406 protein-coding genes, 7 tRNA genes, 1 other RNA gene, 13 pseudogenes and 1 riboswitch (1 of these 428 running past the window's edge) are annotated in these 461,373 nt (G+C 40.7%); of the genes and pseudogenes, 218 read left to right on the forward strand and 209 right to left on the reverse strand.

The window, feature by feature from the left end; all coding sequences use genetic code 11:
• Nucleotides 1–11 precede the first annotated feature (11 nt).
• The 7 genes from nusA (at nt 12) to ACFG4S_RS17195 (ending at nt 8,601) form a co-directional block, all read left to right on the forward strand.
• Complete coding sequence (gene nusA / locus ACFG4S_RS17165) at nt 12–1,286, forward strand: transcription termination factor NusA (protein ID WP_392530278.1); 1,275 nt, start codon at nt 12–14, stop codon at nt 1,284–1,286.
• Between the two features lie 261 nt (nt 1,287–1,547).
• The gene (locus ACFG4S_RS17170) at nt 1,548–1,817 is read left to right on the forward strand and encodes a YlxR family protein (RefSeq protein WP_392530279.1); all 270 of its coding nucleotides are present in this window, start codon (nt 1,548–1,550) and stop codon (nt 1,815–1,817) included.
• Nucleotides 1,818–1,907: 90 nt separating this feature from the next.
• The gene (locus ACFG4S_RS17175; protein ID WP_392530280.1) at nt 1,908–2,147 is read left to right on the forward strand and encodes a hypothetical protein; all 240 of its coding nucleotides are present in this window, start codon (nt 1,908–1,910) and stop codon (nt 2,145–2,147) included.
• 135 nt (nt 2,148–2,282) lie between these two features.
• Nucleotides 2,283–5,426: a translation initiation factor IF-2 gene (gene infB / locus ACFG4S_RS17180; RefSeq protein WP_392530281.1), complete on the forward strand. Its 3,144-nt coding sequence runs from the start codon at nt 2,283–2,285 to the stop codon at nt 5,424–5,426.
• A 129-nt stretch (nt 5,427–5,555) separates the two neighbouring features.
• Nucleotides 5,556–6,191 (forward strand): low-complexity tail membrane protein, encoded by a 636-nt coding sequence (locus tag ACFG4S_RS17185; RefSeq protein ID WP_392530282.1) that lies wholly within the window; start codon nt 5,556–5,558, stop codon nt 6,189–6,191.
• A gap of 104 nt (nt 6,192–6,295) precedes the next feature.
• The gene (locus ACFG4S_RS17190) at nt 6,296–6,493 is read left to right on the forward strand and encodes a hypothetical protein (RefSeq protein ID WP_392530283.1); all 198 of its coding nucleotides are present in this window, start codon (nt 6,296–6,298) and stop codon (nt 6,491–6,493) included.
• Between the two features lie 413 nt (nt 6,494–6,906).
• Nucleotides 6,907–8,601, forward strand: a complete 1,695-nt coding sequence (locus ACFG4S_RS17195; RefSeq protein ID WP_392530284.1) for a DUF1565 domain-containing protein — start codon at nt 6,907–6,909, stop codon at nt 8,599–8,601.
• A 330-nt stretch (nt 8,602–8,931) separates the two neighbouring features.
• Here ACFG4S_RS17195 and ACFG4S_RS17200 read toward each other — a convergent pair whose 3' ends face one another.
• Nucleotides 8,932–9,213 (reverse strand): DUF3493 domain-containing protein, encoded by a 282-nt coding sequence (locus ACFG4S_RS17200; protein ID WP_392530285.1) that lies wholly within the window; start codon nt 9,211–9,213, stop codon nt 8,932–8,934.
• 33 nt (nt 9,214–9,246) lie between these two features.
• On the opposite strand from ACFG4S_RS17200, the gene ACFG4S_RS17205 reads away from it, so the two are divergent.
• Nucleotides 9,247–9,318: transfer RNA gene (locus ACFG4S_RS17205), tRNA-Thr, on the forward strand.
• A 524-nt stretch (nt 9,319–9,842) separates the two neighbouring features.
• Entirely contained in the window at nt 9,843–10,247 is a 405-nt protein-coding gene (locus ACFG4S_RS17210; RefSeq protein WP_392536012.1) for a hypothetical protein, read from the forward strand.
• A gap of 153 nt (nt 10,248–10,400) precedes the next feature.
• Here ACFG4S_RS17210 and ACFG4S_RS17215 read toward each other — a convergent pair whose 3' ends face one another.
• The gene (locus ACFG4S_RS17215; protein WP_392530286.1) at nt 10,401–11,447 is read right to left on the reverse strand and encodes a cyanophycinase; all 1,047 of its coding nucleotides are present in this window, start codon (nt 11,445–11,447) and stop codon (nt 10,401–10,403) included.
• 650 nt (nt 11,448–12,097) lie between these two features.
• Between ACFG4S_RS17215 and ACFG4S_RS17220 the strand changes: the two genes are divergently transcribed.
• Both ACFG4S_RS17220 and ACFG4S_RS17225 read left to right on the forward strand, forming a co-directional pair.
• Nucleotides 12,098–12,238 carry a hypothetical protein gene (locus tag ACFG4S_RS17220; RefSeq protein WP_392530287.1) on the forward strand — a complete coding sequence of 47 codons (141 nt, stop codon included), beginning with the start codon at nt 12,098–12,100 and terminating at the stop codon, nt 12,236–12,238.
• Between the two features lie 60 nt (nt 12,239–12,298).
• Entirely contained in the window at nt 12,299–13,897 is a 1,599-nt protein-coding gene (locus ACFG4S_RS17225; protein ID WP_392530288.1) for an Hsp70 family protein, read from the forward strand.
• Between the two features lie 100 nt (nt 13,898–13,997).
• On the opposite strand, the gene ACFG4S_RS17230 is transcribed toward ACFG4S_RS17225, so the two are convergent.
• The 5 genes from ACFG4S_RS17230 to ACFG4S_RS17250 form a co-directional block, all read right to left on the reverse strand.
• A complete protein-coding gene (locus ACFG4S_RS17230) occupies nt 13,998–14,417 on the reverse strand; it encodes a type II toxin-antitoxin system VapC family toxin (RefSeq protein WP_392530289.1) in 420 nt (139 codons plus the stop codon).
• Nucleotides 14,418–14,642 (reverse strand): hypothetical protein, encoded by a 225-nt coding sequence (locus ACFG4S_RS17235; RefSeq protein WP_392530290.1) that lies wholly within the window; start codon nt 14,640–14,642, stop codon nt 14,418–14,420.
• Between the two features lie 3 nt (nt 14,643–14,645).
• Nucleotides 14,646–14,777, reverse strand: coding sequence for a hypothetical protein (locus ACFG4S_RS17240; protein WP_392530291.1), 132 nt, complete (start codon nt 14,775–14,777; stop codon nt 14,646–14,648).
• Nucleotides 14,778–14,875: 98 nt separating this feature from the next.
• Complete coding sequence (locus tag ACFG4S_RS17245) at nt 14,876–15,145, reverse strand: hypothetical protein (RefSeq protein WP_392530292.1); 270 nt, start codon at nt 15,143–15,145, stop codon at nt 14,876–14,878.
• Nucleotides 15,142–15,360, reverse strand: coding sequence for a hypothetical protein (locus ACFG4S_RS17250; protein ID WP_392530293.1), 219 nt, complete (start codon nt 15,358–15,360; stop codon nt 15,142–15,144). The genes ACFG4S_RS17245 and ACFG4S_RS17250 overlap by 4 nt, the downstream gene beginning before the upstream one ends.
• A 223-nt stretch (nt 15,361–15,583) precedes the next feature.
• Here ACFG4S_RS17250 and ACFG4S_RS17255 point away from each other — a divergent pair, with 223 nt between their 5' ends.
• Nucleotides 15,584–16,912: an IS701 family transposase gene (locus ACFG4S_RS17255; RefSeq protein ID WP_392530294.1), complete on the forward strand. Its 1,329-nt coding sequence runs from the start codon at nt 15,584–15,586 to the stop codon at nt 16,910–16,912.
• 81 nt (nt 16,913–16,993) lie between these two features.
• Here the strand turns inward: ACFG4S_RS17255 and ACFG4S_RS17260 are convergent, their stop codons facing one another.
• Nucleotides 16,994–17,635 carry a hypothetical protein gene (locus ACFG4S_RS17260; RefSeq protein ID WP_392530295.1) on the reverse strand — a complete coding sequence of 214 codons (642 nt, stop codon included), beginning with the start codon at nt 17,633–17,635 and terminating at the stop codon, nt 16,994–16,996.
• Between the two features lie 29 nt (nt 17,636–17,664).
• On the opposite strand from ACFG4S_RS17260, the gene ACFG4S_RS17265 reads away from it, so the two are divergent.
• A complete protein-coding gene (locus ACFG4S_RS17265; RefSeq protein ID WP_392530296.1) occupies nt 17,665–17,793 on the forward strand; it encodes a hypothetical protein in 129 nt (42 codons plus the stop codon).
• Here ACFG4S_RS17265 and ACFG4S_RS17270 read toward each other — a convergent pair.
• The 6 genes and pseudogenes from ACFG4S_RS17270 to mfd form a co-directional block, all read right to left on the reverse strand.
• Nucleotides 17,790–18,170: a PIN domain-containing protein gene (locus ACFG4S_RS17270; protein ID WP_392530297.1), complete on the reverse strand. Its 381-nt coding sequence runs from the start codon at nt 18,168–18,170 to the stop codon at nt 17,790–17,792. The genes ACFG4S_RS17265 and ACFG4S_RS17270 overlap by 4 nt on opposite strands.
• 9 nt (nt 18,171–18,179) lie before the next feature.
• Complete coding sequence (locus ACFG4S_RS17275; RefSeq protein ID WP_392530298.1) at nt 18,180–18,440, reverse strand: hypothetical protein; 261 nt, start codon at nt 18,438–18,440, stop codon at nt 18,180–18,182.
• Nucleotides 18,441–18,485: 45 nt separating this feature from the next.
• A pseudogene (locus ACFG4S_RS17280) lies at nt 18,486–18,803 on the reverse strand (TRCF domain-containing protein); the annotation flags it as partial.
• A 35-nt stretch (nt 18,804–18,838) separates the two neighbouring features.
• Nucleotides 18,839–19,177: a type II toxin-antitoxin system RelE/ParE family toxin gene (locus ACFG4S_RS17285; protein ID WP_392530299.1), complete on the reverse strand. Its 339-nt coding sequence runs from the start codon at nt 19,175–19,177 to the stop codon at nt 18,839–18,841.
• Nucleotides 19,161–19,424 carry a hypothetical protein gene (locus ACFG4S_RS17290; RefSeq protein WP_392530300.1) on the reverse strand — a complete coding sequence of 88 codons (264 nt, stop codon included), beginning with the start codon at nt 19,422–19,424 and terminating at the stop codon, nt 19,161–19,163. Before ACFG4S_RS17290 ends, ACFG4S_RS17285 begins: the two co-directional genes overlap by 17 nt.
• A gap of 123 nt (nt 19,425–19,547) precedes the next feature.
• Nucleotides 19,548–23,213 (reverse strand): transcription-repair coupling factor, encoded by a 3,666-nt coding sequence (gene mfd, locus ACFG4S_RS17295; RefSeq protein ID WP_392530301.1) that lies wholly within the window; start codon nt 23,211–23,213, stop codon nt 19,548–19,550.
• A gap of 120 nt (nt 23,214–23,333) precedes the next feature.
• On the opposite strand from mfd, the gene ACFG4S_RS17300 reads away from it, so the two are divergent.
• Both ACFG4S_RS17300 and ACFG4S_RS17305 read left to right on the forward strand, forming a co-directional pair.
• Nucleotides 23,334–23,459 carry a hypothetical protein gene (locus ACFG4S_RS17300; RefSeq protein ID WP_392530302.1) on the forward strand — a complete coding sequence of 42 codons (126 nt, stop codon included), beginning with the start codon at nt 23,334–23,336 and terminating at the stop codon, nt 23,457–23,459.
• Between the two features lie 34 nt (nt 23,460–23,493).
• Nucleotides 23,494–24,816, forward strand: coding sequence for a hemolysin family protein (locus ACFG4S_RS17305; RefSeq protein ID WP_392530303.1), 1,323 nt, complete (start codon nt 23,494–23,496; stop codon nt 24,814–24,816).
• A gap of 381 nt (nt 24,817–25,197) precedes the next feature.
• On the opposite strand, the gene ACFG4S_RS17310 is transcribed toward ACFG4S_RS17305, so the two are convergent.
• A complete protein-coding gene (locus tag ACFG4S_RS17310) occupies nt 25,198–25,866 on the reverse strand; it encodes a DUF1345 domain-containing protein (protein WP_392530304.1) in 669 nt (222 codons plus the stop codon).
• Nucleotides 25,867–25,910: 44 nt separating this feature from the next.
• Nucleotides 25,911–26,300, reverse strand: coding sequence for a DUF1499 domain-containing protein (locus ACFG4S_RS17315; RefSeq protein WP_392530305.1), 390 nt, complete (start codon nt 26,298–26,300; stop codon nt 25,911–25,913).
• Nucleotides 26,301–26,506: 206 nt separating this feature from the next.
• Between ACFG4S_RS17315 and ACFG4S_RS17320 the strand changes: the two genes are divergently transcribed.
• Nucleotides 26,507–27,655, forward strand: a complete 1,149-nt coding sequence (locus tag ACFG4S_RS17320) for an alanine--glyoxylate aminotransferase family protein (protein ID WP_392530306.1) — start codon at nt 26,507–26,509, stop codon at nt 27,653–27,655.
• 230 nt (nt 27,656–27,885) lie between these two features.
• On the opposite strand, the gene ACFG4S_RS17325 is transcribed toward ACFG4S_RS17320, so the two are convergent.
• The 3 genes from ACFG4S_RS17325 to ACFG4S_RS17335 form a co-directional block, all read right to left on the reverse strand.
• A complete protein-coding gene (locus ACFG4S_RS17325; protein ID WP_392530307.1) occupies nt 27,886–28,053 on the reverse strand; it encodes a hypothetical protein in 168 nt (55 codons plus the stop codon).
• 1,158 nt (nt 28,054–29,211) lie between these two features.
• Nucleotides 29,212–30,639, reverse strand: a complete 1,428-nt coding sequence (locus tag ACFG4S_RS17330) for a hypothetical protein (protein ID WP_392530308.1) — start codon at nt 30,637–30,639, stop codon at nt 29,212–29,214.
• 78 nt (nt 30,640–30,717) lie between these two features.
• Nucleotides 30,718–32,007, reverse strand: coding sequence for a hypothetical protein (locus ACFG4S_RS17335; protein ID WP_392530309.1), 1,290 nt, complete (start codon nt 32,005–32,007; stop codon nt 30,718–30,720).
• Between the two features lie 161 nt (nt 32,008–32,168).
• Between ACFG4S_RS17335 and ACFG4S_RS17340 the strand changes: the two genes are divergently transcribed.
• Nucleotides 32,169–32,648 carry a hypothetical protein gene (locus ACFG4S_RS17340; RefSeq protein ID WP_392530310.1) on the forward strand — a complete coding sequence of 160 codons (480 nt, stop codon included), beginning with the start codon at nt 32,169–32,171 and terminating at the stop codon, nt 32,646–32,648.
• A gap of 74 nt (nt 32,649–32,722) precedes the next feature.
• On the opposite strand, the gene ACFG4S_RS17345 is transcribed toward ACFG4S_RS17340, so the two are convergent.
• The 8 genes from ACFG4S_RS17345 to ACFG4S_RS17380 form a co-directional block, all read right to left on the reverse strand.
• Nucleotides 32,723–32,794: transfer RNA gene (locus ACFG4S_RS17345), tRNA-Gln, on the reverse strand.
• Nucleotides 32,795–33,869: 1,075 nt separating this feature from the next.
• Nucleotides 33,870–33,953: transfer RNA gene (locus ACFG4S_RS17350), tRNA-Leu, on the reverse strand.
• Between the two features lie 208 nt (nt 33,954–34,161).
• Nucleotides 34,162–35,289, reverse strand: coding sequence for an alpha-hydroxy acid oxidase (locus ACFG4S_RS17355; protein WP_392530311.1), 1,128 nt, complete (start codon nt 35,287–35,289; stop codon nt 34,162–34,164).
• 421 nt (nt 35,290–35,710) lie between these two features.
• A complete protein-coding gene (locus ACFG4S_RS17360; protein WP_392530312.1) occupies nt 35,711–36,589 on the reverse strand; it encodes a M48 family metallopeptidase in 879 nt (292 codons plus the stop codon).
• A 189-nt stretch (nt 36,590–36,778) separates the two neighbouring features.
• Nucleotides 36,779–38,146: a UDP-N-acetylglucosamine 1-carboxyvinyltransferase gene (murA, locus tag ACFG4S_RS17365; protein WP_392536013.1), complete on the reverse strand. Its 1,368-nt coding sequence runs from the start codon at nt 38,144–38,146 to the stop codon at nt 36,779–36,781.
• 671 nt (nt 38,147–38,817) lie between these two features.
• Nucleotides 38,818–38,889: transfer RNA gene (locus tag ACFG4S_RS17370), tRNA-Gly, on the reverse strand.
• A gap of 194 nt (nt 38,890–39,083) precedes the next feature.
• Nucleotides 39,084–39,725, reverse strand: coding sequence for a sporulation/spore germination protein (locus ACFG4S_RS17375; protein ID WP_392530313.1), 642 nt, complete (start codon nt 39,723–39,725; stop codon nt 39,084–39,086).
• A gap of 489 nt (nt 39,726–40,214) precedes the next feature.
• On the reverse strand, nt 40,215–40,829 hold the full coding sequence (locus ACFG4S_RS17380; protein WP_392530314.1) for a tetratricopeptide repeat protein: 615 nt from the start codon (nt 40,827–40,829) through the stop codon (nt 40,215–40,217).
• Nucleotides 40,830–40,977: 148 nt separating this feature from the next.
• On the opposite strand from ACFG4S_RS17380, the gene ACFG4S_RS17385 reads away from it, so the two are divergent.
• The 3 genes from ACFG4S_RS17385 (at nt 40,978) to ACFG4S_RS17395 (ending at nt 43,359) form a co-directional block, all read left to right on the forward strand.
• Entirely contained in the window at nt 40,978–41,766 is a 789-nt protein-coding gene (locus ACFG4S_RS17385; RefSeq protein WP_392530315.1) for an SDR family oxidoreductase, read from the forward strand.
• Nucleotides 41,767–41,861: 95 nt separating this feature from the next.
• Nucleotides 41,862–42,581, forward strand: a complete 720-nt coding sequence (locus tag ACFG4S_RS17390; protein ID WP_392530316.1) for a rhomboid family intramembrane serine protease — start codon at nt 41,862–41,864, stop codon at nt 42,579–42,581.
• Between the two features lie 106 nt (nt 42,582–42,687).
• On the forward strand, nt 42,688–43,359 hold the full coding sequence (locus ACFG4S_RS17395) for a rhomboid family intramembrane serine protease (protein ID WP_392530317.1): 672 nt from the start codon (nt 42,688–42,690) through the stop codon (nt 43,357–43,359).
• A 65-nt stretch (nt 43,360–43,424) separates the two neighbouring features.
• Here ACFG4S_RS17395 and ACFG4S_RS17400 read toward each other — a convergent pair whose 3' ends face one another.
• The 5 genes from ACFG4S_RS17400 to ACFG4S_RS17420 all read right to left on the reverse strand — a co-directional run bounded on the left by ACFG4S_RS17400 (nt 43,425) and on the right by ACFG4S_RS17420 (nt 50,428).
• Nucleotides 43,425–45,605 (reverse strand): GumC family protein, encoded by a 2,181-nt coding sequence (locus tag ACFG4S_RS17400; RefSeq protein ID WP_392530318.1) that lies wholly within the window; start codon nt 45,603–45,605, stop codon nt 43,425–43,427.
• Nucleotides 45,606–45,826: 221 nt separating this feature from the next.
• Nucleotides 45,827–47,179: a polysaccharide biosynthesis/export family protein gene (locus tag ACFG4S_RS17405; RefSeq protein ID WP_392536014.1), complete on the reverse strand. Its 1,353-nt coding sequence runs from the start codon at nt 47,177–47,179 to the stop codon at nt 45,827–45,829.
• A 187-nt stretch (nt 47,180–47,366) separates the two neighbouring features.
• A complete protein-coding gene (locus tag ACFG4S_RS17410) occupies nt 47,367–48,089 on the reverse strand; it encodes a cyanoexosortase B system-associated protein (protein WP_392530319.1) in 723 nt (240 codons plus the stop codon).
• Between the two features lie 207 nt (nt 48,090–48,296).
• Entirely contained in the window at nt 48,297–49,202 is a 906-nt protein-coding gene (gene crtB, locus ACFG4S_RS17415; RefSeq protein WP_392530320.1) for a cyanoexosortase B, read from the reverse strand.
• Nucleotides 49,203–49,243: 41 nt separating this feature from the next.
• Nucleotides 49,244–50,428, reverse strand: a complete 1,185-nt coding sequence (locus ACFG4S_RS17420; RefSeq protein ID WP_392530321.1) for a DegT/DnrJ/EryC1/StrS family aminotransferase — start codon at nt 50,426–50,428, stop codon at nt 49,244–49,246.
• 555 nt (nt 50,429–50,983) lie between these two features.
• Here ACFG4S_RS17420 and ACFG4S_RS17425 point away from each other — a divergent pair.
• Nucleotides 50,984–52,537 carry a GAF domain-containing protein gene (locus tag ACFG4S_RS17425; protein ID WP_392530322.1) on the forward strand — a complete coding sequence of 518 codons (1,554 nt, stop codon included), beginning with the start codon at nt 50,984–50,986 and terminating at the stop codon, nt 52,535–52,537.
• Between the two features lie 261 nt (nt 52,538–52,798).
• Nucleotides 52,799–54,205, forward strand: coding sequence for an IctB family putative bicarbonate transporter (locus tag ACFG4S_RS17430; protein ID WP_392530323.1), 1,407 nt, complete (start codon nt 52,799–52,801; stop codon nt 54,203–54,205).
• An 85-nt stretch (nt 54,206–54,290) separates the two neighbouring features.
• Here ACFG4S_RS17430 and smpB read toward each other — a convergent pair whose 3' ends face one another.
• Complete coding sequence (gene smpB, locus ACFG4S_RS17435; RefSeq protein WP_392530324.1) at nt 54,291–54,758, reverse strand: SsrA-binding protein SmpB; 468 nt, start codon at nt 54,756–54,758, stop codon at nt 54,291–54,293.
• A gap of 678 nt (nt 54,759–55,436) precedes the next feature.
• Between smpB and ACFG4S_RS17440 the strand changes: the two genes are divergently transcribed.
• On the forward strand, nt 55,437–56,120 hold the full coding sequence (locus ACFG4S_RS17440; RefSeq protein ID WP_392530325.1) for a response regulator transcription factor: 684 nt from the start codon (nt 55,437–55,439) through the stop codon (nt 56,118–56,120).
• 265 nt (nt 56,121–56,385) lie between these two features.
• On the opposite strand, the gene ACFG4S_RS17445 is transcribed toward ACFG4S_RS17440, so the two are convergent.
• The 4 genes from ACFG4S_RS17445 to murC form a co-directional block, all read right to left on the reverse strand.
• Nucleotides 56,386–56,871, reverse strand: coding sequence for a low molecular weight protein-tyrosine-phosphatase (locus ACFG4S_RS17445; protein ID WP_392530326.1), 486 nt, complete (start codon nt 56,869–56,871; stop codon nt 56,386–56,388).
• A gap of 186 nt (nt 56,872–57,057) precedes the next feature.
• Complete coding sequence (locus ACFG4S_RS17450) at nt 57,058–57,405, reverse strand: YbaB/EbfC family nucleoid-associated protein (RefSeq protein WP_392530327.1); 348 nt, start codon at nt 57,403–57,405, stop codon at nt 57,058–57,060.
• Between the two features lie 197 nt (nt 57,406–57,602).
• Nucleotides 57,603–58,604, reverse strand: coding sequence for a UDP-N-acetylmuramate dehydrogenase (gene murB / locus ACFG4S_RS17455; RefSeq protein ID WP_392530328.1), 1,002 nt, complete (start codon nt 58,602–58,604; stop codon nt 57,603–57,605).
• Nucleotides 58,605–58,727: 123 nt separating this feature from the next.
• Nucleotides 58,728–60,188 carry a UDP-N-acetylmuramate--L-alanine ligase gene (murC, locus tag ACFG4S_RS17460; RefSeq protein WP_392530329.1) on the reverse strand — a complete coding sequence of 487 codons (1,461 nt, stop codon included), beginning with the start codon at nt 60,186–60,188 and terminating at the stop codon, nt 58,728–58,730.
• A 404-nt stretch (nt 60,189–60,592) separates the two neighbouring features.
• Here murC and nadD point away from each other — a divergent pair, with 404 nt between their 5' ends.
• Both nadD and ACFG4S_RS17470 read left to right on the forward strand, forming a co-directional pair.
• Complete coding sequence (nadD, locus tag ACFG4S_RS17465; protein ID WP_392530330.1) at nt 60,593–61,219, forward strand: nicotinate (nicotinamide) nucleotide adenylyltransferase; 627 nt, start codon at nt 60,593–60,595, stop codon at nt 61,217–61,219.
• Between the two features lie 116 nt (nt 61,220–61,335).
• Nucleotides 61,336–62,349, forward strand: coding sequence for a type I glyceraldehyde-3-phosphate dehydrogenase (locus ACFG4S_RS17470; RefSeq protein ID WP_392530331.1), 1,014 nt, complete (start codon nt 61,336–61,338; stop codon nt 62,347–62,349).
• Nucleotides 62,350–62,394: 45 nt separating this feature from the next.
• On the opposite strand, the gene thiL is transcribed toward ACFG4S_RS17470, so the two are convergent.
• Nucleotides 62,395–63,399 carry a thiamine-phosphate kinase gene (gene thiL, locus ACFG4S_RS17475; protein WP_392530332.1) on the reverse strand — a complete coding sequence of 335 codons (1,005 nt, stop codon included), beginning with the start codon at nt 63,397–63,399 and terminating at the stop codon, nt 62,395–62,397.
• A gap of 133 nt (nt 63,400–63,532) precedes the next feature.
• Between thiL and ACFG4S_RS17480 the strand changes: the two genes are divergently transcribed.
• The gene (locus ACFG4S_RS17480) at nt 63,533–64,105 is read left to right on the forward strand and encodes a Uma2 family endonuclease (RefSeq protein ID WP_392530333.1); all 573 of its coding nucleotides are present in this window, start codon (nt 63,533–63,535) and stop codon (nt 64,103–64,105) included.
• A gap of 132 nt (nt 64,106–64,237) precedes the next feature.
• Here ACFG4S_RS17480 and ACFG4S_RS17485 read toward each other — a convergent pair whose 3' ends face one another.
• Nucleotides 64,238–65,344, reverse strand: a complete 1,107-nt coding sequence (locus tag ACFG4S_RS17485) for a peptidylprolyl isomerase (RefSeq protein WP_392530334.1) — start codon at nt 65,342–65,344, stop codon at nt 64,238–64,240.
• A 332-nt stretch (nt 65,345–65,676) separates the two neighbouring features.
• Here ACFG4S_RS17485 and efp point away from each other — a divergent pair, with 332 nt between their 5' ends.
• The 3 genes from efp to ACFG4S_RS17500 all read left to right on the forward strand — a co-directional run bounded on the left by efp (nt 65,677) and on the right by ACFG4S_RS17500 (nt 67,312).
• Nucleotides 65,677–66,234 carry an elongation factor P gene (efp, locus tag ACFG4S_RS17490; protein WP_392530335.1) on the forward strand — a complete coding sequence of 186 codons (558 nt, stop codon included), beginning with the start codon at nt 65,677–65,679 and terminating at the stop codon, nt 66,232–66,234.
• 110 nt (nt 66,235–66,344) lie between these two features.
• Nucleotides 66,345–66,902: an acetyl-CoA carboxylase biotin carboxyl carrier protein gene (gene accB / locus ACFG4S_RS17495; protein WP_392530336.1), complete on the forward strand. Its 558-nt coding sequence runs from the start codon at nt 66,345–66,347 to the stop codon at nt 66,900–66,902.
• Nucleotides 66,903–66,964: 62 nt separating this feature from the next.
• On the forward strand, nt 66,965–67,312 hold the full coding sequence (locus ACFG4S_RS17500) for an ArsR/SmtB family transcription factor (RefSeq protein WP_392530337.1): 348 nt from the start codon (nt 66,965–66,967) through the stop codon (nt 67,310–67,312).
• 64 nt (nt 67,313–67,376) lie between these two features.
• Here ACFG4S_RS17500 and ACFG4S_RS17505 read toward each other — a convergent pair whose 3' ends face one another.
• Together ACFG4S_RS17505 and ACFG4S_RS17510 are read right to left on the reverse strand one after the other, a co-directional pair.
• Nucleotides 67,377–67,991: a GerMN domain-containing protein gene (locus ACFG4S_RS17505; protein WP_392530338.1), complete on the reverse strand. Its 615-nt coding sequence runs from the start codon at nt 67,989–67,991 to the stop codon at nt 67,377–67,379.
• 380 nt (nt 67,992–68,371) lie between these two features.
• Nucleotides 68,372–70,405 carry a proline--tRNA ligase gene (locus ACFG4S_RS17510; protein WP_392530339.1) on the reverse strand — a complete coding sequence of 678 codons (2,034 nt, stop codon included), beginning with the start codon at nt 70,403–70,405 and terminating at the stop codon, nt 68,372–68,374.
• Nucleotides 70,406–70,645: 240 nt separating this feature from the next.
• Here ACFG4S_RS17510 and ACFG4S_RS17515 point away from each other — a divergent pair, with 240 nt between their 5' ends.
• Both ACFG4S_RS17515 and ACFG4S_RS17520 read left to right on the forward strand, forming a co-directional pair.
• A complete protein-coding gene (locus ACFG4S_RS17515; RefSeq protein WP_392530340.1) occupies nt 70,646–72,028 on the forward strand; it encodes a 1-acyl-sn-glycerol-3-phosphate acyltransferase in 1,383 nt (460 codons plus the stop codon).
• A gap of 524 nt (nt 72,029–72,552) precedes the next feature.
• Nucleotides 72,553–73,482: an XDD3 family exosortase-dependent surface protein gene (locus ACFG4S_RS17520; protein ID WP_392530341.1), complete on the forward strand. Its 930-nt coding sequence runs from the start codon at nt 72,553–72,555 to the stop codon at nt 73,480–73,482.
• Nucleotides 73,483–73,739: 257 nt separating this feature from the next.
• Here ACFG4S_RS17520 and ACFG4S_RS17525 read toward each other — a convergent pair whose 3' ends face one another.
• The 9 genes from ACFG4S_RS17525 to cysE form a co-directional block, all read right to left on the reverse strand.
• Nucleotides 73,740–74,315 carry a Uma2 family endonuclease gene (locus ACFG4S_RS17525; protein WP_392530342.1) on the reverse strand — a complete coding sequence of 192 codons (576 nt, stop codon included), beginning with the start codon at nt 74,313–74,315 and terminating at the stop codon, nt 73,740–73,742.
• 57 nt (nt 74,316–74,372) lie between these two features.
• On the reverse strand, nt 74,373–75,530 hold the full coding sequence (locus tag ACFG4S_RS17530; protein WP_392530343.1) for a PD-(D/E)XK nuclease family protein: 1,158 nt from the start codon (nt 75,528–75,530) through the stop codon (nt 74,373–74,375).
• A gap of 265 nt (nt 75,531–75,795) precedes the next feature.
• Nucleotides 75,796–76,335 carry an NAD(P)H-dependent oxidoreductase subunit E gene (locus tag ACFG4S_RS17535; protein WP_392530344.1) on the reverse strand — a complete coding sequence of 180 codons (540 nt, stop codon included), beginning with the start codon at nt 76,333–76,335 and terminating at the stop codon, nt 75,796–75,798.
• 284 nt (nt 76,336–76,619) lie between these two features.
• Nucleotides 76,620–76,823, reverse strand: coding sequence for a putative nitrogen fixation protein NifT (nifT, locus tag ACFG4S_RS17540; protein WP_114083693.1), 204 nt, complete (start codon nt 76,821–76,823; stop codon nt 76,620–76,622).
• Nucleotides 76,798–77,085, reverse strand: a complete 288-nt coding sequence (locus ACFG4S_RS17545) for a nitrogen fixation protein NifZ (protein WP_012407236.1) — start codon at nt 77,083–77,085, stop codon at nt 76,798–76,800. The genes nifT and ACFG4S_RS17545 overlap by 26 nt, the downstream gene beginning before the upstream one ends.
• Nucleotides 77,072–78,205, reverse strand: a complete 1,134-nt coding sequence (nifV, locus tag ACFG4S_RS17550; RefSeq protein WP_392530345.1) for a homocitrate synthase — start codon at nt 78,203–78,205, stop codon at nt 77,072–77,074. Before nifV ends, ACFG4S_RS17545 begins: the two co-directional genes overlap by 14 nt.
• A 348-nt stretch (nt 78,206–78,553) precedes the next feature.
• Complete coding sequence (locus tag ACFG4S_RS17555) at nt 78,554–78,751, reverse strand: DUF2949 domain-containing protein (RefSeq protein ID WP_392530346.1); 198 nt, start codon at nt 78,749–78,751, stop codon at nt 78,554–78,556.
• 381 nt (nt 78,752–79,132) lie between these two features.
• Nucleotides 79,133–79,375, reverse strand: a complete 243-nt coding sequence (locus tag ACFG4S_RS17560; RefSeq protein ID WP_392530347.1) for an Asr1405/Asl0597 family protein — start codon at nt 79,373–79,375, stop codon at nt 79,133–79,135.
• Between the two features lie 110 nt (nt 79,376–79,485).
• A complete protein-coding gene (cysE, locus tag ACFG4S_RS17565) occupies nt 79,486–80,229 on the reverse strand; it encodes a serine O-acetyltransferase (RefSeq protein ID WP_392530348.1) in 744 nt (247 codons plus the stop codon).
• Nucleotides 80,230–81,040: 811 nt separating this feature from the next.
• Here cysE and ACFG4S_RS17570 point away from each other — a divergent pair.
• Nucleotides 81,041–82,387 carry an NAD(P)/FAD-dependent oxidoreductase gene (locus ACFG4S_RS17570; protein WP_392530349.1) on the forward strand — a complete coding sequence of 449 codons (1,347 nt, stop codon included), beginning with the start codon at nt 81,041–81,043 and terminating at the stop codon, nt 82,385–82,387.
• 774 nt (nt 82,388–83,161) lie between these two features.
• On the opposite strand, the gene ACFG4S_RS17575 is transcribed toward ACFG4S_RS17570, so the two are convergent.
• The 6 genes and pseudogenes from ACFG4S_RS17575 to ACFG4S_RS17600 form a co-directional block, all read right to left on the reverse strand.
• Entirely contained in the window at nt 83,162–83,638 is a 477-nt protein-coding gene (locus tag ACFG4S_RS17575) for a hypothetical protein (protein WP_392530350.1), read from the reverse strand.
• 274 nt (nt 83,639–83,912) lie between these two features.
• On the reverse strand, nt 83,913–84,056 hold the full coding sequence (locus ACFG4S_RS17580; protein WP_392530351.1) for an HNH endonuclease: 144 nt from the start codon (nt 84,054–84,056) through the stop codon (nt 83,913–83,915).
• Between the two features lie 24 nt (nt 84,057–84,080).
• Nucleotides 84,081–86,854 (reverse strand): annotated as a pseudogene (locus tag ACFG4S_RS17585) (HEAT repeat domain-containing protein).
• Nucleotides 86,855–87,280: 426 nt separating this feature from the next.
• Nucleotides 87,281–87,514, reverse strand: a complete 234-nt coding sequence (locus ACFG4S_RS17590; RefSeq protein WP_392530352.1) for a DUF6887 family protein — start codon at nt 87,512–87,514, stop codon at nt 87,281–87,283.
• Entirely contained in the window at nt 87,504–87,662 is a 159-nt protein-coding gene (locus tag ACFG4S_RS17595; protein ID WP_335151150.1) for a DUF6888 family protein, read from the reverse strand. The genes ACFG4S_RS17590 and ACFG4S_RS17595 overlap by 11 nt, the downstream gene beginning before the upstream one ends.
• A gap of 91 nt (nt 87,663–87,753) precedes the next feature.
• A complete protein-coding gene (locus ACFG4S_RS17600) occupies nt 87,754–88,713 on the reverse strand; it encodes an NAD(P)-dependent alcohol dehydrogenase (protein ID WP_392530353.1) in 960 nt (319 codons plus the stop codon).
• A 114-nt stretch (nt 88,714–88,827) separates the two neighbouring features.
• On the opposite strand from ACFG4S_RS17600, the gene ACFG4S_RS17605 reads away from it, so the two are divergent.
• Nucleotides 88,828–89,250, forward strand: coding sequence for a XisH family protein (locus ACFG4S_RS17605; RefSeq protein ID WP_392530354.1), 423 nt, complete (start codon nt 88,828–88,830; stop codon nt 89,248–89,250).
• A complete protein-coding gene (locus ACFG4S_RS17610; protein WP_392530355.1) occupies nt 89,232–89,573 on the forward strand; it encodes a XisI protein in 342 nt (113 codons plus the stop codon). The genes ACFG4S_RS17605 and ACFG4S_RS17610 overlap by 19 nt, the downstream gene beginning before the upstream one ends.
• A gap of 22 nt (nt 89,574–89,595) precedes the next feature.
• Here the strand turns inward: ACFG4S_RS17610 and ACFG4S_RS17615 are convergent, their stop codons facing one another.
• Complete coding sequence (locus ACFG4S_RS17615) at nt 89,596–90,174, reverse strand: Uma2 family endonuclease (RefSeq protein WP_392530356.1); 579 nt, start codon at nt 90,172–90,174, stop codon at nt 89,596–89,598.
• A gap of 1,134 nt (nt 90,175–91,308) precedes the next feature.
• Here ACFG4S_RS17615 and nifB point away from each other — a divergent pair.
• The 8 genes and pseudogenes from nifB (at nt 91,309) to ACFG4S_RS17655 (ending at nt 99,912) form a co-directional block, all read left to right on the forward strand.
• Entirely contained in the window at nt 91,309–92,754 is a 1,446-nt protein-coding gene (gene nifB / locus ACFG4S_RS17620; RefSeq protein WP_334768197.1) for a nitrogenase cofactor biosynthesis protein NifB, read from the forward strand.
• A 128-nt stretch (nt 92,755–92,882) separates the two neighbouring features.
• Nucleotides 92,883–93,239: a 4Fe-4S binding protein gene (locus tag ACFG4S_RS17625; protein ID WP_334768191.1), complete on the forward strand. Its 357-nt coding sequence runs from the start codon at nt 92,883–92,885 to the stop codon at nt 93,237–93,239.
• Between the two features lie 34 nt (nt 93,240–93,273).
• Complete coding sequence (gene nifS / locus ACFG4S_RS17630; RefSeq protein WP_392530357.1) at nt 93,274–94,482, forward strand: cysteine desulfurase NifS; 1,209 nt, start codon at nt 93,274–93,276, stop codon at nt 94,480–94,482.
• A gap of 127 nt (nt 94,483–94,609) precedes the next feature.
• Nucleotides 94,610–95,509, forward strand: coding sequence for a Fe-S cluster assembly protein NifU (gene nifU, locus ACFG4S_RS17635; protein ID WP_392530358.1), 900 nt, complete (start codon nt 94,610–94,612; stop codon nt 95,507–95,509).
• 234 nt (nt 95,510–95,743) lie between these two features.
• Nucleotides 95,744–96,100: a group 1 truncated hemoglobin gene (locus ACFG4S_RS17640; RefSeq protein WP_392530359.1), complete on the forward strand. Its 357-nt coding sequence runs from the start codon at nt 95,744–95,746 to the stop codon at nt 96,098–96,100.
• Nucleotides 96,101–96,448: 348 nt separating this feature from the next.
• Nucleotides 96,449–97,342 carry a nitrogenase iron protein gene (nifH, locus tag ACFG4S_RS17645; RefSeq protein WP_322639553.1) on the forward strand — a complete coding sequence of 298 codons (894 nt, stop codon included), beginning with the start codon at nt 96,449–96,451 and terminating at the stop codon, nt 97,340–97,342.
• A 150-nt stretch (nt 97,343–97,492) separates the two neighbouring features.
• A pseudogene (locus ACFG4S_RS17650) lies at nt 97,493–98,407 on the forward strand (nitrogenase component 1); the annotation flags it as partial.
• Nucleotides 98,408–98,505: 98 nt separating this feature from the next.
• On the forward strand, nt 98,506–99,912 hold the full coding sequence (locus ACFG4S_RS17655; protein WP_392530360.1) for a site-specific integrase: 1,407 nt from the start codon (nt 98,506–98,508) through the stop codon (nt 99,910–99,912).
• Nucleotides 99,913–100,312: 400 nt separating this feature from the next.
• Here ACFG4S_RS17655 and ACFG4S_RS17660 read toward each other — a convergent pair whose 3' ends face one another.
• The 3 genes from ACFG4S_RS17660 to ACFG4S_RS17670 all read right to left on the reverse strand — a co-directional run bounded on the left by ACFG4S_RS17660 (nt 100,313) and on the right by ACFG4S_RS17670 (nt 101,911).
• Nucleotides 100,313–100,564, reverse strand: coding sequence for a hypothetical protein (locus tag ACFG4S_RS17660; RefSeq protein WP_392530361.1), 252 nt, complete (start codon nt 100,562–100,564; stop codon nt 100,313–100,315).
• 152 nt (nt 100,565–100,716) lie between these two features.
• On the reverse strand, nt 100,717–100,998 hold the full coding sequence (locus ACFG4S_RS17665; protein WP_392530362.1) for a hypothetical protein: 282 nt from the start codon (nt 100,996–100,998) through the stop codon (nt 100,717–100,719).
• 577 nt (nt 100,999–101,575) lie between these two features.
• Nucleotides 101,576–101,911, reverse strand: a complete 336-nt coding sequence (locus ACFG4S_RS17670; protein ID WP_392530363.1) for a hypothetical protein — start codon at nt 101,909–101,911, stop codon at nt 101,576–101,578.
• Between ACFG4S_RS17670 and ACFG4S_RS17675 the strand changes: the two genes are divergently transcribed.
• The 3 genes from ACFG4S_RS17675 to ACFG4S_RS17685 all read left to right on the forward strand — a co-directional run bounded on the left by ACFG4S_RS17675 (nt 101,905) and on the right by ACFG4S_RS17685 (nt 104,038).
• Nucleotides 101,905–102,306 carry a KilA-N domain-containing protein gene (locus ACFG4S_RS17675; RefSeq protein WP_392530364.1) on the forward strand — a complete coding sequence of 134 codons (402 nt, stop codon included), beginning with the start codon at nt 101,905–101,907 and terminating at the stop codon, nt 102,304–102,306. The two genes, ACFG4S_RS17670 and ACFG4S_RS17675, sit on opposite strands and share 7 nt — an antisense overlap.
• An 88-nt stretch (nt 102,307–102,394) precedes the next feature.
• Complete coding sequence (locus ACFG4S_RS17680; RefSeq protein WP_392530365.1) at nt 102,395–103,120, forward strand: KilA-N domain-containing protein; 726 nt, start codon at nt 102,395–102,397, stop codon at nt 103,118–103,120.
• 642 nt (nt 103,121–103,762) lie between these two features.
• Nucleotides 103,763–104,038, forward strand: a complete 276-nt coding sequence (locus ACFG4S_RS17685; RefSeq protein ID WP_392530366.1) for a hypothetical protein — start codon at nt 103,763–103,765, stop codon at nt 104,036–104,038.
• A 596-nt stretch (nt 104,039–104,634) separates the two neighbouring features.
• On the opposite strand, the gene ACFG4S_RS17690 is transcribed toward ACFG4S_RS17685, so the two are convergent.
• Complete coding sequence (locus ACFG4S_RS17690; protein ID WP_392530367.1) at nt 104,635–104,838, reverse strand: hypothetical protein; 204 nt, start codon at nt 104,836–104,838, stop codon at nt 104,635–104,637.
• Between the two features lie 397 nt (nt 104,839–105,235).
• On the opposite strand from ACFG4S_RS17690, the pseudogene ACFG4S_RS17695 reads away from it, so the two are divergent.
• From ACFG4S_RS17695 to ACFG4S_RS17710, 4 genes and pseudogenes are all read left to right on the forward strand, one after another.
• Nucleotides 105,236–105,791 (forward strand): annotated as a pseudogene (locus ACFG4S_RS17695) (nitrogenase component 1); the annotation flags it as partial.
• 410 nt (nt 105,792–106,201) lie between these two features.
• Complete coding sequence (gene c2c8, locus ACFG4S_RS17700) at nt 106,202–108,100, forward strand: type V CRISPR-associated protein C2c8 (RefSeq protein ID WP_392530368.1); 1,899 nt, start codon at nt 106,202–106,204, stop codon at nt 108,098–108,100.
• A gap of 177 nt (nt 108,101–108,277) precedes the next feature.
• Nucleotides 108,278–108,529, forward strand: coding sequence for a DUF433 domain-containing protein (locus tag ACFG4S_RS17705; RefSeq protein ID WP_094349937.1), 252 nt, complete (start codon nt 108,278–108,280; stop codon nt 108,527–108,529).
• Nucleotides 108,526–108,858, forward strand: a complete 333-nt coding sequence (locus tag ACFG4S_RS17710; RefSeq protein WP_335008597.1) for a DUF5615 family PIN-like protein — start codon at nt 108,526–108,528, stop codon at nt 108,856–108,858. Before ACFG4S_RS17705 ends, ACFG4S_RS17710 begins: the two co-directional genes overlap by 4 nt.
• 203 nt (nt 108,859–109,061) lie before the next feature.
• Here ACFG4S_RS17710 and ppk2 read toward each other — a convergent pair whose 3' ends face one another.
• Nucleotides 109,062–110,015 carry a polyphosphate kinase 2 gene (ppk2, locus tag ACFG4S_RS17715; protein ID WP_392530369.1) on the reverse strand — a complete coding sequence of 318 codons (954 nt, stop codon included), beginning with the start codon at nt 110,013–110,015 and terminating at the stop codon, nt 109,062–109,064.
• A 144-nt stretch (nt 110,016–110,159) separates the two neighbouring features.
• Here ppk2 and ACFG4S_RS17720 point away from each other — a divergent pair, with 144 nt between their 5' ends.
• Nucleotides 110,160–110,762, forward strand: a complete 603-nt coding sequence (locus ACFG4S_RS17720; protein ID WP_392530370.1) for a hypothetical protein — start codon at nt 110,160–110,162, stop codon at nt 110,760–110,762.
• A 71-nt stretch (nt 110,763–110,833) separates the two neighbouring features.
• Here the strand turns inward: ACFG4S_RS17720 and ACFG4S_RS17725 are convergent, their stop codons facing one another.
• The 8 genes and pseudogenes from ACFG4S_RS17725 to ACFG4S_RS17760 form a co-directional block, all read right to left on the reverse strand.
• Entirely contained in the window at nt 110,834–115,759 is a 4,926-nt protein-coding gene (locus ACFG4S_RS17725) for a DUF4011 domain-containing protein (protein ID WP_392530371.1), read from the reverse strand.
• A gap of 72 nt (nt 115,760–115,831) precedes the next feature.
• A pseudogene (locus ACFG4S_RS17730) lies at nt 115,832–116,494 on the reverse strand (slipin family protein); the annotation flags it as partial.
• 47 nt (nt 116,495–116,541) lie between these two features.
• Complete coding sequence (locus ACFG4S_RS17735) at nt 116,542–117,870, reverse strand: IS701 family transposase (RefSeq protein WP_392530294.1); 1,329 nt, start codon at nt 117,868–117,870, stop codon at nt 116,542–116,544.
• 74 nt (nt 117,871–117,944) lie between these two features.
• A pseudogene (locus tag ACFG4S_RS17740) lies at nt 117,945–118,808 on the reverse strand (slipin family protein); the annotation flags it as partial.
• A 310-nt stretch (nt 118,809–119,118) separates the two neighbouring features.
• Nucleotides 119,119–119,538, reverse strand: coding sequence for a hypothetical protein (locus ACFG4S_RS17745; RefSeq protein WP_392530372.1), 420 nt, complete (start codon nt 119,536–119,538; stop codon nt 119,119–119,121).
• A 397-nt stretch (nt 119,539–119,935) separates the two neighbouring features.
• Nucleotides 119,936–120,011: transfer RNA gene (locus ACFG4S_RS17750), tRNA-Met, on the reverse strand.
• A 1-nt stretch (nt 120,012) separates the two neighbouring features.
• Nucleotides 120,013–120,088 (reverse strand) — tRNA-Met (locus tag ACFG4S_RS17755).
• A 158-nt stretch (nt 120,089–120,246) separates the two neighbouring features.
• The gene (locus ACFG4S_RS17760) at nt 120,247–120,825 is read right to left on the reverse strand and encodes a hypothetical protein (RefSeq protein ID WP_392530373.1); all 579 of its coding nucleotides are present in this window, start codon (nt 120,823–120,825) and stop codon (nt 120,247–120,249) included.
• A gap of 313 nt (nt 120,826–121,138) precedes the next feature.
• Here ACFG4S_RS17760 and ACFG4S_RS17765 point away from each other — a divergent pair, with 313 nt between their 5' ends.
• Nucleotides 121,139–121,378 carry a hypothetical protein gene (locus ACFG4S_RS17765; protein ID WP_392530374.1) on the forward strand — a complete coding sequence of 80 codons (240 nt, stop codon included), beginning with the start codon at nt 121,139–121,141 and terminating at the stop codon, nt 121,376–121,378.
• 152 nt (nt 121,379–121,530) lie between these two features.
• Here the strand turns inward: ACFG4S_RS17765 and ACFG4S_RS17770 are convergent, their stop codons facing one another.
• Nucleotides 121,531–122,718, reverse strand: a complete 1,188-nt coding sequence (locus ACFG4S_RS17770) for a calcium-binding protein (protein ID WP_392530375.1) — start codon at nt 122,716–122,718, stop codon at nt 121,531–121,533.
• Between the two features lie 604 nt (nt 122,719–123,322).
• On the opposite strand from ACFG4S_RS17770, the gene ACFG4S_RS17775 reads away from it, so the two are divergent.
• Both ACFG4S_RS17775 and ACFG4S_RS17780 read left to right on the forward strand, forming a co-directional pair.
• Nucleotides 123,323–125,518: an ATP-binding protein gene (locus tag ACFG4S_RS17775; protein ID WP_392530376.1), complete on the forward strand. Its 2,196-nt coding sequence runs from the start codon at nt 123,323–123,325 to the stop codon at nt 125,516–125,518.
• A 104-nt stretch (nt 125,519–125,622) separates the two neighbouring features.
• Nucleotides 125,623–125,826, forward strand: a complete 204-nt coding sequence (locus ACFG4S_RS17780) for a hypothetical protein (protein WP_392530377.1) — start codon at nt 125,623–125,625, stop codon at nt 125,824–125,826.
• A gap of 77 nt (nt 125,827–125,903) precedes the next feature.
• Here the strand turns inward: ACFG4S_RS17780 and ACFG4S_RS17785 are convergent, their stop codons facing one another.
• Complete coding sequence (locus ACFG4S_RS17785) at nt 125,904–126,701, reverse strand: dienelactone hydrolase family protein (protein WP_392530378.1); 798 nt, start codon at nt 126,699–126,701, stop codon at nt 125,904–125,906.
• 132 nt (nt 126,702–126,833) lie between these two features.
• Here ACFG4S_RS17785 and ACFG4S_RS17790 point away from each other — a divergent pair, with 132 nt between their 5' ends.
• From ACFG4S_RS17790 to ACFG4S_RS17800, 3 genes are all read left to right on the forward strand, one after another.
• The gene (locus ACFG4S_RS17790; RefSeq protein WP_392530379.1) at nt 126,834–127,403 is read left to right on the forward strand and encodes a Uma2 family endonuclease; all 570 of its coding nucleotides are present in this window, start codon (nt 126,834–126,836) and stop codon (nt 127,401–127,403) included.
• A 153-nt stretch (nt 127,404–127,556) separates the two neighbouring features.
• Nucleotides 127,557–128,648, forward strand: a complete 1,092-nt coding sequence (locus ACFG4S_RS17795; RefSeq protein WP_392530380.1) for a DUF262 domain-containing protein — start codon at nt 127,557–127,559, stop codon at nt 128,646–128,648.
• 2 nt (nt 128,649–128,650) lie between these two features.
• Entirely contained in the window at nt 128,651–129,346 is a 696-nt protein-coding gene (locus ACFG4S_RS17800; protein ID WP_392530381.1) for an MAE_28990/MAE_18760 family HEPN-like nuclease, read from the forward strand.
• On the opposite strand, the gene ACFG4S_RS17805 is transcribed toward ACFG4S_RS17800, so the two are convergent.
• Together ACFG4S_RS17805 and ACFG4S_RS17810 are read right to left on the reverse strand one after the other, a co-directional pair.
• Nucleotides 129,343–130,383 carry a DNA cytosine methyltransferase gene (locus ACFG4S_RS17805; protein WP_392530382.1) on the reverse strand — a complete coding sequence of 347 codons (1,041 nt, stop codon included), beginning with the start codon at nt 130,381–130,383 and terminating at the stop codon, nt 129,343–129,345. The two genes, ACFG4S_RS17800 and ACFG4S_RS17805, sit on opposite strands and share 4 nt — an antisense overlap.
• Before the next feature lie 138 nt (nt 130,384–130,521).
• Nucleotides 130,522–131,865: pseudogene (locus ACFG4S_RS17810) on the reverse strand (site-specific integrase); the annotation flags it as partial.
• 178 nt (nt 131,866–132,043) lie between these two features.
• Between ACFG4S_RS17810 and ACFG4S_RS17815 the strand changes: the two are divergent.
• From ACFG4S_RS17815 to ACFG4S_RS17870, 12 genes and pseudogenes are all read left to right on the forward strand, one after another.
• A pseudogene (locus tag ACFG4S_RS17815) lies at nt 132,044–132,211 on the forward strand (nitrogenase molybdenum-iron protein alpha chain); the annotation flags it as partial.
• A gap of 217 nt (nt 132,212–132,428) precedes the next feature.
• Nucleotides 132,429–133,964 carry a nitrogenase molybdenum-iron protein subunit beta gene (nifK, locus tag ACFG4S_RS17820; protein ID WP_392530383.1) on the forward strand — a complete coding sequence of 512 codons (1,536 nt, stop codon included), beginning with the start codon at nt 132,429–132,431 and terminating at the stop codon, nt 133,962–133,964.
• Nucleotides 133,965–134,122: 158 nt separating this feature from the next.
• A complete protein-coding gene (locus ACFG4S_RS17825; protein ID WP_012407197.1) occupies nt 134,123–134,470 on the forward strand; it encodes a Mo-dependent nitrogenase C-terminal domain-containing protein in 348 nt (115 codons plus the stop codon).
• 141 nt (nt 134,471–134,611) lie between these two features.
• Complete coding sequence (nifE, locus tag ACFG4S_RS17830; RefSeq protein WP_114083659.1) at nt 134,612–135,994, forward strand: nitrogenase iron-molybdenum cofactor biosynthesis protein NifE; 1,383 nt, start codon at nt 134,612–134,614, stop codon at nt 135,992–135,994.
• Nucleotides 135,994–137,331, forward strand: a complete 1,338-nt coding sequence (gene nifN, locus ACFG4S_RS17835; RefSeq protein ID WP_392530384.1) for a nitrogenase iron-molybdenum cofactor biosynthesis protein NifN — start codon at nt 135,994–135,996, stop codon at nt 137,329–137,331. Before nifE ends, nifN begins: the two co-directional genes overlap by 1 nt.
• A gap of 306 nt (nt 137,332–137,637) precedes the next feature.
• Nucleotides 137,638–138,027 (forward strand): nitrogen fixation protein NifX, encoded by a 390-nt coding sequence (gene nifX, locus ACFG4S_RS17840; protein ID WP_392530385.1) that lies wholly within the window; start codon nt 137,638–137,640, stop codon nt 138,025–138,027.
• Nucleotides 138,028–138,047: 20 nt separating this feature from the next.
• A complete protein-coding gene (locus ACFG4S_RS17845) occupies nt 138,048–138,524 on the forward strand; it encodes a NifX-associated nitrogen fixation protein (protein WP_100900532.1) in 477 nt (158 codons plus the stop codon).
• A gap of 151 nt (nt 138,525–138,675) precedes the next feature.
• A complete protein-coding gene (locus tag ACFG4S_RS17850; RefSeq protein WP_322681496.1) occupies nt 138,676–138,891 on the forward strand; it encodes a CCE_0567 family metalloprotein in 216 nt (71 codons plus the stop codon).
• On the forward strand, nt 138,888–139,205 hold the full coding sequence (nifW, locus tag ACFG4S_RS17855) for a nitrogenase-stabilizing/protective protein NifW (protein ID WP_392530386.1): 318 nt from the start codon (nt 138,888–138,890) through the stop codon (nt 139,203–139,205). The genes ACFG4S_RS17850 and nifW overlap by 4 nt, the downstream gene beginning before the upstream one ends.
• A gap of 10 nt (nt 139,206–139,215) precedes the next feature.
• Nucleotides 139,216–140,022, forward strand: coding sequence for a HesA/MoeB/ThiF family protein (locus ACFG4S_RS17860; RefSeq protein WP_392530387.1), 807 nt, complete (start codon nt 139,216–139,218; stop codon nt 140,020–140,022).
• Between the two features lie 99 nt (nt 140,023–140,121).
• Nucleotides 140,122–140,499: an iron-sulfur cluster assembly accessory protein gene (locus tag ACFG4S_RS17865; protein WP_109012240.1), complete on the forward strand. Its 378-nt coding sequence runs from the start codon at nt 140,122–140,124 to the stop codon at nt 140,497–140,499.
• Nucleotides 140,500–140,721: 222 nt separating this feature from the next.
• On the forward strand, nt 140,722–141,021 hold the full coding sequence (locus ACFG4S_RS17870; protein WP_335016608.1) for a 2Fe-2S iron-sulfur cluster-binding protein: 300 nt from the start codon (nt 140,722–140,724) through the stop codon (nt 141,019–141,021).
• A gap of 617 nt (nt 141,022–141,638) precedes the next feature.
• On the opposite strand, the gene ACFG4S_RS17875 is transcribed toward ACFG4S_RS17870, so the two are convergent.
• Nucleotides 141,639–141,848, reverse strand: coding sequence for a molybdopterin-binding protein (locus ACFG4S_RS17875; RefSeq protein ID WP_392530388.1), 210 nt, complete (start codon nt 141,846–141,848; stop codon nt 141,639–141,641).
• A gap of 644 nt (nt 141,849–142,492) precedes the next feature.
• Between ACFG4S_RS17875 and ACFG4S_RS17880 the strand changes: the two genes are divergently transcribed.
• From ACFG4S_RS17880 to ACFG4S_RS17890, 3 genes are read left to right on the forward strand one after another with little or no spacing between them, the layout of a single operon-like run.
• Entirely contained in the window at nt 142,493–142,981 is a 489-nt protein-coding gene (locus ACFG4S_RS17880; RefSeq protein ID WP_392530389.1) for an ankyrin repeat domain-containing protein, read from the forward strand.
• The gene (locus tag ACFG4S_RS17885; protein WP_392530390.1) at nt 142,944–144,230 is read left to right on the forward strand and encodes a nitroreductase family protein; all 1,287 of its coding nucleotides are present in this window, start codon (nt 142,944–142,946) and stop codon (nt 144,228–144,230) included. Before ACFG4S_RS17880 ends, ACFG4S_RS17885 begins: the two co-directional genes overlap by 38 nt.
• An 18-nt stretch (nt 144,231–144,248) precedes the next feature.
• A complete protein-coding gene (locus tag ACFG4S_RS17890) occupies nt 144,249–144,623 on the forward strand; it encodes a hypothetical protein (protein ID WP_392530391.1) in 375 nt (124 codons plus the stop codon).
• Nucleotides 144,624–144,657: 34 nt separating this feature from the next.
• On the opposite strand, the gene ACFG4S_RS17895 is transcribed toward ACFG4S_RS17890, so the two are convergent.
• From ACFG4S_RS17895 to ACFG4S_RS17915, 5 genes are all read right to left on the reverse strand, one after another.
• Nucleotides 144,658–145,128 carry a hydrogenase maturation protease gene (locus ACFG4S_RS17895; protein ID WP_392530392.1) on the reverse strand — a complete coding sequence of 157 codons (471 nt, stop codon included), beginning with the start codon at nt 145,126–145,128 and terminating at the stop codon, nt 144,658–144,660.
• A gap of 724 nt (nt 145,129–145,852) precedes the next feature.
• The gene (locus ACFG4S_RS17900) at nt 145,853–146,212 is read right to left on the reverse strand and encodes a DUF5615 family PIN-like protein (RefSeq protein WP_094339987.1); all 360 of its coding nucleotides are present in this window, start codon (nt 146,210–146,212) and stop codon (nt 145,853–145,855) included.
• Between the two features lie 2 nt (nt 146,213–146,214).
• Nucleotides 146,215–146,439, reverse strand: a complete 225-nt coding sequence (locus ACFG4S_RS17905; protein ID WP_196524998.1) for a DUF433 domain-containing protein — start codon at nt 146,437–146,439, stop codon at nt 146,215–146,217.
• A 380-nt stretch (nt 146,440–146,819) separates the two neighbouring features.
• The gene (locus tag ACFG4S_RS17910) at nt 146,820–147,242 is read right to left on the reverse strand and encodes a hypothetical protein (protein WP_392530393.1); all 423 of its coding nucleotides are present in this window, start codon (nt 147,240–147,242) and stop codon (nt 146,820–146,822) included.
• A 154-nt stretch (nt 147,243–147,396) separates the two neighbouring features.
• Nucleotides 147,397–147,774 carry a 2TM domain-containing protein gene (locus tag ACFG4S_RS17915; protein WP_392530394.1) on the reverse strand — a complete coding sequence of 126 codons (378 nt, stop codon included), beginning with the start codon at nt 147,772–147,774 and terminating at the stop codon, nt 147,397–147,399.
• 334 nt (nt 147,775–148,108) lie between these two features.
• Between ACFG4S_RS17915 and ACFG4S_RS17920 the strand changes: the two genes are divergently transcribed.
• The 4 genes from ACFG4S_RS17920 to ACFG4S_RS17935 all read left to right on the forward strand — a co-directional run bounded on the left by ACFG4S_RS17920 (nt 148,109) and on the right by ACFG4S_RS17935 (nt 149,932).
• The gene (locus ACFG4S_RS17920) at nt 148,109–148,318 is read left to right on the forward strand and encodes a type II toxin-antitoxin system HicB family antitoxin (RefSeq protein ID WP_392530395.1); all 210 of its coding nucleotides are present in this window, start codon (nt 148,109–148,111) and stop codon (nt 148,316–148,318) included.
• 3 nt (nt 148,319–148,321) lie between these two features.
• Nucleotides 148,322–148,420, forward strand: a complete 99-nt coding sequence (locus ACFG4S_RS17925) for a type II toxin-antitoxin system HicA family toxin (protein WP_392530396.1) — start codon at nt 148,322–148,324, stop codon at nt 148,418–148,420.
• 151 nt (nt 148,421–148,571) lie between these two features.
• A complete protein-coding gene (locus ACFG4S_RS17930) occupies nt 148,572–149,435 on the forward strand; it encodes a hypothetical protein (RefSeq protein WP_392530397.1) in 864 nt (287 codons plus the stop codon).
• A gap of 68 nt (nt 149,436–149,503) precedes the next feature.
• Nucleotides 149,504–149,932 carry a hypothetical protein gene (locus ACFG4S_RS17935; protein WP_334941614.1) on the forward strand — a complete coding sequence of 143 codons (429 nt, stop codon included), beginning with the start codon at nt 149,504–149,506 and terminating at the stop codon, nt 149,930–149,932.
• Nucleotides 149,933–149,982: 50 nt separating this feature from the next.
• Here ACFG4S_RS17935 and ACFG4S_RS17940 read toward each other — a convergent pair.
• Nucleotides 149,983–151,083 (reverse strand): annotated as a pseudogene (locus tag ACFG4S_RS17940) (nickel-dependent hydrogenase large subunit); the annotation flags it as partial.
• A gap of 116 nt (nt 151,084–151,199) precedes the next feature.
• Here ACFG4S_RS17940 and ACFG4S_RS17945 point away from each other — a divergent pair.
• Nucleotides 151,200–152,684 (forward strand): site-specific integrase, encoded by a 1,485-nt coding sequence (locus ACFG4S_RS17945; protein WP_392530398.1) that lies wholly within the window; start codon nt 151,200–151,202, stop codon nt 152,682–152,684.
• 89 nt (nt 152,685–152,773) lie between these two features.
• Here the strand turns inward: ACFG4S_RS17945 and ACFG4S_RS17950 are convergent, their stop codons facing one another.
• Nucleotides 152,774–152,881: a tyrosine-type recombinase/integrase gene (locus tag ACFG4S_RS17950; protein WP_392530399.1), complete on the reverse strand. Its 108-nt coding sequence runs from the start codon at nt 152,879–152,881 to the stop codon at nt 152,774–152,776.
• Between the two features lie 48 nt (nt 152,882–152,929).
• On the opposite strand from ACFG4S_RS17950, the gene ACFG4S_RS17955 reads away from it, so the two are divergent.
• Complete coding sequence (locus ACFG4S_RS17955; RefSeq protein WP_392530400.1) at nt 152,930–154,273, forward strand: hypothetical protein; 1,344 nt, start codon at nt 152,930–152,932, stop codon at nt 154,271–154,273.
• Nucleotides 154,274–154,469: 196 nt separating this feature from the next.
• Here the strand turns inward: ACFG4S_RS17955 and ACFG4S_RS17960 are convergent, their stop codons facing one another.
• Nucleotides 154,470–154,631 (reverse strand): hypothetical protein, encoded by a 162-nt coding sequence (locus ACFG4S_RS17960; RefSeq protein ID WP_392530401.1) that lies wholly within the window; start codon nt 154,629–154,631, stop codon nt 154,470–154,472.
• 67 nt (nt 154,632–154,698) lie between these two features.
• Nucleotides 154,699–155,034 (reverse strand): transposase, encoded by a 336-nt coding sequence (locus ACFG4S_RS17965; protein ID WP_392530402.1) that lies wholly within the window; start codon nt 155,032–155,034, stop codon nt 154,699–154,701.
• 104 nt (nt 155,035–155,138) lie between these two features.
• Here ACFG4S_RS17965 and ACFG4S_RS17970 point away from each other — a divergent pair, with 104 nt between their 5' ends.
• Both ACFG4S_RS17970 and ACFG4S_RS17975 read left to right on the forward strand, forming a co-directional pair.
• A complete protein-coding gene (locus ACFG4S_RS17970) occupies nt 155,139–155,369 on the forward strand; it encodes a hypothetical protein (protein ID WP_392530403.1) in 231 nt (76 codons plus the stop codon).
• On the forward strand, nt 155,366–155,791 hold the full coding sequence (locus tag ACFG4S_RS17975; protein WP_392530404.1) for a type II toxin-antitoxin system VapC family toxin: 426 nt from the start codon (nt 155,366–155,368) through the stop codon (nt 155,789–155,791). Before ACFG4S_RS17970 ends, ACFG4S_RS17975 begins: the two co-directional genes overlap by 4 nt.
• Before the next feature lie 78 nt (nt 155,792–155,869).
• Here the strand turns inward: ACFG4S_RS17975 and ACFG4S_RS17980 are convergent, their stop codons facing one another.
• The 3 genes and pseudogenes from ACFG4S_RS17980 to ACFG4S_RS17990 form a co-directional block, all read right to left on the reverse strand.
• Nucleotides 155,870–156,100, reverse strand: a complete 231-nt coding sequence (locus tag ACFG4S_RS17980) for a DUF433 domain-containing protein (protein WP_392536015.1) — start codon at nt 156,098–156,100, stop codon at nt 155,870–155,872.
• Nucleotides 156,101–156,578: 478 nt separating this feature from the next.
• Nucleotides 156,579–157,088: pseudogene (locus ACFG4S_RS17985) on the reverse strand (nickel-dependent hydrogenase large subunit); the annotation flags it as partial.
• A 212-nt stretch (nt 157,089–157,300) separates the two neighbouring features.
• Nucleotides 157,301–158,263, reverse strand: coding sequence for a hydrogenase (locus ACFG4S_RS17990; RefSeq protein ID WP_392530405.1), 963 nt, complete (start codon nt 158,261–158,263; stop codon nt 157,301–157,303).
• Nucleotides 158,264–158,705: 442 nt separating this feature from the next.
• Between ACFG4S_RS17990 and ACFG4S_RS17995 the strand changes: the two genes are divergently transcribed.
• Together ACFG4S_RS17995 and ACFG4S_RS18000 are read left to right on the forward strand one after the other, a co-directional pair.
• The gene (locus tag ACFG4S_RS17995) at nt 158,706–158,843 is read left to right on the forward strand and encodes a hypothetical protein (protein ID WP_392530406.1); all 138 of its coding nucleotides are present in this window, start codon (nt 158,706–158,708) and stop codon (nt 158,841–158,843) included.
• Complete coding sequence (locus ACFG4S_RS18000; protein ID WP_392530407.1) at nt 158,824–159,105, forward strand: sensor histidine kinase; 282 nt, start codon at nt 158,824–158,826, stop codon at nt 159,103–159,105. The genes ACFG4S_RS17995 and ACFG4S_RS18000 overlap by 20 nt, the downstream gene beginning before the upstream one ends.
• Before the next feature lie 157 nt (nt 159,106–159,262).
• Here ACFG4S_RS18000 and cysK read toward each other — a convergent pair whose 3' ends face one another.
• On the reverse strand, nt 159,263–160,222 hold the full coding sequence (gene cysK / locus ACFG4S_RS18005) for a cysteine synthase A (RefSeq protein WP_392530408.1): 960 nt from the start codon (nt 160,220–160,222) through the stop codon (nt 159,263–159,265).
• Nucleotides 160,223–161,233: 1,011 nt separating this feature from the next.
• Here cysK and ACFG4S_RS18010 point away from each other — a divergent pair.
• The 7 genes and pseudogenes from ACFG4S_RS18010 to ACFG4S_RS18040 all read left to right on the forward strand — a co-directional run.
• The gene (locus ACFG4S_RS18010) at nt 161,234–161,653 is read left to right on the forward strand and encodes a hypothetical protein (RefSeq protein WP_392530409.1); all 420 of its coding nucleotides are present in this window, start codon (nt 161,234–161,236) and stop codon (nt 161,651–161,653) included.
• A gap of 85 nt (nt 161,654–161,738) precedes the next feature.
• Entirely contained in the window at nt 161,739–162,005 is a 267-nt protein-coding gene (locus ACFG4S_RS18015; RefSeq protein ID WP_392530410.1) for a hypothetical protein, read from the forward strand.
• A gap of 2 nt (nt 162,006–162,007) precedes the next feature.
• Nucleotides 162,008–162,319 (forward strand): hypothetical protein, encoded by a 312-nt coding sequence (locus ACFG4S_RS18020; protein ID WP_392530411.1) that lies wholly within the window; start codon nt 162,008–162,010, stop codon nt 162,317–162,319.
• A gap of 646 nt (nt 162,320–162,965) precedes the next feature.
• Nucleotides 162,966–163,328 carry a hypothetical protein gene (locus ACFG4S_RS18025; protein ID WP_392530412.1) on the forward strand — a complete coding sequence of 121 codons (363 nt, stop codon included), beginning with the start codon at nt 162,966–162,968 and terminating at the stop codon, nt 163,326–163,328.
• Nucleotides 163,329–163,555: 227 nt separating this feature from the next.
• Nucleotides 163,556–164,563 carry an LLM class flavin-dependent oxidoreductase gene (locus tag ACFG4S_RS18030; protein WP_392530413.1) on the forward strand — a complete coding sequence of 336 codons (1,008 nt, stop codon included), beginning with the start codon at nt 163,556–163,558 and terminating at the stop codon, nt 164,561–164,563.
• Nucleotides 164,553–164,927 (forward strand): hypothetical protein, encoded by a 375-nt coding sequence (locus ACFG4S_RS18035; RefSeq protein ID WP_292739813.1) that lies wholly within the window; start codon nt 164,553–164,555, stop codon nt 164,925–164,927. Before ACFG4S_RS18030 ends, ACFG4S_RS18035 begins: the two co-directional genes overlap by 11 nt.
• 257 nt (nt 164,928–165,184) lie before the next feature.
• Nucleotides 165,185–165,715 (forward strand): annotated as a pseudogene (locus ACFG4S_RS18040) (Rpn family recombination-promoting nuclease/putative transposase); the annotation flags it as partial.
• Nucleotides 165,716–165,760: 45 nt separating this feature from the next.
• Here ACFG4S_RS18040 and ACFG4S_RS18045 read toward each other — a convergent pair.
• Nucleotides 165,761–167,089, reverse strand: a complete 1,329-nt coding sequence (locus tag ACFG4S_RS18045) for an IS701 family transposase (protein WP_392530294.1) — start codon at nt 167,087–167,089, stop codon at nt 165,761–165,763.
• 73 nt (nt 167,090–167,162) lie between these two features.
• Here ACFG4S_RS18045 and ACFG4S_RS18050 point away from each other — a divergent pair.
• Nucleotides 167,163–167,522, forward strand: a pseudogene (locus ACFG4S_RS18050) (transposase); the annotation flags it as partial.
• 168 nt (nt 167,523–167,690) lie between these two features.
• On the opposite strand, the gene hypB reads toward ACFG4S_RS18050, so the two are convergent.
• The 20 genes from hypB to fdxB all read right to left on the reverse strand — a co-directional run bounded on the left by hypB (nt 167,691) and on the right by fdxB (nt 186,706).
• Nucleotides 167,691–168,506, reverse strand: a complete 816-nt coding sequence (hypB, locus tag ACFG4S_RS18055) for a hydrogenase nickel incorporation protein HypB (protein WP_392530414.1) — start codon at nt 168,504–168,506, stop codon at nt 167,691–167,693.
• A complete protein-coding gene (hypA, locus tag ACFG4S_RS18060; RefSeq protein ID WP_179071776.1) occupies nt 168,497–168,838 on the reverse strand; it encodes a hydrogenase maturation nickel metallochaperone HypA in 342 nt (113 codons plus the stop codon). The genes hypB and hypA overlap by 10 nt, the downstream gene beginning before the upstream one ends.
• A 19-nt stretch (nt 168,839–168,857) precedes the next feature.
• Nucleotides 168,858–169,961 carry a hydrogenase expression/formation protein HypE gene (gene hypE / locus ACFG4S_RS18065; protein ID WP_392530415.1) on the reverse strand — a complete coding sequence of 368 codons (1,104 nt, stop codon included), beginning with the start codon at nt 169,959–169,961 and terminating at the stop codon, nt 168,858–168,860.
• An 84-nt stretch (nt 169,962–170,045) separates the two neighbouring features.
• Nucleotides 170,046–171,224 (reverse strand): hydrogenase formation protein HypD, encoded by a 1,179-nt coding sequence (gene hypD, locus ACFG4S_RS18070; RefSeq protein WP_392530416.1) that lies wholly within the window; start codon nt 171,222–171,224, stop codon nt 170,046–170,048.
• A gap of 94 nt (nt 171,225–171,318) precedes the next feature.
• Nucleotides 171,319–171,579 (reverse strand): HypC/HybG/HupF family hydrogenase formation chaperone, encoded by a 261-nt coding sequence (locus tag ACFG4S_RS18075; RefSeq protein WP_392530417.1) that lies wholly within the window; start codon nt 171,577–171,579, stop codon nt 171,319–171,321.
• 79 nt (nt 171,580–171,658) lie between these two features.
• Entirely contained in the window at nt 171,659–174,007 is a 2,349-nt protein-coding gene (gene hypF / locus ACFG4S_RS18080) for a carbamoyltransferase HypF (RefSeq protein ID WP_392530418.1), read from the reverse strand.
• A 55-nt stretch (nt 174,008–174,062) separates the two neighbouring features.
• Nucleotides 174,063–175,277, reverse strand: coding sequence for a hypothetical protein (locus ACFG4S_RS18085; protein ID WP_392530419.1), 1,215 nt, complete (start codon nt 175,275–175,277; stop codon nt 174,063–174,065).
• 419 nt (nt 175,278–175,696) lie between these two features.
• Nucleotides 175,697–176,542, reverse strand: coding sequence for a NifU family protein (locus tag ACFG4S_RS18090; RefSeq protein ID WP_392530420.1), 846 nt, complete (start codon nt 176,540–176,542; stop codon nt 175,697–175,699).
• A gap of 56 nt (nt 176,543–176,598) precedes the next feature.
• A complete protein-coding gene (locus ACFG4S_RS18095) occupies nt 176,599–176,823 on the reverse strand; it encodes a hypothetical protein (protein ID WP_392530421.1) in 225 nt (74 codons plus the stop codon).
• Nucleotides 176,824–176,831: 8 nt separating this feature from the next.
• Nucleotides 176,832–177,098, reverse strand: a complete 267-nt coding sequence (locus tag ACFG4S_RS18100) for a hypothetical protein (RefSeq protein ID WP_392530422.1) — start codon at nt 177,096–177,098, stop codon at nt 176,832–176,834.
• A 98-nt stretch (nt 177,099–177,196) separates the two neighbouring features.
• Entirely contained in the window at nt 177,197–178,171 is a 975-nt protein-coding gene (locus ACFG4S_RS18105) for a hypothetical protein (RefSeq protein ID WP_392536016.1), read from the reverse strand.
• 647 nt (nt 178,172–178,818) lie between these two features.
• Entirely contained in the window at nt 178,819–178,983 is a 165-nt protein-coding gene (locus tag ACFG4S_RS18110) for a hypothetical protein (protein ID WP_392530423.1), read from the reverse strand.
• Between the two features lie 309 nt (nt 178,984–179,292).
• On the reverse strand, nt 179,293–179,778 hold the full coding sequence (locus ACFG4S_RS18115; RefSeq protein ID WP_392530424.1) for an ArsC/Spx/MgsR family protein: 486 nt from the start codon (nt 179,776–179,778) through the stop codon (nt 179,293–179,295).
• A gap of 122 nt (nt 179,779–179,900) precedes the next feature.
• Nucleotides 179,901–180,512 carry a cupin gene (locus tag ACFG4S_RS18120; RefSeq protein WP_392530425.1) on the reverse strand — a complete coding sequence of 204 codons (612 nt, stop codon included), beginning with the start codon at nt 180,510–180,512 and terminating at the stop codon, nt 179,901–179,903.
• A 443-nt stretch (nt 180,513–180,955) separates the two neighbouring features.
• The gene (locus ACFG4S_RS18125) at nt 180,956–181,438 is read right to left on the reverse strand and encodes a hypothetical protein (protein ID WP_392530426.1); all 483 of its coding nucleotides are present in this window, start codon (nt 181,436–181,438) and stop codon (nt 180,956–180,958) included.
• A gap of 123 nt (nt 181,439–181,561) precedes the next feature.
• On the reverse strand, nt 181,562–182,161 hold the full coding sequence (locus ACFG4S_RS18130; protein WP_392530427.1) for a heme-copper oxidase subunit III: 600 nt from the start codon (nt 182,159–182,161) through the stop codon (nt 181,562–181,564).
• 447 nt (nt 182,162–182,608) lie between these two features.
• Nucleotides 182,609–182,830, reverse strand: a complete 222-nt coding sequence (locus ACFG4S_RS18135) for a hypothetical protein (protein WP_392530428.1) — start codon at nt 182,828–182,830, stop codon at nt 182,609–182,611.
• A 102-nt stretch (nt 182,831–182,932) separates the two neighbouring features.
• Nucleotides 182,933–184,624, reverse strand: coding sequence for a cytochrome c oxidase subunit I (ctaD, locus tag ACFG4S_RS18140; protein WP_392530429.1), 1,692 nt, complete (start codon nt 184,622–184,624; stop codon nt 182,933–182,935).
• Between the two features lie 133 nt (nt 184,625–184,757).
• Nucleotides 184,758–185,735 carry a cytochrome c oxidase subunit II gene (locus ACFG4S_RS18145; protein ID WP_392530430.1) on the reverse strand — a complete coding sequence of 326 codons (978 nt, stop codon included), beginning with the start codon at nt 185,733–185,735 and terminating at the stop codon, nt 184,758–184,760.
• A gap of 677 nt (nt 185,736–186,412) precedes the next feature.
• Nucleotides 186,413–186,706, reverse strand: a complete 294-nt coding sequence (fdxB, locus tag ACFG4S_RS18150) for a ferredoxin III, nif-specific (protein WP_392530431.1) — start codon at nt 186,704–186,706, stop codon at nt 186,413–186,415.
• A gap of 1,085 nt (nt 186,707–187,791) precedes the next feature.
• Between fdxB and ACFG4S_RS18155 the strand changes: the two genes are divergently transcribed.
• Complete coding sequence (locus ACFG4S_RS18155; protein ID WP_392530432.1) at nt 187,792–189,384, forward strand: helix-turn-helix domain-containing protein; 1,593 nt, start codon at nt 187,792–187,794, stop codon at nt 189,382–189,384.
• 335 nt (nt 189,385–189,719) lie between these two features.
• Here the strand turns inward: ACFG4S_RS18155 and ACFG4S_RS18160 are convergent, their stop codons facing one another.
• Nucleotides 189,720–190,697 (reverse strand): sucrase ferredoxin, encoded by a 978-nt coding sequence (locus tag ACFG4S_RS18160; RefSeq protein WP_392530433.1) that lies wholly within the window; start codon nt 190,695–190,697, stop codon nt 189,720–189,722.
• A 671-nt stretch (nt 190,698–191,368) separates the two neighbouring features.
• On the opposite strand from ACFG4S_RS18160, the gene ACFG4S_RS18165 reads away from it, so the two are divergent.
• Complete coding sequence (locus ACFG4S_RS18165) at nt 191,369–192,121, forward strand: Mut7-C RNAse domain-containing protein (RefSeq protein ID WP_392530434.1); 753 nt, start codon at nt 191,369–191,371, stop codon at nt 192,119–192,121.
• Nucleotides 192,122–192,139: 18 nt separating this feature from the next.
• Here ACFG4S_RS18165 and ACFG4S_RS18170 read toward each other — a convergent pair whose 3' ends face one another.
• Entirely contained in the window at nt 192,140–192,361 is a 222-nt protein-coding gene (locus ACFG4S_RS18170) for a hypothetical protein (protein ID WP_392530435.1), read from the reverse strand.
• Between the two features lie 110 nt (nt 192,362–192,471).
• Between ACFG4S_RS18170 and ACFG4S_RS18175 the strand changes: the two genes are divergently transcribed.
• Entirely contained in the window at nt 192,472–193,431 is a 960-nt protein-coding gene (locus ACFG4S_RS18175) for an ROK family protein (protein ID WP_392530436.1), read from the forward strand.
• 325 nt (nt 193,432–193,756) lie between these two features.
• Here the strand turns inward: ACFG4S_RS18175 and ACFG4S_RS18180 are convergent, their stop codons facing one another.
• Complete coding sequence (locus tag ACFG4S_RS18180; RefSeq protein ID WP_392530437.1) at nt 193,757–194,080, reverse strand: hypothetical protein; 324 nt, start codon at nt 194,078–194,080, stop codon at nt 193,757–193,759.
• A gap of 713 nt (nt 194,081–194,793) precedes the next feature.
• Here ACFG4S_RS18180 and ACFG4S_RS18185 point away from each other — a divergent pair.
• The 8 genes from ACFG4S_RS18185 (at nt 194,794) to ACFG4S_RS18220 (ending at nt 207,022) form a co-directional block, all read left to right on the forward strand.
• Nucleotides 194,794–195,315 (forward strand): pentapeptide repeat-containing protein, encoded by a 522-nt coding sequence (locus ACFG4S_RS18185; protein ID WP_392530438.1) that lies wholly within the window; start codon nt 194,794–194,796, stop codon nt 195,313–195,315.
• On the forward strand, nt 195,315–196,469 hold the full coding sequence (locus ACFG4S_RS18190) for a 5-(carboxyamino)imidazole ribonucleotide synthase (protein ID WP_392530439.1): 1,155 nt from the start codon (nt 195,315–195,317) through the stop codon (nt 196,467–196,469). The genes ACFG4S_RS18185 and ACFG4S_RS18190 overlap by 1 nt, the downstream gene beginning before the upstream one ends.
• A 62-nt stretch (nt 196,470–196,531) precedes the next feature.
• Nucleotides 196,532–196,715: non-coding RNA, 6S RNA (gene ssrS, locus ACFG4S_RS18195), on the forward strand.
• A 137-nt stretch (nt 196,716–196,852) separates the two neighbouring features.
• Entirely contained in the window at nt 196,853–202,273 is a 5,421-nt protein-coding gene (locus ACFG4S_RS18200; RefSeq protein WP_392530440.1) for an AAA family ATPase, read from the forward strand.
• Between the two features lie 164 nt (nt 202,274–202,437).
• On the forward strand, nt 202,438–203,703 hold the full coding sequence (locus tag ACFG4S_RS18205) for a M16 family metallopeptidase (protein WP_392530441.1): 1,266 nt from the start codon (nt 202,438–202,440) through the stop codon (nt 203,701–203,703).
• Between the two features lie 130 nt (nt 203,704–203,833).
• Nucleotides 203,834–205,105, forward strand: coding sequence for a M16 family metallopeptidase (locus ACFG4S_RS18210; protein ID WP_392536017.1), 1,272 nt, complete (start codon nt 203,834–203,836; stop codon nt 205,103–205,105).
• 224 nt (nt 205,106–205,329) lie between these two features.
• Entirely contained in the window at nt 205,330–206,376 is a 1,047-nt protein-coding gene (locus tag ACFG4S_RS18215) for a peptidoglycan-binding protein (protein WP_392530442.1), read from the forward strand.
• Between the two features lie 292 nt (nt 206,377–206,668).
• Nucleotides 206,669–207,022 (forward strand): phage holin family protein, encoded by a 354-nt coding sequence (locus ACFG4S_RS18220; protein ID WP_392530443.1) that lies wholly within the window; start codon nt 206,669–206,671, stop codon nt 207,020–207,022.
• Nucleotides 207,023–207,054: 32 nt separating this feature from the next.
• On the opposite strand, the gene ACFG4S_RS18225 is transcribed toward ACFG4S_RS18220, so the two are convergent.
• The 4 genes from ACFG4S_RS18225 to ACFG4S_RS18240 form a co-directional block, all read right to left on the reverse strand.
• Nucleotides 207,055–207,525: a cobalamin biosynthesis protein gene (locus ACFG4S_RS18225; protein ID WP_392530444.1), complete on the reverse strand. Its 471-nt coding sequence runs from the start codon at nt 207,523–207,525 to the stop codon at nt 207,055–207,057.
• A gap of 8 nt (nt 207,526–207,533) precedes the next feature.
• Complete coding sequence (locus tag ACFG4S_RS18230; RefSeq protein ID WP_392530445.1) at nt 207,534–208,097, reverse strand: Uma2 family endonuclease; 564 nt, start codon at nt 208,095–208,097, stop codon at nt 207,534–207,536.
• Nucleotides 208,098–208,208: 111 nt separating this feature from the next.
• Nucleotides 208,209–209,972, reverse strand: coding sequence for an arginine--tRNA ligase (gene argS / locus ACFG4S_RS18235; RefSeq protein ID WP_392530446.1), 1,764 nt, complete (start codon nt 209,970–209,972; stop codon nt 208,209–208,211).
• Between the two features lie 847 nt (nt 209,973–210,819).
• Nucleotides 210,820–211,395, reverse strand: a complete 576-nt coding sequence (locus tag ACFG4S_RS18240; RefSeq protein ID WP_392530447.1) for a TMEM175 family protein — start codon at nt 211,393–211,395, stop codon at nt 210,820–210,822.
• Between the two features lie 513 nt (nt 211,396–211,908).
• Here ACFG4S_RS18240 and ACFG4S_RS18245 point away from each other — a divergent pair.
• Nucleotides 211,909–212,637, forward strand: a complete 729-nt coding sequence (locus ACFG4S_RS18245) for a DUF1877 family protein (protein WP_392530448.1) — start codon at nt 211,909–211,911, stop codon at nt 212,635–212,637.
• Nucleotides 212,638–212,871: 234 nt separating this feature from the next.
• Here the strand turns inward: ACFG4S_RS18245 and ACFG4S_RS18250 are convergent, their stop codons facing one another.
• Nucleotides 212,872–213,507: a transaldolase family protein gene (locus ACFG4S_RS18250; protein ID WP_392530449.1), complete on the reverse strand. Its 636-nt coding sequence runs from the start codon at nt 213,505–213,507 to the stop codon at nt 212,872–212,874.
• 180 nt (nt 213,508–213,687) lie between these two features.
• On the opposite strand from ACFG4S_RS18250, the gene ACFG4S_RS18255 reads away from it, so the two are divergent.
• Nucleotides 213,688–216,300: a sigma 54-interacting transcriptional regulator gene (locus ACFG4S_RS18255; protein ID WP_392530450.1), complete on the forward strand. Its 2,613-nt coding sequence runs from the start codon at nt 213,688–213,690 to the stop codon at nt 216,298–216,300.
• On the opposite strand, the gene ACFG4S_RS18260 is transcribed toward ACFG4S_RS18255, so the two are convergent.
• Nucleotides 216,287–217,147, reverse strand: coding sequence for an Rpn family recombination-promoting nuclease/putative transposase (locus tag ACFG4S_RS18260; protein ID WP_392530451.1), 861 nt, complete (start codon nt 217,145–217,147; stop codon nt 216,287–216,289). The genes ACFG4S_RS18255 and ACFG4S_RS18260 overlap by 14 nt on opposite strands.
• A 183-nt stretch (nt 217,148–217,330) precedes the next feature.
• Between ACFG4S_RS18260 and ACFG4S_RS18265 the strand changes: the two genes are divergently transcribed.
• Nucleotides 217,331–217,669 (forward strand): hypothetical protein, encoded by a 339-nt coding sequence (locus tag ACFG4S_RS18265; protein WP_392530452.1) that lies wholly within the window; start codon nt 217,331–217,333, stop codon nt 217,667–217,669.
• On the opposite strand, the gene ACFG4S_RS18270 is transcribed toward ACFG4S_RS18265, so the two are convergent.
• Nucleotides 217,655–218,404: an Rpn family recombination-promoting nuclease/putative transposase gene (locus ACFG4S_RS18270; protein ID WP_392530453.1), complete on the reverse strand. Its 750-nt coding sequence runs from the start codon at nt 218,402–218,404 to the stop codon at nt 217,655–217,657. The two genes, ACFG4S_RS18265 and ACFG4S_RS18270, sit on opposite strands and share 15 nt — an antisense overlap.
• On the opposite strand from ACFG4S_RS18270, the gene ACFG4S_RS18275 reads away from it, so the two are divergent.
• A complete protein-coding gene (locus tag ACFG4S_RS18275) occupies nt 218,397–218,525 on the forward strand; it encodes a hypothetical protein (protein WP_392530454.1) in 129 nt (42 codons plus the stop codon). The two genes, ACFG4S_RS18270 and ACFG4S_RS18275, sit on opposite strands and share 8 nt — an antisense overlap.
• A gap of 740 nt (nt 218,526–219,265) precedes the next feature.
• Here ACFG4S_RS18275 and ACFG4S_RS18280 read toward each other — a convergent pair.
• The 8 genes from ACFG4S_RS18280 to ACFG4S_RS18315 form a co-directional block, all read right to left on the reverse strand.
• The gene (locus tag ACFG4S_RS18280; protein WP_392530455.1) at nt 219,266–219,709 is read right to left on the reverse strand and encodes a hypothetical protein; all 444 of its coding nucleotides are present in this window, start codon (nt 219,707–219,709) and stop codon (nt 219,266–219,268) included.
• A 440-nt stretch (nt 219,710–220,149) separates the two neighbouring features.
• A complete protein-coding gene (locus ACFG4S_RS18285; RefSeq protein WP_392530456.1) occupies nt 220,150–221,043 on the reverse strand; it encodes a peptidoglycan-binding protein in 894 nt (297 codons plus the stop codon).
• Nucleotides 221,044–221,550: 507 nt separating this feature from the next.
• Nucleotides 221,551–223,299 (reverse strand): NAD+ synthase, encoded by a 1,749-nt coding sequence (locus tag ACFG4S_RS18290; RefSeq protein ID WP_392530457.1) that lies wholly within the window; start codon nt 223,297–223,299, stop codon nt 221,551–221,553.
• 121 nt (nt 223,300–223,420) lie between these two features.
• Nucleotides 223,421–224,167: an NUDIX domain-containing protein gene (locus tag ACFG4S_RS18295; RefSeq protein WP_392530458.1), complete on the reverse strand. Its 747-nt coding sequence runs from the start codon at nt 224,165–224,167 to the stop codon at nt 223,421–223,423.
• Nucleotides 224,128–224,727, reverse strand: a complete 600-nt coding sequence (locus tag ACFG4S_RS18300; RefSeq protein WP_392530459.1) for a nicotinate-nucleotide adenylyltransferase — start codon at nt 224,725–224,727, stop codon at nt 224,128–224,130. The genes ACFG4S_RS18295 and ACFG4S_RS18300 overlap by 40 nt, the downstream gene beginning before the upstream one ends.
• Before the next feature lie 84 nt (nt 224,728–224,811).
• Nucleotides 224,812–226,221, reverse strand: a complete 1,410-nt coding sequence (locus ACFG4S_RS18305; protein WP_392530460.1) for a nicotinate phosphoribosyltransferase — start codon at nt 226,219–226,221, stop codon at nt 224,812–224,814.
• A gap of 653 nt (nt 226,222–226,874) precedes the next feature.
• Entirely contained in the window at nt 226,875–227,933 is a 1,059-nt protein-coding gene (locus ACFG4S_RS18310; protein WP_392530461.1) for a serine/threonine protein kinase, read from the reverse strand.
• A gap of 302 nt (nt 227,934–228,235) precedes the next feature.
• Nucleotides 228,236–229,129: an alpha/beta fold hydrolase gene (locus ACFG4S_RS18315; RefSeq protein ID WP_392530462.1), complete on the reverse strand. Its 894-nt coding sequence runs from the start codon at nt 229,127–229,129 to the stop codon at nt 228,236–228,238.
• Between the two features lie 256 nt (nt 229,130–229,385).
• On the opposite strand from ACFG4S_RS18315, the gene ACFG4S_RS18320 reads away from it, so the two are divergent.
• From ACFG4S_RS18320 to ACFG4S_RS18340, 5 genes are all read left to right on the forward strand, one after another.
• On the forward strand, nt 229,386–231,083 hold the full coding sequence (locus tag ACFG4S_RS18320) for an S-layer homology domain-containing protein (protein ID WP_392530463.1): 1,698 nt from the start codon (nt 229,386–229,388) through the stop codon (nt 231,081–231,083).
• Between the two features lie 63 nt (nt 231,084–231,146).
• Nucleotides 231,147–231,926 carry an MBL fold metallo-hydrolase gene (locus ACFG4S_RS18325; RefSeq protein WP_392530464.1) on the forward strand — a complete coding sequence of 260 codons (780 nt, stop codon included), beginning with the start codon at nt 231,147–231,149 and terminating at the stop codon, nt 231,924–231,926.
• 165 nt (nt 231,927–232,091) lie between these two features.
• Nucleotides 232,092–233,147 carry a metal ABC transporter substrate-binding protein gene (locus ACFG4S_RS18330; protein ID WP_392530465.1) on the forward strand — a complete coding sequence of 352 codons (1,056 nt, stop codon included), beginning with the start codon at nt 232,092–232,094 and terminating at the stop codon, nt 233,145–233,147.
• A 273-nt stretch (nt 233,148–233,420) separates the two neighbouring features.
• Nucleotides 233,421–234,257, forward strand: a complete 837-nt coding sequence (locus ACFG4S_RS18335) for a metal ABC transporter ATP-binding protein (protein WP_392530466.1) — start codon at nt 233,421–233,423, stop codon at nt 234,255–234,257.
• 11 nt (nt 234,258–234,268) lie between these two features.
• Nucleotides 234,269–235,123: a metal ABC transporter permease gene (locus ACFG4S_RS18340; RefSeq protein ID WP_392530467.1), complete on the forward strand. Its 855-nt coding sequence runs from the start codon at nt 234,269–234,271 to the stop codon at nt 235,121–235,123.
• 447 nt (nt 235,124–235,570) lie between these two features.
• On the opposite strand, the gene galT is transcribed toward ACFG4S_RS18340, so the two are convergent.
• The 4 genes from galT to ACFG4S_RS18360 all read right to left on the reverse strand — a co-directional run bounded on the left by galT (nt 235,571) and on the right by ACFG4S_RS18360 (nt 240,640).
• Nucleotides 235,571–236,671, reverse strand: a complete 1,101-nt coding sequence (galT, locus tag ACFG4S_RS18345) for a galactose-1-phosphate uridylyltransferase (RefSeq protein ID WP_392530468.1) — start codon at nt 236,669–236,671, stop codon at nt 235,571–235,573.
• Nucleotides 236,650–238,506, reverse strand: coding sequence for a glycoside hydrolase family 2 protein (locus ACFG4S_RS18350; protein WP_392530469.1), 1,857 nt, complete (start codon nt 238,504–238,506; stop codon nt 236,650–236,652). Before ACFG4S_RS18350 ends, galT begins: the two co-directional genes overlap by 22 nt.
• Nucleotides 238,507–239,301: 795 nt before the next feature.
• Nucleotides 239,302–240,324, reverse strand: coding sequence for a zinc-binding dehydrogenase (locus ACFG4S_RS18355; RefSeq protein WP_392536018.1), 1,023 nt, complete (start codon nt 240,322–240,324; stop codon nt 239,302–239,304).
• Nucleotides 240,325–240,448: 124 nt separating this feature from the next.
• On the reverse strand, nt 240,449–240,640 hold the full coding sequence (locus tag ACFG4S_RS18360) for a hypothetical protein (RefSeq protein ID WP_392530470.1): 192 nt from the start codon (nt 240,638–240,640) through the stop codon (nt 240,449–240,451).
• Between the two features lie 695 nt (nt 240,641–241,335).
• Between ACFG4S_RS18360 and xth the strand changes: the two genes are divergently transcribed.
• Complete coding sequence (gene xth, locus ACFG4S_RS18365) at nt 241,336–242,118, forward strand: exodeoxyribonuclease III (protein ID WP_392530471.1); 783 nt, start codon at nt 241,336–241,338, stop codon at nt 242,116–242,118.
• A 337-nt stretch (nt 242,119–242,455) separates the two neighbouring features.
• Here the strand turns inward: xth and ACFG4S_RS18370 are convergent, their stop codons facing one another.
• Nucleotides 242,456–243,535 carry a T3SS effector HopA1 family protein gene (locus ACFG4S_RS18370; RefSeq protein ID WP_392530472.1) on the reverse strand — a complete coding sequence of 360 codons (1,080 nt, stop codon included), beginning with the start codon at nt 243,533–243,535 and terminating at the stop codon, nt 242,456–242,458.
• Between the two features lie 166 nt (nt 243,536–243,701).
• Nucleotides 243,702–244,958, reverse strand: coding sequence for a phosphotransferase family protein (locus ACFG4S_RS18375; RefSeq protein ID WP_392530473.1), 1,257 nt, complete (start codon nt 244,956–244,958; stop codon nt 243,702–243,704).
• A 997-nt stretch (nt 244,959–245,955) separates the two neighbouring features.
• Between ACFG4S_RS18375 and ACFG4S_RS18380 the strand changes: the two genes are divergently transcribed.
• Entirely contained in the window at nt 245,956–247,281 is a 1,326-nt protein-coding gene (locus tag ACFG4S_RS18380) for an Nramp family divalent metal transporter (RefSeq protein ID WP_392530474.1), read from the forward strand.
• A gap of 226 nt (nt 247,282–247,507) precedes the next feature.
• Here the strand turns inward: ACFG4S_RS18380 and ACFG4S_RS18385 are convergent, their stop codons facing one another.
• From ACFG4S_RS18385 to ACFG4S_RS18395, 3 genes are read right to left on the reverse strand one after another with little or no spacing between them, the layout of a single operon-like run.
• Nucleotides 247,508–247,894 (reverse strand): type II toxin-antitoxin system VapC family toxin, encoded by a 387-nt coding sequence (locus tag ACFG4S_RS18385; protein ID WP_392530475.1) that lies wholly within the window; start codon nt 247,892–247,894, stop codon nt 247,508–247,510.
• Nucleotides 247,891–248,130 carry a type II toxin-antitoxin system Phd/YefM family antitoxin gene (locus ACFG4S_RS18390; protein WP_392530476.1) on the reverse strand — a complete coding sequence of 80 codons (240 nt, stop codon included), beginning with the start codon at nt 248,128–248,130 and terminating at the stop codon, nt 247,891–247,893. Before ACFG4S_RS18390 ends, ACFG4S_RS18385 begins: the two co-directional genes overlap by 4 nt.
• Before the next feature lie 31 nt (nt 248,131–248,161).
• Entirely contained in the window at nt 248,162–248,386 is a 225-nt protein-coding gene (locus ACFG4S_RS18395; protein ID WP_392530477.1) for an element excision factor XisH family protein, read from the reverse strand.
• Here ACFG4S_RS18395 and ACFG4S_RS18400 point away from each other — a divergent pair.
• Nucleotides 248,375–248,692, forward strand: coding sequence for a hypothetical protein (locus ACFG4S_RS18400; RefSeq protein WP_392530478.1), 318 nt, complete (start codon nt 248,375–248,377; stop codon nt 248,690–248,692). The two genes, ACFG4S_RS18395 and ACFG4S_RS18400, sit on opposite strands and share 12 nt — an antisense overlap.
• A 5-nt stretch (nt 248,693–248,697) precedes the next feature.
• On the forward strand, nt 248,698–249,120 hold the full coding sequence (locus ACFG4S_RS18405; RefSeq protein WP_392530479.1) for an HNH endonuclease: 423 nt from the start codon (nt 248,698–248,700) through the stop codon (nt 249,118–249,120).
• Nucleotides 249,121–249,169: 49 nt separating this feature from the next.
• On the opposite strand, the gene ACFG4S_RS18410 is transcribed toward ACFG4S_RS18405, so the two are convergent.
• From ACFG4S_RS18410 to ahcY, 3 genes are all read right to left on the reverse strand, one after another.
• Entirely contained in the window at nt 249,170–249,499 is a 330-nt protein-coding gene (locus tag ACFG4S_RS18410; protein ID WP_392530480.1) for a XisI protein, read from the reverse strand.
• Between the two features lie 142 nt (nt 249,500–249,641).
• Nucleotides 249,642–249,902 (reverse strand): hypothetical protein, encoded by a 261-nt coding sequence (locus tag ACFG4S_RS18415; RefSeq protein WP_392530481.1) that lies wholly within the window; start codon nt 249,900–249,902, stop codon nt 249,642–249,644.
• Between the two features lie 328 nt (nt 249,903–250,230).
• Nucleotides 250,231–251,508: an adenosylhomocysteinase gene (gene ahcY, locus ACFG4S_RS18420; RefSeq protein WP_392530482.1), complete on the reverse strand. Its 1,278-nt coding sequence runs from the start codon at nt 251,506–251,508 to the stop codon at nt 250,231–250,233.
• A gap of 560 nt (nt 251,509–252,068) precedes the next feature.
• On the opposite strand from ahcY, the gene ACFG4S_RS18425 reads away from it, so the two are divergent.
• Nucleotides 252,069–253,739 carry a mechanosensitive ion channel family protein gene (locus ACFG4S_RS18425; protein ID WP_392536019.1) on the forward strand — a complete coding sequence of 557 codons (1,671 nt, stop codon included), beginning with the start codon at nt 252,069–252,071 and terminating at the stop codon, nt 253,737–253,739.
• A 218-nt stretch (nt 253,740–253,957) separates the two neighbouring features.
• Nucleotides 253,958–254,221, forward strand: coding sequence for a hypothetical protein (locus ACFG4S_RS18430; RefSeq protein WP_392530483.1), 264 nt, complete (start codon nt 253,958–253,960; stop codon nt 254,219–254,221).
• A gap of 148 nt (nt 254,222–254,369) precedes the next feature.
• Here the strand turns inward: ACFG4S_RS18430 and ACFG4S_RS18435 are convergent, their stop codons facing one another.
• The 3 genes from ACFG4S_RS18435 to ACFG4S_RS18445 all read right to left on the reverse strand — a co-directional run bounded on the left by ACFG4S_RS18435 (nt 254,370) and on the right by ACFG4S_RS18445 (nt 259,484).
• The gene (locus ACFG4S_RS18435; RefSeq protein WP_392530484.1) at nt 254,370–256,358 is read right to left on the reverse strand and encodes a bluetail domain-containing putative surface protein; all 1,989 of its coding nucleotides are present in this window, start codon (nt 256,356–256,358) and stop codon (nt 254,370–254,372) included.
• A 750-nt stretch (nt 256,359–257,108) separates the two neighbouring features.
• Nucleotides 257,109–258,254, reverse strand: a complete 1,146-nt coding sequence (locus tag ACFG4S_RS18440) for a glycosyltransferase (RefSeq protein ID WP_392530485.1) — start codon at nt 258,252–258,254, stop codon at nt 257,109–257,111.
• 60 nt (nt 258,255–258,314) lie between these two features.
• On the reverse strand, nt 258,315–259,484 hold the full coding sequence (locus tag ACFG4S_RS18445; protein WP_392530486.1) for a glycosyltransferase family 4 protein: 1,170 nt from the start codon (nt 259,482–259,484) through the stop codon (nt 258,315–258,317).
• A gap of 776 nt (nt 259,485–260,260) precedes the next feature.
• On the opposite strand from ACFG4S_RS18445, the gene ACFG4S_RS18450 reads away from it, so the two are divergent.
• The gene (locus tag ACFG4S_RS18450; RefSeq protein WP_392530487.1) at nt 260,261–262,483 is read left to right on the forward strand and encodes a hypothetical protein; all 2,223 of its coding nucleotides are present in this window, start codon (nt 260,261–260,263) and stop codon (nt 262,481–262,483) included.
• A 334-nt stretch (nt 262,484–262,817) separates the two neighbouring features.
• On the forward strand, nt 262,818–264,533 hold the full coding sequence (locus ACFG4S_RS18455) for a DUF4157 domain-containing protein (RefSeq protein ID WP_392530488.1): 1,716 nt from the start codon (nt 262,818–262,820) through the stop codon (nt 264,531–264,533).
• 150 nt (nt 264,534–264,683) lie between these two features.
• On the opposite strand, the gene ACFG4S_RS18460 is transcribed toward ACFG4S_RS18455, so the two are convergent.
• Nucleotides 264,684–265,580: an aspartoacylase gene (locus tag ACFG4S_RS18460; protein ID WP_392530489.1), complete on the reverse strand. Its 897-nt coding sequence runs from the start codon at nt 265,578–265,580 to the stop codon at nt 264,684–264,686.
• 166 nt (nt 265,581–265,746) lie between these two features.
• On the opposite strand from ACFG4S_RS18460, the gene ACFG4S_RS18465 reads away from it, so the two are divergent.
• The 3 genes from ACFG4S_RS18465 to ACFG4S_RS18475 all read left to right on the forward strand — a co-directional run bounded on the left by ACFG4S_RS18465 (nt 265,747) and on the right by ACFG4S_RS18475 (nt 268,604).
• Complete coding sequence (locus ACFG4S_RS18465; RefSeq protein ID WP_392530490.1) at nt 265,747–266,646, forward strand: LysR substrate-binding domain-containing protein; 900 nt, start codon at nt 265,747–265,749, stop codon at nt 266,644–266,646.
• A gap of 111 nt (nt 266,647–266,757) precedes the next feature.
• A complete protein-coding gene (locus ACFG4S_RS18470; protein ID WP_392530491.1) occupies nt 266,758–267,948 on the forward strand; it encodes an AGE family epimerase/isomerase in 1,191 nt (396 codons plus the stop codon).
• Nucleotides 267,949–268,016: 68 nt separating this feature from the next.
• A complete protein-coding gene (locus ACFG4S_RS18475; RefSeq protein ID WP_392530492.1) occupies nt 268,017–268,604 on the forward strand; it encodes a Uma2 family endonuclease in 588 nt (195 codons plus the stop codon).
• Between the two features lie 468 nt (nt 268,605–269,072).
• Here ACFG4S_RS18475 and purE read toward each other — a convergent pair whose 3' ends face one another.
• The gene (gene purE, locus ACFG4S_RS18480) at nt 269,073–269,591 is read right to left on the reverse strand and encodes a 5-(carboxyamino)imidazole ribonucleotide mutase (RefSeq protein WP_392530493.1); all 519 of its coding nucleotides are present in this window, start codon (nt 269,589–269,591) and stop codon (nt 269,073–269,075) included.
• Between the two features lie 142 nt (nt 269,592–269,733).
• On the opposite strand from purE, the gene nagA reads away from it, so the two are divergent.
• Nucleotides 269,734–270,924, forward strand: a complete 1,191-nt coding sequence (gene nagA, locus ACFG4S_RS18485; RefSeq protein WP_392530494.1) for an N-acetylglucosamine-6-phosphate deacetylase — start codon at nt 269,734–269,736, stop codon at nt 270,922–270,924.
• Nucleotides 270,925–270,972: 48 nt separating this feature from the next.
• On the opposite strand, the gene ACFG4S_RS18490 is transcribed toward nagA, so the two are convergent.
• From ACFG4S_RS18490 to ACFG4S_RS18515, 6 genes are all read right to left on the reverse strand, one after another.
• Nucleotides 270,973–271,182, reverse strand: coding sequence for a CopG family transcriptional regulator (locus ACFG4S_RS18490; RefSeq protein WP_392530495.1), 210 nt, complete (start codon nt 271,180–271,182; stop codon nt 270,973–270,975).
• 490 nt (nt 271,183–271,672) lie between these two features.
• The gene (locus ACFG4S_RS18495) at nt 271,673–272,878 is read right to left on the reverse strand and encodes a hypothetical protein (protein WP_392530496.1); all 1,206 of its coding nucleotides are present in this window, start codon (nt 272,876–272,878) and stop codon (nt 271,673–271,675) included.
• 310 nt (nt 272,879–273,188) lie between these two features.
• Nucleotides 273,189–275,819 carry a bifunctional aconitate hydratase 2/2-methylisocitrate dehydratase gene (gene acnB, locus ACFG4S_RS18500; protein WP_392536020.1) on the reverse strand — a complete coding sequence of 877 codons (2,631 nt, stop codon included), beginning with the start codon at nt 275,817–275,819 and terminating at the stop codon, nt 273,189–273,191.
• A 307-nt stretch (nt 275,820–276,126) separates the two neighbouring features.
• Nucleotides 276,127–276,378, reverse strand: a complete 252-nt coding sequence (locus tag ACFG4S_RS18505; protein WP_392530497.1) for a DUF4351 domain-containing protein — start codon at nt 276,376–276,378, stop codon at nt 276,127–276,129.
• A gap of 27 nt (nt 276,379–276,405) precedes the next feature.
• Nucleotides 276,406–277,350 (reverse strand): DUF4351 domain-containing protein, encoded by a 945-nt coding sequence (locus ACFG4S_RS18510; protein WP_392530498.1) that lies wholly within the window; start codon nt 277,348–277,350, stop codon nt 276,406–276,408.
• 206 nt (nt 277,351–277,556) lie between these two features.
• On the reverse strand, nt 277,557–277,958 hold the full coding sequence (locus ACFG4S_RS18515) for a hypothetical protein (RefSeq protein ID WP_392530499.1): 402 nt from the start codon (nt 277,956–277,958) through the stop codon (nt 277,557–277,559).
• A 752-nt stretch (nt 277,959–278,710) separates the two neighbouring features.
• On the opposite strand from ACFG4S_RS18515, the gene ACFG4S_RS18520 reads away from it, so the two are divergent.
• From ACFG4S_RS18520 to ACFG4S_RS18545, 6 genes are all read left to right on the forward strand, one after another.
• Nucleotides 278,711–279,085 (forward strand): transposase, encoded by a 375-nt coding sequence (locus ACFG4S_RS18520; RefSeq protein ID WP_392536021.1) that lies wholly within the window; start codon nt 278,711–278,713, stop codon nt 279,083–279,085.
• A gap of 336 nt (nt 279,086–279,421) precedes the next feature.
• Nucleotides 279,422–280,153, forward strand: a complete 732-nt coding sequence (locus ACFG4S_RS18525) for a Uma2 family endonuclease (protein WP_392530500.1) — start codon at nt 279,422–279,424, stop codon at nt 280,151–280,153.
• Nucleotides 280,154–280,261: 108 nt separating this feature from the next.
• On the forward strand, nt 280,262–280,579 hold the full coding sequence (locus ACFG4S_RS18530) for a 2Fe-2S iron-sulfur cluster-binding protein (RefSeq protein ID WP_392530501.1): 318 nt from the start codon (nt 280,262–280,264) through the stop codon (nt 280,577–280,579).
• Nucleotides 280,580–280,722: 143 nt separating this feature from the next.
• On the forward strand, nt 280,723–280,905 hold the full coding sequence (locus tag ACFG4S_RS18535; protein ID WP_392530502.1) for a hypothetical protein: 183 nt from the start codon (nt 280,723–280,725) through the stop codon (nt 280,903–280,905).
• Between the two features lie 96 nt (nt 280,906–281,001).
• The gene (locus ACFG4S_RS18540) at nt 281,002–282,057 is read left to right on the forward strand and encodes a DUF3326 domain-containing protein (RefSeq protein WP_392530503.1); all 1,056 of its coding nucleotides are present in this window, start codon (nt 281,002–281,004) and stop codon (nt 282,055–282,057) included.
• Nucleotides 282,058–282,220: 163 nt separating this feature from the next.
• A complete protein-coding gene (locus ACFG4S_RS18545) occupies nt 282,221–282,817 on the forward strand; it encodes a CPBP family intramembrane glutamic endopeptidase (RefSeq protein ID WP_392530504.1) in 597 nt (198 codons plus the stop codon).
• 180 nt (nt 282,818–282,997) lie between these two features.
• Here the strand turns inward: ACFG4S_RS18545 and hpsU are convergent, their stop codons facing one another.
• The 4 genes from hpsU to ACFG4S_RS18565 form a co-directional block, all read right to left on the reverse strand.
• Nucleotides 282,998–283,579 carry a hormogonium polysaccharide biosynthesis acetyltransferase HpsU gene (gene hpsU, locus ACFG4S_RS18550; RefSeq protein WP_392530505.1) on the reverse strand — a complete coding sequence of 194 codons (582 nt, stop codon included), beginning with the start codon at nt 283,577–283,579 and terminating at the stop codon, nt 282,998–283,000.
• Nucleotides 283,580–283,612: 33 nt separating this feature from the next.
• The gene (locus ACFG4S_RS18555) at nt 283,613–284,557 is read right to left on the reverse strand and encodes a glycosyltransferase family 2 protein (RefSeq protein ID WP_392530506.1); all 945 of its coding nucleotides are present in this window, start codon (nt 284,555–284,557) and stop codon (nt 283,613–283,615) included.
• A gap of 199 nt (nt 284,558–284,756) precedes the next feature.
• Nucleotides 284,757–285,686: a glycosyltransferase family 2 protein gene (locus ACFG4S_RS18560; RefSeq protein WP_392530507.1), complete on the reverse strand. Its 930-nt coding sequence runs from the start codon at nt 285,684–285,686 to the stop codon at nt 284,757–284,759.
• A gap of 134 nt (nt 285,687–285,820) precedes the next feature.
• Nucleotides 285,821–286,627, reverse strand: coding sequence for a hypothetical protein (locus ACFG4S_RS18565; RefSeq protein WP_392530508.1), 807 nt, complete (start codon nt 286,625–286,627; stop codon nt 285,821–285,823).
• 397 nt (nt 286,628–287,024) lie between these two features.
• Between ACFG4S_RS18565 and cobU the strand changes: the two genes are divergently transcribed.
• From cobU to ACFG4S_RS18585, 4 genes are all read left to right on the forward strand, one after another.
• Nucleotides 287,025–287,573 (forward strand): bifunctional adenosylcobinamide kinase/adenosylcobinamide-phosphate guanylyltransferase, encoded by a 549-nt coding sequence (gene cobU, locus ACFG4S_RS18570; RefSeq protein WP_392530509.1) that lies wholly within the window; start codon nt 287,025–287,027, stop codon nt 287,571–287,573.
• Nucleotides 287,574–287,629: 56 nt separating this feature from the next.
• A complete protein-coding gene (locus ACFG4S_RS18575) occupies nt 287,630–288,049 on the forward strand; it encodes a hypothetical protein (RefSeq protein WP_392530510.1) in 420 nt (139 codons plus the stop codon).
• 907 nt (nt 288,050–288,956) lie between these two features.
• A complete protein-coding gene (locus ACFG4S_RS18580; protein WP_392530511.1) occupies nt 288,957–289,916 on the forward strand; it encodes a ribonuclease Z in 960 nt (319 codons plus the stop codon).
• 487 nt (nt 289,917–290,403) lie between these two features.
• Nucleotides 290,404–292,593 carry a GumC family protein gene (locus ACFG4S_RS18585; RefSeq protein WP_392530512.1) on the forward strand — a complete coding sequence of 730 codons (2,190 nt, stop codon included), beginning with the start codon at nt 290,404–290,406 and terminating at the stop codon, nt 292,591–292,593.
• Nucleotides 292,594–292,834: 241 nt separating this feature from the next.
• Here the strand turns inward: ACFG4S_RS18585 and ACFG4S_RS18590 are convergent, their stop codons facing one another.
• Nucleotides 292,835–294,283 carry a protein kinase gene (locus ACFG4S_RS18590; RefSeq protein WP_392530513.1) on the reverse strand — a complete coding sequence of 483 codons (1,449 nt, stop codon included), beginning with the start codon at nt 294,281–294,283 and terminating at the stop codon, nt 292,835–292,837.
• Between the two features lie 737 nt (nt 294,284–295,020).
• Here ACFG4S_RS18590 and ACFG4S_RS18595 point away from each other — a divergent pair.
• Nucleotides 295,021–297,699 carry an MHYT domain-containing protein gene (locus tag ACFG4S_RS18595; RefSeq protein ID WP_392530514.1) on the forward strand — a complete coding sequence of 893 codons (2,679 nt, stop codon included), beginning with the start codon at nt 295,021–295,023 and terminating at the stop codon, nt 297,697–297,699.
• Between the two features lie 269 nt (nt 297,700–297,968).
• Entirely contained in the window at nt 297,969–298,715 is a 747-nt protein-coding gene (fabG, locus tag ACFG4S_RS18600) for a 3-oxoacyl-[acyl-carrier-protein] reductase (RefSeq protein ID WP_392530515.1), read from the forward strand.
• A gap of 97 nt (nt 298,716–298,812) precedes the next feature.
• Here fabG and ACFG4S_RS18605 read toward each other — a convergent pair whose 3' ends face one another.
• The 3 genes from ACFG4S_RS18605 to ACFG4S_RS18615 form a co-directional block, all read right to left on the reverse strand.
• Nucleotides 298,813–299,232 carry a thermonuclease family protein gene (locus ACFG4S_RS18605; RefSeq protein ID WP_392530516.1) on the reverse strand — a complete coding sequence of 140 codons (420 nt, stop codon included), beginning with the start codon at nt 299,230–299,232 and terminating at the stop codon, nt 298,813–298,815.
• 92 nt (nt 299,233–299,324) lie between these two features.
• Entirely contained in the window at nt 299,325–299,870 is a 546-nt protein-coding gene (locus ACFG4S_RS18610) for an HD domain-containing protein (protein WP_392530517.1), read from the reverse strand.
• 19 nt (nt 299,871–299,889) lie between these two features.
• Nucleotides 299,890–300,093: a hypothetical protein gene (locus ACFG4S_RS18615; protein WP_392530518.1), complete on the reverse strand. Its 204-nt coding sequence runs from the start codon at nt 300,091–300,093 to the stop codon at nt 299,890–299,892.
• Nucleotides 300,094–300,564: 471 nt separating this feature from the next.
• On the opposite strand from ACFG4S_RS18615, the gene ACFG4S_RS18620 reads away from it, so the two are divergent.
• The 5 genes from ACFG4S_RS18620 to ACFG4S_RS18640 all read left to right on the forward strand — a co-directional run bounded on the left by ACFG4S_RS18620 (nt 300,565) and on the right by ACFG4S_RS18640 (nt 306,316).
• Nucleotides 300,565–301,857, forward strand: coding sequence for an ATP-binding protein (locus tag ACFG4S_RS18620; RefSeq protein ID WP_392530519.1), 1,293 nt, complete (start codon nt 300,565–300,567; stop codon nt 301,855–301,857).
• Complete coding sequence (locus ACFG4S_RS18625) at nt 301,847–303,610, forward strand: tetratricopeptide repeat protein (RefSeq protein WP_392530520.1); 1,764 nt, start codon at nt 301,847–301,849, stop codon at nt 303,608–303,610. Before ACFG4S_RS18620 ends, ACFG4S_RS18625 begins: the two co-directional genes overlap by 11 nt.
• A 6-nt stretch (nt 303,611–303,616) precedes the next feature.
• Nucleotides 303,617–303,790, forward strand: a complete 174-nt coding sequence (locus ACFG4S_RS18630) for a hypothetical protein (protein WP_392530521.1) — start codon at nt 303,617–303,619, stop codon at nt 303,788–303,790.
• A 22-nt stretch (nt 303,791–303,812) separates the two neighbouring features.
• The gene (locus ACFG4S_RS18635) at nt 303,813–305,393 is read left to right on the forward strand and encodes a DUF1565 domain-containing protein (protein WP_392536022.1); all 1,581 of its coding nucleotides are present in this window, start codon (nt 303,813–303,815) and stop codon (nt 305,391–305,393) included.
• 179 nt (nt 305,394–305,572) lie between these two features.
• Entirely contained in the window at nt 305,573–306,316 is a 744-nt protein-coding gene (locus tag ACFG4S_RS18640; protein ID WP_392530522.1) for a hypothetical protein, read from the forward strand.
• A 226-nt stretch (nt 306,317–306,542) separates the two neighbouring features.
• Here the strand turns inward: ACFG4S_RS18640 and ACFG4S_RS18645 are convergent, their stop codons facing one another.
• Nucleotides 306,543–308,612: a tetratricopeptide repeat protein gene (locus ACFG4S_RS18645; RefSeq protein WP_392530523.1), complete on the reverse strand. Its 2,070-nt coding sequence runs from the start codon at nt 308,610–308,612 to the stop codon at nt 306,543–306,545.
• Between the two features lie 333 nt (nt 308,613–308,945).
• On the opposite strand from ACFG4S_RS18645, the gene ACFG4S_RS18650 reads away from it, so the two are divergent.
• Together ACFG4S_RS18650 and ACFG4S_RS18655 are read left to right on the forward strand one after the other, a co-directional pair.
• Nucleotides 308,946–309,206: a hypothetical protein gene (locus tag ACFG4S_RS18650; RefSeq protein ID WP_392530524.1), complete on the forward strand. Its 261-nt coding sequence runs from the start codon at nt 308,946–308,948 to the stop codon at nt 309,204–309,206.
• Nucleotides 309,207–309,773: 567 nt separating this feature from the next.
• A complete protein-coding gene (locus tag ACFG4S_RS18655) occupies nt 309,774–310,433 on the forward strand; it encodes a class I SAM-dependent methyltransferase (protein ID WP_392530525.1) in 660 nt (219 codons plus the stop codon).
• A gap of 108 nt (nt 310,434–310,541) precedes the next feature.
• On the opposite strand, the gene ACFG4S_RS18660 is transcribed toward ACFG4S_RS18655, so the two are convergent.
• The 9 genes and pseudogenes from ACFG4S_RS18660 to ACFG4S_RS18700 form a co-directional block, all read right to left on the reverse strand.
• Nucleotides 310,542–311,465: a 1-aminocyclopropane-1-carboxylate deaminase/D-cysteine desulfhydrase gene (locus ACFG4S_RS18660; protein WP_392530526.1), complete on the reverse strand. Its 924-nt coding sequence runs from the start codon at nt 311,463–311,465 to the stop codon at nt 310,542–310,544.
• A gap of 149 nt (nt 311,466–311,614) precedes the next feature.
• Nucleotides 311,615–312,529: an FTR1 family protein gene (locus ACFG4S_RS18665; protein ID WP_392530527.1), complete on the reverse strand. Its 915-nt coding sequence runs from the start codon at nt 312,527–312,529 to the stop codon at nt 311,615–311,617.
• A 204-nt stretch (nt 312,530–312,733) separates the two neighbouring features.
• A pseudogene (locus tag ACFG4S_RS18670) lies at nt 312,734–313,594 on the reverse strand (Rpn family recombination-promoting nuclease/putative transposase).
• A 182-nt stretch (nt 313,595–313,776) separates the two neighbouring features.
• On the reverse strand, nt 313,777–314,379 hold the full coding sequence (locus tag ACFG4S_RS18675; protein ID WP_392530528.1) for a heme-copper oxidase subunit III: 603 nt from the start codon (nt 314,377–314,379) through the stop codon (nt 313,777–313,779).
• A gap of 64 nt (nt 314,380–314,443) precedes the next feature.
• A complete protein-coding gene (locus ACFG4S_RS18680) occupies nt 314,444–314,623 on the reverse strand; it encodes a hypothetical protein (protein WP_392530529.1) in 180 nt (59 codons plus the stop codon).
• A 68-nt stretch (nt 314,624–314,691) separates the two neighbouring features.
• On the reverse strand, nt 314,692–316,347 hold the full coding sequence (gene ctaD, locus ACFG4S_RS18685) for a cytochrome c oxidase subunit I (protein ID WP_392530530.1): 1,656 nt from the start codon (nt 316,345–316,347) through the stop codon (nt 314,692–314,694).
• A gap of 132 nt (nt 316,348–316,479) precedes the next feature.
• Complete coding sequence (locus ACFG4S_RS18690; RefSeq protein ID WP_392530531.1) at nt 316,480–317,394, reverse strand: cytochrome c oxidase subunit II; 915 nt, start codon at nt 317,392–317,394, stop codon at nt 316,480–316,482.
• A 98-nt stretch (nt 317,395–317,492) separates the two neighbouring features.
• On the reverse strand, nt 317,493–318,110 hold the full coding sequence (locus tag ACFG4S_RS18695; protein ID WP_392530532.1) for a DUF2231 domain-containing protein: 618 nt from the start codon (nt 318,108–318,110) through the stop codon (nt 317,493–317,495).
• Nucleotides 318,107–318,607 carry a DUF2231 domain-containing protein gene (locus tag ACFG4S_RS18700; protein WP_392530533.1) on the reverse strand — a complete coding sequence of 167 codons (501 nt, stop codon included), beginning with the start codon at nt 318,605–318,607 and terminating at the stop codon, nt 318,107–318,109. Before ACFG4S_RS18700 ends, ACFG4S_RS18695 begins: the two co-directional genes overlap by 4 nt.
• A gap of 751 nt (nt 318,608–319,358) precedes the next feature.
• Here ACFG4S_RS18700 and ACFG4S_RS18705 point away from each other — a divergent pair.
• Both ACFG4S_RS18705 and ACFG4S_RS18710 read left to right on the forward strand, forming a co-directional pair.
• Complete coding sequence (locus ACFG4S_RS18705) at nt 319,359–319,919, forward strand: chemotaxis protein CheB (protein ID WP_392530534.1); 561 nt, start codon at nt 319,359–319,361, stop codon at nt 319,917–319,919.
• 16 nt (nt 319,920–319,935) lie between these two features.
• On the forward strand, nt 319,936–321,978 hold the full coding sequence (locus ACFG4S_RS18710) for a response regulator (RefSeq protein ID WP_392530535.1): 2,043 nt from the start codon (nt 319,936–319,938) through the stop codon (nt 321,976–321,978).
• Between the two features lie 56 nt (nt 321,979–322,034).
• Here the strand turns inward: ACFG4S_RS18710 and ACFG4S_RS18715 are convergent, their stop codons facing one another.
• Together ACFG4S_RS18715 and ACFG4S_RS18720 are read right to left on the reverse strand one after the other, a co-directional pair.
• Entirely contained in the window at nt 322,035–322,403 is a 369-nt protein-coding gene (locus ACFG4S_RS18715; RefSeq protein ID WP_392530536.1) for a DUF2237 family protein, read from the reverse strand.
• 114 nt (nt 322,404–322,517) lie between these two features.
• Nucleotides 322,518–323,165: a GNAT family N-acetyltransferase gene (locus tag ACFG4S_RS18720; RefSeq protein WP_392530537.1), complete on the reverse strand. Its 648-nt coding sequence runs from the start codon at nt 323,163–323,165 to the stop codon at nt 322,518–322,520.
• A gap of 157 nt (nt 323,166–323,322) precedes the next feature.
• Between ACFG4S_RS18720 and ACFG4S_RS18725 the strand changes: the two genes are divergently transcribed.
• The 3 genes from ACFG4S_RS18725 (at nt 323,323) to purB (ending at nt 326,735) form a co-directional block, all read left to right on the forward strand.
• Nucleotides 323,323–324,357 carry a YihY/virulence factor BrkB family protein gene (locus tag ACFG4S_RS18725; RefSeq protein ID WP_392530538.1) on the forward strand — a complete coding sequence of 345 codons (1,035 nt, stop codon included), beginning with the start codon at nt 323,323–323,325 and terminating at the stop codon, nt 324,355–324,357.
• A 341-nt stretch (nt 324,358–324,698) separates the two neighbouring features.
• Nucleotides 324,699–325,250, forward strand: coding sequence for a DUF421 domain-containing protein (locus ACFG4S_RS18730; protein ID WP_392530539.1), 552 nt, complete (start codon nt 324,699–324,701; stop codon nt 325,248–325,250).
• A gap of 189 nt (nt 325,251–325,439) precedes the next feature.
• Nucleotides 325,440–326,735: an adenylosuccinate lyase gene (gene purB, locus ACFG4S_RS18735; protein WP_392530540.1), complete on the forward strand. Its 1,296-nt coding sequence runs from the start codon at nt 325,440–325,442 to the stop codon at nt 326,733–326,735.
• Nucleotides 326,736–326,779: 44 nt separating this feature from the next.
• On the opposite strand, the gene ACFG4S_RS18740 is transcribed toward purB, so the two are convergent.
• A complete protein-coding gene (locus ACFG4S_RS18740) occupies nt 326,780–327,574 on the reverse strand; it encodes a hypothetical protein (RefSeq protein ID WP_392530541.1) in 795 nt (264 codons plus the stop codon).
• Between the two features lie 209 nt (nt 327,575–327,783).
• Between ACFG4S_RS18740 and ACFG4S_RS18745 the strand changes: the two genes are divergently transcribed.
• Nucleotides 327,784–328,335: a DUF4126 domain-containing protein gene (locus ACFG4S_RS18745; protein WP_392530542.1), complete on the forward strand. Its 552-nt coding sequence runs from the start codon at nt 327,784–327,786 to the stop codon at nt 328,333–328,335.
• 45 nt (nt 328,336–328,380) lie between these two features.
• Here ACFG4S_RS18745 and hemH read toward each other — a convergent pair whose 3' ends face one another.
• Nucleotides 328,381–329,547, reverse strand: a complete 1,167-nt coding sequence (hemH, locus tag ACFG4S_RS18750) for a ferrochelatase (protein ID WP_392530543.1) — start codon at nt 329,545–329,547, stop codon at nt 328,381–328,383.
• Between the two features lie 93 nt (nt 329,548–329,640).
• Here hemH and ACFG4S_RS18755 point away from each other — a divergent pair, with 93 nt between their 5' ends.
• The 4 genes from ACFG4S_RS18755 (at nt 329,641) to ACFG4S_RS18770 (ending at nt 332,452) form a co-directional block, all read left to right on the forward strand.
• A complete protein-coding gene (locus tag ACFG4S_RS18755; RefSeq protein WP_392530544.1) occupies nt 329,641–330,264 on the forward strand; it encodes a class I SAM-dependent methyltransferase in 624 nt (207 codons plus the stop codon).
• 545 nt (nt 330,265–330,809) lie between these two features.
• Nucleotides 330,810–331,628, forward strand: a complete 819-nt coding sequence (locus ACFG4S_RS18760) for a polysaccharide deacetylase family protein (protein WP_392530545.1) — start codon at nt 330,810–330,812, stop codon at nt 331,626–331,628.
• A gap of 129 nt (nt 331,629–331,757) precedes the next feature.
• On the forward strand, nt 331,758–331,919 hold the full coding sequence (locus ACFG4S_RS18765; protein ID WP_392530546.1) for a hypothetical protein: 162 nt from the start codon (nt 331,758–331,760) through the stop codon (nt 331,917–331,919).
• A gap of 179 nt (nt 331,920–332,098) precedes the next feature.
• Complete coding sequence (locus tag ACFG4S_RS18770; RefSeq protein ID WP_392530547.1) at nt 332,099–332,452, forward strand: hypothetical protein; 354 nt, start codon at nt 332,099–332,101, stop codon at nt 332,450–332,452.
• Between the two features lie 95 nt (nt 332,453–332,547).
• Here the strand turns inward: ACFG4S_RS18770 and ACFG4S_RS18775 are convergent, their stop codons facing one another.
• Together ACFG4S_RS18775 and thrC are read right to left on the reverse strand one after the other, a co-directional pair.
• The gene (locus ACFG4S_RS18775; RefSeq protein ID WP_392530548.1) at nt 332,548–332,823 is read right to left on the reverse strand and encodes a MoaD/ThiS family protein; all 276 of its coding nucleotides are present in this window, start codon (nt 332,821–332,823) and stop codon (nt 332,548–332,550) included.
• Between the two features lie 84 nt (nt 332,824–332,907).
• Nucleotides 332,908–334,212, reverse strand: coding sequence for a threonine synthase (thrC, locus tag ACFG4S_RS18780; protein WP_392530549.1), 1,305 nt, complete (start codon nt 334,210–334,212; stop codon nt 332,908–332,910).
• Between the two features lie 575 nt (nt 334,213–334,787).
• Here thrC and ACFG4S_RS18785 point away from each other — a divergent pair.
• From ACFG4S_RS18785 to ACFG4S_RS18810, 6 genes are all read left to right on the forward strand, one after another.
• Nucleotides 334,788–334,988 (forward strand): hypothetical protein, encoded by a 201-nt coding sequence (locus tag ACFG4S_RS18785; RefSeq protein ID WP_392530550.1) that lies wholly within the window; start codon nt 334,788–334,790, stop codon nt 334,986–334,988.
• Nucleotides 334,989–335,027: 39 nt separating this feature from the next.
• Nucleotides 335,028–337,556 (forward strand): beta strand repeat-containing protein, encoded by a 2,529-nt coding sequence (locus tag ACFG4S_RS18790; RefSeq protein WP_392530551.1) that lies wholly within the window; start codon nt 335,028–335,030, stop codon nt 337,554–337,556.
• 230 nt (nt 337,557–337,786) lie between these two features.
• Nucleotides 337,787–338,350: a hypothetical protein gene (locus tag ACFG4S_RS18795; RefSeq protein WP_392530552.1), complete on the forward strand. Its 564-nt coding sequence runs from the start codon at nt 337,787–337,789 to the stop codon at nt 338,348–338,350.
• A gap of 186 nt (nt 338,351–338,536) precedes the next feature.
• Nucleotides 338,537–340,087, forward strand: a complete 1,551-nt coding sequence (locus ACFG4S_RS18800; protein WP_392530553.1) for a hypothetical protein — start codon at nt 338,537–338,539, stop codon at nt 340,085–340,087.
• Nucleotides 340,084–344,109, forward strand: coding sequence for a TonB-dependent receptor (locus tag ACFG4S_RS18805; RefSeq protein WP_392530554.1), 4,026 nt, complete (start codon nt 340,084–340,086; stop codon nt 344,107–344,109). The genes ACFG4S_RS18800 and ACFG4S_RS18805 overlap by 4 nt, the downstream gene beginning before the upstream one ends.
• 170 nt (nt 344,110–344,279) lie before the next feature.
• Complete coding sequence (locus ACFG4S_RS18810; RefSeq protein ID WP_392530555.1) at nt 344,280–346,205, forward strand: GTPase family protein; 1,926 nt, start codon at nt 344,280–344,282, stop codon at nt 346,203–346,205.
• A 123-nt stretch (nt 346,206–346,328) separates the two neighbouring features.
• On the opposite strand, the gene ACFG4S_RS18815 is transcribed toward ACFG4S_RS18810, so the two are convergent.
• The 3 genes from ACFG4S_RS18815 to ACFG4S_RS18825 all read right to left on the reverse strand — a co-directional run bounded on the left by ACFG4S_RS18815 (nt 346,329) and on the right by ACFG4S_RS18825 (nt 350,545).
• Nucleotides 346,329–347,657, reverse strand: a complete 1,329-nt coding sequence (locus ACFG4S_RS18815; RefSeq protein WP_392530556.1) for an ATP-binding protein — start codon at nt 347,655–347,657, stop codon at nt 346,329–346,331.
• 98 nt (nt 347,658–347,755) lie between these two features.
• The gene (locus tag ACFG4S_RS18820) at nt 347,756–349,045 is read right to left on the reverse strand and encodes a tellurite resistance TerB C-terminal domain-containing protein (RefSeq protein ID WP_392530557.1); all 1,290 of its coding nucleotides are present in this window, start codon (nt 349,043–349,045) and stop codon (nt 347,756–347,758) included.
• 138 nt (nt 349,046–349,183) lie between these two features.
• Complete coding sequence (locus ACFG4S_RS18825; protein WP_392530558.1) at nt 349,184–350,545, reverse strand: ATP-binding protein; 1,362 nt, start codon at nt 350,543–350,545, stop codon at nt 349,184–349,186.
• A gap of 87 nt (nt 350,546–350,632) precedes the next feature.
• On the opposite strand from ACFG4S_RS18825, the gene ACFG4S_RS18830 reads away from it, so the two are divergent.
• A complete protein-coding gene (locus tag ACFG4S_RS18830; protein WP_392530559.1) occupies nt 350,633–350,953 on the forward strand; it encodes a TMEM14 family protein in 321 nt (106 codons plus the stop codon).
• A gap of 463 nt (nt 350,954–351,416) precedes the next feature.
• On the opposite strand, the gene ACFG4S_RS18835 is transcribed toward ACFG4S_RS18830, so the two are convergent.
• Entirely contained in the window at nt 351,417–352,667 is a 1,251-nt protein-coding gene (locus ACFG4S_RS18835; RefSeq protein WP_392530560.1) for a bifunctional sterol desaturase/short chain dehydrogenase, read from the reverse strand.
• A gap of 527 nt (nt 352,668–353,194) precedes the next feature.
• A complete protein-coding gene (locus ACFG4S_RS18840) occupies nt 353,195–354,856 on the reverse strand; it encodes a mechanosensitive ion channel (RefSeq protein ID WP_392530561.1) in 1,662 nt (553 codons plus the stop codon).
• A gap of 260 nt (nt 354,857–355,116) precedes the next feature.
• On the opposite strand from ACFG4S_RS18840, the gene ACFG4S_RS18845 reads away from it, so the two are divergent.
• From ACFG4S_RS18845 to ACFG4S_RS18900, 12 genes are all read left to right on the forward strand, one after another.
• Complete coding sequence (locus tag ACFG4S_RS18845) at nt 355,117–355,560, forward strand: SRPBCC family protein (RefSeq protein WP_392530562.1); 444 nt, start codon at nt 355,117–355,119, stop codon at nt 355,558–355,560.
• An 82-nt stretch (nt 355,561–355,642) separates the two neighbouring features.
• Nucleotides 355,643–355,783 carry a hypothetical protein gene (locus ACFG4S_RS18850; protein WP_392530563.1) on the forward strand — a complete coding sequence of 47 codons (141 nt, stop codon included), beginning with the start codon at nt 355,643–355,645 and terminating at the stop codon, nt 355,781–355,783.
• Between the two features lie 43 nt (nt 355,784–355,826).
• Nucleotides 355,827–356,048, forward strand: a complete 222-nt coding sequence (locus ACFG4S_RS18855) for a hypothetical protein (RefSeq protein ID WP_392530564.1) — start codon at nt 355,827–355,829, stop codon at nt 356,046–356,048.
• 149 nt (nt 356,049–356,197) lie between these two features.
• Nucleotides 356,198–358,087 carry an ISL3 family transposase gene (locus ACFG4S_RS18860; RefSeq protein ID WP_392529995.1) on the forward strand — a complete coding sequence of 630 codons (1,890 nt, stop codon included), beginning with the start codon at nt 356,198–356,200 and terminating at the stop codon, nt 358,085–358,087.
• A gap of 32 nt (nt 358,088–358,119) precedes the next feature.
• Nucleotides 358,120–358,470, forward strand: coding sequence for a four helix bundle protein (locus tag ACFG4S_RS18865; RefSeq protein WP_094343524.1), 351 nt, complete (start codon nt 358,120–358,122; stop codon nt 358,468–358,470).
• A gap of 726 nt (nt 358,471–359,196) precedes the next feature.
• Nucleotides 359,197–359,823 (forward strand): type I-MYXAN CRISPR-associated protein Cas6/Cmx6, encoded by a 627-nt coding sequence (cas6, locus tag ACFG4S_RS18870; protein WP_392530565.1) that lies wholly within the window; start codon nt 359,197–359,199, stop codon nt 359,821–359,823.
• A gap of 141 nt (nt 359,824–359,964) precedes the next feature.
• Nucleotides 359,965–361,224 (forward strand): restriction endonuclease subunit S, encoded by a 1,260-nt coding sequence (locus tag ACFG4S_RS18875; RefSeq protein ID WP_392530566.1) that lies wholly within the window; start codon nt 359,965–359,967, stop codon nt 361,222–361,224.
• A 74-nt stretch (nt 361,225–361,298) separates the two neighbouring features.
• Nucleotides 361,299–361,559 carry a hypothetical protein gene (locus ACFG4S_RS18880; RefSeq protein ID WP_392530567.1) on the forward strand — a complete coding sequence of 87 codons (261 nt, stop codon included), beginning with the start codon at nt 361,299–361,301 and terminating at the stop codon, nt 361,557–361,559.
• Complete coding sequence (locus ACFG4S_RS18885) at nt 361,537–361,905, forward strand: type II toxin-antitoxin system VapC family toxin (protein ID WP_392530568.1); 369 nt, start codon at nt 361,537–361,539, stop codon at nt 361,903–361,905. Before ACFG4S_RS18880 ends, ACFG4S_RS18885 begins: the two co-directional genes overlap by 23 nt.
• Nucleotides 361,906–361,954: 49 nt before the next feature.
• A complete protein-coding gene (locus ACFG4S_RS18890) occupies nt 361,955–362,554 on the forward strand; it encodes a Uma2 family endonuclease (RefSeq protein WP_392530569.1) in 600 nt (199 codons plus the stop codon).
• Nucleotides 362,544–362,831, forward strand: a complete 288-nt coding sequence (locus ACFG4S_RS18895; RefSeq protein ID WP_392530570.1) for a DUF2281 domain-containing protein — start codon at nt 362,544–362,546, stop codon at nt 362,829–362,831. Before ACFG4S_RS18890 ends, ACFG4S_RS18895 begins: the two co-directional genes overlap by 11 nt.
• Nucleotides 362,832–363,009: 178 nt before the next feature.
• Entirely contained in the window at nt 363,010–364,194 is a 1,185-nt protein-coding gene (locus ACFG4S_RS18900; protein ID WP_392530571.1) for an AAA family ATPase, read from the forward strand.
• A 240-nt stretch (nt 364,195–364,434) separates the two neighbouring features.
• Here the strand turns inward: ACFG4S_RS18900 and ACFG4S_RS18905 are convergent.
• A tRNA-Val gene (locus ACFG4S_RS18905) sits at nt 364,435–364,508 on the reverse strand.
• A 67-nt stretch (nt 364,509–364,575) separates the two neighbouring features.
• Nucleotides 364,576–364,760, forward strand: a riboswitch (cobalamin riboswitch).
• A 21-nt stretch (nt 364,761–364,781) separates the two neighbouring features.
• Here ACFG4S_RS18905 and ACFG4S_RS18910 point away from each other — a divergent pair.
• Together ACFG4S_RS18910 and ACFG4S_RS18915 are read left to right on the forward strand one after the other, a co-directional pair.
• Nucleotides 364,782–365,195, forward strand: a complete 414-nt coding sequence (locus tag ACFG4S_RS18910; protein WP_392530572.1) for a DUF1636 domain-containing protein — start codon at nt 364,782–364,784, stop codon at nt 365,193–365,195.
• A complete protein-coding gene (locus ACFG4S_RS18915) occupies nt 365,192–365,938 on the forward strand; it encodes a cobalt-precorrin-6A reductase (protein WP_392530573.1) in 747 nt (248 codons plus the stop codon). The genes ACFG4S_RS18910 and ACFG4S_RS18915 overlap by 4 nt, the downstream gene beginning before the upstream one ends.
• Before the next feature lie 159 nt (nt 365,939–366,097).
• On the opposite strand, the gene ACFG4S_RS18920 is transcribed toward ACFG4S_RS18915, so the two are convergent.
• Both ACFG4S_RS18920 and ACFG4S_RS18925 read right to left on the reverse strand, forming a co-directional pair.
• The gene (locus ACFG4S_RS18920; RefSeq protein WP_392530574.1) at nt 366,098–366,526 is read right to left on the reverse strand and encodes a hypothetical protein; all 429 of its coding nucleotides are present in this window, start codon (nt 366,524–366,526) and stop codon (nt 366,098–366,100) included.
• Nucleotides 366,527–366,608: 82 nt separating this feature from the next.
• Nucleotides 366,609–368,417 (reverse strand): ABC transporter ATP-binding protein, encoded by a 1,809-nt coding sequence (locus ACFG4S_RS18925; protein ID WP_392530575.1) that lies wholly within the window; start codon nt 368,415–368,417, stop codon nt 366,609–366,611.
• 290 nt (nt 368,418–368,707) lie between these two features.
• Here ACFG4S_RS18925 and ACFG4S_RS18930 point away from each other — a divergent pair, with 290 nt between their 5' ends.
• From ACFG4S_RS18930 to ACFG4S_RS18950, 5 genes are all read left to right on the forward strand, one after another.
• Nucleotides 368,708–369,556 (forward strand): prohibitin family protein, encoded by an 849-nt coding sequence (locus tag ACFG4S_RS18930; RefSeq protein ID WP_392536023.1) that lies wholly within the window; start codon nt 368,708–368,710, stop codon nt 369,554–369,556.
• A gap of 275 nt (nt 369,557–369,831) precedes the next feature.
• Nucleotides 369,832–370,248, forward strand: coding sequence for a DUF1824 family protein (locus ACFG4S_RS18935; RefSeq protein WP_392530576.1), 417 nt, complete (start codon nt 369,832–369,834; stop codon nt 370,246–370,248).
• Nucleotides 370,249–370,322: 74 nt separating this feature from the next.
• Nucleotides 370,323–372,251, forward strand: a complete 1,929-nt coding sequence (locus ACFG4S_RS18940) for an ABC-F family ATP-binding cassette domain-containing protein (RefSeq protein WP_392530577.1) — start codon at nt 370,323–370,325, stop codon at nt 372,249–372,251.
• Between the two features lie 491 nt (nt 372,252–372,742).
• Nucleotides 372,743–373,420 carry a response regulator transcription factor gene (locus ACFG4S_RS18945; RefSeq protein WP_392530578.1) on the forward strand — a complete coding sequence of 226 codons (678 nt, stop codon included), beginning with the start codon at nt 372,743–372,745 and terminating at the stop codon, nt 373,418–373,420.
• 52 nt (nt 373,421–373,472) lie between these two features.
• Complete coding sequence (locus tag ACFG4S_RS18950) at nt 373,473–374,717, forward strand: sensor histidine kinase (protein ID WP_392530579.1); 1,245 nt, start codon at nt 373,473–373,475, stop codon at nt 374,715–374,717.
• 1 nt (nt 374,718) lies between these two features.
• On the opposite strand, the gene ACFG4S_RS18955 is transcribed toward ACFG4S_RS18950, so the two are convergent.
• Nucleotides 374,719–375,003 (reverse strand): peptidase, encoded by a 285-nt coding sequence (locus ACFG4S_RS18955; RefSeq protein ID WP_392530580.1) that lies wholly within the window; start codon nt 375,001–375,003, stop codon nt 374,719–374,721.
• Nucleotides 375,004–375,434: 431 nt separating this feature from the next.
• Between ACFG4S_RS18955 and ACFG4S_RS18960 the strand changes: the two genes are divergently transcribed.
• From ACFG4S_RS18960 to bluB, 6 genes are all read left to right on the forward strand, one after another.
• Complete coding sequence (locus tag ACFG4S_RS18960) at nt 375,435–375,953, forward strand: DUF4363 domain-containing protein (RefSeq protein WP_392530581.1); 519 nt, start codon at nt 375,435–375,437, stop codon at nt 375,951–375,953.
• A 545-nt stretch (nt 375,954–376,498) separates the two neighbouring features.
• The gene (locus tag ACFG4S_RS18965) at nt 376,499–378,196 is read left to right on the forward strand and encodes an iron uptake porin (protein ID WP_392530582.1); all 1,698 of its coding nucleotides are present in this window, start codon (nt 376,499–376,501) and stop codon (nt 378,194–378,196) included.
• Nucleotides 378,197–378,519: 323 nt separating this feature from the next.
• Nucleotides 378,520–379,251, forward strand: coding sequence for an ABC transporter ATP-binding protein (locus tag ACFG4S_RS18970; protein ID WP_392530583.1), 732 nt, complete (start codon nt 378,520–378,522; stop codon nt 379,249–379,251).
• Nucleotides 379,252–379,892: 641 nt separating this feature from the next.
• Complete coding sequence (locus tag ACFG4S_RS18975) at nt 379,893–380,540, forward strand: DUF3455 domain-containing protein (RefSeq protein WP_392530584.1); 648 nt, start codon at nt 379,893–379,895, stop codon at nt 380,538–380,540.
• Between the two features lie 13 nt (nt 380,541–380,553).
• Complete coding sequence (locus tag ACFG4S_RS18980; RefSeq protein WP_392530585.1) at nt 380,554–381,993, forward strand: NAD(P)-binding protein; 1,440 nt, start codon at nt 380,554–380,556, stop codon at nt 381,991–381,993.
• 666 nt (nt 381,994–382,659) lie between these two features.
• Complete coding sequence (bluB, locus tag ACFG4S_RS18985) at nt 382,660–383,307, forward strand: 5,6-dimethylbenzimidazole synthase (RefSeq protein ID WP_392530586.1); 648 nt, start codon at nt 382,660–382,662, stop codon at nt 383,305–383,307.
• A gap of 224 nt (nt 383,308–383,531) precedes the next feature.
• Here bluB and ACFG4S_RS18990 read toward each other — a convergent pair whose 3' ends face one another.
• Nucleotides 383,532–384,236 (reverse strand): CAP domain-containing protein, encoded by a 705-nt coding sequence (locus ACFG4S_RS18990; RefSeq protein ID WP_392530587.1) that lies wholly within the window; start codon nt 384,234–384,236, stop codon nt 383,532–383,534.
• Between the two features lie 528 nt (nt 384,237–384,764).
• Here ACFG4S_RS18990 and ACFG4S_RS18995 point away from each other — a divergent pair.
• The 4 genes from ACFG4S_RS18995 to ACFG4S_RS19010 all read left to right on the forward strand — a co-directional run bounded on the left by ACFG4S_RS18995 (nt 384,765) and on the right by ACFG4S_RS19010 (nt 389,483).
• Complete coding sequence (locus ACFG4S_RS18995) at nt 384,765–385,649, forward strand: lipid kinase (protein ID WP_392530588.1); 885 nt, start codon at nt 384,765–384,767, stop codon at nt 385,647–385,649.
• 148 nt (nt 385,650–385,797) lie between these two features.
• Nucleotides 385,798–386,403, forward strand: a complete 606-nt coding sequence (locus ACFG4S_RS19000; protein WP_392530589.1) for an exopolysaccharide biosynthesis protein — start codon at nt 385,798–385,800, stop codon at nt 386,401–386,403.
• 739 nt (nt 386,404–387,142) lie between these two features.
• On the forward strand, nt 387,143–387,721 hold the full coding sequence (locus ACFG4S_RS19005; RefSeq protein ID WP_392530590.1) for a hypothetical protein: 579 nt from the start codon (nt 387,143–387,145) through the stop codon (nt 387,719–387,721).
• Nucleotides 387,722–388,694: 973 nt separating this feature from the next.
• The gene (locus ACFG4S_RS19010; RefSeq protein ID WP_392530591.1) at nt 388,695–389,483 is read left to right on the forward strand and encodes an SDR family NAD(P)-dependent oxidoreductase; all 789 of its coding nucleotides are present in this window, start codon (nt 388,695–388,697) and stop codon (nt 389,481–389,483) included.
• A 351-nt stretch (nt 389,484–389,834) separates the two neighbouring features.
• On the opposite strand, the gene ACFG4S_RS19015 is transcribed toward ACFG4S_RS19010, so the two are convergent.
• Complete coding sequence (locus ACFG4S_RS19015) at nt 389,835–391,310, reverse strand: pentapeptide repeat-containing protein (RefSeq protein ID WP_392530592.1); 1,476 nt, start codon at nt 391,308–391,310, stop codon at nt 389,835–389,837.
• Nucleotides 391,311–391,592: 282 nt separating this feature from the next.
• Nucleotides 391,593–392,339 carry a pentapeptide repeat-containing protein gene (locus ACFG4S_RS19020; RefSeq protein ID WP_392530593.1) on the reverse strand — a complete coding sequence of 249 codons (747 nt, stop codon included), beginning with the start codon at nt 392,337–392,339 and terminating at the stop codon, nt 391,593–391,595.
• 648 nt (nt 392,340–392,987) lie between these two features.
• Between ACFG4S_RS19020 and ACFG4S_RS19025 the strand changes: the two genes are divergently transcribed.
• From ACFG4S_RS19025 to ACFG4S_RS19035, 3 genes are all read left to right on the forward strand, one after another.
• Nucleotides 392,988–393,860 (forward strand): helix-turn-helix domain-containing protein, encoded by an 873-nt coding sequence (locus ACFG4S_RS19025; RefSeq protein WP_392530594.1) that lies wholly within the window; start codon nt 392,988–392,990, stop codon nt 393,858–393,860.
• 121 nt (nt 393,861–393,981) lie between these two features.
• Nucleotides 393,982–394,971 carry an NADPH:quinone reductase gene (locus tag ACFG4S_RS19030; protein ID WP_392530595.1) on the forward strand — a complete coding sequence of 330 codons (990 nt, stop codon included), beginning with the start codon at nt 393,982–393,984 and terminating at the stop codon, nt 394,969–394,971.
• A 53-nt stretch (nt 394,972–395,024) separates the two neighbouring features.
• Nucleotides 395,025–395,324: a hypothetical protein gene (locus tag ACFG4S_RS19035; RefSeq protein WP_392530596.1), complete on the forward strand. Its 300-nt coding sequence runs from the start codon at nt 395,025–395,027 to the stop codon at nt 395,322–395,324.
• Between the two features lie 132 nt (nt 395,325–395,456).
• Here the strand turns inward: ACFG4S_RS19035 and ACFG4S_RS19040 are convergent, their stop codons facing one another.
• The gene (locus ACFG4S_RS19040) at nt 395,457–397,277 is read right to left on the reverse strand and encodes a tetratricopeptide repeat protein (protein WP_392530597.1); all 1,821 of its coding nucleotides are present in this window, start codon (nt 397,275–397,277) and stop codon (nt 395,457–395,459) included.
• A gap of 363 nt (nt 397,278–397,640) precedes the next feature.
• Complete coding sequence (locus ACFG4S_RS19045; protein ID WP_392530598.1) at nt 397,641–397,892, reverse strand: transposase; 252 nt, start codon at nt 397,890–397,892, stop codon at nt 397,641–397,643.
• A 288-nt stretch (nt 397,893–398,180) separates the two neighbouring features.
• On the opposite strand from ACFG4S_RS19045, the gene ACFG4S_RS19050 reads away from it, so the two are divergent.
• Nucleotides 398,181–398,921 carry a hypothetical protein gene (locus ACFG4S_RS19050; protein WP_392530599.1) on the forward strand — a complete coding sequence of 247 codons (741 nt, stop codon included), beginning with the start codon at nt 398,181–398,183 and terminating at the stop codon, nt 398,919–398,921.
• Nucleotides 398,922–399,256: 335 nt separating this feature from the next.
• Here ACFG4S_RS19050 and ACFG4S_RS19055 read toward each other — a convergent pair whose 3' ends face one another.
• From ACFG4S_RS19055 to ACFG4S_RS19080, 6 genes are all read right to left on the reverse strand, one after another.
• Complete coding sequence (locus ACFG4S_RS19055) at nt 399,257–400,060, reverse strand: FkbM family methyltransferase (RefSeq protein WP_392530600.1); 804 nt, start codon at nt 400,058–400,060, stop codon at nt 399,257–399,259.
• Nucleotides 400,061–400,135: 75 nt separating this feature from the next.
• Nucleotides 400,136–401,038, reverse strand: a complete 903-nt coding sequence (locus ACFG4S_RS19060; protein WP_392530601.1) for an LD-carboxypeptidase — start codon at nt 401,036–401,038, stop codon at nt 400,136–400,138.
• The gene (locus ACFG4S_RS19065) at nt 401,035–402,363 is read right to left on the reverse strand and encodes an ABC transporter substrate-binding protein (RefSeq protein ID WP_392530602.1); all 1,329 of its coding nucleotides are present in this window, start codon (nt 402,361–402,363) and stop codon (nt 401,035–401,037) included. The genes ACFG4S_RS19060 and ACFG4S_RS19065 overlap by 4 nt, the downstream gene beginning before the upstream one ends.
• A gap of 195 nt (nt 402,364–402,558) precedes the next feature.
• The gene (locus ACFG4S_RS19070; RefSeq protein WP_392530603.1) at nt 402,559–403,701 is read right to left on the reverse strand and encodes a glycosyltransferase; all 1,143 of its coding nucleotides are present in this window, start codon (nt 403,699–403,701) and stop codon (nt 402,559–402,561) included.
• A 133-nt stretch (nt 403,702–403,834) separates the two neighbouring features.
• On the reverse strand, nt 403,835–404,485 hold the full coding sequence (locus ACFG4S_RS19075) for a glycosyltransferase family 2 protein (RefSeq protein ID WP_392530604.1): 651 nt from the start codon (nt 404,483–404,485) through the stop codon (nt 403,835–403,837).
• Between the two features lie 163 nt (nt 404,486–404,648).
• Entirely contained in the window at nt 404,649–407,279 is a 2,631-nt protein-coding gene (locus tag ACFG4S_RS19080) for a DNA polymerase III subunit alpha (RefSeq protein WP_392530605.1), read from the reverse strand.
• A gap of 180 nt (nt 407,280–407,459) precedes the next feature.
• Here ACFG4S_RS19080 and ACFG4S_RS19085 point away from each other — a divergent pair, with 180 nt between their 5' ends.
• Nucleotides 407,460–408,752, forward strand: coding sequence for a dicarboxylate/amino acid:cation symporter (locus ACFG4S_RS19085; RefSeq protein ID WP_392530606.1), 1,293 nt, complete (start codon nt 407,460–407,462; stop codon nt 408,750–408,752).
• Between the two features lie 125 nt (nt 408,753–408,877).
• Here the strand turns inward: ACFG4S_RS19085 and ACFG4S_RS19090 are convergent, their stop codons facing one another.
• The 3 genes from ACFG4S_RS19090 to ACFG4S_RS19100 all read right to left on the reverse strand — a co-directional run bounded on the left by ACFG4S_RS19090 (nt 408,878) and on the right by ACFG4S_RS19100 (nt 411,959).
• Nucleotides 408,878–409,057 carry a hypothetical protein gene (locus ACFG4S_RS19090; protein WP_392530607.1) on the reverse strand — a complete coding sequence of 60 codons (180 nt, stop codon included), beginning with the start codon at nt 409,055–409,057 and terminating at the stop codon, nt 408,878–408,880.
• An 889-nt stretch (nt 409,058–409,946) separates the two neighbouring features.
• Nucleotides 409,947–410,717, reverse strand: a complete 771-nt coding sequence (gene panB / locus ACFG4S_RS19095; protein WP_392530608.1) for a 3-methyl-2-oxobutanoate hydroxymethyltransferase — start codon at nt 410,715–410,717, stop codon at nt 409,947–409,949.
• A gap of 132 nt (nt 410,718–410,849) precedes the next feature.
• On the reverse strand, nt 410,850–411,959 hold the full coding sequence (locus ACFG4S_RS19100; protein ID WP_392530609.1) for a two-component regulator propeller domain-containing protein: 1,110 nt from the start codon (nt 411,957–411,959) through the stop codon (nt 410,850–410,852).
• An 811-nt stretch (nt 411,960–412,770) separates the two neighbouring features.
• Between ACFG4S_RS19100 and ACFG4S_RS19105 the strand changes: the two genes are divergently transcribed.
• From ACFG4S_RS19105 to ACFG4S_RS19115, 3 genes are all read left to right on the forward strand, one after another.
• Nucleotides 412,771–414,201 carry a form I ribulose bisphosphate carboxylase large subunit gene (locus tag ACFG4S_RS19105; protein ID WP_392530610.1) on the forward strand — a complete coding sequence of 477 codons (1,431 nt, stop codon included), beginning with the start codon at nt 412,771–412,773 and terminating at the stop codon, nt 414,199–414,201.
• A gap of 159 nt (nt 414,202–414,360) precedes the next feature.
• Nucleotides 414,361–414,768, forward strand: coding sequence for a RuBisCO chaperone RbcX (gene rcbX, locus ACFG4S_RS19110; RefSeq protein ID WP_392530611.1), 408 nt, complete (start codon nt 414,361–414,363; stop codon nt 414,766–414,768).
• 45 nt (nt 414,769–414,813) lie between these two features.
• Nucleotides 414,814–415,143 carry a ribulose bisphosphate carboxylase small subunit gene (locus ACFG4S_RS19115; RefSeq protein WP_069072884.1) on the forward strand — a complete coding sequence of 110 codons (330 nt, stop codon included), beginning with the start codon at nt 414,814–414,816 and terminating at the stop codon, nt 415,141–415,143.
• 242 nt (nt 415,144–415,385) lie between these two features.
• Here ACFG4S_RS19115 and ACFG4S_RS19120 read toward each other — a convergent pair whose 3' ends face one another.
• From ACFG4S_RS19120 to ACFG4S_RS19140, 5 genes are all read right to left on the reverse strand, one after another.
• Nucleotides 415,386–415,967, reverse strand: a complete 582-nt coding sequence (locus ACFG4S_RS19120) for a Uma2 family endonuclease (protein ID WP_392530612.1) — start codon at nt 415,965–415,967, stop codon at nt 415,386–415,388.
• A 48-nt stretch (nt 415,968–416,015) separates the two neighbouring features.
• Nucleotides 416,016–417,611, reverse strand: a complete 1,596-nt coding sequence (locus ACFG4S_RS19125) for a DHA2 family efflux MFS transporter permease subunit (protein ID WP_392530613.1) — start codon at nt 417,609–417,611, stop codon at nt 416,016–416,018.
• Nucleotides 417,612–417,832: 221 nt separating this feature from the next.
• On the reverse strand, nt 417,833–419,287 hold the full coding sequence (locus tag ACFG4S_RS19130) for an HlyD family secretion protein (protein ID WP_392530614.1): 1,455 nt from the start codon (nt 419,285–419,287) through the stop codon (nt 417,833–417,835).
• A 199-nt stretch (nt 419,288–419,486) separates the two neighbouring features.
• Complete coding sequence (locus ACFG4S_RS19135; protein WP_392530615.1) at nt 419,487–419,954, reverse strand: MarR family winged helix-turn-helix transcriptional regulator; 468 nt, start codon at nt 419,952–419,954, stop codon at nt 419,487–419,489.
• A gap of 163 nt (nt 419,955–420,117) precedes the next feature.
• Nucleotides 420,118–421,773 (reverse strand): ArnT family glycosyltransferase, encoded by a 1,656-nt coding sequence (locus ACFG4S_RS19140; protein ID WP_392530616.1) that lies wholly within the window; start codon nt 421,771–421,773, stop codon nt 420,118–420,120.
• Nucleotides 421,774–422,038: 265 nt separating this feature from the next.
• Here ACFG4S_RS19140 and ACFG4S_RS19145 point away from each other — a divergent pair, with 265 nt between their 5' ends.
• From ACFG4S_RS19145 to ACFG4S_RS19160, 4 genes are all read left to right on the forward strand, one after another.
• On the forward strand, nt 422,039–422,683 hold the full coding sequence (locus ACFG4S_RS19145) for a class I SAM-dependent methyltransferase (protein ID WP_392530617.1): 645 nt from the start codon (nt 422,039–422,041) through the stop codon (nt 422,681–422,683).
• Nucleotides 422,684–422,739: 56 nt separating this feature from the next.
• Nucleotides 422,740–423,342, forward strand: a complete 603-nt coding sequence (locus ACFG4S_RS19150; protein WP_392530618.1) for a DUF3318 domain-containing protein — start codon at nt 422,740–422,742, stop codon at nt 423,340–423,342.
• 129 nt (nt 423,343–423,471) lie between these two features.
• Nucleotides 423,472–425,016: a hypothetical protein gene (locus ACFG4S_RS19155; protein WP_392530619.1), complete on the forward strand. Its 1,545-nt coding sequence runs from the start codon at nt 423,472–423,474 to the stop codon at nt 425,014–425,016.
• A gap of 356 nt (nt 425,017–425,372) precedes the next feature.
• Complete coding sequence (locus tag ACFG4S_RS19160; RefSeq protein ID WP_392530620.1) at nt 425,373–425,564, forward strand: hypothetical protein; 192 nt, start codon at nt 425,373–425,375, stop codon at nt 425,562–425,564.
• Between the two features lie 193 nt (nt 425,565–425,757).
• On the opposite strand, the gene ACFG4S_RS19165 is transcribed toward ACFG4S_RS19160, so the two are convergent.
• A complete protein-coding gene (locus ACFG4S_RS19165) occupies nt 425,758–426,156 on the reverse strand; it encodes a hypothetical protein (protein ID WP_392530621.1) in 399 nt (132 codons plus the stop codon).
• Nucleotides 426,157–426,970: 814 nt separating this feature from the next.
• On the opposite strand from ACFG4S_RS19165, the gene ACFG4S_RS19170 reads away from it, so the two are divergent.
• Nucleotides 426,971–429,643 (forward strand): alkaline phosphatase family protein, encoded by a 2,673-nt coding sequence (locus ACFG4S_RS19170; protein WP_392530622.1) that lies wholly within the window; start codon nt 426,971–426,973, stop codon nt 429,641–429,643.
• A gap of 133 nt (nt 429,644–429,776) precedes the next feature.
• Entirely contained in the window at nt 429,777–430,394 is a 618-nt protein-coding gene (locus tag ACFG4S_RS19175; protein WP_392530623.1) for a TIGR02466 family protein, read from the forward strand.
• A 249-nt stretch (nt 430,395–430,643) separates the two neighbouring features.
• Here the strand turns inward: ACFG4S_RS19175 and ACFG4S_RS19180 are convergent, their stop codons facing one another.
• Nucleotides 430,644–430,961, reverse strand: a complete 318-nt coding sequence (locus ACFG4S_RS19180; RefSeq protein ID WP_392530624.1) for a hypothetical protein — start codon at nt 430,959–430,961, stop codon at nt 430,644–430,646.
• 414 nt (nt 430,962–431,375) lie between these two features.
• Between ACFG4S_RS19180 and ACFG4S_RS19185 the strand changes: the two genes are divergently transcribed.
• The 5 genes from ACFG4S_RS19185 to ACFG4S_RS19205 all read left to right on the forward strand — a co-directional run bounded on the left by ACFG4S_RS19185 (nt 431,376) and on the right by ACFG4S_RS19205 (nt 443,298).
• Nucleotides 431,376–433,835 carry a DUF4114 domain-containing protein gene (locus ACFG4S_RS19185; protein WP_392530625.1) on the forward strand — a complete coding sequence of 820 codons (2,460 nt, stop codon included), beginning with the start codon at nt 431,376–431,378 and terminating at the stop codon, nt 433,833–433,835.
• A 454-nt stretch (nt 433,836–434,289) separates the two neighbouring features.
• Nucleotides 434,290–436,728 (forward strand): beta-propeller fold lactonase family protein, encoded by a 2,439-nt coding sequence (locus tag ACFG4S_RS19190; RefSeq protein WP_392530626.1) that lies wholly within the window; start codon nt 434,290–434,292, stop codon nt 436,726–436,728.
• Nucleotides 436,729–437,936: 1,208 nt separating this feature from the next.
• A complete protein-coding gene (locus ACFG4S_RS19195; protein WP_392530627.1) occupies nt 437,937–440,948 on the forward strand; it encodes a peptidase domain-containing ABC transporter in 3,012 nt (1,003 codons plus the stop codon).
• Between the two features lie 152 nt (nt 440,949–441,100).
• Entirely contained in the window at nt 441,101–442,669 is a 1,569-nt protein-coding gene (locus tag ACFG4S_RS19200; RefSeq protein WP_392530628.1) for an HlyD family efflux transporter periplasmic adaptor subunit, read from the forward strand.
• A 131-nt stretch (nt 442,670–442,800) separates the two neighbouring features.
• Nucleotides 442,801–443,298, forward strand: a complete 498-nt coding sequence (locus ACFG4S_RS19205; RefSeq protein WP_392530629.1) for a DUF427 domain-containing protein — start codon at nt 442,801–442,803, stop codon at nt 443,296–443,298.
• An 87-nt stretch (nt 443,299–443,385) separates the two neighbouring features.
• Here the strand turns inward: ACFG4S_RS19205 and ACFG4S_RS19210 are convergent, their stop codons facing one another.
• Nucleotides 443,386–444,378, reverse strand: coding sequence for a metal ABC transporter solute-binding protein, Zn/Mn family (locus tag ACFG4S_RS19210; RefSeq protein ID WP_392530630.1), 993 nt, complete (start codon nt 444,376–444,378; stop codon nt 443,386–443,388).
• Between the two features lie 1,015 nt (nt 444,379–445,393).
• Here ACFG4S_RS19210 and ACFG4S_RS19215 point away from each other — a divergent pair.
• From ACFG4S_RS19215 to ACFG4S_RS19240, 6 genes are all read left to right on the forward strand, one after another.
• Complete coding sequence (locus ACFG4S_RS19215) at nt 445,394–445,729, forward strand: hypothetical protein (RefSeq protein WP_392530631.1); 336 nt, start codon at nt 445,394–445,396, stop codon at nt 445,727–445,729.
• A gap of 251 nt (nt 445,730–445,980) precedes the next feature.
• Complete coding sequence (locus tag ACFG4S_RS19220) at nt 445,981–446,331, forward strand: YtxH domain-containing protein (protein WP_392530632.1); 351 nt, start codon at nt 445,981–445,983, stop codon at nt 446,329–446,331.
• A gap of 11 nt (nt 446,332–446,342) precedes the next feature.
• Nucleotides 446,343–446,882, forward strand: coding sequence for a DUF948 domain-containing protein (locus tag ACFG4S_RS19225; protein ID WP_392530633.1), 540 nt, complete (start codon nt 446,343–446,345; stop codon nt 446,880–446,882).
• 242 nt (nt 446,883–447,124) lie between these two features.
• Entirely contained in the window at nt 447,125–447,934 is an 810-nt protein-coding gene (locus ACFG4S_RS19230) for a TPM domain-containing protein (RefSeq protein WP_392530634.1), read from the forward strand.
• Nucleotides 447,935–448,037: 103 nt separating this feature from the next.
• The gene (locus ACFG4S_RS19235) at nt 448,038–448,667 is read left to right on the forward strand and encodes a precorrin-8X methylmutase (RefSeq protein WP_392530635.1); all 630 of its coding nucleotides are present in this window, start codon (nt 448,038–448,040) and stop codon (nt 448,665–448,667) included.
• A 99-nt stretch (nt 448,668–448,766) separates the two neighbouring features.
• Complete coding sequence (locus ACFG4S_RS19240; protein ID WP_392530636.1) at nt 448,767–450,179, forward strand: right-handed parallel beta-helix repeat-containing protein; 1,413 nt, start codon at nt 448,767–448,769, stop codon at nt 450,177–450,179.
• An 89-nt stretch (nt 450,180–450,268) separates the two neighbouring features.
• On the opposite strand, the gene ACFG4S_RS19245 is transcribed toward ACFG4S_RS19240, so the two are convergent.
• Nucleotides 450,269–450,958 carry a phosphate ABC transporter permease gene (locus ACFG4S_RS19245; RefSeq protein ID WP_392530637.1) on the reverse strand — a complete coding sequence of 230 codons (690 nt, stop codon included), beginning with the start codon at nt 450,956–450,958 and terminating at the stop codon, nt 450,269–450,271.
• A gap of 30 nt (nt 450,959–450,988) precedes the next feature.
• Nucleotides 450,989–451,825, reverse strand: coding sequence for a 4-hydroxy-tetrahydrodipicolinate reductase (gene dapB, locus ACFG4S_RS19250; protein ID WP_392530638.1), 837 nt, complete (start codon nt 451,823–451,825; stop codon nt 450,989–450,991).
• A gap of 630 nt (nt 451,826–452,455) precedes the next feature.
• On the opposite strand from dapB, the gene psbP reads away from it, so the two are divergent.
• Both psbP and ACFG4S_RS19260 read left to right on the forward strand, forming a co-directional pair.
• The gene (gene psbP, locus ACFG4S_RS19255) at nt 452,456–453,001 is read left to right on the forward strand and encodes a photosystem II reaction center PsbP (RefSeq protein ID WP_392530639.1); all 546 of its coding nucleotides are present in this window, start codon (nt 452,456–452,458) and stop codon (nt 452,999–453,001) included.
• 99 nt (nt 453,002–453,100) lie between these two features.
• Nucleotides 453,101–453,694 carry a Maf family protein gene (locus ACFG4S_RS19260; RefSeq protein ID WP_392530640.1) on the forward strand — a complete coding sequence of 198 codons (594 nt, stop codon included), beginning with the start codon at nt 453,101–453,103 and terminating at the stop codon, nt 453,692–453,694.
• Nucleotides 453,695–453,715: 21 nt separating this feature from the next.
• On the opposite strand, the gene ACFG4S_RS19265 is transcribed toward ACFG4S_RS19260, so the two are convergent.
• Entirely contained in the window at nt 453,716–453,943 is a 228-nt protein-coding gene (locus tag ACFG4S_RS19265; RefSeq protein ID WP_392530641.1) for a hypothetical protein, read from the reverse strand.
• A 201-nt stretch (nt 453,944–454,144) separates the two neighbouring features.
• On the opposite strand from ACFG4S_RS19265, the gene ACFG4S_RS19270 reads away from it, so the two are divergent.
• The 4 genes from ACFG4S_RS19270 to ACFG4S_RS19285 all read left to right on the forward strand — a co-directional run bounded on the left by ACFG4S_RS19270 (nt 454,145) and on the right by ACFG4S_RS19285 (nt 459,699).
• Nucleotides 454,145–454,894, forward strand: a complete 750-nt coding sequence (locus ACFG4S_RS19270; protein WP_392530642.1) for a phycocyanobilin:ferredoxin oxidoreductase — start codon at nt 454,145–454,147, stop codon at nt 454,892–454,894.
• A 1,153-nt stretch (nt 454,895–456,047) separates the two neighbouring features.
• Nucleotides 456,048–457,472: an HlyD family efflux transporter periplasmic adaptor subunit gene (locus tag ACFG4S_RS19275; protein WP_392536024.1), complete on the forward strand. Its 1,425-nt coding sequence runs from the start codon at nt 456,048–456,050 to the stop codon at nt 457,470–457,472.
• 237 nt (nt 457,473–457,709) lie between these two features.
• Nucleotides 457,710–458,864: an ABC transporter permease DevC gene (gene devC, locus ACFG4S_RS19280; RefSeq protein ID WP_392530643.1), complete on the forward strand. Its 1,155-nt coding sequence runs from the start codon at nt 457,710–457,712 to the stop codon at nt 458,862–458,864.
• 124 nt (nt 458,865–458,988) lie between these two features.
• Nucleotides 458,989–459,699 (forward strand): DevA family ABC transporter ATP-binding protein, encoded by a 711-nt coding sequence (locus ACFG4S_RS19285; protein ID WP_392530644.1) that lies wholly within the window; start codon nt 458,989–458,991, stop codon nt 459,697–459,699.
• Nucleotides 459,700–459,773: 74 nt separating this feature from the next.
• On the opposite strand, the gene ACFG4S_RS19290 is transcribed toward ACFG4S_RS19285, so the two are convergent.
• Nucleotides 459,774–460,595: a hypothetical protein gene (locus tag ACFG4S_RS19290; protein ID WP_392530645.1), complete on the reverse strand. Its 822-nt coding sequence runs from the start codon at nt 460,593–460,595 to the stop codon at nt 459,774–459,776.
• Between the two features lie 351 nt (nt 460,596–460,946).
• Between ACFG4S_RS19290 and ACFG4S_RS19295 the strand changes: the two genes are divergently transcribed.
• Nucleotides 460,947–461,373, forward strand: partial view of an HAD-IIB family hydrolase gene (locus ACFG4S_RS19295; protein WP_392530646.1) — the 5' portion only. It continues 371 nt past the right edge of the window; 427 of the gene's 798 nt are visible here — the first part of the coding sequence; its start codon is at nt 460,947–460,949; its stop codon lies beyond the right edge, outside the window.

Here is a 461,373-nt window from a genome sequence, read left to right on the forward strand (position 1 = left end):
GGAGATTGCTTATGTCAATGGTTACTTTACCTGGATTAAAAGAATTAATTGAAAGTATTAGTCGTGAGCGCAATTTACCTCGTCTTGCAGTTCAATCAGCTATTAGAGAGGCACTACTTAAAGGCTACGAACGTTACCGTCGCGCCCAAAATTTAGAGCGCAAACAGTATGACGAAGATTATTTTGATAATTTTGAAGTAGAACTCGATATTGATGGAGAAGGATTTCGGGTTCTTTCCACCAAAACTATTGTCGAAGAAGTCAGTAACACAGACCATCAAATTTCTTTAGACGAAGTTCAACTAGTAGCTCCCGAAGCTCAGTTAGGCGACTCTGTGGTGCTGGATGTGACACCAGAACAAGGAGAATTTGGTCGTATGGCAGCCATGCAAACCAAACAAGTACTAGCGCAAAAACTGCGGGATCAGCAACGCCAAATGGTACAAGAAGAGTTCCAAGACTTAGAAGGAACTGTCCTCCAAGCCAGAGTTTTGCGGTTTGAAAGACAATCAGTCATTTTGGCAGTTAGCAGCGGTTTTGGTCAGCCAGAAGTAGAAGCCGAATTACCAAAGCGGGAACAGCTGCCCAATGATAATTATCGGGCAAATGCCACCTTCAAGGTATATCTCAAAAAAGTTTCCCAAGGTCAGCAACGGGGACCACAGTTACTAGTATCTAGAGCAGATGCTGGCTTGGTAGTTTATCTGTTTGCCAACGAAGTACCAGAAATCGAAGATGAAGTAGTACGGATTGTTGCCGTAGCGAGGGAAGCAAACCCTCCTTCTCGTTATGTAGGTCCCCGGACTAAAATAGCAGTAGACACTCTCGATCGCGATGTAGACCCTGTGGGTGCATGTATCGGAGCTAGAGGTTCCCGAATTCAAGTAGTAGTCAACGAATTACGCGGTGAAAAAATAGATGTAATTCGCTGGTCACCAGATCCAGCAACATATATCGCTAATGCCTTGAGTCCAGCGCGCGTTGATGAAGTGCGTCTCATGGACCCAGAAACCAGGCAAACCCACGTACTAGTCGCTGAAGATCAACTGAGTTTGGCCATTGGCAAAGAAGGACAAAATGTCCGTTTGGCAGCTCGTCTGACTGGTTGGAAAATTGACATTAAAGACAAAGCTAAGTATGACTATGCAGGAGAAGATGCCAAGTTTATGGCTTCCAGAGCAAAATATCAAGCCGAGCAAGATGATAGTGATTTTGACGAATTAGACGATGAAAATCAAGATCAATTAGATGATGAAGATACTTTTGATTCTAACGATGACGAATAATTTATCTAGAATCAAAGGATTTGAAATCGCAACTCTGAGAGACCCCATTCACGTTCCTCTACTCCCCTGAGCGATCTTTGTACAGTCAGGGTTGGAATTTTGAATTTTTAACAAACTTGTAGAGTTTTGCTACTGTTGATTTTAGTCCCCATATCCGATATATAAAGGATTTTTCCGAAAAGCGAGTTGGTATAAGTAAAAAATAGTCATAAAAAACTTCTTTTTACATCCAAAATGCTGAACTGAGATTGTAGAAAACCGATGAAACCAAATTATCGGCGTTGTATTAGTTGCCGCAAACTAGGCTCCAAAGATGAGTTTTGGCGGATTGTACGCGTCTTTCCATCGGGAACGGTACAATTAGATCAGGGCATGGGGCGTTCTGCCTATATTTGTCCGCAAACGAGTTGCCTACAAGCAGCTCAAAAGAAAAATCGACTAGGGCGATCGCTACATGCATCAGTGCCAGAAGCACTGTACCAAAGCTTGTTGCAACGTCTGGGTGGCAGCAATACCCAAAATCAAATTTAATTAGTAGAGGAATTATGCGAAAGCCGAATTAGTCGCGCTTTTTTCATACATATCCTCACTCGATCTTTGGGGTTAGTGCCAAAATAGTAAATGGGTGTAAGAAGCATTCAGCTCTCCTGTAAAAAGAGGGGCGGGGCAACACTCCCAGAACAAAATGTACTTGATTGTGTTGTGGAAGACTCAGAATCAGCAAAACAAAAAACTAAAAAATGGCAACTTGGTAGCGCTCAGGCGCAGTTCGGCGTCAAAGGTTTCCGTAAAAGTCTTTTATTTAAAAAATTTTTATGGTCCTCTCTCAACCATCATTCCTGGTGGGGATGCCATTATTAAACCGAAACATCTCTCTTTCCTGATTGGAGGCACCGGCAAAATCTGAACGGCTACCTAAAAACAGTAATCCAAGGATGGAGATGTCGCAAACCAGGCAGCCATCCGCTAAAACTGTAAATTAAAGGGGAAGAGTGGATGAACAACGGCAAAGTTAGAATCTATGAATTATCAAAGGAATTGAATTTGGATAACAAAGAGCTACTAGCAATTTGCGACCAGCTCAGCATTGCGGTCAAAAGCCATAGCAGCACGATTTCAGAATCCGAGGCAGAACAGATTCGCACGGCTGCCGAAAAACTTGCAGCGACAAATGTGACGCCGAAAAAGGAACTAAGTACAACCAGCCATAAACCAAATTCACTACTAAACGGCGGGCGTAACCGACCTGCTGCACCCCACAAACAGCAAATTCTGGAAATACGCAAACCCAAAATATTGAGAAATACTACATCCAACGCCCCAGAGGCGTCAGTTGCTACCAATACCCAAGCTGCTTTGTCTGAAGCTAATCCTCCCTCACCTCCACGGCCTTTCGCTACACCAGTCTCACCCATGAAACCGACAGCACCAACTCGACCTGTGCCCCGGAATCAATCTGAGACCCCAGAGCAACCTCCTGTTAAAGACTTGGAAGAAACGCCCAGTCAAAATCCAGTACAGGAAAAAATAGTTGCGGAAAAAGCGGAAAAAATAGTTGCACCTAGACCGAAACCGGAAAAACCTCAAAAGCCGCAATTAGTTGCGCCACCAGCAAGACCTGCAGCAGAAGAAGCTCAGGTGGCTGAGCAACAACCTCCGGCAGACAAACCGATTCTCAAACGCGAACGTCCACGACCAACCGAAGGCGATCGCAGCGATCATCAAATTAAGCCAAAAGTCGCCAAGCTGCCAACTGACCAGCCCTCACAAGCTGCACCACAAAGACAGCCTCGCCCCACCCCGTCACCCACAAGACCGGAGCAGGGTGGAAGTAGACCATCAAGACCATCGCCACTAGGAGACGGGCAGCGACCCCGGCCAGCACGTCCAGGTGAAGCTGTAGCAGCAGCAATGCCCATCGCTACTCCACCAAGACAGATGTCCGGAATCGGGGGTAAATCTGAAGCATTGGGTGACGATCCAATCGTACCCGATCTTCTTGATTTGAAACGCCCAACCCCACCTCGCCCATCCAAAGGCGGGAAAAAATGGGTAGAAGAAGAAATCATTGACGAAGTTAAAGAAAAGGCTAAAGCTGGCGTCAAAGGCAAGCGGGTTAAGCCAATACTTCTTGATGATGAATTTGAAGAAGACGATTTGCTCGATGATGACGATTTAGACGCGCCAGCCACTGTCCAAGTTAGTCTTTCCATCGCCCGTCCCCCCAAACCTAAAGCAACTCGACCGACACAGGCACCAGTTGCAGCCATTGCTAGCGCTCCAACTGCTAGAGGTAGTAGAAAATCTAATTCCCATCGCGACCACCAAAACCGTCGCCAAGAAGTTGAAACAAAGCGCGATCGTCCTGAAAAAGTGGTGGTAACAGGTCCGTTGACTGTGCAAGAATTGGCTGACGTTTTAGCCGTTGCCGATACAGAGATTGTGAAAATCCTGTTCCTCAAAGGTATGGCAGTCAGTATCACCCAAAATCTGGATATTCCAACTATTACTCTAGTAGGAAAAGAACTAGAAATAGAAGTCGAAACTGCCGAGCGAGAAGCAGAAGCTCGGAAAGTTACGGAAATGGTTGGTGCAGAAGACCTCGAATATCTCCACCGCCGTCCGCCAGTTGTGACAATTATGGGTCACGTAGACCACGGTAAAACAACCCTCCTCGACTCCATCCGCAAAACCAAAGTGGCTGCTGGCGAAGCTGGCGGGATCACTCAACACATTGGTGCATACCATGTGGATGTAGTACATGAAGGTCAACCGCAGCAAATTGTCTTCCTGGATACTCCTGGTCACGAAGCTTTTACAGCTATGCGGGCACGAGGAGCGCGGGTCACAGACATTGCCGTGTTAGTAGTCGCAGCTGATGATGGTGTCCGTCCCCAAACCATTGAAGCCATTAGCCATGCCCAAGCAGCCGGAGTGCCAATTGTTGTTGCAATCAACAAAATTGACAAAGAAGGCGCACAGCCAGAACGGGTAAAACAAGAACTGACTCAGTATGGTTTGACCGCAGAAGATTGGGGTGGTGAGACAATCATGGTTCCTGTGAGCGCTATCAGGGGTGAAAACCTAGATACGCTCCTAGAAATGATTCTGTTGGTAGCAGAAGTTGGAGAACTATCTGCCAACCCAGATCGTTCCGCCAAAGGAACTGTCATTGAAGCACATCTGGATAAAGCCAAGGGAGCAGTTGCTACCCTGCTAATTCAGAATGGCACCCTGCATGTGGGAGATATCTTAGTAGCTGGCTCTGCTTTCGGTAAAGTTCGGGCAATGGTAGATGACAGAGGTAAGAGAGTAGACATTGCTTCTCCTTCCTTTGCTGTGGAGGTGTTGGGCTTAAGTGATGTGCCAGCAGCCGGCGACGAGTTCGAGGTCTTCGAGAACGAAAAAGAAGCCAGAGCGCTAGCAAGCGATCGCGCCGACAAACAACGCCTATCCCGCTTGTTACAAGGACGTGTCACCCTCACAACCCTGTCAGCTCAAGCACAAGAAGGCGAGTTGAAAGAACTCAACTTGATCTTGAAGGGAGACGTACAAGGTTCCGTGGAAGCCATTGTGGGAGCGCTCAAGCAAATCCCCCAAAACGAAGTCCAAATTCGCATGCTATTGGCGACTGCTGGAGAAATCACTGAGACAGATATCGACTTAGCAGCAGCCAGTAACGCTGTAATCATTGGCTTCAACACTACCTTCGCGAGTGGCGCCAGACAAGCCGCTGATGAAGCAGGTGTAGATGTCCGGGAATACAACGTCATCTACAAACTCCTAGAAGATATCCAAGATGCCTTGGAAGGTCTTTTGGAACCAGAGTTGGTGGAAGAACCCTTGGGTCAAACCGAAGTCCGGGCCGTCTTCCCAGTCGGTCGTGGTGCCGTTGCCGGTTGCTACGTTCAATCTGGCAAGCTAGTTCGCAACTGCAAAGTCAGGGTGCGACGTGGCGGTAAGGTGATCTTTGAAGGTGTCCTTGACTCTCTAAAACGGATGAAAGAAGATGCCCGCGAGGTTAACGCTGGTTATGAATGTGGTGTTGGCATGGATAAATTCAATGATTGGGTTGAAGGTGACATCATCGAAGCCTATCAGATGGTTACCAAGCGCCGTACTCTTACCTTAACGAGATAGTGTTGAGGGTAAAATGGTTACAAGTTAGGAGTAATAAATTAGGAATTAGGAGTTAAAACCTACTAATTCCTAACTCCTAACTCTTAACTCTAAGAGTCTCCGTGTCTTTAGACGGGAGAGTTTAAAAATATGCATTCATTTCGCTCTGAACCTATTTTGTGGATTCACGTCGCTGGATTGGCGGCGTTGCCTGTTTTTTCATTACTGTGCTTATTGTTCCTGTCTGTAGGCGAGCCGTTTTTGCCAGTCTGGATGGAATTATTCTTAGTAGCCGCCATTGGTGTTGTCCCGCTGCTATGGATGCAGTTACGTCGCCCATTTTACATCTTTGGTCTTTTGGGAATAGCGCTAAAGCCAGAAAATTTGACTGAGCGGCAGCGAAAAATTCTCTGTTTAACTAATACCAAGTTAAATCGTATACTAGCCCTAGTGACATCAGTATTGTCGATTTGGGCATTGTGGCATATATATCAATTTGCTCCATTAGTAGCAAATACAGCCAAATTTTTACCCCAATGGCGCAGCCTTGCTTTAATACTTGCGGCATTAGCCTTTTTAGCCAGTAATCTATTTTTACAAATTCCCGTTAGTGTGATGCGAGTTTTAGTGACTAATGACACAGAATTTGCTGCTCTAGAACCATTATCTTTAGAAAAGATTAAACAGGATTTTACAATTTTAGGTGTGCGGGTTAATCAAATGTTGCCCCGTTTGTTTGAATCTTTGTTTGGGAAAAACAAAAATTCGCAGCAGCCCCCAGACTAAATATTATTTCATTTTTAAGATAGGGGGCAGATGAGGCAGATGAGGAACATAACAAATGCCTATGCCCCATGCCCAATGCCCAATAACCAAAGGAATGAGAAATTATGGCTCAAATTCCAGCTTATAGCGATCGCCAATTTTCTGCTGATAGTGAAATTTGGTACAGCCTCAAATCCGCGATCTCCATTAGTTCCGGTTTTCAACGCTGGCAACTAGAACGTGACGCTCAATTACAAGGACTTCGCTTAGAACAACAAGTACAAAGGTATTTACGAGAAACTTTAGAAACTCTAGCTTATTAAATCTCAACATAAGTCTTGTAAGGGATGAAGTTGATATGGCAGTTTCAGCGTTACAAAAATGTCGATAATGACAAGCCTTTAACAAGGTGCTTAGAGCGATTTTAATTTGAATAACCTAAAGGCAGGGTAGCACAGCTAGCTGTGCTACCCTAAAAATCTTCTTTAATTCACGTAATCGGAAACCGCTATCACCCAAATTGAAATGGTAGCTGGATTTACGTGATTCTGTAATAGTAGAATTTTCTGAATAAAATAATATAACTAATGTATAAGTTCTGTGATTTATCTCAGAAATTTAGCTGAATCAGTGCTAATCATCCAGTATAGTTTTGCATGGGTTTTATAGCAGCTGCTAGGCTGCTAAATCTAACCTTGTTCGACTTACCATAATTCAGCACATCACAGACTTAAAAATGAAATATCGGGGTTTTCACGCTTGTCCAGCGAAAAATTTTCGCCTTGTTTCTAGCACTCATCTCAGATCTACTTTACGCGTAGGAGCCGGACTAACGGCAATGCTTGTTGTTTTTGGTGGGTCAATGCTACTACCTAGTGAGGTAAATGCTGGTGCTAATGATTTACAAAGTATTAGCCCAACTCTCACAGCCCAAGTTCCCACAACTGCAACAGTAATTTACGTTAATTCAGCAACCGGTGCAGATAGAGCTGGTGCTGGTGCAACGGCTAATGCACCCTACAAAAGCATTAGTTTCGCTCTCAGTCAAGCTCAACCAGGTGCAGTTATTCAACTAGCACCAGGGAATTATAGCCAGGAAAGTGGCGAAACCTTTCCAATTTTGCTTAAACCAGGGGTGACACTGCGGGGTGATGAATCTAGTAGAGGTCAGGGGATATTAATTTCCGGTGGAGGTTTCTACACTAGTCGTACCTTTGCCAGACAGGACATTACCATCCTTGCTGAGCAAGATACCACCATCGCGGGTGTCACCGTCACCAACCCAAATAGCCGGGGTACGGGTGTTTGGGTAGAGTCAACGAATCCCATTATCAAAAACAGTACTTTTACTAACAGTATCAGAGAGGGTGTGTTTGTCACTGGTACAGGCAATCCCAAAATTGAAAGTAACATCTTTGTACAAAACAAAGGCAACGGAGTTTCTGTTGCGAAATCTGCCCAAGGAGAAATCCGTGGTAACTTATTTCAGGATACTGGTTTTGGTCTAGCGATTGGTGGCACTTCTACACCGCTAGTTATAGAAAACCAAATCATCGAAAACCAAGATGGTCTTTTTATCTCAGAGTCAGCTAAGCCTGTATTGCGTAAGAATGTCATTCAAAACAATAAGCGAGATGGTGTAGTAGCGACTGTTAGCGCTTTACCTGAACTCGGCACTAATGCAAGTCCTGGTGGAAATCTGATCCGCAATAACACTCGTTATGATGTTAATAACGCCACTAAAACTGGTACAATTCTTGCGGTTGGCAACGATATCGATCAGAAAAAGATTTTTGGTTCAGTAGATTTTGTTGCCGCGAGTGTTGACGTACCCCCTGGAGGGGCTGTCGCCTTTAAAGACGTACCTGCAAATTACTGGGCAAAAGTCTACATCGAAGCCTTAGCTTCTCAAAATATTATTGCTGGCTTTCCTGATGGTACTTTTAAGCCCAATGAACCTGTTACCCGCGCTCAATTTGCCACTATTATTACTAAAGCCCTGACACCACTAGTTAAACGTGCAGGGATTCAGTTTAAGGATGTAGCCAGCAATTTTTGGGCTTACGCTGCAATTCAATCTGCTTACCAAAGTCAATTTGTTTCGGGTTATCCTGATGGTACTTTTAAACCACAGCAGCAAATTCCGAGAGTGCAAGCGTTAGTCGCTTTAGCAAATGGTTTGGGTTTAACTGCAAACGATCAGAATGTCGTTTCCTTTTACACTGATGCTGCTCAGATTCCTAATTATGCGATCGCCTCTGTCGCAGCTGCAACTGTACGACAACTAGTGATCAACTATCCCACAGCTAAACAACTCAATCCTAATCGTCAGGCAACTAGAGCCGAAGTTGCTGCCTTTGTTTACCAAGCACTCGTCAATGCTGGACGGGCTCAACCAATTCCTTCACCCTATTTGGTAACAGTTCAGTAAATTTTTAGTTAGCAAATTAGAAGCGCCATACTAATAAGTTAAGTTATTAGCTTGGCGCTTTTAATATTATGAGTTTTCTTAAGTTTAGGGTTTTTAAATAAAGTTGACCCCATTTGAATGTTGTTAGGTATATGGTCAGGGTCTTTATATTAGCTGACCCCGTTTCAATGATTTCTAGTTTCTCAGAAATTTTTGGTTTTTGAGATTTCCTAATAATTTTTTTATTTTTTCTTTCTTGATATTTAAATTTTTGTCAAAGTATTAATATATTTGGAAGAATATTGAAGATTTTGAAAAATCAAGGACTAAAAAATAACAGTTCAAATTTATTTAAGAGTTACCAGTTTTACTGGATTGGCGACGCCGTTCCCACCGCCAGAGGAAGATCATTAAGGCAACTATTCCTACTTGGAGAGCCAAACTAGACAAAGCACTCTCAACATTTCGTCCCGCAAGCACTTGGAAGAAAAAGACAAATGCACCGAGTGAGCCAGAAGCACCGAAAGCAATGTAGAAAAATTGTCGTAAGCCCCGATAAGGAGCGGCTACTTCTGCTTTCAGGCTGGCATATTGTTTGGGCTTAAGGCGACTTTTGGGATTTTGATCTACCATAGTTAAATCATGTTATACTTTTAGATTGTGTACGCCGATGTGGCTCAGTGGTAGAGCAGCTGATTCGTAATCAGCAGGCCGTGGGTTCAAATCCCATCATCGGCTTTGATTAAGTATTACTCAACACTACAGTTTGTTGTACTGTTTCAATGGAGAAATTTTTTAGTAAACACTTAATAACCTCTTCGAGGCTTTATAGTCTGTTAAAGCCAGTTCTTCTGACAATTTTTTAGTCAATATCTTACACACTACTTTTATCATTTCATTTTTTGAACCTTTTCAGAGTAACATAAGTATAAGTTATATATTTAGTAGTATATAATGCTTTAATATACTTAGTAATGATTAGCTTAGGCATCGCTCTTAGGACTTACGCACAGTCTACGGAAAAACGAACCACAGAGGACATATAAGGAATGAGGGTTTGAGAGGGTTTTTGCGTAAGTCCTAGCTCTCTGGAGAAAAACTTTTTGGTTTACTGGTAACGAGTTTGATTTTATATAGGCTACAGCATTGACTATTGGTTTGGATTCAAATTTAGAAACATATAATTCCGAATTGCTGTATAACTCCAAAAATAACCATTATTCGAGATAATGGCAGTATGGCAATACCAGATGCAATGCACAATGGCGCAACTAGAAAGACTGCTGCTTATGGCAGAAGATGAGCTAACTGAGTACAGTACTGATGCTCGTAAAATTGAAAAATTACGCCGGAAAATAGGTTTATCAGTATCAGCAGCCGAACAGCGACAAGTTAAAGAAGCATTATTAGCGACTAAACAATCTAATATAGTTACTCAAATTGTTGAAGAACAAAGACAAACGGTAGCCTTACCATTTTGGGGAATTGCTGGATTAGGTTTACTATTAGGAATTTCTTTAAATCAACCCATAGGCTTGTTAGCTGCTGTAATTGGAACTGTATCAGCTTACAGAATTCAAAAATGGGGTTGGCAATTGCAGGCAAGGCGTTTATTGTTACAAACATTAGAAGAGATTGAAACGCGTGTTGCTCAACCGAATAAATAATAGGCGTTGCTGAATAATTAGGGTTGACACGGGGACAAGGGGACAAGGAGATAAAGAAAACTCTTAACTCCTAACTCAGCACTGGCTAAACGCCCCCCTACCGCTAAGACCACTCAGAACTATTTTGCCCAATCCCCGTGCCCCATGCCCCATTCAATAGGGATTTGAATCAATCCGTCCCCTTTTGACACTCCTGAGATAGTATCCTGATGTCGGTCTGTTTCTCAGATTGAAGGTGTCGCCACTGCGGACTTTCCAAATTTTGTAATTAGAAAAAGTCAAAGGCGATCGCGATTCGCACACTTCCGGCATATGATCGCCTAGTACAAAGTACGCTGCACCCCTACCTAAAACTTTCACCAGACCGTTTCTATCCACAACAACCGATGTACTCTCACTAACCCCTATACCCAAAACGCTGCTAGATATACCCTCCTTAATTTGACGGGCAATGAAAGTCATAATCCGCCCCATTCTTTCCCTTCTGTCGAAGTGGGTATCGACGATGGTTCCTTTCAAATTGCTCCAGTTGAAAAAGTTGTAACTAAAAGTAATATCTCGGTAGGGATCTTCCAGTGCATCCCTAGTTTCAATACCTTTTTCGGAGGAAGCGCAAGCATCGTAGACATACTCACTTTGGATCATCGCACCCGCACTAGTGCCACCAATACCACCTCCTTTCAGGTAAACTGACTTGACCGTAGCCTCAAGCTTGGTGTCTTTCCAGTTGCGGATGTATTGACATTGGTCACCGCCAGCAAAGAAAATCACGTCAGCATTTCTGACTTTTTCCGCAATCTCAGGTTTGTTTGCTTCTTGTCGATTGCTAATAAGCAGAGTTTCCACTGAATTTACGCCTTTCATGGCATAAATTAGCCGATTGTAATCGTGATTACCATTAGTCCGGATAACTACAACATTAACTTTGGTGGCTGAGTTAGTACTCCCCCTAACTTGGTTAATCATCCACTGGATAGCATCGTCCACATCAGGACCACCTCCACCCAAGCTAAGAACGGGGCCACCCAAGGAAGAAGGACGGACATCGAAGGAGGGGGAGGGATGAACATTAACGGTGTCGCCAAGAAAATAGCGTTTCCAGTTTGCTATAAAACGGGTTATGAGGAAGATTCCCATCTTAAACAACTTGATTGCTCTACTCTTCAAGCGCCTTGGTACATTTGGGAATGTCTTGGTCATACTAAGCTTCTGGTGCAAACTGCAATTATTGCTAAGCTTTTACGCATTTAAGTTGCTTATTTACTCGTCAGGATTGTCATTGGTCATTGGTGATTAGTCTTTTGTCAAGACAAATCACGAATAACAAAGCGCAAAGTCTGTAGCACGATCCCGCAGGGTGCGGAGGTTTTCGACCATCAGAACTTTTAAATGACAGTTTGAAGCAATTTAGACGCGCCTTAGCTTAACTCTCGCACCAGAGAAGGTGAAATTCCAGCGTACAGGACTTGTACTGTTTTTTCACACAAAATAACCCAGAGTAACCATTTATTCTCTGTGTTACTTTGTTAAAATATTCGCATTATTTATGGCATTTAATTTTCACCAGATGAAATCAAAAATTGATTAGGTGTTAGTTGTCACTCTCCAGATTCTTCCGTAATTGTTGGGAATATTTACCCAATATTCTGAATAACTGGGAACATCGATTAAATTATGTTGTCCGTGAAGTTATTTGTGATAATCGCCAGGAATTGGAAACCAGAAGAGTATACTTCGACCACTACTACCAAAGTTGAGTACTATGAGGCTAAACTTGTTACCGTGTTTGCGACAGAATAACAGCACTTTTTTGGGGCGATCGCGGTCATAATTGTTGTAAAGGACCTGCTATGCCTGGTGTTTACCACGAAGTACCTTGGATAGAAGTCGAAGCCAAACACAAGGAAGTAGCGATGCCTTCTCTACGAGAGGCTTCTCTTTCAGAGACGCGAACGCGAACGCCAACGCCGATTTGCATTCTTGGTGACTGATGCAGAATAATCACATAATGAAGTAGCTTTGGTATCTTGGTACGAGATCATAAATAAAATATGGCGATCGCGATCGATTTTGGTACTAGCAACACAGTCATTGCTCGTTGGAACCCTGTAACCCAGCAGCCAGAAACCCTGAATCTACCTGGTTTATCAATTAAACAAAGTCTCAACCCGCCACTAATTCCGAGCCTAGTTTATGTTGAAGACGCAACACAGGGTAAAGTTTTAGTAGGTCAACAAGTACGCGATCGCGGTCTTGACCTCAAAGGCGAAACGAGATTTTTCCGCAGTTTCAAGCGGGGTATTGGTGCAGATATTCAAGGTTTCTTACCGGAACTAGATGGACAAAGCATCACCTTTGAAAAAGTAGGAGAATGGTTTCTAACTGAGGTGATTGAACAACTAGCGCCTTTGCAAGGTGGCTTAGATTCTCTAGTCTTAACCGTACCCGTAGATAGTTTTGAAGCTTATCGTCACTGGTTAGGAAAAGTTTGCCAGTCCCTAAAAGTCGAACAGGTGCGGATGCTGGATGAACCCACAGCCGCCGCCTTGGGTTATGGTTTAGGCGATCGAGAAATTCTCTTGGTAATTGATTTTGGTGGCGGTACATTAGATTTGTCTCTTGTGCAGTTGAATCAAGGCGTCCAATCAACTACAAAACCCCTGGGATTTCTTCTGAAATGGGGTAATAAATCCTTAGCTGAAGATTCAAAACAAAAAGTTAAAACTGCCCGTGTATTGGCGAAAGCTGGGCAAAATTTGGGCGGTACTGATATTGATAATTGGTTAGTAGATTACTTTGCCAAAAATCAAGGACTGGCGGTAAGTCCGTTGACAACAAGATTGGCAGAACGAGTGAAAATTCAACTATCAACTCAAAACCAAGCCAGTGAAGTTTATTTTGATGATGAGACATTTGAAAGTTATGAATTGGAATTAAACCGCGATACTTTGGAAAATGTCCTCAAAGAACACGCATTTTTTGAGTTATTAGATGAGTCGATGACAACACTGTTGCAACAAGCAAGACGCCAAGGGATAGAACTTCCAGATATTAATGCCGTTTTGTTAGTTGGTGGAACTGTCCAATTGCCAGCAGTGCAGACATGGATCAAACAGTATTTTGAGCCAGAAAAAATCCGTTGCGAACGTCCATTTGAAGCGATCGCCCAAGGTGCATTACAAATTGCTCAAGGCGTCCAAATCAAAGACTTTCTCTACCACAGTTATGGTATCCGCTACTGGGATCGCCGCAATGGCCGCCACAAATGGCATCCTTTAATTAAAGCTGGACAGCCATATCCTATGAGTCAGCCAGTGGAATTAGTTTTAGGCGCTTCTGTGGAGAATCAGCCCAGCATTGAATTAATTATGGGAGAATTGGGAGCAGATACAGGGAATACCGAAGTTTATTTTGATGGCGATCGCTTAATTACTCGCCGTTTTGATGGTAATGAAACCACCGTCAAACCCCTGAACGATCGAGAAGGCGCCAAGACAATTGCCCAACTGACACCAAGCGGCTATCCGGGGAGCGATCGGGTTAAAATCCTTTTTCAAGTTGATGAGCAACGCTTTTTGCGAATCACCGTTGAAGATTTATTAACCAATGACACACTTTTAGAAAATCAACTCGTGGCACAGTTGAGTTAGGGAATTACCAAGAAATAAATAATCAATTTTGTGGGGTGGACATCTTGTCCGCCCTTAGCTATATCCTCCACGGCTGCGCCAACGCCAAGGGCGAACGCTCTCATGTCCAGTCTTCTGTGCGTAAACCCACAATTTGTCCAAAATCATACGAATTCCGAGTCAATAGAATGGCTTGATTTACTAGGGCGATCGCAGCAATTTTCAAATCCATTGTGCCAAGTCTTGAATACGCCTTTTTGAGACGTTGGAATTCTTGAGCTGCTGGTTCATCAAATTCTAGAATTGGGATAGCACAGTAATTGGTTAGTTGCCTATTTAACTGTTTGTAGGCTGCAACTTGTCCCTGAACAGTTTGAGCTTTTTTTATATAACTCAACCAGCCTCGCATTTGCTCCTCGTAGCTGATGATTGTTGCTGCAACCTCATTCGGATTGACATTTGCCAACCGTATGAGAAGACTTTGTGCCCCTGCTCCTCTAGGTTCCAAAACGCTGAGATGATCGGTATCAAAAACGTACATTTATATATCGTGTGGTTCTACAGAATTTGAGCGCAGGGATTCACGATATTCGCGCCCTAGTTGCATAGCTTCATCATAAGCTGAGTTATCAGTAAATGTTCCAGCGATCCTCTCCCACCAAGGTATTGTCGGGGAGGAAACAACCTCTAATTTACTTTTAAGGCGTGCAACTTCTGCCTCTAGAATTGCTACTCGTTCTTCTAATTTTCCCGATATTGTTGACATAACTTACTTATCTTCGAGATATTTCACAACTATTGCTATGATCGCATCTTGTTCACTAGCAGACAAAGTTTTTAGTTTAGCGTAGATGCAAAGCGGCTTTCTGCCAGACATCGTTTGTTCAAATAGCTCTGTCATAAGCTAAAAGACATCTAATTTGCATATCATCTGCCTCTGCGATCGCTCTCCATAGCAGAAGTATTAAAGTTTGACTAGAAGCAACTTTTGAGTTGTCGCTAGAACTGAGAGAGCAACCTGTCATACTCGGCGTGTGAACCTAGCCAAAACCAAATAACGGTATCTCCATCTAATTGTCCAACCGCTCGGTAACTTTTGCTAATACGTGCTGAATAAATTGGTAGTTCTGGATGTACTTTTTTGAAGCGCAAGCTTGGATGGCTTGGATCTTGTTTAAAAAGGCGGTATGCCTCACGCGTTTGCTCTTGAACTTGCTCAGGTAGATCGGCAAACCCTTGACGAAACTGAGTGGTTATACGTGACTTCACAATGTATCTGGATCTAACTCTTGGGTTTTACCTGCACGGTATTCAGCCATTGCCTCGGCTGCAAGTTTGGCAAGCATATCTGGAGAACGGGTAAAAGCTTTATCCCAACGGCGTTCATCTTCTAGTTCTGCCAAAATCATCGCCGCGATCGCATCTTGTTCAGTGGCAGGCAAATTTTTTAGTTTAGCGATCGCTTGTTCAAGTAGCTCAGTCATAGCTATTAATCGTTATGAAAGTCCTGCTATCAATTATCTCTGTTTGCACTCGGTTGGGGTTTTTAGGGTGCGATCGCTCTCCAGAGCAGAATTAGTAGAGTTTGAGACAGTTCTACAGTAAAAGCAAAGACGGCTCCAACTGAGTATTACCCCTCTTCTGTCACTTTCCGGTTATTCTAAATAAAAGAATAAAAAAAGAAAACCCTGAAAGGTAAGTAGGGCAATGGATGTAGAATTACAAATTTTGAAACATTTGGCAAGAGATGCTCACCCAACAGTTGCGACCATAGATGAATATTGTGCAGAGTATAAAGACCTGTTTAAAGAAGTAAGAAATTATGAATGCTTCAAATATTTACATCTGGGAATAATGTCACAAATTAAAAGAAAATCATTACCAGAGATAGCGAAAGTCGTAAGTATAAACTCCGCACAGTCATTACATCATTTTTTAGCCAATTCAGACTGGTCAGTAGATAAATTAAAACAACTAAGATTAAATAAACTTAAAAAAGCACTAAATGGAAATGCGATTACAGTAGTAATAGATGAAACCGGAGATAGAAAAAAAGGTAAAAAGACTGATTATGTAGCCAGGCAATATCTAGGAAGTGTAGGAAAAGTCGATAATGGAATAGTTTCAGTCAATGCCTATGGAGTTTATTCTAATATAACGTTTCCATTAACTGTAAAAGTATTCAAACCCAAAGGAACGTTAAAAGAGGAGGATAAATATAAAACTAAAATAGAGTTAGCGTCAGACATCATTACAGAATTAATTGAATCAGGTTTTAACATTAAACTGGTACTGGCAGATAGTTTATATGGTGAAAGTAGCCAATTTATTAGAAAAGTAGCTGAATATAAATTAGATTATGTCGTAGCAATAAGAAGTAATCATGGAGTCTGGTTGCCAGCAGGACAAAGCGTTAGGGCTAATAAGTGGTGTAAATTTGAAAGAACATTTAGCAATCAAAAATCAGAAACCCGATACATTAGGGAAATAATTTATGGTAAAAAAAGAGCCATAACTTACTGGGAAATAACTACTGACCCAGAAACCATGCCAGAAAATTCTACAACATTTGTGATGACAAATCTTCAAGGAAAACTCAAAAAAACTTTAGGCGATTTATATGGATTAAGAACCTGGGTAGAATATGGATTTCGACAGTGTAAACAGGAACTCGGCTGGACAGATTATCGGTTCACAAATTTTCAACATATAGAAAGGTGGTGGGAAATTATTTTTTGTGTGTACACAATGATTAGTTTAAATTCTCCAGCCTTCTTAAGCTTAAATAAATCTCGTCAAATTGAAGCTGAGGTTCAAAAAAATAGTGATGTTGATTTTTCTAATCATCAACAATGGAACCATGAATGCGGATGGAAAAATACTCTAAATAATCTGCGTCTCATTGCCCAACCACTCTTACTATTTTGGTTAATTTATCCCTGGATACATATTTTCCCAAATTCTAAATTATTGCTGGGATTCAATCAATTAATTAGTGCAATGAATCAATTTAAAACCTGTTATGCTTCTGGATAATTTCACTTTGTTACTACTTGCTTATCTCGGAGAGTGACAGAAGAGGGGTAACTTACGATAACTGGCTACCTACACTTCTCTTTAAAATTCAAGCTTATCCAGCAGATTATAGTCATTTATGTTTCGTTTTCTAAAATCTAAATATTCTTGATATGTTTTGATATCGTGTTGCTCAACTTCTCTAACAAATCCTTTTTTCTCGCTGTTAATTTTTCTCATCAAAGTTATCGAGCCAGCACCGAGGCAGAAATCAATCTCCCCAATTTGAGCAACTTTTTCAGACAACCCACCTTTACGGTTTACCTGATTTAGTTTCCCACTTTTAGAAAGGTGGTTTAACTTCAAAGATAGAGTCTCTTCTTCTTCTTCCAAAAAATATTCGCAAGAATGATAAATTCTACATCCACAATCTCCTACTTCTACAGATGAATCTAAATTATTATGTTGTTTGATCCTCTGAATGTATTCATCAAGTAAGTCTGCCATCCGATCGCAAACAAACTGACATATATCTATATACTCAAGTCGATTTTTTGGAAAGTAGTCAATGTGAGAACGAAAAGAAACTGCTGAACCAGATATTCGATATCCCCAAACAAGGACTTCTCCCTCATCCTCCCAAGAATCAGGACGTTTAATTTGATTTCCGTATATATCTGTGCTATCAAAAATACGCTCAATACGAAGGTATGTTGGGCCAATGTGAAACTTTTCTTTTTCCATCGTTGGTTGTCCGTGCTATGGAAACTTAGATGCCTAATCTCTCACAGACAAAACTAACTCACCACCGAAATTACACAGATAACAGCGATGTCTACGAATGGCTATGTTTACGCATTTTGGATTTTACTCAAAACGTTGCAGAGTTAGGTGACTGTTAACGTGTGTAGGGCTGTGCCATAACAAGACCGGGAACAACACGGTAATGTTTCACATTGAATGTACAAAGTGTTGCACCTTGCCCAACAGCACAAGCAGCTATCAACGCATCTAACAACCCTAAACTGTGAGATAAATGGTAGGTCGTAAAGTCAGACAAGGCGCGAATCAAGTCAGCCTCAGTAGCCCAGACTACAGGTAGTGGCGCAACCAGTTTTAAAGCATTACTCAACTGTTGCTTGTTTTGAGAATCCTGAATTAGTTCCATTACCACAAAGCCGGGCACACTGGGTAACTCTGATAAACTGGCAAACCAAGTTATTGCAGGAGCATGACCTCGTTGAATATCAATCAAAACGTCGGTATCTAGCAAATACATTAACTTTACTTATGCTCGCTCACGGATTTCAGCTTCATGACGCAACTTACGAGCGTATGCTTGACTATCTGTAATATCAGATCGTGAGTTGATAACACCTTCGCTCTGCCAATAGGCAACAAGTTCGGCTCCTGTCTTGGGTGGATTTGCTAGAACCTGCCTTACAGAGAGAACACGAAGAATATATTCAGAAAGAGGAAGGTTTAGCAGAGAAGCTTCGATACAAAGCTCGTTTTCTAGTTCTGGCGGTAAATCAAGATTAATACTCACTTTCAATCTCCTGTATACGGTTTCACTTGATGATTAATTGTTAGATCAAACAATAGCCGCCTCTGGAATCGCCCCCTGCATTCTTCCAAAAGCATCAATTAAACTTTGCAATTGTTGATCGGCTTTAAAAACTCCTAAACCGCGCACCGTTACTTTCCCAGGAGAATACACAAAGCGCGTTTTGAGATTGTCTGGTAAATTCGCCGCCAACAAATTCCAAGCGGGTTCTTCCATTGGGGTTTCTAAAACGACGTGCTGCTTTTGTTCTGGTTTAATTCGGCTAAATCCGAGTTTTTTCGCTAACTGTTTGAGTTCCATGACTCGCAGCAGTTGATTTGCAGGGACTGGCAAAGTACCATAGCGATGTCTGCGACGGGCTTCGCCTACGCCTTGAAATTCTAAACTCCACCTTCTAACTCCTCTAGGTCATCTACTGTCAGTGGTGCTTGGCCACTGTGGCGCACATACAATACATTAACTGTAGTATCTCTAATCGTAAAAAGTACTCGGTATACATTTTTGGTTTTCCCATAAAGGAGTTGACGTACTTCTTCTGGAAAAATTTCATGTTCGACTGCTAAAGCACAACGTTGGGGCTTCTCTTGTAGAGTAGCAATAGCATTCATCAATTCTCGAAACCAACGATCAGCAAATTCAGGATTCCGCTCTCGATACCAGCGATAAGCTTGCTCAATCTGAGTTTCTGCGATTGGGGTAATCTCAACTTGAAATGCCATACTTTTGCTGCATTTCTTGGACAAAATCCTCAATTGGGCGAGTTTTACCAGCGTTGAGTTCCTCGAAACCTTGTCCAATACCAGCAATTGTCTCCAATTGATCAATCAGTTGGCGTAATTTCGTGGGGTCGATTTTGGCAGTGTCTATAAAGGTGACGAGAACTTGGGAGCGATCGCTAACATTTTGCGGTAGCTGGGTAAGGTGAATTTGTCCATCCTGATAAATGCCTTCGATAGTTTTTATCATGACTTGAAGTTGGGTTGGTATTTCTTTTAATTCTACTAACTAGACTCAAAGGGCTGGGTTTAAAATTCCAGCCTACTCAAAATGACATAGGTTTTCATTTGATGACTAATCTTTTTCTCCCAATCAAACAATAGCCGCCTCTGGAATCGCACCTTGCATTCTCCCGAAAGCATCAATTAAACTTTGCAATTGTTGATCGGCTTTAAAAACTCCTAAACCGCGCACCGTTACTTTCCCAGGAGAATACACAAAGCGCGTTTTGAGATTGTCTGGTAAATTCGCCGCCAACAAATTCCAAGCGGGTTCTTCCATTGGGGTTTCTAAAACGACGTGCTGCTTTTGTTCTGGTTTAATTCGGCTAAATCCGAGTTTTTTCGCTAACTGTTTGAGTTCCATGACTCGCAGCAGTTGATTTGCAGGGACTGGCAAAGTACCATAGCGATCGCCCCATTCAGCTGCAATTAGCTTTAATTCTGATTTAGATTTAGCTGTAGCTACCGCGCGGTAAGCACTCATCTTTTGATCCAAATCAGTAATATAATCTGCTGGGATAAATGCCGTGAGGTTGAGATCGATCTGGGTATCCTCCACTTTGGGAATTTCTTGGCCGCGAATTTCCCGAATTGCTTCTTCTAGCATTTCCATGTATAAATCAAAACCGATGGCATCCATTTGACCGGATTGTTCTGCACCTAGCAAGTTACCCACACCGCGAATTTCCATGTCGCGCATCGCTAGTTGATATCCAGAACCTAGTTGAGTAAATTCCTGAATGGCTCGTAACCGTTGCCGTGCCGCATCAGATAACGCCCGTTGCTTGGGATAAAATAACCAAGCATGAGCTTGGATACCTGCACGTCCTACACGACCGCGTAATTGATACAGTTGAGATAAACCAAAACGGTGAGCGTCTTCAATTAAGATGGTGTTGACTCGTGGAATATCTAAGCCAGATTCAATAATTGTCGTACAAACCAGGATATCTGCATCGCCGTTGCTGAAGGTGAGCATGGTTGATTCTAACTCGCTTTCATCCATTTGACCGTGAGCGATCGCAAATCTGGCTCCGGGTATCACTTGTCTCAAGTTAGCTGTTGTCTCTTCAATGCCATCAACTCGTGGAACTACATAAAAAACCTGCCCACCTCTGTCTAATTCTTGACGAATCGCCGTGCGGATACTTTCGGAATTAATCGGTGATAAATGAGTTTTAATTGCGCGTCTGGTTGGAGGTGGTGTGGTAATTAAACTCATTTCCCGAATTCCCGACAAAGACATATACAGGGTACGGGGAATGGGAGTGGCGGAGAGGGTAAGCACATCAACCTGAGTTTTCAGGCTTTTAATTTTCTCTTTTTGGTTCACCCCAAAACGCTGTTCTTCATCTACCACCAACAGTCCTAAATCTTTGAATGATACGCCTTTGCCTAAAATTTGATGTGTGCCAACAACTACATCTAATTCACCTGTCGCCAATCGCTTTTGAATATCGCGGCGTTCTTCAGCGGAACGAAAACGGTTGAGTAAGCCGACATTTACGGGGTAGGGGGCAAAACGTTCTTTTAGTGTATGGTAATGTTGCTGTGTTAGAATAGTTGTTGGCGCAAGGAGTGCCACTTGTTTACCGGCGGTGACTGCTTTAAAAACAGCACGAATCGCCACTTCCGTCTTCCCAAAACCGACATCGCCACAAACTAAGCGATCCATTGGGCGATCGCTTTCCATGTCACGTTTTACGTCTTGTACAGCTTTTAGTTGATCCGTTGTCGGTTGATAGGGGAAAGAATCTTCCAATTCTTCCTGCCAAGGCATATCACCTGGGAAACTAAAACCTTGTTGTTGCGATCGCGCTGCATAAAGTTTCAGCAAGTCCACCGCTAGTTTTTTGATGGCTTTGCGGACTTTATTCTTGGTATTTTCCCAAGCTTTACCAGTCATCCTGTTGAGTTCTGGCGCTTTATCACCGCCGGCGCGGAACCGAGATAAGGCACCGACTTGATCGGCTGCAACTCTCAATAAACCGTCAGCATACTGCACCACTAAATAATCACGGGTTTCGTCATTAATTGTCAAACTTTCCAGCTTGACAAATTTACCAACACCATGATTTCTATGAACCACATAATCCCCTGGACGTAGCTTATTGGGATCGACTTGCTTGGAAGTAGCTTTGTGGCGTTTGCGGATATAGCCGGGAGTCGCTAAGGAATGCTGTCCAAAAAATTCCCTATCTGTGACAACTACCAAACGGTAGGTAGGCAGAATAAAGCCTTCTAATTCCGCCAGCCCAGAATATTTGAGGGCGATGGGAGTATGGTTAATTTGCAGCTTATCGATCGCCAGATAATCGCGGGGATTGGGAATAAATTGAGCCGGACAGTCATGTTCTTGCAACAGCGAGACAGAACGCGAAGGTTGAGCCGAAAGCAACCAAATTGAGAAATTGCGATCGCGTTCTTGGCGGATAGTTTCGGCTAATTTCGCAAACTGATGTGGCGTAACTGGCACAGATCTGCTAGCAAGATTAACTCCATCATTTTCTTCTGCCAGTTCCGATAAATATAACGTTTGAAATTTTGCAACATCAAGCAAACATTCATCAAAAGAGCGATGAATTTTTGGTAATTGGTTAGACTCTTCCCCAGTCCCCAATCCCCAGTCCCTAGTCCCCAGTCTCCATTGTTCTTCGGCATTTTCTACCCAGCGATCGCTATGAGCATGACATTGTTCTGGCTCATCAATGGCAATCAGAGTATTTTCTGGTAAGTAGTTTAACAGAGAGGCTGGTTGCTCGAACGCTAACCCCAAAAAACGACGACTACCTTCAATCAGTCCTGAGTTAGGAGTGCTGTTAGCGATAGCGGGGTCTTCAGCCAGTTCTGAGTCAGAATTTAACTCAGCACTCAACACTCGGAACTCATCACTCTCTTTCAGTGCTGCCATAATGATGGGAGCAAAGCTAGTTGGAGTCAGAACTAACTGCTCAACTTTATCCAGGGCAGAACGTTGAGTTGCTGGGTCAAATTCCCGTATTTGTTCGATTTCGTCGCCAAACCATTCCAACCTGACTGGAAACTCCGATGAAACCGGAAACACATCAACAATATCACCCCGCCGACTCCATTGTCCTTCCGTTTCCACCAGAGGCACCCGTTCGTACCCCAAAATAGTTATTTTTTCACTAAAAGCATTTAGATCTAATTCCATTCCCCGTTTCAAGGTCAGACATAATTCTTGAAAAGCTTCTGGTGGTGGCAAATGAGGTTGCAACGCCCCTTGAGTAGCCACAATTGCCAAAGGTCGCTTCGCTCCGGTACTGGGGATTGGGGATAGGGAATTAGGTATTGGGGTAGTGGTATTAGTTATTCCTCTAGTTACCTGATCCCCTTGTCCACTTATCCCCTTCTCACCAGTCCCCAGTCCCCAATCCCCAGCCCCCAGCCCCCAGTCCCCAGTTACCAAATCTGCCAATACCTGCATTTGCCCCCAACTCATTTCAGTTTCCGGGTCAAAAGGTTCGTAGGGAGATGCTTCAGACGTGGGGTAAAAATGTACTGTTTGCCATCCCATTGCTTCTAATTGGGCGTAAACGCGTCCAGCTTCCTCCAGAGTGGCGCATACCACGAACAAATTCCTGCCTTGAGTTTGTGCCAATGCTGAGGCTACCAAACCCTTAGGCAGCCGGGGAATGCCATTTAACCGCAATTCTTTTTGGCGATTTAGCTTAGAAATAAATTCAGTGGTGAGCGGCGATCGCCCTAAGGCACGCACAATAGAAGAAAATGACATAAAGTTCTACTAGCAATGGAAGTCTTGGCAGTTCAGAAAATATTTAGGCAGTTTATGTCCACCATTTTAAAACTGATAACTGATGACTGATGACAGTTAACAGTCTAAAATACGCTCTTGATGGTTCCAAGAGTCCAAGCAACTGGCTCTCATCAATCAACCGTCAACCGTCAACAATTAACTATTACTTTGTATATAGTCAAAGCATTTATCGAAGCACCTTTAATACTAGATACTAAGGATTGAGCTACATTCGCTCTGATAAGCGGCAATTTTAAACATGTCCTCCATCACTTTTGAAATTTTAATCATCTTGGTGCTAATCATTGCCAATGGCGTATTTTCGATGTCTGAGATGGCAATTGTCTCAGCCCGGAAAGTTAGACTACAACAACTTGCCAATCAAGGAGATGCCAAGGCAAAGGCAGCATTGAAACTAGCTGAGTCTCCAAATCATTTCCTGTCAACCGTCCAAGTGGGTATTTCTCTGATCGGTATCCTGACTGGTGCTTTTGGAGGAGCAACAATTGCTGCTCGACTGGCAGTTTATGTGCGACTTATCCCTTTGTTAGCACCTTATAGCGAACCGATATCTTTTGGAATAGTGGTTTTACTCATTACCTATTTCTCACTGATTGTTGGCGAATTAGTCCCAAAACGTCTGGCATTAAACAATCCAGAAAGGATTGCATCGATTGTAGCTATTCCAATGCAAGCCTTGGCGACGATCGCTTCTCCAGTAGTTTATCTCTTAAGTGCTTCTACAGATTTAATTTTGCGAATCCTCGGAATCACAGCTTCTACAGAGCCACAAGTCACCGAAGAAGAAATTAAAATCTTAATCGAGCAAGGCACCGAGGCGGGAACCTTTGAGGAAGCCGAACAGGATATGGTGGAGCGGGTTTTTCGTTTAGGCGATCGCCCTGTAAGCTATTTAATGACACCCCGTCCCGATATCGTCTGGCTAGACTTGGATGACACTGCTGAAGAAAATCGCCAAAAAATGGTTGATAGTGCCTATTCTCGTTATCCAGTTTGTCAGGCGGGACTTGATAATGTGTTGGGTGTAATTCCAGTCACCGACTTATTAGCTAGGAGTTTTCGAGGTGAACCCCTAGACTTGACAGTCGGATTGCGACAACCCGTATTTGTACCAGAAAGCACCCGTGGCTTGAAAGTTTTGGAATTGTTTAAGCAAACTATTACTCATATGGCGTTGGTAGTCGATGAATACGGCGTGATTCAAGGATTAGTGACTCTCAACGACATCATGAGCGAAATCGTGGGTGATGTTCCTTCTATGGATGGACAGGATGAACCACAAGCTGTACAACGCGAAGATGGCTCTTGGCTTTTGGATGGAATGTTGGCTGTAGAAGATTTTTTGGAACTTTTCGGTATGGAAGAGTGGGAATCTGAAGAACGTGGTAGCTATCAAACCTTAGGCGGTTTTGTCATCACTCATTTAGGTCGTATTCCCGCAGCAGCAGATCATTTTGAATGGGAAGGTATGCGAATTGAAGTCATGGATATGGATGGTAACCGCGTTGATAAGGTGCTAGTTGTACCAAAAGGAAATAAATCAACTACAACATCTAATTAGTATTGGGTATGGGGCATTGGGCATTAGGTATTGATAGCAATGTGTTCAATGTTATATGTTGTGTTAGGCTAAAGCCCTCACGCATCCTACTAGGTTGTGGATTGGGCATTTTGCCTACCCTAATCAACATTAAACAATTGAATTATGGATCGATACGGTTTATTTAAGTTAAGGGACTTCCAGAAAATAAATTATCCCATTTTCATAGTGGCAGATTCTTTCTCCTCTGCTTCCTCTGCCTCCTCTGCATACACAACGATGGAATATTTTTTTAGTTGGAAATCCCTAAGCATTTCTTCTTTCTCTTTACCTCCTACCCTGGGAAAGTCTCTCTGCGTTTATACGGTTCGTTCAATCTTTTAATTTACAATAATCATACTTTTAAATTAACGATGCAATAATATTAATACTCATCGCTAGAATGGTGGTGTTGAAAAAGAAAGATAATATTCCATGTAGCAACGTCAAGCGCCTCATGTCAGGTGATGTTGTCTGGACATCTGAAACTTGGCTAGTCATGCCAATTACAAATGAATAATATAAAAATTCCCAGTAGTCTGGATAGTCGTTATTAGGAAAATCTAAACCTTTGGTGATTTCTTGACTATTATGACGATTAATATATTTGTAATAGCTGTGTGCATATTGCACGGCGAACATCGTATGCACTAGTAACCAAGAACCAACAATCGTCATAATTGAAAGTATGACATGTAGGGTAAGCAGAATTGTTGACAACCCTTTTTTATCAGTTAATAAAAACCCAATAGCTAAAACACTAGCACAAGCCGCAGCTATCACTAGCAGAAAGATAGCCAAATGCCCTTCATATTCATTCTCAGCATAACGGCGAATTTTTTCTGGATTAGCCTTAATCATCTTCCACCAAGTTATGGCTAAGAAAAAGTCAGTACCGGAGTTCCAAGCGCAGAGAATGCGAGTGGGTAAGTGCAGAAAAGGTGGAAGTATGACTGAAATTAATACAGCAACTCCCACAGCAAATATGAGTCTGGGTCGAGAGTCAAAGTTTTTAAACAAATTAAGTTTCACAAAGATAGCGATCGCAGATGTATTTTAATCGAGTTGAACCAAAATTACTTTAACTTCTCTCTAATTGTCTCTATTCTTTGACGATTAACACCTAAATCACTCTGACCTAAACGTGAGGCTGAACGGACTTGGATAACATTAGCATTCCGATCTAGATAGAATTCTACATCATCTACAAATCCCAACAAGGCACTTTTAAATTCTGCATATAAATAGTCTTGGTTTTCGGTAATTATTTTAGTTCTTGGTAAAGACTGAATAATCTTTTTTAAATTAGCAATCGCTTGATCTGGGGTAGATCTAAAACTCAGCGGTGTAATTTTGTGGACTGCATCTGTACTCTGACTGCAAACACAGTTAGGAGAGTTAGGACAAGGTGCTAATTTCCCATCATTAACACCTAAATTGTTGGGTCGTTTGCCTGTAAAAACCATGATTCTATCTTTTTAATCAATGAATAAGTACACTTTCACATGCTTCATTCAATTACTGTAATACTTTCTGGTCATCCCTTCTTGCTGTAAATGAGAGATTAACCTAAATTTTAGACTCACTCAAACATCGGTGATGCGATCGCCTCTGGCGTTGGCGAAGCCATCGCTTTATGATTCGGTAAGTATCGTCTAAGCGAACACACATTATGACGCCAACAATTTCAATTAACGATTCTGGGCGCTTACAACTCTCACCTTTAGAAATCCCATCTCGTTTACTGTTGGGGCCTGGTCCCTCAAATGCCCATCCCACAGTTCTCCAAGCGATGAATACTTCACCAGTTGGGCATCTTGACCCGGCTTTTCTCGCACTCATGGATGAAATTCAGTCGTTGCTACGCTACGTATGGCAAACCCAAAATTCACTTACCATTGCAGTTAGCGGTACGGGAACAGCCGCAATGGAAGCAACCATCGCCAATAGCGTAGAACCCGGTGATATGGTTTTGATTGGTGTAGCAGGTTATTTCGGTAATCGCCTTGTGGATATGGCTGGACGATATGGCGCTGATGTGCGAACCATTACCAAGCCTTGGGGACAAGTTTTCAACTTAGAAGAACTACAAACTGCTCTAAAAACTCATCGTCCAGCTATTCTAGCTTTGGTTCATGCCGAAACTTCTACCGGCGCACGGCAACCTTTGGAAGGAGTTGCTGATTTGTGTCGTGAATTTGGCACTTTACTACTAGTGGATACGGTAACAAGTCTGGGTGGTGTCCCTTTGTTCCTGGATGCATGGGGAGTTGACCTCGCTTATAGTTGTAGCCAAAAAGGTTTGGGTTGCCCGCCTGGTGCTTCGCCTTTTACAATGAGTCAACGTGCAGCCGAGAAATTGCAACAGCGCCGGACGAAAGTTGCAAATTGGTATTTAGATATGTCTTTGCTGGGTAAGTATTGGGGCAGCGATCGCGTTTATCACCACACAGCACCGATTAACTTATACTATGCATTGCGGGAAGCACTGCGTTTAGTTGCCGAAGAGGGATTAGCAAACTGCTGGCAGCGTCATCAAAAGAATGTAGAGTATCTCTGGGAAGAGTTGGAAAACTTAGGATTGAGTATGCATGTTGAGCGGGAATACAGACTGCCAACCCTTACTACTGTCAGCATTCCAAAAGGAGTAGATGGTAAAGCGATCGCTCGGCAGTTACTCAATGAACATAATATTGAAATTGGCGGTGGTCTTGGCGAACTAGCGGGTCAAGTTTGGCGCGTAGGACTAATGGGCTTTAATAGTCGCAAAGAAAGTGTTGACCAACTAATAGCAGCATTGCGCCAAGTTTTACCTAAGTAGTTTTGAGGTGATGAGGTGCGTCCGTTAACGGTAGCGTAACGCACCTGAGACAAAAGGCGATCGTACTAGGATTATTTAGAGTTATTTTTCAGTAAGGGACTTCTAATAAATAAATTATCCATCTTGTAGGGTGGACATCTTTGTCTTAAATCTGGGACGGGTGGGGACACCCATCCCACAAGAAAAGTTGGGATATTTCTTTATTTGTCAGTCCCTAAACTCTAAAATTTTTAGTAGGCATCGGTTGCATACAACAATATTGCCAAGCCTACTAACAATGCAAGGAACCCACCTTTAACATTAATTTCTCCTTCAGACAGATCTCGAATATAGTTTTCCGAATCAGATAATAGAGCAGAACTATTCTGATGTAAGTCAGAAATTGTGAGTTTAGCCATTTCGATGTCTCCTTTTATTTCATTTGGATGTTATCCAAATCAAACTATTTGATTTGGGTTATTTAATTAATCACTTATATTTTTAATTTTTTCCAAATTTAGGAAATCCCAAAGGGACTTTATTATTACTATTTAGGAATTACCTCTGTCTGATTATCTTAAGACAACGCTAGTGAAAATGAGGTCTTTTTACTAAATATTGTATTTTTATTATTTAACAAGATAAATCTCTATAAAACACCCCTTAGATTAGGGACATAAATGGTTTAATAATGACCTAATTTTCTGAGAGTAAATAAATTATTTTCCCTTCCGGTGGTAAACGAGTAATCGTACAGATAGTTATGCTAAGGAACGTGGATTAAATAATATGCAAAACTTCATTCTGTCTCTAGCCTTCCTCTCCTTATAAAGGGTACGGTATAAACACAAATCGGAAATAGTAGTCTGTTAAGGAATACTTGACAAGTAGATTATCTGTCTTGACGGCGATTTATCGCGTCTCTCTAAGGTGTCAGTTTTTTAGACGCGATAAATCGCGTCTCTACATGAGGGCTTTACAGCTCTTCTGATTTTACCTTCTGCCTCTTGTCCTCTAGCTATCACTGTGAGAAAAAACCAACAACCAGCAGAGGTAAGAGTATTAAGACAGAGACAATCAAAACGAGGGTTGCCGGCTCAATTTTAATTTGGTTCTTTTGGGGATCGTGCATTTGGCATTTTCTCGATCAATTAAGTTTATTAACTTAGCGTAAAGGATGTTTACTAATTTTTCCAAGACTAATCACATTGAGAAGTGTAAATCTTTTAGTGATTCGAGCATATTCAACTTACATATTGTTGATTTTAGAAACTGCCAATTCCTTAATTCATCACTCCATTAGCTTATTTCTTCCAGGGGAGTTTAGTACCCATTTCAGTTAATGCTGAGAAGAGAAGATAAAGGATGAGTAACCCAGCAGCCGCAAAAAAAGCCAGTAAATCACGATCCATAAGTAGTGTTAGTTAAAACTTCGTTAATCATAACCGACTGAGCGCGATCGCCTAAATGACATCTAGCTTTATCTAAGTTCAGGGACTGACAAATAAAAAAATATCCCACTGTTCACAGTCAACAGTCAACAACTTCAAGCAGTTATTTTTATTTCTTAGAGTTCCCTAATCTCTAACATTTCTCTGAACCTGCAATCTTTGGTCTTCTGGATGCAAACTGTACCAGCCGTACCAATGACGAACTGCTAGCCAAACAACTGAAAGCAAACCCGCTAAGCTGAGGGTGAGACCAGTGAACGGTACTAATAATCCAAAGATGGGTAATACTGCTCCAGCAATGGTGCAGATGATAGCAGCCAGGGAAGTACTACGACTTGCACCTAATCCCCATGTTAAAAGTAGCAAGATGAGGGAAATTAAAGTCCAAGCCAATTGAGCATTCATCAAACGAGCCAGATAGGTCAAAGTCAGCAGACAAGCAAAGAAAATACTAGCAGCGATCGCTATATTTTTAAAACTCATTGGCAGTGACAAGTATAACAGCAATATCCACCACAGAAATATTGCTGGTGCTAGCAACAAAAGCCGCGGAATGATGCCAGTATGACGAATGGGTTCAGTGTTAGTAAATACTCCAAATGGATTTTTGACTGAAACATTATCGTCAAATATCCAAGTAAATCGAGTGCTGTGCCCATCAACTTTAATCTCATTAGGTACAATACCACTGGCAAAATCAGCCGGAGCAAAGTTGGCAATTGCTGTGAGGCGGAACTTGGAAAGCAACTGTCCATCTGCACTATAAACCCAGCGCGGTCCTCCTTGAGCTTGATAGGTAACTAGAAAGCTGGTTTGTTCTCCTGGTTGTAAACGAAAGGGAAAGCCATAGTCTCCCGGATTCGTTTGTTGCAGCCTAGTACCGTCACGCTCTACTTTGTAGCTAGAAAGCAGTGAGTAGCCGTTAGGTGGTGGTGCTTCAAAGAAGAAATTATTAACATCTTGGAGTTGGTTCACTACTTTATAGTCAGCAGTATATTCCACGCGATAAACTGAACTGCGACCGGGAACATCTACGCTTTGGTCAAGCTTGACTTGAATTTGCGAACCAGCCAAAGTCAAAAATCGGTTAATCTCTCGCGTATCATTGACTTTAACTATCTTGCCATTCACTTGGGTGGTATATGTATATGGCTCTTGAATAGAGTAACGCACTTGCGGGGCAAATTGTTCGAGCTTGTCACCTGCAACACTTTCAGCTACTTGAGCCACCCTTGCTTGTTCCCAGTAGTGATAGCGATTGCTCAAAGTTGAACAGAGGAAAAATCCCGGTACTAATAGAATTAATACTAGAATTAAATGCTGTAATCCCCGCAACAGTTGGGAATAACGAATAGCCCATTCGCCAATGAAAATGACACTTTCCGGCTCGTAGCGACGTAGTGAAAAACTTACCAGAGCGATCGCAATTCCTAAAGCTATAAGTAAAAATACTAATAATAGCGAAGCTTTGAGTGCTTGAGTTCCAAATTGGACAAGCTCAATTGGATGCGTCAAATCGGGTAATCCAGGAATACCTTGAGCAGTAGATGACATTGCCGTGTTCTTGCAGAATTTAGTTTTATCTTAAGCTCAAATACCTAATCCTCTACGCTCTTGGTTCACAATTTAGAATCAAGATTCATCTAACCGCCGTTGCCATTCAGCATCAATTTGTGCAGAACGTTCAACTTCTTGGTCTATTAAATCGGTTTCAGTGGAATACACTAAGTCTTCCTTGCCAATAACTTTTTCGGCGGCAAACTGACGGGCGTAGTCAATCTTTTGCTGCAAAGAACTATCCGCACTTTCTAATAGCCTAGCGCGAGAAAGGCGATCGCGATTCCGTGCAACAATTTTTTGATTTTGCCACTGAATCCAGAAATAACGCAATAACGGTATACCCAAAAAACCTATTCCGTAAGCCAATAACAGCCAATAAATTCCTTGTGCAAAAGCCACTAGTCCACCTAATTGCGCCGCAGCAGTACCATCTCTCAATAAATTTCCCAGTACTAAAGCACCAACCAAATTTAGTGAACCCAAGCCAGCACTCAGCATAATTTGTCCTGAAGTTGCGGCACTAAAACGCCACAGAAATTCCTGCAAATGATCTGATATTGAATGGCGAAGCTTTTTAGCTGCACTTATCTGCAATTCTGGGAAATAATATACAATTTGTCCTTGGTCACTTACCTTTGGTTGCCCATTAAAACGCGTCAGAACAGGCAGCATATAATCTTCGTACTCTCTTTTATATGCTTCACCAATGTCATCTAGATATGGGGAAATTTGTTCTGCTACCACAGCGCCACGGTTACTCCGAATCACCGTACCAATTTCTTGCCAGCGACGTTCTTCTAAGTTGGCATTAGGATTACCATCGCCAAACAAAAACGAAAACACAGCTTCAAAGAAATTTAACTCGCTTTGTTCTCGCCTTTCATGTCGGCGTTCCGGGTAGTGGGTGCCATAATCTGGGCTAAAATACCAGAATAAATTGGGGAAATAGAAGAACCCACCACCACCTCTGGAATTACCACTCCCATTGTTGTCACGGTCTGAATTGGCAGCAGTGATGATAATAATGATGGTAATAGTTATGAGAGCGATGGAAAGAGTTAAGAAAACTCCAAAAGAAATGCGAATCAGGTAAAATAAAACACCCCAGACTTTTTTCCACCATTCCTGTAATCGTAACCGGAAGTATTTATTACGTAAAATCGATCGGAAATTTTTGGGAAATAAGTAGACAATATCACCTGAATCCGCTACTTGCAAATGTCCACCTGCATCAGATGCTAAGGCTAACAGCCCAAGATTCGCTTCAGTAACGTTCAATCCTGCCTGAGTTGCCACATCACCAACGGTAACACGATAACCCAGTTGCTCCACAGCTTGCATAATGGTGGGATTAAGAGTCATTTCTTTCCCCTCCTGCGAAAATTTACTCTTCTTTTTTTAAGTATAAAGTTTTATTTTGAGCCACTTGTCAAGAGCATAAATAAACTAACAAATAAGCTGACACGCAATATGTTAAGATTATCTTCCTAGGCTTGGTTAACCAGCAAATTTTCTGCCTAAATATGGTTCAGTATACTCTCGCTCAAAGCCCAGAAATTATCCTCACTGTTTCTGGAAAAGATTCAGCCAAAGCTCGTGATAAAGCAATGGATCAGTTGATGGAACTGATGGATGCAGGTAAACTACCCACGGAACTAGAAGAAGGATTTGGCCCTCAACAATTAATTGAGGTTAAAGAGCCAAATATTGACGCTGCTAATGGTGAAGATACAATTACACAAGCTGTTCAGGTTTTGAGTAACTTGGCCACGCTCAAGCTGAAAGTTCAGGAGTCACGATCTGAAGCATTGGAAATTCGTAAAGCAGTTGATATTCTGTTCACTGACGAACCAGTGAGTGAAGAGGAAATTACTCGACTCAAGGAAGGCTTTAAAGTTCTCAAAAGTTTTGCTCAAGCTAATGTGCGTTACCAGGAAGCACGAACTAAAGCAGAACAAGCCCGACAGATTCTAGATCAAGCTCTTCATACGCCTGACAAGTGACCCTAATAAAATGGCTCTTCACTTACAAATAAAAATTTAAAGAGACAGGATTTTATTCCTGTCTTCTATCTAAACTGGGGCGCTAGGATTCGAACCCAGGGATGGCGAGACCAAAACCCGCTGCCTTACCACTTGGCGACGCCCCAATGAACTCACGCTAATTAATATAGCACTTATTCCTGGGTTAATGTCAAGTATTTTCATAGTTGATTTGAGATCGTGAGTTTTTACATTAGGACTATTGAAGCCAGAGGGCAGAAAACAGGATTTCTGTGCCATTTCCTTTTTATTATGATGGACACTGGGCTGAGTTTGTCCGTCCCACTTCGTGAAAGCAAGTTACGCCCAACGTCCAGTCGGGAAGGATTTCAATACTGCGTAGGTTTTGCAATTTCTTGGTTGAGGCAAGCTGTTCTTGAGCAGGGTAAGAAATGGAGGCTGGCGTTGAGTTTTGCCTCCCCTGCTTCTTTGAGCAGTATTGGGTCTGTATGCAGTTAAAAAGCTGTATTATACTTACTTTTTTAAAAGGTTAATAATTTTATTTTTTATTGTTTTTTCAGAATTCTGACAGATTTAATTCAATTTATATTTTGCTGCAAGCACAACCCAAAAAAAGGGGAAGATAAGTTTATCTTCCCCCCTTGATTATTATTCTTCTCATCTAATGTCTTAGCTTCCTTAAGTCTTTGCCGTAACATTTGTCTTTGCTTCTTGAGTTGCCGCTTTCTAGCAGAACCACCTCGACCTTTATCATTCCTCCCCTCTTTACGCGGAGATTCCCATCTTTTGAGCTGCATAATGTTTGCTCTCTCTGGTATTTAATATTGTTTTTTAGTATTCTTATGTACTACAGAGTATAACACACTTTTGAACGTAATTTCTTGATTTTTTAAAATGACAATTTTTCCAGAAAAATAACACCTGTTCCAATACTTTTCGGTTAATGGGGAAAGGGGAAAGGGAAAGGGTTTGAATTTCCCTTTCCCCATTACCCTTTAACCTTTCCCCAGACCAAAAGAGAGATTATTGGGTTTAACCGAAAAGTATTGACACCTGTTCCTTCATCAGGATATTTGTTTAATAAGGGTCTTCAAACCAGTTTCCTACAAAGGATACTGATTTTCCCACGACAATAGTTTTTCACCAACGAGATGATGACGCATGAAAGGAAATCGGCTAACGCATAACTTATATGCAGAAATTTGTTATATTTTTTGGTAGTGGGCAGGAGGAGAATCGAACTCCTATGACCGCAAGGTCGCCACATTTTGAGTGTGGTGCGTCTACCAGTTTCGCCACCCGCCCTTATATTCAACTTTCCTATTATAACTCGATTTTCTGAGTTTGCAACAAGAAGTCTAAAAATTGATTCTCAAAGTTTTTTTGGGTTAATAGATGTAAAGTACCTAGACAGACCTTTGTTATGGTCTACCCTCAGAATGTCTGGTTATTTGAGCGCTGTAAGCTTTAATAGTGATTTTTGTCCTTTATTCTTCTTGAGATTTAGTTAGTTTTAACGCTTCATGGGTGGGAGCGTTAATAAACTAGGGTCAATATCCTGTAGCTTGGCACAGCCGCTAAGTGCCATTCCGAGACTTAACTCGTCTTGTAGAAGTGAGATGACATGAGATACACCAGCTTGTCCTGCTACTGCTAGTCCCCACAAAATGGGTCGTCCGATTAGTACCGCTTTTGCTCCTAATGCCAGAGCTTTGAGAACGTCTGTGCCCCTACGGATACCTCCATCCAGTAGTACTTCTACTCTACCATTGACTGCTGCTACTATTTCAGCTAGGGCATCTAAAGAAGCGATCGCCCCATCGAGTTGTCTGCCACCATGATTAGAAACAACAATTGCTTTGGCTCCATATTCCACAGCCCGCACTGCATCATCTGAGCGTAAAATTCCTTTAAGTACTAAGGGTAATGGAGATATGGACTGCAACCATTCCAAGTCCATCCAAGTTACTGCGGGATTTAGTTGTTGAGCAAAATAGGTAAATAATCCAGATTCGCCTTTTTCATGGGAAATATCTAGCCCTGAAATAGTGGCGAGATTAGCCAAATGTAAATCTAAAGGTAAGGCAAACTCATTACGTCTATCTTTTTCCCGCTGTCCGAGAACAGGTGCATCGACGGTCAGACAAAGTGCTTTGTAACCCGCTTTATAGGCTTTTTCTACCAAAGCACGAGTCAATCCTCGGTCTTTGTGGATATAAAGCTGGAACCAGCGTAGGGAATCTGGAAACTGTTCCGATGCAGTGGCTACTTCTTCAATACTCTTTGTTGCCATTGTACTTAACACCATACCTACACCAGCCGATGCCGCAGCGATCGCCGTCGCAACTTCTCCATCTGGATGAGCTAGACATTGAAAAGCCATTGGTGCAATCAATAGAGGTAGTTGCAGGGGTTGTCCTAAAATGGAGGTATTTAAATGGCGATCGCTAACATCCACTAATATCCGAGGTCGCAGCTTGATTCGCTCAAAGGCAGTGCGATTGTCTCGCAAGGTGATTTCGTCCCAAGCACCACTGCTGTAATAATCAAGGGTCATTTGGGATAGATGCTGTTTTGCCAGTTTTTCGTACTCAAAGAGATTAATGGGTTGAAAGCGATCGGCCTTAGGTATAACTGTCATGGTAGCGCCTGTGGGTTAAGTGATGAGATGTTTTTTAACCTGATTATGGGATTAAGAAAGCTTAAGGAATCATAGATTTATTGCTCAAGATGGAGAAGTAAGTAACTCTGACTGAGTTATTCTAAAGCAACCTATCTAAATAATTCTTCTGGGGATAGTTGCAGTCATAAAAGAGTAAATTCTTCTGGTGATAATACCAATAATTACTCTTAGTTGTAGATCTAAAGAACCAGTCTATCGCTTGTTGTTGTCTCTTCCTTTGCTTAACTTTTACTTGTTTGAAGTACCTGTTCGCATAGCCTATTTGCAGGAGAAAGATAGCAACAACAGTCTGTTAGCGAGGTAAGACCTCGCTTTTGAAGACAGAGCTAGAAAGTTAACAATTTAAAATTCAAAAATAAACTGGTTTGGCTCAGTAGGTCTACCAGTTTCGCCAACCGCCTTTAGCTAGAACTTCATTATTCGTAGACTTCAATCCGCGATCTTGAATTAAAGATTGATATTCTGTGCTACTTGCCCAGCGGTCAATTTCTCGCGCCCGTAGTACTGGGACTGGATGGCTTAATTGGGCTGTGCGGGCAGCTTTGACCATTTCGCCGAGTTCAGTCTTGCTAATATCATCGTAAGCGCGAGCTTGGGCGACAAAGGCATCAAGATTTAGTTGTGGGGCTAAGGTGGGAGAACCACCAGCAAGTTTCATTAGCACGGACATGACAACTTTGGGGTCTTGGGTTGCTAACAAGGCGGCGCGATCGCAGGTAAACTCAGCACATCGTACCCATTCCAAAAGTTGTGCTTGTATTGCTTGGGCTATGAAGCCTCCGACATTAGGCACAATTGCGGCAGCTAATATTAGTAAATTTACAGGCGTTAAGTAAACACTGTGATCGCACTTAAGATGTCCCAACTCGTGGGCAATTACTGCTTGAATTTCTTCTGGTGTGAGGATATCAATTAGGGATGTATGTAGCACAACAAACGGCTGCTTGCCCCGTACAGCAAAAGTATAAGCATTGGGAGCCGGATGTTGCCGGACGTACAATTGAGGAGGCTCGATATCCAGTATTTGACAAGCATCTAACAACAACTTGTGTAAATCCGGCAGTTGTTTTTCACCCACCAGAATACTTGAGGCAATATTTTCGACATAAAAAACCTGCTCTGCCATTGGTCCGAGCCAATTTCGCACCAACATATCTATGCCTGGTATCTGTTTAAGCGCTCTAGTTGCTTCTAGGTCTAATGGATGACGAAAAGAGTCAGCTTTTAAACCAATCAGTGGGGTTTTGAAGAAAGACATAGTGCAGCAAGCTATAAAAAATACAACTTATGGAATCTGGCTGGTTAAATAACCGCCTCCCACAGTTAGTATAACGATTTAAGTAGGGGGGATTGGGCGTTAAGAGTGCTGAGTTAGGAGTTTTGTTTATCGCCTCATCCCCCTCATCACCCTCATCCCCCCCATCCCCGCGTCAGTAGCCTATCAATTTCAACTTGACAGGCTACTGATGCTGGGAGCAAGTTCTGCATCTGATGATGTTTCGCCCACCCGTAGGATTTTAGCCCCCAATTGCTGCAACTTCATATCAAGTCGATCGTAACCGCGATCGAGGTGCTGTAATCCCTGAATTGTGGTTTGTCCTTCTGCCGCTAGTCCTGCTAAGACTAGTGCTGCTGAAGCTCGCAAGTCTGTACCTAATACTGGTGCGCCAGAGAGTTTCGGGACTCCCCGAACAAAAGCAGCATTGCCTTTGACACGAATATCTGCTCCCAAACGATTCAACTCTGATGCATGACGCAAGCGATTTTCAAAGACAGATTCGTTAATTACGCTGTCGCCTTCGGCCAATGTCAGCAAAGCCATGAATGGCGCTTGCATATCAGTGGGAAAACCTGGATGGTATTGGGTTTCAATATCTGTTGCCTTGAGGGTTTGTGCTGGGAGGATACGTAGGTGTTCAGGTGATTCCTCAATGATGGTTACTCCAATATCCCGCAGCTTGGCAATTACTGGTACGAGATGTTCTGGAGCTACAGGCGAGAGGCTAAGTTCTGAGCGGGTAATTGCTGCTGCCACTAAAAACGTCCCTGCCTCAATGCGATCGGGGATAATACTGTAGTCAATAGAATGCAGCTTAGGAACTCCTTCAATAATAATTCTGCTAGTCCCCGCCCCACTAATTTTGGCTCCCATCGCGTTACAGAAGTTAGCTAAATCAACTACTTCCGGTTCTCTAGCAGCGTTTTCGATGATCGTTTCCCCGTCTGCCAGGGTAGCCGCCATCATCAAATTTTCTGTCGCACCAACACTGGCGATATCTAAGTAAATCTTCGCTCCTTTTAATCTCCGGCTACTACCAGGGACGTAAGCATTACAAATGCCATGTTCAATCTGCACTTCAGCTCCCATTGCTTGGAGTCCCCGAACATGTAAATCAACTGGTCTTGCCCCAATAGCACAACCACCTGGTAAGGGCATCTGTGCTACTCCCAGTCTTGCCAGAATCGCACCAATGGCAAAAAAACTCGCTCTCAACTGGGTAACTAGTTCATAGGGAGCTTTTGATGTTTTAATTTCGCTGGCGTTGATGTCTAAGATGTCACCCTGTCGTGTTAAACGTACACCCAAAGCCAATAACACCTGAGCCATCCGCTCTACATCGGCTAATAAGGGAACATTGCGGATGCGACAATCGCCTGGACATAGCAAGGCTCCAGCCATGATTACCAATGCTGAATTTTTTGCCCCGCTAATTTTCACATGACCTCGCAAAGGATGCCCACCCGAAATTTGCAAGACTGAGGAGTCTGCTTCCGGAGTAAATTTGGCATCTGGTAAGCTGCTAGAAGGATTAATAATCTTACCTCCAAAAGTAATACGTATTTTATATGCTTGAAGTTGGTTTTGATTCTACAGTAAAGATTCAATTTGTCCACGTTTTCGGAGAAGCTCTTTGATTGAAAAATTGTGTTTTTGTGGAAAAACGAAGACTCAAAACAAGCTGGAGCAAGCTTTTCGGACTTTTGAAAAGTTTAACAAAAAATAACGAATAATTAGTAAATAGATGTAAAATTAGATACTCACTAATCCAACTTAAGTATTTGCTAAAAATCAATACTCCAATGGATATTCCTAGAAGATAAGTCTTGTAGGTTTCAAGTAGACCAAAACTTTAATTAATACCCCAGTTCAGTACTATCTTATTGTTCAAAAGTTAGGATACTACTGAGAGTATTGTGGAAGCGATCGCTGTTTTTGACTCGATCTTAATTTTTCGCCTTGATTCCCAACTTGGCTTACTAGACAACCCTGAACATAGATAGATGTAAAATATACTTAAGTACAAAAGTACAGAATATTCAGACACGGGGTCAATTCCGTAAATATACCCTCAAGTTGCAGATCTAGGATATAATTATGGATTATTAATCATATTGAGATTAATTATTAATAGTGAGACTAACTTATTAAAAATGATATTAATATTTTAAGAATGACAAATAATTAGTTAATGTACACTTTTTAAAAGCGGGTGATGGGACTCGAACCCACGACGTTCACCTTGGGAAAGTGACATTCTACCACTGAATTACACCCGCAAGTACATGTTAGCCATAAACTTTATATTAGTATAGAGTATACCATTATTTATAGCTGGTTTCAATTGGCTAAAATACATACCTTTTTCGCACTTCCGAATCATTTTTAAAGCTCAATCAATGTCCAACCCTATATCGCCGGAAGGTATTGAAAATCCTACACTGGGAAGAAAGTCAGTGTAGGAGTATTTGACTTAAAGAACAATATCTTCACCTCGCTCGGTAAAGCGAACTTCTTTTATCTTCCATTGGGCATTACTTGTGAGGGTTTTCCGGACACTACCAAACAGAGCAAACTGTTCGCAACTAGAAAGAGAAGCTATTTGCCGCTTAGACTGAGGAGATATCCGCAAATCAACTGTAGCAATCCCATTTTCCACATTCACACGATACCCAGATAAGCTAAAGTCACTTGTATCTCGTTTTTCTATAATTTTACCGACTACATTTGTCACTGGTTCTTGGACTGGTACGGAAACCTTTTCTGGAACTAATTCCTGACATTGGACATCACTTGTGTAAATTGTGACGTTGGTAGTTTTGCTAATGGCAGTTCTAGGAGTTGATGAGGAAGGCGTATTTTCCTTTGGAGATTCTTCATTGGGAGATTTTTCTCTCAACTGAGCGATGGTAGGAATTTGGCTGGAAGTGGAAGAAGATGAGTTATTCGTGGGTGTTGTAATAGGTTCTGGGGATAGTGTACTGCTTGGTATTGCGGTAGGAGATGGCGTTTGGCTCTCAGTATTATTGGTGGTGGGGTTAGAATTACAACTGCTGAGTCCGAGAATAATTGTTACAGCAATCAGAGGTAAAAAATATCTCTTGGTTGTGTTCATAATTTTGGTCACAAGTTACATTACTGCTATCAACTTCAATATTGCTGGTATCAATTCCGCATAAACTGGTGAATTTTGAGCCACTCTCTAAAGTGTCAACCTGCTATCTGTTAAAGTTATTTGAATATTGATGCTCAAATTACTGTAAAAGTGGTAATTCCAATAATGCCCCAAATAATTGCTCGTAGCCAAATATGAGATTGTCACTAGATCCGAAGTTAAGTGAGTTAGATTATCTCTAAAGGCACGATGGGAAAGTTTTCGGTGAGAGGCGATCGCATTAAGCACCTACGCGATAAAATTCTAGAGCATTAATGCTTTGTCAAAGTCGTAATTCGGTAGACATCGCTATTCCGAAGAAAGGTTACAAAATGACATTGCCTATGCAAGCGTTTATTTTAGTGATGTTTTAGAAATGGATGAAGAGATTTATGCCTATTTTTAAACCCAAATAAATAGCGATGGTATCTTATCTAAAAAAAACCTAGTTCATACTCGTAACTTCCTATGTACCTGTGCTAGATACCACATATAATCATCAATTTTGTAATTCTCCGCAGCTTTAACTATATATTCGTGAGCCAAATCAACATTATTCTCAACTTCATAATATAATCCTAAGTAAAGATGACTGTAAAAATTTCCCTTTACACCTTCTGATTGACCAACAGTTAAAACATCATCTGGGGTACAATTTCCTGCATACAAATCATATACGCGCTGCATAATTCGTCGAGGATCGTTTTTCACACTTAGTAAAGAATTACGTGCCTCTTCAACACCTAACGAACGAGCTATGCAGAGATATCGCCATACTGTTTCTTCTACATCTTGAGCATTTACTGTCAAATTTATTTCAAACTGTTGAGCGCCCTCAGCAAATCTTTCTGCATAATAATACGATAATCCTCGTTGCCAAAGGTAAGGTTTAATACGTTCATCCAGTTGTTCTGCCATATCAAAATCTTGAATAGATTCATCAATCTTGGCTAGTTGAAAGTTAACCATACCTCGGCGAACGTAAGCATTAGGATTTTTCGGCTGATTGCGAATGGTTTCGTTCCAGCGCTGGAGTTGATTTTCTAGAGAATTTGAAAAAAACATGAGTTTGTTGAATTGGAATCAGATGCAGTCAATGGTTTAGGGGTTACGATCGCCTAGATTACGACAAAAAGCGATCGCATTGGGCATCACCAAGATAAACTCTTAGGTTGTTGATACTTTTAAAATCAAAAAATCCGCAGAATTACAAATGAGCGATGCTGACGGCGGGCTAAATCTACGCTGGACATTAACAGGAAAAAAAGCACTGGTTACAGGTGCCACCAAAGGCATTGGACTAGCTATTGCCAATGAATTTTTATCTCTGGGTGCAGAAGTGACAATTGTGGCGCGAAATTCTCAGGATATTCACCAACAACTGATTATCTGGCAAAAAGCAGGATTACCTGCTTACGGGATTACGGCAGATGTTGCAACCCCTGATGGGCGACAAGCCATTTTTGAGCGGGTTGGCAAAAACTGGGATAAATTAGACATCCTGGTGAATAATGTGGGAACTAATATTAGCAAAAAAATAGTAGATTACACAGCCGCTGAGTATGAGTTCATTATCCAGACAAACCAGACATCAATTTTTGAAATGTGCCGTCTGTTTTATCCTCTGCTGCAAAATGGGGAAAACAGTAGCATTGTGAATATAAGTTCTGTGGCGGGTTTAGTCTCGAATCGTACAGGCGCTCCTTATGGTATGACTAAAGCGGCCATAAATCAACTGACGCGATCGCTATCAGTTGAATGGGCTGGCGATTGTATTAGGGTAAATACCGTAGCACCTTGGGCTATTCGCACACCTCTAACCGAGTCTGTACTCGATAATCAAGATTTTCTCAAATTAGTTCTGTCCCAAACACCTATGGGAAGAGTTGGTGAACCAGAAGAAGTAGCGGGTTTGGTGGCATTTCTTTGTATGCCTGGGGCATCTTTCATCACTGGACAATGTATCACCGTCGATGGTGGCTTTTTGGCTTTTGGTTTTTAAGTCTAAAACCGAGATTTATCCATGAGGTAGAAGAAACTACTTACAGGATTCAGTATTGTGGAGTTTGTATCTTAAAAAATCAGGAAAAAACGCTCGTGGTTCCAATTAGCGATAATAATCCCACAAAAATCACGCCTTATGTAACTTATGGGCTGATAGCTGCCAACGTCCTCGCTTTTCTTTATGAAGCAAATCTTCCCCCACAAGCATTAAATGGGTTTTTACACCTGGCGGCTGTCGTTCCACGAGAACTGACTTTAAGCTTCGCTGGTACCTCTCTACATCAACCGATACCAGAGTGGGCAACTTTGATTACTTCACAATTTTTGCACGGTGGTTTCTTGCACTTAGCCGGTAATATGTTATTTCTCTGGATTTTTGGCAATAACGTTGAAGATAAGTTAGGTCATGCCAAATATCTGCTATTTTATTTATCTTGTGGAGTTTTAGCTTCATTAACTCAGTGGTTCTTCGCTCAAGATTCTAGCATTCCTTCTTTGGGTGCAAGTGGTGCGATCGCAGGTGTTATGGGTGCATACATTCTCCGCTTTCCTAATGCCGAAGTTCTCGGCGTTGTACCTTTAGGGATTTTCTTCCCGACTTTCCGCGTCCCTGCATATTTCTTTTTGGGATTCTGGTTTCTCGAACAAGCCTTCTACGGACTAGCCAGCCTGGAAACGCGTACTAACATCGGGATGGAAGGTGGTGGTATTGCCTACTGGGCACATGCAGGTGGGTTTATCTTTGGGGCAATTCTCGGCCCCCTGTTGGGTTTATTTAGCGATAAATCCCAGGAAGAATCCTGGTATAAATAATTTTTCATTCATACTGTTTGATTCAATAGGTGAAATTGCCTAAGCTTCGCAACTCCTAGCCTTACAAGCTATATTGCAGTTAGTCAATAATTTAGGAAAAACACCTGTGTTTCCCCTCTACGATGAAAATCCGGCGCGAATCACCCCGTATTTCACCTACGGGTTAATTGGCATGAATATTTCGGTCTTTATTTACGAGTTCCTCCTGCCAAATGCACAATTAAATCAGTTTTTCAATCAGTATGCAGTAATACCTCAAGAATTAACCACCAATTTCAGTGGAGAGTGGACAACTTTATTTACGTCGCAATTCTTACACGGTGGTTGGTGGCACTTAATTTCAAATATGGTATTTCTCTGGGTTTTTGGTAACAATATTGAAGACCGTTTAGGTCATTTTAAATATTTGATTTTTTATTTGGCATGTGGTGCTTTAGCTGCCTCATGTCAATGGTTTATTGGTATGAATTCTCAGATTCCTTCCTTGGGGGCAAGTGGTGCAATTTCTGGGGTTTTGGGTGCATACATTATCCGTTTTCCCCACGCTAAAGTGATGACTTTAGTCTTTTTGGGGTTTTTCGTCACCACAATCAGAATTCCAGCACTACTAATCATTGGACTTTTCTTTGTGCAAAATGTGATATCTGGTCTTGCAAGCTTGCAAACAGTGGCTAATATGAGTGTGGAAACTGGTGGAGTTGCCTACTGGGCACACATCGGTGGTTTTGTGTTTGGGGTAATTCTCGCTCCCGTATTCGGCTTGTTTAGGCGCGACTAATGGGTATTTGTTATTTGTTATTTCTCCCCCTACCTCCTCTGCTCCCTGATTTTCCTCATCCCTTTCTATGTTTTACTAGCACCCGCAGAAACTTCTTCTGCTTCTGATTCTTGGACAATTTCTGGTTCTACTTCCGCTGAAAACGTTGGTTCAGGTAGAGAAACAATGATATCAGCACCATTAATAATTGCTCCTAATAACCCCAATTCGGATTCAACTAATTGATCGATCGCTTCGCCCAGCATATTCTCTTCTGTATAGTGTGGTCGTGCCACTAGTATCATGCCATCGCTGTAGGGTTGAATTAATAACGGGTCATTGGATAAGCTCAAAGGACTAGTATCTAAAATCACTAAATCAAAACGTTCGCGGACATCATCCATCAGCCGCCGCATTTCGCTAGATTCGAGAATAGCAGCCGATTGCCGCACTGGCCCGGGGCTGGGAAGAATGTATAAATTTTCGACATCAGGGACTAAACGAATACATTCAGTTAAGTCAGCGTAATAACGCAGGGGTTCAATAGTGGCTTCGGGATCGGGAATTACTTTTAATGATGTACAACGAGAAGGCGATCGCAAATCTGTTTCAATAATTAAGGTTCTCTTACCAGCACGGGCAGAAGCAATACCCAAGTTATATGCACTTGCTGTTTTACCTTCTAAGCTACTAGTGCTAGTAATTAACACTACCTTTAGGGTTTTACCTCCAATTCGTCGCAGATTACTACGAAACTTCTCATAAAATTCTAAATAAGGAGAATCTGGGGAAAGTACCACTGGTACTGCTTCCTTATCCAAATCATCAACTGGCATTAAAGGCAACTCTCCCAACAGTGCCACATCTCGTTGCTTGAGGCTCTCGCGGATATCTTCTCTGGTTTTGAAAGTGGCTTCTAGCGATCCCAATACAAATATCACTCCGCCACCAATCAGCACGCCCAAGAAACCACCCACAGCCAGGGTAACAGGTACACTCTTCGGGGGTTTGATATCAGGAAGAACTGTAGGGCGTCTAGCAACGCTCAGGCTGCTGGTAGTTTCTGCTTCTGCGGTTTTAGCATCCGTTAGTTTCACCTGCATTTGGTCATAGATGGCTTTTTTAAGTCCAACTTCTTGTTCTAAACGCGATCGCTCTAATTGCTTGTTGGGTATCAGAGAATACTCTTGCCGTAGTCGCCCTTCTTGTTGGATCTCTTGAGCTAGTTGTTGTTGCAATGTCTCCCGTTGGGTTTGCAAAGACACCATTTGGTTTGCCAACTGTTGGCGTGCTGGATCTAAGCTGCTTTGAGTACGAATCCCGGCAATGTTACCCCCAAGCGGAGCCGCTATGCCATTACCCCCTAATACCTCAGCGGCGCGTTGTTGCAACAATTCTTCCGCAGCTTGTTTCTGACGCTGCAATTGAATCATCGTTGGGTGTTCAGGTCGTAAATCTTTCCTTAGCAAAGCGATTTGTGACTCAGATTGATAAATTTGCGATCGCAAGTTGGCAATAATCGGATCGGCACTCAAGGCAGAAGATACATAAGCTTGTCCAACTGTTAACCCTAATTTATTTTGTAAACTACGAATTTGACCATCAACCCCAGAAATAGTTAATTGCATTTGCCGTTGGAGGTTTTGGCTGGCAGTAACGGCGTTTAGCAAACTACCATTCTCTGCTGCTAATATTGCTGTGCGCTCTATGCGATCGTACTGTTCCAGCTTTTTTTCAGCAATTTGCAATTCTCGTTTTGCTTGTGGTAAGCGTTCGTTAATTTTTTGAATAATTGCTTGTAGTCGTCCAGTATTGATGTCACTACTCAATTTGACCATTAATTGCATCAATTCTGCCAACACTTCTATCGCTCGTTTGGGATCAGTATCTACATATTTCAGTTCAAAGGTAGTAGTTTCTAATTCTCCAGTCCTAGCATTTTTTTTCGGCAAAGAAAGGACAATACTTGCACCGAGTTGTTTCGGCTTGATATTTACTTTTTGTGCTACTGTTGCAATTATCTGATTTGATAATAAAACGTCCTCATTTAATTCTTTTCCTTGCTGTTGGATTTCACTACCAGTTGCCGAGAAAGAAACTGGAGGACCCGCATAAGTAAGTGCAGCAGACGCTATATAGCTAAGAGGTGGATCTGGTTGCATCGCTACCACTGTTGACCCCACTACAACTAAACCAAAACTAGCTAGTCCAATCCACTTATATTTTTCAAAAGCAATAAGATAGCGCTTAACAATTGGTGGGGTCATGGTCGCTTCGCTCCAATTAAAAATTAAAAATTAAAAATTAAAAATTTAGGAAGCACCAAACTAAAGATAGTGACTTTGATCCAAGAACGCTATCAACTTCCTAACTGTATATTTGGGTTGATATCTTCAATATTTTCCCATTCATAAATTCAAATAGAAATTGGAGGTGTGGCTTCCTCCACTCGAAACTATTTCCAACTTGTATTCTTTTTTTGAAGTTACTAATTTGATTTTCCACCACCGAAGTTGTCAAAAAATCGGAGAAAGGATTGAACATTAAAGAAAGGTTGGGTAATGGTAGTTAGCAAATTAGTAATTCTACCAATGAGGTTCCGACCAACAACAATAACATCATTATCTTGAAGTGGCACGTTTTGAGATACATCGCCTCCCAGAGCTTTTTTAGCATCAAGTTTTTGAGTAACAGCTTTACCTCGTTCTTGATCGAAGCGAACCAAAGCGATATCGCGGAGGTTAGCAGTGTCGAGATTTACTCCTCCTAACGCATCTACAAATGTACTGCCATTAGGCAGTGCTTGAGTAGAAATACCCCCCGCAGCGTAGTTTAAAACTCGGACTCTAATCTGTGGGACTGCCAAGGATGAACGTGCTACTAAATTACGGTCATAACTGTCATCATTGCCGACTTCACGACGAGGTACAACGATCGCATCTCCGTCTTGTAAACGTAAATTAGGGATTGAACCACCATTTTGCAGAGCTGCATATAAATCAATAGTTTGTGAAATCACAGAACCATCCATTAGTTTGCGGCGTATTTGCACTTGTCGCAGATCTGCATTCAACGTTGAACCACCAGATATTAATAAAGCATCAGCAACACGGGGTGTTGCTGAATTAATCGGATAAATTCCTGGTCGAAATATTTCCCCACTAACGGTAACTTGAACTGGTCGCGTTCCTACCAAGGATACTACCACGATGGGATCTGGTAAAATCCGACTTAATCCCAAGCGAATTTTTTCTTGAGCTTCTTCCAAAGTTAAACCTTTCAAAGAAATCGTTCCGACTTGCGGCACTACAATATTACCTTCTGGACTGATTGCAGTTTGAAAATTTAAATCTTGGCGCTGGCCTGCTAGGGCTAAAACTATTACTGGATTGACAACATAACGATTTAAACCGAAGCGAATTTTTTGTTGAGCTTCCTCTAAAGTTAAACCTTGTAAGGAAACTGTTCCCAGCAGTGGTACGACAATGTTACCTTCGGGATTAATTAAAGCTTGAAAGCTCAAGTCTGGAAAACGCTGAACTGAAACGTTTATTCCATCTCCGATTCCTAAGCGATATGGGCCAGGAGGACGCTGAACCGAAATGCCAATTCCATCTCCTGGTCCCAACAAGTAGCGGCTGAGTTGAGGAGAAATTTCGTCATTTCCACTTGGTGGTGCAACTTCCTCAGTACCTGGCACAGGCGAAGGGGGTTGTCCTTGAGATGGGAAAGGCTGAGCAACAACAAATTGAATAGGTGTTGTTAAAAAAACTCCTACTTCAAGACTGACAAAACACAGGGCGCTGAATGCACGCATATAAGAACTCGGAGTTATCAACATCGGTGCAGGAAAACTCATTTAAGAATTAGTCGCGCCGACTCGTTATTTTACTCTAAAAATGTCGTCACTGTCTCTTTTGCCTGTAAGTATTTACCAAGAAAAAGCCGAAAAATTTTGCCAATTTCTAACTTCATATTTTTAGCATCTTTTGACTAAGTTTTTGTTTGAGAGCGATCGCAATCATACTCTAGACAAAACCTGCCATCAATGCAGCTTGCACGGTTTCCCCGATAGACTTGGCTAAAGACCAAGATTTTTCTACTTCTCCCAAAGGCTCCATTGGAATCAGAATGCTGACAGCCACCCAAGGAGTGCGTTGTTTACGCCACTGTGCCAATTGATCCGCCAAAAACCAGTGGAAAGGTGAGGGATTTCCACCGTTTGGCATAGCGTACCATTGCAAGACCGCAAAAGTTTGCTGTGGTGTGGAGGCACGGAAGAATCTCGCTTCTACTTTCGTTTCAACATTAGAAGCTAATTTTCCAGACGGTTTGACAGTAAATGCAGCAGCACGATATTGAGCTACTTCCCATTTTCCCCAGCGCGATCTTCCCCAGCCGTTAACCTCTGTCCACTCTACCTCCGGTTGATCCATTGGCCCGTTTTGCGGCAGTAAAAGCAGAATTGCCTGAGATTCAGAACCGTCTTTTTTCATTACCTGCAAAGACCATTGATGTTCCCCGATTGGCTGGTCTGCTTGTTCAATGGTTTGCCAACCAGGAAGAATTAATCCTGTTTTGCGGATTTGTTTTAATTCGTTGAGACTAGTCACAGGTGGCGGTTGTTTCCATTGCCAGTGTCCTGTCAGGTATCCAGGAACAGCTCCCATCACCAATAGCAATAGCAATAGTAAAAGTGCTGCTACCTGACTCAATTGATTTTCTTTAAAAAACTTAGAGAAGGAAATCATCAGTAAAATTTGCAATACTTAGGCAAAATTTTACTTTAAAAAATCACATCATGAGTTCAGTAATATTTAGGACTTATGCAGGGAGTGGGGCATTGGGAGTGGGGAGATGGGGAGACAAGGAAGATGGGGAGACAAGGGAGACAAGGGAGACAAGGAGATAAACAAAACTCTTAACTCAGCACTCCTAACGCCCAATGCCCAGTAATTTTAACTTTCTGCTTCTTGCTCAGTTTCTTGCTCGGTTTCTGAAGATGCGGAGAAATAGTTGTTAATCCAATTCAATAAAGGCACTAATGACACTAGCATACAAGCAGAGTAGAGGTCACCACCCCAACCTTCATGAAGCCATTTAAAAGCCCCTTCTTGGCCTGTGCCGTGAAAAAAAGTTAGTAAAGTATTACGAATAATATTAGCGGTAGTACTAATTATGACAGCAATAGATAAAAACGATATAGTTGTACGGCGTGAAGATAAGGCGCCTGTCCAATAAAGGAGCATCAAGCCGACGTAAAGTGTAGTGAACAACATTTTTAGCCCTGCACAGTAGGGGGCGACTTCGACAATCCGTCCTCCTACGTAGAGATTTGTCTCATTAACAGTTACTTCCATACCAAATTGATTCAGTATAAAACCTGCGCTGCCAGCGATGAAGCTTTGAAGAGGCAAGGTATAGGGAGCAATGAGATAAGGTGCTGCTGTTGGGGTTGCTAGAAATACTAGTAAGAGCGGAAATGCTTGCGATCGCAAACCTGATATTCCTTTAAACCACAAGCACAATCCTGCTAATATAACGGGCAAGGAAAGGTTAACCCACTCACTAACACCGCTAAGATAAAATACTCCTCCTAATAACAAGAAAACAGCGCCCAAAGGATGGATACTATCTGGCAAACGTACCCACTGTTTTCGCTTCAGCCAGACTAAATAAGCCGCAAATGGTATACCTATAATCCCGTGGCTGAAATATTCATGTTCTGTACTAATATTTTTGTGCAGCCAACCATCTAACCAATGTAACAATATCGGAGCATAAAGCAGCAGCAAAACGCCTAAGATGGCTAAAGTTAATAAGCCTGAGACGTTTTTGTGTTTAATCTGTTGCTGGAGTGCCATGATTTTAATTAATTATTCGACATTGGGTATTGGACAAATGACTAATGACTAATGACAACAGAACAGGATTTATCTAGGTTAGAATTCCTTGAGACTGTATTAGCGATCGCTGCTACAACTTCTTTGATCTGGCTACTGCTCAAACCAGGATACATAGGTAATGATAATATTTGCTTGCATAGTTTTTCTGCTTCGGGAAAATCTCCACGCTGATAGCCTAAGTAGGTGAATGCTGGCTGGAGATGACAAGGTATTGGGTAATGAATGCCCGTTTGAATTCCTACTGCTGTTAGTTGTTCTTGCATTTGCTGACGTTCTATTGGACAAGAATCATCAACTCTCATCACATAAAGATGATATACGTGTCCTGCACCACTTTGGTTCTCGATTGGAATAATACCAGCATCTGCTAAAGGTGCTAGTTCCTTGTCATATTCGTGAGCGATAGTTAAGCGATCGCCATTCCACTGTGACAAATGTGGTAGTTTCTGGTGCAAAATTGCTGCTTGCAAGGTATCTAAGCGGCTATTTGTACCTGCTTCAGTGTGAAAATACTTTTGTGATGCACCATAATTTCGCAAGCGCACCATTTTTTGAGCTACATCGGAATTTCGTGTCAGCACCATTCCGCCATCCCCAAATGCTCCTAAGTTTTTACTGGGATAGAAACTAAAGGCTGCTGCTATTCCCACTGAACCAGCGTGATATCCGTCTCTTTGGGCGAGGTGTGCTTGGGCTGCATCTTCAAAAATTAGTACTTTGTAGTTATCAGCAAAGTTTAATAGCTCTTCTGGTGATACCATTTGGCCATAAAGATGCACAGGAATAATTGCTTTAGTAGAAGGGGTAATTGCCTTTGCTGCTGCTTCTAAATCAATTAAAGCTGTTTGGCGATCGCAATCTACTAAAATTGGCTTAGCACCAGAGTGTAATACTCCAATCAAAGTCGCTACAAACGTATTTGCGGGTAAAATCACTTCATCGCCAGCACCAATATTACATGCTTGCAATCCCAAGGCGATCGCATCTGTTCCTGACGCCACACCAACTCCATATTCTACTCCCGACGCAGCCGCAAAAGCTGCTTCAAAATCTGAAAGTGCTTGCCCTAAAACAAAATCTCCCCGTTCCAATACAGATTGAATAGCATCTTGCAGTTGGGTTTGAATGGGTTCGTGTTGTAACTTCAAATCTACAAAAGGAACTCTAATAGCCATTTTATTCATTATCAATTGTCCTCAAATTCGCTGTATATTTCTGTTGCTCTGTAGGTTATTCCAAAATAAAATTAAAAATTTTTAACTTAATAACGCAGTGACTCAATTTTCCAGAACAAATGTTGAATTTTAAATTCGGCGTATGGACACTAATAGTTACAAGTAAAATTTGCTAACAATAATTACACTATTTTAGCTATCTTCAGTAAATTTACGATAAATATCCTAACAGAGATTTTTCCTTCTGTACATCAAGAATGATAAATCCTTTGATTGGTATCCTTAGTCTTAGGTTACCCTGGTTCAATCAAAATCTAACGCAGTCTCATTGCAAAATCTCTAGCAATAGAGACTACACCAGTGATAAATAAAGAACATTCTGTATCAGTGAATAGTAACTGGTGGAGACTCCAATACCGACTTCATGGAAGAGGTAAAAAATTTTTGCTTCAAACTTGTTTGTCAGAGGCAAAATTAGGGAATGCTTAAAAATAGCAATTGATAACCTAGAAATAGGGCTTATATCAATTACGGTATCGAGAAATTATTAAGGTAGCAGTGGCAATGGTAGAGCCTGAAAACAAATTATTTGCCTTAAAGGATGGTTGGACTTCTCAGGAAACAAGAGAACAACAACGTCTCAAAGCTTTGTCAGATCTAGGTTTGCGGCAACCAGAAACAATTCCAGTTTTTGAAGAAGCCACTCAAACTGCTGCCCACTTTTTGGAAGCACCAATTTCCATTTTGGGATTTGTGGATCAAGAACGCCACTGGTTCAAGTCGGCGGTGGGCTTATCTAGACTGGGGCTAATGAATCATTTAGCACAAAATCGTCAACTCTCACGCAGGGAATCTTTTTGCACCCAGGTAGTAGAGAGTTTTCAAATATTTGTAATTAATGATACGCATAAACTAACAGATCCAGTATTTGCTAGCAGCAAATTAGTTCAGGATTATGGCATTCGTGCTTACTTGGGCGCGCCACTGATTGATGCTTCAGGACATTGTTTAGGTTCATTAGCGGTGATGGATTTAGTACCGCGCAATTTTACAAATCGAGACATTGAATTTTTACAAATCATCGCTCGTTGGAGCATGAGTGAATTTGAGCGTAACCGACTTCTACAAGCGAAACTCGAATCAAACACTCCCAAGAGTGTTACTATATTTTCACTCAATGATGAACATAATACTGAGATAAAAATCACTACACCGAGTAAAGATGGTGACTCTGTTTCTAATAAGCAATTGAAACTGCAACTTTTAGAACAGCTAACTCAGGAGTTACGGACGCCCTTAACATCTGTACTTGGTATGGCTAGTGTTCTAGGACGTGAAATTTATGGACCTTTAACGAGTAAGCAGAGAGAATATTTGGAAATTATTCAACACAGTGGTCGTTACTTACTTTCCCTAGTAAACGAAATTACCGAACTAGGAGCTATAGATGACAACTCAACTGTGTTAAATCTTGCTCCGGTGGATATTGAAATGCTGTGTCAACAAGCTATCAATACTCTAGAAGAAGTGGCTAATCGCCGCGACCAAGATATTCGCCTTTCCATAGAACCGGGACGCAATCGCATTTGGCCTTTAGATAAAGACAAGGTGCGACAAATCCTATATCATCTGGTTTTTAGCGTCATTCAACTTTCCGCAACAGGTAGCGTTGTTCGGATTCATGTCTCCTACAAAGAAGATACTCTTAACGTTACTATTTGGGTTTCCCATCCTTGGCTAGGAGACGGTATAACTGAGGTCGATCCCTACTTCCGTCTCAATTCTTTGTCGCTACTCGAACTTACAGGTGAGGTAACAAGCTATAACAATCGCAAAGAAAGCCAGGAACAAGCAAATATTTCACCAGTAGCAGTAGACAAGCTAAAAACCTTGAGTGATTCCCACTCAGATTTATTTGCTCCTAATTCCAGCATAAATTTAGCTAAATCACATGGAAATCTTTCTCGTGAAAGCTTAGGTCTGTTGCTCAGCTGTCAGCTAGCAGAACTGCATGGCGGACAAATTTTGATTCAAGGCTCACCAGAATCAGGATATCGTTATGTGCTTTCTTTACCATTACAACTGGCGACTCCCTCACAAGCAATTAATGATGTTTGATGCCAAGCAATAAAAATTCTGAGGATTAGGAAAGAGATATTTTCAATCAATTTATTGTCTATGAAATACATCAAGGGTTAATCAACAGCTATCTTTTTTTAGTATTAGCTGGAGTGTTTTGGAATTAAAGGTGGAACTGATGGCTATGAATAAGAGCGCTATCACTAATTTGTAATCTACGTTATTACCTTTTTATAGCTATAGGCATTATGATCGATTCCAAGTTCTGCCTTGGCAGGCTAATTGATCGCAATGTTTTTTATGAATTTAGTTTGGGAACGATTTACCTTATCATCTTTATCGGTCAAAGAATATCTCACTACCAGTTACCTACACCGTTATCTGGTGGGACTGTTGGGTTCTTGGCGACAAACCAGCGTCTTGATACAGTGGGGAGATACGATCGCAGCTGGTTTACTCAGCTTGGTATATGCCCTTGCACCTTTTGCTTCAAGTACGTTGGTGGGTTTCTTGCTGGTAGCTTGTGTAGCATTTTGGCTATTGTTGACTTTATCTGATGATGCAACAACAAAAGTTACTCCTATTCACCTGCTAGTATTGCTCTACTGGGTAATTGCCGCGATCGCAACAGCGTTATCACCAGTCAAAAAGGCAGCGCTGAACGATTTAGCAACCTTGAGCCTGTATTTGCTACTATTTGCCCTTTGTGCCAGGGTATTAAGGTCGCCTCGCCTCCGGTCTTGGATTATTATCCTTTACTTACACGTATCCTTAATTGTCAGTGTATATGGGTTGCGACAATGGTTTTTTGGAGCCACAGCATTAGCAACTTGGGTTGACCCAGAATCTCCTCTGTCTAAGACTACAAGGGTCTACAGTTATTTAGGTAATCCCAATTTGTTGGCTGGATACCTCCTACCAGCAGTCATTTTTAGTGTAGTGGCAATTTTTGCATGGCAAAGCTGGCTAAAAAAAGCTTTAGCATTAACAATGTTAATTGTCAATACTGCTTGCCTAATTCTGACTTTTAGTCGTGGCGGTTGGATTGGACTGGTGGTGGCAATTTTAGCTGCGATGGCATTGCTAGTTTATTGGAAGAGTGTGGAAATGCCTCGTTTTTGGCGTACTTGGTCGCTACCAATTATCTTAGGAGGCTTAATCGGAGTATTGCTACTAGCGGTGATATTTTTAGAGCCAGTACGTCTGCGGGTATTTAGTATTTTTGCCGATCGCCAAGATAGCAGTAATAATTTTCGGCGAAATGTGTGGGATGCTGTTTTCGAGATGATTCGCGATCGCCCGATTTTCGGCATTGGTCCTGGTCATAACTCTTTTAATAAGGTTTATCCCCTCTACCAACACCCTCGTTACACTGCTTTGAGTGCCTATTCAATTTTGTTTGAAGTGACTGTAGAAACTGGCTTTGTTGGTTTAGCCTGTTTTCTCTGGTTGGTAATTGTGACATTGAATACAGCCTTTTTACAAATGCGACGATTGCGACAATCGAGAAATGTAGAGGGATTTTGGTTAATTGGGGCGATCGCTATTTTGTTGGGAATGCTAGCTCACGGCACTGTAGATACTGTCTGGTATCGTCCTGAAGTTAATAGTCTTTGGTGGCTAATAGTTGCCTTAATTGCCAGCTACTGGACACCTCTAGCTCAAAACCAAACAAATTTACCTAACTCAGAACCATCTTTAAATTAAGATGAACTAAGTTGTCAGTTGTTTTTATCATGACAACTGACATTCTTAGAATATTGATTCTGAATTCTGAATTCTCGATTCTTCTTCAATAGTTTTTCATTGCCCGTTGAATGTCACGCTGATCTTGGCGTTTTTTCAGGTCTTCTCGCTTATCGTGCAGCTTTTTACCTTTGCCAAGGGCTATACTCACTTTTACCCAGCCTTGTTTGAGATACATTTTCAAAGGGATTAAGGTTAAACCCTGCTGTTCTACTTTGCCAATTAGCTTGCGGAGTTCTTGGCGATGCAACAACAGCTTGCGTGTACGGCGTGGTTCATGATTAAAATATTGTCCGCTAGCGTTATAAGGTGAGATATGCACATTTATTAACCATGCTTCACCATCCCGAAGTAAAGCATAGCCATCTTGGAGATTGACTCTACCCGCACGAATCGACTTAACCTCGGTTCCTGTCAATTGAATTCCAGCTTCGTAAGTTTCCAGAATTTCATACAAATAACGGGCTTGACGGTTGTCGCAAATAACTTTGTAACCTTCGTTCTTGTCGCTCATTGATAATTTGTGTGCTTTAAATGTACCTAAAAAATTATTTGGATTGGTTTATACCACAGAATTCAGGAATCAGAAGTCAAACAGTTTTTATACTTAGTTTTGAGACTTAGATTACATACTCGATCAACTTCAAATCTGCTGTCAATTGTAAGTTGTATTTTATAACCTCTAGAAATGTTCAACTCTATATTACTAATTTAGCTTTTCTAAGTTAGTAATGAAAAATTTTCTGGTAACTTAAAGTTACTTACATATTAGTCATTGGTCATTCGACAAAGGACAAAGTGGAAAGTCTTTAGTACAGCTTTGGGACCATCATAACTTTGTCAAACAGGACGAAAAGCAAGGGATACTTGGGCTTATCTGTTCAATCTATGATAAATTACTGATTAAATAAATATTAATTTACACAATAGTGAACATTTGCTCTAGATTATTTATGAGTTGTTACAAATTACAAAGCTATCTATGCCTTTTAAGCATAAGGAGTCAAAGCTGAGTTAGACTTCGTAAACCTTCCTAAGGATTTAATATTTTCTTTATAAATCACCCCTGAGACAGTCATTACCTGGTAATCCTGTCATAGTATGAAACATAGAACACTATTATTATCTGTGTTCACTGATGGAGCTGTATAAGCAAATTTCTGAGTAAACAAATGGTAGGGGTGTACTGTCCATGCCCTTGAAAATCCTTGTAGTGGATGATGATCTGGGCACTCGTTTGTCTGTTAGCGACTATCTTGAACTGTCTGGCTACTCTGTGATCACGGCTAATGACGGTCAAGAGGCTTTGGTTATGGTAGATGAATATCATCCTGATTTGATTGTCACGGATATTGTCATGCCACAGATGAACGGCTATGAGCTGGTGCGCCGGGTGCGTCAACAACCAATGTTCCGTTTATTGCCTGTAATTTTATTAACAGCAAGAACTAAGACCCAGGAAAGAATTTTGGGTTATCAGTCAGGGTGCGATTTATACTTACCCAAGCCTTTTGAACTGGAAGAGTTAGCAGCAGCAATCCGCAATCTTTTGGAGCGATCGCAAATCATTCAGTCAGAGTACCGTTTTTCTCATAAGGAGGGTTTAGATATTTCCTCCTCGACAAAAACGATAGACACTCATAATTCTCTGTCCACTCAAACTCAAAAATCTCAATTGCACTCATCCCTAACTCATAGAGAACAGGAAGTTTTAGAACTATTAACTCATGGTCTTTCTAATGCCGATATGGGTCATCAGCTACACCTCAGTCCTCGAACAGTGGAAAAGTACGTTAGTAGTTTATTGAGAAAAACCTCAACCAGCAACAGAGCCGAATTAGTTCGTTTTGCGATGAAGCATGGTCTAGTGGAATAAAAGTAAGGACTGAGGAGTCAGCAGTTAAAAGGAACTTCCAATTAAAAATATCCCATTGTTCACAGTCAACACTTCGGCTCATTTCAGTTCATTTCGGCTCATTTCGGCTACGCGGAAATCGAGCGCGAAGTCGAGATTCAATGACCAACGCTCAAATTGAGCGAAGTCGAGATTCAGTGACCACAGTCAGCAACTCCAAGCAGTTGTTTTATTTCTTGGAGTTCCCAAAATTCAACTCCTCAATTCTAATTCCTAACTCTTCAATTTAAATTATTGGTTTTTGGCTGGTAACGTAGGTGAGCAGACCTTCACAAGCATCAATGAGTAAATCAATTACCTGATTAAATCCCTCTTGTCCACCATAATAGGGGTCTGGGACTTCCTTAAGGTTGTGGCGAGAGCAAAAATCGCACATTAAACGCACTTTGTGCTGATACTGCTTAGTTAGGTCAAGAGTGAGAATATTATTACAGTTTTCTCGATCCATCGCCAAAATTAAATCAAACTCTTGAAAGTCTGATTTTTGAAACTGGCGTGCTTGCCCACGCAGTTTAATTCCCAACTTTGTAGCAGCCGCAGCACTCATACGTCTATCAGGTGAGCTACCAATGTGATAGCTAGATGTACCAGCAGAGTCACAGACAATGCTATCGCTCAAACCAGCTTGCTCAATTAGGTGATTCATAATATTTTCTGCCGATGGCGATCGGCAGATATTACCTAAGCAGACAAACAGCAACTTGTAAGGCATAAATATTCTTGTCCTTTGTCAATAGTCATTTGTCCTTTGTCATTTGTGAATAATTAATAACTAATAACCAATGACTAATGACCAATGACTAATACTTCGGCTCCCTCGGCTCCGTGGTAGTTGAGCGTAGTCAAAACTCAGTACAAGTCTGCTCAGGGCAAGACGCTCAGTACAAGTGACCAATGACTAAAATCCAGGTAACTCCAATCCACTGGTCAATTCTTCCATACGTTCTCGCATGGTTGTTGTGGACTTGTTGTAGGCTTCTTTCATTGCTGCTGTTACGAGATCGGAAAGTACTTCTGCACCCTCCCCTAAAGCATCTGGAGAAATTTCCACCCGTTTGGGTTCTTGGTTCCCACTGACAACTACCTTCACCAGACCACCACCAGATTCTCCTTGAATCTCCATTTGCTCCAATTCTTCTTGGAGTCGCTTTGCGCCTTCTTGAACTTGCTGCGCTTTCTTAAAAGCGTCAGCCAATTCTTTCATTTTTCCCAAGCCAAAGCCGAATCCTTGTCCTTTACCTGTCATAATTAATTTTACGCGTGTGCGTTGAATAACAAATCAAATTCAATTATAGATGCGGTAAGTAATTTGACTCTTTTTTTACCAATAATTAATGCAACCTGGAATGGGAAATAGGGCATGGGCGTTAGGAGTGATGAGTTAGGAGTTTTATTTATCTCCTTGTCCCCTTGTCTCCCCCATCTCCCCCATCTCCCCACTCCCTATCCACAAGCAGCTTGAAACTCTCCGAGCATTTTAACTTCTGGCTCTAACCGAATAGACCAACGTTCTTGTACCTGATGTTGGATGTGACGAATCAGACAGAAGATATCACTAGCTTTTGCCCCACCACGATTAACGATGAAGTTCGCATGGAGTTGTGCTACTTGCGCTCCCCCAATTTGGTAACCTTTGAGACCAGTTTGTTCAATTAACCACCCAGCGCTATAAGGTTTGGGATTGCGGAACACGCTACCACAACTGGGGAAGTTGTATGGTTGGGTATTTAGCCGATGTTTTTTGTGTTCTTTGGTGATGGCTACAACTTGTGCTGGATCTCCACCTGGTGCAAGTTGTAAGGTTGCTTGGGTGACTATGCGATCGCCCCCTTGCAATAATGAAGTTCGGTAGGTATAACCTAGTTGTTCTGGGGTAAGAGTTTCCAGCGTACCATCGGGTGAAAGTACCTGGGCGCTAACTAACATATCTGCGATACAACTACTATGTGCCCCTGCATTCATGACCACAGCGCCTCCAACTGTGCCAGGGATGCCAACAGCCCACTCTAATCCTTGCCAACCTAGTGCTGCGGCTTCCCATGCTAAGCTGGGAATTGATTCTCCAGCAGCAACGGTTAATTGCCCTGTTGCTGGGTCGAAGTGACTGAAGCGGAGATGACGAGTGGCAATGACTAAGCCTGATATCCCGCGATCGCTCACCAGCAAGTTAGAACCTGCTCCTAGTGTTGTCACCCTTAAATCACGCTCTTTGGCGTATTTAAGACTCGCTTGCAGTGCTTCTAAGTTTCGTGGAGCAACGTACAATTGCGCTGCTCCTCCAACTCTATAGGAAGTAAACGCTGACAAGTATGCCTGGGACTTGATCGCACAATCAGTATTGGGTAAGTAAATTACCTCGTTCTCCACGGAATTAGCTGTTTGTTGTTTCTTAGTATTCAAAGCAGAAACTTTACAGGCGTTTCCAGCTGCCTGGGAAATGGTCATCTTTACTTTTATTGGTAAAATTTTACATTTATTTACCGTAATACTACGGTAATAGAATTCACCTATTAAACCGTTGCAAGACAGGCGCTTTGCTCAGAAATAGAACTTTGCAAAGTCCCCACTTTAAGATGTGGCTTTAGCAGGTTCACAGAATGCTGTAATTACTTCAGGAATCACTTGATTTAAGTTCCCAGCACCCAAAAATAGCGCCAAGTCTCCTCGACGTAGTGTTTGGAGTAGAAACTCACGCACTGAAGATAAAGTTGGTTGATAAACCACTTGGGAATGTTGCTTGGCAATTTCCGCTGTTAGATGTTCACCAGTGATTTGCCCTAAATTGGGTTCCCCTGCACTGTAAATATCGGTCAGGACAACTAAATCAGCGTGGCTAAAGGACTGGGCAAATTCTTCTAAAAAGGTAAGTGTGCGGCTATAGCGATGCGGTTGGAATATGGCGACTACTCTTTGTCCTGGTCTTGCCTGTAAACGTGCGGCGGCGAGAGTAGCGCGAATCTCGCTGGGATGATGAGCATAGTCATCAATGAAGGTAATACCATCGACTTCACCTCGGAACTCAAAGCGGCGTCTTGCTCCGTCAAAGGTGGCGATTCCTTTGGCAATTTCTCCAAATTCTAAACCCAAGGCGCGACCAACAGCCACTGCTGCGAGGGCATTACTGAGATTGTGCCGACTGAGCAACCGCAAGTTCAACACACCCAACGCTTTGCCTCTTTCCCAAACTAAAGCTGTGGTGCCATCAGCACGGTAGTCAATATTAGTAACGGTGTAGTCAGCATCAGTATCAGAGTGTAAGCTATAGCTGATTGTTGGTTGTAAGCGATCGCGTACTGTAGCACAGTCAATGCTACCTATCAAAGTTTTGCAACCTTTAGCAAACGTCTGGAAGGTCTCAACTACTTCTTCTAATGTATCGTAGTGGTCAGGATGATCGAGTTCAATATTGGTAATAATGCCAATTTCGGGAGCGTGTTTTACCAGGGAGCCATCTGATTCATCTGCCTCAGCTACCAAATATTGGCTTTGCCCTAATCTAGCATTGCCTTCCCAAGCATTGACTTCGCCACCTACTAAAATAGTTGGGTCTAAATCTGCTTGCAAAAGCATATAACCAATCATACTACTGGTTGTAGTTTTCCCATGTGTTCCTGCTACGGCAATACTGTAATAATCAGCAATCAAGGCTGCCAGCACATCTGAACGATGTAAAATCGGACAACCCAATTCCAGAGCTGCTTTGTATTCTAAATTATTAGTGTTAATTGCTGTTGAACAAATAACTTGAGGCAATTTTGAGTTAGTAGTACCAGCTAATTGTTCTTCTGAATTTACTACAACGTTAGCCAATACCTGAGGGCGAAATAATTCGAGATTACTTGCCTCTTGTTTACCAAAAATATGAGCACCGATAGATTCCAACTTGTGCGTAATATGGTTTGGACGAAGATCCGAACCTGACACTGGAAATTGACGCTTAGTGAGAACGTATGCCAGAGCAGACATACCTATACCGCCGATGCCAATGAAATGAAATGGTCTACCACTAAAATCTACAGAATTACTCATTTATTGCTCCTCTTACACCACACCACACCATAAATCACAAATGACACGCGTATCATAACAGGAATTTGATTTTTACCATAATTACTGCTGTATCATATTCATGCCTGATGCCTGGATGAGTTTTCTGCTCTGGTTTTGCGTGTTCAGAATGATTTTACCTTGGTTGGAGGTTTTTGCTATTTCTGAACTGTTCTTAAGATTATTCTCAAAATTTTGATCGCATCGGGAAAGAAATTCTTGTAATGTCAAATACATATTTTTGGCTACCTTACGGGAATTGGCTACGATACTAGATTGTTAGTGAAACTGATTTTAAATTGCATCAAGTTTAAGCGACAATTGACTACAATAGTACATTGCTCATGAAACTATTTTTCAATTGCATAAAACCCAGGCGTAACTGGATGCAGCAATTAGTAATTTTTGGTGGCACATTTGATCCAATTCATTGGGGACATTTGCTCGTAGCCGAGACAGCTTTGCATCAAGTATCCCTTGAAAAGGTAATTTGGGTACCATCCCGAAATCCTCCTCATAAACAAGCAGCTTTGTTTGAGCATCGTGTAGAAATGCTGCAATTAGCTACAAAGGACAACCCTGCGTTTACTGTCTCACTAGTGGAGGTAAAACGCTCTGGGATTTCCTATGCTATTAACACCCTGATTGACTTATCTACTTATTACCCAAATACTCACTGGTACTGGATTGTGGGTTTGGATACTTTCCAAACCTTACCCCGTTGGTACCGCGTACATGAACTAGCACAAATGTGTGATTGGTTAATCGCACCCCGACTGCTAGGTGGTGAGACTATAACTCAAAGTGAGTTAATCTGCAAGCAAGTCGAAGAACAATTGAAAGAACAGTCAATTAGCATTCACTGGCAATTCCTGGATATACCTTTAGTAGGAGTTTCGTCAAGTATAATTCGCAAATTTTGTCACAAACGCCAGTCCATTCGTTATTTAGTCCCCGAACCCGTCAGAGCGTATATCACTAACAACAATCTCTACTCCGACAAATCTGAATAAATTATGTGTTTTTTTATTGATCTAACACTTTATGGTTATGAGTGCCCCCCCCCTTTGCGATATGATTGGGGTCAACGATATCAACATATAAGCATAAATACAGAGGGCAAGACACTGTGATTAGAGTTGCAATCAACGGTTTCGGGCGGATTGGACGTAACTTTGCGCGTTGCTGGGTGGGTAGAGAGAATAGCAAAATCGATCTTGTTGCTATTAATGACACTTCAGATCCTAGAACCAATGCTCACCTGCTGAAGTATGACTCTATGCTAGGGAAGATCAAAGGTGCTGACATTAGTGCCGATGATAACTCTATCATCGTTAACGGTAAGACCATCAAGTGCGTATCCGATCGCAACCCAGAAAACTTGCCCTGGAAAGATTGGGGAATTGACCTAATTATCGAAGCAACCGGGGTATTTACTAGCAAAGAAGGAGCGCTCAAGCATGTGAATGCTGGAGCCAAGAAAGTTCTGATTACCGCTCCTGGTAAAAACGAGGATGGCACTTTTGTGGTTGGGGTGAATCATCACGATTATGACCACAACAAACACAATATTATCAGTAACGCTAGCTGTACTACCAACTGCTTGGCGCCAATCGCCAAGGTGTTGAATGATAAGTTCGGCATCATCAAAGGTACGATGACCACCACCCACAGCTATACGGGTGACCAGCGTTTGCTAGACGCTTCTCACCGGGATTTGCGAAGGGCGAGGGCAGCGGCGATAAACATTGTACCCACCTCCACTGGTGCAGCGAAAGCAGTGGCGCTGGTTATCCCAGACCTGAAAGGCAAGCTGAATGGCGTTGCCTTGCGCGTACCAACCCCGAACGTCTCAATGGTAGATTTCGTAGTTCAGGTTGAGAAGCGTACTATTACTGAAGAAGTTAACCAAGCTCTCAAAGATGCTGCCGAAGGACCACTCAAAGGGATTTTGGACTACAGCGAACTCGAACTGGTATCGTCTGATTATCAGGGTAGTGACGCTTCATCTATTGTTGATTCCAGCTTGACTTTAGTTATGGGCAATGACCTAGTAAAAGTTATGGCTTGGTATGACAATGAATGGGGTTACAGCCAACGAGTTTTGGATTTGGCAGAATTGGTAGCCGAGAAGTGGCAATAATTATCATTGGTCATTAGTCATTAGTTATTGTCAAATGACGAAGAACTATTGACCAAAATGTTGAAATCCTTGACTAAGACTCAGAACTTGGTCAGGGAATTTTTTTTGCTTATCGTGCAATAGTATTGTCGATCCTGCTGTAATCCTGCCGACAATCGCAGCACCTTGACCAAGATGTTGAACAATTTCATAGGCTGGTTCTTCTGGCAAGCACAGCACTAATTCAAAGTCTTCGCCACCATATAGAGCATACTCTAGCGCTTGCTCTGCTGTCAGCCAATGGTTAAAAGCTGTCGGTAAAGAAATTTGTCTGCGTTCCAAGATTGCGCCAACGCCGCTAGCGCGACAGATTTGGATTACAGCATCTGCCAAACCATCACTGCTATCCATACCAGCAACGGGCATGGGGCATGGGGATGCTAAGATTTTTTCGAGGATTGGTAAGACATCTAATCGTGGCTGTGGGCGCTGGTGTGCTTTGATTAAAGCGGTCTTTTCTTTGTCGTTGATGTTTTGTCCTAATTCAGGATGCAAGAGCAATTCTAAGCCAGCGTGGGAGGCTCCATGAACACCTGTAACAACGATCGCATCTCCGACAACAGCAGCAGAACGGCGGATAATTCGATTGGGGTGAACTTGTCCAAAAGCGGTAATTGCCAAAGTGGTTACAGGCGATCGCACCACATCACCTCCAACAATTGGGGTATTGTATTTTTGCAAGCATTCTGTCATCCCCTGGTACAAGCGTTCTACCCAACTAACCCTAAGTTCACCAGGTAGTCCTAACCCGACAGTGATTCCCAATGGGGAAGCGCCCATTGCTGCTAAATCTGATAAATTGGCAGCAGCAGCTCGCCAACCAGCATCTTCTGGGGAAGTGGTGAGGTTGCTAAAATGTACGCCATCAACCAGTACATCTGTAGTCACTACCAAAGATTTTCCTGGTGCAGTCTCAAGTACTGCGGCATCATCGCCGATAATTTCTGGAGGACAGAAGCGCTGTAATTTTTCTAAAAGACCTTGTTCGCCAATATCTTTGACTTTAGTCATTAGTCATTAGTCATTAGTCATTAGTCATTAGTCATTAGTCATTTCTACCCCTCCCCATCTCCCTCATCTCCCCCACTCCCTACTCCCCACTCCCCCAAGTTACGATAAAGGTGTCGTTTAGGGGGATGTTGGAATGGTCTCTACACCAGTAAAAAAGCTTACATTTGAAGAGTACTTAACTTATGATGATGGCAATGGTTTTCACTACGAGCTAGTAGATGGCAAGCTGGAGTTAATGAATCCCCCAACGATTGAGCATTTCTTGATTACTAAATTTATTGAGCAGATGCTGGATGCAGAAATTCAGCGCTTGAGTTTATCGTGGTTAACTTTTCGGGAAACTGGGACGAGGACGGGAAAAAATAAGTCTCGGTTAACTGATTTGTCTGTGGTGACGCAGGAGCAAGCAAGAGAATTGCTCAATGCATCAGCAGTCTTTGAGTCACCACCATTACTAATTGTAGAGGTAGTCAGTCCAGATTCTATTAAGCGGGACTATCGTTATAAGCGGTCTGAATATGCGGCGGTTGAAGTCCCAGAATATTGGATTGTAGACCCACTAAAAGAAAAGATTTCTGTGTTGTGGCTAGAAGATGGATTTTACGAAGAGACGGTGTTTACTGGCGAACAGCAAATTGTATCGCGAACTTTTCCAGAAATAGCGATCGCAGTGGATCGGGTTTTCACCGCTGGAAATCTCAGCTAGGGGATTTCGGAGACGCGATTCATCGCATCTGTACAAGAGGTAGAAGTAGAGACCCGATTCATCGCATCTGTTAGAAGTTAGTAATTTTCTCCCTCATCTTCCCCTACTTCCCCTGCTCCCCCTGCTCTCTTCTTATGCAGCTTGCGGCTCAACCAGATTTTCTATGCCTTGGACTACTGTTGCCGATTCAATTTTGTCACCTGCTGTCAGCTTGTCCAAAACTTCTTTACCTTCGGTGAGATAGCCAAAAACGGCATAGCGACCATCCAATAGGTTGCGTCCGGCGGGAGTAAGTTCTGGTTCAAACAGAAAGAAGAAAAATTGCGAAGAAGCTCCATTCACTTCACTTTCGGGACGAGCCATCACGACTGCACCAAAAGCAGAAAAAGGTAGAACTGGCATATCAACGTAACGACCAGCTTCTTCTAGGGTAATGCCATAGGTAGGCTCCTTGTCACCTTGAACCAAGACTTCTAAAGGAATAGCGCGGTATTTACCTGTTTTTGGGTCAATGAAACCCACGTCTTTTCCAGCAGGATCTCCAGTTTGGAGAAAGTAAGATTCTTCAGAGCGGCTAAATTCTAAACCATTATAAAAACCCCTCTCGACTAAATCTACAAAATTCCCAGCAGTGACAGGGGCGCTGTAACCGTCTACTACGAGGGTCAAATTACCTTTGTTGGTTTTAAATTCTACAGTGGCACGACCTTTAAGTTGTGGGAGGTTACTATACTCACTAGGGACTTCAAAGGGGAATTGTTTCACCATTGACTCTTCTAGCTGAGTGACGAGATTGAGCAGTTTAGTTCTATCTTGCAGAATTTGGTCTTTATTTTTGCTGTCTGCCAATTCTTGCAACTTACCCACCCCAGATTTCAACTCGGTAATCCAAGCTTCCGCTTGGGGTTGGCGTTCTTTGGGAACGCTTGTTAAGATTTGGGAAGGTTTATCGAGAATGCGGGATGCTTGGCTGATGTCTTTAGAAATAGCACCCCAGCGCCGATTAGCCCGGAGTTGGACAGAGATGTCCTCTAAACTGGCTTGTAGCTGCCGTACAGGTTTGTTATCTATCGGGAGTGCATACCGTAACAAAGCATTACCGTCGGTTATTGCATTGCCGGCTGGTAGTGCGGCGCTACTAGAGGGAGTCCACCCAGTTGTAGTTATACCTAAAAATATTGTTACCAGCAGTATTGCCATTAGGCTATTCTTCAGCCAGGATTTTAATAAGTTAAGCATGGGATAACTCAAATGCAGCATTGATTATTGTTGACTGGATGTAACCCATCAATAATCTTCCCACAGTAGGAGTGCTGAGTGTTGAGTGTTGAGTAACGAGTGAAAATAAATGGAAGTGGGGTGGGGAGATGAGCGGGATGAGGGAGACAAGAGGACAAGGGAACAAGGAGATAAACAAAACTCCTAAGTCCTAACTCAGTACGGGCTAAACGCCCCGCTATCGCTAACAGCACTCGTAACGCCCCATAGCCAATAACTAATGACTAAATAGCTAATTACTCCGCTTGAAGGGTACAATAAATGCCGATTGTCTTCCAAAATTTGAAAGTTTCATGATCTCCAGTAACGACTTTCGACCCGGTGTTTCAATTGTATTAGATGGGTCTGTATGGCGCGTGATTGAATTCCTCCACGTCAAGCCAGGCAAAGGTTCTGCCTTTGTAAGAACTAAATTGAAAAATGTCCAGAGTGGGAGCGTGGTGGAAAAAACATTCCGAGCAGGAGAAACAGTACCACAAGCTAATCTGGAAAAAAGTACAATGCAGCATACCTATAAAGAGGGCGATGAGTTCGTCTTTATGGATATGGAAACCTATGAAGAAGGTAGATTAAGTGCAGCACAAATTGGCGATCGCGTCAAATATCTCAAGGAAGGTATGGAAGCCGAAGTGATTCGGTGGGGCGAACAGGTTCTAGGAGTAGAATTGCCTAAGTCTGTGGTTCTGGAAATTGTCCAAACAGATCCAGGTTTAAAAGGTGATACTGCCACAGGTGGCTCAAAACCAGCGACTCTGGAAACTGGTGCAGTTGTGATGGTTCCTCTGTTTATTTCCCAAGGAGAACGCATCAGAATTGATACTCAAGAAGATAAATATATCAGTAGGGAATAATTGTCATCCCCATTGAGATGCTTTCTGGCGATTTCAATCCCTATTTAGGGATTAAATCCCTGCAAGACTTAAAAATGCTAATTTACGGATAGGTCGAGGTAATAAAAACTGTGCCATTGGACTTTAATGAAATCCGCCAACTTCTGGTAACTATTGCACAAACTGATATTGCAGAAGTCACACTCAAAAGTGATGAGTTTGAACTAACAGTTCGTAAGGCTGTGAATCTCAGCAATCAGGTGTTGTCGGGAGGTCAAGCGACCTTAGGTGGTGTGGTAGGTTCGGGCTTGACAGGTGGTTCATCTGCTGTAAACCAGATGACTTCAAGTCAGGTAACGGAGGTGTCGACGTCTCGCGTGTTTGAGAATACTGGTACTAGCAATCAATTGCAGTTATCAGTCAATCCTCCCTCAATCATTGACCAGAGATTAGTTGAGGTACCTTCCCCAATGGTGGGAACGTTTTATCGCGCTCCGGCGCCGGGGGAGGCGGCATTTGTGGAAGTGGGCGATCGCATCCGCAAGGGTCAAACAGTATGTATCATTGAGGCGATGAAGTTGATGAATGAAATCGAAGCCGAAGTTTCCGGCCAAGTGATGGAAATTCTCCTTCAAAATGGTGAACCTGTGGAATATGGTCAACCTTTGATGCGAATTAACCCTGATTAAGTATTAATCTATATATCAAATGACTCATCGTTAAAACTTTCCATCCTTGCGGGTTAATCCTGATGAAACAAACGTTGCCTTTACCACCTGAAGTGGTGCAACAAGTAGCTGAATACTTCAGCCTGTTAAGTGAGCCAATGCGTCTGCGGCTGCTACACTTACTACGGGATGAAGAAAAATGCGTGCAAGAGTTGGTAGAGGCAACACAGACTTCTCAGGCAAATGTGTCAAAGCACCTGAAGGTAATGTGGCAAGCAGGTATCCTTAGCCGCCGCAGTGAAGGAACTTGTGCCTACTATAGAGTAGAAGATCAAATGATTTTTGAGTTGTGTAATCGGGTTTGCGATCGCCTCGCCACAAGGTTAGAACAGCAAGCCCGTAATTTTCGTGTATTGAATACTAAACGGTAAGTCAGTTGTCATTAGTCATTAGTCCTTTATCATTTGCCTAACACTAATGACCAATGACTAGTGACTAAAGTGGATAGTTTTTCTGAAAATTTTCACGAGTTAGTGGTTGTTGTAACTCTACACCCTCACCGCCCAAAACATCCAACGGCTTACCGTTCACGTCAATGTATACCTTGGCTTTTGGATTTAAAGTTGTCGCAGTGTAAACAACTTGTCCTACACGACCTATCATTGAGGTGCTACCGCCACCACTAGTAAAATCTTCAGATAAATTAACATGAACTTCATCCTTATCGGACTTCAGTCCCAATAATTTGGTTCCTTTGGGAATAGTTGTCGAATCTGTTCCTTCTGTTGGTCCTGCTAACAAACTTTGGAAAGCTGCTTCTAAAGCCTGGTTGGGTAGTATGGAAGCTACTTTAACAGGCTGGGGAACCAAAGCAACATTTTTTTCTTTTGGTCTGAGCCAATAAACTTGAGGGGTTTGCTCATTAGCTGGCTGCGTAGTTGATGGTGATGGCTGTGCAGACTGCTCGATGCTTTGAGAGGGTTTTGATGGTGTGGGGGTATTATTTTGTGAAGTCAACCAAGCCACGCCGCCACCTACCGCTACAACTGCTGCTGAGACAGCTGCAATTACGCCTGAAGAAATACGATTAGATCCTTGTTGGTCTTTCATGTTCAAAACCTTCCTGACTGAGGGCTGAGATGGTAGTTATGTGAGGAGCAGCCTGGTTAAAGACGATACTTACAAGTGGAGAGTTTCTCGAAACTCAGAGTAGGCTTGATACCTCAAAATGCGATTATTTTTAATCATGCAAGCCCCTAATTCAATTTTAGAATTTTTGCTTCTAATCCGTCACTGTCTAATTATGTAAGTTTTGGAGAGTGGAGAGTAGGGAGTGGGGAGATGAGGAGGATGGCGAGCAGGGGACAAGGGGGACAAGGGGGACAAGGGGGACAAGGAGGAGAAGGGTGAATTATTAAACAAGTCTCTTCCTTGTCTCCCCCCTCTTCCTTGTCTGCCTTGTCTATTCTCTATGCCCCATGCCCCATACCCTATTCTCTATTCCCTATTGCCTCCGCAATCCACTGTTTAAGTGTGGTTGTAACTTCATCAATGGCAATTTCTTGAGATTTACGGGTGGCTCTTTCTACAACTTCAACTTCGCCATTAGCGATCGCTCGCCCGGTTACAATCCTATAAGGTATGCCAATTAAGTCAGCATCTTTAAATTTCACTCCCGCCCGTTCATCGCGGTCATCTAGTAGGGTTTCAATTCCCGCTTGATTGAGTTCTTTGTAAAGTTTTTCGGCGATTTCGATTTGTTGAGCATCTTTAATGTTGGGAATTGTGACAATCGCGTGATAGGGTGCGATCGCTACTGGCCAAATAATCCCATCTTTATCATAAGATTGCTCTACGGCAGCTTGTGCTAATCGTGACACCCCTACGCCAAAACAACCCATAAATAGCGGTTTTTCTTCACCCTGTTCATTGGTATAAGTTGCTCCCATCGCTTGGGAATATTTAGTGCCTAATTGGAAGATGTGACCTGCTTCAATTCCACGGGCGCTTTGTAAGGTTTGTTCTGGGTTATGGATGGCGCGATCGCCTGGTCTTGCCTTTCGTATATCTACTTCATAAAAGTCACTTAACCTAAATTCCTTACCCCAATTAGCACCGACTACGTGATAACCAGATTCATTTGCACCGGTGACAAAGTTCTTTAAGTCAACTACGGTTTTATCAATATACCGCAGAAATTTAGGAATGGGATACTGTAATTGCAATTTTCTTGTTTTTTCAAGTGCCTTCAACAGGATATTAATTTGAGGAGAATGAGACTTAGGATTAGACTGATTAAATTTTTTCTCAACTGCTTGTCTTACATCCGGCAAACTATACGATGGAGATAATGGTAAATCTTGCAGAATCTCATTCAGTTCATCCAGGTTTAATTCCAGTTTCTCTTGGAGTTCTTGCCTTGTAAATGTCCGAGTAGCAATATAATCATTAGGTAAATCAGGAGCAATATAGCCAATAGGTAAAGGTTTTGTTGCCCAGATATTCTGATCGCTTGTGTCAGAAATAGTTAAAGATAAAACTGTTGAAGTACGAGCATACTGATCTTGTACTTTTGCTAATTCGTTCAGAAGTTTAACTTCATTTATTTCTTGATCGCCACGAATACTCACCAGAACGAGTAAAGCATTATCGTTAGCATAAACGGCCTTATACAGAACGTTCTTGACCAATTGAGTAGGAGAACAGTTGAGGAGTTGACAGACCTTTTCAATCGTTTCTGTTCCAGGTGTATCCCGTTTCTCATAAGTTGTAAACCGTGAGATTTCGGCGTCAATTGGTAAAGAAACAGCCTTTTCTACGTTAGCAGCGTATTTTCCATCCTCAGTGTAGAGAACTTCATCTTCGCCAGCTTCCGCCAAAATCATAAATTCTGTGGAACCAGAACCACCAATTGCACCAGAATCAGCTTCTACTGCCCGAAAGGCTAAACCAGAACGCCGCAGCATATTGCTGTAGGCTTTATACATATCCTGGTAAGTTTCTTTGAGGCTAGCTTCATCAACGTGGAAAGAATAGCCATCTTTCATAATAAATTCCCGTCCGCGCATTAAACCAAAGCGGGGACGAATTTCATCGCGGAATTTGGTTTGAATTTGGTAGAGGTGCAGTGGTAGTTGGCGATAAGAGCGAATCATATCACGAGCGATCGCTGTGATGACTTCTTCATGAGTTGGGCCTAATCCTAATTGTTGCTCGCGGCGGTCAATTAGGGAAAACATAATCCCTTCAGCTTTGGTGTAAGTGTCCCAACGTCCCGATTCTTTCCATAAATCAGACGGCTGTAATTGTGGCAAAAGACATTCTTGTGCGCCTGTAGCGTTCATTTCTTCCCGCACAATCTGGGAAACTTTTTGCAGTACCCGCCACATCAGCGGTAAATAAGCATAAAGACCACTACCGATGCGACGAATGTAGCCTGCACGGAGTAATAATTTATGGCTGGGAATCTCAGCATCAGCTGGATCATCCCGGAGTGTAACGAATAACATTTGTGACAGTCGCATCGTTTATAGCCTTTCCAGAATCACTAATTTCTATGTCAACTAAAGTATGAAGTATTAAGGATGAAGTACAAAGGGCATGGGGCATTGGGCATAGAGAATAGACAAGGCAGACAAGGAAGAGGGGGGAGACAAGGAAGAGACTTGTTCAATAATTCACCCTTGTCCTCCTTGTCCCCCTTGCCCCCCTGCTTCCCCTACTCCCCATTCCCCATTCCCCATTCCCTTTAGGAGAAAACTACCTTGGCAAATGTAATTTATCAAGCACAGCCACCCTTAGAATTCATTCCTCCAGCGTTTAACCCTTTATTTCTACGAGTTGTTCATCTGTTGCTACCCAGTTGGATAAAGTGGCAAACATCTATTACCCAAATTGAAGCAGACAACGTAGAAGTTCTGGTAGATCTTTATCGCCAGTTTCAGGAGGATAAGATCCGTTTTATGCTGGGATTTCGTCATCCGAAAACAGACGATCCATTTTCTTTGGGCTACTTGCTATCTCAACTCGTGCCAAAGGTAGCACGATCGCAAGGTACAGCGCTACAACTTCCGATTCACGCTCATTTTATCTACGATCGCGGCATTCCTCTATGGGCAGGTTCTCATATTGGCTGGATTATGTCTAGTTTAGGTGGGACTCCGATTCAGCGGGGTAAGGCTGATTGGACGGGATTACGTTCGGCGCGTGAGTTGTTTGCCAATGGAAAGTTCCCGATGGCGGCTGCGCCAGAAGGTGCTACCAATGGTTTATCAGAGAATATTAGCCCTTTAGAGCCTGGTATCGCCCAATTAGGGTTTTGGTGTGCTGAAGATTTGCACAAAGCTGGACGCGACCAACAAGTTCTAATTGTACCAGTTGGAATTAAATATAGTTACGTTGATGCTCCTTGGGAGGCGATCGCCAATCTTTTAAGTGAATTGGAAGCAGCTAGTGGTTTACCTGTGAATTCACCAGAACAGGCTTCTGTAGAGTCGCTTTATCCCCGATTGTTGACTTTGGCAGAACATTTACTTTTGTTAATGGAAGAATTTTACACGCGTTTCTATCATCAAAAACTGCCAGATCCCAAGGTTGTCGCTGTGCAAATTCCCGATAGAAATGCAGCATTATCAGTTCGTTTGCAAGCTTTATTGAATGCAGCTTTGCTCATATCAGAACAGTATTTTGATTTGCAGTCAAAAGGTAGTTTAAGTGACCGATGTCGGCGAGTAGAACAAGCTGGTTGGAATTATATATTTAGAGAAGAATTTAAGGATGTGAAAGGAGTTTCGGCTGTTGAAAGAGCTTTAGGCGATCGGGTTGCAGAAGAAGCCAATGCACGCATGTGGCACATGCGTTTAGTAGAAAGTTTTGTGGCGGTTTCTGGTAATTATATTCGGGAAAATCCAACAGCAGAAAGGTTTGCGGAAACAACTTTAATCTTATGGCAAATGATTGCAAAAATCAAAGGTAATAAAACTGTTCCCCGTCCGCAATTGGGTAAGCAAAAAGTAAAAATAACTGTGGGTGAACCTATATCTATTTCTGAGCGTTACCCAGCGTATCAAGAGAATCGTTTGGCTGCTAGACAAGCTGTTGGTGATGTAACGAATGATTTACAACACGCGTTGGAAGGTTTGATTTGATTAAAAGCGTTGCATCTTTGGCAAGTAACCAGAATAAAGGTGTAAGTTGTCAGAAAGCTTATTGATTTCGACCCCTAGCTCCTGACTACCTTAGCTAGCAAGTTGCAATGTAAATGCCCATATGTTGATCCGAATTGGATATTAATTTCTAAAGTAAATCAATGCAGACAAAAACTTCTAGTGATAGCGGGTTTAGATGCACTGTACGGAGATGCTGGCGAGATATGGTTTATTAAGCTTGTACAAACCCAAAATTTTTTCAACACTCTTCAAGTAAATGGGTGCAGACAATCCTAGCGTACTAGACCTGCTTGCCTTTGCTGCTATTTGACTTTAATACAATTGGGTTAGACAAAGACAATTGCAACTAAATATGTCATTTTTTATTCAAATTTTATAAAATTCTCGTTAAGTTATCCAAGTTATATTTTCAGAAAAATCACGATTTTATATTTTTGTAATTCCAATTACAAATAGAGAAGTCCAAAAAATTGTGATTCTCTAAAATAATCAATTTATAAATAATGAAAACTCAAAACTTATTCAATTTACTGAAGGTTGGTATTGCTACTTGTGGAATCTTCTTTGTGGCTGGTCAAGGAGCGTATGCATCCGACTTAAAGGGAACAGCATTTAGCATATCTTTGGAGTGTATGAATGACACTACCGGTCTTCTCATGGGTCAAAACTCCACCGATGCTAATGGCTGGCAGTATGCATTTGATTCAAACAGAGATGGGATGAACGGAAATTACTGGGTTGGTTCTGCGCCAGGGTCAGTAAATCCCTACGATATCTCTGGTATGGCTATCAAAGAAACTGCGACTAGCGTCATTGTGGCAATCAACGGCAATATGAAGTTAACAGGAGAAGCTGAACAGGGTGCTGTCGGTGGTCAGATTGGATATGGTGATTTGTTCTTCAACATGGCAGGTAAAACCTTTGATAATGCTATGAACAATGGAGATTTATTTGGTATTCATTTCTCCTCAGTCAATGCTTCAGGGGTACAACAACTAGGTGTTTATAGTGGTGTTCAGGCAAAGACAGTTACTAATATCAAAGAAGGCTACACTGTTGGGTATGGTGGTTTGGCAGGAGATGGATGGATTTCTTACGAAACTCAGGTAAAACAAGGTGGTGGCGTTGTCGGTTATGGTGATTTGACCAGTAGTTACTTTACCAATAACGGCAACGACAAGACATTTAATCTCAATGTCATCGACTCTGGAAAATATCTGAATGGAATCTCGTTCCTAGCGCAGGGTAATGTAACCCAGCAGTTACTAACTACTGGCTATAATGCCAACAAATTCAACGGTACACAAACCATTGCATTTGAATTCAAGAAATCTGGTATTGTCCAATCGACTCCTGAACCTGCTAGTCTTGCTGGTTTAGGAATTGTCGGTCTAGCATTGGCTGGTGGCAAACTACGCAAGAAATTCTCGTAGTAATTTGGTTAATACTATTCGCAATACGGCTTGATTTATCTTCAGTGATTATAGATAAGATCAAAGACTACTTTATCTGATAAAAATAATAGCTGGAGTAATGGAATTTTAGATAAAGCTTAAGCGAAAATTATCCCAATTTGTATCGATTTACTCACTAAATATTAAATAGGTAAATTCCAATGCCCTTGCTAGAAAGTAAGGGCATTTTTTTTGATACGTAAGATAATTACCAAATATAAAAAAACATCAGCGAATTATCCTGGAAATACTTTAGATAAATCCAGAACTAAATCAGTAAAATATGGCAAATTAACTGACTCATTAGGTAGAAAAATCAATTTATGACGATAACCAAATTTACCTTGCAAAGTTTGATAAGGTTCGCTATAACACTCCAGATAATTATCTACTAAATTAAATATCCAATAATCTGAAATACCTGTTTCTGCATAAATAGGTAGCTTTTCCTCTTGGTGATATTTTAAGGATGAATCGGCAATCTCAATTAAGAGTAAAACATCAGATGGGTTGGGATGATTCGCTAGATAGTCATCATCTCTATTTTTTGCAATTACTCTATCTGGTTCAGGCTCACTGTTGTTAGACAAAGTAATTGGTTGTTGTCCTCGCAGGGTTGCGCGATCGCCTACTAGCTTATATAATTCTCGTTCTAGGCGTGTTTCACAAACAGAGTGTAGTTTACCTTTTGCTGCCATCTGGATTATTTCACCCTTAATTAGCTCAACTCGGTCATTCTCCTCAAAGAAGCCGAGTTCAGCTAGACGGTGATATTCAGCTATAGTAAAGCGTTTAGCAGTGGTAAGGCTCATAACAACTACGAGAATGCAGAGTTATTTTTATCTTAATATAGCTATAGCTGATTAAAGTTATGCGATGGGAGATTGTGAGGTGTCGAGGTCTTCTTCTTTATCAGTTTCTGTAACTGTTTCTATGCTTACACCCTTCCAAGGAAAATCAAAATATTGTTCCTGAACCGTTTTTAATTCCTTTATGGACTCTTGGAAAAATAATTTAATAGCAGATAACTGGTCTTTTTCAGATAAAAACTCTTGTAGGCTTTTTTGATAAAATATTCCTGACCATGCTGGCAAAACTTTCAAATTACTAGGAGTCCATATATTGGGTTTATCGTTAATTATTTTTTGCATAGATTCAATAATTTTTGGGCGTTTTTCAAACTTATGAGAAACCTGCAAAAATATACCTAAATATGGATAATCAGTTAAATTACTTGGATTTAAATCGAAGTATCCAACACCACACCAGAAGTCCCATTTTAAGGGAGAAAGGTGGGTGTAGATAATATATCTCTCGTCCCATTTCCATTGAGTCCTACTTGCTGCACCGTTGATAACACCTCCAAAAGCTAGCTTGAATTCCTGCTGTACTTCTTCACTGAGAGTTGATTCCATGAGATTGAGAGTTTTGTTGTAATTCACCATTGTCAATAAGTCAAATGATGAAAATTGATTAGTGTGAGACATTCCATTTTTCCTCATGAAAGTTAATATTTCTTGGGCTAAGATATCAGTTGATTGTTGTTGTAATCTGGAATAAAATTGATGCCACCTCAATTGATAAAAAATTACTTTTGGCTCTAAATTAAATGCTAGAGTTTTGATTTCTTCTTTTTGGTCATAATCACGGGTGATGTAAATTAAAATTCGATGTCTGACATTTGGTAAATTACTCAAAATCTCAGCATATTTTTTTAAAGCATTATTTCCATCCTTTGCGCCAATTTTTGATTCAATAAATATTACATCTGTTCTTAAACCAGTTGAAAGTTCAATCACAATATCAAGTCTACTGTCCTCAGTATGGTTAGCCAGTGCTTGATGTTCTTGCTGAGTTGAAATTTTGATGCTGGAATAATTATCATCACTAATGATTGAGTGATGTTTTAGCCAATAAATTAAAATATCATTATTCAGGGATAAAAAATAAGCGAAAATCTCAGTAAAAAAATCTTCACGCGGTTTGTTTCCTGAATGCAGGTTGAGTAAATTGGTAAATAAAGACATTTATTTTTAAGTATTTTAGGTAATTAAAAAAAAGTTATACACAATAACTAAGCTTGTAGTCCTTCTGGAGCAAGGCTACAAAAATTTTTTAGAAGTTCTGTTTGTATTTGATATTACTAGCGTTGCAGCAGTTATAACTTAGCCGATCGCACTTTGACAAGATTCCTATAAAATACAGGCAATACTTACAACAAATGGGGGTAAAATTTTTACCCCCGACAAAGTTGTGTATTATTTGAAGAATAGCTAAAGAAGCTTAGTAGTCTTAACTTAAGTGACTTTCTAGCAAAGATGCGATCGCCTCTGGATGAATATTCTTGTATTTCTTTTTACCAAGCTGTAAAACACAGTTGGGAGCGCTACTACAGCATTTTTGGCAACTGGTATGTTCAATGGTAACTTTGTCTAACAAACCGCGATCGCACAAAGTTTTTTCTAATTCTGATAATAAGCCTTTACCGCCACGTTTGAGGCAACCCGATTTTTGACATACCATAATTTTGGCTTTGGGTTCCAGTGGCAAGTTTTGAATTGGACAACTGCCAATTGGTGCAATCCGATCGGCTTTGATTTTAATTTCACCTGTGTGCGAGTCTAACTGACTGTGACCCAAAACGCGAATTTGCTCACCGGGTACTAATGATAAACTCAGAGAACGGCGTAATTCCTTTGGTAGTTTAATTTGCATAGTTCCATCTGGAACTCCTAATTGCAAATATTTATATTTCTTTGGTTCAGCACCAACAAAACCTAAAAATTGTCCCTCAAGGTTAAATTCTGATAACGTGAAATACTTGTTACCCATGATTGATTAAAAATTAGGAGTTAGTCATTTTTCATTTGTCATTAGTTAAGAGTTATGAATTATGAATTTTAATTCATAATTCATAACTCCCCACTCCTCAAATCTTGCATCTGTTCCATATCTAGCCAAGAAATAAATTTCTTGGCTAATAGCTTAACTCCACTAAAGTGGACTAAAGTTTTTACTTAGTTTTCTTTAGAAAACTTTAGCTATTAGCCTCAGAATTCATTCTGAGGCGGTTATAGGAATTGGTACAATATCTGAGACTCCCCATTCCCCATTTTTTACGCGAGGCGTTTAGCTTCTACAGTTTGAGGTAAATTTGCGGTGTCTGGTAAATCACGGAATTCCAATTCCCAGCCATTTGCTAAGGTAAGAATCTTTCCGTCATTCCCATCAGTTTGCTTAACTACTTCTTCTTCAAGGTCTTTTTTAGCAACATAAACTACTAAAGTGCCGGCGTCATTCATGCGTAGCATTACTTTCATGAGATTCCTCAACAGATTCTAGTTCTTTTTTCTTACAGCCGACGACAAACCCTGTTTCTAAGAAATGCACAGCATATATATAGGAGGTCTGCAAATATGTGCCTATACTCGCTATGTAACCGATATCTCCCTTGTTGACTAAAACTTGGCCGACTTCTTTACCAGGAAAAGTCCCATCGTTTTTCAGCAGTTTACGAACTCTGACTTTTTCACCAATTTCAAAAGCGGGTGGTAAGTTTAGTTCTAATTCATCGCGTTGCATGAGAGTACCTCTGTTCTCTGACCAAATTCAATAATTCTTCTGTCGTCAAGCTGCGTTTTTTCTGTACTGATTGATGCCGCACTGCGTCTAAAACTAACTGGGTTTCTTGGGGATTTAAGAAAATTCCATGCTGTTCTAGTAAGTTTGAAACTAAATGCCGTCCAGAATGTTTCCCTAATACTAAACGCCGTTCCCAACCCACTTCTTCGGGGGCAAATGGTTCGTAAGTGATGGGGTTTTGCAGAACGCCGTGAGCATGAATTCCCGATTCGTGAGCAAAGGTATTTTCGCCAACGATCGCCTTCCAGGGTGGAACATCGGCACCTGATGCGGCTGCAACCAGTTGAGACAGTTCCAGCAAACTGGGAGTGTCAATGCCCAAATCAACGCCGTAGATGCGTTTGATCGCCATCACAACTTCTTCTAAAGCTGCATTTCCCGCCCTTTCACCCAAGCCGTTAACTGTGGTATTCACTGATGTAGCTCCGGCTTTGATACCTGCAAGAGCATTGGCAGTTGCCAGACCAAAATCATTATGCGTGTGGATTTCTAGGGGAATCGTTAACGCTGAAACCAGCCTTTGGACTTTGATGTAGGTGCTGAAGGGATCGAGAACTCCTACGGTGTCGCAGAAGCGGAAACGGGATGCACCCCATTCTTGAGCATAAAGCGCTACATCTAAGAGGAAGTTTTCATCAGCCCTGGAAGAATCTTCTCCGCCGACTGCGACCCAAAGACCTCGATCGACGGCGAAGCTAATACAGTCTTTGAGCTTTTGTAAGCTGACTCGCCACTGACCATGAAATTTAGTGGCAATTTGGATACCAGAGACGGGAATGGCAATATGCACTCGGTTCAGACCACAGGCGATGGAAGCCTTGATATCTGAGATGACAGCGCGGTTCCAGCCGAGGAGTTTTGCTTGTAAACCCAAGTCAGAAATTGCTTCGATCGCCCTGGTTTCTTCTTCACCCATTGCCGGTATACCCACTTCTAATTCGGGGATACCAATGGCATCGAGGAATTTAGCGATCGCTACTTTTTCTTTTAAGTTAAAAGCAACACCCGCAGCTTGTTCGCCATCACGTAATGTAGTGTCATTAATTATGATTTGATTCATTGCAAATATCCCTCTCTTGGAAGTATTCTTAATATCCTTTCTCTCTACAATTCCCCGCGATCGTAAATGCTAAAAATATCACAATTCATAATGTAGGATACATGATCCTTAATTATTGTCCGATTAGCAGCATTCCATCTGTATGGCAGGGAACTAAAACCTGGTATATTTTTCTAATCTTTTTTACCGATGTCAGTTGAAATTTGTTCAAGTAGCAAAGAACTAATATAGCTATTAGCAAATCCGGAACAAAGTAAGACACAAAATCCAGCAATCAAAGTAGTAATCATCTCAGGAACCTCATGTTTGTTGAGTGTTGGTATGTAATTTAAGGAACCTACAAAATAGTTAACTTTGTTCTGCTAACCAGTCAAAAATCTTTTCTAGCTGTTCTAAGTTAACTAAACCATACTGCCAGAGAAGCATCGGTAACGGGCCATTTTCTAACTCACGGTGTCGTAGCGCTACAGCAATATCCGCATTTGAAAGTTCAAGTTCATGGTGCAAAAAATTCAGGAGTTTTAAATCTCTATTACGAGTCGGCATAATCGAACTTTCAATTTCTTCAGTTGGAAAAGAATTAAAAATAAGAAATTCCCAGTCTTATTTCGCAAGAAGGCAAAGGGCAGAAGCCACTAGGCAGAAAGAAGAATACTTGTTTTATCCACTTCTTAACGTTTTTCAAGTGGATAGTTTTTTCCACCATAGTCCATTAGACAAAATCTAAATTTACGCTTATCTTTTTCAGTCTGCAATAGAATTTGCTAGCGGACAGTAACTTCAACTTCTAAACCTGTTCAATATTTATGCATGTCTACAAAGAGCTATGGTTGTGTGAGGAATTCAAGATTAAATTATCTAGATTAGGTATTTAAGAGCTACTCCTCACTCGCTATAAACGCGATTAATCGCGTCTCTACCTATTCATCACTCAGCACTGTCATACCAGCAACGCTCTAACCATTCGACTAATTCGTGACGAGAAGCAAGACATTGCATAACTGTGCTACGAATTAGAATCCCTTCTAGCAAATTGTTTACTTGCACTCTTAAAGAACCATCGGGGAGACAGGAACTCTTAATCTTTAACTCTTGCAAACGGTGATGGATTCGCCAGCGATCGCTCAAAGGTATCTGCAAAACTTGATCGCCTAAGGTGTGATTTGTCATTTGTCATTTGTCCTTTGTCAGTTATCCTTTGTCAGTTGTCCTATCCTGTGGGTTCACCTTTGGCGTTTTTGTAAAGTAGCCGCTAGCGCGTCTATGTCATTTCCAAAGGACTAATGACTCTTGACTTTTAAAGTTTGCAGTTGTTTTTCGAGTTGCTCAATGCGCGAAAGCAAAGAACGAATCACGGTTGCTTCTACATCGGGTAGCTTTCCATGTTCTAAAGGAGAAAGGCTGGCGCCGCTTTCTTTGCGAGAAATAATTCGACCGGGAACTCCTACAACTGTGCAATCGTTGGGGATATTCCGCAAAACAATGGAACCTGCGCCAATCCGGACGCGATCGCCAATTTGCAGATTACCTAAAACTTTCGCACCCGCCCCAATCACTGCATTTTTGCCTACTGTGGGATGACGCTTACCAGTTTCTTTACCAGTTCCGCCAAGGGTGACGCCCTGATAAATCAGTGTATAGTCGCCAACGATCGCAGTTTCGCCAATGACAACGCCCATACCGTGGTCGATAAACACACCCTGACCAATCTCTGCGCCCGGGTGAATTTCAATTCCGGTCAAAAATCGCCCTAAGTGAGAAATCAAACGTGGGATAAAACCCACACCTCGACCATGTAACCAGTGAGCAAGACGATGCAAACATAGTGCGTGCAATCCGGGATAGCAAAACACCACCTCTAGCCAATTACGTGCTGCGGGATCGCGCTCAAAAATAATGCGAAAATCACTCAATAATGGCTCGAAAAAAGCACCAGAGAGTATGTTTTTCAACCAGGATTTAGGTTTTGAACCCTGTATTTTGAGAGTTTGAGAATTCGTAATACTGTCTAAAGACTGTTGCATCGGTAATGTCTATCTGGTAGAAAGAGCCATGTGGTATTTTTATGCTTATATCAGGTGACTGACAACGGCACAGTAAAGCCAATGTTGATTGGATTTATTGGATTTATTAAGGTTGTACTCAAATGCCAAAACCCCCACCAAAGATAAACTTAAAATTTATCTTGGGATAGGGGTGCTAGTGTTTAACGATGGGGGTACTAGTCTTTTTAGGGGAGGGTTAAAGAATTTCTGTACTCGCTACAAGAAACTTTACCTGTATGACTTTACAAAGATTTATGCTGGATATTTTGCGATTTATTAAGTTGTACTCAGATGCACTCAAAGGTGAGTTAGATAAGGATAAAAGTCAAAATTCTGTATATCGTATTACTATTATTATCCTATTATTTGGTGAGGCGAAAGACAGGTTTCTTTATTTTCTTTTAGGATTTGCTGTCTGTATGTGTGTATACGTTTCCAAATATAGTTATAGCTCACAACTGATATTTTCTTATTATATAGATGTGTTGAAGGAAAACAGTTCAATAAGCGCAAATATACCTGCTTGCCAAATTTATAATTAAGCTGTTACGGATTTTAATGATGACTGGTGACTGATGACGGGTGACTGATGACTGATAACCGTTAACTGTCAACTGTCAACACTCAGCAAATTCAAGCAAGATAATTTATTTCTTAGAGTTCACTAATGACTCATTAGTAACTTTTAGTGTTTTTTCAATTGTTCTAAATAAACAGCAACCTACATCATAATGCTGTTACATCTTTGTTAAGAATAGTTACAGCTTCTTAACACAAGGAAATATTTCTTATGCCAGTCGGAATTAATAAGAATGCACCACATCAGGTTGTAATCGTTGGTGGTGGTTTTGGTGGACTGTATGCAGCAAAGGCTCTGAATGCAGGGAATGTAAATGTTACTCTCATTGATAAACGCAACTTTCACCTCTTTCAGCCGCTTTTATATCAAGTTGCCACAGGTACGCTATCACCTTCTGATATTTCTGCACCATTGCGATCTGTATTTAAGAAAAGCAAAAATACAAAGGTGTTGTTGGGAGAAGTAAGTGAAATTGATCCAAAAGCCCAACAAGTTATTTTGGGTGATGAAGTAGTACCTTATGATACATTAATTATTGCTACAGGTGCGAACCATTCCTACTTCGGTAAAGATCATTGGGAAAAAGTTGCTCCTGGCTTGAAAACTGTGGAAGATGCCATAGAAATGCGTCGCCGGATATTTGGCGCATTTGAAGCAGCAGAAAAAGAAACCGATCCTGAAAAACGCCGTGCTTGGTTGAGTTTTGTGATTGTCGGGGGTGGCCCGACTGGGGTAGAATTAGCAGGTGCGATCGCAGAATTGGCATACAAAACTCTCAAAGAAGATTTCCGCAGCATCGACACCTCAGAAACGAAAATTTTGCTATTACAAGGGGGTCCTCGCATCCTCCCACACATGGTACCAGAGTTATCGGCATCAGCAGCAGTATCTTTGCAAAAGTTGGGTGTAGAACTCCACACTCACACCAGGGTGACAAATATTGAAGGTGATATTGTTACTTTCAAGCAAGACAATCAATTTACAGAAATTGCCTCAAAAACTATATTGTGGGCAGCAGGTGTTCAAGGTTCCCCAATGGGGAAAGTCTTAGCGGAAACTACAGGTGTAGAGCGCGATTACTCTGGGCGTGTAATTGTAGAACCTGACTTGTCTATCGAGGGTTATAACAACATTTTCGTAATTGGAGATTTAGCCAACTTCTCCCATCAAGATGCTAAACCTTTACCTGGTGTTGCACCTGTAGCTAAACAACAAGGAGAGTATGTAGGTAAACTAATTCAACGACGGCTTCAAGGTAAGAATTTGCCACAATTTCATTACAACGATGTGGGTAGTTTGGCGATGATTGGGCAAAATTTAGCTGTTGTAGATTTAAGCTTAGTCAAACTCACAGGTTTCATTGCTTGGGCATTTTGGCTATTAGTTCACATCTACTTCTTAATCGAGTTTGACACTAAATTACTAGTAGTATTTCAGTGGGCGTGGAATTATATCACTCGTAATCGTCGCTCTAGATTGATTACAGGCCGGGAAGCTTTTGTAGAACCAAAAACTGTTAACACTAGAGTGCAACAGCCTTCTGGGACACCTCTGTAACTTCAGGTATCACAGCATTAGTCAACTATGGGATATGAGACTATTGGAGTGATGAGTGGCGTGTGGTGGAAAATCTTGGGCAAAGATTAGCTGTTCCACGAAAAGAATATGGGGATGAGATACCGCCCTGAGCAATTTTGGCAATTTGGCATTTCATGAGTTCGAGTTGCAGTTTCAATAGAGATATCAACACAACGGGACAGAGGAAGTTGTACGAGGGATAGAGCAAAACTTCCCGTTTCTAATGTCCCAGCTATGCCAGTTGTCAAATGAGTGCTGTAGAAATGCTCTACATAAATGATACAGCACTCAACAGAGTTCAGTTCCCGCTCTGCAACTGGCTAGAAATCAACAAAACCAAATATAGCAGTTCTCATTTTGATGCAATACACTTTGACCTCTCTCCAAACCTCTCTCCTAAAAGGAGAGAGGCTTTGAATTTTACTCCCCTTCCCTTGTAGGGAAGGGGCTGGGGGTTAGGTCTGTATTGCAAACAGAGAAACTCTATAATTGCTTCTGAGTCAATTAATGGAGTTCAAAGCCTCTTTAATGGAGTTCAAAGCCTCTTTAATGGAGTTCAAAGACTCATTAATGAGTATCAAAGACTCATTAATGGAGTTCAAAGACTCATTAATGAGTATCAAAGACTCATTAATGAGTATCAAAGACTCATTAATGAGTATCAAAGCCTCATTAATGGAGTTCAAAGACTCATTAATGGGGTTTAAAGCCTCATTAATGGAGTTCAAAGACTCATTAATGAGTATCAAAGACTCAAGAACCAGATGCAGCTTTAGTTGGTCTACCTTTGATAGCTTTAAAGCGTTCGCCTAACTGTTCAGCGACAGTCTTTAAACCTGGAGTCTTTTTCGATGCAGTCTTGACGTAATCATAAACAGTCAAACTGCTGGTCATAGCTTCACTACCAACAGCCATTAGGGTATCATCGACTTGTTCGGTCAGTTGCTGTATTGATATTAAAAGCTCGGTGAGCGCACTGGCTAATTGATAATCCCGAACAAGTTCTTCAACGTTAAAAGTGGCTGGAAGGATTTCGCGGTTAGACTGAGCAGCAGTGACGCTATTGTTCACAAAAGCTAGGCTTTTATCGCCCATTTTTACTAGCTTACGCCGTTCTTCTGTGCTGAGAGTAACCAAAAAGGGCATCTTTTGTTGGATTGTCTGTAGCGCGGCTTTAATTTCTTGGATATCTTGTGGCGAAAGGGCGGCTGCAATATTTTGATAGGACATTGTATATTTACCTTGGCAGTTCTAATGGTGAGGTAGCAATAGTTGCTAAGTATAGAATTCCCATTGGTAAGCGCGATCGCACATCATAACCTATTTATTTATCTGTTTTACACTGATTGCACCCCACCTCTTAATCCCCTCCCCTTGCTGTTGAATTACCCCCCTTAATCCCCCCTTGGAAAGGGGGGAAAAAAGAAATCTAGTTCCCTCCCCTTTACAAGGGGAGGGTTAGGGTGGGGTAAAACCCTGCTTAATCAGCTATCTCAGACTTTGTTTAACCACCGTGTTTGACACTTATTACATGGTCAACTTGAAAACCTAAGCCTTCTAATTCTGGATATAAACAATACTCGCATATATGGGGAGCGCGATCGCTAACTAAACGTTGCAGCTCTACATTAATATATGGACGAGACACTTTGAATACTTACTCCGCTTACATTTACCCTTCCCACTGCTTTAACTTCTTCTGAGCAAATTCCCGCACTTTTTTATCTGAGTCATTCTCTGCTCTGTCACGCAACAGTGGTAAAGTCTGGTCATGCTGAGGAAATTGCTTAATAATTATCTCTAGTGCAATGCGCCGAGGGTTATATTTAAACGGGGGATAGTGGCTATCCTTAAAGGGGTCATTAACAGCGCATTGGTGGTAAATTTCAAACAAATCAAGCTGATATTTAAAGTGTTTAGCTAATTCTTCGACTGCTGCACGTCGCACATTGTAGGTATCATCCTGGGTAGCGCGTTGTTTGAGGATCGATTTAGTTTCGGGGTCATCTTTGAAGTTCTTGGCTAATTCTTCGACTGCTGCACGTCGCACATTGTAGGTATCATCCTGGGTAGCGCGTTGTTTGAGGATCGATTCGGTTTCGGGGTCATCTTTGAAGTTCTTGGCTAATTCTTGGACTGCTGCACCTCGCACATCTTTGCTATCATCCTGGGTAACGCGTTGTTTGAGGAAGGATTTAGTTTCGGGGTCATCTTTGAAGTTCTTGGCTAATTCTTGAACTGCTGCACCTCGCACATCTTCGCTATCATCCTGGGTAACGCGTTGTTTGAGGAAGGATTTAGTTTCGGGGTCATCTTTGAAGTTCTTGGCTAATTCTTGTACTGCTGCACCTCGCACAAAGAGGTTATCATCCTGGGTAGCGCGTTGTTTAAGAAAGGATTTGGTGTCGGGGTCATCTTTGAAGTTCTTGGCTAATTCTTGGACTGCTGCACGTCGCACATAGTAGCTATCATCCTGGATAGCGCGTTGTTTGAAAAAGGATTTGGTTTCGGGGTCATCTTTGAAGTTCTTGGCTAATTCTTGAACTGCTGCACCTCGCACAAAGAAGTTATCATCCTGGATAGCGCGTTGTTTAAGAAAGGATTTGGTTTCGGGGTCATCTTTGAAGTTTTTGGCTAACTCTTGGACTGCTGCACCTCGCACATCTTCGCTATCATCCTGGGTAGCGCGTTGTTTGAGAAAGGATTTGGTTTCGGGGTCATCTTTGAAGTTTTTGGCTAACTCTTGGACTGCTGCACCTCGCACAAAGAGGTTATCATCTTGGGTAGCGCGTTGTTTGAGGAAGGATTTGGTTTCGGGGTCATCTTTGAAGTTTTTGGCTAATTCTTGGACTGCTGCACGTCGCACATAGTAGCTATTATCCTGGGTAGCGCGTTGTTTGAGAAAGGATTTGGTTTCGGGGTCATCTTTGAAGTTTTTGGCTAACTCTTGGACTGCTGCACCTCGCACATCTTTGCTATCATCCTGGGTAGCGCGTTGTTTGAGGAAGGATTTGGTTTCGGGGTCATCTTTGAAGTTCTTGGCTAATTCTTCGACTGCTGCACCTCGCACATCGTTGTCATCATCCTGGGTAGCGCGTTCTCTGAGGAAGGTTTTAGTTTCGGGGTCATCTTTGAAGTTCTTGGCTAATTCTTCGACTGCTGCACCTCGCACATCGTTGTCATCATCCTGGGTAGCGCGTTCTCTGAGGAATGATTTGGTATCGAGAGATTCTTGCCAGGTCGTTGCGATTGCTGTGACTGCTTGAGTGCGAATTTTTTTAACTAGCTTAGTTTCTTCTCCATCTCTGTGGGAGTCATAGTAATACCAAAGGTCATATTTAGTTAATTCTTTAAGCTTGTCAAGTAATTTATTTGCCATTGACGCAATTACTGAGCGATTTCTCACCTCTACAAGACACTTAGCCGCTAAAAAGAGATTGATAAACTTTTTCTCTTCGCTATCTTGCGCCATTAAATAGTCAAGAATTTCGCCAACAAATCTTGGCTCAATCATTCCTACAATTAGCAGTAAAACTTCATGCCAACTTTCATCCTGCCAGTGTTTGCCAAAAACTTTATCCTTCAGTTCCTCCATAGTCAGCGTTTGCGTTTCTTTAAACTGCCAGACAAACTCCCAAAAACTCGTTTGTGGCGTTCTAATTCTGCTAATTCAATTTCTGCTTCTACTTGGTCGCTTTCTCGCAGTCGGCGGAGATGTTCTTTCGGCAGTTCGTGAACTTGTGGTAAAACTTGATGAGCTTCCCGGACATTTTGAGCAGTAAAAATCCGCCATAATTTGAGTTCGTTATAGGCATAGCCGCTAGTATCTAAGCTATCTAATTTAACATTGCCATACCGTTCCAGGATTCCTTCTTGATAGCCTTTCAAATCAAACGCGGGAATAACCTCACCATACCCTCTTGTGTTCTTTTCGATTTGTTCCAGATTTTGTGAATCAAGAATAGCTCTGAGTTCAGGAATTCCTCGAATAATCTCCTTAACTTTTTGCAGATATTTCTTAGCAACCCGCTTCCAGTTAAAATCATCTGGTAACGGATTTGAGGTATTAATTTTATCCCAAATTTCTTGTAATCTATTAGTATCTATAACTGGATTGATATCTTTAAAGGCATTTCCCAAAATTTCTTTGACTTCTTGATTTTTGATAAATTGCTTTAGAGGCTGCGTATACTTTTTGATTTCATCTTCAGAAAGTTCCCCGCCTTTTAAATCTTCCTGCACCAGTTGTAAAAATTCCTTTAATGCTTTCCCAGCAGCAATTTCTATGTCTTCTTTCTTAAGTTTCTCTAAAATATTGCCAGGAATGCCTTTTAATAAATCTTTAGCCCAATCTTTAGCAGCATCCTTGGCTAAGTCTTCCAAAATGGGTTTAAAAATCAACCCGGCGGCCTGAGTTACACCCCAAATAGCTAACCAGTCCAGCATAATACTCGCTTGTGTTGAGATTTTGATTACGAGTATATCCACTAGCTGGAGTAATGTTTCCAGATTTCAGGGTTATTGCGGAAATATTACAGTTATTTGAAGAACCTCTCTCTAAATCTCTCTCCTAAAAGGCTATAGTGTACACACAAGTCTGAAATAGCTGAAAAACCCAAGGTTTTACCCCACCCTAACCCTCCCCTTATAAAGGGGAGGGAATTAGATTTATTGTTTCCCACCTTTACAAGGGGGGATTAAGGGGGGTAATTCGACTTGTGTGTACACCGTAGCCTAAAAGGAGAGAGACTTTGAATTTTCCTCCTTGCTGCGTCGGGAAGAACGTTAGGCGGTTAGGTTTGGCGTTGGTTTTTTAGAGGAATTAGTAAGTGCGATCGCCAAGATTTTCACTAAAATGTACTAACTAGACAGCTAATCCTGATTATTATTCTCTTGCTGAACTTTCTGAGCGATCGCTTCTGCAATTATCCGATTATTCTCTTCTATAGGTTTACCATCTTCAGTAAACATCGATGGATATATAATTGCTTCTGAGTCAGGAGTGCGGCGACTAAATAGGATTTCCAGCGCTTCTATATCTTCCCGATTAGCAAGCACATACGCCCTCAATTCTTTTGTGGACATTTGGGCAAAATTAGGTTTCATTGACAAATCTCCAAGTTCCATCACGAAATATAAGGATTTGCAGTTCATCACCTGCCAAAATAAACACATTGCCAGTTGTGTCACTAAAACGGAATAGCTGAATTTCCCGGTAGAAATTGGATAAGTACTGGCAAATAATTACACACATAAGTGCTTGCCGGACCGTAGGATATATATTATTTTCCTCAATTGTGACACAAATAATATTAAGCTTTAGAGGGTGTAAAATCTCAGTTACCCTAAATGGCGATGTCTACGACGGGTTGCACCAACGCAATTTTCCCCACTGCACGCCCAGTTTCACTATAAATATGAGCTGCCGCTAGTTCTTGTAAAGGATATGTGCGATCGATTACCACACGAATTTTACCCGCTTCAATCAATTCTTTGAGAAAGAGCAAGTCTTTAACGTTAGGTTTCTCAAAGAGAAATTTCGCTTTTTGACCGGGAAGGAATGCTGTTAAAACGCTCTCTAAGAAGACTTCAGGGCTGGGTAATGTGGTGATATAAATTCCGTTGGGTTTGAGGACTTTTTTGGTTTGTGAGAGCGATCGCTTACCCACTGCATCAAAGATAATGTCATACTGCGCTGTATCTGCGGTAAAATCTTGTTGCGTATAATCAATCACGCGGTCTGCTCCTAGAGATTTCACCAAATCCAAATTTTTGGTACTGCTAACTCCCGTCACCACTGCCCCTAAAGTCTTAGCAATTTGCACCGCAAAAATCCCTACACCGCCCGCAGCACCATTAATCAAGACACTTTGTCCTGTTTGAATATTTCCCTGATCTCGCAGTGCTTGCAGAGCCGTAAGCGCTGCTAAAGGCACAGCCGCAGCTTCTTCATAAGATAAGTTCGTTGGTTTGAGAACCACCACATTTTCTGGAACAGCTGCAAATTCGGCATAACCTCCTCCAGGGAAGCTAGTACTGCCATAAATAGCATCTCCTGGTTTAAAGCCCGTGACACCAGAGCCAACCTCTACGACATCTCCCGCCACATCAAACCCCAGAATCTTTGGAAATTTGTTGCCAGTAATCAAACTCAACATCCCTTGGCGAATTTTCCAATCAATGGGATTAACGCTACTAGCACGAACTTTCACAAGTAACTGTGTTGGCTCAATTTTCGGCTGTTCCACATCTTCATACTGCAACACTTCAACGCCGCCATACCTATGGATAACCACTGCTTTCATCGCATTCCTCCTGCTACCATATTTTGCTGAATGAACTCAGACAGCCTTTTTTTCCTGATAAATCTAGTGTAGCGATTTCCTAAAATAGAAATATCAGTCTAAAACTACACCTGTATGCCAGCTAGAGACATCTATCACAATAATGTTAAAAATGCTTTGATTAAAGACAAATGGATAATTACTCATGACCCCCTGACTCTGAAGTTTGGTAAAAAAGATTTGTATGTTGATTTAGGTGCTAAACAGTTGTTGGCGGCGGAAAAAGCAGAATTCAAAATTGCAGTTGAGATTAAAAGTTTTACCGGGAGATCCGATGTTGATGATTTAGAAAAAGCATTGGGTCAGTATATTTTATATCAGGATATCTTGATTGAATTGGAGCCAGAGCGAGTACTATATCTTGCAGTACCTAACAGTATTTTTGATGATTTATTTGAAGAACCCATCGGCAAACTGTTACTGAGAAATCATCGTTTAAAGCTGATTACTTTTGATCCAAAACAGGAGGTTATTAAACAATGGATTACACCAAGTTAGACGACTATCGCCAGGTGATTGAAACTATTCTCAGTGAATATGCTTCACTACCCTATTCTTATGCCAATATTCAATCGGAAGTGGTGTTCGATCGAAGCCGCGATCGCTATTTGTGGATGGATCTAGGTTGGGATGGCGATCGCCGCATTCATGGCTGCCTGGTTCATATTGACCTAATTGATGGCAAAATCTGGATTCAACGGGATGGCACTGAAGAAGGCATTGCCGCCGATTTAGAACGGGCTGGAATTCCTAAAGAACATATTGTTCTAGGGTTTCGTCCACCGGAGTTAAGACCTTACACTGGCTATGCAGTTGCTTAAAAGTTAACACGGAACATTCTCTTTATTCTTCAGTGGTAAATACAACACCTTCATACAGCAATTCAATCGGACACTCAAATTCAATGCTCGATAAGGTGACGATATCTCCAGCCGTGTAGGGATAGTAAAGCCACATCCTACCCTCACCCCGACAGTAACGCTCAACGGAGATTTTTTCTGAGTCAATCAAGATATATTCTTGCAAACTGGGGATTTTCAGATAATAAGTAAATTTTTCATCCCGATCTTTAGCACTTGTCCCTGGCGAAAGAACTTCAGCAATCAGCTTGGGATGTTGAATAAATTTGCGGGCGTTGAGGTCTTCAGGGTCGCAACTGACAATAACATCAGGATAATAGTAGCGACTCTGGGGAGTGAGTTGCATTTTTACATCTGACACATTCACTCGACAACCTCTGGAACGCAAATGAGGGCGTAAGGCAGTGTACAAGTTAAGTGCAATGTCGTTATGAGGAATTGTACCGCCTGTCATGGCAAATACTTCACCATTGGCATATTCGTAGCGAACGTCTTGCTGAGGTTCCCATTCCAGATATTCCTCAACTGTCATTTTTGGCGCTTTTTGGGGGACGGCTATCATAACTTAAGATTTTTTGACGTTTGGTTTGATTGTAGCTAAATAGCATCAGCAACAAAGAGCGGTATCTAGAAAACCTCTCTCCTATAAGAAGAAATATTTTAAATTTTGCCCCTTCCCGTGTTGGGAATGGGGTTTTTTGCTAAGGTTTGTAGTGAGCAATTCAGAAAATTCATTGCGATCGCTCAATCATGTTAGATTATAGTTTGTTGTTTCTCTCAAACACAAAACCTGAGAGTTTCCTACCCATCTCCTCATTCTGGGAATGAAAAAAGAAGTTAAAAGTTAAGTTTTTTGAAAATGATATGCAGCAACACACCTACTTTCATTACCTCATATCGCTTATCAGACAAGACTTAGAACCACAATTGAATATGATTGTCAAAGCAAAAATTAAATAAATATGAATTGCATTTTTACCCTCAAAAAAATGATATGTTAGATACAGAATTGAATTTCGCACGTTTCTGGAGTAGAACGATGTAGACTACTCCAGTTTTTCACCCTCAAACCCTTGGCATTGATTGCTTCTGACGGAACTTGAGGGCAATCTGAGTACACATTTAAATAACCCAAACCTAGTTTAAATTTAGTTAAAGTTATTGCTAGGATTGGGTTTTAGCTGAGTACAAAGAAATCCTGAACCCCTATCTATAAACACTAGAACCCCAACCACAAAATACTAGAACCCCTACCTGAAAAAAACTTTTTTAATTCTTGTAATGCTTGAAGAATTAAGGTTTTTAGTATTTGAGTACAAACGTAATAAATCCAATAAATTCTATCCTAGAGAGACGCAACATCTGGCTGGGAGACGGCTGCTATAAATCTTATATCGCCAATCACCTAACGCTCTGAAACAAAACAAAGCGAAGGGTGAGTGGAGGGATGACATAGCACCATGCCTGAAGTGAAGAGAAGTCGCGGCTGTAAGCACCAATTCTACCCAAGAACCGAACGTTGACACACACCAGCCGAACATCAGATATCTATCGCCTGCCTGACTTGAAAACAAGTCGCCCTCACCCAAGGGTTTGCAGGTAGTGTGGAAGACGCGACTTCAATTCTGGGCATGAAAGAGTAGCAACAGCATCTCCCACAGTGGCAGCCAAGTCCACCGACCTTTTGCGAAACTCAATGACATCACCGTCTACACGACTCCTCAACTCCAACGCTACGGAATCGCCAACCCAAGCAAAATCAGGTGGTTGCGGCTGCGATAGCACCACCAGCACCACCGTGGAAAGGGACGAAAAGCTCCAAGAACGCATTGCGAAACATCCCTGCTACAGCGAAGACGCTCATCACCACTACGCCCGGATGCACGTTGCAGTTGCACCAGCTTGCAACATCCAATGCAACTATTGCAACCGCAAATATGATTGCGCTAACGAAAGCCGTCCTGGAGTAGTTAGCGAATTGCTAACACCAGAAGAAGCCGCACACAAAGCTTTGGTCATTGGTGGTAAGATTCCCCAAATGACAGTCGTGGGAATTGCTGGCCCTGGCGACCCATTGGCGAACCCAGAAAAAACTTTCCGCACATTTGAGTTGATTGCAGCACAAGCACCAGACATCAAGCTGTGCTTATCAACCAATGGTTTAATGCTGCCAGATTACATCGATCGCATTAAACAATTAAATATAGATCACGTGACGATCACCATTAACATGGTAGATCCAGAGATCGGTGCTAAAATTTATCCTTGGGTTCACTACAGACGCAAGCGTTACAGAGGTCTTGAAGGTGCAAAAATTCTCCACGAAAGACAGATGGAAGGATTGCAAGCCCTGAAAGACGCTGACATCTTGTGCAAAGTCAACTCCGTGATGATTCCCGGAATTAATGACCATCACTTAGTCGAAGTGAATCGAGTCATCCGTGAGAAAGGTGCATTCTTGCACAACATCATGCCATTGATTTCTGCACCAGAACATGGCACACACTTCGGTTTAACCGGTCAACGCGGCCCCACACCCAAAGAACTCAAAGAAGTTCAAGACAACTGCTCTGGTAACATGAAAATGATGCGTCACTGTCGCCAGTGTCGTGCCGATGCAGTCGGATTGTTGGGAGAAGACCGCAGCCAAGAATTTTCCAAAGAGAAATTCTTGGAAATGGCTCCCGAATATGACATGGAACAACGCGCTACTGTTCACGAAGGAATTGAGAAGTTTAAAGAAGAACTTAAAGTAGCCAAAGATAAAGCGCTAGCTGGCAAGAAAGTTGCCAATAGTCCGAAAGTTTTAGTTGCAGTAGCAACCAAAGGCGGCGGATTAGTTAACCAACACTTCGGTCATGCGAAAGAATTCCAAATTTACGAAGTGGGTGGAAACGAAGTTCGCTTTATCGGTCATCGCAAAATTGACCAATACTGCCAAGGTGGATACGGCGAAGAAGCTTCTTTTGAGCATATTATGAAAGCGATCGCAGATTGCAAAGCAGTTTTAGTTTCCAAGATTGGTAACTGTCCTCAAGAAAAATTGCAAGAAGCTGGAATCAAGACTGTTGAAGCTTACGACGTAATTGAAAAAGTTGCTTTAGAGTTCTACGAGCAATACGTTAAGGAATTAGGGAATTAGGGATTAGGGACTGGGGATTAGGGACTGGGGACTAGGAATTAAGGAAGAATTTTCCCAGTATCCATTACCCAGTACCCAGTACCCAGTACCCAATCCCCAGTAACCAATCCCCAAAAGGAGAATAAATCATGGCTTACAAAATTCTTACTAGCCAGTGTATTTCCTGCAATCTTTGTCTAACGGTATGTCCCACAAATGCAGTTAAAGTAGTTGACGGACAACACTGGATTGACCCTGAACTTTGTACAAATTGTGTTGGTAGTATTCATACCGTGCCTCAGTGTAAAGCTGGTTGTCCCACTTGCGACGGTTGCGTTAAGCAGCCTAGCGATTACTGGGAAGGCTGGTTTACCAATTACAACCGCGTAGTTGCTAAATTAACAAATAAACAAGATTACTGGGAACGTTGGTTTCAAACCTATTCTCAGAAATACTCTGAGCAGTTGCAAAAGCGTCAATCCCAATCAGTGGGTTCTGAAGCTTAATTAAATAATTCCTAATTCTTAATTGAAGACAACAATGCAAAATAACTGCATCTATCTCGATAATAATGCCACCACTAAGGTAGACCCAGAAGTTATAGAGGTAATGCTACCTTACCTCACAGATTATTACGGCAATCCCTCCAGTATGCATACCTTTGGTGGGCAAGTCGGTAAAGCAGTGAGAACGGCAAGAGAACAACTTGCAGCTATCCTGGGAGCCGATGAGTCTGAAATTGTCTACACAAGCTGTGGAACTGAGGGAGATAACGCGGCGATTCGAGCCGCACTGTTAGCGCAACCAGAAAAGCGACATATCGTCACTACCCAAGTTGAACATCCCGCAGTACTCAATGTCTGCAAACAATTAGAAACCCAAGGTTATAGTGTTACCTATCTATCAGTAAATCATCAAGGGCAGCTGGATCTAGATGAACTAGAAGCTTCCTTGACGGGTAACACCGCCTTGGTGACAATTATGTATGCTAACAACGAAACCGGTACGGTTTTCCCAATTGAGCAAATTGGGTTGCGCGTCAAAGAATCTGGTGCTATCTTCCATGTAGATGCGGTGCAAGCAGTGGGAAAAATCCCGTTGAATATGAAGACTAGCACCGTGGATATGTTAACTCTGTCTGGTCATAAGCTACACGGGCCAAAAGGAATTGGTGCTTTGTATATTCGGCGTGGGGTTCGGTTCCGTCCCTTCATGATTGGGGGACACCAAGAACGCGGACGTAGAGCGGGAACAGAGAATGTTCCAGGAATTATTGCCTTGGGCAAAGCTGCGGAACTAGAACTGTTACACTTAGAAGAAGCGACTGCAAGAGAAAGAAAACTGCGCGATCGCCTTGAACAAACTTTACTAGCTAAAATTCCCGATTGTGTCGTTAACGGTGACGTTACGCAGAGATTGCCAAACACAACCAATATCGGCTTCAAGTACATCGAAGGTGAAGCAATTCTACTGTTATTGAACAAATACGGTATCTGTGCATCATCCGGTTCTGCTTGTACCTCCGGTTCTCTCGAACCTTCCCACGTCCTGCGGGCAATGGGCTTACCTTACACAACTTTGCACGGTTCAATTCGCTTCAGTCTTTGTCGCTACACCACAGAAGCCGAAATCGATCGAGTAATAGAGGTAATGCCCAGTATTGTAGAACGTTTACGCGCCCTCTCACCCTTCAAAAATGATGACGCAGGTTGGTTGCAAGGACAAGAACAAGCACTAGCGCATCGTTAGGGACTGGGAAAAAATGGGAAAAGGTTAAAGGGTAAAGGGTAAAGGAATGATTTTTCCCCTTTCCCCATTACCCCTTCCCCAATCCCTCCACTCATAACTCAGCACTCAGCACTCAGCACTTAATAATATGTGGGACTACACCGATAAAGTATTAGAACTGTTTTACGATCCCAAGAATCAGGGAGAAATTGAAGAAACGGGCGAAGTTGGAGTTAAGGTTGCAACGGGTGAAATCGGCAGCATTGCTTGCGGTGATGCTCTGAGATTGCACCTGAAAGTGGAAGTAGAATCTGATAAGATTCTAGATGCCCGTTTTCAAACCTTTGGTTGTACTAGTGCGATCGCATCTTCTAGTGCATTAACCGAAATGGTCAAAGGTTTAACCTTAGATGAAGCTTTGAAAGTGTCCAATAAAGACATTGCAGATTACCTTGGTGGTTTGCCAGAAGCAAAGATGCATTGCTCTGTCATGGGACAAGAAGCTCTAGAAGCCGCTATCTATAATTATCGTGGCATTCCTCTAGCTACCCACGATGATGACGATGAAGGTGCGTTAGTTTGCAGTTGCTTTGGCATCAGCGAATCTAAAATTCGTCGCGTGATTCTAGAAAATCATCTCACGGATGCCGAGCAAGTAACAAATTATGTAAAAGCTGGTGGCGGATGCGGTTCCTGTCTGGCTAATATCGATGATATTATTAGATCAGTTCAACAGGAATACGCCTCACCTGCTCTCAACAATTACGGCGTACAAGTTGCCACAGAAATTGTTACTTCAAAGCAACGATCGCTAACAAACGTGCAAAAGATTGCTCTAATTCAAAAGGTTCTCGATGAAGAAGTCAGACCTGTACTGATTGCAGACGGGGGAGATGTAGAACTCTATGATGTAGAAGGCGATCGCGTTAAAGTTGTACTGCAAGGTGCTTGCGGTTCCTGTTCTAGTAGTACAGCAACTCTGAAAATTGCGATCGAAGCCAGATTACAAGATCGTGTCAGCAAGAACCTTGTAGTCGAAGCAGTTTAGGAATTGCTGTAGGACTTATCGTACTCTACAAATACGCCCTAATATGCATTCAGCCAGGAATAGAAAGTAGGATTTGAACCGAATCGTTGTCTCCACTCGATGCTTCATACCAATTCTTTCTTAATTACGAATTGGTATCAGTCCTACCACAATTACGGCTAACAGCATATAGGCCAAGAGATTAAGTGCCTACTTGCAAATTTCATCATCCAACTCGCTTCAAAGGAACAGGATATGAGCACATTGTACGACAACATTGGTGGACAACCAGCTATTGAACAAGTAGTAGATGAACTCCACAAACGCATTGCCACAGACAGCCTCCTCGCTCCCATTTTTGCTGGTACAGATATGGCGAAGCAACGCAATCATCTAGTTGCTTTCTTAGCTCAAATATTTGAGGGGCCAAAGCAATACGGCGGTCGTCCAATGGACAAAACCCACGCAGGATTGAATTTACAGCAACAACACTTCGATGCGATCGCCAAGCATCTCGGTGAAGCAATGGCTGTGCGTGGAGTATCAGCAGAAAACACCAAAGCTGCACTAGATCGCATCACAAATATGAAGGGCGCTATTTTGAACAAGTAATAGGACTATGCATTGATTGTTGACAAATAACAACATCAAGTCCTATTGAATTTTGCAAGCTGAAACACATTATGACGTATTTGTAAATTGCGTAATTTTCTTTGTTCTTTGTCATTTGTTTTGACAAAGAACAAAGGACAAAAAATCAAAAGAAAAAAATTTTAACGAGGACGATCGATGTACTTACTTTCAATAATTTTAGCTGTGGAGCGATCGCCCCCAGCAGGCATTTATGCCAACGCTACCAACGATGCTCTACACGCGCTCACTACTGTCGCTCAACTGGCGTGAACGCAACTGACAAACGCAAAGACCCACCAACCAACCAATTGCAGGGAAACACGAACAATGACAGAAGAAAACATTAGACAGATAGCTTTCTACGGTAAAGGCGGTATCGGTAAATCTACCACCTCTCAAAATACCTTGGCAGCTATGGCAGAAATGGGTCAACGCATCCTCATCGTCGGTTGCGACCCTAAAGCTGACTCCACCCGTTTGATGCTACACAGCAAAGCTCAAACAACCGTTCTTCACCTCGCCGCAGAACGTGGTGCAGTAGAAGATATCGAAATCGAAGAAGTAATGCTGACCGGTTTCCGTAACGTTCGTTGCGTAGAATCTGGTGGTCCAGAACCCGGTGTAGGTTGCGCCGGTCGTGGTATTATCACCGCCATCAACTTCTTAGAAGAAAATGGTGCTTACCAAGACCTAGACTTCGTATCTTACGACGTATTAGGTGACGTTGTGTGTGGTGGTTTCGCAATGCCTATCCGCGAAGGTAAGGCACAAGAAATCTACATCGTTACATCCGGTGAAATGATGGCGATGTACGCTGCTAACAACATCGCTCGTGGTGTTCTGAAGTATGCTCACACCGGTGGCGTGCGCTTGGGTGGTTTGATTTGTAACAGCCGTAACACAGACCGAGAAATCGAATTAATCGAAACCTTGGCAAAACGGTTGAACACCCAAATGATTCACTACGTACCTCGCGACAACATTGTTCAACACGCAGAATTGCGCCGGATGACTGTTAACGAGTACGCACCTGAAAGCAACCAAGCTAACGAATATCGGATTTTGGCTCAAAAAATTATCGACAACAAAAACCTGGCTATTCCTACACCCATCGAAATGGAAGAACTAGAAGAATTGTTGATTGAATTCGGTATTCTCGAAAGCGACGAAAATGCTGCCAAGTTGGTTGGTAAGACTGCTGCTGAAGCTCCCGTAGTCTAAGTCGCCGCTAAGAAATAACGCTTTAGCATAAGGAAAAAGGAAGAGTTCCATATCTTACCTTTTCCTCTCTCTCTTGCATCTCCCCCCTAACCTTAGAGGGGACTCCTAGTCCCCCTATGCCCCGATCCTTACGAGTCACAGAGGCTAAATATGACACCTCCAGAAAATCAAAACATCATCGAAGAAAGAAAAGAACTAATTAAAGAAGTTCTCAGTGCTTACCCAGACAAAGCTGCTAAAAAGCGCGAAAAGCACTTAAGTGTATACGAAGAAGGTAAGTCCGATTGCGGCGTTAAGTCTAACATCAAATCCCTTCCTGGGGTAATGACCGCTCGTGGTTGTGCTTATGCAGGTTCTAAGGGTGTGGTTTGGGGTCCTATTAAGGACATGATCCACATCAGCCACGGGCCTGTAGGTTGCGGCTATTGGTCTTGGTCTGGTCGTCGTAACTACTATATCGGCACCACAGGTATTGATACCTTTGGTACCATGCACTTCACCTCTGACTTCCAAGAAAGAGATATCGTGTTTGGTGGTGACAAGAAACTTGTCAAGCTGATCGAAGAACTAGATGTACTTTTCCCCCTCAACCGTGGTGTTTCCATTCAATCTGAATGTCCCATCGGTCTAATCGGGGATGACATCGAAGCTGTTGCTCGCAAGACATCGAAAACAATTGGTAAGCCAGTTGTACCTGTACGTTGCGAAGGCTTCCGGGGTGTTTCCCAATCTTTAGGACACCACATTGCGAACGACATGGTTCGTGACTGGGTATTCACCAGAGCAGACCAAGCGAAAAAAGACGGTACACTTCAGTTTGAAGGTACTCCTTATGATGTAGCCATCATTGGTGACTACAACATCGGTGGAGATGCTTGGGCTAGCCGCATCCTGTTAGAAGAAATCGGCTTGCGCGTAGTCGCTCAGTGGTCAGGTGATGGCACCATCAACGAAATGTTGATGACCCCCAATGTGAAGATGAACCTCATCCACTGTTACCGGTCGATGAACTACATCAGCCGTCACATGGAAGAAGCTTATGGTATACCCTGTACGAAGTATGATTTAATCTTATGTGATACCAGGATTTAGTCCACGTCTAACTTTGCTCAATTTAAACATTGTTCTAAATGGACTAAATTTTAAGACACATTTAAGACACAATGAAAAGCAAGGGACAGGACGTTTTTGAGGATTTCACTCCGCCAGCATCTACCGATGGCAGCTATCTAGGAACGCAGAAACACATGAAGGCTACTCGGCAGCATCTGGAACGTAAGTTTGATAAAGGTTTGACAGACACTAGGGACCGTCTAAAAGCCGCTAAGGTCAAAGTGGGCTTGGTCGTGGCACGGGACACAATTCAATTGCAAGCATCTCTACCAATCAAGCCCGGCGATCGCGACACTAAAGGAACTGGTTTTAAGCAGTACAAGATTTCGCTAAATATCCCTGCAAGCTTAGACGGGTTGAGAACAGCTGAGGAAGAGGCAAACGAGCTAGGCAAGCTGCTCGCCCGTAAACAGTTTGAATGGACTGACAAATATCTGGGTAAAATCGCTAAGATCAGCAACAGATCCCAAACCCTTGGTGATGTTTTAGAAGAGTTTGAAACTGAGTATTTCAAAACGCGCAAGTTAACAGAAAAAAGTAAACACACCTTTTTCTATTACAAGGAGTATTTACGGCGATTGATTGGGCTAGATACTTTATTGACTCAATCGGAGATTGATAAAAAAATTGCAGAGTTGACGGGAGATTCTGCCAAATACAGCGCAGTTAAATCGTTGAAGGTTTTAAAATCAACTCTTAATTTAACTGGTTTCACTCTCGAACAATTTAAAGCTACACAACCCAAAAGTCAGGCTAGGGATATTCCTAGCGATCAGGATATCATCAAATACCAGGAATCTTTTCATCAGTACTCTTTGACTAGAAGCCTAACAATTAAAAAGAATTGCTTAGACAGTTGGAAGATGTGGGAGTGGGTGTATGGAATGCTTGCTACTTATGGACTACGCCCAAGAGAACTGTTTGTAAATCCTGAAATTGATTGGTGGTTGAGTCCTGAAAATAAAGATAATACATGGAAGGTTCACCCAGATACTAAGACTGGTTACAGAGAAGCTTTACCGCTACATCCTGAATGGGTTTACTTGTTTGATTTAAAAAACGTAGAGTATTTGGAACTGTTAAAAGCTCAAACTGATGGCAGAACTAGTTTTACAGATATCAACACTATTCGGGTTAATTGTTCATCGTGGTTTAGGCGCGTAAACATTCCGTTTACGCCCTATGATTTACGCCACGCTTGGGCAATTCGAGCGCACATGATGGGCATTCCAATTAAAGCTGCTGCTGATAACTTAGGGCATTCTGTAGAAATTCATACTGAGATTTATCAGAAGTGGTTCAGTTTGGAGAACCGGAAGAAAGTAATTAAACAGGCGGTAGATAAAAAAGATGACATGGATACGTTGATACAGGAGAATGCACGACTAAGGGCTGAGGTGGAATATCTCAGGCAAGCTCTGGCACGGCATCAAATCAGTGAGGTTTTGTCTACTTAACTCACTGCAAAGTGTGGTTTATTAGCAGAGGTGCATCTCTATCTGTTTAGCTTTTGAAACTGTTAAACTAGCGCTGATACATTTTTAGGCAATATATTAGATAAAAAGGCTATTTTTTGGGGATTTTTGTTAAAAAATAGCCAGTCAAAAAAATGTCTACATTTGCTAGAAACGGCATCCAGAGCGGGTTTTACCCGTCTACAGTTCCGTCTACACCTGTAGATAGTGTAGACGCACTCAAGCCGCACTGTAACCACACTTGTCACCGTTGATCGTGGCATTGTAACCGCTCTTGTCACCGTCGATCGTGGCACATAAAGCGCACTTGTCACCGTCTGTTGTTGGAGTGTAGGCGAACTGTACACGGGTTGAAACCGAGTTGAAACCGTGCATAAGTTGACTATAAACCGTGCTTTAGTTCCTTAATAAAAGCGTCAATCGCCTTTCCTGCCGTTGATTGCTTGCCCACTTTAAGCTTATTCAAAGTGCGATCGCGGATTGCTTCATAGTCTGGTGCAAGGGATGCACCTGCTGTTTGTGGCTGTTGCCTGAGTTGCTGGTTTTCTCTCTCTAGTTCCCTAATCTGTTCTAATCTCCTGTTGAGAACTGTTCCATCCTTCAAGATATTGTTCTCTCGCTCAACATCAGCCAATTGCTGCTCTAGCTCCTTCTTTTCCTTGCGGGAATGCTTGAGACGAGTTTCTAGGCTTTTAACCTCGGCTTGCAGCTGGTCGATAGTTTTGCTGTTCGCTACAGTTGAGTCTTCATTGCTTTCTTGCCCGGTAGTGCTAATTTCCTTCTCTACTACCGGGCTTTCAATTTTCCCCGCAGTTCCTCCAGGCGTGCCTCTAGTTGCGTTTCTAGTTGCGATCGCACTTCACCCAAGCTTGCTGCTACCTCTTGCTTCACCAGTTCTTGAATGTCTACAACTGTAGTCAAATCTGTAGACAGAGGATTGTTTCTTTTGACGAAATCAATAAAAAGCCTTTGGGCTGTTTGGTTGAGAGTTTCACCCTCTAACTGTGAGGACTCCACAAATTGAACGATCTCATCTGGCAAACGGAATGAAAACGATTTACTAGCCATAGTTAGCAAGTGCGCTGTATACATCTGTCTACAAGATTAACCTACCCGCCTACATATCGCCTACAGATTGTTGACAGTTGAGTTATTGCTTTGTATATTGGTTGTATGCAGACTGTGGGCAAGATATATACAGGTAGTAGCGAGTAAATCGTAGCGTCGTTTCGCTCTCCTAGTACTCACATAGAATGTGGGGTCAAGCAGGAAGTCATGCTACCAAAATGATTTTCAACAGCACGAGTAACTGTACTGAATTTAGTAGGAGAATAACTTATCCAAATCTTTAAAATCATCAGCAAGACAAAACTAGCTAGGGGAATACGCTGAAAACTAGCATCTTTTTTAAAACCAATAAACGCGATCGCAATTCGTTGCGAAATCTGCTTCAATGATTTCAGATACGACAAATGAAGTCAGCGCTTGAATGCGCCCCGGCAAGAGAGTCTGTTACCTCTCCCCCACCGGCACGACTTCCCCCTTACCAGTTCTCACGCCACTAAGGAGGCAATAAGAATGATAGCGTCAGACGCGCCCACTTTGGGCATTTTTCGTCAAGCGTCAAAGTTTTGGCGTTTGCGGATCAGCAAAGAATTCGACAAGCCCGAATATTACATTGGTCAAACCGTGCTGCACAAGATAAAGGTGCAGCAGGGTGAAATCTTGTACCCGGTAACAGTCCTTGGTCTTTCATGGACTGGCATGGACTGGCAATATAACGTCTCTCTCCCAGAAGACCACCCTTGGTTTGAGCCAGATGACAATGAGCGGGAATGGGTTGATGACCGGGAGCTAGAGCCGATGTAATTAAGATGCCTTGGCAAGGAGCGATCGTCATCGAGGCGATCGCCCCCACGATCGCAAAATCTGAAGCCTTGCAAACAAACCTTTTTAGAGCAACGAGGAATTTATATGTCACAAATAGAGCAGTTTGGCAAATTGGTACAAGACGCACGGCGACATGACGGCTATATCAATGCGACCGAATGGTGTAAGCGTTTTGGGTATCGACTTAATAACTGGAAGCAGTTGCCAGAAACAAAAGCTAGATTAGAGCATTTAAAAACTGGACAATCAAATGCTGAACCCTGGATTGTTGAGCGCGTAGGTAAAACTTGGGTGACTTGGGTTCACCCAATCATGGCAGTTCACCTAGCCAGCTACCTTGATCCAGCCTTTGCCAACCATGTAGCCGAGATTTTTATCAGGTACGCCGTGGCTGACCCAACCCTCGCCGCTAATATTGCCTCACGCCAAAACACAGTAGAAGGGTTGGATGTCATCAACAAGGCAGTTAAGTACCTAAAAAATTAATTTACACTAGCGTCTGTAGACTGAAAAAAAAACAACCCCTGTCTGAGCCGGAGTTGTTTAACATTTTTTAGAAAAACGAAGAATTTATATGTCACAAATAGAACAGTTTGGCAAACTGGTGCAAGATGTACGGCGAGATGACAATTACATCAATGCTACCGAATTGTGTAAGCATTTTGAGTATGACTTGAGAAACTGGAAGCGATTCCCAGAAACGAAGGCTAGATTAGAGCATTTGAAAACTGAACAGTTAAATGCTGAACCCTGGATTATTGAGCGCGTAGGTAAAACTTGGGTAACTTGGGTTCACCCAATTATGGCAGTTCACCTAGCCAGCTACCTTGATCCAGCCTTTGCCAACTATGTAGCCGAGATTTTTATCAGATATGCTGCGGCTGATCCAACGCTTGCTGCTGACATTGCCTCAAGGCAGGAAACAACCGAGGGACTGGACATCATTAACAAGGCAGTTCAGGAGCGTTACGAGTTCCTGAAGAGTAAGTTAGCCAGAAGCTATTACATAATCAAAGACGCTTGGGGAGATAAGTTACACTACAACACTCTCACTGGAGAAATTCAATTAAAGGGAAGTCCTTTAGAGTTAGAGTCTCTCAAAATAAAGCTTGCTCTAGAACTTCGTGTCAAGGTTGAACATGAAGACGCAAAACAAATCGTTAAGAGACTAGCTATACTCAATACCTATCCTTTAATGGATGCTGCGAATCAGCAGAGATTCGGCAAGCAGTATCGGTTTGCTATCAAGAAAAAAGACTTTGTACCAACTAAAGAGTGTCCGCTACCACCGCCAATTTAAGTTGAGGCTTGGTTTTTAGGATACCCCTCCTGCTCATGACTGGGGGGGGTATTCTTTAGCGAGAAAGTTGACTGTGTACACACAACTATTTTCAGAAAATTTTGTAAATCTAATGGATCATCTGGATCATCTGGATCAACCTAGATGCAGCAAGGCTTTGAGTATGATCCATTAGAAAAAAATCATCTGGATCATAATGGATCATCTGGATCACTCAGACTATTGTCAGTCTAAAGTAGCACCTTTACCTGTTGCTAACACGAGTAAATTAAAAATTGACAGGTGTATATAATTACATTTTTTTTGCTAGTAATCTATTTGGCAAGAAAGTTGACTATCCAATTTCTACACAGTCAAATTCCTACACAGTCAAATTCCTTAGTTGGGAGGAAGTTGACTGTCCAATTTCTACACAGTCAACTTCTGATCATCTGGCTTACTCGGACCTCAGTCAGTTTAAAAAATCACATTCAACTGTTGCTAACACGAATAAGCCAAACATTAATGGGTGTACAAAGTTGCAATTTTTATGTCAGTGATCCAGATGATCCATTATGATCCAGATGTGGAAAACTATCTGGATCATATTCAAACCCTTACTGTATCTGGGTTGATCCAGATGATCCAGATGATCCATTAGATTTGCCAAACTTTTCTGAAAAAATTTTGTGCAAACACAGTCAACAGGACACAGCATCCTCGCGTGCAGATGCAAGACCAGCCGCCGCCGATTGCGTACAAAAACGACGGGCGATCGCTGAAGGTTGCCGTAAATTATCCGCAATGCGATCGCCCTTACGGAGCCTTAACCCCTCCGCTCATAGAACAGTCATAAAAACAGTGTTCCGTACTCTGGAAACCTATTACGTTCCCCTATGTCCCGGAATGATCTCTCAGCTATATCCCGCTACAACATAAACCCTTAGGGTTTGCATTTTCTCTATGCTGTGCTTTGTGACTCCAAAAGGTCTCTGTAAACGCTATTTTTTGCTATAGCATTTCAAAGCCTACTAGGAGTGTAACCACCCATAGGGTGGGAAATCTTAGGAATTCATTACAAGCCTTGCTAGACCCATACTGCGCTATGCGAAATATTAACCCTCGCTCAAGGCTATAACGCTCTATAACAGCAGTCGTGCAAACTGCAATTTTCGCGTGGTTTGTTTCTCGGAAACATTAATATCTCCCGGCAATTTTGGCGTGGTTTAGAAAACCTGCAAACAATAAAGATAAAAACCTAATAGGTTTGACCAGAAACGTCTAAGGATTTTAAAGCACCCTGAAACTTAGGGGAAACATCTGATGTTTCCTCTAAGTTAATCCGAGCGCTAACCAGTACCGGGTTAAATTTCAACTAATTTTCTCCACTGGAACCCTATAAGGTTCCACAAGATTTTCACTTAAAAAAATCACCTGCAAAAATTTGCAAAACACAAACACTGATATACGAGTGTATTGTCTTTATTTGACAAAAATACTGCTAGAACTGCATTACTAGGCAGTAGTCAAAATTCTTAACCAACTGACGCTAGTCGAGAGTGCAGCAGCTCATTACCGCGTTGCATCCGAACGCACACTGTACAGCAGTTCTCGCCAGCATCAAACTTTTGCAACGGTAGAGCGTGAGTGGCACGAATCTTGCGACCACACAAAGTAAGCCAAGTTTGCGATCGCGGATTTTCACTATCCATCAAATGCACTACTCCGTTTTGGCTCATCGTCCTTCCCAGTACTTCCATGCCAAATACACTCGCGTTTTAGCCTAGTGTATAAAGTTTGACAGATAACCTGCAAGTTGTTGCAAAAATTTGCTGGACTACTTTAAGTTATCCGTCAGCGAATTTTGACGAAAATTTACCGGACAACATATATGTTATCCGCCAGCGAATTTTGACTCATGCACCACTGTTGCATCTCCAGTCAAGGATTAAGCTCGATTCCTAATTATGTTGGGTATACAGCTAAAACTTCACACCCTTAAGCCACAATTTGCAAATCAAATTACCATTTCACTAGAGTTTTGGATGTTTAAATCGCAAGCTTTAAGACAAAAACAAGCCACACGAAACGCAGACTTGCAGAACTATTGCTGTATAAGCATTGTAGACTTTAAGATACCGTATACCCTGGTTGGAATACAACTTCTTCGGCCCCACCAAGATTGCTGAATCTTTACGGGAAATCGCTTCCAAGTTTGACGAAACAATCCAAGCAAACGCTGAGAAAGTTATCGCCAAATATCAGCCCACAATGGATGCGGTAGTTGCTAAGTACCGCCCCCGCTTGGAAGGTAAGACCGTTGCCATCATGGTTGGTGGTCTACGTCCTCGCCACGTTGTCCCAGCTTTCCAAGACTTGGGCATGAAGATGATTGGTACAGGTTATGAGTTCGCTCATAACGATGACTACAAACGTACCACTCACTACATCGAAAACGGCACCATCGTTTATGACGACGTTACCGCTTACGAATTCGAGGAATTTATCAAGGCGTTGAAGCCTGACTTAGTAGCTTCTGGTGTGAAAGAGAAGTACGTCTTCCAAAAGATGGGTCTTCCTTTCCGTCAAATGCACTCTTGGGATTACTCCGAACCTAGCGATCGCTCCTCAACATCATATAATACAAGGTTTTTTTAGCGGTGAGAGAAAAAAGAGCCTATTTCTAGCCTAAATACAAGTTGCAGAGTTATCTAGGAACAATCTATTTTGATGCTTTAGATAGTATAACTCTTATTGAGTCTGGTTTTTAGAATTTGCTGGCATTTTGCTTTAAGAAAAACTGTAAAATAAAAGACTATTTTTAATGATGATTTTTTAGATTAAATGGTGCGATTGGCTCGAAAGTATTAGTCTGCTAAGCGGATCGTAGCTTATAAATGAGAACGAGGGACTGTGTAATACAGTCCCTCGTTACCTATTAGGGATTCTCCTGTTGTTGCAGGAGTTCTTTCAATTACCGCTGCCAAAGGCTACACGGTCATTCAGAAGTTCAAGAACTTCACGGCTATGGTACGAAACTTCCCTGCCTTAATTAGCTAAGATAGCATATAAAAATACATTTGTACTGAACAATTTAAATCCATGCTAACCCTAGAGTTTAAGGCTGATTTTAGTCCAGAGCAGCAAGCAAAAATCGAGCAATGGCTTGAGATTAATAGATCGCTTTGGAATGTAGGTTTAGCAGCCTTGGAAGGTTGGGATGATTTTTATGGATATTACATCAAGGAGAACAAGGAATATGCAAAATGTTGTCCGGTTCCATACGAGTATCGACCTTTGAAGGAGGAGGAAATCGCTACTATTACTCAACAAGAAAGAACTTCAGGTCAAAAATATCTAGCTCCCTTTTGTAGAATCCTTTCTGAACAATCACGTTGGCATGTTAAAAAAATGCCAACTTATAAAGTTCCTACACCTACTGAAAAGAAAGATAGTTGGGGCTGGCTCCCTTCTTCTCATAATGAAGATCGCAAGTATTCCAACTGCACTGGATATTCTTGTCCTATACCTCGTTATGGTTCTGTTCAAAATCCTAGTTGGTATGAACCTGTAATTCGCAATCCGTCCTATAAAGGTTCTGGTGGATTAAGTTTGGTAAGCAAAACTGAAAATCTACCTCAATGGATGAAGAACAGCGATATTCCTCAAAGATTTCGTGCTGGAGAGATGGGGCAACTCGATACTGCATGGCAGGAATATCTAAAGAGTCGATATGGTCAGTCTGAAGTTAAGCGAGGAAAACCGCAATATAAGCGTAAAGGAGATAAACTCCAAACTCTAATTAACACCAACCCTGGTACAAGTGAAAAATTAGTCAGTAAAAATATCCTTGCGGGAATTCCAAAACTTGGAGCAGTGCGATGTAAGGGACTTGATAAAAGATGGCGCAATCCTGATGGCTCTGTTCCTAGAATTGCTACATATAAAATTTGTAAGCGTCCTGATGCTTACTACATACAGCTTTCAGGTGAATTACAACGAAGCTTCTCCGTTAAAACGACTAATGCTTCAGTGGGGATTGATCCAGGGCTACAGTATGAGTTAAGCCTATCGGATGGTACTCGAATTAAGCCTCAAAAATTTTATCGAAAGTCAGAAGAACGCAGGACTAAATTACAGCAAAAACTTGCCAAAAAATTAACTGAAAGACTAATTTTGTGGGTTCACCATCCTACCCGAACGATTCAAGAAATTCGTAAAAACTTTTTTTCTATAAGCAATGAGAATTATGAAGCCTTAAGAACATCAAAAACAGAGGCTGAGATGATTAAAGCGATAGGAGCTTCCAGATTCAACACGCTAAAATACAATATTATTCCTGATGCACCACCTAAACTGAAGGATAAAAATCCATTTTCAGGAGCAAATCAAAAATCTCTTGAGAAAACCATCCGAAAACTTGATCGAAAAATCAGCTTGCAACGGCGAAACCACGATCAAAAAATTACCACTATGATTGTTCGCAACTATGGTTTTATTGCAGTAGAAGATGGTTTGCAAGATGAGAAATTAAGAAAGCGTACTAAACCAAAGGAACGCGAAAATGGACAAGGTTATGAGCAAACAGGAGCAAAGCGGAAATCAGGATTGAGTAAAAGCCTTGCTGATGCATCACCTGGACGAAAAATCGCCCTACTGAAGCAGAAATCTGAGAAGGCTGGCAGGATTTTTAATCAGCATCCAGCACCTTATACAACAAAAGAATGTCCAGTTTGTGGATCAATGAATGAAGCATCTTATGAAGTAAATGATGAGGGCGATCGTTGTTATCAATGTACTAATTGTGGGTGGAAATGCGATCGCGATGTAAATTCTGGAATAAATATAGAATTGGCTCAATTTGGGAACAACCCACATGCGGTGCTGTCAGAGAATGCTATCCGAGCAAGATTCGCTAACAGTGTATGGGAAATAAGCAATCCAGAGGTTACAAAAAAACCAAGGTGGAAGAAATTAGACAAAAATAAGAAAAAGCGATAATTGAAAAAACTGATCCGGGTACTTTGCCCAAATCCCGATGATTGCACGTTAATAAAACTAATTTACGAGATAGAGCGATCGCAGTAAAAGAAGTAGACTGTTGTTGCGATCACCTCGTTGCAACACGATGTAAAGCTGTTCTAGACTTAGAAAGATGCTATGCAGTTTATAATCACCATGAGCTATCACGATATTATTACAATTGAACCGGACAAGCGAGGTGGTAAGCCTTGTATTAGACGGATGCGAATCACCGTGTACGATGTTCTAGGCTGGTTGGCAGCTGGTATGTCTCATGGAGAGATATTAGACGATTTCCCTGAATTAACAGAAGAAGATATTAGGGCAAGTCTAGAGTTTGCTGCTGACCGTGAACATCGTTTAGTTGCCTCTCTACCAAACGTTACGCGGACGGCAGGTGGTATTTGAAGCTGCTTTTTGATCAAAATTTGAGTCGTAAGTTAGTAACTCAATTAGCGGATGTTTTCCCTGATTCCAGTCATGTTCAGTTTCATGGACTGGAAGTGAAGACTGATACAGAAATATGGGAATTTGCTAAAACCAATGACTTTTGCATCGTAACTCAAGATGTAGACTTTGCCGAAAGAAGCCGTTTGTACGGTTCTCCACCTAAAGTTGTATGGCTACGCTGCGGAAATGCACCAACAAAACAAGTTGAATCTCTACTTCGCTCTGGGGTGGAGGTAATTCAGGAGCTTTTGAATAATCCAAGTCTGCATTGCTTAGAATTGTACTAAAGCTTTGCGAGGGATTGTCTGTGAAATTCAGAAGAAGTAAGCCGTTGTAGCGATTTCTGCGACGGGCTACGCCCTTACTCGACAATAAACTAGGCGATGTCTACGAAATTGAAGGACATAACAATTAGGTGTATGGCTTCAAATAGCAACGCTCACGCCTACTCAAATGATCAGCTAGTTCAGTGAGCCTATAATGATGTTGCTTAATAGACTTGAGGCACAAAAAACTGCTCATTGCGAGGAGCGCGAACATAATCCTCAGCCACAGGTCTAGAGGGAAGCTCTAAGGGAGGAGGTGTCATATCTTCGTAAGCAACTTTGCTCAACAAATGATGAATGCAGTTGAGCCGCGCCCGTCTTTTATCATCTGCTTCAATGGTAAACCAGGGAGCTTCGGGAATATTTGTGTAAGCAAACATGGTATCTTTGGCTTTGGAATATTCTACCCAGCGATCGCGTGATTCCAAATCCATTGGGCTGAGTTTCCAGCGCCTTGCTGGATCGTGACTGCGAGAGAGAAAGCGTTCCTCTTGTTCTTCATCGCTGACGGAGAACCAGTACTTGATTAAAACAATGCCCGATCGCACCAACATTCGTTCAAATTCTGGGCAAGATTGCATGAATTCTTGATATTCTGCTTCTGTACAAAAACCCATCACCCGTTCAACTCCGGCTCGGTTGTACCAACTGCGATCGAAGAGGACAATTTCGCCTGCTGTGGGAAGATGTTGTACGTAACGCTGAAAATACCACTGAGTTTTCTCGCGATCAGATGGGGTTCCCAGAGCCACTACACGACAGCCACGAGGATTGAGTGGATCGGCAATGCGTTTAATTACTCCTCCTTTGCCAGCTGCATCGCGTCCTTCAAATATGACGACAACCCGATAGCCAGTGTGTTTAATCCAGTATTGCATTTTGACTAGCTCAATCTGGAGTTGCTTTAGTTCAGTTTCAAAAGTCTTTTTGGGAATTTTCTTGGCAAAAACTTCAGTACTACCATCAAAAATCCGTTTGGATTTTTTAGCTTTTTTCTTGTCTTTTGCCTTCACTAGCTTTTCTACTAAGTCTGTTGCGGTTTGAACTAGATCGTTATTTTGTTGGTTTTCAACTTCATCAATTGACATTGCTGTTACCCCATGCCATTGAATCGGCATAATTAGAGCTTATCTACCAAGTATATATTTTAATTAATGGTTCTGAGTGTAAATATATATAGATACTCTGATATATAAGAACCAGTCCTAGACATTACCCTAACTCGCTAGACTAAATGTGGAGTTGTAAAGTAATTAGAAATTATGCCTTATAGTCAGTTTACAAATATCAGTAAAGTTAAAGAAGCTTTCGGTTTAAAAACGCAGGAAGGTGGGAGATTCATTCCTGTCACTGAGCCTATTGAAGCATCTGCTACACTCACGGCATATCTTGGAGAAAGTCTGTCACTAGCTTCTTCAGCAAGTGAAAAAGCGCGTTCTGAAGGAATTATTTACCCAGTATTATTAGAAGTTAGACGGATATTAAATCGGCAAATTAGCTTATTTTCTGGAGAAGATTTTACAGTTGATGAATCAGTTGGGCTTAATGGAATGTGTGATTTCCTTTTGAGCAGATCGCCGGAAGTGCTAGAAATTGAAGCTCCTGCAATTGTAATTGTGGAAGCAAAAAAAGCTGATTTAAGAACTGGTTTTGGACAATGTATTGCAGAGATGGTTGCGGCACAGCGATTCAACGCTGCAAAAAATCATCCAGTTTCCGTAATATATGGTTCTATTAGCAGTGGTACGCAATGGCGATTTCTCAAGCTTGAAGAAAATATTGTCACTATCGATCTGATGGATTATCCCCTCCCACCTGTGGAAGAAATTCTAGGAATTTTAGTTTGGATGGTTCAAAATGGTTGATAGGTGCATAGGCGGAGCTAGCAGTTCCAAGCAGCGATTTAGCAAGTGGTTCCCGATGCATATCTCAAAAATCAGCTATTTATTTGTTGTAGTTGTTTGATTTTTTCTATCAACAGACGAACTTGAACAGGTTTGTTACGAAACCAGTCTGTTGACCAAATGCGGTGGATTTTCCAACCTAGCCTTTCAAGTACCTGTTGTCTGAGGCGATCGCGATCTCTGGCAGTAGGTGAACTATGGTAAGATGCACCATCACACTCAATCCCCAGTAAAAACTCACCAGGGCGATCGCTATTGACTACACCAAGGTCAATCCGGTATCCTGAGCATCCAACTTGGGTGCGGATAGTGTATCCCTGCTGGACTAAGACATGGTAAATATCTTCTTCAAATGGCGAGTCAAAATGGAGAGTATCTGTGTAAGAGTTACCTTGCAGTTTTTTTCCACCACTGGCTGCGTACTCCAGGTAATCGTGCAGTAATTTTACACCTTTGCTTTGGGCAAGTTTTTGGTTGATTTCACCAGCCACAATGGAAGAAACGAGTGTAATTTTACTTTTTGCCCGCGTGACAGCGACGTTGAGCCGTCGTTCTCCACCTTGCCGATTTAAGGGGCCAAAGTTGAGAGAAAGTTTACCTTGATCATCACGAGCATACCCAACACTGAGTATAATGGCATCTCGCTCATCACCCTGAACGTTTTCTAATGCTTTCAGAAAAAACTGGGGTGAGTTATCAGTGCAAAATGTCTCTAGATCAGGACATTCTTTTCCCAAAATTTCAATTTGCTCTCGAATCGCGTCGGCTTGGGCTTCGCTAAAAGCAATAATACCAAGGGATTGTTCGGGAAATCGTTGAAAATGCTTCAACGCTAACTGAGCAACTACTTCAGCCTCACGTCGATTATCTCTGTGTTTCCCGCGATCGTAAATACCATCAGGAACGTGCTTAAACCAAACTCCCAAATCTGGATTTTGAACTGGGTTTGGAAATGTAACTAATTGGTTGCCGTAAAAATGAAGGTTGGAGAAAGCAATCAAACGCTCATCCTGACTGCGGTAGTGCCATTTCAACATGTGTCCAAACATAAATTTTGAACATTCATCCAAAACGCTTTCATACCTTTCATCATCTTCATCATCGATATCTTCTTGACTATCTCCGGTTGAAAAAAATGAAGTGGGAGGAAGCTGTTTATTATCCCCAATCACAATCACTTGATTTGAACGGATAATTGAAGGAACAACATCCTCAGTCCGAAGCTGAGATGCTTCATCAAAGATGAGAACATCAAAATGAATTACATCTGGATTGATATATTGACTAACAGAAAGTGGACTCATCATCCAGCAAGGCTTTAAGGCTTTGACAAGATTTGGTATTCCTTTTTGTGTATCATTGAGGAGTTTACGGATGGGCAAATGTCGGCTTCTCTTAGTCGCTTCTTTTTTCAAATTTGGTATCTCAGCTAGAGCAACTGAAGTTTTTTCCCAGTTTTGCCAGCGTTGCACATGAAGCTGCTTTAGACGTTTTCTAGCAGTATCTAGTTGGCTAGAATCTAGTTTAGAAAACTCTTTGATTTGCCGTTCGTGTACTTCCAAATTAAAGTTCTTTAACTCAGGCTTTCTGGCAAGAATAGCATCAAGACAGATTTGATAAATTCGCTTTTCTAAAACTGGAAACCATTGCTCTGTTGGGATTTGATTATCACGTAAAGTATCTAAAAACTTATTATTCCCTAAGTTTTCGAGTTTCTTGTAAGTTTCTTTATAAGTTAACCATTCTTGAAAATAAGACAATTCAGATTGAGCCAAGTTTAAGAAGCTTTCTAGCTCAACAAAAGTAATTTGATTACGAGGTAAATAATAATCTGTAATGTCACATTCATTAAAGTGGGATAAAAGAAAATCTAATCCTTGCCTAATACTCTGATGGACTGACTCATATTCCTTAACTAATTCAGCCATTCTGCGCCGTTTAAAAGGAGTATTTAGAATACGCTGGACGGAATCAGCAGAAAGCGAAAACTTTTGTAAGCCAATCAACCAATTTAAAGCTTTTTCAATTTCTTTTAACTCTGCTTCACCACAAACTTCTGCATTAAACAAAGATCCAAAAACCTGACGAGGCTGGTAGTTAATATGACGTAGCCTATTTTGTACAGACTCAAGAGGATTAGGTTTATTGTCGCGCAAAGCTTCTAAAAAATCTTGAACTCCTAAACTTTCTAGTTGCTTATAGATTTCTCTATATGTCAACCATTGGCGAAATTCTGGTAAGTCTAATTGAGCTAAATCTAAAAAAGTTGCCAGTTCAGTAAATAGAATTTGATTATAAGGCAGATATTGCCCAATAATATTATTTTCATTAAAGTATAAGAATAAGAAATCCATACCCTCTTTAATATCTTCAGGAAGGGATTCAAGTTTATTCACTAATTGATCCAGTTCACGCTGTCCAGAGGGAGAATTTACAATCTGTTGGGCTGACTCAGCAGGAAGTGAATACTTTTGTAAGCCAGTCAACCAACTTAAAGACTGTTCAATTGCTTTTAATTCTTCTTCACTAGAAACTTCCGGGTTAAATAAAGATCCAAAAATCTGGCGAGCTGGGTAATTGCTTTGATATAGCTCGTTTCGTGCAGCTTGTATTTTAACGGCTTGTGCCAAATCACGTTTTAATTCGTTGTGAGAAATCTGTCCCTCTTTAATGCTTAGTTTCTTCAAAAGTTTGATATCGCGCCTATACTGGGGATTAAAAATTCTAATCAACCAAAAGCGACTATATTTTTGATATCTGTTAACTAAAGCAGGTAATTCTGAAGAGAATAATTCAGGATTATATTTTTGTTTTAAAATTGGCTCAGTTTCTTCTAGTAACTTAATATCGCCTTTTAACTTACTGAAGGCATCCTGAGCAGTTGAAATATTTAATTCATGCCAATTTTCGGGTAAATTATCTGGAACTTTCAGTATATGCTTAAGAGCAGGAAAGCAAGCTTCTACATTTTCCAAATTTAATAAGGGTTGAATCCTCATAATCATTTGAAGTTGTTGGCTAGCTGTCTGAATCAAAGAAATTGCTTGTTTCAATTTATTGATTTTATTCTTAATTTCTAGCTCTAGAGTCTCAGAGCAAGAGTTTAAAGTACTTTGTGCCCAAATGGTTGTTTTTTCTCCTCTTAAAAATGGGAGATATGAAGAAAGCTGACTCAACAAATTTTCGGCTTCTGGCGAAAGCTTATTTTTTTCAATCTCTTGAACGTCTGTTTGCAAAATGGTGAAAGCATTCTGAGCAATTGATATATCTACTCCAGTCCAGTTTTCTGGCAGATTTAATGGAGCTTTTCGTATGTAGTCGATAACTGGATAATATTTATCTAGAGACTCTAAATTCAATAAAGGTTGAATTTGGAGAGCCTCTTGCAATTCTTGATTAATCTTTTGGACTAAAAAAATAGCTTGCTGAAATTGCTCTATTTTCTCCGTAATTTCCAATTCTATCTCATAAGAATAAGAATTTAGAGAACTTTTTGCCCAAATAGTTGTTTTCCCTCCTTTAAAGAAAGGTAAAAATTGCGCTAATTGATTTAATAAATCTTTTGCTTCTTTTAATCTACTCTCATTCCATTGGCTAAAGTTGGAAAATATGACATTAATATTGGGAATTGCTTCGCGCTCTTTTTTCAAAAGCTCACCAAATATCTCAAATGGTGATTTATCTAGAGGTTTTTCTTTAGAGTGTAAACTTGTCAGATATAATTTTAGCGATTGACGACTAGAAACAAGCCGCTCAAAAAATAGATGATTATTTTCTTGACCGTAAATTTGTTTAAGATATTCAATAGTTTTCGATAAATTATTTACAAGCTCCCGCTTATCTGTTGTACCACTGTGATGGAGATTAAGACATATATGGTCTAAACCACATTCAGCCATACGTTTATAAACTACACTCAGCGCTGTTTCTTTTTCTGCAACCAATAAAACTGATTTACCATCGCCAATCAGTTCTGCAATCATATTTACAATCGTTTGACTTTTGCCCGTTCCTGGTGGCCCTTGGACAACAAAGCTAGAACCCGATTTCGCTGCTTCAATCACGACTTGCTGGCTAGAGTCAGCATCAAGAATTTGAAATATTCGCTCAGGCTTAACTTGTGAATCTAGAGCAGATGCAGGTAGAGGTTCTCTATAGTTAGACTGATAATTAGTTAAATCACTACTAATTGCTTGTAAAATTGGGTGTTCAAAAATTAGAGCTTCATTTTCGATAATATCCCGAACCATTGCAGCTTTAGCATAAGAAAATAGCGAGATAAATACATTCTCTTTAATTTGCCATGTCTTTTGTGCTAACAGTTGGCGAATCTGGGTAATTAATTCGTTATAAGTTTTTCCTTGTACTGCTTCTCCCTCTGGAAGCTCAATCCCAAAAGTTTGCTTTAACTTTTGTGTCAGGGTTGGATTTAATACAACATCTTCATCTAATAGAGATATCTTATAAACATCTCGTCTAGGTTCTTTAATTAATTCTACAGCTACTAAAATTAGTGGTGACAACAGAGCATCATCTGGCTTATCTTTGTCATACCAAGTCAAGGTTCCAAAGGCGATAAATAGGCTGTTTACCCCTCTTTCTTCAAATGAGCGTCGCGCCTCAAGACGCAATTTATTTATCCGCTTTAGTTGCTCATCTCCTCTTTGACGAGTAATTAATTCGAGAGGATTTTGTTCTCCTGATAATGCTTTAGGTTTTTTCTGCTGGGTAATATCTTGAGGTTCGCTATCAATCATTAGAAAACGAAGCGATTTTTTCTCTTCTGTTAGCTTTGTAAAGATAAAATCTGGTTCTTCTGTCAGAATTTCTAAAGTTCGAGGACTATCTTGCCGAAACTTGATGAGAGGATTTCGTCGTCCTAAGTCAGCCAGCCCAGCTTTCCACTTTGCAATTTTTTGAGCAAGGTTTTGTTGAGAGTCTGAAGCTGACTGTCGCATACTCGCTTTTCTCGTAAATAAACTTATTGTTATTATACTGGCCTTTTCCTACGTGAGTATTTTCCCCGATCGCTACGGATTCATCCGAATCAAGTCTGTTAAAATACTATCTAAGCTGCCGTTAACTTGAATGCGATCGATCTTCTCTGCAATCCGCTCTAATACTTCGAGTTCCTTTAAACGCAATGCAACGGGGTTATCCTCCATCACTTTGGCAGTGTTTAGCATACTGCGAGTAGCAGCAGTTTCTTCTCTACGTCTGACTACGTTTGCTTGAGCGGTTTTTTCTGCCTCCACTACTTTGCTCAAGATAGCCTTAATCTCACCAGGTAAAATAATATCTTTGACACCTACAGAATCAACTTCAATTCCATAGTCTGCGGCTTTCTGGCGAATGTATTCAGAGATACTTCTATCAATTGCACCTTTATCTTCTAATAAAGCATCTAAGTTGCGTTCGCCGACTGCACCACGCAAAGCAAACTGTAATTCTTTGTATAAGAACCCGGAAATATCTGATAAGCCGTTTTTTGCCCTCAATGGGTCTTGGATGCGGAAGCCAGCTGTCAAATTCAACCGCAGAGGTACTTTATCTTTAGAAAGGATGTCTTGACCAGATACTTCCATATTTTGGAGTCGCAAGTCAATGGCTTCGGTTTGAAAAGAGCGGCCAAATAACCACCAAGCATGTACCCCTGGCGATCGCTCTCCTTGAAATTCTTGATTAATGTATACCCCTCTTCTGTCACTCTCCGAGATAAGCAAGTAGTAACAAAGTGAAATTATCCAGAAGCATAACAGGTTTTAAATTGATTCATTGCACTAATTAATTGATTGAATCCCAGCAATAATTTAGAATTTGGGAAAATATGTATCCAGGGATAAATTAACCAAAATAGTAAGAGTGGTTGGGCAATGAGACGCAGATTATTTAGAGTATTTTTCCATCCGCATTCATGGTTCCATTGTTGATGATTAGAAAAATCAACATCACTATTTTTTTGAACCTCAGCTTCAATTTGACGAGATTTATTTAAGCTTAAGAAGGCTGGAGAATTTAAACTAATCATTGTGTACACACAAAAAATAATTTCCCACCACCTTTCTATATGTTGAAAATTTGTGAACCGATAATCTGTCCAGCCGAGTTCCTGTTTACACTGTCGAAATCCATATTCTACCCAGGTTCTTAATCCATATAAATCGCCTAAAGTTTTTTTGAGTTTTCCTTGAAGATTTGTCATCACAAATGTTGTAGAATTTTCTGGCATGGTTTCTGGGTCAGTAGTTATTTCCCAGTAAGTTATGGCTCTTTTTTTACCATAAATTATTTCCCTAATGTATCGGGTTTCTGATTTTTGATTGCTAAATGTTCTTTCAAATTTACACCACTTATTAGCCCTAACGCTTTGTCCTGCTGGCAACCAGACTCCATGATTACTTCTTATTGCTACGACATAATCTAATTTATATTCAGCTACTTTTCTAATAAATTGGCTACTTTCACCATATAAACTATCTGCCAGTACCAGTTTAATGTTAAAACCTGATTCAATTAATTCTGTAATGATGTCTGACGCTAACTCTATTTTAGTTTTATATTTATCCTCCTCTTTTAACGTTCCTTTGGGTTTGAATACTTTTACAGTTAATGGAAACGTTATATTAGAATAAACTCCATAGGCATTGACTGAAACTATTCCATTATCGACTTTTCCTACACTTCCTAGATATTGCCTGGCTACATAATCAGTCTTTTTACCTTTTTTTCTATCTCCGGTTTCATCTATTACTACTGTAATCGCATTTCCATTTAGTGCTTTTTTAAGTTTATTTAATCTTAGTTGTTTTAATTTATCTACTGACCAGTCTGAATTGGCTAAAAAATGATGTAATGACTGTGCGGAGTTTATACTTACGACTTTCGCTATCTCTGGTAATGATTTTCTTTTAATTTGTGACATTATTCCCAGATGTAAATATTTGAAGCATTCATAATTTCTTACTTCTTTAAACAGGTCTTTATACTCTGCACAATATTCATCTATGGTCGCAACTGTTGGGTGAGCATCTCTTGCCAAATGTTTCAAAATTTGTAATTCTACATCCATTGCCCTACTTACCTTTCAGGGTTTTCTTTTTTTATTCTTTTATTTAGAATAACCGGAAAGTGACAGAAGAGGGATACTAGTCCAACATGCTGGGCGGGAACTTGGCAAATATGCAAACAGTTGCGACTGAGCAATTTGACATCTGTTGAACCCTCAACCAATTCAGCCACTAAGTTAGGCTGTAACTGAGCATCTGCCCCGATATCGAGAATTTCCACTGCAACACCTTGCCAAAATAACTTGCGGCTGGTGGGTGGCAAAATAGAAATTACTTTTCCTCGATATCGTACAATTGCAACTTGCGAAGTCTGTAATTGCACTGGCTCACAATAAGCAGCAATAAAGTCGGGATGTTTTTCAATGAGTACATCTTCGAGGGGAAAGTCTGGGTTAGGGATAATCCGGCTGAGAATTCTGACTGTAACATCTCTATCTACCGACCAAAAAGCATACTCTCCTGCTTCTAGAGGTCGCACAAAATTGTTTTGCAGATATAGTAAACCAATTTCAGACTCTGAGATTTGGAACTTCTTTACTCCATTCAAGGTAACTGAACGCAATTGCTGCACAAAGGAACTAGGTAATTCTAAGCTTTCTTCTAAGTTGAAGATATGAGACTCTAGCTCAATAAAACCACGCCAAAAAGCAATCAATTTATTTGGTGCAACGCTTACCCAATTCTGACCATAGCGGACTAACGCAAATTGATTGAATGCGGTTCTGATAATCAATAAATGTTCTTGTAGTTCGGCTTCATAATTTCGCAACAACAGTTCTAGGTTTTCAATTTGAGCTAATGGCTGATTGAGGTCATAAATTTTTACTTGCCAATGCCGACCAAAATATGTATGTGTACCGGGTTGCAAAATTTTCTTAAAGTCACTGCGGTGATATAAGATGCCGATTTCGTTAGGTTTGATATAAAAGGTTTGCCACATAGTGATTTGCATAAATAATTTGTGTGATAGTTTAGTAAACTAGGCAATTACAACTAGCTAAAAAGATTAGAACAACACATTTATAACCTTGCCTTAACTCAAATACCACCAGTTTCTCACGGCTTAACTGCTGAGTAGACAGAATTTATTTAGAGGTTCTTTAGGCTTTACAACCTTTTAAACAAAAGCTAAAAGATTAGTTTTAGCATCTTGTACTACTATATACTACAAAAGATTTGTTTACTCTGCCAGTGCAGGTTTTTACAGTTCCGGTGCGGGCAAAAGCTTCTCCAAAGCTGGATTAAGATACTCAAGTTAGGGAGAGATACAGTTGCGAGGGTTTAGCATTGGTGACTATCGAACGATTTTTGCAAAAGCCGTGCGCTGCATTATGAACTTCTAATTTCTCTAAAATATTCTCTAGAATCCACCTTTGAGCAGCTTTAAGTTCGGGCTTTGGTGCAGAAATAATTCTGTCTCCACCTGTCTTTTTTGAAATTTTGAAAGGGAGGTAATGTCTAGTTAGGGATGTACTAGTTGTTAAAAAGCGCAGTTTTTCCAAGCTTATTCCCATTGCAAAGGCTATTTCTTCGGCAGTATTATATTCAGCTAAACCATGCGATGCCTGCGGCGGGCGTAGCCATCGCAAAAGTGCTATATTATCAGTCGGCAACTTTTCTAGATTACTTTCAGCCGCTAATGGGGTAGTGGTTAAATTTTTGCTGTACATAATACAAAATATTTTTTACTCTGCTGATGCAAGTGTTTACAATTTAGGTGTGGGCAAAAGCTTCTCCAAAGCTGGATTAAGATTGCTGCTACTTTTCCCAGACTGCTCAATGGCAATCTAAAAAAAACAACTGCGCTCAAATATGCCGTTCGCTTGTCAATCCAGAATCCCACAAGAAAACTAGATGTAGCAAACGAAGGGACATACTCAAGTTAGGGAAAAATGCAGTTGCGCTTACTCCTTAACTGTGGCTACCGAACATTACCTTTATGAGTGATGACCGACAGCAAAACACTTACACCGCAGAGTTGAGAAAAGGAGGGGTCTCGAATCTGTTAAGATCCGTACCATATTGGCTACCTTTACAGGGTAGTGTCTTTTGACCCGGACAGGGTTTTGGGTGAAAGTATAGGAATCGAACCTACAACACATCGATTATGAGTCGATCGCTCTTCCAATTGAGCTAACTTCCTCTGGGGTTTGATACAGGACTCGAACCTGTGACTAATCGATTATGAGTCGATCGCTCTACCAACTGAGCTAATCAAGCAATATAGTTGAAAGTACTCGGCGGCATACGCTCATCACGCATGATAGCGCACCAGTTAGGCATTAGAACCTAAACCATAGCTTTGTAACTTTGTAACTAATCCCGATTTTAATTTAGCACATAGAAATCTGTAGTAGCGATGTCTACAATTGATTCGCTCAGTCTGGGAAAGCCAAACCAGTCATTGGGTCACGAATATACAAGCCTAGTGTCAGACTACGGATTGCCTCATCCCAAACCGGTATTAATTGTTCTGCTTGATCTGCCCAATAATCGAATGTAATCAAACACTGAATATTCGACCCCAAACCAATACAAATCCGGGAAAAAGCTTCTCTTGGTTCTTCTTGAGTGTCGATAAACTTAATTTCTGCCCAAACAATTTTGGCAGTTTGGCGCTTAACAGTAACAATTTCTCCCCTAGCAATGGGGTTGCGGCTGTCGTCTTCGATGACTTTCTTCAGGGTAGATTTGAGGGGAAACTGGCTCCAATCATTGGGCGGCAGAGCATTGAAAGATACTTCTAGACAGCAATCATCCTTAGGGGGTTTTTTATCCATAAACTTGAAAGATTTTTCTTGCGGCTCAAAAACCCAATCTTGGGGAACATTGAAGCGAACAGCCCCCCGATTGGCGACAAATATTTTATAGCCTGATGGAGACTCCCAGCGATGATCGGGCTTTAGTTCAAGCGTTTCTTTAATCCATTGGAGATTGCTTTTTTTACGCTTTGCCATAGTGTTTTTGCTTTCTTTGCTCAAGAGTGCGTCACCGAACAGCCAGTCGTAGATATCGCCAAAGTTGGGTAACAGGCGATCGCTTACTTTGTTAATTTTATCAAATTCCTAGTATTGGTACGCTGCATTGTTGCAAGGGCGGAACGCACTTTTTATCTATCTACATAATTCACATTCAGTGAAGCTTGCAATCTGTGACGCAGAACACCAAAATCGCCAACTTACCGAGGGAAATTTTCAACGGGGTGAGTTAGAACGGGTACTAACTCGATCTACGATCAAATGAATATTATTGAGCAAACTCTCAGGGCTGATGAGATTAGAAAAACGATATCAATTGTTTGGCACATTTACCACAGAAAAAAAGCTGACTGAAATTCAGCAAGCCCAAGTGATTCAAGTACCCTTACCAACTCGAATTCCGTGGTATTTAGTCCAACTACAATTGATATCAGCTAAACCAATTTCCCTATCAGCACCTACTCGCGATCGCCAGCAATGCCAAATTATTGTCAATGCGATCGCTCAATTTCTCCGCCTTAAAGGGGTCTAATCAAAAATAACTGCGATCGCTCCAAACATAACAAGCGGCTCAAATACTCAGCACTCAGCAGTTTTCTATAGTTAGGCGATCGCCTCCCCAACTTTTAAGCTAATAATCATTCGGCGTTGCATCCCCGCATCTTTCTGAGGCAAAGGATTAGCTTACGCCAATTTTACTGAACCTGTATATTCTTTGATTACTCCCAAAGAAGTACCGCATGAACTAATTAGCGTGTCACGTCCTACCTGGCTGAAGCTGGCATTTAAGCCACTAATATTTAAGCGATCGTTGCAACCAAAGCCATAAATACTAGCAAAGCCACTGCTTCCCAGAACTACTGTATTTTCTCCTTCACCCAAGTAAACATTATCATTTCCCCCAGCTTTTACTTCTACAGACGAACCAAATAAGTTTGTATCCTTACTTAAAGTTTCTGATAGACAAACCGTTCCTCCTCGGAGATTGATTAAATTATTGCCATTTCCCACCCGGATACTATCATTACCTGAACCAGCAAAAATTAAATTATTACCTGAACCAGACTTAATCATACTGTTGGTATCATTTGTAATAACTGTGTCGTTCCCATCTCCTGTATCAATCTTGGCAAAACTTGAGCTAGGGATTCCAACAGCAACAATAAAATCTTCCCCATTACCGGTTTTAATTGTAGTTTGACCATAGGGAATAACAGCAATTTGATTATCACCATTTCCAGCTGTGATGTTTTGGCGATAAGATGGCGATTTACTATCAAAAATATAAGTCAGTGCTGAAGCTTCACTGGTGATAACGTCATTTCCTGAGCCTGTATCAATTTTGGCATCTCCGGCTCCCAAAAAAATCAAGTTGTTACCTTTTCCCGCATTAATAGTTCGGTCAGCAAATCCACTTAAATAGAAAATATCGTCACCTGCTCCTGCTGAAGCAAATAATTTTGGAATTGCTCCTAAACCAATAATATTGTTATCAGCATCAAACACATAATTTCCACCATAATCGTCCAAAAAGTTATTTCCATCTCCCAAAAAAATTCTGTTATTGCCGACTCCTAAACTGACATAATCATCTCCGGCTCCAGTACGAACAAGATTGTCAAATTCATAACAATTAATGCTCAAAGGACTAGTTTGCAATACTTCCCCACTAAAAATACTAGTATCAAGATGAAAGATTGAATCTACCTTTCTTCCTAGTAAAACAACATCGTTTCCATCTTGCGTATTGACAACATTATTGCTGCCTTCTACAACAAACCAGTCTGAATTGGCAGTACCACTAACTTGTTGATTACTCTCTTGAATGAATTTTTCAGTGTAGTTAATGCCGCGAAAAACTTGGAATGTCATAAAAATTTCCTTTATAGCGAAATACAGTTCCGCGAAACCCGAAAGTTACGTAGATGAGCTATTCTTCTGAAAAAATCAATAGAATCCGGTGAATTAAAAAAACTTTTTTTAGGAATTATAAATGAGATTAAAATGATGTTTTTAACTGGTCTTATCTGAAGTTAAAATTAATTGCATAGATGTACATCTATCCAGAATGTGGTATAAAAATTAAGTTTACTTCCTGAATTTTGCGTGGACAGATAATAGGGTTGGGGGAATAGAGAAAATGAATAGATGCGTACTGAGTCTGATTTAATAATAAAATAATAGTCTGATAGTTTAATAGAGATAAAAAATAGCCATTCATATTGGGGTGGCAATAGCGAACTTCATATCTTATCGAATAATTTAGAATGACTAATAGACATTTTAAAAAATGACAAATTGATCGATTGTGCTTACTAAAGATTTTGGGTCATGGATCATTAGGTTGTGATGATGCCTCTTATAATAGTCCCTAGAGCTTTGGGACTTGAGAAAAAAATAAAATAAAGGTGAGGATGTTGACATCTTGGGAATCATAGAAGTAAATCAAATTAGCATGAATTTCTAGTTTCCATAAATGAAGACTCACTATTTTAGAAAAGGTAAAGCGTTCTCATTACAGATTGTTCTTGTTGTTCCCTTCGTTATTCAAATTTTTGGAGCGGTCAGTTTAGTGGGTTATTTGTCCTTTAAAAATGGGCAAAGAGCAGTTAACGATCTAGCAGAACAGTTGATAGATCGCACCAGCGATGTGGTCAATGAACACCTCAAGTCTTATCTTTCCATTCCGCAAACCCTGAATCAGATCAACGCAGATGCCATCCATAGAGGATTATTAAATGTACGCGATCGCCAAACCCTGGGTAAGTATTTTTGGGATCAAATACAGGCTTATGACCTGACTTATATTGGTATCGGACTAACGACGCGTGAAGGGGTAGGAGTCGGTCGTTATGATGACAAGACAATTACCATTGATGATTGGACTGCCAAGCGTCTCAATAATATTTCCACTTATGCTACCGATCAGCAAGGTAATCGAACTCAAATCAATGCTCGGTGGAATTGGAACAATCTTACTGAATCTTGGTATACTCAACCCATTGCCGCAGGTAAACCTATTTGGGCAAAGATTGTAACTGGAAATCTTCCTACAGGCCCCTACATTGCCGCTTGTGCCAGTCGTCCTATCTATGATTCCCAAAATCGCTTGCTGGGAATGGTTGGCTCTGATATTCACCTGCTAAAACTGAGCGATTTTTTACGCAATTTGAATATTAGTCAGTCTGGGCGAGTATTCCTTGTGGAGCGGGATGGCACATTAATCGCCAGTTCTGGTACAGAGAAGCCTTTTGTTATCGTCAATCAAGATATCCGGCGATTGAGTGCGATCAACAGTTCTGACCCAATCATACAAAACATTGCCAAACATCTCCAAACCTCTGGGTTTGGAGCTATCACACAAGACACAGATTTTAAAATTGAGGTGCAAGGAAAACGGCATTTTGTCGATGTTCTACCTTGGCGTGACAAGTATGGCTTGAATTGGCTGATGGTAGTGAGTGTACCTGAAGACACATTTATGGCGCAAATTAATGCCAACACACAAACCACGATCGCCCTTTGTTTTGGTGCATTAGTTGTTGCCTCAGTGATGGGCGTATTTACGTCTCATTGGATTGTACGCCCAATTCTGCGTCTAAATCGGGCAAGTCAGGCAATGGCATCTGGCAATTTAGATCAAACAGTAGAAACTAGCGTTATTCAAGAACTTAATACCCTGTCTAACTCGTTCAACCACATGGTAGGGCAATTGCATGAATCGTTTACTAGTTTAGAAAAAAACAAGGAAGAACTAGAAGACCGGGTAGAAGAGCGAACCACTGAACTCAAAAATGCTTTAGGGGAATTGCAGCGCACTCAATCTCAAGTTCTCCAAAGTGAAAAAATGTCTAGTTTGGGACAATTAGTTGCGGGAGTCGCACACGAAATTAATAATCCAGTCAACTTTATTCATGGCAACTTAGTCCATGTACAAGAATATACTCAGGATTTGTTAGCATTTGTGCAGTTGTATCAGCAGTATAATCCCAACCCTGCCTCTGAAATTCAAACCCTTGCCGAAGACATCGATCTAGAGTTTTTACAAGAAGACTTGCCAAAAATGTTGTCTTCGATGAAAGTCGGCACCGATCGCATTCGCCAAATTGTACTGTCGCTGCGAAACTTTTCCCGCATCGACGAAGCGGAATTCAAAAGCGTTGATATTCATGAAGGCATCGACAGTACCTTGATGATTTTGCAACATCGCCTGAAAGCGAAGCCAGAACAACCTGAAATTGAGGTGATTAAAGACTACGGCATTATACCGCTAGTAGAATGTTATGCCGGACAACTCAACCAAGTATTTATGAATATTTTAGTCAATGCCATTGATGCCTTAGAAGAACATAATGCCAAGCGCACCTATCAAGAAATCGAGGAAAATCCCAGTCAAATTAAGATTCGGACAGCAGTAATTAATTCAACGTGGTTAGAAATAGCGATCGCTGATAACGGGATTGGGATTTCTCAAGAATTTCAGCAACGAATATTTGATCCCTTTTTCACCACCAAACCTATTGGCAAAGGCACCGGAATGGGTATGTCTATTAGCTACCAAATCATCACAGAAAAACATAAAGGTAAACTAGAGTGCTTCTCAATTCCTGGAAAAGGAACCGAGTTTATCATTCAGATTCCTCTCCAGCTAAAGGTTGATAAAGTGGTTTAAATTAATATTAATTGGGAATTGTCAAGTTATCTAACTAGTAGTAAAATACACGAGGTTTGGGCGCTAACACACCACAAAAAGTAGTCTTATTTGTAAAAAAATCTATGCAGATAAATCAGGTGATTGAAACCTACGATCGCAGTGCAGTGGATTATGACGCAATTATGAAGCGTTTCTGGCACATCGATCGCGAACCTCTAATTGCTTCCTTGCAGCTTCAGCCAGGACAAACTGTACTCGATGCTGCGGTAGGAACAGGTCTTAATCTTTCGGTTAAAGGCAAGTGCGATCGCACTCTTGTACAATGAGTGCGATGTCTAGGACAAATTGCTTTGCGTCTACGCATATCTGATGAGAAAGACGGAGGCGATCGCACTTGCTTTATTTATAAGTTATTTTCAAACAGTTCTAGAACATGTTGCCAAGCATCAGGAGCAGCTTCGGCATTGTACATTGGATTCTGAGTTAGAAATGGGTATTGGTCTTTGAAAAATCCGGCGAAGAATCCGTGTCCGGCGTCGTATCGAAATACACGATGATTTATTTGATGTTTTTTTAGTTCTGCCTCAATTTGCTGGTTTTCCTCCTGAGAAACTAAGGAATCTCTTGTACCAAAAAACGCATAGATAGTACCTTGAATTTCAGGGGTGCGATTAATGGTTGGAGTTTCTTCACCATAACTAGAAGTAGTAATTCCACCTCCGTAAAACGAAGCTGTTGCTTTGATATCGGGTAAAGTTGCAGCTATGTAAGCAACATGACCACCAAAACAGAAACCAATAACACCGATCGCATCATCTTTGACATTGGGTAAAGTTTTGAGGTAGGCGATCGCAGCTTGAATATCGCTCAATATCTCTTCATACTTAACTTGTTGATAGTATTGCAACCCAAGCTGATAAGATTCTGGACTATAGCCAGCATCTTTTGGGCTAAAGTCAGCCTCAAAACCGGGAGCAGTACGTTGATACATCGCTGGGGCGATCGCTACATAACCTTGTTTAGCGATTAGTTCGGTAATATCTCGAATATTACGATTAATTCCAAAAATTTCTGGAAAAACGATAACCGCTCCAAAGGTTCCATTTTGTGCTGGTTGAGCTAAGTAAGCATCGATTTCTAAGTCATTGTTAGGTATTTTGACTTTTTTAGTATTAATTTCGATGTTTTTTGTTTCTAGCATCTTTGTTTCGGCTGATTTTATACCAACTCATGTATTCTGACTGTTTTTGACACAGATGTGACATCACCTCACAACCAAATCTGTGACAAAATAATATTGTTGTCTTATAGCTAATGCGATCGCTTACGACCTATGATTTCTACCATCTCGCGCCGCTACAGCTTGGATGAATATCGTGCGATCGAAGAAAAAGCCGAAGGACGTAGCGAATATCGAGATGGAGAAATTGTACCCATGCCTGGAGGAACGCTCAAACATAGCCGCATCGGTCGAAACATTTTGACCTATTTTACTTCTGTGCTGCGAGATACTCAATTTGAGCCAATTAACAGCGATTTACGGCTGTGGATTCCCGAACATCGACGCGGAGTATATCCAGATGTAATGGTTTTTGACGGTGAACCACAACTAAATGGCGATCGTTTAGATGAAGTCTTAAATCCCACACTGATTGTTGAAGTTCTATCTCCTTCCACCGCAGATTATGACCGACTCAGTAAATTTCGGATGTATCGCTCAATTGCGAGTTTTAGCGAATATTTATTAGTAGAGCAAGATGAACCTTTTGTAGAACGCTATAGTAAACAAGCCAAAGGTTGGTTGCTCAGTGATTTTAGCGGTTTAGAGCTATCTATTTCTTTGGATTCGCTTAGTATTGAATTGCCGATGACAGAAATTTATCGCGGCGTTGCTTTTGAGTAAAATAGCTCTGGCTTTTTTCGACAACGCACCCTGTGGGAGGGATGCGATCGCACTCTATTTATCAGTAAAAGATTAAATATCGTAGATGTCTTAATAGAGGTTTCAGTATTCTATACTTCTAATGTATGTATTTTGCCAGAGATGGAGATTAAAATGCCAAAAGCCCGAAACATACCACCAGAGCCAGAGATTACTGATGAGCAAAGAGAAGCTGCGGAAGAAGAAATCCGTGAAAAGCAGAAAATAGTTGACTACGATACAAAAGAATACCCGGTAGAAGTCCTTGTTCAGAAATATAGAGAAGGGCTAGATGAGGACATTAATGAACTATACATACCAGACTATCAGCGGGATATGATTTGGCCCGATGATCATCAATCAAAATTTATCGAATCCATTTTTCTGGGATTACCAATTCCATATATTTTTGTTGCCGATCTCCGACCAGAAGAAAAAGAAGATTTAGCTCGGCTAGAAATTGTTGATGGAACTCAACGCATCCGCACTTTGGATAGGTTCCTTAAAAATGAATTAAGATTATGTGGATTAAAGAAGCTAGAAAACCTCAATGACTTTAAATTTAGCGACTTGTCGCTTGCACGGCAGAGACGATTTAATCGGGCTACTATTCGCATGATTGTACTTACTGACAAAGCTGATGAGGAGGTGCGTAGAGATTTGTTCGAGCGTATTAACACAGGTAGTATTGCATTGAATGATATGGAGAAACGGAGAGGTATATCTCCTGGCCCATTTGTCAAGCTACTAGAAGAACTTGCAAAGGAAGCAAAGTTTGTAAAACTGTGCCCCCTATCTGAAGCATCACGTCGCAGCCGAGAACCAGAAGAATTTGTACTACGCTTCTTTGCATACTTAGATAATTACAAAAATTTTGACAAGTACGTCAATGTATTTTTAAATGAGTATCTAGAAACACATAATAATTCAAAAATTAACAAAGATGCTTTTCGGAATACATTTCATACAATGCTGGATTTTGTTGATAAATATTTTCCTAATGGATTTGCTAAAGCAAAAGGTCATGTCAGAACGCCTAGAATTCGCTTTGAAGCTATCTCTGTAGGTGTCGCACTTGCGCTGCAAGAGAAAAACGATTTGGAACCAAGCTCAATAGATTGGCTTGACTCAAAAGAGTTTAAGGAATATACAACTTCTGATGCAAGCAACTCTAAACCTAAAGTAATTCGGCGTATTGAGTACGTGCGCGATCAACTTCTAAATTAGCTATGCAAACAGTTCTATTAGATTTCAATACTCGTGTTCAAGAAATTAATGAATATTTTTTATTTTTAGAGGAATTAATTAACGAGACAACTAAATTAGTTGTATTAGAGGATGGTGGTAAACAAAATATTAAGGCTATTGATCCTGAGTTGGCTAAAACCCTAAAAGCCAACGGTTTTCTACTACTCTACAATCTTATTGAATCAAGTATGAGGAATGCAATTGAAGCTATTTTTGATGAGCTAAAAGGTAAAAAAGTTTCTTTTAATTCTGTCAGAATTGAAATCAAAAAAGTTGTACTTCAAAACTTCAAGAATCGTTCTCCTGAAGATATACATTCTAGGATAACAGATATTTCTCTTGATATTATTACTGCTGGATTTAAAAGTAGAGAGTTATTCTCAGGAAATATTGATCGAGATGAAATTACAAAGACAGCTAGGAAATACGGTTTTTCTTGTGATACAGATTACTCTAAAACAAGGCATGGTGAAAACTTATACAGCATTATGCGGAACCGTAACGATCTAGCTCATGGAAACAAATCATTTTCTGAAGTTGGTAAAGATACAAGTATCGGAGACCTTATAAAATTTAAGGAAGAGGTAATAGAATATATTGGACAGATATTGGAAAATATTGAAAAGTATTTAAATGCGAAAGAATATTTGGATTCTTCTTGTGTAAGCACTCTTTAAATAACTTGATTGATATGTTGCAAAATGCTTTGAGCAATAACTTGACCTAGTTTGACAGGAACAGCATTTCCAATTAATCTTCCTACATCAGCAAACACAACAGGTTCATCAGTGGCTACAAATTCATAATCTGGTGGAAAAGTTTGTAATAATGCTGCTTCTCTAAGAGATATAGCCCGATCTTGTTCAGGATGTCCAAAGCGTCCATTACCGAAACCAAAGCACTGTGTAGTTATGGTTGGGCTAGGCTGATCCCATTCCATCCTACCGTATACTCCTGAATAATTTTTACCACTGGTTTTCGTGTGACATTTAGCTATTAAGTCTTTAGACCAATCACGCCAAGTTCCACCGGGTTTGGAAGCACGAATACGTTGAAGATTTAAAGGAGATAATTTACTGCATTGATGAAGTCTATCAGTTTTAGATGCTTGACCTGCCAAAAGAGGTTCAAGGTGTCCGATTGTTTTACGTACTGTTCTGTATTTTTCGGTATTATGGGTGGGTTTTATCAAGTCAATTTTACCGAACTTTGAAGCAAGAAGAACTAAACGTTTTCGAGTTTGAGGAATTCCATAATCTGAACAATTAACTTCGTAAGTTTCAAATGAATAGCTTAAATCCTCTAACAGCTGGATAAATTCAGAAAAAACTGAGTGGTACTTTAGCTGAAGTACGTTTTCCATCGAAACAATTTCAGGCTCGCACTCCTGCACAAGACGAGCAAAATCTTGCACAAGCTTCCATTTCGATTCTTTATCCGTGTAACGTCTTGAGTAGCTTGAAAAAGGTTGACAAGGGGCACAACCTGCTAAGACCTTAACACTACTGGCAGAAAAGTGTTTTGCCAAATCAGAGCCGTTAACGCGCTCCACATCTTTTAGTATGAATTCTGCTTTAGTGTTGCGTTCATATGGAAATTGACACGCTGGATCAATATCATATCCAGCTCTAACTGGAAGACCTGCTTGCTCAAACCCATAAGTAAGTCCACCTACACCACAAAACAGATCAACTGTAGAGATGCTGTCAGCCATTCACTTCCTCTTCTTGTTGGTATATACTAACCAACGAGCTAGTCTAGCCTATTTGCATACGGACTACAAGATAGCGAGTTAGCAGATTTACGTTTAAGTAGATCCGACAACCCTATTTTAGCTGATTTATGAGCAAATTCAACTATGCTTGTAAACCATCTCCATTTTTATTTTATCAATATCAAGTTTTAACTTCTCATTCTCCATCCTCAACTTAGTATTCTCCTCCCTAATCAACTCAATTTCATTCCTCTTACTCAACGCCTGATTAATTGCCAACTTCCGCATATCTAGCGAAAACCAACGCTGATAAGTTTGGGTATGAACCTGCACACTATGCCCCAAATTATCTGCCGCCGCTTTAATTGGTATCCCCAAAATATGCGCCCGAATTGCCCAAGCGTGACGTAAATCATAAGGTTTAAAATCTAATCCTATCTTACGAAACCACCAACTAACTCGCTGTGTTAACGCCGTTATCTCAGCATGATTTGTGTTATCTTTTTTTGCGATCGCCCCCCTCAACATCTCCAAATACTTCGGATTTCTCAAATCAAAATCCTCAATCCATTGCCGATATAATGGTAATGCTTGTCTCTCACCAGTTTTACAATTTTTATCAACTTTCCATGTTAAATCTGAGTTCTCTTGACTCAACCACCAATCAATATCAGGATTAATAAAAAGTTCCCGTGGACGTAAACCAAAAACTGCTAACATTCCATACGCCCAACGCCAAAGTTGCCAACTATCTTGAACGTTTTGATTAACTTGATTACCTCTGTTATTTTGATAATCTTCAAACTTGATAATTCCCTCAAATATTTCTGCATCGGTCGGTATATTGCGGGAATTATTCTCAGGCATTTTGGAATATTTAGATAAATCAATTTCGATATTGAATGTCACACAAAATGCTGCGATCGCTCTAGCTGCATTATATTTAGCCCATTCTTTATCAATTTGCTCAATTGAACTGAGCAGATTTTCCGCAGTTGCCAAATCTTGAGGATTGGTAAATCTCTTGGTACGGGAAAAGTAATAAAAAAAAGTATGTTCGCTTTTAGTTGTGCGTTTGTGAGTTTTAAAATACTCCTCTTCAAATTTTTCAAGTAATTTCCCTATAGTTTGAAAATCTTTTTTAATTGCTTCATTACCTAAATATTTATCATTCCATTCAAAAGTTTTACGAGCGATTAACTTCCCTAACTCATAGGCTTCTTCCTCAGCCGTCTTGAGTCCATCCAAGTTAGCGGGAATATTCAAACTGAGATTGTATTGCTTTCTCCCAGTTCCATTACTGTCCTTGTCTCCTGGTTTAATTGGTAACGTCGCTCGTAATTGCAGACTTCCATTCGATTCTCTAATTGTCACCTTTGCCTTTGCAGACTTCAAACGCAGATTAACTTTCTCTAATTCTAGTAGTACTTTCGTTCTCATGTGTTCTTTTTGCTGCTGTGCTTGCAGAGATGAGCAAAAAAACAGGCGATTCTTTAATCGCCTTGGTTCAGGACAACATTTAGATGATGTGTGAGTCCTGAACCTAGTTATGCTGTGTTTTTAGCCTATATTTAGGCTAAAAATAAATGTGTTCTCAGAAAACAATGTTTATCGCTGACACTGTTTATTGCAAACATTAGACACTTGAAAAGAATTAAACCACAAAAAGGATTACTCCGGCCCTTATCACGGTTATGACGGCTTTGCCATCTTCGCTCGTGATATGGACTTGGCACTCAACAGCCCAACTTGGTCATTAATTGGCGCTCCTTGGAATGAAAAAGCTCAGGCTAAGAAGGCTGAAGCTAAGGCTAAGGCTGCCGTCTAGGGAAATGGGAGAGAGCGATAAGTAAGGATAACCTGGGGCTAAAACCCCAGGGGGGAGTTGGGAATCCAAAATTCAAAATTGAAAGATTAAAATTTCTTTTGATTTTTGCATTTTGAATTTTGAATCATATTCCCATCTCCCTTGTAAAGACGCGATTAATCGCGTCTCTCCCTCCTCAATCAGTAAAAGAATTCAGTAAGCTTGGAGTCCAGAAGAAATGCCTCAGAATCCAGAAAAAATTCAAGATCACGTCGAGTTATTCCACCAGCCTGAGTACCAACAGCTATTTGAAAACAAAAAGCAGTTTGAAAACGGTCACGAAGCCGAAGAAGTACAACGGGTTGCAGAGTGGACAAAGGGTTGGGATTATCGTGAAAAGAACTTCGCTCGTGAAGCTTTAACCGTTAACCCTGCTAAAGGCTGCCAACCACTAGGAGCAATCTTTGCTGCTGTTGGTTTTGAAGGTACTCTACCTTTCGTTCAAGGTTCTCAAGGTTGCGTTGCTTACTTCCGCACCCACTTAACCCGTCACTACAAAGAGCCATTCTCTGGTGTATCTTCTTCAATGACTGAAGATGCAGCCGTGTTTGGTGGTCTGCAAAACATGATTGACGGCTTGGCGAACTCTTACCAACTCTACAAGCCCAAGATGATCGCTGTCTGCACCACCTGTATGGCAGAAGTAATTGGTGATGACTTACAAGCCTTCATCAACAACGCTAAACAAGCTGGTTCAGTTCCTCAAGATTTCCCAGTACCTTACGCTCACACCCCTAGCTTTGTCGGTTCCCACATCACTGGTTACGACAACATGATGAAGGGAATTCTTTCTAACTTGACCGCAGGTCATAAGAAAGAAACCAGCAATGGTAAAATCAACTTCATCCCAGGTTTTGATACCTACGTAGGTAACAACCGTGAAATCAAGCGGATTGCTTCTTTGTTCGGCTTTGACTACACAATTCTAGCCGACAACAGCGACTACCTCGATTCACCAAACACAGGTGAGTTTGATATGTACCCAGGTGGTACAAAGTTAGAAGATGCAGCAGATTCAATCAATGCGAAAGCAACGATCGCTCTGCAAGCACACTCTACACCCAAAACCCGCGAATACATCGAAAAAGAATGGCATCAACCAACCTCAGTTTCCCGTCCTTGGGGCATTAAGGGTACTGATGAGTTCTTGATGAAACTCAGCGAATTGAGTGGTATCCCCATTCCTGAAGAATTGGAAATCGAACGCGGTCGTGCAGTTGATGCCATGACTGACTCCCACTCATGGATTCACGGCAAGCGCTTCGCTATCTACGGCGAACCAGATTTAGTATACAGCGTTGTTGGCTTTATGCTAGAAATGGGTGCTGAACCTGTGCATATCTTGGTTCACAACAGCAACGAAGTATTTGAAGCAGAAATCAAAGAATTGCTTGCTTCTAGCCCCTTCGGTCAACATGCAACTGTTTGGCCTGGTAAGGACTTGTGGCACATGCGTTCACTGTTGTTCACCGAACCAGTAGACTTCCTGGTTGGTAACACCTACGGTAAGTACCTGTGGCGCGACACCAAGATTCCCCTCGTGAGAATCGGCTACCCCATCATGGATCGCCACCACTTACACCGCTACGCCACCATTGGTTATCAAGGTGTGATCAACCTCCTCAACTGGACTGTAAACACCCTGTTTGAAGAAATCGATCGCAACACCAACATTCCTTCTAAGACAGATATTTCCTACGACTTGATTCGTTAGAAATTGCGTAGAAACACAACGTGTTAATTAAAGGGTAAAGAAGGGGAGTAGGGAATAGGGAATAGGGAATAGGGAAATATCCAAACCCAATGCCCAATCCCCAATTCCCATCCCCAACTCCCCTTTTTCTTGATAGCATTTACCCAAGGAATTGATCAATGGAAACCATCAATCACACTCACGAACATACTCACACTCATCCTCATCCTAATTACCATCCACCTAACCAGAAAAAACCAGGATGGTTCCACAATCTTCTTAATCCGTTGCGCCGTGTAGTGGATGGAATTCAGGTTAAAAATAATCGCATCGCTCATCTAATTTGCCAAACAATTCCTTGTTGTTGTCCCTTTGAGCGACAAATTAAATTATTTGGGAAGTGTATTGATATCCCACCACTATGTAAACTCAATCCCTTATATGACGAATTTGTAGGATTGCGTTTCCGCGCTCTATCTTACCTGACCGATGTCTGTGGAGAGGATGTCACAAAATACATTTGTTAGTCATTGGTCATTAGTTATTAGTCATTGGTAGAGACGCGATTATACTCTGCGAGAAGCCGCTCTTCGAGCGTCTACGCGTCTGTACAATAGTCAATTCAAATGACAAATGACAAAGGACAATTAATAATTAAGAGAAGAGAGATGAAAAGCACCCAAGGCAAAATCAACGAACTGCTGACTGAGACAGGATGCGAGCATAATCAGCACAAACAAGCAGAAAAGAAAAACAAGTCATGCGCTCAACAGGCACAACCTGGCGCGGCTCAAGGGGGCTGTGCCTTTGATGGTGCAATGATTGCTCTAGTGCCGATCGCAGATGCAGCGCATCTAGTCCACGGGCCGATCGCCTGTGCTGGTAATTCCTGGGGCAGTCGTGGTAGTCTGTCGTCTGGCCCTCAACTCTACAAAATGGGCTTTACCACAGACTTGGGTGAAAATGATGTCATCTTCGGTGGCGAAAAGAAACTCTACAAAGCGATTCTGGAACTTCACGAGCGCTACCAACCAGCAGCAGTATTTGTCTACGCCACTTGCGTTACAGCCTTAATTGGCGATGATATCGATGCTGTCTGCAAAGCTGCGGCTGAGAAAATTGGTACTCCTGTTGTTCCCGTCATTGCTCCAGGATTCATTGGCAGTAAAAATCTCGGCAACCGTTTTGGTGGTGAATCTTTATTAGAATATGTTGTCGGAACAGCAGAACCGGAACATACAACGCCCTATGATATTAACTTAATCGGTGAATACAACATCGCCGGTGAAATGTGGGGAGTAACACCACTGCTAGAAAAATTAGGCATCCGTATTTTGTCTAAAATTACGGGCGATGCTCGCTACAATGAAATTCGCTACGCCCACCGCGCCAAGCTCAACGTCATGATCTGCTCGCGAGCGCTGCTCAATATGGCGAGAAAGATGGAGGAGCGTTACAACATCCCTTACATTGAAGAGTCTTTCTACGGCATCGATGATATGAATCGCTGTCTGCGAAACATCGCCGCTAAATTAGGCGACGCTGATTTACAGGAGCGGACAGAAAAGCTAATTGCAGAAGAAACGGCTGCTTTAGATTTGGCATTAGCTCCTTATCGCGCTCGGCTCAAAGGTAAGCGGGTTGTCTTGTATACAGGTGGTGTCAAGAGTTGGTCGATTATTTCGGCTGCTAGAGACTTAGGTATTGAAGTTGTTGCTACCAGTACTCGCAAAAGTACTGAGGAAGATAAAGCCAAAATCAAGAAGTTGATTGGCAACGATGGCATCATGCTAGAGAAAGGCAACGCTCAAGAATTGCTACAACTGGTTAAAGATACTCGCGCAGATATGCTGATTGCTGGTGGACGTAACCAATACACAGCTTTGAAAGCTCGGATTCCTTTCCTTGATATCAACCAAGAACGCCACCATCCTTATGCAGGTTATGTGGGAATGATTGAGATGGCGCGGGAATTGTACGAAGCTCTGTATAGCCCGATTTGGGAACAAATACGCAAACCCGCTCCTTGGGAAGAAGAGGAGGAAGTTTAATGGCGATCGTTACCGCTTCTAACAAAGCACTGACAGTTAATCCCCTCAAGCAAAGTCAAGCTTTGGGCGCAACCTTAGCCTTTTTGGGATTGAAAGGGACAATGCCCTTATTCCACGGTTCTCAAGGTTGTACTGCTTTCGCTAAAGTTGTCCTAGTACGGCATTTTCGGGAAGCGATTCCCCTAGCTACGACAGCGATGACGGAAGTCACTACCATTTTGGGTGGTGAAGAGAATGTGGAGCAAGCAATTCTGACTCTGGTAGAAAAGGCTAACCCAGAAATTATTGGTTTATGTAGTACTGGGTTAACAGAAACTAGAGGCGATGACATTGAAGGTTTTCTAAAGGAAATCCGCGATCGCCATCCCGAATTGAATAATTTAGCGATCGTTTTTGCACCTACCCCAGATTTTAAAGGTGCGTTGCAAGATGGCTTTGCTGTCGCTGTCGAAAGCATCGTTAAGGAAATTCCTCGCGCAGGTGGACTCAGAACTGAACAAGTCACAGTTTTGGCGGGTTCTGCTTTCACACCTGGGGATGTACAGGAAATCAAAGAGATAATCACTTCCTTTGGATTAGTGCCGATCTTTGTACCTGACCTTGGCGCTTCTCTAGATGGACATTTAGAGGATGCTTATAGTGCAGTTACAGTCAGTGGAACTACCTTAAAACAGCTACGAGAAGTAGGTAGTTCTGCCTTTACCCTGGCATTGGGTGAAAGTATGCGGGGGGCTGCCAAGATTCTGGAAGAACGCTTTGGCACACCTTACGAAGTGTTTGGCGAACTGACAGGATTAGAACCGATAGATGAATTTATCCAAGCATTGGCGATTCTGAGCGGTAATAGCGTACCCGAAAAATACCGCCGCCAACGTCGTCAGTTGCAAGATGCGATGCTGGACACCCACTTTTACTTCGGTGCAAAACGAGTTTCCCTCGCGCTGGAACCAGATTTGTTGTGGTCAACGGTGCATTTCCTACAATCGATGGGAGCGCAAATTCATGCAGTGGTGACAACCACGCGATCGCCTCTCTTAGAAAAACTCCCAGTTAAAAGCATTACCATCGGCGATTTAGAAGACTTTGAGAGTCTAGCAGGCGGTTCTGATTTGCTGATTGGTAACTCGAATGTAGGTGCGATCGCAAAACGCCTCTCGATTCCTCTTTATCGTTTAGGATTGCCCATTTATGACCGCTTGGGTAATGGTCAATTTACCAAAGTTGGTTATCGAGGCACGATGGAGCTTTTATTTGGCATCGGCAACCTGTTTTTAGAGGCAGAAGAAGCGAGAGTTAAGCAGTTCCAAGAGTTCGGAATTGTGAGCGCTGAGTTTTGAATTCACACTTGAAATTCAAAACAGTTCAGTTAACAGTTTATCTTCCCTAACCCTCCTTTTTAATGCGTGTATACACAAGTCGAATTACCCCCCTTAATCCCCTCTTATAAAGGGGGGAAACAATAAATAAAATCTAGTTCTCTCCCCTTTATAAGGGGAGGGTTAGGGTGGGGTAAAAACTTAGTTAATCAGCTATTTCAGACTTGTATATACACCGGAGCTTTTTAAGGGGGATCTTCCAAAGCTAAATATTACTAACTGAACCGTATTGCTTCAAAATTCAAAACTTTAGAGAGGATAATTACAATGAAAATAGCCTTCACGACGAGTGACCGAGTTCATATTAATGCCCACTTCGGATGGGCAAAAATGATTGATGTTTACGAAATTACCGATGAGGGATATCACTTCGTAGAAACCCTCACCTTTGAAGGCGAACTCAAAGAAGATGGGAATGAAGATAAAATCACCCCAAAACTTGAGGCAATAGGCGACTGTACGATTATTTACGTAACAGCAATTGGTGGTAGTGCCGCCGCTCGGTTAATCAAGAAAGGTGTCACCCCAGTGAAGGCGCGATCGGAAGAAGAAGAAATTAGTGAAGTGCTAAATAAGCTAGTGAAAACCCTCAAAGGTAATCCTCCACCTTGGTTGCGTAAAGCTTTGCAGCCAAAAACCACAAACTTTGCTGATTAAATCGAAGACGAAGCAACAGTATGACCGCAAATAATAGTGTTAATGGAACCGCTACAACTGAAGTCTTGAACTCACCTTTTCTTAAGGTATTAATCAAACAAATCCGTGGTCAAGACAGTTATGGAGTTTATCGTACTTGGTCGGATGAGTTAATTCTCAAACCCTTTATTGTCACCAAACAAAAGAAACGGGAAATCTCCGTTGAGGGCGAAGTTGATGCGGTAACTCAAGCCCGGATTATGGCATTTTTTCGGGCTGTAGCGGCTGGAATTGAACAAGAAACAGGTTTAATATCCCAGGTTGTAGTTGATTTGAGTCATGAAGGATTTGGCTGGGCGCTAGTTTTTTCAGGTCGTCTTTTGCTAACTGTGAAAACCCTGCGAGATGCTCATCGCTTTGGCTTTGACTCGCTAGAGAAATTAGCAGAAGAGGGAGAAAACTACGTCAAAAAAGGTCTTGATTTGGCGAAGCGCTTTCCGGAAGTTGGCAAAATTTAAAAATTTTAGATTTTGGATTTTGGATTTAAGTTTTAATCATTAGCTTCATCACCATTTGATTAAAACAATATCATCCAATCCAAAATTTAAAATCTAAAATCGTTCGACTGAGCGTAGCCGAAGTCCAAAATCCAATGTGGAGTGGCTGATTGTGCAAGCAGAAGAAACAAGTATTGAGGAACTACAAGGACAAATCAGACGGCTTAACAGCAAAGCAGGTCAAATGAAGATGGATCTGCATGATTTAGCTGAAGGTCTGCCAACAGATTACAACCAACTTATGGATGTTGCCGCCGCAACTTATGAAATCTATCGCCAGTTAGATGAACTGAAGCAACATCTGAAAAAATTGGAGAATGCTAAATGACTGGAACTATTGATCAATTCAAGAAACTCGTAGATGCAGAAGAATTTTTTCAATTCTTTAACATGTCCTACGACTTAGAAGTTGTAAATGTAAATCGTCTACATATTCTGAAAAAGTTCTCTCAATACATGCAGGAAATTGATGATAATTCTCCTGACTTGAATCAAGAAGAGAAATTAAATCAATATTCTTTGGCTTTGCAAAAAGCTTATCAGGTATTTGTCGAATCAACACCTCACGAACAAAAGCTGTTCAAAGTGTTTAACGACAAGCCGAAAAATGTAGTCACACTGACAGAAATCACTTCTGATTAGGAGGTATAAATTGGTTAACCTAACGCCTACCGAATTAGAACGCTATCGTCGCCAAATGATGCTTCCGAATTTTGGCGAAACAGCACAGAAACGCCTAAAGTCAGCGACAGTTTTGGTTACAGGTGTGGGTGGATTAGGCGGTACGGCGGCGCTTTACTTAGCAGTAGCGGGCGTTGGGCGGCTAATCTTAGTCCGGGGTGGTGACTTGCGGCTAGATGATATGAATCGTCAGGTTCTCATGACTGATGATTGGGTAGGTAAGCCAAGGGTATTCAAAGCTAAAGAAACTCTGGATGCGATTAATCCTGATGTCCAAGTGGAAGCTGTTCATGATTACATCACCCCGGAAAATGTAGACTCGTTAGTGCAATCCGCCGATATGGCTCTTGATTGCGCCCACAACTTTACAGAGCGCAATTTGTTAAATGAAGCCTGTGTGCGATCGCGGAAGCCAATGGTGGAAGCCGCGATGAATGGGATGGAGGCTTACCTAACAACGATTATTCCTGGTGTGACTCCTTGCTTGTCTTGTCTGTTTCCAGAAAAGCCTGATTGGGATCAGCGCGGCTTTTCAGTTATCGGCGCTGTTTCTGGGACACTAGCTTGTCTAACAGCTTTGGAAGCTATCAAGCTGATTACCGGGTTTAGTCAGCCTCTATTGTCGCAATTGCTGACAATGGACTTGAGTCGGCTAGAATTTGCTAAACGCCGTTCTTACCGCGATCGCTCTTGTCCAGTATGCGGTAATAGTGCGCCTTGGAGACACGGACAATCCAATTCGATGGAAGCTACAGGGATTGCACAAAATAGTCTTTAGTCATTAGTCATTAGTGAATAACAAAGGACAACTGACAAGTGACAAAGGACAACCCCACTTGAAATCAGAACAACTAATCGCTACAAATCAGGAGATTTCATGGCTGTTATCTTATCAGAAAAAGCAGAATTTCATCTGCGAGCATTCCTCAAAGGTTCCGCACCCGATGCTAATGGTGCAACTAAAGGTGTCCGCATCTCGGTAAAAGATGGTGGTTGCAGTGGCTATGAATATGCGATCGATATCACCAGCAAGCCCCAACCAGATGATTTGGTAAGTCAGCAAGGCAAAGTGCTGGTTTACGTTGATGCCAAAAGTGCGCCGTTATTAGACGGAGTTATCGTTGACTTCGTTGAGGGAGTGATGGAAAGCGGGTTTAAATTCATCAACCCCAATGCAACTGATACTTGCGGTTGTGGAAAGTCGTTCAAAACAGACGATGGTACCCCTACTGGTGTACCTTGCAGCCAAAGCTAACATCATTTCGTTAGTGCTAAGTCAATTGTAGAGATTTCCCATAGACACACTTCAAAGAGTTTCAATGCTCTTGAGGTAGCTTCTAGTTCGCTTTGCATCCCCTATAAAGAAGCTAACTAAACTTAGCATCTCTGTAAGAAGAAGGGAAGCAAAAAGTAGGATAGGTTGCTCAAAAACTTCAGAAATTACACCAACTGTATAACGTTTGAGGAGAATCGCAAAATGGCTACCTACCAAGTTAGATTAATCAACAAAAAAGAAGACATCGACACCACAATTGAAGTTGACGAAGAAACTACCATTTTAGAAGCAGCAGAAGAAAATGGTATTGAGTTGCCTTTTTCTTGTCACGCAGGCTCTTGTTCTAGCTGTGTTGGTAAAGTTGTCGAAGGTGAAGTTAATCAAGACGATCAAAACTTTTTAGATGACGATCAGGTTTCTAAGGGATACGCTCTACTTTGTGTAACTTATCCTCGTTCTAATTGCACAATTAAGACACATCAAGAAGCATATCTCGTCTAAATCATTAGTTTAGTTGCATTCTTGAGCAACTAAATGAAGATGAAGGATAAAGGATGAAAATAGACTTCATTCTTTCCTTCATCAATCATCATTCATATTAATTCTGAGTGATATCTTATTTATTATTCAAAGTTAAAACTTTACCCTTTTAGGGTGATTGGTTGTTCCTTAAAATTGTTAAAACCTGGAGACCAAGGAATTATCACTTTCTGTAAAAGTCATGATGAAATAATTTTAAACAAGCTAAGGAATGGAAGTGGGGTTTCAAGAATAACCCTCTTCTGTCACTCTCCGAAAAATTTTGCCATTTCTGAATTCTAGAGCTTTTGTATAGCAGGCGTTTGCGCGATTATTTTCTAATAACAAATACAAGACCAACTTTTTTCTAATAGTATAGCTTGTATTGATTGCCTCATCGGGCTTCTAGCGATCGCCCTCCCGGAGAGTGACAAAAGTGGGATAAGTCGCACATCGCATTATTTATGTCCGTATTATTCAGAATTTAACTAATTAGTAAGCTGAATATACGTCTTAAATTATATAAACACTCTTTATAATTTTTGACGGTTGACTGTTGACGGCTATCAGTTATCAGTCAACGGTCAACCGCCATCAAGCTAATCAACAGCAACTATTACATCTGATGATTTAACTACGGCATAAGCCTGTTTACCTTCTACAAGTCCAAGCTTTTCTGCTGATGATTTTGTAATGATTGACACTAACTCTACTCCTGGTGCTATTTCTAAAGTTATCTCGGTATTAACTGTTCCAGGCACAACTTTTTTTACAGTACCCTTAAGAGAATTACGAGCGCTAATTTCCATTTTATTGCGTCTTTTTTAATTATTGATACTTAAACAAAGTAGCAAATTATGGTTTACAAGATGAAAATATTTGGGATTTCTTAATAAGTATAGATAAATAGTAGCACAAACTTGATTGTAATATCTCTGTATGATTTAGACGTTGTTATTGGTATCAGATAAATTAATTACTATTAATTCACAATATTTAGTTATATAGAAATGCGCTTTTATTTTTGAAATTACTTAACTGAGCAAGCAATAGGCAAAATGAAGCCAACCATTAAGCTATTTCTAGCTTAAGTTGACACCATGAACATCGTTGTGACATTAAAATAATCCGTATTCACCAAGTTACAATCTACTATAAGACTGTCACAAATACTTAAGAATACTATAGCTTAAGAGTTTTTTAAAATTTTTTATTAGATATGTCTAGGGATCTTTAGAAATGATTCATAAATTAAATTTATGAGAGTGATAATATATAACTAAGCTAAATAAATTGTTGCCAGTCAACCTGAACTTCAATAAAAGCGATCGCAGAATGATTTCAGCTACTTGCATAGCATTTTTCAATAATGGTGGGCATTCCCCACCATTAAGTTTTGTAAGCTAATTCATGCTTGGTAATTAGTGATATTTTTGACAGTGAAAGAATAATTATGAGTCAAGTCAATAGTCAAGCTTTGAGTGAATCAACAACTCAATGGTTAATAGCAAAAGGCTATAATCCTGGGGATTTAAATCAGCCAGGTGAAAATGGTGATACAGCTTTAATGAAAGCCACAAGAGAGGGAGTTTGTGCAGTCGTTAAAGAACTGATTGATGCAGGTGCGGATATCAATGCTCGAAATAGCGATCGCAATAATGCTTTATGGTTTGCTTGTTTTGGTAATCACTTCGATTTAATTAATTTACTGCTGGCTCACAACATTAATATTAACAACCAAAATGATAACGGTGCAACTGTTTTAATGTACGCAGCATCATCTGGCAAAACAGAAATAGTCAAGTTACTTTTACAGCATCATCCTAATTTATATTTGAAAAATTTAGACGACTATAAAGCGATAGATTTTGCTAGCAATGTAGAAGTTCTAAGGATACTTAAAAATGCCATCAAGTCAGATATCGGGCAAAGCGTATCATGACGCTACGAAGCATTCTTACTTATCGGTACAGCTCGAGCCAAATTATGTAGATGCTTCAACACAGCCATCTTCTTTTAAAGTTTATCCCAAGTTTTATCGGAGAGTAAAATTAAGTCTCAATAATCCTGTTCATTCTTTTATCTCGTTAACCAGTGGCATAACACTAGAAAAAGTATATAAAGATACTGCCTATCAACTACGGGTGAATCCATCAGCAGGCGCTCTGTATCCTACAGAAGTTTACGTACAGATTCGCCAAATTGAAGGAATAGTAGATGGTATATATCATCTAGAAGTTGAGAATAATTGTCTAACTCTCATCTATGAATTAATTGATGATGGTTTAGAGAGTTATATTATACCGGGTAAAAGTATCAACGGATTCATCTTTTTAATTAGTTGCGTTTATTATAGGTCTAGCTGGAAATATCAAAATAGAAGCATAAGATATTGCTTCTTAGATAGCGGACACCATTTAGGTGCGATCGCCGCTTCAGCTTATCTCCATGAAAAAAATATACAACTAGTTTTTGACTTTGATAAACTTGCGCTCAATTCAGATTTGGGTTTTGAGAATAAGGAGTTTATTACTGGTTGTGCGGTGTCAGGAGAACTACAAGAAAAAAACATTAGACGTTTAAGGCTGAAAATTCCTTTTGTCTCTGGTACTGATTATTTTGAATCTAATCGATTTATTGAAGATGCCTATCAAGCAACTACTCAACAAAAGAGTCGTCAGCAAAAATTAGAGTATCCTCAATTTGATTTTAATCGGGATAAATTTTATCAAACAGTTTTAGCTAGACGTTCTATTAGACGTTTCCGGAAAGAGTCTATTTCTCAAGAAGATTATTTATATGTAGTACAACAACTTCAGCAGTCAATACCAACAGAAAATTATGAGGAAATAGAAATTTACTCAGTGGTTCATCGAGTAGAGGGAATGACACCTGGGTTATATAGAGGTACACATCTGGTTAAAACAGGTAATTTTAGTGAAAAGACAGGTTACTTATGTATTAATCAGGCTATTGCTAAAGATGGTGCTGTAACTTTATTTTTTGTGTCAGATTATTTAAACTATCAAACTGCTATGCAAGTAGCTGGTTTTCTCGGACAGAGACTTTATTTAACTAGTAATTATTTGGGAATTGAATGTAGTGGAATTGGTGCGTATTATGATGACGAAACCAAAGAATTATTAGAAACAAATAAAGATGTACTTTATGGAATGGTGATTGGAATATAAGTAGGAAAATCAGGAAAGATGGCAAAAAAGATGTATTACTTCAATGGTGATGATTCACATCCTATGCAACCGACATCAGCGGATATCATATTGCGGCAACAACTAGAGTATTCTATTAGTAAATACTTTTATGATGCTTGCGATCGCACTATTCAAAATCTGCTATCTAACTGTCGGTGGTATGTCACAACCCATGCTAATGCTCTAACATTGGTCATTGAATGTCCCGATCAAGTTACTAATTGGCGGATTTTGCAAAAAATCGTCCCAATGGGGAGATTGCTATATGGAATTGTTAGCAGTGCGAAAATCCGTGTTTGTCCGCCAGAAAGCCAAGGCGTACCTTTTGAAATGAGGGTAGATGAACTTTCTGTTTATCGGGATTGGGCTTAAAAAAGAATAGTTAGGAGTTAGGAATTTAAAATTACTAGTAATTATTCTGTTTGATAAGTGCAGCTACCTCTTCAAAAACCAAATCAGCAGAATGTTTGATAGCAGGACTTAACTCCAGTCCCAAATCAAGATTTGCCGCCTCAATTAAATAAACTGTCACATCTTCGGGAAAGTCATTTTGAAAGATTTTCCGTCCGGCGGCTAAAGCATTATCCCAACGAAAATCGTGCAAGTTATAACTAGGTTCTGGTAAAGCTTCCAGTTCTTTTCCTGGAACTTTAAACACAGCACCCGGTTCAGAATTAGTTGAACTTGCATCAATAATTATTAATTGTTTACTCCCTCTAGCTTGAAACATTACTTCCATTCCGGCGGTGCCACAGTCATAGACTTGCACATGAGGATTAGGGTTTTCGGCTAGATATTTTTGTAACCGTTGGGCAATGATTACGCCTACTGCGTCGTCATTGCGATTGAGATTTCCGCAACCAATAATAGTTAACATGAATGAGATTTAATGATTTAAGGTAACTTGTTAGACATCTGCCTGAATTGGGAATAATGTATTCAGCTTACAGATGTTTAAGATGTTCAAGGACTAACAATATGGTTTTTTTGGATGAAATGAAGAAGGGAGCTTTGTGAGGATTCTGCTTAGGTATTGCTTTAGGTATCATAGCAACTTTATTGGATTTATCCTCTAATATTCCTGAACTTACAGAGCCAACTACAGTAGTTATTTATGTAATTATTTGGGGAATTATAGGTACTGTTCTAGGCTGTACTGTTGCTCTAATTATTGAAGGTATAATAGGCTCTCTAAAATTTTGCAACTGGTTATTTATCTTTTTGGGAGGAAGTTTTCTAACCATCCTAACTCCTTTAATGGGTAGTTTAGCTGGCTGGCTTAGTGTTTCACTTATTCCCATTCTATTTTTGTGGCGCCAATATCTATCGGAGAAGTCACCTAAATGCATTGAAGAAGTTTTAGACAAACTAATTGGAACAATTTTATATAGTGTAATTTTGACTTTTGTAGCCTATTGTTTCGAGCGAAATGGTATTCATTTACGTGGGCTGCCACTATAAATCGGTCTATGGAGCGATCGCAATTTAACAATTAACGGGAAGTAATTTTGTAGGTTGGGTCTGATACTTAGACGCAACATCATTGTAAATATTAGATTTACCTCACTAAAACTAACATACACTTAATACACTTTTAACTTTTATAAAGATACTTTTCTAAATCTGTGTCCATCTGGTTCTACAACTACAAATGCGCCTACCAATTCTACTTCTGAGTAAGTTTCTATAACTCGTACCAATTCGTTATGAACGTTATTCACAGTTGTAGGTAAGATTCGGAGATAGATGACTCCAGATCCCATTGCTCTAACAAAAACAAGATTTCCATAGTCTCTATCTCGCGTAATGAGAATACGGTTCTGTTCCTGCGCTGTTCTAAGTATTTCTTCATCACTTGCTTGCGAAAGACCAATCTGAGCAACAAGAACTACATCATATCCGGCATCAACTAGAAATCTTGCTGTTACCGCATACACATCTTGATCTAGTAATAATCTCATGCTCAAATAGATACTAGGCGAATGTCTTCAGCTGCCACTAAAGCGATCGCGTATCCTAAGCAAGCACGAATATCTTCAATTTGTAGGTCTGGATAGTAGTCTCGGATAATTTCTTCAAATGAAAGTCCGTCATTGAGCAATTCAAGAATGCTTTGTACAGTGATGCGTGTTCCTGCGATGCAAGGTTTACCAAAATGAATGTGAGAGTTAACTACAATTCTGTCCATACCACTGAAAACCTGTAATATATTCCCTTAATTCTAAGATAAAATTCTGAGAAGCACTTGTTTACTTATGTCAAGCAGATGAATAGTTTATCTACAGATAGGCAGAAATTGATTGAGGCAGTTAATGCTCTACCGGACGAAACATTAATTGAACTTGCAAGCTTTCTTGAATATCTTCAATATAAATCAATAAAGGAAAAAGAAGTAGACAATAATAAATATTCTTTATCAATCGGATCTTGACGCTTGATCGGCGTGACTTTGGTTTTGTCCATCCGAGACACTGTGATTATTTCGAGTTGTTGCCATAATCTGTAAAATAGGAGGCTCTGACTTATGAAAAAGACAAAGCCTCTGAAAAATGATTTATCAGCAGAAAACTATAACTCTACACCATGTTTCTTGGCAACTTCAGTCAGTTTCTCATACTGATGTTGTGATGCTTGAGTTAATATCTCTTCAGCCTGTTCTTTAGTACTTCCTTCTTTAGGAATTAAATACTTGACATAAAGAGATACAAAATCAGCAGCGATCGCTAAACCGGATAAAGCGTGTTTGTCAGCTTCCTTACCAGCGATCGCTGCTACCAAACCTGTTTTAATTGGGTCTGGTTTAACTTTCATGAACTGCTCGACAAGTTTAGGAACGTAGTCTTCTGGTGGCAAATTATCTAACTTACTTCTATCAGGAGTAAAGTTACATTCTGCGGCTTGAGCTTGCTCTAAAACACACCATTCTATGTATTCTTGCAATGCTGCATCAGGAACGCGAGGGAGATAATTATGTAGCGCTAAATCAGACACAAGCTTACCGTGTAAATTGCTGTTTTATGCAAATGCATTAAGGCAAGCCTAACGCACTGTTTCTCAAAGTTTTAGTGTGTTACGCTACAACTGTCAAATTAATAGTTAAACCCCTAGACAGTTAAGTTTATGTGCGCCATTGCTGAAAAGCTATCTACTTATCCTCTGTTTTAGTGTGATAAACATTCCACCAATGAAAAAACAGTCCTAACCCCCATCCTAATATCGGGAAGATAGACCAAAAATAACTAGGACTAGTGATTAAATTCAGCAGGATTAGAAATAAATTCACTGCTATGAAGGAAATAAAGTGTTTCCGAAAGTCTCTGCGTCGTAAATTATTAAATGTGCCTCGCAAAAGTTCTTTTTCTTGTTGAGCTAACCACTTTTGTTCAGTCTTTTCCAAAATATTAGCAGAAATACCTAACTCTGAGGCCATTTCTACAAGCTGTTCTCGTGAAAATTCACCTTCTTCTTTATCGGTGAGTGCTATTTCCAGGATTTGTTCCACATCTTCTGAATTGTAAGACATTTTAATTACCTGATAATTTTGTGTGTAAGTGCGCGTTTTATTTGACGAATTTATCGAAGATAATTGATAAATTCAGTTAGCGTTTGCATCCACATATTGCACCCAATAATTAGTTGTATTCACACCATTATTAGTTTCTCACAATTGATTTATAGCTGCTGTATTTGTTAATACCTCTATATTGGTTTACCTCCAATATAATTGGAAAATAAAACCCAAGATTGATTTTTTGACTAGAGAGTAGTAGTTTGTCAAGTTGAATTTAATCAAATTTGGGGGCTGGCTTTCTGACCGATACAGTAAGCTATAAGTGAGCGTTGTCGATGATTGTGATATGAAAACTTTTACTGCGATCGTTGAAAGAGATCCTGATACTAAGTTCTATGTTGGCTATGTCCCCGGCTTTCCTGGAGCGCATTCTCAAGGTGAAACCTTGGATGAATTGCAGGAAAATTTGCGTGAAGTTATTGAGATGCTTCTAGAAGACAAGGATCTGGTATTCGAGACAGAGTTTGTAGGTATACAACAGATTGTGGTTCAGTAGACTATGAGTAATATTCCTATTCTGAAACCTCTAGAAGTTGTACGAATATTGGAGAGCCTTGGGTTTATAGAGGTACGTCAGAAAGGCTCACACAAACAGTAAATTATTTTTAGATTACTCTTTTGTGGTGAAGATACAAAACTTTAGATATTACTCTGGAAAATTACAATATAATCACTCCATGTACGTAAGTACATATTTAAGCTTGATTTCAGTCTAAGAAAGTATTCGATAAAATCAATGGAGGATGTTGATGAGCATGAATATTGTGGGGCGAGGTCAGGTTGTTGATGTTGGTGTTACCAGCTTTAAAGATCCAGCAAAATCAGCAGGTATACAGATATATTCATCTAGTCTTTATCAAACATATCATGTAAGCCGCGATAAAGTTAAACAAATTTGCGAACGATTATATAATCATGTGGTTGATGACTTAAATGGACGCAATCTAGGAGATTCAAGATTTCGCATAATCACATTTAGAGAAGGAGTCAATTTAGTTCGCGATCATAGGTATGATAATCAGGAACGTACATACATTGTTATAACTCGAGACACTCTTCGTGATACGCGAGCAACTATTCTAGTACGCTTTCTAACCTATAGTGACAACCTTTATGTTGGTGTTGATACATATGTTCTTGGCAAGTTCAATATATTTGCTTTTATCAGAAAGGTATTATTAACAGTACTTCTTCCTTGGTTTGCTATTACGCCCCTATCTTTTGTCCCAGGTCTTAATGTTTTGCTCTGGTTGATATATCTTTGTATTCTATTTCTAGCCTGGTGGGGATTAATTCAAAGAATTCGACAGGTGGGTGATTTAGGGACAGCACTTCGACTAGAGTTCTCTAAAGTATTAGACCTTGGATCTTTTAATCTAGATGATGTAACAATGTTTACAAAGAGTAATTTGTATACCATAGTAACATCAATCAAAGATGTCTTTAAACTAGAAAAATTACCAATTGAAAGCCTAGATGCCTTTATAAGAAATATTAACAACATCAATATCAGTGCAGGCGGGAACATAAATATGTCAGATTCAGCAATTGGTGTAAGCAATAACGTAGTGTCTCCTAATAATGCAACTATTTCTAACAATAACCCAAATTAAAGTATAAACCCATGAATGAACAGAGTCGATTTTAATGGGTCAATTATAAAAGATAAGGAGTAAAAGCGATGAGCAGTGATGCTACAAATGTGAGCGCTGGTGGGTCACTCAATATGACCGGGAGTGCTATTGGTCAAAGCAATAGTATAACTACACTTGGTAACGTTAGTACTATGGTTAAGGAGATAGTGCATAAATTACCAGATTCCAATGATTCTGGGGAGCCTGGAATCAAAGAGCTATTGCTTCAACTTCAAGAAGCAATTGAAGAAGAGAAAACACTATCAGCCGAAGACAAAACAGATTTGTTGGAGCAAGTAAAAGCCCTTGCAGAAGCAAAGCAGAGTGCTGAAAGCGACAAAAAAGAAGGATTAGCCCGTAAGGCCAAGAAGATGTTTAACGCAACGCTAAAAGGCTTACCGGATACCGCAAAAATTGTAGAAGCAAGCAGTAAATTACTCCCAATGATTCTTAAAGCACTGGGGCTTACTGTCTAGTAGCTAATGACTAACTGAAATAATAATCAGCCATTAGCTATTAACATCCTCTAAGCTGTCCGAAAACGCGCCAACTCTTCACCAGTCTTAGCATCATGGGCGTGGACTGTACACACCAAACATGAATCAAACGATCGCGCCACATGACCAACTTCCACTGGATCGCTAGAATCGTAAATGGGTGTGCCAATTAACGCTTCTTCAATAGGACCGCGAATTCCTTCACCGTCACGAGGGCCGATATTCCAAGTACCTGGGGCAATAACTTGGTAGTTCTTAATCTTACCGCCCTCTATTTCCACCCAGTGAGATAAGGAACCGCGTGCTGCTTCTGTTGCACCCCAACCGCGTCCATCTTTTTCTTTGGGTTTGATATACCAAGGGTCGTTTAATTTAAATTCGCGCAAACAGTGTTCGGCTTGGCGATATAACTTGACTATTTCGTGAACTCGTGCTAGCTGACGCACATGAATACTAGCACCACCCATTTGTTTGAAGACATCGAGGATGAAGGGGTCGTAGTGTTGCCAAGATTCGCCATGTTTGCCACCAGCTACTAATTGACGGGCTAAAGGGCCAGCTTCCAAACGTCCGAAGTCTTTGTGAAGAACTGCACTCGCCCAAGAGTAGGCGTTATCGAAGTCTTTGGTATTGATTGCAGTGGGTTTAGTGGTGCGATCGCTAGGATGAATATCTGCTGTCCCTTCATCGTACCAAGAGTGAGTTGTATTCTCGCGGGTAAATGACTGATCCATTAAAACGTGAGTGTCTGCGAAGCTGTCGTACACTCCACTTTTCATAATCATTGCCGCATTTCGTCCTTCGATAGTCGGCTTTTGGTATTTATCTTCATGGGCTAAATATCCCCAAGTGACATATTTACCAACACCAGCGCCATATCTATCTAGACCGATATCTAAACCCATCCGCCAATAGAAACCTAAGTCGGAATCTCGATGATTTCGGTCTTCATCTAACCAATCTCTAAAGTCATCATAAGTTTGGATTTGTTCGTAGCGTTCTAAAGAACAACCCAACCACACTGGTTCTAACCAATTGGTGCGGAAATATTCGAGAAGCGCCCAAGCGCGGGTGATGTCTGTAAGAGTGGGGGCGCACATCACGCCACCAGGCACCATATAACTGCTGTGGCAACTGGTGATATGCTAAAAATGTTCCTGAGTAACTTATTATAGAAGGTTATTTTGCTCGGAAAGAACATTTTATTTTCACCATTTCAGCTTATAAATAAGGGAATATTTAGGGAATGAGCGAGCAAAATCAAAATCAGGATGATTGCGATCGCCAACACTTAATATCGGAGACATATCCCCCATCTACACATGAGGATGCAAACGCAGACTCAACGGATTTGTTCGTCGATATGTTTGCAGATTTTGAGCCGCAGAACACTACAGACGGCAGCTATAGGGGAACAATGGCGAAAGTTAAAGCAACTGAACTACAGTATCAAGCAGTTTTTGAGCAGAAGTTAGTCGAAGCCAATAATAATTTAAAAAGGGATAGAATTAGAGTTAGCATTAAACAAACTGGCAATTCTCTTCAGTTGCGAGCTACCCTACCGTTAAAGCCAAGCGATTGCAGCTTAGGTAAGGAGAAAAAGCAGTATGATTTGTCTCTAGGGATACCAGCAAATTTAGAGGGATTGAAAACTGCGATCGAGGAAAGTTACGAGTTGGGTAAATTAATTGCTCGCCATACTTTCGAGTGGAATGAGAAGTATTTAGGAATTAAATCTAGAGAGAAGCAAGAGATAAAAACTATTGGGGAATTATTAGATACATTTGATGAAAAATATTATCAAACCCGTCAGAAAACTATAACCAGTCAAAATACTTTTGCTAACTATATATCTGTTCTTAAAAGAAACTTTCCTTTAACCACTTTAGCCACAAAAAATAACTTTGAGGAAATTATTAATTCATTTCAAGGAAATAAAAAAAATGAACTGATTGCGGTAACTTCTGTTTTTATTAAAACCTTTCAGTTGGGATTTACACTCGATGTAACACGGGATAATGTCACCCCTGCTCATCGAGAAATCCCCGACGATGATAAAATAGTGTGTTCTTTTGACCTATTTGAAAAATTCGCCCTCAACCGCAAAAATACAAACATTAGTGATGAAATCGACACTTGGGAAATGTGGCGTTGGGTATATGGAATGTTGGCAACCTTTGGGTTAAGACCAAGGGAATTATTTGTACAACCAGATATTAATTGGTGGATATCTCCCCAAAATATCGACCATACTTGGAAAGTCAATAAAAATACAAAAACTGGATATCGAGAAGTTATCCCCTTTGTACCAGAATGGATAGAATTATTTGATTTAAAAAATCCCAAACCATTAAATGTTTTAGAAAAAAAGGTGACAAAAATTGCATCTGTGCAAAATATTAATTGGATGCGAAGAGATATATCCAGATGGTTTAGAAAAGTAGGAATTGAGTTTCAACCCTACGATTTGCGTCATGCTTGTGCGATTCGAGCGCATCTTCAGGGAATACCGATTAAAGCCGCAGCAGACAATTTAGGTCATACTGTTGATGAACATACAAAAACCTATCAAAGATGGTTTGGGATTGAAAACCGGAAAAAAGCCTTTGGTGAGGTGATTAGTCAAAAGTCTTTAATTGAGTTGCAGAAGAATGAAATATTGGCACTCAAGATGGAGAATGAAAGGTTAAGGTTGGAAGTTGAAAAGTTGAAATTCTCAAAGAATGTCTAAAAATTTAGAGGACTGCGAACAGCTTTACCACCACAGTTAAGAACGTGGGTATCAATCATGATGGTTTTGACATCGTTGTGTCCTAATTTCTAAACAGTACGGATATCATAGCCATTTTGCAGTAAATGGGTAGCAAAACTGTGGCGAAACTTATGACAACCCACGTTTTTTTTAATACCAGCTTGACAAATCAGCATCAGTAATAGTATGTATAAAACTATGAGTTATTGAAGTATGAGTATATTATGCCACGGACACTAGTTGTATCGGGTCAAGCGATGAGTCAATGGAATGGAGTCCAGGTTTGGCAAGGACACAATGGTCACTTCCAAAATATCACTGCTAATTGGTCTTGGTCAGCAGATCTTCATCAACACTATGAAGTATTTGCTCTCGCCGACGGTTCCTATTGGGTACCCGTGTCCACCCACCCTCCGGGTGTTTGGGGGGGTTCTACTCAAGTTTTAGGTACGTTTCCACAAGGCAATCAACCAGTCAATCCAAATGGAACAGAATTTCGACCAGACACAACTTATATCTGGATTCCCAACGCAAGTATTCCGGGAAACTTAGTACCAGGTATAACGACGAATTGGGTAGTATGCGGGTATCCAGATCAGTATCCACCACTAGCAATGGACGACATACACTTGTCTTTGCTGGATGAAATTCTTACCTCGGATAAATCGGATCAAAAGGCATTCAAGGATTCTGATGGACTTATTGCTTTTGTAAATCTTTCTAGCTCTTTTATTACATCCAATCCAGAGTTCACCACAGGACAAGATGTGTGTGATAAGGTGGCTAGTTTTTTCGCAACAGTGAGAATTAAAGTCTTTGGCTTTTTGAAAAATAATCCTGGAAAGGTGTTGCCAGGGGATCAACCTCCCAAAACCCAGTGGGACTCCAGTGTAACTCATTATATAATGAATATGCTTACAGGGGCTGGAGGATTTGCAGATTTTCAGATTACATCAGAAAGCTACTCCGTCACACAAGTGATTACAGAATTTAATACTGCAATCATCAAGATAATGTTTGATGCAGTCACCCTTCCTGAAGCAATTCTTGGCGATGTCCTCAGTTTCGTTCAAGGAGTAGGAAGTTCGCTAAGAGCCAGCTGGGATGACAAGTCAAGGCACTACCAGACCTGTTTACTTGGTCAATGTCATGAAGCTGTCCCGGAAGACGACACAGGAACAAATTTCCGCTATTTTCCTAAAGTTAAGTACTACTACATTTCAGTTGATTCTTCACAAACAGCGTTTACATCAGATTGTGCAAAGGTCGAAAAGATAACTTTCAACTTCAAATACGATTACTATGTTACAGCACTGAAAAAATCGATATTGGATAACCAATCCGACGATTACCAAAAATTTTACGACTATTTGAAGAGAGCGCAGGACATATCATATAAGGATGCATCCAACAAGCTAGACGCTATTTTGAAAGATACAGCATCCAATGCTGTCCCTAGTAAAGCGGGAGCTAATTCGTTTGGGGTGGATCTTACGTTATACCCACTTGCAGCAGAACAACCTCCAAAAACTATTGAGAGAGTACTCAATAGTCGGATCATTGCGTAGGAGGTAAGGTTAGGCAAGGTGGGTTATTCACTCAATGTACTCACCTTGTTTGTTGAGGAGTTAGCATAGAGATTAGTGCGATCGCTGATCTTGTAGAGTGCGTTAACGGAGTGTAACGCACCATTAAATATATACACACAAATGTGACGCACCATATTTATGATTATTTACTGATTTTCGGTGCGTTACGCTGTCGCTAACGCACCCTACTAATCGTCCCAATATCCTTGAGGTTTTTCCTTTCTGCCATCATTACCCCAATCGGTTGGATAAATTCCCTGAGCGATAAACCGATGAATACTGGAATACTGCCAATCTTGGGGATTTTCACACAATCCATGTCGAGCCGGATTATCATGAATATAATCACAATGGAGCGCAAAATCCCGTTCATCCCGAATTAAATGCTCCCAAAACCGACGTTGCTAAAGATTACTTTCTCCTCGCTTTTGTCGTGATTGAGAAACCTCCCGATTAACCCCTAATTCTTGTCCATAATGTTTGGTAACATAAGTTTTAATTAAGCGCAATCTCACCGACAAATATTTATCATCAGGGGGTAAAGTCCACAAACAATGAAAATGATCAGGTAATAAAACAAAAGCATCAATACAAAAAGGATATTTTCCCCTTACTTTTTCTATTGCTTCTCGGAGAGATTTTCTCCCTATATCAGTACAGAGCCAAGATTCTCTTTGATAAGTGATTTGTGTGATGAAATATGTACCTCCAGAAATATTAAGTCTTCTATAATTAGGCATAGGGAGCTATTAGGGGTGAATTAAATTATTTATTGTATTGTCATATTGGTTGGGTAAGAACATTTTTTGCTAAACTATAATCAGGGAAATAGCAAGATGAGATTATGAACTTAGATAAAATTCAACAAGATATTGAGTCTCTTCCTCCCGATGCACAACAAGTCATAGTTGAACTCGTAGAAGTCCTGAAAAAACGCTACCTTCTGAATCAACACGAATCTTCAGAAAATTCCTTGCAAGACTGGTCAGACTTTATCGGTTGCATAGAAGGTGAAACAGACCTCTCAAAAAACTATAAAAACTACTTAGACCATGAACTTAACCAAAAATTATGATCATAGTTGATACAGGCTTTTGGTTAGCTCTTGCCAATAAAAAAGATACAGTTCATATATCCGCAAAAAAACGATTTCAAGATTTAGCTAATCAGCAATTTATTACGACTTGGTGTGTCGTCACGGAAACGTGCTATCTATTACAAAAAAGAGTAGGAGTAGATGCTCCAAAAATCTTTATTCATAAAATTTTTACAGGAAATCTACAAATCTTTGATCTGAAACAACATCATTGCCAGCGTATTGAAGAACTGATGGAAAAATATAAAGACTTACCGATGGATTTAGCCGATGCCTCTCTCGTTATCCTTGCAGAAGAATTAGGACATGGCCAAATTTTATCCGTTGATTATCGAGACTTCAACACCTATCGCTGGAAAAATACAGAACCGTTCGATAACCTCTTTCAGGAATTTTTATGACGTAGTGCGATCGCCGAGTCTGTAGGGTGCGTTAATGCAATGTAACGCACCTTATTACGTTTTCATCAAACAGTAATTTCATGCTGATAATGGAGAAATCATAAGCCGACGTTCACGGTCAGCCGCATAAGCAATAAAAGCTTTTAAATCTTCTCGTGTTAGATCGGGAAAATCATCAAGAATTTCTGCTTCGGTTATCTCGGAAGCTAGGTATTCAAGCACCTCATAAACTGTAATTCGCAAGCCACCCACACAAGGCTTACCACCGCGTTTATTCGCTTCAATTGTGATATAGTTTCTGTAATTTATAGGTGGCTTTGCATTTTTGCCAATTCGTCTGATCGTACCATGTATTTCTGCTAAAAACTCAATAATTTCACCGTTAAACACCTTTGAGAAAAGCGATTCCTACGGAGCGCTTCGCTATCGCTCAATATCCAAACAGATAAATCAATACTTCTATACTCAAGTTTATCTGTAACTATTTAAACTTTTATATTACTATTTACGCATTTATATTGAGAAAAATCCCACTTCGTACTTCAATAGCCAGAAAATAATTATACTTAACTACTTATTTTGTACTTCCCTTAACTGCGATCGCTAATCTCGGTTTAGGGAAAGATTAGGTAATGCCTGAGAAAACCAAATAAATTTTAGCAGAGAAAAATAAATGGATTTGCTGCTAGATACCACCTCAGAATCGCCTGATTTAAGGAAAAGCCAGGGAATCATTGCACCTATCCTTGCAAATCCTGACTATATAAGCAATTCCCCAATTTATTTCCATATAACTGCTGTGGGGCCATTGTCCGCCTAATAGTGCATAAATTTCTACAGGTTTAGCGGAAATTGTGATGCCTAGTTCATAAGATTTGCCTGTGAAAGCAGCAAAACGTTTCACAGCTTCCTCATAAAAGCGACTATGGCGGTATTTTTTATTGGTCAAATCAATGGCAAATAATCCATAAAAGTAGCGGGGGATGCTTTGAATTGTTTCGACAATTTGACCGAGATTCCTCGCCAAAATTGCATTGCGGGGAACTTCTGTTTCCCAGGCTGTATCTAATGCCCAAGATGCACAAGTTAAGTGAGAACCGCCGCAAATTCCACAAATACGAGGTGTAACAATTAAGCCGGCTTGGGGATCTTTACCGCGTAGAATAACTTCAAATCCGCGAAATAATTCTGCGTGTGTCCAGGCATTGACTACTCGCCCATTTTCAATATCAACTCGCACATCTAAATCGCCTTCAACTCTACCAACGGGCGATATGTCTAATGATTGAATTGTCATTTGTCATTTGTCCTTTGTCTTTTGTACTTTGTCTTTTGTCCTTTGTCTTTTGTCTTTTGTTATTGGTAATTATCCACTCGCCTTCTGTAAAAGGGTCGAAACCCTTGATTTATGGTTGAGAGGTAGAAGGGAGTGTGAAAGGTTATAGTCATTGGTCAAATCACAAAGGACAAAAGACTAATGACCAATGACCAATGACTAATGACTAATGACTAAACTGTAAAAAAGTCTTCTTCTGCCCAAGGTGGTGCTGCGTCTTTGGCGACCATTGTAAGTAAGGCGTAGTCTTTTTTGTTCACCCCTGGCGGTAATTCTTTGGGAACTCCCATGACTGTTTGGGTTTTAAATACGGTTCCCGGTTTGAGGTCAAAGAAGGGAAATTCTGGTTCGGTGCAACCTAAACAAGGCATTCCGGCGCGAGTTTTGGATGAGACGCGGTTCCATAAGATGCGGTTGCAGGATGAATGGGTCATGGGGCCGCGACAACCTAAGTCATAAAATAGGCAACCTTTGCGCTGACCAAATTCGGCGGTTGAGGCTTTGTAGGCAAAGTGGACGTTGCGGGTACAACCTGTTTGAGTGTAGGTGTTGAAGAAAGTTTGAGGACGATTTAGTTCATCGAAAGCAATGTCTGCTATGCGTCCAGTAGCGATCGCTACTAATATCTGCGTTATCCAGTCGGGATGGGCGGGACATCCAGGTATATTGATTACAGGTAATCCGGCTTGTGATACGAAATCTTTCCCTAAAAAGCCGCCTTCTTGACGCTTGAGAAATTGCAAACCTTCCGATTCGCTGGGGTTGGGTGACATAGCGGGAATTCCTCCCCATGTAGCACAGTCTCCCACCGCGACGATAAATTTAGCGACTTTGGCCAGATCTGCTAACCAATCTTTCATAGCGCGATCGGCAAACCGATTCCATTCGCCAGTACCGTTGGGAGCGTTAACAACACTGCCTTCAAATACCAAGATATCTAGAGGAATTTCCCCAGAAATACAATCTCGCAGAAGTTTTTGTAAGTTATCGCCTAGTTCCAATCCCAAAGATGGATGCCAAAGTAACTTAATACCAAAATCAGCGATCAAATCGCAAACTGTCGGTTCTTCGGCGTTGAGAAATGACATGGTGTTACCTGAACAAGCACCACCCTGTAGCCATAGTACGTTAGTCATCGGCTATGTATTTTTCTATTGTTTCCCATGCATGATGTAGGTGATTATGCTTGTAAAGTCTCACCTGCTTATCAATATTTGTTTTTCAATACTAAGATATTTTTTGATTTAATTCTCTTTCATTAAAAAAGAATTAATCATTAAAAATAGCTCAAGACTGGAGGAGATTATTTTAAACTATTATGTTTGTTATACTCGTAACAGATTTAAAAAATAAAAACAGTAAAAGCAAAAAAGCAATTTTGCTTTAACTCATTTGATCCAAACATTTTTCCGATCTCCTCCTGGGTCAATCGCGGCAACTTCATAGATTACCCCTCTTCGATAGTCCACAGCTAGAGTAGCAGGGCATTCTCGATCGCCTCCAACACAAGGTAATCAAGAAAAAATGCAAAAAGGGGCGTATCATGCCCCAGCGAATCATCTGTACAGATTCTATTTAGTGGAGACAGAACGATATCGGGTTTTAGGCGAAACAATCGATCTAGAATTTTTGCTGACAGATTTGCCCAACCTACTTTTGTCTATGCGGGTTGGCGCCGATCGCATTCGCAAAATTTTTGCTTCCTTGCGTACCTAGTCCAACCATTATTATTTACACCGAACAAATTGACCCTCATAAACTCCAAATCCACATTGTAGATAATGGTTTAAGTATGCCAGAGTCAGTTCGGCAACGGCTATTCGATCCGTTTTTTACAATAAAACCTGTGGGCAAAGGCACGGCTATGGGCTTGTCGATTAGCTACCAAATTGTTAGTGAAAAACATGGTGGCTCACTCTCTTGTAACTCAAAACCCAGCGAGGGAGCGGAGTTTCAAATCCGCATTCCCGTTCGCTAGGAACTGTTGACTGTTGACTGTGAACAGTGGGATATTTTGATTTGGAAGTCCCTTAAAAAAGTATGTTCAGTTTAATTTCCCCGCTCAGAAGGCCAGGATGAATTGAACACGAATTAAAATCGCCGTTACAAAACGTAATTGCGAATTGCGAATTGGTTTAACGAACGCCAGCAGTTTCTAAGGACAAATCTTGAAACATGGGGGTGCTGAGGTAACGTTCGCCGAAGGAAGGTTGAATCATCACGATTAAACGTCCAGCATTTTCTGGACGTTTACCTACTTGAATGGCGGCACACAAAGCCGCACCAGAGGATATACCAGATAACAAGCCTTCTTCTTTGGCCAAACGTCGGCCGTAAGCGATCGCCTGTTCATCACTGACTCTAATTACTTCATCAACCAATTCTAGGCGGAGGACATCAGGAATAAATCCGGCACCAATACCTTGAATTCTATGTGGGCCAGCTTCACCGCCTGAGAGGACTGGGCTGTTGCTGGGTTCAACAGCGATCGCCTTAAACGTCGCCTTACGACTTTTAAGTACCTCTGCAATACCAGTAATCGTCCCACCAGTACCGACTCCAGCAATGACGATATCCACTTCCCCGTCTGTATCTGCCCAAATTTCTTCGGCGGTGGTTTCCCGGTGGATTTTGGGATTGGCAGGGTTGCGGAACTGTTGCAGCATCAAAGCATTGGGAGTATTAGCCACAATTTCTTCGGCTTTGCGAATTGCTCCCCGCATTCCCTCTGCGCCTGGTGTCAACTCTAAAGATGCACCATAAGCTCTGAGCATAGCCCGTCGTTCTTGGCTCATCGTTTCTGGCATTGTCAAAATTAAATTGTAGCCCCGCGCCGCTGCTACCATCGCTAGAGCAATTCCTGTATTACCTGAGGTAGGCTCGACTAAAATGGTTTTCCCTGGCTGAATTAAACCCTCTGCTTCTGCTGAAAGTACCATACTTAAGCCAATGCGGTCTTTCACCGAAGCGGCTGGATTCATACCTTCGAGTTTGACAACTATTCTGGCGACTACTCCCTCAGCTTGAGGAATCTTGTTAAGTTCAACTAAAGGAGTTCGTCCAATAAGTTCTGTTATGTCTTTAGCAATTCGCATTATTTAACTCCTAAAATTCTAAATCTTAGTGCAGAGCATGTACTTATAACAATAATCTTTTGTGTATTGATATTTTGTAGTTGAGTGCAGATGAGTGCATATACTATCTATTTTAACTCAATCACACAATATATAAGTTTCGGAATAACTTTTATTGTGTTTTCAGCATGATGTTAGCTTACCGTATGTGTATTTTACCATTTGTAATTGCTGATTATTGCTTGTCGGCTTGAGATTTGATTGTTAAACTTTTGTTTGTAGGGATGCATACTTTTTCTCATTATGTTTATGTTTGTTATGAAAAATAAATTACTTTCGGAAAACTTAATTGTTTTTTCTTTGTTAGTCAGTATATCTTTATCAAGAGATGTTGATAATTTGTTTTGAGTACAGATTTTGTTCGCTGAAAATTACCCAATAAACAGTCTTTGATCGCTGCCTACACTGCTTTATGCTTGAGTACTCTACATACCAGAACCCCACCTTAAAAACACTAGAACCCCATGTGAAAAACACTAGCACCCATACCCCAATGAATTTTTGAAATACTTATCAGGCATTAACTACAGCGTTTGAGTACTATTCTAATGAATTTAATAATCTTAATGGGGCTGGGATAAACTGTTTTGTGGAGAGCGACTGATATAAATCGTATAGGATTTACGCAGAGATTCCCCTCTACCCCCCAACATTCCTAAGCGCAAGCTTAGTGAACTAGGGGGGACTTCTTAATCTCTCTTTTGAGAGTAGGATGAAACCACATTCCAGGAGATGAGAGCGTTATTTCTGACTTAAAATTCCTACTTTTTGTGAAAAATTTGCTGTTTTTTCAGCGATCGCTAGTCAGGAATCATTAGATAAATGACTGACAAATAACGATTCTGAGAATTTCCGTTTACAGATATTTTAGTATCATAACTGTTTGAGAAGTAGAAATATATGACTACTTTATATGAACAGCAAAAGATATTTTCTTACTGGGTGCATACTACCTAGCAAGGGAGAGTCAAGATGAAAATCAAAGTTTTAAATGTTCTTACAGTTTGCGTCGTTACCTTAGCAGTACTTTCTCCAGGGCTAGTGGTATTTGGCATAATTTGGGAGCAACATCTTGACTTAGTAAAATCACAGAAATTAGCTTGCGAAGTTAACAAGACTAGTGGAGCGATCGCTGTGACTCCTCAGACAGAAAGTACACCTTATCCTCAGACTAGCATACAATCCTCTGATCGTAATGTGGTTACTCAAATGCTGACTGTTGCTGAACAATATAAAGTTGGCACTATCCTGCAATGGTTCTTCTTGTTAATCCCTATTTGTGTTGGGTTAGCCATTATCTTTTACGACAGATATCTTGTTTATCGAGCTGGTGTTTTAAAAGAACAAGTTGAAATGTTGGAAAGGCTGTGGCAACAAAGTATTGAACAGTAATCAATCATTCTCTCTTAGACCGATTGAGAAATTTTCAATTCTCTCACTACGCTGAAAATAGTTCATTCAAAGCACTAAAATTACCATGACAGAACAACGCCAAGGCTTATATTTTAACCTGATTGATGAGCTACTTAAATGCCCTAATGGTCAGGAACCAGAAGTTTTAGAAGGTAAGCCAGAATTGATTGATTCTGGCTTAGTGGAAACAATGTTACAAGTAGCAACTATGTTTGCTCATGAAGGCAATCAGGATGGTGCCCAATTTTTATTTTTTGTAGCGCGTGAGTTAGCTAAACAACTGGGTTTATATCCTGAAATTACCAACTCCGAAGTTGCTAATAAGGAGTAAAAATGTTATTGACTTCAACTGATGCCGGACAAATAGCTTTAGAGCTACTCATGGCAGATTGGAACATTTCCGAAGAAAATAGAGAGTGGTTTACAATCTTTAACTCTCGTCTGATTGGTGAGAGTTGGTACACTGTGGAACTAGGTGTAGAAGGATTTCCCGATCGCTGGTTTATTCAAGTATATGACAATGGAGTCTGTGACCCAAACTATACATTTATATCACCGATTCAGGGATCTGAAGGATTTACAGACTTTGTAAATGTGCCGGATATTATAGCAGAGGTCTTAGTTTGTGAACGCAATGCTCGATAATAACAATTAAATAAGACTAGAGAATTCAGAATCAATTAGTAGCTAACTTAGCTCCACTAATATCTGACAAAGTGAAGCTACATACAGTAGGGTGCGTTAGCGCAGAAAGTACGGCACTATTCCCAGCTTCTGATACGTTAGGCTTTGCTAACACACCTTACAAGATTACTGAGATTTTTTCAACAACAATTTACGATTCATATAACAGATAGCCCTTGGCGTTTCTATGGGGTAAGCTGATGCGTGTCTAAAGTATATAAACACTCTTGATAGTCGTTAACTGTTAACTATTGACGGTTAACAGTCATCAGTCATCAGGTAAATGTACAAATTAAATGCGTAACAGCTTAGCAACTAGAATGCGAATAAGGTTATTCAAATCAATAGACTTCTTGCAGAAGTCGGGAAAAGGGGAAGGTGGGACCCCACCTTCCCCTTTAACTTTTTGCCTTTTCCCACCTCTTGCAAAAAGCACTTTTGCAAGAGGTCCAATACTTTGATTTTTTATTCAAAATAACAATGCTTTACGCCAATCTGAGGTGATACCAAATAAGGTACGCCTCTTTTTTATTTAATATTTTATTTAAAGATCGTAGGCTATTTTGTCATATTTAAATGACAAAATTATGTTATATTAAATAGAGTGATGGACGCTACAGAAATATCAGTTCAAATGATTGCTGAAGACATCTTAGCCAAAGAATTCACAAGAGTCCTCAACCACTACTATCCACAAGTTGGAGAATTACTGGACGGGTGTTATGTGAAAGTGATCACCTGTTTTTGGGGACGACCTGCTAGGCGCTTGCAATATATAGGAATTTATTGCTCTGACGAAATGATTTCCTGTGTGCAAGCTCAAAAAGAAATACTTCGAGAAGTTGCAGACAATATGGGTCTAATGCAGGTAGTCTGCATAAATGCCAAGCGATTGTTACGCGATCCGATGTCGAAACTCAGACAGAACAATCCACGCCTATGGTTGGAGTTGCAGTGGGTTGCTACTTAGTAGTCTTTGAGTCTGACACGGAGACGCAGATAATTTTAACGCGTGCCAAATTAATGAGACAGACTACTAGTGATTCATCGGATTAATTGAGAGGGGTAAATGCCTTTGTAGTAAGCATAAAGTGGTTAAATATTTTAGGACTAAAGTCCTCACTACAAACCTATCAAATGCGATAGACCACTAGAATAACCAGCATCTACGGTGAGTACAAAGTATTAACGCAAGTAATGAAAACTGGAATTTTCTGCAATTACGATAATTATCACCAAGATGCTCGTCGTGCTATGTTTGAGCAAGTCGCGCTGGTAAAACAGGCTGAAAGTTTGGGTTTTGAGGAAGCCTGGGTAAGCGAACACCATTTTAGTGAATCCAATCTCAGCCCGTCCATGTTGCTATTAATGGCACACTTGGCAGGATTGACTTCAACTATTCAATTAGGTACTGCGGCGGTGTTACTGCCATTCCATAACCCGATTCGGGTGGCGGAAGATATTGCCACTTTGGATAACCTGTGTAATGGACGATTATTATTTGGAGTTGCCAAAGGCGGCCCTTTTCCTCAACAGAATAAGCATTTTGCGACCCTACCAAGTGAAGCCCGTCCCAAGATGCTAGAGGCGATGGCATTGATTCAAAAGCTCTTATATGAAACTGATGTATCATTTAATGGGCGATATTATCAATGCGATCGCTTAACAATTTATCCCAAACCATTGCAGAGTAAAATCTCAGTCTATGTTGCTACTGGTGGTGATGATGGTATCGAGTTCGCTGCTAAACATTCCTTCAGCTTGATGGGTGGGCCGCCATTCTCTCTACACAGATTGAAGGATACTGTTAGTAAATATCGAGCCTTAAATTCTAGTGGTGCAGAAAACTTTGTGCTGGCACGCTTCTTTTACGTTGCCAAAACATTTGATGAGGCAGTGAGTGAAGCGTTACCTTTCGTTCGCCAATTTAGCCAGAAAATGAAAGCTAATTCGGCTGAAGTATTGAAAAATAGTGCGAATCCCAACCAAAAACCATTCGATCGCACAAATATTTGTTTCGATGAAGATTATTTGATTGAGAATTCAATTATCGGTGATGTGGAGACTTGTCGAGACAGAATCAAGAAATTTCAGGACGAATTAAATTTAGGTACGCTAGCACTCAAACCCTCGTCTGCGGATTTGCAAAAAAACCTGGACAGTTTGACGCGCTACAACCAAGAGGTGCGAAATTATGTCTTCTAAACTATACTTGCTTCCTCCTGATGATTTACCTCCCACTGAGGTAACGAAACAGGATGGAATGCTGCAAATGGAGCTAGAGCAGTCTACTGGCAGATGCTTTTATCTAGCTTGCGATCGCATTACGCGAGTCCTATTATCTAATTGTCAGTGGTATCTCACAACAAATGCTAGCATCCTCACATTAATTATTGATTGCCCTGACTTAGTATCTTACTGGCATATTGTTAGTAATATTCCCCAGTTGGGTAATAGGCTAGAGCGGTTTGCTAGCAATGGCAAAATTCGCGTTTATCCGCCATTTGGCAAAGGAACGCCGTTTGAAATCAGCGTAAATGAAATATCTGCTTATCGAGATTGGCTTTGAGGTAAATATAAACTGGGAATCATCTTTATCGCTGTCTAACACCCTGTACTTTAAAAGTGCAGGGTGTTGTATTTTATGAGAGGTAGAATTGATTTTTAAAATTGGAGGCAGTTAGTTATTGAAGTAGAAATAACTCCTGTGATTTTGGTTTATTTTTGTATTTTGAGACGTAAATATTTAGGCGATCGCTATGTCTACACTCAGTGGTAGTCTAATTAAAAGTGCAGTAGCGATTATCTAAACCTATCTACTTGCTTATGTCCAAACCTGCTGATATCAGCACTAAACGCCTAATCAGTCTTGCACCCGATAACTGGGTAAAATGGGTAACACAAATTCCTGATGTTATTGTAGGTGAAATTCTCAACTCAGAATTTCAGTGGGTTAGTAGACAAAGTGATGTACTTATCCGTGTCGAGAATCCGCAGTATGGAAAATTTCTAGTTGTCAATGAATTACAACTGCGCTATAAACCGGAAATGCCACGACGGATGCGTGCTTATGCAGCTCTCGCTGAAGAAAAATATAATTTACCTACCTATCCAGTATTAATCAATATTCTTAAAGGAAGCAACACAGAAATACCTACAAGTTATGCATCAAATGTTGCAGGTTTAAGAGCAACTCAAGATTATCGGGTGATTAACCTATGGGAAGTTGATGTAAATACTGTCTTTGAGACACCATTACCATCCTTAATTCCATTTGTACCCATTCTCAAAGGCGGTGAAAACGAGGTTGTAATTCGAGAAGCTTTGCAAATTCTGCGTCAGGATGAACAATTATCCCTCTTCTGTCACTCTCCGAGATAAGCAAGTAGTAACAAAGTGAAATTATCCAGAAGCATAACAGGTTTTAAATTGATTCATTGCACTAATTAATTGATTGAATCCCAGCAATAATTTAGAATTTGGGAAAATATGTATCCAGGGATAAATTAACCAAAATAGTAAGAGTGGTTGGGCAATGAGACGCAGATTATTTAGAGTATTTTTCCATCCGCATTCATGGTTCCATTGTTGATGATTAGAAAAATCAACATCACTATTTTTTTGAACCTCAGCTTCAATTTGACGAGATTTATTTAAGCTTAAGAAGGCTGGAGAATTTAAACTAATCATTGTGTACACACAAAAAATAATTTCCCACCACCTTTCTATATGTTGAAAATTTGTGAACCGATAATCTGTCCAGCCGAGTTCCTGTTTACACTGTCGAAATCCATATTCTACCCAGGTTCTTAATCCATATAAATCGCCTAAAGTTTTTTTGAGTTTTCCTTGAAGATTTGTCATCACAAATGTTGTAGAATTTTCTGGCATGGTTTCTGGGTCAGTAGTTATTTCCCAGTAAGTTATGGCTCTTTTTTTACCATAAATTATTTCCCTAATGTATCGGGTTTCTGATTTTTGATTGCTAAATGTTCTTTCAAATTTACACCACTTATTAGCCCTAACGCTTTGTCCTGCTGGCAACCAGACTCCATGATTACTTCTTATTGCTACGACATAATCTAATTTATATTCAGCTACTTTTCTAATAAATTGGCTACTTTCACCATATAAACTATCTGCCAGTACCAGTTTAATGTTAAAACCTGATTCAATTAATTCTGTAATGATGTCTGACGCTAACTCTATTTTAGTTTTATATTTATCCTCCTCTTTTAACGTTCCTTTGGGTTTGAATACTTTTACAGTTAATGGAAACGTTATATTAGAATAAACTCCATAGGCATTGACTGAAACTATTCCATTATCGACTTTTCCTACACTTCCTAGATATTGCCTGGCTACATAATCAGTCTTTTTACCTTTTTTTCTATCTCCGGTTTCATCTATTACTACTGTAATCGCATTTCCATTTAGTGCTTTTTTAAGTTTATTTAATCTTAGTTGTTTTAATTTATCTACTGACCAGTCTGAATTGGCTAAAAAATGATGTAATGACTGTGCGGAGTTTATACTTACGACTTTCGCTATCTCTGGTAATGATTTTCTTTTAATTTGTGACATTATTCCCAGATGTAAATATTTGAAGCATTCATAATTTCTTACTTCTTTAAACAGGTCTTTATACTCTGCACAATATTCATCTATGGTCGCAACTGTTGGGTGAGCATCTCTTGCCAAATGTTTCAAAATTTGTAATTCTACATCCATTGCCCTACTTACCTTTCAGGGTTTTCTTTTTTTATTCTTTTATTTAGAATAACCGGAAAGTGACAGAAGAGGAATAAATCAACTTGAAACAGTTTTGGCTTTTTTTGCTACGTTTGTAATAGAGAGTGCCCTAGTCCAAGAAATCATGAGGTGGGATATGGCTGTGTTGCGTGAGTCGCCTTGGTATCAAGAAATTTTACGTGAAGGAGAAGCACGCGGAGAGGCACGCGGGGAAGCACGCGGAGAAGCACGCGGACGACGAGAGGAATTATATTCAGGTATTGAATTGGCACTGGAGATTAAATTTGGGACTCCTGGCTTAGATTTAATGCCAATCATTTACCAAATCACAGATTTACAGCGATTAAAAGTGATTCAACAGGCTATCAAAACCCTAAATACAGTTGAGGAATTACAGCGAGTTTGTGATTGATTTACTGGTAAAAAAACTTGTGATTTTTTCACTTAGCGATTTATACTACTTACTTCCAGTTTTGATGAACCCCCAGAGGGATTTCATCAGTCAGTGACTTGATTTGACAGATTTTAGTTTAAACGCAGAGGTACGCTAAAGAAAGCGCAGAGGGGCGCAGAGTTTTTACTATAATGATGCAGATAACCACGCATACCAATTTTCTAACCCAGCACCAGTAGTTGCAGAAACCTGAAAAATCTGAATTTTGGGATTTACTTCTTTAGCATATTCTATGCACTTTTGAACATCAAATTGCAGGTAAGGTAGCAAATCGATTTTCGTGAGAATCATGATATCACTTGCACGGAATATGTGCGGGTATTTTAGCGGCTTATCTTCCCCCTCCGTAACAGAGAGAATCACGACTTTTGCATTTTCTCCTAAATCAAATAAGGCTGGACAAACCAAATTTCCGACATTTTCAATCATCACAACTGAATTTAGTGGCGGATTCAGTTGTTGTAAACCTCTTTCTATCATTGAGGCATCTAAATGACAGCCTGTTCCGGTATTGATTTGGATGACTTTAGAACCTGTTTCTTTAATTTTTTTGGCATCGTTAGCAGTTTCTTGGTCGCCTTCAATGACACTGATAGATAATTGCTGCTTTAAATCATTGATGGTTCGTGTTAAGAGAGTTGTTTTCCCAGCACCGGGAGAACTCATTAAATTTAAAGCGAGAATATTGCGACCTTTAAACCATCCCCGATTTTGGGCAGCTAGGAGGTTATTTTTTGCTAAAATATCCTGTTCTAAAGATATCGTTGTGTTGTGTATTTTGGCATGAATTTGAGGTGCTTCTATATGAGTGTCATGACTGTGGGAGTGAGTGATGACAGTTCCATCTGGTAAAGTGTGAGTATGATTATGTTCCGCTTTATCTGTTTCTAAATTTGTAATTTTTATTTCGCCATCATCAGAACAACCGCAGGTTACACACATAATTCCTCTATTTCTATTTCTTTGATTTTAAGTTCTTCACCAGTAATTAAATCTAATTGCACACTACCGCAGTTACAGATTCCAAATGGTTTATCTAAATAAATTTCTGCACCACATTGGCGACATCTCCCTAAACCTGGAATTTCTAAAATTTCTAATGTCGCCCCTTCTAAAACTGTGCCCTGAGTGCAAATATCAAAACAAAATCGGATAGCATCGGGCATAATTGCTGAAAGTTTACCAATTTCTAATAAAACTCGCTGCACTTTTGCGCCTTTGGCGTGTTCAGTCACAATTGCCACAATATTTTGGGTAATTCCAAATTCGTGCATATTATAAATCTATTAAAGATTAACAAATTCGTGGTAATTGGTCGCCTACTAACATATCAACAATTCTTTCAGCACCAAAAGCTGTTTTTAATAATACGATGCCTGGGGGTGAGGTAATAACTTCGCCAATAATACAAGCATGTTTGCCTGCTGGGTGGGATTTCATCGCTGATAAAACATTTTCAGTATTCTTTTTTGGAACCACCACAACTAACTTACCTTCATTAGCTAAATACAATGGGTCTAAACCGAGAATTTCGCAAACTCCGTTGACTTCTTCACGCACTGGGATAGATTCTTCAAAGAGACGAATTCCCACATCGGAACTGAGGGCAAATTCATTTAATACTGTAGCTAAACCACCGCGTGTAGCATCTCGCATAGCATGAACTTGCGGACATGTATGGAGAATAGTTTCTACTAAACTATGTAACGGCTGACAATCACTTTCAATATTAGTTTCTAAGGCTAATTCGCCACGGGCAATTAAAATTGCTGTCCCATGATTGCCTATTTCACCATTAATGATTATTGCATCTCCAGGTTTAATGTTATGAGCAGAAATGTTAACTCCTCGCGGAATGACACCAATACCAGCAGTATTAATAAAGAGTTTATCGGCAGCGCCACGATGTACAACTTTTGTGTCACCAGTGACAATTTGAATACCCGCTTTTTCTGCGGCTATTTTCATGCTGACTGCAACACGCCGCAAGGTTTCTACGGGTAATCCTTCTTCTAAAATTACGCTACAAGTTAAATATAAAGGTTTAGCACCGCTGACAGCTAAATCATTAACTGTACCGTTGACGGCTAATTCTCCTATATCACTTCCGGGGAAAAATAACGGGTCTACAACATAAGAATCTGTTGTAAATGCGAGTCTGTCTCCTTGTTGGAGGAGAGGGGCTAGGTTGAAGCTGGCTTGGTCTTCTAGTTGGGAGAGAATTGGGTTATCAAAATTGCTGATAAAGATATCGTCGATTAAATAACGCATGGCTTTACCACCGCTGCCATGTGCGAGAGTTATGTGAGTGTCTTGCACTTTAGTTTGGCGACGGCGGACTTTTTCTATTTTTTGGAATAGGGGATTTTGTATGGGGTTTGTGGGGAAAATATTCATATTAAAATTTTTTAAACGCAAAGGGACGCAGTAGACGCTTTTGCGGCTTGCCGCAGGCTGGGAAGCGCAGAGGTACGCTGAGTATTATTCTGAGGAGAAGCCGCAGGCGGGTAGAGGTTCTTGAGTTATTTTTGGTTTTGGGGTGATTGTTCTTTTGGCAATTGTGGAGAGTCGTCCATATTTGTAATAGGCTGCACAAGCGCCTTCGGAAGATACCATGCAAGTACCGATTGGTGTTTCTGGTGTGCAAGCTGTACCGAATACTTTACACTCCCAAGGTTTTAAGACTCCTTTGAGGATTTCTCCACATTTACAAGCTTTATGGTCGGCTACTTTGAGGTTAGCAATGGTAAATTTAAGTTCGGCATCAAATTGGGCATATTCAGGTTGAATTTTTAATCCTGAATAGGGAATGTCACCTAAGCCGCGCCAATCAAAACTATCTCGCACGGCGAAAACTTTGTTTATGGCTTGCAGCGCTACTGTATTCCCAGATTTTCGGACAATTCGGTTATATTGGTTTTCAACTTCACAACGATTTTCTACTAACTGCTGTAATAGCATCCAAATTGATTGGAGAATATCTAAGGGTTCAAATCCTGAAACAACAATTGGCTTATTATATTGTTGAGAAATAAATTGGTATGGGTCACTGCCTATTACCATACTGACATGACCAGGCCCAACAAATCCATCTAGTTGTAAGTCGGGATTATCTAATAGTGCTTTGAGGGCGGGAATCACGAGGACGTGATTGGAAAACATACTAAAGTTAGGAATTTCTTCGGCTGCGGCTTGCAGAATGGTGAACGCGGTGCTGGGGGCTGTGGTTTCAAAGCCTAATGCGAAGAAGACTACTTCTTTGTCGGGGTTATCTCTGGCAATTTGCAGGCTATCTAAAGGAGAGTACACCATACGGATATCTGCGCCTTGTGCCCTGGCTTGCAATAAACTCGTTTTGGAACCAGGAACCCGCATGGCGTCGCCAAAGGTGGCAAAGATGACGTTATGATTTTGAGAGATTGCGATCGCATCATCTAATCTCCCCTTTGGCATCACGCATACTGGACAACCAGGTCCATGAATTAGTTCGATGCGATCGGGTAAAATTTCTTCAATACCATATTTAAATATCGAGTGGGTATGTCCGCCACATACTTCCATGATTTTGATAGGTTTTTCTAGCTGATGGCTTAATTTGGCGATTTCGCGGCGTAAGGCTTCTGCTTTTTCCGGTTCGCGGAATTCGTCAACATATTTCATAAGGATTTGGGAATAGTAAGCTTTATGTCAATACGGCTGAGTTAAGTATTTCTTTTTTCTCTCTGTGCCCTCTGCGCCTCTGCAGTTCGTTAAGTTAAGTACTAATCCCTGCTTGTGCTGCTGCTAATTCTTGAAGGAGTTGTAATGTTTCTGCTGCTTCTTGTTCGTTAATTCTATTCATAGCAAAGCCAACATGTACTAGCACCCAATCACCGATACAAGCTTCGGGGGGATGTTGTTCATCTACGATACAAGCAATATTTACTTCGCGCTTAACACCACCAATGTTAACTATGGCTAACTTATGGTTAACGTTGGTAATTTCTATAATTTGTCCGGGGATTCCTAAACACATTTTTTTATTTTTTAAGATGAACTAACCGCAAAGGCGCGGAGAACACAGAGAGAATTATTGGTGAAAAAATTGTCAAATATCAACACTCATCTATTAATTGTGCAGCTGTAATCACTGCTTGTCCTAGAGATAATCCGCCATCGTTAGCTGGAACTAAGCTATGAGTAAGTACTTTTATTCGCAATGTTTCTAATCGTTTGGTAACTTCTTTTAACAATATACAATTTTGAAAGACTCCTCCTGTTAATGCTACCTGATTAATCAGATTCTCTTGACTAAGATGTTTAACCATTTCCACAATCGCATTTGCTAAACCTTTATGAAATTTGGCGGCTATAACTGGTTGGGGAATCTGCTGTTGTAAGTCATTGAGCAAGGCTTGCCACATTGGACGCGGGTCTATACAGTAAATACTATCTGAAAAGCTAAAATTAAAAGGATAGATTAGGGTTTCTTTATCATTATTTAAGCTACTAACATCTACTATAGCTTCCATTGCGATCGCAGCTTGTCCTTCATAGCTACATTTTTCTCTATAAAGACCAACCGCCGCGGCCACTGCATCGAACAATCGCCCCACAGATGAAGCTGGAGGAGAGTTAATCTTTTTCTCTATAAGTTGATTTAGTAGTTTGAGTGGCGTGTTTTTCAGAAATTTTACGATTTCTAAGTTAGTATACTTTTGTTCGCAATCATTCCAAAGATTAGCAGCTACTAATTGGGCATAAGTATTACGCCAAGGCTGATAAATTGCTTGTTCGCCACCAATCATTGCTACTGGTTTAAATGTTGCTAGTCGTTTAAAGCTTCGGTAATCTGCTAAAAGAAATTCTCCGCCCCAGAGTGTAGCATCATTGCCGTAACCTAAACCATCTAAAGCAATACCTAATATTGGAGATGTATCTAAAGGAATCTCATTTTCCACCATACAAGCGGCGATATGGGCGTGATGATGTTGAATTGGATAAATTTTGATCTGATTTGTGTCTGCAAGTTCTTTACCAAGTTTACTTGAGAGATATTCAGGATGTTTATCAATAGCAATTACTTCTGGTTTATGCTCAAATAAATTTAAGTATAAGTTCAATGTCTCTTGATAAGCATTAAAAGCCGCAGCATTTTCTAAATCTCCTAGATGTTGAGAGAGAATTGCTTCTCCTTCACGCAATAAACAAAATGTATTTTTTAATTCACTGCCCATTGCTAAAATTTGTGCTACTTTGTGAAATCCCGTAGGTAAACTAATTGATACTGGTGCATGTCCTCTGGCACGGCGAATTGTTTGGACTTTATCACCAAGGACACGCACAACCGAATCATCTACCCGATTTATAATCTCTCGATTGTGAAAGAGAAAATAATCAGCAATTTTCCCTAATTTTTCTCTTGCTTCATCATTATGAATACATTGTGGTTCATCAGCAAGATTGCCACTTGTTAAAACAATTGGGCGATTCATCCGCCGCAGAATTAAATGATGCAACGGCGTATAAGGTAGCATGAAACCAAGGGTATTTTGCCCTGATGCTACTGACGATGCTAATTGTTTTTTATCTGAAGCTTGTAATAAAACAATTGGTGCAGCAGAACTTGTTAATAATTCTTTTTCTTTGGCGTTGACAATACAATATTGTTCAATTATTTCAATATCCCGCGCCATTAAAGCAAAGGGTTTATGATAGCGCTTTTTGCGCTGACGCAGTTTTTGTACAGCAGTTTCCTGAGTTGCATCGCAAGCTAAATGAATACCACCTAACCCCTTAATTGCCACAATCTCACCTTTTTGCAACAAGCTACAAACAGCATCGACATCATCCAACATCGAAAACATGGAAGCAGTAACCGATTTCCCATCAGCGCGTTCTAACCAAGCTGTGGGGCCGCAAACATGACAAGCTACAGGTTGGGCGTGAAAACGCCGATTTTCGACATCGTGATATTCCTTTGCACATTCTGAACATATAGCAAACGCAGACATACTGGTATTGCTTCTGTCATAAGGAATCGCACGAATAATACTCAGGCGGGGGCCGCAATGAGTACAGTTAGTAAAGGGGTAGCGATAAAAGCGGCTAAAGGGGTCGAATATTTCTTGTTGGCATTGCAAACAAGTAGCTGCGTCAGGGGTAATTTCTGTTTTAATGGCATTATTGACGCTACTAGAAATCACAAAATTATCAAATTTAAATTCACCTTCATAAGGAGTTCTAGTTAGTTTATTAATTCTTGCCAACGGTGGACATTCTGTTTGTAATCTGGCAACAAATTCGGTTATTGCCTCCTCACTACCAGATACCCGAATTAATACACCTTCACCATCATTACAAACATCTCCATGCAAACCATAGGTTTTGGCCAGACGATATACAGTAGGGCGAAACCCTACCCCTTGAACTGTGCCGCGAACTCTAATTTCTTCAGTCGCCATATAAATCTGACTTTCAAAAATTACGAATTACGTTAGCGAAGCGGGGCGTAGCCCATTACGAATTATTAAACTGCCACAGCAAAATTCGGTTATTTCCAGAATCAGCTATTATTGCCGTATTGCCACAAACTTTTATTCCGTAACACCAATTTAAGCTATCTTGTTTTGGCAGTCCAAAATTACGATTTTCACCTTTACTTTGAAAATTTATTTGCCCTGCCAATCCATCTGCCGCTGCACCTTGCAGTGATAAAATTGATTCTAGTTTTCTCCATCCTAACAACCGAGAATTAGCTGTATCTGCAACTACTAACCAATCTCCAGCCACCCCAACACCATAAGGCATACTCAAACTACTAGCACTAGGATAATAAACTCCTTGATTCATTTCCACGAAATCAAAGCTTTTTTGTCCTAAAACCACTGCACAAGGGGTGTTATTTTCTGTTGGTATTCCCTGCCAAATCATCACTCGATGATTACCTGCATCGCTGACAACCAAATTTTCTCCCCAAAGGGTAATATCGTGACACCAACGCATACTCGCTGCGGTTGCAGAAGCACCGCCGTTTTCATTGCGAGATATCATATCTGGTTGTCCCAAAACTACATCAGCCGGTTGACTATTTTCTGTTGGTAATTGATGCCAAATTAATACCCTGCGATTACCAGTATCAGCAATAAATAGCCGTCCTTGATGATAGAATACACCATAAGGCCAGTGCATTGTACTGGCAGATGCTTCTTGGCGTCCCCGATTTGGTTGATTAGCAATAAAATTAGCTTGTCCTAATACTAAATCGGCTGGAACATTGTTATCTTCTGGTAAGTTTTTCCAAATTAAAACTCGATGATTCCAAGCATCTGCTACAGCTAATCCTTCGCCACAAGCACAAATCCCTGTTGGTACACTTAAGGTTGTTCTTCCCGGTGTACTTTTAGCATTTTGCCCTTCATGATAAAAGTCAGGTTGTCCAATTACCCAATCAGCAGGTTGACTATCTCTTGTGGGTAATTTTTTCCATCCTAATAATCGATGATGTCCTGTATCTGATACCCATAAAGGGCCAGTTTTTGATAATAAACAAGCACCACGAGGTCCAAACATCGTTGTGGGACTAGGTGCTATAGGTATCACTAATTTTTGTGGTTCAATAATGTTACCTAAAATTACCTCCGCACCTTGAGGCGATAGAGGTAAATATTGAGAAATTTCTGTTGCTTCTAGCGGTAATTGTGATATGGGATTAATTATGATTGGGATATCCATAAACCGCAGATAGACGCTGATAATTATTTAAAAACATTAATGCCGATGAGCATGTAACAACAGTAACAATTTCCCATGATGTTTTTATTTCAAATTAAGTTAAAACTTTTAAAAAACTTTTTGCTAATCTGAAGTTGCTTTTGCTACATAGCAATATTTGTAATGAATGCGCGATGTACTGAAATGAGAAAGCAATCAAGCATTGTGAGAAAGCATTTAGGTATTTTGCTTTCTCAAAACACTAAAATGAATCACTGAATTGCCCAAATGAGAAACAATTAAGGCCTATTGAGAAAAAATTTAGGCATTTTGCTTTCAAAAAACACTAAAATGAATCCGCGAACTACTGACATGAAAAGCAAATTAACTGTGATTTTCTAATTGTCACGTATATTTGCTAAGATGTTACTTTTACACGCTCATTTTTGCAGTTTCACAAAAACCTTATCATCTTTAATTTTTACTGGATACGACTGAAGCGAAAGATCTGGTGCAGTCAAGCATTCACCTGTCTTTAACTTGTACTGAAATCCGTGCGAAGGACAGGTAATAATACCATTTTCAACCTTACCCTTATCTAGGGTAGAACCTAGATGAGTGCAAGCATTACGGTAACATTTTACTGTAATACCTTGACGGTGCAAAATCAGGGAATTACCAGCAAGTTGTACTGCCAATACACTAAATTCAGGAACTTGTTCAATAGTTGCTACTTTGATCCAAGTAGAAGTTATTTTTGAAGAGAATGGACTAATTAAACCAAAACTTGCATTGTTAACAACAGAGTTATTATTGACCGCAACCACTCTGGTTATTTCAGGACAATGCTTTTTTATTGCCTGTTCTACTCCCTGAGATAAAGTTAAATTAGAAGCCGGACAACTGCTGCAAGTTCCGATTAATTTAACTTCTACTGTATCTGGGGGCTTAATTGCTACTAGTTCTACATCTCCATTATGGCTTTTTAAACCTGGGCGAACTTCTTCAAGGGCTGTTTGAATTCGCTGTGATAATGGTGGTTTTGGTAGTTTTACTAGTTCGTGATAAAGCAGCACTGCGTACACTACTTCATCAGTCACAGCATGACGTAAACCTGACATTGATTCTTGTTTGAGGCTTTTAATTAAATTAGTCAATGCAGCTTTATGCAAAGCTTCAATTGCTCTTTTTAAACCAACTGCTACGCACCGTTGGCTTTCATCCCACTCGGATATAATTGCCTCAAAGCGGTTAATTTCTCGAACTAATTCTTCCAGATTTGTCATTAGTCATTAGTCATTGGGTATAGGACATTGGTTATTCATAAATGACCAATGACAAATTACTTCATTTTGAAATCTTTGAGGAGAAATGGCATAATCAAGCCTGTCACGAGGCTAGATAATGTTATTGGTAAGCAGAAGGGAATGTCGATTTGTGCAAACAACACTAGCAGTAACGAACCTACAGCAGTAGCAATAGCAGTTCGTTGAACAAAATATATTGGATCGCGCAGTAATTTTCCTTTGAAAAATAACTTGGCAGAAAACCACCCAATTTCTAACATATTTTCTCCTAGTAATGAGTCAATAAATTTAGGATTACAAACCCTAAGAGAATAGCAGGAATGACACCAGCAGGGGCAAATAATGCCCCAAGCATTGCTGAAAACTGATAGCCGATATCTTTTCCAGCTAACAGCATTCCACCAATAGCCCCACCAACCATAGACAAGGCTGTTGCTATGACTATCCACACTAATCCTGTTGCTATGTTCAAGTCACCATCTGCTAAACTTGTGAGAAAATCTCTCAGAGAAGGGTTTGTTAAAATATCTCTCATGCTGTTTTTTTCCCGATCGTTAAGGAAGTGGGGGGGATAAAGGAGATGAGGGGGATGAAAGAGACAAGGGACAAGCAGAATAGCCAATGCCCAATGCCCTATTCCATACTCCCTATTTCTGCTTCAATATCTTGTAGGGCTTGAGCTACTATCTCTGCTTGTGCAATTTGTTGGTTTTTGGTAAATATTTCAAAGGCTTGTTGATAGTAAATACGTGCTTGTGAGAGATTTTTAGGATTGCCAAGTTCTGGTTTTTCTGAGTCGTCGGGTAAGTTGAATAAGGCGTTGGCTTTGTTTGAAATTGTGTTAGCGTACTCTAGAGGTGTATCTTTGGAATTACGCACTTTGAGTGCTTCATCATAAGCTGCGATCGCCCTTAAATTATTCTCCACAGGATGGGAACTCACTAAATATTGCAAAGCGTTACCTAAGTTGTTTTGCAGCATTGCATATTCTCTAGGATGATCAATCAAATTAATATGCTTTAGCGCTACCTCAAATGACTGCACAGCTAACCCTTGACGCAAGTATTCTCGTTCCGATGCTAGGGGCATAGAAAGGTAAGCGATCGCAATATTGTTATATAAAATCGCATATTCTTGGGGGTAATCTTCCCAAGTAAATACCCGCAAAGCTTCATGATAAGCCTGGATGCTGTCAGTTATCCGTGCCAAATTGAATGGCACTAGTGACTGCAACACCAGCCCAAAATTCATCTGCGTCTCTGCTACTTCCTGAGGCGTTGCCAATTGCTGTAAAATTGGCAACGCCTCTTCATAACCGACTTTCGCTTGCATCAACAGTTGATACTCAACATCCGGTATTGCCTGTAATGTCCCTGCCATGCCTACTTGCGCCCTGGCTTTTAGCAGGGGATACTCCTCACCACACATTTCATAAGCCCGGTAATATAACCCAACTGCATTTCGCAAGTCTTGGGCAGTTTTGGGCTTTTTTTGAAAACCCTGTGCGATCTCAATCAGCATTTGGATTTTTTCCTCTGCTGAGGCTGACTCCGATGCAACAGCTGCTACCGCAGCCTTCACTGCTGAATCTGTAATACTGGGGGTCATAACTCTGCCGTACTCTAGCCAATTGGGAATTGAGTCTGTTAACACCCATGAATTATCGAAACACGCGATCGCATTTCATCACAGGCCATACTGATTTACGCAGGCTTCGAGTCCTTTAGGCGGAATTCCCCTTTTTTGTCTGAGACTAGGGCTAATGATTAAGGACTAGGGAAAGAGTCGATCCCATGTCCAATATCTAAATACCCCATGCTCAATCAATTTTTTTACTATAAAACACCCTATTTCTAAAATTCTAGGGGGTAATTGCTAATATTAATGTCAGCTTTAAACACCTAATATTTTGAAAATACTTTTTGTATCATCACTTAACACAATCCAAATATTATTTGTTGAATTGTTGACGTACATACACCATTCACGGCTGTTATGAGGTATAGTAGCAGCAACTATTAAAGCAGTTTATTAAATGTTAAGGATTTATTAAATAGAGTGTAACAGAGATTAGTTTATCAACGATTTCTGTTGTAGTTGGAGCAAAACTGCGTAAAAAAGATTTAAGTTGCGATCGCCATAATTCAATTGCATTAAAATCAGGGGACTATGAGGATAAATAACTTTTGCACCTACAGCTTCAATCATTGATTGGCACAATTGAATCTAGTTTATGTGCTTTTTCCGATTTAATCCTAATTTCTGTAACGCGCAATGTCTTTTAAGAGTGGATGTTTGCACAGCAGAGTTTTAATAATGACAGAGACGTTATCAGTTTCTCGCCGTCCGCGATAAATGACGGTTTTGCTACTAGAGTGAAGGGTTTCGAGGAGTTGATAACCAGCTAAAGTAGCTGTCATAGTTTTTTCTTGCAAAATTGGCATTCTTAATATGCCTATGCAAGATTAAGTGTGTAATATCTGAGACAAAATGATACATAGTTTTAATACTTGAGAGTATTGTCGCAATACAGTTTGGTTAAAGCAAAGACGCGATAAATCGCGTCTTTGCTACATAAGTTCGGTACTAATAGACTTCTTGCAGAAGTCGGGAAAAGGGGGAAAGGTTTTGTATTTTCCCCCGCCCCTTATCCCCTTCTTGGGACTCCACCTTCCCCTTTAACCTTTTCCCTTTTCCCACCTCTTGCAAAAAGCACTTTTGCAAGAGGTCTAATGTTTACAGTTGCCTTGCTTTTGGTGTTGTTGAGAACTTTGACCGTGATGATGATCTTTACCGTGGGAACAGCCTTGCAAATCTTGCTTCATCAGCTTGTCGCTGATTTCTTGCAAGGATTCATCCACAGCTTGTAAGCCAATCCAAGTATCAATCTTTTGTACATCAAATCCTACTTCACGGCGATCGCCTACTTCTAACAAAGGACGGCGAATTAACAGTGGTTCTTTCAGCATCAGCGCCAAAGCGGTTTGGGCATCGATTTTTTCCGGAACCACCTCACCAGATTTTATCTTGGGGGCGGAAAGATTAAACCATTCGGCTACGGGGCGATCGCCAAAAAATGAACGCAACCGCTCAACTGTCCAAGGTTCTGTTAGCAGGTTGTATGGTATCACCTCATGGCCGGCAGCTGTCAGCAAAACTTTTTGCTTTGTACCACCTTTACAGCCTGGTTTACTATAGAAAATTACTCTCGCCATTTAACTACCTCCTTGTCTTTTTTATCTCACGCAGAGTCGCAGAGTCGCAGAGAAGATACTCTTTGCGTTACTTTGCGCCCCTCTGCGTTTAAAATCAAATCCTCAATTTACCTCGATGTCAGCTAAAACTTTTTAGCTTTATGGCTAACTAAGTCAAACTCAAACCTTTCTTTTGGATCGGTTTCGCCGTAAATGTTAAAAGTCACAGTCGGTTCATCACCCACTGCTTCTACACAGTGAATTGCATCAGGAACAAAGCTAATAATATCTCCTGGAAAGAGAGTGACTTCTCCCGTAGATTCAATTTTTTCCGGAAAATCTGGGCTATGGGTGCGTCGCCAAAAACTATTTTTTTCCTGACCTTTTAACACCGCCACTACTCCCCATGTTCCATGATTATGAATGCTTGATCGGGTTCCTGGTGCAAATGTTACTGTTTGCACCGTCAATGGAAAACCCAATTCATCGTATAGGAGTAAAACAGAGGTTCCCGTTTGGGGCGAAGGTTCTAAATATTGACTTTGCACCCAGTAAGAATTTACGAGTAAGCGCCTTACAAGCATCCGAATTTCTGGCAGACGACTGGCTTCATCATCCGCACTATTGAGAACATCTTCCACCTCAGTTAAAAACCGATAAAGGCGGTAGTTATCCCTCAATAAATCCCATGCTCTTACAGATTTACAAGCTTGATGTTCACCATCCCCCGTTAGCAGCCAATCCCTACCTTTCATAATTTTTAAATTGATAGCCCAGAAGATTGGATGATCAGGATAGGAGAAACATTAGGAATATTACCTACAGGAGCTTTAGTAGGTATAGTAATAGCAGGAAAGATAGAGTTACTATTACTACTCGCTCCCAAAATAGAGTAAGAGGAATATGATGTATATAACGAATTGTTCATGATTGTTCACCTTGATTGTTGACTAAAAGAGGGCAAAATATTGCTGTACATAGATAGCAGGACGTTTAGTCCGTGCTGAGTTAGGAGTAAAGAGTTAGGATCAAGGAGTTAAGAATTTTCTTTACCCTCCTTGTCCCTCTCATCCTCCTCATCTCCCTCATCTCCCCATACTTCTCTACGAGAGGCTGCGCCAACGGCTCCGCGCTAGTTAGGCGTAGTCGAAACTCAGTACGAGTCTTACCACTCACACTCCCCACGCATATTGACTAATTAATCTTCGTCTGCTGGACGTGTCAAAATATCCAGGAGAATTCCCGCTCCAAAATCCTGCTTTTCGTCTATCTCTTTGACTTTGGTGCTGATTTCTTTTGCTTGGTCTATTTCTCCTAACTTTGCTAGAACTAATCCAGAAGCAGCATAAGCATTTAAATACAATCGAATTTGTGGATCTTCTTTGCGATTGACTAATATAGGCTTAAGTTGCTCCCAGTCCTCAGGAAATTTTTCTATTTCTTTAATTTTATCTAATAATTTGGTTGTTGTTTGTAATGCAAGACAATAATTATTTTTATAATAAAAAAATCTATATGCTGCTACCAAGACATCTGTATTTTCACCAGTTTTGGCTAAGGCTTGTTGAATATATTTTTCGGATTCTGATGTATTTTCCCAGCTTTGTGCCGCGAGAATTAATAAATTTTTGATATCATCTGGAACCTGAAACCATGAGAGTTTATTTGGATCGACTTGCATAATTAACTGCTGAATGGGGAGTGGGGAACTTGTACTGAGCGCAGTCGTTGGCGCAGCCTCTCGTAGAGAAGTATGGGGAATAGGGAGTAAGTAGTAGGAATATTCACCACTCCCTACTCCCTTTTAAAACAAAGTGAGAACGTACACCAAAGTAAAAAGAACAATCCAAATAATATCTACGAAGTGCCAGTAAATTTCTGCCATTTCGATGAAAGTATGATTGGTTGCAGAATATTCACCGGGAAGACGCGATCGCCACAATACTCGTAAAATCAATAACAGTCCCACAAAAACGTGCAAACCGTGGAACCCTGTCATGATATAAAAGCAATTGGCGAACACGTTGGTAGTCAGACCATATCCCAAAGTCGAATACTCATAAACCTGACCACCCAAAAAAATTGCCCCCATGATTGCAGTAATTGTGTACCACAGTTGCATTCCCTTGACATTATTCTTTTTAATGGCCGTATCACCAAAGTGAATGACGAAACTGCTAGACACCAGAATAATGGTGTTAATCGTCGGTACAAGTAGTTCTACTTCACTTCCTTCTGGAGGCCAAACCGCTGTAGTACCTCGGAAAAACAAATAGGTGGCAAAAAATCCGCCAAACATCAGGGATTCAGAGGCGAGGAATGTCAACAGTCCCCAAACTCTTAAATCTGGATGTTCTTCGTGTCCTGCACTGTGATCTTCGTTCGTGGTTGTAGCTATAGTCATAGATTTTTTGACAATATTACCCGCCGAGAAATAAATTGACTGGCTCATAGCCGAATGGGACTAAGTTAAGATACAGCCCTTGCCCTGACTGGTTCCCAGCGTCCAGACCTACGGTGTATACACAAGTATGAAATAGTCTACTCATCTGGGTTTCGGCGTAAGTTTTACCCCACCCTAACCCTCCCCTTGTAAAGGGGAGGAACTAGATTTCCGGTTTCCCCCTTTATAAGGGGGGATTAAGGGGGGTAATTTGACTTGTGTGTAACATGGTAGTCCTCCAAGCTGGGAACGAGGCAACACAAGACTTTGGGTTTATCCTAGTACCATTCGTCTCATAGCCCAAGTCCATTTCAATGGACTAAAATTCTTTCTCAGTCTTCTTTAGAAGACTTTCGCTATTAGCCTGAGAATTCATTCTCAGGCGATTGTTGGGACTGATGCAAGATTTCAATTTAACCAAACTTGGAGTTTCGAGTTCAAAGGCGCAACTTCCGAGTTCAAAGGTGCAACTTCCGAGTTCAAAGGCGCAACTTCCGAGTTCAGAGGCTCAACTTCCAAGTTCAAAGGCGCAACTTCCGAGTTCAAAGGTGCAACTTCCGAGTTCAGAGGCTCAACTTCCGAGTTCAAAGGCTCAACTTCCGAGTTCAGAGGCTCAACTTCCGAGTTCAAAGGCTCAACTTCCGAGTTCAGAGGCTCAACTTCCGAGTTTTGAAGTCAAATGTCTAGAAATTGCAGCCAGCTTAACAAGGTTAGCAATGCTCACTCTACGAACTAAGCACTAGCTTCCGGTGTTGCTGATGACTGTAATTCAGTTCTATGCTCCTGACCGTAGTCATAAGGGCCATGAGTCACAACCGGCAACACTTCCCAGTTTTCAATTGCAGGTGGTGAGCTAGTTGTCCATTCTAAAGTCAAAGCTTGCCAAGGATTATCACCAGCCAAGGGACCTTTCAGCCAACTGTAGATGATGTTGATAGCAAAAGGAATTACTGATATCGCCAACACAAATGAACCAAAGGTACAAATCTGATTCAGGTCGATAAATTGGGGGTCATACATTGCCACTCGTCGCGGCATTCCTTTCAAACCCAATTCGTGCATCGGTAAGAAAGTCAGATTAGTGCCGATGAAGGTGAGGAAAAAGTGAACGCGTCCCCAGCTTTCATTCAGCATTCGTCCGGTCATTTTGGGGAACCAGTGATAAATACCGGCATAAATGCCAAACACGGAACCGCCAAACAGAACGTAATGAAAATGTCCGACTACATAATATGTGTCGTGGACGTGAACATCAAAGGGGGCTGTTCCCATTGTGACGCCGCTTAAGCCGCCCATGACAAACATCGATAACAAACCAATGGCGAAAAGCATCGCGCTGGTGAAGCGGATTTTACCACCCCAAAGGGTAGCAACCCAGGCAAAAATCTTCACGCCAGTGGGAACGGCAACAATCAAGGTGGAGATGGTGAAGAAGATCCGCATCCAACCTGGTGTACCGCTGGTAAACATGTGGTGTACCCACACGAACAAACCGACAACGCAGATGGCTACACTGGAATAAGCGATCGCTTTATAACCAAAAATTGGCTTGCGGGAATGAACTGGAATCACCTCCGACATGATGCCGAAGATGGGCAGAATCATTAAATATACTGCCGGGTGGGAATAAAACCAGAATAAGTGTTGATAAATTACAACGTTACCGCCTGCATCTGGTTTAAAGAAGGAGGTGCCAAAGTTGAGGTCAAACAACAGCAGAATTAAACCGGCTGCTAATACAGGTGTGGAAAGCAGTGCAAGCAATGAGGTTGCCAAGATTGCCCAGCAAAACAGGGGTACTTGATCCCATTTCATGCTGGGAACCTTCATCATCAAAATGGTGATCACAAAGTTCAGTGAACCCAAAATTGAAGAAGTTCCCACCAAAACGATCGCTAGTATCCACATCGTTTGAGCGATTGGTGCTGTTACCAAGCTCAAAGGTGGGTAAGCTGTCCAACCAGATTGGGAACCGCCAAAAATGAAACTACCTAAAATGAGCGCACCAGCTGGCGGATTTAACCAAAAGGCGATCGCGTTCAACTTCGGAAACGCCATATCTCTGGCGCCAACCATCAAGGGCACCAAAAAGTTACCAAATCCCCCAATGGCACTGGGGACAATCCACAGGAAGATCATAATCGTCCCGTGATTGGTCATGAAAGCGTTATACAGATTAGGGTCGAGTAAGTCTGAATCTGGTGTGGCTAATTCGGCACGGATCGCAACAGCCATCAGTCCGCCGATGAGATAGAACACGAACGCCGTCACCAGATATTGGATACCAATCACCTTGTGATCGATATTAAATGTAAAATAGTCTTGCCATTTCCACGCCTGAGGATGTGACGTGTGGGCGATCGCCAGAGTGTCTGGTTTATTTTTTTCTGGCGGAGTATTCGGTGGAAATTCTACCTGCGTCATATTTTTGTCCTTTGTCGTTTGTCATTTGTCTTTTGTCGTTTATCGTTTGTCATTTGTCCTTTGTCCCTTGTCATTCATCAGTTACCAATAACCAATGACTAATGACCAATGACCAATAACTAATGACCAATAACTAATGACCAATGACCACTGACTCTAGAGTTGCAGCACTAATCCCCATGTGATGAACATGAGGAGCGAGAAACTCTGATGTTGATAACTCAGCTAAATTAACTGCAACAGCTTGCTCCAAGTTTTGCTTTTGAGCAACTTGATTTTCTGTTAACCAGCTTTGATATTCTTCTGGTGTGTGGACGATTACCTGTGTCCGCATCGAACCGTGATAACCACCGCAGAGTTCAGCACAAACTACGGGATATGTACCTGGTTTCGTGGCAACAAATCGTAGTTCGGTAGGGATACCGGGAAGCGCATCTTGCTTCAAGCGGAAGTTTGGCACCCAAAATGAGTGAATTACATCTTCTGCTGAAAGGTTGAGTTGTACATCAGCACCTACAGGAATGTGCAATTCTCCAGAAGTAATGCCACTTTCAGGGTAGTTAAATATCCAGGCGTACTGGATGCCTTTGACATTAACAACTAAATCGGCTAGTTTGTTTTGGGTTTCCGGAGACGCACCAATCCCAATGGTTGGGGCGATTGTTGCTTTAGAACTGTCGCTTAATGTAGCGGCCATGGCACTTCCTGGCATATGAGCAACATGAGCTGCTGAATGAGGATGACCAGCAGGCTCAAAGCCTCCCATGCGGTTAAAAACATCTACACTGTAAATGCCCAAGCACAGGACAATTACTGTAGGAATTGCTGTCCAAAAGATTTCTAGGGGAACGTTACCTTCAATTGGTAAACCATCGGTATCATCACCGCGACGCCGACGATACTTAACCAAAAAAACTACAATCGTTCCTTCTACCACCAAGAAAAGAGCGATCGCAATGGTAAACATCACGCTGAAAAAACCGTCTACCAAAGGCGCTTGTAGCGAAGCTTGCTCCGGCATGAGAGTGTGGTTTTGACCAATCCAAATGCTAATTGCTGTGACTACTACCCCAGCAACCAGAGTCCATAGTGAAACAGGAACTTGTTGCATACATACTACCTGCTCTGTAAAGCGTCTTTTAAGGTGTGATTTTCTGAGTATTGGGCATTGGGAATTCTTATGTATTGCCTATTCCCTATTCCCCATTCCCCATTCCCGATTTCCTTTTCACTTATTAACTTTCTAACGTGCAGCTATAAAAAATGGGGGAAACTTCCAGATTTTTTCATATCCTTCCCCCCATAAAATTATGAATTATATTTCAACTCCTATGACAAAGGAAGCTCCCAAAAGAGTACTGAGTAACGAGTGCTGAGTAGTGAGTAATAAAGTAAAATTAACTAGGCTTAGGCATCAAATGAGTTTCAAGTAGTCAGTGCTGAATGCTGATTAGCAAAATTCATAAATACTACTTATTACTCAGCACTCAGCACTCAATTTCTTACTCATTCTTCTTATTCATTACTTATTACTCAGCACTCAGCACTAAAAAAGCTAGTTGTTCAAGAGGACACTGTTAGTCCTAATATTGATTAGGCTATATTAGCAGCAAGTTTAAATATGTCAATAACTAACATTTACGATTTACGCATTTGTTTACTGTGAACTTTTTAGCTAGTTACAGTAAATATTTAGCATTCCCCTCTAGTTACCTTGCCTAGCGCATTTGCGCTTTATACAAACAGCGCCTCCTTATACGAACAACACTTTTTACGACTCCAAAAAACTTAATTATTTAATGCAACATGGGTGTAGCAGTTCTTAGGACAAATCCGCGAACAAGCTTCACAACCAATACAGTTTTCTGGAGAAGTAACTGCCATTACTTTCCGTTCAATTTCTTCATCATCTTCATCTTCTACAAATTCACCTTCTTCGTTAAGTGCTTTTAAACCTAGTACATTGTAACCGCATACTTTAATGCATCTGCCACAGCCGATACATTTATCTTTGTTGATTTCTTGAGCAAATTTTGGTGTCCAAGTCTTACCGCCAAATGTCAAACCTGTTAGTTGTGCCATGAATGAATCCTCGGCATTTTTGCCTTTTCATTTGTTTGTTCTTTAATCATCATACTATCGTAATATTTTCTTGTTTTGATAATCAATTAATACTTTTTTGTTATCAAAATTCGATGACTTTTAATTCCACTTTGCACTATTTATTATCTCAAATTTATAGATGAAATTTATTGCTAATAATTATCATCCATCTTTAAAAGTCCTCTGGTCAGTAGTAAAACATTTTAGATCCCCCTAAATCCCCCTTAAAAAAGGGGACTTTAATTCCGGTTCCCCCCCTTTCTAAGGGGGGTTAGGGGGGATCAACAAGTGCCTAAAATTACAGCCAAACACGTTTAAAAAATCCTCTAACGGGCATTCTCGAAAGTAAATAATAGCTAGTTAGTATTTCCACTAAATGCAACTATATCGATAAGAGTGATGATATTCTTTTTCAAGTATTTTAATGTTGCAGCGAATAAATATCTATAGACAGTATCCACATATACAAATATCAATGTTTGTCAGTTACATTTTGATATGTGCAATATGTATTTTTCAAAGCAACAATTTCCAATTTTTCTCTTACTAAAATATTTAAATAAATGCTGACAAAGTAAATATTATTGTTTTACCTTGGTTGAATTTAAGAAATAGAGGATATTATGAAGGAAGTGTAAATTTCATAGCAGAATAGAATTAGGGTTTAAATATTAAAATTATTAATAAATCAATTGGAAGGTCATTGTAATAGGCTTAAATGTTGACAAAAAATACTTTGGGTAATACTTCACAGTTAAATATAAAATGTCCATTAAGTAAATTTTTAAATAAATGTTAAGTTTTTTCCTAAGCTCATTACGAACAACTTCATAATTTTATTTATGAAATGTATAGTTAATAAGAAGTAATATTAGGCTCGGTTTGAAAGTTATTTAAGGCTTTCAATTGGATGCGAAGTCAAAATATGGATGTGGGGAGTTGGCGTGACGAGAAAAATTTTTCTCGCCAGAAAGAGAATGTGCTAGCGAGTGATAAATAAACAGGACTCATCCAGGGGATACCTGAGCCAGACATCTCAACGATTAGAGTGGGAAGAGAGCCAAATGCCTTATACAATTCCTAACAACAGTTGCGTTGGATGTGACAACTGCCGCCCCCAATGTCCTACGGGTGCAATCAAAATAGAGGACAATGAATACTGGGTTGATCCAGCTCTTTGTAATAATTGTGAGGGTCATTATCCAGAACCGCAATGTGTGATAGCTTGTCCAACAAATTCTCCTATTCCTTGGCAGGCGAAAAAGGGAAGATGTAAAGTTGAACCGAGAGATGCTACTACCAGTTTAGACTTGTTTTCTAACGGTAAGAATAATCCATTTGCTTCTGCGATCGCCATTTGGGAAGCTTGTAATGTATTGGCGCAGCGCACATCCTTACATTGGGAAACTGATGAAGAGGGTTATTTATGTTATAGCAGACAAGTTAACCAAGGTAGGGGAGCGATCGCTTTTCACATCCAAGATCCCTTTAAGGTCAACGACAAAGCTACAGATATAGCCGCAATTGAGGGTCTGGATATCAGAGCCGCTTGCATACATCTGATTTTTGCAGCTTATGCTACAGCTTTAGATCAACCTTGGGAACAGGAATTTGTCATCGATGAGCGACAAATCGAGAAATATTTAGGAATGGAGAAACGCAAAGACTTAAGCAAAGCTGCCAAGCTAGCTTTAATGAAAAACATCGTTCAGCAAGCTTGCTCGCTGATTATCTCCATTGACTGGCCGCAACAAGGCCGAATTAACGGATTTTCTATTACAGGTAGCCGCTTATGGCACTTGGTAGATATTCAGCACCACTTTCAAGAAGACAATCTTGGATGCAAATATCTGATTGGGCTAACTTTTAAAGTAAAACCAGGCATTTGGACACAATATTTTTTAAACAAGCAAGCATGTAAAGAGCGAACCGCATTCTATCAATACGGTAGTCTCCCCAAAACCCTGCTCACTACAGTGATGAGCATTTGGCAACAACATGAAGGAGCAGTCAGACTCATGCTCTGGTTGTTATTTAAAACTAAAATGGGCAAGGAACAACGCATCACTATTCCTACCTTGCTACGTATTGCTTACGGAGAAGAAAAAGTCGCCCTTGCATCCAGACAACGAGAAGAACGCAAACGTCTGCTACGAACTTTTGAAAGCGACTTAGAAATTCTCAATCATTATGGAATGAAACCACTTTTCGATCCAATTACTTACCCACCAGAAATTCAACCTTTGTGGGCAAAGTTAGTCGATCTTCCTGAAGATCCAGATGAAGCATTGGAATTTTGGACTAACGATGGTGGTGCTGAAACTCGCCTCACTGATACAGGCCCTCGTGGTAAGTGGAATCTGCTGATGAATGCGCGAATTTTGGCTTTTGAACTACCACCAGAATGGGAACAACAAATCTCAGAATCACAGAAAAAGCAGCGGCGAACTGTTAAAAATAAAAGGAAATCAGCAGCCACAGACGATTTGCTGAGTGAAGAAATTTTGCAAGCACGAAAAAATTTAAATCTCTCCCAGAGAGAATTAGCAAAGCTCACAGGTAAAAGCCAAAGCTGGATTCGAGATATCGAAAATGGTCGTTTAAAAGCTAAATTAGAAGACCAAGCAATCTTACGAAAAGTCTTAAATATGCCTTAATCTCGATTTGGTATCCTAAATGAGGAGTGATACCAATTCTTCCAAATCCGACTACTCATAGAAGAGGTGAAAACCGAGATAAAACCTAACATGTCTTAATTACGAATTACGTTAGCCCAGTGGTAGCGACAAAGGAGCATCATTACGAATTACGAACTTGTACTGAGCGTCTTGCTCTGAGTTTCGACTACGCGGAAATCGAGCGACTTGCACTGAGCGGCGTCGAAGTGAGTCGAGATTCAACTACCGCGAAGCCGTTCGCGCAGCCTCTCCGACAGGAGAAGGGAGCCGAAGTATTACGAATTACGAATTAGGTAGATGCATAACCTTAATTGTCATGTACTATAACTCATTACCTTACTAGAGGTAACCCAGACACTAGCTACGGCATATTTAGTAATCAGTGATTCGTGTGTAGTATTGCACGAACTCTTCAGTTTTTGAGTCTTGGTTTCATCTTTGACAAGTTTAGCCTGATAAGTGTAGAGAGAACCAGAAGGCTTCTCAAAACTTAGCTCAGCTAAAATCATATTATTGTCTAAACTTTGCTCTAGGATTTTGCCTGCAACTTTATAGTTAAACCAATCCCAACCTTCATGCAGGATTAGTTCTTTTTCCAAAGTCTGAAGTGCAGCAGGCAAAATTCCCCAGCCTCGATAGACTTTATTTAAGCATTGAATATCGCCAGTACGAGTCAGAATCGATCTGAATAAATCTGGATCGAGAACACCATAGTATCTTCCTTCTGGCAAGTCTATAACTGTTGGTGCAAATCGATGTCCACCAAAATGCGATGATTTCCAAATTCGCACATTTTCTAAGTTCAAATCAGCAGTGGTAGCTGTTACTTTGAAGTAAAAGGGAGCGCCATATCTGGCACAGCATTTATCATGGCTACCGTGGGTACATACTAAAATATCTCTAGCTGTATTAGTTTCTACCTCAGAATTAATACTGATGCCCCATAACCATTTTTGGACAACTGCTGCTACCTGCTCAATATTTGGTAGTTTGAATTCTTGCTTATGATATCCATTACTCAGTCCCTCTTTTTTTTGATAAATCAAAAGGGTAGTATGGTTGACTTTGTGTGATAAATCATTAGCAATTAAAAGGAATCTAATCGGTAGTTTAGCACGCTTCACTTCCTCTACCAAAAGCCTTAAATTCTGAGGCACCCATTTGGAATTAAAGGCTTCTGATGTCCAAGGTAGAGGACACTCAACTAAAATATAGGTTTGGTAATTTGTAGCACTACCAATAATATCTTCTCCTGCTTCCCGTGAATAATCAGAACAAAAAAAAGTATTCATCTAACTATACTCATTAGCTTATTTTATCGACAAAAGGTATTAGAAACTACAGTTGTGTTCTTGGCTACAATATTCTTGATGCCAAGAAATCATCAAGAACAATATCCATTTCCCAGTTAAAACTAGGTAGCCACTTTATAACATCATTAGCGATTAAGGTCTTTCCGGTTAATAAATTCTCCACAATAGAGGTAAAAAGCGTCAAGAGATATTTTTCCGTAGTAGCAGCGTTAATTTTGTATCTAGTTTTATTGTTATTTGGTATCTCATAAATGTTTTCTTGCTGAAACTCGGCTTTTCTGAACTTGCTTCACCCCCAATCCAGTTCGGTTAGCTTGTTTACCAGTTGGAGATACGCCCAATACCACTTAAAAAGGGAGGCTATTTACCTTGTTTTCCCCCTTAGGGGGTTCCCAGAGGCGCGGGGGATAGAATCTGATGGGATTGGCTGCGTCTTTTGCAGTGAGCCAATTGTGTTCTAAGATTTTTTCCACACTATCTACTTTTAATATACCTAATTAATATATGATATATTGCAAATAATTCTCAATTATTTGAGAAAAAAATAAAGTATAGTTGTGTTAGTACTTGTACTCTATGGGCGATCGCTTCACCATCAACACTAGTGGCTAATAAACTATAGCTAATGACTAACCCAAAGATTTGTGACTATGGCGATCGCATATTTCTACTTTCATGCAGAATTGAATCATTTTTTACCACGGCATCAAAAGCAGGTGAGAATTTCCCATTCTTTTGCGGAGAGAGCCTCAATTAAGGACATGATTGAATCATTGGGTGTTCCTCATCCAGAAGTTGATTTTATAGAAGTTAATGGTGAATATGTAAATTTTTCTTACATTGTTTGCGATGGAGATACTATCAATGTTTATCCCAGTTCTGCTAGGGATACTATTACACCAACTGTTTCTGTTATACCAAAACCGCTCAGTATTATCCGTTTTGTTTTAGATATTCATCTAGGCAAACTAGCGACATCTCTACGGCTTTTAGGCTTTGATAGTTTATACCGCAATGACTACGAAGATGAAGAATTAGCCCAGATATCTTACAGCCAAGAACGGATTATTTTGACTCGTGATAAGGGCTTATTAATGCGTAGTTTGGTAAGGTATGGGTATTATGTGAGAAATACTAATCCTCAACAACAAATCCTGGAAGTACTGCAACGCTTCGATTTATTTAAATTAATCTCACCATTTCAAAGATGTTTGCGCTGCAATGGATTATTAGAACCTGTAGATAAGCAATCTATTATTGAAGAACTGCTAGAAAATGTGCGAGCGCAGATCGATCGATTCCAGCGCTGTCAAGACTGCGATCGCATTTATTGGAAAGGTTCACATTATCAACGATTACAACAGTTTATTGATGGAGTAGTTAACTCACAAAGAGGTAAATAACTTAGTAATGCCAATTATTTAACTACCTGCAATATTGGCACTAATTATTTGACTACCCCCGATTCTTGGATCTTCATCTTCGTGATTCAAATCATCAAGAGTGGGATTTTGCTTACTCTCTCCAGTAACTTCTTCTGGTTCAATGGGATCTGCCTCTTGAGCCTTATCGATATCAAGAGAACGAGGAGGTTCTTTAGCGTGAGATAAATCTATGAGTGGATTTGCTTGTTCGGGAGTCATGATTTACTAAAATATACAGTCTTCTTTAGTGTTGAATTTATTTTGCTGGCAAACATCTTTCTTGAGAAAGAAACCACGTATTGTAATAATTCAAAAGAGGCATAAAAACTATGACATTAATTTTAGCTCTCGATTTTGGCGGAACTAAGTTAGCGGCTGCATTAGTAAATATTGGTTCGAGAAAGTGGTTACGCTATGAACGCCGTCTTTCCCCAATAGGTGCAGATGCTAGCACTGATTTAGAAATTATGCGATCGCTCATTTACTCTCTACTAGAAGATACAAAACCCGCTGCGATCGGTGTCAGCTTTGGCGGTCCAGTTGACGCTTCCACAGGCACGGTGCGACTATCTCATCATGTGGCTGGATGGGAAAATATTCCTCTCAAAGGTTTGTTAGAAGAGGAATTTGGTGTGAGTGTTGGTGTGGATAACGATGCCAATATTGCTGCCTTGGGCGAACACCGCTTTGGTGCAGGACAGGGCTACGATAGTCTGTTTTATATTACTGTCAGCACTGGTGTGGGTGGTGGTTGGATACTCAACAGCCAGCCTTGGCGGGGTGCTGGTGGGATGGCTGGCGAAATTGGACATATGGTTGTAGATCCTGCTGGACCAGTGTGTTTGTGTGGTAAACGGGGATGTGTGGAACGTTTGGCTTCTGGACCTTATATGGCACAAAATGCTAGGGAAGTTTTGGCAAACGAACCCCACACGGACGGAATGGTGTTGAGAAGTTTGGTCGGGGATGATTTAACGTTGCTGACAGGGCAGTTGGTAAGTGAAGCGGCGGCGGCTGGGGATGATTTGGCGAAGGAAGTTTTGTATAAGGCTGCTTGGGCGCTGGGTGTGGGTATTGGCAATGTGGCGAATTTGATGAATCCGCAGCGCTTTGTATTAGGAGGCGGTGTGATGAAGGCGGGGGAGGATTTTTGGCGGGTGATTCGACAGGTGGCGCGGGAGACAGCTTTGCCGGAAGTTGATTTTGAAGTTGTGCCGGCGGTGCTGGGTGATGATGCGCCATTGTGGGGCGGTGTGGCGATCGCTTCTATGACAATCCCGAATTTATAAATGAGTAGTTCTAATGCGATCGCTAACACTCTGAGAATAGCTTAAGCTGATGCGCGTCTAAAGTATATAAATCTTGATGGTTGTTGACTGTTGACTGTTGACGGTTAACGGTTAACAGTCATCAGTCATCAGGTAAATATACAAATTAAATGCATAAGAGCTTACTAATTATTAAATCCAGCTTTTTAAGAGGTAAGATAATAATGGAGAAGGGAAAAAGAGTGATAATAAAAATTTTCACCAAACTCAATTTTTTTAATTAAAAACTGCTCTTGTTCCAAGTAAACAAGAGCAGTTTTTAATACCAAAGCCCAAAATGAAAAATTTAGGCATCCTCAAGTTCCAATTGAGCTACCGTAATCGCATTCAAAGCGAAAGCCAAAACTAATGGCATCGGAGACTGAAACCAAAAGGTAAAAAGAATAGCGAAGATTGTGCCAATTACTGCTGACGTAGACCACAATCTTTCTTCAAAAGTCAATCCCTTTTCAGCTTTAATCAATCTGAGAACATGAACTGGGATTGGTTCTGGCATGACTCCACCCGGAGGAAAAGCCCAGTAGTTATTACGCCGTTCGACAAATAAATCTGTCCAGCCATTTTCTTGGCACCATGTCTCAATCCATTGAAGTGAGTAATGATTAATCATTGCAGTTGGGAGGTCTGTTGAATTTGTGTAGTTGGTGAAGATAATCTTTCGGAGATTCCAGAAAAACTAATTACTTGGGTACACAGTTAACACTATCTATGCTATGGAGTTTTTAAGCTTTGTTAAGCAATTGAGATACATAATAATTATGCTCAAACATTGCTTTGCTTATAAAAGCCTAGCAGTGGATAGAATCTGTTGAATTCAAAAGACAACAAACTTTACGTGAAAAATTGAAGATGAAGAAATGTAAAGAAATGGGTGAGTGTTAATGCTTAAAAAAACTGTTTATAGCCTAAAAATAAAATTTTAAAATCAAGAATTGTGAACAAATCAATAGGTGTAGACATCGCTTCAAATTATTTCTTGAGAGTTGAAAAAAACTAGACAGTCATTTGTATTCAGTCTTTAGTAATAATTTTCCTGGTATGATGTTGCGTAGGCATAGCCGCGCACTTCTGTGCGAGACGCTCCGCGAACGGCTGCGCTCAGTGACCATCGTAGACATCGCTTCCAGACTCGCGCCCAAGTAATTGCTGCTCTATGTCTCAAGTCACACAAATAATTTACCTGAAAGTGAGAAACTAAGGCTGCTTTTAGGTTACAAAATATTAAGCAAGGGAAAATATAGATCCCTTCAGTCCAGTAGCAAACCTGCGAGTCTTCATTAAGATAATGCAGTCAAGCTAATATTCAAATCCGGTAAGCTTAAAATGCAGCGACTACACACCAAATTAGCTCTCAATATATTTTGGCGGCAAGGATTGGCGTTATTTCTAGGAATTATTGTCTGGTGCGTGGCCGATCCGGCACTGGCGGTAGACTGGACTCACCCACTCTCATTTAGCAATGCAGAGTTGTCAAGACATGATTTTTCTGGTCAAAGCTTGCAAGCTGCGGAGTTTTCTAACGCCAATATGGAATTCGCTAATTTTACCAACGCCGACTTGCGGGGAGCGATATTGAGCGCTTCGGTGATGACCCAAGCAAATCTCCACGGAGCGGATTTAACTAATGCAATGGTGGATCAGGTAAACTTGAATAGAGTCGATTTGAGCGATGCAGTTCTCAAAGAAACTCTTTTTCTGCGCGCCATCTTTAATGATGTGAATATAGACGGTGCAGATTTTACAGATGCAATTTTGGATAGAGCGCAAATCAAAGAACTGTGTATCAAAGCCAGTGGCGTGAATTCCAAAACAGGCGTTAAAACTCGTGATTCTCTGGGATGTTAATGAAACGTGTTGGTGTAATTGGTGGCGGACAACTTGCCTGGATGATGGCAGATGCAGCAGAAAAGTTCGGAGTAAAATTAGTAGTACAAACTCCTAGTGAAAACGATCCAGCGGTGTCAATCGCTCAAGAAATTGTTTTTGCTGCGGTTGATGATGCCAGTGCTACAAAAACATTAGCTAATAAGTGTGATGTTATCACGTTTGAAAATGAATTTGTTAACTTAGACGCTTTATCTGATTTAGCACACCAAGGCGTTTGTTTTCGCCCAAGATTAGAAGCTTTAGCTCCTCTTTTAGATAAATATCATCAGCGTTGCTATTTACGCGACTTGGGCTTACCTGTTCCTCAATTTTTTGCCATTGAACAACTGAAGAATATCAAATCGAAAGTAGAGTATTTGGGTTTTCCAGTAGTCCTCAAATCCCGCCGCCACGGTTATGACGGTCAGGGTACTTTTATCATTCAAGACTTTGCTTCTTTAGAAGAAAAATTGAGTTATGAAACGACAATCCAAACTTCAAATGAATCATCTTTTTTGTTAGAAGAATTTATCCCTTTTGACAGAGAACTAGCAGTAATTGCAGCTCGTTCTGTAGAGGGAAAAATTGTTACCTATCCAGTGGTAGAAACTCAACAAGAACAACAAGTGTGTCGGCGGGTGATTGCGCCAGCTGAAATTACGCCCAACCAGCTAGCAGAAATCCAAGCGATCGCCCATACTTTATTAAATAGCCTGGAAGTAGTGGGAATCTTTGGAATAGAGCTATTTCTGACTGCTAATGGAAAGGTGCTGGTAAATGAAATTGCTCCCCGTACTCACAATTCTGGGCATTTTTCCCTTGACGCGTGTGAAACATCTCAATTTGAGCAGCACCTCAGGGCAGTCTGTGGTTTACCCTTGGGAAATTCTGACTTACAATGTGCTGCGGCTGTGATGGTGAACCTCTTAGGGTATGAAAATTCTCACAGTGATTACCAAAGCCAGCGTCAACAAATAGCAAAGATTCCCCAAGCCAATATTCACTGGTATGGAAAGACAGAATCACGTCCTGGGCGCAAGTTAGGACATGTCACCGTTTTGCTGGATAATCAAAATCGAGATCTGGCGATCGCTCTTGCTCAAAGCATAGAATCTATCTGGTATCCCAGATAAATCCATCGGAAACTTTTGATGTTGAACACACAACATCTTTTTGAAAGCTATAATGAGTTTAAGTTGCACTACGACGTTGGTGACTGCCATCAAGTTTTTTGATCTATGCCTTTAATGACAAGGGAGTCAACTGTTCTCGTGGCAGTATACCGGGCATGTACCCGGAAACTTTAAACGAGGAATTTAGGTTCCCACCTGGATAAACCCAGGTCATAAACTTAGGTAAAACGGCGTCGCGGTGAACTTAAAAATTATTAGCTCCCAAAGTCAATTAGAACTTGGGAGCTTTAATTATATCAATCAGTTTCAAATGAATGAACTGAAAGTAGATATTGCCATATTTTTGGGAAACCTAGATATTGAGGTTTCAAGAATTAAGTCGTATGGTCAGCATTCCCGGATATCAGGTTGGCAAAGAACTTTATAACGGTTCTCGAACTTTAGTTTATCGCGCTAATCGAGAAACTGACCAAAAATCTGTGGTGATTAAGCTGATGAAAACTGCTTATCCCAGCTTCAGCGAATTGCTACAATTTCGCAACCAGTTCACCATTGCCAAAAATTTGAATCTACCTGGAATCATCCAAACCTATAGTCTGGAACCCTATCAGAATGGCTATATGTTAGTGATGGAAGACTTTGGGGGAATTTCTCTAAACCAATGGCAAGGGAGAGGAGAGAATAGGAAAATAGGTGAAACACCACAAGCTCTCATTGAGTTTTTAGAAGTAGCGATCGCTCTATGCAATGCATTAGATATTTTAATTCATAATCGGATCGTTCACAAAGATATTAAACCTGCCAATATTTTAATTCATCCAGAAACTAAAGAAGTTAAGTTAATTGACTTTAGTATTGCATCTTTGCTGCCACGAGAAACTCAAATATTAATGAGTCCTAATGTGTTAGAAGGGACACTGAGCTATTTGTCTCCAGAGCAGACTGGACGGATGAATCGGGGAGTTGATTACCGTACTGATTTTTATTCTCTGGGTGTAACTTTTTACGAATTACTAACAGGGCAATTACCATTTCAATCGCACGAACCGATGGAATTGCTACATTGTCATATTGCCAAACTTCCGCCTTTAGTACATGATATTAATCCGCAAATTGCGCCTGTACTCTCATCTATTGTTAGCAAATTGATGGCGAAAAATGCCGAAGACCGATATCAGAGTGCATTTGGGCTGAAATATGATTTAGAAAATTGTTTACATCAGCTAAAAGAAACAGGGGAAATTGCAAGTTTCCCAATTGCTCAACGGGATGTGTGCGATCGCTTTATTATCCCAGAAAAACTCTATGGGCGTGAGCATGAAGTTGAAACTCTGCTCAAAGCCTTTGACCGCGTTACCAACAACCAAACAGAACTAATGCTGGTAGCTGGTTTTTCTGGTATTGGTAAAACTGCTTTAATTAACGAGGTTCACAAACCTATTGTCCGGCAAAGGGGCTACTTCATTAAAGGCAAATTTGACCAATTTAATCGGAATATTCCCTTCTCCGCTTTTGTACAGGCATTTCGAGACTTAATGGGACAATTACTGAGTGAAAGTGATGTCCAATTGTCAACTTGGAAAAATAAAATTTTACAAGTGCTGGGGGATGAGGGGCAAGTCATTCTTGAGGTAATTCCTGAACTAGAACAAATTATTGGTCAACAACCACCTGCAACGGAACTTTCACCAAGTGCAGCCCAAAATCGCTTCAATTTACTCTTCCAAAAGTTTATTCAGGTATTCACCACAAAAGAACATCCATTAGTAATTTTCCTCGATGATTTGCAATGGGCTGATTCTGCATCACTCAAATTGATGCAGTTGTTGATGAGCGAGTCAGGAAGTGGCTCTTTACTTTTAATTGGGGCTTATCGAGACAATGAAGTATCTACCGCGCATCAGTTGATGTTAACTTTAGCGGAGATTCGCAAAGCCAATGCAACAATTCACAGCATTAGTTTAGTTCCGCTAAGTAATGCTAGTTTAAATCAATTGGTGGTTGATACCTTAAGTTGTTCAAGCAAAACTGCCCAACCACTAACGCAACTCGTCTATCAAAAAACTCAAGGAAATCCATTTTTTGCAACGCACTTTCTCAAAGTATTATACGAAGATGGGCTGATTACTTTTAATTTTGCTCAAAGTTACTGGCAATGTGATATTGCTGCTGTGAAAGCACTTGCTCTTACAGATGATGTTGTAGAATTCGTAGCGCTACAGTTGCAAAAGTTGCCAGATGCAACGCAAAATATGTTGAAATTAGCTGCATGTATTGGCAACTCTTTTGATTTGCTAACCTTAGCAATTGTTTCTGAACAATCGGAAACCGAAACGGCAGCATTTTTATGGAAAGCTTTGCAAGAAGGGTTAGTCTTACCTACTAGTGAAGTTTATAAATTCTTTCAAGATAATGAACATAATTCTGACTCAAACCCCTTAAATTCTAATTTCCAAATCCCTATCTATAAATTTTTACACGATCGCGTGCAGCAAGCGGCTTACTCTCTAATTCCAGATGAAGAGAAACAATTTACGCATCTTAAAATTGGTCAATTACTCTGGCAAAATACCTCTGAGTCTCAGCAAGAGGAGCGAATTTTCGAGATTGTCGGTCAGTTAAATCGAGGAATACTGCTAATTATCCAACCGACTGAACGTCAACAATTAGCTCAGTTAAATCTGAATGCCGGTCGAAAAGCGAAAGAAGCTACCGCTTATGGTGCAGCAATTCATTACTTCTATTCTGGAATGCAGCTGCTACCGATTAATAGTTGGGAAATCGCCTATGAATTGACTCGAAGTTTATACGAAGAAGCTGCCGAAGCTGCTTTTCTCAACAATCAATTTGAGGAAATGGAATCTCTTATCCAGGTTGTCATCGAACAAACAACCACCTTATTAGATAGAGTGAAAGTCTATGAAGTTCAACTCCAAGCTTATCAGGTGCGGAATCAATCATTCAAAGCGATCGCAACTGGGCGCGAACTTCTGGCTCAACTTGGGGTAACATTACCTGAATCAGTTACACCTCCAGACATTCAGCAATCTGTAGTAAACACCCTCTCCACCTTAGCTGGCAGAAATATTGAGGGCTTAGTTGATTTGCCATTGATGAACGATCCCAAAGCTTTGGTTGCTTTGCGAATTATGGCTAGTATCGCTCCCGCCATCCATCAGGCTGCGGCTTATCTGTTCCCAATTATTGCCTGCGAAGAGGTGAATGTATCTCTTAAATACGGCAATGCACCACTTTCTGCACCAGGATATGCAGATTTTGGAATTGTACTTAATATTTGTAACCAACTGGAGTCAGGCTCAGAATTTGGCCAGCTAGCTTTAATGCTTGTGGATAGATTTAAAGCAAAATCTGTTCAAAGTATGACTTTGTTTAAGGTGGGTGCATTGAATCAATGTAATAAACAACATGTTCGCACTTCAATTAGTTTATTACAGGAATCCCATAGTCTTGGATTAGAAACAGGCGATTTTTTTCATGTGCTGGCATCGATGATTTTCAAGTTATTCTATGTCTATTTAAGTGGCACAGAAGTTTTGGAAATTCTCTTAGCCGATATCAAAGCCTACGAGTCTAATTTTGCCCAAAATCAGCGCTTATTAAATTGGTCGAATATCATCTGTCAAAGCATTAAAAATTTAACCGAATCTAGCGATAATCCAGAGAGATTCATTGGTGAAGATTATCAAGATGAACAACTATTATCTGCGCTCATTCAAGAAAATGACGAATTAACGCTCCATGTATTTTTCCTAAGTAAATTAACACTCAATTATTTGTTTGGAAATTTTCTGGCAGCTGTTGAGAATGCAAATCAGGGAGAGCAATATCTTAACGGTGCAGCAGGAATGCTATCTGTGCCTGTTTTCTACTATTACGATTCTCTGTGTCGGCTAGCTGCCTATCCAACGGCTGAACCATCTCAACAAGAGCAGTTACTCTTAAAGGTTGGCGAAAACCAGGAAAAATTGCAGTTTCGAGCCAAATTTGCACCGATGAATTTTCAGCACAAATTTGATTTGGTGGAAGCAGAACGGCATCGCGTTCTGGGCGAAAAAATAGCAGCAATAGAATTATACGATCGCGCCATAACTCTAGCTAAAGAAAACCAATATATCCAAGAAGAAGCCCTAAGTAATGAACTAGCTGCCAAGTTCTACCTCGAATGGGGCAAACAAAAAATCGCCCAAGTTTATATGCAAGAAGCTTATTACTGCTATGCTCGTTGGGGCGCTAAAGCCAAAACTGACAATCTAGAAAAACACTATCCTCAACTTCTTACTCCCATTTTACAAGCACAATTGAATCACTTTCAACTGAGTTCAACCGTCGATGGATCATCATTCCCACATCAAACCATCCACACAAACCTTTCTAGCAGTAGTCTTTCGGAAGCCCTCGATTTTGCCACTATCCTTAAAGTTTCACAAGCTCTCTCCAGTGAAATTCAATTAGAGCAGCTGCTCACTACCCTTTTGCAAGTGGTGATGGAAAATGCTGGAGCAAAAAAAGCTGCTCTACTTGTACTCGAACAGGGCAACTTAGTGGTTAAAGCTGTAGCTACCATCAATGAAGGGGTGACTTTAGTATCTGTACCATTGTCAAGCAGCCAAAACATTCCAATCGCATTGGTAAATTATGTCAAACACAGCTTAAAAACTGTGGTGCTAGATGATGCAACAGCAAAAAACGATTTTATTACTGACCAATATTTGATGGAGCAACAACCCAAAAGTCTGTTGTGTATGCCGATTTTGCGTCATGGTCAGTTAATCGGGTTACTATATCTGGAAAATAAGTTGACGATTGGTGCATTTACAAGCGATCGCACGGAGGTCATCCAACTGCTATGCGCTCAAGCTGCCATCTCTCTAGAAAATGCCCGTCTTTATCAAGAATCTCAAAATTATGCTCATAGAATAGAGCGATCGCTACAAGAACTTGAGCAAGCCCAATTACAAATGGTGCAAAATGAAAAAATGGCAACCTTGGGTAATTTGGTTGCAGGGGTGGCACATGAAATTAATAATCCCATTGGATTTCTCAAAGGCAGCCTCAATAATGCCGAAGATTATATCCAAGACTTACTCGCCCATATCCAATGTTACCAACAACATCATCCGACTCCGGCGACGGCAGTCATCGAGCATGGTGAAGAAATTGACCTAGAATTCCTAACTGAAGACTTACCAAAGCTAGTAGGCTCAATGAAGGTGGCTTCAGAAAGGATCAAAGATATTAGCATCAGTCTCCGCACCTTTTCCAGAGCCGATACAACCGAAAAAGTTGCTTGTAATCTCCATGAAGGCATTGAGAGTACCCTGTTGATTTTGAAGTATCGCCTCAAAGCTAACGAAAAACGTCCAGCAATTGAAGTCATCACCGAATATGGAAAATTACCACCAGTTAAGTGCTTTTTAGGACAGTTGAATCAAGTATTTATGAACATCCTCGCTAATGCCATTGATGCCTTAGATAGTTCCTGCGAAGGGCTTTCTTTTGCCCAAGCGCAGGCCGAACGTCAGCAAATACTGATTCACACCGAAGTATCTAGTGACAAACGCACAGTCACAATTTCCATTAAAGATAGTGGTCAGGGGATGCCAGAGGAGGTTAGAGCCAGGATCTTCGACCACCTATTTACAACAAAAGAAGTTGGGAAGGGAACAGGATTAGGATTGGCGATCGCTCGTCAAATTGTCGAAGAAACCCATAATGGACGGTTGAGTTGCAATTCTGTGCTTGGTGAAGGAACAAAATTTGTGATTGAGATTCCAGTATTTTAAGTAATTTGCGATTTTTCTTTCAATACATAATGCTGTCAATTTTCAGTCCTGTGGAGAACAGCGACAGCACAATTCTTCAAATTTGTATAACTTGATTCTAATTTCGGTATCGTTCAGAGTTAAGATACGAAATTGCATGAAATTGTGGTTAAAGCTACAAAAAATTGTTACAAAAACTAACTAATACCCTATTTCCAGCCTCGGTCTTCCGACTAGACAGTGGTTTAACGTTTATTCATCAAGAAATTCCGACTACCCCTGTAGTTGTGGCTGATGTCTGGGTTCGTGCTGGAACAACCCTAGAGCCAGAACCGTGGTTCGGTATGGCGCACTTTTTAGAACACATGATTTTTAAAGGTACGGCCACACTACCCCCTGGAATGTTCGACCACAACGTTGAAAACCGAGGTGGCGTAAGTAATGCGGCAACCAGCTATGATTATGCTCATTATTCGCTCACCACAGCTGCCCCTTATTTGAAAGATACTCTGCCTTATTTGGGAGAACTACTCCTGAATGCAGCAATTCCAGATGATGAATTTAGCCGCGAACGGGACGTGGTGCTAGAGGAAATCCGCTCGTGCAATGATGATTCTGACTACTTAGGATTTCAAGCTTTGATTGGCAGCATTTATGGGCGTCACCCTTACGGACGTTCGGTGCTAGGTACTGAGCAAGAACTTATGCAGCAATCACCAGAAGCAATGCGGTGTTTTCATCGCGCCCACTATCAACCACAAAACATGACAGTGGTAATTGCGGGAGGCATAGCTCAGCAGTCCGCTTGGGAACTAGTAAATCATTCATTTGCTGATTTTGCCGAACCTTGTAATTGTCCACAATTTCAAAAAGTCGCAGAGCCAATAATAACAGAAATTCATCGTCAAGAACTCTGTTTACCACGCATAGAGCAAGCGCGATTATTAATGGCGTGGCTGGTACCCGGAGTAGAAGAAATCCGGACTGCTTATGGTTTTGATTTATTGTCGGTGTTATTAGCAGAAGGGCGGACTTCGCGTTTAGTACGCGAATTGCGGGAAGATTTGCAATTAGTACAGGGAATTTGTAGTAATTTTTCTCTGCAACGAGAATCGAGTTTATTTACAATTACTGCCTGGTTAGAACCAGAAAATCTAGAAGAAGTTGAGTCATTGATTCGCGCTCATTTAGAGAAGTTACAGACTCAGGAAATTAGTCCACAGGAACTAGCCCGCTCGCGCAGGTTACTATGTAACGAGTATGCCTTTTCTACGGAAACGCCAAATCAACTCACCGGACTTTATGGATACTACAATACCATCGCCCAAGCGGAATTAGCTGTGACATATCCCCAGCAGATTCAGTCTTTTGATGCCCAAGAACTGCAAAAATTAGCTAAACAGTATCTTTCACCGCAAAATTATGCGGTTACTGTACTTAAGCCCTGTTAGTTATTGAGCATAGGGTATGGGGCATAGGGCATTGGGCATTGGTGATTAGTTAGAATTGATCATTTAACCAAGAATAAATGACTAATGACTAATGACCAATGACAAATCACCAATAACAAAGGATAAACAAATGACAACCTTGCTGCAAAAATCGCCTATGCATCGCACTGTATTAAACAATGGTATTGTCGTGCTAGTGGCAGAAAACCCTGCTGCCGACATTATTGCGGCGCGAATTTTTGTGCGTGCGGGCAGTTGCCACGAAAACAGAGAACAAGCAGGGTTGGCACATTTGCTATCAGCAGTGATGACAAAAGGATGCGATGGACTTTCTAGTTTGGAAATTGCGGAAAAAGTCGAGTCTGTTGGGGCGAGTTTAAGTACAGATGCCGCCACTGATTATTTTTTGCTATCTTTCAAGACGGTAACATCTGATTTTGCAGAGATTTTAACATTGGCAGGACAGATTTTGCGATCGCCTACTTTTCCCGAAATTCAAGTGGAACTAGAACGGCGTCTAGCATTACAAGATATTCGTTCCCAAAAAGAGCAACCCTTCACTGTCGCCTTTGAACAAATGCGGCAGGTAATGTACCAAAATCATCCCTATGCTATGTCGGTATTGGGAGATGAAACAACCATGAGCCGCTTAACTCGTGAAGATTTAGTGCAGTATCACCAAACTTATTTTCGCCCAGATAATTTGGTAATTAGCATCGCTGGTCGAATCACACCCACAGATGCCATAGCATTGGTAACAAAAGTTTTTGGTGATTGGCAAGTCCCAGCAGAAGCATTGCCAATACTAAATTTATCTGAAATTAGAATGGAACCGCAGATCAAGTTGAAGCCACAACAGACACAACAATCAATCGTCATGCTTGGTTATCTGGGAACATCGGTGAATTCTCCTGACTATGCCCCACTGAAGTTGTTATGTACCTACTTGGGAAATGGGCTTTCTAGTCGCTTGTTTGTCGAATTGCGAGAAAAACGAGGTTTAGCTTATGAAGTATCGGCCTTTTACTCAACCAAGCTATACCCAGCATCCTTTGTAGTTTATATGGGGACAGCACCAGAGAATACCAGCACAGCCTTAGAAGGACTGCGTACAGAAGTAGATTTATTATCTACCACCGAAGTATCCCCAAGCGCCTTGCAAGCCGCTAAAAACAAAATCCTGGGGCAGTATGCTTTAGGTAAACAAACGAACGGACAAATTGCTCAAATATACGGCTGGTATGAGATTTTGGGCTTAGGAATTGATTTTGATACCAAATTTCAAGAACTGATTGCAGCTGTAGACACCAAAGACGCCATCGCCACAGCTTGTAAATATTTAAAAGAACCTTACCTGTCTTTAGTTGGTCAAGAAGAAGCAATAAATGGGGCGATCGCATAGGGTAAATTAAGCTGTTACGCATTTAATTTGTACATTTACCTGATGACTGTTAACCATTAATCGTCAACAGTTAACAGTCAACGACCATCAAGATTTATATACTTTAGACGCGCATCAGCTTATATGCGTAAATTAGCCTGTCGGAGACGCTACTTTAGACAACAGCTGTTTTTTAGACCAAGCGGCTGTACCATTAGCATCAGAATATTCTGGGAGTGAATTCCATGCAACACAGCCTGACAGCAAGTATTCTGAGTTACTTAAAATTACTACATCCGACTGTAAATCGCTCTAGGGTGGAAAAACAGCAACAAGGTTGGTGGACAAAGAAATCTCAGTCTTTATCAGCGATTGAAATCATCCTATTTTCCACTACACCTCTATTGATTACCTCCTTTGCTGTAGTATCAGTTGCAGCCCCACAAAAAATTGCTCAAGTAAATCCTGGAGATACCATCAACCGTCCTACCCTCCAAGTTGGTAGCCAAGGCGAACGAGTATCTGAGCTTCAGGCAGCTCTAAAAATTTTAGGTTTTTACTCTGGTGCAGTAGATGGTGTGTATGCTGAAAATACAGCTAATGCTGTTTCTCGTTTTAAACAAGCAGCTGGCTTAAATCCAGATGGCATTGTTGACGCCACTACTTGGCAACGACTTTTTCCTAAAGATCCGACAGTAGCATCCACCGTCCCTTCATCTGCGCCCGTATTTAACTCAGCCACAAATTTTCCTGTTCCAAATCAGGCTAGCAACCTCACCAACGTTGCAAATACCAGCCCCAACCCACCAAAGAAAGCTGTAACACAAGTTGCTACCAATCCCAAGCCACCAAAAAAAGCTGTAACACAAGTTGCCACCAACCCCAAGCCACCAAAAAAAGCTGTAACACAAGTTGCTACTAGTCCTGAGCCAAGACCTGCTAACCCAAGGCAAGCTAAGAAAACAACTAATCGTACTACATCAACTACTCGAACTCAGTCAACCACACGTACTGGACAAACTACTCGAACTCAGTCAGATACAAGTACTAAGCAAACTCCTGGCATTCAATACACTTCAGATGGATTGCCAATTTTGCGTATAGGGTTACGTGGTTCGGAGGTTGTGAAGTTACAACAACAATTGAAAAAGCTTGGTTACTTGCAAGACCAGGCAGATGGAGACTTTGGTGTAACAACCGAGGCAGCAGTGAAAGCTGTACAAAAGCGCTATGGTTTAGAACCTGACGGCGTAGTTGGAGGGGCTACCTGGGAAATTATTTTGCGCCGTTAGGCTAAGATTCGAGTAGGAATCTAGCTAGTGTGTGTGAAACTAGAACTCGGCGCTATGTGCGATATTGCATTAGCGCCGGGTAGTTAAATTTCGTACATCCTACAATACGATAAAGATACTGGGATTAGAAGTATTTCTCTATGCCAGCGCTGAAAAATTAGGTTGTTTTTGCGTTGACAAAAAAGAATGACAACTTTTAGAGTCAGCTACAAGTATGCCTAATGGTGTTACAGATCACAATGGGTAATAGTGCAATTAATTAAACTTACAGTTAATTCCTCTAAAAAGACTTATGCAACACTTTTTATTAACTTGGCTCGGTACTGCGGTGGCGTTATTGATTACTGCTAATATTGTTCCGGGATTCTTGATCAAGAATTTTGTGGCTGCCTTAGTCGCAGGTATTGTTATTGGTCTGGTTAATGCATTTATTAGACCAATTTTGCGGATTTTAACCTTTCCAATTACCTTGCTCACTTTTGGTTTATTTACATTAGTGATCAATGCTTTAACACTTTGGCTAGCAAGTGTCCTAACTCCTGGTTCTGGTTTTGAGATTAAGGGCTTTTTACCTGCTTTATTGGGTTCAATTGTGCTAGCAATTGTTTCTAGCGTAATTAACTATTTTTTGAGAGTTGTTGAATAGAAAAATGAGTAAACTTTTGTAATATTCAGATTTCAAGCTTGGGCAACAGCTAGTGTTATCGCTCCTGGTTGCCCTTTTAACTGGAATACTTGTTTGGGAACTAATAATTTCACCCTCAATTTTTCTGTGCTGCTAAATAAGGAAGGGTTGAGTTGAGTAACTACAAGAATAGCCGCGGCCTCTGCTACGCTATATGTGCCTACTTGGTGGTTGGTAATTTTGCTAGGGTTGGGAACTGAGACACAGCTAAGAACCTCCGCAGAAAAGGTTTTTAGGGGCAAATTGCGTAGGTTGCAAAATTCTACTAAGCCAACTTCTGAGGCTTTAGTATTGATGGTAGCAATACCTGCGATCGCCCTTTGAAAAAGATTGTTTTCTTCAAAGACTTTCTCTATTGCTCTATCAAACAACTGCCAAGACGTTCCCCGTTTACAACCAATTCCCACCCATAAAACCTGTTCTATTTCTTCATTAAATTCATTTTTTTCATCATAGTTTGACATACTTAGGATTACTCCAAAAGCCAACCAAATAAATCTCCCACAGTTAGGTTCAACTCACTTGCAAAATCTGGTACAGGAAGAAAAGCTTGTAGTTCATCCAACATCACTGGCTGTTGATTGCGGATGTACACGAACACCGTTTGTTCTTCTGGATCGATCAGCCAGCCCATTTGTGTTTCATAATTCAGGCAATGCAAAATATTTTTTGTAACTTTTGTTTGTCTTTGGTCGGGTGATAGAATCTCGATAGTCCAATCAGGAGCGGCTTGAAAAACGTTGGCAACTTCACCATTTTCATCGCGGGGAATTCTTGGCAATGTAAATACTGCTACGTCTGGAACAATTGATCTGCCACCAAATGTACAACGCAGTTCTGGATATGCTCGTGCAACTCTTTGGGGTTTCAAGACAGCATTAATAAAAATAACCATTTCCCCTTGAATTGTACTGTGTTCTCCCTGTGCCATTGGTTTTTGAATAATTTGACCATCGATATATTCACTAGCGGGCTTCGTTTCTGGTAGCATCAGAAACTCTGCCAACGTTATGTTTTTTGATCTTGTCCGTACCATTTGCCATCGCCTCCCAGTCCAGAAATTCTAATGAACAACCGCAAAGTACACAAAGAAAAATCAGCTTGAGTTTAACTCTTACTCTGCGTACATTTGCGTACAAAAAATATATTACATCCTCTCCAATACCTGAATACCCAACAAAGACAATCCCAATTTCAGCGTTCTAGCAGTCAAATCACATAAAACCAAGCGGGATGTTCGCTGTGGTTCCTCAGCATCTAGCACCCGAACTCCTTGATTGCGATCGTAAAACTGATTAAACTTTTTACTCAATTCATACAAATATTCACATAAACGATGGGGCAATAAATCTTGCTCTACAGTACTAATAACTTCATCGAGTTGAAGTAAATATTTTGCCAGTCCTAATTCAGTTTCATGCTCTAAGACGAGGGCATTATTTCCCAACTTATCAAAGTTAATTTCACCCTTGCGGCTAATTCCTTGAATCCGCGCATAAGCATATAGCATATAGGGTGCAGTATTGCCTTTGAGATCGAGCATTTTGTCGTAACTAAAAATGTAGTTACTGGTGCGGTTTTGGCTTAAATCTGCATACTTAACTGCACTGATTCCAACTACTTTAGCAACATCATTAATAAATTCTTCAGTTTCCTCGCGTTCTTCTTCTTGTAATCTGGCTATTAGGTCTGCATGAGAACGAGCGATCGCTTCATCTAATAAATCTCGCAACCGCACAGTATCGCCAGAACGAGTCTTGAATTTCTTACCATCTTCTCCTAACACCAACCCAAAGGGTACATGCACTAATTCCACATCATCGGGAATCCATCCCGCTTTGCGTGCTACCTGAATAAACTGGGCAAAGTGGTTTGCTTGTCCAGAATCTGTTACATAAATTATCCGCTTTGCTTCATCCTGCTGAATCCGGTAGCGGAGGGATGCTAAATCTGTAGTGGCGTAGTTATAACCGCCATCTGATTTTTGTACAATCAAGGGCAAAGGTTCACCTTCTCTATTTGTAAACCCGTCGAGAAAAACGCATTTTGCACCCTGATTTTCTACAAGTAATCCAGATTTTTCTAAATCTTCCACAACGCCAGATAATAGGGGGTTATAGAAAGATTCGCCCCGTTCAGTTAACTTGATATCCAGCAACTCATAAATTATTTGAAACTCCCTGCGTGATTGTTCACATAGTAGTTTCCAAGCATGGATTGTATCTTCTGCACCTGCTTGTAACTTGACAACTTCTTGGCGTGCTGTTTCTTGAAAAGTTTCATCTGCATCAAACCGGAGTTTGGCTTTGCGGTAAAAAGAGACTAAATCGCCAATATCTAAAGCATTAGCGGTAGTCAGCGCGTCTGGGTAGACTTCCCGCAGGTAGGCGATTAACATCCCAAATTGCGTACCCCAATCACCTACATGATTTAACCGCAGGACATCGTGTCCTTGAAATTCTAAAATTCGGGCGATCGCATCACCGATAATTGTCGAGCGCAAGTGCCCCACGTGCATTTCTTTAGCAATATTCGGACTGGAAAAATCAACAATTTCCCGCTTGGGAATTTTTGCAGGGGGAACTCCCAACCGAGGATCTGCTTGAATCTCGTTGAGTTGTGCTTCTATGTATGTTGTTTTCAGCTTTAGATTGATAAATCCTGGTCCAGCGATTTCCGGTGGTTCGCAGATTTCGGATACATCTAGTTTCTCAGCGATCGCAGATGCGATTAATCTTGGTTGTTTTCCTAACTTTTTACTCAGGGATAAAGCCACATTCGCCTGATAATCGCCAAATTTCGGATTGCTAGCAGCAACCAAAATTGGATCTATTCCAGCGAAGTCAGCGCCAAAAGCCGCCACTAAAGCCTTCTCCAACTGAACTTTTAATTTTTCTTGTGTAGGGTTCATATATAAATTTTATCTGCGACAGGGGTGATGTAATTCTGGAAAAGCTTGATTATTTCACTCTAAAGTAACGTGAGTTCGACGGATAGAAAAGCCCAAAAAGCTTGCTATATAGGAATTTGCTTAACAGGGAAGGCGAAGTGCGATGCCTGGGTTGGGCTACGCCTACGCTACGATTGATTGAGAATCAGCAAAAAAGTCACAAAAAAATGCCGAGACTAAGAATATCTAACAAAAATGAGGGTCAGGGCTTAGTCTACAATTGTATCTCGCCCGGTTCAGGGGGCGACAATAATTGTCAAAGTCTTACAGGTAAAGGGCTTGAAGTAAAAGACCCTCTCAAAAAAATGGAGCTTATTGACATGGTATTATGTTATTTTATACAAACATTTTTTGTAGTAAGCCCTTTTTGAATTTTTCAGTACACTCGATTTGTTGAGAAATAGCTTCGATTTTTTGATTAATTATAGATGCCTTGCTCCCTTAGCCTACTAGTTAATATCTTCAATACTCAAAGAAACTCTGCAAAACTACAATTGTGCAAAATAATCTGTAGTTTTAAATACAAAATTAGATGCGCTTATCCTTGTTCATCAAGAGTTTTAGCTAATAGTTGAGCGACATTAATTTGTGAAATAGCGACATTCAATTTGTTAATGTACACCATGATATAAACCTTGCCATATCAAGGGTTTAGGTATTTTGAATATTGTGACAATATTTTGTTAAATTGACAAATAATTAGTTAATGTACATCTGATATTTTTGTATTTAGATATTGCACTGGTCTGTGAATTACAGGTCGATGCAATCGTATTGCAGGTCAATGCGATCGCATAACAGACCAATGCTAGGAAATCAAAGTGTTCTCAATGCGACGGTCAGGGATAAGCCACATAATTGCAACTAGAACGTATAATACACAGGCAATCCAGGGATTTAGAAAGGCAAGTGGAATTCCTATAGCATAAACAACCACCGATACTTTTCCTTTGAAGTCTCTACCAACTGCGATCGCTAAAGCCGAATCACTGCCATGATGAGAAATGAGAGTGCGGGTAAGAATGAAATAGGCGATCGCACAAAGCAACAAAACCACACCATAAAGGACAACTGGTATGGTGTCAAAGTGATTCTCGCCCATCCACCCAGTAACGAACGGGATTAGCGATAACCAAAATAGTAGATGCAGATTCGCCCAAAGGATACGCCCATTAACATGGCGAATCGCTTGTAACATGTGATGATGGTTGTTCCAATAAATGCCGAGATAAATAAAACTCAGCACATAGCTTAAAAATACTGGTATCAGTGGACGCAGCGCGGCTAAATCACTTCCATGCGGCACTTTGATTTCTAGCACCATAATTGTGATGATAATAGCAATCACACCATCACTGAACGCTTCTAACCTCCCCTTGCCCATATACGCATTCCTTTTTTGTTTATTTGAAAGTGACACTTTGTACTTTATCGTACCAAGTAGCCGCCATTGATAAAGATTGTCTGGCGCGATGATTTATTTCACGTAGAGGCGCAGACAGGATGAGGAGTTTGAGGTTTCATCCATCTCTTGTTTATGTAACACAAAAACATTTAATTCTCACTCGCCAATTTCTGCCGCAATTGGCGAATGGCCGCGCTGGTATTACGTTGGTAAGCAATTTGCAAATAGTCTGTAATTATCTCTAATACATTAATGTTGGGGAAATAGCGACTGTTAGTTTTAACGATGTAGCTCGCCTAGTTGTTCATTGAGTGCTTGATAGTCTTGCCAACTTGCGAGTAGGCGTATTACCGCACCTGGGGGCAAATGAATTGTATCTGGTGTGACAACAGCGAACATAGAACTGATACCTGCACCTCAACTTTAATGCTTTGAATAAACTGTAGCTATACTCGGAGGATAATAACTGTTAAGCGCTGCAACAAAAGTTTTATGGGAATTACAGGTGAGATTAAGCAGATTTCCGCATCGACACTTGAATTATTTAGAGAAGATCCACTTCTTATTTCTGCATTTCGTGATGCTCAATGGTTGCCAGAATCTAAAGAAGTGAGAGAGCGGTTTGCTAAATTGTCTAAAAGGCAGGGTTTAAGTAGGTTTATTCCTGGAAATCGCCAACAATGGAAAAATAATCATGATTGGCAAGCACTAGAACAACAGTTTCTTGCTGAATGGGAAAATCCCGAATTAGATTTACACAAATGTTGGTTGGAACTGACATTTCTATTAGCTGGTTATGTTCCAGGTTATTATGCTACATCTCAAGGTAAAATCCCAGAGTTGATAGTAGATAAAGGATATAAAAAAGATTTTCTACCATTTTCAGTGATAGAAAATTCGGAGTGGGATGGTATGCCTTTGGTTAATGCTTTTGGGGCTGGCAAAGAAATCGGTGATAAAAATGAAACGAGTTATGGGCCTATCAGGTATCTATCCCCAGGTGATGAAGTTAGAGAAATTCTTGATGGCTTATTAGAACTTTCACAAGAGGGATTCCAGAATCGTTTCATCCGAGAATCACAAAAATCAGAACCAATACCCTGGATTGATTGGTCTCAAGAAGAAATGTTGGATTGGATGACAGATTACTACAATGAAATTGTTGATTACTACCAGAGTGCTGTCAGGCAGCACAAGGCTCTCTTACTTTATCTTACTTAAGTTCTGTGATGCTTTATAGCAGTTTGCAATTGTGTGGACTACAGGCAATTCGTAGGGGCACAACATGTTGTGCCCCTACCCTGCATCTCATTCAAATGAAAATCGCTATAAATATCAACTAATGCGGCTGAAAAATACAGCAGCTACAACAATCAAACCTAAAAGTACTAAAGGAACCCAAAGATTAGGAACATCTGATAAACTCATATTTAATTAAGAATTACGAATTACGAATTATTCTAAGCCGATACCGCTTTGGGCGAAATCTTCTACAGTTTTTTGTGATAATTCGTGAGTAGCGATCGCCTGTAACATTGCCAGTGGTAAAGTCAAATGATGCGCCCCGGCTTTTAGTGAAGCGGCTGCTTCTTCGGGAGATTTAATACTAGCTGCCAATATTTCCGTATCGCTACCTTCGAGTACTCTAGCCATATCTTGCACTAAGCCAATACCATCACCTAACAATCGGGTAGCGCGATTGACATAAGCTATGGCAATTTTTGCTCCTGCTTCCCGTGCTACCGCTGCTTGAGCTGCACTATAAATCGCTGTCACCGAACAGGTAATTTCTGACGACAAACTCGCTACTACTTCAAATCCTAACGGTGTTGCGGGAATCTTCAAAATTGTTTGTGAACCAATAATCTCGAAAGCTTTCCTACCTTCAGCTAACATTGCCGCTTTATCAGATGCCATAAGTTGATAGTATAAGGGGCCATTTGTCAAGGCAACCAATTTTTTCAGCGTGGTTTCTGGTGGGGTGTCACTTTGAGCTAAAAGCGTCGGATTCGTTGTGATTCCCTTCACCCAACCCCAATGTTTTACCATTTCCGCTTCAGATGCGATCGCTGAGTCTAGATATAGTGCCATAATTTTTCCCGAATCGATTGTCAAAATTAATTTATCAGATGTGCAACTCAGACCTTCTTATTTAACAAAATATCCTGCACTATTTCCTATAGCTACACAAAGCATTGCTGAATTTTGAATTGTTGACCCAGGTTTCAAGGGATAATTCTTTGATACGGCAACCTGCACGGAGAACCAAATATGACATCTCCAGAAACGGTTATATGGCTACAAGAGCGGACAAGTTTAGGAATTCTCTCACCTGAGGTTTTAAATGCGATCGCTCAAGTCATTGAAGAACAAGTTTTACCACCACAAGTCAACCTCGTTGACGAAGGGACTTCCCCAGAAGCACTTTATATTCTCAAAGAGGGTCAACTTGAATGCGACAATACTAATCATCAGAACTCAGCTTTAGTTCGTGGATTCCTTCCCGGAGCAGTTATTCATCTCCAGGAGTTGCTATTGAATGAGTTAGCCATCTTCACAATTGTTACCCTCACAGAATGTAACTTATGGGTTATACCCGCTGAAAAATTTCGGGAATTAGTCACCCAATACCCCGAAATTGCTCAGGCTTTTTCCCGCCAATTAGTTCAAGAATTAGCTCAAGCTACATCTGCACTTGGCTACGAACAAGAACGTTCTGTGGCTTTGCGGCCATATTTAGTCACCAAAGCGCAACGGGGAATTGTCGGTACAAGTCGCTATGCTGTGCGTCTGCGAGAGCAAATTAGAGAAGCTGCGAGCGATCGCAAATCTGTGGATATTTTTGGCGAACCAGGCTTAGAAAAAGACAACATCGCCGCCTTAATTCACTTTGGTTCTCCAAAACGGCGAGAACCAATTATTAAAGTGAATTGTGGTATTCTGCAAACCAGCGGTGCAGATTTATTTGGTCGTTTTGGTGGTAAAGCGGGACTCTTGGAATGGCTAGGAGAAGGCACTCTAGTCCTCAACAATATCCAAGATTTACCTCCTGAATTATTACCTGCTGTGACGCGGCTGCTTAAAACTGGCACATATACCCCTGTGACTCGTTCCGAAGAAGTAGAAGCTGAACCTCGTCCGAGCAAAGCCAGAATTCTCATTGTTTCGGAAAAAACTTTGCCAACAATCGATCGCTCTGTTGGTCATATTATTAAAGTACCACCGCTACGCTTGCGGAAAGCTGATATTCAAGCCCAAGTAGAATATTACACCAGTCTTTACATTCGATCTAGAGGTATTCCCAAACCGCACATTACTCCAGAAGCTTTACGCCGCTTACAGTCTTATGATTTTCCTGGCAATCTGAAAGAATTAAAAAATCTGGTAGAAAGAGCGATCGTCCAAGCGGAAAATACCAGTGAACTTACAGAAGAAATCTTCTGGCCAGCCGAAACCAAGAAAAAGCGATTTCGAGTCAATCTGTTAAATGTTTATCCTGATTTACGCAGGTTTTTACGGAGTGATTGGTGGCCAGATCGCATTAATTATGGTTTTACTGCAACTGTTTTTGCGATTATTGTTGCAATATTATTTATTGGACCCCAAACCCGCGATCGCAATTTCGTATTAAATCTATTTTGGGCTTGGTGGTGGCCTTTCTTTCTATTTCTCTTTCCCTTTTTGGGACGTGTCTGGTGTTCTGTTTGTCCCTTCATGATTTACGGAGAAATTACCCAAAAATTATCTTTGTGGTTGTGGCCTCGCAAACTCAAGCGCTGGCCGAGACAGGAAGCTGAGAAATGGGGCGGATGGTTTATGTTTGGTTTGTTCACCCTAATTTTCTTATGGGAAGAACTCTGGCATTTAGAAAATACAGCTTATCTTAGTGCTTGTTTGCTGTTATTAATTACCGCTGGAGCAATGATTTTCTCAGCTATTTTTGAGCGGCGGTTTTGGTGTCGATATCTGTGTCCTATCGGCGGTATGAATGGTTTATTTGCCAAACTCTCAATGACAGAACTTCGCGCCCAGCAAGGCATTTGTTCTGCCAGTTGTACCACCTATCAGTGTTATAAAGGAGGTCCCCAAAAAGGCGAAGGGATGGAAACTAATGGATGTCCTTTGTATTCTCACCCCGCCCAATTAGAAGATAACAGAGATTGTGTTTTATGCATGACTTGCCTGAAAGCTTGTCCTCATCGTTCCGTCGAATTCAACTTACGTCCCCCTGGGATCGAATTATGGACAACCCATGTACCCCGCACCTATGAAGTAGCATTATTATTTTTGCTCTTAGGTGGAATATATTTGCATCGCTTGCCAGAATTGCAATCATGGTTAGGTTTACAAGTCGATTTAACTAACTTTTGGCAACATTTGGGATTATCGCTGGTAGTGTTGATTATCCCAGCAGCTTTTACCTTTGCTACCTACAAAGTCATACAACTGTCTTACTGGTTAGCTAACTATATCGAAGCAGCAAAATCCAAAATCCAAAATCGTTCGACTGAGCGTAGTCGAAGTCCAAAATCTAAAATCCAAAATTGGATCAAGTCAAAATCATTTGTAGAGCTTGCCTATGGCTATTTACCATTAGTTTTGGGGGGAAATTTAGCTCATTATCTGCGTTTGGGCTTGGGTGAAGGCGGGCGAATTTTACCTGTGACCTTTGCTACCCTTGGTTTGAATGGCGAACAATTGCCGATATTGGTTGCTCATCCTGCCGTCATGGCGTTTTTGCAAGGTACAACTTTAATTTTCTCAGTGTTGTTGAGCATTTTATTAACGCAGAAAATTGCCAGACAACCACTGACATCGCTCCTGGGGCAAAATTTAGCAGCGATCGCCTTGGGTGTTAGTATGTGGGCAATTATTGTATTGTAAACCAGGCTTCTAAATCCGCGATCGCCTGAAAATCTAGCAATGCTTCACCGAGATTTTCTAATTGTTCTAAAGAGAGAGTTTCAATACGCGATCGCACCTCTTGGGGTAATTCTCCCACCCGTCGAGTCAGTTGACGGAGAATGAGCAATTGCCCTTCTGTTTTTCTTCCTTCTTGTCGTCCTCGTTGTTCTCCTCGTTGTTCCCCTCGTTGTTCCCCTTCGGCGAGAATTTCCTGATAAATTACTGATTCGCGCATCATACCCTCCCGAAATAATTGTCGAATTAAGTCTTTATTGTATTTTAACCCCGCTAAGATCTCGGTGTAAGCGGAAGTTTCTACTCGTTGTCTTGGCTCAAGTTGATTAACTTTTTCTAAAACTTGTTGCAACAAGGCTTGAGGTTGCGTGGTTGCTGCCAGTGGTGCTAATGGTAATAAAGCCTCGTCATTAAGAAATGGTTCGGGATTTTCTGACCACATAGTAATCACGCGATATTCATGACGAGTATTTTCCACTGTAAAAGCAGTTTCAATTACCGTTTCTGGTGTAGGAGGAAGCAATAATACGACAACTTGCGTTATTGGTAGACGATATAAACGGTACAAGCGTACCCAATAATCTAGCATCCGCAAGGGTAATGGGGGTGTAGATTCTAGTTTGGTTTGAAATTCTAGGTGGAGAATCCGGCCTTCTAGCTGTAAAAATGTGACATAATCAGCGCGAATTGGTTCAATGCTCAATTCGGTTTTAAGAACTTTGACGTTTGTTTGTGGTGTACCCAAAACCCAACTAGCAAAGTTAACGGGATATTTTTCGGAGAGTAGTTTGCAGAGGTTATCAAAGGACATTGACAATCGACGACAATTGAACGAGACATTGCTATTATCTCGTGTAGCAATATTTATTAGCAATCGTCTTGGGTGTTACCATATGGGCGATTATTGTTTGATAAAAAGAGATTATTGTAGTTGTAGGCTGTGTTATGCCGCAGGTTAACGCACCAACTATATATAGTGTAAGGATTACAAATAATGCACGTTCTCAAAAGAACCATCAAGCCACAAACCTATATCTCGTTCCTGCACATCTACCAAACGACTTGGGGAACTGCTGGTGATATCTGTTTAATCCGTGAATCTGTAGCTGATGATAGTACAGCGAAATTTATCGGGCATAAAATCCAGCTAGCAGTACCAAAAGGGCTAGAGCGCGATCGCATTGCCAATTGTCCAATCATTAAAGTTGCAGGTAATGTCGGCGATGGACACCCTAAAGAACACCCGTTGGAGTGGGAGGCTTATGAGGGTGTAAATGAAGAAATAGCGATGGCAGCTTTGAAACCTTGGGGCTTCAAGTTAATTGAGCTTTAATGCGGCAAACCAGGCTTCTAAATCCGCGATGGCCTGAAAATCCAACAATGCTTCACCGAGATTTTCTAATTGTTCTAAGGAGAGAATTTCAATCCGGTTAAGCACCTCTTGGGGTAATTCTCCCACCCGTCGAGTAAGCTGACGGAGAATGAGCAATTGCCCTTCTGCTTTTCGTCCTTCTTCCCGTCCTCGTTGTTCGCCGCGTTGTTCGCCTTCAGCGAGAATTTCTTGATAAATCACTGACTCGCGCATCATACCCTCCCGAAATAATTGTCGAATCAAGTCTTGATTGTATTTTAACCCCGCTAAGATTTGGGTGTAAGCAGAAATTTCTGGTTGTTGTCTTGGCTCAAGTTGATTAACTTTGACCACAACTTGTTGCAACAATGCTTGAGGTTGCGTGGTTGCGGCCAGTGGTGCTAATGGTAACAAAGCTGGCTCATTGAGGAATAGTTCAGGATTTTCTTCCCATAAGCAAATCACGCGATATTCATGACGGGTAGTTTCGACACAGAAGACAGTTTCAATTACTGTTCCTGGTGCAGGGGGAAGCAGTAATACGACAACTTGCGTTATTGGTAGACGATATAAACGATACAAGCGTACCCAATAATCTAGCATCCGCAGGGGTAGGGGTGGCGTAGATTCTAGTTTGGTCTGAAATTCCAGATGGAGAATGCGTCCTTCTAATTGTAAGAATGTGACATAATCAGCGCGAATCGGTTCAATGCTCAATTCAGTTTTGAGGACTGTGACGGAAGTTTGCGGTGTTCCTAATACCCAACTGGCAAAGGTAGCAGGATGTTTTTCGGACAGTAGTTTGCAAAGGTTATCAAAAGATATTTGCGATCGCTAACAATTGAACGAGGTATTGTTATTATCTCGTGCAGTGGTTTGAGTAGGCGATGTCTACGATGGGCTATTCGGCGTCGCACCATCACTCAGGAAAGCTCAATACTATAAGAACTGAAGGAAAAATTAATTCAATACGCTGCTGATACGAAAGACCATACTGTGAGTGATACGTTCGTACAATTGTTGCGACCAAGGGCGTGATATTAATTCGTAATTAAGAAAGAAGCTTTTAGGCTGACGGGAAATTTTTGATTTAATTAAAATGAGCCTTTGAACACCATTAATGAGTCTTTTAGCTCCATTAATGAGTCTTTGAACACCATTAATGAGTCTTTTAGCTCCATTAATGAGTCTTTGAACACCATTAATGAGTCTTTTAGCTCCATTAATGAGCCTTTTATCTCCATTAATGAGTCTTTGAACTCCATTAATGAGTCTTTGAACTCCATTAATGAGCCTTTGAACTCCATTAATGAGTCTTTAAACTCAATTAATGAGTCTGGGTTGAGGGTAAATTCTTGATTTAATTAAAATCTGACTTTTCACTTCATGTAGAAAAGCTAATGCTAAACCTAACCCCTGAGTAAGTTTCCTTACTAAGGAATGGAAGCGAAGTTTTCTAGATAAGAGTGAAAAGTCAGGTTTTGGAATGAGTCGAAAAAGAGATTGTGTCTCTCCTACCGCCAAGTAGAATCAATGCTCAGTTCACCTGGAACTAAGCTTAATCAATAGGCGGAGGGATTAACCACGACCCCAGTAGCGATCGCGTTCATGGCGACGATTATTGTCACGAATGTTGCGAAGGTCGTTCTCACGGTCATAACGGCGATTGTTATCGCGGCGGTCATAACGGCGATTATTGTCGCGGCGGTCATAACGGTGATTGTTATCGCGGCGGTCATAACGGCGATTATTGTCACGGCGGTCATAACGGTGATTGTTATCGCGGTCATAGCGATGGTTATTGTCACGAATGTTGCGAAGACCGTTCTCGCGGTCATAATCATCATTTCTATGATGACGACTGTGACGTTCGTAGTTACCATCATCGTTGCGTTGATAGCTGTAGTTATCTAACTCAGCAAGATAAGACGCTGATGTATTAGCATCGGCTTTTGGAGAAATACCCAAAGCTGATGCAGATGCTATCAAGCCGGCGAGCAAAATAGAGGTAAAGCGGTTCATGATGTGAGTCAAAATTTGTTGATAGTGATTTATGCAAGTCCAGTCTGTTTAGGAAGAGCAGATTCCACAAGTCTTTAAATCAATCCTATCAGTGTTTTCTAACTCGAAAAGTTTTCTTGGGTGGGGTGATTAAGAAAAGTTTTGTCGTTTGTGATACTTTTTGACTTTCTAAATGCCATCAATCACCTTTCGATGACAAAAAACTTTTCGCGTTCCATAATTCCCGGATGATTTGAGAATTTGGATCAATACATAATCACCCCATCTTTGCGTCTCCGTGTCATACCATTTCACTTAAAAAAGGATACACATGAGCAAGCAGAGGAAGTGATTTGTATCAATAATTTCGTAAATTGGTATCAGCCACAATATTGAGCAACACCAGTATTTTATTATCTAAGTCTTAAAAGGGCGGTTAGAAACCGCCGGGCTGAAGTTAACTACTTCAATAAGTCATCCCCAGGAATGACTGTGGCGTAAAAAACATAATTTTTATTAGCTAGATAGCGACGGTCTTGTTTAACTATTGCCATAAACTCTCGGTGTCCCTCGCGTCTGCGTCCTACTAAACACCCTGCACTAGCATTCTTGATATCATTTGCAGGAGCATCATAACCGTAATGTTGATTTACTGCAAAAATACCTGTATCAAGTTTGTCGCCAATCCGTTGAAAATCTTTATTAAAATCTCGGTAAACAGTGATGGGTGCAACTTGGACTAAAGCTTCGTGAGGTTCTGAATTGCCGTGTATGCCAACCGCCCAAGCTTTGTATTGCCCAAATTTAATTCTAGCGGCACCTCCAGGATTCATTGGATTATAAGTATACCAGCGGCCTGGTTCTGTAGTGGCTTGCCAGTGATTGACAATTTTGGGGATACCGTCTACTACTTCAATGACAATACGGCGATCGTTGAATTGATTGGGTGTGTCTTGGTTAAGAGTCCAGTCTTCATTTACTCCTTCTAAATAAACGATGTTGTATTCTTTGGGACTAGTGAATACCTCATAGTTTTTTGCCTGCATGTATTTCACAATCTTGCTGGCAACGTCATTACCAAGTTTTAAGGGAGGTGTAGGAAGATCTTCTGGTTTTGTCTCAATCAGTTCTTTGGCTGTGACTGTTCCTAAAAAGTCACTTTCTCCAATCTTCATTAATTCTTGAAATTTTTTGAGGGCTGCGGCAGAAACTGGGCCGAACTGGTCATCAGCAGGAGAATCGAGCAAACCTAAGCCAATTAACAGTATTTGAATCTGATGAGTTAATTCTGGGTCTTTAGCGATCGCCTCAAATCCCCATTTCTCATTTTTTCCCAAGAAATCTTGTAGTTTCATTATGCACCTGGCTTTATTTACTTACTTCTAAGTATAAACATCATTTTCAAGACTGATATTGTTTGAAACAATACTCTGAGATGTCATAGATTTTTAAATTTTTTACTATTAATTTATGATTTATACCAATTTTTTATGAAGCTGCATATAATTCGATCCCCCCTAGCCCCCCTTAAGAAGGGGGGAACCAGAAAAACATCTATTAAAGTCCCCCTTTTTAAGGGGGATTTAGGGGGATCAAGATATGTGCAACTTCACGTTAAATTGGTATTAGCACAAAAATTTATATGATTGTACTTAGGGAATTCCAAGAAATAAATTATCCAATAAAGTTGTAGTTGAAGATGTGAAAAACATTCTTTGGCAGCTAATGGAACGTCTTGATAAATGGACAGTGAAAAATTTGCGGTGAGGAAACAAAACGTATGGATGGAGTGACGCTGTGAGGGAAATTGTTCCCGCGTCCCCCCATCTACCTCAACCTATCAATTTCAAGTTGACAGACTATTAGTTAATTTGGGGATGAGCATCTTGTGCATCCGAACAGACTAAGGTTGGTGTGGGTATGGTTTGAGTTGGGTAAGCATTTTTGACAGCAACCCAATTACTCGCTATTGGCATTCGCCAACCAGTTCCAAAGGCGCGATCGGTAATTTTTAAGCCGGGGGGTGCTTGTCGCCGTTTAAATTCAGCTCGCGCCACCATCTGAATTACTCGGTCTACAATCAGGGAATCATGACCAGCTGCGACAATTTGGGCTGCTGATTGGTGATGGTGAATCAGTCGTTGCAAGATATCGTCTAGTATCTCGTAAGGTGGTAACGAGTCTTGATCTACTTGACCTGGTTTGAGTTCGGCGCTGGGTGCCTTAGTCAAGACATTTTGGGGGATGATTTCGTTATTACGATTTAACCACTGACAAAGTGAATAAACGCGGGTTTTGGGAACATCTGCAATTACTGCTAAACCGCCATTCATATCACCGTAGAGAGTACAGTAACCAACTGCCATTTCTGACTTGTTACCAGTAGATAGGAGAAGATAGCCAAACTTATTAGCGATCGCCATTAATAAATTACCCCGAATCCGGGATTGGATATTCTCCTCTGCCAATCCAAATTCTGTACCTGCAAATAAATTGGCTAAGGTTTGATCGAAGCCTTGCATTAACTGCCCAATTGGTAAAGTATCAGTTTTCATTCCCAGATTTTCAGCCAATGCCAAAGCATCACTAATAGAATGTTCTGAACTATAAGGCGAAGGCATCAGAACACCGAGGACATTTTCTTGACCAAGTGCAGCAGTGGCGATCGCTGCTACTAGCGCCGAATCAATCCCACCACTTAAGCCCAAAACTACTTTAGAAAAGCGACATTTACGGGCATAATCTCGCACTCCCAAAACTAAAGCTTGCCAGATTTCTTCATCTTCTGATTCATATACAGCTGCGAGATAACTCAACTGCAAATCTCGCACTGCTTCGTCAAATTCAACCGCCAATAAATCAGTTTCAAAACCACGGGCGCGACACATAATTTCACCTTGACGATTCAAAGCAAAACTCCGACCATCAAAAATTAGGTCATCATTTCCGCCAACTTGGTTAGCATAAATAATTGGTTTTTCAAAACGGACTGCGCTATACTTCAGCATTTTTTCCCGAAGCTGTTGCTTGCCGAAAGTATAGGGTGAAGCCGACAAATTCACAATTAAATCTACACCCAGAGTTGCTAAGTCAGCAATGGGATTTACTGTATAACTACGCTTGCCCCAAAATTCTTCATCGTTCCATAAATCTTCGCAAATAGTGACGCCAATATCTATATTATCTAAGGTGAAATAATTAGCTTCTAATCCTGCTTCAAAATAACGACGTTCATCAAATACATCGTAAGTTGGTAAAAGTCGCTTGTGAAAAGCTTGCTTGATTTTGCTATTTTCTAGCAAAGCTATGCTGTTAAATAAAGTTTTACCGCCATTAATATGTGCGTTAAGATTTTGTTCAACAGTTCCTACCAACACAGCTAAATTTGGTGGTAAATCCTGAGCTAAGTTTTGTAAAGTTATGTTCATAGCTTCTACAAAACTAGGATTTAGTAATAAATCTCTTGGTGGATAGCCACACAGAGAAAGTTCTGGTGTTAGCAACAAACGTACACCGCCAGATGCAGCGCGTTGTGCCGCTTCCAGGATTTTTTGGGCATTTCCTGGCAAGTCACCAATTATGGGATTAATTTGAGCGATCGCAATTTTCATATTATTTGTTATTTGTTATTTGTCATTAGTCATTAATCATTGGGAATGGGGAGATCGGAGACTGACGAGCAGAGGGACGAATAATAACTCCTCAGTCAACAGTCAACAGTCATCTCCCTCATTAAATAAACACCAAAGGTTTATCCTTCAAGGGTGCAAAAGCTTCAGCGTCAAACTTATACAAACTCGCTGGACGACCAGCACCCCGTGATACCTTAATTCCGGTATCGGATAAAAAACCTAACTTGAGTAAACGCGCCCGAAAATTAGAATAATCGGAAAAGTTATCACCTAAAACTGTGGTGTATAGCTGATATAAATCATTCAAAGTAAACAATTCTGGCAGGACTTCAAAAGCCACTGGACTATACTCCAATTTATTTCGCAAACGCCTGTGTCCATAGGTCATAATTTCATTATGGTCAAAAGCTAATTGTGGCACTTGTTTGACTGGATACCAAGCTATGCCAGCTACGCGATCGGCGATTAATTCGGCTTCTTCAAATCGCACAAGGGCAAAATAACTAACTGATAGATAACGTACACCATAACTATCGGTAGCTTCTCGTGGATCGCGATTTGGACCTCCAAAGGTATATAGTTGTTCTAAATAAAGATTGTTGACCTTAATTTTCTCTGCCATAATGCGATAGGCAGCATCTTCTAAAGACTCACCTGGACGCACCAAAGTACCGGGAAGACTCCAATGATTTAAAAATGGTTCTTGCTGTCGCATTACTAACAGAACTAACAGCCGATTTTGTGCAGTATCTACAGAAAAAATTACATTATCAACACCAACCTTGAAATCGGCCAAAGGTTGTTGGTTTAACGAAGTTGAAATCTTTTTTTGCTGGCGTCCTGGCATTCGTATAAATGCTCTCGATTAATATAAGCAACTACAGGGGGTGTGAGGGCTTGAGAATCTCCATATTCACGGAAGGCTGTTGAGGAAATATCTAGACCAGTTAAACTAGCGATCGCAATTTTGCCTCCCAGATGTTGCACTACCTCTAAACTAGAATCATCTATTGCATATCCCGGTCGCGGTACAACCAATAGTTGCACTTCCTGTAACAAATCTTCAATCCTATACCAACGTGGTAGCTGACTGAGTAAATCTGAACCAATTACCAATGTTAATTCAGCGTTATCACCCCAACGCAATTTCGCTTTTTTTACTGTTTCCAGGGTTCTCAAGCTACTCAGTTCTTGTTCCAAAGCAAGATTGTGCCGTGGTGCATCGATATCCGCAATCAATAGTTGCAGCATTGCCGCCCGATGCTCTAAAGGTGTTTGATGGGACTTAAATGGATTATCCGCTGCCCAAACCGCTACCCAATCATAACGCTCAGACAACCAACTCAGAATTTCTTGATGTCCAGCTGTTGGTGGATCGGCACTAGTTCCAAACAAAGCAACTCTCATAATAATTCGTAATTCGTAGTTCGTAATTAAGACATACCGAAAGAGTAATTATTGCCTCTGTGTACTCAGCGCCTCTGCGGTAGCCTACAGCAAGCCGCTGTTGCGTCTACATTTCTTAGTTTCTTCTGTCAACTCTTGCAGTTTGCTAGAAATTTCTACTTCTACAGGCACAGGACTATCTAAACGCCGTGTTTGTTGTGGCAAACTGGCAACTGAGGCAGCAGTCCGCTGACGAATTGTTTCCAACGTCTCTAACGGTTGCAACTGTTTACCCTCCCGTACTACCAACTGCAACAAAGGTTTTTCTTCTGGGGAACTTTCGCCTAAAAGTCCCAGCCTCTCAGCTTTTACCTTACCTCCTGCGAAGGAGCGAAAAATCTGCTTGCGCCCTGGATAAGTTATCTTCCCACTCGACTGCTTCATGACTGGGATGCCATCAATATCTACAAGTTTATAGACTCCATTTACGGGGGAACCTGTAACTAATCGCGTCCCCAATCCGTAACCATCAATTTCAGCCCCAGCGGCTTTGAGTCTGGCAATTTCCCACTCATCCAAGTCGCCACTAGCAAAAATTGGCACACTAGGAAGAAGCGATCGCACCTGTTTTGATAAGGTAACTAAATCTCCTGAGTCCAAGCGCACTCCTGTTAATTGCATTTCCCCGGAATTGACTTTTTCGGCTAAGCGTTGGGCAGCAGCAACAGTATCATAAGTATCAATCAACAATGGCGCACCCGGAAAATATCGATGAAATGCACTAAAAGCTTGTTCTTCAGTGCCTTCGATGGCTGACAGCGCCATCACCAGGGCGTGAGCCATCGTACCACTAGGCTTTTGTCCCAGTTGTAGCGCTGCTAACACATTAGAGGTGGAATCTAACCCACCTGCTAACGCCGCCCGCGCCGCCCACAAAGACCCCTGGGGACTAAATGCCCGTCTGGTGCCAAATTCTAAAAGTGTTGCTGATTCCCCCGCTACATCCCGCAATCGGGCTGCTTTTGTAGCAATCAAAGTCTGATAATTAATCGTATTTAATAAGTAAGTTTCTACTAGTTGTGCTTGCCAAAGCGGCGCTTCTACCCTAAGAAGTGGCTGATTGGCAAACACAGCCGTTCCCTCTGGGACTGCCCAAACGTCGCCGGTAAACTTTCCTTGGGCTAATAGTGACCAAAAGCGATCGCTTGCTTGGGCAAAAATTCCCGTCGCTTGTAATGCTGCAATTTGCGATGGACTAAAGCGAAATTTTTCTAAATATTCCAATGCTTGGGCTAGCCCCATTGCAATCAAATAACCAAAACCCTCTGGCAAGCGCCTGACAGACAACTCAAAGCTTGCCCGTCGTTCTTCTATACCTTCACCTGTGTAACAAGCAGCCATCGTCAACTGGTAAAGGTCTGTCAGTAAGCTGTAGTCATCAGCACAGAGGTTTAGTGCCTGATTATGCTGGGCTTGCTGTTTATGTACATAGTCCAAATCTGCGAAAGTTGTCATACCAGAGCTTCCTTACAAGAACGCTTCTTTTATTTATGGTAATATTTACCATAAATAATGTCAACTACTAGCGGATATATTTCTGAGACTACTGTAGAGCAGTAGATTCACAACTATATTAATACTAGCTTCATAGAATACTTAATATTTTTTAATAGTAATAGCTATTAATAATTAGGTGGATATAGCAATCCGATTTGATTTCTGAATCACTCGTAGAGGTAAGGGACTGGGAAGAAGGAATAAAGGTGTAGTGAATTTTGTTCAAAAATCAAATATGACAAATATGAGTCCTATATCATTTAGATATCTTGCACGAACTAAAAATTTGCCCACCCTAGAGAATCTTGCTATATTTTCAACCCCTTCCTCCAATCTTGTGAGAAGGATCTTTATTAAAAGCTGCTTCAATTGCTTTTGCTAAATAAGGATAATTTCTGATACCAATAGAACGTATTTGATAAAAATTTTTAACCTTATACCAATTTTTTATGAAGCTGCATATAATTCGATCCCCCCTAGCCCCCATTAAGAAGGGGGGAACCAGAAAAACATCTATTAAAGTCCCCCTTTTTAAGGGGGATTTAGGGGGATCAAGATATGTGCAAATTCACGTTAAATTGGTATTAACTGAATCGTATTGGAATATAAGGTTAATATTCAGTTTTTTCTTCACAACTTGCATTGGCATCAAAGTCTTGACATTCTCTGCTTTCCAGCAATTGCCTGACTGTACTACCAGGCTGACAACTCATCAAAGTAGCACCCAAAGTAGCCAGGGTAAAAATAGTAGCTAGACCTAACAAAGTAGCTCGTTTTATCGGTTTGATTGCTCTAACTAAATTATCTATCCCAGTGCCATTACCAAAAACCTCAATTGTTTTAAGTGCTTCCAAAGCAATAGCTGCATTAGCATAGCGATGTTTTCGATTGCGTTCCAACATTTTCATCAACCACGACTCAAAACGGGGGCTGATTTTGGGAAATAATTTATAGAAATTAAAGCGATAATTATCATCAATTAACTTACGAATATCAACAGAACGGGTATTAGTAAGTAAGCAAATCAGTGTTGCGCCTAAACTATATAAGTCTGACGCTTCAGTGAGGGGATAACCAAGCTGTTCTTCTGGCGGCATGAAGCCTGGAGTTCCTGTTACAAAACTGCTAAGAGCTATTTTCGCACCCTGTACCTTAGCCAAACCAAAATCAACTAGATAAGCATTTAGTTGCTCATCAATCAAAATATTTTCTGGTTTAATATCCCGATGAATAATTGGAGGGACTTGCTTTTGTAAATAAACTAAAATTTCTAAGATTGATAAAGCAATTTGTTTAATTTCTTCAGGATGAAAGCTACATTTTGAACTTAATGGTGGGGCATTTTTATATTCCTGCACTATATAAAAAAAGCCTGGCACTTCAAAGGAATCTACGTAGTGAGGAATCCGAGAGTGATTTAGTTTTTGTAAAATTTGAGTTTCGCGTTCATAGGCTTTCACACCTGACAAATCAACACTTACACGGGCAAAACAAAACTCTTTAATTACCACTTGTTGGTTAGAGTTGAGGACATTAGCTAGGTAAGTAATGCGTCCCTCTTCTTCGTTGCGTGCTAATTCGCTGATGACTTGATACCCTTGTTGGGAAAAATCTGGATGGTGATTTAAGGGAATTCCCCCTTTATGTCCATTATGTAGATCAAGCTCCATTACACACACCACATGAGTTTGATTTTATCAAGATGGAATTCAAAAATAAGAGGGACTCATCCAAATTGTTAACTGCATTTTTACCTTACTCGTCGTGCATAGACACAAAGTTGTTTTTGGCGATCAACAGTTGGTTTAATGTCACATTGAAGTCTCTTCAACGGGCAGTGTATTTTTGTTGCAAAGCTAAGCTGTTACGCATTTAATGTGTACATTTACCTGAATACTTTAGACCCGCATCAGCTTAGTTGTTTCGACTTTGGGAAATTTTACAACACACTGCCCATCTAAATGCAAAATGATTAATTTTGTCCTAACCAATGGATAATCTGGGCGTTGACAACATCTGGAACTTCATCGTGGGGACAATGACCGGCATTGGGAATGGGAACTATTTTGATGTCTTTGCCATTCTCACGCGCCTTTTCGTAAATCTTAGCCCCGGTAATTGGTGTCCAAGGATCGTCGGCACCCCAAATTACCAATAAAGGACGTTCGACTTTGGGTAATAGTTCCTCTGGGCTTGGACCAGGAGGCGCTGTGAGAATGGAGGCGAAGACTTGTTGCGCTCCTGGGTCGCAAGAGGGAGTATAAAGTAAATCGACTAATTCATCGGTGACGGCTTGGCGATCGCGGTAAACTTGGTAGAGGGTACGGCGAATTTGGGCTTTTTGGCGAATGCGGTTATAGACAAATTTACCTGTAATTGGCGATCGTACAAACCGATTAAAAGCTGCCATCACCATTCGTAGTGGTGGGTTCAATTCATGGGGACGATGACTCAACCCACCCGCAGAGTTAATTAAAATACCGCCAGCAGCAATTTCTGGATGTTCCACCAGTACTATTAAACTCAAAAGTGCGCCGATGGAGTTGCCAATAAATACAGCAGGTTCGTCTATATGTGCTGTGCAGAAATCTTTCAGCAGTTCTACCCAAACTTCTACGCTGTAATCAATAGGTGCTTTATCGGAACCGCCAAAACCTAAAAGGTCTATAGCAAAAACTTGGTAGCCAGCATTTGCCAGAACGGCGATATTTTTTCGCCAGTGTCCAATGGAAGCACCAAAGCCGTGAACTAGTACCAGAGGGCGTCCTGTGCCCATAACAGTGTACTGAATTTTGTAACCCTGCCAAGTCCAAATCAGTTTTTCAAAGGCGTCTTGGGTTGCAAGCTGCTGTGTGGTTATAGTCATTATTAAGATTCGTAAAGTCTTTCTTTAAATATATTTTAATGTTCTGTGACCTCATACAGCAGATTGCAACTGAGTGAGGTGGAGATTATCGTAACAGCACAATATTTTTGTGCCCCTACCTATGTACCTCATTTATCTGAAAAAGGCTGTAACTTTCTCTCAGCACCGATAGATGTTAGCTTCATCTACTCCAAGGGATTAATAAGTCAAGGATGTGAAATATCCCTTTGACTTTTTAGACGAATGGTAGTGTGAGATGAAATACACAAATCAAAGTAACTTTGCTCATTTGAGCAAATTTTTTCTGGCTGCAACCTCTGTGGTAATATTTTTGCCAATAGCTTCTGCCTATGCAAGTTCAGGGTTTTCTACCATCGTCGCCCAAATATCTGATAATTCCACTGAGCAAAAAGTTTTAGCTGATAAGGAAAGTAATATTACTCTCCAACGGCAAACTGTAATTACACAAAGTCAAATAAATACTAGTAAGGTTTCGGCAAAATCGAAAAAAATAGGTTTTAGCCTTGCTATTTGGCAACCATCTGGTAATTTGTCAGAGGTGATTGCGCGGATTTCTCTCAAGAGTAAAAGTGACAATGGCTATTTAAAAGAGCGCTTTTTGGGTGATTATAAGTACAAAATTAACCAAAAAGCAAAATTTGCTAAGGGGTTAAAAACTGGCGATCGCATTGTTGTGCGATTGTATGATGTTGAAAAGCGTTTTATTGGCTACAGCGAGTTTGAATGTTTATCGCAAAATACCACAGTTAATCTGATTTTGTCAGCCAAACCTACAGAATACCAAGTCGTTCGGACTGTTTATGGTGTTGATGCTGACCAAAATGGCAATATTGACCCAAGTACTACCACCTACGACTACTTTACCCAAGTCAGGAACCAACGTGTTATTTTCTTGAGTAGTTCCCAAACCTTCCAAGGTAGTCAGTTCCAAGGAGTAGGTTTGTCAAAAATTCCCGCAACTAGTGTTTATCCCCTATCTTTCACCCAAGGGGATTTTGCTTTAGTGCGCCAGTCGTTTATTAGTGTTTTTGGTTCCGACTTGGCAAAGGTTTTGCGAGTTACTCCTGGTAGATTGGTGCAGGTGACTGAAGTCAGCGATAACTCTAGCTACGATATTAATCAACTGCTGACGAATTATCGCCAAGTTGGGGTATCTCCCATTGCCCAGGTTAACTTTTCTGATGTTTCCACAAACCACTGGGCTAAAGATTTTATTGACGAATTGGCTGCAATGAAAATTCTTGAAGGTTTTCCTGATGGAACTTTCCGCCCCGATGCACCGGTAACTCGTGCGGAGTTTGCGTCAATGCTGCATAAAGCTTTTACAAAGGGCAAAATTCGCCAAGGGATTGCTTTTAGGGATGTCTCAAATCAATACTGGGGTTACAATGCCATCAAGAATGTTTACCAAATGGGCTTTTTAAACACCCGTGTTGGTAAGGATTTCAACCCTACTCAAAACCTTTCTCGCCTCGAAATTCTGGTAGCGTTAGCCAAGAGTTTAAATTATCAAGCCAGTGGTTCCACGGATGGGATTTTATCTGTTTACAGCGATGCAAGTACTATTCGTAGTGAATATCGTAGTCTCGTTGCTGGCATAACACAACATGGTGTAGTTGTCAACTATCCCAACGCGAATTTGCTCAATGCTGAACGGGTGGCAACCAGGTCTGAAGTGTCTGCTTTGCTATATCAAGCACTATATAGCACTGGAAAGGTAGCAAATATCTCCTCAGAGTATATTGTTGTCCAACAACAGCAGCAAATTGCAGTTGAAGGGCATACTGAAACTCCAACGGGGCAAAATAATAAAGTTAAAGTGCGTCGCCATTGCAACCAAGGTATTGGTAATGGTTCTGAGGGTTGTGACCCAGGCAATTCTCATCCCCACGGTGGCAGTAACGATGAAGGTGGACGCACTCCGGGTAGGTAAAATATACGCAAAAAAACTTAACACGATTCATAATGAAGATAGGCGTTATCTTCACAAAATTTTATGTTCTTAACTTGGTTAGACAGCAATAGTTGGCTGCTGGAAATTGGCGGAAAACGCATATTAATTGACCCTTGGCTCGTTGGTTCGTTAATTTTCAGCAATTTGGATTGGTTATTTAAAGGTTCGCGATCGCAAAATCGCCCCATACCAGATAATATCGATTTAATCTTGCTGTCTCAAGGTTTAGAAGACCATGCTCACCCACCAACTCTGAAGCTACTCGACCACAGCATTAAGGTTGTAGCTTCTCCCAATGCAGCCAAGGTAGTACAGCAATTAGGTTACACCCAAGTAACAGTATTGGCTCATGGTGAAACTTTCACTTTAGATAATCAAGTTGAAATCAAGGCTTTTCCCGGCTCTCCCATTGGTCCGACTCTGGTAGAAAATAGTTATCTCCTGAAAGATTTTGACAGTGGTTTAACTGTATATTACGAACCTCATGGGTATCATTCTCCAGAACTTCAGCAAGCTGCACCTATTGATGTAGTGATTACACCGTTTATTGACATGACCCTACCTTTGCTTGGGCCAATTATTAAAGGCAAAAACAGTTCGTTGGAAGTAGTCAAGTCGTTACAACCTCAAGTCATATTACCGACTGCGGCTGGTGGAGATATAGTCTTTGAGGGATTGTTGATGAAACTGATTCAGACTAAAGGAAGTGGTGAAGAATTTCGTTCGTTGCTAGAGAAGAACAATCTTTCGACCCAGGTGCTTGAGCCAAAACCAGGCGATCGCTTTGAACTACCATTAAAAAAACGAGCATTAGCTATCTAATGTTTGGCTTAAAGCGATACAAGCCCCACTCCGTAATTTGAAAACTCTGTGTGGGGTCAAAAAATCTCTAAATCACCCGAAAATACCCTGGTAGGGCATTGCTTTTTGATATCAGGTAAAGGTTTAATACAAGCTTGACTATTGAATTTAAAAGGCTTGAGTGTAATGAAGACCCTCAGTGGATTGCTATTTGTACTTAGCTTCATGGTAGTAGCTTGCAGTCCGTCTCCAGATAAAACTGTGTCTTCCAACCCTGAAGTAACGATCGCTCCAGTTCAAGTAGGAGAGAAAAATACACAAAATAAGCTTTTAGTTGTGACAACAGTCGCTCCCTTAACCAATATTGTGAGTAACATTGCAGGCGATCGCTTAGAAGTTAAAGGTATTATTCCCGAAGGAACCGACTCCCATACCTTTGAACCTCGTCCCAGCGATTCTGATTTGCTATCCAAAGCTAATCTGATTATCGCCAATGGGTTGCATTTAGAATCCCCCACCGAAAAACTAGCTAAAGCCTCAAAGCCCAAAGAAACTAAAATCTTTGAATTAGGCAGTAAAACTATTACCCAAGAGCAATGGCTTTTCGACTTCAGCTTTCCTAAAGAAAAGGGCGATCCCAATCCTCACCTGTGGGTAAACCCCAAGTATGCTGAGGCTTACGCTAAACTAGCAGCGCAACAATTAACCGCCTTAGATCCTGCTGGTAAAGACTACTACGCGACTAATCTGAAAAATTATTTACAACGTCTGGATGCTCTAGACAAAGCAACACGAGAAATCGTCGCCAGTATTCCCGCCAAAAACCGGAAACTTTTGACCTACCACGATTCTTGGGCATATTGGGCGAGAGAGTATGGTTTTCAAGTCATTGGTGCCATTCAACCTTCAGATTTTAAGGAACCATCCGCTCAAGATGTTGCCAAGCTAATTGACCAAATTCGTCAAACAGGCGTTCCAGCCATTTTTGGCTCTGAAGTCTACCCCAGCAAGGTAGAAGAACAAATTGCCCGCGAAGCCAAGATCAAAACAGCCAACACTGCCGATGATGAGTTACCAGGAACAGGTTCAGCCAATGCAATGGAAAACACCAATGCTGAGCATACTTATATTGGGATGATGGCTAATAATATGCGGATTATCGCCTCTAATTTGGGAGGAAATCCTGATTTGGTGAAAAACTTGAAAACTGGAAATGTTGTTGGGCCAACAGCAACTAAGTAGGATCGCGAAAATAAATACAGCAGAATTCAGAATGGGCTAGGGCGTGTTTTTAAACTCGAAGATCCCCCCTAACCCCCCTTAAAAAGGGGGGAAAAGAAACTCCAAAAGCCTCCCTTTCTAAGGGGGGTTGGGGGGATCTCCAAAGACTGAGGGGCTTAAAGAGAGGTTTGAAAACACGCCCTATGCCCCACTGTGCTAACAGAAGTAAAACAGGCTTGATATCTGGCTTTGAAACTTACCTTATGTACTTCACCAACTTGAAATGTGCTGTATATGCAACCAATACTTGAAGTGAGAAATTTAACCTGTGGTTATCAAATCCAGCCAGTGTTTAGCAATGTTAATTTGACGCTTTACCCTGGTCAACTTACTGGTTTGGTAGGACCTTCCGGTAGTGGTAAAAGCACTTTAATTAGAGCGATTTTAGGATTAGTTCATCCTTGGGGTGGAGAGATTTTGTTTCGAGGAAAACGCTTAAAACCAGGTGTAGCGCCACCTTTGGTGGGCTATGTGCCGCAGGTAGAAACGGTAGATTGGACTTTTCCGGTTACGGCTTTGGAAGTCGTGATGATGGGACGTTATCAAAAGCAGAAGATGTTGCCTTGGTCTTCGGGGCGCGATCGCCAAATTGCCAAAGAACTCCTAGAACGCGTTGGGGTTGCCGATGTTGCCCATCAACCCATCGGTAATCTCTCTGGTGGGCAACAACAAAGGGTTTTCATTGCCCGTGCTTTAGTTGGAGAACCAGAAATCGTTCTTTTAGATGAACCCACCAGCAGTTCCGACTTGCACGTTCAACACGAACTATTGCACCTATTGGCTGATTTGAATCAGCAAGGCTTAACAATCATCCTCTCCACCCATGACCTCAACTCGGTAGCGACTCATCTACCTTGGGTGGTATGTTTCAACCACGGTTTAATTTGTCAAGGTCAACCGATCGATGTCTTCACTCGCGCAAATCTAGAGCAGACTTTTGGCGGAGAAATGGTAGTTTTTCACCAACAAGACCGGATCTTAATCGCTAGCGGCGGCACTTCCCTACGTCATCAAATGGAACACAACTTGCCGGAAATATTGCGCCCCTCTAACTCGTCGAAGTCTGCTTAACATCAATATATATGGATTTTTTACTAGCACCCTTTCGCTACGAATTTTTTAGTCGTGCCATTTTAGTAGGCATAATGGCAGGGCTATTATGCGGGATCATGGGAGTTTATATTACAACTCGCAGAATGAGTTACATTGCCCACGGTTTATCTCATGCGATTCTGGGGGGAGCCGTGCTGAGTTATGTACTGGGCTTGAATTTCTACATTGGCTCAGGGATTTGGGGTTTTGGAGCTGCTCTGCTGATTCAATATTTAACAGGACGCAAAGTCTACTCGGATGCAGCTATAGGAATTGTGACAACCGCTAGCTTTGCTTTAGGAGTTGCTGTGATCAGTAGCTATCGCAAGTTTAGCCAAAACTTTGAAGCCGCTTTATTTGGCAATGTGTTGGGTGTTTCCCCGAGTGATTTGTGGGTGGTGACGGGTGTAACGATTGTCTTACTAAGTCTGGTTTTCTTGTTTTATCGCCCGTTGCTATTTTGGTGTTTTGATCGGGAAGTTGCTCAGGTTCACGGCGTACCCGTCTTTGCAATGGATACTTTATTTGCTTTGATGTTAGCGACCTTACTGGTAGCGACACTGAACGTCTTGGGGGTGACCCTGATTATTTCCGCAGTGGTGATTCCAGCATCAATTGCCCGATTAGTGAGCGATCGCTTTGGTTCTATCATGATTCTTTCCGGGATTTTAGGAGCTGTGATTTCCTTTGTCGGTATCTACCTCAGCTACTACCTCGACATTGCCTCTGGAGCGAGTGTAGTGCTACTGTCAACCGCTATATTTGCCTGTGTGTTACTCAGCAAAAACCTGCAAGGACGATATAAACGCCGTCTCCCTCCCCTTTCTATAAAACACCTCCCTTAAGAGGTTGTTTGAAAAGTGTTTCTCTGTGATTTTAGGCACTTTTAGATCCCCCTAACCCCAGCAGGGCTAGCTACGGTGTACACACAAGCGACCAGTTTTATCCCAATACCCTTGGGATAAGCCAGAAAGCGATCGTGTAGAGACGCGATAAATCGCGTCTAAAACACTGAGGTGTTAGAGAGACGCGATTTATCGCTGTTTCTACAGACAATATACTCGTCAATTATTCCTTGACAGACTACTATTTTCCACTTGTGTATACACCGTAGAGCAGTGCTAGGAGGGATCGAATTATATGCAGTTTCATAAAGAATTGGTATCAGTTAGTTGCAAACTGCTGTATCTACAATTTAGGATTTTAGATTAGCAACCGATGACTCTTTCTCTTTATAAACATGCCATTCGGAAATGTAGATTTTGCTTTTTTTGGGTTTGCTAATTTCCCCTTTATGCAGAAATCCGCATTTCAATATTTACAGCCACCGCCTGTAACTCTTTGGCTTTCTCCTCTGGTAAAGCATCATTGGCAAACATTCCTGCTGCGAGTTCGGTTCCTGCAAGATACTTTAGCCTTTCGCTTGTGCGATATGGGGGATAAAACTGGGCGTGTAAATGTGCTTCCGGATGGGCTAAACCGTCCGTGGGTGCTTGGAACCAAGCCATTAAGTAAGGAAACGGGCGATTCCATAAGCCGTCATACTTGAGAGTCACAGTTTTTAACGCTTTGGCAAGTCCCCAACGTTGTTCAGAAGTAAGATCCATAAAAGTGCTAACTGGCTCTTTTGGTGCAATCCAGACTTCATAGGGGTAACGAGCGCATACCGGGACAAATGCGATCGCATACTCATCTTGATAAATAATCCGTTGGTTGTCTGCAATTTCCTTCTGAATCAAGTCTTGCAGTAAACCCCGCTGATGTTCTTTATAATACTCTTGCTGCATTGCCAGCATTCGCGCTGGAACAGGCGGTATAAAAGGATAGGCGTAAATTTGCCCGTGGGGATGGTGCAATGTTACACCCACCTCTACCCCTTTATTTTCAAAGGGCAGCACATACTGAATTTGGGGATTTAGTCCTAGTTCGCGGGTGCGATCGCCCCACACTTCCAACAGCAAATCTAGATGATCCAACTCTAAGGAACTCAAGGAGGCGCGGGCATCTTGAGTAAAAACCACTACCTCACATGCTCCATTTGCTGGTAACGTTTCCACGATGGTATCAGGTGGATTGTTGGCTGTGGGAATCATTGAGGGAAAGCGGTTATCGAACACAGCTACGTCATACTTACCTTGGGGTAGTTCCGTGGGGAACTCAGGATTGGTGGTAGGTGCCAGGGGATTATATTCTGGGGGCGGCATGAATGTCCGCCCTTGACGGTGACTGGCATAAGCTACCCATTCCCCCCGCAAGGGATGCCAGCGCAGATGCGGATTAGCTTGCACTGGCTCATTACTAGGGCTAGGGGCTTCTAACTGACTAGTAATTGGGTAACGACTGTATAATTTTAATTTGCGTCCGTCGGGCTTTAACAGCTTGTGGGAGTACATAAACCTTGTCCTGAGAGGGTTGCAGCGCGGATTGCCTCAATGGGAAATTTTGGAGTGCGATCGCCATACAATAAACCGTTAGCTTCTTGGAAGGTATCTGTTAGTTGTGTGTAACAGAATCCGCTAAATAGCTCAATATTATTAACTGTTTCCAGCAGTGCAGCGTATTTCATTTGCAATTCGGAAATATTCGAGCAGTTTTCATATCCCCAAGCTTGATCTGCATGAGGTTGGTCGAGAGGGGCATAGGCGATCCCACCAAACTCGGTCAACATCACTGGTTGTCCTTGATGGGGATAATTATCCAAAGTGAGAATGCGTCCCCCAGGGCGGCTATGCTCAAATAGATCGGATATCTGATCTGGTCTGTAGCGACGGGCTAATCGCTCAGGCTGACGTTCATAGTCGTGAATAGCGAGGATGTCGGTATCTGTGCTTTCCCAACCATCGTTACCAATTACTGGACGAGTTGGATCGAGAGTTTTTGTGAGGTGGTACATAGCTAATACGTAGTTACGATGAGCTGCTGTCTCAACCAAATTTGGCACTCCCCAGGATTCATTAAATGGTACCCACGCCACAATACAAGGATGGCTCACATCTCGCTTGATGATTTCCGTCCACTCACGGGTCATGCGTTCCACGGCTTTCGGCGTGAAGCGGTAAGCGCTAGGCATCTCCTCCCATACTAACAACCCTAAAACGTCTGCCCAATATAAAAAGCGGGGGTCTTCGATTTTTTGGTGTTTGCGTACTCCGTTAAAACCCATAGCTTTGACGAGTTCTACATCACGCCGCAATGCTTCGTCACTGGGTGGAGTCATTAATGTCTCAGGCCAATAGCCTTGGTCGAGAACCAGCCGGAGATAGTAGGGGCGACCGTTGAGCATAAAGCGATCGCGTTGAATGCTGACAGTCCGCATCGCTGTATAAGATTGCACTTGATCTAACAGACAATCTTTATGCCATAGCTGAATTTCAGCATCTATGAGCGTCGGCTTTTCTGGACTCCAGAGTAATTCATTACGGCAATCGTCAATACCTGGATCGCCCAGAACAATGCGGCGGCTAATTTCCCCATTGAATACTTCATAAATATCGCTTGCTAAAACCAGACCGCCAACGCTCAGTTTTACTTTAATTTGTACACCCGAAGTAGGTAAATTACCAGCCAAACCAAGTTCAAACCCAATTTCCCACCGTTCGCAATCGGGAATCCACCGAAGATTACCGATATAAGACTCACCTACGCGCTCTAGCCAGACTGTCTGCCAAATACCACTTGTGCGAGGATACCAAATACTATGAGGTTTCAACTGCCAATCTTGTTTACCACGAGGTTTGGCCAGATCGTGCGGATCGTCTTGTGCCCATACTGTTACCTTTGTTGTACCAGTGTCATTTAAAGCATGGGTAATATCGAGAGTGAAAGAGGTGTGTCCACCTTCATGCTCAGATATGTATTTATCGTTTACCCACACACGAGCGTGATAATCCACAGCACCAAAATGTAACAGTAATCTGCCATCCCCTGGTGGTGTTTCAAATTCCCGTTCGTACCAGCAGTTTGAATGAAAACCGCGATCGTCAATCCCACTTTTGGTAGATTCCGGTGCAAAAGGAACTTCTATATGATGAGACCATTGGCTAAAATCGCTTGGTTGGCTGCACTTTCCTTCGTCATCAAATGCGAATTTCCATAGCCCATTTAAAGTTTGCCAGTGTGAGCGTTTTAACAATGGGCGAGGGTGTGCTGTTTCAGTTAAGTCCACAAAATTATTATTAGTTTTAGAGATTAATTTAACCCCGCTATTTTCCAAATCCAATAATCTCATCAAATTTCCTCCTTATACATACCTCAATCAACCCCTGCTATAGGTTAAATTTAGACCCCAATATTTGGATTGCCAGATATAGCATGAGTTTTTAGCCGATCGTTAATCGATCGGTTAGAGCTAGTAGTATTGTATTTTCTGTAAATAATTATACTTTTCGCACTTAGGTGTTCAAGTATAACAATAAGTTTATATACCCCTAGCTCGTGACATTATGGCATATGCATCATGAATCTTTGCTAGGTTATCTAGAAAAAAAGCATTAAATTTAGGTCGCTCATATATATCATAAATCTGCCACATAATAAAGTAGCGGTCATAAAAATTTTATTCATATAAATTGTTTAAACAATACCTTCGGCAAAAAAAGAGGATGAAGAGATCGGTACGATCTAGTAGAGTTACAGCACTAAAATGACAAAAAAATACTGCAATGCGATCGCACTTTCAAGAAACCGCATTTGCTTGGGGTTGGGGAATAAGCTCAAAACCCAATTGCTGTGAACTTTTTTGGAGATTATTCAGAAGACGTTTTAAAAGTAGGATACTTTTGTAAGAAAGCTCACAAAGCTGATGCTGATATTTGTAAAAACCAGCACCTTGTGAGCGAATGACTAAAGCATACCGTAGCAATTTGACATAGGAACTGTGGGAACTGATTGCAGGAGAGCTCCCATCAGAAAAATCCAGTTTTCATCTACGGACTGTAGCTTTATCTGCGGAATGTGGGTTATTAACGAGATTTTCTACATTGATTTGACTAGACTCAGATCGTCTGCCGTACTCCGCCAAAAATTAAGGAATCATTGCTACTTTTATTACTTGACGCGCCTTCATCTCATAAAACACCTGTTCTAAATCTTTTAATGGGCGCTGTTCAGTAATAAGTAATTCAAAGGGTATCTTGCGACTAGCTATGAGTGCAAGTGCCGATCGCACATACTCTGGTGTATTATGAAACACGCCTTTGATCGTCAGCTCGCTATAGTGTAGCTGTTCTGTGTTGACAGTAATGCTGGTATCCCGTGGACATCCACCGAATAAGTTTACTGTTGCACCAGGACGGGCGCAAGCGATCGCAGTTTCCCAAACGCTAGGCACACCAGTGGCTTCAATCACTACATCTGCACCCCATCCTTGGGTAAATTCTTTCATGACGCTGGGAATATCCAAGATTTGATGATAATTAAAGGTTTGGGCTGCACCCAATTTCTGACCAATTTTTAACCTCTGGTCATTACCTCCCCATAGCAACACTTCAGCAGTATCCGCTAAAGCAGCTACAAACATCAGCCCGATCGCCCCATCTCCCAAGACGACTACTTTATCTTTGGGTTTAATATTAGAACGGGCTACACCATGCAATACACAAGCTAGTGGTTCCGTCATGGCTGCCAATTCCCACGGTAATTCATCAGAAATTTGCAATAAATTATGCTGTACTATCGGTGCAGGAATTTTCAAGTATTCCGCAAAAGTTCCATTATTCCACGTTAAATTCGCACATAATGAATATTCTTGGCGTTGACAAAATAAACATTCCATACATGGAGCAGAATTATTAGCGACAACGCGATCGCCTACTTGCCAATTTGTCACACCTGCACCCAAAGCAACAATCCGCCCAGCAACTTCATGACCAAAAAGCGTTGGCGGTTTTAACATTTTGGCATGACCACCACGCCGCCAAACTTTCAAATCTGTACCACAAGTTGTTGCTGTCCCCACTTGGATTACAACTTCGCCAGCCGCAGGAGTGGGATCGGCGACCTCTTCTAGCCGTAAATCTTCTTGCCCATAAAGTAATGCTGCTAACAAAGTTTTAAACCGATGAAATAGCTCCACCTGATTTTACCAGTTGGAGCTATTTCATCGGTACTAAACTAAATCAGTATTGATTTATAGTAGGTTTTTATCAATCTAAAATAGCAATGGCGAAAAACTAGGTATTCACCACTGGCTGGGTAAGAACCCCGGTGTTTCGGCTTTCCACATTAGGATTAGGCAAGCGAGTAGCAGTTAACAGCGGTACTTCTTGTCGGCACGACAGGCAAAACCAATATAGTTCACCATGACGGGCATGACGTAGGAGGGAACCACCGCAACACGGGCAGGTGTTGGCTCTTGTACTCATACCAATGTCCTCCTTGAATAAAAGTTGTTGTTTAAGCTGAGCAAAAAAAGCAGTTTCTTAAAACTGGATGCTAGCGGCATGAATTCAGCCATTCGATTTTATGCGGTCTTTAATAATTTGTCTGTAAAGAGCTTCATATCCGTTAACCATTTGGCTAAGTAGATCGGCGCAATTAAAGCTAACTGGTGGGAGCTGTCATTTGTCCTTTGTCCTTTCTCATTAGTAATGGTTTTAAGCCTATTTACGTTTTGTAATGTAATATTGTCCTCAATATAATGAATTACATCATTTATTTTATGAGAACAAAGCATTTGTACTTAGTTTTTTGACATTTAAATTAACCTAAAAAGGCTACTAAAAGCACAACACTGATTAACTACATCACAAACTCTCTGCCGAGAAATCTCAGGATTATCGGTCAATGTCAACTCACCGCTATACTTATAACCTTATAGCCAATGAATTACTTGTTGCATCTGTCTTGGGGATCATAATGAAGTAAAATATTTTGTAGCATAGCGTACAAAATTGCATATTTTGTAGCTGGAAATACTAAATTATTAAATGGGATCAACTCATTAAGGCTTTGTTTAAAAGCAATGAAGGAATCGGATATAAATTCTCAATATTAAATAATTGTACAAAAATTACATAATTTGTAATTAGTAATTTACAAAAATTCTGAACGTTAACTAATGAAAATCGCTACTTGGAACGTCAACTCAATTCGCACTCGCCTAGAACAGGTTATCAATTGGTTAACTCATAATCCTGTTGATGTTCTCTGCTTGCAAGAAACCAAAGTTCTAGATGTGGAGTTTCCGCGATCGCCTTTTGAAGAATTAGGCTATCACCTTTATTTATCAGGGCAAAAATCCTATAACGGTGTAGCCCTGATCAGCCGCCAACCAGTCCTAGACGTAAGTAGCGGCTTCACGGCGATTTTGCCCGATTTACACCACGAATGGGATGAGCAAAAGCGGGTGATTACAGGTGTAATTGACGGTATTCGGATTGTGAACTTATACGTTCCCAACGGCGCAGCAGTAGGAACCGAAAAATATGAATATAAACTACGCTGGTTGACAGCCCTACGCGAGTACTTGCGAGTGCTGGTGCTGTCACACCCTCAAATTTGCGTATGCGGTGACTTCAATATTGCACTTGAAGCTAAGGATATTCATGAGCAAGTGAGTACAGAAAATCACATTATGGCAACAGAAACAGAGCGCCAAGCCTTACGGGATATTCTGGCACTGGGATTTGCTGATGCTTTTCGTAAATTCAACACCGAAGGCGGAAATTATAGCTGGTGGGACTACCGCGCCGCCGCCTTTCGTCGTAACTTAGGGTGGCGGATTGACCATCACTATCTGACACCCATACTGTATGAACGTGCTAAAAGTTGCATTATTGATGTCGCACCAAGAAAGTTAATTCAACCCAGCGACCATGTGCCGGTGATTGTGGAATTATAAAGGGGACTGGATATTGGGAACTGGGGACTGGGTATTGGGCATTATTATTCTCGCTAGTCCCTAGAACATCAATTGAGTAATATAGCGGTTCTCGAATGGAAGCAATACACTTTGACCTCTCTCCTTTTAGGAGAGAGGCTTTGAATCTTACTCGCCAACGCTAGTAGGGAAGCAGGGTGGTTTCATACAAGCAGAGAAAAACTAAAATTCGGTTTCAAAGCCTTTCAAGCACAATTTCCTTCTTGCGCCTAAAATAAATCCGAATTTTTCGTCATAACCCTGAATACTGAATCAGTCTTCTAGTCCCCAATCCCCAATACCCAATCCCCAATCCCCATCAATTTAAGGGATAATATATATCCTTAGAACTGGGATTAAGATAAGGACGCTGCAAGTCAATTGTATGGCGTGCAAAGTGTTGGTCAATAACTCTCATTCGTTCTTCCATTGCATTCTTACCTTTTTGCCAAGCTTCCAACAAAGCATTAGCGACGATTTGGCAACGGTTCATCCCAAAACTTTCTTGTGCGGCAAATTTTTGAATTGGTTCTTCAGCTAAACCTAATCCTGGGGCTAAAAATTTGGTAAACAAGGGAATTTCAGGCTGGAAATGAAATTGATTTTCTGGATAAACAGCCTGAAGGATTGTGCGGATTGCTGGATAGTCGTGGAGTTCAAAGTAGAGTACCCCAGAATCATAACGTCCGTATGCAGAAGGATTGTGGAGAACCTGAAAACTAAAAGGAATGGAGGCTGCATTCAATTGCAGCGTCAGGCTGTCCATAAGAGCGATCGCACCAGATGCCGTAAAGTTAAAGTAGATTCGCCCTGCTCCTAAATCACCGTCTGGATTACTTTGCTGTTCCTGTCCCACATTGCTAACTGCCATATAGCAACTATTTTGTAATCTATTTTTGGGCATCCAGATTGCTACTGTGTCACCTACTTTCGTAGATTTTTTACTCGATTCTAGATGGCAATCTGGCTCAACATAAAGTGTTAAACCACCTTTAGTTACCGCCATAGTACCATCGGGTTCTTGCCGTAACACTTCCCATTTAGGGTCAAAGTAACCTATACCATGATTACTTCCGTGCAGTTGCTCATAGAAATCCCAATCAATCTGCAAAGTCGAATTATCTTCTAAATTATGCTTGGAAGGACAATTATTAGTATTGACTGCCAAAGTACTTTGTAAGGAGCCATTGTAATAGATCCCATAGAGAAAATTTCGCAGCAATAGAGTTAGATATTTCTGTTGTAAATCTACCGGAGTTTGCTGAAATCTATCGGCTATTTTAGTCGGCAGAGAGAACGGTTGATAATTGGGATGGTAAATACAAAAATTTGACTCAATTTGGATATTACTAGCAATATCGAACAGAGATGTCAGCGGTTGATTGGTAGAATAAAACATTAATCCATTCAAAACTAAAATTTGAAAATCCAAAATTATCAAGAAGTAGTCAGAATCCAGAATACTCTACTGATGAGTGAACAGAGTTTTAATCAGGAGTCTAATATTACTATATTCATTCATAAAATATTCTTGTAACTTTTTAATTATGTTCTGTTCTCCATTATTAACAACCACGGAGCTGAGTTTTTTCGTAATAAATTCGAAGTAATTGCCGCTCTTTTTGAGGCTGAGGAAGTTGATGAATTTTTGCAGTATAATTGACAATTTCTGATTCTGAAATACCGAAAATAGTCCGTACAGCTTGTTCTGGTATAGTGAGCAAAGTTTTAGCTATTTGCAGCATACAGATATCAGCATTACTAAAGTATTTCCGGCACGTAATTACATCCTGAATTTGATGAATCAGTGCCAGTCCCGTAAACTGAACAACGCGCCGAATAAAGTCACTCCGATATTCTAAAATCATCGGAAAAGCATTGAGATAAGACCTAATCAGGGCGATAATTGAAGGCTGTAAAATCTCCAAAGGTGTCAATGCTAGATGTAGAGATTCTTCTAACTCAATGGTGGGATCTACTACGAGGCTCTTGAGCCAAATTCCTAGATAGCTTGCTAGTAAAGTTCCTAAATCAAAAGCTGGATCTCCCCAAGCACAAGCTTCCCAATCAATTAATCGCACTAAGCAATTGTCTAGTTGCTGCCAGCGGGAATGAACTAAAATGTTGCTCAAGTTCAAGTCGTTGTGAGTTAAGCAACAAGGCTCCCATTCGTATGCCAAATCTGCGATCGCACTTTCCAAACTCTCGTACTGTTGATAAAGAACGTAGAATTTCAGCGCATCCGTGGGAACATTACCGAAAATTTCTGGACTAATTGATCCTATCCCCTGCGCCGGATTGTAAAAACCATAGCGAAACTCTCCTTGGGGAGCAGTTGCCATAAAATCCTTATATTCTCGGCATTGGAAGGTTGCACGATGCAGTGCGGCTAAAGTAGTGCCGATGGCAGAAGCAATTTCTTGTGGAAAAATCTCGTTATTGTGGTATATTGTCGCAAGCTCGACATATTCGCTCAGATAGTTACGGACGAGGATAGAATTTTCTTCGTCAAAATGGACTACTAATGGAGCGTAGTTTACCGCCGTAGGCATCGCCGAAACATTGCCGAGAACTGGAAACTGCTGGAGCAATTGGTGAAACAACCACTCTTTAAATAACTCATGAGGCAAGCCTTCACTGTTAATATTACGTTCTTGTTTAACGAGCAGTTTACGATTATCTGCTAAAGTCACTAGTAAATTGAAGTTTTTCTTACTATTTCCTGGCAAGTCAGATTCATCTGATATGCCATCTCCTGAGTTATACAGACCTACGTCTTGTAGATACTGGATAACATTATGAGAAGACAGTGATAATACCATGTATTACTTCCTACTTCGTAGATTAACGTAAATTAATTGGTGTCACAATTTGCTTAGCCTTAGCAGTTCTTAGTAGATAGTAAGTAGTGTGTCAATAAGAATAAAGATTTGTACAATCTACTAATATCGCATCTTTTGCATGAAAACCTGCCAAAATGGCACCAAAGTCTTTATAATTACTTTAAAATTGCCTCCAAGACACCGTGACATCTTTACACTCTCTCAGCATAGTTACTTAGATACATCTAGAGTAATTTATGCGGTAGGCTCTTACGTATTTAAATTGCAGTCTGACTAGTGGTCGCGCAACGTAATCCCTCAGGAGAGCGGAGGTGTGTCATTTGTCATTTGTCATTGGTATTTACAAAGGACAAATGACAAATTACAGTCTTCTCTTATCAGAGACGCTGCGCCAACACCGAAAATAGTGCAATATAGAAGCGCATTAGCTTATAGCCTTTGATTTAGACCGCGTATCGAGGTTTGTGGCGGTTGAGCATCCCCAGCAAAAAGCAGATGTTGTTTGATGTTAAGTAGTCATCCTGAAAGCAGCGAAGAATTTCAGCAATTCTTCGGGTTACGAAGCATGACTTTCAACACTATTATTTTTATTTATCATCACAAACCTAAAAAAACCGGACATTTTGAGCCGTTGGTAATTATTTTTTGCTTAAATTTTGATAATTGATACCTGAAAGCCTTATTGATAGGTGATTTGTGTTACTTGGAAGCTTTCAGCGATGCAAATAACGGCTATATGAGTGCATCTTATATAACTATACTTTTGTCAACCGCAAGACTCAAAATTGGTGAATCTGATATGTCTTGCTGTGCTAACAGAAGTAAAACAGATTTAATAAGCTGATATCGACCTAAAATGATAAGTCTTCAATTGGACATGATATAACTTGTTCCTTAAAATCTGCCGTAGGTTGGTTTTCATGCCTGACTTTCTGGAATTATGATAAAAATATGAAAATTTGCCACAGCAAAACCAATGCCCGATCCCGAAAACCGCCCTAGTCTCCCTGAAGTTCACCGTAGTATTAAAATTCCCGACAGTAAAAGCTTTTGGCGCAAGATGTTCGCTTATGCAGGGCCAGGGTATCTGGTGTCAGTGGGATACATGGACCCTGGAAACTGGGCAACAGATATCGCTGGGGGGTCTAAGTTTGGCTATACCCTCTTGACAGTAATTTTGGTGTCCAACCTGATGGCGATATTGTTGCAATCGCTATGTGTGCGTTTGGGTGTTGCTACAGGACGAGATTTGGCACAGGCTTGTCGAGATTATTTCAGTCCACGGGTTAACTTTTGTTTGTGGGTGCTGTGTGAGATTGCGATCGCTGCTTGCGATTTGGCAGAATTATTGGGAAGTGCGATCGCTCTGCAACTTTTATTCGGTATTCCTTTAGTATGGGGTGTCTGCATCACTGCACTGGATGTCTTGGTATTGTTATTCTTGCAACATAAAGGCTTTCGCTATACAGAAGCGCTGGTAATAATACTAGTAACAACGGTAGGCTTCTGTTTCATAGCGGAAATTCTCTTCTCTCGGCCTGATATGGGCGGGATTTTGTTCGGATATCTGCCGAAGGGCGAAATTTTACAAAATCCAGAAATGCTCTACATTGCCATTGGCATTTTAGGGGCAACAGTGATGCCTCACAACTTATATTTACACTCCTCTATTGTGCAAACCCGTGATTGGCAACCTAATAACGAAAAAAGATGGGAAGCAATTAAGTTTGGCACAATTGATTCAACTTTTGCTCTGTCGTTGGCGCTGTTTATCAACTCAGCCATTTTAATAGTGTCTGCTGCCACATTTCATTTTTCTGGGAATCAAAATGTGGGAGAAATTCAAGAAGCTTACAAACTGCTTTCACCATTGTTAGGTGTTAGTGCAGCTAGCGCCATCTTTGGAATTGCTTTACTTGCTTCTGGACAAAGTTCAACACTGACTGCAACCTTGGCAGGACAGATTGTCATGGAAGGGTTTTTACAATTTCGCCTTGCATCCTGGTTACGCCGTTTAGTTACCCGGCTGCTTGCGATCGTTCCAGCGTTAATTACGATTATTATCTTTGGAGAACATAGTACAAGCAGTCTCATAGTTTTTAGTCAAGTTATCCTCAGTTTACAGTTACCGTTTGCAGTAATTCCATTGGTGATGTTTACAAGTAACCATCGTTTAATGGGAGAGTTTGTAAATCCCTTATGGTTAAAATCTCTAGCTTGGCTAATCGCTATTGTTATCGTCGGACTAAATGTTTGGTTGATATTACAAAGTACCTTAGGTTGGCTGGGTTTCAATCTTTAAATCTGTTTAAATAGATTAACTAGTAGTAGTAGGGTGTGTTATGGCTTTAGCCTAACGCACCATATAATCAATTAAGTGAATCAGATAGATTCTTGTTGCGTAGGCATAGCCCGCCGCAGGCATCGCTGAGAGTGAGTGCTGATTATTTAATGCTGAAAAAAGCCTATTCTTATGCGGTTTTAAAATCGAAAGCCTATTCTATTGCAGATTTTGAGCAATTATTACCCTAATATAAAACACTGACCGAGTAGGAACTAATTACCGGGTCTACACTTACAATTGTTAAATTATGTTGTAAAGTTTGACAAATCAACATCCTATCAAAAGGATCGCGATGTAATAATGGTAAATTCAAGAGTTGAGCAACACTTTCTTCATCTAGGTTGAGACTACTGATTAGATGCTGCTGACGCTGTTTTGGAAGATAGATTTCAGGTGATTCTGGTAATGGTAATTTACCTAGCTGATATTTAACAGTTGCTTCCCAAACTGAGACGCAACTTAAACATACGTCATTATTTAAATCACGAATGCTATTTTGTAAATGAATTGGTAATTTTTTATCGCCAGTAATAAACCATAAGAAAATATGGGTATCTAATAATAGTTTCATTTCCCCTCAAAACGATTTAATATCTCTTCAGATAAGGGACTATCAAAATCATCTGGAACAATAAACTCCCCAGCACATAAGCCATAAGGTCTAATTTGTTGAGAAGTGGCTGAAACTGGTTTAATTTCTGCAATAGGTTTACCTGCTTGCATGATAATAATACTTTCTCCTGCTGCTACTTGCTGAAGATAGCTAGTTAGATTTCGCTGGATTTCATCAATTGTTACGGTTAACATGAGATATGTATGTAGTAATATTTCTAGTATATCAAGTTGGTAGCACCTCTCGTTTTGAGTCAAAGACAAGTAAACAAAGGCATTGATTTTCTAATAATATTTTACGAATTGGTTCTTGAAATAGTTCTGAGTAGGTTTCTTGATGAATAGCCAGATACAAGCAGCGGTCAGGTTCTAAGCGAGTAAGAATATAGTAATATAAGATATATTGATATATTGCCCTAAAGCATTTTCTACAAAAATTATGACTAACCAAACAAATGCTCCTCCTGGTGTTGATTATGCACCTCTAGAATTACAAGGGGAATTAATCGCTATGCAAGAATTAACGATTGAGGATTTATTAATTATTGGTCAAAGTCAAGTTCCAGAAAGTCAACAAGAACTACATTTACAACTTTTACAAAAAAATCAAAATAATCAATTAAGTGAATCAGATAGACTATTGTTGCGATCGCTCCGAGTGAGTGCTGATTATTTAATGCTGAAAAAAGCCTATGCTTATGCACTTTTAAAATGGAAAGGCTATTCTATTCCAGATTTTGAGCAACTAGTAAAGTAATAGCAGTGTCATCTATCCCTAAATCTATTCGTCAACAAGTCATTAATGAAGCTGGATATAGATGTGAATATTGCTGCACATCTAGCCGTTTAATAGGTATGCCATTAGTAATGGATCATATTTTGCCCACTTCATTAGGGGGAAATGATGAGCGAGAAAATTTATCTGCTTCTTGTTATCGCTGTAATGAATTTAAAGGAGCAAAAATAACTACTAATGATCCTGTAACTAATGAATCTGTATTTTTATTTAATCCTCGTCAACAAAGATGGTTAGATCATTTTCAGTGGGCAAATGGTGGTACTCATATTATTGGGATAACTGCTAGTGGAAGGGCAACGGTTTTAGCTTTAAGATTAAACAATGAAGATATTGTACAAGCTAGAGCAATTTGGATTAGTTTAAATTGGCATCCTCCTAACAATTAATGATGTGGATATTTTTTTCTGATATGTCATGTATAGATATGTAAAAAAATTAAACAGATGCAAAACCAGTAAATTCCCGGACATAAGGCGATCTAAACCCCAAAACAATATCTGTTGTTGGCACACCTAATTCTACTAATTGATTAGCTATTCCTTCTTCAGTAAAATCTCGCTGAATCCAAATTTTTCCATTGATAATATCTATATGAATCACCGAACCATAAGTCCATTTTTCACCTTCCCAACCTAGATGAATTACTAAATAGTGATTTTTTTGATTATCAAATATTAATTGTATTTCCGTTCCCTTGGCTAAATGACTTTCTGTATGTCTTGCTAATACTGTCTGTACTAATTCAGCATAATTCATTCCTTCCATAAGATAACCTCCATCTCGCTTGGTTCAAATACAATAAACTAGGCAATTTCTAACCGCCTAATATTATTGATTTTGAGTTATTATCTCGTTCAATAGTAATCTAATTAATACATATACCAGATGATAGTTTAGATATTGTTTATTAGCCTCTTCTCACATTACTAATTTGAATGGTTTGCATCAGGTTCCTAATTTTTTTAGCTTTGTTTTTTGTATTTAAAGCTTTTATTTTTCTTTCTTCAAAGCTATGAGATAAATAGTTTTTACTGGAAAATCTATAATCTACATGCTTTCCCCTATGGATAGTTCCTCCATAATCACTTATTGAAAAATCCTTCCAAGAATTAGAGTGTCCTATTCCGTGAGGAAGTCCAGCGCCAGTTATTACTCTTGTAATTTGCATAAGGTTAAAACTTTATACTCATAATCCAATTATATGGGACTCTTGTCTGATTTCTGAACAAGATTTAATATAAAGCCCCTTATAAAAGCTTTTCATATCAGGTTCGGTTAAACACTTATAATATCTGTAGGTTGGGTGGAGGAACGAAACCCAACATGGGATGTAAGCTTGTGTTGGGTTTCACTCCGTTCCACCCAACCTACATTGATAAATTTTATGATCAGTAATCACCCGAACTTGATATCATTTGCCTCTGCGTCTCTGCGTGAAAAACAAAAAAAAGGGATAAGCAAAACGCCTATCCCCAAAAAATTAACTAATCAATGTATCAAGTTCCACTTGTCCAAGAATTGATGTACTCAATTTGATCTGCTGTCAAACTATCAATCGTGATACCAATAGCTTGCAATTTCAAACGAGCAATTTCTTGATCGACTTCAACAGGTATTGAGTGCAAACCAGGTTGCAACTTACCTTTATTCTTCACCAGGAATTCACAAGCCAAAGCTTGGTTTGCAAAACTCATATCCATAACTGCGCTTGGGTGTCCTTCAGCCGCAGCTAGGTTAATCAATCGTCCTTGTCCGAGAACGACAACTGATTTACCATTTTTCAACTTGTACTCTTCGGTGAAAGGACGAACTTCTTTGACTTCTTTAGCTTGTGCAGCTAAGTATTTCAAATCAAGTTCCAAGTCAAAGTGACCGGAGTTACAAACGATCGCCCCGTCTTTCATGACATCGAAGTGTTCGCCACGAACGACGTGCTTGTTACCAGTCACAGTGATAAATATATCACCTTGGGGTGCAGCTTCAGCCATTGGCAGGACGCGGAAGCCATCCATGACGGCTTCAATTGCCTTGATGGGGTCGATTTCGGTGACGATGACGTTAGCACCCATCCCACGGGCGCGGAGGGCTGTACCTTTACCACACCAGCCGTAACCGACGACGACAATGTTTTTACCAGCCAACAAAATATTTGTGGCGCGGATAATGCCATCTAGGGTTGATTGCCCAGTACCATAGCGATTATCAAAGAAGTGCTTGGTGTCGGCGTCGTTGACGTTGACTGCGGGGAAGGTGAGAACGCCTTCTCTAAACATGGCGCGTAACCGCACGATACCAGTGGTGGTTTCTTCGGTGCTACCAATCAAATCAGCGATTTGGTGTTGGCGTTGTTGTACCAAAGTTGCAACCACATCGCTACCGTCATCAACAATGATGTTGGGGCGATGATCTAAAGCTATTTGGACGTGGCGGTTATAAGTTTCGTTATCTTCGCCTTTTTGAGCAAAGACAGGAATTTCGTGATCGAGGACGAGGCTAGCGGCTACGTCATCTTGAGTTGATAAGGGATTGCTAGCGATTAAAAGTGCATCTGCACCACCGGCTTTCAGAGCGATCGCTAAATGTGCTGTTTCGGTTGTAATGTGGGCGCAAGCTACAAGACGTAAGCCAGCAAAGGGCTTTTCAATGGCGAAGCGATCGCGGATTTGCTGTAAAACTGGCATCTCGCGTCCAGCCCATTCAATGCGTTGTCTTCCCAAGGGAGCTAGGGCGAGGTCTTTAACCTCGTGCTTTAATCGGGGAGAAGTTGCAGTCATCAAAAGTTACCTCAAAAATGTAAAAAAGTTACGTAAAATCTACGCACTCTACTAGGTTATTCTACCACTTGTGATTTTTGCTTGAAAGAAAGCAAATTACTAGTCAATAGTCCTGAAAACTAGCTTGACGTTTGATTAGCCCTATGTCAACTTCATCCCCAGGTTTTTCCTTTTTGTTTTATCTTTGGTAAGAGTAAGACTATTTTAAGCTTTAGATCCTTATTGAAATTACAATGTCATCTATCTAAAGATAGAAAATAATCAAAAAACATCAAAATTTCATTATATTCAAAAAAATACTTAACTTTAGATAGGTACATTTACTCAAATTATGTGGAGGATGGTTATAGAAGTAGTCAATAGGGAATTTTTCCCAAGGAGGTGTTTGAGTGCGTTTTCAATTTTTGGCGGTCGCAAAGGGAGTTCTGTTACCCAGCCTTGCTCAAGGTTCAAAGCAGCAGGGACAGGTATCTTCAACAGCAACATACCTCGGTAACATCGCCAAGGATATGCCACACTTGGAGGCTGTCAACGAAGTCTCCCACTTGGATAAAAGGAGTATGCTACCCAAAGTTTATTTAGGTAGGAATGTCATGATGGCGATCGCCGGTTCGATGGCTATAGCCGTTGTATCTGTACCAAAAGCCAGCGCCCAGATTCCTTTTTTACCTCAGTTCCAAGCTCCCAGCAGCGTTAGTAATGATTCCAATGACAGAACTGTTTCTGGCTGGATTTATTTAGATGGTCGTCGATTATTTCAAATAGCGGCATCAAAAAGCAACTTTCCTGAGCGTTCAGAAGATATTCAAAATAAGTTGCAGAAAATCGCTCAAAATTACTTTCAGTCACCACCAAAAACAGCAGTCAAGGTAGAAGTTAGGAAAGTAAACGAATTACCAGTAATTTATGTCAACGGTCAATATCTAATGACCGTTACTTCTGAAGATGCTGGACTGCGACAAGTAGATATATCGACATCGGCAAATCAAGTAGCCGAATCATTAGAAGAAGACTTGCAACAAGCAAAGGAAGAAAGACAAACTCAATTTTTAATTAACCAAGGTAAAATTGCTGCGGGTACTGGGCTGGCAATGATTGTTATGAGTTGGGGGGTATATAGCTGGCAACATCGTTCCAGAAAGGATTCAAGACAACCCATTGCTCCCAAGCCCCAAAGGGAACTCTTCACCCTGCCAGCAGCAGCAGCAGCTCAACCAATTACAACACAACTAAATCAACAGCAACATCTGCATCTGCAAGAAGCCAAGAGACGATTATTTCAGCTAACTCAAGCGGGAATTTGGGGAGGTGGAAGTTTCTTTATCTTGGGTTTATTTCCCTACACGCGAGCATTTCAGGTAGGAATTATTACAGCTGCCCAATTTCCTTTGCGATTAGGTGTTGTGTTCTTGGGTACTTATGTAGCGATCCGTTTTACCTATGCCCTCATTGACCGCTTCACCTCTACACTCATTAGCAGTGGTGCTTTACTGACTCCAGAGAGTTCTGAAAGGCTACAACTGCGAGTTTCGACATTTTCTGGCGTAACTAAAAGTATTGCTACTGGTATCTGCGTGGGAGTTGGTTTTTTACTAGCTCTGGTATCTTTAGGGATAGATATCGTTCCCTTGCTAGCGGGTGCTAGTTTAGTTGGTGTTGCGCTATCTCTGGCCTCGCAAAACCTAATTAAAGATGCGATTAATGGTTTCCTAATCATTCTAGAAGACCAGTATGCTTTAGGCGATGTAATTAATGTCGGAGACGTGGGAGGCTTAGTAGAAAATCTGAATCTGCGGATGACCCAACTCCGGGATTCAGAAGGACGCTTGATCACGATTCCCAATAGTGAAATTAAAGTTGTTGCCAATCTTTCTAGTCGTTGGTCACGAGCCGATTTAACGATTCCCATTGCCTACCAAGCCGATACAGAACAGGCTTTGCAGTTAATTAAAAATGTTGCCGACAAAATAAGTCAAGAACTGCAATGGCAACATCAAATTTTAGAACCACCGCAAGTTTTAGGAATAGATCAATTTGGCGATCGCGGTTTGATTATTCGCGTCTGGATTAAAACCCAGCCCCTCAAGCAATGGGATGTAGCACGGGAGTTTCGCCGCCGTCTGAAAATCGCCTTAGACGAAGCCGGAATTTCTATCTCTGTACCTCAACAAGCGATTTGGGTTAATGATGAACAGTCATTAAATTTTCATAGTAATGGCAAAGGTAATTAGTTAATTGGGGATTGGGCAAAATAGTGCTGAGTTAGTATTATCTCCTCCGCCCCTCTGCCCCTCCGCCCCCCATCTCCTTGTCCCAATTCCCAATTCCCAATTCCCCATTCCCGATTTAGTACAAAAGTACTATAATATAGATAGCGTTCACAAAGCCTAGTCAAATGCACAATGGCTTTGTGAAAACCTTGTGGAAGATGGGTTAAAGGGTTAGTTCGATGATGAAGCATTATATTCTCAACCTCAATCCGACTGCCAAGCATGAATGGGATCGGTGCATTTTACGCGATCCGCTGACTGCCAAACGACCGGACATTGCCAAATTAATTGCTGAAGCAGTTGGTGCGGATACAGGCAGTTATTTGGTGAGTGTGAATATCGAAGTTCAAGTTTTAGAGCAAGCTGCCGTACCTCAAGCCGAACAACTCTCGCTTTCGTTTCCAGAGGTGAGTGTGCCGTCACATCTACGGGAAGTGGCTTGAGGTAAGATAGCGATCGCTAATTTGAAATATCTGCGTAACCAGCTTAGTTTAGCAGATGTTGGGAGATAGATTAGCGATCGCTCAAAAACTCACTGATTTTAAATCTTGCGAATTAATTGGTTTATAGTCACCGATGACCGTAGTCTGATTAGACAACTGCTAAGTTAGTCAAGTAACCTTTGTAGCCACTAATCTCAATTACAGCATCCGTCAGGGCAGAAAATCCATTAGTGTTATCATTTAGTGCCAAAAAAGTCTGCCGATGATTGCCTGAACCAAGGGTAAAAGTTGCTGCACCTTTAGCCACAAAAGCAGTTGCAGTCAATATCTGTTGTACATCTGAGAGATTTAGACTCGCAACAGTGCCAAGTTGAACTAAATTAGCAGCGCTAACTGCATACAACCCATCGATTTTATCTTCACCGATTTTCAAGTCGGTAATTTTATCAAAGCCAGACAGCAGGGAATCACTCAGACTGTTGAAGACAAATTTATCAGCGCCACAATCCCCTGTTAGGGTATCATGCCCAGCGCCACCATTGAGGATGTCATTACCGTTACCACCAACTAGTTTGTCATTTCCGGCTAACCCAGAGAGTTTATCGTTGCCGTTTTTGCCGGAAATTTTATCATTACCAGCGCCACCAGTGAGTTTATCTGCACCTTTACCACCGTTTACGGTTTTATTAGGTACATTTCCATCTGTAGTAGTGGTGCTGATTAGTTGACCATTGGTATCATACAGATAAGTGGCAACTGCATCAGTAATGCCATCGCTGTTTTTGTCAATATCTGCTGAAGTCAGTTTGCCACTGGTATTGTAGTTGTAAGTGGTAATTTCGTCAGCGAGGCGATCGTTATTTTTGTCAACTACCTGTGCAGTTAGTCTGTGGTTAGCGTCGTAACTATAAGCGGTCAGTTCATCAAAGATGCCATCATGATTATTATCAATTTTATCTGATGTCAGCTTGCCGCTAAAATCGTAGCTGTAGATGCCAACTGCATCAATTACACCATCATTGTTGAAGTCATAGCTGGCGGATGTGCGTCCATAAGTAGAGGTTGAGACAAAATCAACTATGCCGTCGCCGTTGTAGTCACTACTCAAGGATGTCCGGTTACCGTTGGCATCATAAGTATAAGTATTGACCGAATCAACTATGCCGTCGCCGTTGTAGTCACTACTCAAGGATGTCAAGTCGCCGTTGGCATCATAAATATAAGTAATGGTTCCGACAGACTCAGGTATGCCGTCGTTGTTGTTGTCAGAGCTATAGGATGTCAAGTCGCCGTTGGAATCATAAGTATAGGTTGAGACATACTCAGGTATGCCGTCGCCGTTGCCGTCAACGCTATCGGATATCAGGTTGCCGTTAGCATCATAAGTAGAGGTTTGGACATACTCAGGTATGCCGTCGCCGTTCTTGTCAGTACTATAGGATGTCTGGTTGCCATTGGCATCGTAAGTATAAGTCAAGGTTTGGATATCGGAATCACGAAAGCCAAAATCCATGTCAAAACTAAGGGATGTTAACTTGCCGTTGGCATCATAAGTATAAGTAAAGATTTGAACAGAATCAACTACGCCGTCACCGTTGTAGTCATTACTAACGGATGTCTGATTGCCGTTGGCATTATAAGTAAAGGTTTGGACAGACTCAGGTATACCGTCGCCGTTGTAGTCATTACTAACGGATGTCTGGTTGCCATTGGCATCATAAGTAAAGGTTTGGACAGACTCAGGTATACCGTCGCCGTTTTTGTCTGAGCTAACGGATGTGTTGTTGCTGTTAGCATCATAAGTAGAGGTATAGACAGAATCAATTATGCCGTCGCCGTTGTCGTCAGAGCTAAAGGATGTCCGGTTGCCGTTGGCATCATAAGTATAGGTTTGGACAGACTCAGGTATACCGTCGCCGTTGTTGTCTAAGCTAACGGATGTGTTGTTGCCGTTGGCATCATAAGTCCTAGTTTCGACGTTATCAACTATGCCGTCACCGTTGTTGTCAAAGGTAAAGAATATTTGGTTATAGCGGTATGTAATAACTGAGTCTATTATCCCATCACTGTTGTTGTCTATTTTCTGAGATATCACTTTGCCATCGGCATCGTAAGCGTAAGTTGTGATTGAGGTCATAAATTAATGTTCCTTATCTGTTTGATTTCAGTTGTGTTGTGCGATGTGTTTTTGTGACATATCGCAATGTTCTGCAAAATCTTTGATTCTGACTTCTGAATTTTTCTTGAATACTTTTAAAATCCACATAACCCTCTTTGAACCCATTAAAAATGAGGTCGCCGCAAGCTGCTAACTGAGTAATCCCAAGTGAGTTTTGTTAAACAACATCAACCATAAGCAACTAGTTATTAATTCATCATTAAAGAACGCTTCCTTTTCCCTACTTAGAAAGCGTAGAGGGTTCAATCGACAAGTGATTGAAATTATGAATTATAAATTATGTTGACGCTGCTACACCACCGTATTATATTTTTCAAACAATGATGCCTGGGGAAAGCTACGCTAACGCTCAGTTCATCTATTGAGTTGTAGTAAAACCCAAAATGAAGTTAAGCTTTGCTACAACTCAACACAAATTATTAATTATTTTAGCTAAATCTTTAGGGAGTTACCCTCTCACACTATAGAGGTTTTTAACAATAAGCTTAAATTTAAAAAGCTTATTTAAGAAAATCATATACAAATATGAGTGTATAAGTTAAAAATTAGTGAGAGTTTATTTTAACTTCATACTTGTCGAACTTTAGCAAAGTTACTATAAATTTTTGGAGTTTTTCAAGATTTTTAGGTAATTTGATGGATTGTGTGTACACTGTAGCTTAAAAAGGAGGGTAAAAACTTCTCAAATTCCCCCTTTTTAAGGGTCATTTAAGCAGACATTAAATGGGACAGTAGCTGAGTAATTTGCTGATTAATAGTTGCAATATCAAAACGCTCACTAGCAGTAATTCTGGCATTCTTAGCTATAGTTGCAGTTATTTCTGTCTCTTGAAGACAGGTAGTAATCACTTGTGCAAGTTCCAGGGGTTCTCCTGGTGTCACTAGAAAACCATTAAGTCCGTGTTCTACTAATTCCATTGCACCGCCAGCTTTGGCTGCAACTACAGGTTTTTGACATAGCATTGCTTCAACAATTACTCTACCAAAGGGTTCTGGGGAAGTGGAGGTATGCGCTACCAAGTCACAAGCTGCCATTAATTGCGGAATATCTGAACGAAATCCTAAAAATTTGACACGGTTTTGTAGTCCCAATTTGGCAACCTGTTGATGTAACTGTTGGACGTAATTGTGTTCCCCAAATAGTGCATCGCCGACTAAAATTACTGTTACTTGTGGCGGACATTTCGCAAGGGCATCAATTAAAATATGCTGTCCTTTCCAAGGTGCAAGTCTGCTAAAGTGACCAACGACAAATTTACCTTCAAGTTCTAAGTCTTGCTGCAATTTATTGATGGCAGATTTATCAGTTTGATAAATTTTAGGATCAAAGCCGTTATAGACAACTTCAACGATGTCTCGGCGTCCTCCTGCTTCGATAAAGGCTGTTTTACTAGCTTGGGAATTAGCAATTACTAATGATGCAAAACGATTAGCGAGGTTAACCGCGATACGAAGATTAGTTTGGCTGAAATGTTCTGTAGAAAGAATATCATGTAAATGATACACCAAAGGACGACGACTGAAAAAACTAGCTAATGCTCCTACAACTAATGCTTTTTGCGTATTAGCATAGATTAAATCATATTCACGCGCTTTTATAATTACCTTAGTAATTAAAGGTATAAGTTGTCCCAAACTGTTTAATCCTGGGAGCAAACTGCTTTCTTTACGAACTTGGATTGCTTGAGTTGTGAGAACTTCTACCGGTATATTATTTTGCTGTAGTAAATTTTTAAATTCACCATCTGCAAATAAACCTACTAAAGCACCATCGCAGTATGGTTTAGCAATATCTATTAAACATAATTCTGCACCGCCTAGTTTACCACTTTGATCTAAGAAAAAAATTCTCATAAAACCTTTATTTTAAGTTAATTTAATCGATGCAGTACCCTGCAAATATATTACATTCGCTTAAGCTAATAAGATATTGCGTACTCTCTGAGCAATTTGATTCCAGTCATAATGTGTAACAGCATAATGGCGACACGCTTCTCGTGAAGGTATGGGTATGTCCCCCAGTAGCGCCTGTTCTAATTTTTCAGCAATAGCTGATACTTCGGGGGAAGTCGTAATTAAATCGGGGGAAAAATCTGTTAAAATTTCTGGCATTCCCCCAACTGGAGTACATAAAACTGGAGTACCACAAGCTAGAGATTCAAGTATTACTAATCCAAATCCTTCAAAAGATTGACTAGGCATAACAGTTAATTCAGCAGCTTGATAAGCTATCGGTAATTGCTCATCAGGTAGGAAACCTAAAAATTTAACGTTGTCCTCTAGTCCTAATTCTGTAGCCTGTTGTTGTAGTGCAGCTTGGATGTGACCACGACCTGCGATCGCTAGCCAAACATCTGGTATTCTGGGCTTAATTATAGCTAGTGCTTGTAATAATTTGTCAACCCCAGTGCGATGTACTAAGCGGCGTGATGTAAATATAATCCGGCGATTACTAGGCCAGCCTAACTCTGTACAAGCTTGCTGACGCGATAAATTAGGCCAAAACCAGTGAATATCTACTCCACCAGGAATAACATTAATTTTACTCCACGGTATTTGATATTTTTCATGTAAAATGTTACCAAATGCTTTGCTCAAAACAATAAAGCGATCGCAGCGATTATAAGTGTTTTTTTCTATCAGCCAGTGTTTGATCAAAAGACTGAGATTTTTATTCACCACTTCCTGTTTACTCTCAGAAGCCCAAGGGCCATGAAAGTTAAAGGTAACTGGTACTCCTTTGGGCAAAATATCTAAAATAGGAAAGCTGTATAATGCAAAGTGCAGATTAATAGCATCTGGTTTGCTTGCTCTTGTTTTCTGAAAATTTTTGCGAATCGACCATAATCTTTGAGTAATATTAGTATCTGGAGAACCCAAGTTAGTCAGCTTAATTGGCGAATTTAGTTCAGCCTGTGGTAAACCGACTCCGCATAATTCAATCTGGTCTTGATTTGCTGCTAATTTATGAGTTAATTCATAAATATACCTTTCTAATCCTCCAGGATCTTTAGGAAACCAGCCTAATCCCAGGGTAACAATAGATGCCGATTTTGAAGCTAAATTTTCTTTTTTATCTTCCACAGATGTCTCTCCTCTGATGTATTAAAACAGTAAGAATACACAGATGTGCTAACCTACAGTATGTTGTATCAAAACGTTAATCACTAAATTTTCTATATACACATTAGCAATAAATTTTTTATAGAACACCAATTTATAAACTATTTATATGTCAACGTCAACAAGCAATTAAAACCTGTATTTTAATTAACTAGATAATACTAACTACGATACATATCATACCTGTCTATTAAGGAAGTCCGTGTTTGTAGGGTGTGTTATACCATAGGCTAATGCACCTTGAATAGACTTCTTGCAGAACTCGGGATAAGGGGCGGGGGAAAGGGGGAAAGGTTTTGTATTTTCCCCTTTAACCTTTTCCCACCTCTTGCAAAAGTGCTTTTTGCAAGAGGTCTAATTATTGGCGGTGCGTTACGCTAGGCGACAACACACCCTAGATTTAAGTTTATGAAGGTAGCTTTAAATATTAGCGCCGACTTACTTATCAAGCAACGTAAATGGTAGACAGTCAAAGGTATAAACTAATAAGTAATTGCCAATCTTGTATTAATATTTACCATTTATGGCTGAAAATAAGTAAATATTAATACTTGAATATTTTGAAGATACAAATTAAGACTTGAAGGAATAATGTATTTTTTATAAAGGTTACACAAATAAGGTTTGTTAAAATAAATTCTCTGCTAATTGTATAAAAATTTTTAGAAGTAATTATATTTTCTTGCGGATTTCAAAAATGATGATTGTATATAAAAACTTAAATGCTTAGAAAATATATGAGAAATAAATTACTGGTGCAGTTAGTAAAAGTAGGTCAAAATCTTAAACATAAAATCAAGAGTTTATTTAATTTTAGATATTTACCAAGAAATAAAACGTTTAATTTTTTACTCAGTCTGAGTATTGGATTAATTGTTACTAGTATTGGAATTACAACAGATTTGGCCACAACAGGAACACCTCGACTTACCTATCAAACATCGTGGATAGGTAATAGTATCGGCAAGGGAAATCTGCGGATACAAAACAATATCGAAGCAATGTATGTTGCCTCTGATGGCACAGTTTATACTAATAGTCATTGGGATGAAGCTGGAACAGAATCAGGAATATATAAAGATGGTAAAATTATTTCTGCCCTTGGTGATACTCACGGTTGGGGGCGTGGTGGTGGCAAAGCTGTAACAGCAAATAGTAAATATGTTTATATTGCCATGAGTCAAGGTTCAACTGGTAATACAAAAGAAGATTACCCGCCAGAAGGAACAACTTGGCACTGCGTTAGACGGTATGATTTATCAGGAAAACCCGCGCCGTTTTCAGAAGGACGTGGCTGGGATAAAAGTATGCTGATTATCAGCACTAAAAGCGAATTCACTGGATTAGCAACTGTAGGAAACGAGTTGTATGTGAGTGATTCTGCTCAAAAGCAGATTCGGGTTTATGATACTGAGACAATGAAGGGAATCCGTAGCTTTACTGTTGCTAATCCAGGGGCGATCGCAGTCGATCAACAAAAAAATCTGTGGATTATTCAAAACAAAAATGGTGGTAATCCTGCCAAAATTCTACATTATTCCCAGACTGGAAAGCAATTACCCCAACAGATTGCAGATATCGTTGAACCAAGTGCGATCGCCATCGATAATCAAGGTAAGCTGTTAGTGGCAGAAAATGGTTCGCGTCAGCAAATCTTGATTTACGACATCAAAGATAAACCTGTACAAGTAGGCAGTTTTGGTACTAAAGGCGGTATCTATGCAGGAGTTCCTGGTGAAGTCCAAGATTTGAAACTTTATGGAATTACCGGAGTTGGTACAGATGCTTCCGGTAATTTTTATATAAATAGTAATGGCTTCAACAAATCAGGAACAGATTTGCGGAAATTTTCGCCATCGGGTAAACTGCTGTGGCGATCGCTGGGACTAATATTTGTCGATAATGCCGATGCAGATCCTAAAACTGATGGTGTAGATTTATTCACCAAACAAGAACACTATCTGATGGATTATAGTAAGCCAGCTGGTAAGCAATGGACTTACAACGATTACACTTTAAATGCTGTCAAATATCCTCAAGATCCACGTCTGCATACATCGCCTGATGGAACTTTTGTTCGCCGCATCGAAGGAAAGCCGTTTTTGTTCCTCACAGATATGTATAGCAGCTTTCTGCAAATATATCGCTTTAATCCAGCCACAGATGGTAAAATTGCTATCCCAGCCGGAATGTTTGTTGGTACGAATGGCGCGGATAAACCATTTCTCACCGGAAATTGGCCACCACATCAACCACAAAAAGGCGAGTGGATTTGGCGAGATAGCAACGGTAATGGCAAATTTGAAAACAACGAATATGATATCAGTAAAGATTATCCTCATCTCGGCGGTTGGTGGGTAGACAGCAAAGGAGATGTTTGGAAAGCTTTACGAACACAAGATGGCACTGGCATACGACACTATCCTTTACAGGGAATAGATGCTAAGGGAAACCCCATCTACACCTATAGTTCGATGGAAAAGCAGACTACCCCTAGCATATTTAACGATCTGCGGCGGATCGAATATTTCCCTCAAACGGATACGATGTATTTGTCAGGCTTCACAGTAGATAACCCCTCATTCGGTGATGATACTGGAGTTGTGGGATCTGAAATTGCCCGTTTTGACAATTGGAGCAAAGGAAATCGCACTCCCAAGTGGCGCACAGTCATTCCCTACGACACCACTGGTAAACGCGAAGTCTCTACGGCTGCTATGAGTGTGGCGGGAGATTATGTATTTGCTGTCACAGTTAAAACCGCAGAGGTATATGTCTACAACGCAAAGACGGGAGTGCAAGTACAACAATTAAAACCAGGTCCAGAAGTTGGAGGCGAAAGTGGCTGGATTGATATACCCTACGGTATCCGCGCTTTTCGGCGTTCAAATGGTGAGTATCTGATATTTGTAGAAGAAAATTGGAAAGGAAAGGTAATTATGTATCGGCTAGCGAAGTAAGCAGTTACAGCAATTTAACTAAGTCGCAAGCTCCCGGACTTATCAAAGAAGTGCTGGGAATTAGTCAACGCAGTCAATGAGTTCAGTTGCACTGTGAAAATCTGTAATATTCGCGTTGCAGTTGTTAGCTAAAAGACATCGCAACTGAGGATTGAAATGATAGAATTTGCTTTAAAGAATGATAATAGCACTGAAATAGGAATGCTTCTAAAACGATGATGTTGTCTTCAAAGTAACCTGTGGTGAAGTTTGATGTAGCTGTTGCGAGTCTCGTCTATGGGTGAAATCGTTAATAACTTTCATGAGATTAAGGGTTAGGGAAACGAAGAATAATATGACATTCCAAAAAATTCCAAAATCAGCTGCTAAAGATGCCAAAACCATAGAGACAACATCCCAGTTGACATCGAGACCCTTCGCGCTGACTACTAAACAGACGATACCAGCACCAACTCCCGAACAGCACCAGGAACAGACCAAGGAATTGGAGATTCAAAGAAAGACGAACTTGTTAGAAATCCCTGATTTAATGGCAGCACCAAAAACAAAGCTACCACAGGTAATCCAGCCAAAACTGACAATTGGGAAAGCAGGAGATAAGTATGAGCAGGAAGCGGACACCGTAGCGCGTCAAGTGGTGCAACGTCTTCATGCACCCATTCCCAGTCAGACCCCAGACATTAGTCAACCCAAGAGTGAATTTGTCCAAAGGATGAAAGCCAAGAGATATCAGCAATCACGCGGACATCAACAAGCAGGAATATCAGCAAATATCCAGCGTCAGACGATCCCAGAAGAAGAACTGCAAATGAAACCAATGCTTCAAAGAAAAATGGCGGCTGCACCAGATTTAGAAGCATCGATAGAACAAGCGCGTGGTGGGGGACAGCCATTAGCAGACAATTTTCGCAAACCGATAGAGCGAGAGTTTGGTGGTGCAGATTTTAGTAAAGTGAAAGTGCATACAGATCCGACATCAGATCAACTCAATCAATCAATCCAGGCGAGGGCGTTTACCACAAAGCAGGATGTGTTCTTTCGGCAAGGGGCGTATAATCCTGGGAGTCGAGAGGGACAAGAGTTGATTGTTCATGAGCTAACTCACGTAGTACAGCAGAATGGCGATGCAGTGCGAGCAAAACCAGGGATAGTGCAGAGAACGTCTGACATAGTTATCCAACGAGGGTTAAAAACATTAGAGAATGTACCATCACGAGATTTGTATGCAGAAGATCGAGCAGAACGTGAGAGACACAAAAGAGAAGGAGGAAAATTAAAAGAAAAGATCAAAGAAACTGAACATAAGACTAATACAGAAATGTCCCTGGTAAAACCTGGGTTAAAATTGGATAAAAGCAAAACATACATTTGGGTAGTAAAAACGCTAAACGGCAAAGACGAGATTATCATCGGCGATGAAAAAGATCCAATCACAGGAGATCCAACCCAAGGTCATCCCACCCTTGCAAGAGATCCAAATGCACCCGAAGGTGAAGAAGGCAGCAAAACTGTAGCAGCAAAGACTGCTGGAGAACTCAGCTGGAATAACGATCTAGAAGCATGGGTATTGAATAATAAATCAGGTCGTTTTGGTGTCTCACTCCGTCCAGAAAGCGGACATGGATTAGATAAACCTTCCTTTGATACGAGTGTAATGAAAGGCGTGGCGAAATTATTTAGAGAGCGGATAGGCGATCCTAAATTTAATATCAGATATCAGCCCTGGAGAATAATGAGAGCCGATGGCACTGTAGATAAAGACAAAACTGGTCAATCTTATGAGCTTAAGCCGCCTAAAGAAATAACAGAAACTAATAATCCTCAAGAGACAGAGATAGCAGAAACTAATAATCCTCAAGAGACAGAGATAACAGAAACTAATAATCCTCAAGAAACAGAGATACTAGAAACTAATAATCCTCAAGAAACAGAGATACCAGAGGCTAATGATCCTAAATCAAGCAAGGGGAAAATAAGGATTCCTATTTCAAGGGGTAAAGAGATTAGAGGCTCTACAAAGTTTCCATTTGTCAAGATAAAAAAAAGGTGAGTCAGAGGGGAGGCTTCGATAGCTAAGACTTTTTGAAAGTGGCTGTTGCAACCCAATTCTGCTAGATCAAGGTAGACGCAGTAACAAAACAAACCGTTATGGCTTTGTCGGTGAATGCATGGAGCCAAAGTTACTAACAATTGATGCCGCCTAGCTGATTTGATGCTTTTGACTTATATGCATAGCAATTCCTTTTTCGTAGTAAGCTGCTTCATTAATAAAAATAGGATAAACAGTAGAGGCTCCCTCATACAGAATATCTTTTCCTGCAAAAGTCAAAAATATTGGATCGCCGGGATTGAGAGGTTCATAATCCCGAAACTGAAGTTGGGGATGAATCATGGCTTGAATTTCACCGCGTAGATGTAGCCCGCCGTAGGCATCGCTTCTCGGATAATCAATAGTTCCAATATATTCATACAGTGTAAGCGTCTTGTTTATTTGCGGAACCTGACCTTCGTTATACCATTCAAAATAGTCTAAAATAGCATATATAAGCTGTTCTGTTTCCTGAAATAATTCAGCGTTTAAGACATTTTGAGCCACAGCACCAACTTCTATGACAAAACCCAATTCGCACAAAGAACGGAGAAAACCACCTTCTTTTGATTGCTGATTAATACAGACTTTTACTAAAGGATTTATCGAAGTTAAATAAGCTGCTAAGTTAAGTAATAAAGGATGCATATTACAAAAAATCAGGCTTAAACCCATATTTGCAGTTGTGCTGTGCAAATCAACAATTACATCTACAAATTGCTGATTATGTGGTTGTAGTATTTGTTGAATTTCTTTTGCTCGTTTATCTTCGTAAGTTAAGACTTCTTGATTTTGTAAACCTTGATTAGTGAAACAACGATTTAAATCTTTATCAATATAACGTTTACCTGCTTCAATGGCTTTAGGATTACCTAGTAATGCCAGAGTTTCAAAACTTGGTCTATTAATTAAATTTGCATACTGTTGAAACTTTTTGACCAAGTATACTCCTGTTAACTCATTACCGTGGTTTCCTCCAACGATCGCCACTCGTTCAATTTGACTCATAAAAACCTCGCAATAAAAGCTTATAGGCTAGACATTATAATGCCCACCCTAGTATGGTTTATTGATATAAAACCCGCTATAAGAATCAGAATAAACAAAATAATACTATATGTCTAATATTTAGTTAGTCACTCAAGTATATCTTTAAGATATAATAACGAGAGCAATGATAGAACTTCGACATCTGCGGTACTTTATCGCTGTGGCTGAAGAATTAAACTTTAGCCGTGCAGCTGAACGCTTGCATATTGCTCAACCACCCTTAAGTCAACAAATCCAGGCTTTAGAAGCAGAACTAGGGCTAAAACTATTTGAACGCAAAAAACGCCCGCTTCAGCTAACTGCTGCTGGAGAAGTCTTTTTCACAGAAGCGCGTTTGGTGTTCACTCAATTAGAACAAGCAATTACTTCTGCACAAAAAGTTAGTCGCGGTGAGATTGGACGCTTGGTGGTAGGAACTAATAGTTCTGTTGCTAACAGTGTTCTACCAGATATTTTGCAAACTTTTCATCCTTTGTTTCCAGAGGTGATACTGGTGTTGCGAGAAGTCAGTTCTTTCCAGCAGGTAAACCAATTGCGCGATCGCTATATCGATGTTGCTTTTGAACGATTACCCAATCCTAATTTAAATGATAATGCTTTAAGTTTTCTGCCGATTTTGCAAGAGTCTTTAATCGTTGCTTTACCAGAAAAACACCCTTTAGCAGCCCAATCCGAAATTCCACTCATTGCTCTAGCCGATGAACCTTTTGTTTTACCCCCTACCGACTTAGTGCCATCATACAGTCAGATTATTAACCTTTGTCAACAGGTAGGTTTTTCCCCAAAAGTGGTACAAGAAGCCACCTGGATGGTTACTGTACTAAGCTTGGTAGCTGGTGGAGTCGGGGTAACATTGCTTCCTGCTAATGCTCAAAGTCTACAGCGAAAGGGAGTTGTTTACAGGCAAATTCAAGGAAAAAACTTAACTTCAGAACTAGCTGTGGTTTGGCGCAGCGATGATTTATCCATCGTTTTGCGCGAGTTTTTAGAGGTAACAAAGAGTGTGACGCGAAATCAAAAGTAGGGAATTGGGGATTGGTCATTTGTCCTTCATAATGCAAAATCTAAAATCCAAAATGGTATAACTTACGGTAATTGTTAAGCTGTTGCTCTTGTGACAAAAGGGGAGAAATATATGGAGTACAATTTTCAAGCGATGCCTCCGGCGGGCTACGCCTACGCAGAATTTTACAAAAATGCTCTCCTCAATGACGTACTCCCCTTTTGGGAAAAATATTCTCTGGATTGGCAACAAGGCGGCTATTTCACATGCCTCGATCGCTACGGCAAAATTTATGATACAGACAAATTCATCTGGCTGCAAAACCGTCAGCTGTGGACTTTTTCCATGCTTTACAACCAGCTAGAAAAGCGCGAAAACTGGCTAAAAATTGCTAGCAATGGTGCTAATTTTCTCGCCCAACACGGCAGAGATAGTGATGGTAACTGGTACTTTGCCCTCACTCGTGAAGGGAAACCACTAGTTCACCCTTACAATATCTTTTCTGATTGCTTTGCGGCAATGGCATTTAGTCAATATGCACTTGCTGGCGGCGAAGAATGGGCCAAGGATGTGGCGATGCAAGCTTACAACAACGTATTACGGCGCAAAGATAACCCCAAGGGGAAATATAATAAAATCTATCCCGACACACGCCCGATGAAATCATTGGCTGTACCGATGATTTTAGCTAACCTGACTCTAGAAATGGAATGGTTGTTGTCAAAAGAAACACTAGAGAATATCCTTGGTGAGACAGTCCGCGAAGTCATGACGGATTTTCTCGACCAAGAACGGGGGCTAATGTACGAAAACGTTTCCCCTGAAGGTTCTCATATAGATTGTTTTGAGGGAAGGCTGATTAATCCAGGTCATGGTATCGAAGCTATGTGGTTCATAATGGACATCGCCCGCCGCAAAAACGATACCAAAACAATTAACCAAGCCGTTGATGTGGTGCTAAATATCCTGAATTTTGCTTGGGATAGCGAGTACGGGGGCTTGTATTACTTTATGGATGCAGAAGGTCATCCCCCGCAACAATTGGAATGGGATCAAAAATTGTGGTGGGTTCATCTAGAATCTTTGGTTGCATTAGCTATGGCTTATCGCCTGACAGGGCGTGAAGTCTGTTGGGAATGGTATCAAAAAATGCACGATTACGCCTGGTCACACTTTGCTGACTCAGAGTACGGTGAATGGTTTGGCTATCTCAATCGGCGTGGGGAAGTATTGTTGAACCTCAAAGGTGGTAAATGGAAAGGATGTTTTCACACACCGCGTGCGTTATACCTTTGTTGGCAGCAATTTGACGCATTGCGATGACTGGAGCGGTAAACAACGTAGTCCATTTAATCTCTGCTATTGCACAAGTACTATTGGAAGGATGTCTCATGAATGCTGTGACACCTAAGCGATTTACAATCGCCGAATATCATAAATTGATTGAACTCGGATTTCTAACAGAGAGCGATCGCATTGAATTAATTCGAGGAGAACTGATTCAAATGATAGCAAAAGGAACACCTCATACAGTTTGTAGTTCTATCCTGTGTCGTCAATTGGATCGGCTTTTAGGCGATGGAGCAGTTATCCGTGGACAAAATCCGATCGCACTTCCCAATCAGAGTGAGCCGGAGCCGGATGTTGTCATTGCACGAGGAATAGATGAAGATTATCTCGTTCATCATCCCTATCCAGAAGATATTTTGTTGGTTATAGAAATTTCGGATAAAACTTTAGATTACGACCAAACAACTAAATTGTCTTTGTATGCAGAAGCCGGAATTTGTCATTACTGGATTGTGAATTTGCCGGCTCGTCAACTTGAGCGTCATAGCCAGCCATATCAAAATGCTCAAAGTAAGTTTAGCTATCTCAACAAGCAGATTTCTCTATCGAACCAGTCAGTGGCGATTCCTGGATTTGAAACTGCATTATTGGACTTGAGTCGGTTGTTTCCAGAGGGTGCGTTAGCGTAGCTCACCGGAGGTATCGCCCCTGTACTTAGATACGATTGAATTTGGTTGTCCTATCCCACACCATACCTATATATTAGACCTCTTGCAAAAATATATTTTTGCAAGAGAGGGAAAAGGGACTCATGTCAAAGGGAAAGGATTTTGAGTTTCTTTACCCTTTTCCCCTTCCCCTTTACCCCAACTTTTGCAAGAAGTCTATTCTCTGGCATAGACGGCTCAAGCACAATTCTTAGCAATGCCTGACCAATTTCTGATGTTTGATATTTAGCAAAGATTTTGCCGTTTTCTATCCGTCGAACTCACGTTCAAATAGGATAATTATGTGTCTTAATTTATTACAAGATAAGGCACGAAGAAATAAATATGGTTGAAAACTTTAGTTTTGGCGATGGAGTTGCACTACATTTGTCGGGGCGCACAAGTAACTGTGCGCCTCTGGGATGAGATGTTTTGTTAACTGGAACGTCGCTAAAACATCTGCTGTAAATATTGCTCATAGCCTAGTTCTTCTAGTTTGGCTTGCTTTGCTATGACTGATTCAGATAGGGTTTGACGATATTGTTGGACTCTTTCTAGCAATTCTGGCTGCGCTGTTGCGAGTATTTGTACCGCTAAAAGTCCAGCATTTTTGGCATTACCGATCGCCACTGTTGCCACGGGAATACCCCCAGGCATTTGTACTATTGAATACAATGAATCTAGTCCTTGTAAGTTACGGGTAGCTACAGGAACACCAATAACAGGAAGGGGAGTTAAAGAGGCTACCATTCCAGGCAGATGAGCAGCACCACCTGCACCTGCAATAATTACCTTAATACCGCGTTGGTGTGCAAGTTGAGCATATTGCACCATACGTTCTGGGGTACGATGAGCAGAAACAATCGCTACTTCGCTGTTAACGCCAAATTCGTCACAAACTGCGATCGCATCTTTCATCGTAGGCAAATCAGAATCGCTGCCCATGATAATACCAACTAAGGGAGTCATAGAATTTTGGATTTGGGATTTGGGATTTTGCGGAAAGTTAAGGGCTGGCTTTCAGCGAACATAACTTTACCAAGACAGATTTTGGATTAATCGTCGATTATTCCATCTAAAATCAGATTTAGCTATATTTTCGCCAATAGTAATGACTCAAGTAACACAAACTGCCCTAGAAATTATCAATGCTAGAGTACCTGGTTACAAGGATTTGCAAATGCTCTTGGTTAACCAAGAGGGGATAATTGAACAAATCTTGCCAATGAGTAAAGTTGGTGTAGAAACACACAGCGGTGCAACCCTGCTAGATGTAGTAGGCGACTGGATTTCTCTAGGCGGCGTTGATTTACAAATTAACGGTGCTTTGGGATTAGCATTTACTGATTTAAGAACTGAAAACGCTCATCTTCTGGAGAAAATAACCCAATTTTTGTGGGATGTCGGGGTAGATGGATTTTTACCAACACTTGTTACAACTTCTATAGAAAATATTCAGCGATCGCTTGCAGTTATTGCTAATTTTACTGCTCTTTCCCTTGACAAACATGGGTTAAGAGGAAGTTCATGTGCCAAAATTCTGGGAGTACATCTAGAAGGTCCATTTTTGAATTTTCAAAAGCGCGGCGCCCATCCGCCAGAGTACTTGTTACCCTTAACAATTGACCAGGTAAAGCGGGTTTTGGGAGATTATGCCCATATTGTCAAAGTTATCACCTTGGCGCCAGAATTAGACCCCATTGGTGAAGTAATTCCATATTTGCGTTCTTTGGGGATTACCGTTAGTTTAGGTCATTCCGAGGCAACAGATATCCAAGCCCAACGCGCTTTTAAACTAGGCGCAACAATGGTAACCCATGCCTTCAATGCTATGCCACCACTACATCATCGCCAACCTGGCTTATTAGGGGCAGCAATTACCCATCCCGATGTGATGTGTGGTTTTATAGCTGATGGTCAACATGTTTCGCCCACTATGCTGCAAATTTTACTTCGTGCCAGCTATCAAGAAAAAGGGCTGTTTCTAGTTAGCGATGCCCTTGCACCTCTGGGATTACCCGATGGGGTGTATCCTTGGGACAGTCGGCAAATTGAGGTCAAAAACGGTACGGCACGATTGCCAGATGGCACATTATCAGGAACGACTCTACCATTATTGGTGGGAGTGCAAAATTTGGTAAAGTGGGGGATTTGTGACGTGGAAAGTGCGATTTTTCTAGTCACCAAAGCACCTAGACAAGCAATTGGTTTACCAGGGATAGTAAAAGTCCAAACCACTGCTAACTTATTACGCTGGCATTGGGATAAACAGACAAGAGAACTATCTTGGCACAGACTATGAGGCTAAAAGTTTTTTAGCGAGACTTCTCAAACCATTTCAAAGTAGAACTTATTTTTGAAGTTGAACTAATTCTGAAACTTCAGACGATGGCTGGCGATCGGATATTTCAGCATTTTCAACTTCTAAAGAACGCAGTAATTCTCGAATCACATCAGTAGCAGGTCTTCCTGTTTTTGCACAGTATTGTTGGAGTTTCTGTGTTTCTGTTGACGTAAGATTTACTGTTAGCCTTTTAACAGCCCATTTTTTATTGACCATTTATTTTTTACTACTGACATATTACTCTTAGTAAATAAAATTATACCTTTATTTCTAAGCATCTCCTAATCATGGTTTTAGCCAATTTAGAGACAATTAATCTCAATTCGCCGATAAATAGATAAAACTTCGACTTTCAGCAATTATTTTTAGTTTATACACTGCTTTTCTAGATTATTTGTCAAATCACGCAATATAGAACCCCAAACAGTTACCCTTTTTCGAGAGTGACAAAAAAAAAGCGATCGCTTCATGAAGTTGATTGATTTTAGATTTTAACAGGTTATTGCGATCGTATGGATTGACCTCTCCCCCAGCCCCTCCCCGAAGCCAAGAGACAGGGTGGTTAGGTCTATGTGCAAAGTGGGAGAGTGCGATCACTCTGATAGAATGGTCAATTAGATGAAAACATTGTTATCTTTGTACTCCTAAAGCTTGACTGCAAATGACATCTATAAAATAAATAAATAAATGGTTTATTAGATATTATTCACTTAATCCTATAGTTCCAAGTCTTAATAGCTAAATCAATATACCATCCTAAATTTGTAGGAGTATTTCTTTCCTGTGACCACCACGATTCTAAAAGAGAAATATCAAAAGGACGGGTAGCACCTTTCAGGAGATAGATCAATAAATCTAAAGTGTTTATATTTCTACCATCATTGGATGAGGCTTGACATAAATACATATTTGCACTTGTCCATTTCGACATACCATGCCTGTCAAATGAGAAACAAAAATTATTGTTAGAATTCTCTTCAAGATTAATGGTAGTCTTAGTACACACTAACCATTCAACGACAGAATCTTGATCAAAATGGCTGTTATTTGCAGCTAATACAAAACCAAATCGTGCTACTGGAATTTTGATTTTAGTTCTCACCTTAGTTGGCAACCAAAGAAATAACCATATCCCTTTACCTGTATTAGTTATTTCTGCTAGTTTCTTATGATTTTGTCCTTCACCAGTACCATATAGTATTTTTCTATAAGTAGGGCTAACCATTTCCTTCACTTTTGGTTTAGCCATAAAAAGCTCTCTGATGATTCTAAAATTTTGACGAGTATCTACAGGCAACTTACTTTCAAAGTTATGAGTAAAAGCTGGCAATATTGTACTTCGTAGGTCTTCATTTTGTAAGCTACCAGGTAAGCCAAACACAGGGTAAAGAATATCATAATTCTTACCTTCTAATTGGAATTTAGGAGTTGTTGTCTGATATTCGATATGGAATTTACAAAAATATATATCATCTTCAAATTTTGATGATTCTTTATCTATATAGTTATCTTCATGAAAAATAGGAGCAATAGCGATTAATTTTATCGGTAAAGAGTAATCGATTTTATCGGCAAAAGATTGATTTTGTAAAATATTTTTTCTATATCTCAATAGCTGAGATACTAATCCTCTATCTTCTTCATTTTTTAATTCAATAATGACTGCTTGTTTATCTAATTTGCTACAGCATAGTAAATCACAACGCTGCATTTGGAGACTATGCTGACGTTTAATTAAAACCAATTCTGGGAATATTATGTCAAAATAAGCTTCAATATAATCTTCTAAATCTTGTTCAGACTGAAAGCGAATTTCTCTGCCAATGTAGATTAATTTACGATTAGCTTTGTCTGACTCCTCATTCCGTCTCTTCGAGTTGGTTGTTAAATGTTTCGATTTTAGATAGGGCATGAAAATTTTGAAATACAATAATCAATAATCTATAAACAAATTATTGTATTTTTTATATATTTTTAATGGTAAAAATACTGAAATATAATCTATTTTAACAGCCTCTCAACTTCCTCATCAGTAAAACCGAACTGGCGAAAAATACGCAAAACATAAGCAGGAGATATTTCTCTTGCACCCATATCTATAGGAACTACTCTCCTTTAGATTTTGGCTATTGAAAGATGGAGTATTCATATGATTTTTGTGAGTTCTCCAACACTATATATTTAAAATTAAGGTGAGCTAAAAAAGCTCACCTTAATTTAGATTAGACCAACAAAGCTTGTTCTTCTTTTGAAATCACTCGCCCTTCATCCTCAAAACCGATGATTTGATCGAAGTTCAAATACCGATATAAATTATCAGCAAAAGGATCAATTTTCTTAGCCACAATATCTAAATATTCCGGCACTGTGGGAATGCGTCCCAGCAGCGCACAAACTGCGGCTAATTCCGCTGAACCAAGATACACTCGTGCATCTTTACCCATGCGATTATTGAAGTTGCGAGTAGAGGTAGAAAATACTGTTGTACCATCAGCAACTCGCGCCTGATTACCCATACACAAGCTGCATCCTGGCATTTCAGTTCTCGCACCCGCAGCCCCAAAAATGCTGTATACACCTTCTTCTTTTAATTGGTGTTCATCCATGCGGGTTGGTGGTGCTATCCACAGGCGAGTTTTCACTTCACCGGCACCTTCCAAAACTTTCGCTGTTGCCCGATAATGACCGATATTCGTCATACATGAACCGACGAATACTTCTTGCACTGGGTCATTAGCAACTTCCGATAATAATTTAACATTATCGGGGTCATTGGGAGCAGCAACAATTGGTTCTTTGATTTCGTTCAAATCAATTTCAATTATCTCGGCATACTCCGCATCAGCATCAGCTTCTAGTAACACGGGATTTGCTAACCATTCTTCCATTTTGGCGATACGGCGGAGGATGGTACGCGCATCGTGATAGCCCCGCGCTATCAAGTTTTTCAAAAGTGCGACATTAGAACGCAGATATTCAGAAATTGTCTCTACACTCAGTTTAATAGTAGAACCTGCACAAGAACGTTCGGCAGTAGCATCAGCGAGTTCAAAGGCTTGTTCAACTTTTAAATCTGGCAAACCTTCAATTTCTAAAATTCGCCCGGAGAAAACATTTTTCTTGTTCTGCTTTTCTGCTGTCAGCAAACCTTTTTGAATTGCTACGTAAGGAATAGCATTCACAACATCCCGTAAAGTAACACCGGCTTGCAATTTACCTTTGAATCTTACCAAAACTGACTCTGGCATATCCAAAGGCATGACACCCAAGGCTGCTGCAAACGCTACCAACCCAGAACCAGCAGGAAAGGAAATACCTAAGGGAAAACGAGTGTGAGAGTCACCGCCAGTTCCTACGGTGTCGGGTAGCAGCATCCGGTTCAGCCAAGAGTGGATGATACCATCGCCGGGACGCAAGGCGACGCCGCCACGTTGGGCGAAAAAGTCGGGTAGTTCGTGATGAGTTTTAATGTCAACTGGTTTGGGATAAGCTGCTGTGTGACAGAAACTTTGAATCACTAAGTCTGCACTGAAACCCAGACAGGCGAGTTCTTTCAATTCGTCGCGGGTCATGGGACCTGTGGTATCCTGGGAACCAACGGTGGTCATAATGGGTTCGCAAGATGTGCCGGGACGTACACCAGTTAATCCGCAAGCTTTACCTACCATTTTCTGTGCTAGGGTGTAGCCTTTGCCTGTATCAGTGGGTTGGTGAGGACGGATGAAGAGGCTGCTGGGTTCTAAACCGAGTGTAAGGCGGGTTTTATCGGTGAGGGTACGTCCAATAAGTAGGGGAATGCGTCCACCTGCGCGGACTTCATCCAGGATAGTATCTGGTTTCAGGGTGAAGGTGGAAATAACTTCGCCAGTTTCGTTGGTGATTTCGCCTTTGTAGGGATGGATGGTAATCACCATGCCAGTTTCTAGTTTACTGACATCGCATTGAATAGGCAAAGCACCAGCATCTTCAGCTGTGTTAAAGAAGATTGGCGCGATCGCACTACCTAAAACATAACCCCCAGCGCGTTTGTTTGGCACAAAAGGTATATCATTTCCCATGTGCCACAAGACTGAGTTAATGGCAGATTTACGGGAAGAACCTGTACCAACGACATCTCCCACGTAAGCGACAGGATGTCCTTTCTTTTTCAACTCGGCTATGGTTTGTAAACTTCCTGGTTGCCGTGACTCTAACATCACTAAGGCGTGTAAGGGAATATCCGGGCGAGTTGTGGCGCTTTGGGCGGGGGATAAGTCATCGGTGTTGGTTTCGCCAGGGACTTTAAAAACAGTGACAGTAATGGCTTCTGGGACTGTTGGGCGAAGGGTAAACCACTCAGCTTCCGCCCAGGAGTCAATCACCTGTTTGGCGAAAGGATTGGTTTTCGATAACTCTAAAACATCGTGGAAAGCGTCGTACACCAACAGAATTTTGCTTAAGGCGTTGGCGGCGTAAGCTGCAATGGGTTCTTTTCCTTGTCCACCCATCACCAGAGGCGTTTCGGAAGAGTCTGAGAGGGATACAGTGGGCAATTGCAGCAAATCGATTAAAGATTGCACGTTGTAACCACCTATCATTGTCCCTAGCAATTGCACTGCTTCTATGGGCGCAATTAAGGGACTGGTGATTTCCTCCTTCGCAATGGCAGTGAGAAACCCAGCTTTGACATAAGCTGCGGCATCAACACCAGGAGAAATGCGATCGCGCAATAAATGTAATAATATCTCCTCTTGACCCTTTGGCGGATTTTTCAGTAATTCACATAATTCTGAGGTTTGCTTCGCATCCAATGGTAAAGGAGGAATACCGAGTGCTGCTCTTTCAGCAACGTGTTTACGATATTGTTCTAGCATTTTTATGTTCTCCATTGGGATGTTCTATCTTTAATTATGAAATATTTTTAGTCAATACTTTGCTATAAGAGTTTAGCTTACTTTTATGATGAAAGCCTTACTGGTAATCGTTTATTAGCAACTTTTTTATACTAAAAGAAAAGTATGAGGCGAATAGAATTCGCTACTACACTAGCATTGTTTACCTCCGTAGACTAAGAGTAAATCAAGGATTTTTAACCCAGGTCGGTGGGTTTTGTATTTCGACTCGGCTCAACACAAGTCTGTATAGCCGCAACTTCTATTCGCCAAGTGTAGTAATAATGAATTAGATTGATTGTTGGTTTAACCAAGTTTCTAAATCGGCGACGTTAGAAAAGTCTAGCAATGCTTCTCCTAAATTCTCTAATTGTTCAATGGGTAAACCTTTAATTCGCCCGATTAATGATGCATCAATTTCACCAATACGGCGATTTAGTAGACGCAGTATTAAGTCTTCTTTTCCTTCTTGCCTTCCTTCTTGCCTGCCCTCTTCTTTGGCTTGTTCTCTGTCTCTTTGATAAAGTGGTTCTAGTCGCATAATTAACTCTTTATCAATTGAAATAAATTAGATTAATTGTTGGTTTAACCAAGTTTCTAAATCAGCAACACTATAAAAATCTAGCAATGCCTCTCCTAAATTCTCTAATTGTGCAAGCGATAAGCCTTTAATTCGCTCGATTAATGACGTATCAATCTCACCAATACGGCGATTTAGTAAACGCAGTATTAAGTCTTGTTTCCCTTCTTGCCTTCCTTCTTGCCTGCCCTCTTGCCTTCCTTCTTGCCTGCCCTCTTGTCTGCCCTCTTCTTTGGCTTGTTCTCTGTCTCTTTGATAAAGTGGTTCTAATCGCATAATTAACTCCCTATCATCTGCTTCTAATTCTTGGTTTACTCTCAAGTTTTCACGCAAGTTGTAAACTAATTCAAGAGTTGCTTTTTGGTATGGATGATCTAATGGTAACGCTTGCAACTCGATAATCGCTTGCGACTGCACATTCCCCCTACCTAAAAGCCTCAACCATAATGTCTCTGGTGTTTGGGGTAGTTGGTGTATTGCTACAATTGCTGTTCGCAAGGCATCTGGCAGAAAATGCACTCCTGATAACCAACCTGCTTTTTGCATAGTTCCAAAGCTAGACAATCTAGTTTCAGATATGGTTGGTGTAAAAACCCACAATTGAGGAATTTCTGAGTCCTGAAGTTTGGTTTTATTTGCCTTAGCTTCTCGTCGCAGGAGAGCCTTTATTTCTAATAATTTGAGAATACAATCGCAGATTTCATCGGTAGAAGCTGGATTGCGGTATGGTTCTATAATCGCAGGCTGTTGGGCAAATCTTCCTAGCAAACCCAGTATTTGTATATTAGAGCTTTGCTGTTTAGAAGGAGTGAATAAAACATCTATTTCTTTAATCTCTCCTGATACTTTTTCTGATGCCTTGACTTCTCCGTAATCTTTTAATAATTCTTCTAGATAGTCTTTGGCGAATTTATCATGGATAAACCTGGTCATTCAATTTTAAGATTTCGGAAGTTTTGGGTTAATGCAAAGTCTTATTATATAGCAGTTTTGAATCATTCGTAACAAAATAGATCCCCGACTTCTCAAAAAAGTCGGGGATCTGCTGGACATCTTGAATTTAATTTTCACAGATACCATTCTAAAAAAGTTAAAAGCAGATTCTATAAACCTTTTGATTTTTGACTTTTGATTTCCCGTTAAGGCGTGGCGGTTATTGCATTTTCATCTGATGTTTTATCTATGTTCGATTTCAAGCGTGTCAATCTGCTTTTACGGATACGTTCGCTGTCTCGAACGCCACCTGCAAGTTCATATTCGTTGCTGTTTTTGCCGTACTTGAAACCAACCCACGTCAGCATTTTATCTGAAACCTGACTTAAGGTTTTTTCCATCTCATCCAGCTTTTTTCTAGAAGAGTCAATCATAGCTATAGCAGCATTATAATCATTAAGCATATTGTGAAAATTTTCTATTAATTGAGCCAGGTTTTGCAAGCTGTAAGTATCATCAAAATTGATATTTGGATCTATAGCTTTCAGCCCGGCAACTCTAAATTTAGCTTTTTCTAAAATCCGGGAACTACGTTTTCTCCGAGTCATAATTTTACGTTTTTAATAGCTTTACAGAGCTATTTTGTCTCAATTTACCTGTATTCTGGTTCAGCAAAAAACGCATTTTTTGTAGTAAAAGTTTTTATTAATGCCCGTGATTTCTCGGAATTTAATAATTAAAGGTTGATTTTCAGCAAAATAATATTATGTTTAAGCAATAGACAATAGGGCACAGCAATGATCGTAGGTGTCAACTCAACGTCAAAGCCCTAGAATCACTTGGTATTAAGTCCACTTGCTTACAATCACTATCCGCGTCAACCCAGTTTTGTAAGCCATCGGCTACCGTGTACACACAAGTCAAATTACCCCCCTCAATCCCCCCTTTTCTAAGGGGGGAAGCCGGAAATCTAGTTCCCTTACCTTTACAAGGGGAGGGTTAGGGTGGGGTAAAATGCATGTGGAATAAGCGTTTAAGCTTCACTTGACACCAATGAGCATTGCTGTGCCCCTACAAATAGTCTGTATTCCATGTTGCTTTAACTTTAAGCCTTAATGTTGTAACCTTAAGCCTTTATGTTCTAGCTCTAAGGCTTTATGTTATAACCTGAAGTCTTTATGTTGTAACCTTAAGGCTTTATGTTCTAGCTCTAAGGCTTAATGTTTTAACCTGAAGCCTTAATGTTGTAACATTGATGACCAAAGTTTGTTGGTGAGTGCATTATAGCAAGCGTGGTATTTTAACGATTTTTTTCATGGCTCGCCCAAAACGCAATTTATAATCAGGTTTTTGCTATCACATTACGACTCGCTGCAATAACCGCGAATTTCGCCTAACGCGCTTAGAATGCCGCGAAGTCTATCTGTATGCCATCAAGAAAGCACAGGAAAAATATCAATTTAAACTCTATGCTTTGTGCATTATGAGCAATCATGTGCATTATCTGCTGGAACCAAAACAACCAGAAGATTTACCGAAACTTATGCACTGGTTGAATTGGTATACTGCTATGTGTTTTAACCGAATGCTCAACCGCACGGGGCATTTTTGGGAAAAGCGCTACCACAGTACAGGTTTTGCCAATACAGATAAACGTCGGGCGTTAAATACTCTGCGATATATTCACACTAACCCGAAAGCCGCAGGAATACAGCAACCCCGCAGTGCCAGGTAGGGGGGATCTAGAACGTTTTACTACCGACAAGAGGACTTTTTAAACATTGTCTAATCAGCAATAATTTTTATCGCTCCTCCACGCCAGCAATTACCGCCAACCCCTTAACGCGATCGCGCATATTTATTTATAGTAAGCAAATTTAACTAATTTATTTGAGTTTATTATACTAAAGTAGGTCATCATAGCTGCAAAATCAACCTTAAATCATATTGTCGCAGCAACGGGCGCGATCGCACATAACTATAAATCAGCAACCACTATGATAGTAATTACATCTGTGCATCCACCCGCAGGTGTTCATCCCATCGTCTCACTCTTAGCCCCAAGAAAGTCATGTCAGTTGCCCAAGAATTAGAACCAGGAGAAGATATAATATTTCCGCGAGGAGATATTTACAGTGACGAACCACCATTGGAAAGCGATTTACATCTACGCCAAATTATTCTGTTATTACAATGCTTAGAATTGTGGTGGCAAAATCGCAATGACTTTTATGCGGCGGGAAATTTGACGATTTACTATAGCCAACGTCAACTTAAATCAGAAGAATTTCGCGGCCCAGACTTTTTTATCGTGCTAGGATGCGAAAAAAAACCGCGCAAAAGTTGGGTGATTTGGCAAGAAGATGGTAAATATCCGAATATCATTGTCGAGTTGCTTTCGTCTTCTACAAAAGCCACAGACAAAGGCTTAAAAAAACAAATCTATCAAGATATCTTTCGCACCCCAGAGTATTTTTGGTTTGACCCCAATAATTTAGAATTTATGGGATTTCATTTAGTAGACGCTCATTACCAACCAATAGAACCGAATTCCCAAGGTTGGTTATGGAGTCAGCAGTTAGATTTATATCTGGGTGTGCAGGACAATCAATTACGCTATTTTATGGCACAAGGAGAGTTAGTGCCGACACCGCAAGAATTGGCAGAACAGGAAAAGCAGCGTGCTGAACAAGAAAAGCAACGTGCGGACGAGGGAAAACAGCTTGCAGAGCAAGAAAAGCAACGCGCAGAACGCCTAGCCACTAAGTTGCGAGAATTAGATATTGACCCTGATATTCTCTAAAGAAAGTTTATCGCTTCTTCTACCTAAATTGTTATAGTAATATCTGGATATTTTTAACTAATTCAGATAAACTAAGAAATTTGTCCGTAGCATCACCTTCTTTTGTATATGCCCAAAACTTACACCGTCGAAATTGATCACCAAGGCAAAATTCATACCTTGCAAGTTCCTGAAAATGAAACGATCTTATCAGTTGCCGATGCTGCTGGTTTGGATTTGCCAAGTTCCTGTCATGCAGGTGTTTGCACGACTTGCGCCGGTAAAATAAACGAGGGAACTGTCGATCAAGCTGATGGCATGGGCGTTAGTCCACATTTGCAAGAACAAGGTTATGTATTGCTTTGCGTTGCGAAACCTCTTTCTGATTTGAAAATTGAGACAGAAAAAGAAGACACCCTTTATCAGTTGCAATTTGGTAAAGACTAAATAATCAGTGAAAAGTTGTCAGTACTCAGTTATCAGTATTGGAATGAATTATTGATAACTGAATAACTGATAAATAACATAAGTATTTCATAGCACCTGATATCAGCTATTCTAGAAACTACAAATCAACAGGATATACTGAGATGACAACTCATTTTATTACCGCAGAAATTGATTTACAAGAAACTCCGGCAGAGTTACTCAAAACAATTGAAACAGAGTTGAAGAAACAAGGAGAACCCCTTCGTTGGGCTGTTACTTCTGTAGACGTTGCCCAGCAGAAGGCTACAGTTGAAGCCGTTGTTACGACAGTCAGTGCCGAGTAGTGAGTTTAGAAGAGCGGAGGAGCAGAGGGGCAGAGGAGATAATACTAACTCCTAACTCAGCACTCCTAACTCAGCACTCCTAACTCACCACTCAATATGTACACTGCTATTTTAATTGTACCAACTGGTGTTGGGGCTGCTATTGGGGGTTATGCCGGAGATGCTTTGCCTGTTGCCAAAGTTATAGCACAGGTTTGCGATCGCCTGATTACTCACCCCAATGTCCTCAATGGCGCTAGTTTATACTGGAATCTCCCCAATTCTTTCTACGTTGAAGGTTTCGGACTTGACAAATTTGCTGCTGGATGCTGGGGTTTGCGTCCAGTCAGGAACAACAAAATAGGTTTGCTTTTAGACCAAGGTATTGAGCCAGAATTGCGGCTACGACACTTGCAAGCAGCCGACGCAGCCAGAGCCACTCTCGGATTGACCTTAACAGATTATGTCATCACTGATGCACCATTAAATGTAGAATTACGGACTACTTCATCTGGTGCCAGTTGGGGGACAATTGGTAACCCCGATAGCTTGTTAAGGGCAGCTGAAATCCTGATTAAAAAAGCTGGAGCAGAAGCGATCGCAGTTGTTGCCCGTTTCCCCGATGATATCGATGAGGAAGCAGTACAGAAATATCGGCAAGGTGAAGGAGTTGATTCCCTCGCGGGTGCAGAGGCCGTAATTAGCCATTTGCTAGTGCGAACCTTTCAAATTCCTTGCGCCCATTCTCCGGCTCTTGCTAGCTCACCCCCAGAACCGAATTTATCACCGCGTTCCGCTGCTGAAGAATTGGGTTACACCTTTTTACCGTGTGTTCTCGTAGGCTTGAGTCGCGCTCCACAATTCATAATAGAGAGAGGAGCGATAGCATCCCATCAAGAAGATATTTGGGCAGATAGAGTGGATGCTGCGATCGTACCTGCAAATGCCTGTGGTAGTAGTGCCTTACTGAGTTTAAGCCAAACACGATGCCAAATAATTACAGTAGACGAAAATAAAACTGTAATAACAGTTCCTCCCCAACCGTTGGGGATCAAATCCATACAGGTAAACTCATATTTAGAGGCAGTGGGTGTATTGGTGGCACATAAAGCAGGCATCAATCCCTGCGCCCTCCGTCCAAAATTATTGTCTTTAGAGCTCAGTGGTCATTAGTCATTAGTTATTTTTCCTCAATGCCCCATACCCCATGCCCTTCAGAAGTGCTGTACATGGATAGCGGGGCGTTTAGCCCGTACTGAGTAGGGAATTTCAGTTCTTTATTCAGAACTTCGGAACTCGGAACTGTTTTGCCCCATGCCCCATTCTCTAAAAACCCGTGATTGAACAACAAAAGCCAGAACCAGAAATTCCATATTTGACACGCATCCAAATACTTGGGGCGATGGGAGCGACTGCAATCATTTTGCTGATAGTCTCCAAACTGTCGTTGCATTTTGGCAACTTTTCCCTATTTTCCTGGAAGTTGGATCAAAGAGATTTGCTGTTGGGTGTAGGGTTGGGATTTGTCATCACCGCATTAAGTGGCTTAGCTTATCGCATTTGGACTCCCTACCGTAAAAGTGCAGATTATTATCTGGAAATGGTACTCAAACCTCTAACCTTACCGGATTTAATTTGGTTGGGGTTGCTACCAGGTTTAAGTGAAGAATTGTTATTTAGGGGTGTGATGCTGCCAGCTTTAGGTTTTAATCATCTGGCTGTAGTTATATCCAGTCTTTGTTTTGGCATTTTGCACCTGAGTGGTTCTCAGCAATGGCCTTATGTCATTTGGGCTACATTCGTCGGAATGATATTAGGATATAGTGCCTTGTTCACTGGTAACTTATTAGTGCCGATCGCCGCTCATATTATCACGAATTTGATTTCTAGCTCTATGTGGAAAATCTGGCAGTTGTCGGCAATTAAAAATTAAATTTTGAGCGTAAAAGTGACTGGGTGTAAAATCGAAAAATTATGGTGTTTTCTCTTACCCACCACCAAATTTTCAAGAACTTTTTCCCAGTACCCAGTACCCAAACGCCATTTGTCCCCCACCAAACATAAAAGTTGGTGGGCGAGAAACCGCGTGACCAGTTGAAAATCATCCCATAAATTAATTGCCGTCAGCAGAATCGAGTTTTATCCGAACTTTATTTGGACGACATGGGCTTCCCCAACAAACTTGCCCAGAGGGCATATTTGTCAAAACACTACTACGAGCGCCAATCACCGCATTAGCCCCAATTTGCACTCCGGGTCCAACGAAACAATCTGCTGCTACCCATGCACCATTGTTAATGGTGATACTCGCTGTTTTCAAACCAAAGGCAGGGTCTTGGATATCATGACTACCAGTACAGAGATAACTTTTTTGGGAAATTACACAGTGTTCGCCAATGTGAATCCGATCTAGGCTATATAAAACTACGTTATCTCCAATCCAACTATAGTCACCAATGGTAACTTTCCAAGGGTAAGTAAAGCGGGCAGTGGGTCGAATTAACACACCTTTGCCAATACGAGCGCCAAATAGTCGCAGTAAAGCACAACGCAGAATGTTTAACGGTTGAGGAGTCAGCGGAAAGGCGATCGCTTGTACAAACCACCATAGCAAAATATACCAACCAGGACGCCCTCGATCAAACCAAGATTGGTCATATTTGCCTAAATCTACGAAAGGTTTGTCATTAGTCATTGGTTATTCTCACCTTTGCCCCTCTTCTCCCCATCACCCCATCTCCCTCATCTCCCTCATCTCCCTCATTTCTCCTGCTTCCTGCTTCGCGGTAGTAGCAGTATTTAGATGACCACCACAATTGCGTAATTCGTAAAGTTTAACGCCAATTTGATATTCATATTGACTCAGCAAACGTGCATATATGTATCCTGCTTTGCCATCTAAAAAACCGCGTTGGATTATATAAAATAAAACAAACCGCAAAAGTGGTTTAAATGGCAAATGTACCCATACTTTTTTCAAAAATCGCTTGCGTTGCACCGCATCACCAAATAAATTCGCGCCGATGGTGCCGCTATCATCTTGACCTGTGAGAATATTAAAATAAACCCGAGCTTCCCAATTGGAATAGCGGTTATGCCGTTCTAACCAGTGATAAAGGTCGCGAAAGTCTTCGTGGAGCATATCATTTTTTAGATACCCAACTTTCCCTTCCAAAATTACATGTTCGTGAACTTCATTGTCACCAGTGTTGGGAATATCTTCAGTATGTAAGTTCTCGTAGCGACCTTTTTTATGCTTAAATAAACGTAGATTCCAATCAGGATATTTACCACCATAGCGAATCCATTTTCCTAAGAAAAATACGCGGCGATTGAGATAATAACCTGTATATTCATCATCATGAATTGCTTGCTCAATTTCTGACCAAAGTTCAGGAGTGATGCGCTCGTCACAATCGACAATTAACACCCATTCGTTACGAAAAGGTAGATTATCTAAAGACCAATTTTTCTTTTTAGGCCAATGTCCATTGAAGTTGAATTGTACGACATTTGCACCGTGACTTTTAGAAATTTCAACGCTGTTATCAATACTTTGAGAATCGACTACAAATATTTCATCTGCTCTGGCAAGACTAGCGAGGCAAGCAGGCAAATTTACTTGTTCATTTTTTGCCGGAATTAATACAGAAACTGGTATTTTAGATGACATAATGACTATAAATTATGTTATTTGAAAAAGAATTCAGGAGTCAGGATGGGCTACGCCCCGCTGAGCTAACAGGAGTCAGAATTAATTGGGAATATGATTAATTGGGGATTTGAAACCCTTTTAAAATCATAGATTTGGAAGTATACAATCAGGTGGTTTAATTCCCAAATTCCAAGTATTCTGATTTCTGTATTCTTCTCTATTTCTTTGATGCGGATAAAAGACCTTGAATAGCGGCGTTTAAGTAGCCAATTTGACCATAAGCATACACAAGTTTATCGAATCGTTCTGCAGGATCGGAGAAATATTGCAATGCTTTATACAAGCCGCGCAAAAATCTTTCGCCGCCTCGCCGTAACTGAGCGATACCGGCTTTGCCCGCGAGTTGTTCTCGATAGCACTCGCTGATACCTTGCCACCAGCCGCGGTTTAAAAACCAAGAGCGTTGAAGGCGTTCAGGAGCGACATTGTGGGCAACTAGTGCTTCTGGAAGATAAGCGACTTGCCAACCACGTTGTAGGGCAAATTCGGTCATTTGTAGTTCTTCATTAGATAATAAATTTTTCCCCACTCGACCAAGATGAGGATCGAAACCTCCAATTTCTTCTAAGAAACTGCGTCGGATGGAGTAATTTAAGCCTCTGGGTGTTAAGCCAGGTTGCTCAATGTAGATAATTGTGTCACCCAAGTCGTATGCACCCAGATTTGCAGCTAGCCCCGGAGATAGCCACCGTGGTTGTTGAATTCCTTCAGGCCATAGGAGAGTGACTTTCCCACCTGCGATCGCTAGCTTAGAGTTATTGTAATAGGCAAAATATAAAATCTGTAACCAGCCCTTGCTCGCAACTGCATCGTCATCTAGATAAACCAGAATATCACCACTAGCTACTTTGGCACCTGTGTTGCGGGCAACAGATAAGCCGATGGTGGGTTCAAAGACATACTTCAGGCGAGGATTGTGGATTCTTTGTTCTACAACTTCACGGGTGCGATCGCTAGATCCATTATCAACTACCACAACTTCAAAATCAGCAGCAAAATCCTGCTCTAAAAGACTATCAATTGCAGCTCCTAAATAGGCATCTCGATTGTGGGTACAGATAATAGCAGAGATTTGGATGTCTGGCATAGATTTAATTTTGGATTTGAGATTTGGGATTTTAGATAAAAATCTTAAATCCAACGCACACCTGCTGAGAGTTAATCTAAACCAAAATTTATCCACCCACCAACCGAGTTTTTTCGGAAATAATCTTTAAAACTTCACGTTTGTTGAATATGACTATGTAAAACTACAAGACTTTGGGCAAGTTGAGCCAGACGAGTTTCTAAAGATTGCTTACGCCCCAACAGTTGGCGTAACTTTTGGTAGCGAGCGATCGCTATGCTAACAGTGGGAACCTGATCCGCAGGACATGGGCGTGACCAAACTTTACCAGAATCGTCTACACCGCAGAGGCGATAACCAGTAATAGATGATTGATAGGATACTTTCCCACCACTGGCACAAATTTCTTCCACGTAGTTCATGAGGCGGTCAACTTCTGCATGGCGGAGTGTTGCAGTTCCTCCTGGTTCTGGTTCGTGGGGATTGGATTCTAACCAGCCATTGACAATCGGTCCTTCTAAGTAAATATCCTGAATTTGCTGCAAAATATTTTGGAGTTCTGTTTGCCAACCAGCGACACTTTCCTGAATTTCTTGCAATAGATTCATTGCCAAACCCGGATTTGCTCCGTGGCGATGGCTACTGATGCTGGGAGTTTTTAACTTCGGTAAGCTGGGTGTTTTGCTACCGTTTTCTTCTGCTTGAAAGGTTTGCACAGAGTCATGGTGAGGAAATAAATTTTGTTCAGTATCGACACCAAGGCCAACTGTTTGTCCTTGTGTCTTTAGTTCAGCTTCCTCAAAGGATTGAGTCTGTGTATTTCCCGTGGTTTCATTAGCTGTGACGCTGATTCTAAAGGAGAAAGGCCGTTTTGTGGCATCACCTGCTTCCGGAGCAGAGGCAGTGCCGCGAGTCCCTAAATCGTGTAGAGTTGCTTCAATGCGTTTTAAACCCGGTTTCATAAAAATATCCTAAAGTTTGTTGTCGATACAAAAATGCTAACTAACATTGCTCACATTTTCTTACTGTTTTCACCTGTAAGTGTCACCAATATTTAGTTCGCAGCCTTTCCCAGACTAATAGTCTGTCCCATTAATTTTGATGGGTTTGTAGTGAGCGATTTATCGCTCAATTTTAAGTACTGAAGTACTTGTTACAAACTTTTATAACCCTTCAAAACTTTTGCGACAGAACACTAGGTGCTTATGAACTTAAATTCGTAGCAGCAAGCCTTTAATTACCCCTACTCAGCACTCAGCACTGGCTAAACGCCCCGCTATCCATGTACAGCACTCAGCACTTAGAAGTGATGATAAACTACAAACATAGCCATCTTGTTAAGATACTCAGGAAAAAATTTTGGGTAAAGTCATCTTAGTAACAGGCCCAGCCCGATCTGGTAAAAGTGAATGGGCAGAAACTCTGGCCATGCAGTCGGGTAAAGCAGTTATTTACGTAGCCACGGCCACTGATAACCCAAACGATCGAGAATGGCACAAACGCATTCTAGAACACCAAAAACGTCGTCCCCAAGAGTGGGTTACCCTATCTGTACCTGTGCAACTGTCTGCTACCCTTGCTGATGCAAAACCCCATAGCTGTCTTTTGATTGATTCTTTAGGAACTTGGGTAGCAAATCTTCTAGAACAAGATGACCAAACCTGGGAAAATATTCTTGCAGAACTGTTGGAGACAGTGGATCTGGTGGCTGCTGATATGGTGTTTGTCGCCGAAGAAGTCGGTTGGGGTGTAGTGCCAGCTTATCCCATTGGTAGGACGTTCCGCGATCGCCTCGGTTCTTTAGTCCGCCAGCTAGGTGCGCTCTGCGATAGTGTTTATTTAATTACTGGCGGTCATGTTCTTAATCTCAGTATTCTTGGTTACCCATTGCCAGCACCAAAGTCTTAATTCAAAATTAAACATTCAACGTCGGAAATATCCTGATTAAAATCTAAAATTGTGGTATGGCTACCAAACAACAAGTTAAAGGATATCTTGCCTACTGGTTTCAGTTGGGTAAGAAAGTGATCGCAAAGAACGGTAAGGCAAGCATTTTGCCTCAATCCGTGCTAGATGGCGATCGCTATAGCGAAGAATTTGAAGAATGCTGGGAGAAAATTCTCTCACCGGAATCTGGGGACTGTTACTTAGAAGGTACCCAAGAAACCATTGCCGAATTGTTAACATCGGCATGGGATATGCAGCCTTGCTGTCGCTGCATGATGCCAGTAGCTGCACGAAACGTCGGAATGCCAGCTTTGTTGTGTCCCTGCAATAATTTACCTAACTGGCCGAATACCGAATTGCCAGCACCGCGAGAGCCAGTTAACACACAAGAGCAACTGAAAACAATTAGCGATCGGGTGTTGAATAATATTACATAACTTGTAATTCGTAATTCGTAATCACGCTCTCTAGACACTGCACGTAGCTTACTTCTCGTTAGGGCTAAGCGGACTAGCTCTAAGCTCGACTTGAGCCATTTTCTTTGCAACGCGATCGCTTAAGCTGAAACCTTTGTGGGACAGTAGTTTTACTTTTTTAACTTCATTCATAATCTGTGACGTGGAAAAAGTACTTGCCAAAAAGCCAGGGTTTTTGCCGCATTAAGAAAACCGAGTTCTTAATTTTGGATAAAGTCGAGCTAAGAGGTTGTTTGAAAAGTAGTTAGCTGTGATTTTAGGCATGAATCAAGCAACCTAACTTTTAACAGCGACAAACTCAATATTAGTTGCAGTATATTTGAGCGGTGTATTTTTAGTTAACCATTGGTCTACAGATTCAAAAACTTGGTATTTAGCATAGGAAATAGGATTTTTAGGCAAAAGTTGTCTGTGCCAAAGGTCAATAAGTTCAAAATTACTTCGCTGGAGGAGGTATTCTACGATCTTTTTGGAATACAAACGGTTATGGTAAAAATCTCCCCGTAAATGCGCTAAATGCTGAGTCCAAGAAAGGTAATAAGGAAGGAAAAAACAGAAGAAAAGACCTGATGGTATTTGATTTCTGAAACTGTGAGATAATTTCTATCCAAATACAAGCAAATAATCGGAAAAATACGCGGATACGTGATATACTTACGTTTGATTAGTGCGGGTTGCAAAATCTTACTAAGCGTGAAAATATTGAAACACTTGGCACAAAATAATTAAACTAATAAAAAATCAAGCTGATTCCTCAGCTTTGTAGATTAGCCAAGGTATTGCCTCTAAAAAGTATTTTGCTCATCAACTGTGCCACTATAGAAACATCATAGCTGCAAATTGAGCAATAGGAAGACTAAAGAACACTGTGCAGATAACATTCTTAGGGACGAGTTCCGGTGTACCAACGCGATCGCGTAATGTTTCCAGCGTCGCCCTGAGATTACCCCAAAGGGCAGAACTATGGTTATTTGACTGTGGCGAAGGCACTCAGCATCAAATTTTACGGAGTGAACTAAAAATCAGTCAACTCTGCCGAATTTTTATCACCCACATGCACGGTGACCATATCTTTGGCTTGATGGGACTTCTTGCTACTTGCGGCTTAGCCGGGAATGTAGAACGAGTTGACATCTACGGGCCATCTGGATTAAATGAATACATTCAGTCCGCCTCACGTTACTCCCACACACACTTTTCTTACCCGATTAAAGTCCATACTGTCCGTCCAGGGGTCATTTATGAGGACGATGACTTCACCGTTAGCTGCGGTACTTTACATCATCGCATTACAGCTTTTGGGTATCGCATAGCCGAAAAAGACCGCACAGGACGCTTTGATGTCGAAAAAGCTAAAGCGTTGCAAATTCCTCCCGGTCGCATTTACGGTCAACTCAAGCGTGGTGAAACAGTAACCCTTGACGATGGACGCGTGATTGACGGCGCCGAATTGTGCGGACCTACAGAAATTGGTCGAAAAATTGCTTATTGTACAGACACAGTTTATTGTGATGGTGCAGTGGAATTAGCTCATGATGCAGATGTCTTAATTCATGAAGCAACCTTTGCCCATCAAGATGCAGATATGGCTTTTCAGCGATTGCATTCTACAAGCACAATGGCAGCGCAAACAGCTTTAGCTGCTGGGGCACATCGATTGATTATGAGCCATTTTAGTCCCCGCTATGCTCCGGGAAATAACTTAGAGTTAAAAGATCTGCTTCAAGAAGCCCGTGCTATTTTTCCGCGTACTGACATGGCTTATGATTTTATGATTCATGAAGTACCGAGGCGACGGGAAGTAGAGTTAACCAAAGTAGGCGTTTAAATAATTTGTAATGGGGCAAAGATAAGAATGACAAATGACCAATGACAAATCCTATAACTTAACTAAGTAACTAATAAGTTACGGTTAACTATGTGTATCAAAAATATAGTAATATTATGATTTAAATATTTTTATCAAAATATTTTATATATTACGAGTTAAAAAAATAACCTTGTGTATATAGTATTTCTGGTACGAATAAAAATTTATAGTGGAATAATTAAGAAAAATAATTAATTTTTGGACAAGATTTGTCTTCCTAAAATAAATATTGATTGAAAATTTGTTCTTCCAGTACTGATTTAAAGTTTAGATGCATGAATTGATGAACATGAAAACGTTAGTTGACATAATATTATCCCAAGTGGTTTTATTCTTGGGAGAAAAATTCGGTATTGTGTTGTAGCTATAGGTGTAAAAAAATCATTTCAGAAATGTTGCTCAGAATCTTCCAAATATATTCTTTCGATATTAGAGGAGTTGAATAGTGGTTAAGACTAGTCTGAATCAAGAGCATCAAGTTACTACCTCAGCACAAAGCGGGGTTGACATCAGACAACTATCTACTATTTTGCTTCGTCAACGTTTTGTGATTTTGGGGGTTTCTTGTGTAGTCATGTCAGTTGCCAGCTTCTTCGCTGTCACGACTAAACCTAGCTACCAAAGCTACATGCAGATATTGGTAAGTTCCAATTTATCTGAAGGAGCGCAGTCAAACAATATTCCAGAAGAGGTAGACACCAAAGTTAGCAATTCCAATTTAAAAGTTGTTGATTACACTACTCAGATGAAACTCATGCTGAGTTCCAAGCTGCTTCAAAAAGCTGTAGATTTACTTCACTCCGATTATCCCTATATAACCTTAGAAGATATCAAAGGTGAAAAAGAACACAACAAAAAAGCAGCGCTGAAAGTCACCCAAGAAGACGCAAACGTAGAAGATAATCAAGCTTTTAGTCAAGTATTTGAAGTTTCCTTTAATGATGACGATCCAGTTAAAGCACAAAAAGTACTTCAAGCTTTACAGAAAGTCTATCAAAACTACAATACAGAACAAAAAAAAGAGCGTTTGGATCGGGGACTGGCTTTTGTCAACACCCGAATACCTGAAGTAAAAAAAGAGGCGACTAAAGCTGATAAAAATTTAGAACAGTTTCGCAAGAAACATAATTTACTCGATCCAGAAACACAAAGTAAAATCCTGCTACAATCTCTAGCTGATGTTCAACAACAACTACAAACTACTCGCGCTCAACTTCAAGATGTCAACGCTCGATATGATAATCTACAACAAGAAATAGCGTCTTCTTCAGAAGATAATGCTAAAATTTCTTCTCGTTTAAATCAGTCAAGCCGATACCAAACGCTATTAAATGAAATTCAAAAAACTGAACTAGCACTAGCTAAGGAACGGTTGCGTTATACAGATGATTATCCATCAGTACAAAAACTGAAGCAGCAACGCGAAAATGAAATAGTACTGTTACGGCAAGAAGTTAAAAATATTACTAGCAGTAAGAGAGAACAACCCTTAAAAAACGATATATTAGGAGTCGATCCCAAGCTAGTAGACGAGTTAATTTTATTACAGACAAATGTTTTAGGATTAACTGCGAATGAAAAAAGTTTAGTGCAATCAGAACAACAGCTTAATTCTGAAATCGGCAAATATCCAAACTTAACAGGAGAATATAATCGTCTGCGACAAAAGGCAGAAACTAGTCATAAAACCCTCGAACAACTGATTCAGGCACAACAGTCCTTAGGAATGAAAATTGCTCAGGAAGGATATAACTGGCAAATTTTGGGAGAACCTACTTTGGGTAGTTATGTAGAGAATGGCAAATTATTATTTTTGCTTGGAGGAGGAGTAATTGGGCCGATTTTAGGTATTTTAGCAGCATTAATTTTGGAAAAGTTTAATGATGCCATTTACTGTGCAGCAGATTTAAAGAGGCTGACAAACTTACGTGTACTGGGAACGGTACCAAAACTGCGATCGCCTCATCCGAAAAAGCCTCTCCTAGATATATCTTGGAATAAGCAACGAAGTTTACCTCCTTCTATGGTAGAAGAAGCTAGTGCTAATTTACCTGTCCATGAAACTTTGGACATGATCTACCAAAACATTAAAATATTAAAATATCCGTTACCTTTCAAGTCGCTGATGGTAACTTCAGCACTACCAGGAGAAGGAAAGACAACCTTAGTATTAGGGCTAGTGGCTAGTGCTACCCGAATGCATCGACGGGTGTTAGTAATTGACGCTAACTTGCAGAATCCGAACCTGCATAAAACTTTAGGACTCTCCAATGATTGGGGACTATCTCTGTTATTAGTTGATGAGATAACTACCGATTTTCAAGATTATATTCAACCCATTCACCCCTTCATTGATATTTTGACTGCTGGCCCTGTTCCAGAAGATAGAGTGCAGCTGCTGAGTTCTCAGAGAATGAAAGAATTAATTGAGTTATTCGAGGAAAGTTACGACTTAGTACTGATAGATGCTTCATCAATTTTAGCCACCGTTGATGCGAGGATTATTGCATCTTTTTGCAATGCGATCGTCATGGTAGAGCGCATGGGTAAAGTGACCCAAACTCAATTTACTCAAGCTACAGAAATTTTGAGTAAGTTGAATTTAATTGGAATTATCGCTAATGAAGTGAGATAGTCTTTACAAATAGGGAGCATCTTAACCTTTGCAAATATACCCAGGTGATTACAAATCGATGCTCTCCTACAAACAAGCGTAATAACTGACAAGATGAAAATCTTGTCAGTTATTCAAGTTTTCCTTTCACCATCTATATTTGATCGGGCTAGTTACTCTAATTTAGATTTCTCTCTGCTATTGCTCCCAGTTCTGGCGAAGTTAGTGGAGCCAAGTAATCCTCTGAATTCTGACTCCTGTTTTACCTTATATCCTTAAAAGACACTCGAGCCGTTGGTGCATTTAAATCTTTACTCGCAAACGCACAATATGCATCCGGATTGATTTGTCCGTAAGTTTTGAGAAAGTTAATACAGCTGCGCCGATCTTTAAAGGTAGCTACATAAACTATAAATAAATTTTTTTTATCTGATAAATTAGGATAATCTGGTATCCAGAACACTCCTGATTGACTAATTCCCTGACTCTGTAAAATTTTCACTTGCTTGATAGCAGCTTGCAGATTTGGCAAACTAGAATTGGCGACAAAATAAAAAGAATTAGCTAGATTAGCGCTATTTGTGAGCAGTGATTCCCGATTTGTCCCGATTTGATTATTTGACGTTCCAGGTGGAATAGATAACGAAGAAGTTTCTCCCATCTCTGGTTGTGGAAGTAGTGAAGATTTAGCTCCTCGATCTGTCCCAAATTGAGGCGAATTTGCTAACAAAAGACCAATAATTACAGATGCGCCAATTAATCCACCTCCGACTAAAGTACTACCAATAAAAATAGCGTTTTGTTTAATGCTTTGAGCATCTGGTAATCGAATAATAGAATTATTCAAACCAGATAGTTGACTATACATCGGTACTTTCGGTGCAGTGGAATTTGCAATTGTTTCCAAAGCATTCAGCATTTCTTTAGCAGTAGAATAGCGCTCTCTAACGTCAAACTGAGTTGCTTTTTTTAACACTTCCATAAAATTGGAACTGATGGCATCCCGATTCCAAATATTTTCTACGGTGTACGAGTCTGTCATCAATTCATGGGGCAATTTTCCCAGCAACAAAAAAATTGCTGTTAAGCCCAAACTATATAAGTCACTGGCAAAAACTGGACGCCCTGCTGCTTGTTCGCTAGGCATAAAACCTGGTGTCCCAATGATAATTGAATTACTAATACTGCCTTCTGAATGCATTACTGTTGCCATCGTTTCTCGCACTGCACCAAAATCAATTAAAATTGGTTGACCATCAGATGAGCGCAGAATAATATTATCTGGTTTAATGTCGCGGTGGATGATGCCTTTGCTATGTACAAAGTCCAGGACTTTCAACAGACTAATTAAAATTGGAATTACTTCACTTTCGCTTAAACAACCATTTTGTTTTACTTGTTGGTTGAGAGTTTGCCCAGAAATCCATTCTTGTACCAGGAAAAATTGCCCATCTGCTTGAAAGTAGGCGTATAGAGTAGGAATTTGATTGCTAGCTCCTCCCAGTTCTTCTAAAATTGCAGCTTCTCTTTGAAATCGCCTTTGTACTAACTGGTAAACTTCAGGGTTGTCGGTCAGTGGTTTGAGTTGCTTAATTACACAACGGCGTCCCGAAGGCATTTGGGTATCTTCGGCTAAGAATGTTTCGCAAAATCCACCATTTCCAAGTACGCTAATAACACGATAGCGATCGCTCAAAAGTGTTGATATCATTTCGTTTTCTTGACTCAGGTTTGTCTATAAGCAATCTTTAGAACTGAAAAGCTACAATCGCCTGGTTTTACAACTTTGTCAGTGGATAGTTTTTGATATAAATTTTTAATGTATTTAAAAGAAGCCTATAATGCATTGGTTGCATATTGATTTTTAGTATCTAAGTATGAGAATATCATGAACTGCTGCTTTCATTAAGATATTGAAACAGATATGGAAAGTGGTATTCTTCTGGAGAGTTTGTAATTCTTATTGGGTATATGCTATTGGGCATGGGGCATTGCTCGGGAGATAGAAGACACAAAGACAGAAGTTATATAGACTTCACTTAATTTCTGAATCTAAGGAAACCAGAAGCTCTTATTTCTCTTTGCATTGGCCGATCTGTGCATCAGCCCTAATTACTAAGTATTCATCTGAACTTGATATTATTTTCTTTATTCAAGGAAAGCAGCCCCGATAAAACAAGTTTCAAAAGCCTATTTGCTGCTTCCTATCTCCCAATAGGCTTCAGTTAAAGGCTACTGGCAAAAATTTTGGGTTTTCGAGACGCGATATTGGGTTCTCGAGACGCGATATATCGCCGTCTCTACAAGTGTTTTGGCCTTATCTGACCTGTATTGTCCTATCTCCTGCTTCCTGTCTACTTTCTAAGAATCACTCAAAAGTGATAAATAAATAAAATTTGTGAAATAATCCAGCATAAGCTTAACCTGAGGTTTCAAGCAGATATGGCTATGAGTAGCACCTACGACATAGGACTGATAACGGTTTCAATTGTGATTGCAGTTCTGTCCTCATACACAGCTCTTGATTTGGCTGGACGGCTAACAGTAGTCAAAGCATGGGCTAAAGTACCTTGGTTAATTGGTAGTGCAATAGTTATGGGAATTGGTATCTGGTCGATGCACTTTGTCGCTATGCTAGCCTTCAGTCTGCCAATACCGATCGCCTATGATATTTTGACTGTGCTAGTTTCTATACTGCCGGCTGTTATTGCCTCAGGGGGCGCACTTTTTCTTGCGAGTCGCCCAGTCTTAAGTATTTGGCAATTGCTGATTGGTGGAACATTAATGGGTATTGGTATCGCCTCTATGCACTACATTGGAATGCTGGCGATGCGAATGGAAGCAACTGCCACATACAGTCCAGTCATGTTTATACTTTCGATCGCCATCGCCATTGGTGCATCAATTGTAGCCCTGAAGATGGCGTTCCAATTAAGCACAGAAGCTATTATAACCAAGTGGTGGACTAAGATTGTCAGTGCTATTTTCATTGGGGGAGCGATCGTTGGGATGCACTATGTCGGGATGGCCGCGGTTAGCTTCACGCGGACTAACCCAACAGCAATATCTGCCCCAGTTAGAATGAATAATTCCCTGACTTTGCTCGGTCTTTCCATTGCTACTGTAACATTCGTCATTCTCGGTTTTGCCCTGATCGCTTCACTTGTAGATCGGCGTTTATCTTTCCAAACAAAGCTTTTAGCACAGCAAGAAGCCCAAGCCAAACGTTCGCAGTTATTTACAGAGATTACGCTGCAAATTCGGCGATCGCTAAAGTTGGATGATGTGATGAACACAACTGTCTACGAAGTTCGTCAAGCATTGAAAGCAGACCGTGTGGTTATGTATCGTTTCAATAGTGATTGGAGTGGTACTATTATCGCCGAGTCTATCGCTGCGGGTTGGACAAAAACCTTAGGAAAAACAGTCAATGACCCCTTCCGGGAAAATTATATTGAAATGTACAAAAATGGTCGAGTCCGAGCTACCAACGACATTTTTACAGCTGGTTTTACAGAGTGTCACCGGGAAATTCTCGAAGGTTTTGAAATCAAAGCAAATTTGATTGCACCAATTATTCATAACAATCAACTTGTCGGTTTATTGTGTGCCCATCAGTGTTCTCAACCCCGGTATTGGCAAAAGTATGAAATTAATTTATTTAAACAATTAGCTATTCAAGTTGGTATCGCTTTAGAACAAGCAAGTGTAGTAGATGAACTTGAGCAAGCACAGAAAGTTTTGCGGTTGCGCGATCGCGCGATCGCCTCAACTAGTAATGCTATGTTCATTACTGACTTGCGTCAGCCTGGAAATCCCATCATATTTTGCAATGCTGCCTTTGAAAAAATTACAGGCTATTCATCTCAAGAGGTACTCGGATGCAACTACCAATTTCTCCAAGGATCTGACACAGATTTAAACAGCATTACAGAATTACACAAGGCAATGGAGGCTTCTAGAGAATGCCAAATTGTACTTAAAAGTTATCGGAAAGATGGAACTTACTTCTGGTGTGAATTAACACTTTCTCCTGTACCAGACGCATTTGGACAAATAATAAATATTATTGGAGTGCTAGCTGAAATTACTTCGCGCAAGGAAACAGAAGAAGAATTGAAGCGTAGTCAACAAGCTATCCAAGAGCAAGTGCTAGAACTTCTCTACGATCTTAATGAGGTATGCAAAGGAGATTTAACTGTTCGCTCTCAAGTCACAACAGGCGAAGTTGGAAAATTGGCTGATGCGATCGATACCATCATTTATAGCCTGTGGCAAATTGTCACTCAAATCCGAGAAACTGCCTATCAGATGAATGTTTCCCTTAGCGAAAATTCTGGTGTCATCCAGCAAGTGAGAAATGAAGCGCTTAAACAAGTCGAACAGATTACCTCTGGTCTTCAGGAAGTAGATCGTCTGAATTTCTGGATTCAAGGGGTGGCAGATAGCGCCCAAAAAGTACAAGAAGTAAGTATCACTACTATTAATACAGTAGAAACAGCCAAGGCAACAATAGATTTTACTGTGGAAAGCATCTTGAATTTGCAACAGACAGTTTCACAAACAGCTAACAAAGTCAAGTATTTGAGTGAATCTTCGCAAAACATTTCTCGTGTTGCATCAACGATTCAACAAATCGCCGCCCAAACTAACTTGTTAGCCAGCGATGCTAGCATTGAAGTGACATGGATGGGCGATGAAGGTCGAGGCTTTGCAAAAGTAGTAGAACAAATTGGTCAATTAGCCGTCCAGTCTAGCGAAGCAACGCAAGAAATTCAAGGCATTTTAACTGACATTCGATTGGAAACTGGCGCATTAGTCAAAGCGATAGAATCGGGAACGATTGAGGTGGGAGAAAGAGCCAATCTCGTGCAAAACATTAAGTTGAACCTAGAAGATATTTTAGAGGTGTCTCAACAGATAAATCATTTAGTTCAGTCTATTTTTATGGCAACAGGATCTCAAACAGAAACTTCCCAAGCGATCGCATCTTTGCTTCAACAGATTGCTGAAACCTCAAAATACACCAGAGATTCTTCTGCTGTTGTATCTAACTCTCTCCAACAAAATATAGAAGTGGCACTGCAATTACAAGCCTATGTCGGTGGATTTAAAACCGGGGAATAGAGATATAAGCTGTTACGCATTTAATTTGTACATTTACCTGATAACTGATGACTTGATGCCTGATGACCATTAACCGTCAACAGTCAACGACCATCAAGAGTGTTTATATACTTTAGACGCGCATCAGCTTAGGACTAGTATTTGATTTGTGAAATATTCTTATAAATACATATCCATAAGGAAAAATGTTTTGAATTTTGAATTGTTAAATGTTCCCTAAATCACCATAAGATAATTAGCGCGGTATTTCTAAGATTAAGGAAGATACAATGACATTATTAAAAGATCGAGTCGCAATTGTCACAGGTGCTTCACGGGGGATTGGGCGAGCGATCGCCATTGAACTAGCCACACAGGGAGCGATCGCAGTTGTCAATTATGCCAGTTCCAGTGCCGCAGCTGAGGCAGTTGTTGGAGAAATTACAGCAGCGGGTGGTCAGGCGATCGCTCTACAAGCAGATGTTTCTAAAATCGATCAAGTAGAGGCGCTAATTAACGCCGTCATGGAAAAGTTTAAGCGTATAGATATCTTAGTCAACAACGCAGGGATCACCCGCGATACACTGCTTTTGCGCTTGAAACCAGAAGATTGGCAAGCTGTAATAGACCTAAATTTAACTGGTGTTTTCTACTGTACGCGAGCTGTCAGTAAAATTATGCTCAAACAGCGATCGGGGCGGATTATTAACATTACCTCAGTTGCTGGGCAAATGGGCAACCCAGGTCAGTCAAATTACAGCGCCGCTAAAGCAGGTGTCATCGGCTTTACCAAAAGCGTTGCCAAAGAATTTGCCTCTCGCGGGATCACTGTTAACGCCGTCGCCCCTGGATTCATCGCCACTGACATGACTAGCGATCTTAACAACCCCGAAGATATTCTCAAATTCATTCCACTAGGTCGCTTTGGTCAAGCAGAAGAAGTCGCTGGTATGGTACGCTTCCTCGCCGCCGATCCTGCTGCTGCCTACATCACTGGACAAGTATTTAATGTTGATGGTGGCATGGTCATGGCGTAAACAGTGCTGAGTTATCAAGCCTAAATCAGGAATTTCAGATATTCCTAAATCTTTCTTTCAAAGAGGGATTTAGGAATATCTACAAGTATTTAATACATCACCGATTTGATTGCTGCCACAATCCCAATCGCTTATTTTTAGCATTAGCTTCTGCAATTAAAAATTGGGTTTTAGTTTCGTAGCAATTATATAAAGTTTCTTGGTCAATGACTGCATTACCTTCTTCTACTAAACGGAGATTTACTGAGCGATTATCTACAAATACTTCACCAACTGTACGACCATTATTGAGTTGTTCCGTGCTTCTAATCACCACACGACTTTTAGATGGTAGTAACTGTTTTAGCCTTTGTGTTGCTGCTAATGCTGATGCCTGGCTAGTCGCTTTTGGTGAGTTAATACACGCTAGTTTGACTGTAATTGCTTGTCCGGCATTATCTTTAACCAAAACTGTATTCCCATCTGCGACACCAACTACTGTACCTAACACCAAAATTAGTTGTAGTAATTCCATCATTTTATTTGTAATAGTTTATGCTTAAGTCTACAATTTTATTTCAGTAATCAGGTGGCTAGTGTGATTTAACTCACAAATTAAAAATAAATTGATTACTTGATAAACGCTTTGTAGTCTTCAATTTTACTAGCCAAGCGTGATGCAAGAAACAGACTTGCATCTTTCAAAGCTTCATAAATCTGAATAGCTTCTGCTCGATATCTAACAATTTTGTCTTGATTCCAATGCTGTGGGGGTGCTTGTAAATTGGTGATTCTATCCGCTAGTTTTACCATCGATATTTCTGGCGATCGCTGCTTTATCCTTCGTAAACTATCAGCCATTTGCAAATTTTTTTCTAGGGAATTATTTTTAGTTAATGCAAGTACACCATTAGCGATTGATTCACTGAATTCAGTTTTTATTTCCTCAAAAGTAGTATCAGTATCTTCAATTATGTCATGCAAAATAGCACATTGAACTGCTAGGTTGCCATCATGTTCTTTTTCCGCATCTAAGGCAGCAATTACCTCCATACTCACAAAACTTAAGTGGACAATGTAAGGTATTTCTGAACCTGGCATATTCTGACCTTGATGTGCTTGTGCTGCTTTCTTTAAAGCTTTGATATAACTCTCTTGTGACCAGTTTTGTTTCATAATCTATGAACCCTCTCCTTTAATCATCTGGAAATTGCCAAGATGAAATACTTTCCACATCTTTGCTACTGCATTTAATACAAGTAACATCAAATGTTGAATCTATCCACTCATAACCGCAAGCATGACAGTGACAGAAAATATTATTACGGTTTGCATCTTTTATACCCTGATACCATTGCTTTTGATCCTCAGGATTTTCAAACGGAAGATGATCGGACATTCTCATAAACCTTTTATCGTTATAAAAAACGCATCATCTGTTGCAATATCACAGCCTGAACCTCCGGTGTATAAATCAATAGTAACAACGGTTACCATTACATTGGCTAAAAGGAGGACAAAGGCAAAGCACACGAAAAATTTATTTTTTTACTGAAAAATTTATTTTCTTTATGTATTAAGTAGCTTTCACGATTTTATATGTATATTCTATCATTCATTGTTAATTATCAAATGTATAATCGATCATCCATTCTTATTTATTATTTGCCTCTATTACTTATTCATTGGTTAATATTTTGGTATTAAAGTATCTCTTTTAAAGACATAACATATCATTCACCTAGTAGTCATTTATGAATGATTTTTGTGAAGTTGTCTAGCATTTATCTATTGGAGACATTGCCTGAACTTTTGCTACAGAAATGATGAGGCATTATATGAATAGTTAGCAATTGTACGGCACTATCCAATGTCTAAAGAATTATTAAACTCTTTTCAGGAAGCATACAGCAATCTCGAACTGTTTCCGTTGATGGAACGGAACGAAATGGAAAGATTTAGAGTCGAATATGGTGATGATTTGATTGCAGACCTTAACCAATTAGTTGAAGACAGTCCCAACGGAGATGGTAAAATTGTCTTTACAGGACATCGTGGATGTGGTAAGTCAACTTTGTTGGCTGAATTTAGCAGACAAATTCAAAATAAGTATTTTGTAGTTCTATTTTCTATTGCTGACAAAATTGAAATGTCGGCAGTTAACCATATTAATATTCTGTTTGCCATTGCAGTTAATTTAATGTCAGAGGCAGAAGCCCGCCGAGTTGATATTCCTCAATCTACTAAAGAAGCTCTTTATCAATGGTTTGCGACTCGCACACGCACTGAAGAATTAAATTTAAAAGCAGAGGCTGAGATAGGTTTTGATCTTCTCAAGTTAATTAGTTCTAAATTAAAAGCTGATGCTAGTGTTCGGGACGAAATTAAACAAGAGTTTGAACGTAAAATCTCAGATTTGGTCGCTAGGATTAACGAAATTGCTGCTTTGATTCAATCTGCTACAAAACAAGATGTCTTAGTAATTATTGATGATTTAGATAAACTAGATTTAGGTAGAGTTAACGAAATTTATAAGGATAACATTAAAGCTCTTTGTCAACCAAATTTTCGGATTATCTACACTATCCCGATCGCAGTTCTTCGAGAAACATTTATTAGCACAATAATTGCTATCGAAACTAACGATCAAATTGTGCCAATGCCTGTACTGAAAATTTTTGAAAAAGGTAAAAATCGGTTTCCTAATGCTCAACCTCGTCCCGAAGCAACAAAGATTCTCGGTGAAGTTTTACAAAAGCGCATTTCTGATGAATTAATCTTACCGGAAACCGCCCAGAAAATAGTGATTTATAGTGGTGGAGTATTACGAGATCTCATTCGGATTTCTAAGGAATGCTGCCGCATTTGTTTACGAGTTATTCGACGAAATCCTACAGCAAAAGTTATCATTGATGATACAATTCTAGAACAAGCAATAAATAAAATACGTAACGATTTTTCTATACGTTTAGGAAAAGCTGATATAGATATTTTGCAAAGTGTTTATGAGCAATTTATGCCCAACGATCCCAAGCAAGCAGAGTTTTTAGATTTGCTGCATGGATTGTATGTTCTAGAATATCGTACTGATGAAACTTGGTATGATGTTCATCCAATTATTATAGAAAGTTTGAGAAGGCAGGGAGCCATCAATGTTCAATGAAGAATTATTAGATGAACAAGGAGAAAATCAAGATGCTTACGATGATTTAATTGTTTCTATTGAAGCTCAAAGGCGGGGATTAAATTTATTAATTGCAGTTTCTGATGATAGTAATTTTCGCGATCAAGTTATAGCTGAATATGAAGCCGAATTACAACCTAAGTTTCGTGCTTATCGAGTAACTTTACCACGTCAAGAACCGAGTTTAAAAGCTGCTCTTAATCAACTGGTACAAGAAGACGAATATCTCCGTCAGCGTCATCCGGCGGTAATCACTGTGACGGGTGCTGAACAACTTTATTTTTTGAAATTAGAAAAAGAGCAATCAGAACAGGAGAAATTCTTTGGTTACTTACAATGGACAAGGGAAGGATTGCGCGATTTTCCTTTTGCCATTGTCTTGTGGGTAACTAATCAAATTCTAGTGAATTTGATTAAAAAAGCTCCTGATTTTTGGAGTTGGCGCAATGGTGTATTTCGGTTTGCATCTAAAAAAACTAATGCAATTGCTGGTAAAGAATTAGAACCGATACGCTTTGTTTTTCGAGATACGGAATTAGCTGGCACAGATACTAATGAAAATAACCATTTTTTCTTACCTATCCAAGATTTGCAAAGGTTAATTGAGAACATCAAAGAGGAACGAGGAAGTAAAGACTCCAGTTTGGCTACTTTATACTCTAGCTTGGGTGATATTTATCGCAGCAGATTAGAACGAGGTGAGTCTCAGAATTATCAAGAAGAACAAGAATTAGCAATCAAGTATTGGCAAAAAGCAAGTGAGCTACAAAATGAATTAGGTTTGCAGGTAGATTTAGCGACTAGCCTGAACAATTTAGCCGGAATATATCGTGCAACAGGACGATATAGAGAAGCCGAACCTTTATATCAAGAAGCTTTGCAATTAAGGAAACGTCTGCTAGGAGAAAATCATCCTTCTTTTGCTACTAGTCTGAATAATTTGGCAGGACTTTATAAATCTACTGGACAATATACTAAGGCAGAACTACTTTACCAACAAGCTTTGGAAATGAGGAAACAGTTGTTAGGAGAAAATCATGCTGATGTTGCGGCTAGTCTAAATAATTTAGCATTACTATATGATGAACAAGGACGTTATGACGAAGCAGAACCGTTGTATCTGCAATTATTAGAACTTGGAAAAAGTTTGGTTGGGGAAGATCCTCCTTCTTTTGCTTTGATATTGAATAATTTAGCTCTACTTTATTATCATCAAGGACGTTACAGTGAAGCTGAACCTTTATCTCAACAAGCAATAGAATTAGATAAGCAATTTTTGGGAGAAGAAAATCCTGATGTAGCGACAGATTTGCACAATTTAGGTTTAATATACCGCGCTCAAGGCCGCTACAATGAAGCGGAATCTTTATTTTTGCAATCTCTGGAACTGAAGCAACGGGTATTACAAAAAGCGCATCCACTGTTAGCGGATACTATCTATGCTTTGGGTTATATGTATCGAGAACAGGGACGCTACGATGAGGCGGAACCTTTATGCATAAAAGCATTAGAACTCGATCGCCTTTTATTGGGAGAAAGTCATCCTAATGTTGGCGAAAGTCTCAACAATTTAGCAGAAATTTATCGGGAAACTGGGCGTTATGGTGAAGCCGAACCGCTTTATTTGTCAGCTTTAGGAATTTGTGAACGAGTTTGGGGTGTCGATCATGTTCGTTGTCTGGCTGTGCGGGAGAATCTAGAAAAACTCGCAGTGGCGATGGGGAAGAATTAAGGATAAATGACTCACAGAAACTTGTGTGTAGACACTACCCGCTTGCAAGCAGGGGTGAAGAGTGCTGAGTACCGAGTGGTAAGTGCTAAGTATGGTGAAGCAGATACATTTTCTATACACAGGGATACTACTTTGACAAAGTTTGCTACAAGTAGTGTTATTTATGATTGTCATAATTAAAGCAACTGACTCTCAATCATCAATGGTGAACTCTACCCTTGTTCTGACACTCTATGTCAACCCTATAATAGGGAATGATACTAATATTGGTTCGCGGTTAAGTCCGTTTAAAACCCTCACCCGTGCTTTAAAAGTTACTAAAATACCCACAATTATTCATTTAGCATCTGGAACTTACAACGCCACTAGTGGCGAGGTATTTCCGCTAGCGATCCGTGGAGGAGTCCAGGTGGTGGGTAATGAAGCTAACAAAGGAGCCGGGATTATTATTTCTGGAAGTAGCGAGTATCAAAGTGACAGTTTTGGGATGCAAAATATCACGCTACTCTTGTTAGAAAATGCCAGTCTTTTAGGTGTAACTGTTACAAATCCTTCAATAAAAGGTACTGGTATCTGGATTGAATCGGCTGCGCCTACTTTAGCTAACAATACTTTAACTAATTGTGGGCGAGAAGGTGTATTTACCACCGGGGCTGCTAAACCCACAATTGTAGATAATCTATTTGTGCAAAATACTGCCAGTGGGTTAGTGATGGCAGGTGATAGCCAGGGACAAGTATTAGGGAATGTATTTCAAAGAAACCCTTTGGGGATAGTAGTTAGTGACTTTGCTGCTCCCGCGATCGCCAATAATAAATTATCAGACAATCGCACGGGGATCGCACTTTCTCGTAACGCCCGCCCAGTACTGCGTCAAAATCTCATTACCAAAAATACCCAAGGTGGTCTTTTTGTTAATGGCAATGCAGTCCCCGATTTAGGTAGTAACGAAGAGCCCGCTGGTAATATATTTTGCGATAATAGTGAATTTGATTTACACAATGTCACCACACAAAACCTTGTTTCGGTAGGTAACCAGTTGAATCCTTCTCTAGTCAAAGGTTTGGTTGAATTGGTTGCAAAGAAAGAGGACACAGGAGCGCGGGAACACACAGACGCGGGGAAAAAGGAAACGGGGATACGGAGACACGGAGATACGGGGAATCTATCACAAACACTCTCCGCGTCACCGAGTCACCGCGTCACCGCTTCTTCTTTCCCTCCATCTCTTCAACTAGATGACCATTGGGCAAAACCATTTATTCGGGCATTGGCGAGTATGGATTTAACTCAAGGTTTTACCGATGGTAACTACCAGCCAGATAAACCTATGACTCGCGTTCAGTATGCGGCTTTGGTAGCGGTTGCTTTTCACCCCACTGCTAAACGCCCAGCACCCAATTTTACGGATGTAGCCAAGGATTTTTGGGCTTATAACGCCATCCAAATCGCCGCTAGCGGTGGCTTTGTTGGCGGATTTAGCGATCGCACTTTCCGCCCTCATCAACATGTGCAACGGCTACAGGTGATTGTCTCTCTGGTTAATGGACTGGGCTTACCACATGCTGATAAGGATGTCTTAGAAGTGTACAGCGATCGCCATACCATTCCCGACTATGCCCAAGAAGCTGTTGCTACTGCTACACAACAGAGGATAGTTGTCAACTATCCAGATCCAAAACTCCTTGCACCTTTACGTCTGGCAACATACGCCGAAGTTGCGGCGATGGTTTATCAGGCATTAGTCGCCATTGGGCGAACACCTGAGATTCACGAATTCTGAATTAATTGCACCTTAAATCAATCGATAGACTCTTGCATATCGGAAGTTGACAAGTAGAATAGGAAACACTGCCTATCGACTTAATAACTCTGGAAAAAAAAACCATGTAGTTAAAAGCACGATAGGCTATATGCGATGGGTGAAAAATCATAGACCTATTGCCTAAAGCTAATAGCCCCATGTTAACAACACTTCCAGACACCTCTGCCAATTTGGCGATCGCCTTATTAATTCACTATAGTTTTGATCTCAGCGGGTATAGTGCCAATGAGCTAGTTGAACGTTGGCAAACGCAATACCCACTTAATTGGCTACACCTGGCAGTGATTGAAGCACTATATCAAGGTCGTTATAAAGCCGTTTCGGTGCAGCAAATCTTAGTATTTTGGCAGCGTCGGGATCAGGCTACATATCATTTCAACATGGAATTTGAACGGATGATTTGTAGCAAGTTTCCTCAAAACCTAACTTCATTGGCTACACCAACCCTACCGCCAGCCAGAAAAAATGCCCCTGTTGAGAAACTGACGAGGCTTCAATTACCACCAGGGAAAACTAGTAATGGTCATCAAAAAACCAATACCGCAACTTTGCAACTCATCGCTGGAGAACAAAAAACATCTTTAGGCGCAGAAGAAGCAAAACAGGAAGCTAAGGAAAATAAAAGCGCCCTCAAGTCTCCCAGTGCTGGCGACTCAGCTTCTGTCGCAACGCTTCAGCTAGCCTCTACTGTCACCCAAAAGCAAACCTTACCAGAAAGTCAATCACCAATCTCTCAGCAACGGCAAAAACTTCTACCACCTGCTGTTATTCATCCTCCAATAGGACAATTTACCCCAGAAAAAAGCGATCGCTCTGACTCTTTCACATCAAAACTCAAGGCCATGTCTGGGGAACAGGAGAGTCGGAGAGTGAGGGAGTAGAGGACAAGGAGACAAGGGGACAAATAAAACTCCTAACTCAGTACGGACTAAACGTCCCGCTATCCATGTGCAGCACTGAGTGGGAAGCAGGGGAGTAATTAATTTTTGTTACAGCATATTTCAAGTTACTAGTATTCAAGCTAAGTATAAAGCGTGTTTTATTTCTGACTCCTGTTAGCGCAGCGGGGCGTAGCCCATTCTGACTCCTGAATTCTGATGTAAGTTTTTATGTTGTAATTAATTGTTGAAAACGCTCATCATTGGCAATATCATCAAAATCTAGGTCAGCTGCTGCTTCTTCTTTGTATCTGGGATTAAGTTCAATTGCTTGTTTAAGAGCTACTAGAGATAGTTCAATTTGTCTTTGTAATGCGTAACAGGCTGCTTTATTGTAATGGGCACTAGCATAATCTGGCTTAATTTCTAATGCTTTGTTAAAACTAGCGATCGCTTCATCATCGCGTCCCAATCTTACCAAAGTATAACCGTGTTTATCCCAGATTTTTGGAGAATTTGATTGAAATTCTAAAGCTTTTTCAAAAGACGCTATTGCCTCTTCATATTGTTCTAATGCTACTAGAGAAAGACCCCGATTCAACCAAGCAACTGCATCCTGAGGTTGAATTTGTGTAGCTTTATCAAATGAAGCGAAAGCTTGCTGATGTTGTTGTAAATTACCAAAAGCGACACCGCGATCGCACCAAGCTTGATGGTAATCTGGTTTAATCTGAATAGCTATATCGTAGGAGGCGATCGCATCTTTATAGCGTTTCAATCTTCCGAGAGTTAAGCCGTGTTTTAACCAAGCTACAGGGTCATCAGCTTGGATTTTAACAGCTTGGTTGTAAACTGCGATCGCATCTTGATAACGTCTTTCAGAAAATAGCCCATCTCCCTGCTTTATATACTCATCAGCAGTGAATTCAGGTTGTTCTGACTCTGCCTCTTTTGTTTCTTCAACTTCAGCATTCACATCCTCTGGGATGGATGCAGATGTCATTTCAATTAGTTTCTGAGGAATGGCATCCTTTCTTTGTTGAGCATCAAATTGTAACTGGGAAAGTTGAGAGACAAACTCAGTTTCTAATTTTTCTAGTTTTTCCAAAATGAGAATCTTTTGTTGTTGAGCATTGAATTGTAATTCGGAGAATTGCGAAGTAAACTCATAACCAGACTTTTCTAAATTCTCAATGATTAACTCCTGAGATTTTTGAGCATCTATTTGGAATTTGGATAATTGAGCAGCAAAATCTGATTGCAATCCTATTAAATTCTCAATGATTTTATTTTTTTCTTCTTGAGCATCGTTCTGCAATTCCGATAATTGAGATTTAAATTGATAATCTAATTGTCCTAGATTCTCAAATATGATATTTTTTTGTTGTTGAGCATCAATTTCTAATTTAGATAATTGAAAAGCAAACTCTGACTGTAATTTTATAAAACTCTCAATAGATATATCCTTTTGTTTTTGAATATCAGACTTCCATCCAGAAAGTTGAGATTTGAACTCAGATATAGATAGTTCTAAATCAGCAACAGCTATTTCTTTCTGGTGTTGTACACCTAACTTTAAATTTGACAATTCTTCAGACAGACCAGATGCTAATTTTGCTAGATTTTCCAGTGCTAAATCTTTTTGTTGTTGAGTCTCTAATTCCAAATTAGAGAACTTAGAATCAAATTTTGACTCTAAATTTTCTATATTTTCTTGAGATTTTTTAAGTTGAGTTTCTAACCTACTCAATACCTGTGCTTTAACTAAATCTAAATCCGATGTCAGAATAGATAAATTTTCTTGTTCATTTTTAATTTTTTGTTTTAAAGCATCTGTTTCTTGTTCTAATTCATCATTGATTTGTTTAGCTTCTTGAATAATATTTTCCGCATCTTGCTTAACAGTACTTAGCTGATTTTGCAATTTTTCTAGACCCTGTAGCTGTTGCATTGCTCTATCAACAATTTCACGGATTATCACCCGTCGTAATAGCCAAAGTAAAGCAAGCACTGCTACCGGAAATAGACTTAATATAACTAGCCAGATATCGAGTAGGATAGTTGTACGGCTAAAAGCACCATTTAAATTAGATTGAACTTGCTGTTCAATTCGCTTTTCAGCTCGTAATCGTGCCAATTCTTCCCGTTCCTGATTCGATACAACCGCAGTCGGAGTTATTGCTGGCTTAGATGATGGTGCAGATTGTCCACTGACAATACTAATAGGTAACAATAACGGTGAAAAGATAATAGCGCTTTTGACAATTAAAGCGAAAATAGCTTGATTTTTGCTCTTCATAACAACCATCTCAATCTGTCGGTCAGTGTTTGAAGCGGCGTGCCTCTCTCCAATCTATAACAAAATTCAGTAGTAATCTGGTGAACTATACTAAAGGGTAGGCATTGATTTGATTCTCTCACGCTTTTTAACTCCGTGACTACCTCTAATGGAGTATCTTAATTTTTACAATAAATACTTAAGATGCAGACTATAAAAAGACTTTTACCAGAGGTCTGTTAAAGATACTTCTTGAAAATGGGGTAGCGATATTGCCATCCTTAAATTAACATCAGATTATGTAGAAAAAGCAGATTACTTTGCCTAAAATTTATTTAACAAAGGCGGTAGGAAATGAGTCGCATAAATCCCTATACACTGCAAATGCAGATTACCCGAATGTTTGAGCAGGGACAATCATTATTTGTCACAACCAAGGTGCAGGAATGGTTAAAAGAACGCAAACACAACCCACTCGATTATGACATTATTTTCCATCAAAAACCTGCACCTCCTGGTTCAAAACAAGTGATGGTAGTCGAGATTGAATTACGTCGCAAAGATGGACAACCTGTAGATCCTTGGTTACAAGAACAAGCCAACCTTCATGCATAATAAGCTGTTACGCATTTAATTTGTACATTTACCTGATGACTGATGACTGAAAAACCGTTAACAGTTAACAGTCAACGATCATCAAGAGTGTTTATATACTTTAGACACGCATCAGCTTAACATTTTAGATTGTCAAAGGGTTAAGTACGAAGACGTAAATAAATTATAGTTTGTGGTAAATACTTTAGTCCTGATAATACTCAAAAAGCGATTAATTGCTTACTACAAACTAGAAATTAATTGTGACTGAAGATAATTTCCCAAAATAAAGCGTTCCGAATTGTGGAACGCTCTTTGTTATCTTTATTACAATAAGAACTATTGCTTCAAATAATTAAAATGGAATCTCATTGGCATTAGGTTTGTGGATTTCAATATTTATTTATATTTCAGTGAGGTTGGCATCTTTGCATTAGAGTGTAGTAAATATTACTCATCTAATTTTATCAAAATCACCCAATCAGGTGAGTCTAATGGGTGAAGTCCAAGAAAATTAAATATCATAAGATTGAGGCTATAAATCGTTGTTTGTCACACCAATTTATAGCCTCAAAAATTAGGAAGTGGATGATGAGTGTAAACCAAATTTGTGAAGAATTATCAAATCAAATTTATGCCAACTGGGCTAAAAATTTGTTTGGATGGATGATGGTGAAAGATAGCAAAACATATGATAAATTTATAGGCGATCGCAAACGCTCTCTTTTTGCTAATCTCCAAGGTAAAGTATTAGAAATAAGCCCACGAGATGGTTCTAACTTACCCTATTATCCTAAAGATATCCACTGGATAGGAATTGAACAAAATATAGATATGCATTCCTATCTCCAAAAACAAGCAAAAAAATTAGGTTTAAAGAGCGACGTTCGCATTGGTAATGGTGAATGGTTAGATGCTGAAGACAATAGCATAGACACTGTTGTTAGTACTTTAGTTTTATGCTCCGTGCCAAATACAAATTATACATTACAGGCAATTTTAAGAGTACTCAAACCTGGTGGACGCTTGTTGTTTATTGAACACATCGCCGCACATCAGGGAACTTTATTGCGAAAATTACAAAATAGAATTAGTCCGATTTGGAAAATGTTAGGTGATAATTGTCATCCAGATAGAGAAACTTGGATAGCCTTAGAAAAAGCTGGTTTTAACAGCATTAATTATGAGTATTTTGAAGTAGGATTGCCGATTGTCAGTCCTCATATTATCGGCGTAGCAACAAAGTGAGAAAAAGTTTTATTCCATCGTTGTTAACATTTTACAAATTTTCTGACTAAGGCAAAGGAAAAAGTTAGATCCCCGATTTCTTAAAAAGTCAGGGATCTCGACACCATCCTATTGCAATCTTTGTTCCATACCGACATTACCCTGTAAACCGCCTGTGTGTAACAGCAGCAAACTTTTGCCTTTCTCAAAAAATCCCTGCTGTAATAAATCCATCACTCCGTAAAACATTTTTGCGGTATATACGTAATCAAGGGGTACGCCATACGCCTCCCTGAACTGCTGGCTGAACATTAGCAACTCCTGATTCACCTTTGCATAGCCGCCGAAGTGGTAATCACAGATTAATTCCCAAGATGTGGGAGAACTATATGGAGTCGGTAAATCAGAGGCGAGGTAATTTGTCAAGAGAATTTCGATTTCCTGTGCCAGAAAAGATCCATTTTTCAATACAGGAAAACCGATCGCTTTTTGTCCTTGATGCAACGAAAGCGCAATCCCAGCCAGTGTTGTAGCCGTACCGCAAGCTACACATACATAATTAAAGGCGATTGCTTCACTAATGATTTCTGTGCAACCGCGCACACCGTTTAAATTATTACCGCCTTCAGGAATGATGAATACCTCACCGAAACGTTGTCGCAGAGAGTCATGTAGCGCTGCTGTGTTGCGTTGTCGATACGTTTGGCGATCGAGGTAGACAAGCTGCATACCTTGCTGTACAGCAAAACTCAGCGTGGGATTTAGCGGTAGTTTTTCTTCCCCACGAATTACGCCGATGCAATGGAATCCAAAAAGATTACTGGCTGCTGCGGTTGCATAAATGTGGTTGGAATAAGCGCCGCCAAAAGTAAGCAGCTTCGTGAAATTTTTCTCCTTCGCCTCCAAAAGATTGTACTTTAACTTATACCATTTGTTGCCATTAACCCACGGATGCATAACATCAAGGCGTAGCACAGATAAATTAACACCAGCCTCACGGGCAATTTTGCTGTTGATTTGTTGTACAAATGGAGGAATAAGTATTAACGACATCAGGCAAAATAATTCGTAATTCGTAATTGAATTAGAGAATTTAATACGGTTCAGTTACAGCTATTTTCAGGTAAATAAACTACATCTATTGTAGGGGCACAGCACTGCTGTGCCCTTATATCTGTGCTGTATTTTTATGTAATTACGAATTACGAATTAGTAATTATTTTTTTCGGTTGGCTAAGACTGCGGAAATAAATACCTCCCACGGTTATCCAAAAAAGCAGATACCCGATCGCTTGAACGAAATACAGTTTTTGGGTATAGCCAAATAAAGTTTTCAGCAAAATACCGGGAAACTGTCGGTCAGGTAAGATATTTGAGAAATCCCAAATTTGGGGGCCTAAAAGACAAGATGTATTTCCTTGTCCGCAAATACCCAAAACTTCAGGGTTGATTTGGCTAAAAGCGATCGCCGCTGCATCAAGATGGCGAAGTGCAGAAATTACTAACCCAGAGACAATCAGCAGCAAAAAAACGCCCATCACTTGGAAAAACTGGCTCAAGTTGATCCGAATACTCCATTTAAACAGCAGCATCCCGATCGCAACTGCTACAGCCAGTCCTGCAATTGCTCCCAAGACGGGGGTTACACCTTCTTGAAACTTAGCGACGATAAACAAAGCTGTTTCTAAACCTTCCCGAAACACGGCAATAAAAATTAAGCTGAAAATCGCCCAACCTGCGCTATTGTCTTCACTCAAAGCACTTTTCACAGAACCTTCAATTTCCGCCTTAAGAAATCGTGCTTGTCGCGTCATCCAAATTAGCATCCAACTGAGCATAGCGATCGCAATTACACCCAATCCCACCTCAAACAATTGCTTGAACACAGGTGCATACAGCTGCTCAGATGTCTGCAATCCCCGTAGACTGAGATTAATTAGTAAACCAACTACAAAACTCGCTAATATCCCGCTGACAACTCCCAAGTAAACCCAACGGTGCAATTTTTGTTGTTGAGCTTGCTGTAAACAGGCAAACACAATTCCCACAACTAAAGCAGCTTCGACGCCTTCTCGCAGGGTAATAAAAAACGTAGGTAATGCGGCACTCCAATTCATAATAAATTAAATTGCTTTAGTGGCAAATATTTGTTGTATTTTGACTGTAACAGCTTCTTTACTTTTACCTAAAATGGATTTTAGCGTTGCTGAATTTGAATATGAAATTCAAAAATTAACTCTTTTCAACTCTTACTCTCTGCGACTCTGCGACTCTGCGTGAACTAAATTCATATTCTCAATCAGCAACACCCGGATTTTTATTTACTCTAAAACTTGTCGTAATTCCTCAACAGTATTTGAAGTTTTGATAGCCTGTTGAATCGCTTTTAATCGCTGTAAATCATGAATTTGCGAGATAATCGGCATTAGTTCTAAACCAGGAGTGCCAAATTTAATCTCCAACGCCAATTCAATACCAGCTTGCAATCCGCGTTCCTCACCGCGTTCCTCACCGCGTTTCTCGCCCTCGCGTAAAATTTCTTGATACCAAGGTGATTCCTGTAACACAGCCATATCCCACCTCATGATTTCCTGAACTAACTTGCTGTCTAGTACAAAAGTAGCAAAAAAAGCTAAAACTGTTTCCAGTTGATTTAATTGTTCATCAGCACGCAAAATTTTTAATGCTTCTCGAATTGTCGATTCGTTTTCACCACCTTTCAGTATTGGTACAAACGGCAGTAATGAAGGTAATGGTTGTTGAAAGGCGATATTCACATCAACTTCCCAGAGGTTAATCACGCGATAGTCTTGACGTGCTTCCAACCCTCCGATACTCGATCTGTATGTTGATGGTATTTCTGTGTTACTTAATTTGAGAATATTGATTAATACCGGATATATCGGTAAATTATATTTTTCTTCTGCAAGTCCAGTATATGCACGTATTCGGCGTGGCATTTGTGGTTAATAGCGTAATTGTAATTCGTTGAGAACAAGAAATTCTCCTTCTTGAGGACTTGCGACGCGGATTAAAACATCACTTTCTCTACTTATCCATTGAAATTCTGAGTTGACGATTGCGATCGCTCTTACATCAGGAATATCCGTCACCCATTTTACCCAGTTGTCGGGTGCGAGGCTAATTAATTTTTTGGTGCTGACATCTGCCGGCTTCGCCATACAACAATTCTAGTTGAAAACAAGACCATAATACAGGCTAACTTTTCGTCTAGAATCCAAGCTTATTTACTCAGCAAAGTAGAGTTAACAGATCGTAGTCCGTCAACTCAACTTTGCTTGTACGTAGTAAACACTTCAGTGCTTTCAACAAGGACTAAAGTCCTTACTACAAACTCATTTGTTTACTGCCAAACATAGATTAGGATAAACAAAATAATCCAAATGACATCGACGAAATGCCAAAACAGTGAGGTGGCATTAACGCCGAAGTGGCCTGTGTCGTAGTTGCCAGGAAGGAAAGAACGTACTAAAATTATTGACTGCAATAGAATGCCGGTGAAAACGTGCAAACCGTGGAAGCCTGTCAGCAGATAAAATGTACTTCCAAATACGCCTGAGGTGAAGCCAAAGGCGAGGCCATTCCATTCGATCGCCTGTCCAACCAAAAAGTAGCTTCCCATCGCCATTGTTGCCAAAAGATACAGGCGAAATCCCATCAAGTTGTGGCGTTGCAGGGCGCGTTCTGCTAAGTAAATCACAAAACTACTGGCGACAAGAATGACTGTATTGATTGCCGGTTCTTTAATTTCTAGTCCAGAAACACCAGCAGGTAGCCAGTTAGGAGTTGTTGTTTTGTAGATTGCATATCCGGCGAAAAAACTCAAGAAAATGACGCTTTCAGACAGTAGGAAGACAATGAAGCCAAACATTTTGTTGCCTTCTTCGTCATGGCTATGTTCTGCGCTTGTGTGCTGCAATTCATCTGAATTGATATAACTATCCATTAGTGGAATTTGCTTTTAGCTTGAGGGGTAAATTTAAAATCCAAAAGAGAAGCAGCGCGTTGCGCTATGGTGTACACACAAGTCTTTTAAGCTGAATCTTTGTTGCATCAACTCGCACCTTTGATGCATCAGCTTGCACCTTTGATGCATCGGCTTGCACCTTTGTTGCATTGGCTTGCACCTTTGATGCATCGGCTTGCACCTTTAATGCATCAGCTTGCACCTTTGATGTATCGGCTTGCAAAAATTAACTTACTGTACGTTACGCAGTAACTTTAAAAGATTTGTGTGTACACGGTAGGATACTCTGAGTTATTCTGGGAGGTTGGCTGTTAACGGTTCAGATTTGCCGTAGCCGTAGGGTTCAGAGATGATGATGGGAGTTTCTTCAAAGTTTTCTACTGGGGGTGGTGAAGAAACTAACCACTCTAATCCAATGGCGCGCCAAGGGTTGGCGGGTGCTTTTTCGCCTTGCATCCAAGAAATCACCATGTTGAAAATGAAGGGCAAGGTGGACATTCCTAAGAGAAATCCGCCAAGACTAGCAATGACATTCCAGAATTGATACTCTGGGGCGTAGGAAGCAACGCGGCGTACCATCCCTTGCAATCCTAAGGGATGCATGGGCAAAAAGTTGAGGTTAGTACCGATGAAAGTTAACCAAAAGTGGATTTTACCCCAGTTTTCAGAGTACATCCGCCCGGTCATTTTGGGGAACCAGTGATAGATGGCAGCATACAAGCCCATTGTCACTGTGCCGTAAAGGACATAATGGAAGTGTCCCACCACAAAGTAGGTATTGTTAACGTGGACATCAACTGGCACTGAGGAAAGCATGATGCCTGTGATGCCGGCGAAAACAAACATGATCAATCCGCCTAAAGCGAATAACATCGGGGTATTCAGCCGCAGCTTACCGCCCCAGATGGTTGCCACCCAAGCAAACACTTTAATACCTGTGGGGACTGACACAAACATTGTTGTCAGCATGAAAATCAACCGCATCCAGCCAGGGGTACCACTAACATACATGTGGTGTACCCAAACAATACCGCTAACTACAGCAATCAAGATCGATGAAACGGCAACTACTTTGTAACCAAATAAGGGTTTACGTGAATAAACAGGGAATATTTCCGAGAAGATGCCGAAGATGGGCAAAATAATCACGTAAACCGCAGGGTGGGAGTAGAACCAGAAGTAATGTTGGAACATCACTGGATTTCCACCCCTAGCAGGATCGAAAAACGCGGTGCCAACTGTGAGATCGAGTAGCAGCATCACGGCACCTGCTGTCAATGCAGGTAGTCCGAAGAGTTGGATAATTTGGGCGCTAAATACTGCCCAAACAAACAAAGGCATTCTAAAGAAGCCCATTCCTGGCGCGCGCATCTTCACGATGGTGGTGACAAAGTTAACTGCCCCCATAATTGAGGATACGCCAGATATTGCCACTGCTAGCAGCCAGAGAACTTGACCATTAATTAAGTTACCTGTGGGGTTTTGAAGACTCACCGGAGGGTAAGCCCACCAGCCGGCTTGGGCTGGGCCACCAGGAATAAAGAAACTGCTCATTAGCAGAATTCCCACTACTGGCACCATCCAAAAGGCAACGGCGTTAAGGCGGGGAAATGCCATATCTCGCGCCCCAATCATTAGGGGGACTAGATAGTTAGCAAAACCAACCAGTGAGGGAAATGTCCACAAAAACAGCATCACCGTGCCGTGCATGGTAAACATACCATTGTAGACAGTGCGATCGACTAGATCTGAGTCGGGTGTAATCAGTTCTCCCCGAATCACCATCGCAAATATACCGCCGATGAGAAAGAACAAAAAGGAGGTAACGAGATACTGGATACCAATAACTTTATGATCGGTGCTAAAGCTGAAGTATGTCTTCCAGTTTCCGGTGGGTTCGTGGTGAGAACTGGGGATACTAATGCCGTCAATAGGGATATTTGTCATTGTTTAGAAAAAGGGGAAAGGGGAATGGGGAATGGGGAATGGGGAAAACTTTAGTTATGGGTAAAGAATTGTTTTGAGAGGCTAAACCCGAAAAATAAAGCGTCCTTAATCCCGCTATTTGCATGTGAGAGTTCACCCAGGAGAATTGACTAGAGGAGGCGCAGCGGGTGCAACTGTAGCCCAACCAGTTTGAACTGATTGATGGGATGTTTGGGCATATTCAGAAGCAGCTTGGTTTTTGGCTGCTGATGGCTTTTGGGTTGCAGCTTGAGACAGCCATTGGTGATAATCTTCAGGAGATTCAACAACCACATCAGCCTGCATCGTTGCAAAATACGTGCCGCTGTATTGGGAATCGGTCAATCGGTATTGGCCGGGGCGGATGGGAGTAAATTCAAAATCAATATTGTGGTTGGGAATAATGTCCTGCTTGAGGCGGAACGCAGGAATGTAAAAGCCGTGGAGAACGTCTTCTGAGTGTAAGGCTAAACGGACTCGGCGATCGCTCGGTAAATGCAGTTCGGTACTAGTGACATCTGTCTCCGGGTAATGGAATACCCACGCCCATTGTTTGGCTAGTACGTCAATTTTCTCGACGGGTTCAACCAAAGCGTCATTCGGTGCTGCATAAGCCGATTCCATTCCCAAAGGATTATGCAGGTGAACTAGTTCGGCTGGGCCTTGAATTCCCATTTTTTCGTAGACTTGGTAGCTGTAACCCGCAATCCAAAACACTAACAGAATTGGGATTGCTGTCCAGACAACTTCTAAGGTGATATTACCTTCAATGGCGGGGCCATCGCTAAAATCATCTTTAACCGCCCGATGGAAGACCACCGAATACATTAAAGTACTCGTTACTCCCAAAAAGATAAAGCTACCAAGGGTTACCAAGAAACTAATCAAATCATCAATTAGTTGGGATTCGGCCGCTGCTTGTGGAGGAAGCCAAAAGTAAGCCTGCTTGCCGATCCAGAGACTAGTAGCAGTCACCGCGATCGCGCCTGTAAGCAGCGTCAAAATATTTAAAATCTTCTGGATTTTCATGATCGAGGGTCATTAAGTATTGGGCATTAGGCATTGAGCAATAGCTTGTAAGCCTAAAAGTATTCATGTGGAGACGCGATTCATCGCGTCTGAAAGACTTATTTGAGTGTTGTATTCAGGTCTTGGCCTAGTCGCAGTAATCTATCTGCTGTATTGTGTATGCCAAACTCGGCGGCCATTTGCGCCCCTAGTGTGCCGTGGATGTACATAATCAACATGACTGCTACCCCTGCGAACAGATAACTCCATTGCACTTCTCTATCTGTCTGTTTATATTCTTGTTTGCTCCAAACGAAGCGCTGCCATCCTCTCCAGATGGTGAGAACAACAATCACAGCTAATAAGAAAACACCACCAACACCATGCCAGAGCATCGTTTCCATTGCCTCCAATCCCCAGGCACTTTTCATATCAGCTGGTGGTGTTGCCAACAGCATTTCGTAAAAGCCTGCTGCCACTGTGAAAAATGTAATGATGCTGGAGGCTAACATGTTGTACCAGCCAACTTCAAAGAAGTTGTTACGTTCCACAGTAATGGCCAAGAATTTAAAGACCCATTTTTGGAAGGGAAACAAAACACCAACGATATCAAAGGTCATGCCAATGATGAATAAACCCAGTGTCAGATGGACTAAATTGGGATGAATCGGAATGGTGTAAGGTAATCCGTTTGCGCCTAGTTGTACGTTCAATTGGTCAATTAGTTCTGAATTCATGGCAACAAACCATCCTTTACTGCTTCTACAACTGGCACTGTATGCAATCCATATACCCAAACAAGTTCATCTCCAAGATATACTTGCAAGCCAACTATTAGGGTCAAAATTAGTCCGGCTCCCAAATAATAAATCGGCACTTTTTGCGGGTTGCGGGCACGAATGACATAGCGCCAAGCTGTAGTCGCCGCGATGATTCCTGAAAGTGACCAACCAATCAACGTATGCAAACTCAGCACTGATTTAGCTTCGCTATAAGGCTGTGCTAAACCCGCTTCAAACTGACCAAAAATGATGGCGACGAAGATGGCGATGGTGGCGACAAACATATTCCACCAACTCACCTCAAAAAGACGAGTTTTCCCCGTAAAATAGCCAACTACATCACAGAAAAAGGAAAACAATACCATCGCAATTACGAAGTGGACAACGATGGGATGAATCGTATCTGGATAAGGCAAATTGTGGTCATTCAAAGATGTAAAATACTCAAACATTGTATCTCCTAGACATATTTACCGCATTTAGTTCGAGTTTCAAAAATTGGTGAATACTCACTAACATCACCACAAGTATCCATCGATAAATGACCGAAATCTGTTCAAAAGTTATCAATCTCCCTTTAAAAAATTGATAACTGTTAGTATTCACTGATTTAATATTTACGCGGTGCAATATGCTTAATCATCTCTTAGCTTTTTTTAGCTAAATATGGTGAACTTGCTTACAGTGAATAATTTTGATTTTGATTTTTTTCCTCATGCCAATAGCCTGGAACAGCAATTCTTAATGTAGATAAACAAAATCGCTGTGGTTTGTTGATTTGCTTAACCTATCCTTTAGCTTAAGTAAATTTTTATGAATTGTCAAAGCAATAAAAGTTAAACTTTTAACAGTTAGTTATTTAGCAAATGAACATTTTGAGAATGTATCGATTTTGGCAATATTAAAATAGTATTAAGTCAAAACAGAACATTTTGATGTCAAACATTCGACATTTAGGAATTATTTGATTGTAATGTAAATAACAGAAATCGGAATTTGGGTATGGGGACAAGGGAGACAAGGGGGACAAGGGAGACAAGGGAGACAAGGGAGACAAGGGAGACAAGGGAGACAAGGGAGACAAGGGGGACAAGGGAGACAAGGCGACAAGGGGACAAAGAGATAAACAAAACTCCTAACTTCTAACTCAGCACGGGCTAAACGCCCCGCTACCGCTAACAGCACTCAGCACTCTTTTGCTCTATGTCATTTAAAATTGTGGTAATTGGTACTTCATTAGGTGGATTATCAGCACTGAAAATCATTCTGGAAAGGTTACCGGCGAATTTTCTAGTGCCGATCGCGATCGTGCAACACCGTCACAAAGAGTCGAACAACACACTCCAGCAATTATTACAAGAATCGATTTCGTTACCGATTCGAGAAGTGGAAGACAAAGATGAAATACTACCAGGACATATCTACCTAGCTCCAGCAGATTATCACTTGCTTCTAGAACCAGGTCACTTTGCTCTCTCGACTGATGAGCCTGTTTCCTATGCTCGACCATCAATCGATGTCTTATTTGAGTCGGCAGCAGATATTTATGCCGAGCAAGTCATTGGTATAATATTGACAGGAGCCAATCACGATGGTATGGAAGGCTTAAAAAAAATAAAAGCGCGGGGAGGATTAACTATTGTACAGGAACCCGGCACAGCAGAGAGCTATATTATGCCAGAGGCAGCAATTTCTGCTGTTGCAGTAGACTGGATTTTAAACCTCTCAGACATCGCTTCCCAGTTGGTCAAGCTTTGTCAATAATTACGGAAATTAACCGATGCAGATGGAACCCAAAGTAAACATTCTCCTGGTAGATGATAAGCTGGAAAATTTACTAGCACTAGAGGCAATCCTAGAAAAATTGGGTGAGAATCTGGTAAGAGCCACCTCTGGAGAAGAAGCTTTGAGGTGTCTGCTGCATCAGGATTTTGCAGTTATTTTGCTAGATGTGCAAATGCCAGGGATGGATGGCTTTGAAACTGCTACCTTGATTCGCAATCGGGGGCGATCGCGTCACACCCCAATTATCTTTCTCACTGCCTTTAGCACCAGCGACCAAATGCTATTTAAAGGTTATGCCTTAGGTGCAGTTGATTATTTGCTCAAACCACTAGATCCGAATATCTTGACTTCTAAAGTCACAGTATTTGTAGAGCTATTTAAGAAAACAGAAGCTGTCAAGCGACAAGCAGCACAATTAGTAGCTGTGAACGCCGAACTCAGGCAAAGTGAAGAGAGATTGCGATCGCTCAGTACTTGCTCACCAGTTGGCATTTTTGAAATTGATACAGAAGGCGCTTGTAGGTACACCAATCCACGTTATCAGGCAATTTGTGGTTTGAAAGCGGCAGAGAGTATAGAAAAGAAATGGGTAGAATCAGTTCATCCTGAAGACCAAGAACGAGCAGTTACTAGTTGGTCTGTCTACATTAATGAAGGCCGCGACTACTCCGAAGAGTTTCGCTTTCAAACAACTCATGGTATTGTGCGCTGGGTTCAGGTTCGCTCATCACCGATGCTTTCTGGTCAAGGGGAATTACTTGGCTATGTAGGCACCCTCGAAGATATTACAGAACGCAAGCAAGCAGAAGAAGTCCGCGCTCAAGTGATTCGAGAACAGACAGCAAGACAGGAAGCAGAAGCCGCAAATCGCATGAAAGATGAGTTTCTTGCTGTTCTCTCTCACGAACTCCGCACACCCCTAACCTCAATGTTGGGCTGGTCAAAAATTCTCCGCACCAAGAAACTTGACGAAAAAGCCACTTCCCGCGCCCTGGAGGCCATTGAGCGCAACGCGATGTCTCAAATGCAACTAATTGAGGATATTTTGGATGTATCACGGATTATTCGCGGTCAGTTGCGGTTAAATGTATGTGCTGTAAATCTGATTGCGGTGATGGAGACAGCCCTAGAGGCAGTGCGTCCTCTGGCAGAACCAAAAGATATTCAATTAAATACTGTCCTAGATAATTCCGTAGGCTCAGTTTATGGCGATCCAGCTCGTTTACAGCAAATTGTTTGGAACCTACTAACTAATGCCATTAAGTTTACGCCTAAAGGTGGTAGGGTAGAAGTCAATCTGTCAATAATCACCGTTCAAGAACAACAAACAACTAACAAATACGCCCAAATTCAAGTTATTGATACAGGTATTGGCATTAGTAAAGAGTTTTTACCCAAAGTATTTGAGCGTTTCCGGCAAGCAGATAGCACAACAACGCGATCGCACAATGGATTAGGACTAGGATTAGCGATCGTCCGTCATTTAGTGGAACTGCACAAAGGTGCAATCTTTGCTGAAAGTCCAGGCACAGAAAAGGGGGCAACCTTTACTGTGAGGCTACCACTGCTACAAGACAATAGGGCTAATAAGGGGAATAGAGAACTAGCAGAAATTTCCTGCCCTATTGCCTCTACTCCCCTTACTGGATTAAGGATTTTAGTTGTAGATGATGAAGCAGATACCCGTAACTTTCTCAGTTTTATGTTTGAGGACTATGGGGCGTTTACCACTGCGGTGGGATCGGTAGATGAAGCCTTAGCAGTACTGGAACAAGCAAAACCAGATATCGTGATTAGCGACATCGGTATGTCAGAGCAAGATGGTTATACCCTGATTCGGAAACTCCGCTCTTTAGAACCAGAAAAAGGTGGATGCATTCCGGCGATCGCTCTAACAGCATACACGCGAGAAGAAGACCGCTTAGAAGCCCTTTCCGCAGGATTTCAGCAGCATTTATCTAAACCAATCGACCCCAATAAATTAATTGGTGCCGTTGCCAGTATATTAAAATTACCGCTGGAAGTTTCAGTTAGTTGAATTGGGCATTGGATATGATAGGGCGGTGGTGAAAATGACAAATGGCCAATGACAAATCAAGAAGAAGTTAGAGCATGTTTTTTGAGATCGTCTAGAGAAACCACTTCTAAAGCTCTAGGATGAGTTGCTGAGAGGATTACTGGTGGAGCAACACCAGCATCAAGAGCTTCTTGCCAGCGAGAGGCACACAAACACCAGCGATCGCCAGGTTTCAATCCAGGAAAATTAGATTCAGGGACAGGGGTACTCAGGTCATTGCCGCGTGATTTAGTAAACTCTAGGAATTCTGATGTTATTTCAGCACATATAACGTGTGACCCAAAATCCTGACCACCTGTCCGACAAAAGCCGTCGCGGTAAAATCCAGTTATGGGAGAAGTGCAACAAGCTTCTAGGTTTCCACCGATTACGTTTGATGAATTCATATTTCAATATTTTCTCACTAATGATTCCGAATTGCTATATCTCTTAATAGGGAGAGTCTTCTGAATTCTCACTCCTATTTCACTTTATATTAAAAAATAAATTGCGTTCTGAGACTAATTGTTATTTAGTTCCATTAATGAAATTTTTTCGTGGGAATAAAGCCATTTTTCAAAATTACTTTTACAGCGCGGCCATTCTTTGTCTGTCATTGCAAACCAATCGGTATCTCTGTTTTTTCCCCGAACAAACATATGTTGTCGGAAACGACCTTCATAAATAAATCCCATCCTTGCAGCCGTAGTTCGACTTGGATGGTTCAGGGAATCACATTTCCATTCAACTCGACGATATGAATGGCGATCGAAAAGATGTTGAAGTAGTAAAAACTGTGATTCTGTATTGACTTTACTTTTGTGGACTGCGGGAGTAAACCATACATGACCGATTTCAGCCCGACCATGATCTGGAGCGATCGCCATTAATGCTACAATGCCAACCTGAATATTTCTTGAGTTGTCAAAAACTGTCCAAGTAAGAGGATCGGATTTACCTGTTAGGTTTGTTTCCATCCATTCTTTCATTACAGAAGGAGTGTCAAATGGCCCATAAAATAGATAATTCCATACTGATTCTTTTTCAAAGCTGCCGTGTGAAGCTACATATAAAGCATCTATATCTCTTTCTGGAATCAGTGGACTAAGTGTTACAAATTCACCCTTAAGTTGAAGAACTTCGGGTGGCTGCCAAGTTCGATTTTGCATAATTTATTATTTCTCCGCCATCGCCTTGTCATGAAAAAATTCTAAATTCTTCCTCAAGAACGCTACACAAACTCCCTTGGGAGGATGTGAAGAGTCAATCAATCAGTATCCAATATATCAGGGAGTAAGCAACATCCCCTAGAAGGAGACTGACCCAATGAATTGGCAAGCAATTTTGCAACTTTTCCAAGAGACTTTTAAAGAATGGAGTGAGGATAAAGCCTCTCGGTTAGCGGCGGCGTTAGCTTATTACACGATTTTTTCGATTGCACCCTTGTTAATTATTGTAATTGCGATCGCTGGTGCAGTCTTTGGCGAGGAAGCGGCAAGGGGTCAAATCGTTGGACAAATCCAAGGTTTAGTCGGCAAAGGTGGCGCGGAATTTATCCAAACCGCCATTACAAATGCTAACAAACCACAAACAGGTGCGATGGCTTCGATTATTAGTATTGTCGTTTTGCTATTGGGTGCTACTGGTTTATTTACTGAGTTACAAGATTCCCTAAACACGATTTGGGAAGTGAAAGCAAAACCCGGACGCGGCATCAATAATATGATTCGCCTACGTTTTTTGTCATTTGCAATGGTCTTAGGGATTGGCTTTTTACTTTTAGTATCTCTGGTAATTAGTACCGCGTTAGCCGCATTATCAACTTATTTTAGTAATTTAATACCAGGTATTGATTTTGTCTGGCCAATTATTAATTTTATTCTTTCTTTTGCCATCACTACGTTTCTGTTCGGACTAATTTTTAAAGTCTTACCAGATGTCAAAATTGCTTGGAGTGATGTTTTAATTGGAGCTATTCTCACCTCATTTTTATTTTCCATCGGCAGGTTTTTATTAGGACAGTATTTAGGTAATGGCAGTTTTGGTTCAGCCTATGGCGCTGCTGGTTCATTGGTGGTAATCTTAGCCTGGGTTAACTATGCCGCGCAGATTCTTTTCTTTGGTGCCGAGTTTACCCAAGTTTATTCGAGAAGACATGGAAGCGGTATAACCCCTACTAAAAATGCCATACCTCTCAATAATAAAACTCCCAGTCATCAAGGGCAGAACGGCAATGGTTCGGAGCAAAAAAAGCAAAACAGCAACAATAAACAGCCATTTTCTCATCCAATGAATCGCCTAATCCGGCGTTTTCGGCAACCCAAGCGTTTGAAATCTCCAAGAAAATATTATGACTTTTAATTGCTTAAGGTTGAAGATTTATCTGCCGCTAACTGCTATCTAATTGATTAGACTAAACCTCTCCCATAAAGACCTACGGTGTACACACAAGTCGGAAATACTAGTCTGTCAAGGAATACTTGACAAGTAGATTATCTGTCTTGACGGCGATTTATCGCGTCTCTCTAACGTCGCAGTTTTTTAGACGCGATAAATCGCGTCTCTACATGAGGGCTTTCTGCCTCCTGCATTTATTCTCATCAAATAAGCTGCGATCGCTACCTATAATATGACAGTAGAGATTTTACTGTCATAATTTTGCATTCAGATTTAAATACTATAAAGAGAGAAAATTAGTGTTAATGAACAAATGGTTTTTTATCGATTGGCAAGCAATCTTTGTTCCTAGCATCAGTGTTATTGAATTAATTATACGGGGATCGCTGGTTTACTTAGCGCTGTTCTCAGTGCTACGTTTACTTCCTAGCCGGCAACTCGGAACATTAGGAATTACAGATTTACTTGTAGTTGTGCTATTTGCTGAAGCTGCCCAAAATGCTATGGCAAGTAATTATACATCAATTACCGAAGGTGCAATCCTAGTAGCAACTGTGATTTTTTGGAGCTACGTGCTGAACTGGTTGGGTTACAAGCTGCCACAGTTTCAACGTTTTATGAATCCGCCACCGCTTTTACTGATAAAAAATGGCCGGATGATTCAGCGCCATCTGCAACGAGAGTTAATTACAGATGAGGAATTGATGAGTAAGTTACGTCAGCAAGGTGTGGAATTTTTGGCTGATGTAAAGTTGGCATATATGGAGGCTGACGGCAGGATTAGTATCATCACTTCAGACTCAAAATCTAGTCCCATCGCTCAGCAAAAAGTAGAGCTAAAAAGCGATATAAATTAGACATGTGGCGAACTTAAATAGGATTAGGGACTGACAAATAAAAAAATATTCCACTGTTCACAGTCAACAGTCAACAATCAACATTGAATAACTACGTCTCTACAAGGGTTCTGAATAACGCATATTTAATTTTTGGAGATATCTTCTAATTAGAATGTAAAATATGACGGTTGTATTCTGTGCCAGACTGTGATTGAGCGTTATACTCTGCCCGAAATGGCTAATCTATGGAATGAAGCCTATAAGCTAAAAACTTGGCTGCAAGTAGAAATTGCTGTTTGTGAGGCTCAGGCGGAATTAGGTTATATTCCGTCTCAAGCTGTTGAAGAAATTAAGGCCAAGGCAGATTTTGATCCAAAGCGAGTGCTGGAAATTGAGGCTGAAGTACGCCACGATGTGATTGCTTTCTTGACAAATGTCAATGAATATGTAGGTGATGCCGGACGATATATTCACCTGGGTTTAACCAGTTCGGATGTACTCGATACAGCTTTAGCACTGCAATTAGTTGCTAGTTTGGATTTGTTATTGCAACGCCTGGAAGATTTGATTGATGCGATTCGCCAAAAAGCACGGGAACATCGTCATACAGTGATGGCTGGTCGATCGCATGGTATTCACGCCGAACCAATAACTTTTGGTTTTAAGCTAGCTGGGTGGTTAGCGGAAGTATTGCGACACCAAGAGCGTCTGATTATTCTCCGTCAAACCATTGCTGTCGGTAAAATGTCGGGTGCGGTGGGAACCTATGCCAATGTTGAACCGCGTGTAGAAGCGATCGCTTGCCAAAAACTCGGACTTAAACCCGATACAGCATCAACACAAGTTATTTCCCGCGATCGCCACGCTGACTACGTGCAGCAATTAGCTTTAGTCGCGGGATCAATCGAACGCTTTGCTGTCGAAATTCGCAATCTGCAAAAAACAGACATTCTCGAAGTTGAAGAATTCTTCGCTAAAGGTCAAAAAGGCTCTTCAGCAATGCCACACAAGCGCAACCCCATCCGTTCCGAACGGCTAACGGGAATGGCGCGACTTGTGAGAAGTCACGCTGGTGCAGCTTTAGAAAACATTGCTTTGTGGCATGAACGGGATATTTCCCATAGTTCTGTAGAACGGGTAATTTTGCCAGATGCTTGTACTTTAACCCACTTTATGCTGGTAGAAATCACCGACTTAGTGAAAAACCTCTTGGTTTATCCTGAGAATATGGAACGAAATCTCAATTGCTACGGTGGCGTTGTCTTCAGCCAAAAGGTGCTACTTGCCTTAATAGAAAAGGGATTGAAGCGTGAAGAAGCTTATGCGATCGTTCAAGAAAGCGCTCACACCGCTTGGAACAAGCCACAAGGCAATTTCCAGGACTTGATTAGCAAAGATCCCCGCGTTACCCAGAAGTTGTCTCCAGCAGAACTAGAAGTGTGTTTCGATCCCCAACAACATCTGAAACATTTAGAAGAGGTTTATCAACGATTGGGAATTTAACACTCTTTGGTAACTGGGCATTGGGCATGGGGTATGGGGCATTGTTAAAGAAGTGTGGGAGGAAACAGAAAATCTTTCCCTATTCCCAATTCCCCATTCCCTTTTGTAAATAGTGTCCCTCGCGGACGAAGTGCGTATTCAATAGAAGCACGCCTTGCCAAACTCCATATCGTGGCTTGGTTTGCAGTAACTACAGGAATATTTAAATCTGCCTCCAATTCCTCAATAACCTCAAATGTTCTCCATGCTGTACAGGGCAATACAACGGCATCTGCACCTATATGGGAAGCCTCCTTAATAAAAGCAGCTGCCTCATCTGGAGATTGGTGCCAAAAGTAATTCTTCTTCGCAACTTCTTTTGGGCGTTCGTCGCCTTTAAACGCTACTATTTCATAAGGCGTGTCATTCAAAAACATTTTTAGCGTTTCGTTGTTCCATTGTGGATAAGGAGTCACTACAGAAATCTTCTTTACCTTTAGAAATGCCAATGCTTCCAATAAGGCTAGAGAAGGCACAACAGTTGGTACACCAAGCACTTGCGTCAAACGTTGCTCTAATTGTTCCGCGAAAACTCGCCCACGATAAAAAGTTGCCGTTGTGAAGCCGTATGCTCCAAAATGCACTCTGGCTCGGGCTAATTTTTCCACTTCCTTAACTGCCTCTTCATTGATGTCATCCATTGATTCATGACTTTCATACGGATAGGAGCGTTTAGCGATTACGCGATGGGCATGAATGCTAATTTGACTAGAAAAAGCAGAGATAAAGTCAGGTTCAAACGTTGTGTTACCAGCAGGTACTAGCAAGCCAATACGGAAATCCCTATTGGAACAAGCCACTGAGTACATATTAAAAAGTTAAATAATTTTGTAATAGTATATTATCTGCGATCGCTCGCCGTTAGCTTCTCATCTAATAGAGATTTTCCTATAGACTGTAAATATTTTTAGATTGCTAAAGAATCTGAGTTTGCTGCTGGAATTATCATCATCAGTGGGTAGTATACATAACAAATACTTACTTGTTTATTTGTGCTGCGAGTGCTTTGATGATTGAAATCTTAGCCATACTTTCTGCTTCTGCGGCAGCAGGAATGAGAATAGGCATACCTTTGCTGATTATTGGACTGTTGGAGGGTAGTAACCTGTGGTCGCAAGTTCCTATTTTATCTCACATTTCTGGACCAATATTATTAGGTTGCCTCACCAGTTGGTCGTTAATTGAATTATTAGCCTCAAAGAAGCTCTGGGGGCAAAGATTGCTACAGGTGATTCAGTTATCAATGTCTCCCCTCGTGGGGGCAATTATGGGATTAGCTGTAGCCTCCGCAACCACAGCACCAAACTGGCTCATTGCGTTAATTGGAGGTTTGTTAGCTTTAGTACTCCAACTAGTTCAAGTTGGTTGGTTCTATAGGTTACGTGGCTTACCGTTGTGGGCAGTGTTTCTTCAAGATACCTTATGCATTGCCCTAGTACTTTTTGCCTTTGATGCTCCTTGGCAAGGAGGATTAATTGCTTTAATTCTGCTCTGGTTTGCACTTCGTAGTGCCAAGCAGTGGTATGACTGGTATCGCGAGGGAATGGGGAATGGGGAATGAGTGAAAAGAATTAATGCCCAATAAAAACCCAATCCCCAATCTGTTTTACTGCCAAAGTCCAATCAGATGTAGTAGACCGTGACCTGTAATCAGCTCGATGATTAAGCCTATGAAGCCCAGCATGGCAATACGACCATTCCATACTTCGGCGCTAGTAGTTAGACCCCACTCCCAACGCTCTTGGGGATACATTTTCACCATTTTTTTCATTTGGGCTGCTTGCGACAGCTTAAAACTGGGGTTTTTCAGGGCATCAATCACTAATTCGGCTAGTGCATTAATAAATACTGGATGGGTATTGGGAGCAGGTACGCGACGGAAGTTGTGAATTCCTGATTCTTCGGCTACTTCTCGATATTCAATATCAATTTCTTGCAGTGTCTCGATATGCTCTGAGACAAAACTGATTGGTACGACAACCAAATCTTTTACGCCTTGTGCGCCTAGTTCTTTCAGGGCATCTTCAGTATAGGGTTGGAGCCATTCTACTGGACCGACGCGACTTTGATAAGCTAAGGTGTGGGCATTGGGTCGATTGAGGGTCTGCATAATTAGGGCAGTACATTCCTCAATTTCTTGTTGGTAAGGATCGCCTGCTTCTTCGACATAGCTTTTAGGAACACCGTGAGCGCTGAAGAAGATATGAACCTCGTCCGGATTCGGAAATTGTTCCAGTTCCTGGGCTATGAGTTCCGACATTGCTTGGAGGTAGCCTGGTTGTTTGTACCAAGAAGGAATGACGGTATAATCAATTGGTTGGAGTTTTGGGTCTTCTTGCCAAAGCTTTTCTAAAAGTCGGAAACTGGAACCACTCGTACTGATAGAAAACTGGGGGTAAAGTGGTAATACTACCAGATGTTCTACATTATCTTGGGTAAGTTGGGCGATCGCCTCTTCTGTATAAGGATGCCAATAACGCATCCCCACATAGATATCAACTTCTTGTCCCAAATAACCCAACTGTTTTTTTAAGGCTTCCCCTTGGGCTTCTGTAATCCGCCGCAGTGGAGAACCACCACCGATTTGTTTATAGTTTTCTTGAGATGTTCTGGTTCGCCGCGTGGCAATGAACCAAGCTAGGGGTTTTTGCAACCAGCGAAATGGTAGGCGAATGATCTCTGGATCGGAAAATAGGTTGTACAAAAACGGCCCTACATCTTCTAGCTTATCGGGACCACCGAGATTGAGTAATAAGACGCCTACACGACCCATAGCAGTTACTTTCCCCCAATCTTTTCAGGTTTTTTACTAATGTTAACAATATATCTTTATTAAATATAAAGCTTAATCGCAAGGAAATATGCAATGGCAACAATTTTAAGAGATTGGAGTTACCGCTATCAGTGGTTATATGATGGTATTTCCCGGCTTGCAGCCTTAAGTGTAGGTGGTGAAGGTCGTTTTCGGCAACTTGCTTTGCAAGGCTTAACAATTAACTCAGATTCTCGTGTTTTAGATTTATGTTGCGGCAGTGGTCAAACGACGGAATTTTTAGTAAAAATTTCACAAAATGTAACAGGATTAGACGCTTCACCGAAGTCTTTGCAGAGAGCGAGGCAAAATGTACCGTTAGCTTCTTATGTAGAAGCTTTTGCAGAGGAAATGCCATTTGCAGATAGTTTGTTTGACGTGGTGCATACCAGCGTTGCACTACATGAGATGCAGCCTCAGCAATTACGAAAGATTATTAATGAAGTTTATCGGGTATTAAAGCCTGGAGGAGTGTTTACGCTGGTGGATTTTCATGCTCCCACTAATCCAATATTTTGGCCTGGTGTATCAGTGTTTTTATTGTTGTTTGAGACGGAAACAGCTTGGAAATTGTTAAAAACTGATTTGGCTGGATTATTAGCAGAAAGTGGTTTTGAGGTGGTTGAGCCAACTTTATATGCTGGTGGTAGTTTGCAAGTGATACAAGCGAAGAAATGAAGGATAGAATTTGATTTTCCTATAGAATTAGTGTATGAAGGTGTTGTGTTGGCAACAGGAGCGTAAAAGCACACCTTAGGAATTGTGTAACCCTAACAAATAAATCTTGTTTTTAACTAGTAGTTCGCCAAGGAAACTTAGCGGGGTAAAGGATAAGGGGAAAAGGGAAAAGGTTTTAATTCCTTCCCCCAACCCCAGTCACCTTTTCCCAGTCCAAACCTAGCAATTTTGGGTTGGCAGACTACTAGACATTTACTCGATCGTTTTAATAGGATACAACAATTGTGACTTGAGAGCGATCGCAACCTAACTGCCAATACCTCAAAGCTATATCTGATGATGAAATTTATGCTTAGTCCCTTGGCTCTAAAAAAATACTTAATTTTTTAACAAACTACTCCAAGGGCTGAAGAATAATTAATGAATGTTCCATGCCCAATGCCCAATACCCCCATTTCAGGAGATTTAATGTGTTCAGTCAGAAATTATCTTTAAGTTTAAAAGTCCTAATTATTACATTGATTACTGGTGTTAGTACTTTAAGTATGAGTCTCCTATTAGGCACAATCAAACTTGATTATCTGTTAGGAACTCAACAGCCAAAAAGTGACAGTACAAAAGCAAGTAAAGATAGGGTGATGATTGCATCTGCACAAGCTCTTTCCCTAGCTGCAAGTCAGATGAATGAAGTACCAAAGGAATTTCAGGGAGCAATCATTTATCAAGCTCAACTCAAAGCCAATGAGAAAGTCATTGCTCTCACTTTTGATGATGGTCCCGGTCCCAAAAACACAGCACAGGTATTAGAGATTTTACAGAAAAATCATATCAAAGCTACGTTTTTTATGGTCGGAGAAATGGTGAAATATTTTCCCAAAATTGCCAAGCAAGTTGCAGATGATGGTCAGGTAATTGGTAACCATACATGGCATCATTGGTATCGTCATATGGATGCAGCTACTGTGGCTAGCGAAATTAATCGTACAGCAGACATTATTTATAAAACTACAGGAGTAAAAACTACTCTGTTTCGTCCTCCTGGGGGTTTCTTGAATAATGGGTTAGCTGACTACGCCAAAAATGAGAAATATGCTGTGATGATGTGGTCAGAAGAGTCCGGAGATGCTCAACGTCGTTCGCCTCAGGCATCAGGAATGGTTAAGAATGTATTACGAAACGCCAAACCAGGGGGAATTGTATTGATGCACGATGGTGGCGGTAATCGTTCTCGGACTGTCCAAGCTTTACCGCAAATTATCGATGCTTTAAAGGTGCAAGGTTATAGATTTGTGACAATACCCGAACTACTGGAAATACAAGCTCAAGAAAAAAATTTGGTAACAGCAGCATCACCAAAAAAATAAATTAATACTCAACACACACTACTCAGTTCTACTGCACTGTGGTCACAAATTATGAATATCGAAACAATCTCAGTAATGGCATAGCATACGGGCGACTACACCTCTAATTTTGCAGTATTAGGTGAATTGGTGACTAAAAAATTGGGGGTGTTAAACCTGGGTGTTGAGGGGATGATGCTGGTTGGAGCTGTGGCTAGCTTTACTGCTGCTTCAGTTACAGGTAGTATCTACTTAGGATTTTTACTAGAGACGCCTGCATCATTAGGACAACGTTTTCGTTCTACTTATTAAAAGCTAGGAGTTAGTCTAAACCCCTTTTTTCAGAAAACTTTGTTGCCTGAGGAGTATTTTCTCAGTAAATCAAAGTAGTATTTTATAGTTTACGCAAGTTTAAATCCCAGGAAATACTGATTATACTCAGACTTTTGTGGGTAATACTAGATCACAAATTACTGACGACGAAATTGATCGTGAAGCTAAGTATAGTTGATGATAAATTGCAGATAGAATTTACGTTTAAAGAGCAACTGCTAGCTGCTCGCTTGCATAAACTTTGGCAAATATCACTACCCCATATAGAACAAATTACGACAGCCGAACCCCAAAGTAATTGGCGAGAATTGCGTGCCCCTGGTAGCTTTATTCCTGGAGTGATTAAGGCTGGAACTTATTACACTAAGCGGGGTAAAGAATTTTGGTATGTGAATCGACAGACAAATTATCTAACCATTGAATTGCGGGATGAATCCTATAAGCGGATTATCTTAACTATTGATGATAATGAATCTTGGCAACAAAGACTTGCTCAGATAATTACTGCATAGTTAGGCAATTCAAATCTCCTCCACAACATAAGAACTGGTCAATAATCCCCGTCTATGGAAAGCGGGGAGTATCAATTTATTTAGTCTTTTTTGGATTAACCACCAGCCACAGCAGGGACAATACTGACTTCATCGCCATCGGTTAAGCGGGTATCTGCCCCTTTTAAAAAGCGAATATCTTCGTCATTGAGATAAAAATTCACAAACCGCCGTAGTTTTCCTTCTTCATCACACAATCGTGATTTAAAGCCAGGAAAGCTTTGTTCTAATGAATCTACAAGTTCAGCAATCGTGCTGCCACTAGATTCTACGCTAGCTTGATTATTAGTAAATTGTTGAAGAGCGGTAGGAACTAAGACTTTTACGGCCATAGAATTAGAAAGTTAAGAGTGAAAAGTAAGGATTTGTCCATTGTGCAATGGTTTAGCAAATTACAAATGACTAACGATCGATGACTAAACAAGGACTTGTTGCCATTCCAAGCGATCGAGAGTACGCGATCGCTCTAAGGCACGTTCAAAACTATCGAGTTTCGCATCAATAGTCAAGGGTTCGCCAACATAGCCTTGTATTGCTTCTTGGGTTTTGAGTCCGTTGCCAGTGATGTAAACCACGGTAGTTTCATCTGGATCAATTTTGCCAGCTTCTACCAATTTTTTCAGCACGGCGACGGTTGTACCACCCGCTGTTTCTGTGAAGATGCCTTCGGTTTCTGCCAGCAGCTTGATGCCATCAATAATTTCTGCATCATTGACTGATTCAATGTTACCACCAGTCTTATTAGCTATATCCACAGCATAAATGCCGTCTGCTGGGTTACCGATCGCAATTGATTTGGCAATTGTATTCGGTTTCACTGGCTTAATGAAGTCGTGCCCTTCTTTGAATGCTTGGGCGATGGGCGAACAACCTTCAGCTTGAGCGCCGCTGAAACGGACGTTTTTACCTTCTACTAAACCAACTTCGACAAATTCTTGGAAACCCTTGTAAATTTTGGTAAAGAGGGAACCAGAAGCTAAAGGAGCAACGATATGGTCTGGTAATTCCCAACCCAATTGTTCTGCAACTTCAAAGCCTAGCGTTTTGGAACCTTCAGAGTAATAAGGGCGCAAATTAATATTGACAAAACCCCAACCATGTGTGTTAGCAACTTCCGAACAAAGACGATTTACTTGATCGTAGTTACCCTTGACAGCCATTAAGGTGGGACTGTAGATGAGACTACCAATAATTTTACCGGCTTCTAAATCTGCGGGGATGAACACACAACAGTCTAAACCGGCATGAGCGGCGATCGCTGCTGTAGAATTTGCCAAGTTTCCAGTGCTAGCGCAGGAAACAGTGGAAAAACCTAGCTCTCGTGCCCTGCTGAGAGCGACTGACACCACCCGATCCTTAAAGCTCAGGGTGGGCATATTTACAGCATCATTTTTAATATAAAGTTTATTTAGACCCAGACGGCGAGCAAGACGGTGTGAACGAACCAACGGCGTCATACCCGTTCCCACATCTATAACATTGTCAGTTGCGACGGGTAAAAAGGGACGGTAACGCCAAATTGAATTAGGACCGGCTTGAATTTTTTCACGAGTGACAGACAGACGTAAAGCGTTGTAATCATACTTGACTTCTAAAGGCCCAAAGCATAACTCACAAACATTAGTGGCTTTGAGTTCATATTCTGCACCACATTCCTTACATTTCAAGGCTTGAAAGTAGGCAGTGCTGGTTTTCGTTTGAGTTGTGATTGCCTGAGTCATAAACTAGCTTTCCCTGTTTGTCTGTCACTGTCGCCTGATAGTAACACGAGCAAAAATACCAGTCAAACATACCCGACAAATTTTGTCGGGTATGTTTGGTAATGAAAGTAATAATCCTTGTAAAATTTTTATACTAGAAATTACTGTATTTAGTATTTATACTTAACAAATTTGAGTTACAAAAGAAGATAATAGCTTTAGTTATTCAGTTTTAATACTGATAAAAGTTATGATTAAATTGCATTTTATTTATGACTAATTTGCATCTACATCATTTTTTAGCAATCTAGATCGCTTACTCAATTTATCCAAATCAGTTTACAGGGTAGAGTAAATATATAACAGCAAAGAGGCAAAAGCCTGTTCATATATAAATTTGAGTATTTTTTATTTTGGATTCAACTAGTAAACTTGGTATTTGTGTTGCCAAAATAAAGTTGAATTTTAACCTTTGATAGACCAATTCACCGCTAGAGAAGTTAATTATTTATACGGTAGATTTTTTTGGCAGCAAAAGTTACATTTCTACTTGCATAGAAAATTCAGCAGTACGCAACAGTAACTTCCCTATACTTGTGACTACCAACCTTGATTATCAAGGGCGATCGCAAACTAAGACAGGTGAATTATTTCCAGAGTATTGCCTCAATATATTTTTCGAGGAGTATGAACAACTTAACTCCTCAAATCTGCACTCCCGAAACGTGGAAGTTTTGGGTAAATATCATCAATCGGTAATTCTTGAAAAAATTGCCGAACTTTATCCTACTTTATAAAGCCAGGATACAAGTCCAGCAAACAAACAAATTATTCCTATGCTAAAACAAAATAAATCTCTAAACAAGCAGCGTCACCATTATCAATCTTTAGTAGCAACAGCATTATTAACTGGTAGCTTTTTCCAATTTGTCGCACCTGTATTAGCTGATGGAACCAGTGCAGGTACATCTATCAGTAACACAGCCACAGCGACCTACGAAGATCCCAACAGTCCAGGGAGTCCCATCAATTCCACATCTAACACTGTCACCGTGATCCTGGCAGAGGTTGCTGGTATTACTGTTACAGGTTCTGGGATTGCAAATCAAACTACCCCAGGTGGTAGTACTAAGGCTGGTGATACACTGGTTTACACTTACACTGTAACCAACGTCGGTAACGACCTCACCAAATTCCAGATTCCTAACTTAGCAACAACAACAGGCCCAGCCACAGTTTCTGGGATACTACCTGTAGATAAGAATGGTGCTACACCTGCTAGTGGTAACCTGCAATACAGCACTGATGGTGGTGCAACCTGGACAAATATCCCTGCTGGTGGACTAACTACAGCCGCAGTCGCAGTTAATGGTAGTGTGTTGGTGCGTGTACCAGTCACCGTGCAAGCTGGCGCCCAATCAGGCGATACTATCACTGTCAGACTAGGACAAACTCCTGGTGATGCTCAAAACCAACCCCGGATTGCTGATGGTGGCGACGTTTTCACTGTAGATAATAACAACCCAGCAGGAGCGCCAGTCAATGGTGTGAGAGAAGCCAGTGCTACCCAGCAGATTCAAGTAGGAAATACTCCGAAAAGTCGGGCTTTAGCAACTATCCTCAAAACGAAGACAGCCTATGATAATGCTGGCACTTCTGGTACCTTAATTGATGACTTGCTAACTTATGGTTTGAGCTTGCGAGTTGAGAGTAACGACGTCACTAATACTGGTATTACCCCCGCACCTTTGACTGGTACAAATATCACTGTTGATGGTACGACAACCTCTCGGATCTTAATTTCTGATGCGATTCCGGCAAATACAGTCCTGAAAACCACTCCAATTGCTCCCTCTGGTTGGAAAGTAGTTTACACCACCACTACTACTAGTACAAATGCTGAAGCAGCTACCTGGACAACTAGCCAACCAGCCTTGAATTTAATTACACGGGTCGGTTTTATTAACGATCCTACTCTTATCACTTCAGTTGCTACTGGGACAACTGTTAACGGTTTTAGTATCCAAGTTCAGACTACTGGTGCATCTGGAAATGGCCCAGTAGCCATTAATAATATCGCTCAAGTCGTTGGTACAACCGCTGGAGACCCGACCAGCAAAATTTATGACAACTCAGGAGACCAAAATCCGGATAACTTTAACTCCACTAATAGTACATTTCCGACTACAACAGATGCCGGCTTTGTTCCTAATGGTACGGTAGTTCCTGCAAATCAAACTGACGCACAGAATAATAACACTGGTACTAATAGTCCGACTGGGGATGTAAACGTAACTACCCTTTCAGTCCCTAATGCTAGCTCTGTTTTGAATGGGCCAAATGGAGTGCCTGATGCCGTTGGACCCACTAACAACAATGATGACTTTACTAATAAATCGGCACTAATTCCACCTAATTCTGCTCCTGGCTCAACTGTCGATCCGGCTGCGGTATCCTTTACTAACACAGTTCAGAATACTGGTACATCTCCTAGCAATATTTCTCTTGTACCTACACCACCAGCAACAGCAGGTGATTTGCCTACGAATACAGTGGTGACGGTATCCTATCAAGGTTTATCAGCTACTTACACGTACAATGGCACAATCTTTGTATTTACCTCAAGTGTTGGTACTGTCGGGGGCAACCCAATTAGTGCCACTAATCCAGTGCGAATTGATGGAGTTGCAGCGAATGGTGGTAAAGCTAACTATGGTGTAAGCGTTGACCTACCTGCTAATACGCCACTCTCAACTGATACGAATGCTCAAGGTGCAGCTGTCACAACTATCCAACGCGGTTTCCCCACACCGATTACAGCTTTCATTGATGCAAACAATAATGGTTCACCTGATGATGCAGCCACTAACATCAGCATTGACCGTGTATACACTGGCTTCTTGCAATTGCTGAAAGAGTCACGAGTTTTACAAGGAACTGGGCCAGCACTATCAAATAGTGCTGATGGCACATTTAGTATTACACCCAAAAAACCTGCCCCAGGAAACATTATTGAGTATCGAATTACTTACAAAAATATTTCTACTCCTCAAGTGGGAAGCGGAAATGTAATTCTGAGTGCTGACAAGATTGTGATTACTGAAGATGGTACGCAAACTCCCAACAACTGGGCGAAAGACAACGATAACAACAGTCAAATTGATACTAGCAACATTGTTAGTTCAGCTAAGGATTCTGGGACATCAACTATTCAATTCTTCAGTGGTAATCCGGCTACTAATTCTGCTAATGACCAAACTGGAACTACGGCAAATACAGATGTGACTAAGTATGTGGATGCTGTGACTGGACAGGTTGCACCGGGCGTTCAAAGAACATTTACCTTCCAACGCAAGGTGAACTAAAAAGAAAAATACATAAGTCTTGATTTCTCGTTTTGTGAACAGCCTTTTTACTTTTTTTCAAACCTCTCCCCTCGTGGGGGAGAGGCTTGGAAACCCAGTTTGAGTTTTTCTCTACTTGTATGAAACCACCCTGCCAAACAGAAAGCAAAGAGGGGGTGACTCTTTCTTAGCAAAAGCAGGGAAAGATAAGTCAACAATCAACATTCTGGAAGTTTTTTGAGGTTCTTGATATGAAGCGCCTTTCTATTGCAGGTTTAGGAGCGATCGCACTCATTGCTACAGTCCCATTTCTCGGTCAAATTCTGGGAGTTGCAAATATTTGGTATTCAGGAAGTGCTTACGCTCAAAATGTCAAAACTCAAGGGCAAATTCAATTGCGTTTAGAAGCGGAAAAGCTAGTAGTGGCTCAAGACCAGCAGGGTAAGCAAAGCCAGAAATGGGAACCTTTGAAAGGTCAAGTTGTGGTGCGACCTGGAGATGTCTTGCGATATACCTTAAATGCGGAAAATAAGAGCGATCGCCCAGTCAAAAAATTAACGCTAAATCAACCCATTCCCAAAGGAACGGTCTACGTACTTAAATCAGTAAATGTGATTAATAATGGAAAAATTACTTATAGCATTGATGGTGGGCGTAGCTTCGTCGAAAATCCCACCGTTAAAGTTACTCTTCCTGACGGCAAAGTGGAAACTAAACCGGCACCAGCCATTGCTTACACCCACATCCGTTTACAGATTCCGTCAATTCCAGCCAAGACGACAATCAAGGCGACTTATCAAACCCAAGTGCGTTGATTGAAATTGGTTTGTCCTTTGTCATCGGTAATTTGTAATTACAAAGGACAATTGTCACCCCATATTTCATAAAATCAAATCGGATTAACTTAGCTGTGTAATTGCGTTAAATACCATTTAATAATTTGAGATTTTTACAACTAAATAAGTGTTTTTATTAACAACAAATTTGGCATCCCAGAGGAGATGTGTTCAGTGAGCCGTCCTCAAAAACAGAAAAGAATTAATTATCGCGATCGCTGTTGGCAAAGGTTAACAGCAACTGCTCTCCTGGGAAGCTTTTTACATACTACTTTATCTATACCAGTGATAGCGCAACAAAATAACACTCAGGCTGCATCTTTTCCCATCACAAATCAAGCTACTTATACTTATACAGATCCTGCGACTAATTATAATTATCAAGGAAATTCTACTCAGCTGAGCGTTACTCCTAATCCGTTACTTGACCCATTAGGACGGATTTTAGGGTGTGCTGGTACAGTTTTACCTGACTACACAGGTTTTTCAGTTGGAGTATACGAACCTAATTCTAGCGACCCAACGGCTACAGAATTGGGCGGCTTGGTTTCCTTGACTCGAACAGAGTTACCAGATATTCCTAATAACAACGTTCCTGGGGGGAAATCTCCAAATACTGAGAATAGTAACCCCTATTTCGTGACGAATAATCCTGCTGGTGTCTATAACTTCTTACTCGATCCAAATAAGGGTCAAACCGATCCAGGTAGAACTTATATTTTTGTAGTTAATCCACCACCAAATTCCATTTATAGACAGCGGCGAATCAAGATTCAAATCCTTGGTAGTACTGGCACACAAGGTAATAATATTGTGCGATATGTTGCTAGTTCTCTAGATGGTCAACCAATCAGTCTCGCAGGTCAAACTAGGGTAGAGCAAACAGTTGTTTTAGTTCCCAATGCAGAAGTTGTGGGACTGGATTTATTAGCCTTTGAATTTACCACAAATTTGTGTCAAGCCAATCAGTTGCAGATTATTAAAACGGGCGATCGCGCTACTGCTGAACCTGGAGATACAGTAATTTATCGCCTCTCACTCAAAAATCTCGCTGATGCTGGTTTGAACAATGTAGTTATTACCGACAACCTACCTTTGGGATTCCAATTCTTGCCGAAATCTGTGCGGGGAGAGATGGATGGCACACCAGTTACTATCACCTCAGAACGTAACGGAAACATGGTGATATTTAGAACAGACATGACGATTCTCCCAGAGAAAGTCCTGAATATTGCCTATGCTGCTCAACTAACAGCCGATGCCCTGCGTGGTAATGGGCGTAACAGCGCGATCGCTAATGCTCAACGAGTTGATAACCGATTTAGCACTAAGGATGGTCCAGCAACGCACCAATTAAAAATTCGTTCAGGAATCGTTTCTGATTGTGGCACGATTATCGGCCGGGTGTTTGTTGATAAAAACTTTGATGGCGAACAGCAACGTGGTGAACCTGGGATACCGAATGCAGTGGTTTTTCTCGAAGATGGTAACCGCATCACAACAGATCCCAATGGTTTGTTTTCCTTAGCTAATGTTTTACCTGGATACCACACAGGCGTACTTGACCTCAGCAGTGTACCTGGTTACGCCTTAGCTCACAACGAAAAATTCCGCGAACGCAATAGCCAATCTCGCCTAGTACATTTAGAGCCTGGTGGCTTGGTACGCATGAACTTCGGTGTCACCCCCACAATTCAGGAGCCAGTCAAAAAATGAAACCCAGACTGCACTGTGGAACTAGATTTAACTTAAAGTTGTTGGGGGCAATGCCGATCGCTCTCAGTCTTGTTTTGTATCCGGCGATTGTTAAAGCAGAAGCCACTGGCGAAAACTTGCTTTTCTCTAACTCCCCTTCCCAAGCAGACAAGGGTGTTGAAGAGCAAGGGGTGGAAAAAAGTATGGATTCAAATTCTGGAGTTGGTAATTCAGAATATGAAAGGTTCGCGCAAAGGCAAGGCAGCGCATTGGGCGGCTTTGCCGACTTGAAACGACTGTCGCGCAAAGGCGCAAAGTTAAGGAGAATAATTCAACAAGACCAAAATTATCACCATTTATTGGCAAGTTCTAAGGATGAGTTTTCACCTCTGAAACTTCCTTCAAGTTCTTCAGCATCGGCTACTGATACTTCAATTCCAGATGTAGAGTTAACTGAAACGGTAATACAACCATTTCAACCAGCAAATTCTGTAGGTTTACCTAGAGGCTTACGGAAAATTGCCGGAATAGAGGATAAGAACGACAAGCGCAAAGACACTGAGACCAGGGAAATACAACCATTTCAACCACCAAATTCTGTAGGTTTACCCAGAGGCTTACGCAAAATTGCACAAGTAGCTCAGAATGGGGAGATGCAGGGACAAGAGGTGAATGAAAATCTTCCGATGTCTTCGCCTCCTCCATTGTCTCCATCTCCCACTGCTGCGATCGCTACACGAATCAAAATCCTAACTCCCACACCTGACAGTGTTGTAGATGTACAAGCTACCACGGTGGTTGTGCAGTTTCCTGCTGGGAGTCAGGTGGAATTAAAGGTAAATGGCGCGTTGGTAGACCCTTCCTTAGTTGGGCGGACGGAAAGCGATGCCACTACCAACTTAGTAACGCAGACATGGTATGGTGTCTCGTTAAAAGAAGGTCAAAACACTATCTCTGCACAGGTAGTTGGGGGAACAGAACCGCCTGTAACGGTGCAAGTTGCAGTCCGGGGAGCGCCGCAGCAACTAACTTTGGAAACAGTTGAATCCCGTATCCCAGCAGATGGACGTTCTACAGCTACCATCCGAGGTCAACTGATGGATGGAAGTGGTAATCGCTCTAATCGTGATGCTGTTGTCACCTTGATACCTAGTGCTGGGGACTTAGTTGGCAAAGACTTCAAACCCGATGAACCGGGATTTCAAGTGGAGGCAAAAGCGGGGCAATTTACAGCCACTTTGCGATCGCATTTAAAAGCGCAAACTGTCACAATTCGCGCCATCGCTAATGATTTAGAAGCCTTTACCCAATTGCAATTTGAAACGGCACTGCGTCCGAGTTTGGTGACTGGGGTCATAGATTTACGTTTGGGCGCTAGAGGTACAAATTATTACGGTAGTTTCCGTGACTTCCTCCCTCCCGACAAAGACAACGGCACACAATTAGACTTTCATTCAGCGATATTTGCCACTGGTGCCATCGGTGAATGGTTGTTTACAGGTGCATATAACAGTTCTCGGAACCTGAATGAAGATTGTAACTGTGATAATCGCCTGTTTAGAACTTATCAATTCAGCGAGCAAAACTATCCTGTCTACGGTGATAGCTCAAAAGTTGATGTCGTCGCTCCTTCCATTGACAGTGTGTTTCTACGTTTTGAGCGTTCGACTAATAAACCTGGCTTCGATCCAGATTATGCTATGTGGGGTGACTATAACACAGAAGAATTTGCGCGGCGATCGCAGCAATTTACTTCTATCACTCGTCAACTCCACGGTTTTAAAGCTAACTACAACTTAGGAAACCTACAAATTACAGGTTTCTATGGGGATCATTTAGAAGGATTTCAACGGGATACCATTGCTCCCGATGGCACTAGTGGTTATTACTTCCTTTCCCGGAGAATATTACAACCAGGCAGTGAAAATGTCTTTATCGAGTTAGAAGAACTTAATCGTCCTGGTACTGTACTAGAACGCAAACAGCTTAACCGAGGTCCAGACTACGAAATCGATTACGATCGCGGTACATTATTATTCCGCGAACCGATTCTGCGTACCGATATCGATCGAACCGGACAGGTATTAGTACGTCGGATTGTTGTTAGCTATCAATATGACACCGGAGACTCTGACGGTAGTATCTATGCTGGTCGTTTGCAATATAACCTTTCCCGTAAGCTAAACCAGGAAAGTTGGATTGCAGCAACTTACCTCCAAGAAAATCAGGGGGTGCGTGATTTTCAACTCTACGGTGCAGATGCACAAATTTCTTTGGGTGAAAAGGGTAAGCTAATCGCCGAATATGCTCATTCCAGCAATGATTCTGATGTTGTGGGAAAAGTCCGGGGTGAGGCCTATCGGTTAGAAGCTGAGGGAGAAATTGCTAATGGTATCCAAGGACGTGCTTATTATCGTTTTGCGGATACAGGTTTTGCCAATAATGCCACTATTAGTTTTGTTCCAGGACAAACTCGTTATGGAGTGCAGGTTACAGCGAAAGTTACCTCAACTACTAACCTCAGAGTGCAATATGACCACGAAGACAATTTTGGGATTGCACCCCAACCCCTAGATACTTTTGAAGAACTATTTGCACCCCGTTCTGAGGCCATACCTGGAAGTAAAGTTGATAATTCCCTAACGACGATTACCGCCGGAATTCAACAACGTTTGGGTAGCGCTCTCTTGGATCTAGATTGGATTCATCGCGATCGGGAAGACCGCATTGCTACTAACGCTTTGAGTAGTAATTCCGATCAATTGCGATCGCGTTTCACAGTTCCCATCGCTAAGAACCTGACTTTCCAAGCCCAAAATGAACTCAGCTTATCTTCCCAAAAAGATACTGTTTATCCAGACCGCACGATTTTAGGGTTGAATTGGGCAGTAATTCCTGGTGTCAGCGTCAGTCTCGCCCAACAGTTTTATAGTAGTGGTCAATTTTCGGGTAATTCCATCACCAGCTTAAGTGTCAATGGCGAACACAAACTTGGAACCGATACCACCTTGACCGGTCGTTACTCAATTTTGGGTGGCGCCAATGAACTTACTACTCAAGGAGCAATTGGTCTAAATAACCGTTGGACTATTGCTCATGGATTGCGGCTAAATGTAGCTTACGAACACGTATTTGGCAATTTCTTCGGACGCACGGCGGCGGGTCAACAATATGCTCAACCCTACGCCTTTGGTCAAGCAGCATCAGCGATTGGATTTGATGGTGGCGATAGTTACAGCGTTGGTTTGGAATACAGTGATAATCCCCAGTTTCAAGCCAGTGCCCGCTATGAACATCGTTCATCTTCTGGTGGTAACAATACAGTAATTACCGCAGGTATCACAGGTAAAATTTCTCCATCTCTGACGGCTCTGGTACGTTATCAACAAGCAAACTCTTCCAATCAAAAGCTTTCAGGATTGGGAGATACCGCTAACTTAAAGTTGGGTTTAGCTTACCGCGACCCCAATAGCGATAAATTTAATGCTTTATTGCGTTATGAATATCGCCAAAATCCGGCGATTATTCCTGACACCATTCTTTTAGGTAGTGGTACGGGTTCTCAAGACCATACTTTTGCTTTAGAAGCTATTTACGCCCCGAACTGGCAATGGGAATTCTACGGTAAATATGCTTTGCGTAACAGTACTTCTTATTTAGCTAACGATTTAGTTGGTACAAGTACGGTTAATTTGGGACAATTGCGGGCAACCTATCGTTTGGGATATAGCTGGGATTTAGTTGGTGAGGCTCGTTGGATTGGTCAGTCTAACTACAGTGAGACAGGCTTTGTTCTAGAAACAGGTTACTATCTGACTCCTAATGTGCGCCTTTCTGCTGGATATGTTTTTGGTCAAGTTGATGACCGGGATTTTTCCGGGACACGTTCTGCAGGTGGCGCGTATTTGGGTTTCACAGTAAAACTCAACGAATTGTTTGATGGCTTTGGACAGCAAAAACCTGTACCACGTCAGCAAGAAGAATCTACGGCGCAAACGCTAGTAAAGAAATTACGAAGCTTAATGGGTAAAGCTAAAGTTTGATGCGGGGACACACAGACGCGGTGATTATGTATTGATCGAATGTCACCCGCAATTATGCAACGCCAAATTTCGCTTCTCTCGGCAATAATTTGTTAGTCATCGTGCCCACATTGAAAACGATAAACTTTTTATGAGAGTAGTTTTCATAAAAACTCGGAAGGTATGGGGTAATGGTGCGATTAAAGCTGTGGCAGTGGTTTGTATTGGTAATGCCGATCGCTTTTATAATCATTTTTTTACTAGTATCCGCTGGTTCTCAAATCCATACATGGGGTATTAGTTGGATTTGGGGCGTGTTCACTGTTTTATTTGTTGGCTGGCGTTGGCTGCTAGTGAAATGGACTCAACCCGCCGTACAGCAGGTAGAAGCTGTGTTAGCCGAAGTGCGCGAAGAATTGGAGTCAGCCGCAGAAGATTCAGCACTCCCAACAGAAAGTGACGCCACAAAGCTTGCAGAAGCAGCCTTCCAAGAAATTTTGCGAATAGCACAAAGCGATCGCCCCATTTGGGAAGACTGGCAAACTTTTTGGACGCGATGCCAAGATTTGGTTGTAGCGATCGCTCATATTTACAATCCTCAAATTCAATATCCTCTGCTAAATATTTACGTTCCCCAAGCTTACGGGCTGATTCGGGGAACGGTGGATGATGTGGATCTGTGGATGCAAAAGTTATCCCCTGTGCTAAATCAAGTAACCGTCGGACAAGCATACCAAGCATACGAAGTCTATCGGAAATTGGAACCATCAGCTCGGAAATTCTGGAAAGCTTGGAACTGGGCGCAGTGGCTATTAAATCCGGTGGCGGCGGTGGCCAAACAAGCTAGTCAGGGTTCTAGTAACCGTGCAACTGAGCAATTATTGGGGAATTTGAGCCAATTATTCCGGGAAGTTGCTCTGAGGAATTTATGCAAACAGGCGATCGCTCTCTACGGCGGTAGCACATTACCAGTTTCTTCAACTACACCGACTTTACCCAAGGCAAAAACCCAAACACTCCGAGAAATCCTCAATCAAGCTGAACCAGCCGAGGCCGTTGAACAAAAACCCGTGAATATTCTGCTAGTGGGGCGCACTGGTTCGGGAAAAAGCAGTTTAATTAATACCTTATTTCAAGCCGATCTCGCAGCCGTTGATGTTTTACCCAGTACCGATCGCATTCAGAATTACCAATGGCAGTCTCAAGGCGGGGAAAGCCTGACGCTTTTAGATACACCCGGTTACGAACAAGTCAACCGTGCAGATTTCCGAAACTTGGTGCTTGATTATGCCAAAAACGCAGATTTATTGTTGTTAGCTACTCCTGCCCTCGATCCTGCGCTGCAAATGGATGTAGACTTTCTCCAAGACATGAAAGCAGAAATTGCAGATTTACCGGCAATCGCAGTTGTTACACAAGTAGATCGTCTGCGTCCTATCCGGGAATGGCAACCGCCTTATGATTGGGAATGGGGCGATCGTCCCAAGGAAATTGCCATTCGGGAAGCCACTGAGTACCGTGCTAAACAGGTGGGCGACTTTTGTAATTTAGTTGTACCCGTGGTTACAGCTGATAGTAAAACTAATCGAGTTGCTTGGGGAGTAGAGGCGCTATCGTTGGGATTAGTAAATGCGATCGCTCCGGCAAAACAACTCCGTTTCGCCCGGTTTTTACGTAACCTGGAAGCCCGCACTGTTGCTGCTGCCAAAATTATCGATCGCTATACTTTTCAAATGGCGACAACTCAGGGATTAACGTCACTTCTTAAAAGTCCTGTCCTTCAGTTTATTTCAACGGTATCAACTGGCTCGCCAACCTTGGCTTATCTGCTAGCAGAACAAATTCCTGTGGAACAGTTACCAATTGTCATTGGCAAACTCCAAATGGCCTATGAGCTTTTCTCACTTTTGAATTCAGGTAACTCTAAGCCGCTGAATTTTGAGTTACTATCTCTGTGGCCGTTACTGCTAGAAAACTCTGCTTCACCGGAACGAAATGCTTGGGCATTTGGTCACGCCTTAGTGGAATACTGGAGTCAGAATTTGACAATTGAACAACTTGGCGATCGCTTTGAGAACTATCTATTTACATTAACTAAAATCAAACAGGAAAATTAAATTATACAACATAAAAGGGACTGGTGATTAGGGATTGGGTGCCAAACCCTTAAAAATTTGGTGGGGGCTTTTACCCACCACCAAATTTTAAAAAACTTTTTCCCAAGCACTGAACATGGTAAATCACAAACTAAATTCGGCTGCATTATCCTCATCCAAATCTGCATCTTTACCCATCGCAGTAGGTTTAAATTTAGACCCATGAATTAATTCACCAAACACAATTCCTGGATTTTGGTGAAGAATATTCAGCACACTCATAAAATCTCGGACAATTTCCCCTGGCGTAAGTAATGCTTCTGCACCCAAGCGACTAATAATTTCTTGGACAAATCCCTTCAAATCACGATTTGTCAAAGTCTGTTCGTAGCCAAAATTGAGTGCATGAATCTCAGCCAAACGTTGCAAAAGCGTCAAGATTTCTGCTTCACTCAGCGGATTGAGCCGAATCACCGGTCCTAAATGCTCCTGAACATTAGCTTGTGCAACAAAACGGCTTTCTTTTGTACGTCTTTGCCAAGCTTGGTCTGCAAAAAGTCCCCGTTTTGGGTCTTCTAAAAACTTGGTTGTTCCACCAACAATGATACCAAGATGTTCTGCTTTACACTGCATAGTATCGTTAAACATTGCAAGGAGTCGATTATAGTTCTTTTCCCGCGTAACTGTAGTAGATATTTGATATAAATGTACGGCTTCATCAACTAAAATTAAGAGTCCTTTATAGCCAATCTCAGCGATAAATTTAGCAAACAGTTTGATGTAGTCATACCAACTATCATCATCAATAATAACGCGCACTCCTAAAGCTGCTTTTGCCTCAATTCTAGTAGCAAATTCTCCACGCAACCAGCGCATTGCCGCATTTTTTAAATTCTCATCATCCAATCTATAGCCACGCCAATAAGCGATAATCACACTACCAAAATCAAATCCGTGAACTAAATCTTCAATATATTGAACTACTTCCCTAATTTTGGATTCAACTTGGTCATCAAAACCATCGTCATTCGGACGCATTTCAGTTTCTTTAACCACTTCTTGTTGAATTTTATTAATCCATCCTTCTAAAATTGACACTAAAGCACCACCATCAGGACGAGTTTTTGTAGCTAGATGGCTCATTAATTCTCGATAGGTTGCTAAACCTTCATTGCTACTTCCTGCTAATCGGCGTTCTGAGGATAAATCAGCATCAGCGACTACAAAACCTTGCTCCATCGCTCGGTTGCGAATGAGTTGAAGTAAAAAGCTTTTTCCGGAACCGTAGTTTCCAATTATGAAGCGAAATGCTGCTACACCTTCTGCAATATCATCGAGATTTTGTAATAGGCTTTTAAGTTCTTTTTCTCGACCTACTGCTATATGTTCAACTCCCACTCTTGGTACTACCCCCGCACCAAGGGAATTAATTAAAGCAGTAGATATTTTTTTCGAGACTTTGAGCTTTCCCATGTATTACACTTCACTTTATTCTAAACGCAGAAGTATGCATAAGTAGTTAATGTATATACTTATGTTACTAATAATCTGACAACGATAATAATAATAATTTAATTTGATGAAGTATGTCTAGCCATGAGGTCATCATACATTGCAATCATTTTTTTTACATGGGTCATATGTTCTTGATAAACTTGTGGACTTTCCGAATCAGAATTAATTATTAATTCACCAATCGTATCATTTGCTCGTTCATTTATAGAATCTATTAATAAATTTGGCATGGTGATATTTGCCTCGGCAATTTTTTTAATGGCAGCTTTGGGATTATCTTCTTCAACGATAGCTTTTAATACTTGTAATTCATATCCTGGTAAATTTTCGAGAAAATTAGTCCATTCTTCAGGTATGTGTTCTGATGTATCAAGTTCTAGAGTATCTATTGCTGCTGAAGATTCAATTAAGTCAGAGAAAGGAAACAATTCAATCCGATCTTCTGTTAAAGTATCAGGTAAAACTTCTACATTGAATGTTTCTAGTTGTTGAAGCAATTCCCAGACTTGATTTTGCAATGAGTCTCGTTCTTCTTGTAATAATGAAACTTGTCCTTGTAATTGCTGTAACTCTTCTTTTTGTGCTGCTATTTCAGTTTTGGAAGAATTCAGGATAGATTGTATATTTTCTCTTTCTGTTGTTGTAGCTACTAGTAGTTGATTTTCTTTATTTACCTGAACTTCTAGTTCTTGAATTGCAATTCGTAGCTCGTATAATTTCTCTTCTAATTGAGGTTTGAGTCTGCCTAAAAGGGTTAAATTGCTTTCATTTTCTTGTTTTCGTTGCTGTAGTTCTGATATTTCAGCTTGCAACTGGGAGATTTCAGCGCGAGATACATTACAATTAGACTCTAGACGCCGCTTTTCTGCTGTGAGTGTAGAAAAAGCATTGTTCAATTCGGCTTGATTGGTCTGCAAGTTATCAAATTCAACTTGCAGGGTATTAATGTCAGTTTCTAACTGCTTTTTTTGCCCAGTAATTGATCTTAATTCTCGATGCAAACTATCCCTTTGATTACGGCTTTCGGCTATTTGATTTTGTAGTTGTTTTGACTCTGCATATAATAAATTGTGATGTTCTTCAATTTGATTAATTTCTCTGACAATACGAGCTTTTAACCCCTCCATTTCTTTAATTCGCTTGCGGAGAGAACCTAAAACAAGCATTTCATAATTTCTGCGTCGCTTATCTACAAATAAGGCTGCTCCATAGATAGTAAGTGCAGTAATTATACCCGTGAGAAAGGCTTTATTGAAATCCCAGTTTGGGACAAGGCTAAGACCAAAACTCACACTAAAGGCAACTATACCTAAAATAAATCGATTCCCGATAGTTACTGATTGCATATTGCTAGTTTTTAGCGTAGTTAAAGTATCAGAATAAGTAGCTCTCATTGTAATTCGTAATTAAAAAATACATCCACCTTAAATTGTTACTAAAAGTGGTTTATAATTGTTGCTCTGTTTGCTCAAACCAAAAATTAACTAATTTGAATGCGAAGTATTAGATGTATTTTCATTTGTACGAAAAAGTGTTAGGTCTGCTTTTAAAAAGTCGATAAACTGCCTAGCTGTACGTCCAGAACGGCCATTATGGCGAGTTGCCCACTGTAATGCTTGATATTCCAAATCTTCTTGGGTAATATCAATTTCCGCTTGTGCTGCTAGATGCTGTACAATTTTTAAATAAGTTTTCTGATCGGCTGGTTCAAAGGTCAAGGTTAAACCAAAGCGATCGCTAAACGAAAGTTTCTCCTGCATGGTATCCCAGGCGTGAATTTCATCATTATCTTTGGGTGCAGGTCTATCAACAAAAAATTCCCGAATTAAGTGACGGCGATTAGAAGTAGCATATACAACTACGTTTTGCGGTCGTGCGGTTAAATTACCTTCTAAAACTACCTTGAGTGCTTTGAAAGCATCATCATCTTCTTCAAATGAAAGATCGTCTACAAAGATGATAAATTTTTGTGACACTCCTCGTAAATGTTCTACGATTTCTGGTAAATCTTTTAAGTCAGATTTTCCTACTTCCAACAGACAAAGAGGGCGATTGGCATACTCATTTAATAAAGATTTCACTAAAGAAGATTTCCCCGAACCCCGACTACCATAAAGCAATACATGCAGTGCTACCTCTCCTGATAATAAAAATTCTGTATTTTTTAACAAAGCATCTCGCTGAGACTCGTAACCGACAAGTGTACTGAGTTTAATGGGATCGGCATACCTAATACCAATAAACTGCCCACCTTGCCAGCGTAAAGCGCGATATTCTGCAAATAAACCACAACCGTATTGTTGATAATAAGCTGCTAATTCTTCTACAGCATCACCCCAATTATCTAATTCGTTTAGATATGCAGCAAACTTTGTCTCTACTCCTACTAATTCTTGCTCTCTATACCAGACTATTGGTGAAATCGGCATATGAGCAACACCTTGCACCCACTCGCTCAAAGAAGCGCTGCTACATTCATAAAGACTTTGTAATAGTTGTAAATCGTGCTGAACTGCTGTTACTAAGGCTGGGGGTAAGTCCTCAAATTTTCGTTGTTGAGCAAGCTTTGTAAAGGGATTCTCAGAGAACAGAATTTGATTAACTATATAGTCTTCCCAGTTTTGATTTCTAGTAGCCAAAGCATGGAAATAACTGCCGTAGGCTTGTAGGCAACCGCGTGCATCGGCGTCAGTATAGCGTATAGCTTGTAATAGGTCAAGAAATGCCATCCCTACTTCGCCTTGGAGAACAGATTGGTAGAGTAAAAGTGAGGCTGCTTGGCGCTGGAGATATTGAACTTTTGTGTAGGAGGAAGTACTTGCCATTGGCATCGCTTGATTATCCATCAATCAACTCGGTTATGTAGCTAAACAGCTATGGTAAATTGTCTGCTGACCCTGGCAGCAAAATCAAAATCTACATAGGTTTTAACAATGAATTTAAGTATAATCGCTGCTTTTGCCTATGGCATATTAGCGATCGCAGGTGGCATTATTGGTTACATTCAGGCTAGGAGTAAAGTTTCACTCTTGAGCGGTAGTATTAGTGGTTTATTACTAATTATTGCCGCTTACCTTCAACTCCAAGGACAAACTCAGGGTTTGATTTTAGCTCTGTTTGTTACTGCCGTTTTAGTCGTTGTCTTTGCATTTAGACTCGCTAAAACACGCAAATTTATGCCTGGAGGATTGATGACTATTTTAGGTGTACTGGCTCTGGCAATCATGGTGAATCAACTTGTGTCTGTAAGGTAATATCACTTTTGAAGTCTCTAATCACTCTCCTTGCTTTGGGGACTTTTATTAGTACAATTATATTACCGTAGACTTACTATCCTTGCCTGATATCTTACAGAACCCCTCTCTAAACCTCTCTCCGCTTCAGAGAGAGGGTTAAAAATCCTATTTCTGTCCCTTCCCTGCAAAGGAAGTATTGGGATTAGGTTCCGTTGCAATACTCCTCGGTTAGGAACTTCCAACAAATAAATTATTCAATCTTGTGGGGTGGACATCTTGTCCGCCCTTGGCTACGGGCTCTCGTGTCGCCCACCCCACAAGAGTTAATTGGATATTTTTTTATTTGTCAGTCCCTTAAGGAATTTCTTGGTTGAGGCAAGTTGTTCTTAAGCAGCGGGAGAAATAGAGGTAGGAAAATAGTTTTGCCTCCTCTGCTTATCTGAGCAGTATTAGGTTCCGTTGAACTCACTCAATTGTGAAATTACTCACTTTTGGCTGTGCGGCTAAAGACTCGATAGTACAGCCACGTACTAGTTTCCTTGAGCGGAAACAGGAGATAGGTGAGAGGATTGATTGTCACAATAATATTTCGGAAGTCTCGGTGAGCCAAAAACAAGATAACACGAGCTACTTGCTGTGCAGACATTATTCCATAAGGGTTAAGTTGACTCTTAAAGGGACCAAGAATTAACTTACGAATTACACAATCCCCATCTAAGCGCTTGAGGGTAACAATATCTCCTAGCGCTCGTTTGCTGAGTTCATAAAGTGGACTTAGTGCTGGTGAAACCTCAGCCTCAGAAGTGTTCACCCAAATTTCCTTAGTTGCTTTTGCTTGTGGTCCTGTGACAGTTGTCAAAAATATATCTATCAACCGCAATGCTGAAAAGGTATTCACTTCATAGGAAAAGTTAATAGCCTGAGGTGTGCGACTGGTGTAGACATTGACTCCGTGGTTGATAATTAAAATATCGACTTTCTCTAAACTCTCCCTCAGATTGACTTCATTGCCTAATTCCCAGGGAACCACCTTTACCCCAGTTTGCTCGACTAATTTTTCTGGATTCGTGGTTAATGCCACAACTTTAGCATTATTTTTAACAAGCTCAGCCGCCAGTGATTGCCCCAAACTTCCTGATGCTCCAGTTAAAGCAACGGTTTTACCCTTTAGAGATAGTCCTGTACCTAGTATTTTATCGACCAAGGGAAAGACACCACTGTAGTAAGCGTTGACATCATCAAAATGATGTCGCCAATGGTATGAGCGATTCACCCACCAAATGGAGGGAATTATCTCTAAAGGGCCTGGTAGGTGATTCAAGTCTGTATCAATTTTTCCCTGAAAATATCGTATAGACGCGCCATACAAGAAGGTGGAAGCATAGGCGACTCCTAGCCATAACCCCATTTGTGGGATAATTAAGGCAATCAGCGTCAATATGACTAGTAGTAGACTCGACTCTAAAATGTCGTGATAAAGCTGAGATTCTTGATAAAGTTTGGGGGAAGCGATCGATAAATCCCGACGATAAGCCATGTGATGTTTGTTGTGCCATTTAGCAAGCCAATTGACTTGATGACACAATGCATGGTAGCTATCTCTTAAGATCTCAGCCAGCAAAAGCGAGAAAACTCCCCAAGTCGCAAACTGCAAGCAGGTATTTACTAAAACCCAATTAATTTGTAATCTTTCCCCAATATCAATCCAGCTTTCAGCTAATATTTTTATCATGTTTGTTTACACTGATTTTTCTTAATCATTCTTTATGATCTTATAAAGATGGATTAAGGTTGAGTGTAGAACAAACAAAAATCAAAGAAAATAGGATATCAAACTATTTCCAGAAGAAGAATCACATTAAACCGAAGGTGAAAGGTATTATTTTGGGGGAACTTAGCTGTTTTGGAAAGCAGTGAATATTTAAGGCTGAAATTCTTAGTGGAGTACTATTTCAACGATTTTCAGCCAAAATATCTGTAAGTTCTAAAATCATTCTGTATTTATGCAACCCCAAAAATCTTTTTAGGGTAGGCACTGCTTAAGATTTACTAAAACTCTTCTTTTGAGGTTGTAAGCAGTACCCACCTTATAGTTGTTGTGAATGTTGCAAGATAGAAAGTAAAGATACAGCAGATTTCCAGTAAGGTGAAGTACACAAGCTAAGTCTGGTAGATAAGTAGAAAGCCTGTTTGACTCCGAAATTCTCTTAGCGTAGGGGGGTGTAGCCCATTCTGACTCCTGAAATTCTGCTGTAAATTTTAGTTTCTACCTTTGAAAGAATTAAGCCATTCTTGAACTTGTTCGCGGGCAATATCGCGTCCTCCCAGACCAAAAGCTAGGGCAATAGCAACAGCGATCGCACCTAGTAAAAGTCCAAAGGCTAAATTTACAATATCACTAGCAACTCCAATCTGTTGCAGTGCCATTGCTGAGACTAAAGCAATGATCGAAATCCGTGCTACTTGTCCTAAAATCTCTGCTTGCCGTTCGCCAGAACTGGTAATAATGTTAAAAGCCAGATTTGCCAGGAATAAGCCAATGGCAAATATTACCAAACCTGCCAAAATCCGCCCGAATATAATCAAAATACCAGACACTAAGGCTGTCAAGGCTGGAATATTCAGGATATTTACCGCCGCCACCGTTGCAAATAGCATGATACCGACTAAGGTAACAATGCCTACAATTTCTGAGGGAGTGCGGGTGGGAATATGAGAGGGTATTGGTTCTGTTGGTTCTGTGGAAATGACGATTCGTCTAGTAGATGTTGTCAGACCCAAGACAGTGAAAATGTTATTAAAGCCTAAATTAGTGAGTATACTTGTAACCAGATCTCCTACAAACCGCCCCACAAAATAGGCAACAAGCAAAATTGCGACAGCTGTAAAAATGGCAGGTAGAGCGTTGAGAACCTGTTGTAGCATTGCGATCGCTGGTCTTGATATAGCTTCAATTTGTAAAGCGTCCAATGCTGCGATCGCCACAGGAATCAAAATCAAAATATAGACAATAGTGCCGATAATACTCGATAGAGGTTGCACTCCAGCAGTCGAAGATAATCCAAATCGACTACCTAAATGGTCAATACCAGTACTCGCCAGCAAATTTGTCACAATCCGCCGTACCACATTAGCGATAAACCAGCCAACTGCGGCAATTAGCCCTGCGGCTAAAATGTTTGGCAGAATTACTAGAATCTTTGTAATTAAAGCTTGTACTGGTTGTAGAGCTTCCTTGAGTCCGAGAGTATCCAGAATTGGAGCGAGAAACAGTAAAAAGATAAACCAATAAAGAACACTACCAATCGTCTCACTCAGAGACAATTGATTAAGACTGGGAGTACTATCTGCAGGTTCTGGATTCAAACGCTCATCCAAGTTAAATGCTTGTAATAAGCGCACAGTAAAAATCTTGACAATGGTTGCTAATACCCAGGCGGTTGCCAAAAGGATTCCCGCACCAACCAACTTTGGCAAAAAGCCAATAAGTTGATCCAGAAAACTATTAAGCGGTCGAGAGGCTACCTCTAGATTTAGGGTTTGTAAAACAGCTACCGCCGTCAGCAGGATAATAATCCAAAAAACCAAGTCGGAGATTAATTTCTCCACCTGGGGAAGATCCTGACGACCTGTTACACCTGCGGCGATATGGTTATCTATGTTTGTGCGTTTGAGGATTTTCTGGGTTATTGTCGCTAAGATCGCTGCAATTAACCAACCAAGAAACAAAATTGCCACAGCCCCCAATACGCGGGGCATAAATAGAATCAGCTGTTGAACAATTCCTTGGACATCAGCGACTCCTTGGTTTACTGCTCCTTGAGTTGATTGCAAGCTGGGCGATTGCGCCAAAAATTCCTGCCCCGTCATCGATAAACCAATATCTATCAACTGGGTTATTCCTTGCCAAGTTGTGTTCATGGTTTTCCGGTATTAAAGTTTTAGATGTTTGCCAAAAACACTTGAGATACTTACGAAGTAGCTTGATTTGAATAATTCTGCATCCCAGTAAGTTTACTAGTGTTTTGCCTATCAATGTACCAGGAAATTACCAGTAAACTCATATATGCCTTAAAGAAGGCTAAAAGGGGATACGGGGACATGGAGACGCGTCTTTTTCTCAATGCTCAATAGCCAATTTTGCGTTACTCTAATTGCAGCAACAGCTTAAAAGATGTAGCATGTCCCAAGTTTTGGAACAATCGATTCAAATTAACGCTACAGCCTCGGTAGTCGAGCGCTGTATTAGCGATTTAACCCTCATGCATCGTTGGCTCAACCCCGTCCTCCGTTGCGAACCTGTGGGCAAAGCTTGGAGTACTGATGTCGGTAGTCAAAGCCGTTTTATCATTCAAATTCCTTTAGTTCAACCCACTTTGAATAGCGTAGTTGTGGAACGACAACCAGGTTTGGTAGTGTGGGAATTTAAAGGATTTTTTCAAGGGCGCGATCGCTGGGAATGTCAACCAACAGAAAAAGGAACGCTCTTACTGAACCGCTTTGAGTTCAATATTCCAAACCCTCTAGTAGGTTGGGGTTTCAACACTTTTGCCGCATCCTGGACAAAACAAGATATGCAATCCCAACTCCGTCGCCTCAAACGAGTTGCAGAAGAACAAAATTAGGGATTAGGCATGGGGCAAAACAGTTCTGAGTGCTGTACATTGCCATAGTGTACAGTGACTAATTATCTTGCAACAGATAGGTGTGCAATTGGGATTTGTTTGTCATTTACGCGATCGCCCCAGTGAAGGTAGTATTGTTGAGCGTCCTTTTGGCACTTTTAATACCGACTTATTTTCTAATATGCCGGGATACACAGGATCAGGAACGCCCAGAGCAAGCTGAGAAAGAGGCTTGTCTGACTTGACGGGAGTTGGAACATAAGTTTGTGCGCTACATCGTGGACAAATATAACCAGCGTCCTGATCCGCGTCTTGGCGATCAAACCCGTTATCAACGTTGGGAAGCAGGATTAATTGCTTCTCCTAATGTAATTTCAGAAGAGGAATTATGTGGTTTTTGGCAACTTTTGGTGATCTCGTTTGGGGGAAGGCAGAAGGCAGACGGCAGACGGCAGAAGGAAGGAGGAAGGAAAATTTCCCACAATTGAAGCTTTGCTTGGTTCTTGGCAACTTTTGGTGATCTCGCTTGGGGGAAGGCAGAGGGCAGAGGGCAGAAGGCAGAAGGGGGGAAAAAAAGAAGGAGGAAGGGATAGAATTGAATTACTAACTTCAAACTTTACTCCGTCAAACTTTTGGTATGGAATTGCTATACCACCTGTTACCTGATACAACAAACCTTCAACTGAAGAGATGGCAATTTGACAAAGTACAAGGGACGATTACGTTGATTGTCTCTGCGATGCAAACTGTCATTAATTGCCCAGTTTGTAACCACCCAACTCACCGAATTCATAGCCGCTACGAACGTAAGTTAACAGACCTGCCCTGGGCTGATTACAGTATTACCCTACAGTTACGGGTGCGAAAGTTTTTTTGCATTAACACTTTATGTAAACGGCGTATTTTTACCGAAAGGCTGACAAGTGTAACCGCACCTTGGGCGCGAAGGACTCAGCGTTTAGCGCAACGACTGAGCGCAATTGGTTTATCTGTGGGTGGTGCAGCAGGGGTAAGACTCTCACAGCAATGGGGGATAAAAGTTTCTCGCAACACACTGTTAAATTTAGTCCGCTCAATCCCACTGCCATCAATCGTAACGCCACATACTCTTGGGGTAGACGACTTTTGTTTTCGCAAATGCAAAACTTACGGCACAGCATTGATTGACCTGGAACGTAGCCGACCAATCGCTCTACTCAAAGACGCAAAAGCTGAAACCTTAGCAGAATGGTTAAAAGCTCACCCTGGTGTCAAAGTCGTCTCACGAGATCGGTCAAAAACTTATGAAAGTGGTATTCGTCAAGGCGCGCCAGAAGCCATTCAAGTTGCAGACCGTTTTCACTTATTGCAGAACTTATCTCAAACGCTCTATCAAGTCTTTGGTATTCACGCCAAAGTACTTAAAGAAGTGGAGAAACAAGTATTTAGTACTAATACTAAAGTGCATTTAGAGGTGGAAACAGCACTTGAAGAAGGCATTGGGGAATTGGATGGGGATACATACCCCACCCAATTGCAGACCACTGAAATTCAAAACTTGGCTGGGGGTCTTAAACCCTTTTTGGCAGAGAATACAGACGGATTGGCTGCACAGGAAAACCCTCAAACCAACCTTCTGCCGTCTGCCGTCTGCTCTCTGCCTTTCCCCGATAACCTTTCCATGATTGCTGAGACTAATAAAAGTTCAGTTGTGCCAAGGTTTCCCCAAAACACATCTTTAAAAAGAAAAGTTCAATCCGCCAAAGCACGGGATAGACGGAGGGAAATCCATGAGCAAGTTTGGAGACTGCGGTCTGTTGGCTTCTCAGGGCTAGCAATCGCTCAAGAGCTGGGAGTTTCTAAAACTACCGTATTCAATTACTTGCGTAGCTCAACTTTTACCGAACGTCGTGAACGTAGCGACCACGGTCTGAGTCTTCTCAACCCTTATCATGATTACCTCCTCAGTCGCTGGAATAGCGGGAACCACAACACCCAAGAACTGTTTGAAGAAATTCGCACCTGCGGCTATATCGGTGGTTATGCCACGGTCGCTCGCTTCACTCGTTATCTCAAGACCTTGCCCGGATTTGGGCCAGCAAAGTGTTCAAAGAAAAATGCGTCCCCTAGGGTTAGTTCTTCCTCCCATCGTCCTCTCACCCCCAGTCGCGTCACAGCTTTAGTCTTGCGACGACCAGAATTAATACAGCCTAATGAGCGTGAAATCATCGCTCAACTACAAACAGCCCATTCTGATTTGAAGTCAGCTATTGAACTAGCTCAACAGTTTGCATTCCTTGTGCGTCAACGCCTACCTGAGCAGCTCGATGCTTGGTTCAACAAAGCTAAAAACAGCTCTGTTTCTTTGTTGCGCTCCTTCGCTGTTAGTTTAGAGTCTGACTACAATGCTGTGAAAGCAGGTGTAACTATGTCAGTTAGTAATGGCCCAGTTGAAGGCCATATTAATCGCTTGAAAATGTTAAAGCGACAGATGTATGGTCGCGCCAAAATAGATTTACTTGAACGACGATTTTTGTTGGCTATTTGAGGAGAAAATTTTGACAATTTACACTTGATTATATGAGTTATAGAAATCAGTTTATCTGGCAAAGGGCGGTTCAACTTGCTATCAATTGTTATAAATTTACCCGCCTATTTCCTCAATCAGAATTGTATGGTTTAACCAGCCAAATCCGACGTTCTTCTGTATCTGTAGCATCCAATATAGCTGAAGGCTATGGAAGGCGCTCAAAGCCAGAATACATACAGTTTTTACATATTGCATTAGGCTCTTTGAGAGAACTTGATACCCAATTAATCATAGCTAAAGAAGTAGATTTAGCTGACAAAAACCTTTTCACTCCCCTATTGAATGAGGTCGAGGAAATGCAAAGTATATTAGTTGCTAGCTTAAACAAACTCAAAGCTTGAATTTATTACTTCTACCCTTCCGACTTCTGCCCTCTGCCCTCTGCCTTCTGCCTTGCCCCAACCAAGATCACCAAAAGTTGCCAAGAACCCTTTGCTTGGATTATAGAACATCTGCATCACTTGAAAGTCGTAAGCGATCGCCCGTCTTGGTCACAAGTCCTAGCGAGGATAACAAAACGTTTTAAAACCTTCTGCCGTCTGCCTTCTGCCATCTGCCTTAAAGTGCGTAACTTTCAATGATCACCAAAATCTGACAAGAACCATATTATGCTTTAAATCACAACGACTGTGACTTTACCCATAACTTTGCCGCTACTGGAACCATAACTTTGCCGTCCAAAACACTACAACCCTCATTCTTGCGTCAGCTAATTTTGGATGAAATTGACAGTTTGAAACCATAACTTTGCCGCTAGTCCAAATTGGAAGGATAAGCTTGCCGTGAGTCCAATCAAGCATAGAAAGCAGGAAAGCGCCGGATTTTTTTAGAATGAATGGAACAGAAGCGGTTTATGCTGGTATGGGATAGGAACTTTTGGCTATCCATCTGTTTTGAGTAACTACTGGAGTATTAGAAGATCCTCCTAACCAGTGAGAATATTGCGAACAATAGGCTAAACTGGATTGCCACTCTAACCAAAGTAGTCGGCGATGACAATGAGGACAATTTTGCACAAGAGGATGTTGATGTATTAAACAAACTCTGACATCTCAAAATTTGCATTTATGGCAGTCATATTAATTCACAGTGAGGAATATGTAGACTTAACGTTTAAGCTAAGAGGCGCACCGATTCCTCTTGATAATGGTTATGTTATCTATAGTGCCTTGTACAGTATTTGTCCTAGCCTTCACGAACTAAAGTCTATTGGGATTCATCCGATTGCTGGAATACCGACCAAGAACAATTTGCTTGAACTAACTGCTCAATCTCGTCTAAAAATTCGGATTTATCATCAACAAATTCCTTTAATTTATCCTTATTTAGCGGGTCAAGTCTTTCATATAGGTCAAAATTTTTATCAACTAGATATTCCTGACTACAAACCGTTAATTTGTTCAGAAAGTGTCTATTCGAGATTAGTGATAATTAAAGGGTTCCAAGACTCTACTAACTTTATTGAAGCTGTTCAACGGCAACTGGATAATTTAGGAATACAAGGAAAAATTGAACTTCTTACCCGACAAGATGGAACACCTCAACGAAGACAATTAACCATCAATAAAGAAGGGAAACAGTTTAAAGTTAGAGGATTTGGCGTAAAAATCAGTGAACTCAATCCTGAAGATTCTTTAACCTTGCAAGAACAGGGCATTGGGAGCATGTCAACTTTGTTAGAACAAACGAACTAAACAGGTTCTAAAGCTGGTCATTGAGATAAGCGCAGCGATGCTTGAGAACTTGAGGGACATGAGGCAGTGCGATCGGGAGATGGAGGAAACTGATCGGCTAATTCGTGGGTTTTGTGATGAGTTGGGGATTGATGCACCGTTATGAGCAAGAAGATTAAGAAAAAAGTTCCTGAGTTGAGATTTTCTGAGTTTAAAGAAGATTGGCAATCTAAAACTTTAGAAGAATTAGCTGAATGGAGTTCAGGCGGGACACCATCTAAAGAAAAATTAGACTATTGGAATGGTGATATTCCTTGGATCAGTGCATCGTCAATGTATTACGACATACTTTTTGATTCTGATCAGAAGATAACAGAACTTGGATTAGAGAATGGTTCAAGATTAGCTACTAAAGGTTCAATTTTAATTCTTGTACGTGGGAGTATTCTTTATAACCGTATTCCTATGGGCATAACAGGTAGAGATTTAGCATTTAATCAGGATGTTAAATGTTTAAAAATCCAAAACAAGAGAGAATTATTTTTTTTGTTTTACTGGCTAAAAGCAAACGAAAATCTTCTAAAATCTCTAGTATCTGGGACAGGTATTGGAGCTGGTAAATTAGATACTTCTCAATTAAAAGCATTAATTCTTTTCAAGCCTTTTATTGAAGAACAAGAAAAAATTGCTAGTTTTTTGGGGGCTGTCGATCGCCGTCTAACCCAACTCCGCCGCAAGCAGGAACTCTTGCAGACCTACAAACGCGGCGTAATGCAGAAAATCTTTTCTCAAGAGATTCGGTTTAAAGGTGCGATCGGATCTGAGTTTCCTGATTGGGAAGAAATGACTTTAGGGGAAATTACAAAAAAAATAGGTAGTGGAGCTACGCCCAGAGGCGGAGAAGATAATTATCAAGAATCGGGCATTTCTCTTTTTAGAAGTATGAATATTTATGATAATCGCTTTCAAGAAGAAAATCTAGCTTTTATTGATGAGAATCAAGCAAGAGAACTCAATAATGTAACAGTGGAAAATGACGATATTCTTTTAAATATAACGGGTGCTTCAATTGCTAGATGTTGTATTGCGCCCGTGAAATATTTACCAGCTAGGGTAAACCAGCACGTAATGATAATTAGACCTAAAAATAATAAATTAAATTCTGTTTTTTTATCAAACTTATTAGTTTTTGAAGATTATAAAAATCAATTATTTAAGCTGGGAGGTAAAGGCGGTTCAACTCGTGAAGCTTTGACTAAATTTCACATTCAAAACTTTCAAGTTATATTGCCTTCTATAAAAGAACAAGAAAGAATAGCGAACTTCCTAACCGCAATTGATCGCAAAATCGAAACCCTCTACCGCCAAATCGACCAAACCGAAAAATTCAAAAAAGGCTTACTGCAAAAACTGTTTGTTTGAAATAGGGAATAGGGAACAGGGAATACAATAAAAGTATTACCCATTACCTAATAGAAAATATGGAGATTTAAGCAATGCTGAACTTGCAAATTACCAAAGAGCAAGTATTTAGTTTACTTGAACAATTATCTTGGACAGAACAACAGGAGATTTTGCAATATCTCAGTCAAAAACTCCATAGTCAACCAGTTGATAGTCAATCTAATCCTGATCATGCTTCAGAGCATCCCATTAATCAACTCTCAGGGAAAATTACAGCTTTTCAAGGGGTTAATGCTTTAGCTTGGCAAGAGCAAATTCGGAGTGAGTGGGATGAAACTGGATTATCTCATTGATACTAATATTTTGATCTCATTGTTCAATCAAGAATTAACCCAACCCATACCCAATGGTAACATAGGTTATTCTGTCATCACAAGTATTGAGATTTTATCTTTTAAGGGTTTATCTTCGCAGGAAGATAATTTAATTCGCTCAACTCTAAAAACTCTTATCGAAGTATCTCTAGATACGACTATTGCCGAAAAAACAATTCGATTAAGGCGAAAATATAGCTTAAAGATGCCTGATGCTGTTATTCTTGCGAGTGCCTGGGAGTGTGCAGCAGTTTTGATTACCAATGATAAGCAGTTGTCCAAAATCAGCGAAGTACAGGTTATTTATTTACCAACGAAAAGTTAGGGAACAGCGAATAAAATAAAAGTATTACCAATTACCAATTACCAAAAAAATGATCGCAGCTAAAGAAAATTTCCCTACCCTAACCCCAGAAGAATACTTTGCGTGGGAAGAACAGCAACTAGAAAAACACGAATATATTAACGGTCAAGTTTATCCTATGGGTATCTATGCCATGACTGGCGGTAGCAAAAACCATAGCTTACTTGCTGCCAGATTCATCACATTGTTTACTAATCATTTAGAAGGGAGTGGCTGCGACACCGCGACTTCAGACCTAAGAGTTAACATTGTTGGTACAAATAACTACACCTATCCCGATGTCAGCGTTACCTGCGACGATCGCGATAAAACCACAACCCAATATATTACATACCCCTGCTTAATCGTTGAAGTTCTCTCAAAAACTACCGAAGCCTACGACAGAGGCGGCAAATTCCGAATGTACCGCCAAAACCCAGCTTTAATAGATTATCTGCTAGTCAGTTCCACCAGCATCGAAATCGACCTTTATCACAAAAACGACGCAGGCGACTGGTTGATTATCAACTACAAAGCAGGCGATGCGATCGAACTCAAAAGCATTAACCTTAATTTCCCTATTGAACAAGTCTATCGCGGTTTAACCCTTGAACCAGGGAATGGGGAATAGAATCAAAGCATTACCTACTACCCATTACCTAACGCCCAATATGCTAACCCTCGAAACCGTAATCCAAAAAATCCAACAACTCTCCCCTGGACAACAAAAAAAAGTGATCGAATTTGTAGAATTCCTAGAATTTCAAGCCGATCGCCAACAACAAGATCAACAACCTGAAACACCTCCCCAACAGGATCAAGACTTTTTCGCCCTAGCCGGAATTTGGGAAGGGAAAAACATTACCCTAAATACCATCCGCAAAGACTTATCCCATAATCCTCAATAATTAGCAGGATTCGGAAAATAATGACTCAAAAAAGGCAACATCTTTGATCGAGTGCAAGTATTTTTTGAGTTAGCAGGATTGTGGGAAAACAAGGAAATTAACACCAATTTTCTACACAGAGAAGCATAGCAGGAAGAAAAGTAAAGTAGTATTCTTTCTTTTTAAGGTAGATTTAGTTATGAAAATTGTTTCTATAAAAATTAAAAATTATCGAGCCTTTGAATCTCTAGAAATAAAAGAAATTCCAACCTTTTGCGTCATCATCGGAGCCAATGGTACAGGTAAATCTACCCTATTCGATATTTTTGGTTTTCTACGCGATGCCCTAAAAAATAACATTCGTCAAGCCCTTCAGATCCGAGGTGGATTTAATGAAGTCGTCACTAGAGGCAAAGAAAAAGAAGATATCGAAATAGAACTAAAATTCCGCATGAATATTCTGGAAACAGAGCGCCTCGTTACCTATGTTTTAAATGTTGGACAAGAAGAAAGACGACCCTTAGTTAAAAGAGAAATTCTACGGTACAAACGCGGCGAATACGGTTCTCCCTATCACTTTCTCGACTTCCAGAACGGTAAAGGATATGCCATCACCAATGAAGAAAACTTTGAACAAACGGACGAAGAACTAGAACGTGAAGAACAACAACTCGAATCCAATGATATTTTAGCAATTAAAGGACTGGGGCAATTTCAACGTTTCAAAGCCGCCAGCGCCTTCCGTTCACTAATTGAAAATTGGCACGTTTCCGACTTCCATATCAGCGATGCCAGAGGTAGCAAAGACGCACTCTATGCCGAACATCTCTCCCCCACAGGTGATAATATGGCAGTCGTTGCCCAATATATTTATCAAAACCATCCCGATATATTCCAAACCATCCTGACAAAAATGCAGGAAAGAGTCCCCGGTATTTCCAAAGTAGAAGCAAAAGAAACAGAAGACGGCAGATTAATCCTCAAGTTTCAAGACCAAGCTTTTAAAGATCCCTTTATAGATCGCTATGTTTCTGATGGCACAATGAAAATGTTTGCCTACTTAATTCTGCTATTCGATCCCAAACCCCACCCCCTACTTTGCGTCGAAGAACCCGAAAACCAACTTTATCCAAGCCTTCTCCACGAACTTGCCGAAGAATTTGCCAGTTATGCCCACAGAGGCGGACAAGTCTTTGTGTCTACCCACTCTCCTGACTTTCTTAATGCTGTTCCCCTAGAAAGTATTTTCTGGTTGACAAAAGAACAAGGCACTACAAAAATTTTCCGAGCTACCGATAGCGAAACCCTGAAAAATTTAGTTCAAGCGGGAGATTTACCTGGATATCTTTGGAATCAAAACTGGTTTGAAGGAGTCGCTCCCTAATGAATTACGATGTTATCTTTTTATTAGAAGAATCTTCTCTAGAAAATGTTTTAAAGGAAATTTTACCCAAAATAATTCCTGATGAAATTTCTTTTATTTGTATTCCTCACCAAGGTAAACAGGACTTAGCCAAATCTATACCAAAGAAAATTAGAGCCTTTCAATTTAACCCTGCCACAAAATTTGTTATTGTTCAAAACGACAACATCGTAGCAGTTACAGATAAGGACATGCCTGAAATGGACGTAACTGGATTCGAACCAGTGACCTCTACGATGTCAACGTAGCGCTCTAACCAACTGAGCTATACGTCCTTAACCACACAATTACTAAATATAACACATACTTTTCTGACAAGGCAAGATATTCGAGCTTGGTGTATGATTGTTAAGGTTATTCGGTTCTGGTGGGGGTCAGCTACCAGAGGTAACGGGGAAAGTCCGGTGTAAATCTGGCGCTGTCCCGCAACTGTGAACTAATTAGAGATTTGAGATTAGCTTGTCTGAGTAATCGTAAATTCTCAAATTGAGTGAGTCAGGATGCCCGCCGAAGTAAATTTATCAGTTCCACATTTCTGCGAGGTACAGATGACTGCGACTGCAAATATTTCCACAAGCGATCGCTCTGGTGTTCCTCACCATACTTTATTTGTTTGCAAAACCTGCGCCAGCGTTTGGCAAGAAGGAAAACGTTTAACTGGAAGTGGTGGCGAACAACTATTAGAGCAACTTCAGCACCTGGCACAAGATTGGGACTTGCGAGATGAATTCCCAATTCAAGAGGTTGAATGTATGAGTGCTTGTAATCGCTCCTGTGTGGTTGCCTTTGCTGCCAAAGGCAAATTAACATATTTATTTGGCGATTTAGCCGTTGATGGCAGTGCATCTGCGGTATTGGAGTGTGCTAGTCAATACTATGCAAAACCAAATGGTTTACTGCCTTGGTCAGAGCGTCCACAGCCTCTGAAAAATGGCATTTTGGCAAAAATTCCACCTTTATGATGCGCCTTTTGATTCTGGGTGGGACGGGAGATGCAGCAGAATTAGCTACCAAATTGGCGACTATGGAAGGGGTAGAAGTAATCACATCCCTAGCTGGCCGCACGCGTGAGCCATTAGTTCCTTTGGGCGATTTGCGGATTGGAGGCTTCGGTGGTGTAGCTGGATTAACTAATTATTTGCGAGTAATGCAAATCGATTTGCTAATTGATGCAACTCATCCTTTTGCTACCCAGATTTCCTGGAATGCGGTAGATGCTGCTACCATTGTCGGAGTACCCCATCTGATATTAATTCGTCCGCCTTGGGAAAAGGTAAGTGGCGATCGCTGGATTGAAGTTGATAGCGTTGAAGCAGCAGCAACAGTCCTACAAAATCAAGCACAGCGAGTATTTTTGACAGTTGGTAGACAAGAACTCGCCGCCTTCGCTGATCTTAAGGACATTTGGTTTCTGATGCGGATGATTGACCCTCCTAGTGAAGATGCCTTAGTGCCACCGGGGATGTTATTGTGCGATCGCGGTCCCTTTACCCTGAACAATGAAAGAGAAATCCTCATTCACCACAACATCGATACCATAGTCAGTAAAAATAGTGGTGGCGATGCTATCTATGCCAAGATTATTGCTGCACGAGAACTTGAGCTAAAGGTTGTGATGGTGAATCGTCCAACCATACCATTAGTAGATTACGTTACTGATGTTGATGCTGCTTTGGCATGGGTATTTGACAAGTTGCAATACTAGTAGTTCGCCAAGGAAACTTGGCGGGGTAAAGGGTAAGGGGAAAAGGGAAAAGGTTTTAATTCCTTCCCCCAACCCCAGTCCCAACCTAGCAATTTTGGGTTGGCAAACTACTAGGAAAACAATTCACTAAGTTATTATCTTCTTCTGCGTTCCTCTTCGTTAACAAACAATCTCTTGATTCATCCTCTCTTCCAGCACATCCAATAATCCATCGACATCCTTACCAGCTTGCTCAAAACAAATTGGTGGTGCTGGTTCCGGTGCAAACTGAATTAACTTAATTTCCCCCTTGCCAATTCCCATCATCACAACCTCTACTTCCGGCTTATGATTCTCGACAATTCCTAATATTTCCTGAAGCCGATTATCAACTTTATTGTTTAAATTCTCTATCTGCTCTTTCGGACAATAAACAAAATGCGGCTTTGGTTGTAAATCAATACCAACAGTACCTTGACTATCACCATTTGCTAACCACAATCCCCAAAATAGTGCTGCCAATTCTTGCTGATTTGCTTTCACAAACCTATCTAACTGGTGACGCCACTTGTTATCACCTGATTCTGGTTGACTATTACCAAAAAACATAAATAATTCGTAATTCGTAATACTTCGGCTACGCTCAGTACAAGTTCGTAATTCGTAATTGAGAAACAAAGAGGCGTGAAAGTTATCTTAAGCCTGACTGTACACGCCAGAGGCCAGAATAAATACCTTCTTTGTCTAGCAATTGCTCATGGGTTCCCGACTCTACTAATTTCCCATATTCCATGACATAAATGCAATCGGCATTACGGATGGTGGAAAGACGATGAGCGATCGCAATTGTAGTTCTATCGACTGTAATCCGTTCTAGGGATCGCTGGATTGCCGCTTCTGTCTCATTATCTACTGCCGAGGTCGCTTCATCTAAAATCAAAATGGGGGGATTCTTCAAGACTGCACGGGCGATCGCAATTCGTTGTCTTTGTCCACCAGATAACTTTTGTCCTCTTTCCCCCACAATTGTCTCATAACCTTCGGGCAGGTTAATAATAAATTCGTGCGCCTCTGCTATCTTCGCCGCATTGATGATTTCTTGTTCTGTAGTTTCAAAGCTTCCATAGGCTATATTCTCAGCTACAGTACCATGAAATAGAAACACATCCTGACTCACCAACCCAATGCAGCGCCGTAAATCTTGTAAATTCAAACTTTGCAAGTCAATGCCATCGACAGTAATACTTCCTGTTTGCACTTCGTACAACCGCAATAAAAGTTTGACTAAAGTGCTTTTACCTGAACCAGTTGAACCGACAATTGCAATGGTTTTCCCCGCCGGAATATCCAAAGAGAGATTTTTAATTACTGGAAATCTATCTTTATAGGCAAAATAAACATTTTTAAATTGCACTTCACCGCGCACTTCATTGATAGGTAACGATACATCACCTGTATGAATAGCGATGGGAGTATCCAACAAATTCATGACTCGATTAGTAGAAGCCATTGCTCGTTGATATTGATCGAATGTTTCGCCTAATCTAGTTAAAGGCCATAGCAATCGCTGGATTAAAAACACTAATACGCTGTAAGTACCTACAGACATTTTTCCAGAAACTGCTGCCATCCCCCCATATAATAGTAATGCCGTGAAACCCACCAAAATCAGCATCCGAATTAACGGTACAAAAGCCGCAGAAAGAGCAATTGCTTTAGAGTTACTCCGGCGATAAGCTTCACTATCTAATTCCAAACGAGAGGCTTCATAAGCTTCAGCAGTGAAACTTTTAATAGTAGTAATTCCGCTGATATTGTTTGACAAACGCGAATTAAGAAAACCTACCTTTTCTCTTACATCAGCGTACCGAGGTGCAAGCAGTCGTTGATAAGCAAAGGAACCCCAGAGGATAAACGGCATCGGCGACAAAGCCATCCAAGCCACACTAGGAGCCAAAATAAAAAAAGCAGCGCCAATAATTAGAACAGTTGCGGAAACTTGGATAATATCATTTGCTCCCCCATCCAAAAACCGTTCTAATTGGTTAATATCATCACTGAGGATAGACATTAAACCGCCAGTGCTGCGTTCTTCAAAATAAGCCAATTCCAACTCTTGCAAATGTTTGTATGCATCCAAACGCAAGTCATGCTGAATATTCTGAGCCAAATTCCGCCAAAGTCGAGCGTAGGCGTATTCAAAAACAGATTCTAGTATCCAAATAATTACAGTGAGGAAGGAAATAATTAAAAATTGTCCAAAGACATCGCGTACCCCTAATTGTGCAATTATGGAATCCTGTTGCTTAACTACGACATCCACCGCCACGCCAATTAAGCCGGGTGGTGCCAAGTCGAAAAATTTATTAAGGATAGAATAAGTAGTCGCCAGCCAAATTTGTTTCCGATACTGATGTCCATACTCAAGCAAACGCTGGAGAGGATGCGTCGAATGTCTACGCCTTCTTGATGCCCGATGAGATTTTAATACAGTAGCCACGGCTTGCTCTGCGGTTGCGTGCAACTGATATTAACACGGAACAAAGTTTTGAGTCTTGAGTCCTGAGTCTGAAGATTAAAGACTTGATTCAGACAGACTAATGGGAAACTTAAATTGGGGACTGGGGACTGGGGACTGGGGATTGGGAAAAGGAGACAATAAGTAGAATAATCACTCTTAACTCCTAACTCAGCACTCAGCACGGGCTAAACGCCCCGCTATCCATGTACAGCACTCAACACTCAACACTCTTAACTCAGCACTCAGCACTCAATATTGGAGAGAATCATTTGAAAAATCAGCAATTGGGAAATTGGCAAACCACAGTTTTTGGAATTGTGTTAGCAATATTAGTGATTATCGGACTAAATGCCTTTATTATTATCAACCCAGGACAAGCAGGAGTGATTAGCATATTGGGTAAAGCGAGAGATGGGGCTTTATTGGAAGGTATTCATGTAAGACCGCCTTTTATCTCCGTGATAGATGTGTATGATTTGACCGTACAAAAATTTGAAGTCCCAGCAGAAAGTTCTACGAAGGATTTGCAAAACTTATCTGCGAGATTTGCAATTAACTTTCGCCTCGATCCCATACAGGTAGTTGAAGTTAGAAGAAAACAAGGAACATTAGAAAATATTGTATCGAAAATCATTGCCCCCCAAACACAAGAAGCGTTTAAAATTGCAGCTGCCAGAAGAACAGTAGAAGAAGCAATTACTAAAAGAAGTGAATTAAAAGAAGACTTCGATCAAGCATTAGGCGATCGCTTAGACAAATATGGAATAATTGTGTTAGATACTAGTGTCGTTGATTTAGCATTCTCTCCAGAATTTGCCAGAGCCGTTGAAGAAAAACAAATTGCCGAACAACGGGCACAAAGAGCCGTTTATGTAGCACGAGAAGCTGAACAAGAAGCACAAGCAGACATTAATCGCGCCAAAGGTAGATCGGAAGCTCAAAGACTCTTAGCAGAGACACTCAAAGCCCAAGGAGGACAGTTAGTTCTGCAAAAAGAAGCCATTGAAGCTTGGAAGACTGGTGGCGCTCAAATGCCCAAAGTCCTTGTTATGGGTGGTGACTCAAAAAGCGGTGTTCCCTTCATATTCAACCTTGGGAATGTCCAAAATCAACCGTAAAAGGGAGTGACCATTCAATAAAAAGCTTTAAAATTATAAAGTTTACTCTAACTTGAGCTAAATTTTACAACACTTGGAAGATTGATTGCTAATTCCTTCTCAGTAGGAGACGCTACGCAAACAAGTGACACTCGTTAGCGTAGCGTGTCACAGACAAGATTCGCTAGCGCCAAAAGAGAAGACTGCACTGCTTCACCAAAATCTAAAATAGCCTAAATTGGGCTACTCCAAACTCAAACACAACAGAAAAACCAACAAGACAATAATCGAAGTTTATGTCAACTCCCAATCCTCACAATCTCACCGCCGAAGAAGCGAAAAAAATACTGAACAAATTCAATTGTCTAGATATTGCTCCTGTCCTCAAAGCATCAGAAAAAGTAGTAACTCGTGATGCCTTAATTTTACTTACCAAGCTTGCTGATTACCAAATTTTAGGAATTTGTGCTGATACAGCAGAAGAAGGAATATTGGCAATGAAAACCTATTCTCTCGCTTTAGGTTATGAACCACCAGAGAATTTATCTACACCAGAAGGACCAGTTTATATCAAATTAAATGGGAAAAATGGCTTGTGTTATCTAGATTCCTATGATGGTCATCATCGTGGTGTATTAGTATCTTGCCAGTCTTATGACGAAGATGGAATCAACGAAATGTATGGACACCTTCCCTTGGATTTATTTGTCTAGAATTGGTCGAATGTAGGTAGGGTATGAGCCTTGCCTACTTATACTAATGAAAAATAATTAATGACTTCAATCTTATGAGTATTATTACACTACAATCTGTGAAAAAAGACTTTGGCATCAAAGAGATTTTAAAAGATGCTAGCTTTAGCCTTGATGCTACCGATAAAGTTGGTTTAATTGGTACTAATGGTTCGGGAAAATCAACTTTATTAAAAATGATTGCCGGGTTAGAAACCATTGATAACGGTCAAATCTTAATCAACTCTGGTTCTAAAATTATCTACTTACCCCAGCAGCCAGATTTAGATGAAAATCATACAGTTTTAGAACAAGTTTTTGCTGATAGTGGCGAACACATGGCTTTGGTGCGTGAGTATGAAGAACTTTCAGATAAATTGGTTCACTATCCAGATGATACTCAACTAATGACTCGCCTTTCTGTGGTGATGCAAAGGATGGATACAACTGGCGCTTGGGAATTAGAAACTAATGCCAAAATCATCCTCACAAAATTAGGAATTTCTGACTTTGACGCCAAGATAAGTACTTTATCTGGAGGTTATCGCAAGCGCATTGCTTTAGCATCAGCTTTGCTATCAGAACCCGATGTTTTGCTCATGGATGAGCCAACAAACCATCTTGATGCTCTTTCTGTAGAATGGTTGCAAAGTTATTTAAATCGCTATCGCGGCGCACTTTTTCTCATCACTCACGATCGCTATTTTCTAGATCGCGTTACCAATCGGATTATTGAAATCGACCGAGGCGACATTTACACTTATACAGGCAACTATTCATACTACCTCGAAAAGAAAGCTTTAGCTGAAGAATCTGCCGTAAGTAGTCAACGTAAACACCAAGGCTTGTTGCGCCGCGAGTTGGAATGGCTCAAAAAAGGGCCGAAAGCTAGAAGTACTAAGCAAAAAGCGAGAATTGACCGCGCTCACGCTCTGCGCGATACTGAATTTAAACAAGTTCAGGGTAAAGTTGATATTTCCACAGTTGGCCGTCGCATTGGCAAAAAAGTTATTGAATTAGATAACGTTTCCAAGGCATACAATGGACGCACTCTAATTAATAATTTCACCTACGAATTTAGTCCAGAAGACCGCATCGGCATTATTGGCGCTAATGGTGCAGGGAAATCCACTTTAATGGATATGATTACTGGACGAATTAAGCCTGATTCTGGTATTGCCGAAATTGGTACTACAGTTCATATCGGTTATTTTGACCAGCATTCTGAAGAATTGCTCACAGCATTAAATGAAAATCAGCGCGTGATTGACTATATCAAAGAAGAAGGGGAATTTGTCAAAATTAGCGATGGAACGCAAATTACTGCTTCCCAAATGTTGGAGCGGTTTTTGTTTCCTGGGAATCAACAATATGCCCCAATTAGTAAACTTTCTGGTGGAGAAAAACGCCGTTTATTTTTGTTGCGGGTTTTAATGAGCGCGCCCAATGTTTTAATTTTAGATGAGCCGACAAATGATTTAGATGTGCAAACATTGGCAGTATTAGAGGATTATTTAGAAGATTTTACTGGCTGTGTAATTGTTGTTTCTCACGATCGCTATTTTCTCGATCGCACCATCGACACAGTATTCTCCTTTGAAGAAGGTGGTAATCTCCGCCAATATCCAGGTAATTACTCGGTTTATCTGGACTATAAAAAGGCTGAAGAAGCGCAGCAACAAGCTGCGAACAATAAGGAGAAGCCCAAAAATGTCGAAGTCCAAAATGGTGCAGTTTCACCCAAGGACGGAGAGAATACCAAGCGACGCAGGTTATCCAACTGGGAAAAAAAAGAATTTCAGCAGTTGGAAGGTAAAATTGCCCAGTTAGAAGCTGAGAAAGCAGAAACTGAAAAAACACTAGCAAACATCTCTGGGGGGAATTATAGCCAAGTGCAAAAACTCTACGAACAAGTGGAATCGCTTAAGCAAGCGATCGATGTGGCGACTGAACGCTGGTTAGAATTAGCTGAAATGGAGTCTTGAAATTAAGCTGTTACGCATTTAATTTGTACATTTACCTGATGACTGATGACTGAAAACCCGTCAACAGTCAACAACCATCAAGAGTGTTTATATACTTTAGACGCGCATCAGCTTATTAGCTAGTAGTCTATCAAGCTAGTAATGAAAACTTTGTAGTAAGCACTAAAGTGCTTATAAAATAAGGACTAAAGTCCTTACTACGAAATTACTTACCCATCAATTTAAGCTTGAATGAACACTATTACGCCACTGCGTAAATAGAGCAACCATTGAAAATCCCTAAAGAGCTTATTCTATGTTAACTTTGACTTTTGACTTTTGACTTTTGACTTCCGCTTTATGGTACTAGTGGGGCAATACTTTTCGGTTAAGGGGGAAAGGGGAAAGGGAAAGGGTTTGAATTTCACTTTCCCCATTGCCCTTTAACCATTCCCCAGACCAAAAAAGAGATTATTGGGTTTAACCGAAAAGTATTGACTAGTGGGGTGGTTATGAAAATCCTTTTAGTAGAAGATGAATATCGGATTGCCAAAGCACTTGCAGAAGTACTAATTGACCAAAATTATCTTGTGGATATTGCTAGCGATGGTCAAGCGGGATGGGAGTTTGCTAAAGCTTTTCCTTATGACTTAATAGTGCTAGATTTGATGCTGCCAAAGTTGGATGGTATCACCTTGTGTCGGCAACTACGGCAGGAAGGCTATTCTATACCTATTTTATTACTAACTGCAAAAGATAGTAGCACAGATAAAGTAATCGGGTTAGATGCAGGTGCAGATGATTATGTTGTCAAACCCTTTGATTTGCAAGAGCTAATGGCTAGAATTCGGGCTTTACTAAGGCGGGGAATTACTATTTTACCCGCTGTGTTTGAGTGGGAAAAGTTGCGTTTAGATCCAAGTAACTATGAAGTTACATATAATGGACAAGCAATACATCTCACTCCCAAAGAATATAGAATTTTGGAATTGTTTTTACGTCACAGCCATCAAGTGTTTAATCGCAACGAGATTCTCAAACATCTGTGGTCTTTTGAAGAACCACCAGGAGAAGAAACAATCAAGGTTCACATTCGGAGTTTAAGACAAAAATTGAAACTTGCTGGAGCTAATGTTGATTTTATTGAGACAGTGTACGGTTTAGGTTATCGACTAAAACAAACTTTTTAAATCGATGCTTCAAGCTTTAGCTAGGCGGCTTTTATTTTCCTATTTAGGTGTAATGGTAACAATTTGGGGAACTTCTACCACAATTGTCTACCATTTTTTATCTTATAATCTTTATCAAAAATTAGATGGCGAAATTATCAATTTAGCAAATGCGGCTTCTCACAATTTAATCGCAGCCCCAATAGACAAAAAAGCAATTAATACTAAAATCCCGCGAATTTTAGATAATGATGATGATGGAGATTTAGATATTCCTTGGCAGGATTTACGTGAAAATCATCAAGGAGTAGAATGGTTTGATGTTAATGGTCGGCTATTAGCTAAAGCGGGAAACACTATTTCTCGGATGTCATTTACTGCTAATTTTAACGTTATCCAAAAGCAAAAAATTCGCAGTATTACTATTCCTGTTTATCTGCATAGTTTAAATGTGGGTAAAAAAAAGCTTCAAGGATATGTCCGGGTCAGTGAATCCACAGAAGAACTAGAAGAAGAATTAGACCGACTTTTATGGGGATTTGAGTTAGGAGGACTGATTGTCATAATTCTTAGTGGTTTAGGTGGTTGGTGGCTAACTAGACAATCTTTACAGCCAATTGAGCAAAGTATTCAGCAATTAAAACAGTTTACTGCCGATGCTTCTCATGAGTTACGTAGTCCTTTAACAATCATTAAAACTTCAGTTGAAGTGATTATGAATTATCCAGAGAGAATTCATCCAGGTAACGTGAATAAATTGGAAGCAATATCATCTGCAAGTAATCAAATGACTCGATTAGTAGAAGATTTACTTTTATTAGCTAGAACTGATGCAGTAACGAGTACTCAAGTGATTGCATGGATAAATATTCCTTTGGATGAACTATTAGAGGATTTGGTGGATTTTTGGGAACCGCAAGCCGTCTCTAAGGAAATTATTCTGAAGTCAGAAATATCAACTGAAGTTTTTATCAAAGGTGAAGCTATTCAACTAAAGCGATTATTTTCTAATCTGTTGCAAAATGCATTGTACTATACACCGAAAGGAGGAACTATCAGGGTTTCTCTGGTTAAACTTGAGCGGCTGGTAGCAATTAATGTTCAGGATAATGGTATTGGCATTGCTCCAGAACAGATTCCGCTAATTTTTAATCGCTTTTGGAGAGCAGATCGAGCTAGAAACCAACGCGAGGGCGGGGTAGGTTTAGGATTAGCTATAGCCCAAGCGATCGCTAGAACTCATGGAGGAGATATTACTGTCACCAGTGAAGTCGGTGTTGGTAGCTGCTTTCAGGTACGTTTGCCATTAGCTTCTTAGTTTAATTCTTAGGGTTTTGCCGAGTCTTTTTACCAAATAAACCAGACATACTTAATCCTGTAACCAACAATCCCAGAAGCCCTAATCCGTTCAAAATTGGGTAAATTCCTTCGAGATGCAAGATTTCGCCTGTATGGATACTTAAGAGGAAGCTAGCTGGAACTCCTATACCAATAGACCACTCCCGAACAACCGTTGTTAACATCCCAGTTAGCACGGTTAACACCAGTGGTATAGATAAAATGATACCAAAGATCCGATGATACTTGCGAAATGAACGTTTCATGCTATTTTTCCAGTCAGTATAAACTTTTTTACTATACAATGTAGGCTCAATATTACCTGAAATGCAAATTAGATGAGAAAAATCGAGTCTTGTCAGACAAGACTCGAAGTGAGTAATTGATGTGAGGAGTTTTGAGAGACTCTGTTCTTAAGGTAAACCACACTAGGTAAAAAACTCGGAAAGAAAAAATATCCGTTCTTTCCGAGTTTTTTACCTTAATAGCTTTAATATTTAAATGACAGAAATATCACCTAGTATTTTTGTTCATAATGAGGGCGATGTCTAGACACGAGTTTTTTCTAGATCGGCGCTCTCAAAAGCCTTAAGAAAACAGGTGCTATTCGGCACTTGGGATAAAAGTCTATTTCATCGGCTTTTTAACCCTCTTCAACCGAATAGTTATTTCTACAAGGCTACACGAGTCTACACCAATGAGTTTTGATGAGGAGTTTATGATGAGTCGTTTTAATCCAGTATTCACAGTTGCTTTAATCAGTCTCATGGCATTGGTTGGATGCAACAAGGGTGAAGAGCCTACTGCACAGACAACACCTGCTGGGAATTCTGTATCAGATACAGCTGCTACTCCCACTGCGACAACCAGCGCAGCATCTCCCAGTCCCACTCCAACAACCACTGCCCCAACAGCAATTAGTCCTACCACTGCAAGTACCGAATTTAAAGGTTTAGAGGGTGTTGTTACCAATACTAAGACCGCAGTTACAGCCGGAAATTTTGCCAAAGCTAAAGGGGAATTTGATAAATTTGAAGATTTCTGGTCAAAGGTTGAGGATGGAGTTAAAGCTAAATCTCCGACTACCTACAAAGAAATTGAAGATAAATCCGATGAGATTAAGGCAGGACTTAAAGCCTCTGCACCAAATAAACCGAAATTGTTAACAGCCTTAGATGTTCTTAACAAAGATGTCACTACTGTTGCTAAGCCCTAAGGACTAAATATAGGACTACTATTTGATTTTTCAAAAGAAAGATACGTAGGGCGTCTTAGCGACAACGTAACGCACCAAATCCTTACGAATCGTGCGTTACAGATTTCATCGTAACGGATGCTACAGTACCTAATTTTATTCAAAAATCAAATAGGAATCCTATACATCGAAAGTATTTGTTTACTTAAGTTAGGTAAGCGTAATTCAACATCAAATAAAATCCTAGTTTGTAGTCGGTGATTCATCGCAGATTCAGGATTATCAGGACTAAATTCTTAACTACAAACGTCAAAGTTGGCTTGACGAACTACTAGTGGTTTATCGCATTAATTTTGCCAGCTTTAAAATTCTCCACGTCCACGTGTCACCGTGTCTTTGCGTCTCCGTGTCAGCTTTAAAACTTCAGAACTAATGGGACAAACTACTAGTACAGCACGGCGGGAATAAGCCAACTATTTGCCACGCCTGAAACCTTTGCTAATAGGTAATTACGAATTACTCGCAGCGGTACTAGTCATAATTAATTTTTTGGGTGAAGAATAAAAATGTCAAAAGCAAAAGTTCTCTGGAGTTTTCTTCAGCAGACTCCATTCATTGTGCTTGTTGCCTCATTTGTTGGTTATAGTAAGCTGGCAATAGCATCTCCTGCAAATAATACATCAAAATCTGACAATAACCAAACCGAGCTATCTCTAGAGCTTCCAGCGACTAGTGATGCTGTGGCGCAAGTCACTTCCGTATCTCAATTATCAGATGTACAGCCTACTGATTGGGCATTTCAAGCGCTGCAATCACTAGTAGAACGTTACGGCTGTATTGCTGGATATCCTAATAGTACATATCGCGGTAATCGGGCAATGACGCGATATGAATTTGCGGCTGGTTTGAATGCTTGTCTACAACGCATCAATGAACTGATTGCTACCTCAACTAATGATTTGGTTAAAAAAGAAGACTTAACCACATTACAAAAATTGCAAGAACAATTTATCACAGAACTGGCTACCTTACGGGGTCGAGTTGATGCGTTGGAAACACACAGTGCAGAACTGGAAGAGCATCAGTTTTCTACTACCACCAAACTCAATGGTGAAGCTGTTTTTGCAGTGGCAGGAATTGTGGCAGGAGATAATGCTAGAGGAGAAAAAATTAATCGCAATCCTATTTTAGGCGATCGCGTCCGCCTCAACTTTGATTCCAGTTTTACAGGTAAAGATTTACTCAGAACTCGACTGCAAGCCACAAATCTAAATGCCTTCTCTGCAAATTCTACGTTTACACCAGAAGGTGACTTTCGGTTTGCTGCTGGTACTTTTGATAATGGCAACAACAATGCTGTTGGGATAGATGCGCTGTTGTATCAGTTTCCTCTCACTCAAAAAACAAATGTTGTCGTTGAAGCAAATGCAGGTGCAATTGATGATTTTACTAATACTGTTAACCCTTACTTAGATGGAGATGGGGGTAGCGGCGCTTTTACTCAGTTTGGCACTCGCAACCCTATTTACTATTTAGTTAATGGTACTGGTTTAGGAATTCAGCATCAGTTCAGCAAGAATCTAGAACTAAGTTTGGGGTATTTAGCTAACGATCCTGCTAATCCTCAAAATGGAAGTGGTTTATTCAACGGCGCTTATGGAGCCATAGCTCAGTTAACTGTCAAACCTACTGATAAATTCACCGTTGGTTTGACTTACGTTAATTCTTACAACAACGATTTTACTGCCAATGGTAGTACAGGTAGTAACCGTGCTAACTTGCGATCGGCTTTACTGAATAATCCCAATTTACCAAATGATTTAGCTCCATTTTCTGGTGCCGATCTCCCAGTATCCAGTAATGCTTATGGTGTAGAAGCATCATTACAACTGAGTGATAAATTTGTCTTGGGCGGCTGGGCTGGATACACTAACACTCGGATATTGGCAAGCAATGGAAGTGGAATTAATCGGGGAACTCTTGATATCTGGAATTGGGCAGTTACTTTAGGATTCCCCGACCTTGGTAAAAAAGGTAACTTAGCTGGTATCGTGGTTGGTATGGAACCTTATGTAACAAGTTCCAGTGTTGCCCAAATTGGCAAAGATAAGAACAATTCCTATCATCTAGAAGCGTTTTACCAATATAAAGTGAGCGACAATATTACCATTACTCCCGGAGTTATTTGGTTGACTTCGCCAGATAACAACAGCAATAACAATGATGCTGTTATTGGGGCATTGAGAACTACTTTTACTTTCTAAAGGTACATCTGAATTTTTTAACTCAAGTTTAGTCTTGAAGAAAACTCCGTAACGCCCCACCCTTATTTGCTTGCGAAGATATGAGATAAAGCATAACTTTCATGGGTTCATGGGGTGGGGTTTTTCTTATTTGGAAGTTATGGTGATGGACGCTAGGAATGTCCGTAATGGATGGAAGAAACTAAAAGCAGTCGATACCACAATGATTGCAGTATTCTGGCGTTGGTTTTTAACTTAAACCAATTACACTGTTTTAAGAAACGTATTATTGGTGTATGTTAGGTTTTATGTAAACATTGAATATTTCTATATATAACCCGCCGATGAACGCCGATAATAGACAAAATTATACAATTTTAGAAATTCAAGAACTTGATGTAAATTATGGCGGTATTCAAGCGCTGAAAAAAATTAATTTAATTATTCAAAAAGGTGAGGTAGTTACTTTAATTGGTGCTAATGGTGCCGGGAAAACTACTACACTCCGGGCTATATCGAAAATAGTTAATCCTCAGAATGGCGTAATTATTTATGATGGACATAATATTACTCGCCGCCAAGCTCATGAGGTTGTACAACTTGGGATTGCTCATTGCCCAGAAGGGCGGAGAGTATTAGCACGGCAAACAGTACTTGATAATTTACTTTTGGGTGCTTATATTCGTTCTAATCAAGCAGAGATAAAATCAGATATTCAACGACAATTTGAGCTATTTCCCCGTTTGTCACAAAGACGCAATCAACTAGCAGGAACCTTAAGCGGTGGTGAACAACAAATGTTAGCGATCGCTCGTGCTTTAATGAGTAAACCAAAACTCTTACTTTTAGATGAGCCTAGCTTAGGTTTAGCACCTGCGATCGTTCGAGAAATTTTCTCGATTATTGAAAATCTTCGTGCTACAGGTGTGACTATTTTATTAGTTGAACAAAACGCTCATCTAGCGCTCAAAATTGCCGATCGCGGTTATGTTTTAGAAGCTGGTTCTATCACTTTAACAGGCGCATCATCTGAATTAATTATTGATGAGCGAGTTAAAAAAGCTTATTTAGGGTAATAGACCTCTTGCAAAAGTTGTTTAGTAAGATTTAAGTGTGGGGAGGAAAAGCTCGTAATTGTAAAGAGCAACAATCAGATGAAACCTCAAACTAAATCTTTTTCGGTGATTTCTATAAGTAAAGGACAAAATTTTAAAAACCTTGAGTTTCCAATTTATATGCTCACCTAAAACCCTAATTTTGGCTAAGTCTTGATTACCCTTTTTATCTTGAAAACTTAACTTACCTCCTCTGGGCTTTTTTTGGGAATTCGACTATTTTCATGAAGTTTCCGAATACCTTGGTAACCTTTATCTCCTAAGCACTCTATATCTGCATATCTTCTCTTAATTTAACTTTACTATTTTTAAATATCCGAAAATCATACTCTCTACCCTTACCATGAGCGGTGCAGATGATTTTACCATTGAATTTTGCAAGAGACTCCATAAACGCAGTTCACAATGAAGGAATGAAAATATTTCTTTCCCAGTCCCCAGTCCCCAATCCCTATTTTCAAGGCAGGTCTATTCTTTAGAGAGCGATCGCAAAACTGTTCAGACTACTGACTTTAACATAAGCTTAAACTCCAGTAAACCTGTGAGCAGCACAAATACAAAGAGAATTAACACAGCATTATTTAGGAGTTTTTCTAGAAGTGATGTTAAAGTTTGGCAAAAATCGGCAGGAAAACAGCAATGAATGGCAAGCATCACCACCTCCATTGAGTCCTATTCTCAACTTGATACTCCAATCTAGCATTGCTCTACTCGCATTCATGGCACTAGTGTTCCCTGCTACTGCCCTTCCAGAAGATAACAAAAATGGACAGCCTATTCAACCACCGTATGTCCCCGACAACTTACGAGTACCAAAGGACCAAGTACTGCTGTTAAAAACACTGGGGTCTGGAGTGCAGATTTATGATTGCAAAGCCACCGCTACCGATCCCAATACATTTATCTGGACTTTCAGGCAGCCTCTGGCCAATATCTTTGGTGGCGGTGGGAACAAAAACCAAGTTGGTATTCACGGTCGCGGTCCGTTTTGGGCATCTTACGATGGCAGCCGTATAACGGGCAGTGTCAAAGCAAGTTTACCCTCACCAGATCCCCTTAAGAATATCCCACTTCTTTTACTCAACGCCACCTCAAACGGCAGTGATGGCATCTTCAGTCATGTCAATTTTGTCCAAAGACTAGACACTAAAGGTGGTGTCGCGCCCATCGGTGCATGTAATCCAAATCGGACTCCTAGCATTGCAGTGCCTTACAGTGCTTTCTACTATTTCTACGGCAACAGTCCTTGACTCAGTTAAAAATATGTCATCAACTTCCAAATCAAGTTCTGCCATCAATAAAAATGCACAGATAGCAGTCATTGGCGCGGGTGCGTCGGGGTTATTTACTGCCACCATTCTCCGTCAACAAGGATACAAAAACATCACCTTATTTGAGAAGAATTCATCGGTTGGCGGCTACGCCAAGTCTCTGAAGATGGACGGTCATGTTTTTGATTACTCTATCAAGATCATCCCTGCTTGCACAGCCTACGAACCAAATATCTATGCTCCATTGCAGGAGATGCTCGACAAATACAATTTGTCAAAACAATTACTCCCATTCCCTAACACAAGTTTCTTCGATATAGAGACAAGAAAATTGCTACCGGGACCAATGTTCCTCAAAGACTACCCAAGCAAACAAGTAGTAGAAGAACTGCTAACGGGATGGAATATCTTGCAGAAGATCAGAAATTATGCTGGAATTGCTGGTGTTATTGAGGCTGGTGTAGCACTTCCTGGCGAAACCTTTGCCGAGTGGGTCAACCGCAACCAACTTCCTGTGTTTGGTGTCCTTTGTGAATTAGTCCTGGACAGCTATCTTTTTGGACCTGTCTGTGAACACCTAGCTGGTCTTACTCTTAAATGTGCGGCTTTTTATCTGGTCGTTTTCATCAAGAGAATCCTACTAGCAATGGGTACTGATGTTACCGCTATCCCAAGTGTGAACGACAATATTAAGACAATCATGCAGGATGTCAATCCGACTGCATCCTACGTTCACAAGCACGGATATCTAGACTTTTTCGAAAAACTCGTGGAACATGAAGCTTTAGATGTTCGTCTCGCTCAGGGGATACGAACGCTTCGGACATTAAAAGACTTAGATGGCACGCAGATTGAGCTAGTAACTGATAACGGTAATATCCATAAATTTGATGCCCTGGTTATAGCTTGCTCACCTCACGATGCACTGAAATTTCTCGATACAAAGGAACATATTGTACCTCTTTACCAACAAGTACGTCCTGGTTCAGTGTCTCAGGTGTGGTCTTTTCGAGCTTTAAATTGGCCAGAAGCACTTCCTATTGGACGTCTTGTGCTTGCGTACCCAATTTGTGCATCATTGGGGATACCAACAACTTCTCAACAATGCCACGCGGTAATTCGAGAATATGAAGACAGCAACATTTGTTTAGCCGTTTGTTATGCGAAAAGTGATAGTTCGCCGCTAGAAGCTGAACAGACCATGCGGGAGAGTATGCAAGCTTTAGGGATTGATGTCGGGCAAGTGCTTGATTCTCCTCGTTTTCAATGGCCACCAATGGTTCCTAAAGATGCTGTGGAAAACTGGTATTCACAAGTAGAAACTCTTCAAGGGCAAGACAATATTTTCTATGTCGGGGAAGTCTTTTCTAGTGGTGGTGTAGTCCCTGTCTTAGACTATCTGCTCCAGAAAATTCCCAGCTATTTCCCTTGAGTAATTTGGTGCGCTCATGGCTGCTTGTATGCTGATATGCCGATCGCAAGTGTGGTGTTTCACCACCTTTCAGAAGCCTATCAGACTCCAATACTTGTCGGGTTTTGGGGAAAAGGGGAAGGGGAAAGGGGAAAAAAACCTTTAATCTTTACCCTTTAACCTTTTCCCAAAACCCAATTCCGAGTTAAAAATGCAAAACCCGAGCAGTATTGTATCAGACTCCAATTCATGCCCAATTCTAACGACTGATACCTGTATTCTGCTCGCTCAAAACTGTCAACAAAAATACTCTACTGAAGTGAATAGATTCAGTAGAGTATAAACGTTAATTATGTTTTTCAAGCGGTCAACAATATAAAAATAGCCTTCTTCATCCATCCAACCAAGGTCAACAATTACACTCGGATTTACGCCAATATCAAATTAACCGTATTGAACAACTACGATTCTGTCGAAATTCTGATGCTTATATTACTTGGCAACTCTTGAGAAACTACTTCTCTAGAAAATTTTGCGGTTCTAGTTTTTTAGTTAGCGATCGCTAATCAAATATGAGTCCTATATTAATTTATTATTAACTAAATTTTAATGTTTTATCATTAATTTGGTTGATGCAGTTGCTAAAAATTTGTTTAAATTTGCCTAGTTATATCCCTATTTAGTGTTATGCAAACTAACATAGTTCCTGATTTCAATGACGATTTTAGAGAAGTACTTCGCTTGCTTTTGCTATGGCGGCGGGATGTTCGGCGATTCTTAAAAAATCCTATCTCAAATGAGCTGTTGTTAAATTTAATAGAAATTGCCAATTTCTCTCCTTCTGTGGGGAATAGTCAGCCTTGGCGATGGGTCAATGTGAATGATAATAAAAACAGAGAAAAAATCCGTACTAATTTCCGAAAGTGTAACGAACAGGCTCTTGCTGGATATTCTGGCGAACGTGCTTCGCTCTACGCCAATCTCAAATTAGAAGGGCTAGACGCTGCTCCTGTTCAGTTGGCTGTATTTGCCGATGTTGAAACAGAACAGGGCGCTAATTTGGGTAAATTAACTATGCCGGAAACGTTAAATTATTCTGTTGTTATGGCTATTCATACACTCTGGCTTGCTGCACGTGCATCTGGACTCGGTGTTGGTTGGGTTTCAATAATAGATCCACAGGCTGTGAAAAAAGACTTATCCATAAACGACACTTGGGAACTAATAGCTTATCTTTGTATTGGGTATCCAGTTGAGGAGCATGATATTCCTGAGCTTGAACGTTCAGGATGGCAAAAAAGAACTAATGCAGGGTTAAACATTGTGTCTAGATAGATTTCTGCGATCGCCTCAATTTAGCCATTCCTTACATCAACACTTCTGGGTTAGTAGTTACACGTTAGGGCTAAAACGCTGAGTTTACTTGGTCGTCCTATTTTCTGTTTTGATTGGCTGGGCCATCGCACTACCTCTAGCATCTGGTTAAAAGTCTCCGGTCGTATACCAAGTTATCGAGCGTCATTTTCAATTGATTTGTCCCTCTTATTTTCCACCTCAAATTACTTTTCCTGATATCCTCCAGCGTAGTCAATTACACAGATTGTTCTATATAATTTGTGACTTCCATAAGCAACGCCAGACACTTTAAAAGCACCGTTAAAAATATTTTTTCGATGACCGCGATCGCCCACGCCATCATCAATAATTAATTGCATAACAATATCTTGGGCGGTATTTGGGCCGTAACTAATATTTTCACCTGCGGTTGTTTGCCATCTACCATAGCGGTTAATGCGAGTAAAAGGGTTGCTACCATCGCTACCCTTGTGACCTGTGACACCTTTTGGACCTTGGTCTTTAACGTGGTCTTTTGCTCCTAAAGACATACCCTTAGATGCACCCAACGCCCCTACAGGACGAGCAGATTTCAGAAATGCGATCGCTTCATCAACAGCTTTTACTCCTTCTTGAGTTACCAAATAAGTATTATTAGAAATTTTGACTCGGTTACCTTGAAAGCGCTGGCGATAGGTTTCCAAAATCGGGAGATATGCTTTAGGATTTGTTCGGACTTTATTTGTTTCAATAATCACCTGTTGTTCTAGTGGTGACAAGTAACTCGCTTTTGCTAACAAAGTCGGACTACTTTCTTCAACTAATGCTGGTTTAGAGTTGGCTACAGTCGGTCTAGATTGAAACAGTTGATCTGAGCAGCCAAATATCAGAGTAAGTGGAAAAAATGCCCAAAATTTAAGGCGACGCATTCATTACCTCACAATTTTTCTATGAATTAATTTAGTGAATTAAAAGAAATAGGAATTGTCAACTGCTTCTATGGTTCCCTAAGAGAAGCATAGATTAACACACTAGTACAGGTCGGCGGAAATAAAACACCCACTTGAAATGTCTAGAACCCTTATGCAATGATAATTAAGAATTACGACTTGCAGTACTAGTCTTATAGATCACAGTGTAATTATTTTTGTTCCTGGGGTGTTACAAAGTTCTGACCACGAGTCTTTGAAGTTTAACAGATCGTGAAATTATTCCCATATCTCTATTCCTCAGATCGAGTTGCGATGGTAACTTAATCCACTGATGAATAACATATCAATATCTAATATAAGTTAAAGTAGATAAAATATAACTGAAAAATAGCAACTATAAAAATGTAATTAAGTAATGATAAAATGGATTTTTAATAACTGTCTATCCAAGTTTATTATAGTCAAATTTAAACGAAGTAAACTAATGCGGATACTTGGACATGTTCACTACAAAAGGTACTACCCATGAGTTCCCGCGCACTGCTGTTAGTAAATCGTCATGCTCGCCAAGGCCAAAATGCTTTGTCGGAAGCGATTGATTATCTCAAGACACTCGGCTTTATTGTAATTGAAGAATCTACAGAACATCCGAAACAACTTTCTGAAGTTATACTTCGTTATCAGCATCAAGTTGATTTAGTAATTGTTGGAGGCGGCGATGGAACTCTTAATGCCGCAGTAGATGCTTTAGTTGATACTCAATTGCCCTTAGGAATTTTGCCTCTAGGAACTGCTAACGATTTAGCAAGAACTTTAGGAATCCCCAATTCCCTCAACGAAGCTTGTAACATTATTGCCCAGGGAAATTTACACCGCATCGATTTGGGTTGGGTGAATGGCAAGCACTTTTTTAATGTTGCTAGTTTGGGATTGAGTGTAAAAATTACCGAACTACTTACCAAAGAAGTCAAACGCCGTTGGGGAATATTTGCTTATGCTGCCACTGCATTGCAAGTAATTTGGTCAGCTAGACCTTTTAGTGCCGAAATTGTAATCAACGGTGAATCGCTTCACGTCAAAACGGTACAAATTGCTGTCGGTAACGGTCGCTATTACGGTGGTGGTATGGCAGTGGCAGACGATGCTGCAATAGATGACCAAAGACTAGATCTTTATAGTTTGGAAATTAAACATTGGTGGCAGATTATATTATTATTACCCGCGATGCGACAAGGACGGCATATACATTGGGAAAGTGTACGTTCTCTTCAAGACCAGGAAATACACTTATATACTCGCAAACCACGCCCCATTAATACAGATGGTGAAATCACTACTTACACACCTGCCCATTTCCAAGTTATACCTAAAGCTGTAGCTGTTTTCATACCGCCAGAAGTCGAGAGTTAAGAGTCATTCAATTTGGATTTTAGATTTTTCCTTTAATCCAAAATTAAAAATCTCAAATTGGCGAAGTCACAAAGTATTCTCTCTCATCTCCCTGACCTCCCCCACTCCGTCTGATAGAAATGTGGGAACTCGCATCAACTGACGCCAAATGCATCTGAGATTTTCTCAAGATATAAAATCTTTGTTACAACGCCTAGCCGAAAAGCCCCTGACTCTAGGCGATATTCTGGCAGAAACCTCAGAACGAGGGTTTAGCCTGGTAATTGCATTATTAGTTTTACCCTTTTTGTTTCCTATGCCACCGGGATTAACTGGACCTTTCGGTGGGGCTTGTTTACTGTTGTCAGTACAAATGCTTTTAGGAAGGCGATCGCCTTGGTTACCTAAAAGAATCGCTAACTATAAATTTCCTCGTACTTTTAGTCAGTTACTATTACAAAACTTGGGTTGTCTGACCAAAATTTTAGAGAAAATTACCCGTCCCCGATTATCTAAAATAGCCCATAATCCTTTAATTTGGAGAATCAATGGGCTTTGTATCTCTTGGTTGACAATATTATTAATATCACCAATTCCCTTTACTAATCCCATTCCAACTGTAGGTATTTTACTTTTGACCGTTGCCACCATCGAATCTGATGGTTTATTAATTTGTATTAGCTACATCATTACTGCCCTAATTACCTTGGTCTTTGGATTTCTTGGTTATGGTATTTGGCTAGCTCCCGGTTTGCTCCCATCTATATTTAAATAATAAAAGCCCCAAACCAAAGGCTGAGGGCTGTAATTTATTAGGGTGCATCTACTATTTATTAATCCAGTTGAATTATTTGTAAATCCGGGTAAATTCAATAGACTTCTTGCAGAAGTCGGGAAAAGGGGAAGGTGGGGTCCCCTTTAACCTTTTCCCTTTTCCCACCTCTTGCAAAAAGCACTTTTGCAAAAGGTCTAATTTATATCCTAATTTTCCTGTCCGAATTAAAAATTATCATCAATAAATAAAGCCCCCAGGTACAAACTGAGGGCTATGATTTATTAAGGTGCATCTACATCTACCATTTATTAATCCAGTTGAATTATTTATATATCCGGGTAAATTCAACTTGTAAATAAAATTTTTATATTCACAAAATCACATTAATAGCAATAAAAAAAGCCCCCAGCTAAAAGCTGAAGGCTGTGATTTAATTAAGGTGCATCTACTATTTATATATCCGCTTTGGTTATTGTCCCATCAGGAAGAATTGAAAAAAGAGTGGATGGTTGTGGGATTAATTCCGTTATCTACAACATTAATACTAATCTCAACAATAATGACCTGCGGTATTTGACTAGGTAAGTATTGCTTGTCTTCATGATAATTTTACAAATACCCCAAATTTACGCTGAATACACAAAGTTTCTGTTAATATCTCTAGTACAATATCCGCAATAGTACGAATATAGTTTAGTAGTTGGGTATATGACCATAAACTTTAGACTAACCCAACTCGATGAAGCGATCGCATCTTGTCAAAGTCGCCATGATAGTTCTACTCTCCCTTGGTAGTCTTGGTATTGTCGGGGGAAGCTTTTTCCTCAGAAAAGCTTTTAGCAGTGCTAGTGAACCTGAAATAATAACTGATACAACACGTTATACAGAAATTCGTAATCAATTGTGGTCTAATAATAACCAACTAAAACATTTTCCTAATCAGATTCCCACGGATGCTAAAGGTGTTCGCATTGCTTACTCTCCGGGATTTTTACAGGAAGGTAGTTTTTTTCAAATTAGATTAAAAGAGCCATCAGAAAAAATACAAAAACTACTCTCACAATACAGAAATCATGCCAAGCATAAATATAGAGGCGGTAACACAAACGACCATATAAACCAACCTAACGGTGTTCCGACAACTTTCTTCTACACTAGTGATTCTCACACAGAAACTTTTCCAGATAGTTATGAAATATTAGTATTAGATGCAACAGACAAAGGTAGACCTGGCTTCAAATGGAATCATGGAGATAGCTACGGCGTTGCAATTAATAGTTCTGCCTCAGAAATTATTTATTGGGCTGAACAATGGTAGTTATATGTTTCACCTTATTCATTTACTCGATCGCAAGAATATGAGTGATAAACCATTTGATACCAATTCTTTATGAAGATGCATAGAATTCGATCCCCCCTAACCCCCCTTATTAAGGGGGGAACCAAAAAAATATCTATCAAAGTCCCCCTTTTGAAGGGGGATTTAGGGGGATCGAGATATCTGCAACTTCACATTAAATTGGTATGAGTTCTTTATTTATCAAGATGAAGCTTACTCAAGAGAATTACAATCAAACTGGGGAAATCGAGTTCGGCGAAGCCAATGGAATGAAATATTTTCTAAGATAAAGGACTTGGACTACAAATTTATATTTGAGTGGTCTTGCAAGGACAAAGAATTACCACACAAAATTGACTCTTCTATTAAATATATAGATGAGGAAGATTTAAGAATCTCTCATATCGGCGTAGTTGGAAAATTAAAATCTATTGTATAAGCCAAGTCTTAGAGGTTGTTTTAAAAGCACTTGATTGTGTTGTAGTAACTTATTGATCCCCCCTAGCCTAGCCTCACTTTGAAGAAACAGGGTAATTTCATCTGAGAAAATAAAAATATATAACTCTTGATTTCTCATTTTGTGGGATGGTTTTTTACACCACTACCATTCCTCTCTCCACAGGTGGAGAAGCTTTTAAAGCCAGTTTTAGTTTTTTTCTGATTGTTATGAAACCACCTTGCTAACCTGACTTGGAAGAAGGGGTAACACCTTTCAAAGTCCCCCAATTTATCTGGTTATTTAGGATCGTCTAGAATGTTTTGCTACTAAAAAGAGGATTTCTCAAATAACCTCTAAGGAAAGCAAGAGTTTTGATTGGAGGTATCCGATACACAGATTTGACTAATAGGTCTTGCTTTTACACTTTTAGGAATATGACTCTGGGTAGTTAAAACTTATAGGTAGTATGGCTAATATCTATAAGATACGTAAACAACTATCTTAATATATAAAATGTCAACTGCTTTAATTACTGGTGCGTCTAGTGGTATTGGTAAAGCTTTTGCACAGGAATTAGCTGTACGCAGAACAAATCTTGTACTAGTTGCTCGTTCTGAAGACAAACTCAAGCAATTAGCTAACCAACTAAAAGAGCAACACAACATTCAAGTAGATATTATAGCTCAAGATCTAACAGAACATCATGCTGCTGCTACTATATTTGATATCACTAAAACAAAAGGATTGACGATTGATTTATTAATCAACAATGCGGGTTTTGGTTGCTATGGTGACTTTGCCCAAGAAGATAGAGAAAGACAAGTCAAAATCGTACAATTAAATATTTTGGCATTAGTAGATTTAACTCATAGATTTTTACCATTGATGCGGGAACGTCGTTCTGGAAGTATTATTAACGTATCCTCAATTACAGCATTTCAACCAATACCATATCTTTCTGTTTATGCTGCTAGTAAAGCTTTTATTCTCAGCTTTAGTGAGGCACTATGGGCAGAAAATCGTCAATATGGTGTCCGTATTTTAGTCACTTGTCCAGGACCAATAGAAACAAATTTTTTTACAGAAGCCAATTTTCCTCCAGCTTTGGCAGGAACCAAAGAAAAGACTTATTCTTGTGAAGAAGTAGTTAGTCAATCTCTCAAAGCTTTAGAACAGTGGCAACCTACCGTTATTATTGGCGATATTACTACTCAACTTAGAAGCACTTTAGCTCGATTAGTACCTCGAAAAATTCTGCTGAATATTTTGGCAAAAAAGTTTCAAATAAATGATTTGCGGTAACAAAATTTAGAGTTTTTGCATAATGTAAGGAAGGTTAATCTTTGCACTTTTGATGCATTAAAGGTGCAAACTAAAAGACTCGTGTGTAAACTGTAGCTTAGTAAAAAAGTAGTATAGCACGGCGGAAATAAACCACCTATTACAAATCAACGAAACCCTTACGTTGCATTCATTTTGACTTCACAGGGGTACTAGTTGTACGCTGTAGTGCTAAATAACCCTTAATTGAAGCGTATTGTATTTTAAATAATTCAGATTTTTTGTCTCACCCAGAGGCACAAAAGCACAGAAAAGAATGGAAGAGTGAAAATGGTAGAATGCGCCTAGATAACTAATTGATGCGGTGGTAAATCAACTTGATTGTCGCCAATGGGTCGGCGGTTCCATATAATCAGGTAGGCGAGTGGTGCGATCGCCAACTGCTTTTTTAATCTGCTGTAACTCTAAGTTTTTCGCCCCTGTCAAAATTGTTCCTTCAAGTTTCACATCACTCAAGTTGGCTTGGAAAAAGTTAGCTCCCATCAGATTGGCTTGAGTCAGGTTAGCTTGATAGAAAGTTGCTCTTTGAAGGTTGGCTCCAATGAGGTTTGCTTGATAAAGGTCTGCTTCGGTTAAGCTGGCTTCTGAAAGATTGGCAAAATAAACGTCTGTTTGCTGGAGTTTAGCTGCATTCAAGTTAGCCCCAGAAAGGTTAGCACCATTCAAATTTGCTCCACAGAGGTTAGCACCAATCAAACCAGCCATGTGCAGGTTAGCTTTCCCTAGTTTTGCTCCTTGTAAATTAGCTAAAAACAACTTGGCTCCAGAGAGATTGGCAATTTTTAAGGTTGCTTGTTGCAAGTTAGCTTTATAGAGGTTTGCTCCTTGCAGATTAGCTGCACGCAGACTTGCCCCAGAGAGGTTGGCTGAACGCAGATTTGCACCTTGTAAGTTAGCGCGGTTGAGGTTAGCCCAACTGAGGTTGGCTCCAGACAGGCTAGCTTTGAGCAATTTAGTTTCATAAAGAATAGACTTAATGAGTTTAGCGCCGTTCAAATCAGCGTCAGATAAATCTGCTCCCCGCAAATCAGCCCCACTCAGGTCTGCTCCCCGTAGGTCTGCTAGTTGCAAGTTAGCTCCTAACAGGTCTGCTCGCCTGATGTCGGTATTACGTAAATCAAGTTTCTGGTCTTTTGGGTCTTCGAGTAAATTACGCCTAGCGATGACCGTTAAAGCTGCTTGAATATCGGTACGGATTTTGGGCAATTCTTCAGGGAAGTTTTGATTTAACTGCTGTGTTGAACGAGACCCACCTCTACGCCTATTTGAGGAAACTGCTGGTGAGTATTCTGGCTTTTGTGGCTCTGGTTTTGGTTGCTGGATTGGTGTATTTTCTCGCACAAAGGCAGTGAGAATTTCCATGATTGTCCAGTGTTCTCTAGGAAAATCTTGAGCAACTCTTTCTAATGCATAAATTGCACCTGTGCGAGTTTCAACTTTTTTATGTCCAAGCTGGGAAATGGCTCCCATAAAGCGTTCTGCAATCAATCTATTTTCATTTAGTTTTGCATTTTGAATCTCAATCTCTAGGTTTTTCTCAGATGCGATCGCATTTTTCTGCAAAGCTTGGGTACGCTTTGCTGCATAATAAGCATTAAAGATTGCTGCCGATGCCAAAAAAACTATTGCAGTGGTTGTTAATGCTTGGTTTCTATACTGAATTTTTTCTTGAATTGATAATTCCTTAATACTGGACAATGCGAAGAAAATTACAGCTAAAGAACAAGCAAATATAACTGTTATAGTTATCAACCAATTCAACAGAGTGTCTGTCTTTTTAGAAGACATGGTAAAAATTTTCCTTACAACCTAGAATTATTACTTAGATGTTTGGACAAAATAGTATAGCATTTAGCAAAAAATCATAATATGGTCACAACAGTCATTTAACTCAAGAATTACATTGGATATACTAGTACATTGTGACGGATATAAACCACCAATTATCAATCAGTGCAACCCTTAGAGTATAGTAAGGGAACTCCAAGAAATAAAAATAACCCTTTGAAGTTGTTGAGTGTTGACTGTTGACTGCCAAGAGTGGGATATCTTTTATTTGTTAGTCCCTAATTACTCAGAAAATTTAGCTTCCTTGAAGTTTGCACCATCAAGTATGGCATCATTGAGAATCACCCCATGTAGCTGAGCTAAATATAGATTTGCACGATACAAGTTAGCTCCAGAGAGATTTGCACTTTGGAGATTACTTGCGCTCAGGATTGCACCTTTGAGATTAGCTAGATGAAGATTTGCACCTTGGAGGTTACTTGCACTCAGGATTGCTCCCTCTAGGTTGGCTTCTCTCAGGTTAGCCCCAGCAAGATTAGCTTGATAAAGATTTGTCTGTTCTAAATTAGCCCCATTTAAGTTTGCTCCTCTCATGTCTGTGTAACTCAAATCAAGCTGCTCATTTGCTGGGTCTTTTTTTACATCTCTTCTCGCGATAACGGTCAGGGCTGCTTGAATATCTCCCCGAACTTTTGCTGAAGGGTTGCTGATTGCTTCGTTGTGCAAAATATAATGACAAGCATTTTGTCGGACAAAAGTAGTTAAGATGTCTATGATTATCCAGTGATAATCGGGATGATTATGGGAAATTTGCTCTAAATCATGAATTATAGCTATACTAGTTTCCGTTGTGTTCTTATCTAGCTGCTCAATTGCTATTTTTAAACTCTGTTTTGGCGATTGATGCTGAGTTTGTTTAACCTGTTCTAGAAAATCATATATCTTGAGGAATATTTTTAATAACTGGTTGTTAGTTATGGGAAAAATATTTTTCATAACATGAAAAGCATTAATAATTACCGTCAACATAGTGAAAGATTCGTAGTAGTTTTTAACAATTTTTTGGTGGATGCTGTTTTTTCATGCATGGTCAATACTTGAATATCCTAACGCAACAAACAAAAGAGGTAATATAACTGTTTAGGAATAAGAATTAAATAACATACAATTTATGTCCCTGGCTTACCTCACCCTAAATCCCTCTCCTTATAAAGGAGAGGGAAGCTAGAGACAGGATGAAGTTTTGCTTCTTATTTAATCCATGTTCCTTAGTAGGTAGTCACTAACATCTATAATGTCTGGTGTCTAGGCGATCGGTTGCACTGATGATTTTTCATTCTTCACGAAGAATCGACCCTCATCATGATAATTTTGATTTATTTATAATCAGTGATTAACTAAATCTGAATATTGATAATGCAGCAAAACCAATAGCGAATAGTTAAACACTTAGTGTTAATTGTTTATGGTGACAGCTATCCTATTTTTATAAGAATATTCGGGATAAAATCTTTAGCCATACAAGCATCAGTACCTGAATTGTTAAAAACCGCTGGACAAGGAACTGATGAGCAAGGTTTTACAACAAAATTCAGGAGTCAGAATTCAGAATGAATAATGATACTATTACATTAGTTTGCATCTAAGTAAGGAGCAATGGGAAAAGAAAAACCTTTTGTGGTTGATTCAACCCAGGAAAATGCTTTCTCTGACATTTTTCCATCGCCGCCTGTACTTTCCAGTCACAAAGCTGCCTGGAGTGGTATTCATCTGGAATATCACTGTCAGCCAATGTGGCAAACCCCTGACTACTGTCTAGAAAATCATGTGATTAGCATTAATCTGGGACAGACCAATCGACTAGAACGAGTAATTGAGGGACGCTTTCAAAAAGCTCCGATGTTGACTGGCAATGTCGGACTTTATCCTGCTCACTTACAGCAAAGGCACCTTTGGGATGGGAATGCGGAGTTTCTCTTGCTCAGTTTGGAAGAAGAATTAGTCGCCCACAAAGCTTGTGAATTAATGGGTACACATCGGATTGAACTAGTGCCGCATCTGGTAATTCAAGACCCACTCATTCAGCAAATTGGACTGGCATTAAAAGCCGAACTAGAGTCGGATGGATTGGGTGGTCGCCTTTACGTCGAATCAATGGCGAATGCTTTGGTAATTCATCTGCTGCGACAGTATTCAACTCAAGAAAAAAATATTCCCACCTATCAAGGCGGGTTACCTCAGCAAAAGTTGAAAGAAGTCGTAGACTACATCCACAATCATCTAGAGCAGAACTTAACTTTAGATGAATTAGCAGAGACAGTCCAATTAAGTCCTCACCATTTCTGTCGGTTATTTAAACAATCTACAGGTTTCTCTCCTCATCAATATGTGATTGTCTCCAGAGTTGAACGTGCTAAACAACTTTTATTACAAAGAAAAATGGCGATCGCGGAGGTAGCTATTGCCTGTGGGTTCAGCCACCAAAGTCACTTCAACCGCCACTTTAAACGTCTGCTTGGAGTCACACCAAAAGCATTCCGGAAATCGTAGCAAGAATGTGCAACTGTCAGAAGAATGTGCAAGACTTATGAGAGCTTGCTCTCCTAATGTTAGTGTAAACGCCAAAAAAAAATAATCTTGAAGCGTCCACTAACACAAATAAGAGGAATTCATGAAAGCGATTCGAGTGCATCAGTTTGGTAGTCCAGAAGTGATGCAGTTAGAGGAAATTCCCGCTCCGGAGCCAGGAGTTGGAGAGGTAGTAATGCGAGTCCACGCAATTGGGGTGAATCCTTTTGATACTCGCTTACGAGCCGGACAAGTTATGAAGCCGCCCCTTCCGTTCATTCCTGGTGAAGATGCGGCGGGTGTAGTAGCAGCCGTAGGAGAAGGAGTTACTTCCGTGAAAGTGGGCGATCGCATCTACGGAGGGCAATGTCACACAGGAACTTATGCTGAGTTACTGCTGTATAAAGATTCAGAGGTTTATCCACTCCCCGATCGCATCTCATTTTCTCAAGGAGCCTGCATCAAAGGCCCCTATTTCACTGCTCATTATGCTTTGTTTGGCAGGGGTCGAGGGACAGCTGGGGAAACAGTACTTGTGCATGGTGCTAGTGGTGGCGTTGGCATTGCTAGCGTACAAATTGCCAGAATGTCCGGCTTTCATGTGATTGGAACTGCCAGTTCTGAACGAGGGCGATCGCTTGTCCTTGAGTCAGGCGCTCATGCAGTGGTTGACCACTCTGACTCTCACTATATAAATGAATTGCTGGAATTAACTGGAGGTCGAGGGTTCGACCTGATTCTGGAAATGAAAAGTGATGTCAACCTTGCAAAAGATGCAAAGTTAATTGCACCTGGGGGTCGAATTGTCATGATTGGCGGACAGGATGTTGGTGAAGGAATGAGCGGACGGGCAGAATTCAATCCCTTTGAAATCCTGTTCAAAAACGCTGAAATTATCGGCTTATTCATCACAGTTGCTCCTCCGGCTGAAATTGCTCGGATTCAAGCCACAGTCTTTGCAGGTTTAGAAAATGGGACACTCCGCCCAATAGTCGGTCAAGAAATGCAACTGGCTGAAGCAGCTGAAGCACACCGAGCAATCGATCGAAGTGGTGCTTATGGAAAAATTATTTTAATCCCCTCTTCCAAATAAAGCTACACATACAAACGTGGAAAATCAAAATTACGAATTAGTATAAGGAGCGGATGATGCAGTTTTTAGTTATTGCACGAGTAATAGAAGGTACGCCAGTAGACAAGCTTTTACCATTGGTGAAGCCAGAATCTGCGAAGATTTGGGAATACTATGCAAGCGATCGCATTCGCAGCGTTTATTATATTGCTGATATGAGTGGAGCCGTTTTGATATACGAAGCAGCTAATCTAGAAGAGGTACAAGCAGCGATCGCCCAGCTACCAATGGTGCAATCTAGAGTGTTACAAACAGATATTCTTACCCTCAAGCCTTACACTGGGATTGAGCAATTGTTTGCACAACCAGAGTGATATCATGTGCAGCTGAAGACTTATCATTAGGGCAGATGTGGGGACGCAAAGAGAGATTACCCGAACTAGTTTCTACACCTACCCCCTACGCCCTGCCTCTTCCTGCCTCTAGGGTTAGAATACCCTATGTCTTCATTGAATTTGTTCAATTAGCTGCATAATCTGTTCGTAATACTGGATATTTCCTTCTTGATAATATAAGTCTGCGGATTTCTGGAAATCCGCAATTGCTCGTTGACGATCGCCTAAATTATGATATACATCTGCGCGCAGAATGTAAGCTGAAGCCCAATGAGGTTGACGCTGTAAGGCTTCGTTTAAGTCTGCTAATGCTAAGTGCAAGTCTCCCAACAGAGAATAACTACGACCCCGATTGTACCAATCTTCTGCAAAGCTGGAGTCGATGGCAATTGCCCGACTGTAATCTTTTATCGCTCCCTGATAGTCTTCCACCGCGTAGCGAGCGTTAGCGCGATCGCTATAGAATGCAGCAGATTGAGGATTGATTTGTAATGCTTGGGTATAGTCTGCGATCGCACTTTCATATTCTTCTAAAGCGTAACGGGTAGAAGCCCGGTTATAGTAAGCTTCTACCAAATCGGGATTGATTTTTAATGCTTTGTCATAATCTGCAATCGCCCCGTGTTCGTCTCCTAAAAGACGACGGGCATTTCCCCGATTGCAGTATGCTTGGGAAAAGTCAGGAACCAGCTCTATGGCTTGAGTATTATCATCAATTGCGCCTTGTAAATCTTGCAGAGCTTCACGGGCAATACCCCGACCATAATAAGCTGCCGCTAATTTATCATTAATCTGTAATGCCCGATCGTAATCTTTAATTGCTGCTTTATGATCTCCTAAAGAACGACGAGCCGCAGCGCGATCGCAATATCCTTCTGCTAAATTAGGATCGAGTTGCAATAGGCGATTGCTATCTTCAATTGCACCTTGATAATCTCCCAATCGCCGAAGAGCATTAGCCCGAAACCCATATACTAAAGCTAGAGTCGGATTTTCTTGCAATGCTCGGTTATAATCTTCAATTGCTCCTGCAAAGTCTTCGAGAGTGCTACGAACTAAACCCCGCTGACAATAAGACTGGACATCATCAGGATTGAGTTTTAGTGCTTGGTTAAAATCTTCAATTGCTGCTGAAAAGTCTTTCAGATGAGAGAGAACAAGACCACGATTGTAGTATGCTCCAGCAAAGTTGGGATTAATTTTTAATGCGTTGTTGTAATCGGCGATCGCACTTTCATACTTTGCTAAAGCGTAGTGGGCATTACCTCGGTTATGATAAGCCTCCGCCAAGTTAGGATCTAATTCTAATGCTTGGTTATGATCGGCGATCGCTTCGTGATAATTTCCTAAAATATGATGAATATTTCCCCGATTGCTATAAGCTGCGGCAAAATGGGGATACCACTGTAAAGCTTGCTGAAAATCAGCGATCGCGCCTTGACGATCGCCGCGATCGAAACGAGCTACACCGCGATTATGATAGGCATTGGCAATATCAATATTGATGTTATCAGCTAATTGAGTACTCTTTTCTATTGTTTGGATATAATCGGCGATCGCTTGGTCGTACTTTTCTAGAGCGAAGTAAGCATTACCCCGACTGTGGTAAGATTGGGCGAGGTTGGGGTCGATTTCTAATGCTTGGTAATGATCGGCGATCGCTCCTTCATAATCTCCTAAAAAGTAATGAGCATTAGCTCGGTGACAGTAGGCTGTGGCAAAATGGGGATTGATTTCTATGGCGCGATTTAACTTGGCGATCGCACTGTGATAATCTTTAAGTTGACTACTCAAAATGATTCCTAGATTATGGTAAGCCTCCGCATAGCTAGGATTGAGGTTAATTGCTTGGGTATATGCAGCGATCGCACTTTGATATTCCCCTTGCAAGTACAAATTTAATCCTTGGTTAAAAAAGTCTTCAGCACTCATATATTTTTTTTGCTTTTTAAATTTCCTCGTTCTCAACTGTTAAGATTTTTAATGATATGTTTTGAAAATTATTCTAGGTACTATAGACATCCTAAATCATTCGTAAGAATTTAAGATAGTTATAACCCCGTTGTAATCCGACACCAGATGCTTGTCCTATAACGTACTAAGAGGATGTTTTAAAAGTAGTTAACTGTGATTTTAGGCACTTGTTGATCCCCCCTAACCCCCCTTAAAAAGGGGGGAACCGGAGTTAAAGTCCCCCTTTTTAAGGGGGATTTAGGGGGATCTAAAACGTTTTGCTACCAAGAACAGGACTTTTCAAACATCCTCTAATACAGATCGGCGAAAATGAGCAGACCATTAAATAGCCAAAACTTTGCCCTTATATGTCCACTTAAAAGGTCTAGCCCTTATTTTATTAAAGTAGTCAATAAATTTGAGGATTCGAGTTTTCAAATCATCTTGACTGAGGAAACTGGCTCTTCTGAGTAACTTGCGAACCAAAATACTGAACCAAATCTCAATTTGATTGAGCCACGAAGAATGTTTGGGTATGTAATGAAACACAATTCGGTGTCCTGGGTCACTCAAAAAAGCAGTGCGGGATTTCATTGATTTAAGGATACCACTTTTACACCGACTTGTACTAGTACCCCAAAGCGGAATTAAAAATTCAAAATCAATACGGTGTAAGCGTTTCGTTGATTTTGAATGGGTGGTTTATTTACTCGGTGCTGTACTACCGGCGAGTGGGGGAATAGAAAATAAGGACTGGTGATTGAGAAATAGGATAAAACAAGAATCAATATTTAATTGAGAATTGGGCATTGGGCATTAGTTATTTTTCCCCTGGTTCCCTATTTTCCCAATCTTCTTATTCCCTCACTCCCCTAACTTCTTATGCAAACTGACTCTAACAGTCCTGATAGTACTGCATCTAATAATAACGAGCCTAATCGAGGAAAGTTTTTAATTCCGCGATCGCAGCGACAGAAGTTCTTTTTTCAGTTTACCTTAATGACTCTGATCGGATGGGTTGTAGGCGGCGTTGCCAGCATCGCTTTAGAGAAAATTATTCTCCAAAACCCTTCACTAGAACCGCAAACATGGAGCATTTTGGCTAGATGTCTTAGCAACGTTTTGTTTGCGGTAATTTTTGCTGCGGATCAAGCCCTCGTCGTTTACCGATATTTATCAGGTTGGCAGTGGATATTTGCTACTAGCGCCGGGTGGCTAATTGCCAACGGTGTTTCTACAGCTTGGATTAACTCGATTTCATCCATTGCCTTATCGTTAAATGAAGCTTTATCTCCCGAACAAACTTTTATTTTAGGATTTCTGTCAGCGATCGCTTATATTATTTCTGGTATTTGGCTGGGAATTTGCCAATGGCTGGTACTGAGGCGATATACAGCAAGCGCTTGGTGGTGGAATTTTGTACCTTCAATTTCTTTCTTTTTAATTACTATTTTGGTTTGGTTCCTTTTTATTGGGCAAAATCTTATTCCAGAAGCAAGCCGTAATTTTATATTATATTGGGGTGGACAAGGATTTACAGCAATCATTCTGGGAGCTATACCAGCAATTGGCTTATGTACTTTGAAAAGAAATTCACCCCGCCAAAGTGAAATTTCTCGATGATTTTTGTTATCAGAATTCTTATACTCTATCTTTATATCTAAATGCGGTTCAGTTAAGGCTAAAATCCTTTGTCAAAGTAATTTTTTTAACGAACTGCAAAGGAGGCATTCGCGCAGCGTATCGTCAGAAAAGGACGCAAAGAGAAGAAATAAATGTTTAAATGAACCGTATTGCTTTATATTTGCGACAGCTTGGGCTAAGACTAGTATTTTTTGTCAAAGTGATTTTTTAACTAGCCACAGAGAACATAGAGACAAGAGAGAAAGAGAAGAAATAAATATTACCTATTTCTCACTCTCTACCTCGCAAGGAAGTTCAAAATTCAAAGCAGATTGCTATAAACTAGTATGGATATCATACCAGGGTTCCTTGATGTTGAGCTTATCTAGCAACAACTTTCCCCCAGGTAATCTGGAAATAATTCCATTTATTCCAAGTGTTTTATAGTTCCAAAAAATCCCTTTGTAGACCTTGATGATTTCACTCTCAGAAAGCCAGTTACCTGGTGTTTCTTCTCCAAAAAGTCCGCTAGCACCATATTCAAATTGATATGGAATATACTGACCTTCTCGTGCTGGTGAGGGACAGACTTGTTTCGGTACTTCTGCTTGATTGATGGCTTTGAATTTCTGATAACCAAGTTCTTTAAAGACCGCTAGTTCATTCAGCCAAGTATCCCAAGAAGTTTTTGTTGATTCGATAGAGATAAATTGTGGTTTTTCGTCAAACTGTCTTAATGCATTTACACACAATATTTCAGTACCTTCAATATCAACTTTGAGATAGTAGGGAATGCCAAACTGTTCCAAGATTTTTTCAAATCGGCATCCTTCTACAGTTATTTCAACGAAAGGCGTACCAAAGCTAAGTTTAGTCTTATTAACCTGATATAGTGAGGTTGTACCCCAAAAAGTTCTGTCTGAATTAGCATAAAAGGTGACTGGCTCATCTTTGGTTGATACAGCAATATTTAGGAGGGTAAGCTGACCATTATCAATGTAGTAATTTAGGCGATTTTTCGCTGATTCGTAAATCTGAGGATCGGCTTCTATACCAATAACTCGAAAGCCTTTTTTTAAGTAAAACTCTGTATCTTGACCTGTGTGAACACCGACATCAATTATTAAATTTTTGTCCATGAATTCCTTCGTTTTTTAATTCTCTGTTTGCCAACTTTTTCCAAGCAAGTTTTAAACATTGCTATGGTGTTAAATTTATCTATTATCGATCGCCAATGTCCCTGCATCTCCATCTAAAGTTGCTTCTACACCCACTGGTAAAGCCGCATTCGGGCTATTGTGACCAAAAGGCAAATCAGAAACAATAGGAATCCCTAAATCACCTAAGCGATCGCGCAGAACTTCTTCAACGCTAAAGCTAGGCACGTTTGGCGGAGCTTCACACCGAGTAAAACCACCTAAAGCAATGCCCTGAACTTTTGCCAAAGCACCACTTAAACGCCACTGTGTAAGCATTCTATCGATGCGGTAGGGTGCTTCTGTTACATCCTCCAGTGCCAAAATCACATTATCAAAATTTGGTTGGATTGGTGTACTTAAAAGATGAGTTGCTACTGTCAAGTTTCCTGGTAACAAAATCCCACTAGCAATCCCACCACCCCCAGCACAACCTTTGAGAGGTTTGAGGGGACGACCTTCCAGCCAATCAAACAATCGCTCGATTGACCAATCTGGCTCATCGACGAGAGTTGTCAGCACAGCGCCATGAACGCTGGAAATGCCTACATTATAAAGGCTCCACAACAGGGCGGTAATGTCAGAAAAGCCAATTAACCACTTGGGAAGTTCTGAATTTTGTTGCCAATGCCAATTTTCTAAAATGCGGGTGCTACCGAAACCACCTCTGGCGCAGAGGATACCGCGACAATCCGGGTCTTGCCATGCTGCTGCTAGCTGGTTGCGGCGGTTTTCATCATTTCCTGCTAAATATCCCCATTGAGCATCTATCTTGGGACTGATTTCAATTTGATAGCCACGCGATCGCCAAATTTCTATACTTCGTTCAAAAGCCTCAAATTCTCGTAAAGCACCACTAGGAGCAATGACTCGAAGTAAGTCTCCAGGTTTTAAGGGTGCTGGCAGGATTTTCGATTTCATCTAGGTTGTAGGGAATCCCAAATTGAATCAAGGTTTGCTTGGGCTTTTTTAAGTGCTGTTTCAGCAGACTCACCGAGCAATGTCGCCTCAATCGCTCGACCAAGACTGTCAGCAAGACGACTATATCCAGGAATACCCGGTTCTGTATATGCTACAGGCATTTGATCGAAAAACACTTTTAACACTGGTCTTTGATTGATAAATTGTTGATAAGCTTTGCTTTTAGCTGATGTCAAAGTAACTGGTAAAAAACCTGTTTTGATACTCCATTCTGTTTGGAATTCTTCACTCAAAATATACTCTAAAAATTTGAGTGCTGCGTGTTCTCTTGCTGGTGTGGTTTTCATCACATATAAATTTCCAGTACCTGTGACGGTAGCAGGCCTGACACCTGCTGGTATGGGCAATACTTGATGATCGACCTCAGATTTCATGATTAATGTCCAAGGACCTGTAATCTGCATAGCAACACGACCAGCAAGAAAAGCGTCTTCTTCATAACCTCGTTCTGGAGCAGAAAGCATAACTGAACCATCTTCGATCATGTCTTGCCAAAATTTTAAGGCAGCGATCGCTCCAGGATTCATTAAATTTGGGCGATTATTGGTAACAATCTCTCCCTCAGCACCAAATAAAAAGGGAAGCCAACTAAAGACAGTCCATCCTCCTTTGCCTAAAGGCAGTAACATACCATACTGTTCCGGGCGGCGATCGCCATTACGGTCTATAGTCAATTTTTTCGCCACTTGCCTCAATTCTTCCCAAGTCTTGGGTAATTCTGTGATTCCCGCAACTTCAAAAAGTTTAGGACGATAGAAAAGCCCAATATTACTAGTGTGCATTGGCACTGACCAAGTGTGACCATTTAGCTGCATTGCTTCTAGAAGATTAGGTCTAATATCTGATTTGAGTGGCAATTTTTCTAACCATTCTTCTAAAGGTCGAATTGCTCCTAGTTCTACAAATTGACCTGTATATTCTGGTTGGAGTGACAGGATATCTGGAGGAACATTACCAACAACAGATGTTAATATTTTTGGTAATTGAGGATCGGGCTGAAAGATAGATTCCACCTGAATATCAGAATGAGTCTGATTAAATCTATCTACTAGCTTTTGAAAAATCTCTCTATGTACTGGAGGATTAAGCGATTGCCATAGCGTCAGATGAATTACCCCGTCATTTTTTTGTCTTATTCCTTGACAACCAGATAAAAATGTTAGACACAAACTAAAAAAAAGTATTATAAATGAAACTTGCCAACGATAATTGAGCCAATAATGAGAAACTTTTCTGATTTGGGATGTTAAAAAACTAATATTCATACCAACCATTTAGCTAAAAATATAGGCTAGCTAGCACAAAATCAGCTGATATGCGTCTAAATTAGATAAAGAATTTTTATAATCGTTGACGGTTGACGGTTGCCAGTCATCAGTCAACGGTTAACCGCGATCAGATAAATGTACTAGTTTTATGCGTAACAGCTTAAAAACAATGTTACTAATTAATCATACTCATTAACAAATAATTTGCTGGATCAAAAGTTCTAGATTTTCTGCACAGCTAGATTCGCTAAAAAGTCTTTCAATTTGTTCAGAGCGATCAATTTTTTCCGGAGGAGTTTTCACATGTTCAATAATTGCTGCTGCTAATGCGTTTACATCACTTGGTGGTACTAAAGTTCCACATTTGAGTACTTCAGAAATCTCACGAGGACCAACTGGACAATCACTTGCAATAAAAGTTACCCCACTGGCTACCGCTTCTACAATCACCATGCCAAATCCTTCAAAAGTAGAAGCAAGTATAACTGCTCTAGACAATGAAAAGTAAGCTCTAGGATTGGGGACAGATCCTGCAAACAGAACAATGTCACGAAGGTTTAAAGAATTTGCTAAAGCTTGTATATCTGTTTCTAAATCACCGTCTCCTAGCAAAATCAGCCGGATATTTGAGTAAGTTTCACTAGCTTTAGCAAATGCCTGAAGTAAAGTTTTATGGTCTTTTGGATAATGAAATCTAGCCGCAGATACAAAGGTAATTAACTGAGAATTGCTCAACCAAGACTTAGCTGTAGAGTTGAGAGAGGGATTATTTTGATCGGCTATTACCGGATTGTAACATATTGCTATTCGAGGATGATTCAATCCCAGATGTAAAAATCTTTCAGAAAGAGTCTTGCAAACAAAAGCTAGTCCACTAGCTTGCTTAATGGCCGTCAAATTGATCCAACTATCAATACTAATAGATAAATTGTGAATCACTGCTTTGATGGAGTCTGCTTTGACTTTAGCCATTGATTCAGAAATGTAATCACTGTGAATATAGCTGATGTATGGAATAGATATACTTCCAATGAATAATTTAGAAAGATAATAAAGTTTGGTAACAAATGCAGTATGACAAATAATCAGATCGGGTTTCTGGTTAGTAATAACTTGACTGAGTTGTTTGGCTATTAATATTTGATGTATTGGTCCACCGATATTAAATTTAGAGCCAGAAACTTTCATAATAATTACTTCTTCGCCAGCTTTAAAGTCTACCGTCCATGATAAATCTAAATATGTCAGCACCACAGTAGAAACTTTATAGCCAGCTTTTACTTGAGAGGATATTAGGGAATCAGCAGTTCTTGCCGCTCCCCCAATATTATTCATAATAATGTGACAAATATGCATGGTTAAAGGTAGAATGAAAATTTTAGAGTAGTGGAGAAAATGAATTTTGCTATGTTATTTAAAGGAAATTTAAAGTTTGAGAGGATGCAATAATTCAATATAACCTATCACTTTAGTTCAATTCTGAAAAAGTCTTAGTAACGCTCGTTTCTCCTCTTGTATAAATATAGGTTTCTGGTTGGGTTATTTTTTGAGTTCGGACGATTTTTTCTGCCCGTGCCCAAAAATCTGTATCTTCTCCATAAAGAAAATGTTTAAATCCTTGTAACTCAAAAAATACATGTCTTTTACCAAAAAATGTTGGTCCCAAAACACATTCTCGGAGATTAATTTTTTGACCAGGATTATAATAATCTGCTAGCCAAATCTCTTCTTCGATTGTGAATCCACCTTCAATCAAGTCAATTTCTGGATGAGCTTTCATGTATTCAACACGCGACTCCAAATGATTTGGTTTGTATGTATCGTCGCTGTCTATAAATGTGATATATCTGCCAAAAGAAGCCTGAATTCCAGCGTTTTTAGCATAACACTGCTTCTTATTTCGGTGTTTCAAATAACGGATATTGTTAAATTCTTCAATATAAGGATTAATAATTTCAAAAGTATTGTCTTGGCTCCCATCATCAACTATAATCAGTTCCCAATACTTGAAAGTTTGATTAATAACACTATTAATACATTCATTGAGATATTTTGCTCTGTTATAAGTGCAAAGGATAATTGATATTTCCGGAATGATATCAAAGATTATGGGACTCATAATAGAATGTTGTAACCTTTAGCACTAAGTAGATGTTTTTCCAACTATAAACATAGCTTCATTATTCGGTGATGAAGCTATTTTATGATTTGCTGATATTCAATATACCAAAATTATAGGCAATGGGAATGCTCAAATTACCCAAGCGATCGCCCAGTAGTTTTTAATTCGGCAAAGCATGAACTTGCATTAAATCTAATTCGCGTTCAAAGATTTCATCAATGGGCAACATTTGACCATCAACAGTCATAAATTTATGGTCTTTTGTTGCCTGAATCACTGAACCATCTTCTAAGCAATATTCAAAGACCTCTTGTTGTCCGCGATCGTGCCACTGTGCTACAGGTTGAGTGTAAATATTCCCATAATTATCAACGCTATACACACTACATTCAATGCCTTTTTCGACAATTTTGCCAATGGGCAAAAATCCATATTCTACTGTCAATATTTCTGTATCATAACTCAAACAATATTCAGCAAACTTCAACATTTGCTCGAATAATTCTTCAGCTACTTGTTTTTTAACACCATTTTTTGCCGACCCATCTACGAATTTTTCCCGCTGCTTTTGCATCTCCGAAACTTTCTTTTTCCCCATCGCCCGACGTAGCAAGTCAGCTTGTCCTAGAGAATATCCAGCCATATCCTGAGCAATTTTCATGATTTGCTCTTGATAGACCATAATTCCATAAGTTTCGTCTAGGATTGGTTCTAAAATACTGTGTTGATAATCAATTATTTCTCGCCCGTGTTTGCGGTTAATAAATTTTGGAATCAGTCCTGCATCTAATGGTCCTGGTCGATAAAGTGCTAAAATTGAAGAAATATCTTCTATGTTAGAAGGCTTCAAATCTCGTACTATTTGACGCATTCCCGAAGATTCTAATTGAAATATTCCTTCTAACTCACCTGCTTCTAATAGTTCATAAGTTTTTTGGACATCTTTAGGTAAACTGCTATGTTCACCTTTAGCTAATATCCTCTGGGCTTTTCTTTCTTGGCGGGGAATTTCATCAGGATCGACGCGATATCCTCTGGTTTCTTGAATCAAATCCACAGTTTTTTGAATTAGCGTCAAATTCCGCAAACCCAAAAAATCCATTTTCAACAAACCTAATGATTCCAGGTCTTCCATGAAGTACTGGGTAATTACAGAACCGTCATTATTCTTCTGTAACGGTACAATTTCATCAAGTGGATCGGCAGAAATTACCACACCGGCTGCATGGACACCAAAAGTTTTATTAGTTCCTTCAATTCGCATCGCCATATCAAGCCAGTGGCGAACATGTGGTTCTTTATCATATTTCTCTTTAAACTCTGGTTCTGGAGTTTGATCGGAAATCATCACCTTGAGTTTAGTTGGTTTACCCCGCACCACAGGAATTAATTTCGCCATTTTGTCAGCTTCCCCGTAGGGAATATTTAATACTCTGGCGACATCTTTTAAAACTGCTTTAGAAGTTAGGCGGTTAAAGGTAATAATTTGAGCAACTCGATCTGTACCATATTTCTCTGTTACATAATCAATCACTTTATCTCGCTGTTCAATACAGAAATCCGTATCAATATCAGGCATGGATTTGCGTTCTGGGTTCAAGAAGCGCTCAAATAGTAACCCATGATGTACGGGATCAATATTGGTAATTCGCATTGCATAGGCAACTAATGAACCAGCTGCCGAACCGCGCCCAGGACCTACAGGAATATTATTATCTCTAGCAAATTTGATGTAGTCCCATACAACTAAAAAGTATTTGGAAAATCCCATCTGCTGAATCATTTTCAGTTCGTATTCCAATCTTTCTTTGTAGACGGAATCGACTTCATTGCGAGACTTGCGACTTAAGCGTTCTAATAATCCGTTCCATGCAACATCTTCGGCGTAAGTGTCAGCAGTATGACCGGAGGGGATTGGCGGAGTAGGAATTTGAGGCTCACCCATAATATGGTAAGGCTCGACTTTATCGGCAACTTCTTCAGTGGTGGCGATCGCCTCTTCAATCACATCATCCAACAAATGGTCGCGAAATAGCTGCTTCATCTCTTCACCAGATTTGAGATATTCAGTGCCGCTATAACGCATCCGCTTGTCTTCAATAATTAATTTGCCAGTTTGAATACATAGCAAAGCGTCGTGTGCTTCCACGTCAAAACACGAAATAAAATGCGAGTCATTGGTAGCAATAAATTTAATCCCTAATTCCCGCGCAATTTTAACTGTTTCAACATTCACAATCCGGTCTTCTTGGGAGCCGTGGTCTTGAATTTCTAAATAATAATCATCACCAAATACATCTTTATACCACTGAGCAACTTTCCGCGCTGCATCTGGTCTACCACTGAGAATCGCTTGGGGAACTTCTCCACCTAAACAAGCGCTAGTCACTATCAAACCTTCACGATATTCTTTGAGTAAATCTTTATTAATACAAGGACGAGAAAAAATTCCTTTGCCTTGAACACCTTTGAGGTGAGAAATTGTGGTTAATTTAACTAAATTTTTGTAACCTTTAGTATTTTTAGCTAAAACAACTTGATGATATTTCGGACGGCGTTCTTGTTTTTCAATATCACCGTTAATTACATACATTTCATTGCCAATAATCGGCTTAATATTTTGACTACGGCAAATTTTGATCAATTCAACCGCCCCATACATGACACCATGATCCGTAAGGGCGATCGCTTTCATTCCCAGAGCGATCGCTCGATCCACCAACTCTGGTAGCTGACTTGCTCCATCGAGCAAACTATAGTCACTGTGAATATGTAAAGGGACAAAGGACATATGCATCTCCAAGCACAAGCCAAAAATATCTCTAGGGGCTTACCCTTTCGAGCCGGATTTTGCAAAGCAACGGAATCTTAGATTAGCAGTTTTTACCCAAAATAAAGCTACTGTTTTCCGGATTTATCACTGTCACAAGTGTTGTTTTAATAGTTACAGCCGTTAATCAGCATCTAGCCAATGAGTCATACAGAGACTACTACTTCACCTGAAACCAAAGCTAGCCCTTGGTGGCAGCGTATCCCTCTGACGTTACAAATTCTTATCGCCTTAGTAGCGGCCGTCAGCGTGGGAATTGCCCTTGGTGCGGGAAATCCTAGTCCAACCAACGCCACTCTTATTAACAATTTAGCAATTCCTGCTGAATTAGTATTAAAGGCTCTCCGTGCCTTAGCTACGCCCCTAATTTTGGTAGCGGTGTTGCATACCTTGATGACTACAAATATCCCTGGTACAGCCGGACGGCGGCTAGCAGTGTTACTTTTAACCAACACTACCGTAGCTATCTTGGTGGGACTTTTGGTTGCAAACGTTTTGCGTCCAGGAACTTGGGGCAACGTAGTCACTTCAACAACTACACAAATAACTGCTCAAAGTATTGACCCTTGGGGACTGCTCAAAGATGCTGTACCGGAAGCTGTCCTCAAGCCCTTAGTTGATAATAATGTTATCCAACTAATTGTGATTGCCTTGAGTTTTGGCATCGTCCTGCGGGCATTAAAATCGGAACAAATTGCCCAAGGAAAGCACGGATACCAGCCCATTGAGGATGTCATCGGGATTTTATTTGAAGCGGTAGTCCGCATCCTCAATTGGGTAATCGCCTTAGTGCCTTTGGCAGTCTTTGGGATTGTTGCTAAAACTGTCGCTATGCAGGGCTTTACACCCTTTAAGTCTTTGGGTGCATTCATCATAGCGGTGCTGCTAGCACTAGCATTACAAGCGTGTTACTACCTCACCAGAGTCAAATTAGGTTCTTGGGTTGACCCCTTAAAATTTTTAGCTGGCGGTTCTGATGCCTTTTTGACAGCTTTCTCTACTTCTTCTTCTGCGGCTGCCATGCCCGTAACCTTTGAGGTTTTGCAGACAAAAGTCGGTTTAAGGGAATCTTCTGCCGCGTTAGGGGCATTAGTCGGGGCAAATTTCAATAATGATGGTACTGCCCTCTATGAAGCAATGTCTGCGTTGTATATTTCTCAACTGATTGGGCAACATCTGAGTTTGCCACAGCAGTTAATTGTCATCCTCACCTCGATTTTCGCATCTGTGGGGGCGGCGAATATTCCCAATGCTGGACTAGTCACAATGACACTGGTGTTTACTTCTGTAGGTTTACCTACTCAATACATCGCTTTGCTAGTAACTGTAGACTGGTTTTTGGATCGTTGCCGCACTGCAATTAATGTTATGGGAGACATGACTGTTAGTACTTTATTGGACGGCAAAAAGCCCCGTACTCTGGACGAGGCTTAAGCAAGTCAAAAGTCAAAAAAATTAAACTCAGTGCTAGTAACGAATTTAGCTGCATAAGTAGGCAAATTAAATGTGGCATAGCTTAATTTGCCAGCTTTGGTTAAGTGCAGCACCTTTTTAACTAGCTAATGCTGTTGGGGTCCCTTAGCATCACATTCTTTAGTCCAGCAACGCTCTAAAAGTTGAAGACGCCACATCAATGCAAAGTGATGGGGATTTAATACTAATTTAGCGTCGCGGCTAAATAAGGGTTGGTTGAGATACTGCCAAAGGGGAAATTGAATTTTGGTGTGTTTTGGAGCCATAAGAACGACAAATATTATAAACGTTTAGTGGAAATAGTTGACATTTTGTCTAGTAACTGAGTCATACTCTTTTTCTAGTTAAAGACTACACCGTGTTTTTGCAATTGTCCTGGTTGCAATTGCGGAAATTCGGCAAGTGAATTATGTTGTTTCCGCTTTAATACTTAGCTCAACTTTATCCATTTTTTGGCAACGCTCGAGTTGACGCTGAAACCTTTGTAGGACAAGAGCTTTACTTTTTACATTTCATTGCCAATCAGTGATATGGAAAAAGTTTCTGCCAAACAGCTAGGGTTTTTAGCGTATCAAAATAACTAACTTCTTAACTTGGGAAAAAGTCGAGCTTAGAAGATTTTTGAAAATTTGTAACTGATATATCAAAAAGTTTAAATCCTCCTTTTTTAGGAGGATTTTCAGATTGTCGTAAATTGCTCTAAAATCATCGAAAGTGACGGGAAATTCCATCCTCTTATGGTTGGAGAGGGATAGTTGCCCCGTCGGATGGGGGATTGGTAAGGGACTTCCAGAAATTAAATTATTCAATTTTGCCAGAGAAGACGATCGTTAGATTGTTCCTTCTCTGCAACGCCAGCGTCCCCCGGTTACTGAGCGACTTGCCCTGACTTGTGCCGAGCGGACTTGTACTGAGTTTCGACTACGCGGAAATCGAGCGTTCGTGTAGCGTCTCCGTTAGGAGAAGTCGAGATTCAACTACCGCAAAGCCGAAGTAGCCGAGGTAGCGTAGTCGTTGGCGCAGCCTCTCCTAGAGAAGGGAGTCGAAGTATGCTTCCCCTGCTCACCGAAACGATGGGATATTTTTTAGTTGGAAGTCCCTAACTTCTTCCCCATGCCCCATGCCCTTGTGGATGGAGTTTTTCATCCGAATTGCTTAGGGAAACTTCCGTTCTCGCACTTCTAGGGCATAATCTTGCACGGCTTTAGTAATCGTCTCCCGTAAATTTGTGTAAACTTTGGCAAATGGTGGATTCTTCTCTGCAAGACCGAGAACATCTGAGGTAACTAAAACCTGACCATCACAGTGAGTTCCCGCACCGATACCAATTGTGGGAATTGTAAGTTTTTGTGTAATCTGCATTGCCAAATCTGCGGGTATATGCTCTAAGACTAGAGAAAATACACCCGCTTGTTCGAGAGCGATCGCTTCAAGTAAGATCCTCTCACTCGCCTCTTGCGTCTTTCCTTGTTGTCGCAAACCAAGTTGATGTACTGATTGGGGTGTTAAACCCACATGACCCATAACCGGAATTCCGGCTTCTACTAAACGAGCTACAGTTTCAGCGATCGCTGGATAGCCGCCTTCTAACTTTACCGCCTGAGCGCCCGTTTCCTTCAGTACCCGTCCAGCAGAATGCATCGCTTGTTGAAGACTTTCTTGATACGTCAGAAATGGTAAATCTACAACTACTAAAGCCCGTTTAACCCCACGGCGCACAGCTTTAGCGTGATATATAATTTCATCTAAAGTTATTGGCAGTGTTGTTTGATACCCAAGAACTACTGCCATAGAATCACCCACGAGGATTAAGTCTACACCAGCTGCGTCGAGGAGTTGAGCGATCGCATAATCCCAGGCCGTCAACGCCACAATTGAACGTCCCTGTTGTTTCCATTGAATTAATTGCTGGGTAGTGATTGCCATTTTTTGAGTGCTGAGTAGTGAGTGCTGAGTAGTGAGTGCTGAGTTAGGAGTTAGGAATAAATATAGGAGTTAGGAGTCAATAATTGAGAGTTTAATTTAATTCATAACTCTTAACTCTTAACTCCTAACTTGTTACTTCACGGCGCGACTGAAAGCAAGATGGGGTTTTGCACTGCTCATTTTCGGCATTAACCAAGCTAGACCTTCACTAGTGCCAATCCATAATTTATTGCCAATGTCAGGTGCAAGGGCAAGAATCCGACTAGAAGGAAGTCCAGCAACTTCTGCGTCTAACACAGCTCCTGTATTTGGATTTAATCGTAACAAACCATTGTTAGTGCCCACCCAGACACTACCATCTTTAGCAAAATGTACTGCTGTCACGTCACGCCCACGCAACCGAGTCACAGACCGCAATACTGCACCAGTTTTTGGGTTAATAACTAACAAATTATTCGGCATTCCCGCCCAAATCAACCCTTCTGGACTGATAGCTAAGGCTTGTACGGTGGTTCCTGGTAAATCGGCGATTCGCTTCATAATTCCAGCACTGGCAGTATTGACCCGTACCAATCCATCAAGGGTGCCAACCCACAGATGACCTTCAGCATCTAAAGTCAAGGTATTAGCACTGACACCAGGCAGATTTTTTAATGTTGTCATAATCAAGCCTTGGTCGGGACTAATTAGGGCTAAGCCATTGTCAGTTCCAGCCCACAAATAACCTCGTTTGTCAACTAACAGTGACAAAATCCGTTTAGAAGGCAAAAATAAATTCTGCGCGGTAATTTCGCTAGTTCGGGGATCTACTCGCATCAGTCCCCCATAACTTCCTACCCACAACCGCCCTACTTTGTCTTGGGCTAAAGCCCCAATGGCAACATTCGGTAAGCTAACACGAGAGACAATCTTACCCGTTTTCGGATCAATGCGCGATAGTCCCCGCCAAGAACCTACCCAAAGATTACCTGTCACATCTTGCAGTAAGTTAGCGACACGATAATCCGTTTGTGGCGAATTTTCTTCCACTCCTCGCTCATCGGGTAAAGGATCTACTCGCGGTGGCGGTGCTGAAGATGGGTAAGCGGGGGTTAAATCAGATGAATTAATGTCAGGGGTTTTTTGTGCCCATCCTATACTCGGTAGAGCGATCGACCCCAGCAATATAAAAGAACTAATTAATAAACTAGTACGCTTGCAAAACAATACCACGGTGACATTTCCTTTGGAGACAGTACCCATAGCCGTTACCTCAACTAGCTTTTGGTTAACTTCAGTGTTCCCCTAGCTGGGATTTTTTAAACATTAGGGGCTGGGGACTGGGAGCTGGAGAATGGGGAGATGAAAAGAGAATTTCACCCCACCACCCCATCTCCCCACACTTTCAATACCCAATACCCAGTCCCCAATCACCATTGATGACACTTTGTAAAGCGTTTGTAACAAAATGTTTAAATCTTTATGTAATAACAAAATTAAATAGATAAGTTAAAAACTTTCAAAGAATAACTTATCGAATTCTTGATATATTGTGAAACAAGTTACAAATTACGTGGTGTGCAATTTTTTATCTTTTGGTCAACACTCTGCTAAATCTGTGTCAAGTAAATTCTTTTCTGGTATCTTTTCCATCAACGGAAAGATATAAGGAGTGTAAAGGCGGGAATGTGTGCCAGCTAGGCCAATCCCCTAAATACCCCGGTTTATGGTGGAATTATCTAAATGCTACCCGCAAAATGCGGAAGTTTTGGTGAAATTGAGAAGGTTTAGTTGGGTACGAAGAAGAGGTAAAAAAGAATTTTGATTCGTAGGAAGAGGGGACAGTAGAAGCGCTAGGTCGTGTATCCCTAGGAAGGGAGAACACTGGTGAGGAGGGCTACCACCGCTACCAAAGTGTCCGCCGCAAAAAAACTGCTAACCTCTGCCAAAGGCAACCCTTAACAAAAAATTTTCCCGATCTTTCCCTCAGTTCAAGGGGCAAAAGGAGGTGAGGGGAAGTTGCACAAAACGTGATTTGATAAATAAAAGAGTGACTTCAGGGAAGGATTAAAATATGTCTTACGCTCAAACGAAGACTCAGAGCAAATCTGGGTATCAAGCCGGGGTTAAAGATTACAGACTAACTTATTACACACCCGATTACACACCAAAAGATACCGATCTTCTAGCTGCGTTCCGCATGACACCCCAGCCTGGTGTTCCTCCCGAAGAAGCAGGTGCGGCTGTTGCGGCTGAATCTTCCACAGGTACCTGGACAACTGTGTGGACAGATTTGCTCACCGACCTCGATCGCTACAAAGGTCGTTGCTATGATATCGAACCAGTTCCTGGTGAAGACAACCAGTACATTTGCTACGTTGCCTATCCTTTGGACTTGTTTGAAGAAGGCTCTGTAACCAACGTTTTGACCTCAATCGTCGGTAACGTGTTTGGTTTCAAAGCTCTGCGCGCACTGCGTCTAGAAGATATCCGCTTTCCAGTAGCTTATATCAAGACTTTCCAAGGACCTCCTCACGGTATCCAAGTTGAGCGCGACAAGTTAAACAAATACGGTCGTCCTTTGCTGGGTTGTACAATTAAGCCCAAGTTGGGTCTTTCCGCTAAGAACTACGGACGCGCTGTATACGAGTGCTTACGCGGTGGTTTGGACTTCACCAAAGACGACGAAAACATCAACTCGGCACCGTTCCAAAGATGGCGCGATCGCTTTTTGTTCGTAGCTGAAGCGATCGGCAAAGCCCAAGCTGAAACCGGTGAAATCAAAGGTCACTACCTAAACGTTACCGCTCCTACCTGCGAAGAAATGCTGAAACGGGCTGAGTACGCAAAAGAACTCAAAATGCCCATCATCATGCATGACTACCTCACCGCAGGTTTCACCGCTAACACCACATTGGCTCGTTGGTGTCGCGACAACGGTATCTTGCTACACATTCACCGTGCTATGCACGCTGTAATTGACCGTCAAAAGAACCACGGTATTCACTTCCGTGTATTGGCTAAAGCCTTACGTTTGTCTGGTGGCGACCACATCCACACCGGCACCGTAGTTGGTAAGTTGGAAGGTGAGCGCGGCATCACAATGGGCTTCGTTGACCTATTGCGTGAAAACTACATTGAGCAAGACAAGTCTCGTGGTATTTACTTTACCCAAGACTGGGCTTCTCTACCTGGTGTAATGGCAGTTGCTTCTGGTGGTATCCACGTATGGCACATGCCCGCGCTGGTAGAAATCTTTGGTGATGACTCAGTACTACAATTCGGTGGTGGTACTCTGGGTCACCCCTGGGGTAACGCTCCTGGTGCAACCGCTAACCGCGTCGCCTTGGAAGCCGTTGTTCAAGCTCGTAACGAAGGCCGTAACTTGGCTCGTGAAGGTAACGATATCATCCGCGAAGCTGCCAAGTGGTCTCCTGAACTAGCTGTTGCTTGCGAACTGTGGAAAGAAATCAAGTTCGAGTTTGAAGCAATGGATACCGTCTGATCGAAAGCTAGGAGTTAGAAGTAGAGACGCGATGAATCGCGTCTGTACAAGAGTTAGAAGTAGAGACGCGATGAATCGCGTCTGTACAAGAGTTAGGATTTCGATTAATTCATAACTCAATAACTCATAACTCATAACTCTTTAGGGCTGGGGTCAAGCATGAATCTGAAGCAAATTGCGAAGGACACAGCCAAAACTCTCCAAAGCTATCTGACTTATCAGGCTCTAAGGACAGTATTGGCACAGCTAGGCGAAACGAATCCTCCTTTAGAACTTTGGCTGCATAATTTTTCTGCTGGCAAAATTCAGAATGGTGAATCGTATATTGAACAACTGTTGCGAGAAAAACCAGATTTGGCTTTGCGAATCATGACTGTCAGAGAACACATTGCCGAAGAAATTGCCGAATTTTTACCGGAAATGGTTCGCACTGGCATTCAGCAAGCCAATATGGAACAGCGACGCCAGCATCTAGAACGCATCACACGAATAGACACATCTAACCCCAGTCTGCAACCAGAACAGCAAGCAACTTCAGATCCGAATTTGGATAACTTATCCAATTAGTTCGGTCAACTTAGTAGTAAAAATCACAACCAATTATCAAAAGCTATGCAAACTTTACCAAAAGAGCGCCGTTACGAAACCCTTTCTTATCTCCCCCCTCTCTCTGACGCTCAAATTGCCAAGCAAGTCCAGTACATTTTGAATCAAGGTTATATTCCAGCGATCGAGTTCAACGAAACTTCTGAGCCAACAGAATTATATTGGACAATGTGGAAGTTGCCTTTGTTCGGTGCTAAATCTACTCAAGAAGTATTGAGCGAAGTTCAAGGATGCCGTTCTCAATTCAACAACAGCTATATTCGGGTTGTGGGTTTTGACAACATCAAGCAGTGCCAAGTTCTCAGCTTTCTTGTTCACAAACCCAACAGATACTAAAGTTGTTCGGCTTGAAGTAATTTGTTGATGACAAACAGGAGAGGTAGAGTTATCTGCCTCTCCTATTTACTAAGCAGGGTCTGGGATGCATGACAAAATTTACTCCTAAGTGTGATGAACGTGGTGTAAATGAGCTACAAACGCAGGAGAGAATGTCTAGAGAAATTGCGTAGCGTAGCCCGTCGGAAATCGCTCTTTACTGAACAAATCAAAGATTTAGGAATTGATCCAGAAATATTGGATTAGGAAATATTCTCATCTATTAATAATACATCTTCATATATTTGGGCGATCGCACAACGAAAATCAACGCTAGCTAAATAAACTTCTTCCTCTTTTCCATAGGGATAAAGTACCCAATGTCCTTCCTCATTGCGGCGGAAGCATTCCACAGTCGTTTGCTGCGGTGAAATTAGCACATATTCTTGTAGTGATTCTAAGTGTCGGTAGCTGGCAAATTTCTTGCCTCTGTCATAGCCTTCTGTTGACTCAGAAAGCACTTCAATAATTAAGCAAGGATGAGACTTAAAATATTCAAATTCTTTATCTTGTGTATCACAAGTCACCATCACATCAGGATAAAAATAGCGATTTATCACATCAATTTGTGCTTTCATGTCTGCCATATAAACACGGCAATCACTACCCCGGAGATGATTTCGCAGTAGCAGTGATACATTCAGACTAACTGTGACATGAGCATCACTCGCTCCTGACATTGCGTAGACTTGCCCATCAATATACTCATGTTTAATTTCACTAAATTTTTCGCCTTCTAGATATTCTTCTGGGGAGATGTAGTACTCACTTTGGCTAATGACCATTTTAGGACTTTAGTAGTTTTATCAAACATTTTAACCCATAGAACAAATTCAATGAGCCACAGTCCCAGCAGTTGGCTTCACCTTTTTGAAGAATAAAACGGCAATGCCACTAAGTAACAATGCAATGCCAATAAAGTAGAAACAATCGTTAAAAGCCATTACAAATGCTTCCCGGCGGACGAGATTAGATATGGATGCGATCGCCTGATTTTGTGCTGTACTTAAATCTGCTCCGCGACTGATAAAATACTGTGTCATTTGTTCAATTCGCTGTTGAGTTTCTGGGTTATATAAAGAAACTCCATCGCCCAATCTATTCGAGTGAAATTGTTCTCTGTTAGTTAACAAAGTTGCTAAAGAAGCAATTCCGATAGAACCGCCCATATTCCTCATCATATTAAATAAACCACTTGCTGAACCTGCTTCTTTGGGACTTAATCCAGCAGTGGCGATCGAAGTCAGCGGCACCATAATTAGAGGTTGTCCCATTGCACGGACAAATTGCGACCAACGTAACTGATCTAATCCAGTTTCGTTAGTCATTCCAGAGTTCATAAATGCACTAATAGAAAACAAAGTCACGCCAACAGCTACCATTAACCGTACATCAATACGTTGGATTAATTTGGGTATGAGGGGAATAATAAATAGTTGGGGAATACCAGCCCAAATTAATACTTCACCAATTTGCAGCGCATTATATTTTTGAATTTGGGCAAGATACAACGGTAAAATATAAATTGAACCATATAATCCTACTCCTAGGGACACATTTACAATACTGGCTAAACCAAAGTTACGCCTAAATAAAAGCCGCAAATTAATAAATGGTTGTTTACGAGTTAATTCTATAAAGAAAAATATCGCCAAAAAAATTACCGCGATCGCACTTAAGCGCACAATCAGCGCTGAACTAAACCAATCTTTACGGCTACCTTCTTCTAAAACAACTTGTAGGGAACCTAATCCGATCGCCATTGCAATAATTCCCCACCAATCACCTTGTTTTAGTAAACTAATTTGGGGATTTTCTTGCTTAATTCCGTACCAAACCCCAGCGAGCATTAATGCCCCTGGGATTAAATTTATATAAAAGTTGTATTCCCAACCAAAATTTTCGGTTAACCAACCTCCTAATGTCGGGCCAATTGATGGGGCAAAAACTGCACTAAAACCAAATGCCGCCAACCCGATTGATTGCTTGGATGGCGGTAAACTCGTTAGCACAATTGTCATAGCGGTGGGAATTAATACTCCGCCACTAAAACCTTGTAAGGCACGAAATAAAATCATGGAATTGAGATCCCACGACCAAGCACAGCATATAGAAAACAAAATAAATAGTGCAGTATTCACTAACAAATAACGTCGTAGTGAAAATACTCTTGATAACCATCCGGTTAGAGGAATAACGACAATTTCTGCTACAAGATAGGCAGTGGAAATCCAAGAACCTTCTTCTAGAGTTGCTCCTAAGCTTGCTTGAATATCTTGCAGCGAAGCATTAGTTATTTGAATATCTAATACCGCCATAAATGCACCAAGCATACTGGCTAATACACCAATCCAAGTTCTTAGCGGTACACGATCTGGCGGGATAGGAGGATTTGAGCCTTGCTGACGAATTACACCTGTATTAGCCATAGTGTTGTTTCAGTTTCAAGGTTAAGTAGCAAAAAAATCATGATTAAATCTTATAGCTCTCTTGGGCTTTTTTATCATTTGTTATTCATCAAAGGTATGGGAAGGATAGCCGCGGCGTCGGTATTAACTGTTGAGTGTTGACTGATGACTGTCAACTTGAAATCCCGTCCCCTTTTAGGGATGGGATCAGCTTAATTGTTTCGCCATCAATGACCAATTACCTACTTAACTTCCACAGCAACTTCCGCAGACATCCCAGGTGTAATCCGCGATTCGTATCCTTGGATACTCTTTTGGTCGAAAACTACTTTTACGGGAATGCGCTGTACGATTTTGGTAAAGTTGCCTGTAGCGTTATCTGGTGGCAATAAGGCAAACTGAGCGCCTGAAGCTGGGGAAATGCTGTCAACACGACCAATAAAGGCATGATGAGGAAAAGCATCTAGCTTGATTTCTACTGGTTCTCCTGGGCGCATCTTTTCTAATTGGGTTTCTTTGAAGTTTGCAACTACCCAATACTGGTTATCCACGATCGCCATTAGCGGTGTTCCCGTTGCAACTCGGTTACCAACTTCCACGTTTTTCCTACCTATTCGTCCAGCACTGGGGGCGGTTACATTGACGTAGGATAGCTGCAATTGTGCGTCTTTGAGCGATGCTTCTGATTGGGCGATCGCGGCTTTTGCTGCTTCGTATTGACTGCGTTTGACTGTGGTATCTTGACCACCGGCTGTTGCTTGTTGCAAGCCTCCTTTGGATGCAGCCAATTTAGCTTGGGCGCTAGTGACATTTTCTTGGGCTTGTGCTAATTGAGATTGGGCTTTAGCGACCCCAACTTTGGCAGAGGCTAATTTAGCTTGGGCTTGTTCTACTCCCTGAACAGCAGCGTTTTTCTGGGCTGTAGCCACATCATAAGCGGCTTTGGCTGTATCTAACTGCTGACGAGCGATCGCCCCTGTTTTATACAATTCGTTGTAACGATTGTAATCTGTTTGGGCTTTTTCCAAGTTGGCATTTGCTTGGGCTACCTGGGCTTGGGCTGCGGGAATCCCTGCTTGGGCTAACTGAACTTCCGCTTGGGCTGCTGGTATGCCGGCTTGGGCTTCTTTAACTGCTGCTTGGGCTGTGGAAATTGCTGCTACTGCACCGCTGACATCGCCTTGCGCCTGAGTTGTCTTACCACTGGTGGTTTGTGAAGTTAAGGAAATATTTGCTTGGGCTGCTTGCGCCTGACCACGGGCATTTTCTAGTGCGGCTTGTGCTTGTTTTACTTTACTTTCATAGTCCCGTGGATCTAATTTCACCAACAACTGTCCTGGTTGCACCAGTTGGTTATCATTCACCAACACTTCACTGACAGTTCCTGGAATCCGGCTACTAATTTGGTGAATGTTTCCCGCAACGGTGGCGTTATCAGTTTCCTGGTGAGTGGAGGTATATTGCCAGTAGTGATAACCAAAAGTACCAGCAACGATAGCACCCACGCCCAATCCTGCCAAAATCAAAGCATTCGGTTTTTTACGCTTCGGCGGAACTTCTTTTTCCTCAGGAGTTATAACAGGTGCTTCTGTTGTCTTTGTAGTAACAGCTTCTAAAGTCTCTGAATCAGTAATCAGTTCTGGTTCTAAAACTGGGGTTTTTTGTTCCTTGCGTCCGTTCAAAGTATTAGCGCCCATGATTGTTAATTCCCTTATTCAATGATTTGATTGATAGTCGTTTATTTAGAATGCGTAGTATTTCCTAATAAAAATGACCTTTATGAGAATACGTAGTATTTCCTGATAAACAAAATTGCTTTTTCTTAGTATGCGTAATATTATCTCAAGACAAATCTTAATACTGCTTCCTCCGGTCGGGTGATTGTGGCATCTTCAATTAGGAGAGGTTAGCGATCGCCTTATTCAATATTTGGGAAAACACTTCTCTCTCTGCAAAGGGAATACCACTCATTGCTTCATCACGAACGGCTGCGGCGATTGGAGGTAAAACCGTTTCCAGTTCTCTACCCGCATCCGTTAGCCAGATTCGCCAAATGCGGCGATCGTGAGTATCGCGTTCTCGACGCACCAAGCCGCGTTCTTCCATGCGATCGAGTACCCCCGTTAAAGTACCACCCACTTGTTTGAGTTTGTCCCCAATACAAGAAGTCGGTAAACCATCTTCTTGCCAAAGACAGCACAACACCAACCAGTGAAATGGCGTCAATCCAAATGGTTCTAGTCTGTCAGTAAACCTGCGTCCAAGTAGTTGTGAGAGTAATTTAATTCTGTAGCCCAAATTGTATGGTGCAAGATTTTGCTGCCACGACTCTAAAGCTGAAGATTGATTATATGTAGAAACCATCTGATAAAATGCTTAGCATACGTAATATATTTATATTAGCTAAAATAATCTACTTTGACAATATAGTAATCCTAAATGAGTTACAACAAGATCCCCGACTTCTTGAAGAAGTCGGGGATCTGAGCGTCTCACTAGAGAGCAAATCAAATATGACTGGTATAGCTTAGGGCAGTACTTGAATAAACAGATACTCTTTGACAGTACCGATAATGCGGTAAGGTTTGGATAATTTAGAAGCTCGATCTTTATAAATCCAAGCATAGCCAAAAGCTGGTACTTCGGAAATAGACGCTACTGGTTTGTCTTGAGTAGCAATATAGAAATCGAGTAATACTTGAATTTTATCGTCGATTTGTACATAGTATATTGGATTGGTTCGGAGAATTGAAGCGATCGCATTTTGTTGCAGAAAAACCCTCAAAACAGGGTTATAGTCACTTAATAGACCGATACTCCCCATCGCGGCCAAAGCCAGCCAACAGGGAATTAACCAACCGAGAATCCAGTAACGACTGGTGAGAAACTTTTTCCCAAAGTGATAACGGCTAATCCACACCACAGGTAAGATTAACCAACCCAATCCCATCGCCAAGCCAATAGTTGCATACTCGCGGATATCAGAACTACCCCAGCCAAAAACAACAAGACTGGCGATGATAAGTAAAACACCTAAACCACCAAAGCCATAACTAAGATTTCGGGGAAGATTCTCTTTGATAAAAAGGTTTAATATATTTTTTTTCCCATTTTGAAAAGAAAATTGTGATGGAATTCCCAGATCGTAAATTTTGCCTAGCCAGTTTAAACCTACAGATGCAAACAAAGCGACGAAGGGATAAAGACAAAGACTATAGTGAGAGAAACGAGTCGTAAAAATACTAATTTCAACAAATAAGACTAATGGGAATCCAAATAATATCAAATGGTAGCGAGGGAGACGGCGAAAACACAAAAATAGTCCTAAAATTCCCAAAAAAGCCCAAGGAAATGCTTTTAAGGCAATATTCCAAACATAAAATAGCGGAGTAGTATGATAATGATCGTCAGTGCTTTGATGTATGACAAACTTTAACAACTCCTCAAAACTCCCATCTCCATAATGTAAAAAACTCAGCCATAACCAAACGAAACTAGGAATTAAACCGACCAAAAAACCTAAATATAAAATTGGGTTAGCAAGATGACGATGACGGCGATGACCCCAAATTAAATAAGGCAATAAAGCTATAATTGGTAAAAAAATCATAAAGCTTCTGACTAAGAACCCTAAAGCTAAACTGAAACCTGCAATAAAACTCCAAATATAGTAATATTTCCGATTTAATTCTGCCTTAATAAAAGACAAAATCGCTAAAAGTACCAAAAGAATCATTGGGATATCAGGTGTACTTAGGCGACAGGATTGCAGCCAGAGAAACTCCACACTTAAAATTGCACCAGCTAGCAAAGCTAGTTTTTTCCCCAGGATAATTTTGCCGATTTCATATACAACCCAGAGGCTGAAAATACCTGCAATCATGCTAGGAAGACGCGCACTAATATCATTCACACCAAATAGTTTATAGAAACTGGCAATTAACCAATAAGGACCAGGGGTTTTATGATGTGCCTTTTCCCAAGGTGCTATCCAATTACCAGAATCAAACATCAAACGCGCTCGTGAGGCATAAAGCGCTTCATCATGTGCTATCAGACTATTGTATCCAGAAGTAAATATTAATAAAGGTAGTATCCAAATTAACAACCTAAAGTGTGGTAATGATACTACTACCCAAATTTTGCGCCAAATATCCTGCAAGAAGTGTAATTTATAGAACATCGATATTTGTAAGAATTGAATGTTACTATTTAGACTCGTTTATCGTAAATTAAAGGGTTTAAGATTTGCAACGTCAACATGTAGCTCCAGTTACTCTGAGGGATGTTGCTACAGTCAGGCTCTAAATCCCCTTAAGTAAGTCTCTTGAGTTTTGAATTTTGAATTTTTAAGTGTCTTGCTGTTATTAAAATATGTTACATAATGCTTGTTGAAAAATACCTGAAATTACAACATTTTCGGAAAAACTTCTCCAAAACAGAAATTTATGCAGCTAAAACCAAATCAACGCCTAAAATTAGACGACACAGACGATAAGCTGTTCTATGCCTATCCCCGCTTCGTCACCCATGTCGATGAAGGATTTATTCAACAGCTAACGAATTTATATCGCGATCGCCTCAAACCGGACACCCGCATCTTTGATATGATGAGCAGTTGGGTTTCTCATTTGCCAGAAGAGATGCAGTTTTCCCATATCGAGGGACATGGACTTAATGAGGAAGAATTAGCACGTAATTCCCGCTTAAATCATTACTTTGTCCAAAATCTCAACGAAAATCCGCAGTTTCCCTTGCCAAATGAAGATTTTGATGCTGTTCTCAACTGCGTATCTGTGCAGTATGTGCAATATCCAGAAGCAGTATTTTCGGAAATTCACCGCATCCTGAAACCTGGAGGTCTAGCAATTATCAGCTTTTCTAACCGGATGTTCTTTCAAAAAGCGATTCAAGCTTGGCGAGAGGCTTCAGAATCAGATCGAGTCGAATTAGTCAAAAGCTATTTCGCTTCAGTACCAGGATTTACCACCCCTGAAGTTATTACTCATAAATCAATATTACCGAATTTTTTACAGTGGTTGGGCGCACCTGGAGGAGATCCGTTTTATGCTGTTATGGCTTATCGTAGTTAACTAAAAATCTTTTACAGAAGTAGTTACGATGCACATAATGGCTAATAATTAAAATTATGGAGCCAAATGTTGAGATTCGCCGCTTGTTAGATGTGATGCCTGCTTCTGGTCGGATGACGACAAAAATTGTTAGCAAACCGGAGCAGGCAAAAGTGATTGACGCCTCCTTTCCCCAACCCTGGAATCAGGGGCGACCGATATATATTAATTTTGATTTGTGGCGTCGCTTGACAAAGCCACAACGAGACTTATTGCTGTTGCAGATGGTTAGCTGGTTGACCGGGGTGAAGTGGTTTAAACCTGATATTTATCAAGGTGTAGTGTTGGCGGGGTTATTAGGTGGATTATTGGAAGCAGTACAGTCGGATGTGGTAGGTGTAGTTGTCGCAGGGGGATTAAGTGCGATCGCCCTTACTCGTATCTGGCGCACTAACAAATCTCAAGAGTCAGAGTTAAATGCTGATACAGCAGCAATTAAAATAGCACAGCGGCGAGGTTATTCAGAAGTTGAAGCAGCGCAACACCTATTATCTGCAATTGAGGCGGTAGCTAAAATTGAAGGGCGTTCCAGTTTAAATTTTACCGAGTTGATTCGTTGCCAAAATTTAAGAGCGATCGCTGGGTTGTCACCAGTAGGTATGCCAGACAATTATAAGTAGACACGGGGAAGAGTTCAGAATACATCGCTCTGAATAATTCAAGAGTCAGGAAAATATTTGGTGAATGAATAACTTTTATTTACCTTGTAATATATATCGAATCATATTTTTTATCTTAATAAACTAACAGTGCTAAAGAAAAAAATCATCAAATATACTTCAAGAGCGCCTTTTTATTCTCCTTGGTTTATTATTATAATTTTTTCTGTCCTTGGTTTAATCGGTATTCTCAACCATTCGATGTGGAGAGATGAACTAAATCCCTGGCTTATTGTCAGAGATAGTGAATCTTTGGATGATTTAATTGCAAATATTCATTATGAAGGTCATCCTGTTCTCTGGTATTTTTCTCTAGCAGTTATGAGAAAAATAGTAGATAATCCTATTATTATGCAAATTTTTCATTGGGTAATTACTGTTATTTCTGTTACTATTTTTTGCCTATATAGTCCTTTTAACTATCAACAAAAATTTCTGTTTTCCTTTGGTTTTTTCCCTTTTTCCGAATATCTTTTAGTTTCTCGAAACTATGCGTTTAGTATGTTGTTTGTTTTCGGATTCTGTACAATCTTTTCATCCAGAAAAACAACTTATGGTTATTTGGCAGTTTTATTAGGTTTGCTAGCAAATAGTAGCGCTCATGCGTTATTAGTATCATTTTCTTTATCATTAACTTTGCTAGCTGAATTTTGTTTTGATAGCGAACATCGCCAGCAGTATTTTAGCCAAAGCCAAAAATACGACTTATTTTTAAGTATTTTAATTATTATATTTTCTTTTATTTTATCTATTTATATTATTACCCCTCCAACAGATAGTTATCTTTATGGTGGATTAAATAACGGTTGGGTGACGCAATTAGATATGCGTCATTTATTAAGAAGCATAGGTAGAATATTTGGTAGTTATTTATTAATTATTCCTGCACATAAAAAGTGGCTAGATTTAATTGTTTGTGCGATTGTTGCTCTATTTATTATAGTTTTAACCTTAATTAAATTATCTAAAAAGCCAGTTCCTTTCTTTTTATACCTTATAGGTAATTGTGTAATATTTGCCTTTACATACTTCAGATTTATAGGTATGATTCGGCATTTTGGACATTTCTATTTAATTTTTATAGCAGCTTTATGGCTGGGAAGTTATTATGAAGACTCTAAGGTTTTAGTTAATAAGTTTTCTATTAATATAAATTCAATTAAATTTGTAGAAAAATGGCATCATATAGCTTTGATGATAATTCTTTATGTCCAGTTTTTCGGAGGTATTTATAGTTTTTCCAGAGATTTAATTATCCCATTCTCTGCCAGTAGAGAAACATCTCAATATATTCAGAAAGCTGGGCTAGATAATGAGTTTATTGTTGCCAGTCGAGATGCAAATATGGCTCCTTTATCGGGTTATCTCAATCGAAAGTTTTACTATCCTGAGCTTCAAAAGATGGGAAGCTTTACCCTTTTTAAAACAGGTCGTAAAGATGTCGAACAAGCTGAGATATTGAGCCAAATTAATTCTCTACTTAAAAATCAAGCTCTGCAAAAGAAAATTTTGCTGATTTTAAATAATAAATTGAATGTTAACCGGAATGATTTGAAAATTGTTCCGATCAAAGATTTTCAGAGAGATTGGGTGGATAGTGAACGATATTATCTTTATTGGGTAGATCGAGCATAAGGATAATAGCTGCGGTACTTTTACTCAGTCTACCGACCTGGGAAACCTGCTAAGCTAGGGCTTTGTGCATTTAAGCCAAGGGTTCTAGGCTTTAGAAGACAAGTGCAAGGTATGAGCCTCCAACTAGCGCGATTACAGTCTTAGTACATCAGCCTTTGACTAGGTTGCCGCCAGTGATAACTAGCTGCGATGCGTAAGGCTACTTTACACTGGAATAAGAGAACGTGTCGTTCACTGGCGTTAGATGTCAGAACTGAGGAGTTTATTCATACCTTCTCGGTGTTGGTTATGAATTACTTACCTCGTGTGGGAAAACTTAACTTAAATTCTGTCAGTTAGTAACGGAGTTGATGAGAATGGGTAACTTTATTATTTTTGTCTTGGTAGTGATTTATGCAGGTGGTGTTTGGAAGTTTTGGAATGGATTTGGGCTGACTAATTTTAATCCGACTTTGACCAATCGCATTGGTTTATCTTTGCTATGGCCTGCTTTGTTTATTACAAATCAATCCTATCGTCGAAACTTTAGAAAGGCGTTAAAGGGCTAGAGTTTATTATTAAGTCTAACGTCATCTGCTACTTAGGGTGACATATATCTCAATATAAATCTAACCCCAAAACCCCCCTTTCTTATTAAGAAAGGGGGGTTGGCTTTACTCGTCCTAAAAGGAGAGAAATTAGGGAAGGGATAAGTTAGTGGTGTTTACTACTTGGGAAGTATCTGAGCTGATGAATTACGAATTATTTATGATTGGTGAGGAGATTGATTGCTGCACCAGCTGCTGCACCATCAATAGCATTGCCAAGAGTATCTCTCTTATCGCCAGTAATGACGCCGGTCAATGCGCTAGCCCCTGCACCGACTGCGGCATCTTGACCAAGGTTGCGGTGACGGCGATCGCCTCTGAGTCCATTTGCACCATTGACAGCTGCACCAGTTACACCACCCTTAACAGCATTACCTAAGAAACTGCCATTACCCCTAACAGCTCCGGTTACCACATTGGCCGCAGCCCCGATACCGATATCTCTTAGTACTTGGTCATCAGCAGCAGCTGGTTTAGCGGGAACTAAGGTCACACCAGCTAAACTTGCAGCCATGAGGCTAGGTAGAAGTGTGCGTTTTAGGATTGTATTCATCGTGTTACCTTCTCAAGACATCAAACAATTGGCTAAAAGCCAAAGTTCCTGGAGTCGGATAAAATCTGATTTTTTTATCTGAACAACAGTAACTATTTATTATTCGAGAACACATACATGATGACATTTACAGAATCATAATTACTTCTACTCAAAGCATGAATTCAGATTCAGTCTAGAGAAGGGCTTGGTAATTTATTAGATGGATCTGGAGATTACACCTTGACAAAATAGATTAAATATATATTCTAATTTTTCAGAGATGAAAGTTTGATTTTTTATGACTAGTAGGCGATCGCTCATTTTCAACCGCATAGTGCTTACCCTATCTATCTAAAGGTAGTTGCCAAAATAATTAAACTAACTCGTCTGGGTTAATATTTAATTCTCTTAGCTTAGCAGCCAAGCGTTTTACTCGCTTCTGCTTCACGACTAGCTATTAGCAATATAATATCCTGTTTGGTGGACAAACCAGCATCACTGACAGTTTTGATGTGTTTGATGCTAATTCTACTCAAACTATTATAAATCCCGAACATTCTCTAAAAATACTTCTACTTTTTCTCCAAAACCTTAACTTTTTTATAACTTTCCTTAAACTTTGAACAACTATCTTTTGAGACAGTAACCAAAATTAAGTTCATTTAATTGTCTGCACTAATTTGTGTGGACACCAAGCATTTTGTCGCCAAATACTACTTCGATTTCTGTAGCCAATAATTTTTACTGGGGTTGAGTTTAATTAATCGCTCAGTCCATAGACACACAATTGCTGTGATTAATCGTATTCACAATACTTTAAGGAGTAGTCGGCATGGCTGATACAAATGGCAACGGTAGAAATGTCATTATTTTTGTTGCAGATGGATTGCGTAACGGTTCTATAAACCCCACTGATACCCCAACTTTATATGGTGTCCGTCAGCAGGGAGTTACTTTCGCCAATAGTCATTCGTTGTTTCCGACATTTACCACCCCGAATGCTTCGGCGATCGCCACAGGACATTATCTTGGTGATACAGGTGACTTTAGCAACACTATCTACACTGGTTTTCCTAGTCCTAATGCCAATGGTACTGTGACGCCATTCATTGAAAATGATGCAGTTCTGGGGGATATTGATGAAAAGTTCCCCGGTAACAACTTTTTAGATGAAGAGTCACTTTTAGCTTATGCGCGATCGCAGGGTTTTAACACCGCAGCAGTTGGAAAATTAGGACCTGTTGCCATCCAAGATGTCACACAAGTGAACCGAGAAGGCGGCACTACAGGTACTATTCCTACTCCCAATACAATCATTATTGATGACAGTACAAACGGTGTAACACCGCCTACTACGGCTGCTGGTTCACCTGCTGCTGTTCCACTCGATCCAGATATTGTTGCTCGGTTGCAAGCCGCTGGTTTAGATGTAAAACCCACACCACGAGTCCAACCAGCAGGTAACAATACAACTCCTGGCACCCTGAATGCCAATGTGGCTCAACAAAAATACTTTGCAGATGCCACAACCAAGGTAATTTTACCTAAATTTCAGGAAGATGGTAAACCATTTGCATTAGTGTACTGGTCAAGAGATCCCGATGGTAGTCAACACAATCAGGGTGATAGCTTAAACAGCTTGACACCAGGTATTAATGGTCCTACTTCCAAAGCTGGGGTCAAAAATGCCGATGATAATTTAAAGCAACTTCTTGACTATCTCAAGAGTACAGGTTTGGACAAGACTACTGATGTCTTTATTACTTCCGACCACGGTTTTTCTACCATCAGCAAACAAGCCATTGATAGCCAAGGCACAAAAACTACAAGTTATGCTGCAACCCAAACGTATGCAGACGTAAATCAGGGATTTCTACCAGTAGGTTTTGTGGCGATTGATTTGGCTCACGATCTAAATCTACCTCTATACGATCCTAACCCTACGACCCTGCCACCAGACCTCAACCACATCCAGTATGCGACTGTTGATGCCACAAAAGGTCAACATTCGGTTTCTGGGAATGGTGTAATTGGTGGTACAGGTCAGGTAATTAATGGCCAACTCGATCCAGGCGCAAAGATAGTTGTAGCTGCCAATGGTGGTTCTGACTTAATTTATCTGCCCAATGGCAATGCTGACTTTGCTAAACAGGTAGTGAATTTGCTCTCACAGAAAGACTACATCAGTGGTATTTTTGTAGACGACGCTTATGGAAACATCCCTGGTGCTTTACCTTTGAGTGCGATCGGGCTAAAAGGTAATGCTCAAACACCAGTTCCATCTATTGTGATCAACTTCAAAACCTTTAGCACCGACCCAACCAACCCAAACAACCCTCAAGCACAGGTAGAGATTGCTGATACAACATTGCAGCAAGGACAGGGGATGCATGGCAGCTTTGGTCGAGGTGATACCTTCAATAACATGGAGGCTATTGGCCCTGACTTTAAACAAGGCTATGTAGACTATGCACCCGTCAGTAATGCCGATGTCACACCTACCCTTGCGAGTATTCTGGGTTTGAACATTCCCAGTAATGGCGATTTGAAAGGTCGTGCCATTACAGAAGCACTTGTGGGAGGTCCCGATGTAGTTTCCTCTACGAAAGAAGTCTTGACTTCAGAAGGAGCTACTAATGGTCAAGCAACGATTTTGGATTCTCAAAGTGTAGGCAATACTCACTACTTTACAGCCGCTGGGTTTGATGGTCGCACTGTTGGACTAACAACATTAGACCTGCAATTTGGTTCTACTAACAGTGATGATGTCAGCCTCAAGCCAAATCAAACCTTATTTACAGGTGATGGAGCAGACTTTGTAGAAGGTGAAAAAGGTAACACAATCCAGACTGGAATCGGTGATGATACGGTAATAGTCGGCAGTAACTCTTCTGTCTCCACAGGGGATGGAAACGATCAAGTCTTCATTGGTGCCAATAGCCCTGCTAGCAACACCACTGCCGATGGTGGCAATGGTGATGACCAAGTTACCGTAGTCCAAGCCAGTGGTACTAATAACCTGTTTGGAGGCGCTGGTGCTGATAGTCTGACAGTAGTTGAAGGTTCCCATCAATTATCCTTCGGTGGCTCAGGCAATGATACCCTCAAGAGCGAAGGTAGCAATAACCGTCTGTATGGTGGTTCTGGGGATGATAAACTCTTCTCCGCTGTTAATGATTCGCTGTTTGGTGGCGATGGTGATGATGTGCTATTTGCCGGTCAAGGAGGTGGTAATAGCCTCAGTGGTGGTGCTGGTATTGACCAATTCTGGATTACTAACGGCAGTTTGCCAACTAGTAAGAACATTGTGACTGATTTTGCGATCGGTACTGATAAAATCGGGCTTGGTGGTATTGGTGTTAGTCAATTTAGTGCTTTAACACTGTTGCAACAAGGTACTGATACTCTGGTGAAAATCGGAAATACAGAGTTGGCTTCTTTAGTTGGAATTACATCAACTAGCCTCACAGCAAATGATTTCGTTTTCGCTACTAGTATAGGTTAGTTCCAAGATGATTACAGCTAAAATTTCAGAACAAAAATTAATTAAGCTGTAGTAATTTTGCTAATGCGGGGGAATGATACTCCCTCGCTTTTTATATCTGTTGGTAATGATACTGTCGCAGTAGTAGGACAACATGAAAGGTACTAGAAAAGATTGGTTTCCCTCACCAATATGGCATTTTCCTGTTGATAACCATGAATATCTCAATCTAAAATTATTGAAATTAATTGAGGATGAATATGCTCAAGATCCACGAGGTATACAAATGTCTAATATACTTGGTTGGCATAGTGTAGATAATTTAAATAAGCGTGATGATTTTCAAGATTTTATGAAAATTATTATGGATAATGTTTTGGAAATCGCCAATTTTTTAAAGTGGGATTTAGAGCAAGTAGTTCTGACTATTAATAATTGTTGGGCTATGATTAATAGAAAATTTTCTTCTAACTCAGTTCACGATCACCCAAACTCATTATTAAGTGGTGTTTATTATATTAAATCACCGAAAGATTGTGGAGGGCTGTTATTTCGCGATCCCAGAGTTGCTGCTCACCGGATATTACCACCCTATTTAGAATTGACTCCTTGGACAATGCCAAGTGTAACTTACAAACCTGTGGAAGGAACGATGATTATATTTCCAAGTTGGCTAACGCATGGTGTGGAACCTAATCTAAGTGATGAAGAAAGAATTAGTATTAGTTTTAATATTGGTGTTAAAAGTTATCAAGGGACTTCTAACAAATAAATTACTCAATCTTTTGGGGAGCGCCTTTGTATAGGGGGGCTCATGTCGCCCACCATACAAGAAACTGTATATATATATTTAGATATGCAAACTACTACTCTATACAAGTGAAGTTTCAAGAGTAAAAGAACGAACCACTCACTCACTTACTCCTCCGCATAAGCAAGCTATGTGTAGCGTCTCGTAGAGAAAGAGAGAAATAAAAAGTTGATTTATTCAGCAAAGTTGGCTTGACGAACTCGTAGCTATTTACTGATTAGTTAAATCTTTTTCTTGTTCTGCAAATAATTCTAATAAACCTACTGTACCAACAAAAAATGTGTAAATAGCATATTCAATTGGAGCCTTTCTTTTTGAAGGTGCATACACAGTTGCTACTATTGCTTCAATAAAATGAGCTAAAAGAGCAAAACGCCCTAACCAAAAAATAAAACTGAGATTACTAGGAGTTTTTTGATTAACCCAAGTTGCATAGATATTTGCTAACTCCCATGCAATAGCACTGGCAATTAGAATTGTAGAGATTATTTTAATAATAGTAAAAAGTTTTTCCTTGTTCTGCTTCATGCTCATTATTTTTTTGTAATAGAAACAACGATGTTAGCTGAGATTATTTACATTATGGCGTGGCTATTTAAATTCTTGAGATATTGCGATCGCTTACAATTTTAACCTTTTAATAACCTGAAAATAATTTTTTGTTAATTTTTATATGGATTGATAATAGTTATGAATGATAAGTGTTTAAAAACTAATGCTCATGCATGAAATTCTTAGACTGTCATAAATTCATTTAAAGCCAAAAATTAACAATCAACTTTTAAAAAATCATCTACAAATGTTTGTTTATTTAAAAACTTTAATTGTCAATATTTTTACATAAAAGCTTTACATAAAATTTTATCGACATGAGAGAAAATCTGTAATAGAGGAAAGACATTAACTTGTTTATACTAACTATATCTAGGTAAAACCAAGATCATGATTATTAATGGTACTTCAAGTCAAGATAAATTATATGCGACAAAAAATGACCAAATATTTGGTCTAGAAGGCGATGATATTTTAGATGCTTCCAACGGTGAAGGAAATAATTTGCTTGATAGTGGCTCTGGCAACGACCAAGTTTTTGCCAACAATAATGATACTTTAAAGGGCGGTGTTGGGGCAGATGATTTATTTGCTGTAGGTGATTTAGGCTTTAACATCTTGGAAGGAGGAGAAGACAACGATCGCCTTTTTGTAGTCGAAGGTAGCAATAACAAACTCGATGGCGGTTCAGGAAACGATCGCCTCACAGTTTCCGATGGAACTGGCTACAACACACTATCGGGAGGAGTTGGCAATGATGTATTAAATGTATCCAGTGAGACAGGTAATAACAACCTTGAGGGTAATGAAGGTGATGATGTTCTAATTGGAGGATTAGCTAGCGATCGCTTATTTGGTGGATCGGGTGATGATTTACTATTTGGTGGTAAAAAAGGCAGCCAATTGACAGGAGGTACTGGAAAAGACCGCTTTTTTATCGCTAGTGCAGCGGTTCCGGATGTACCTGTTGAAATCTTGGATTTTACTAAGGGTGAAGATAAAGTTCTAATTAGTGGAATTCCCGAAGTTAAAAATTTCTCAGATATAAAATTAGAGCAAATAGGACTCGATACATCCATCAAAGTTAATGTCAATGGTGAGTTGAAAGAGTTCGGCATTTTAAGAAATATCCAAGCTAATACTCTGACTTCAGCTGACTTTGATTTTTTAGCTGGAATTTTCTCAATTAGTAATGCTTCAGCAGTAGAAGGAAATGCTATTACCTTCACCATCACTCGTACAGAAAATACCCAGAGCGAACAAAGCGTAACTGTCTCTACATCTTTGAGCGCAGCAGATACCGCTAGTAACGCTGACTTTACAACAAAAACTGACACCATCGCCTTTCAATCGGGAGAAACCCAAAAAAGCTTCACAGTTCAAACAACTCCAGATTTTATATTCGAGGGGAATGAGACTTTCACTGTCAGTTTGAGCAATCCGACAAATGAGGCAATTATTAATCCTACAAGTGGGACAGCTCAAGGTACCATCAATGATGACGATCCGAATCCTGTAGTCACTATCATCCAAACTGGCGACAGCACAAATGTCACCGAAGGCGGTATAAATGACAGTTACTCTCTAGTACTTGCAAGCCAGCCAACTGCTGATGTCATCATTACTATCGATGGCGGTAAGCAAATCAAAACTAGTGCAAAGACTCTCACTTTTAACACACAAAACTGGAATGTGGCGCAAGAAGTGACAGTAACGGCTGTAGACGATGCGATCGTAGAAGGTGATGATAGTGAGACTATCCGGCATACAGCTACAAGCAGCGATGCTAATTATAATGGTATTGCGATCGCCCCTGTGAACGTTGGCATCACCGACAACGATATCCCACTCTCAAAGAGTGATGATGTATTTACCATTAAAGGTAATAGCGATCGAGCAACACTTTTAGCAGAACTAACAAATCACAGTTCTACGAATCAGCTTTATGAACTAGGGGTATTTACCGTAGACGATCGACAAGGGAAGATTGGCGATATTACCCCTGGTGCTACAGGTTACGCTGAAGCCGCTTTAAATCGAGCCAAAGTGATTTTATCTTCGCTAGCGAATACTCCCAATGGTTTTAATGGTGACTTAACAAGTCTCTTGGAGTTTAATTCTGGCGAACAACTGAGGTTTTATTTGGTACGCAACACTACCACCGATAGTATTTTGGCAGGACAAGCACCAATAACAGACGTACTTTTTTCTGACTCAACAAATCTTAAAATTGACAGCTTTAGCGATGGTAGTTTTTCCCTAGCTTGGAAAGACCAAGATTTGGTAGTGAAAATTCAAGCCACAAATCAACAGCTACCTTTGGGTGCAAGTTTTCAAGGACATAAAGAAGGAGAGCTAATTGATTTACGAAATGTGACACAATCGGTAACAGCGGAGTTTGCAGTTCACAGAGAAGCTGCACTCAACGACTATGTGGGCTTTTATCAAGTGGCTGATGAGAATGGTGGTATTGACACCAATGGCGATGGTAAAGCAGATATTCTCGTTGGACAAACTGGTTACGCCCAAGCCGCCGTGCGTGGACGGGTTGCAGACATTAACTTGACAGTCAATAATCAAGGTTCCGCAACTTATACTGGCACATTCGGGGCTGATTCTCTGTTTGCCCCATTTATTATTGTCAATGGTAGACCCGATGCGTTTCTCGATCGCAATGGCAATAACGATCCGAAGGTTTACTTCCCATTCTTGGGTGCTAACACTGACAAAACAGATCACATTCGGATGTTGGGAAACAACACCTTTGGCTTTGAAGATTTAGCAAATGGTGGTGACAAAGATTACAACGATGTAATTGTGCGAGTTAATTTCAATGTCAACACTCTGTAATCTATAGCGCTTCTCGGTTGAGTCTAATACAGACCTAACCCCCAGTCCCTTCCTTTGCAGGGAAGGGGAGTAAAATTCAAAGCCTCTCTCCTAAAAGGAGAGAGGTTTGGAGAGAGGTCAAAGTTGCATCCAAACGATAACCGTTATAGTTCTTTTCCTCTAAATCAAGGTAGAGAAAAAAATAATTAAATCCAGATGGATATAGATCCTTGTAGGGACGCACAGGTGTGCGCCCCTGTTTGCATAACTCATTCAAATTAGAATCGCTATATTCAATTCAAATAATTGTTTAGCAAAATCTAAAAGCCTCATCCCATAAGCAGAATGAGGTACTTTTATGCTTAGCAATTGAGATGAATTCGATCTTCCTTAAATCAGCGATTTTACTGAAGTCATTTGTTGATTTTATATTCTAAATTAGACCGAACAAATAGTACGTATAAAAAAGAAAGTTATGACAGAGAAAGTCTTGAATTTTGTAGAAGTTGAAAAAAACGGTACAAATGGTGTTGATGGACTTGGTGGTGCCTATTCCGTCACTGTCAGCCCCGACGGCAAATTTCTCTATGCTGCTGGATCTACTGACTCGGCTGTAGCGGTATTTCAGCGGGATACAACCACAGGCCAACTGACTTTTGTAGAAGTTCAAAAAGATAATACCAATGGTGTCGATGGGCTTGGTGGTGCTAACTCGGTCACCGTCAGCCCCGACGGCAAATTCCTTTATGCATCTGGATATGACGACTCGGCTGTAGGGGTGTTTCAGCGGGATACAACCACAGGCCAACTAACTTTTGTCGAAGTTGAAAAAAACGGTACAAATGGTGTCGATGGGCTGGGTGGTACAGCTTCTGTAACTGTCAGTCCCGACGGCAAATTCCTTTATGCATCTGGATCTACTGACTCAGCTGTAGCGGTATTTCAGCGGGATACAACCACAGGCCAACTGACTTTTGTAGAAGTTCAAAAAGATAATACCAATGGTGTCGATGGGCTTGGTGGCGCTAACTCGCTCATCGTTAGCCCCGACGGCAAATTTCTGTATGCGGCTGGATATGATGACTCAGCGCTAGCGGTGTTTCAACGGGATACAACTACAGGACAACTGAGTTTTGTAGAAGTTCAAAAAGATAATACCAATGGTGTCGATGGACTTGCTAATGCGGCTTCTGTAACTATCAGCCCCGACGGCAAATTTCTCTATGCTGCTGGGTCTAATGACTCGGAAGTATCGGTGTTTCAGCGGGATACAACCACAGGCAAACTGAGTTTCGTAGAAGTTCAAAAAGATGGCATCAGTAGTGTCGATGGGCTTGCTGGTGTCTATTCCGTCACCGTCAGCCCCGATGGTAAATACCTCTATGCTGCTGGATATGATGACTCGGCGGTGGCGGTATTTGAACGCAATCAAGAAACAGGTCAGCTGAATTTTGTAGAAGTTGAAAAAAACGGTACAAATAGTGTCGATGGTCTTGGTAATGCCATTTCTACAACCCTCAGCCCTGATGGTAAATACTTCTATGCTGCTGGATATAATGACTCGGCGGTGGCGGTGTTTAGTACGCCTTTCAACCATGCGCCAGAGGTAGCAAATGAAATTCAGGATCAAGAAGCCACCCAAGATAGTGTCTTCAACTTTATCGTTCCAGTTGACACCTTCAGCGATGCAGATGTTGGCGATATCCTAACTTACACTGCAACTCTGGAAAATGATGACCTACTTCCTACTTGGTTAACCTTCGATCCTACTACCCTTACCTTCAGTGGGACTCCCAAAAAGAAGGATGTGGGCGATCTAAATATCAAAATCACTGCTAAAGATACTGCTGGAGAGCAAGCTAGTGATGTATTTACGCTTGGGGTTGCCGATCAAAATACTCCTAACACTCTATTCACACTAATGACAGGAGATATCTTTAGTGTCAAGACTAAGGTAAAGATTAAAGGCGATAAAGCAAAAATCTCAATCAAGATTAAAACCACCACTTCTAAAGAAGTGAATGAGCTATGTGTATTTAATGTTGATGATGATGAAGGTAAAATTGATGGCATCGCCCCTGGTGCAGAAGGCTATACTCAAGCTGCTCTTTTGCGCTCCAAGGTGATTTTCTGCTCCCTTGGGAATATGCCCAAAGGTTTCAAGAATGACGACGTGAATAACGTCTTAGAATTTGACTCTGATACTAAACTCCGATTCTATAGCATATCCAACAGTACTACTCAGGATGTACTGTCTGGAAAAGCCTCTTTTTCAAGCGTCGTTTTTTCCTCAGCTACAAATACCAACACAGCAGGGGAAGGATTTTCTCTCAACTTCCAGAATTTGGTTGTAGCGGTTCAGGCAACAAATCAACAAGTATCTTTGGGTACAAGTCTGCAAGGCAAAAAGGAAGGCGAACTGATTGATTTACGAGGTGTAACACAATCAGTAAAGGCTGACTTTAAGGTTTACAGAGAAGCTGCATTGAACAACTTTGTCGGGTTTTACAAGGTGGCTGATGAGAATGGTGGCATTGACACCAATGGCGATGGTAAAGCAGATATTCTGGTTGGACAAGCGGGTTATGCCGAAGCCGCTATACGTGGACGTGTTACAGGCATTGACTTGACGGTAAGCGACCAAGGTTCGGCAACTTCTAACGGCACTTTCGGAACTGATTCGTTGTTTGCACCTTTTATCATTATCAATGGTAAAGCGGATAAGTTTCTCGATAATAATGCCAATAACGATCCGAAGATTTACTTCTCATTTTTAGGTGCTAACAGTGACAAGACAGATCACATTCGCCTATTGGGGAACAACACCTTTGGTTTTGAAGATTTAGCAAATGGTGGTGATAAAGATTACAACGATATGATTGTACAGATCAATTTGACTGCCAATGTTGTTTAATATCAAAATTGGCTAAGGGACTGACAAATAAATACTCAATTACTTCTTGTGGGGCGGGCAAAATGCCCGCCTTTGCCTATAGTCCCTCGTGTACCTCACCCCACAATATTGAACAATTTATTTATTGGCTTAGATAATTGGTTTTTGAAGACGCGATAAATCGTGTCTCTACATGAGGGTTTTGGGCAAGAGATAAATTATCCAAATAAACGAACCACTCCAGACGCAGAGAACACAGAGAGAAGAGAAATAGAGAGGATTTTTGCGTCAGTTTTGGGATTTTTTTATTTGTCAGTCCCTTATCTGAACTCTATTGAGATTTATACTCATAAATAAAGTTTTGATTTATACTTGTATTCTTCTGGTTTTGCCCTCTAGTTTTTTTGTAGAATTTAAAAACCTCATCCAGCAACGGGGATGAGGTTTTTTTATGAAAATACCAATCAAAAAACTAGACATTTATAAAACTAGTAAATTTACTGAAGCCAGTTATTGTCTTTCCTTCATAAATTTAATAATTGATTCTTCTACAGTATTTTTCCAGTTGATTCATTATTGAACTGGGAAAAAAATCATGGGAAATTCTTTAACAATCAGATATGGGTGCTGTTTGAGGAGGAAAGCTTACTCTTTTTCTCCAGTGGTTATAATGTTCTTCCCTGAATAAAAGAATTTGTAAAAAATAATTCAGAAATTTAAAGTTTTCTTTATTACTAATTCTTAACTAGGGTATTTACTTAGGAAAGCATTTGTGATATTTTCATGTTGATTATCATAACTTGAAATACACTAGGCTAAGTTTAGCAAACCCATCTCTGTGTATTAGTTTGATGATTAATAGAGATTTTGCATATTTACAATAGTAAATCCTGAATTTAAGATTGTATAAATTATGTAGTATTAACGAAGTGTTAATCTTTCCTGAATTTATTTAAGATTATGTTTGTTTTGAAGCATCTATCTAAAACAGTGGCAACTATGTAATAGAAATTCAGGTTTCAATTAGCAACAAAGAACCTCTGTGCTATTACGTATTTATACAAACTGGATGCGATATCCGAAAGTTAAGAGTTAGAAGTGAGCCAGGGTGGTCTTAAAGGTTTCCTTGATGAGCGAATGGCGAACCCCAAATGGGTTAAGAATTGTTTTGATTCTTCATACCTAACTCATAACTTGATGACTAACTTTTACTTTCTGAATTGTTTGATATGACTTATATTAAGAACACTTTTCCGGAATTTCTCACTGCACTAGAAGGGTTCGATCGCCTACCAGATGAAGCGATCGCTAGCATATCAGAACAACTGCAAGCTTGGCGGTATCGCTTAGGTCAAAAAATTATCGGTAAAGAAAGTCTCCCGGAACACATCACGATCCTTTATGAAGGACAAGTGCGACTGTTGGGATACGAACCCCAGACACAAATTCCAACTACCCTGAAATTACTGCAACCTGGGGAAATTATCGGCGAAATTGGTTTGCTGCGGGATATCCCCTGTGAGACAGCGATCGCCTCCACCGAAGTAGTATGTTTAACTTTGAGTGCAGCAACATATTTTAACCTTTTATCTACATATCCAGCTTTTGCCGAGGCTCGGAAGAATCGGAGTTATTTAGTAGAAGTTTTTGATATTCTCAGTTCCTATTGGCAAAAGCAAGCGATCGCCACTTTAAATCTGAAAGAATTAACACAAACAGCTTTACCAGAAGCGAAAATCCATTATTTGACACCAGGTAAAACTTCATTCGATCAACTCGATAACAAAAGTGTCTGGTTTGTCAGTGGTGGTGGTACAGTCACGAATTTTTCTGTTGGCGATCGGCTCGAACAATACGACGATCGAGATAGGATCGTCGTTACAAGCCAAAATCCCGTGCGATTACTTGGTCTAAATCCCTTAGCTTTGATATTGCAACAAGATAGTCATCAGATAGAACTTGCAGTCAGTGACACCCAACCACATAGCCAAGATGAACAGGAAATTCCCTACGCATCAGATGAAATAGTTGTATCACAAACAACAAGTCAAACTTCAAAAAGTTCATCAAAAAGCATAAAATACCCGTTTTTTAGCGGTAAAGGAGAATTAAATACAGCCTTCGCCTGCTTCCAGATGATTACGAAACACTTAGAAATGCCGTTTCGTCGAGAAGTAGTCCGCCGCATTTTAAACGAGCAAATCAAACGCCAGGGTAATATATCGTTTCCAGCTATTGCTTATATAGCAGAGTTAATTGGGCTGAAGGTACAGTTGATAGAAGTACCAATGACTTCATTGACACGCATACCCACACCAGCATTGATTCGCTATGCTGATAGCTTTTCCGTTTTATATGCAGCGGATGCGAACACTATGGTTGTAGGTGTACCATCCCAAGGAATTGTGCGCTGCAAACCCGCTCAATTTGTTGAACAATTAGACGTCGATCCTACCAACTTTCCGCCACAAGCTAGGGTATTACTCCTTACTCCCACCAAAGAAACACCACAAGAACGTTTTGGTTTACGCTGGTTTCTGCCTTATTTGTCACGCTATCGCCGAGTACTAATAGAAGTATTTATCGCTTCATTTTTCGTGCAGTTAGCAGCATTGGCAAACCCGCTGGTGGTTCAGTTGATTATTGACAAAGTTATCACTCAAAATAGTATTGGCACCTTACATATTTTGGGGGTTTTACTATTAGTAGTTGGGCTATTTGAAGCAGTATTAACTACCCTACGAACCTACTTATTTGTCGATACCACTAATCGGATCGATATGGGTTTAGGGTCAGAAATTATCGACCACTTATTACGTCTACCACTGCGTTACTTTGAGCGGCGACCGGTGGGTGAACTTTCTACTCGGATTAACGAATTAGAAAACATCCGCCAATTTCTCACAGGTACTGCCTTAACAGTAGGGTTGGATGCTCTGTTTTCCGTGGTTTATATTGGTGTGATGCTAATTTATAGTTGGCAACTCACCTTAGTCGGCTTAAGCACAATTCCCGTGTTTATCGTGATTACCTTAATAGCTTCTCCCACCATTAGCAGACAATTACGCGCTAAAGCCGAACGCAACGCCGAAACTCAATCTTATTTAGTGGAGGTGATGTCAGGAATTCAAACAGTTAAAGCGCAAAATATCGAATTGCGATCGCGTTTTTCCTGGCAAGAGCGTTATGCTCGTTTTGTCGCCGCTGGTTTTAAAACAGTTGTGACTTCCACCCTTGCCAACTCTACCAGTAACTTTCTCAACAAACTTAGCAGCTTACTAGTTTTGTGGGTAGGAGCTTATTTAGTACTAAAACAAGAATTAACCTTAGGTGAATTAATCGCCTTTAGAATTATATCGGGTTACGTCACCAGCCCCATATTACGCTTAGCTCAACTCTGGCAAAGCTTCCAAGAAACCGCCTTATCCATAGAACGGTTAAGCGATATTGTCGATACACCAGAAGAAGCAGAAACAGACCGATATAATATACCCTTACCATCAATTACGGGAGCAGTTAAATACGAGAATGTTTCCTTCCGATTTGGAACCAGTGGACCGCTACAACTTTCTAACGTCAACCTGGAATTTACTCCAGGGCAATTAATCGGGATTGTCGGACAAAGTGGCTCTGGTAAAAGTACGATGATGAAATTACTGCTGAGGCTTTACGAAACCGAGTCCGGCAGAATTTTAATTGATGGTTATGATATTTCCAAGGTGGAACTTTATTCACTGCGGCGACAAATTGGTGTAGTTCCCCAAGAGACATTATTGTTTGATGGAAGCGTTCAAGAAAATATTTCCTTGACGAATCCCGATGCGACAACCGAAGAAATTATCGATGCGGCTCAAGTTGCGTGCGCCCACGAATTTATCATGAACTTGCCCAACGGTTACAACACACGGGTAGGAGAACGTGGTTCTGCACTTTCTGGTGGACAAAGACAAAGAATTGCGATCGCCCGTTCTGTTTTACAACGACCAAAATTACTAGTTTTAGATGAAGCAACCAGCGCCTTAGATTATCCCACAGAGCGCCAAATATGTCTCAACTTAGCCAGGGCATTCAAGGGTGATACAGTATTTTTTATTACCCATCGCCTAAATACCGTCAGTAATGCAGACACGATCGTTGTCATGGATAATAGCAGAGTTATAGAACAAGGTAATCATCAAGAATTGATGGCTGCTAAAGGTCATTATTATTACCTTTATCATCAACAAGAAGTAAACTTATGAGAAAGAATCAGAATTTACAATGGGCTACGCCAGTCTGCGCTAATAGAATTTAGTAATAACCGTAGGGTGGCACTGTTTATCGATGCTGGTGTCCACCCTATAAAAATCCCATTTTCAATTCCATTTTCCAAAATCTAAAATCCAAAATTACTATGACTCAACTTAATGGAAATAACATTAACGGCAATCATAAAAATGGAGCCAAACAAGATTCACGAGTAGTTACAAAACAACAGAAAGCTGCTCAAGAACCTTTAATTAACTCACATCCCGATGAGTTTGAGCAATCTATTGTTTTGCGCCAATCTCCAGTTTGGTCACGTACAATCATGGTGACCCTAATGGCTTTAGCTTGCTTTGGAATTGCTTGGACTTATTTTGCCAAAATTGAGCAAGTAGTGCCAGCCACAGGGCAATTAAAGCCACAAGGAACAGTCAAAGAAATTCAGGCTCCGGTTAGTGGAGTAGTGAAAACGGTTGACGTTAAAGATGGACAAGAAGTTAAGCCAGGAGATTTGCTGCTGACTTTTGATTCCATCGCCTCTGTTGCCGAATTAAATTCTTTGAAAAAGATTCGTGTTGCATTAATTAAGGAAAACCAGATCTATCGCCGGTTGATGGGAGCAAGTACCGCAACTTCATCAGAACTATTATTTTTGCGTGGTAACTTGCCACCAGAAACTGCTTTTTTATTAAAAAGTCGGGCTGCTTTAGTCGCAGAAAATGACTTGTTGCGAACTCAATTAAGAAATTCTGGACAAGATTATACACTGGGGATTGATGAACAGGAACGTCTACAAGTTGCCAAAAAAGAATTAGATTCTCGTTCTTCGGCGGCACGTTTAGAAGTAGAAAAAACTAAGAAACAACTTGCTCAAAATCAATATAAGTTGGAAGACAGCAAAGCCAGTTTAGCTATTCAAGAGCGGATTTTAGATAAACTTAAGATATTGGCAGAAGAAGGTGGTATTTCTCAGCTTCAATATCTCAACCAGCAACAAGAAGTACAAAACCGTACCGCAGAAGTCGCACAATTAGGTGAAGAAGTCAAACGTCTTCAGTTTGATATTGAAAAAGGACAGCAAGAGGTAAGCAATACGGTAGCTGTTACTGATAAAAGCGTTTTGGATAAAATAGCAGACAACAAAAAACGTATTGCCGAAATTGATAGCCAATTCATGAAAGTTATCTTAGATAATGAGCAGCGTTTAGCAGATGTCAATAGTAAAATATCTCAATCACAGTTAAACGTCAAATATCAAGAACTCCGCTCACCTGTATCAGGTACAGTTTTCGATTTGCAAGCAAAATACCCTGGATTTGTAGCTAATCCCACGACAAAATTGTTGCAAATTGTCCCAAATGAAAAGTATATAGGTGAAGTTTTTATCACCAATAAAGATATCGGTTTTGTGCGAAAAGGTATGAAAGTGGATGTGAGAATTGACTCATTTCCTTATAGCGAGTTTGGTGATATCAAAGGACAAGTCATTGAAGTAGGTTCAGACGCATTACCACCAGATCAAACACATCAGTTTTATCGATTTCCAGCTAGAATATCTTTGGATAAACAATCCCTTATTATTAAGGGTAAAAGTGTCTATTTGCAGTCTGGGATGTCTATCAGTGCCAATATAAAAGTACGCGAAGAACGAACTGTGCTTAGTTTGTTCACCGAGTTGTTTACCAAGCAAATTGATGCTCTCAAAGAGGTACGTTAGTTTTTTTAAATCAACGATTTTGGTTTTTGCGGAAAGTGTGAACTAAGCTTTCCCCAAAATCTAAAATTCATCGGACTTACGTTTAAATCCCTTTATGTAACTCTCTCCAACTTGGAATTTTCAATTATTAAATGGTTAATACTCAACGCATTGAACCGGCTCCCGGACAAGAATCGGTTTGGGATTACCCTCGCCCTCCTCGTTTGGAGGAGACAAACAAACATATCCAGATTATCTTTAACGAAGTAACTATTGTAGATACTTACAGCGCCAAGCGTGTTTTAGAAACAAGTCATCCACCCGTTTACTACATTCCTCCAGCTGATATAAAAATGGAATATTTGCGGTTGACACCACAATCTAGCTTTTGTGAATGGAAGGGAAATGCTGGTTATTACACAATCTCTGTTGGTGATAAAGAAGTTCAAAATGCTGCTTGGTTCTACCCCAACCCAACATCAGCTTTTGCATTAATTAAAGATTATGTAGCTTTTTATGCACATATGATGGATATTTGCTACGTGAATGACGAAAAAGTACAACCACAACCAGGTAACTTCTATGGTGGTTGGATAACTAGTGATATTGTTGGGCCATTTAAAGGCACACCTGGTACTTGGGGATGGTGAGATAGTTAGCAGAGGGGCACAGAGAGGTGCAAGGGAGAATCATTAATAACCAATGCCCAATCCCCATGCCCCATAGCGAATGATGTGCTATCTAGAAGCTTTCGCTTCAAACATTAAATACGTTCCTCCTAAACCCTCAACAATTGTGCGTGTATTAGCAATCATCATTTTCTGATAAGTATCTGCCTCGCCTCCAGGTTCTCCAAGTCCCTCAGAATAGAGCTTTCGTTCGGAAATTTTCACATCGGCTTCTGTGGCTACAGATTGAATCAAATTAGGGTTAATGGCTACCTCAGGAAAAATAGTTTGTACTTTAGCCTGTTTAATATTTTTAGCCAAATTGTTCACTCGTGCCGCTGTCAGTTTTTCCTTACTGCTAATACCTTGCATACCTCCTACCAATGAAATGCCGTATGCTTTGGCATAATAACCCAGTGCATCGGAGGTGATAACTAACTTGCGTTGTCTGGTAGGAATACTTGCAATTCTTGATTTAATCCAGCTATCTAGTTGAGTTAGTTCATTTGTGATTTTTCTGGTATTGCTGGTATAAGTCTCTGCATCACTAGACGCTAATTTTCTTAGGTTATTATTAATTACCTCCACCATCTTGATAGTGTTTTTAGTATTGTGCCAAACATGAGGATCGGTTACTATTTTGCCATCTTCCTGAAATTTTTGTGGCTTAGATACTGCGACTTGTCCGACTGCTATTTTCGGTGCAGAGTTTTTGGTTGTTTTAATTAATTTGATGAGATTGGGTTCAAAATTGTAACCACTATAGAGAATCAAATTAGCTTGCTCAATAGCTTTACGGTCTTCCAGTTTTGGTTTGTAATACTGCGGGTTTATATCTGGGGAAATCAAACAAGTGAGGTTAACTGTATTTCCGGCAACTTGTCTGGTTAAGTCACAGAGTACGCTTGTAGTTGCTACAACTTTGGGAAGATTCTCATTTACCTCGGTGTTAGTTTGAGTAAATGTAGTTCTTACCGTTTGATTTTGGCATCCAACAAATCCAATCGTCAATCCAACAAGAATAGCTCGGAATAAATTATTTGTTGGTGATTTTTTTGACATCCTCAACTCCTACTGGATGCATAAAAAAGATAATGATTATTATTGAAAAAGTCAGAAGTTGGAATTCAGAAGTCAGCAAACAAGTTTTTGCAAGCAAAAAGTTAGCGTCATACAACAGGCTACAAAATTGGTAAGGGTCAAAGCACGATGATAGAAGCGATGCTAAGGTGTGTTTGGTAAGAAATGTAGTGCAGTTCTCTCACCATTTGGTAAAGGAGCTATACCATTGTACTTGTAGCGGATTTCAAGAAGCATGAAGTAAACAAACTAGGTCTGGGAACCAGGTATTAAGTCTGTTTTCCTTCTGAATTCTGATTGGAGCTTTTGGAGTCTCCAGTTTTGCTTCTGAATTTATCAATTCTGATGTATGTGGTGGCAAAGTCGCAAATGGACTAGAATTATCCGGTTAATAAGAGGAACATAGCGATCGCAGGACATATTGATCATACAGGTTGATTTCGCAAACCAAGTCGTGAATCTAAGGCAATTGTAGCTGTGGTTTTGCAAGGTGTGGGCATACACTTGTTACAAAATTGGCAAATTAGCAATTTTTTAGCCATCAGCATAGAACAGCGATAAACGCAACATCGAGCCATCAATGAATTGCTATCACTTCCGAAAAAAAGGTATATGAGAAAAATGTTCTTCAATCGAACATTATCAAAAGGATAACAATCAAATACTTTTTACTATTGAGATTTTGATTAGATGCTATGTTAATTTGCAAATTCAAGTCTGCTAAATAATTGAAGTTTTTTTTGAATAAATAGAGACAATTCAATCAATTTAGGATTTTGGATTGTCGATTTGGGATTCAAGAAGCCTAAAATAGTACAAAGCATCAAACATCAACATGTTCTTCCAATCCAAAATCCGTCTAAGAAAGTTATGTTCGCCCGTAACCAAAGATAGACAAGATATTGATATCCACGCCACAAAATTGGATCGTTGATTTCTTTATAATCCCCCAGTACATAGAAGAATTGGTCAAAGCTGATATTTGTCAAGATAAACAATGGTAATTTTAGTTGTCGTCATTAACACCTTTATTTCGCTGATACTACTGTATGTCGCTTGGCAGGTGTGGCAACTCAAGCAGAAATTAGGATGTATAGCAGATAGCTTAACAGCCTACGAAAGTTGTACCCACGCAACACTACATAAAGCACCTGAAAATATCTACCCTAGTCAGCAAAATATTTATAACTTACGGCAGAGAAACCAAGTGCTTCAGATGCAAATTCAACAAGTGCAGCAAATTATCAGTTTGATTTTGCTAGGACGACAAATCTGGCAGCGTTATTTTCGGAGGCTAGAGTTAATACCTGGGAAAACAACACTCACAAAATAATTTAATAAATACAGGGTAATAATTCAGGACTCAGGAGCCAGAAGTCACAACTTATCTACGTTTTGGATGATTACCAACAAAAGGAGATAAATTAAGAGTTGGATTTTTTTTAAGATTCTGACTCCTGAATTTTGATCGTAAAAGCAACATTTCTGGCTGATATTTTGTCACTATAGGTTGACTAGATAAAATTATTTAGGTCTTGCAAGGGGAGAAAACCCACCTAAAATGGGTGTAAGGAGAGAAACAACATGTCTAATAATCGTTCTGGAACATTTTTTAGTGGTTTGATGCTGGGAGCGACTATCGGTGCTTTGACCGGTTTGCTCGTTGCTCCACGCACAGGGCGCGAAACGCGTAAAATTTTGCAAAAATCTGCCAACGCTATCCCAGAATTGGCAGAAGATTTATCAACAAGTGTGCAAATCCAAGCAGATCGTCTATCTGCTAGTGCATTGCGAAACTGGGATGAAACTTTAGATAGATTACGGGAAGCGATCGCCGCAGGTGTAGATGCTAGTCAGCGAGAAAGCCAAGTTTTGAACCGACAAACATCTCCAGAAGACTCAGATTCTCTTTCCCAGCAATTAGAACGCTTATAAATGATGTAACCGTGATTGAACCCCTGTTTTGGTTGGGACTTTCCTTGCTCTTAGTCGCCACAAGTTTGACTGCGGTTTTAGTGGCGGCCATACCCGCTTTGCAGGAATTAGCACGCGCTGCTCGTAGTGCAGAAAAACTATTTGACACCCTCTCACGAGAATTACCACCGACTCTAGATGCCATTCGCGTCACTGGCCTAGAAATTACTGGTTTAACTGATGATGTTAGTGAAGGCGTCAAAAGTGCCAGTCAAGTAGCCAAACAAGTTGACCAAAGCCTTGATAGCGCCAGAAAACAGGCTCAAAATATCCAAGTTGGGACACGCAGCGTATTTGTTGGCGTGAAAGCAGCTTGGAGAAACTTCACCCGCCAAAAACCAGCGAGGCGAATCAGCGATCGCCTCCCAAGCAATGAAAAATCGGCACTCACGTTGCGAGAACGAGAAGTGTTCAGACAGGAAAATCACCGCATCAAAGCAGAAGCCTACCGCACTAATGAAGGTTATAACGACTCTGCTAACTGGGAAACAGATTTCGATGATGAAGATTGAATTTGCGGCTGGGGATTAGGGACTGGGAAATAAGATTAAAAATACTATCTTTTAATACCCAGTAGCCATTACCCCTTATCCCCAGAGGGGACCCCACCTTCCCCAGTCCCCAATCCGAAAATCCCTTTGCTTTGATCCCTTAGATTAGAGTAAAGTAAACAAGTGTAAAGAAGTATCATTTTCCAGTACTCTTTTAAAACAACTTGTTGACTTTTACCTTTGATATTTGTATAAAAACGTCCATGCAGTCTTGTTTTTGGCAACGAATCTTCGTATCTATTGCAGTATTTTTCCTGGCTGGGTCAATTTGGGTGATGCATCCTTCCCCAGCACTGGCTTATGATAATCCTGACTTGCTCCCTAACACCTTTACCCCAGTTGTAGACTTAGCTAAATCTCTGCCTGAGTTACAAGAAGAAAAGCTGGTCAAAGATTTAGAGCAGTTTGAAACTGATACAGGGTGGAAACTACGAGTACTAACTCAGTATGACCGCACTCCAGGTCGGGCTGTCATCAAATATTGGGGTTTGGATGACAAAAGTATTTTACTAGTTGCCGATTCTCGTGGCGGTAACATCCTCAGCTTTAGTGTTGGTGATGCTGTTTATGAACTTTTACCCCGAACTTTTTGGATAGAATTACAAACCAGGTTCGGTAATTTGTACTTTGTACGCGAACAAGGCGAAGACCAAGCCATTCTGCAAGCTTTAGAATCCGTCAAAGGGTGTTTGCTCAAGGGTGGTTGCAATGTTGTTCCTGGACTACCGCGAGAGCAGTGGATTCTCACCTTGATTACTTCAGTTATTGGGGGAATAATTTGTGGATTTGCCGCTCAACCCCGTGACAAAGGACAAGTTTTTGCTTGGCAATGGGCTTTAATTTTCTCTCCTTTATGGGGAATTTTATTTATTGCCTTTGGTATTGGTCCCGTTGTGACACGTACAAGCGACTGGTTACCTTTAGTTCGCAATATCTCTGGGTTTCTCATTGGTGTCTTAGTCGCTTACCTATCTCCCGTTTTCAGTCGGCCTTCTTCCAGTAATGAGTTATGAGTGCTGTACATGGATAGTGTGGCGTTTAGCTGATGCTCAATTCTGACTCCTCACTCCCTTAAACTGATAAGCTGAAAGCTGATATTTGAGAAGCTCAACAAAAATGGAATGGCACGTAACTGATGCTCAGAGTTTAGCAATCATTGATAGTGAAATTGAGGAGCATGTCTTTTCACCGGCTGAATATGAGATTGTGCGTCGAGTAATCTACGCCACGGCTGACTTTGAGTATAAGTCTTTGATTCGCTTTTCTGAGCGTGCCTTGCAAGCTGGAGCAGCAGCACTAGCTGCTCGTACCACGATTGTGGTAGATGTACCGATGGTACAAGTAGGTATTGCCTACGATATTCAAAACACCTTTGCTAATCCCGTATATTGCAGCATGGAAGCTTTGACACGCCCCCAAAAAGAAAAAACTCGGGCTGCGTGGGGAATAGAAACCCTAGCAAAGCGTTATCCAGAAGGTATATTTGTTGTGGGTCAAGCGCAAACCGCATTAACAGTATTAGTGGATTTAATTGAAGCCGAAGAAATTAGACCAGCTTTAATAATTGCCACTCCAGTGGGATTCGTTAATGCTGATGAAGCTAAGGGGCGTTTACAAGACTCTCTAGTTCCTCACATTACAATAGATAGTCGAAAAGGTAATGCAGTTGTAGCAGCTGCGATCGTTGATGGATTGGTAGATTTGGCTTGGCAAGCCTATGGGCAAGATGGAAATGGAGGAAGCTAAGAAGTCTGCTTTTTACTATTATGTATCTAAAAGAGTATTCAAAATTAGTGAATATCCTGATAATTTTATTGAATAATGCCATTCGAGGAGGGTAGTCTTGTGGTAATAGAGAGTTTTAGTTTCAGCACATATATTGCAATTCCCGTAGTATTAAGTCTTTTGCTTCAGGGAGAAAACATAAAATCATCTGTAGTTAAAAATGTTCATCAGGTTTCTATTGAACAAGAAACAATCGCACCTAGCCGTCAGTTAATCAGTACTAACCCGACTGGAACAACATACTATGTTAGTGGTAGCGGAAACGACAATAATAGTGGACTTTCCTCCTCATCAGCTTTTAGGACTATTCAAAAGGCAGCAAATCTGACTAATCCCGGAGACACCGTACTAATTATGAACGGAGTCTACACGAACGCAAACCCGAAAGGTCAGATAGTATCAATTACTCGCTCTGGAACTGCAAATGCATGGATTAAGTTTAAAGCATATCCTGGACATTCACCAAAACTTCGGCTCAATGGATGGAATGCAATTTTGATTAACAATGGAGCCTCATATATTGAGGTAAACGGGCTTGAGATCATAGGGAACAATCCCAATGTAACTCTTGATTATGCAATGAGTGAGAAGAATAATAAATTAAATCCGTTAACTAATGGAAACTGCATTAGTGTAGATGGAAGGAAAAATGGTCATATTCACCATATACGTATTCTCAATAACAAGGTACATGACTGTGGAGGAGGTATTGGAACATTTCAATCGGACTATGTGACAATCGATAATAACGAAGTATACAATAATGCCTGGTACTCAGTTTATGGTTGCAGCGGCATTTCTATGTTAAATAATTGGAACTCCGATCGCTCTCGGGGATATAAGATGTTCGTGAGAAATAACAAGATATACAACAATCGCCAGTACCTTCCTGCGATTAATCAGAAAACTATCACGGACGGTAATGGCATTATTATTGATACTTCCAGAAATAACCAAGAAAACTCAAATTTAGATGTATATCAAGGACGTACTTTAATTCAAAACAATCTTACATTTAAAAATGGTGGTTCAGGTATTCATGTATTTAAAAGTGAACATGTTGATATTGTCAACAACACAGCTTTTTTAAATAATCAAACTCCAGAACTTAACGGGGGACAAATATCTGCGAATACGTCATCTGATATCCAAGTTTTAAGGAATATTCTTTCGGCTCCTTCTGGGAAGAATGTTAATAGTAAAAATCAAATTAGAAACGTTGTTTATGATTATAATATATACGTCAAGCCTTCTTCTGTAACTCTTAAAGGTCCTCATGATATTGTTGCAGATGCGGAGTTTATCAGCACACATCCAAATTTGAAAAAACTAGTCGGTGATTCCAAACCAGAGCTATACAAACAAAATCGGTCTGTACCTACTTCTACAGATATTCAGCCGACAGGTTTTGTTTGTGAACCGGTGACTTATACTGTGAAAGGAAAAGTCATCAAGATCGGATGCAGCCGCTAACGTAATTTGTAATTACCTGTTTGCAAGGGTTTCAGGCATTTTAAATGGGTGGCTTATTTCCGCCGTGCTGTACTAGTCAGAATTCTGAATCATTCCTCTACTCTACGCCGACGCCGACGCGGCCTTTCTTCCTGACGATCTTCACGCAAGCGACGACCGATTTCGTTAAAGAAATCGCGTCGCAAGTAAGGATAATCGCTCACCCACAGGTCACGACTGGGAACGTATATATCCGTGAATTCTTCAATGCTGCTCAAATCTGAGCGATTTGACATCACTACCATTTCGGCAATTTGACCGCGAGCAATGGCTTTGTGGTTAGGACGTAGTGGTGCTTGAAATTCAATACTAAATCCTGTGTCATCACCGACCTCTAAATTAATCCATTTTTCTCGGTTTTCGACAATTACTAATTCACCTTTGTTATTAACGGTTTCTTGTTTACCAACTAGCTGGTCTGTAATCCACCAATCTAGGACTCGACCACGGAAAAAGCCGCTGTACTTGTAACGGCGGCATTGTACATTCCGCATACTTGCTTGAAACACTGGATACCACAACCAAAAAAAAGCGCTAATTACCCCGAACACAAATACTATTGAAGCAAACTCAAGCTTAAAAACGACTGTCACAAGCAGAATAACAACTACCGCAACTACAGAAATTAACAGCCGTTGCAAAAAATTTGAGAATTTTCCCCAGTAGTATTTGTACTGCAAACCAGTGGCAATTAGGGGGATAACTTGTTCAAATTTCTGGCGAGTCAGTGGTACTAACATGAGTGCGAGTGATGAGTAATGAGTAGTGGTTTAAAGTATCTTTTCTAATCCATATACTAACGACTTTAACGCTAAGACTTTGCGAATCGCCAATAGGACTCCTGGCATATAGCAAGCGCGATCGCTCGTATCATGTCGTAAAGTATAAATCTGTCCCGCTGCGCCAAAAATAACTTCTTGATGGGCAATCAATCCTGGTAACCGGATGCTATGAATTCTAATGCCTTCTTCTCCTTGACTACCCCTAGCTCCTGGTAATTTCTCTGTTTCTTCTACTAGCTGAGGGTTAAAAGTTTTACCTAACTCTCCTAATAACTGTGCTGTTTGAATCGCAGTACCACTGGGTGCATCAGCTTTTTGATTGTGATGGAGTTCGATAATTTCCACATGATCAAAATATTTGGAGGCGGCGACTGCGGCTTGTTGCAACAACACCATACCAATAGAAAAGTTGGGAATAATTAGGCAACCAGTGCTAGCTTTGTCAGCAAAGTCTGCTAATTCTTTAATTTGTTGTGGACTTAATCCAGTGGTGCCGACTACAGGACGAATACCGTAGGCGATCGCACTGCGAATATTGTCATAAACTGAATCAGGATGCGTAAAGTCCACAATTACCCCTGGCGGTGCTTGTCTGTCACCAGCGACATAACCCAGCATCGGTTCTAATTGATTGGTAATCGGCACTTCCAAGGGTTCACTTAAACCCGCCAGTTCTCCAGCATCTTTATCTTGATGTTCTGGACTGCTATCAATTGCACCCACTAGGTTTAAATCCGGTGCTTGCGCCACCGCCTTAACTACCTCACGTCCCATTTTGCCAGCGGCACCATTAACAATAACCGGGATAGGAGCTTGATTCGTCATAGATCGTCGAGAAATACTCTTTGAGTCAACAAGGGAATTGTAAAGACTTTGGCGATCCAGTAGCTAGCTCTTCAAATTTCTGGTTCAATTTCGGCTACCTTGATTTGTGCGGATGCCGCTCAATTTTTTCCATTCACAAAACCAACAAATTCTCATTTGTATCCCACTATCTTAGCCAATAAGCCCTCTTCTATTGCTTACTTCAATTTTTACACTTCAAAAATAATCCCATATTTTGCCAATAAGTAGCTCTCATAAAAGCTATAAATCTTTTTTGTCAAGTCTAATTGACTATCTGTAACAATTTTTGTTATATTTATTTATATAAGTTAGCAAAGCAGCAACAAAAGCCACCTGGCTAAGGTTGCACCTTATTTATCAGCTTTCTAGTTTTGGTTGCCTTGCGATCTGAGCTACAAATATAGATTTCGGTATCGGTTATTTCATCGACATTTGGACTTCTCCCATCTACCTCGGCTATCAAGTCGGGGTTTTTTGTATTCTCGATTAGGGAGCAATGCGATCGCTCCCCAACCAATCTCTCATCCGAAGCGTGCCGCTTGATGGGACAATAAAAACGAGAAATAATGATTACCTGGTATTGCCTCCAGCCCAAAGGAATCTGTAGAAATGTGGAAAAAAATTGTATTAATTTTGCTATTGGTGTTGAGCTTCAGCCTGAGTAATTCTGGTGTAGCGGTTGCAGCTGGACTCAAAAGCTTTGTAGACACTAGTGATGGCTACCAGTTTTTATATCCTAATGGCTGGCTGCAAGTTAAAGTTGCTAACGGACCAGATGTGGTTTTCCACGATTTGATTCAGGTATCAGAAAATGTTTCTGTAGTGATTAGCCCAGTTCCAGAAGGTAAAACTTTGGCAGAATTGGGAACCCCAACAGAAGTAGGTTATAGATTGGGGAAAGCCGCTCTGGCTCCAGCTAATTCTGGTCGCTCAGCAGAATTAGTCAATGCCGGACAGCGAGAAGTAGACGGTAAAACATACTACCTTTTAGAGTATGAAGTGAAAATTCCCAATCAAGAGCAACGACACAACATCGCCAGCCTTGCTGTCAGTCGTGGTAAAGTTTTTACCTTCAACGCCTCAATTCCTGAAAAACGCTGGCCAAAAGTTAAACAAATGATTGATGAAGTTGTGAACTCTTTTTCTGTTTATTAGTCATTGGGGATTGGGCATGGGGCATTGGCAAGAATTTAGTCCCTACTCCCTCATCTCCCCCTGCTTCCCCTGCTCCCTCTGCTTCTCCCCTCCTTCTCTATGGGTATTCCACCTTTTGTATTAGCTTCAGCTTCCCCAGCGCGACGCCGTTTGCTGCAAACTGTTGGTATTGAACCGATAGTTCAAGCCAGTGACTTTGATGAATCACAAATTCAATTAAGTGAACCTGAACAATTGGTAAAAACTCTTGCTCAGTGCAAAGCAGAAACCGTAGCTCCACAATTTGAATCAGCTTTGATTATGGGTTGTGATTCGGTTTTGTCTGTCAATGGTGAGATTCATGGCAAACCAGTTGATGCTAATGAAGCGATCGCTCGTTGGCAGATAATGCAAGGTAAGTTTGGCGACTTATACACAGGACACGCCTTGATTGACCAGAAGCAAAATCGGACTTTAGTCAAGTCTCAAGTTACAAGAGTTTACTTTGCTCAAATGAGCGACAAGGAAATTAAAGCTTATGTTGCCACAGGTGAACCGCTCACCTGTGCTGGTGCTTTTGCCCTTGAAGGCTTTGGTAGCTTATTCGTGGAAAAAATCGAAGGCTGTCACAGCAATGTAATTGGACTTAGTTTACCTCTGCTACGGCACATGCTAATAGAACTGGGACACGATGTCACGGAATTTTGGCAATAGTTATTTGTCATTTGTTATTCACTAATGACTAAATTGCCTAATATTCAATATTGCCTCTCCATGATCTGGAATCCAGGCTAGCCACTCATCTGTTGAAACTGGACACAATAAAAGTGCTTCATCAAAACTAAAAGGGTTGGGAAGTAGCAAAAGACTCACCCAAGTAGAAGCTTTTAACTGCTGTAAACCTTCCAGATGATGCCTTTTTGTTTGCACAGCAAAATCTGGTCTATGAGAATCTAGTTTCATAGCTTTCTATTAGCCTTTACAGATGGGCTAATCTAAAAATATTTCTGTAACCTAGACTACAAAATAATTAATCGTTCTGAAAAGCAGCTGTCTTATAAATTTACGTTGGCTGAGTACAAGTGTTTGCTTATATTGCGATATGGAACAGGTGAGGGACAGCAGGTTGTAGACTGGCTACTAGATCGCATTCCCAACTAGAATATGTCATTTACTTCTATGCCCTCGCTGCGCGAGCAACAACATCCCCTAATTCGTCAGCTAGCTGATTGTATTGAGGCAGCTTGGCATCAGCACCTGGATCTATCGCCTTACCATTTGCCTGATGAGTTGGGGTATGTGGAAGGTAGACTAGAAGGCGAAAAACTGACGATTGAAAACCGTTGCTATCAAACGCCTCAGTTCCGAAAAATGCACTTGGAACTTGCAAAAATCGGAAATATGCTCGATATTTTGCACTGCGTTATGTTTCCCCGTCCAGAATACAACCTGCCGATGTTTGGTTGTGATTTAGTTGGGGGTAGAGGTCAAATTAGTGCAGCGATCGCAGATCTTTCTCCCATACACGTAGAACGTACCTTACCAGAATCTTATAGTGCTGAACTGACACAGCTAACAGTGCTTGATTTTACCCAGCCCCGAGAACTACCAGAATGGGGAAATATTTTTTCTGATTATTGTATTTTTGTGCGCCCTAGTTCTCCAGAAGAAGAAACAATGTTTCTCTCTCGCGTGCGAGACTTTTTAGAAATTCACTGTACTCAGGCGATCGCTTCTACACCAGTTTCACTCGAACAAGTCACACAAAATCTCGCCGGACAACACAACTACTGCACCAAACAGCAGCAAAATGACAAAACCCGCCGCGTCCTAGAAAAAGCCTTTGGCTCAGCTTGGGCAGAACATTACATGACCACGGTTCTATTCGACCTGCCAAAAGAGATTTCCAAATAAAAAATCTCCAATTTCTCAAAGACAAGGGGACAAGGGGACACAAGAGCAGAGGGGCAGAGGGGCAGAGGGGCAGAGGGGCGGAGGAGAGATTAATACTAACTCCTAACTCCTAACTCAGCACGGGCTAAACGCCCCGCTTCCATGTACAGCACTCAGCACTTCTAATGCCCCATCTGTAGGCTCTGTTACGTTTTCCCGTAACTGATAAATGTAGAATTCATTTAACGAGAGTTTGATGGAGTCCCAAAACAGCAGCAGGGAGAACAGTAATATCAATTCGCTTGAACTAGACTACAGATGATGATGCAATCCGGTTCGGATAAGGTTTTTTGATGAAAATTCTAGACCGCCAAGACGCGATAAATCGCCGTCTTTACAAGAATAAGTCCTTTGTAGAGACGGCGATTTATCGCATCTCTTGCCTTAACTGAACCGTATTGGATGATGATGCAGTGTGGTGATGCAGAGAATTAATAATGTGTAGGAAGCTTTTTGAAGCGAATATCACAAAATGGTTTGTTGTCTTGGTAGATGTAAGGAGCTAATAGTCTGTTTTATTAATTTTGATGTCCATACATGTTTGTAGTCAAGACTTTAGTCCTTACTTTTTAAGTACTAAAATCCTGACTACAAATCTCTCAAAAGTTTTGCAACAGATGATTAGCCCTACTAACCGATTAACCATAAAGTTAAGGAAATTGTGATGTTAGGAATGCTCAAGTTGACAAATATTTTTTAGTTAGTCATTGATTCATTGAAATAAAACTTACTGTTGCAACAACATTATTAGCAACCAAGTATGTTTTTGATGTTATTTTGCAATTTTGTGACTAACTGTAGCTTCCAGCAATCAAACTCTGGTAATCGATCCTAATAATTTTATGTTTGCGGTAGTGAATTTAGCAGTACCGCATTATACCAATTTGGGATTTTCACGAGAGACGCAATATATCGCCTTTTTTAGATATTGAATAGCCATCTACAAGAGCGCACTATTTTGCAAAGCTATAGTCTTGAGCGTTGATCGGCAATGAATTTAAAGCCATACCTAGCTTTAAATAACTGTTGTTTATTCTCAGAGGTTCATTATTAATTAAAAACCCTTTTATTTTTACTTCGATCAACACAATTCAGATAAATGGGTAACATACTTATGTCAAGGGTGACTGAAAAGCCAAAGCCAACTGAGCAGCCACTTAATCCTGAACAACCTAAGATTTGGTGGGGTATCGCGGTAGCTGTCCCACTAGTAATTGCTGCTGGGGTACTAGGTACAGCCAAAATCGAGCAGTTGAAAAAACTAACTGTATCCGCACCCGTGATGCCATCTACTAATAGCATTAGTGCTGTGGGACGTTTGGAACCACGAGGCGAAGTTATTAAATTGTCCGCCCCATCCTCAGGGTTAGCTCCATCGTCAAGAATTCAGCGACTACTAGTCAGTGAGGGTGAACAGGTAAAGCAAGGTCAAATTGTCGCAATTTTGGACAACCGCGATACGCAAATAGCCGCACTACAGGAGGCAAAAGCTAAAGTTCAAGAATCCCGGGCGAATTTAGCGCAAGTCAGGGCTGGATCTCCAAGAGATATTCAAGCTCAAAGAGCAGTTATTGCTAGACTACAAGCCCAATTAGTCGGCGAAAGGGATGCTCAGCAAGCAACGATCGCCCGAATTGGCGCTCAGTTGAGTGGGGATAAACTCGTCCAACAAGCAACAGTCAATCGCCTAGAAGCTGAACTGAGTGGGCAAAGAGATGCTCTCAGAGCGACGGTTGCACGTATCCAAGCCGAACAGCGCAATGCTCAAGTTGATGCTGGACGCTATGATTTTTTATACAAAGAAGGTGCAATTTCTCAGCAAGAACGGGATAGAAGACGCTTGAGTGCTGTAACTGCTAATCAGCAGGTTGCGGAAAGTCAAGCCACTTTAAAGCAGACACTCGCAACCCTACGACAACAACTTGCTGAGGCCAGAGCTAATCAAATCCAAAATTTAGCAACTTTGCAACAGCAATTGATTGAAGCCAAAGTTAACCGTGACAAAACTGTAGCAACCTTGCAAAGACAAATCGATGAAGAAAAAGCCAAACTGAGCAGACTTTTGGATGTTAGTCCTACTGATATGCAAGTAGCGCAAGCGCAAATTAGTAATGCGATCGCCAATGTCAGAAAAGCCGAAGCACAACTCAGATTGAGCTACGTTCAAGCCCCAATCACTGGAGAGATTTTAAAGATTCACAGCAAATCAGGTGAAGCGATCGGTGCAGATGGCATTGCTGAAATTGGGCAAACCAGCCAAATGTATGTGATTGCTGAAATCGCCGAAGATAGTATTGGGAAAGTGCGTATCGGTCAAAACGCTACTATCACTAGCGATAATGGAGCATTTAGCAGCGAATTAAAAGGAACCGTCACTGAAATTGGCAGAAAAATTGGCAAAAAAGATGTCCTAAATACAGATCCAGCAGCCGATGTAGATGCCAGAGTAGTAGAAGTAAAAATTGCTCTTTCTCCAGAAGATAGTCAGAAAGTTTCTGGTTTAACTTACGCGAAAGTTGTTGTCGAAATCAATAACTAATCAACTCATAGATTAGCAGTAATGCTAATTTTTTAGAGACCACCTTCTTCTCTGCGCCGATCACTGAGCGTTGGTCATTGAATCTCGACTTCTCCTAACGGAGACGCTACGCGAACGCTCGATTTGAGTGTTGGTCATTGAGCGTAGCCGAAATGAGCCGAAGTGCAGCAACTCTGCGTGATTAAAAAAAGTCCCATTTATCTCCCTACAAATAAGCTTTTATAAACGCCATAAAAAATGAGTCAGAAAATACCTCTATCATGGCTACAACTAACAAGAGAAAAAACTCGCCTAGCGGTAGCTTTAGCAGGAATTGGTTTTGCCGATATTTTGATGTTTATGCAACTCGGCTTCCGGGATGCGTTGTATTATAGTAACGTTCGATTTCATAACAGTTTACAGGGTGATATTGTTTTAATCAACAGTCAATCTAGCGCCGTTTTAGCCATGAGAAGTTTTTCTCAACGACGTTTATATAAAGCTTTAGAATTACCAGAAGTACAATCAGTACATCCTATATATTTAGACTTTACAACCTGGAAAAATCCTGTAACAGGACGCCCTCGGAGTATCCTCATTTTTGGCATGAACCCAGAAATGAACTTGGTAAACTTACCTGGAGTTCAGGAGAATTTAGAGAAACTTAAACTACCTGATGTAGTTTTATTTGACCGTTCTTCTCGGCTAGAGTATGGGCCAATTGCTGCTAATTATGGTCAAGGAAAGACGGTGACAGCAGAAGTACGGAGGCGACGAATTAAAGTAGAAGGACTATTTACATTAGGTGCATCTTTTGGTGCAGATGGTAATTTAATTACGAGTGATGTTAACTTTCTGCGGATATTCAGTAATCGTCAAAGAGGATTAATTGATATTGGGTTAATTAGATTAAAACCGGGAGCAGATGCTAATATTGTCGCCGAAGAATTACGGAAGTATTTACCTAAGGAAGTAAATGTTTTAACCAAACAAGAATTTATTGACTTTGAGCGAAATTATTGGGCAAGTAGTACAGCTATTGGGTTTATTTTCACTTTAGGGACTGTTATGGGTTTCATTGTGGGAACTGTAATTGTTTATCAAATTCTTTACACAGAAGTTGCAGATCACTTAGCTGAGTATGCTACTCTGAAGGCAATAGGCTATACACAAAATTATTTATTAACAGTTATTCTTCAAGAAGCTTTTCTGTTAGCAGTTTTAGGATATTTTCCAGGAATAGTTTTCGCTTTATTTATGTATAAAAGCGCAAGAGAAGCAACACTTTTACCAGTTTTTATGAGTTTTGATCGCGCTATAATGGTGTTGATTTTAACTATGATTATGTGTTTTATTTCTGGGGCGATCGCAGTGCGAAAATTACGTTCTGCAGATCCAGCAGATATATTTTAATTAATTGAATATTAATTATCAATTACTCTAGATAGTTTGAATTTATAATTGGTAGTTAAGACAAGCATTTTCTGATAAAAATATATTTACATCTCAGAATTACTAACTTATAAGCAACAAATCTATGAAGAGACAAGAACCTGTAATTGCCATTAAAAATCTGAATCATTACTATGGCAAAGGCGCACTGAGAAAACAAATTTTATTTGACATCAACCTAGAAATTTATCCAGGTGAAATTGTAATTATGACTGGGCCATCAGGTTCAGGTAAAACAACATTACTCAGTTTGATTGGTGGTTTGCGCTCTGTACAAGACGGAAGTTTAAAATTTTTAGATGAAGAACTCTTTGGCGTTAGTCAAAACAAACTTGTGCAGATGCGACGCAACATTGGTTATATTTTCCAAGCTCACAACTTGCTAGGGTTCTTAACTGCGAAGCAAAACGTGCAAATGGCAGTAGAACTAAACGATCGCATTTCTCAAACAGAAGCAGTGGCTAAATCAGAAGCCATGCTGGGGGCTGTTGGTTTAGAAGAACGAGTTAATTATTACCCAGACAACCTTTCTGGTGGACAAAAACAAAGAATCGCGATCGCCCGTGCCTTAGTGAATCGTCCTCCTCTAGTGCTAGCAGACGAACCAACAGCAGCATTAGACAAACAATCAGGACGCGATGTCGTCGAAATCATGCAGAGCCTAGCTAAAAATCAGGGAACTACTATCTTGTTAGTCACACACGACAACCGAATTTTAGACATCGCCGATCGCATCATAGAAATGGAAGATGGTATCTTAACCCGTAATTCACCGAATACAGCTATTCAGTCATGATTTTAAAGTCATTAGTCTTTAGTCCTTTGTGAATCAGACATGACCAATGACGAATAACAAATGACAAACATAAATTATTGTCTAGCCGAGCCTGATTTTTTCATTCCAGGTTGGCTTGGCGGAGTTGGGGCATTTGGTTGGCGACTAGTGCGGAAAGTCACATTTACGCCTTCATTCGACTGTTCCAGCACCAGTAAAGGCGTAGGCTTAGCTTTTTGATCCCAATGCATAGTGGCAATTCGACCTTGAATTGTTGGTTGCCAACTATCTTCATCTTCCATAGGACTTAAGTAAGTTTCTATACAGTCAATAATTTGACTAATAGTTGCAGAAGTGGCTTGCGTCGGTAACTTCATTAACCGGACTTGAATCCGAAACAGTACACGTTTAGCAGAGTTCCCTGGACTACCAGTTTCATACTCTACATCAAAAACTTCATCTACTTGCCGACCAGCACTGTTAGCAATTCCCACCGATCCTTGTTGGGCTTGATTTGGACGCAGGGCCTGAGTAACTTTTTCTTTGATCTGAATCTTCACTTGATTAAGAATCGCAAAATGAAACACCTCCTCTGACATCCGCATTCGCAGATAATCTAGGTTAAAATCCCGTGAGTTAACCAAATCGGGATTTGTTTCCATTTTGCGAATTGTTTCCAGCGCCAGCTTAAATTTTTTCTCTAATTCTCGCGCCCGGAATTGTTCAAACTTAATTTTTTTCTCCAGCTTATTCATCTGGAGCTTACTATAAACAATCAAAGCAATCACCACTAAAGCCAGTCCTCCAGAGGTTATCACCAATAATGGTGATATTTGAGGATTACTTGCTGGCACTTCCTGGGATGCCTTTTTAGTTTTTGTCCCAAGGGGTTGGGCAAGAAACATCGAAGTGGGCATGGTTGGAAAACTGAAAAACTTGACTCCTGATGTTTAGGATGCCCAAATTTTCAACGCCATCTTGCTGTATGATTAATATTTTTTACAAAGTTGCGATCGCAAAGCTTCTTATCATATCAAGAAAGCCCTTCCGGACTGAGGGAAATGGAGGCAATACAGTTCGGTTAAGGCAAGAGACGCGATAAATCGCCGTCTCTACGAAAAATTGATTATTGTAAAGACGGGGATAAATCGCGTCTTTGCAATCTAGAATTTTCATCAAAAAACCTTAACCGAACCGTATTCGGAGATGAGTAAGAAGTTGTAGTGAGTATTTCTCCTGTGCCCAATGCCCCATGCCCAATAATTAATATGTCCAAAAATCTGAGCGTTACTCCCTTGTCTGAGGTTTCATCTACTCACCTAAGCAATATTCGTCTGATTGCTACAGATATGGATGGCACCTTGACTAGACGAGGAAAATTTACTCCTGCGCTGCTGCAAGCTCTAGAGGATTTAGCAACAACTAACATTAAAGTATTGATTGTCACAGGGCGTTCTGCTGGGTGGGTGAGTGGATTGAGTAGCTTGATGCCAGTGGCAGGTGGTATAGCAGAAAATGGCGGTTTGTACTTTCCACCCGATAACCAAAAACCAGTAGTCTTAACACCCATTGCCGATTTAGCTAAGCATCGTCAGCATTTGGCTACAAATTTTGAAAAGTTAAAAACTCAATTTCCCCAAATCCAGGAATCTACTGATAATCGCTTTCGTATCACCGATTGGACTTTTGATGTAG

Origin of the sequence: Nostoc sp. C117 (assembly GCF_043099735.1) — a bacterium.
In the GTDB taxonomy this organism is placed as follows: Bacteria; Cyanobacteriota; Cyanobacteriia; order Cyanobacteriales; family Nostocaceae; genus Nostoc.

Bases quoted from the DNA above. Each gene is read 5' to 3' on its own strand.
- ACFG4S_RS17880 (WP_392530389.1), top strand. From the start codon at position 142,493: ATGAGTCAAGTCAATAGTCAAGCTTTGAGTGAATCAACAACTCAATGG.
- ACFG4S_RS18180 (WP_392530437.1), bottom strand. From the start codon at position 194,080: ATGATTAATCATTACTCACTTCAATGGATTGAGACATGGTGCCAAGAA.
- infB (WP_392530281.1), top strand. From the start codon at position 2,283: ATGAACAACGGCAAAGTTAGAATCTATGAATTATCAAAGGAATTGAAT.
- ACFG4S_RS18815 (WP_392530556.1), bottom strand. From the start codon at position 347,657: ATGGGAAAGCTCAAAGTCTCGAAAAAAATATCTACTGCTTTAATTAAT.
- ACFG4S_RS19055 (WP_392530600.1), bottom strand. From the start codon at position 400,060: ATGGACAAAAATTTAATAATTGATGTCGGTGTTCACACAGGTCAAGAT.
- ACFG4S_RS19290 (WP_392530645.1), bottom strand. From the start codon at position 460,595: ATGCCCACTTCGATGTTTCTTGCCCAACCCCTTGGGACAAAAACTAAA.
- ACFG4S_RS17215 (WP_392530286.1), bottom strand. From the start codon at position 11,447: ATGACCAAGACATTCCCAAATGTACCAAGGCGCTTGAAGAGTAGAGCA.
- ACFG4S_RS17260 (WP_392530295.1), bottom strand. From the start codon at position 17,635: ATGGAAAAAGAAAAGTTTCACATTGGCCCAACATACCTTCGTATTGAG.
- ACFG4S_RS17705 (WP_094349937.1), top strand. From the start codon at position 108,278: ATGAGCTATCACGATATTATTACAATTGAACCGGACAAGCGAGGTGGT.
- ACFG4S_RS18210 (WP_392536017.1), top strand. From the start codon at position 203,834: ATGACAACCTTGCTGCAAAAATCGCCTATGCATCGCACTGTATTAAAC.
- argS (WP_392530446.1), bottom strand. From the start codon at position 209,972: ATGAACCCTACACAAGAAAAATTAAAAGTTCAGTTGGAGAAGGCTTTA.
- ahcY (WP_392530482.1), bottom strand. From the start codon at position 251,508: ATGACTGCAACTTCTCCCCGATTAAAGCACGAGGTTAAAGACCTCGCC.
- ACFG4S_RS17410 (WP_392530319.1), bottom strand. From the start codon at position 48,089: ATGATTTCCTTCTCTAAGTTTTTTAAAGAAAATCAATTGAGTCAGGTA.
- ACFG4S_RS17210 (WP_392536012.1), top strand. From the start codon at position 9,843: ATGGCGCAACTAGAAAGACTGCTGCTTATGGCAGAAGATGAGCTAACT.
- ACFG4S_RS17560 (WP_392530347.1), bottom strand. From the start codon at position 79,375: ATGACAAATCACACCTTAGGCGATCAAGTTTTGCAGATACCTTTGAGC.
- ACFG4S_RS17285 (WP_392530299.1), bottom strand. From the start codon at position 19,177: ATGGCATTTCAAGTTGAGATTACCCCAATCGCAGAAACTCAGATTGAG.
- ACFG4S_RS19170 (WP_392530622.1), top strand. From the start codon at position 426,971: ATGGCTGATACAAATGGCAACGGTAGAAATGTCATTATTTTTGTTGCA.
- ACFG4S_RS18880 (WP_392530567.1), top strand. From the start codon at position 361,299: ATGCTGAACTTGCAAATTACCAAAGAGCAAGTATTTAGTTTACTTGAA.
- ACFG4S_RS18330 (WP_392530465.1), top strand. From the start codon at position 232,092: ATGAAGACCCTCAGTGGATTGCTATTTGTACTTAGCTTCATGGTAGTA.
- ACFG4S_RS17300 (WP_392530302.1), top strand. From the start codon at position 23,334: ATGGTTCCAAGAGTCCAAGCAACTGGCTCTCATCAATCAACCGTCAAC.
- ACFG4S_RS18970 (WP_392530583.1), top strand. From the start codon at position 378,520: ATGAACGCCGATAATAGACAAAATTATACAATTTTAGAAATTCAAGAA.
- ACFG4S_RS19230 (WP_392530634.1), top strand. From the start codon at position 447,125: ATGCAGTCTTGTTTTTGGCAACGAATCTTCGTATCTATTGCAGTATTT.
- ACFG4S_RS17785 (WP_392530378.1), bottom strand. From the start codon at position 126,701: ATGCTAGAAACAAAAAACATCGAAATTAATACTAAAAAAGTCAAAATA.
- ACFG4S_RS18540 (WP_392530503.1), top strand. From the start codon at position 281,002: ATGTACACTGCTATTTTAATTGTACCAACTGGTGTTGGGGCTGCTATT.
- ACFG4S_RS17265 (WP_392530296.1), top strand. From the start codon at position 17,665: ATGCCTAATCTCTCACAGACAAAACTAACTCACCACCGAAATTACACA.
- ACFG4S_RS19195 (WP_392530627.1), top strand. From the start codon at position 437,937: ATGACTTATATTAAGAACACTTTTCCGGAATTTCTCACTGCACTAGAA.
- ACFG4S_RS17775 (WP_392530376.1), top strand. From the start codon at position 123,323: ATGAAGACTCACTATTTTAGAAAAGGTAAAGCGTTCTCATTACAGATT.
- ACFG4S_RS18575 (WP_392530510.1), top strand. From the start codon at position 287,630: ATGGCTACCAAACAACAAGTTAAAGGATATCTTGCCTACTGGTTTCAG.
- ACFG4S_RS18630 (WP_392530521.1), top strand. From the start codon at position 303,617: ATGACTCACAGAAACTTGTGTGTAGACACTACCCGCTTGCAAGCAGGG.
- ACFG4S_RS17875 (WP_392530388.1), bottom strand. From the start codon at position 141,848: ATGGAAATTAGCGCTCGTAATTCTCTTAAGGGTACTGTAAAAAAAGTT.
- ACFG4S_RS17640 (WP_392530359.1), top strand. From the start codon at position 95,744: ATGAGCACATTGTACGACAACATTGGTGGACAACCAGCTATTGAACAA.
- ACFG4S_RS18940 (WP_392530577.1), top strand. From the start codon at position 370,323: ATGAGTATTATTACACTACAATCTGTGAAAAAAGACTTTGGCATCAAA.
- ACFG4S_RS18380 (WP_392530474.1), top strand. From the start codon at position 245,956: ATGCCCGATCCCGAAAACCGCCCTAGTCTCCCTGAAGTTCACCGTAGT.
- ACFG4S_RS17600 (WP_392530353.1), bottom strand. From the start codon at position 88,713: ATGAAAGCAGTGGTTATCCATAGGTATGGCGGCGTTGAAGTGTTGCAG.
- ACFG4S_RS17805 (WP_392530382.1), bottom strand. From the start codon at position 130,383: ATGGCTGACAGCATCTCTACAGTTGATCTGTTTTGTGGTGTAGGTGGA.
- ACFG4S_RS19265 (WP_392530641.1), bottom strand. From the start codon at position 453,943: ATGAAACTAGATTCTCATAGACCAGATTTTGCTGTGCAAACAAAAAGG.
- ACFG4S_RS18435 (WP_392530484.1), bottom strand. From the start codon at position 256,358: ATGACCTCAATCACAACTTACGCTTACGATGCCGATGGCAAAGTGATA.
- ACFG4S_RS17190 (WP_392530283.1), top strand. From the start codon at position 6,296: ATGGCTCAAATTCCAGCTTATAGCGATCGCCAATTTTCTGCTGATAGT.
- ACFG4S_RS17505 (WP_392530338.1), bottom strand. From the start codon at position 67,991: ATGAAAGACCAACAAGGATCTAATCGTATTTCTTCAGGCGTAATTGCA.
- ACFG4S_RS17195 (WP_392530284.1), top strand. From the start codon at position 6,907: ATGAAATATCGGGGTTTTCACGCTTGTCCAGCGAAAAATTTTCGCCTT.
- ACFG4S_RS18890 (WP_392530569.1), top strand. From the start codon at position 361,955: ATGATCGCAGCTAAAGAAAATTTCCCTACCCTAACCCCAGAAGAATAC.
- ACFG4S_RS18110 (WP_392530423.1), bottom strand. From the start codon at position 178,983: ATGACAGCTACTTTAGCTGGTTATCAACTCCTCGAAACCCTTCACTCT.
- ACFG4S_RS18160 (WP_392530433.1), bottom strand. From the start codon at position 190,697: ATGAATACTTTTTTTTGTTCTGATTATTCACGGGAAGCAGGAGAAGAT.
- ACFG4S_RS17175 (WP_392530280.1), top strand. From the start codon at position 1,908: ATGGGTGTAAGAAGCATTCAGCTCTCCTGTAAAAAGAGGGGCGGGGCA.
- hpsU (WP_392530505.1), bottom strand. From the start codon at position 283,579: ATGACTAATGACAAACCTTTCGTAGATTTAGGCAAATATGACCAATCT.
- ACFG4S_RS18635 (WP_392536022.1), top strand. From the start codon at position 303,813: ATGGTGAACTCTACCCTTGTTCTGACACTCTATGTCAACCCTATAATA.
- ACFG4S_RS19210 (WP_392530630.1), bottom strand. From the start codon at position 444,378: ATGTCAAAAAAATCACCAACAAATAATTTATTCCGAGCTATTCTTGTT.
- ACFG4S_RS18045 (WP_392530294.1), bottom strand. From the start codon at position 167,089: ATGGATGTAGAATTACAAATTTTGAAACATTTGGCAAGAGATGCTCAC.
- ACFG4S_RS17770 (WP_392530375.1), bottom strand. From the start codon at position 122,718: ATGACATTCCAAGTTTTTCGCGGCATTAACTACACTGAAAAATTCATT.
- ACFG4S_RS18230 (WP_392530445.1), bottom strand. From the start codon at position 208,097: ATGGTACGGACAAGATCAAAAAACATAACGTTGGCAGAGTTTCTGATG.
- cysK (WP_392530408.1), bottom strand. From the start codon at position 160,222: ATGCGAATTGCTAAAGACATAACAGAACTTATTGGACGAACTCCTTTA.
- ACFG4S_RS17895 (WP_392530392.1), bottom strand. From the start codon at position 145,128: ATGTTAACTATTATTGGTTGCGGAAATCTCAATCGCAATGACGACGCA.
- ACFG4S_RS17430 (WP_392530323.1), top strand. From the start codon at position 52,799: ATGAATTTAGTTTGGGAACGATTTACCTTATCATCTTTATCGGTCAAA.
- ACFG4S_RS18010 (WP_392530409.1), top strand. From the start codon at position 161,234: ATGAAAATCAAAGTTTTAAATGTTCTTACAGTTTGCGTCGTTACCTTA.
- ACFG4S_RS17680 (WP_392530365.1), top strand. From the start codon at position 102,395: ATGTCACAAATAGAACAGTTTGGCAAACTGGTGCAAGATGTACGGCGA.
- ACFG4S_RS18120 (WP_392530425.1), bottom strand. From the start codon at position 180,512: ATGAAAGGTAGGGATTGGCTGCTAACGGGGGATGGTGAACATCAAGCT.
- ACFG4S_RS19285 (WP_392530644.1), top strand. From the start codon at position 458,989: ATGAAGAGACAAGAACCTGTAATTGCCATTAAAAATCTGAATCATTAC.
- ACFG4S_RS17865 (WP_109012240.1), top strand. From the start codon at position 140,122: ATGGCTGTTATCTTATCAGAAAAAGCAGAATTTCATCTGCGAGCATTC.
- ACFG4S_RS18760 (WP_392530545.1), top strand. From the start codon at position 330,810: ATGAGTCTCCTATTAGGCACAATCAAACTTGATTATCTGTTAGGAACT.
- ACFG4S_RS19135 (WP_392530615.1), bottom strand. From the start codon at position 419,954: ATGGTTTCTACATATAATCAATCTTCAGCTTTAGAGTCGTGGCAGCAA.
- ctaD (WP_392530530.1), bottom strand. From the start codon at position 316,347: ATGACAAATATCCCTATTGACGGCATTAGTATCCCCAGTTCTCACCAC.
- ACFG4S_RS18910 (WP_392530572.1), top strand. From the start codon at position 364,782: ATGACTGCGACTGCAAATATTTCCACAAGCGATCGCTCTGGTGTTCCT.
- nifH (WP_322639553.1), top strand. From the start codon at position 96,449: ATGACAGAAGAAAACATTAGACAGATAGCTTTCTACGGTAAAGGCGGT.
- ACFG4S_RS17790 (WP_392530379.1), top strand. From the start codon at position 126,834: ATGATTTCTACCATCTCGCGCCGCTACAGCTTGGATGAATATCGTGCG.
- ACFG4S_RS17375 (WP_392530313.1), bottom strand. From the start codon at position 39,725: ATGAACACAACCAAGAGATATTTTTTACCTCTGATTGCTGTAACAATT.
- ACFG4S_RS18790 (WP_392530551.1), top strand. From the start codon at position 335,028: ATGCTAAAACAAAATAAATCTCTAAACAAGCAGCGTCACCATTATCAA.
- nifB (WP_334768197.1), top strand. From the start codon at position 91,309: ATGACATCACCGTCTACACGACTCCTCAACTCCAACGCTACGGAATCG.
- ACFG4S_RS18690 (WP_392530531.1), bottom strand. From the start codon at position 317,394: ATGAAAATCCAGAAGATTTTAAATATTTTGACGCTGCTTACAGGCGCG.
- ACFG4S_RS18285 (WP_392530456.1), bottom strand. From the start codon at position 221,043: ATGAAACTACAAGATTTCTTGGGAAAAAATGAGAAATGGGGATTTGAG.
- galT (WP_392530468.1), bottom strand. From the start codon at position 236,671: ATGTACTCCCACAAGCTGTTAAAGCCCGACGGACGCAAATTAAAATTA.
- ctaD (WP_392530429.1), bottom strand. From the start codon at position 184,624: ATGACGCAGGTAGAATTTCCACCGAATACTCCGCCAGAAAAAAATAAA.
- ACFG4S_RS18185 (WP_392530438.1), top strand. From the start codon at position 194,794: ATGCAGCGACTACACACCAAATTAGCTCTCAATATATTTTGGCGGCAA.
- nifS (WP_392530357.1), top strand. From the start codon at position 93,274: ATGCAAAATAACTGCATCTATCTCGATAATAATGCCACCACTAAGGTA.
- ACFG4S_RS18375 (WP_392530473.1), bottom strand. From the start codon at position 244,958: ATGGTATTATCACTGTCTTCTCATAATGTTATCCAGTATCTACAAGAC.
- ACFG4S_RS17945 (WP_392530398.1), top strand. From the start codon at position 151,200: ATGAGCGAGCAAAATCAAAATCAGGATGATTGCGATCGCCAACACTTA.
- ACFG4S_RS17900 (WP_094339987.1), bottom strand. From the start codon at position 146,212: ATGAGATTATTACTAGATCAAGATGTGTATGCGGTAACAGCAAGATTT.
- ACFG4S_RS18655 (WP_392530525.1), top strand. From the start codon at position 309,774: ATGATGAGTGTAAACCAAATTTGTGAAGAATTATCAAATCAAATTTAT.
- ACFG4S_RS17500 (WP_392530337.1), top strand. From the start codon at position 66,965: ATGAAACAAACGTTGCCTTTACCACCTGAAGTGGTGCAACAAGTAGCT.
- ACFG4S_RS17405 (WP_392536014.1), bottom strand. From the start codon at position 47,179: ATGTTGATAACTCCGAGTTCTTATATGCGTGCATTCAGCGCCCTGTGT.
- ACFG4S_RS19045 (WP_392530598.1), bottom strand. From the start codon at position 397,892: ATGAAATCCCGCACTGCTTTTTTGAGTGACCCAGGACACCGAATTGTG.
- purE (WP_392530493.1), bottom strand. From the start codon at position 269,591: ATGACTCCCTTAGTTGGTATTATCATGGGCAGCGATTCTGATTTGCCT.
- ACFG4S_RS17720 (WP_392530370.1), top strand. From the start codon at position 110,160: ATGCCTTATAGTCAGTTTACAAATATCAGTAAAGTTAAAGAAGCTTTC.
- ACFG4S_RS18115 (WP_392530424.1), bottom strand. From the start codon at position 179,778: ATGGCGAGAGTAATTTTCTATAGTAAACCAGGCTGTAAAGGTGGTACA.
- ACFG4S_RS18325 (WP_392530464.1), top strand. From the start codon at position 231,147: ATGTTCTTAACTTGGTTAGACAGCAATAGTTGGCTGCTGGAAATTGGC.
- ACFG4S_RS18535 (WP_392530502.1), top strand. From the start codon at position 280,723: ATGACAACTCATTTTATTACCGCAGAAATTGATTTACAAGAAACTCCG.
- ACFG4S_RS17915 (WP_392530394.1), bottom strand. From the start codon at position 147,774: ATGTCTTACAATTCAGAAGATGTGGAACAAATCCTGGAAATAGCACTC.
- ACFG4S_RS18455 (WP_392530488.1), top strand. From the start codon at position 262,818: ATGACATTCCAAAAAATTCCAAAATCAGCTGCTAAAGATGCCAAAACC.
- ACFG4S_RS17690 (WP_392530367.1), bottom strand. From the start codon at position 104,838: ATGAGCCAAAACGGAGTAGTGCATTTGATGGATAGTGAAAATCCGCGA.
- cas6 (WP_392530565.1), top strand. From the start codon at position 359,197: ATGGCAGTCATATTAATTCACAGTGAGGAATATGTAGACTTAACGTTT.
- ACFG4S_RS17960 (WP_392530401.1), bottom strand. From the start codon at position 154,631: ATGATAATCCGGCTCGACATGGATTGTGTGAAAATCCCCAAGATTGGC.
- ACFG4S_RS19175 (WP_392530623.1), top strand. From the start codon at position 429,777: ATGAAAGGTACTAGAAAAGATTGGTTTCCCTCACCAATATGGCATTTT.
- ACFG4S_RS17340 (WP_392530310.1), top strand. From the start codon at position 32,169: ATGGTTCAGTATACTCTCGCTCAAAGCCCAGAAATTATCCTCACTGTT.
- ACFG4S_RS18795 (WP_392530552.1), top strand. From the start codon at position 337,787: ATGAAGCGCCTTTCTATTGCAGGTTTAGGAGCGATCGCACTCATTGCT.
- ACFG4S_RS17230 (WP_392530289.1), bottom strand. From the start codon at position 14,417: ATGTACGTTTTTGATACCGATCATCTCAGCGTTTTGGAACCTAGAGGA.
- ACFG4S_RS17970 (WP_392530403.1), top strand. From the start codon at position 155,139: ATGAACTTAGATAAAATTCAACAAGATATTGAGTCTCTTCCTCCCGAT.
- ACFG4S_RS18640 (WP_392530522.1), top strand. From the start codon at position 305,573: ATGTTAACAACACTTCCAGACACCTCTGCCAATTTGGCGATCGCCTTA.
- ACFG4S_RS18660 (WP_392530526.1), bottom strand. From the start codon at position 311,465: ATGTCGTTAATACTTATTCCTCCATTTGTACAACAAATCAACAGCAAA.
- ACFG4S_RS19125 (WP_392530613.1), bottom strand. From the start codon at position 417,611: ATGGCTAATACAGGTGTAATTCGTCAGCAAGGCTCAAATCCTCCTATC.
- ACFG4S_RS17240 (WP_392530291.1), bottom strand. From the start codon at position 14,777: ATGACAGAGCTATTTGAACAAACGATGTCTGGCAGAAAGCCGCTTTGC.
- ACFG4S_RS18615 (WP_392530518.1), bottom strand. From the start codon at position 300,093: ATGTCCGATCATCTTCCGTTTGAAAATCCTGAGGATCAAAAGCAATGG.
- ACFG4S_RS18175 (WP_392530436.1), top strand. From the start codon at position 192,472: ATGACATTAATTTTAGCTCTCGATTTTGGCGGAACTAAGTTAGCGGCT.
- ACFG4S_RS18675 (WP_392530528.1), bottom strand. From the start codon at position 314,379: ATGGATAGTTATATCAATTCAGATGAATTGCAGCACACAAGCGCAGAA.
- ACFG4S_RS18645 (WP_392530523.1), bottom strand. From the start codon at position 308,612: ATGAAGAGCAAAAATCAAGCTATTTTCGCTTTAATTGTCAAAAGCGCT.
- ACFG4S_RS18555 (WP_392530506.1), bottom strand. From the start codon at position 284,557: ATGTCATCTAAAATACCAGTTTCTGTATTAATTCCGGCAAAAAATGAA.
- nagA (WP_392530494.1), top strand. From the start codon at position 269,734: ATGACTCAAGTAACACAAACTGCCCTAGAAATTATCAATGCTAGAGTA.
- ACFG4S_RS18975 (WP_392530584.1), top strand. From the start codon at position 379,893: ATGTTAAAGTTTGGCAAAAATCGGCAGGAAAACAGCAATGAATGGCAA.
- ACFG4S_RS18245 (WP_392530448.1), top strand. From the start codon at position 211,909: ATGGGAATTACAGGTGAGATTAAGCAGATTTCCGCATCGACACTTGAA.
- ACFG4S_RS17510 (WP_392530339.1), bottom strand. From the start codon at position 70,405: ATGCGACTGTCACAAATGTTATTCGTTACACTCCGGGATGATCCAGCT.
- ACFG4S_RS18370 (WP_392530472.1), bottom strand. From the start codon at position 243,535: ATGTTTTATTCTACCAATCAACCGCTGACATCTCTGTTCGATATTGCT.
- ACFG4S_RS18320 (WP_392530463.1), top strand. From the start codon at position 229,386: ATGAAATACACAAATCAAAGTAACTTTGCTCATTTGAGCAAATTTTTT.
- ACFG4S_RS19160 (WP_392530620.1), top strand. From the start codon at position 425,373: ATGGGTAACTTTATTATTTTTGTCTTGGTAGTGATTTATGCAGGTGGT.
- ACFG4S_RS18695 (WP_392530532.1), bottom strand. From the start codon at position 318,110: ATGAATTCAGAACTAATTGACCAATTGAACGTACAACTAGGCGCAAAC.
- ACFG4S_RS17965 (WP_392530402.1), bottom strand. From the start codon at position 155,034: ATGCCTAATTATAGAAGACTTAATATTTCTGGAGGTACATATTTCATC.
- smpB (WP_392530324.1), bottom strand. From the start codon at position 54,758: ATGAGCGACAAGAACGAAGGTTACAAAGTTATTTGCGACAACCGTCAA.
- ACFG4S_RS19080 (WP_392530605.1), bottom strand. From the start codon at position 407,279: ATGTCCTTTGTCCCTTTACATATTCACAGTGACTATAGTTTGCTCGAT.
- bluB (WP_392530586.1), top strand. From the start codon at position 382,660: ATGCAAACTAACATAGTTCCTGATTTCAATGACGATTTTAGAGAAGTA.
- ACFG4S_RS18350 (WP_392530469.1), bottom strand. From the start codon at position 238,506: ATGAGATTATTGGATTTGGAAAATAGCGGGGTTAAATTAATCTCTAAA.
- ACFG4S_RS17315 (WP_392530305.1), bottom strand. From the start codon at position 26,300: ATGGTTTTTACAGGCAAACGACCCAACAATTTAGGTGTTAATGATGGG.
- ACFG4S_RS18825 (WP_392530558.1), bottom strand. From the start codon at position 350,545: ATGGATAATCAAGCGATGCCAATGGCAAGTACTTCCTCCTACACAAAA.
- ACFG4S_RS18885 (WP_392530568.1), top strand. From the start codon at position 361,537: ATGAAACTGGATTATCTCATTGATACTAATATTTTGATCTCATTGTTC.
- ACFG4S_RS18920 (WP_392530574.1), bottom strand. From the start codon at position 366,526: ATGTTTTTTGGTAATAGTCAACCAGAATCAGGTGATAACAAGTGGCGT.
- nifE (WP_114083659.1), top strand. From the start codon at position 134,612: ATGAAAAGCACCCAAGGCAAAATCAACGAACTGCTGACTGAGACAGGA.
- ACFG4S_RS19010 (WP_392530591.1), top strand. From the start codon at position 388,695: ATGTCAACTGCTTTAATTACTGGTGCGTCTAGTGGTATTGGTAAAGCT.
- ACFG4S_RS18725 (WP_392530538.1), top strand. From the start codon at position 323,323: ATGAATTGGCAAGCAATTTTGCAACTTTTCCAAGAGACTTTTAAAGAA.
- ACFG4S_RS18015 (WP_392530410.1), top strand. From the start codon at position 161,739: ATGACAGAACAACGCCAAGGCTTATATTTTAACCTGATTGATGAGCTA.
- ACFG4S_RS17325 (WP_392530307.1), bottom strand. From the start codon at position 28,053: ATGGCTAAACTCACAATTTCTGACTTACATCAGAATAGTTCTGCTCTA.
- ACFG4S_RS19070 (WP_392530603.1), bottom strand. From the start codon at position 403,701: ATGAATAATATTGGGGGAGCGGCAAGAACTGCTGATTCCCTAATATCC.
- ACFG4S_RS17270 (WP_392530297.1), bottom strand. From the start codon at position 18,170: ATGTATTTGCTAGATACCGACGTTTTGATTGATATTCAACGAGGTCAT.
- ACFG4S_RS18950 (WP_392530579.1), top strand. From the start codon at position 373,473: ATGGTAACAATTTGGGGAACTTCTACCACAATTGTCTACCATTTTTTA.
- ACFG4S_RS17725 (WP_392530371.1), bottom strand. From the start codon at position 115,759: ATGCGACAGTCAGCTTCAGACTCTCAACAAAACCTTGCTCAAAAAATT.
- ACFG4S_RS18900 (WP_392530571.1), top strand. From the start codon at position 363,010: ATGAAAATTGTTTCTATAAAAATTAAAAATTATCGAGCCTTTGAATCT.
- ACFG4S_RS18335 (WP_392530466.1), top strand. From the start codon at position 233,421: ATGCAACCAATACTTGAAGTGAGAAATTTAACCTGTGGTTATCAAATC.
- ACFG4S_RS17425 (WP_392530322.1), top strand. From the start codon at position 50,984: ATGGTAGAGCCTGAAAACAAATTATTTGCCTTAAAGGATGGTTGGACT.
- ACFG4S_RS18025 (WP_392530412.1), top strand. From the start codon at position 162,966: ATGGACGCTACAGAAATATCAGTTCAAATGATTGCTGAAGACATCTTA.
- ACFG4S_RS19100 (WP_392530609.1), bottom strand. From the start codon at position 411,959: ATGGGTACTGTCTCCAAAGGAAATGTCACCGTGGTATTGTTTTGCAAG.
- crtB (WP_392530320.1), bottom strand. From the start codon at position 49,202: ATGGCACTCCAGCAACAGATTAAACACAAAAACGTCTCAGGCTTATTA.
- ACFG4S_RS18995 (WP_392530588.1), top strand. From the start codon at position 384,765: ATGAGTTCCCGCGCACTGCTGTTAGTAAATCGTCATGCTCGCCAAGGC.
- ACFG4S_RS17360 (WP_392530312.1), bottom strand. From the start codon at position 36,589: ATGTCTTTCTTCAAAACCCCACTGATTGGTTTAAAAGCTGACTCTTTT.
- ACFG4S_RS17225 (WP_392530288.1), top strand. From the start codon at position 12,299: ATGGCGATCGCGATCGATTTTGGTACTAGCAACACAGTCATTGCTCGT.
- murB (WP_392530328.1), bottom strand. From the start codon at position 58,604: ATGACCATTTCCCAGGCAGCTGGAAACGCCTGTAAAGTTTCTGCTTTG.
- ACFG4S_RS18255 (WP_392530450.1), top strand. From the start codon at position 213,688: ATGACATCTCCAGAAACGGTTATATGGCTACAAGAGCGGACAAGTTTA.
- acnB (WP_392536020.1), bottom strand. From the start codon at position 275,819: ATGCTAGAACAATATCGTAAACACGTTGCTGAAAGAGCAGCACTCGGT.
- nifW (WP_392530386.1), top strand. From the start codon at position 138,888: ATGACTGGAACTATTGATCAATTCAAGAAACTCGTAGATGCAGAAGAA.
- ACFG4S_RS18360 (WP_392530470.1), bottom strand. From the start codon at position 240,640: ATGAGTACAAGAGCCAACACCTGCCCGTGTTGCGGTGGTTCCCTCCTA.
- ACFG4S_RS19085 (WP_392530606.1), top strand. From the start codon at position 407,460: ATGAGTCATACAGAGACTACTACTTCACCTGAAACCAAAGCTAGCCCT.
- ACFG4S_RS18965 (WP_392530582.1), top strand. From the start codon at position 376,499: ATGTCAAAAGCAAAAGTTCTCTGGAGTTTTCTTCAGCAGACTCCATTC.
- ACFG4S_RS17610 (WP_392530355.1), top strand. From the start codon at position 89,232: ATGGATTACACCAAGTTAGACGACTATCGCCAGGTGATTGAAACTATT.
- rcbX (WP_392530611.1), top strand. From the start codon at position 414,361: ATGAATCTGAAGCAAATTGCGAAGGACACAGCCAAAACTCTCCAAAGC.
- ACFG4S_RS19020 (WP_392530593.1), bottom strand. From the start codon at position 392,339: ATGTTGACGGTAATTATTAATGCTTTTCATGTTATGAAAAATATTTTT.
- ACFG4S_RS18390 (WP_392530476.1), bottom strand. From the start codon at position 248,130: ATGTTAACCGTAACAATTGATGAAATCCAGCGAAATCTAACTAGCTAT.
- ACFG4S_RS18745 (WP_392530542.1), top strand. From the start codon at position 327,784: ATGATTGAAATCTTAGCCATACTTTCTGCTTCTGCGGCAGCAGGAATG.
- ACFG4S_RS18705 (WP_392530534.1), top strand. From the start codon at position 319,359: ATGTCATTTAAAATTGTGGTAATTGGTACTTCATTAGGTGGATTATCA.
- ACFG4S_RS18400 (WP_392530478.1), top strand. From the start codon at position 248,375: ATGACTAACCAAACAAATGCTCCTCCTGGTGTTGATTATGCACCTCTA.
- ACFG4S_RS17290 (WP_392530300.1), bottom strand. From the start codon at position 19,424: ATGATAAAAACTATCGAAGGCATTTATCAGGATGGACAAATTCACCTT.
- ACFG4S_RS18090 (WP_392530420.1), bottom strand. From the start codon at position 176,542: ATGACAAATCTGGAAGAATTAGTTCGAGAAATTAACCGCTTTGAGGCA.
- ACFG4S_RS18620 (WP_392530519.1), top strand. From the start codon at position 300,565: ATGTCTAAAGAATTATTAAACTCTTTTCAGGAAGCATACAGCAATCTC.
- ACFG4S_RS17655 (WP_392530360.1), top strand. From the start codon at position 98,506: ATGAAAAGCAAGGGACAGGACGTTTTTGAGGATTTCACTCCGCCAGCA.
- ACFG4S_RS17745 (WP_392530372.1), bottom strand. From the start codon at position 119,538: ATGTACAGCAAAAATTTAACCACTACCCCATTAGCGGCTGAAAGTAAT.
- ACFG4S_RS19180 (WP_392530624.1), bottom strand. From the start codon at position 430,961: ATGAAGCAGAACAAGGAAAAACTTTTTACTATTATTAAAATAATCTCT.
- ACFG4S_RS18170 (WP_392530435.1), bottom strand. From the start codon at position 192,361: ATGACTCCCGAACAAGCAAATCCACTCATAGATTTATCTCACGCTAAA.
- ACFG4S_RS17545 (WP_012407236.1), bottom strand. From the start codon at position 77,085: ATGCAACGCGATGAATTAGAACTAAACTTACCACCCGCTTTTGAAATT.
- ACFG4S_RS18990 (WP_392530587.1), bottom strand. From the start codon at position 384,236: ATGCGTCGCCTTAAATTTTGGGCATTTTTTCCACTTACTCTGATATTT.
- ACFG4S_RS18095 (WP_392530421.1), bottom strand. From the start codon at position 176,823: ATGTTAGAAATTGGGTGGTTTTCTGCCAAGTTATTTTTCAAAGGAAAA.
- ACFG4S_RS18450 (WP_392530487.1), top strand. From the start codon at position 260,261: ATGAGAAATAAATTACTGGTGCAGTTAGTAAAAGTAGGTCAAAATCTT.
- ACFG4S_RS18610 (WP_392530517.1), bottom strand. From the start codon at position 299,870: ATGAAACAAAACTGGTCACAAGAGAGTTATATCAAAGCTTTAAAGAAA.
- ACFG4S_RS18305 (WP_392530460.1), bottom strand. From the start codon at position 226,221: ATGACAACTTTCGCAGATTTGGACTATGTACATAAACAGCAAGCCCAG.
- ACFG4S_RS18515 (WP_392530499.1), bottom strand. From the start codon at position 277,958: ATGACTCGGAGAAAACGTAGTTCCCGGATTTTAGAAAAAGCTAAATTT.
- nifK (WP_392530383.1), top strand. From the start codon at position 132,429: ATGCCTCAGAATCCAGAAAAAATTCAAGATCACGTCGAGTTATTCCAC.
- ACFG4S_RS17530 (WP_392530343.1), bottom strand. From the start codon at position 75,530: ATGTCTTTATTTACCAATTTACTCAACCTGCATTCAGGAAACAAACCG.
- ACFG4S_RS19270 (WP_392530642.1), top strand. From the start codon at position 454,145: ATGTCATTTACTTCTATGCCCTCGCTGCGCGAGCAACAACATCCCCTA.
- ACFG4S_RS18030 (WP_392530413.1), top strand. From the start codon at position 163,556: ATGAAAACTGGAATTTTCTGCAATTACGATAATTATCACCAAGATGCT.
- ACFG4S_RS18865 (WP_094343524.1), top strand. From the start codon at position 358,120: ATGAGTTATAGAAATCAGTTTATCTGGCAAAGGGCGGTTCAACTTGCT.
- ACFG4S_RS19245 (WP_392530637.1), bottom strand. From the start codon at position 450,958: ATGTTAGTACCACTGACTCGCCAGAAATTTGAACAAGTTATCCCCCTA.
- ACFG4S_RS17485 (WP_392530334.1), bottom strand. From the start codon at position 65,344: ATGCTTAACTTATTAAAATCCTGGCTGAAGAATAGCCTAATGGCAATA.
- ACFG4S_RS18625 (WP_392530520.1), top strand. From the start codon at position 301,847: ATGTTCAATGAAGAATTATTAGATGAACAAGGAGAAAATCAAGATGCT.
- mfd (WP_392530301.1), bottom strand. From the start codon at position 23,213: ATGTCATTTTCTTCTATTGTGCGTGCCTTAGGGCGATCGCCGCTCACC.
- ACFG4S_RS18510 (WP_392530498.1), bottom strand. From the start codon at position 277,350: ATGACCAGGTTTATCCATGATAAATTCGCCAAAGACTATCTAGAAGAA.
- ACFG4S_RS18810 (WP_392530555.1), top strand. From the start codon at position 344,280: ATGGTGCGATTAAAGCTGTGGCAGTGGTTTGTATTGGTAATGCCGATC.
- ACFG4S_RS19115 (WP_069072884.1), top strand. From the start codon at position 414,814: ATGCAAACTTTACCAAAAGAGCGCCGTTACGAAACCCTTTCTTATCTC.
- ACFG4S_RS17870 (WP_335016608.1), top strand. From the start codon at position 140,722: ATGGCTACCTACCAAGTTAGATTAATCAACAAAAAAGAAGACATCGAC.
- ACFG4S_RS17605 (WP_392530354.1), top strand. From the start codon at position 88,828: ATGCCAGCTAGAGACATCTATCACAATAATGTTAAAAATGCTTTGATT.
- ACFG4S_RS17590 (WP_392530352.1), bottom strand. From the start codon at position 87,514: ATGAAACCTAATTTTGCCCAAATGTCCACAAAAGAATTGAGGGCGTAT.
- ACFG4S_RS18300 (WP_392530459.1), bottom strand. From the start codon at position 224,727: ATGAGAGTTGCTTTGTTTGGAACTAGTGCCGATCCACCAACAGCTGGA.
- ACFG4S_RS18590 (WP_392530513.1), bottom strand. From the start codon at position 294,283: ATGATATCAACACTTTTGAGCGATCGCTATCGTGTTATTAGCGTACTT.
- ACFG4S_RS17420 (WP_392530321.1), bottom strand. From the start codon at position 50,428: ATGAATAAAATGGCTATTAGAGTTCCTTTTGTAGATTTGAAGTTACAA.
- ACFG4S_RS18595 (WP_392530514.1), top strand. From the start codon at position 295,021: ATGAGTAGCACCTACGACATAGGACTGATAACGGTTTCAATTGTGATT.
- ACFG4S_RS17935 (WP_334941614.1), top strand. From the start codon at position 149,504: ATGAGCAGTGATGCTACAAATGTGAGCGCTGGTGGGTCACTCAATATG.
- ACFG4S_RS19145 (WP_392530617.1), top strand. From the start codon at position 422,039: ATGCAGCTAAAACCAAATCAACGCCTAAAATTAGACGACACAGACGAT.
- ACFG4S_RS18225 (WP_392530444.1), bottom strand. From the start codon at position 207,525: ATGTCAAACTATGATGAAAAAAATGAATTTAATGAAGAAATAGAACAG.
- ACFG4S_RS17520 (WP_392530341.1), top strand. From the start codon at position 72,553: ATGAAAACTCAAAACTTATTCAATTTACTGAAGGTTGGTATTGCTACT.
- ACFG4S_RS18715 (WP_392530536.1), bottom strand. From the start codon at position 322,403: ATGAATTCATCAAACGTAATCGGTGGAAACCTAGAAGCTTGTTGCACT.
- ACFG4S_RS17930 (WP_392530397.1), top strand. From the start codon at position 148,572: ATGAGCATGAATATTGTGGGGCGAGGTCAGGTTGTTGATGTTGGTGTT.
- ACFG4S_RS17400 (WP_392530318.1), bottom strand. From the start codon at position 45,605: ATGACCCCACCAATTGTTAAGCGCTATCTTATTGCTTTTGAAAAATAT.
- ACFG4S_RS18945 (WP_392530578.1), top strand. From the start codon at position 372,743: ATGAAAATCCTTTTAGTAGAAGATGAATATCGGATTGCCAAAGCACTT.
- ACFG4S_RS18100 (WP_392530422.1), bottom strand. From the start codon at position 177,098: ATGAGAGATATTTTAACAAACCCTTCTCTGAGAGATTTTCTCACAAGT.
- ACFG4S_RS18565 (WP_392530508.1), bottom strand. From the start codon at position 286,627: ATGAAACCGGGTTTAAAACGCATTGAAGCAACTCTACACGATTTAGGG.
- ACFG4S_RS18710 (WP_392530535.1), top strand. From the start codon at position 319,936: ATGCAGATGGAACCCAAAGTAAACATTCTCCTGGTAGATGATAAGCTG.
- ACFG4S_RS17570 (WP_392530349.1), top strand. From the start codon at position 81,041: ATGCCAGTCGGAATTAATAAGAATGCACCACATCAGGTTGTAATCGTT.
- ACFG4S_RS17675 (WP_392530364.1), top strand. From the start codon at position 101,905: ATGTCACAAATAGAGCAGTTTGGCAAATTGGTACAAGACGCACGGCGA.
- ACFG4S_RS17385 (WP_392530315.1), top strand. From the start codon at position 40,978: ATGAGCGATGCTGACGGCGGGCTAAATCTACGCTGGACATTAACAGGA.
- ACFG4S_RS18755 (WP_392530544.1), top strand. From the start codon at position 329,641: ATGGCAACAATTTTAAGAGATTGGAGTTACCGCTATCAGTGGTTATAT.
- ACFG4S_RS18475 (WP_392530492.1), top strand. From the start codon at position 268,017: ATGAATGCTGTGACACCTAAGCGATTTACAATCGCCGAATATCATAAA.
- ACFG4S_RS17170 (WP_392530279.1), top strand. From the start codon at position 1,548: ATGAAACCAAATTATCGGCGTTGTATTAGTTGCCGCAAACTAGGCTCC.
- ACFG4S_RS19090 (WP_392530607.1), bottom strand. From the start codon at position 409,057: ATGGCTCCAAAACACACCAAAATTCAATTTCCCCTTTGGCAGTATCTC.
- thrC (WP_392530549.1), bottom strand. From the start codon at position 334,212: ATGACTCAGGCAATCACAACTCAAACGAAAACCAGCACTGCCTACTTT.
- fabG (WP_392530515.1), top strand. From the start codon at position 297,969: ATGACATTATTAAAAGATCGAGTCGCAATTGTCACAGGTGCTTCACGG.
- hemH (WP_392530543.1), bottom strand. From the start codon at position 329,547: ATGGGTCGTGTAGGCGTCTTATTACTCAATCTCGGTGGTCCCGATAAG.
- ACFG4S_RS19185 (WP_392530625.1), top strand. From the start codon at position 431,376: ATGATTATTAATGGTACTTCAAGTCAAGATAAATTATATGCGACAAAA.
- ACFG4S_RS18295 (WP_392530458.1), bottom strand. From the start codon at position 224,167: ATGCCAGGACGCCAGCAAAAAAAGATTTCAACTTCGTTAAACCAACAA.
- ACFG4S_RS17330 (WP_392530308.1), bottom strand. From the start codon at position 30,639: ATGTCATCTACTGCTCAAGGTATTCCTGGATTACCCGATTTGACGCAT.
- thiL (WP_392530332.1), bottom strand. From the start codon at position 63,399: ATGACTAAAGTCAAAGATATTGGCGAACAAGGTCTTTTAGAAAAATTA.
- ACFG4S_RS18280 (WP_392530455.1), bottom strand. From the start codon at position 219,709: ATGAACCGCTTTACCTCTATTTTGCTCGCCGGCTTGATAGCATCTGCA.
- ACFG4S_RS18250 (WP_392530449.1), bottom strand. From the start codon at position 213,507: ATGGCACTATATCTAGACTCAGCGATCGCATCTGAAGCGGAAATGGTA.
- ACFG4S_RS18410 (WP_392530480.1), bottom strand. From the start codon at position 249,499: ATGGAAGGAATGAATTATGCTGAATTAGTACAGACAGTATTAGCAAGA.
- ACFG4S_RS17735 (WP_392530294.1), bottom strand. From the start codon at position 117,870: ATGGATGTAGAATTACAAATTTTGAAACATTTGGCAAGAGATGCTCAC.
- ACFG4S_RS19190 (WP_392530626.1), top strand. From the start codon at position 434,290: ATGACAGAGAAAGTCTTGAATTTTGTAGAAGTTGAAAAAAACGGTACA.
- ACFG4S_RS18800 (WP_392530553.1), top strand. From the start codon at position 338,537: ATGTGTTCAGTGAGCCGTCCTCAAAAACAGAAAAGAATTAATTATCGC.
- ACFG4S_RS17525 (WP_392530342.1), bottom strand. From the start codon at position 74,315: ATGAGCCTTACCACTGCTAAACGCTTTACTATAGCTGAATATCACCGT.
- dapB (WP_392530638.1), bottom strand. From the start codon at position 451,825: ATGACGAATCAAGCTCCTATCCCGGTTATTGTTAATGGTGCCGCTGGC.
- ACFG4S_RS17200 (WP_392530285.1), bottom strand. From the start codon at position 9,213: ATGGTAGATCAAAATCCCAAAAGTCGCCTTAAGCCCAAACAATATGCC.
- murC (WP_392530329.1), bottom strand. From the start codon at position 60,188: ATGAGTAATTCTGTAGATTTTAGTGGTAGACCATTTCATTTCATTGGC.
- ACFG4S_RS18215 (WP_392530442.1), top strand. From the start codon at position 205,330: ATGCAACACAGCCTGACAGCAAGTATTCTGAGTTACTTAAAATTACTA.
- ACFG4S_RS19275 (WP_392536024.1), top strand. From the start codon at position 456,048: ATGTCAAGGGTGACTGAAAAGCCAAAGCCAACTGAGCAGCCACTTAAT.
- ACFG4S_RS17795 (WP_392530380.1), top strand. From the start codon at position 127,557: ATGCCAAAAGCCCGAAACATACCACCAGAGCCAGAGATTACTGATGAG.
- ACFG4S_RS18505 (WP_392530497.1), bottom strand. From the start codon at position 276,378: ATGCGACTAGAACCACTTTATCAAAGAGACAGAGAACAAGCCAAAGAA.
- nifN (WP_392530384.1), top strand. From the start codon at position 135,994: ATGGCGATCGTTACCGCTTCTAACAAAGCACTGACAGTTAATCCCCTC.
- c2c8 (WP_392530368.1), top strand. From the start codon at position 106,202: ATGCTAACCCTAGAGTTTAAGGCTGATTTTAGTCCAGAGCAGCAAGCA.
- ACFG4S_RS18290 (WP_392530457.1), bottom strand. From the start codon at position 223,299: ATGAAAATTGCGATCGCTCAAATTAATCCCATAATTGGTGACTTGCCA.
- ACFG4S_RS18955 (WP_392530580.1), bottom strand. From the start codon at position 375,003: ATGAAACGTTCATTTCGCAAGTATCATCGGATCTTTGGTATCATTTTA.
- ACFG4S_RS17595 (WP_335151150.1), bottom strand. From the start codon at position 87,662: ATGTGTGTAATTATTTGCCAGTACTTATCCAATTTCTACCGGGAAATT.
- ACFG4S_RS17925 (WP_392530396.1), top strand. From the start codon at position 148,322: ATGAGTAATATTCCTATTCTGAAACCTCTAGAAGTTGTACGAATATTG.
- ACFG4S_RS18720 (WP_392530537.1), bottom strand. From the start codon at position 323,165: ATGCAAAATCGAACTTGGCAGCCACCCGAAGTTCTTCAACTTAAGGGT.
- ACFG4S_RS17235 (WP_392530290.1), bottom strand. From the start codon at position 14,642: ATGTCAACAATATCGGGAAAATTAGAAGAACGAGTAGCAATTCTAGAG.
- panB (WP_392530608.1), bottom strand. From the start codon at position 410,717: ATGGCAATCACTACCCAGCAATTAATTCAATGGAAACAACAGGGACGT.
- ACFG4S_RS18385 (WP_392530475.1), bottom strand. From the start codon at position 247,894: ATGAAACTATTATTAGATACCCATATTTTCTTATGGTTTATTACTGGC.
- ACFG4S_RS18275 (WP_392530454.1), top strand. From the start codon at position 218,397: ATGCTCAATTCAGTTTTGAGGACTGTGACGGAAGTTTGCGGTGTTCCT.
- ACFG4S_RS19065 (WP_392530602.1), bottom strand. From the start codon at position 402,363: ATGAATATTAGTTTTTTAACATCCCAAATCAGAAAAGTTTCTCATTAT.
- ACFG4S_RS18830 (WP_392530559.1), top strand. From the start codon at position 350,633: ATGAATTTAAGTATAATCGCTGCTTTTGCCTATGGCATATTAGCGATC.
- ACFG4S_RS17625 (WP_334768191.1), top strand. From the start codon at position 92,883: ATGGCTTACAAAATTCTTACTAGCCAGTGTATTTCCTGCAATCTTTGT.
- ppk2 (WP_392530369.1), bottom strand. From the start codon at position 110,015: ATGCCGATTCAATGGCATGGGGTAACAGCAATGTCAATTGATGAAGTT.
- ACFG4S_RS18200 (WP_392530440.1), top strand. From the start codon at position 196,853: ATGGTCAGCATTCCCGGATATCAGGTTGGCAAAGAACTTTATAACGGT.
- ACFG4S_RS19220 (WP_392530632.1), top strand. From the start codon at position 445,981: ATGTCTAATAATCGTTCTGGAACATTTTTTAGTGGTTTGATGCTGGGA.
- ACFG4S_RS19260 (WP_392530640.1), top strand. From the start codon at position 453,101: ATGGGTATTCCACCTTTTGTATTAGCTTCAGCTTCCCCAGCGCGACGC.
- ACFG4S_RS17380 (WP_392530314.1), bottom strand. From the start codon at position 40,829: ATGTTTTTTTCAAATTCTCTAGAAAATCAACTCCAGCGCTGGAACGAA.
- nifT (WP_114083693.1), bottom strand. From the start codon at position 76,823: ATGAAAGTAATGCTACGCATGAATGACGCCGGCACTTTAGTAGTTTAT.
- nusA (WP_392530278.1), top strand. From the start codon at position 12: ATGTCAATGGTTACTTTACCTGGATTAAAAGAATTAATTGAAAGTATT.
- fdxB (WP_392530431.1), bottom strand. From the start codon at position 186,706: ATGGCACAACTAACAGGTTTGACATTTGGCGGTAAGACTTGGACACCA.
- ACFG4S_RS19005 (WP_392530590.1), top strand. From the start codon at position 387,143: ATGAAGCGATCGCATCTTGTCAAAGTCGCCATGATAGTTCTACTCTCC.
- ACFG4S_RS18145 (WP_392530430.1), bottom strand. From the start codon at position 185,735: ATGCAACAAGTTCCTGTTTCACTATGGACTCTGGTTGCTGGGGTAGTA.
- ACFG4S_RS18650 (WP_392530524.1), top strand. From the start codon at position 308,946: ATGAGTCGCATAAATCCCTATACACTGCAAATGCAGATTACCCGAATG.
- ACFG4S_RS18165 (WP_392530434.1), top strand. From the start codon at position 191,369: ATGGCGATCGCATATTTCTACTTTCATGCAGAATTGAATCATTTTTTA.
- ACFG4S_RS18980 (WP_392530585.1), top strand. From the start codon at position 380,554: ATGTCATCAACTTCCAAATCAAGTTCTGCCATCAATAAAAATGCACAG.
- ACFG4S_RS19105 (WP_392530610.1), top strand. From the start codon at position 412,771: ATGTCTTACGCTCAAACGAAGACTCAGAGCAAATCTGGGTATCAAGCC.
- ACFG4S_RS18130 (WP_392530427.1), bottom strand. From the start codon at position 182,161: ATGACTATAGCTACAACCACGAACGAAGATCACAGTGCAGGACACGAA.
- ACFG4S_RS18530 (WP_392530501.1), top strand. From the start codon at position 280,262: ATGCCCAAAACTTACACCGTCGAAATTGATCACCAAGGCAAAATTCAT.
- ACFG4S_RS18035 (WP_292739813.1), top strand. From the start codon at position 164,553: ATGTCTTCTAAACTATACTTGCTTCCTCCTGATGATTTACCTCCCACT.
- ACFG4S_RS18425 (WP_392536019.1), top strand. From the start codon at position 252,069: ATGCTACCCAAAGTTTATTTAGGTAGGAATGTCATGATGGCGATCGCC.
- ACFG4S_RS18430 (WP_392530483.1), top strand. From the start codon at position 253,958: ATGATGAAGCATTATATTCTCAACCTCAATCCGACTGCCAAGCATGAA.
- ACFG4S_RS18155 (WP_392530432.1), top strand. From the start codon at position 187,792: ATGCCTTATACAATTCCTAACAACAGTTGCGTTGGATGTGACAACTGC.
- ACFG4S_RS18465 (WP_392530490.1), top strand. From the start codon at position 265,747: ATGATAGAACTTCGACATCTGCGGTACTTTATCGCTGTGGCTGAAGAA.
- ACFG4S_RS17615 (WP_392530356.1), bottom strand. From the start codon at position 90,174: ATGATAGCCGTCCCCCAAAAAGCGCCAAAAATGACAGTTGAGGAATAT.
- ACFG4S_RS17555 (WP_392530346.1), bottom strand. From the start codon at position 78,751: ATGCCGACTCGTAATAGAGATTTAAAACTCCTGAATTTTTTGCACCAT.
- nifX (WP_392530385.1), top strand. From the start codon at position 137,638: ATGAAAATAGCCTTCACGACGAGTGACCGAGTTCATATTAATGCCCAC.
- ACFG4S_RS17950 (WP_392530399.1), bottom strand. From the start codon at position 152,881: ATGCTGATTTGTCAAGCTGGTATTAAAAAAAACGTGGGTTGTCATAAG.
- ACFG4S_RS18220 (WP_392530443.1), top strand. From the start codon at position 206,669: ATGCAACACTTTTTATTAACTTGGCTCGGTACTGCGGTGGCGTTATTG.
- ACFG4S_RS19035 (WP_392530596.1), top strand. From the start codon at position 395,025: ATGATGCAGTTTTTAGTTATTGCACGAGTAATAGAAGGTACGCCAGTA.
- ACFG4S_RS19120 (WP_392530612.1), bottom strand. From the start codon at position 415,967: ATGGTCATTAGCCAAAGTGAGTACTACATCTCCCCAGAAGAATATCTA.
- ACFG4S_RS18125 (WP_392530426.1), bottom strand. From the start codon at position 181,438: ATGCAAGTCGATCCAAATAAACTCTCATGGTTTCAGGTTCCAGATGAT.
- ACFG4S_RS19165 (WP_392530621.1), bottom strand. From the start codon at position 426,156: ATGAATACAATCCTAAAACGCACACTTCTACCTAGCCTCATGGCTGCA.
- ACFG4S_RS17305 (WP_392530303.1), top strand. From the start codon at position 23,494: ATGTCCTCCATCACTTTTGAAATTTTAATCATCTTGGTGCTAATCATT.
- ACFG4S_RS17445 (WP_392530326.1), bottom strand. From the start codon at position 56,871: ATGCCTTACAAGTTGCTGTTTGTCTGCTTAGGTAATATCTGCCGATCG.
- ACFG4S_RS18775 (WP_392530548.1), bottom strand. From the start codon at position 332,823: ATGGCCGTAAAAGTCTTAGTTCCTACCGCTCTTCAACAATTTACTAAT.
- ACFG4S_RS18260 (WP_392530451.1), bottom strand. From the start codon at position 217,147: ATGTCCTTTGATAACCTCTGCAAACTACTCTCCGAAAAATATCCCGTT.
- ACFG4S_RS17905 (WP_196524998.1), bottom strand. From the start codon at position 146,439: ATGGACAGAATTGTAGTTAACTCTCACATTCATTTTGGTAAACCTTGC.
- ACFG4S_RS19000 (WP_392530589.1), top strand. From the start codon at position 385,798: ATGCATCTGAGATTTTCTCAAGATATAAAATCTTTGTTACAACGCCTA.
- cysE (WP_392530348.1), bottom strand. From the start codon at position 80,229: ATGCAACAGTCTTTAGACAGTATTACGAATTCTCAAACTCTCAAAATA.
- ACFG4S_RS17975 (WP_392530404.1), top strand. From the start codon at position 155,366: ATGATCATAGTTGATACAGGCTTTTGGTTAGCTCTTGCCAATAAAAAA.
- ACFG4S_RS18605 (WP_392530516.1), bottom strand. From the start codon at position 299,232: ATGATGGAATTACTACAACTAATTTTGGTGTTAGGTACAGTAGTTGGT.
- ACFG4S_RS18840 (WP_392530561.1), bottom strand. From the start codon at position 354,856: ATGAACACAACTTGGCAAGGAATAACCCAGTTGATAGATATTGGTTTA.
- ACFG4S_RS17250 (WP_392530293.1), bottom strand. From the start codon at position 15,360: ATGACTGAGCTACTTGAACAAGCGATCGCTAAACTAAAAAATTTGCCT.
- ACFG4S_RS18415 (WP_392530481.1), bottom strand. From the start codon at position 249,902: ATGCAAATTACAAGAGTAATAACTGGCGCTGGACTTCCTCACGGAATA.
- ACFG4S_RS17320 (WP_392530306.1), top strand. From the start codon at position 26,507: ATGACGCCAACAATTTCAATTAACGATTCTGGGCGCTTACAACTCTCA.
- ACFG4S_RS18315 (WP_392530462.1), bottom strand. From the start codon at position 229,129: ATGACTATAACCACACAGCAGCTTGCAACCCAAGACGCCTTTGAAAAA.
- ACFG4S_RS17825 (WP_012407197.1), top strand. From the start codon at position 134,123: ATGGAAACCATCAATCACACTCACGAACATACTCACACTCATCCTCAT.
- ACFG4S_RS17885 (WP_392530390.1), top strand. From the start codon at position 142,944: ATGCCATCAAGTCAGATATCGGGCAAAGCGTATCATGACGCTACGAAG.
- ACFG4S_RS19140 (WP_392530616.1), bottom strand. From the start codon at position 421,773: ATGTTCTATAAATTACACTTCTTGCAGGATATTTGGCGCAAAATTTGG.
- ACFG4S_RS18460 (WP_392530489.1), bottom strand. From the start codon at position 265,580: ATGAGTCAAATTGAACGAGTGGCGATCGTTGGAGGAAACCACGGTAAT.
- ACFG4S_RS18490 (WP_392530495.1), bottom strand. From the start codon at position 271,182: ATGGTCAATAAAAAATGGGCTGTTAAAAGGCTAACAGTAAATCTTACG.
- devC (WP_392530643.1), top strand. From the start codon at position 457,710: ATGAGTCAGAAAATACCTCTATCATGGCTACAACTAACAAGAGAAAAA.
- ACFG4S_RS17760 (WP_392530373.1), bottom strand. From the start codon at position 120,825: ATGGCAAAGCGTAAAAAAAGCAATCTCCAATGGATTAAAGAAACGCTT.
- ACFG4S_RS19215 (WP_392530631.1), top strand. From the start codon at position 445,394: ATGGTAATTTTAGTTGTCGTCATTAACACCTTTATTTCGCTGATACTA.
- ACFG4S_RS18805 (WP_392530554.1), top strand. From the start codon at position 340,084: ATGAAACCCAGACTGCACTGTGGAACTAGATTTAACTTAAAGTTGTTG.
- ACFG4S_RS18265 (WP_392530452.1), top strand. From the start codon at position 217,331: ATGCACGTTCTCAAAAGAACCATCAAGCCACAAACCTATATCTCGTTC.
- ACFG4S_RS18935 (WP_392530576.1), top strand. From the start codon at position 369,832: ATGTCAACTCCCAATCCTCACAATCTCACCGCCGAAGAAGCGAAAAAA.
- ACFG4S_RS18495 (WP_392530496.1), bottom strand. From the start codon at position 272,878: ATGCCCTATCTAAAATCGAAACATTTAACAACCAACTCGAAGAGACGG.
- ACFG4S_RS17255 (WP_392530294.1), top strand. From the start codon at position 15,584: ATGGATGTAGAATTACAAATTTTGAAACATTTGGCAAGAGATGCTCAC.
- ACFG4S_RS18240 (WP_392530447.1), bottom strand. From the start codon at position 211,395: ATGGGCAAGGGGAGGTTAGAAGCGTTCAGTGATGGTGTGATTGCTATT.
- ACFG4S_RS19150 (WP_392530618.1), top strand. From the start codon at position 422,740: ATGGAGCCAAATGTTGAGATTCGCCGCTTGTTAGATGTGATGCCTGCT.
- ACFG4S_RS19040 (WP_392530597.1), bottom strand. From the start codon at position 397,277: ATGAGTGCTGAAGACTTTTTTAACCAAGGATTAAATTTGTACTTGCAA.
- hypD (WP_392530416.1), bottom strand. From the start codon at position 171,224: ATGAAATATGTTGACGAATTCCGCGAACCGGAAAAAGCAGAAGCCTTA.
- ACFG4S_RS19060 (WP_392530601.1), bottom strand. From the start codon at position 401,038: ATGAAATCGAAAATCCTGCCAGCACCCTTAAAACCTGGAGACTTACTT.
- ACFG4S_RS19050 (WP_392530599.1), top strand. From the start codon at position 398,181: ATGCAAACTGACTCTAACAGTCCTGATAGTACTGCATCTAATAATAAC.
- ACFG4S_RS18440 (WP_392530485.1), bottom strand. From the start codon at position 258,254: ATGAGAATTTTTTTCTTAGATCAAAGTGGTAAACTAGGCGGTGCAGAA.
- hypE (WP_392530415.1), bottom strand. From the start codon at position 169,961: ATGAATATTTTCCCCACAAACCCCATACAAAATCCCCTATTCCAAAAA.
- ACFG4S_RS18525 (WP_392530500.1), top strand. From the start codon at position 279,422: ATGTCAGTTGCCCAAGAATTAGAACCAGGAGAAGATATAATATTTCCG.
- ACFG4S_RS17990 (WP_392530405.1), bottom strand. From the start codon at position 158,263: ATGACTAACGTACTATGGCTACAGGGTGGTGCTTGTTCAGGTAACACC.
- ACFG4S_RS17920 (WP_392530395.1), top strand. From the start codon at position 148,109: ATGAAAACTTTTACTGCGATCGTTGAAAGAGATCCTGATACTAAGTTC.
- ACFG4S_RS17955 (WP_392530400.1), top strand. From the start codon at position 152,930: ATGCCACGGACACTAGTTGTATCGGGTCAAGCGATGAGTCAATGGAAT.
- nifU (WP_392530358.1), top strand. From the start codon at position 94,610: ATGTGGGACTACACCGATAAAGTATTAGAACTGTTTTACGATCCCAAG.
- ACFG4S_RS18845 (WP_392530562.1), top strand. From the start codon at position 355,117: ATGTCCCAAGTTTTGGAACAATCGATTCAAATTAACGCTACAGCCTCG.
- ACFG4S_RS18875 (WP_392530566.1), top strand. From the start codon at position 359,965: ATGAGCAAGAAGATTAAGAAAAAAGTTCCTGAGTTGAGATTTTCTGAG.
- ACFG4S_RS18340 (WP_392530467.1), top strand. From the start codon at position 234,269: ATGGATTTTTTACTAGCACCCTTTCGCTACGAATTTTTTAGTCGTGCC.
- ACFG4S_RS18700 (WP_392530533.1), bottom strand. From the start codon at position 318,607: ATGTTTGAGTATTTTACATCTTTGAATGACCACAATTTGCCTTATCCA.
- ACFG4S_RS18075 (WP_392530417.1), bottom strand. From the start codon at position 171,579: ATGTGTTTAGGAATCCCCGGACAAATTATAGAAATTACCAACGTTAAC.
- ACFG4S_RS17335 (WP_392530309.1), bottom strand. From the start codon at position 32,007: ATGACTCTTAATCCCACCATTATGCAAGCTGTGGAGCAACTGGGTTAT.
- ACFG4S_RS17440 (WP_392530325.1), top strand. From the start codon at position 55,437: ATGCCCTTGAAAATCCTTGTAGTGGATGATGATCTGGGCACTCGTTTG.
- ACFG4S_RS17575 (WP_392530350.1), bottom strand. From the start codon at position 83,638: ATGTCCTATCAAAATATTGCAGCCGCCCTTTCGCCACAAGATATCCAA.
- ACFG4S_RS19205 (WP_392530629.1), top strand. From the start codon at position 442,801: ATGGTTAATACTCAACGCATTGAACCGGCTCCCGGACAAGAATCGGTT.
- ACFG4S_RS17765 (WP_392530374.1), top strand. From the start codon at position 121,139: ATGAGATTAGAAAAACGATATCAATTGTTTGGCACATTTACCACAGAA.
- nifV (WP_392530345.1), bottom strand. From the start codon at position 78,205: ATGAATCAAATCATAATTAATGACACTACATTACGTGATGGCGAACAA.
- ACFG4S_RS18730 (WP_392530539.1), top strand. From the start codon at position 324,699: ATGAACAAATGGTTTTTTATCGATTGGCAAGCAATCTTTGTTCCTAGC.
- ACFG4S_RS18820 (WP_392530557.1), bottom strand. From the start codon at position 349,045: ATGCAATCAGTAACTATCGGGAATCGATTTATTTTAGGTATAGTTGCC.
- ACFG4S_RS18960 (WP_392530581.1), top strand. From the start codon at position 375,435: ATGAGTTTTGATGAGGAGTTTATGATGAGTCGTTTTAATCCAGTATTC.
- ACFG4S_RS17800 (WP_392530381.1), top strand. From the start codon at position 128,651: ATGCAAACAGTTCTATTAGATTTCAATACTCGTGTTCAAGAAATTAAT.
- ACFG4S_RS18665 (WP_392530527.1), bottom strand. From the start codon at position 312,529: ATGAATTGGAGTGCCGCATTACCTACGTTTTTTATTACCCTGCGAGAA.
- hypF (WP_392530418.1), bottom strand. From the start codon at position 174,007: ATGGCGACTGAAGAAATTAGAGTTCGCGGCACAGTTCAAGGGGTAGGG.
- ACFG4S_RS18105 (WP_392536016.1), bottom strand. From the start codon at position 178,171: ATGACCCCCAGTATTACAGATTCAGCAGTGAAGGCTGCGGTAGCAGCT.
- hypB (WP_392530414.1), bottom strand. From the start codon at position 168,506: ATGTGTGTAACCTGCGGTTGTTCTGATGATGGCGAAATAAAAATTACA.
- ACFG4S_RS18915 (WP_392530573.1), top strand. From the start codon at position 365,192: ATGATGCGCCTTTTGATTCTGGGTGGGACGGGAGATGCAGCAGAATTA.
- ACFG4S_RS18560 (WP_392530507.1), bottom strand. From the start codon at position 285,686: ATGCCAGACATCCAAATCTCTGCTATTATCTGTACCCACAATCGAGAT.
- psbP (WP_392530639.1), top strand. From the start codon at position 452,456: ATGTGGAAAAAAATTGTATTAATTTTGCTATTGGTGTTGAGCTTCAGC.
- ACFG4S_RS17665 (WP_392530362.1), bottom strand. From the start codon at position 100,998: ATGGCTAGTAAATCGTTTTCATTCCGTTTGCCAGATGAGATCGTTCAA.
- ACFG4S_RS17890 (WP_392530391.1), top strand. From the start codon at position 144,249: ATGGCAAAAAAGATGTATTACTTCAATGGTGATGATTCACATCCTATG.
- ACFG4S_RS17220 (WP_392530287.1), top strand. From the start codon at position 12,098: ATGCCTGGTGTTTACCACGAAGTACCTTGGATAGAAGTCGAAGCCAAA.
- ACFG4S_RS18085 (WP_392530419.1), bottom strand. From the start codon at position 175,277: ATGGATATCCCAATCATAATTAATCCCATATCACAATTACCGCTAGAA.
- ACFG4S_RS19200 (WP_392530628.1), top strand. From the start codon at position 441,101: ATGACTCAACTTAATGGAAATAACATTAACGGCAATCATAAAAATGGA.
- ACFG4S_RS19235 (WP_392530635.1), top strand. From the start codon at position 448,038: ATGGAATGGCACGTAACTGATGCTCAGAGTTTAGCAATCATTGATAGT.
- ACFG4S_RS19015 (WP_392530592.1), bottom strand. From the start codon at position 391,310: ATGTCTTCTAAAAAGACAGACACTCTGTTGAATTGGTTGATAACTATA.
- xth (WP_392530471.1), top strand. From the start codon at position 241,336: ATGAAAATCGCTACTTGGAACGTCAACTCAATTCGCACTCGCCTAGAA.
- ACFG4S_RS18835 (WP_392530560.1), bottom strand. From the start codon at position 352,667: ATGATAAAAATATTAGCTGAAAGCTGGATTGATATTGGGGAAAGATTA.
- ACFG4S_RS19075 (WP_392530604.1), bottom strand. From the start codon at position 404,485: ATGAGTCCCATAATCTTTGATATCATTCCGGAAATATCAATTATCCTT.
- ACFG4S_RS18310 (WP_392530461.1), bottom strand. From the start codon at position 227,933: ATGGAGCTTGATCTACATAATGGACATAAAGGGGGAATTCCCTTAAAT.
- ACFG4S_RS17780 (WP_392530377.1), top strand. From the start codon at position 125,623: ATGCAGATAAATCAGGTGATTGAAACCTACGATCGCAGTGCAGTGGAT.
- hypA (WP_179071776.1), bottom strand. From the start codon at position 168,838: ATGCACGAATTTGGAATTACCCAAAATATTGTGGCAATTGTGACTGAA.
- ACFG4S_RS19030 (WP_392530595.1), top strand. From the start codon at position 393,982: ATGAAAGCGATTCGAGTGCATCAGTTTGGTAGTCCAGAAGTGATGCAG.
- ACFG4S_RS17450 (WP_392530327.1), bottom strand. From the start codon at position 57,405: ATGACAGGTAAAGGACAAGGATTCGGCTTTGGCTTGGGAAAAATGAAA.
- ACFG4S_RS17480 (WP_392530333.1), top strand. From the start codon at position 63,533: ATGGTCTCTACACCAGTAAAAAAGCTTACATTTGAAGAGTACTTAACT.
- ACFG4S_RS17355 (WP_392530311.1), bottom strand. From the start codon at position 35,289: ATGACAGTTATACCTAAGGCCGATCGCTTTCAACCCATTAATCTCTTT.
- ACFG4S_RS18470 (WP_392530491.1), top strand. From the start codon at position 266,758: ATGGAGTACAATTTTCAAGCGATGCCTCCGGCGGGCTACGCCTACGCA.
- ACFG4S_RS18190 (WP_392530439.1), top strand. From the start codon at position 195,315: ATGAAACGTGTTGGTGTAATTGGTGGCGGACAACTTGCCTGGATGATG.
- ACFG4S_RS17845 (WP_100900532.1), top strand. From the start codon at position 138,048: ATGACCGCAAATAATAGTGTTAATGGAACCGCTACAACTGAAGTCTTG.
- efp (WP_392530335.1), top strand. From the start codon at position 65,677: ATGATCTCCAGTAACGACTTTCGACCCGGTGTTTCAATTGTATTAGAT.
- ACFG4S_RS17535 (WP_392530344.1), bottom strand. From the start codon at position 76,335: ATGGGTAACAAGTATTTCACGTTATCAGAATTTAACCTTGAGGGACAA.
- ACFG4S_RS19130 (WP_392530614.1), bottom strand. From the start codon at position 419,287: ATGGGCGCTAATACTTTGAACGGACGCAAGGAACAAAAAACCCCAGTT.
- ACFG4S_RS18895 (WP_392530570.1), top strand. From the start codon at position 362,544: ATGGGGAATAGAATCAAAGCATTACCTACTACCCATTACCTAACGCCC.
- ACFG4S_RS17185 (WP_392530282.1), top strand. From the start codon at position 5,556: ATGCATTCATTTCGCTCTGAACCTATTTTGTGGATTCACGTCGCTGGA.
- ACFG4S_RS18020 (WP_392530411.1), top strand. From the start codon at position 162,008: ATGTTATTGACTTCAACTGATGCCGGACAAATAGCTTTAGAGCTACTC.
- ACFG4S_RS18860 (WP_392529995.1), top strand. From the start codon at position 356,198: ATGGAATTGCTATACCACCTGTTACCTGATACAACAAACCTTCAACTG.
- nadD (WP_392530330.1), top strand. From the start codon at position 60,593: ATGCAGCAATTAGTAATTTTTGGTGGCACATTTGATCCAATTCATTGG.